General features: G+C 61.9%; 328 protein-coding genes, 9 tRNA genes, 49 pseudogenes and 2 riboswitches. Of the genes and pseudogenes, 253 read left to right on the forward strand and 133 right to left on the reverse strand.

The window, feature by feature from the left end; genetic code table 11:
• From G5575_RS15505 to G5575_RS15565, 13 genes and pseudogenes are all read left to right on the forward strand, one after another.
• A partial coding sequence (locus tag G5575_RS15505; RefSeq protein WP_328766329.1) for a pseudomurein-binding repeat-containing protein occupies positions 1-472 on the forward strand: 472 nt, incomplete at its 5' end.
• Positions 465-1661, forward strand: a pseudogene (locus G5575_RS15510) (GIY-YIG nuclease family protein). The gene G5575_RS15505 and the pseudogene G5575_RS15510, both read left to right, overlap by 8 nt.
• Positions 1662-2277: 616 nt before the next feature.
• Entirely contained in the window at positions 2278-3048 is a 771-nt protein-coding gene (locus G5575_RS15520) for a hypothetical protein (protein ID WP_164535134.1), read from the forward strand.
• Positions 3049-3414: 366 nt separating this feature from the next.
• On the forward strand, positions 3415-4689 hold the full coding sequence (locus G5575_RS15525) for a LacI family DNA-binding transcriptional regulator (RefSeq protein WP_164535135.1): 1275 nt from the start codon (positions 3415-3417) through the stop codon (positions 4687-4689).
• 2 nt (positions 4690-4691) lie between these two features.
• Positions 4692-5372: an RraA family protein gene (locus G5575_RS15530; RefSeq protein WP_164535136.1), complete on the forward strand. Its 681-nt coding sequence runs from the start codon at positions 4692-4694 to the stop codon at positions 5370-5372.
• Positions 5373-5382: 10 nt separating this feature from the next.
• Positions 5383-6243 carry an amidohydrolase family protein gene (locus tag G5575_RS15535; RefSeq protein WP_164535137.1) on the forward strand — a complete coding sequence of 287 codons (861 nt, stop codon included), beginning with the start codon at positions 5383-5385 and terminating at the stop codon, positions 6241-6243.
• Positions 6244-6372: 129 nt separating this feature from the next.
• A complete protein-coding gene (locus G5575_RS15540; RefSeq protein WP_164535138.1) occupies positions 6373-7590 on the forward strand; it encodes an ABC transporter substrate-binding protein in 1218 nt (405 codons plus the stop codon).
• Positions 7587-7883 carry a hypothetical protein gene (locus G5575_RS15545; RefSeq protein WP_164535139.1) on the forward strand — a complete coding sequence of 99 codons (297 nt, stop codon included), beginning with the start codon at positions 7587-7589 and terminating at the stop codon, positions 7881-7883. Before G5575_RS15540 ends, G5575_RS15545 begins: the two co-directional genes overlap by 4 nt.
• Positions 7884-7934: 51 nt before the next feature.
• On the forward strand, positions 7935-8888 hold the full coding sequence (locus G5575_RS15550) for an ABC transporter permease (protein ID WP_164535140.1): 954 nt from the start codon (positions 7935-7937) through the stop codon (positions 8886-8888).
• Positions 8885-9763: an ABC transporter permease gene (locus G5575_RS15555; protein WP_164535141.1), complete on the forward strand. Its 879-nt coding sequence runs from the start codon at positions 8885-8887 to the stop codon at positions 9761-9763. The genes G5575_RS15550 and G5575_RS15555 overlap by 4 nt, the downstream gene beginning before the upstream one ends.
• Positions 9760-10569 carry an ABC transporter ATP-binding protein gene (locus G5575_RS15560; protein ID WP_328766335.1) on the forward strand — a complete coding sequence of 270 codons (810 nt, stop codon included), beginning with the start codon at positions 9760-9762 and terminating at the stop codon, positions 10567-10569. The genes G5575_RS15555 and G5575_RS15560 overlap by 4 nt, the downstream gene beginning before the upstream one ends.
• A 14-nt stretch (positions 10570-10583) precedes the next feature.
• A complete protein-coding gene (locus tag G5575_RS20700) occupies positions 10584-10748 on the forward strand; it encodes a hypothetical protein (RefSeq protein ID WP_235936103.1) in 165 nt (54 codons plus the stop codon).
• Positions 10745-11749: an ABC transporter ATP-binding protein gene (locus tag G5575_RS15565; protein WP_164535142.1), complete on the forward strand. Its 1005-nt coding sequence runs from the start codon at positions 10745-10747 to the stop codon at positions 11747-11749. Before G5575_RS20700 ends, G5575_RS15565 begins: the two co-directional genes overlap by 4 nt.
• Here the strand turns inward: G5575_RS15565 and G5575_RS20705 are convergent.
• Entirely contained in the window at positions 11730-11975 is a 246-nt protein-coding gene (locus G5575_RS20705) for a hypothetical protein (protein WP_235936085.1), read from the reverse strand. The two genes, G5575_RS15565 and G5575_RS20705, sit on opposite strands and share 20 nt — an antisense overlap.
• Between G5575_RS20705 and G5575_RS22350 the strand changes: the two are divergent.
• From G5575_RS22350 to G5575_RS15585, 5 genes and pseudogenes are all read left to right on the forward strand, one after another.
• Positions 11871-12101: pseudogene (locus G5575_RS22350) on the forward strand (mandelate racemase/muconate lactonizing enzyme family protein); the annotation flags it as partial. The gene G5575_RS20705 and the pseudogene G5575_RS22350 sit on opposite strands and share 105 nt — an antisense overlap.
• 8 nt (positions 12102-12109) lie before the next feature.
• Positions 12110-12934, forward strand: a complete 825-nt coding sequence (locus tag G5575_RS15575; protein ID WP_164535143.1) for a mandelate racemase/muconate lactonizing enzyme family protein — start codon at positions 12110-12112, stop codon at positions 12932-12934.
• Between the two features lie 166 nt (positions 12935-13100).
• A pseudogene (locus G5575_RS22355) lies at positions 13101-13349 on the forward strand (hypothetical protein); the annotation flags it as partial.
• A gap of 299 nt (positions 13350-13648) precedes the next feature.
• Positions 13649-13984 (forward strand): hypothetical protein, encoded by a 336-nt coding sequence (locus tag G5575_RS21265; protein WP_456236466.1) that lies wholly within the window; start codon positions 13649-13651, stop codon positions 13982-13984.
• 10 nt (positions 13985-13994) lie between these two features.
• Entirely contained in the window at positions 13995-15725 is a 1731-nt protein-coding gene (locus G5575_RS15585) for an IlvD/Edd family dehydratase (protein WP_164535144.1), read from the forward strand.
• Between the two features lie 652 nt (positions 15726-16377).
• On the opposite strand, the gene G5575_RS15590 is transcribed toward G5575_RS15585, so the two are convergent.
• From G5575_RS15590 to G5575_RS15600, 3 genes are read right to left on the reverse strand one after another with little or no spacing between them, the layout of a single operon-like run.
• Positions 16378-17841 (reverse strand): competence protein CoiA family protein, encoded by a 1464-nt coding sequence (locus G5575_RS15590; protein ID WP_164535145.1) that lies wholly within the window; start codon positions 17839-17841, stop codon positions 16378-16380.
• A gap of 42 nt (positions 17842-17883) precedes the next feature.
• Positions 17884-18450 (reverse strand): AAA family ATPase, encoded by a 567-nt coding sequence (locus G5575_RS15595; protein ID WP_235936086.1) that lies wholly within the window; start codon positions 18448-18450, stop codon positions 17884-17886.
• Complete coding sequence (locus G5575_RS15600; RefSeq protein WP_164535147.1) at positions 18396-19091, reverse strand: hypothetical protein; 696 nt, start codon at positions 19089-19091, stop codon at positions 18396-18398. Before G5575_RS15600 ends, G5575_RS15595 begins: the two co-directional genes overlap by 55 nt.
• Before the next feature lie 507 nt (positions 19092-19598).
• Between G5575_RS15600 and G5575_RS15605 the strand changes: the two genes are divergently transcribed.
• Positions 19599-19919 carry an ArsR/SmtB family transcription factor gene (locus G5575_RS15605; RefSeq protein ID WP_164535148.1) on the forward strand — a complete coding sequence of 107 codons (321 nt, stop codon included), beginning with the start codon at positions 19599-19601 and terminating at the stop codon, positions 19917-19919.
• Here G5575_RS15605 and G5575_RS15610 read toward each other — a convergent pair.
• The 3 genes and pseudogenes from G5575_RS15610 to G5575_RS21910 form a co-directional block, all read right to left on the reverse strand.
• A complete protein-coding gene (locus G5575_RS15610; RefSeq protein ID WP_164535149.1) occupies positions 19916-21898 on the reverse strand; it encodes a site-specific integrase in 1983 nt (660 codons plus the stop codon). The two genes, G5575_RS15605 and G5575_RS15610, sit on opposite strands and share 4 nt — an antisense overlap.
• Positions 21899-22134: 236 nt before the next feature.
• Positions 22135-23306, reverse strand: a pseudogene (locus G5575_RS15615) (tyrosine-type recombinase/integrase).
• Positions 23303-23857 carry an Arc family DNA-binding protein gene (locus tag G5575_RS21910; RefSeq protein ID WP_328766345.1) on the reverse strand — a complete coding sequence of 185 codons (555 nt, stop codon included), beginning with the start codon at positions 23855-23857 and terminating at the stop codon, positions 23303-23305. The pseudogene G5575_RS15615 and the gene G5575_RS21910 overlap by 4 nt, the downstream one beginning before the upstream one ends.
• Positions 23858-23952: 95 nt before the next feature.
• On the opposite strand from G5575_RS21910, the gene G5575_RS22360 reads away from it, so the two are divergent.
• From G5575_RS22360 to arsH, 14 genes and pseudogenes are all read left to right on the forward strand, one after another.
• The gene (locus tag G5575_RS22360; RefSeq protein ID WP_407924872.1) at positions 23953-24156 is read left to right on the forward strand and encodes an Arc family DNA-binding protein; all 204 of its coding nucleotides are present in this window, start codon (positions 23953-23955) and stop codon (positions 24154-24156) included.
• A gap of 14 nt (positions 24157-24170) precedes the next feature.
• Positions 24171-24557, forward strand: coding sequence for a hypothetical protein (locus G5575_RS15630; protein WP_164535152.1), 387 nt, complete (start codon positions 24171-24173; stop codon positions 24555-24557).
• A complete protein-coding gene (locus G5575_RS15635) occupies positions 24554-24781 on the forward strand; it encodes a hypothetical protein (protein ID WP_164535153.1) in 228 nt (75 codons plus the stop codon). Before G5575_RS15630 ends, G5575_RS15635 begins: the two co-directional genes overlap by 4 nt.
• A complete protein-coding gene (locus G5575_RS15640) occupies positions 24778-24915 on the forward strand; it encodes a hypothetical protein (RefSeq protein ID WP_164535154.1) in 138 nt (45 codons plus the stop codon). The genes G5575_RS15635 and G5575_RS15640 overlap by 4 nt, the downstream gene beginning before the upstream one ends.
• Before the next feature lie 43 nt (positions 24916-24958).
• The gene (locus tag G5575_RS15645; protein ID WP_164535155.1) at positions 24959-25507 is read left to right on the forward strand and encodes a hypothetical protein; all 549 of its coding nucleotides are present in this window, start codon (positions 24959-24961) and stop codon (positions 25505-25507) included.
• Entirely contained in the window at positions 25476-26153 is a 678-nt protein-coding gene (locus G5575_RS20720) for a YdaU family protein (RefSeq protein ID WP_235936087.1), read from the forward strand. Before G5575_RS15645 ends, G5575_RS20720 begins: the two co-directional genes overlap by 32 nt.
• Positions 26154-26156: 3 nt before the next feature.
• Positions 26157-26702 (forward strand): hypothetical protein, encoded by a 546-nt coding sequence (locus G5575_RS15655; protein WP_164535156.1) that lies wholly within the window; start codon positions 26157-26159, stop codon positions 26700-26702.
• Positions 26699-27499, forward strand: a complete 801-nt coding sequence (locus tag G5575_RS15660; protein ID WP_164535157.1) for a DUF6551 family protein — start codon at positions 26699-26701, stop codon at positions 27497-27499. The genes G5575_RS15655 and G5575_RS15660 overlap by 4 nt, the downstream gene beginning before the upstream one ends.
• Positions 27496-28050, forward strand: a complete 555-nt coding sequence (locus G5575_RS15665; RefSeq protein ID WP_164535158.1) for a hypothetical protein — start codon at positions 27496-27498, stop codon at positions 28048-28050. Before G5575_RS15660 ends, G5575_RS15665 begins: the two co-directional genes overlap by 4 nt.
• A 124-nt stretch (positions 28051-28174) precedes the next feature.
• Positions 28175-28531, forward strand: coding sequence for an ArsR/SmtB family transcription factor (locus G5575_RS15670; RefSeq protein WP_164535159.1), 357 nt, complete (start codon positions 28175-28177; stop codon positions 28529-28531).
• A pseudogene (locus tag G5575_RS15675) lies at positions 28524-29050 on the forward strand (arsenate reductase ArsC). Before G5575_RS15670 ends, G5575_RS15675 begins: the two are co-directional and overlap by 8 nt.
• A gap of 34 nt (positions 29051-29084) precedes the next feature.
• Positions 29085-30164 carry an ACR3 family arsenite efflux transporter gene (arsB, locus tag G5575_RS15680; RefSeq protein WP_164535160.1) on the forward strand — a complete coding sequence of 360 codons (1080 nt, stop codon included), beginning with the start codon at positions 29085-29087 and terminating at the stop codon, positions 30162-30164.
• Between the two features lie 27 nt (positions 30165-30191).
• Positions 30192-30614, forward strand: coding sequence for an arsenate reductase (glutaredoxin) (gene arsC / locus G5575_RS15685; RefSeq protein ID WP_164535161.1), 423 nt, complete (start codon positions 30192-30194; stop codon positions 30612-30614).
• Positions 30607-31314, forward strand: coding sequence for an arsenical resistance protein ArsH (arsH, locus tag G5575_RS15690; protein WP_328766351.1), 708 nt, complete (start codon positions 30607-30609; stop codon positions 31312-31314). The genes arsC and arsH overlap by 8 nt, the downstream gene beginning before the upstream one ends.
• Before the next feature lie 872 nt (positions 31315-32186).
• Here arsH and G5575_RS15695 read toward each other — a convergent pair.
• A complete protein-coding gene (locus G5575_RS15695; protein ID WP_164535162.1) occupies positions 32187-32462 on the reverse strand; it encodes a hypothetical protein in 276 nt (91 codons plus the stop codon).
• A 132-nt stretch (positions 32463-32594) separates the two neighbouring features.
• Here G5575_RS15695 and G5575_RS15700 point away from each other — a divergent pair, with 132 nt between their 5' ends.
• Positions 32595-33362, forward strand: a complete 768-nt coding sequence (locus G5575_RS15700) for a Crp/Fnr family transcriptional regulator (protein ID WP_207633195.1) — start codon at positions 32595-32597, stop codon at positions 33360-33362.
• A gap of 25 nt (positions 33363-33387) precedes the next feature.
• On the opposite strand, the gene G5575_RS15705 is transcribed toward G5575_RS15700, so the two are convergent.
• Positions 33388-33786 (reverse strand): hypothetical protein, encoded by a 399-nt coding sequence (locus G5575_RS15705; protein WP_164535163.1) that lies wholly within the window; start codon positions 33784-33786, stop codon positions 33388-33390.
• A gap of 236 nt (positions 33787-34022) precedes the next feature.
• Between G5575_RS15705 and G5575_RS15710 the strand changes: the two genes are divergently transcribed.
• The gene (locus tag G5575_RS15710) at positions 34023-34370 is read left to right on the forward strand and encodes a hypothetical protein (protein ID WP_164535164.1); all 348 of its coding nucleotides are present in this window, start codon (positions 34023-34025) and stop codon (positions 34368-34370) included.
• 781 nt (positions 34371-35151) lie between these two features.
• Here the strand turns inward: G5575_RS15710 and G5575_RS15715 are convergent.
• Positions 35152-35388 carry a hypothetical protein gene (locus G5575_RS15715; RefSeq protein ID WP_164535165.1) on the reverse strand — a complete coding sequence of 79 codons (237 nt, stop codon included), beginning with the start codon at positions 35386-35388 and terminating at the stop codon, positions 35152-35154.
• A 388-nt stretch (positions 35389-35776) separates the two neighbouring features.
• Entirely contained in the window at positions 35777-35899 is a 123-nt protein-coding gene (locus G5575_RS21270; protein WP_268904451.1) for a hypothetical protein, read from the reverse strand.
• 99 nt (positions 35900-35998) lie between these two features.
• On the opposite strand from G5575_RS21270, the gene G5575_RS22365 reads away from it, so the two are divergent.
• Positions 35999-36232: a DUF6894 family protein gene (locus G5575_RS22365; RefSeq protein ID WP_407924876.1), complete on the forward strand. Its 234-nt coding sequence runs from the start codon at positions 35999-36001 to the stop codon at positions 36230-36232.
• A 337-nt stretch (positions 36233-36569) separates the two neighbouring features.
• Here G5575_RS22365 and G5575_RS15720 read toward each other — a convergent pair whose 3' ends face one another.
• Positions 36570-36917 (reverse strand): response regulator, encoded by a 348-nt coding sequence (locus G5575_RS15720; RefSeq protein WP_164535166.1) that lies wholly within the window; start codon positions 36915-36917, stop codon positions 36570-36572.
• A gap of 253 nt (positions 36918-37170) precedes the next feature.
• Here G5575_RS15720 and G5575_RS15725 point away from each other — a divergent pair, with 253 nt between their 5' ends.
• Positions 37171-37380 carry a hypothetical protein gene (locus G5575_RS15725; RefSeq protein WP_164535167.1) on the forward strand — a complete coding sequence of 70 codons (210 nt, stop codon included), beginning with the start codon at positions 37171-37173 and terminating at the stop codon, positions 37378-37380.
• A gap of 293 nt (positions 37381-37673) precedes the next feature.
• Here the strand turns inward: G5575_RS15725 and G5575_RS15730 are convergent, their stop codons facing one another.
• The gene (locus G5575_RS15730; RefSeq protein ID WP_164535168.1) at positions 37674-37961 is read right to left on the reverse strand and encodes a hypothetical protein; all 288 of its coding nucleotides are present in this window, start codon (positions 37959-37961) and stop codon (positions 37674-37676) included.
• A 56-nt stretch (positions 37962-38017) separates the two neighbouring features.
• Between G5575_RS15730 and G5575_RS15735 the strand changes: the two genes are divergently transcribed.
• The gene (locus G5575_RS15735; RefSeq protein ID WP_164535169.1) at positions 38018-38341 is read left to right on the forward strand and encodes a hypothetical protein; all 324 of its coding nucleotides are present in this window, start codon (positions 38018-38020) and stop codon (positions 38339-38341) included.
• A complete protein-coding gene (locus G5575_RS15740) occupies positions 38341-38700 on the forward strand; it encodes an HNH endonuclease signature motif containing protein (protein WP_164535170.1) in 360 nt (119 codons plus the stop codon). Before G5575_RS15735 ends, G5575_RS15740 begins: the two co-directional genes overlap by 1 nt.
• A gap of 135 nt (positions 38701-38835) precedes the next feature.
• Here the strand turns inward: G5575_RS15740 and G5575_RS15745 are convergent, their stop codons facing one another.
• On the reverse strand, positions 38836-39048 hold the full coding sequence (locus tag G5575_RS15745; RefSeq protein ID WP_164535171.1) for a hypothetical protein: 213 nt from the start codon (positions 39046-39048) through the stop codon (positions 38836-38838).
• Between the two features lie 55 nt (positions 39049-39103).
• On the opposite strand from G5575_RS15745, the gene G5575_RS15750 reads away from it, so the two are divergent.
• The 14 genes from G5575_RS15750 to G5575_RS22505 all read left to right on the forward strand — a co-directional run bounded on the left by G5575_RS15750 (position 39104) and on the right by G5575_RS22505 (position 49632).
• Complete coding sequence (locus G5575_RS15750) at positions 39104-39541, forward strand: P27 family phage terminase small subunit (RefSeq protein ID WP_164535172.1); 438 nt, start codon at positions 39104-39106, stop codon at positions 39539-39541.
• Complete coding sequence (locus tag G5575_RS15755; protein ID WP_164535173.1) at positions 39510-41327, forward strand: terminase large subunit; 1818 nt, start codon at positions 39510-39512, stop codon at positions 41325-41327. The genes G5575_RS15750 and G5575_RS15755 overlap by 32 nt, the downstream gene beginning before the upstream one ends.
• A gap of 2 nt (positions 41328-41329) precedes the next feature.
• Entirely contained in the window at positions 41330-42652 is a 1323-nt protein-coding gene (locus G5575_RS15760) for a phage portal protein (RefSeq protein ID WP_164535174.1), read from the forward strand.
• Complete coding sequence (locus tag G5575_RS15765) at positions 42645-43598, forward strand: head maturation protease, ClpP-related (RefSeq protein WP_164535175.1); 954 nt, start codon at positions 42645-42647, stop codon at positions 43596-43598. The genes G5575_RS15760 and G5575_RS15765 overlap by 8 nt, the downstream gene beginning before the upstream one ends.
• Positions 43599-43611: 13 nt before the next feature.
• Complete coding sequence (locus G5575_RS15770) at positions 43612-44865, forward strand: phage major capsid protein (RefSeq protein WP_164535176.1); 1254 nt, start codon at positions 43612-43614, stop codon at positions 44863-44865.
• Positions 44866-44918: 53 nt separating this feature from the next.
• On the forward strand, positions 44919-45188 hold the full coding sequence (locus G5575_RS15775; protein ID WP_164535177.1) for a hypothetical protein: 270 nt from the start codon (positions 44919-44921) through the stop codon (positions 45186-45188).
• A gap of 24 nt (positions 45189-45212) precedes the next feature.
• Positions 45213-45830: a head-tail connector protein gene (locus G5575_RS15780; RefSeq protein ID WP_164535178.1), complete on the forward strand. Its 618-nt coding sequence runs from the start codon at positions 45213-45215 to the stop codon at positions 45828-45830.
• Entirely contained in the window at positions 45827-46144 is a 318-nt protein-coding gene (locus G5575_RS15785; protein WP_164535179.1) for a hypothetical protein, read from the forward strand. The genes G5575_RS15780 and G5575_RS15785 overlap by 4 nt, the downstream gene beginning before the upstream one ends.
• Positions 46145-46188: 44 nt before the next feature.
• Positions 46189-46737: a hypothetical protein gene (locus tag G5575_RS15790; protein ID WP_164535180.1), complete on the forward strand. Its 549-nt coding sequence runs from the start codon at positions 46189-46191 to the stop codon at positions 46735-46737.
• Complete coding sequence (locus tag G5575_RS15795; RefSeq protein ID WP_164535181.1) at positions 46737-47192, forward strand: hypothetical protein; 456 nt, start codon at positions 46737-46739, stop codon at positions 47190-47192. Before G5575_RS15790 ends, G5575_RS15795 begins: the two co-directional genes overlap by 1 nt.
• Positions 47193-47391: 199 nt before the next feature.
• On the forward strand, positions 47392-48450 hold the full coding sequence (locus G5575_RS15800) for a phage tail tube protein (RefSeq protein WP_164535182.1): 1059 nt from the start codon (positions 47392-47394) through the stop codon (positions 48448-48450).
• A 14-nt stretch (positions 48451-48464) separates the two neighbouring features.
• Positions 48465-48728: a hypothetical protein gene (locus tag G5575_RS15805; protein WP_164535183.1), complete on the forward strand. Its 264-nt coding sequence runs from the start codon at positions 48465-48467 to the stop codon at positions 48726-48728.
• 95 nt (positions 48729-48823) lie between these two features.
• The gene (locus G5575_RS15810; protein ID WP_164535184.1) at positions 48824-49267 is read left to right on the forward strand and encodes a hypothetical protein; all 444 of its coding nucleotides are present in this window, start codon (positions 48824-48826) and stop codon (positions 49265-49267) included.
• A gap of 74 nt (positions 49268-49341) precedes the next feature.
• The gene (locus tag G5575_RS22505; RefSeq protein ID WP_456236465.1) at positions 49342-49632 is read left to right on the forward strand and encodes a phage tail assembly chaperone; all 291 of its coding nucleotides are present in this window, start codon (positions 49342-49344) and stop codon (positions 49630-49632) included.
• Here the strand turns inward: G5575_RS22505 and G5575_RS15815 are convergent.
• Positions 49601-49903: a hypothetical protein gene (locus tag G5575_RS15815; RefSeq protein WP_164535185.1), complete on the reverse strand. Its 303-nt coding sequence runs from the start codon at positions 49901-49903 to the stop codon at positions 49601-49603. The two genes, G5575_RS22505 and G5575_RS15815, sit on opposite strands and share 32 nt — an antisense overlap.
• 73 nt (positions 49904-49976) lie before the next feature.
• Here G5575_RS15815 and G5575_RS15820 point away from each other — a divergent pair, with 73 nt between their 5' ends.
• From G5575_RS15820 to G5575_RS15865, 10 genes are all read left to right on the forward strand, one after another.
• The gene (locus G5575_RS15820; RefSeq protein WP_164535186.1) at positions 49977-52340 is read left to right on the forward strand and encodes a phage tail length tape measure family protein; all 2364 of its coding nucleotides are present in this window, start codon (positions 49977-49979) and stop codon (positions 52338-52340) included.
• Complete coding sequence (locus G5575_RS15825) at positions 52337-53143, forward strand: discoidin domain-containing protein (protein ID WP_164535187.1); 807 nt, start codon at positions 52337-52339, stop codon at positions 53141-53143. Before G5575_RS15820 ends, G5575_RS15825 begins: the two co-directional genes overlap by 4 nt.
• Positions 53140-53376 carry a hypothetical protein gene (locus G5575_RS15830; RefSeq protein WP_164535188.1) on the forward strand — a complete coding sequence of 79 codons (237 nt, stop codon included), beginning with the start codon at positions 53140-53142 and terminating at the stop codon, positions 53374-53376. The genes G5575_RS15825 and G5575_RS15830 overlap by 4 nt, the downstream gene beginning before the upstream one ends.
• Positions 53373-55667, forward strand: coding sequence for a hypothetical protein (locus G5575_RS20725; protein WP_164535189.1), 2295 nt, complete (start codon positions 53373-53375; stop codon positions 55665-55667). Before G5575_RS15830 ends, G5575_RS20725 begins: the two co-directional genes overlap by 4 nt.
• A gap of 12 nt (positions 55668-55679) precedes the next feature.
• Entirely contained in the window at positions 55680-57404 is a 1725-nt protein-coding gene (locus G5575_RS15840) for a carboxypeptidase-like regulatory domain-containing protein (RefSeq protein ID WP_164535190.1), read from the forward strand.
• Complete coding sequence (locus G5575_RS15845; RefSeq protein WP_164535191.1) at positions 57349-57951, forward strand: LamG domain-containing protein; 603 nt, start codon at positions 57349-57351, stop codon at positions 57949-57951. Before G5575_RS15840 ends, G5575_RS15845 begins: the two co-directional genes overlap by 56 nt.
• 11 nt (positions 57952-57962) lie before the next feature.
• Positions 57963-58484, forward strand: coding sequence for a hypothetical protein (locus G5575_RS15850; protein ID WP_164535192.1), 522 nt, complete (start codon positions 57963-57965; stop codon positions 58482-58484).
• A 107-nt stretch (positions 58485-58591) separates the two neighbouring features.
• Positions 58592-59479, forward strand: a complete 888-nt coding sequence (locus G5575_RS15855; protein ID WP_164535193.1) for a TonB-dependent receptor — start codon at positions 58592-58594, stop codon at positions 59477-59479.
• A 160-nt stretch (positions 59480-59639) separates the two neighbouring features.
• On the forward strand, positions 59640-59885 hold the full coding sequence (locus G5575_RS15860) for a hypothetical protein (protein ID WP_164535194.1): 246 nt from the start codon (positions 59640-59642) through the stop codon (positions 59883-59885).
• Positions 59882-60154, forward strand: a complete 273-nt coding sequence (locus G5575_RS15865; protein WP_164535195.1) for a hypothetical protein — start codon at positions 59882-59884, stop codon at positions 60152-60154. The genes G5575_RS15860 and G5575_RS15865 overlap by 4 nt, the downstream gene beginning before the upstream one ends.
• 187 nt (positions 60155-60341) lie before the next feature.
• On the opposite strand, the gene G5575_RS15870 is transcribed toward G5575_RS15865, so the two are convergent.
• Positions 60342-60414: transfer RNA gene (locus G5575_RS15870), tRNA-Cys, on the reverse strand.
• 1038 nt (positions 60415-61452) lie between these two features.
• On the opposite strand from G5575_RS15870, the gene G5575_RS15875 reads away from it, so the two are divergent.
• The 4 genes from G5575_RS15875 to G5575_RS15890 all read left to right on the forward strand — a co-directional run bounded on the left by G5575_RS15875 (position 61453) and on the right by G5575_RS15890 (position 63439).
• Complete coding sequence (locus G5575_RS15875) at positions 61453-62094, forward strand: glycoside hydrolase family 108 protein (RefSeq protein ID WP_164535196.1); 642 nt, start codon at positions 61453-61455, stop codon at positions 62092-62094.
• Between the two features lie 31 nt (positions 62095-62125).
• Positions 62126-62647, forward strand: coding sequence for a hypothetical protein (locus G5575_RS15880; protein ID WP_164535197.1), 522 nt, complete (start codon positions 62126-62128; stop codon positions 62645-62647).
• Between the two features lie 113 nt (positions 62648-62760).
• Positions 62761-63102 (forward strand): hypothetical protein, encoded by a 342-nt coding sequence (locus G5575_RS15885; RefSeq protein ID WP_207633196.1) that lies wholly within the window; start codon positions 62761-62763, stop codon positions 63100-63102.
• Positions 63086-63439 carry a hypothetical protein gene (locus G5575_RS15890; RefSeq protein WP_164535199.1) on the forward strand — a complete coding sequence of 118 codons (354 nt, stop codon included), beginning with the start codon at positions 63086-63088 and terminating at the stop codon, positions 63437-63439. The genes G5575_RS15885 and G5575_RS15890 overlap by 17 nt, the downstream gene beginning before the upstream one ends.
• Positions 63440-63813: 374 nt before the next feature.
• Here the strand turns inward: G5575_RS15890 and G5575_RS15895 are convergent, their stop codons facing one another.
• A complete protein-coding gene (locus tag G5575_RS15895; RefSeq protein ID WP_164535200.1) occupies positions 63814-64275 on the reverse strand; it encodes a hypothetical protein in 462 nt (153 codons plus the stop codon).
• Between the two features lie 659 nt (positions 64276-64934).
• Between G5575_RS15895 and G5575_RS15900 the strand changes: the two genes are divergently transcribed.
• Together G5575_RS15900 and G5575_RS15905 are read left to right on the forward strand one after the other, a co-directional pair.
• Positions 64935-65933 carry a Ppx/GppA phosphatase family protein gene (locus G5575_RS15900; protein WP_207633197.1) on the forward strand — a complete coding sequence of 333 codons (999 nt, stop codon included), beginning with the start codon at positions 64935-64937 and terminating at the stop codon, positions 65931-65933.
• 107 nt (positions 65934-66040) lie between these two features.
• The gene (locus tag G5575_RS15905; RefSeq protein WP_165700264.1) at positions 66041-66661 is read left to right on the forward strand and encodes an RlmE family RNA methyltransferase; all 621 of its coding nucleotides are present in this window, start codon (positions 66041-66043) and stop codon (positions 66659-66661) included.
• Positions 66662-66791: 130 nt separating this feature from the next.
• Here G5575_RS15905 and G5575_RS22370 read toward each other — a convergent pair.
• Both G5575_RS22370 and G5575_RS15915 read right to left on the reverse strand, forming a co-directional pair.
• A pseudogene (locus G5575_RS22370) lies at positions 66792-68133 on the reverse strand (MFS transporter).
• Positions 68134-68202: 69 nt separating this feature from the next.
• A pseudogene (locus G5575_RS15915) lies at positions 68203-69589 on the reverse strand (MFS transporter).
• 253 nt (positions 69590-69842) lie between these two features.
• Here G5575_RS15915 and guaB point away from each other — a divergent pair.
• Positions 69843-71344, forward strand: a pseudogene (guaB, locus tag G5575_RS15920) (IMP dehydrogenase).
• Between the two features lie 3 nt (positions 71345-71347).
• Here guaB and G5575_RS15925 read toward each other — a convergent pair.
• Complete coding sequence (locus G5575_RS15925; RefSeq protein WP_164535202.1) at positions 71348-71686, reverse strand: DUF3140 domain-containing protein; 339 nt, start codon at positions 71684-71686, stop codon at positions 71348-71350.
• Between the two features lie 105 nt (positions 71687-71791).
• Between G5575_RS15925 and G5575_RS15930 the strand changes: the two genes are divergently transcribed.
• Together G5575_RS15930 and G5575_RS15935 are read left to right on the forward strand one after the other, a co-directional pair.
• A complete protein-coding gene (locus G5575_RS15930) occupies positions 71792-72226 on the forward strand; it encodes an MAPEG family protein (RefSeq protein ID WP_164535203.1) in 435 nt (144 codons plus the stop codon).
• Positions 72227-72229: 3 nt separating this feature from the next.
• The gene (locus G5575_RS15935) at positions 72230-73510 is read left to right on the forward strand and encodes an RsmB/NOP family class I SAM-dependent RNA methyltransferase (RefSeq protein ID WP_164535204.1); all 1281 of its coding nucleotides are present in this window, start codon (positions 72230-72232) and stop codon (positions 73508-73510) included.
• On the opposite strand, the gene G5575_RS15940 is transcribed toward G5575_RS15935, so the two are convergent.
• Both G5575_RS15940 and G5575_RS20740 read right to left on the reverse strand, forming a co-directional pair.
• Positions 73477-74514, reverse strand: coding sequence for an acyltransferase family protein (locus G5575_RS15940; protein WP_235936088.1), 1038 nt, complete (start codon positions 74512-74514; stop codon positions 73477-73479). The genes G5575_RS15935 and G5575_RS15940 overlap by 34 nt on opposite strands.
• On the reverse strand, positions 74511-74687 hold the full coding sequence (locus G5575_RS20740; RefSeq protein ID WP_235936089.1) for a hypothetical protein: 177 nt from the start codon (positions 74685-74687) through the stop codon (positions 74511-74513). The genes G5575_RS15940 and G5575_RS20740 overlap by 4 nt, the downstream gene beginning before the upstream one ends.
• 102 nt (positions 74688-74789) lie before the next feature.
• Between G5575_RS20740 and guaA the strand changes: the two genes are divergently transcribed.
• Positions 74790-76382 carry a glutamine-hydrolyzing GMP synthase gene (guaA, locus tag G5575_RS15945; protein WP_164535205.1) on the forward strand — a complete coding sequence of 531 codons (1593 nt, stop codon included), beginning with the start codon at positions 74790-74792 and terminating at the stop codon, positions 76380-76382.
• 4 nt (positions 76383-76386) lie between these two features.
• Here guaA and G5575_RS15950 read toward each other — a convergent pair whose 3' ends face one another.
• Positions 76387-76812, reverse strand: a complete 426-nt coding sequence (locus G5575_RS15950) for a type II toxin-antitoxin system VapC family toxin (RefSeq protein WP_164535206.1) — start codon at positions 76810-76812, stop codon at positions 76387-76389.
• On the reverse strand, positions 76812-77054 hold the full coding sequence (locus G5575_RS15955; RefSeq protein ID WP_164535207.1) for a type II toxin-antitoxin system Phd/YefM family antitoxin: 243 nt from the start codon (positions 77052-77054) through the stop codon (positions 76812-76814). The genes G5575_RS15950 and G5575_RS15955 overlap by 1 nt, the downstream gene beginning before the upstream one ends.
• Positions 77055-77187: 133 nt before the next feature.
• On the opposite strand from G5575_RS15955, the gene G5575_RS15960 reads away from it, so the two are divergent.
• The 4 genes and pseudogenes from G5575_RS15960 (at position 77188) to G5575_RS15970 (ending at position 80767) form a co-directional block, all read left to right on the forward strand.
• Positions 77188-77946, forward strand: coding sequence for a tetratricopeptide repeat protein (locus G5575_RS15960; protein ID WP_164535208.1), 759 nt, complete (start codon positions 77188-77190; stop codon positions 77944-77946).
• A gap of 2 nt (positions 77947-77948) precedes the next feature.
• A pseudogene (locus G5575_RS22375) lies at positions 77949-78365 on the forward strand (GTPase); the annotation flags it as partial.
• Between the two features lie 167 nt (positions 78366-78532).
• A pseudogene (der, locus tag G5575_RS22380) lies at positions 78533-79392 on the forward strand (ribosome biogenesis GTPase Der).
• 146 nt (positions 79393-79538) lie between these two features.
• Positions 79539-80767 (forward strand): annotated as a pseudogene (locus tag G5575_RS15970) (hemolysin family protein).
• Between the two features lie 9 nt (positions 80768-80776).
• Here G5575_RS15970 and G5575_RS15975 read toward each other — a convergent pair.
• The 5 genes and pseudogenes from G5575_RS15975 to radA form a co-directional block, all read right to left on the reverse strand.
• On the reverse strand, positions 80777-81367 hold the full coding sequence (locus tag G5575_RS15975) for a GNAT family N-acetyltransferase (protein ID WP_164535209.1): 591 nt from the start codon (positions 81365-81367) through the stop codon (positions 80777-80779).
• Positions 81367-82098, reverse strand: a pseudogene (locus G5575_RS15980) (SDR family NAD(P)-dependent oxidoreductase). Before G5575_RS15980 ends, G5575_RS15975 begins: the two are co-directional and overlap by 1 nt.
• Positions 82098-83599, reverse strand: a pseudogene (gene purF / locus G5575_RS15985) (amidophosphoribosyltransferase). Before purF ends, G5575_RS15980 begins: the two co-directional pseudogenes overlap by 1 nt.
• A gap of 117 nt (positions 83600-83716) precedes the next feature.
• Positions 83717-84355: a CvpA family protein gene (locus G5575_RS15990; protein WP_164535211.1), complete on the reverse strand. Its 639-nt coding sequence runs from the start codon at positions 84353-84355 to the stop codon at positions 83717-83719.
• 117 nt (positions 84356-84472) lie between these two features.
• On the reverse strand, positions 84473-85879 hold the full coding sequence (gene radA, locus G5575_RS15995) for a DNA repair protein RadA (protein WP_164535212.1): 1407 nt from the start codon (positions 85877-85879) through the stop codon (positions 84473-84475).
• A gap of 149 nt (positions 85880-86028) precedes the next feature.
• Between radA and G5575_RS16000 the strand changes: the two genes are divergently transcribed.
• Both G5575_RS16000 and G5575_RS16005 read left to right on the forward strand, forming a co-directional pair.
• Positions 86029-86220 carry a hypothetical protein gene (locus G5575_RS16000; RefSeq protein ID WP_164535213.1) on the forward strand — a complete coding sequence of 64 codons (192 nt, stop codon included), beginning with the start codon at positions 86029-86031 and terminating at the stop codon, positions 86218-86220.
• Positions 86221-86232: 12 nt separating this feature from the next.
• On the forward strand, positions 86233-86424 hold the full coding sequence (locus tag G5575_RS16005; RefSeq protein ID WP_164535214.1) for a hypothetical protein: 192 nt from the start codon (positions 86233-86235) through the stop codon (positions 86422-86424).
• Here the strand turns inward: G5575_RS16005 and alr are convergent.
• Both alr and G5575_RS16015 read right to left on the reverse strand, forming a co-directional pair.
• Positions 86394-87521 (reverse strand): alanine racemase, encoded by a 1128-nt coding sequence (alr, locus tag G5575_RS16010; RefSeq protein WP_164535215.1) that lies wholly within the window; start codon positions 87519-87521, stop codon positions 86394-86396. The two genes, G5575_RS16005 and alr, sit on opposite strands and share 31 nt — an antisense overlap.
• 2 nt (positions 87522-87523) lie before the next feature.
• Entirely contained in the window at positions 87524-89011 is a 1488-nt protein-coding gene (locus G5575_RS16015) for a replicative DNA helicase (protein WP_164535216.1), read from the reverse strand.
• A gap of 244 nt (positions 89012-89255) precedes the next feature.
• Here G5575_RS16015 and G5575_RS16020 point away from each other — a divergent pair, with 244 nt between their 5' ends.
• Positions 89256-90734 carry a phospholipase D-like domain-containing protein gene (locus G5575_RS16020; protein WP_235936090.1) on the forward strand — a complete coding sequence of 493 codons (1479 nt, stop codon included), beginning with the start codon at positions 89256-89258 and terminating at the stop codon, positions 90732-90734.
• Positions 90735-90770: 36 nt separating this feature from the next.
• Here the strand turns inward: G5575_RS16020 and rplI are convergent, their stop codons facing one another.
• The 5 genes from rplI to G5575_RS16045 form a co-directional block, all read right to left on the reverse strand.
• On the reverse strand, positions 90771-91337 hold the full coding sequence (gene rplI / locus G5575_RS16025; RefSeq protein WP_164535217.1) for a 50S ribosomal protein L9: 567 nt from the start codon (positions 91335-91337) through the stop codon (positions 90771-90773).
• Between the two features lie 89 nt (positions 91338-91426).
• Positions 91427-91681 (reverse strand): 30S ribosomal protein S18, encoded by a 255-nt coding sequence (rpsR, locus tag G5575_RS16030; RefSeq protein ID WP_067450285.1) that lies wholly within the window; start codon positions 91679-91681, stop codon positions 91427-91429.
• Between the two features lie 19 nt (positions 91682-91700).
• Complete coding sequence (gene rpsF, locus G5575_RS16035) at positions 91701-92102, reverse strand: 30S ribosomal protein S6 (protein ID WP_164535218.1); 402 nt, start codon at positions 92100-92102, stop codon at positions 91701-91703.
• Between the two features lie 210 nt (positions 92103-92312).
• Positions 92313-92672 carry a type II toxin-antitoxin system VapC family toxin gene (locus G5575_RS16040; RefSeq protein ID WP_164535219.1) on the reverse strand — a complete coding sequence of 120 codons (360 nt, stop codon included), beginning with the start codon at positions 92670-92672 and terminating at the stop codon, positions 92313-92315.
• A complete protein-coding gene (locus G5575_RS16045) occupies positions 92669-92908 on the reverse strand; it encodes a type II toxin-antitoxin system VapB family antitoxin (protein ID WP_235936091.1) in 240 nt (79 codons plus the stop codon). The genes G5575_RS16040 and G5575_RS16045 overlap by 4 nt, the downstream gene beginning before the upstream one ends.
• A gap of 74 nt (positions 92909-92982) precedes the next feature.
• Here G5575_RS16045 and G5575_RS16050 point away from each other — a divergent pair, with 74 nt between their 5' ends.
• The 9 genes and pseudogenes from G5575_RS16050 to G5575_RS19580 all read left to right on the forward strand — a co-directional run bounded on the left by G5575_RS16050 (position 92983) and on the right by G5575_RS19580 (position 100094).
• Positions 92983-93315, forward strand: a complete 333-nt coding sequence (locus G5575_RS16050; protein ID WP_164535220.1) for a hypothetical protein — start codon at positions 92983-92985, stop codon at positions 93313-93315.
• 120 nt (positions 93316-93435) lie between these two features.
• Positions 93436-94386: an ACP S-malonyltransferase gene (fabD, locus tag G5575_RS16055; RefSeq protein WP_164535221.1), complete on the forward strand. Its 951-nt coding sequence runs from the start codon at positions 93436-93438 to the stop codon at positions 94384-94386.
• 34 nt (positions 94387-94420) lie between these two features.
• A complete protein-coding gene (gene fabG / locus G5575_RS16060; protein WP_164535222.1) occupies positions 94421-95158 on the forward strand; it encodes a 3-oxoacyl-[acyl-carrier-protein] reductase in 738 nt (245 codons plus the stop codon).
• 209 nt (positions 95159-95367) lie between these two features.
• Positions 95368-95604 (forward strand): acyl carrier protein, encoded by a 237-nt coding sequence (locus G5575_RS16065; protein WP_092424318.1) that lies wholly within the window; start codon positions 95368-95370, stop codon positions 95602-95604.
• A 28-nt stretch (positions 95605-95632) separates the two neighbouring features.
• Positions 95633-96895 (forward strand): beta-ketoacyl-ACP synthase II, encoded by a 1263-nt coding sequence (gene fabF / locus G5575_RS16070; RefSeq protein WP_164535413.1) that lies wholly within the window; start codon positions 95633-95635, stop codon positions 96893-96895.
• A 138-nt stretch (positions 96896-97033) separates the two neighbouring features.
• The gene (gene mltG, locus G5575_RS16075; RefSeq protein WP_164535223.1) at positions 97034-98140 is read left to right on the forward strand and encodes an endolytic transglycosylase MltG; all 1107 of its coding nucleotides are present in this window, start codon (positions 97034-97036) and stop codon (positions 98138-98140) included.
• A gap of 79 nt (positions 98141-98219) precedes the next feature.
• A pseudogene (gene gmk / locus G5575_RS16080) lies at positions 98220-98860 on the forward strand (guanylate kinase).
• Positions 98860-99741 carry an MFS transporter gene (locus tag G5575_RS16085; RefSeq protein ID WP_207633201.1) on the forward strand — a complete coding sequence of 294 codons (882 nt, stop codon included), beginning with the start codon at positions 98860-98862 and terminating at the stop codon, positions 99739-99741. Before gmk ends, G5575_RS16085 begins: the two are co-directional and overlap by 1 nt.
• The gene (locus G5575_RS19580; protein WP_207633202.1) at positions 99645-100094 is read left to right on the forward strand and encodes an MFS transporter; all 450 of its coding nucleotides are present in this window, start codon (positions 99645-99647) and stop codon (positions 100092-100094) included. Before G5575_RS16085 ends, G5575_RS19580 begins: the two co-directional genes overlap by 97 nt.
• Positions 100095-100222: 128 nt before the next feature.
• On the opposite strand, the gene rsmA is transcribed toward G5575_RS19580, so the two are convergent.
• The 6 genes from rsmA to G5575_RS16115 form a co-directional block, all read right to left on the reverse strand.
• Positions 100223-101065: a 16S rRNA (adenine(1518)-N(6)/adenine(1519)-N(6))-dimethyltransferase RsmA gene (gene rsmA, locus G5575_RS16090; protein WP_164535224.1), complete on the reverse strand. Its 843-nt coding sequence runs from the start codon at positions 101063-101065 to the stop codon at positions 100223-100225.
• Positions 101062-102042, reverse strand: coding sequence for a 4-hydroxythreonine-4-phosphate dehydrogenase PdxA (pdxA, locus tag G5575_RS16095; RefSeq protein ID WP_164535225.1), 981 nt, complete (start codon positions 102040-102042; stop codon positions 101062-101064). Before pdxA (G5575_RS16095) ends, rsmA begins: the two co-directional genes overlap by 4 nt.
• Positions 102043-102119: 77 nt before the next feature.
• Positions 102120-103010 (reverse strand): peptidylprolyl isomerase, encoded by an 891-nt coding sequence (locus tag G5575_RS16100; RefSeq protein WP_164535226.1) that lies wholly within the window; start codon positions 103008-103010, stop codon positions 102120-102122.
• A gap of 102 nt (positions 103011-103112) precedes the next feature.
• Complete coding sequence (locus tag G5575_RS16105) at positions 103113-104183, reverse strand: LptF/LptG family permease (RefSeq protein ID WP_164535227.1); 1071 nt, start codon at positions 104181-104183, stop codon at positions 103113-103115.
• Positions 104180-104500 (reverse strand): hypothetical protein, encoded by a 321-nt coding sequence (locus G5575_RS16110; protein WP_164535228.1) that lies wholly within the window; start codon positions 104498-104500, stop codon positions 104180-104182. Before G5575_RS16110 ends, G5575_RS16105 begins: the two co-directional genes overlap by 4 nt.
• Entirely contained in the window at positions 104497-105297 is an 801-nt protein-coding gene (locus tag G5575_RS16115) for an LptF/LptG family permease (protein ID WP_164535229.1), read from the reverse strand. The genes G5575_RS16110 and G5575_RS16115 overlap by 4 nt, the downstream gene beginning before the upstream one ends.
• Before the next feature lie 75 nt (positions 105298-105372).
• Here G5575_RS16115 and G5575_RS16120 point away from each other — a divergent pair, with 75 nt between their 5' ends.
• Positions 105373-105819, forward strand: coding sequence for a DNA polymerase III subunit chi (locus tag G5575_RS16120; protein WP_164535230.1), 447 nt, complete (start codon positions 105373-105375; stop codon positions 105817-105819).
• Positions 105816-106435, forward strand: a pseudogene (locus G5575_RS22385) (YitT family protein). Before G5575_RS16120 ends, G5575_RS22385 begins: the two are co-directional and overlap by 4 nt.
• Here G5575_RS22385 and G5575_RS16130 read toward each other — a convergent pair.
• The 3 genes from G5575_RS16130 to G5575_RS16140 form a co-directional block, all read right to left on the reverse strand.
• Complete coding sequence (locus tag G5575_RS16130; protein WP_164535231.1) at positions 106436-107293, reverse strand: DUF4344 domain-containing metallopeptidase; 858 nt, start codon at positions 107291-107293, stop codon at positions 106436-106438.
• Positions 107294-107373: 80 nt separating this feature from the next.
• Positions 107374-108186: a DUF4344 domain-containing metallopeptidase gene (locus tag G5575_RS16135; protein WP_164535232.1), complete on the reverse strand. Its 813-nt coding sequence runs from the start codon at positions 108184-108186 to the stop codon at positions 107374-107376.
• Positions 108187-108307: 121 nt separating this feature from the next.
• The gene (locus G5575_RS16140) at positions 108308-110182 is read right to left on the reverse strand and encodes an ABC-F family ATP-binding cassette domain-containing protein (RefSeq protein ID WP_164535233.1); all 1875 of its coding nucleotides are present in this window, start codon (positions 110180-110182) and stop codon (positions 108308-108310) included.
• Positions 110183-110450: 268 nt separating this feature from the next.
• Here G5575_RS16140 and G5575_RS16145 point away from each other — a divergent pair, with 268 nt between their 5' ends.
• The 3 genes and pseudogenes from G5575_RS16145 (at position 110451) to G5575_RS16155 (ending at position 113332) form a co-directional block, all read left to right on the forward strand.
• Positions 110451-110735 (forward strand): hypothetical protein, encoded by a 285-nt coding sequence (locus G5575_RS16145; protein ID WP_164535234.1) that lies wholly within the window; start codon positions 110451-110453, stop codon positions 110733-110735.
• A 199-nt stretch (positions 110736-110934) separates the two neighbouring features.
• A pseudogene (gene ndk, locus G5575_RS16150) lies at positions 110935-111356 on the forward strand (nucleoside-diphosphate kinase).
• Positions 111357-111454: 98 nt separating this feature from the next.
• Complete coding sequence (locus G5575_RS16155) at positions 111455-113332, forward strand: DEAD/DEAH box helicase (RefSeq protein ID WP_164535235.1); 1878 nt, start codon at positions 111455-111457, stop codon at positions 113330-113332.
• A gap of 96 nt (positions 113333-113428) precedes the next feature.
• On the opposite strand, the gene G5575_RS16160 is transcribed toward G5575_RS16155, so the two are convergent.
• Both G5575_RS16160 and G5575_RS16165 read right to left on the reverse strand, forming a co-directional pair.
• On the reverse strand, positions 113429-114640 hold the full coding sequence (locus tag G5575_RS16160; RefSeq protein ID WP_164535236.1) for an MFS transporter: 1212 nt from the start codon (positions 114638-114640) through the stop codon (positions 113429-113431).
• A 76-nt stretch (positions 114641-114716) separates the two neighbouring features.
• Positions 114717-115325: a MarR family winged helix-turn-helix transcriptional regulator gene (locus G5575_RS16165; protein WP_207633203.1), complete on the reverse strand. Its 609-nt coding sequence runs from the start codon at positions 115323-115325 to the stop codon at positions 114717-114719.
• A 234-nt stretch (positions 115326-115559) separates the two neighbouring features.
• Here G5575_RS16165 and G5575_RS16170 point away from each other — a divergent pair, with 234 nt between their 5' ends.
• From G5575_RS16170 to G5575_RS16180, 4 genes and pseudogenes are all read left to right on the forward strand, one after another.
• Positions 115560-117044, forward strand: coding sequence for an MDR family MFS transporter (locus G5575_RS16170; RefSeq protein WP_235936092.1), 1485 nt, complete (start codon positions 115560-115562; stop codon positions 117042-117044).
• A gap of 177 nt (positions 117045-117221) precedes the next feature.
• Positions 117222-117863 (forward strand): hypothetical protein, encoded by a 642-nt coding sequence (locus tag G5575_RS16175; protein WP_164535237.1) that lies wholly within the window; start codon positions 117222-117224, stop codon positions 117861-117863.
• A 231-nt stretch (positions 117864-118094) separates the two neighbouring features.
• Positions 118095-118223: pseudogene (locus G5575_RS21925) on the forward strand (hypothetical protein); the annotation flags it as partial.
• 20 nt (positions 118224-118243) lie between these two features.
• The gene (locus G5575_RS16180) at positions 118244-120184 is read left to right on the forward strand and encodes a molybdopterin-containing oxidoreductase family protein (RefSeq protein ID WP_328766483.1); all 1941 of its coding nucleotides are present in this window, start codon (positions 118244-118246) and stop codon (positions 120182-120184) included.
• A gap of 229 nt (positions 120185-120413) precedes the next feature.
• On the opposite strand, the gene G5575_RS21275 is transcribed toward G5575_RS16180, so the two are convergent.
• Together G5575_RS21275 and G5575_RS16185 are read right to left on the reverse strand one after the other, a co-directional pair.
• Positions 120414-120764 (reverse strand): sulfite exporter TauE/SafE family protein, encoded by a 351-nt coding sequence (locus G5575_RS21275; RefSeq protein ID WP_268904456.1) that lies wholly within the window; start codon positions 120762-120764, stop codon positions 120414-120416.
• The gene (locus G5575_RS16185) at positions 120665-121177 is read right to left on the reverse strand and encodes a sulfite exporter TauE/SafE family protein (RefSeq protein ID WP_207633204.1); all 513 of its coding nucleotides are present in this window, start codon (positions 121175-121177) and stop codon (positions 120665-120667) included. Before G5575_RS16185 ends, G5575_RS21275 begins: the two co-directional genes overlap by 100 nt.
• 277 nt (positions 121178-121454) lie before the next feature.
• Here G5575_RS16185 and G5575_RS16190 point away from each other — a divergent pair, with 277 nt between their 5' ends.
• Positions 121455-121895, forward strand: a complete 441-nt coding sequence (locus G5575_RS16190) for a glyoxalase superfamily protein (protein ID WP_164535238.1) — start codon at positions 121455-121457, stop codon at positions 121893-121895.
• 13 nt (positions 121896-121908) lie between these two features.
• Here the strand turns inward: G5575_RS16190 and G5575_RS16195 are convergent, their stop codons facing one another.
• Complete coding sequence (locus G5575_RS16195; protein ID WP_164535239.1) at positions 121909-122436, reverse strand: DUF2147 domain-containing protein; 528 nt, start codon at positions 122434-122436, stop codon at positions 121909-121911.
• A gap of 110 nt (positions 122437-122546) precedes the next feature.
• Between G5575_RS16195 and G5575_RS16200 the strand changes: the two genes are divergently transcribed.
• Positions 122547-122636: transfer RNA gene (locus tag G5575_RS16200), tRNA-Ser, on the forward strand.
• Between the two features lie 184 nt (positions 122637-122820).
• Here G5575_RS16200 and G5575_RS16205 read toward each other — a convergent pair.
• From G5575_RS16205 to G5575_RS16220, 5 genes and pseudogenes are all read right to left on the reverse strand, one after another.
• Positions 122821-123935 (reverse strand): annotated as a pseudogene (locus G5575_RS16205) (iron-containing alcohol dehydrogenase).
• A 13-nt stretch (positions 123936-123948) separates the two neighbouring features.
• Positions 123949-124479, reverse strand: coding sequence for a dihydrodipicolinate synthase family protein (locus G5575_RS22390; protein ID WP_407924873.1), 531 nt, complete (start codon positions 124477-124479; stop codon positions 123949-123951).
• Positions 124480-124487: 8 nt separating this feature from the next.
• Positions 124488-124877, reverse strand: coding sequence for a dihydrodipicolinate synthase family protein (locus G5575_RS22395; RefSeq protein WP_407924874.1), 390 nt, complete (start codon positions 124875-124877; stop codon positions 124488-124490).
• Positions 124877-125824 carry a 4-hydroxythreonine-4-phosphate dehydrogenase PdxA gene (gene pdxA / locus G5575_RS16215; RefSeq protein WP_164535240.1) on the reverse strand — a complete coding sequence of 316 codons (948 nt, stop codon included), beginning with the start codon at positions 125822-125824 and terminating at the stop codon, positions 124877-124879. The genes G5575_RS22395 and pdxA (G5575_RS16215) overlap by 1 nt, the downstream gene beginning before the upstream one ends.
• Positions 125821-126992 (reverse strand): annotated as a pseudogene (locus G5575_RS16220) (sialidase family protein). The gene pdxA (G5575_RS16215) and the pseudogene G5575_RS16220 overlap by 4 nt, the downstream one beginning before the upstream one ends.
• A gap of 297 nt (positions 126993-127289) precedes the next feature.
• Here G5575_RS16220 and G5575_RS16225 point away from each other — a divergent pair.
• The 9 genes and pseudogenes from G5575_RS16225 (at position 127290) to G5575_RS16265 (ending at position 136103) form a co-directional block, all read left to right on the forward strand.
• Positions 127290-128793: pseudogene (locus G5575_RS16225) on the forward strand (ABC transporter substrate-binding protein).
• An 82-nt stretch (positions 128794-128875) separates the two neighbouring features.
• Positions 128876-129789: pseudogene (locus tag G5575_RS16230) on the forward strand (ABC transporter permease).
• Between the two features lie 11 nt (positions 129790-129800).
• Positions 129801-130724 carry an ABC transporter permease gene (locus tag G5575_RS16235; protein WP_164535241.1) on the forward strand — a complete coding sequence of 308 codons (924 nt, stop codon included), beginning with the start codon at positions 129801-129803 and terminating at the stop codon, positions 130722-130724.
• Entirely contained in the window at positions 130717-132330 is a 1614-nt protein-coding gene (locus G5575_RS16240; RefSeq protein ID WP_164535242.1) for an ABC transporter ATP-binding protein, read from the forward strand. The genes G5575_RS16235 and G5575_RS16240 overlap by 8 nt, the downstream gene beginning before the upstream one ends.
• Positions 132323-132853: a four-carbon acid sugar kinase family protein gene (locus tag G5575_RS16245; protein WP_164535243.1), complete on the forward strand. Its 531-nt coding sequence runs from the start codon at positions 132323-132325 to the stop codon at positions 132851-132853. The genes G5575_RS16240 and G5575_RS16245 overlap by 8 nt, the downstream gene beginning before the upstream one ends.
• A complete protein-coding gene (locus tag G5575_RS16250; protein WP_164535244.1) occupies positions 132844-133368 on the forward strand; it encodes a nucleotide-binding domain containing protein in 525 nt (174 codons plus the stop codon). Before G5575_RS16245 ends, G5575_RS16250 begins: the two co-directional genes overlap by 10 nt.
• Positions 133358-134056 carry a FadR/GntR family transcriptional regulator gene (locus tag G5575_RS16255; protein ID WP_164535245.1) on the forward strand — a complete coding sequence of 233 codons (699 nt, stop codon included), beginning with the start codon at positions 133358-133360 and terminating at the stop codon, positions 134054-134056. The genes G5575_RS16250 and G5575_RS16255 overlap by 11 nt, the downstream gene beginning before the upstream one ends.
• A 225-nt stretch (positions 134057-134281) precedes the next feature.
• Positions 134282-134737, forward strand: a complete 456-nt coding sequence (locus G5575_RS16260) for an RrF2 family transcriptional regulator (protein WP_164535416.1) — start codon at positions 134282-134284, stop codon at positions 134735-134737.
• A gap of 16 nt (positions 134738-134753) precedes the next feature.
• Positions 134754-136103, forward strand: a complete 1350-nt coding sequence (locus G5575_RS16265) for an FAD/NAD(P)-binding protein (protein ID WP_164535246.1) — start codon at positions 134754-134756, stop codon at positions 136101-136103.
• A 17-nt stretch (positions 136104-136120) separates the two neighbouring features.
• Here G5575_RS16265 and G5575_RS16270 read toward each other — a convergent pair.
• The 8 genes and pseudogenes from G5575_RS16270 to G5575_RS16305 all read right to left on the reverse strand — a co-directional run.
• Positions 136121-136899 (reverse strand): annotated as a pseudogene (locus G5575_RS16270) (LLM class flavin-dependent oxidoreductase); the annotation flags it as partial.
• Between the two features lie 154 nt (positions 136900-137053).
• Positions 137054-137989: a BadF/BadG/BcrA/BcrD ATPase family protein gene (locus G5575_RS16275; RefSeq protein WP_164535247.1), complete on the reverse strand. Its 936-nt coding sequence runs from the start codon at positions 137987-137989 to the stop codon at positions 137054-137056.
• Positions 137986-138651 carry an N-acetylmannosamine-6-phosphate 2-epimerase gene (locus G5575_RS16280; RefSeq protein ID WP_164535248.1) on the reverse strand — a complete coding sequence of 222 codons (666 nt, stop codon included), beginning with the start codon at positions 138649-138651 and terminating at the stop codon, positions 137986-137988. Before G5575_RS16280 ends, G5575_RS16275 begins: the two co-directional genes overlap by 4 nt.
• Positions 138648-139511, reverse strand: a complete 864-nt coding sequence (locus G5575_RS16285; RefSeq protein ID WP_164535249.1) for a carbohydrate ABC transporter permease — start codon at positions 139509-139511, stop codon at positions 138648-138650. The genes G5575_RS16280 and G5575_RS16285 overlap by 4 nt, the downstream gene beginning before the upstream one ends.
• Positions 139508-140428 (reverse strand): carbohydrate ABC transporter permease, encoded by a 921-nt coding sequence (locus G5575_RS16290; protein ID WP_164535250.1) that lies wholly within the window; start codon positions 140426-140428, stop codon positions 139508-139510. Before G5575_RS16290 ends, G5575_RS16285 begins: the two co-directional genes overlap by 4 nt.
• A gap of 85 nt (positions 140429-140513) precedes the next feature.
• Positions 140514-141752: an extracellular solute-binding protein gene (locus tag G5575_RS16295; protein ID WP_164535251.1), complete on the reverse strand. Its 1239-nt coding sequence runs from the start codon at positions 141750-141752 to the stop codon at positions 140514-140516.
• 51 nt (positions 141753-141803) lie between these two features.
• The gene (locus G5575_RS16300) at positions 141804-142865 is read right to left on the reverse strand and encodes an ABC transporter ATP-binding protein (protein ID WP_164535252.1); all 1062 of its coding nucleotides are present in this window, start codon (positions 142863-142865) and stop codon (positions 141804-141806) included.
• A 184-nt stretch (positions 142866-143049) separates the two neighbouring features.
• Positions 143050-143901, reverse strand: a complete 852-nt coding sequence (locus G5575_RS16305; RefSeq protein ID WP_164535253.1) for a MurR/RpiR family transcriptional regulator — start codon at positions 143899-143901, stop codon at positions 143050-143052.
• A gap of 193 nt (positions 143902-144094) precedes the next feature.
• Between G5575_RS16305 and murQ the strand changes: the two are divergent.
• The 14 genes and pseudogenes from murQ to G5575_RS16375 all read left to right on the forward strand — a co-directional run bounded on the left by murQ (position 144095) and on the right by G5575_RS16375 (position 159129).
• Positions 144095-145031: pseudogene (gene murQ / locus G5575_RS16310) on the forward strand (N-acetylmuramic acid 6-phosphate etherase).
• Between the two features lie 41 nt (positions 145032-145072).
• Positions 145073-146100 (forward strand): annotated as a pseudogene (locus G5575_RS16315) (glycoside hydrolase family 3 N-terminal domain-containing protein).
• Positions 146093-147758: pseudogene (locus tag G5575_RS22400) on the forward strand (ABC transporter substrate-binding protein). The pseudogenes G5575_RS16315 and G5575_RS22400 overlap by 8 nt, the downstream one beginning before the upstream one ends.
• An 82-nt stretch (positions 147759-147840) precedes the next feature.
• The gene (locus G5575_RS16325; RefSeq protein WP_164535254.1) at positions 147841-148818 is read left to right on the forward strand and encodes an ABC transporter permease; all 978 of its coding nucleotides are present in this window, start codon (positions 147841-147843) and stop codon (positions 148816-148818) included.
• 13 nt (positions 148819-148831) lie between these two features.
• Positions 148832-149710 (forward strand): ABC transporter permease, encoded by an 879-nt coding sequence (locus G5575_RS16330; RefSeq protein WP_164535417.1) that lies wholly within the window; start codon positions 148832-148834, stop codon positions 149708-149710.
• Positions 149707-150524 (forward strand): annotated as a pseudogene (locus G5575_RS16335) (ABC transporter ATP-binding protein). The gene G5575_RS16330 and the pseudogene G5575_RS16335 overlap by 4 nt, the downstream one beginning before the upstream one ends.
• A complete protein-coding gene (locus tag G5575_RS16340; RefSeq protein WP_164535255.1) occupies positions 150521-151429 on the forward strand; it encodes an ABC transporter ATP-binding protein in 909 nt (302 codons plus the stop codon). The pseudogene G5575_RS16335 and the gene G5575_RS16340 overlap by 4 nt, the downstream one beginning before the upstream one ends.
• Positions 151430-151499: 70 nt before the next feature.
• Positions 151500-153010: pseudogene (locus tag G5575_RS16345) on the forward strand (ABC transporter substrate-binding protein).
• A gap of 51 nt (positions 153011-153061) precedes the next feature.
• A complete protein-coding gene (locus G5575_RS16350) occupies positions 153062-154135 on the forward strand; it encodes an ABC transporter permease (RefSeq protein WP_164535256.1) in 1074 nt (357 codons plus the stop codon).
• The gene (locus tag G5575_RS16355) at positions 154020-154862 is read left to right on the forward strand and encodes an ABC transporter permease (protein ID WP_164535257.1); all 843 of its coding nucleotides are present in this window, start codon (positions 154020-154022) and stop codon (positions 154860-154862) included. Before G5575_RS16350 ends, G5575_RS16355 begins: the two co-directional genes overlap by 116 nt.
• Positions 154859-156586 (forward strand): annotated as a pseudogene (locus G5575_RS16360) (ABC transporter ATP-binding protein). Before G5575_RS16355 ends, G5575_RS16360 begins: the two are co-directional and overlap by 4 nt.
• Positions 156583-157575: a serine hydrolase domain-containing protein gene (locus G5575_RS16365; RefSeq protein WP_164535258.1), complete on the forward strand. Its 993-nt coding sequence runs from the start codon at positions 156583-156585 to the stop codon at positions 157573-157575. The pseudogene G5575_RS16360 and the gene G5575_RS16365 overlap by 4 nt, the downstream one beginning before the upstream one ends.
• A 10-nt stretch (positions 157576-157585) precedes the next feature.
• On the forward strand, positions 157586-158704 hold the full coding sequence (locus G5575_RS16370; RefSeq protein WP_164535259.1) for an anhydro-N-acetylmuramic acid kinase: 1119 nt from the start codon (positions 157586-157588) through the stop codon (positions 158702-158704).
• 2 nt (positions 158705-158706) lie between these two features.
• A complete protein-coding gene (locus G5575_RS16375) occupies positions 158707-159129 on the forward strand; it encodes a GNAT family N-acetyltransferase (protein WP_164535260.1) in 423 nt (140 codons plus the stop codon).
• A gap of 23 nt (positions 159130-159152) precedes the next feature.
• On the opposite strand, the gene G5575_RS16380 is transcribed toward G5575_RS16375, so the two are convergent.
• The gene (locus tag G5575_RS16380) at positions 159153-160916 is read right to left on the reverse strand and encodes an alpha-amylase family glycosyl hydrolase (protein WP_328766402.1); all 1764 of its coding nucleotides are present in this window, start codon (positions 160914-160916) and stop codon (positions 159153-159155) included.
• A 311-nt stretch (positions 160917-161227) separates the two neighbouring features.
• On the opposite strand from G5575_RS16380, the gene G5575_RS16385 reads away from it, so the two are divergent.
• The 14 genes and pseudogenes from G5575_RS16385 (at position 161228) to G5575_RS16445 (ending at position 176731) form a co-directional block, all read left to right on the forward strand.
• Positions 161228-162325, forward strand: a complete 1098-nt coding sequence (locus G5575_RS16385) for an alpha/beta hydrolase (RefSeq protein WP_207633206.1) — start codon at positions 161228-161230, stop codon at positions 162323-162325.
• Between the two features lie 57 nt (positions 162326-162382).
• Entirely contained in the window at positions 162383-164188 is a 1806-nt protein-coding gene (locus tag G5575_RS16390) for a YbhB/YbcL family Raf kinase inhibitor-like protein (protein WP_164535262.1), read from the forward strand.
• Between the two features lie 265 nt (positions 164189-164453).
• Entirely contained in the window at positions 164454-165692 is a 1239-nt protein-coding gene (locus G5575_RS16395; protein ID WP_164535263.1) for an ABC transporter substrate-binding protein, read from the forward strand.
• A 154-nt stretch (positions 165693-165846) separates the two neighbouring features.
• A complete protein-coding gene (locus tag G5575_RS16400) occupies positions 165847-166878 on the forward strand; it encodes a carbohydrate ABC transporter permease (RefSeq protein WP_164535264.1) in 1032 nt (343 codons plus the stop codon).
• A gap of 1 nt (position 166879) precedes the next feature.
• Positions 166880-167767 carry a carbohydrate ABC transporter permease gene (locus G5575_RS16405; protein ID WP_164535265.1) on the forward strand — a complete coding sequence of 296 codons (888 nt, stop codon included), beginning with the start codon at positions 166880-166882 and terminating at the stop codon, positions 167765-167767.
• Positions 167768-167772: 5 nt separating this feature from the next.
• Positions 167773-168831 (forward strand): ABC transporter ATP-binding protein, encoded by a 1059-nt coding sequence (locus G5575_RS16410; RefSeq protein ID WP_164535266.1) that lies wholly within the window; start codon positions 167773-167775, stop codon positions 168829-168831.
• 21 nt (positions 168832-168852) lie between these two features.
• Positions 168853-170385 carry an amidase gene (locus G5575_RS16415; RefSeq protein WP_235936093.1) on the forward strand — a complete coding sequence of 511 codons (1533 nt, stop codon included), beginning with the start codon at positions 168853-168855 and terminating at the stop codon, positions 170383-170385.
• 86 nt (positions 170386-170471) lie between these two features.
• A pseudogene (hisD, locus tag G5575_RS16420) lies at positions 170472-171799 on the forward strand (histidinol dehydrogenase).
• 3 nt (positions 171800-171802) lie between these two features.
• The gene (locus G5575_RS16425) at positions 171803-172567 is read left to right on the forward strand and encodes an SDR family NAD(P)-dependent oxidoreductase (RefSeq protein ID WP_164535267.1); all 765 of its coding nucleotides are present in this window, start codon (positions 171803-171805) and stop codon (positions 172565-172567) included.
• Between the two features lie 10 nt (positions 172568-172577).
• Entirely contained in the window at positions 172578-173255 is a 678-nt protein-coding gene (locus G5575_RS19590; protein WP_207633207.1) for a LacI family DNA-binding transcriptional regulator, read from the forward strand.
• Positions 173252-173620, forward strand: a complete 369-nt coding sequence (locus tag G5575_RS19595; RefSeq protein ID WP_207633208.1) for a substrate-binding domain-containing protein — start codon at positions 173252-173254, stop codon at positions 173618-173620. Before G5575_RS19590 ends, G5575_RS19595 begins: the two co-directional genes overlap by 4 nt.
• 111 nt (positions 173621-173731) lie before the next feature.
• Entirely contained in the window at positions 173732-174760 is a 1029-nt protein-coding gene (locus G5575_RS21930) for a cupin domain-containing protein (RefSeq protein WP_207633209.1), read from the forward strand.
• 3 nt (positions 174761-174763) lie between these two features.
• On the forward strand, positions 174764-175891 hold the full coding sequence (locus G5575_RS16440; RefSeq protein ID WP_164535268.1) for a cobalamin-independent methionine synthase II family protein: 1128 nt from the start codon (positions 174764-174766) through the stop codon (positions 175889-175891).
• Positions 175892-176029: 138 nt separating this feature from the next.
• Positions 176030-176731 carry an RraA family protein gene (locus G5575_RS16445; protein ID WP_164535269.1) on the forward strand — a complete coding sequence of 234 codons (702 nt, stop codon included), beginning with the start codon at positions 176030-176032 and terminating at the stop codon, positions 176729-176731.
• A gap of 131 nt (positions 176732-176862) precedes the next feature.
• On the opposite strand, the gene hisD (G5575_RS16450) is transcribed toward G5575_RS16445, so the two are convergent.
• Positions 176863-178161: a histidinol dehydrogenase gene (hisD, locus tag G5575_RS16450; protein WP_164535270.1), complete on the reverse strand. Its 1299-nt coding sequence runs from the start codon at positions 178159-178161 to the stop codon at positions 176863-176865.
• A gap of 214 nt (positions 178162-178375) precedes the next feature.
• Here hisD (G5575_RS16450) and G5575_RS16460 point away from each other — a divergent pair, with 214 nt between their 5' ends.
• The 3 genes from G5575_RS16460 to G5575_RS20755 all read left to right on the forward strand — a co-directional run bounded on the left by G5575_RS16460 (position 178376) and on the right by G5575_RS20755 (position 182971).
• The gene (locus G5575_RS16460) at positions 178376-180298 is read left to right on the forward strand and encodes an alpha/beta fold hydrolase (protein WP_328766406.1); all 1923 of its coding nucleotides are present in this window, start codon (positions 178376-178378) and stop codon (positions 180296-180298) included.
• 247 nt (positions 180299-180545) lie between these two features.
• Positions 180546-181727: an MHYT domain-containing protein gene (locus tag G5575_RS21935; RefSeq protein ID WP_207633210.1), complete on the forward strand. Its 1182-nt coding sequence runs from the start codon at positions 180546-180548 to the stop codon at positions 181725-181727.
• Positions 181706-182971: a putative bifunctional diguanylate cyclase/phosphodiesterase gene (locus tag G5575_RS20755; protein ID WP_328766486.1), complete on the forward strand. Its 1266-nt coding sequence runs from the start codon at positions 181706-181708 to the stop codon at positions 182969-182971. Before G5575_RS21935 ends, G5575_RS20755 begins: the two co-directional genes overlap by 22 nt.
• Here the strand turns inward: G5575_RS20755 and G5575_RS16470 are convergent.
• On the reverse strand, positions 182963-183853 hold the full coding sequence (locus tag G5575_RS16470; RefSeq protein ID WP_164535271.1) for an N-acetylmuramic acid 6-phosphate etherase: 891 nt from the start codon (positions 183851-183853) through the stop codon (positions 182963-182965). The genes G5575_RS20755 and G5575_RS16470 overlap by 9 nt on opposite strands.
• Positions 183854-184169: 316 nt before the next feature.
• On the opposite strand from G5575_RS16470, the pseudogene G5575_RS16475 reads away from it, so the two are divergent.
• From G5575_RS16475 to G5575_RS16505, 7 genes and pseudogenes are all read left to right on the forward strand, one after another.
• Positions 184170-184840: pseudogene (locus tag G5575_RS16475) on the forward strand (GntR family transcriptional regulator).
• Entirely contained in the window at positions 184837-185865 is a 1029-nt protein-coding gene (locus tag G5575_RS16480) for an SIS domain-containing protein (RefSeq protein ID WP_164535272.1), read from the forward strand. The pseudogene G5575_RS16475 and the gene G5575_RS16480 overlap by 4 nt, the downstream one beginning before the upstream one ends.
• Entirely contained in the window at positions 185862-187019 is a 1158-nt protein-coding gene (nagA, locus tag G5575_RS16485; RefSeq protein WP_164535273.1) for an N-acetylglucosamine-6-phosphate deacetylase, read from the forward strand. Before G5575_RS16480 ends, nagA begins: the two co-directional genes overlap by 4 nt.
• A 380-nt stretch (positions 187020-187399) precedes the next feature.
• Positions 187400-188803, forward strand: a complete 1404-nt coding sequence (locus G5575_RS16490) for a hypothetical protein (RefSeq protein WP_164535274.1) — start codon at positions 187400-187402, stop codon at positions 188801-188803.
• Positions 188804-188970: 167 nt separating this feature from the next.
• The gene (locus tag G5575_RS16495) at positions 188971-189492 is read left to right on the forward strand and encodes a BON domain-containing protein (protein WP_164535275.1); all 522 of its coding nucleotides are present in this window, start codon (positions 188971-188973) and stop codon (positions 189490-189492) included.
• A 23-nt stretch (positions 189493-189515) separates the two neighbouring features.
• The gene (locus G5575_RS16500; RefSeq protein WP_164535276.1) at positions 189516-191456 is read left to right on the forward strand and encodes an OmpA family protein; all 1941 of its coding nucleotides are present in this window, start codon (positions 189516-189518) and stop codon (positions 191454-191456) included.
• Between the two features lie 138 nt (positions 191457-191594).
• A complete protein-coding gene (locus G5575_RS16505) occupies positions 191595-192086 on the forward strand; it encodes a hypothetical protein (protein WP_164535277.1) in 492 nt (163 codons plus the stop codon).
• Here the strand turns inward: G5575_RS16505 and G5575_RS16510 are convergent.
• Positions 192083-193030: an alpha/beta hydrolase gene (locus G5575_RS16510; RefSeq protein WP_164535278.1), complete on the reverse strand. Its 948-nt coding sequence runs from the start codon at positions 193028-193030 to the stop codon at positions 192083-192085. The two genes, G5575_RS16505 and G5575_RS16510, sit on opposite strands and share 4 nt — an antisense overlap.
• A gap of 166 nt (positions 193031-193196) precedes the next feature.
• Here G5575_RS16510 and dapA point away from each other — a divergent pair, with 166 nt between their 5' ends.
• Complete coding sequence (gene dapA, locus G5575_RS16515; RefSeq protein ID WP_164535279.1) at positions 193197-194072, forward strand: 4-hydroxy-tetrahydrodipicolinate synthase; 876 nt, start codon at positions 193197-193199, stop codon at positions 194070-194072.
• 5 nt (positions 194073-194077) lie between these two features.
• Positions 194078-194578 carry an SsrA-binding protein SmpB gene (gene smpB / locus G5575_RS16520; protein WP_164535280.1) on the forward strand — a complete coding sequence of 167 codons (501 nt, stop codon included), beginning with the start codon at positions 194078-194080 and terminating at the stop codon, positions 194576-194578.
• 210 nt (positions 194579-194788) lie between these two features.
• Here smpB and G5575_RS16525 read toward each other — a convergent pair whose 3' ends face one another.
• Positions 194789-195343: a LabA-like NYN domain-containing protein gene (locus G5575_RS16525; RefSeq protein ID WP_164535281.1), complete on the reverse strand. Its 555-nt coding sequence runs from the start codon at positions 195341-195343 to the stop codon at positions 194789-194791.
• 194 nt (positions 195344-195537) lie between these two features.
• Here G5575_RS16525 and rpoZ point away from each other — a divergent pair, with 194 nt between their 5' ends.
• From rpoZ to G5575_RS16580, 11 genes and pseudogenes are all read left to right on the forward strand, one after another.
• On the forward strand, positions 195538-195906 hold the full coding sequence (rpoZ, locus tag G5575_RS16530) for a DNA-directed RNA polymerase subunit omega (protein ID WP_164535282.1): 369 nt from the start codon (positions 195538-195540) through the stop codon (positions 195904-195906).
• A gap of 111 nt (positions 195907-196017) precedes the next feature.
• Positions 196018-198294 (forward strand): annotated as a pseudogene (locus G5575_RS16535) (RelA/SpoT family protein).
• Positions 198287-198877 (forward strand): orotate phosphoribosyltransferase, encoded by a 591-nt coding sequence (pyrE, locus tag G5575_RS16540; RefSeq protein WP_164535283.1) that lies wholly within the window; start codon positions 198287-198289, stop codon positions 198875-198877. Before G5575_RS16535 ends, pyrE begins: the two are co-directional and overlap by 8 nt.
• Positions 198874-199296, forward strand: coding sequence for a holo-ACP synthase (gene acpS, locus G5575_RS16545; RefSeq protein ID WP_164535284.1), 423 nt, complete (start codon positions 198874-198876; stop codon positions 199294-199296). Before pyrE ends, acpS begins: the two co-directional genes overlap by 4 nt.
• Positions 199297-199327: 31 nt before the next feature.
• On the forward strand, positions 199328-200155 hold the full coding sequence (gene lepB / locus G5575_RS16550; protein WP_164535285.1) for a signal peptidase I: 828 nt from the start codon (positions 199328-199330) through the stop codon (positions 200153-200155).
• Positions 200152-200859 (forward strand): ribonuclease III, encoded by a 708-nt coding sequence (rnc, locus tag G5575_RS16555; RefSeq protein WP_164535286.1) that lies wholly within the window; start codon positions 200152-200154, stop codon positions 200857-200859. Before lepB ends, rnc begins: the two co-directional genes overlap by 4 nt.
• Entirely contained in the window at positions 200856-201779 is a 924-nt protein-coding gene (gene era / locus G5575_RS16560) for a GTPase Era (RefSeq protein WP_164535287.1), read from the forward strand. Before rnc ends, era begins: the two co-directional genes overlap by 4 nt.
• A gap of 5 nt (positions 201780-201784) precedes the next feature.
• A pseudogene (locus G5575_RS16565) lies at positions 201785-202167 on the forward strand (YkvA family protein).
• The gene (gene recO, locus G5575_RS16570; protein ID WP_328766417.1) at positions 202137-202895 is read left to right on the forward strand and encodes a DNA repair protein RecO; all 759 of its coding nucleotides are present in this window, start codon (positions 202137-202139) and stop codon (positions 202893-202895) included. Before G5575_RS16565 ends, recO begins: the two are co-directional and overlap by 31 nt.
• A 254-nt stretch (positions 202896-203149) precedes the next feature.
• Positions 203150-205449 (forward strand): annotated as a pseudogene (gene parC, locus G5575_RS16575) (DNA topoisomerase IV subunit A).
• A gap of 20 nt (positions 205450-205469) precedes the next feature.
• Positions 205470-205778 carry a Dabb family protein gene (locus tag G5575_RS16580; RefSeq protein WP_164535289.1) on the forward strand — a complete coding sequence of 103 codons (309 nt, stop codon included), beginning with the start codon at positions 205470-205472 and terminating at the stop codon, positions 205776-205778.
• A 117-nt stretch (positions 205779-205895) separates the two neighbouring features.
• Here the strand turns inward: G5575_RS16580 and G5575_RS16585 are convergent, their stop codons facing one another.
• The gene (locus G5575_RS16585) at positions 205896-206579 is read right to left on the reverse strand and encodes an arginyltransferase (RefSeq protein ID WP_164535290.1); all 684 of its coding nucleotides are present in this window, start codon (positions 206577-206579) and stop codon (positions 205896-205898) included.
• Between the two features lie 128 nt (positions 206580-206707).
• Complete coding sequence (locus tag G5575_RS16590) at positions 206708-207205, reverse strand: RDD family protein (RefSeq protein WP_164535291.1); 498 nt, start codon at positions 207203-207205, stop codon at positions 206708-206710.
• A gap of 135 nt (positions 207206-207340) precedes the next feature.
• On the opposite strand from G5575_RS16590, the gene G5575_RS16595 reads away from it, so the two are divergent.
• Positions 207341-208282 (forward strand): DMT family transporter, encoded by a 942-nt coding sequence (locus G5575_RS16595; RefSeq protein ID WP_164535292.1) that lies wholly within the window; start codon positions 207341-207343, stop codon positions 208280-208282.
• Here the strand turns inward: G5575_RS16595 and hemB are convergent.
• Positions 208279-209292, reverse strand: coding sequence for a porphobilinogen synthase (gene hemB, locus G5575_RS16600; protein ID WP_207633212.1), 1014 nt, complete (start codon positions 209290-209292; stop codon positions 208279-208281). The two genes, G5575_RS16595 and hemB, sit on opposite strands and share 4 nt — an antisense overlap.
• Positions 209293-209386: 94 nt before the next feature.
• Here hemB and G5575_RS16605 point away from each other — a divergent pair, with 94 nt between their 5' ends.
• The 5 genes from G5575_RS16605 to G5575_RS16625 all read left to right on the forward strand — a co-directional run bounded on the left by G5575_RS16605 (position 209387) and on the right by G5575_RS16625 (position 212415).
• Positions 209387-209617, forward strand: a complete 231-nt coding sequence (locus tag G5575_RS16605; protein WP_164535293.1) for a hypothetical protein — start codon at positions 209387-209389, stop codon at positions 209615-209617.
• A complete protein-coding gene (locus tag G5575_RS16610) occupies positions 209584-209772 on the forward strand; it encodes a hypothetical protein (protein WP_164535294.1) in 189 nt (62 codons plus the stop codon). The genes G5575_RS16605 and G5575_RS16610 overlap by 34 nt, the downstream gene beginning before the upstream one ends.
• A 186-nt stretch (positions 209773-209958) precedes the next feature.
• Positions 209959-210468: a transcriptional regulator LdtR gene (ldtR, locus tag G5575_RS16615; protein ID WP_211198448.1), complete on the forward strand. Its 510-nt coding sequence runs from the start codon at positions 209959-209961 to the stop codon at positions 210466-210468.
• Positions 210469-210644: 176 nt separating this feature from the next.
• Positions 210645-211982, forward strand: a complete 1338-nt coding sequence (locus G5575_RS16620; RefSeq protein WP_164535296.1) for a L,D-transpeptidase family protein — start codon at positions 210645-210647, stop codon at positions 211980-211982.
• Between the two features lie 220 nt (positions 211983-212202).
• Complete coding sequence (locus G5575_RS16625; protein ID WP_164535297.1) at positions 212203-212415, forward strand: DUF6898 family protein; 213 nt, start codon at positions 212203-212205, stop codon at positions 212413-212415.
• A 24-nt stretch (positions 212416-212439) separates the two neighbouring features.
• On the opposite strand, the gene G5575_RS22405 is transcribed toward G5575_RS16625, so the two are convergent.
• On the reverse strand, positions 212440-212562 hold the full coding sequence (locus G5575_RS22405; RefSeq protein ID WP_164535298.1) for a BA14K family protein: 123 nt from the start codon (positions 212560-212562) through the stop codon (positions 212440-212442).
• Positions 212563-212627: 65 nt separating this feature from the next.
• Positions 212628-212882 (reverse strand): hypothetical protein, encoded by a 255-nt coding sequence (locus G5575_RS16635; RefSeq protein ID WP_164535299.1) that lies wholly within the window; start codon positions 212880-212882, stop codon positions 212628-212630.
• A gap of 136 nt (positions 212883-213018) precedes the next feature.
• Positions 213019-213101: riboswitch (ZMP/ZTP riboswitch) on the forward strand.
• Positions 213102-213220: 119 nt separating this feature from the next.
• Between G5575_RS16635 and glyA the strand changes: the two genes are divergently transcribed.
• The 3 genes and pseudogenes from glyA to nusB all read left to right on the forward strand — a co-directional run bounded on the left by glyA (position 213221) and on the right by nusB (position 215488).
• Complete coding sequence (gene glyA, locus G5575_RS16640; RefSeq protein ID WP_164535300.1) at positions 213221-214516, forward strand: serine hydroxymethyltransferase; 1296 nt, start codon at positions 213221-213223, stop codon at positions 214514-214516.
• A gap of 9 nt (positions 214517-214525) precedes the next feature.
• A pseudogene (nrdR, locus tag G5575_RS16645) lies at positions 214526-215003 on the forward strand (transcriptional regulator NrdR).
• A gap of 2 nt (positions 215004-215005) precedes the next feature.
• Positions 215006-215488: a transcription antitermination factor NusB gene (gene nusB / locus G5575_RS16650; RefSeq protein ID WP_164535301.1), complete on the forward strand. Its 483-nt coding sequence runs from the start codon at positions 215006-215008 to the stop codon at positions 215486-215488.
• Between the two features lie 335 nt (positions 215489-215823).
• Here nusB and G5575_RS16655 read toward each other — a convergent pair whose 3' ends face one another.
• Positions 215824-216177, reverse strand: coding sequence for an outer membrane protein assembly factor BamE (locus tag G5575_RS16655; RefSeq protein ID WP_164535302.1), 354 nt, complete (start codon positions 216175-216177; stop codon positions 215824-215826).
• Between the two features lie 247 nt (positions 216178-216424).
• Between G5575_RS16655 and G5575_RS16660 the strand changes: the two genes are divergently transcribed.
• The 6 genes from G5575_RS16660 (at position 216425) to G5575_RS16685 (ending at position 220632) form a co-directional block, all read left to right on the forward strand.
• Complete coding sequence (locus tag G5575_RS16660) at positions 216425-216952, forward strand: ubiquinol-cytochrome C chaperone family protein (RefSeq protein WP_164535303.1); 528 nt, start codon at positions 216425-216427, stop codon at positions 216950-216952.
• A complete protein-coding gene (locus G5575_RS16665; protein ID WP_164535304.1) occupies positions 216949-217500 on the forward strand; it encodes a YceD family protein in 552 nt (183 codons plus the stop codon). The genes G5575_RS16660 and G5575_RS16665 overlap by 4 nt, the downstream gene beginning before the upstream one ends.
• Before the next feature lie 77 nt (positions 217501-217577).
• Complete coding sequence (plsX, locus tag G5575_RS16670) at positions 217578-218597, forward strand: phosphate acyltransferase PlsX (protein WP_164535305.1); 1020 nt, start codon at positions 217578-217580, stop codon at positions 218595-218597.
• A gap of 46 nt (positions 218598-218643) precedes the next feature.
• Positions 218644-219621: a beta-ketoacyl-ACP synthase III gene (locus G5575_RS16675; RefSeq protein ID WP_164535306.1), complete on the forward strand. Its 978-nt coding sequence runs from the start codon at positions 218644-218646 to the stop codon at positions 219619-219621.
• Positions 219622-219807: 186 nt separating this feature from the next.
• Positions 219808-220119: an integration host factor subunit alpha gene (locus G5575_RS16680; RefSeq protein ID WP_164535307.1), complete on the forward strand. Its 312-nt coding sequence runs from the start codon at positions 219808-219810 to the stop codon at positions 220117-220119.
• A 57-nt stretch (positions 220120-220176) separates the two neighbouring features.
• A complete protein-coding gene (locus G5575_RS16685) occupies positions 220177-220632 on the forward strand; it encodes a MerR family transcriptional regulator (RefSeq protein WP_164535308.1) in 456 nt (151 codons plus the stop codon).
• Between the two features lie 536 nt (positions 220633-221168).
• Here G5575_RS16685 and G5575_RS16690 read toward each other — a convergent pair.
• Both G5575_RS16690 and G5575_RS16695 read right to left on the reverse strand, forming a co-directional pair.
• Positions 221169-221426 (reverse strand): hypothetical protein, encoded by a 258-nt coding sequence (locus tag G5575_RS16690; protein WP_164535309.1) that lies wholly within the window; start codon positions 221424-221426, stop codon positions 221169-221171.
• Between the two features lie 68 nt (positions 221427-221494).
• Entirely contained in the window at positions 221495-222469 is a 975-nt protein-coding gene (locus G5575_RS16695) for a DMT family transporter (RefSeq protein WP_164535310.1), read from the reverse strand.
• A 96-nt stretch (positions 222470-222565) separates the two neighbouring features.
• Positions 222566-222704, reverse strand: a riboswitch (FMN riboswitch).
• Between the two features lie 159 nt (positions 222705-222863).
• On the opposite strand from G5575_RS16695, the gene G5575_RS16700 reads away from it, so the two are divergent.
• Positions 222864-224282, forward strand: a complete 1419-nt coding sequence (locus tag G5575_RS16700) for an MFS transporter (RefSeq protein WP_164535311.1) — start codon at positions 222864-222866, stop codon at positions 224280-224282.
• A gap of 21 nt (positions 224283-224303) precedes the next feature.
• Here G5575_RS16700 and G5575_RS21290 read toward each other — a convergent pair whose 3' ends face one another.
• Positions 224304-224432, reverse strand: a complete 129-nt coding sequence (locus G5575_RS21290) for a hypothetical protein (RefSeq protein WP_268904454.1) — start codon at positions 224430-224432, stop codon at positions 224304-224306.
• Between the two features lie 138 nt (positions 224433-224570).
• On the opposite strand from G5575_RS21290, the gene G5575_RS16705 reads away from it, so the two are divergent.
• Together G5575_RS16705 and G5575_RS16710 are read left to right on the forward strand one after the other, a co-directional pair.
• Positions 224571-224647, forward strand: a tRNA-Pro gene (locus G5575_RS16705).
• Between the two features lie 23 nt (positions 224648-224670).
• The gene (locus G5575_RS16710; RefSeq protein WP_164535312.1) at positions 224671-225621 is read left to right on the forward strand and encodes a phosphotransferase enzyme family protein; all 951 of its coding nucleotides are present in this window, start codon (positions 224671-224673) and stop codon (positions 225619-225621) included.
• Here the strand turns inward: G5575_RS16710 and G5575_RS16715 are convergent.
• From G5575_RS16715 to G5575_RS16740, 6 genes are all read right to left on the reverse strand, one after another.
• A complete protein-coding gene (locus tag G5575_RS16715) occupies positions 225603-226769 on the reverse strand; it encodes an O-antigen ligase family protein (protein ID WP_164535313.1) in 1167 nt (388 codons plus the stop codon). The two genes, G5575_RS16710 and G5575_RS16715, sit on opposite strands and share 19 nt — an antisense overlap.
• A gap of 109 nt (positions 226770-226878) precedes the next feature.
• Positions 226879-227169 (reverse strand): hypothetical protein, encoded by a 291-nt coding sequence (locus G5575_RS16720; protein ID WP_164535314.1) that lies wholly within the window; start codon positions 227167-227169, stop codon positions 226879-226881.
• Positions 227154-228320 carry a hypothetical protein gene (locus tag G5575_RS16725; RefSeq protein ID WP_164535315.1) on the reverse strand — a complete coding sequence of 389 codons (1167 nt, stop codon included), beginning with the start codon at positions 228318-228320 and terminating at the stop codon, positions 227154-227156. Before G5575_RS16725 ends, G5575_RS16720 begins: the two co-directional genes overlap by 16 nt.
• 7 nt (positions 228321-228327) lie before the next feature.
• The gene (locus tag G5575_RS16730) at positions 228328-229842 is read right to left on the reverse strand and encodes an undecaprenyl-phosphate glucose phosphotransferase (protein ID WP_164535316.1); all 1515 of its coding nucleotides are present in this window, start codon (positions 229840-229842) and stop codon (positions 228328-228330) included.
• Positions 229843-229897: 55 nt separating this feature from the next.
• The gene (locus G5575_RS16735; RefSeq protein ID WP_164535317.1) at positions 229898-231028 is read right to left on the reverse strand and encodes a glycosyltransferase; all 1131 of its coding nucleotides are present in this window, start codon (positions 231026-231028) and stop codon (positions 229898-229900) included.
• Between the two features lie 18 nt (positions 231029-231046).
• A complete protein-coding gene (locus G5575_RS16740) occupies positions 231047-231598 on the reverse strand; it encodes a polysaccharide biosynthesis/export family protein (RefSeq protein WP_164535318.1) in 552 nt (183 codons plus the stop codon).
• 149 nt (positions 231599-231747) lie between these two features.
• Here G5575_RS16740 and G5575_RS16745 point away from each other — a divergent pair, with 149 nt between their 5' ends.
• The 3 genes from G5575_RS16745 to G5575_RS22510 are packed head-to-tail and all read left to right on the forward strand — an operon-like array spanning position 231748 to position 235096.
• Positions 231748-233490 (forward strand): GumC family protein, encoded by a 1743-nt coding sequence (locus G5575_RS16745; RefSeq protein ID WP_164535319.1) that lies wholly within the window; start codon positions 231748-231750, stop codon positions 233488-233490.
• The gene (locus G5575_RS16750; RefSeq protein ID WP_164535320.1) at positions 233487-234029 is read left to right on the forward strand and encodes a hypothetical protein; all 543 of its coding nucleotides are present in this window, start codon (positions 233487-233489) and stop codon (positions 234027-234029) included. Before G5575_RS16745 ends, G5575_RS16750 begins: the two co-directional genes overlap by 4 nt.
• Positions 234029-235096: a polysaccharide deacetylase family protein gene (locus tag G5575_RS22510; RefSeq protein ID WP_164535321.1), complete on the forward strand. Its 1068-nt coding sequence runs from the start codon at positions 234029-234031 to the stop codon at positions 235094-235096. Before G5575_RS16750 ends, G5575_RS22510 begins: the two co-directional genes overlap by 1 nt.
• A gap of 120 nt (positions 235097-235216) precedes the next feature.
• Here the strand turns inward: G5575_RS22510 and G5575_RS16760 are convergent, their stop codons facing one another.
• Entirely contained in the window at positions 235217-235426 is a 210-nt protein-coding gene (locus tag G5575_RS16760) for a DUF2842 domain-containing protein (RefSeq protein ID WP_164535322.1), read from the reverse strand.
• Between the two features lie 79 nt (positions 235427-235505).
• Here G5575_RS16760 and G5575_RS16765 point away from each other — a divergent pair, with 79 nt between their 5' ends.
• The 5 genes and pseudogenes from G5575_RS16765 to G5575_RS16785 all read left to right on the forward strand — a co-directional run bounded on the left by G5575_RS16765 (position 235506) and on the right by G5575_RS16785 (position 240226).
• Positions 235506-236567: a COX15/CtaA family protein gene (locus tag G5575_RS16765; protein ID WP_328766435.1), complete on the forward strand. Its 1062-nt coding sequence runs from the start codon at positions 235506-235508 to the stop codon at positions 236565-236567.
• 248 nt (positions 236568-236815) lie between these two features.
• Positions 236816-237279, forward strand: a pseudogene (gene rplM, locus G5575_RS16770) (50S ribosomal protein L13).
• A 1-nt stretch (position 237280) separates the two neighbouring features.
• Positions 237281-237762: pseudogene (gene rpsI / locus G5575_RS16775) on the forward strand (30S ribosomal protein S9).
• A gap of 284 nt (positions 237763-238046) precedes the next feature.
• Positions 238047-238685, forward strand: a complete 639-nt coding sequence (locus G5575_RS16780) for an SdpI family protein (protein ID WP_164535323.1) — start codon at positions 238047-238049, stop codon at positions 238683-238685.
• A 171-nt stretch (positions 238686-238856) separates the two neighbouring features.
• Positions 238857-240226: pseudogene (locus tag G5575_RS16785) on the forward strand (dicarboxylate/amino acid:cation symporter).
• A gap of 48 nt (positions 240227-240274) precedes the next feature.
• On the opposite strand, the gene G5575_RS21940 reads toward G5575_RS16785, so the two are convergent.
• Complete coding sequence (locus tag G5575_RS21940; protein ID WP_328766437.1) at positions 240275-241453, reverse strand: cytochrome P450; 1179 nt, start codon at positions 241451-241453, stop codon at positions 240275-240277.
• A gap of 199 nt (positions 241454-241652) precedes the next feature.
• Between G5575_RS21940 and G5575_RS16795 the strand changes: the two genes are divergently transcribed.
• The 10 genes and pseudogenes from G5575_RS16795 (at position 241653) to lon (ending at position 251775) form a co-directional block, all read left to right on the forward strand.
• Positions 241653-241898: a BrnT family toxin gene (locus G5575_RS16795; RefSeq protein WP_164535325.1), complete on the forward strand. Its 246-nt coding sequence runs from the start codon at positions 241653-241655 to the stop codon at positions 241896-241898.
• A complete protein-coding gene (locus G5575_RS16800) occupies positions 241895-242182 on the forward strand; it encodes a BrnA antitoxin family protein (protein ID WP_164535326.1) in 288 nt (95 codons plus the stop codon). Before G5575_RS16795 ends, G5575_RS16800 begins: the two co-directional genes overlap by 4 nt.
• Positions 242183-242192: 10 nt before the next feature.
• Positions 242193-242420: a hypothetical protein gene (locus tag G5575_RS16805; protein WP_164535327.1), complete on the forward strand. Its 228-nt coding sequence runs from the start codon at positions 242193-242195 to the stop codon at positions 242418-242420.
• A 225-nt stretch (positions 242421-242645) separates the two neighbouring features.
• Positions 242646-243275, forward strand: a complete 630-nt coding sequence (locus G5575_RS16810; RefSeq protein WP_164535328.1) for an ATP-dependent Clp protease proteolytic subunit — start codon at positions 242646-242648, stop codon at positions 243273-243275.
• A gap of 174 nt (positions 243276-243449) precedes the next feature.
• Complete coding sequence (gene clpX, locus G5575_RS16815) at positions 243450-244727, forward strand: ATP-dependent Clp protease ATP-binding subunit ClpX (protein WP_164535329.1); 1278 nt, start codon at positions 243450-243452, stop codon at positions 244725-244727.
• Positions 244728-244900: 173 nt separating this feature from the next.
• The gene (locus G5575_RS16820) at positions 244901-245980 is read left to right on the forward strand and encodes a GGDEF domain-containing protein (RefSeq protein WP_235936113.1); all 1080 of its coding nucleotides are present in this window, start codon (positions 244901-244903) and stop codon (positions 245978-245980) included.
• Between the two features lie 73 nt (positions 245981-246053).
• Positions 246054-247040 carry an iron-siderophore ABC transporter substrate-binding protein gene (locus tag G5575_RS16825; protein ID WP_164535331.1) on the forward strand — a complete coding sequence of 329 codons (987 nt, stop codon included), beginning with the start codon at positions 246054-246056 and terminating at the stop codon, positions 247038-247040.
• A 61-nt stretch (positions 247041-247101) separates the two neighbouring features.
• Positions 247102-248079 carry a FecCD family ABC transporter permease gene (locus G5575_RS16830; RefSeq protein ID WP_407924878.1) on the forward strand — a complete coding sequence of 326 codons (978 nt, stop codon included), beginning with the start codon at positions 247102-247104 and terminating at the stop codon, positions 248077-248079.
• Complete coding sequence (locus tag G5575_RS16835; RefSeq protein ID WP_407924875.1) at positions 248076-249125, forward strand: FecCD family ABC transporter permease; 1050 nt, start codon at positions 248076-248078, stop codon at positions 249123-249125. Before G5575_RS16830 ends, G5575_RS16835 begins: the two co-directional genes overlap by 4 nt.
• 284 nt (positions 249126-249409) lie before the next feature.
• A pseudogene (gene lon, locus G5575_RS16840) lies at positions 249410-251775 on the forward strand (endopeptidase La).
• Between the two features lie 63 nt (positions 251776-251838).
• Here the strand turns inward: lon and G5575_RS16845 are convergent.
• A complete protein-coding gene (locus G5575_RS16845) occupies positions 251839-253128 on the reverse strand; it encodes a glycosyltransferase (RefSeq protein ID WP_164535332.1) in 1290 nt (429 codons plus the stop codon).
• A gap of 422 nt (positions 253129-253550) precedes the next feature.
• Here G5575_RS16845 and G5575_RS16850 point away from each other — a divergent pair, with 422 nt between their 5' ends.
• The 15 genes and pseudogenes from G5575_RS16850 (at position 253551) to G5575_RS22520 (ending at position 269470) form a co-directional block, all read left to right on the forward strand.
• Positions 253551-254765: an LL-diaminopimelate aminotransferase gene (locus G5575_RS16850; RefSeq protein ID WP_164535333.1), complete on the forward strand. Its 1215-nt coding sequence runs from the start codon at positions 253551-253553 to the stop codon at positions 254763-254765.
• The gene (gene rlmC, locus G5575_RS16855) at positions 254762-255943 is read left to right on the forward strand and encodes a 23S rRNA (uracil(747)-C(5))-methyltransferase RlmC (protein ID WP_207633216.1); all 1182 of its coding nucleotides are present in this window, start codon (positions 254762-254764) and stop codon (positions 255941-255943) included. Before G5575_RS16850 ends, rlmC begins: the two co-directional genes overlap by 4 nt.
• Positions 255944-256007: 64 nt before the next feature.
• Entirely contained in the window at positions 256008-257033 is a 1026-nt protein-coding gene (locus tag G5575_RS16860; protein WP_164535334.1) for an ABC transporter substrate-binding protein, read from the forward strand.
• Positions 256988-257968 carry an ABC transporter substrate-binding protein gene (locus G5575_RS16865; RefSeq protein WP_164535335.1) on the forward strand — a complete coding sequence of 327 codons (981 nt, stop codon included), beginning with the start codon at positions 256988-256990 and terminating at the stop codon, positions 257966-257968. The genes G5575_RS16860 and G5575_RS16865 overlap by 46 nt, the downstream gene beginning before the upstream one ends.
• Positions 257969-258210: 242 nt before the next feature.
• On the forward strand, positions 258211-259551 hold the full coding sequence (locus G5575_RS16870) for a homoserine dehydrogenase (RefSeq protein WP_235936114.1): 1341 nt from the start codon (positions 258211-258213) through the stop codon (positions 259549-259551).
• Between the two features lie 99 nt (positions 259552-259650).
• A pseudogene (glpX, locus tag G5575_RS16875) lies at positions 259651-260570 on the forward strand (class II fructose-bisphosphatase).
• A gap of 227 nt (positions 260571-260797) precedes the next feature.
• Positions 260798-262587 (forward strand): annotated as a pseudogene (gene recJ / locus G5575_RS16880) (single-stranded-DNA-specific exonuclease RecJ).
• 143 nt (positions 262588-262730) lie between these two features.
• Positions 262731-264014, forward strand: a complete 1284-nt coding sequence (locus G5575_RS16885; protein ID WP_235936097.1) for an SAM-dependent methyltransferase — start codon at positions 262731-262733, stop codon at positions 264012-264014.
• A 98-nt stretch (positions 264015-264112) separates the two neighbouring features.
• The gene (locus tag G5575_RS16890) at positions 264113-265063 is read left to right on the forward strand and encodes an ABC transporter substrate-binding protein (protein ID WP_164535337.1); all 951 of its coding nucleotides are present in this window, start codon (positions 264113-264115) and stop codon (positions 265061-265063) included.
• Positions 265064-265145: 82 nt separating this feature from the next.
• The gene (locus tag G5575_RS16895; protein WP_164535338.1) at positions 265146-266102 is read left to right on the forward strand and encodes a FecCD family ABC transporter permease; all 957 of its coding nucleotides are present in this window, start codon (positions 265146-265148) and stop codon (positions 266100-266102) included.
• Positions 266099-266998, forward strand: a complete 900-nt coding sequence (locus tag G5575_RS16900; RefSeq protein WP_207633217.1) for a FecCD family ABC transporter permease — start codon at positions 266099-266101, stop codon at positions 266996-266998. Before G5575_RS16895 ends, G5575_RS16900 begins: the two co-directional genes overlap by 4 nt.
• Positions 266956-267150 carry an iron chelate uptake ABC transporter family permease subunit gene (locus G5575_RS21295; protein WP_207633218.1) on the forward strand — a complete coding sequence of 65 codons (195 nt, stop codon included), beginning with the start codon at positions 266956-266958 and terminating at the stop codon, positions 267148-267150. Before G5575_RS16900 ends, G5575_RS21295 begins: the two co-directional genes overlap by 43 nt.
• Before the next feature lie 15 nt (positions 267151-267165).
• Positions 267166-267977 (forward strand): annotated as a pseudogene (locus G5575_RS16905) (ABC transporter ATP-binding protein).
• Positions 267978-268221: 244 nt separating this feature from the next.
• A complete protein-coding gene (locus tag G5575_RS22515; RefSeq protein WP_235936098.1) occupies positions 268222-268788 on the forward strand; it encodes a Y-family DNA polymerase in 567 nt (188 codons plus the stop codon).
• On the forward strand, positions 268727-269470 hold the full coding sequence (locus G5575_RS22520; RefSeq protein WP_235936099.1) for a DinB/UmuC family translesion DNA polymerase: 744 nt from the start codon (positions 268727-268729) through the stop codon (positions 269468-269470). The genes G5575_RS22515 and G5575_RS22520 overlap by 62 nt, the downstream gene beginning before the upstream one ends.
• Here G5575_RS22520 and G5575_RS16915 read toward each other — a convergent pair.
• Positions 269459-270820, reverse strand: coding sequence for a sensor histidine kinase (locus tag G5575_RS16915; protein ID WP_164535339.1), 1362 nt, complete (start codon positions 270818-270820; stop codon positions 269459-269461). The two genes, G5575_RS22520 and G5575_RS16915, sit on opposite strands and share 12 nt — an antisense overlap.
• Positions 270817-271329 (reverse strand): molybdopterin-dependent oxidoreductase, encoded by a 513-nt coding sequence (locus G5575_RS16920; protein ID WP_164535340.1) that lies wholly within the window; start codon positions 271327-271329, stop codon positions 270817-270819. Before G5575_RS16920 ends, G5575_RS16915 begins: the two co-directional genes overlap by 4 nt.
• A gap of 165 nt (positions 271330-271494) precedes the next feature.
• Here G5575_RS16920 and G5575_RS16925 point away from each other — a divergent pair, with 165 nt between their 5' ends.
• Complete coding sequence (locus G5575_RS16925; protein ID WP_164535341.1) at positions 271495-272634, forward strand: MFS transporter; 1140 nt, start codon at positions 271495-271497, stop codon at positions 272632-272634.
• Positions 272635-272723: 89 nt separating this feature from the next.
• Here the strand turns inward: G5575_RS16925 and G5575_RS16930 are convergent.
• The 4 genes from G5575_RS16930 to G5575_RS16945 all read right to left on the reverse strand — a co-directional run bounded on the left by G5575_RS16930 (position 272724) and on the right by G5575_RS16945 (position 274117).
• Positions 272724-272798, reverse strand: a tRNA-Glu gene (locus G5575_RS16930).
• A 49-nt stretch (positions 272799-272847) separates the two neighbouring features.
• Positions 272848-272922: transfer RNA gene (locus G5575_RS16935), tRNA-Glu, on the reverse strand.
• A 103-nt stretch (positions 272923-273025) separates the two neighbouring features.
• Entirely contained in the window at positions 273026-273502 is a 477-nt protein-coding gene (locus tag G5575_RS16940) for a YcbK family protein (protein WP_164535342.1), read from the reverse strand.
• A 198-nt stretch (positions 273503-273700) separates the two neighbouring features.
• A complete protein-coding gene (locus G5575_RS16945; protein WP_164535343.1) occupies positions 273701-274117 on the reverse strand; it encodes a VOC family protein in 417 nt (138 codons plus the stop codon).
• 185 nt (positions 274118-274302) lie between these two features.
• Here G5575_RS16945 and G5575_RS16950 point away from each other — a divergent pair, with 185 nt between their 5' ends.
• Positions 274303-274917: a cold-shock protein gene (locus G5575_RS16950; protein WP_207633219.1), complete on the forward strand. Its 615-nt coding sequence runs from the start codon at positions 274303-274305 to the stop codon at positions 274915-274917.
• 24 nt (positions 274918-274941) lie between these two features.
• On the forward strand, positions 274942-275421 hold the full coding sequence (locus G5575_RS16955; protein ID WP_328766449.1) for a DUF192 domain-containing protein: 480 nt from the start codon (positions 274942-274944) through the stop codon (positions 275419-275421).
• Positions 275422-275529: 108 nt separating this feature from the next.
• Here the strand turns inward: G5575_RS16955 and trhA are convergent, their stop codons facing one another.
• Positions 275530-276216 carry a PAQR family membrane homeostasis protein TrhA gene (gene trhA / locus G5575_RS16960; RefSeq protein WP_164535344.1) on the reverse strand — a complete coding sequence of 229 codons (687 nt, stop codon included), beginning with the start codon at positions 276214-276216 and terminating at the stop codon, positions 275530-275532.
• 166 nt (positions 276217-276382) lie between these two features.
• Here trhA and G5575_RS16965 point away from each other — a divergent pair, with 166 nt between their 5' ends.
• A complete protein-coding gene (locus G5575_RS16965) occupies positions 276383-276802 on the forward strand; it encodes an ArsR/SmtB family transcription factor (RefSeq protein WP_164535345.1) in 420 nt (139 codons plus the stop codon).
• A gap of 22 nt (positions 276803-276824) precedes the next feature.
• Here G5575_RS16965 and G5575_RS16970 read toward each other — a convergent pair whose 3' ends face one another.
• Positions 276825-277520, reverse strand: a complete 696-nt coding sequence (locus tag G5575_RS16970; protein ID WP_164535346.1) for an HAD hydrolase-like protein — start codon at positions 277518-277520, stop codon at positions 276825-276827.
• A 274-nt stretch (positions 277521-277794) separates the two neighbouring features.
• On the opposite strand from G5575_RS16970, the gene G5575_RS16975 reads away from it, so the two are divergent.
• The 8 genes and pseudogenes from G5575_RS16975 (at position 277795) to G5575_RS17010 (ending at position 289712) form a co-directional block, all read left to right on the forward strand.
• The gene (locus G5575_RS16975; RefSeq protein WP_164535347.1) at positions 277795-279732 is read left to right on the forward strand and encodes an ABC transporter substrate-binding protein; all 1938 of its coding nucleotides are present in this window, start codon (positions 277795-277797) and stop codon (positions 279730-279732) included.
• A 111-nt stretch (positions 279733-279843) separates the two neighbouring features.
• Positions 279844-281951, forward strand: a pseudogene (locus G5575_RS16980) (family 10 glycosylhydrolase).
• A 21-nt stretch (positions 281952-281972) separates the two neighbouring features.
• On the forward strand, positions 281973-282959 hold the full coding sequence (locus tag G5575_RS16985; RefSeq protein ID WP_164535348.1) for an ABC transporter permease: 987 nt from the start codon (positions 281973-281975) through the stop codon (positions 282957-282959).
• The gene (locus G5575_RS16990) at positions 282959-284134 is read left to right on the forward strand and encodes an ABC transporter permease (protein WP_164535349.1); all 1176 of its coding nucleotides are present in this window, start codon (positions 282959-282961) and stop codon (positions 284132-284134) included. The genes G5575_RS16985 and G5575_RS16990 overlap by 1 nt, the downstream gene beginning before the upstream one ends.
• A 4-nt stretch (positions 284135-284138) precedes the next feature.
• Positions 284139-285866, forward strand: a complete 1728-nt coding sequence (locus tag G5575_RS16995; RefSeq protein ID WP_164535350.1) for an ABC transporter ATP-binding protein — start codon at positions 284139-284141, stop codon at positions 285864-285866.
• A gap of 10 nt (positions 285867-285876) precedes the next feature.
• Positions 285877-286662 (forward strand): hydroxypyruvate isomerase, encoded by a 786-nt coding sequence (hyi, locus tag G5575_RS17000; RefSeq protein WP_164535351.1) that lies wholly within the window; start codon positions 285877-285879, stop codon positions 286660-286662.
• Positions 286663-286665: 3 nt separating this feature from the next.
• Positions 286666-287538, forward strand: a complete 873-nt coding sequence (locus tag G5575_RS17005; protein ID WP_164535352.1) for a 2-hydroxy-3-oxopropionate reductase — start codon at positions 286666-286668, stop codon at positions 287536-287538.
• A gap of 73 nt (positions 287539-287611) precedes the next feature.
• Positions 287612-289712 (forward strand): annotated as a pseudogene (locus tag G5575_RS17010) (beta-galactosidase).
• A gap of 53 nt (positions 289713-289765) precedes the next feature.
• On the opposite strand, the gene G5575_RS17015 reads toward G5575_RS17010, so the two are convergent.
• Positions 289766-290230, reverse strand: a complete 465-nt coding sequence (locus G5575_RS17015; protein WP_164535353.1) for a FadR/GntR family transcriptional regulator — start codon at positions 290228-290230, stop codon at positions 289766-289768.
• Between the two features lie 95 nt (positions 290231-290325).
• Positions 290326-290988 (reverse strand): FadR/GntR family transcriptional regulator, encoded by a 663-nt coding sequence (locus G5575_RS17020; protein WP_328766489.1) that lies wholly within the window; start codon positions 290986-290988, stop codon positions 290326-290328.
• 283 nt (positions 290989-291271) lie between these two features.
• Between G5575_RS17020 and G5575_RS17025 the strand changes: the two genes are divergently transcribed.
• The 4 genes and pseudogenes from G5575_RS17025 (at position 291272) to G5575_RS17040 (ending at position 295361) form a co-directional block, all read left to right on the forward strand.
• The gene (locus tag G5575_RS17025; protein WP_164535355.1) at positions 291272-293362 is read left to right on the forward strand and encodes a family 10 glycosylhydrolase; all 2091 of its coding nucleotides are present in this window, start codon (positions 291272-291274) and stop codon (positions 293360-293362) included.
• The gene (locus tag G5575_RS17030) at positions 293322-293492 is read left to right on the forward strand and encodes a hypothetical protein (protein ID WP_164535356.1); all 171 of its coding nucleotides are present in this window, start codon (positions 293322-293324) and stop codon (positions 293490-293492) included. Before G5575_RS17025 ends, G5575_RS17030 begins: the two co-directional genes overlap by 41 nt.
• The gene (locus G5575_RS17035; protein ID WP_164535357.1) at positions 293440-294111 is read left to right on the forward strand and encodes a fumarylacetoacetate hydrolase family protein; all 672 of its coding nucleotides are present in this window, start codon (positions 293440-293442) and stop codon (positions 294109-294111) included. The genes G5575_RS17030 and G5575_RS17035 overlap by 53 nt, the downstream gene beginning before the upstream one ends.
• Positions 294104-295361: pseudogene (locus G5575_RS17040) on the forward strand (glycerate kinase type-2 family protein). The gene G5575_RS17035 and the pseudogene G5575_RS17040 overlap by 8 nt, the downstream one beginning before the upstream one ends.
• Here G5575_RS17040 and G5575_RS17045 read toward each other — a convergent pair.
• The 3 genes and pseudogenes from G5575_RS17045 to G5575_RS17055 form a co-directional block, all read right to left on the reverse strand.
• Complete coding sequence (locus tag G5575_RS17045; protein ID WP_164535358.1) at positions 295348-295932, reverse strand: DUF6969 family protein; 585 nt, start codon at positions 295930-295932, stop codon at positions 295348-295350. The pseudogene G5575_RS17040 and the gene G5575_RS17045 sit on opposite strands and share 14 nt — an antisense overlap.
• 388 nt (positions 295933-296320) lie before the next feature.
• A pseudogene (locus tag G5575_RS17050) lies at positions 296321-297531 on the reverse strand (YeeE/YedE family protein).
• Positions 297532-297604: 73 nt separating this feature from the next.
• Positions 297605-298525, reverse strand: coding sequence for a sulfurtransferase (locus G5575_RS17055; protein ID WP_164535359.1), 921 nt, complete (start codon positions 298523-298525; stop codon positions 297605-297607).
• 209 nt (positions 298526-298734) lie between these two features.
• Here G5575_RS17055 and G5575_RS17060 point away from each other — a divergent pair, with 209 nt between their 5' ends.
• The 4 genes from G5575_RS17060 to G5575_RS17075 all read left to right on the forward strand — a co-directional run bounded on the left by G5575_RS17060 (position 298735) and on the right by G5575_RS17075 (position 301475).
• A complete protein-coding gene (locus G5575_RS17060) occupies positions 298735-299151 on the forward strand; it encodes a TlpA family protein disulfide reductase (protein ID WP_164535360.1) in 417 nt (138 codons plus the stop codon).
• Between the two features lie 9 nt (positions 299152-299160).
• Positions 299161-299883, forward strand: coding sequence for a cytochrome c biogenesis CcdA family protein (locus G5575_RS17065; RefSeq protein ID WP_164535361.1), 723 nt, complete (start codon positions 299161-299163; stop codon positions 299881-299883).
• Between the two features lie 130 nt (positions 299884-300013).
• On the forward strand, positions 300014-301303 hold the full coding sequence (locus G5575_RS17070; RefSeq protein WP_164535362.1) for a rhodanese-like domain-containing protein: 1290 nt from the start codon (positions 300014-300016) through the stop codon (positions 301301-301303).
• Between the two features lie 95 nt (positions 301304-301398).
• A tRNA-Arg gene (locus tag G5575_RS17075) sits at positions 301399-301475 on the forward strand.
• 4 nt (positions 301476-301479) lie between these two features.
• Here G5575_RS17075 and G5575_RS17080 read toward each other — a convergent pair.
• On the reverse strand, positions 301480-302514 hold the full coding sequence (locus G5575_RS17080) for a LacI family DNA-binding transcriptional regulator (RefSeq protein WP_164535363.1): 1035 nt from the start codon (positions 302512-302514) through the stop codon (positions 301480-301482).
• A 225-nt stretch (positions 302515-302739) separates the two neighbouring features.
• Here G5575_RS17080 and G5575_RS17085 point away from each other — a divergent pair, with 225 nt between their 5' ends.
• The 8 genes and pseudogenes from G5575_RS17085 to G5575_RS17120 all read left to right on the forward strand — a co-directional run bounded on the left by G5575_RS17085 (position 302740) and on the right by G5575_RS17120 (position 311692).
• Positions 302740-303981, forward strand: coding sequence for an ABC transporter substrate-binding protein (locus G5575_RS17085; protein WP_164535364.1), 1242 nt, complete (start codon positions 302740-302742; stop codon positions 303979-303981).
• A gap of 124 nt (positions 303982-304105) precedes the next feature.
• On the forward strand, positions 304106-305020 hold the full coding sequence (locus tag G5575_RS17090) for a carbohydrate ABC transporter permease (RefSeq protein WP_164535428.1): 915 nt from the start codon (positions 304106-304108) through the stop codon (positions 305018-305020).
• A 2-nt stretch (positions 305021-305022) separates the two neighbouring features.
• Positions 305023-305946: a carbohydrate ABC transporter permease gene (locus G5575_RS17095; protein ID WP_407924879.1), complete on the forward strand. Its 924-nt coding sequence runs from the start codon at positions 305023-305025 to the stop codon at positions 305944-305946.
• 4 nt (positions 305947-305950) lie between these two features.
• Complete coding sequence (locus G5575_RS17100) at positions 305951-307033, forward strand: ABC transporter ATP-binding protein (protein ID WP_164535366.1); 1083 nt, start codon at positions 305951-305953, stop codon at positions 307031-307033.
• Between the two features lie 165 nt (positions 307034-307198).
• Positions 307199-307949: pseudogene (locus G5575_RS17105) on the forward strand (sugar phosphate isomerase/epimerase family protein).
• A 5-nt stretch (positions 307950-307954) separates the two neighbouring features.
• Complete coding sequence (locus G5575_RS17110) at positions 307955-309097, forward strand: Gfo/Idh/MocA family protein (protein ID WP_164535367.1); 1143 nt, start codon at positions 307955-307957, stop codon at positions 309095-309097.
• Positions 309098-309437: 340 nt separating this feature from the next.
• Positions 309438-310493 (forward strand): sugar phosphate isomerase/epimerase family protein, encoded by a 1056-nt coding sequence (locus G5575_RS17115; RefSeq protein ID WP_164535368.1) that lies wholly within the window; start codon positions 309438-309440, stop codon positions 310491-310493.
• A gap of 41 nt (positions 310494-310534) precedes the next feature.
• Complete coding sequence (locus G5575_RS17120; protein ID WP_164535369.1) at positions 310535-311692, forward strand: Gfo/Idh/MocA family protein; 1158 nt, start codon at positions 310535-310537, stop codon at positions 311690-311692.
• A gap of 34 nt (positions 311693-311726) precedes the next feature.
• Here G5575_RS17120 and G5575_RS17125 read toward each other — a convergent pair whose 3' ends face one another.
• The 3 genes from G5575_RS17125 to G5575_RS17135 form a co-directional block, all read right to left on the reverse strand.
• Positions 311727-312593 carry a TraB/GumN family protein gene (locus G5575_RS17125; RefSeq protein WP_164535370.1) on the reverse strand — a complete coding sequence of 289 codons (867 nt, stop codon included), beginning with the start codon at positions 312591-312593 and terminating at the stop codon, positions 311727-311729.
• Positions 312594-312693: 100 nt separating this feature from the next.
• Positions 312694-312999, reverse strand: a complete 306-nt coding sequence (locus G5575_RS17130) for an ETC complex I subunit (RefSeq protein WP_164535371.1) — start codon at positions 312997-312999, stop codon at positions 312694-312696.
• A 39-nt stretch (positions 313000-313038) separates the two neighbouring features.
• A tRNA-Pro gene (locus G5575_RS17135) sits at positions 313039-313115 on the reverse strand.
• A 90-nt stretch (positions 313116-313205) separates the two neighbouring features.
• Here G5575_RS17135 and G5575_RS17140 point away from each other — a divergent pair.
• Positions 313206-313943 carry a phosphatase PAP2 family protein gene (locus tag G5575_RS17140; protein WP_164535372.1) on the forward strand — a complete coding sequence of 246 codons (738 nt, stop codon included), beginning with the start codon at positions 313206-313208 and terminating at the stop codon, positions 313941-313943.
• Here G5575_RS17140 and metC read toward each other — a convergent pair.
• On the reverse strand, positions 313925-315100 hold the full coding sequence (gene metC / locus G5575_RS17145; RefSeq protein WP_164535373.1) for a cystathionine beta-lyase: 1176 nt from the start codon (positions 315098-315100) through the stop codon (positions 313925-313927). The genes G5575_RS17140 and metC overlap by 19 nt on opposite strands.
• 213 nt (positions 315101-315313) lie before the next feature.
• Between metC and G5575_RS17150 the strand changes: the two genes are divergently transcribed.
• The 5 genes from G5575_RS17150 to G5575_RS17170 all read left to right on the forward strand — a co-directional run bounded on the left by G5575_RS17150 (position 315314) and on the right by G5575_RS17170 (position 320681).
• A complete protein-coding gene (locus G5575_RS17150; protein WP_164535429.1) occupies positions 315314-316330 on the forward strand; it encodes an amino acid ABC transporter substrate-binding protein in 1017 nt (338 codons plus the stop codon).
• A gap of 109 nt (positions 316331-316439) precedes the next feature.
• Complete coding sequence (locus G5575_RS17155) at positions 316440-317630, forward strand: amino acid ABC transporter permease (protein ID WP_164535374.1); 1191 nt, start codon at positions 316440-316442, stop codon at positions 317628-317630.
• 9 nt (positions 317631-317639) lie between these two features.
• Complete coding sequence (locus G5575_RS17160) at positions 317640-318767, forward strand: amino acid ABC transporter permease (protein WP_164535375.1); 1128 nt, start codon at positions 317640-317642, stop codon at positions 318765-318767.
• Positions 318768-318772: 5 nt separating this feature from the next.
• On the forward strand, positions 318773-319573 hold the full coding sequence (locus G5575_RS17165) for an amino acid ABC transporter ATP-binding protein (RefSeq protein ID WP_164535376.1): 801 nt from the start codon (positions 318773-318775) through the stop codon (positions 319571-319573).
• A 91-nt stretch (positions 319574-319664) separates the two neighbouring features.
• On the forward strand, positions 319665-320681 hold the full coding sequence (locus G5575_RS17170) for a transporter substrate-binding domain-containing protein (RefSeq protein ID WP_164535377.1): 1017 nt from the start codon (positions 319665-319667) through the stop codon (positions 320679-320681).
• A gap of 1 nt (position 320682) precedes the next feature.
• On the opposite strand, the gene G5575_RS17175 is transcribed toward G5575_RS17170, so the two are convergent.
• The 17 genes and pseudogenes from G5575_RS17175 to G5575_RS17255 all read right to left on the reverse strand — a co-directional run bounded on the left by G5575_RS17175 (position 320683) and on the right by G5575_RS17255 (position 336980).
• Positions 320683-321396: an alanyl-tRNA editing protein gene (locus G5575_RS17175; RefSeq protein WP_164535378.1), complete on the reverse strand. Its 714-nt coding sequence runs from the start codon at positions 321394-321396 to the stop codon at positions 320683-320685.
• Between the two features lie 8 nt (positions 321397-321404).
• Positions 321405-322856: a cardiolipin synthase gene (gene cls, locus G5575_RS17180; protein ID WP_164535379.1), complete on the reverse strand. Its 1452-nt coding sequence runs from the start codon at positions 322854-322856 to the stop codon at positions 321405-321407.
• Positions 322857-322918: 62 nt separating this feature from the next.
• Positions 322919-323966: pseudogene (locus G5575_RS17185) on the reverse strand (cysteine synthase A).
• A gap of 157 nt (positions 323967-324123) precedes the next feature.
• On the reverse strand, positions 324124-325521 hold the full coding sequence (locus tag G5575_RS17190; RefSeq protein WP_164535380.1) for a cryptochrome/photolyase family protein: 1398 nt from the start codon (positions 325519-325521) through the stop codon (positions 324124-324126).
• A gap of 57 nt (positions 325522-325578) precedes the next feature.
• Complete coding sequence (locus tag G5575_RS17195) at positions 325579-326028, reverse strand: SRPBCC family protein (RefSeq protein ID WP_164535381.1); 450 nt, start codon at positions 326026-326028, stop codon at positions 325579-325581.
• Positions 326025-327245: an MFS transporter gene (locus tag G5575_RS17200; protein ID WP_164535382.1), complete on the reverse strand. Its 1221-nt coding sequence runs from the start codon at positions 327243-327245 to the stop codon at positions 326025-326027. Before G5575_RS17200 ends, G5575_RS17195 begins: the two co-directional genes overlap by 4 nt.
• A gap of 84 nt (positions 327246-327329) precedes the next feature.
• Positions 327330-327405: transfer RNA gene (locus G5575_RS17205), tRNA-Asn, on the reverse strand.
• 93 nt (positions 327406-327498) lie between these two features.
• Complete coding sequence (gene mobA, locus G5575_RS17210) at positions 327499-328068, reverse strand: molybdenum cofactor guanylyltransferase (RefSeq protein WP_164535383.1); 570 nt, start codon at positions 328066-328068, stop codon at positions 327499-327501.
• The gene (locus G5575_RS17215; RefSeq protein ID WP_207633221.1) at positions 328065-329252 is read right to left on the reverse strand and encodes a benzoate/H(+) symporter BenE family transporter; all 1188 of its coding nucleotides are present in this window, start codon (positions 329250-329252) and stop codon (positions 328065-328067) included. Before G5575_RS17215 ends, mobA begins: the two co-directional genes overlap by 4 nt.
• A gap of 100 nt (positions 329253-329352) precedes the next feature.
• Positions 329353-331006 (reverse strand): annotated as a pseudogene (locus G5575_RS17220) (ABC transporter permease).
• An 18-nt stretch (positions 331007-331024) separates the two neighbouring features.
• Positions 331025-332053: an extracellular solute-binding protein gene (locus G5575_RS17225; protein WP_164535384.1), complete on the reverse strand. Its 1029-nt coding sequence runs from the start codon at positions 332051-332053 to the stop codon at positions 331025-331027.
• Positions 332054-332159: 106 nt separating this feature from the next.
• Positions 332160-333245 (reverse strand): ABC transporter ATP-binding protein, encoded by a 1086-nt coding sequence (locus G5575_RS17230; RefSeq protein WP_164535385.1) that lies wholly within the window; start codon positions 333243-333245, stop codon positions 332160-332162.
• A gap of 6 nt (positions 333246-333251) precedes the next feature.
• On the reverse strand, positions 333252-335492 hold the full coding sequence (locus G5575_RS17235; protein WP_328766492.1) for an AMP-binding protein: 2241 nt from the start codon (positions 335490-335492) through the stop codon (positions 333252-333254).
• The gene (locus G5575_RS17240; RefSeq protein ID WP_164535387.1) at positions 335489-335800 is read right to left on the reverse strand and encodes a D-alanine--poly(phosphoribitol) ligase; all 312 of its coding nucleotides are present in this window, start codon (positions 335798-335800) and stop codon (positions 335489-335491) included. The genes G5575_RS17235 and G5575_RS17240 overlap by 4 nt, the downstream gene beginning before the upstream one ends.
• 99 nt (positions 335801-335899) lie before the next feature.
• Positions 335900-336094, reverse strand: a complete 195-nt coding sequence (locus tag G5575_RS17245; protein ID WP_164535388.1) for a hypothetical protein — start codon at positions 336092-336094, stop codon at positions 335900-335902.
• Positions 336095-336329: 235 nt separating this feature from the next.
• Positions 336330-336403 (reverse strand) — tRNA-Cys (locus G5575_RS17250).
• A gap of 82 nt (positions 336404-336485) precedes the next feature.
• Entirely contained in the window at positions 336486-336980 is a 495-nt protein-coding gene (locus tag G5575_RS17255; RefSeq protein WP_164535389.1) for a tyrosine-type recombinase/integrase, read from the reverse strand.
• A 352-nt stretch (positions 336981-337332) separates the two neighbouring features.
• Between G5575_RS17255 and G5575_RS17260 the strand changes: the two genes are divergently transcribed.
• Complete coding sequence (locus G5575_RS17260) at positions 337333-337509, forward strand: hypothetical protein (RefSeq protein ID WP_164535390.1); 177 nt, start codon at positions 337333-337335, stop codon at positions 337507-337509.
• Positions 337510-337552: 43 nt separating this feature from the next.
• Here G5575_RS17260 and G5575_RS17265 read toward each other — a convergent pair whose 3' ends face one another.
• Positions 337553-337819 (reverse strand): hypothetical protein, encoded by a 267-nt coding sequence (locus G5575_RS17265; protein WP_207633222.1) that lies wholly within the window; start codon positions 337817-337819, stop codon positions 337553-337555.
• A gap of 14 nt (positions 337820-337833) precedes the next feature.
• Here G5575_RS17265 and G5575_RS17270 point away from each other — a divergent pair, with 14 nt between their 5' ends.
• Positions 337834-338070 (forward strand): hypothetical protein, encoded by a 237-nt coding sequence (locus G5575_RS17270; protein ID WP_164535391.1) that lies wholly within the window; start codon positions 337834-337836, stop codon positions 338068-338070.
• 2 nt (positions 338071-338072) lie between these two features.
• On the opposite strand, the gene G5575_RS17275 is transcribed toward G5575_RS17270, so the two are convergent.
• Genes G5575_RS17275 through G5575_RS17290 form a run of 4 tightly spaced genes read right to left on the reverse strand, consistent with a single transcriptional unit; the run spans position 338073 to position 340543 of the window.
• A complete protein-coding gene (locus G5575_RS17275) occupies positions 338073-338465 on the reverse strand; it encodes an HNH endonuclease (RefSeq protein ID WP_164535392.1) in 393 nt (130 codons plus the stop codon).
• The gene (locus G5575_RS17280; RefSeq protein WP_164535393.1) at positions 338465-339106 is read right to left on the reverse strand and encodes a hypothetical protein; all 642 of its coding nucleotides are present in this window, start codon (positions 339104-339106) and stop codon (positions 338465-338467) included. Before G5575_RS17280 ends, G5575_RS17275 begins: the two co-directional genes overlap by 1 nt.
• A complete protein-coding gene (locus G5575_RS17285; protein ID WP_164535394.1) occupies positions 339099-339320 on the reverse strand; it encodes a hypothetical protein in 222 nt (73 codons plus the stop codon). Before G5575_RS17285 ends, G5575_RS17280 begins: the two co-directional genes overlap by 8 nt.
• The gene (locus G5575_RS17290; RefSeq protein ID WP_164535395.1) at positions 339317-340543 is read right to left on the reverse strand and encodes a phosphoadenosine phosphosulfate reductase domain-containing protein; all 1227 of its coding nucleotides are present in this window, start codon (positions 340541-340543) and stop codon (positions 339317-339319) included. Before G5575_RS17290 ends, G5575_RS17285 begins: the two co-directional genes overlap by 4 nt.
• A gap of 74 nt (positions 340544-340617) precedes the next feature.
• Between G5575_RS17290 and G5575_RS21950 the strand changes: the two genes are divergently transcribed.
• On the forward strand, positions 340618-341430 hold the full coding sequence (locus G5575_RS21950) for an HNH endonuclease (protein WP_164535396.1): 813 nt from the start codon (positions 340618-340620) through the stop codon (positions 341428-341430).
• A gap of 11 nt (positions 341431-341441) precedes the next feature.
• On the opposite strand, the gene G5575_RS17300 is transcribed toward G5575_RS21950, so the two are convergent.
• The 5 genes from G5575_RS17300 to G5575_RS17320 all read right to left on the reverse strand — a co-directional run bounded on the left by G5575_RS17300 (position 341442) and on the right by G5575_RS17320 (position 342767).
• A complete protein-coding gene (locus tag G5575_RS17300) occupies positions 341442-341588 on the reverse strand; it encodes a hypothetical protein (RefSeq protein WP_164535397.1) in 147 nt (48 codons plus the stop codon).
• Positions 341585-341878 carry a hypothetical protein gene (locus tag G5575_RS17305; RefSeq protein WP_164535398.1) on the reverse strand — a complete coding sequence of 98 codons (294 nt, stop codon included), beginning with the start codon at positions 341876-341878 and terminating at the stop codon, positions 341585-341587. The genes G5575_RS17300 and G5575_RS17305 overlap by 4 nt, the downstream gene beginning before the upstream one ends.
• A gap of 103 nt (positions 341879-341981) precedes the next feature.
• On the reverse strand, positions 341982-342206 hold the full coding sequence (locus tag G5575_RS17310; RefSeq protein ID WP_164535399.1) for a hypothetical protein: 225 nt from the start codon (positions 342204-342206) through the stop codon (positions 341982-341984).
• Complete coding sequence (locus G5575_RS17315; RefSeq protein WP_164535400.1) at positions 342203-342475, reverse strand: hypothetical protein; 273 nt, start codon at positions 342473-342475, stop codon at positions 342203-342205. Before G5575_RS17315 ends, G5575_RS17310 begins: the two co-directional genes overlap by 4 nt.
• Positions 342476-342533: 58 nt before the next feature.
• A complete protein-coding gene (locus tag G5575_RS17320; RefSeq protein WP_164535401.1) occupies positions 342534-342767 on the reverse strand; it encodes a hypothetical protein in 234 nt (77 codons plus the stop codon).
• A gap of 234 nt (positions 342768-343001) precedes the next feature.
• On the opposite strand from G5575_RS17320, the gene G5575_RS17325 reads away from it, so the two are divergent.
• A complete protein-coding gene (locus G5575_RS17325) occupies positions 343002-343757 on the forward strand; it encodes a DUF5131 family protein (RefSeq protein ID WP_164535402.1) in 756 nt (251 codons plus the stop codon).
• Here the strand turns inward: G5575_RS17325 and tcmP are convergent.
• Positions 343696-344678, reverse strand: a pseudogene (gene tcmP, locus G5575_RS22420) (three-Cys-motif partner protein TcmP). The gene G5575_RS17325 and the pseudogene tcmP overlap by 62 nt on opposite strands.
• 7 nt (positions 344679-344685) lie before the next feature.
• On the reverse strand, positions 344686-345321 hold the full coding sequence (locus G5575_RS19610) for a phage repressor protein (RefSeq protein ID WP_207633223.1): 636 nt from the start codon (positions 345319-345321) through the stop codon (positions 344686-344688).
• Between the two features lie 26 nt (positions 345322-345347).
• On the opposite strand from G5575_RS19610, the gene G5575_RS17345 reads away from it, so the two are divergent.
• Genes G5575_RS17345 through G5575_RS17360 form a run of 4 tightly spaced genes read left to right on the forward strand, consistent with a single transcriptional unit; the run spans position 345348 to position 347109 of the window.
• The gene (locus G5575_RS17345) at positions 345348-345587 is read left to right on the forward strand and encodes a hypothetical protein (RefSeq protein WP_164535405.1); all 240 of its coding nucleotides are present in this window, start codon (positions 345348-345350) and stop codon (positions 345585-345587) included.
• Positions 345584-345853, forward strand: a complete 270-nt coding sequence (locus G5575_RS17350; RefSeq protein ID WP_164535406.1) for a hypothetical protein — start codon at positions 345584-345586, stop codon at positions 345851-345853. Before G5575_RS17345 ends, G5575_RS17350 begins: the two co-directional genes overlap by 4 nt.
• Positions 345850-346200 carry a LexA family protein gene (locus tag G5575_RS17355; RefSeq protein ID WP_207633224.1) on the forward strand — a complete coding sequence of 117 codons (351 nt, stop codon included), beginning with the start codon at positions 345850-345852 and terminating at the stop codon, positions 346198-346200. Before G5575_RS17350 ends, G5575_RS17355 begins: the two co-directional genes overlap by 4 nt.
• Positions 346201-347109: a DUF2312 domain-containing protein gene (locus G5575_RS17360; RefSeq protein ID WP_164535407.1), complete on the forward strand. Its 909-nt coding sequence runs from the start codon at positions 346201-346203 to the stop codon at positions 347107-347109.
• Positions 347110-347384 lie beyond the last annotated feature (275 nt).

Genomic DNA, 347384 nt, shown 5'->3' on the forward strand with positions numbered 1-347384 from the left:
CATCAAAGACATGTACCCCGAGCGCGACGAGGAGGATCAGGAGGCCATCCGACAGCACGCCATTGCTGCGCTCAACTTCGTCCAGGGGAGCAAGGCCGCTCTGACCGGTGCTGCCGCCAGCACGACGGACAGCGTCAACACCGCCTTCATCCAGGGTGTCCGCCGGTTCGCGATGAGCGTCAAGGACCTCGACATCGACCTCATCGACCGGATCAATCCGTTCGGCGAGGCCTATGCCATCTTGGCCAAGGCCATGAGCGAGGAAAGTCTGAAACAGGTTGCCGCCGTCATTGCCGGCAAGAACACGAGCCTCACGCCAGAAGACGCTCGTGACCTGGCGCGCCGCGCGTTGCGGTTCAAGCAGGAGCGAGGCCGCCTGCCATCGATCACCGCGCAGGACCCTTGGGAAAAGCGCATGGCTGAGGGTGTCGCGTTTCTGGCCCGCATGAAGGCCGAGGCCATCCGTGTCTAAGTTCACCGACGAAGACGATGCCCTGCTGGGCGAACTTGGCGTCGAGGTCGAGCCCGGGCAGCACGCCAGCCGTTCCCCAAGGAGGAGCGGATCATCGCAGGCTTTGAGGACATCCGGCGCTTTGTCGATGAGCATGGTCGCTTGCCGCAGCACCGCGAGGACCGAGATATTTTCGAGCGTCTGTACGCGGTCCGTCTGGATCGGCTGCGCGAACTGCCGGAATGCCGCGAACTGCTCGAGCCGCTTGATCACCATGGGTTGCTTTCCGGTGTCAGCGAACCGGTAGCTCCCGTCGAAGATCTGGACGACGATGCCCTCCTTGCCGAACTCGGCGTGGATGGCGCTGGTGAGAACGACGTCACCGATCTGCGCTTCGTTCGCTCCGGCGCCGAGAAACGTGCGGCGGAGGAAATCGCCAATCGCGAGAAATGTGAGGACTTCGAGCGCTTCGCACCTTTGTTCGCTGCGGTTCAGAGTGATCTCGACGTTGGTGCTCGGGTCACCCGGCCATTTGTCAAAGACGCCGGCTTTCTCAAGGCCGACATCACCCAAGGCCAGTTCTTCATTCTGGGGGCAAGTCGCCTATGTTGCCGACGTCGGCGAGCCGATCAAAGCGCCAAACGGAGAAACCGATGCCCGGCTGCGTGTCGTTTATTCCAACGGCACAGAGAGCAATCTGCTGCTGCGTTCACTCCAGCGCGCCCTTTATAAGGACGAAGGCGGTCGGCGGATAACCGAACCAAATGCCGGTCCGCTCTTCGCCGATACGCGTGATGACGAGGACCTGGCTAGCGGCACCATCTATGTGCTGCGCAGCAAATCGGACGAGCCCTATGTCGCCCAGCACCGTGATCTCCTGCACAAGATTGGAGTGACCGTAGGCGAGGTCCAGCAGCGGATCGCCAATGCCAGACACGACGCGACATTCCTTCTCGCCGATGTCGACGTCGTCGCCACCTATCGCCTGTTCAACATCAACCGAACGAAGTTGGAGAACATCATTCATCGGGTGTTCGGGCCGGCGCGCTTGGACCTGTCGATAGCAGACCGTTTCGGCAATCCAGTGGTGCCGCGCGAGTGGTTCTTGGTTCCTTTGTTCGTCATCGACGAGGCGGTCGAGCGCATCAAGGACGGCTCCATTGCCGAGGTGCGATACGATCCACAGACCGCCAAGCTTGTCACCAACTGAGGCTTGCTCATCCCAAAAAGAGGGCATCGCCATTTCTCGGCTTCGCCTCGCAGGTGAGGTGTTCTGTGTGATCGAGGTGTTCTTTTCTGCGTCTGTCTTGTCCGGCCGCCCCTCGCGCGATGCGCAGGGCGGCAAGCTTCGCCGGTTCATGTCAGCCGTCGAATGCCCGTCATGACCGCCCTTCGCATCACAAGTGATGCAGGGCGGCAAGCTCTCTTCGTTCGTCATGCCGGTCATTCGAGCATCTTTCCAAAAGCTGGAAAGATGCTGTCCATCACAATGCCAAACCGCCCCTCGATTACCTTCGGTAATCAGGGCGGCGAGCTCGCTGAAGAAGCTCGTTTGACATCGTAATGGCCGTATTCTCGGGGGTTCCCACCCCGACAATACGGCCGGGAAGAACACCTGTTTTTTCGGCTGAAGAACACCTCTGTCAGTCGGGAAAGATGCACTTTTGCAGTCGGGTAAGATGCGCTTTTTGCAGTCGGGTAAGATCCCCTTGGTTAAGTAGCAGGCGGACAAATTTGCGGGTGACCAGATATATATATGCGGCGAAACTTGAAACCCTGAGATCTGGAGTTATCTGGATTCCGCAGAGGCAAACACCGAGGGTGTTATGACGCTCGACGAGCTGCGCCAATTTACGGCGGACCAGATCAAGGACATGAAGTTCGACTTGGCGCTCAGCACCAAGGCGGACTATGAGCGCATGATCAGGGCTGTCGGTGATGACTTCGTGGCCTATCTCCGTTCGGCACCCAACAGCACTTTTTACAAAAGGAAAGCTGCACTCCTCTGGCACCTGAGGTTCTTGTTGGTGGAGAGCATAACCAGCATTGAAGAAGCCGAGGCCCAAGGTGAGACCAATATAGGGTGGCGCTTGGATCAGGCCCGCGTTTACGCAAACTTGGTCAAAAGCGTAGCGGCCGAAACCCGGAAAGAATCCCGCTCGCAAAAGGGCAAAAGTAAAAAGGTTGGCCTCAAGGCGTTAAGCAAAACGGGCGATTTCCGGGAGCGTCTTGTTGCAGCGGCCGGCAAGGCCGGTATCATCGGAATACTCGTTCTGTCGATCGCAGGTGTGCGACCGGCAGAGATCGCCAAAGGTCTTGCGCTGAAGGCTTCTGGTGAACACTTGCTGGAAATCCATATCAATGGGGTGAAGCACACCCAAACCACCGGCCACGAGCGGCGAGCGCAAAGACACGATGCGCGCAGGTGGAGCCTTACCGCGAAGCTGTTAACCCTTGTCAAAAAAGCTGGCGGCACCTTGCGGTTTTCGCGCAGCACAGATTCACTGCGCGAAGATATCAAGAGCGCAGCTGAGCGCGCAAAATTACCGCTTACCATCAGCCCTTACACACTTCGTCACCTCTTTTCCGCGGACTAAAAAGAGCGGGTTGGTCACCCGTTGAAATAGCAAAGGCTATGGGTCATGCGTCGACACGGACTGGCGGGCGATACGCTCGAAAACGGTCAAGTGGAAGCGGCACTGGCAGCATGACGGGGGTGTGGGCCTCCGGCGAGGTGAGAGAGTTCGGCAAGCCAACACTGGAAGAATACGCCAAAATGGGTATTCCAAAGTCCGATGCCTTGGCTCTCGAGGAGCCGAAGCCGTAGTTGAGTACAACAGATTGAGTTTTCTCTCATCAGCTTTGCGCCCTATTTGAGACATTCACGCCTCTCCCGTAGTTTCCAGAAGCTGCCGTTCCGCAATGAACCCTTCGATGGTAAAGCCGAAGGGGTCTGCTACAAATTGAGCGGCCGCGAGGCAGAGGTTATCCGAAAGGTGCAAAGGAAGGCGGAAGAAGCGGGCAGCATTGACCGCTCGCTGGCGCCCCGATACTGCCCGTGTGAGTTTAGCGAGCGGAAAATGATTTCTGATACTCACAGAAGGTTCGGCGGGACTGGTACAATAACGCTCAAGGACGTTGCCCGGCTGGCCGGTGTGACGCCAATGACCGTGTCGAACGTACTCAATCAGCGGAACGGCGAGGTCAGTGAAGAGACGCGGGCCAAGGTGGTCGCTGCCGTCGAACTATTGGGCTATAAGCCCCATTCGGTGGCGCGCCGTCTGCGGAGCGGGCGGCGCAACTCCATCGGCATGCTCGTGCTCGATGACGTGCCTGCCTTTTTGCGCGATCCCTTCACCAACCAGGTTATTGCGGGTTTATCCAACGTGGCCGCCGACAATGGCTACACCTTGGTGCTGCAGGGCGTGCGTTACGCAAACTTCGAAAATGCGCCGCTGCTGTCCCAGATCGAGGCAGATGGAGTTTGCGCGCTGCTCTCGGGAACGCCCCAGCAGCGGCAGAGCCTGACGCAGCGGCTGTTGAGTCTCGGAATGCCGATCGTTCTGGTGCAGGAGCATCTGGTTGCGCCAGGCGTGTGCACGATCCGGCAGGATGACCGCGGCGGCGCCATGGAAATCGCGCGGCACGTGCTGTCGCGCGGAGCGCGCCGGATCATGATGCTGCTGCCGTCCGAGGAATGGCCAGCGATGAACGAACGTGAGGCTGGCGTGCGGGAAGTCTGTGCTGGCGCTGGCGCCCAGCTCATCCTGGTGCGTTGCGGCGACGAAGGATTGAGCGACACCGAGGCGTCCTTGGCCGCCGCTGTCGCCGCCAGTGGCATGCCCGATGCGATCATAGGGGGCAATGATCGGATGGCCATGGCAGCGCTGATGTGGCTTTCGGCCAACGAGATAGCCGTGCCTGACAAGGTGGCCGTAACCGGATTCAACGCCTTCGATCTCGCGGCCTACAGCAAGCCCGCTCTTACGACTGTCCGCTCGGCAGCATACGAGATGGGTCTACGTGCCGGGGAAGAACTTCTCACCTATTCGCACCGGAGCCTTTTCGGCCCCCGACGTTGTATTGCCTGTCCGATTTGTCACCGCAGCATCAAGCTGAGAAGCGTTCTAGGCCGACTGCAATTTAGGCAACATCAAGTCTTGCAAGAAAATTCGCCATACCGGATTGACGCGACAGAAAAATCGAGAAACAACTTTAACGATAAAGCATGGATGTGACGATGACCTTGCCGAGCCATTCTGACGACAACCTCATTGCCCAGATGCGGCAGAACTTTTTCTGCGCCCTGCTGTCCGATACTTTAGATGAGCTGGGCCATATGCATCAGGCGCTGCCGGCGCGCATCCGTCCGCTGGATGATAGTCTTGTCATGGTCGGACGTGCACGCACCATGCTCTACGCCGACGTCTATGCCCGCCCGCAGGCCGGCGAGAATCCCTATGAACTCGAGATCAAGCTGGTCGACAGCCTGCAGGCTGATGAGGTCGCAGTTTGCGCCTGTGGCGGCACTGGTCGGATTGCGCCATGGGGCGGCCTGCTGAGCACTGCCTCCAAAGTGCGCGGCGCTGCCGGCGCGCTGATGGACGGTATGGTGCGCGATATCCGCCACGTCCGCGAACTGGCATTTCCGCTGTTTCATGCCGGCATCGGTCCGCTCGACAGCAAGGGTCGGGGCGAAGTGATCGCCATCGACGTGCCGGTCGAGTGCGCAGGGGTCCGGATCAATCCGGGCGACATCGTGTTCGGCGATGCTGATGGGGTCGTGGTGATCCCGCAGGCGATTGAAACCGAGGTCGTTGCGCTGGCCTACGAAAAGCTCAAGGGCGAGAACAAGACCCGCGATGCGCTGCTCGCGGGGCGTCGTCTCGCCGACGTCTTCGACGAATTCGGCGTGTTGTAGGGAGCGGGCCATGATCGTCGATTGCCACGTCAACCTCTGGAAGCCCGAGCATGTGCGGCCGCTGTTTGCCGCCGGCACCACCCATGCCCGCCCCGGCGCCGTCAGTCCGCTGGCCGATCCGGATACGGTCCGTGCCGCGATGGAAGAAGTCGACAAGGCCATCGTCTTCACACTGCGCTATGCCGACAGCGCCGGGATTGACGGCGACGATGAGGTCACAGCCGAAGCGGTACGCAAGTACCCAGATAAGTTCGTCGGCTTTGCCGCGGTCGATCCGCGCCGCGCGGACGCCATGGACCTGCTCGAGCACGCCGTGCAAGACCTCAAGCTCAAGGGCGTCAAGTTCGGACCGATCTACAATGGCGTGTCGCTGCTCGATCCGCGCATGGTCCCAGTCTACGAATATTGCGTCAGGAACAACCTGCCCCTGACGATGCATATGGGCACCACTTTCGCCCAGAATGCGCCAATCGAATACGGCCGCCCGCTGGCCGTCGATGAGATCGCAGGCCGCTATCCCGACCTCAAGATGATCATGGCGCACATGGCACATCCCTGGGCCGAAGAGTGCATTGTGGTCGCCCGCAAGCGTCCCAATGTCTACTGCGAAGTGTCGGCGCTGTTTTACCGCCCCTGGCAGTTCTACAATATCCTGGTCACTGCCCAGGAATACCGCATCACCGAGCGCGACAAGATTTTCTGGGGCACCGACTTCCCCTTTGCCGAGGTGCGCGAAAGCATCGACGGGCTGCGCAACATCAACGCGCAGGTCGAGGGCACTGCCCTGCCGCGAGTCAGTTCCGAGACCATCGACTCAATCCTCTATTCCAACCCGTTCGACCATTGGTGGCACGGCGGGCTCAGCCTCTGACGGCGGATTATGGACGACCGCCGGCGCATATCAGTCCAAGCCAAATGGGAGTGTCATATGCCTTCTCGTAGATTTCTGGACTTGCTCTTACCGGGCGCGCTGACCGCCCTCTTGTCGACGACTAGCGTAATGGCACAGGAGGCCTTCACCTGTCCCGCAACCGGTGGCGATCTGATCGTGGGAATCGAATCCGGCGTGCCAACGCTTGACCAGCATACCGCCACATCGTCGGCGACCCGAAACGTCGCCATGAATATCTTCGAAACTCTGGTCATTCGCGACGAGAACATGAACCCGGCGCCCGACCTTGCTGCGTCGATCGATGTCAGCGAAGATGGCTTGACCTATACCTTTGTGCTGCGCGAGGGCGTCAAGTTCCACAACGGCAAGCCGTTGACCACCGCCGACGTTGTCGCTTCCTTCGACCGCTACAAAGAACTGGGCGTCAACCGCGCAACGCTCGACGTCGTCGCTTCCTGGGAAGCGACCGACGACATGACCTTCGTCATCACCCTCAACCAGGCACAGCCGACATTCCTCGAGAGCCTGTCGTCCTACACGGTGCCGATCGTCATCGTCCCCGCCGAGGAGGCTGCCAAGCCGGCCGGGCAGATCGAGCCGATCGGGACAGGGCCGTTCAAGTTCGCCGAATTCGTCCCGGACAGCTTCGTCAGGCTAGAGCGCTATGACGAATATGTGGCCAATGACAGCTTCCCCGGCCTCTCCGGCTTTGCCGGACACAAGCAGGCCTGCGTCGATACCGTTACCTTCCGTATGCTGACCGAGCCAGGCGCCCGCATGGCCGCCCTCGAGACGGGCGAAGTTCATATTGCCGAGAACGTGCCAACGATTTCCCAGGAGCGCCTCGCCGGCACCGAAGGGGTAGAACTGGTGCGGCTCGAGAACTTTGCGCTCAACGTGGCCTATCCCAACTGGTCGGCGCCACCGACGGACAACCTGCAGGTGCGTCAGGCAATCCTGGCTGCGCTCGACATGGAAGAGATCATGGAGGCGGCCACCGACGGTGCCTTCGAGCTCAATCCGTCGTTCCAGTTCCCCGATACCGGCTATTATTCAACCGCGGGCGAAGAGTTCTACAACCAGCACGACCTCGAAAAGGCCAAGGCCCTGCTTGCCGAGTCTGGCTACAACAACGAGCCCATCGTGCTGCTGACCAACCAGCAGTTCCCCAACATGTATAACAGCGCGCTGGTGATGGCCGCACAGCTTCAGGCTGCCGGCATGAATGCGGAACTGCGCGCGTCCTCGACTGGCCGACGGCTCTTGCCACCAGTGAGAAGGAAACCGCGGGCTGGAACATCTTCTTCACGTTCTGGGCCACGGTGACAGCGCAGGGCGGTCCGACCTCGCTGCGCAACCTCGCCAACCCCAACAACGTCTACAAGCCCGTGGACAATGCCGGCGATGAGGCATTCAACGCGGCCTTCTCGAAAATCGAAGCCGGTGCGGACCTCGACACCAGGCGCGAGGCCTTTGCGGAGGCCCAGGCGATCGCGTTCGAGAACGTTCTAGCTATCCCTTTCGGCATCATGTCCAATGCCCAGGGCGTGCGCGCGACGGTGGAGGGCTACCAGCCCTACTATAATACGCGCGTTTCCAACGTCTGGCTTGAGCAATAACAACGCTGGGCCGGCTCGTCCGGCCCGGTCTCCAACCCCGGGGATCGTCATTTGCTAGGATATACGGTCAGCCGCCTGCTACAGGCGATCCCCATCCTGTTTCTGGTCAGCCTCATGGCCTTCGGGATCATCTATCTGATCCCCGGTGACGCGGCCACGGTGATCGGCGGGCCTTCCGCCAGCGCGCAGGACCTGGCCCAGATTCGCGCCAACCTCGGCCTCGACCAGCCGCTGCATGTTCAGATCCTGACCTTTTACACCAACCTGCTGCAGGGCGATCTGGGACGGTCTTTGCTCCTGGGCGTTCCCGTCACCGAAGCCATCATCCAGCGCTCCCCTGTCACCATCGGCATTGCCATCTATTCGCTGGTGCTGACGATCGTGCTGGGCCTTTCGACCGGCATCATCGCCGCGCTCAACCACAATCGTTGGCTTGACCAAGCCGCGACGATCTTTGCCCTGATCGGGGTGTCGCTGCCCAACTTCTGGCTGGCCCTTGTGATGATCGTGCTGTTCTCGGTCAATCTGGGCTGGCTGCCGACCGGTGGCTACGTGCCGTTTTCCCAGGACCCCATTGGATGGCTGCGCACCGCCACCATGCCCGCGGTCTCCCTGGCCCTGCTGCAGGCGGGCCTGCTGACGCGCATCACCCGCTCCACCATGCTTGAGGTGCTGAGCCAAGATTATATCCGAACCGCTCGTTCCAAGGGGATTTCGGAGTGGAAGGTCGTCGGCAAGCACGCGCTCGCCAATGTGATGATGCCGGTCGTTACGGTGCTCGGCCTGATCCTTTCCGTGCTGCTGTCTGGTTCGATCGTCATCGAGACCATTTTCGGGGTTCCCGGTATCGGGGCCCTGTTGGGCAACGCCATTTCAAGCCGGGATTACCCCATGATCCAGGGCGGGCTGCTCTTCGTCACCGCAGCCTTGCTGCTGCTCAATATCCTGGTGGATGTGCTCTATACCTGGCTCGATCCGCGCATTCGGGTAGGGGGCGGCAAATGACCGATCTTGCCCTGACGGCGCCGCCCCGCTTCGCGCGGACTCGCGCCACCCTGCGCCGCATGCTCGCGAACCGATCTTTCGCGCTCGGCAGCCTCCTGTTCGGCTTCATCTGCATCGCTGCGCTGGTCGGACCGCTGCTCGTGGGGATCGACCCCAATGCGCTTTCGATCCGCGACCGCTTCCAGCCGCCGTCCTGGCAATTCTTGCTCGGCACCGACAATTTGGGCCGCGACATGCTGAGCCGGGTGCTCTATGGGGCACGATTGAGCCTTGGCATCGGCTTTGCCGTCATTGTGCTCAATGCGGTCTTCGGCGTTCTGCTGGGTGCGCTTGCCGGTTACTATCGCCGCCTCGACAATATCCTGATGCGCGTTGCCGATGCCCTGATGGCGTTTCCCGCGGTGTTGCTGGCCATCGGCATTGCCGCCGCTCTTGGCCCTTCGGCAATCACCGCCATTGTTGCCCTGGCCGTGGTCTATATCCCGCGCACGGCCCGCGTGGTGCGCGCCTCGATCCTGGTGGTGCGTGAGCTGGACTATGTCCAGGCGGCACGGGCCTCGGGCGCAACCGATGCCCGCATCATCACCAGGCACATTCTGCCCAACTGCCTGGCACCCTTGATCGTTCAGCTCAGCTTTGTCTTCGCCTATGCCATTCTCTCGGAAGCCGTCTTGAGCTTCCTCGGTCTTGGCTCGCCGCCGACCGTGCCCAGCTGGGGCGTGCTGATCTCGGAAGGTCGTGCCTATATGCGCGAAGCAGCCTGGCTCACCATGGTGCCCGGCGTGGCGATCGCCATAACCGTGCTCGGTCTCAATCTTCTGGGCGACGGTCTCCGCGACGTTCTCGACCCCCGCATGAAAGTAGAACAGGGATGACCCAGACGCCCCTTCTCAGCGTCAGGGACCTGTCGGTCGGTTTTCCTGCCGGCAAGGGTCATGTCCTGGCGGTCGATTCGGCAAGCTTTGATGTGCATCCCGGCGAGCTGCTGGGCGTTGTCGGCGAATCCGGCTCGGGCAAGAGCGTCACGGCGCTGGCCATCATGGGTCTGCTGCCCCCGACGGCCCAGCTGCGTGGCCGGATCCTGTACGAGGGCGACGACATGTTGGGCATGTCGCATCGGCAATTGCGCACGCTTCGTGGCCGGCAACTCGGCATGATCTTCCAAGAGCCAATGACCTCGCTGAACCCCGTGTTTACCGTGGGTGACCAGATCATGGAAGCGGTCACCGCCCTAGATCATATGAGCAAGAAAGCGGCCACCGACCGCGCCGTCGACCTGCTCGACAAGGTCGGCATACCGTCCCCGCGCCGCCGGCTGGAGGATTATCCGCACCAGATGAGCGGCGGCATGCGCCAGCGCGTGATGATTGCGATTGCGCTGGCCTGTTCGCCGCGGCTGCTGATCGCCGACGAGCCCACAACGGCGCTGGATGTCACCATCCAGGCGCAACTGCTCGACCTGCTCAATGGCCTGCGTGAGGAATTGGGCACGGCTATCGTCCTGATCAGCCACAACATGGGGGTGATGGCCGAGGTCGCGGACCGGGTCGTCGTGATGTATGCGAGCCGGGTTGTCGAAGAGGCCGGGATTTTCCAGCTATTCGACGAGCCACAGCACCCCTATACCGAAGGCCTGCTCGGCAGTACGCCCGATATGGGGGAACAGCCCGCAGGCTTGTGACCATTCCCGGCGGCATGCCGTCGCCGGGTGCGCTGCCGCCTGGCTGCCTGTTTGCGCCGCGCTGCCCCAAGGCCATCCCGCAATGCACGACCGCCCAGCCGCCGCTATTCCTGTTGCCCGATGGGCAGAAGGCCGCCTGTATCCGCGCACCCAAGCTCACGCTGGAGGCCCTCACATGACCGCATTGCTCGAGGTCGAGGGCCTCGTCAAGCATTTCGAAACCCGGTTGGAGAACTGGTTGCAGCGCGTCAAGCCTGTCGTAAAGGCTGTCGACAACGTGAGCTTTGCCGTGGGCGAACGTGAAACGCTGGGGTTGGTGGGCGAGAGCGGTTGCGGCAAGTCCACCACCGGGCGTCTGATCCTGCAACTGATCGAACCCACTGCTGGGGCCGTGCGCTTCATGGGCACGGAGCTCGTGGGAGCGGATCCCCGCGAGTTGCGGCGGCTGCGCAAAAACCTCCAGATCATCTTTCAGGATCCGCACGCCTCCCTCAATCCGCGCATGCGCGTCGAGGAGATCATCCTCGAGCCGCTCTATGCGCAGGGCGAGCGGCCCTCGGTCGAGCTGACCAACTATGCGGGCGAGCTGCTCGAGAAGGTGGGCCTGTCGAAAAAGCATGCCCAGCGCCATCCGCATGAATTCTCCGGCGGGCAACGCCAGCGTATCGGGATCGCCCGGGCGATCGCGCCCAAGCCCAAGTTCATCATCTGCGACGAGGCCGTCTCGGCGCTCGATGTCTCGGTGCAGGCTCAGGTCATCAACCTGTTGCAGGACCTGCAGGAAGAGCTCGCCATGAGCTACCTCTTCATCGGGCACGATCTTGCCGTGGTCAAACACATCGCCGACCGGATCGCGGTCATGTACCTGGGGCGAATCGTGGAAACAGCCCCAAAGGCAAGGCTCTATACCTCGCCGCGCCACCCCTACACCCAGGCTCTGCTGGCATCGGCGCCCGTGCCCCACCCGCGGCTGCGGCAGAGCCGCAAGCGACTGCATGGCGAAATGCCCAGCCCGCTCAATCCTCCCACGGGGTGCCACTTTCATCCGCGCTGCCCCCTGGCTCAGGACATCTGCAAGTCCAATGATCCCGTGTTGCGCGAAATCGAGCCCGGCCAGCACGTCGCCTGCCACTTCGCCGAACTGACGGGCGGTCCCGCTTCTACTCCTGCAGCTCTCTAGGAGCCAACCCATGCGCATCACCCAGGTCGAACCCATTCTGCTGCGCGGGAGCGAGGCTTACGCGTCGCCCGCCGACGGCGCCGAGGCGACCGACAATGGCGACTGGCAGTTGCTCGTCCGCGTGATCACCGACGAGGGGCTCGAAGGCTGGGCCGACGCCGAAACCCTGGCTCCGGCCGCCGTGGCCATCATCGCGGGGCAGGGCATGGGCACACTCGGCTTCCACACACTAGCCGATATGCTGATCGGCGAAGACCCGCTAGACATCGAGCGGCTGTGGGACAAACTCTATGTGGGCAGCGCCTATTACGGCCGGCGCGGCATCGCGATGCAGTGCATCTCGGCCATCGACAATTGCCTTTGGTCGATCCGCGCGCAGGCGACGGGCCTGTCGATTGCCCAACTGATGGGGGACGCCGGCGCGACAAGGTCATGGCCTATGCGTCGACGCTGTTTCGATCCACACCCGATGGAATGGCGGAGGCGGCACGTGGCTACATCGACAAGGGGTTTCATGCGGTCAAGTTCGGTTGGGGCGTGTTCGGCGAGGATACCGGCCGCGACCGGGAGCTGGTGGCCGCGGCGCGTGATGCGCTCGGCCCCGACCGGCATTTATTGGTCGATCCAGGCTGGTATCCGGCCGGCTGGAGCAAGCCGGGTCCCATGCGCAGCCGCCGTGAGGCGATTGAGCTGTGCGACTGGCTCGCCGACTACAATGTGGGCTGGGTCGAGGATTTCATCCATCCCGAGCGGTTCGATGAATATGCCGAAGTGCGCGCCCTCAGTCCCGTGCCGATCGCTGCCGGGGAGCAGCTGGCGACGGTCTGGGAGTTCGAGCGCTTCATCGGCGAAGGCTGTGTCGACATAATCCAGCCCGATCTGTCGCGCTGCGGCGGCCTCACCGTCGCCCGGCGCATCGCGCAGATGGCGGAACGGACCAATATCGACCTGGTGCCGCATTCCTGGCTGACGCATCTGCTGACCGGCTACAGCCTGCAGCTCATCGCGACTTTGCCGCGCGCACCATTCGTCGAGTTCAACGTTAGCCAAAGCGCGCTCACCGGCGGTATTGCCCAAGCCGGCTTCAAGCTCGACGAGGATGGCATGATCACCATCCCCGACGGACCGGGCGGCGGTGTCGCGGTGGATGTCGACTTTATCGCCGCGCACCGTGTGACGCTCTGAACGAGGATTGACCATGTCGCGCCAGATCGTCAAACCTCATCAACTCGATCTCGAGAGCCCCGGCCGTCGCGACTACTTTGTGGCGCTCGAACACGACTCGATTTGGGGCGACCACCTGGTACCGTTGACCGTCATGGTCGGGCCCACCGCCAAAGCCGGGGAAGGCATGGTCGTCTTTGGGTCCAACCACGGCAACGAATATGAGGGGCCGGTGGTCATTCGCCACCTGCTGGGCGAGATCGACATCGGCCAGGTCACCGGGCGTATCATTCTTGTCCCGGTGCTCAACCCCGCCGCTTTCCGTGCGGGGACGCGCGATTCCACCCTCGATGACGGCGCCAATCTCAACCGGGCCTTTGTCGATGGTGCAGGCACCACGCCGGCCCTGGGCCGCATCACCCACCGCATTGCCCGCTTCGTGCGGCAGGCCATCTGGCCGCATGTTCATGTCGTCATCGATCTGCATGCCGGCGGCGATGTCGGCCGGTTCGCCCCGGGCCCGAGTTTTCATCCCATCGATGATCCCGTGCAGGGCCGCCATATCGAACAGACCGCGCGCTGGTTCGGACGCCGATTGTCATCGTCTACCAGAACGAGACGCCCGGCCTGCTGCCTTCCGAGGCCGAGCGGCTGGGCAAGATCACGATCGGCGCCGAATTGGGCTGGGGCGCCGCCGTGCAGCCTAACGGGGTGCGCTGGGGCAGGCACGGCGTTATGGCCGCCGCCATACGTAATGGGCAGCTCGACGGCAGCATCGAACCGATCGACCATCACCGCGACAACAGTCAGCTCAAGGTCGAGATGGTCGACCGGGCATGCTTTACCACAACGCCGGTTTCCGGCCACTACGAGCCGATGCTCGACTGCGGCACCCGCGTCTCGGCCGGCGAATTGGTGGGGCTGGTACACGACTTCGAACGGATCGATGCCCCCGCCTGGCCGGCCCGCGCTGGCGTCGACGGTGTGGTCATCAGCCAGGCCTGGGGTGCCCGCGTGCGCCAGGGCCAGCACGTGGTGGTAACCGGCAAGATTCTCGATTGGCTCGACTAGAAGGCACATCATGAGCAAGGACGACGACAAGCCCAAGCTGCGCAGCGCCGAATGGTTTGGCCGCCAGGATTCCTACGGCTTCATCTATCGCAGCTGGATGAAGAACCAGGGCCACACCGCCGACATGTTCGACGGCAAGCCGGTGATCGGCATCTGCAATACCTGGTCCGACCTCACGCCGTGTAACGGCCACCTGCGTGGGCTCGCCGAGCACGTCAAGCGCGGCGTTTATGCCGCGGGCGGCTTTCCGCTGGAATTTCCGGTGCTGTCGCTTGGTGAATCCAATATGCGTCCGACCACCATGCTGTTCCGCAACCTCGCCAGCATGGATGTCGAGGCCTCCATTCGCGCCAATCCCCTCGATGGCGTTGTCCTGCTGGTCGGCTGCGACAAGACCACCCCGGCCAGCCTGATGGGCGCGGCGAGCGTGGATCTGCCGACCATCCTGGTATCGGGCGGGCCGATGTTGTCTGGGCGCTGGAAGGGCAAGCAGATCGGTTCGGGCACCGATGTCATCCGCTTCAAGGAAGCGGTGCGGGCCGGCGCGATGACGGTCGATGAATTCATGGCCGCGGAGGCAGCAATGTCCCGCAGTGCCGGCTCCTGCATGACTATGGGCACGGCCTCGACCATGGCAAGCCTCTGCGAGGGCCTGGGCATCGCCCTGCCTGAAAATGGCGCGATCCCGGCTGTCGATGCCAGACGGCAGGCAATGGCGTTCAATGCCGGTCGGCGGGCCGTCGAGATGGTGCGCGAGAAACTGCGGATGTCGCACATCCTGACCAAGGCTGCCTTCCTCAATGCGGTTCGTCTCAATGCCGCGCTGGGAGGTTCGACGAATGCGGTGGTGCACCTACTGGCGCTGGCCGGTCGTCTTGGGGTGGACTTCACCTTAGCCGACTGGGACGCAGCGGGACGCGACGTGCCGTGCCTCGTCAACCTGATGCCTTCGGGGCAATACCTGATGGAAGACTTCTTCCATGCCGGTGGTGTGCCTGCGGTCTTGGGTGAGATCGCGAGCATGCTCGACCTCGATGCGATGACAGTCACCGGAAAACCCCTGGGGCAAAGTCACATCAGTCCCGCCGTTCACGACAGCGCCGTAATCTATCCGCTGGCCGCCCCATTCAAACCGGCGGGTGGCATTGCAGTGCTTCGCGGCAATCTCAGCCCTGATGGCGCGGTAATTAAGCCGTCCGCCGCCACCCCGCACCTGATGCAGCATACAGGGCCGGCCATCGTCTTCAACGATCCGGACGACCTCAAGGCGCGAATCGATGACCCTTCGCTGCCGGTCGATGAAAATTCGGTACTAGTGCTTCGCAATTGTGGCCCCAAGGGCTATCCGGGCATGGCCGAGATCGGCAACCTGCCCATCCCCAGGCGGGTGCTCGACAAGGGAATACTGGACATGGTGCGCATCTCCGATGCGCGGATGAGCGGCACCGCCTTCGGCACCGTGGTGCTCCATGTCGCGCCTGAGGCAGCGGCCGGCGGGCCGCTGGCCTTGGTGCGCGACGGAGACCTGATCACCCTCGACGTGGCTAACAGGCGCCTGCATCTCGACGTCAGCGAGGTCGAGCTGGAGAGGCGCCGGCACGACCTCGCGCCCTTCGTCTCCCCCTACCAGCGCGGTTGGGAAAAGCTCTATGTCGAGCATGTGCTGCAGGCCGACAGCGGGGCTGACATGGACTTTCTGATCGGTGGCAGCGGCGACTACGTCCCTCGTGTTAGCCATTAAGTCCAGAAACTAGGATGGTTAGTCCAGCCCTCACGTTTCCTTCCGATCCTCAAATCGTCAGGCCCCGAAGGATGAAATCAGGTCGAACTGGCCCTTCGGCGATCTGCTGCAAAGCGGCGGCTATCCTGAGCCTATAGGCTCAAAGCCGCCAGACCGCTTGCGGCCCCATCTCGGATGTTGGCTTTCTCTATCTGCACATCGCCAAGGTCGTCTGCCTCTCCCTTCCTCATAATAGCACTTGGCTCGATCTGGTCCGCTAGTGCTGGACCAGAAAGGTGTTGTGGCGCCGCTTGCGCTGTCGCGCACATTTTGAGGATGGGGCCCGGAGGCCGACTTGACCCCGGATTAGTCCGCAGGCGCCTTCGGCGCTTGCCCCAGCTTCGATGGAAGCTGGGGTGGGAAAGTGTGGGCGGACCTCTCCGGCGTCAACCTGTGGCTCTGATCTTCTTTCTTTCGAGCAGTGGCTGCCGGAACGGCAGATAGTGAAGGGATCTCCGATCCCTTCCGTCATTGATAAGGCCGGCTTGCCGGCCGCTCCGGGTCGGTTACCCTGAGACCCATTGGTCGAACGGAGTAACCGATCCGTCCTGCGTCTGGCTCTCGGATGAGCCAGAAGCAGAACACTTGCGGTGTGAGGGGCAAGAGAAGAAGCCTAGGGCAAGCGCTGATGCGGCGCGGTGCCGTTGGGCGCCTTGGCCAGCAGCCAGAAGGCAAGCCACGGATGCAGAGCCGAGATCATGTGGCGGTGATAAGCGTGCATCGGATGCAGCTTGCCAGGCGAGGCTTTGAGCCGCACCATCTTGCTGCGCAGATCCTGAGTGATCACCGCAGCCACTGCCGGCACGGCATCGGCAACATGCTCGATGAGCAGGACCCAGTGCTTGCCGGTGTGACCGGTAACAATTGCCGCAGCACAGGCCGCCACCACCTTCCCAGCCACTGCTTTGTCCTCGCCCTTGGCGTTGTTCAGCCGCTCGACCGCCTGCAGCCACCGCAGCACCCGCGGCAGCTCGTCCTGGATCGACTGCCGCAGATCGCGCCCGCCGACCAGCTTGGCCAGCGCGCTCCATTCCGCTGCAACGAGGGTGAGATCAGCCCCTGACCCCACGGTGCTGGCGATCTTTTCCGTCAGGCCGGGCGCACTGGCCTGCAGCTTTTCCGCCAGTGCCGCAGCATAGGCCCGCTGGCCTTCGGCATGGCGCTGCCCCTCCGGCATCAGGATGACTTCCGGACCAACCATGCGACTGCGCCAACGATTGTAGATCGCGAAGGGGTGCTGGATGCAGGGTTCAAGCGAGAGCTCGCGCAGGTGCAGGACGCTGGTTTTCTCCGAGCGCTCATAGCTCGCTGCATCCACAGTAAGGATGCGGCCACCGGCGGCAAGGTACAGATCGCGGAAGCTCTGGTTGTTGAGCAGAGCCAGCTCGTATGCGCTGGTCACCCAGACCAAGGTGATCCCAGCCGCCCGGTATGCAGCAGTGCGCTCTGTGATCGTCGTGAGCGGCATGCGGGCAAGCTGCAGCTCGAAGGCGATCGGCTGGCCCTTGAACGTGGTGAAGACATCGGGCTTGCGGTGCCCGTCACCAATCTTGATGAAGTGCTTGTCGACGACCGGCTCGGAGAAGTCCGGGTCGCACCGAATGCTGTCAGCAAGGCAGGTCTTGAGCCGCCAATGATCTTCACCCTCCTGTAAGCCACCGAACTGGCCGGCACCCGTGTCGCGCATCACGTCAGGCGTGCGCCATTCGCAGTCCGCAGGAGTGCCACCATAATGCTTGAAGTAAGCACCCCGGCCATCGCCGGTGGAGGCTGTATAGCTGACTGCCAGATAGACCGGGCTGTTGCACTGGGCGCAACGGAACAGGATGTTGCCCTCACCACGCCCCTTGGCAATGGCCCGCCTTACCGTGGTGAGATCAACGGCAGTCATCCCGTCCAGCAGAGCATCGACCGGCATGATCACCGGCTCGGCGCCACGCGCATCAATGACCTTCTTGATGGCGCGGCGGGTCTTGCGGTTGCCGATAACAGCGGGAAGGAAGCTGCTGCGGGGCGCGACGGCACCGCCGTTCGGAGCGACGGCGGGAAGGTTGGGGGTGTTCTGGAAGTTCAACATAGGTGAAAGCCTTTCGATTTTTTGATTTTTTGAAGAAATGGGTCAGTGGAGAGTTGGACGGCGGAGGGTGGCCTCTGCCGCGTCCAGTGCTTTGCTGAGCTTGCGCAGGCTTTTGATCTGGCCCCTGGCACAAGCGCGGGTCAGAAGAGCGATGAGTTCGGGCTCAAGGTGACGCCGGCGAACCTGCGCCTCTGCCACGGCAGCCAGATCCTTGGGCGTCAGTGCCGGGATCTGGATGACCTTGCAGCGGTCCCGAACGGTCTTGGGCACCTTGTCGAGGTCGTTGGCGAGCAGGATCCAGTTGAGGAACCGCAGATCGAGATCGATCTGCAGGAAGTGCTCGCGCACCCGTCCCGCCGTTATCGGCTCGAGGAACGGCAGCAGGGACTCTGCCGGGTTCTCCCGCGCACCGCGGCTCACGTCGGCGAGCTTGTCGAACTCATCGAACGCCACGATGGGATTGCCCACTCCGTGCTGGATCAATCCCTGGACGATCGCGCTGGGCCGGGATGACCTGAACACCGCGTCACCGCCGGTCAAATCAACCGTGGTCATCATGGTCGAGCCATCAAGGTGGATGATCGGCAGCCCAGTGGCTTCAGCCGACATGCGAACAATGGTGGACTTGCCCAGCCCCGGAGGCGAGACGACCAACAAGGCCGGAAGTGGAAGTAGTTTGCGCCGCGCATCAGCGACAAGTGGGAGCTGTCACGCAGTGCCTGCAGGAACGGGCCGAAGGCAGGTGCACGGGCAAACAGAGCACTGATGGCCTCATCGATGGCGTGCTCGGTTGCCGGACCGATCAGCTTTACGGGCGTATCCGCCTCGAGCTTGAGACGAGCCCTTTGGTGGTGTTCAGCCCCTTCACCACCGTCAGCGCTGATGCTGTCCTTGGTCAGCGGGTCGGTGAGCCGCAGATAGGTCACAGGACCTGCGGGCAGGAACACTGTCCTGGGCTTACCCATCTGGACCGCATTGATGGCACGATCCTGGCGGTCGACATCTTCAGGAGTTAGGCCATCGGGGTGAAACCACCGCCATGGATTTATGGACTCCTCGTCGCCCTGATCGGCGAGAGCAGAGGGATGCAGGTCTTCCTGCTCGTGATCGGTGAGCGCGTTGGCGAGATCGAGGGGGTCGAAGTCATCGTCGCCGTGAGGACGCGGCTTGAACATGGAGACTGGCTTTGGAGCGGCGTCGGCGCCGTCACCAAGAGCGTCATTGCTCTCTTTGTCGCCCGCAGGCAGCATTTTTTGGTTTTTTGCAATTTTCGTCATGTTGACCATCATCAGGACGAGCCAAGCCGTGGCGTCCGAAGACGCGAAGGGCAGGGTTCGATAGGAAACTGGATGCGCAGCGGCGCTGCCTCAGGCGATCAGCCTGAGATCAATCAGCAATCATGCGCAGGGGAGTGGAGCGGCTAAGCGCGCGCCGATACCTGCCAGGCGCTGTGCATCGCACGGGCGCCGAGACATCCAGTCGACCAGTGGTCGAAATGATCGGGAAGAGAAGGGTTGCTGCGAATCTTATCGCAGCCATAAAAGTGGTCAGCCATCTGGCTTCTCCCTGGTAGTAACAGGTTGTTGGTCACCTGGTCAGGCCGGTGGAAGTTGTTAGCGCAACTCTGCCGGCCGCCTTTGGTGGCCATGAGTCCAGGTGGACTCGACGCTCAGCGTGACATTTCAAGCGAGATTGTCACGCGCAACTTCCGAGAATGGTTAACCAAGGTTGCCGTTTATCTTTCGAAGGATTTCGAAATGACCGACGACGAAGCCAAGGTGATACTGGAAGCGTTAGGCGACAAAAGTCGGTTCGATATTTTTCGAAAGGTATGTGGCCGTAGTGGTTTAACAGCTAGCGACCTGTCTGCAGGCAAAGCTGCGTCCACGAACTCACACCATCTCGCCAAGCTCGAGAAGGTTGGCCTTCTGACCGCCACCCGAGCGGGCAAGACAAAGCATTACGTTGCGGACTCGGACAGGCTTTTCGCGCTTGCCGCATGGATGAACACATGCGCCGAAGACGCAGTATTTGCAAAACTGGATCAGGACCTTTTGAATTCGGCAGATGAGGGCTAGTCGACCTTTGTTTTGATTGCCTTACGCCGCGCCGGGATGATCTTGCGCTCACGGGAAGCTTTGACGGCTGCCTTTGTCAAATCTGGAAGCCGGGATATTGCTTCCAGCATCACCTCAAGCTCGGTGGGATCCTTGTAGATGCGGTCCGTTGTGCCGACGTTTTCATGACCCACGATGTCCTGGATCGTCTTGTCCTTAAGATCCTTGAAGCGACCCAACTCAGTGCAAATGTAGTGTCGGAAGCTGTGGAAGGTTTTATTCTTGTCGTTCTGCACCCTCGCTGCGCCAAGTGCATTTGCAACTGCAATGTTGAAGCCATAGTGGGTGCGGTCGCCCCAGGAAGTGTTGGTACCAGCATTGGGCCGAAGATCGGGAAACAAGTCTTTCTTTTTGAGCTTTTTCTGACTGGAAACGTAACGAATAAATCCAAGTTCGATAAGCACAGGGTGGATGGGAACTTTACGCTCGGACGCCACAGTTTTGAGGCCGCGGCTTTCGTTCTCATGGAAAACAAAGTGCGGTACGGGGTGGTCAAGGATTACTTCGGCGAGCGATAGCGCTGCGATTTCCTCGAGGCGCGCGCCCGAATAGGCGCTTATGAGCGGGCACCAGTAGAGGCCATCCCAAACGATGTGATTTCCAGGAATGTGCCTCCTTGCGGCAGAACGACAACCCGTCCAGATCGTGTAATTAAACAGGGTCTCGACGTCAGAGGTCGAATAGGCCGGGCGTTTTTCGCTTACCTTGCCTTTCTTTTTCATACGAAAGCCGCTGATCTCGAGCTGCGGTAGCCCCTCAAGGCCTGCCATGCGAGCTTGCCGCATAAGCTTCGTTAGGTATGACAGATTTCGGTTTACCGTCGACGCTCCCAGCCCCACTTGTGTCTTCGGCAGAGATCGACTCTCAATGAGTAGCTCGTCCACGCTCATCGCTCGCTGTGCGACAGAACGCCCCCGCACTTTCGGCAACATCGCCATGACGTCCACGAACTTTTTGACGTCAGCCTGATGCAATCTTTGAAATGTGGATTTTCCCGTGACCTCAACAAACAGGGTGAAAACCTGAAGTTTTTGGCTAGCGGTCGACGCCCGAATGGTCTTGTTTTCTACGTCGAATGAAGCTGCGGACCGGGCGAATGCCAAGATGTCATCGTCGGACTGAACAGGACGATTGAGCGATGGTGCGCCGGATGCTTTTTCCGAGTCAGCCGTCGCCACTGTTGGGACGCCGACGAGGACGTCTGCAGCACTCGTTGCTGCAACCTCTACGCCACGATCCACCAAAACCTCGCTCGCTGGCGGCGTTTTAACAGGCTCGCTAAAACGGGACGCAAGACTGATCAAGTCGTCCAGAGACTTCGGACTGGCGCTGAACTTGGCGGCCGTCGCTGCGCCAGCGGCTGCATATGCTTCCAACGTGGCTGTCCGAGCCTCGGCGACATCCAAAGGCGATGGGTTGGTGAGGGACAGCTTCTCGGCAAGGTCGGACTGCAAGCGCTTGGCGCGAACATCAGACCAATAGTCGAGGCCGTAGGTTTCAAGCATTGCCTGCGCGCGTTGCATAACCTCCGTGCCAAACTCCCCATCGGCGATACCGGGGAAGTCGGATAGTTGCGCCGAACGACCATGATGAGCCAGCAATGACATGGCGATTGCGGCAGCGCGGGTAGCAACAATCTCATCCTGCCACGGAGTCTGCCTGTCGCGCGCCAGCAGATGCACCGCGCTTAACCTGGCGCTGTGCTCTGCAAATTTCTGTCTGGCAAACGTGTCGACTTGCTCTGGTGTCATCTTACCCTCACGCAATACTGCAAACGCGCGATCTGTCTCGATCGTGAGCATGGAGGATAGTCCGCGGGCGACGCGCAGGTCTTTAGTGCCCAGGCTGAATTCCACGGACATTATGAAAGGGCTTGGCAGGCGGCGACGCCAGTAGAATGTGGTGCCCCGCAGGATGCAGAACGGCAGTTTGGTACCCATGCAGATCTCGCTTTGGAGTCGGCGTGTGTGGGACCTTGTGTGGAAGTCTGTGTGAAAGATTCACACAGCACACAAATTTCGCTGCAAAATCAATAACTTAAGAGAGTTTTGGCTGGGGAACCTGGATTCGAACCAAGATCGACGGAGTCAGAGTCCGACTTTCACTGCCGCAAGACCGGGCTTTCGCCCTCCCTTGTGCCAACTATGTGCCAGTGGATAGGGGTGGGCGGTGGTGGTCAGGCGCCGAACAGCATTCGCTCTGCTTGTGCCAGCGAGGCGGTTTCGTCGGTTGCCGGGAAGAGGTGGGCATAGGTGTCCATCGTTACCGCGATGTTGCTATGGCCCATGCGCTCCTGGACCGCCTTAGGTGTGAGCTCGAGCCCGCCCTCAGCCTTAGGATTGATGCACCAGCTGGCGAACCAGTGACGAAGCGCATGTAGGCCTGAATACTTCCCCTTGGCATCATCGCCGGCGCCGATGGTGACGCCTGCGGCGACTTGGGTGGGCAGGAAGCCTCGATTGACGATGTTGCTATGTCCCTCGACCTTTCCGGCCCCGGTAGGGAACACCAGCCCAAGCTCGCCCTTTGGGCATGCCAGCGTCCACTCCTTGAGAGTATTCACCACCATTGGCATCAGGGGCACCTGGCGCTGGCCAGCATCAGTCTTGGGCATGCCTATGGCGTGATACCGATCAGCGCGCTGGCGAACGTGCAGGACCGCCTTGGCGAGGTCGACATCGGCCCACCGGAGTCCGCGCAGTTCCGAAGCACGCAAGCCGGTGAAAATGGCGGTGATCAGAAGGGGGCGCCACCGCCCCTCTGCCTTGGCGATGATGGCGCGGATTTCGTCATTGGTCGGTATGTCGACGCCGATCTGCAGCCGGCGCTGCTGGCGCTTCTCCACTTTGGCACGGCTGGACTTCGCCCGGGTCATTTCATGTACCGGATTGCGGACGGCCTGGCCGCGAAGCTGGGCGTCAGCAAGGATCGATCCCAGCGAAACCGTCACCCGCTTAATCATGGCAGGGCTTCGCCCGTTGTCGTGCAACGTGTCCTGAAAGGCGCGCACCTTCGGCACGGTGATCTTGTTGAGCTTATCCCGGCCGATGAAGGGCACGATATGAAGCTTGAGATGCTGCCGGCGCTGGTCGAGCGTGGTCCGCTCAAGATTAGCCGCGGCGCCAGAATTCAGCCAGAGCTTGCCTGCCTCGTCAACCGTAATGGTTTCGCTGTCAGAGACGTGCACGCCGTCGCGGACCTCGCCCTGGGCTTTGAGCAGGAATGCCTCGGCTTCCTTCTTGAGCCGGAAGGTGGGGCGCTGGCGCCGGCCGTTGCCATCGGTGTAGTCGGCTTGCCAGCCAGATTTTTGACGCCGTTCGTGGTCCACGTGCGCTTGCGAACACTCACGGCCGTTCCTTCAGTGGTCCAAATCGCCGAATGCCCAGAACAAGGGTCGGAGTGCCATGTTCGTCCTCCGGCTCAAGCCAGAATTCGTGCGACCAGCCCCGCGCCTTCAAGTCAGCGTTGGCCTCCTCCAGCACATGCTCCCGTTGTTCGGGCGGAGCGTCGGATATACGGCCCCACCACTCAAAGCCGACTTCGTCCATCTCATTGATGACCGGGGCTGGATAAGCGCTCTCAAGAGCCTGAATGACCTCTTCATGGACGGAGCGCTGCCGACGCGTGGCAGCATCATCAACCCGGTAGAACAGGCCATTCGGGAGCCTGATGCCGGTACTGCGCAGCCGATCGATTTCGTCTTGTAGCCGCGCCACATAGGCCGGGAGCGTGTCATTGCCCAGATCAAGAGCTTCGTACTCTTCAAGTCGGGTCAATATCTCAGCATTCATCGAGCGGCCTTTCTGATCAGCCTGCTCCTTAATTCGCTCCCGCATCCCCTCAGGGAATCGAAGCACAAATTGATCTGTCCCGCGACTTGGTACACGCGCCATCATCATCCCCTAATACCGATGATATGCTAAGCATATGACGGGGTTGACGCAATGATAGGCCGAGCATAGTAATATGCTTAACATATCAAAAGGAGGTTTACGTGTCGGTTGGAAGACAGGCAGATCAATACCCACTCCGAATGCCCCCAGGCATGAGAGAGCGTATCCGCCAAAGTGCGGAATTGAACCGACGGTCAATGAATTCGGAGATCGTCCACCAACTCGACCGCGCCTTAGCGCTTGAGAACGAAAAAGGCCCGGCAGCGACGGCAATCGCTCCGGACCTGAACACGACCCACCCCTAGCAAGGATTAGATCAATGATCTCGCAAGAGAATAGCACCGGCTTGGCTGGTGAAGCAAGCGCGCCTTCAAATGTGTATTCGGCGATGAGCGTCTGGGACATCTACATGGCCCTGACCACGCTCGTCGGGGTTAAGCAGTTCTTCAACCTCTCGTGCTGTGCCCAAGCGTCCGGCGAGACTGCCGCTTTCGAATGGGCTGAGGCACGTGAGGCGGAGGTCGACGCACATATCACTGCGATGGCTAGCAACCTCGCCGGGCGCTTGGGCCTAAGCCGGGATGAAGAGGACGTTCGGGACATGGCCTTTGCCCGCATCGATGGCTTCGTCCATTCAGGTGTCGTGCTGCCAGATGGCCGGATTGCCCGCATGCGCACGGCAGCTCAACTGGCGGTGGCGAAATGATCCCGGCAGACTATCAGAAGGCCGACGATAGCGCATACCAACTTCGGGCGATCTTGCGAATTCTTGAAGATCGCGCTCGGGGTCTCAGCGAAAGTGGCAAGGACGATGACCACCGGTTGCCATGCAGCGACATGGCCATGCTTTGCGAAGTCGCCGGCGACCTCTGCGAAAACATCCACGACATGATGCAGATGCTCCATGTGGCCGGGAAGGTGCAGCAGTGACCGCCACCGAACCTCTCGACCTGGTGTGGGGCGTTGCAGGCATTGCGCATGTCATCGGCCGCACCGTCCGCCAGACCGAAATTGCCCTCGCTAAAAGGAGTTGCCCGGCCGCAAGGTCAATGGGCGGTGGGTAGTGTCCCGCCAAAAGCTCCGTGAGCACTTCGAAGGTGAGGCCCTGTGAGCGACCTCGACCATATGGAGGCTCGCCTTCGCGAGCTTTGGGCCGTCACCATACCAAGGTCCGCGCTGGCGGCTGAAGATCGCGCGGCTGCGGAGAGACTGTTAGGCAAGACGGAAGCGGCCCGGCTGGCTGCTACTCGGCGCGGCGATCGCTTCCGTTACAGGCCACGCGCCATCCAGAAGATCGAATACTTCTGGGTGCCAGCCGGTGGTCAATACACACAGCAAGACGAAGGCTGGACGATCGAAGCGACGCAGAACGGCGTCAAAAGCATTCTCGGCCGAGTCCGCAATAGTGAGCGGTGCTCACATATCGTTCGTGAGTTGAAGCGACGCGGCTACCGGGTCGTTCTGGTCGTCACTGAAGGCATGAAGGCGGCCGGGGTTACAAGCGGACCGGAAGTGTCGCCACGCGACAAGGCAGCACGTTTTGCGCCCGGCAAGACGCTCCCTTCAAAGCGCAAGGACATCCTCAACCGGCTCAGGGGTTTCGCCCATGAGCAACCGAGCCTGGATGCCGCTCCATATCGAAAACTATCTGGCTGACACTGGGCACCTGACGGCGGCGGAGCATGGGGCGTACCTCATGCTGATCATGCACTACTGGCGAGAGGGCAGCTTACCTGATGACGAGCGGATCATTGCCCGCATCAGCCGACTGACCGCCTCTCAATGGGCCGGGAGCCGTCCGATCCTTGCAGCACTCTTCCGGGAGGGGTGGAAGCACAAGCGGATCGATGAAGAGCTTAGCAAAGCAGATGATATAATCGAGAAGCGTCGCAACGCTGCACTTGGTCGACACGCGAAGAGCAAAGGCGCTGCACATGCAGAGCAAATGCACGGCACAAGCAGTGATACACGCGTACCACCTAGAACCAAGAACCAAGATCTAAAAGAAGAACCTAACGGTTCTTCCAAAAGCGGGGCTGTCGGCTCCCGGATGATTTCGTTCCGGACGGCGCGTGGGCGACGCAGCATGGGCTTCCGCCCGGTCTGCTGCAAACCGAAACCGCCAAATTCTGCGATTACTGGGCAAGCCAGGCTGGCGCAAAGGGCGTCAAACTGGACTGGCAGGCGACTTGGCGCAACTGGGTGCGCAGCGCGGTTGAGCGTCTGCCGAATTCGCGAGGCTCCCCTCCATCGCGTGCACAATCACGCCCTGATCCTTTCAAAGCCCTTGCCGAGAAACTGAGCCATGAACCAGCACGAAGCCGCCCAAGCAACGACGATGATCGGGATGATGCTCAAAGCTTTCCCATCCTCACAATCGACCATCAGCGAAGATAGCGCGATGGCATACCTCTATGCCGTCGACGACTATTCACTCGCTGCCATTGATCGCGCCTGTCGCTTGTTCATAAAGGGCAAAGTGCCAGACCGGAAGAACCCCGATTTCGCCCCTTCTGCGCCGGCCTTAGCCGAGCAGTGCGAGCTCGCCGAGGGCGTGCTGAAGGTTGAAGCCTATGAGGCAGCGCGAGTCTTCGTCGAGCACGATAGCGAGCTTTGGCGCAAGATGGAGACCGCTAAGGACGACAGCAATCTGGTCAGTTGCCAGCGTCACGGCAAGCGTGGCTGGTTCTTTCTGCCGGAAGAGGTTGCCCAGGCCGAACAGGTCGCGTTGCCGCCGCCAATCGATGAGGCGCAGCGTCTGGCGAATATGGCTCGGCTCGGCCTCATCCTTTCGACCTTCAACAGCGCCGACGACGATCGGCACGACATGGGGCAGGGGGCGCCAGCATGACACCCTTGCACGCGCATACGCGTGAGGAGCCGTTCACCGACCCGGGCGAGCTCCCCGTCATCGACTGGCTAGACAAGAGCCTCATCGATATCGACCCTGCCTATCAACGTGGCCTTGATCGGCCTCGCGTTGCGAAGATCCTGCGCGGGTTCGAGTGGGCCAGCTTCGGCGCCATAGTAGTCGCCCCGGCAGGCGATGGCCGATACCACTGCACCGACGGCCAGCATCGGCTCGAGGCGGCGAAGCAGCACCCGATGGTGTCGGTGGTGCCGGCGATCATCGTCGCAGTGTCGGGCGCAAAGGCAGAAGCGGCAAACTTCATCGCGCTTAACCGAGACCGGAAGAACATCTCGGCGCTGGACCGCTACTGGGCAGAGCTTGCTGCGGAGGATGAAGATGCGCTGACGATCAGTCAGGTGGTGAATCGCGCAGGCGTCACGATCCAGCGCTATGCGACCATCGACTACAAGCCGGGGCAAACGGTCGCTGTCAGCGCGCTGCGCGCCTTGGTCGACACGCGCGGCGTGATCCGGGCCCGGCAGGTGCTCGAGGTTCTGGCAAAGGCTGACCTCGCGCCGATCAAGGGCGAGCACATCAGAGCATGCGAGTTGCTGATGACCGACGACGAGTTCCGAGAAGACGTCGAGCCTGAGGCATTGACCGAAGCCATGGCCGGTGATGACGAGCAGATGGGTATAGACGCCAAGGCTTTTGCAAAAACGCATCGCATGCCGGCCGCCCGAGCGCTGGCATCGGTCTGGTTTCGCAAGTCCCGAAAGAAGAGGAAGGCAGCATGAGCAAATTGCAAAGTGTGCAAATTGCACCGCGGTGGAACGATCCTCGTCAAGTCGAAGTGCGCTTAGTGCCGGATCCATCAATGACCGATGCTGAGTATTTCCATCAGCGCCAGACCAAAGCCGGTGACAACGTCGGCAAAACGGGTGCGGCCATCAGCATGATCGAGTTGATCGGCGGGCTGGCGCGCATCAAGGACCGCACCGAGCCGCAGGAGGCTGCGGCGGCCAAATTTCGGATGCTGTTCGATCGATCGCAGATCGGCGGAGCGAAGGCGACCGACTACACCAAGCAGCGCGTGGACACCTCAGGGCCACAGCAAGATGCCAGCGCCGAGTATGGCGATGACGCGCGTCGGCAATATCGCGACGCGGTGCAGTTCCTGGGTCTGCTGCAGTCTAGCCTAGTCGAGCGGGTGGTGGTGCACGATCAGGCCATATCGACGGTGGCCGGCAAGTCCTCGCGTGCGCGCACCCGCGTAACGCGCGAGTTGCTCGACGCGCTGGATCGGCTGGCAGTGCACTTCGGGCTGTCATCAACTAAGCCGAAGTGACCGCTTTCGACCCCCTTTCGGTCACTTGGGCTGTTGCATCTAAACCCTGAAAGCTGCCATCCACCCGATGGCGTCAGAGCAACTGCATCTTGACACCAACAAATAAATCCATAATCTTCGATATATGGAATCATATCACGCTATCGAAGTGTTCGCGGCGCTATCGCAACCGACACGCTTGGACACGTTTCGTCTCCTGATGGAGCATGAACCTGAAGGCTTGGCAGCCGGCGAGATCGCGCGCCAACTCGAAGTGCCGCAGAACACGATGTCGTCGCACCTCGCGATTTTGACACGTGCCGGCCTGATCGAGTCTGAACGCCACAGCAGGTCCATCGTCTACCGCGCCGTCGTCGAGCGTGTCCGCGAGATCACGAGTTTCCTGGTGCAGGAATGCTGCGGCGGGCGCCCGGAGCTATGCGAGCCGCTCGTCGCCGAATTCACCCCATGTTGCCCGCCAAAGGTTGCCCGCCATGTCTGACCGCGCCTACAACGTCCTGTTTCTCTGCACCGGTAATTCCGCCCGTTCTATCCTAGGCGAAGCGATCCTCAATCACGTCGGGCAAGGGCGCTTCAGAGCATATTCCGCGGGGTCGACACCCGGGGAGCGGTGCATCCGATGACGCTGGAAGCATTGGCAAAAGTTGGCATCTCAACGGAAGGCCTGCGCTCAAAGGCCTGGGACGAGTTCGCGGTGCCGGGCGCGCCGAAGATAGATTTTATTTTCACGGTCTGTGACAACGCCGCCGGAGAAGCCTGTCCGGTTTGGCCGGGACAGCCGATGACCGCCCATTGGGGCATCGAGGATCCAGCCGCCGTTGAAGGACCGGAGTTCAAGCAGCGGGCCGCCTTCGAAGACGCACTGCGCTATCTCCGCAACCGGATCGGCGCCTTCATCAATCTGCCGATCGCCAGCATCGACCGCATGGCGCTCAACTCGAAGCTCGAAGGCATCGGCGCGATGGACGGGACAACAACCAAGTCGTCCAAGGTCGCCTGAGCGGCGCCGCTCTTTCCAGCAAATCGGATTTCTAATGACCGTCACCGCAGCGCCAGCGCGCCTGTCCTTCCTCGACCGCTATCTTACGGTGTGGATCTTTGCTGCCATGGCCATCGGCGTAGTCTTGGGCTCAATAATCCCCGGCTTGCCCGAAGCCTTGAATTCCATGTCGGTCGGCTCGACCAACATCCCGATCGCCATCGGTCTGATCCTTATGATGTACCCGCCTTTGGCGAAGGTGAAGTACGGAGCCCTGCACGAGGTGTTCGCCGATAAGCGGGTGCTGGCCCTATCCTTGGTCCAGAACTGGATCATCGGCCCGGTGCTGATGTTCCTGCTGGCGGTGATCTTCCTACGCGACTATCCGGAATACATGACGGGTTTGATCCTGATCGGCCTGGCGCGCTGCATCGCTATGGTGCTGGTCTGGAATAAGCTTGCTGGTGGTTCGAACCAGTATGTCGCCGGGCTGGTCGCTTTTAACTCGATCTTCCAGATCCTGTTCTTTTCTACCTATGCCTGGCTGTTCTTGACCGCGCTGCCGCCGCTGTTCGGGCTAGAGGGCAGTGTGATCGACGTCGGCTTCTGGACCATCACGGAAGCGGTGCTGATCTATCTCGGCATTCCGTTTCTCGCCGGCTTCCTGACGCGCCAATTCCTGATTCGGGGCAAGGGCAACGATTGGTACGAACAGGTTTTTCTGCCCAAGATCAGCCCAATCACACTACTAGCCCTGCTCTTCACCATTGTGGCGATGTTTAGCCTGAAAGGTGGTGACGTGGTGCGCCTGCCGTTCGATGCACTGCTCATCGCCGTTCCCCTCACCATCTACTTCCTGATCCAGTTCACCGTGAGCTTCTTCATGGGCAAATGGATCGCCAAGGACTATCCGCGTTCGACAGCAATCGCGTTCACGGCTGCCGGCAACAACTTCGAGTTGGCTATCGCCGTAGCCATCGCTGCTTTCGGACTGGCGTCGCCTGTTGCCTTCGCCGCGGTCATCGGGCCGCTCGTGGAGGTGCCTGTCCTCGTCGTCCTGGTGCACCTGGCCCTGTGGCTGGGACGCCAACATTTCCCCGCTTCCGGTCGGATCGTCGGCGACAGACAGGCGTAGGCCGCCGACTTCACCAAGGACACCGATATGACCGTCACCATCTACCACAACCCCAACTGCGGCACATCTCGCAATACGCTGTCGATGATCCGCCAGTCCGGCGTCGAGCCTACCGTCGTCGAATACCTCCAGGCTCCGCCAAGCCGCGAGCGCATTGTCGAGCTCGTATCCGCCGCGGGCATTCCGCTTCGTGATGCCATTCGCAAGAAGGACACGCCATTCGATGAACTCGGTCTTGCCGATCCGGCCAAGAGCGACGACGACCTGCTCGACGCCATCGAGGCGCACCCGATCCTGCTAAATCGTCCCTTCGTGGAGACCCCGGTGGGCACGCGTCTGTGCCGTCCGTCCGAAGTCGTGCTCGACATCCTGGAGAATCCCAACATCGGCCCGTTCACCAAGGAAGACGGCGAGATCATCATCGACGCCGAAGGGAAGCGGCGTGTCTGATCTACCCAACATTATCAATGCTGCCTTTCAAGTTCCGAATCTCGGCCAACTGGTCGCTCCGGCCCTGGACCACAAGCCGCGCATCCTCATGCTGTACGGATCGCTCCGGCAGCGCTCGTACAGCCGCTTCCTCACCTTCGAGGCGCAACGGCTCCTTGAGGCATTCGGCGCCGAGGTCCGCATCTTCCATGCCAATGGGCTGCCGTTGCCCAACGACGCCCCCGACACTCACCCCAAGGTGCAGGAGCTGCGAGAGGCCATGTTGTGGTCGGAAGGCCAGGTGTGGACCTCGCCGGAGCGGCACGGCGCCATGTCGGCAGTAATGAAAACCCAGATCGACTGGATACCTCTCCCGGGCGGTGCCATCCGACCTACGCAGGGTCGGACCCTGGCGGTCATGCAGGTGTCGGGCGGATCGCAATCGTTCAACGCCGTCAACCAGATGCGCATCCTCGGGCGTTGGATGCGGATGCTGACCATCCCGAACCAGTCCTCGGTGGCCAAGGCCTTCCAGGAGTTTGACGACAACGGCCGCATGAAGCCGTCATCCTATTACGATAGGGTCGTAGACGTCATGGAGGAACTGGTGAAGTTCACGCTGATCAACCGCGGCGTTTCCGGCTACCTGACCTCCCGCTACAGCGAGCGTAAGGAAGTGGTTGCCAAACTCGAAGAGCGAGTCAGCCTCAAGTCAATCTAGATGGTGTAATTACGCTGGCATTCGTCAGTACGAGACGGCTGCTTTCGTGGTGATGAAGCCCAAAGCCGCCCGGCTGAAAACCACCCCTGAGGTGCCGGTCTGCTCTCGACCCCATTTCGGTCGTAGCGGAAGCTGCGGGCCAATTTCGAAAGCGGACCCCCAATTATTGAACATCTATGCAACATCTTTGGCCTGTCCGCTCGATAGAGAACACCAGACCTCGCTCAAGTGGGCACGATGAAGACTTCGTACCCGATGAGAACTCGTCACCGTGCTGATCGAAAACCCAGCTTGCCGGTTGCCCTGTTCATCTTCGCCGCGCCTGTAGGCCACTTAATTGTTACTGTTAGGAGGTCGATCTCATGGTTCGTCCCAGCATTTGGTGACGATCGGCAATAGCCTGCAGAAGGACTGATGCAACGCTGGCGAGCGGCAACGGTTGGTCTATATCCAAGGAGGCCAACATGACTGATGACAAAAAAACGAAAATCCGGAAGCCAGCCCAGACCTGAAGGACGTCGAGCCAGGAAGCGATGCCGACGCAACGCCGGTGTCGGAGGTGGGTGAGACACCTCCTGATCCGAACAAGAAGAAGCCAGACTAGCTGCCGCGTTTAGTCGCCGGTTAGCCGTTTGAGCTTCCATCCGTCAGGCAGCAGCCCCTGTAGGCAATCGATGAGAACGTTTCGATTTAGTCGGTTCGACGTGGCGGCGATAACTTTGCTCAAGCGAAAGCCGCTACGATCGGATCATAGCGGCTTCCGCCACAGTCGCTGCGAGGGACATCCAGGACTGTGTAGTTTGAAGTTATTGTTCTAGATCAATATATACCAGCAGTTTTAGCGGGCTTGGCCTGGATCCGTAAGAGTGGCTTCAGGTCGGTACGTTGAGATCATGGCTCAAACTTGTGCTGATTTTCTGGAGAAGTGCCAAGGACTTCCTGATGGTCCCGTCGGAATCACCAACATCGGCAATGGCATCTTTTTCAACCGAAATCACTGTCTCAACAACCTCCACGGCTTCAGCCACAGAGATGATCGACTTAGCGATAAGACTATGAAGCAAGCTCTCAGTCATCAAGAGGGCAGCCCGCCCATGCGCATCAGCCATGGATGGTCGGTTATCGTTACTTGTTGGCAACTCGCTCATTGTCACGCTCCTGGACCAGGCGAGGGTGCAATGCCCCCAGCCGCCGGAGCCTAAACTTGGGCCGACGATGTCGCGACCGTAGCTTAGACAAGGTGACAAAGATATTACCCATATCAACTTCAGACAATAACTTTGAACAATATTATTGTTTCCGATGATGTGAAATGGTGCAGCATGGGCAATCGCTTCATCGACAAACTGCACGGCTTCAGTCCGCTTTCTCCCGATGAAGTAAAGGTGCTAGCCAAGGCCACAGCTAACCCGCGCAAATTTGCAAGACGGATCGACCTCATCCGGGAAGGCGATCGGCCTGGGCCAGTGTTTGTCGTATTGGAAGGCTGGGCATGTCGGTACAAGATCTTACCGAATGGCACTCGCCAGGTTTTGGCCTATCTGATGCCAGGCGACAGTTGCGACCTCCACATCGGTCTCCTTGCGGAGATGGACCACAGTATTCAGGCCATCACGCCAGCTCTGGTCGCCACCGTCGACCGTGTTGAAATGGACATCATCCTTGACAGCAACAGAGGCATCGCTAAAGCGATGTACCTGTCTCAGCTAATCGATGAGGGCACGATGCGCGCCTGGATCACTAGCATGGGCCGACGCAGCAGCCTTGAGCGAGTGTCGCATCTGATGTGCGAGCTCTACATGCGAGCTCGAAACATCGGTCTTATAGACGCTTTGGACAGGTTGGCCCTCCCGCTTTCGCAAGCCTTGTTGGCTGACTCGCTGGGCATGACCACGGTGCACCTCAATCGGGTTCTAAAGGTGTTGCGCGAAAGTGGAGCGATGACAATCGAAAGAGGTGTTCTTCATATCGAGGATCCGGAAAAGCTTATTCGGATGGCTGGGTTCGACGAGAATTACCTGCACAGGCGGCTGCGGCAGGTCGCCTAGTACGGCGGCTGCTAGGTTAAAACACCTATGCTGATCTTTTACTGAGCATTGACGCCGGTAACTCTTCATCCTCAGGAAGCCACGTATCGGGCAATCTGAACCCAAGCTCCTCAGCTACGAGGTTCCGCACCTCATCGTCAGCGAAGCCCCAAATTATCGCCGGATACCAGAAGTAATTGGCCTGAGTTGCTCGGGCGGTATTTTCGAAATGAATGCGGAAATCGTCCAAGGTCGCTGGGTGATCGACGATGACATGTCTGACGGCTTCGCGCACGGCGATTTCCATGTCGCCGTTTGCTGGAATCTCGGAAGTATCGGGACATCGGCCATGCACAACGCTCCAAGAGAAGAAGAACATAGCAAACCTGGTAGCTTCTATTTGTAGCGTGGCGCGCTGGCGCAATTCTTCATCTGTGAGACGCATGGATCTGTTCTCCGCTGGGCAACAGGATGCACATCTCACCACCGAAAACATTGATCTATGTTTCTGTTGGCGAAAAATCATATTTCTCAGAGCTGATCGTACCTATTCTCGAATATCCAAATAGGACAGATGTCCGTTTGGATCGGGATCGATCTATGACCAGATTGTCTGCTTTCCACCCCTGGCTGCTAGCCTTGGGCCTATGTGGCCTCAGGCTGGAAAGTAGAGGCCACTCGGTGGCCGCCCTGACCCAATGTCCGGCAACAGTTAGGAGAAGCTTACGAGGTGTGATAAAGGGGTCTTTAGGAGAGCTGCGTTTGACGCGCTGCCAGATCATCATGGAAATTGTCATAACCTACCTCGCACCAAAAACGGGCGGGCATTCCGGCTCGGCGGGTAAGCAGTCCGAGATGCACTTTGAAAGCTTTGGCGACATGCGGAAATGGGTTCTGGCGAACATTCCAGAAGAGCAGCGAGTGGGAATAAAAGTTTGGGTTGACGATCTCAGGATCAGCGGCACAAAGCGGGACAAGCTTTTCAACCCCGTTCAGTATCGTTGGGTAAACCCGGAACGCTTCTTCTAGGCCGCAGCACTCGGTTCCCGCTGCCAAACAAGAAATCATAAGGCCCACCTAAGATGTACCGCCCGCATGCTAAATTAGTGCGGCGCCGGGTCTTGGCCTTGCTGCTGCTGCTTGTCTTACTCGGAGTCGTCATTCTTACTCCTAAGAGTGATTGGGCTAGCGGTCCTCAAAGTTTGGTCGAAGAAGTCACGTTAAGTCGTCCTTGAAGCTCTTTCTTCAACTGACGGATAAGGGCAGGTCCATCGATCTGTTCGATGGCATACCCTTCGGCCAACAAGACTTTTTGACGTCCGTGATGGTTCTGCACGACCCGTGTCGCGCCAGTTCGAAGGCTCGCTCCAAGGGTGTTTTACCCGGCTTCACTATTTAAGCTTTCGTCGCGTTTGGGCCCAAGCAGGCTTTGCAGTCGCCCTTGTCTTGGTACGGCAGACTGGCAATGAAGGCTCTCGCCTCTGCCAGTGAAGCGTAACTCGACCAGAGCACCTGACCTCCTGGAAATGCTGGTCTTCGCATCATGCCAATTCCAGAATTGCAAAAAATTCCGTCGTGTTTGTGAAAGCGAGCGCGCTTGGTATATCGAGACGAGTGTACCCAATAAGGCATAGGCATGGTCGCGCTTAACATCGCTCGAGCTCCAAAAACGGACGAGTTCAATGACGGCTGAACGAAAGAGCGAAAGTTACGACGAGCTATTGCAACAGAGTTGCCGGTCCCAACAAAACTGGAAAACCTCGGTCGTATGAAGAGCGACATACGCCTGAGTAGCAATTCTACAAGTTAGTCAGAGCTGGCTGTATAGTGCGGTCACTCGTTTTCGCCCGACGGCATCCACGCCCGTAACTCGAGCCCGGAGCCGACGTACGTTGCCGATCTCGTGCAGGTCCTCGCTCAGTGCCTTCATGGCTGCTGCCTTTGGGCTATGCGCAAAGACCATGCAGACATCGGACTGCTGTGAACGCCCTTCCGGGTCGGTGTTGAAGGACTCGACTTGAAATTCCTGTAGTGGCGCGTCGGTCATCAGGGCTCCAGGCGAGCATGCTATCACTTGTAGCGATGATCGTCTGCAGCCTTTGTCGATTAGAACAAGTGTTGGCACTCGCGCACCTACCACTGCCGGCAGTTTTAAAGAGGAAGCCTCAGCTTTTCACCGGCTAGAGCCTCCTCTTTCGTTGGGCGCTGAGGTGACATTTTTGACTAGGACACCATCGCTCGAACCAGCACCACCCATGCGGCAAACTGATTTGACTGATTAATATCAGTGCAGGTCCATCTGCGTTTGCGCTTAGCCACAAAGAGGCGTTAGTGGCGAAGTGGATATCATGTACCTCGGCTTTGCCCTGCAGATCGCGATTTACGCTCTGCTAGGGTATGCAGTCTACCGCGTAGGCCGACATTATCGACCCGACCTATTCTTCGATGCATATCTCATCGTCGGCCTCTTCTTCGTCGCCGGAATCCTCGTAACGATGACGACTTTGACGCCATGGGATATTCATTGACCCTAAGAGGGCATTAGCAATGATGGTCACATGCTGTTCCATGTGACCCTAATGATTATTGCATGACAAGGTCTGACACCTTTTCGGGTTCGGCTCATTGGCGTTCTTTATGATCGAAACGCTACGATGATGCCTCGCTACTTCTTCCACCTAAACGACGGCAGTAACAATCGAGACACGGTTGGAGTGGTGCTAGCTGATGACGGCAAAGCAAAATCCGAAGGTATTTCGGCTTTCATAGCGATAGCCGGGGATATGGGTGCCAATCTCTTCGACAACTCTTCCTGGCAAATGCGCGTAGAACAGGAGGGAGGACGGCACGTTTGCACGCTCACTCTGTCCGGAAACATCGTTTCTGGCTAAGGCTATGTGAACCAGCCAGAGTTGCGCGCCGTATACCTTTGCCGAGCGCTACCGCTTGGTAGTTAATGCTTAGGCGGTTTGTCGTGACTGATTTGCTGCCACACTATGAGCGCGCTGCTAAACTCCTGCTTGAAGCGAGACAGTGCAAAGAGCAAATTCTGTCTAACGAAATCGGCACCCTCGCAAAACTGGCGAGCATATTGAACGCGGCAAGCGCCGCTACCTTCGAAGAGCCAATAGCCGTGACACAGATTTATGAGCCCGTTTGGCTTGGTTCTAGGTGTATTGTCCGCTGACGAAGGCGCTTAGGCAGCTTTCCAATGTTAACAATGCATCGCTAATTCAGCAGCCACTCTGTGACAGCTTTGGTGTCAGCAGGTTTAGACAGGATTTCGATCCCTTCGAATTGTGAAGGAATGTGCATAGGGCGCACGGCGGAAACGAACGCGAAGCGACACCCAATTTCCGTAAGTCGTGTTGCTACCGGATAAACGAGCCCATCGGTGATGTTGATGTCCAGCAAGGCTGCGTCCGGCGGTTCGAAGGCATCAATAAGCAGCAGTGCTGATGCTGCGCTTTTGGCTGGCCCCAAAACCGTGCCGCCGGCGTCCTCAACGATGCAAACCATATGTGCGGCTATCAACGCATTATCTTCGACAATGAGGACGCTAAAACTCTCGGTCATGCGACCTCCTAATGTAGGAGGCGAACACGACACCACGCTTAACGATGCATCACATGTGCAGTGAGCGCTTAAAAGCCGCAAGTATCGACGGCAAGGCGGCGTAGAAAAAAGCCCAGCGCTTTGGCTGGGCAGTTTCTTCTCGCTCTCGTGAACCTGCGCAACGGCGGTTTCGTTCCGCCCAAACCAATTTACATAATTTGAAACCACTCGCCTCGCGGTTGCTTAGTAGCGCAGCATCCTTTGAGGAACTGCAATGCTGGCGTTCTATCGAGGGCATGTCATCGTTTTTCTGGGCGACAGCGAATTGTCGGCAGAGATTATGGAGCAGTCATCTTCTGCACCATTACCAACGAAGGTTTCGGCCACGCTGGAAAAGGGAGAGGCCGTCTGTTTGGAGCGGGCAAAGGCGCTCATCGACCTATACCTGTTAAGTTCGCAAGATGATCCAAAATTACCGCACTAAGACAATGCAGATGAATCTTTGCACGTGCGGAGGGATCTGTGATGCATTGTTGAATATAAATTCGTCTAAGATTCAAGGAATCTGCGCCAGAGCCGACTGGCAAATCGATTAGAAGGCTGTTGCAAAGCCCAAGCGCTTGTTTAACAGCCCGATGGCTCCAAATGCCGAATGTCAGCTTCCCAGCCCATAGTCGACAGTTGACGAAGCGGGGCAATGAAGCGCATATATCAGGCATGCTGATGCTTCACGCATTGGAAACACGGCTCGCTTCGGCGGGCTTTTTTTTATGCGCCTTACCAGCCGAACCAGTGGAAATGCAGGGTTATTGGCCAAAGAGCCGATACGGCGGTCGCCATAGTTGCCGCAGCGGCGAAGAACAGCGTCCAGCCTTCCAAGCGAATGGTATTTCGGGTCAAAACTGGGACGCCGTCCCAATACAGCTGGTTCGATCCATCCAGCCCCCACTTGTCGTAGTCGGCGATGGGCACAAGCCTTACATGATCGGGCCAATGCGGCGGGGTTTGCCAAAGCGCCTCGTGCTTAGTGCCCTCAGCCTCTGCTCTGCTTCTGGGAAATTGCATCTTTTTCTCTGTCCGGGCCGGTGAGAACTTACCACTCTAAGGCCTTTGGAGGTCAAATGCTCGATCTCCATGCCTGCCCCAATGACGAGCTGGTTGCCGAGGTGAAGCGTCGGCTAGAGGGCGCTACCCTTGGCTTTCACGGCAGGTACACGACCAACCAGCAGGACTTTCGCGAAGCTTGGACGGACGCGATGGATCTTCTGCACGACCTATGCAACGGCGACTTCGATCGCTGGCAGCCGCACCGGCAGATGATGATTGATGCACTGGAGCGCCACGGTGGCGATCGGGTGCAGAACCGGCGCCAGCTTTATGCCGTGAACACCACCTTCCATTGTCGATCAGCTGAGGAAGATCACGCACCACAGCAGGCAGCCTGATGACACGGACAAGTGCCCGCAAGCGTGGGTACACCGCCGCCTGGGACAAGGCTCGCGCGGCCTTCCTTGCTGAACCGGACAACCAGTTCTGCCGAGAGTGCGAGAAGACTGGGCTGCTCAACCCAGGCACTATGCACCTTGATGGGACGTTGGAGACGAACCCATGGCGAATGCACCTCGTGGTCGACCACATCATCGCGCACAAGAATGATCAGCGGTTGTTCTGGGATAGGTCAAACTGGCAGCCCCTTTGTCCCGACCATCACGACATCATCAAGCAGCGCGAAGAGCATGGTCGAATGACCGGCGCCGTTGACATTAATGGTCGGCCGGTGGGCGCTCATCCCTGGAACCTCTGACTAAGGTCGAGGCAGGGGGCGGGGGTGTCGAAAGTCTAAGGCGCCTTAGGGGGCGGACCGGCTGGGGCAAGCGTTCGCACTGAGAGCAAATTCAGAAATAAAAGTTGGGGCCACCCCTTTAGGGGGTGATGTGTTTCAACGAACGAGCTGGAAAAGAATGAACGGCATAGCGACGATCATTGCGGTGCCCACTGCGGTCACCCCGGCGATGGCGCTGTAAAGAGCCGCGAGCGAAACCCATTCCATCTTCTCGTCAACGGATCCGGCGTAACTGGCCTTGAGCCAAAACGCTGCAGCCATCAGGCCCAGCCCAGCCGCTGCTACCCCAAGGTAGATGATGATCGTCATTTCCAAGCTCCGCACTGTGCTGTGCCGACGCTAAACGGAGTTTGAGCAGGCAGCAATGAAACTGGTTGAGGACACTGGCAGCATCGTCGAGCAGCCCGACTGGGAAAGCTTGTTCAACGACGAGCTCGAGATAGGCGCGGTGACCGAACACTGGCGCCGGGTCACCACCGAATTGCGCGATCGGAAGCTTCTAGCGGCAGGCAACGTGCACGCGCTGCAGCGCCTGGTCGTCGCCTACGTCCTCTACGATCGCAGCCTGCGCGAAGTCGCCGAGCACGGCGCGGTGACCAAGCCGAAGCGCGGCAACCCGAAGGCAATAGCGCGCACGTCGCCGCACTTCGCTGCCATGCGCGAGCTGGCGTCGGACGCGGCCGTCCTGGAAGCGGAGTTTGGTCTCTCGCCGCGGCGCCGTTCGGCGGCCACGGTGGCGGAGCGCAAGAAGACGGTGGTTCGCGCATCCGATGAATTCACGAGCAAGAAAGGCGCCGGCTGATCCGGCAACAGCCTGGGCGCAAGACGCGGTCGCAGGCAAGTTCGTCGTCGGCGATTTGGTGGCTGCCGCTGCCGAGCGCCACCTGCGCGATCTGAAGGACGGGAAGCAGCGTGGCCTGTACTGGTCATCCGATCATTCGAACCGCGTCCTGCGGTTCCTGCCGGCCATGCTATCGATCACCGAGGGCGCCAAGGTCGGCCAGCCCTTCCACCCGTTGCCGTATCACCGGTTCGTCGCGGGCTCGCTATTCGGCTGGCGAAGGGAATCGGGGCGCATGCGCTTTCGGTCCGGCTGGATCGAGACCGGCAAGGGTCAGGCCAAGTCGCCGTTAATGGCGGCGATCGGCATCTACATGACGGGCTTCTATGGCATCCAGCGTGCCAAGGCCTTCGCCATTGGCCAGGACAAAAATACCGCGAACGTGCTCTTCAAGGACGCGGTCGCCATGTGCCGGGCAACGACGCCAGGGCATGAAGACGGCGACAGCATGCTGACCCGCGGCGACGTGCTGATCCGCGGCGAAGGCGACAACGCCTGGAAGATCGAGTTTCCCGAGCACGACGCGCTATTCCAAGCGCTGGCAAACGGCGAGGCGGTGTCTGGCCCGAAGCCGACGCTGGTCGCGGCCGACGAGATCCACGAGTTCAAGACGAACACGTCGATCGAGCTTTGGAAGGAAGCTATCGCCAAGATGCCGGGCGATGCCCTGATGCTGCTTGGCACGAACACGCCGGCGTCCAACCAGATCGTCGGTACTGAATATTCCGAGTTTTACCAGCGGGTCGCCAAGGGCGAGTTCTACGACGACGAGGCTTTCAGCTTCATCGCCCGGGTCGACAAGGCTGACCGCGAAGAGGTCTTTGACAAGCCCGAGGTGTGGACCAAGGCGCTGCCGGCGCTGGGAGTGACGTTCCCGCTGGAGAATATCCAAGGCCGCGTCAACACGGCCAAGCAGCTGCTCTCGACGGCGCTGTCGGTGAAACGGCTCTACTTCGGCATTCCGGTCGGATCAACCGACTTCTGGATTGCCGAGGAAGCCTGGTCGGCGGTTCAGGGGAAAGTCGACGAGTTGAAGCTTAAGGGCTTCAAGTGCTGGCTTGCGCTGGACTTGTCGAAGAAAAACGACCTCACGGCGCTATCGTGCTGCTGGATCGACCGGCACGGCAAGCTGCAGGTCAAGACCTGGTACTGGACGACTAAGGTCGGCATTGAGGACCGGGCCCGCGCTGACATGGCGCCCTATGACAAATGGGCGTTGGACCCGGCGACCTGCCTCAATGCTGTCGATGGCGCGGTGATCGACAAGACTTTCGTAGCGGCGAAGGTGCAGGAAATCTGCGCGACCCATGCCGTCGAGTTCCTCGCGTTCGATCCTGCCGGCATGGCCGACTTCATCACCGCATGTGAGGAAATCGGCTTTCCGGTCTGGCGCTTCAGAGGCTCGGACGAGCCTGCGGGCAAGGGCCTGAAACTCGTCAGCCACGCCCAGGGCAAGCTGGTCAGGTTCGAAGACAAGCAGTTGACCATGCCGCGCTCGATCGAGCGGCTGGAAGACCGCATCCTTGAGAAGTCCATCACCATCGACGCTTCGCCGGTGACCTATAGCTGCGCAGCAAATGCATGTGTCGTCAGTGACGGCCAAGAGAACCGCGCTTTCGACAAGGAGCGCTCCCGTGGAAGGATTGACGGCATGGTAACGATCGCGATGGCCGTCGGCGCAGCGACCAACGAAATGGCTGATGCCAAGGGCTCACCGTATGAGCGCCGCGGCATGCGGATGGTCTGACAATGGGCCTTCGCGAATTGTTCGGCATGGGTGCGCGCGGTAGCAGCGCCCGATCGGCGCCACAGGCTGCCTATGGCGACAGCGGCATGTTTCTGTCGACCACTGACCCACGCGTTATCGAGTTCTTGCGGGACGGCATGATGACGGCATCCGGGTTCACCGTGAACCCAGAGACGGCTCTCCGCAATCCAGCAATGTTTCGGGCTTGCAGCCTGATCTCGAACTCCATCGGCATGTTGCCGCTCAATTTGATGGTGAAGGCGACCAAAAAAAAGGCCGTCGATCACCCGCTTCATCGCCTTCTGCATCGCCAGCCGAACGACTGGCAAAGCGCCTTCGACTTTCGGGCCCTGATGCAGCTGCGGGCACTGGTCCATAAAGACGCTTTCGCGCTGATCATCCGCTCGCGGGATCTTCGCAGCGGCAAGGACAAGCTCCTGCGCCTCGTGCCGCTTGATCCCAAGCGCATGGAAGTCGAGCAGCTCAACGACTGGTCGGTGGTCTACAAATACCAGCCAAAAACCGGCGCCAAAATCGTCTACCAGGCTCGGGACATTTTCCATCTGCGCGGTATGTCGCTCGATGGCCTGCATGGCTTCTCGCTGGTCGAGCAGGCCAAAGAGGCGATCGGGCTGGCCTTGAGCGCGGAACTAGCTGCTGGTCGCATTTTCAAGAACGGCGCTTTCGTCGACGGCGTGCTGGTGACCAAGGGCGAACTGAGCCAAGAGGCTTTCGACCGCCTCAAGAAGTCATGGTCCGACCGCCACTCCGGCGCCGACAACGCCGGCAACACGCCGCTCCTGGAAGGCGAAACCGAATACAAGGCTGTCGGCTCATCCGCAAAAGACGCGCAGATGAACGAGCTGCGCAAGCTTCAGATCGAGGAAATTGGACGCATCTCCGGCGTGCCGCGCCCGCTCCTGATGGTCGACGAGACCAGCTGGGGCTCGGGCATTGAAGCGCTGGGCCAGTTCTTCGTCGCCTATGCCTTGAACCCATGGTTTGAGGCTTGGCAGCAGGCCATCGAGCGCTCGCTGCTTACCGATGAAGAAGCAGATCTCTACGAGGCCAAGTTCAACCCCGGTGCATTGTTGCGCGGCTCCCTCAAGGACCAGGCCGACTACTTCGCGAAAGCAAGCGGCGCCGGCGGGCATCAGCCGTGGATCTACACCGACGAAATCCGCGACACGATGGACATGGAAGTTCGCGATGCACCGCCGCACCCGATGATGGGGCACAACGGCGGGCCCGCTCTCGATGAGCCCGAACCGGAAGCCAAGCCTGCCCCGAAAAAGGGAAAGAGCGAGGAAGAAGACGATGAATAAGCCCCAGCCAAAACCCGCAGCGATCGTGGCCGGATCTTCGGTGGCCCGGCCGCCTCGCGGAGCCACCACCAAGCCCCAGAACATGGCTCGGCCCGCTGCCCTTCCAGTGCCAGCCAATCGCCAGGTGCACGCCTTCACGACGCCGCAGGTGATGGAAAAGTGGTCGGAGGATGCTGCAGGCGTTCGCGCCATTGCCACCGGCGACAACATTATCACGATGTTCGATGCCATTGGCGAGGATTACTGGACCGGCGGCGGCGTCACGGCCAAGAAGGTCGCTGCTCAGTTGCGCGCAATTGGTCCGCGCCCTATCGAGGTCCAGATCAACTCACCAGGTGGCGACGTCTTTGAAGGGATCGCCATTTACAATGTTCTGCGCGAGCATCCCGAGCCGATTACGGTCAAGGTGATGGGCATGGCCGCCTCCGCTGCCTCGATCATCGCCATGGCCGGCGACACGATTGAGATCGGCGCCGCATCCTTCATCATGATCCACAACACTTGGGTGGTCAGCGCCGGCAACCGGCATGACATGCGCGAAGTGGCCGAATGGCTGGAGCCGTTCGATACTGCACTCGTCGACGTCTACGCCGCGCGCACCAAGCAGGATGCCAAGGCTATTGCCAAATGGATGGACGACGAGACGTTCATGTCCGGATCCATGGCAATCGAGCGCGGCTTTGCCGATGCGCTGCTGCCTTCTGACACAATGACCCAGGACGAGCCGGCCAAGGCCGAAGATCGCCGGGTCAATGAGCTTCGCGCCATGGAGCTCACACTGGTTTCTGCTGGCAAGTCGCGCACCGATGCGCGCGCCAGCATCAACAAGATCAAGGGCACGCCCGGCGCTGCCACTGATGCGGTCGACACCGTCACGCCAGGCGCTGACGATGCCGATGACTACACCGGCCTTGCCGGGCTTCTCGCCTCTTTCCAAAACACCTGAACAGGAGCTTCAGATGAAGCACTCTTCCGCGCTCGCCATGCTGGCGAGTTCGACGGCGCTCGCCCCTGTGCCGCGCGCTGTCACCGTCATGCCGCGCGCTGACGCCAACGACCCCAAGGCCATGATCGCTGCCATCCAGAACGCGTTCGACGAGTTCAAGAAGGCCAACGATGAAAAGCTGAATGGCAAGGCCGACGCGCTGATCAATGCCAAGGTCGACCAGATCAATGCCGCCATCGACAACTACCAGACGGCGATCGACGACATCAACGCCAAGATCGCCGCGGCGAACATCGGCAACGTCATCGGCGATATGCCGGCTGACCCGGAATATGTGAAGGCTTTCAAGGCCCACATGCGCAAGGGCGACGTCAGCGCCGCGATGACCAAGGGCACCGATGCCGACGGTGGCTATCTCGCTCCGATCGAGTGGGACCGCACCATCACGGGCAAGCTCAAGCGCATCTCGCCGATCCGCGCCAATGCACGCGTGCAGTCGATCACCACGGCCGGCTTCAAGAAGCTGTTCACCGATCGTGCGGTCGGCTCCGGCTGGGTCGGTGAAACCGCCTCGCGTCCGGCAACGTCCACGCCGCAGCTGGGCCAGCTCGACTTTATCCCTGGTGAAATCTACGCTAACCCGGCGATTTCCCAGCAGATGCTCGACGATTCCGCCGTTGACCTCGAGCAGTGGTTGGCTGACGAAGTGGACACCGAGTTCGCTCGTCAGGAAGGCATTGCCTTTGTCGGCGGCGACGGCGTCAACAAGCCCTTCGGCATCCTCACCTATGTCACCGGTGCCGCAAATGCCGCCAAGCATCCCTGGGGCGCCATTTCGGTCGTCAATTCTGGTGCCGCTGCTGCGCTGACCTCGGACGGGTTCATCAGCCTGTTCTACGACTTGCCGGGAGAATATGCCGGCAATGCCAAGCTGTACTCGAACCGCTTGAGCATCGGCGCGATGCGCAAGCTCAAGGACGGGCAGGGCAACTACCTGTGGCAGCCGTCATACCAGGCCGGCCAGCCGTCGACCCTCGCCGGCGTCCCACTCGTCGAGGTCAACGATATGCCGAACGTGGCGGCCGGCAACATTGCCGCGCTCTACGGCGACATGGACGCCACCTACCTGGTGGTGGACCGCGTCGGTATCCGCGTGCTGCGCGACCCCTTTACCAACAAACCCTTCGTGCACTTCTACACCACGAAGCGCGTCGGTGGCGGCGTGTACAACCCTGAGCCCATGCGCGCGCTCAAGGTCGCAGCCTAAACTCGGGCAGCGGGCTCCGGCCCGCTCCCATCCCGTTCATTTTGGAGGCCATTATGGCGAACACTACCAAGCAGACTGGCGCGGCCCCGGCAAATATCTCTGGCGCAACCAACTTCGACCCTTCGGGCGCTCCCATTCAGATCGTTTCCGATGTTGATCCGGCTCACCCTGCCGTTGACGACAATCCGCGTTCCGGCACTTCGGTTGACCAGAACCGTATCGACTTCAACGATCCGACCATTACCGGCCAGGAAGCGGTCGAAAAGGCACTGGGCTACTCCCATACAACTAGCGACCAGGCTGCAAAGTCAGACGACAAGTAACCTGGCACCGGGCGGAGTGAAGCCATGAGCATCAAGGTCATTACCCCGCCCGCGCCTTTCGTCACGCCGGCCGACATTGCTGGCTCTCACCCGTCAGACGACCCGGCGATTGTACGCATGATCGAGGCGGCGGTCGAAGAACTCGACGGCTATACCGGCTGGCTGGGTCGCTGCCTGGCGCCGCAGCTGCTGGAGTATTCGGCGGTCCCTTATCGAGCGCAGTTCTCGCTACCGATTGGGCCTGTTCTTGAAGTCGAAAGCGTCTCGATCGAGGATCATGGTGGCGTCCTGACTGCTCTTCAATCCGGAACATACTGGTTGCGTGACAGCGACGTCGGGATAACGTCTTGGCTGAACTCGCCGGGCTATCGTCAGCGCCACGTTCGCTACTGGGCCGGCTATGGCGTGCGCGACACGAACGACGCCACCAAGTGGGTCGATAAGGTGCCGGCGCGCGTCAAGCAGGCGGTCATCATGTCGGTGCAGCACATGAAAGCGCTTAGCGCGGAGAACCTGTTCCTGCGGTCTGAAGACGTCGAAGGTGTTGGAGCCCGGTCCTACACGGTCTCCGAGCAGGCTGGCGCCATCATCCATGATACCGCCAATCGGCTGCTGTCTGGCCTCAAGGTTCCTCGGATATGACGCCGGCCGAAGCCATCGCAATGCTTGACAAGCAAATTGCCGAGCATGGTCAAACTGTCAAATTGAAGCGCGGGACCACGGGACCGCACGAGACGCAGGCTTTTGTGCGCGGCTTCAAAGCGAGCGAGATTGCGGGATTGCTTCAACAGGGTGACCGTCAGGTCGTCGTTTCGCCGTCCGGACTTGGCAGTTTTGGTGTCCCTGAGGCGCAGGATAAGATCAGCATCGCTGGCAGCGCTGCGACCGTTCAATCTGTCGAGAGTGTTCGGATCGGCGACGTTCTGGTCAGGCTCAACCTGGTGGTTCGCGGCTGATGGCCGGCGCGGTGCAGATTTTCCGGGCAGCTGCGCGAGCTACCTTGGCCGAAACGCATAAGGCTCTGGTCGACCTGGCTAAGCGCGAGCATGCGCGTGTGATGCAGGCTGACCCCAAGCCGCAGCGGTTCACGCGCATCGTTGACGGGCAGCGTGGGGCGCCGGAAGAGCGCGTCTCGATCGGCGGTGAGATTCGGTATCGCTACAATCGGCTGGACGAAGTCGTGCGCGCCGCCATGGACACACTGTTTGACCTCTCGCCGGTTCTTTCGGGCGAGTATCGGTCGGCACATATGCTCTTCGTCAATGGCGCAAGTGCTTCAAACCTCGCCGATTGGGATGGTACGAGCGACATCATCATCACCAACACATTGCCCTACGCGCGCAAGATCGAGCTGGGAACGATGACGATGCGCGTGCCTGGTACCGAGCGCATATATGAGCAGGCTGAAGCCTTGCTTCGATCTCGCTTCGGCAATCAGGCGCGGATCGACTTCGTTTATCAGGGCGTCCTTGGCAAGATCACGACCGGCGGGCGCAAGGGCAACAAGGCAGGCAATCGCTATCCTGCACTGCGGATCAGGGGGCGCTGATGGCTGACTTCGCTGGTGCCAAAGCCGCTATTCGTCAACGGCTGGTCGATCTTTGGACTGCAACGCCGATCGCCTTCCAGAATGAGAAGCCCGAGGGCGAGTGGCCGCCGGTCGATGCAGACGGTTTTGCTTCGGACGCCTGGGTGTTGCTCGAGGTCGAAGCGACCCGCTCGGCGATGCGTGGGGCAGGGTCGCCGGGTCAGCAAATCTGGGTCGACGAGGGCTTTATCTACGTCCACGTGTTTGTGCCAACCGGTTCTGGTGACCAGATGGCTAGTCAGCATGCGACGGCCATCGGTGAACTCTTCCGTGGCGCAGTCTTCTATCGCGAAACCCCTGGCTGCTATGTCCGCACCTGGGCGCCCCGGATCGATGGTGGCGGATCGGGCGATGACAATGGCAACTGGTTTCGCATCACGATGAGCGTGCCGTTTGAATATTGGCATCTCGGCTAAACCTCGTTTCCCGCAATCGTTCACTCGGCCCGCTTCGGCGGGCTTTTTCATGAAAGGTGCCCAGCATGGCATTCCAGTCCGGCCGCAATGTTGCGGTGTCCTACAAGCCCGAAACCACTTTCGGCACTCTAGCCGGCAACACGGGGGCAAGGCTTTTCGTCCGAACTTGGGCCAGCTGACGCTTGCCAAAGAGCCGATCATGTCGAATGAAATTCGTCGCGACGGCCTTGCCAGCCGCGGACGGCACGGTTCGCGTTCGGTATCGGGGCAGTATGTCGGCGACCTGAGCCTTGGCACTTTCGACGAGCTGATCGAGGCGGCGTTCCGCGGCACTTTTGCGCCGACGCTGAGCATCACCGAGGCAACTGCTGGGCTGACCAGCATCACCACAACGACCAGCACCATTGTCGCTTCAGCCGGCTCCTGGATTGCCGCCGGACTGCGGGTCGGCGATGTCATTCGCCTTACCGGTCACTCCGCGGCTGAAAACAACGACCGCAACCTTCGCGTCACCGGGCTCACGGCCAGCACGATCACGGTGGCGGAAACGCTGACCGCTGTAGGCGCCGCCGATACGGCATTCGGTATCAGCCGCCCAAAGAAACTGCTGCAGGGCCTTGTCGCGCGCTCCTTCACCTTCGAAGAGCATGAGGCCGATATCGACGGCTCGGAAGTGTTCACCGGTGTCCGTGTCGGCGGCATGCAGCTCCAAATGCAGCCCAATGGCATGTGCGTCGTGACGTTCGACCTGGTCGGGCGCGACATGCAGGTTATGACGGGTGCCCAGTCGCCATATTACGCGGCGCCGGCTGAGTTCACCTCGATCGCAATGACCGCTGTCGAAGCGAAGATCCGCGTCGGCTCCGGCGATGTGCTCGACATCACTTCGCTCGACCTCAACCTCAACCTCAATGCCTCCGGCGTTCCCGTGGTCGGCTCCGTTGTAACGCCCGAAGTCTTCACCAACACAGGCACGGTCGAGGGCTCGATCACGGCTCTCAAGCAAGACGTGTCGCGCTCCCAGCAATATCTCAACGAAACCGAGTTGAGCCTGCACCTGCTGTTCGAAGAGCAGGAAACCGGCGCTGCCGACTTCTGCTCTTTCTATCTCGGCAACCTCACCTTGGGCAGCGCCACCAAGGGCGAGATCGGCACCGACAATGGTCGCACGCAGACGTTCTCGCTGCTCACCGGCGCCGATCAGCGCGGCGGTGCTTTCGACCGCACCACGCTCAAGTTCCAGACTTCAGCCACTTAACCTCAGGAGCAATCATGTCCAAGAACGAAAAGGCGGTCCGCGATGCGGCCGCTGCGCTTCATGACGCTATTGTCGTCGCTCAGAAAACCGGCCTCCACGTTGAGTGGCCGGCCACTGTCCAAGGCCTTCTTTCGATCTCCATCAGCGAGACGGCCAAGAGCGAACAGGATGCCGTTGTGACCGTCGTTGCCAAGGGCGTCGAGCCTGGCAGCCCTGAGCACGCCAAGGCCGAGCAGGCTGCGCAGAAGGCCGTCAACGGCTCTTCTGCAACCACCTAATCTAATCGGCCCGAACAGCCGCCAGAACGTCGCGCAAGCGACCAGCGGGCCCCGCGTGTCGGCGCGGGGCTCGTGACCTTCCGACAGAGGACAAAATGAACACCGAAAACACGGTACTCGAACTTTCGAGCGACGACTTTGCCAGTGCCGACACTGCCACAATGAACGTCATGGTCGGAGGCAAGCCATCTGGCTGGCTCTGGGAGTTTGCGGGGCCTAGCCATCCTAAGACACTTAACCAGGCGAACCGCACTGCACGGGAAACTCTGCACAAGACCCGGCTGATCGAGCAAGCGCAAGTCAACGGTCGCAAGTGGATTGCCGAAGAGCAGACGCCTGACCAAGTCCGCGCCGGCAATGTGGATTATGTCATCGAGCGTCTGCTGGGCTGGTCGGCCATACGGATCGACGGCGCTGACGTTCCGTTTACCGATGCCAAAGCCCGAGAAATGCTGGCAAACCCCAAGAACGTCAGTCTCCTTGCTCAGGCCATGGAATTCTTGGCTGCCGACAGTTCTTTTACGAAGCGCTCCGCCTAGCTCTACTCGACTTCGCAGAGCGCGAACTTCAATTATCGGCACGGGATAAGGACGGAACCAGTCTGCGGGACAACCTGCAGGGCCTTCTCAGCCGCGCCCGGACACACCAACGGCGCCAAGAGCTTTACGAGCAGCTGGCGCTCCCGAAGTTTCCAGAGCCGGTGCGCTATATATGGTCTGCCTATTGGGACATTCGATCCCGCCGCGGTAGCAATGGCTTCGGTGTCGTTCCTATTACGTGGAGCGATATCGATGCTTTCGCGCGACTGACCGGGCTGTACCTAGTGCCTTGGGAGGTCAAGATCATCACGGCGCTCGATGACCTTTGGCTAGCTACCGTCGGCAAGTCTGAAGCGAATAAGTAAGGTCTTCGAGTCGCTCGACATAGGCAGTCAGCACCGGCCGCAATGCCACATGTGCGTCGTTCCAAGCCAATGCGGCTTCCTGCTGGGTGCCATCCAGAGAGTTCACCACTGACCCCGTGGGAACGTCCGTAAGCTCTTCCAAAATTGTTCTGTAATGCGCGGAAAGGGCAGACATCGACGCTGCCAATTCCGCGCATTTCCCTTTGTCCGACTGAGCGGCGACAGGTGTCGCAAGCAAAAAAACCGAAGACAAAACGAGAAAAAGTTTCATTCGCATCTCCTGATCGAGACGCGAAAGCTACTTCACGACCCATGCAGGCACAAGCGAAGCCAAGGAAACGTCAATGACGCAGGCTATTACAGAACTCGTCGTTCGCGGCGATGGCGCACTGGCTGCCCTCGATCGCTTCGAAGCCAGCATGGAAAAGGCCGGCATTGCCACTGAGCATTCGACCGGGGCAATCGCCGATTTCGAACGCCGCATGGCCGCCGCACGATCGGCAATCGAACGCGGAAACGCGATCACCACAGAGTCGGTCGCAAGGAAGACTGCAGAACAGCGGGCATGGGATAAGTGGTCAGCGACGGTGGATCGCACTTCGGCCCTGCGGTTAAGGCTGGAGCGAGAAGCTGCTCAGGCTTCAGTTGCCGCTGCCAACGCCGTCAATCTTGGTTACGCCACCCAAGAGCAGGCGCTGTCGACACTCGTCGCCTTGGAGCGTCGCCATGCCGAGCAATTGCGAGCGGTGACCGACCAACACCAGAGTGCAACACAGGCAACGCTGGCGCATGCAGCAGCGAATGACAATTTGGCTATTTCCACCCAACGTGCAGCGGCAATGCGAGACGTTGGTGGCGGCAACTTGAACACCGCGAATATTGCCGCGCAGTTTCAGGATATCGGTGTTACCGCTGCCATGGGTATGAGCCCGATCATGATCGCCCTGCAGCAGGGTACTCAGCTCTCGGCAGTGCTCAACGGCATGCAAAGCCCGATCAAGGGTTTGGCGGCGGGTCTTATGTCCATCGTCAATCCGGTCAGCTTGCTGACGATCGGGTTTGTCGCGCTCGCGGCTGCGGCAGTCCAGTGGTTCGCAAGCGCTTCCGCCGGGTCAGAAGAGTCGGTCCGCACCTTGCAGGATCACAAGACCTGGTTGAACGAGCTGCTAGCCGGCTATGACGCCGTGGCAGAGGCGGCCACAAAGACGGTGGAAGCGGCGACCCGATTGCCGGAGGGCGTCGTTCGCTCTGACCTGACTGCCAATCTGCTCGAGCAGTATATTGCGGCCCAGGCTCTTCAGCAGCGCATCAGCGACACCCGGAATGAAATTGCCGAAATGGCGACGTTTCTCCGTGAGACAATGGATATCGGCTTGGGCGTTGGCGACAACACCGCTGCTATCGCCGCCGGCGCCCAGCAGATCGAAGTCATTCGAGATCTCGGTTTGTCCAGTAGGAACACGGCTGCGGAGCTTGAGCAGGTCATGGTTGCAGCCCGAGAGCTCTACAACACCGTCGACGATCCTTCAGTGCAGCAGATGGCCAAGCGCTTCTACGATCTGGCGCTCGAGCTCTTCAATGTGCAGGCGCAAGCGGAGGCGACGCGGTCTGCTCTGGCTACTCTTAACAACATGGATATCCAGATCAGTGTGCAGGCGGATACGAGCGCTGCCATTAGCGCGATCGAGGACTTGAAGCGCATGATGCCCGAGCTTCGTTCGGTGCGAGAACAGGCTCGGGATTCGCTGAACGAAGCTTTGGGCAAAGCGCCCGACGAAATCCTTCGGCAAGCGGCTCGAAATCAATACGCCGACACGATCGCTGCGCTCGATGAGCGCGATCGTCGCGATGAGGCGGCTAAACTTGCCAGCAAAGCAGCTCGTGGCGGCGGCAGTGGCGGTGGTCGCCAACATTTTGCTGGCATGGTCGAGAGCACACAGCAGTCGATCGACCAGCTTCGCCTGCAGGCCGAGACGATGAGTATGACGGGGCAAGCGGCGGCAGCGCTCCGCCATGAGCAGGAACTGCTCAACCAGGCAGCGAATGACAATATCGCTTTGTCGCCTGCACAGCGCGAGGAGATCGCGCTTCTGTCAGAACAGTATGCCCAGGCGGAAGCTTCGCTTGCCGGCGTGCAGTTTGCGATGGGCGATCCGACGCCGTGGGATGAAGCCATCGCCAACATCGCCAATCTCGACGCGGCATTAGCGACGGGTGCGATTTCTTGGGAGCAATATGGCGCGGCTGCTTTCCGGGCCAACTCCGGTGCAGCATCGGCCGTGCTTGGGCTCGCCAGCGGCATGACCGGCGCCCTGGCGTCCATGTTCAAAGACAACAAGGCTTTTGCTGTCGCCAACGCCGTGGTGAGCACTGCCGAGGCGGTAATGAAGGCTATGGCGACCTATGGACCGACACCCTGGGGCTTTGCTGCCGCTGGCGTGGCTGCCGCCACAGGTGCTGCCCAAATTGCCACCATCATGTCTGCCCAGAAGGGCAGTGGCAGCGTCTCGCGTCCGAGTGGCGGTGCAACAGCCGGGAGCGCGGCGCAGGCCGCTCCCGCTGCGCAGCGCGCGACGCAGATCAACCTCACCCTGGCCGGTTCTGGTCGCTACAGTCGAGAGGACGTTCGCGACCTCATCGAGCAGCTGACCGATGGCATCAACGATGGCGTCGACCAGGGCAAGTTCAAGCTGGCGGTGAACTCATGATCGTTCTCTCGCGCGGCTTGCTGCTTGAGCCGTCAACCTCCGTCAGCCTCGAGGCACCGGTGATCCTCTGGGAGTCGGTGGTTACGCGCGACACGATCACCGCCAGCTCCGAGCACGAGGATTACCCTGCCACCAATCTTGCGACCGACTCCACCATCGAAAGGTGGCGGGCTGCAGCGGCGGGGCTCGTGACGATCGAGGTCGACAGCGCCGGAGAAGAGGTCGATGCCATTGGCATTGCGCGGCACAACTTCGGCTCGAACCATACAATATCGATCGAGGCGGAGATCGCGCAAAATTCGGGCGCTCAGTGGGTCGAGGTCATCGCGCCAAACATGCTGCCCGACAATAGTCCGGTGCTGTTTCGGTTCGCGCCGATCGTGGCCAACCGGTTCCGAATTCACATCAACGGCGGCAACACGCCGCCATCGGCCGCGGTGATCTATGCCGGCAAGCTGCTCGTCTTGCCGCACGGGATCTCGGCGGGACACGTGCCGCTCGACCAGGCGCATGAAACGCAGCTCGCCAACGGCCGCTCGGAAGCCGGCAACTTCCTGGGTCGCATCATAACCGGCCAGAGTGCGCAAACGACCGCGTCGTTCGATATGCTGCCGATCGGCTGGTACTATGAGGCCATGGAGCCTTTCATCGCTCGCGGCACGACCGGGCCGTTCTTCTTTGCTTGGCTGCCGCAGGATCGTCCGCAGGATGTAGGGTTCGCCTGGCTCAATGCCGATCCTCGCCCCAGCATGGGCAGCCTGTTCTTCGACGTTTCGCTGGATATCGGCGGCATCACCTGGTGATCATCATGGAACCAACCTGGCTTACCGTCCTCTGGGTCGGGGCAATGGCTTTCTGCTTTGGCGTAGCCGTTGAACGCATCCGTAAGGGAATGAAAATGGTCAAGGCAGACGCTGAGCGCCGAAGCCAGATCAACATCACGCTCAACCCGGGTCACCGCTACAGCCGCAATGATGTTTGCAGCCCCATAGAGCGACTGGCTGACGGGATTGATCCAAAGGGCGGCGCGCGGTGAAGACTGATCGTTCCCTGACCTTTGTCGAGATCGACATTCCCTATTGCGCGCTGCGCTATGGGGAAGGGGCCTGCACGGCGCAGCTGGGCGTCGACAGCCCGGTCAAGTGCTTCAACACCTTTGCCACCTGTGCCAAGCGCAGCGTCTTTTCGGAAGGCATTGTGACGCTGCGGTTCGCCAAGGACGCGGCCTATCTGGGCGAAAGCGGCATCGACGCGATCCCGTCCATCGTGTCGGTGAACTATGACCCGGCCCGGCTGTCGCTGGGCGAGAAGAGCCTGGGCGCCCGCGCCAAGCTGTCGGTCACCTTTCGCGACCATCCTTACGGCGACACCGGCAGCGGCTTTGACAAGTATCGTGCCGAGCGACCCTATGACCCGGCCAAGGTCGGTTCGTTCTGGGGCAAGCTGCGCGCTCGGCATCCCATCCTCAATGGCCGCGCCATTCGCTTGATCCGCGGCGTGGTGGGGCAGGGCCTCGAGGAGATGGAAACGCGGCACCTGATGATCGACGGCCTGGACACGGCCGAAGATGGCAGGGCGACGATCGTCGGCAAGGATGTGCTGAAACTTGCCGATGGCGATCGGGCTTTGGCGCCGAAGGCCAGCAACGGCTATCTGCTCGCCGACATCAGCACGTCGGCAACGTCGTTCACCCTTGGGCCAAGCGGTATTGGCAACAAGGAATATCCGGCCAGCGGCTATCTGGCTCTGGGTGGCAAGGAGATCGTCTCCTTCACCCGCAGCAATGACGCGGTTACCATCGTCCGGGCCCAGTTCGAGACCACGGCCAAGGCGCATCGTGCCCAGGACCGGGCGCAGCTGTGCCTGAACTTTCTGGGCGTCAATGTGGCGGACATCCTCGCGACCCTGTTCCAGGATTATGCCGGCATCCCTGCATCGCAGATCCCGCTCGACGACTGGCGGGAAGAGACCAATGCCTATCTGCGCCGCGTCTACACGGCGCTGATTGCCGAGCCGACGCCGGTTCGTGATCTTGCTGCTGAACTGGTCGAGCAGGCGGCACTGGCGCTCATACCCGACGATATCGAACAGCGCATAAAGCTACAGGTGCTGCGCTCGATTTCGACCGACGCGGGGCTCTGGAGCGAGGAAAATATCGGGCAGGGGTCGTTGCGCATCAAGGACAAGCCTGAAAAACGCATTACCAACTGCGTGACCTATTACGGGCTGATCAATCCGCTTGAGAACGTCACAGACGCCAAGAATTATCGGTCCATCGAAGCGTTCGACGCCACCGACTTCGACGTCGAAGATCAGCCGCGCATCAAGCGCATCTACTCCCGCTGGATTCCGGCCTTTGGGCGCACCATTGCCGCGCGTCTCAACCTGATCCAGGTCGGCCGTTACAGCCGCGCGCCCAGGCAGTTCAGCTTCGACGTCTTCCGCAATGCGCCGGTGGCTTTTGGCGGCGGCTATCGCCTGAGTGCCTGGCCGCTGCAGCTGCCGACCGGTGAGCGGGAAAGCGTACCCATCCAGGTTGTCAGCCTGCAAGCTGAGGAAGCCTGGCAACGCCTCGACTGCGAAGAGGCCCGCTTCATCGACCTCGAAGAACTCGACCTCAACAACCGCGTCATCGTCATCGACGGCAACGCGTTCAACCTCAATTTTCGGACAATCCACGACGGCTTGTTTCCGCCGCTTCTCGCGGGCGACACCGTCACCTTTGTCATCAACAGCGGCGTGATCATCGGATCGCATTCCACCTCGCTGCCCGCCATCAATCTCGGCGCCTGGCCGGCTGGCTTTGTCCCTGCCATTCGATTGCGTGGTGGGGTTCGAGGCAAAGGCGGTGCAGGCGGTAATGGCGGTAGTGCAGGCAACAGCGGCGGAGCCGGTGGCGGGGGCGGAACGGCACTCTATGCTCGTCATCCGTTTACTCTGGAGCTCTTCGAGGGCGCGTCGCTCTGGGGCGGCGGCGGCGGTGGCGGCGGCGGTGCAGGTGGCCCCTCCAGTACGATCGGTGGTGGTGGTCGTGGCGGCGGCGGCGGTGGCGGCGCTGGTGTGGACGGTGGTTCCGGTGGCGGAGGTGCCAATCCAGGGCGTGGTGGTTCCCCGACTGGTGGCGGTAATGGTGGCAATGCTTCCGGTGAGGCTGGCGGAGGTCGAAGCGGTGGTAATCCGGGTAATGCGGGCGACCGAGGCGGCACCGGTACTAATCCCAATACGAACGGTGGCAATGGCGGCGTCGCGGGTGCTGCCATCGACGGCAATTCGTATTCGACCAAGACTGGGCCGACCAACACCCTTCGCGGTCGACTGATCAACTAGCAGGAAACAGCAATGCCTTTAGCAAGATGGACCGGCCTCGTGCAGGACGGCAACGGCAACGCCGTGGCTGGAGCACAGGTCGAGGTGCGGCGGGAAAGCGACAATGCACTTGTGGCGCTGTTCTCGGATCCGAATGGTACGGCGGCTCTGGGCAATCCCTTCACGGCCGCCGATGCCACAGTCTGGTTCCATGTCGCTGGCGGCGCCTATCGTGTCAAAGCGTCGGTCGGAGCCTTCGAGCAAGTCTGGCGCTATGTTGGCATTGGCACTGCCAGCCAACTTGACATCGAGGATGCCATCAACGGCGCCCGGTATGACGTCATGGTCAGCACCATGTCAGACCGGGCAGCCTATAACGGCGAGGGCGCCTTGTTTGCCGTGTTCGTGGCCGACGTCGGCAACAGCTTTGGCGCCGCCAATGCCGGGCGCTCGGCGATCTTTGCCAAGAAGTCGGCGACGTCGGGCGACTGGACCGACCCCGCCTATATGACGGGCCCGATCTATGCGTTCGAAGCCGGCACCACGACGACGGGACCGGCAGGCAGCGATGCCAGTTTCAGCATCACGCCGACGGCGCAAGGCGGAAAGCTCAACCTCACCTTGCCGCGCGGCAATACCGGTGCGCCGGGTGCGGCCGGTGCGGATGGCCGCGATCCTGGTATCCTGCTTACCTGGTCGACGAACACCGCCGACAGCGATCCGACTGACGGCATTGTCAAAGCCAGCAACGCCGATCTCTCCGCGGCCGCCTTCCTCTATGTCGACAATGTCAACCGCGCCGGCTCGTCGCTGATCAACTTTCTCGACCGTCTCGACGACAGCACGAGCCCGATCAAGGGCGAACTCACCCTGACGCGGGTGTCCGATAACGCGCAGGCCATTTTCGCCGTCGTCTCGGCCGTGGCCGCGTCGGGATACTTCAAGGTCGGCGTCACCGGTCATTCTGGCGCGACAGCATTCGGCAATGGCCAGCCCGTCAGCTTCCAGTTCACCCGCACCGGCAACGCCGGCTCTGGCGACGGCGACGTCAAAGGCCCGGTTTCGTCAGTCGGCGGACGCATTGCTGTGTTCGACGGTACGTCCGGTAAGCTGTTGGCTCAGGGCGGGGTCGCCATTGCCGATCTGCAGCCTGCAGATGCCGACCTCACGGCGATCGCGGCGCTGACCACCACGACCTATGGTCGTGCGCTTCTGACGCTGGCGAACCAGGGCGCTCTGATGGCGCTCCTGTTGCTAAGTTCGACTACGGCTGCGGGTATCATCGAGCAGGCGACCGCCGGAGAGGTTCGAAGCGGCCTAGCTGATCGCGCCATAGCGCCCGACGTCGCCCAGGCGGCAATGGCATGGGTGGCGGGCCCGGCTGATGCTTCAACAATGACGTTCGATCAGGCTGCTGGCGTGAACCAGACAGCGACTGCGACGGCCGCGCGGACCATCACTGCAAGCAATCTCAAAAACGGCCTGCCGCTGACGATCGTCTTCACCGGCAACTTTGCCCACACCTATGACACGGCAGCTTTCGACTTCACGGAGGTTGGCGGTGTGCCCATATCGCCGCTGTGGCCCGTATACCTCGTTTCGGGGTCGTTCGTGGCGGCAAGGTCAGGGTCCACACCGTTGCGGAGACAGGCGCGTGACGCTGCCGGGATGGTTTCGTCAGCGGCGAAAGCGCGGGAAGCCGGTGATCTCGCCAGTTGGTCTGCTGGCCTATTATCCGCTCGACGCAGACGCGTCTGACGCCTATGGCACTTTTCCAGGCACGCCGACCAGCGTCTCGTTTGTGCCCGGCAAGATCAGGGGTGCGGCCAGCTTCAACGGATCGTCGAGCAAGATAGCGGTTCCGATCCAGTCGGCCATGGCGACCAATTTCAGCTTGGCTGCATGGATCAACTTTGCAGCCACTGGAACGCTATTCCTCAACGGAACGCAGAGTGGTCGTTCCCGCTTCGCCATCTTGTCAGACGGCCGACTTCGCTTCACCGAAGACAATATCGCCGACTACACCTTCACGCCGGTTCTGGCCTTCAACACTTGGTACCATATCGTCTTTGTAAAGAACGGCAACAGCGGCGCTAACCTAACGCTGTACGTGAACGGCGTCGCTTCCGGTTCGGTCTCCGTAGGCACGATCACCACGCCTTCTGGGACGGCCTATATCGGCGCGAACAATACCACCACGTTCTGGAGCGGTCTTCTCGATGACATCAGCCTTTGGAGCCGGGTTCTGACGGCCGATGAAATCGCCAAACTCGCCAGCGGCACGGCTGGCATTGCTACCCGATAGGAGGCCAGAGCATGCTTGCATATAAAGGGGACGACGTTTCCTGGATCGAATGGCAGGGCGAGCCGCGGCCGCTGAATGGCGAAGGCGCTTGGGAGCTGCCGCGCAATGCCGGCGACACCTATAGCTGGCAGCGGCTGCGCACCTTCGGGCTCTACCGGGTCGAGCAAGGCGAGCTCCCGGCCGGGAAGGTCGTGACGGCGCGGTCGCTCGAAGATCACAACGGCCGGCCGCGAGAGGTGCTGACACTCGACGATGCGCCGATCGTCATGGAGCCCTACCAGGTCTACCGCTCCACCTTCATCAGTCGAATGGATTTTGATCCGGAAGCAGGGATAGACGAGGTCGGCAAGCTGGAGGCTGTGCTGAACGGGCATGGGAATGCCAAGCTGCGCCAGATGTTCTACGCCGTCGAATATTTCGTCTCCGATGATCCGCTCTTTGCCGTGCTGCATTGGACTGTGGCGATGGCGCTGTCGGTGGATGGAGAGGCTCCGAACATTGAGAGGGCGGACGAGCTATTGGCGCCAAGCTGAGTGGCGCAAAATGGCAACATCTAGGCTGCCCCTCTTCCGTTGCCACGCTTAACCCTTGTTAATCCAACGGGCGAAGCGCATGACACGCCATCTTTGAGGGGTCTCACATGCGCAAGTTTCTTATTTCGATGGCCGCGCTCAGCGCTGCGATCGTCCCAGCTGCTGCAGCCGATCTATATCTGCCAGCACCAGAAGAGGTGATGGGCTACGATCTTCCCGCCGTGAGCGGCATCAACGGCAAGGCTGAAGTTCTCGGCGGCTTCCGCAATCTTGATGGCGACGACAGCTTTGTCGGCGCTATCGGCGGTACCGTGTCCATTCCTGTGGGTCACAGCTTCGGTGTCCAGCTCGATGCTGCGGCTTCAATGAGCGATGACGACACCGCAGTCGGTGGCGCGATCCACGCCTTTATGCGTGATCCTTCGTCCTACCTTATCGGCATCACCGCCGGTGTGGTTCGTACCGACAACGGCAATACTCTCAGCGCTGTCGGCGCCGAAGGCGAGCTCTATCTCGATCGCATCTCGCTCGAAGCCTGGGCTGGTTATGCCCGCCTCGACTATAATGATGATTTCGCCATCGATGATCTGGACGGCGGTTTCTTCATCGGCGATGTCGCCTGGTACGCCAATGATAACTGGCGTCTGGCGATCGGCGGTTCCTACATTCTCGAAGAGGCGTCCCTCAATCTCTCGACCGAATACCAGTTCGACACCCTGCCGTTCTCGGTGACCGGCCAGGTAAGCTTTGCTGAAGACGACAACATCACGGCGACCATCGGCCTTCGCGGCTATTTCGGCGCTCCATCCGATCGCACCCTTATCGAACGTCACCGTCAGGACGATCCTCAGAACCGGGCTCTTGGGCTTATCGGTTCTACAGCCGGACAGATTTTCGAAGGTGCGCCACCGGAAGTGATTGAGCCGCCGGCGGAAGAGCCGTGCCTTCCCCCTTACTTTGAAGTAAACGGGGAATGTATCGACTCACGAGGTTGAAGGTTGAATGTAAAGGCGGTTCTTCGGAGCCGCCTTTTTCTTGCGGCCTGCGCTTCTGCAGCTCTCGGTGCTGCCGTTCACCTTCGAGCGAAACACACTTCTGGACGAAAATAGCCGGCCAGTGCACTCTCGTCCCTGCAATGCTTGTGGGGGCAAGTCTATGTTCTTTGTCGCAGTCGGTAATCTCGTCGCCTGGCTGACGTTCCTTCTTGGTAGTGCGCAGCTGGGTCTGGCGCTTTTCATTGCCTGGCGCCCCGATGCGGCAGAGCGAGCCTGGATGGCAGAGCGATACCTCAATTCATCGAGCGGTAGCGCAATCAATGAGGCTGTGCTCATGATCGGCTTCTCGCTTGTACTCGGCATCCTGGCGAGCATTGGTAAATCGTTGCGCGAGCAACAGCAGTGATGCGTGCGGCCGCGCTACAGCCGAAATATCATTTCCAGATGGACCGCGAGGTCATGAAGGTGGTGAGCGTCAAATTTCACCGCGGCCTTTTGAGGGTCGGCGTCAGCTATGCGACCGACCAGGGTCTTATCGCTGATGACCAGGCCGAAATGGCGGTTATCGGCCAGCCAACGGCTGAAGTCGGAAAACTCGGCCTCTATCTGAAGTGCCGGGTCCAGCCGATCTCGTGGCTTCCCCAGCTGGTGCTTCGGCGCCGCCGGTTCTTTTGACGACAAGCCAAACGATCTGGTTTCGCAGGCGCTGCTGAGCGTCCCAGTCGATTTCTATTTCCACGTGAGCCCTCCCAAGCTGAGCCATTGAGGCACGGGCCGAAGGCGCACGCAATCCAACATCAACAGGTGCCTTCCATGGGTAATATCAACGCGGAAGCTGCCGGTGATGGTCATAACTGCGGGGTGGAGGGCTGGCCTGGACTTGAACCAGGAAACCAGGAGTTGCAATCCCGTGCGTTAACTTCCGCCACCAGTCCACGTACTCACTAAACCGATTTTAGTTTCGCGCCGGCAACGCCGATTTTAGCATCTGGTTAACGCATACCAAAAAGCCCCAGCCCTGGACGGCTGAGGCTTCTGACTACGATGCGCGCACACGGTACATTTCGCGCGGTACAAACATGCCGGATCAAACTGAATATGGGCTTAACAGCTGGCTCAAAGCGCCGAACACGGTGGCTAATTTCGACTAGCATGCCAGAGACCGAGAGGTATCCACCGAGAGGGGCGGGTATAAGCGTTCAGCGCCGCCCATACCCGCCACCGCGATGAATAGCGTAGCAGAACTTAACTTATGATAATCGCGCTATAACGTTGGCTATGCGCTTTCTAGGATCAGTCCCGAAAGGAAAATTGGGACAGTTCACAGACGTTCTGGTTGGCTGCAGTGACACGGTCGCCATCCTCAAAAACGGCTAGGAAGTCATATCTGCAGTAGCCAGTTCCGTCGTCGATGTTGATCACGATGCTCTGCCCAGAAGGCAGAACGCTCGAGCCAAGGATGTCCTCCTCCCAGTCGTTTGTGCCGGTATTCGACGCATAGAACTCCCTGATCGTGAGAACTCAGGTTGTTGATCTGGACCCGACGATCCAATGCCGATGCGCTGGTAACGCTCACGGCGAGGATAGCGAGCGCTAACCCCGTAACAGTAGTTTTCATGATTATCCCCCAAGGCGACCTCAGCGCCGCTTTATCGATACTGTTCGGGACACGATATAACAAGTAGCTGCGTAGCCGTTACTTGTTTGGTGCTGACAGGTAGGCACGTTTAAGAAAAAGCCCCAGCTGCTGGGGAGGAGCTGAGGCCTTATCCTTGGAGAGTGCCAGCATGCTCTGAGGGCACCGTTGCTGACAGGCGATTGAACAGCCGGGCGCCCAACTAAGTTCCAGGCTCTCGCGAAAAGACCCCGGCTCATGGCCGGGGCAAGTCTCACCCACGGAGATGCGCCCCCGCAGGTGAGAGAACAACGCTGCCAGGCGGGCGATAGACTCAGATTATCAACAGGAGGCCGTTATGGCCGAGAAGAACTTCGCCGCGGCGTTGCCGGCGGTGCTCGCCCATGAGGGTGGGTATGTCGACCATCCGTCCGATCCGGGCGGTGCGACCAATCTAGGTATCACGCGCAAGACGCTGGCACGCTGGCGCAATATTTCGCCCTGGACCTCGCTGCCCAAGTCCGCTGTTAAGGCGCTCAGCCGTGACGAGGCGGCCGCCATCTACAAAGACCGCTATTGGGACGATGTGCGTGGCGATGACCTGCCGGCGGGCCTCGACTATGCGCTCTTCGACTACGCCGTAAACAGCGGGTCCGCACGCGCTGCCATTACGCTGCAAACCATTGTCGGCGTCGCGCCCGATGGGGAAGTCGGCCCAATCACCCTTGCTGCGACCGCAAAGCTGCCGGTGAAGACGCTGATCGTTGACCTGTGCTCGCAGCGCCTGGCATTCCTCGAGCGCTTGTCGACTTACCCTGTGTTCGGTCGCGGCTGGAAAAAGCGCGTCGATGGTGTCCGAGTGCTGGCCATGAAGATGGCCGACCAACCTGCTGTCGGCACTCCCGCACCGGAACCCAAGCCCGTCAAGTCCGACATCAGGGTCCGCCAGCATATCCAGATCATCCGCGCCGAACTCGACGCGCTTGAAGCCGCGCTCTAGCGCAAACCCCTCACATCAACGGAGACTACCCATGCGACTGCTTAAGCAGGCGGCGATGTTTGCTGCCCTCATGTTCGTTGCCGTGCTTGCCATCTATCCGGCGGCGGCCTTCGCCCAGGCCGTAGCGACAGATCCTGTCGTCGTTACGCAGCCGAGCTTTCTGTCCGAGCTGATTGTTGCTCTGGTGCCGATCTTCGGCCTGGTCGTCACCACGCTGGTCGGAATCGGCCTGGCCTTCCTCAAGCAGAAGACGGGGATTGATGTTGAGGCCCAGCATCGCGCTGCGCTTCAATCCGCGCTGCTGAACGGCATTCTTTTCGCCATACAGCGGATGGGGTGGGTGCAAGGCCAGCCTACTGATCGGCTCCTGGCGGCTGCCCGCGGCTACGTCGAACAGTCCGTGCCTGATGCTCTGGTGAAGTTTGGAATCGACGCTGCTACCGACGTTGGCCGCGCGACGCTCGATCAGTTGCTGACGCCGAAGCTTCCGGTCCCTCCCGGCACGGTCATGCCGAATGGCGACGTTTTGATCGGCCGGGCGCCGCAGCCATGAGCCAAGTCCCGCACGCCGGGCCTGGCCTCTGGATTCAGATCCAGCATCGGTTCGGCCCTCGCATGATGGAATGGTTCATGGCCTTCCACACAGCCCTATTCGGCGTCGTCCTGGTGATGACGCCGGGCCTCTTCGAACAACCAGCATGGGCAGGTTTCCGCGGCATCTTTCAGGAATCAGAGGCGCGCTTGGGCTGGCTGATGGTGATCCTCGGCGTTGCTCGGATCGGCGGCCTCATCGTGAACGGCGCCCGCAAACACGTTACGCCAATGATCCGCCAGGTGTCTGCCGGCATCGGTTGCATGATTTGGTTCGGAATCGTCTACGGCTTTGCCACCTCTGGCGTCGTCAGCACCTGGCTAGCCATCTATCCGCTCTTCGGCATCGGCGAGCTGGTCAACATTCACCGCGCTGCGCACGACCAAGGGGAAACGCGGAATGGAAAAGCTTCTTGATACGCTGGCCGGCCAGCCCTTGGCGCTCGTCGTCTTTGCCGTAGTGCTGGCGCTTATCTTCGGTGTTCGCTACTTGGGATTGTGGCAGGGGCAGAACGCGGCTCCATCGGTGAAGGATGGGCAGGCAGCTGTGGCAGCCGTCATCGTAGACCCTACCGCTCTCAATGCAGCAGCAGGAGAGGTTGCCGGACTATCGGTCACCATCACGGAAGCAATGGCCGTTTTCCGTGCTCACACCGCTGCGGTCGATCGGCAGAGCGACAAGATCCACGACCTCGAGGGCGGCATCGAGAAGCTGCGAGACCAGCTGGTTCATGTGGCAGCAAATATGAAGTAAGTGCCACCAACCCGCCTGCTTCCTATAGCCGGTTGCCTGGGGAGGTATTGGCGGAAGAGCTGGCCTCGGCGAAAGGGCAGGTGCGTTAGGTAGATGGAGGATCGAGGCTTGGTCTTTCAACCACTGCCATACCCAAGGCGGCATCCATCCATCTGCGGGAGCGTAAGGGTTGATCGGCAAAACCATAGAGTGATCTTCCACGCTCAGATGCTTGATAAACAAGTCCCTGATAAAGGATGGGCCACGATCTGAAACGACTAGCCAAGTGTCGCCAGTAACTCGGACCCAATCGCCAGCTTCGCTCATAAACGCGTCCACCAAAGCAGGGTTGATCGGTGAGCTAACCCATCTGACGATGACGACGTAGATGGCCTTCATTGACCAAGCTCCTTCGAGTGCTCAAGGATGGGCATAGATCCCCCGATGCCCTCCGCAGGACTTCCTAAAGGAACCGGGCTGATCTTTCCATGGATCACATCTGGATTGCGGGCTGTCATCGCGTCGCGCAACGCTTTTCGGGCAGCTTCTCCTTCCAGCGCTCCTAAAATGGGATGAACAAGAACGATGAACCCCGCTATTAGCGTATAGGCGACAAGGGCCGCACAGCCGAACCAGAAGCCGTGCATTTTAAATTCACTAGGGAGCGCGCCCATGGCAGCTGCGCCGAAGAGCAACCCGAGCATAAAAAACGGCGTGATCTTCCCGAGCAATCCTGAGCCCATGCGAGACGCTAGTTCGCCGATAGTCTCTTGAATAGCGCTCTTACCCTCTGCCATTGCTTGGCCTTGCCCTTGGTTGACAATGACATTGTCACACGGATTCGCGGAAAATGTCATGTGCCATGCCAAGTGCCAGTGCGTAGCCGTGGCCTTATGTGGTCGCAAGCAATTACAATGGGATAGGGGTGGCACATGATGGCACAGAATAAGCCTGCCCTTGAGCCAGTCGAATAATTCAATCCATTGAAATGATTTAACTTTTTGTTGGCTGGGGAACCTGGATTCGAACCAAGATCGACGGAGTCAGAGTCCGCTGTTCTACCATTGAACTATTCCCCCCAGCAAAGCCTGCTCGGCTGGGCGGCGCGGGAGCTTGGCTCGCGGCGCGGCGCGGGGTTTCATTACGCAAAGCGGGGGAGAGTGCAAGCACTAGTGGCAAAGTTTTTGAGGCCTGGACCGTCTCGATGAACGGGGGATGAACAGAACCGCCATTGTGCTCCGCTGCGCCTTGCTCTAGCCTGTTTGTCGACACGAAACAAAATGCGTCGGGCGCGGACCTTTAAGGGTCCTGCGACCGCGCATGAAGGAGCAAAAGTGACCGATATTTCTCGGTCCGCCAATGCATCGGCGCCGCGCGCCGAGGCAGGGCCCGGTCAGCCATCCGGCGACAGCCGGGGCGCAGCGCAGGCGCGCCATCGCCTGCCGCACCGGATCCGCGGACGCCACAATCTTCCAACCAACGCCGCCATCGCGGCCCTCTCTATGCCGCCCTCGACTTGGGCACCAACAATTGCCGCCTGCTTATCGCCCGCCCGCATGATCGCGGTTTTCGCGTGCTCGATGGCTTTACCCGCATCGTTCGCCTGGGCGAGGGCGTTTCGGTTACCGGGCGGCTGGGAGATGCCGCCATGGAGCGGACCATGGAAGCGCTGCGCCAGTGCCGCAACAAGCTGCGCGACCACCAGCCGACGCGAATGCGCCTGATCGCCACCGAAGCCTGCCGTGCCGCAGAAAACGGCCCGGCCTTCCTTTCCCGGGTCAAAAGCGAGATCGGGCTCGATCTCGAAATCGTCGATCGCCGCACCGAGGCCGAGCTGGCGGTGACGGGCTGTGCCGACCTGATCGACGGGGAGGCCTCGGGCGCCTTGATGTTCGACATCGGCGGCGGCTCGTCCGAACTCGCCTGGCTCGATTTCCGCGGCGGCCGTCCGCGGTCGCAGGGGCGGATGTCGGCGTCGATTCGCTCCTGGCAGTCGCTGCCGGTGGGCGTCGTTTCCATCGCCGAGCGCTTTGGCGGCGTCGACGTGACGCCCCAAGTCTTCGAAAACATGGTGCGCTACGTTTCGGAACACCTGCGCCAGTTCCGCGGCCGCGAAAAGCTGCGGCAGATGATCGGCACTCACCCGGTGCATCTGATCGGCACGTCGGGCACGGTAACGACGTTGGCCGGGCTACATTTGGGTCTCGAGCGCTATGAGCGACAAAAGGTCGACGGGCTCTGGATGAAGCGGCAGGATGTCGATGAAACCATGCGCGTGCTGCTCGACATGCCTTTCGAGCGTCGCGTCGCTCATCCCTGCATCGGCAAGGACCGGGCCGATCTGGTGCTGCCCGGTTGCGCGATCTTCGAGGCCATTCGCCGCGAATGGCCGACGGAGCGCGTGCGCGTTGCGGATCGGGGCTTGCGCGAAGGCATTCTGATCTCGTTGATGGATGCAGATCGCACCACCAAGCGCTTCTCGCGCTATCCGAAGGGAGCTGGCAATGGTCAATAGCAAGGCTCTGGGCACCGGCGGCCGCAAGTCCGACAAGGATCTTAAAATCCGCGTCAAGACGGCCCAAGGGGCGCAAGGTCGCGTCCACCAAATGGCTCGAGCGCCAGTTGAACGACCCCTATGTGGCCCGCGCCCGATCGGAAGGCTATCGCTCGCGCGCGGCCTTCAAGATCAAGGAAATGAACGAGAAGCAGAAGTTCTTCAAAAAGGGCAGCCGCGTGGTCGACCTCGGCGCCGCACCGGGCGGCTGGTCGCAGGTAGCTGCGGCTGCGGTCGGCTCGACCGATGCCAACCCGCTGGTGGTGGGGATCGATTATCTCGACATGGATCCGATCCCCGGCGTCATCCTGTTCAAGAAGGATTTCACCGAAGACGATGCGCCAGGACTGCTGATCGAAGCGCTGGGCGGGCACAAGGTCGATGTGGTGATGAGCGACATGGCCTGGCCCACGACCGGCCATCGCGCCACCGATCACCTGCGCATCGTGCACCTGATCGAAATCGCGGCGGATTTTGCCATTCAGGTGCTAGCGCCGGGCGGCTCATTCGTCGCCAAGGTGTTCCAGGGCGGCACCGAGCATGAGCTGCTGCATATGCTCAAGCGCCATTTCAACACGACCTTCCACATCAAGCCGCCGTCGAGCCGCAAGGATTCGGCTGAGGCGTATCTGGTGGCGAAGGGGTTTAAGGGTTCGAACGTAGCTGAGAACGCTGAAGAAGAGCGGTAGGCCCCCTCACCCGGCCTTTGGCCGACCTCTCCCCCATAGGGAGAGGTGTCGCTGCGCGACGAACGCGGTTGTGCACCCACCTCTCCCTATGGGGGAGAGGTCGACGCGAAGCGGCGGGTGAGGGGGCCTTTTAATGGACCCCGTCACGCGCCGAGAGCTGGTGCCCAGCATTTCGCGGCAGGCGCAGGTAGAGGATCGTGGCCAGGGCGCCTACGGCGGCAACGACATAAAAGGCCAAGTGGAAATCGCTGAGCGCCAGCTGGTCGCCGCCGCGTAGCCGGTGCGCAAGCTCTAGCGTGCCACCGCCAAGGGCGACGCCCATGGCGAACATGAGCTGGCCCCAGACCTGGCTCATCGTGTTGGCTTGCCCCGCGTCGTTGTCCTCGATATCGGCGAAGGTGAAGGCGTTCGAGCCTGTCCAGAACGTGGACTGCCAGAAGCCGGTGAAGACGAGAATGGCCAACATCAGCGGGATCGGCGTGCCAGGCTCGTAAAAACCCATGACCAGGATGCCGGCGGCCGAAATGCCGCTCGAGATGACCAGCGGGTATTTGAAACCCCAATTGGCAAAGATCCAGTTGGCGACGAACTTGGCCGCCAGCGCCCCGACGGCTCCGGCAAAGGTCACCATGCCCGATTGAAACGGCGTGAGGCCGAAGGCGAGCTGCAGCATGAGCGGGAAGAGGAAGGGCACGGCGCCCTGGCCGAGGCGGAAGAAGGTGCCGGCGACCGTGGTGATGCGGAAATTGCGCACGGCAAGAAGGCGCAGGTCGAGCAGCGGATATTCGGTCGAAAGCGCGTGGCGCACGTAGATGTAACCGAGCCCGATGCCCAGCGCCGGAAATGACGCCGTAGATTGGGGGCAGGGCGGGCAGGCTCACCACCGAGCAGCCGAAGGCGAAAAGGGCGAAGGCGAGCCCGGCAAGAACGAAGCCGGGGCCGTCGATCTTGCGCGGCGCGCTTCTTTCGTCATTGGGCAAGGCAAAGCCGACCAGCACGATCCCCAGGATGCCGATGGGGATATTGATGATGAAGATCCAGTGCCAGGAAAAGTAGGTGGTCAAAAAGCCGCCGAAGGGAGGGCCGACGATTGGTCCGATAAGGCCCGGAATGGTGAGCCAGGCCATGGCGTCGACCAGCTGATGCCGCGGCGTGGTGCGCACGAGGACCAGTCGCGCCACCGGCCCCATCATGGCCCCACCCATGCCTTGGATGAAGCGGGCGCCGACGAATTGTTCGAGCGAGCCGGCAAAGGCGCAGCAAAGCGAGCCGATCATGAAGACCAGCATGGCGACCCGAAAGACGCGGCGGGCACCGAAGCGATCGGCCATCCAGCTCGAAATGGGGATGAAGATGGCCAGCGCCACGAGGTAGGCAGTCAGCGCAAGTTTTAACGAAATGGGCTCGGTGCCGATATCGGCGGCAATGGCGGCAAGCGAGGTCGCGATCACCGTTGAATCCATGTTCTCCATGAACACGGCGGTGGCAAGAATCAGCGGTGTTGTCCGGGACAAAGGCTCTCCACTGCCGGTTGGGTCCGGCTATTCTTTGGTGATGGCGCGATGGCCTGAAACAGTGCTGCCCGCATCGGGCGGCAGGCGGAAATAAGTGATGGCAGCGAGGGCGCTGAGCACGCCGACGGCAAAAAGGCGATCTGGAAATTGAAGAGCGACAGCTCGCCGCCACTGAAGCGGCGGGAAATCTCGATGATGGCCCCGGCGACGGCGACGCCGAAAGCGACGGACAGCTGCTGCGCCACGGCGACAATGGCCGTTGCCTGGCTGGCCTCTTCGTCTGAAACGTCGGCATAGCCCAGAGCATTGGACCCGGTGAAAAACAGCGAGCGCAACACGCCGCTGACGAGAAGCACACCCATGATGATGGGCACGGCCGTTTGCGGCGTGAAAAGGCCCTGAACGGCGATCAGCAAGCCGCCGAATGCAGCGGCAATGCCGAGCACCCGCGGAAAACCATAGCGGGAGAACATGCGCTCGGCGACGAACTTGCTGAGCATGGCGCCGATGGCGGAAATGAAGGTGATGGCGCCGGACTGGAACGGGTTGAGCCCAAAACCGAGCTGCAGCATCAGAGGCAGCAGGAAGGGCATGGCGCCGACGCCGACGCGGAACAACGATCCGCCGGTGATCGACGAGCGAAACAGCGGATGGCGCAGCAGTTTCGGGTCGAGCAGCGGATATTTGGTCCGCCGCGCATGGAGGAGGTAAAAAGCGAGGCCGTGACCCCGACCGCCAGCGTGAGATAACCATAGATGATCGGCAGCGCCGGAAGGCTGATGACGGACAGGCCGAAGACCGTACCGGAAAAGGCGATGGCCGCGAGGATGAAGCCGACAAGATCGACGGGGCGGGGATTTCGTTCGTCCGGGACTTTGAGGAAAATGCCGGCAAGGATGATGCCAGCAATGCCGATCGGGATGTTGATCCAGAAGATCCAGTGCCAGCTGAGATACGTGGTCAAAAATCCGCCGATCAGTGGTCCGGTCACCGGCGCCACCATGGCAGGGATCGAAAGCCAGGCCATGGCCGAAACCAGCTCGTTGCGCGGCGTCGAGCGCACCAGGAGAAGGCGCCCGACGGGCGTCATCATCGACGAGCCGATACCCTGGAAAAAGCGCGATAGAACAAAGCTTTCGAGGGAAAACGAGAAGCTACAGGCGAGCGAGCCGAGCATGAAGACGAAGATCGCCAGCCGGAAGATGTTCTTGGCGCCATAGCGATCCGCCATCCAGCCGCTGATCGGGATAAAGATCGCCAAAGCCACGAAATAGGCGGTGAGCGCGAGCTTGAGCGCAATCGGCTCCGAACCGATGTCGGCGGCGATGGCTGGCAGCGACGTGGCAATAACGGTGGAGTCCATCTGTTCCATGAACAGGGCCACCGCCAATATGAGCGGAGTTACGCGGATCACGAGGGAGGCAATCGGGTGAGTCGAAAAAAGGTTGCCGGGGCAACAACCGCACTATGGGCCGATCGATCGGCCACGCCTAGCCCAAAACCGGCCGCACTGGTCAAAAGGCGCATAGGTCCCATGCCCGGCAGCGCCCCTAGGCAAAGTGTTGAACCGGTGCTAATGACCCTCGCCAACCTGAACCGGGCATCTCCCGCAGCCGGTTCCGTTCCACTCATCTCTGATACGATCAGAAGGCAGGAAGGGTCTGGCCTTGGCAAAGATTATTACCACTGCAACCGGCGACTACGCGCTCACCTTTGACGACGTGCTGCTGCAGCCTGCCCGTTCCGACATCCTGCCCACCGAAACCGACATTTCGACCTATGTCACCAAGGATATAGCGCTCAACCTTCCCATCCTCTCTTCTGCCATGGACACGGTGACCGAAGCCAATATGGCGATTGCCATGGCGCAGGCCGGGGCTTGGGCGTCATCCACAAGAACCTCACCGCCGCCGAACAGGCCGAGCAGGTGCGGATGGTCAAGAGCTTTGAAAGCGGCATGGTGGTCAACCCAATCACCATCGGCCCCGAAGCGACCCTCGCCGACGCCCTGGCGCTGATGCAGAAGTCGCGCATTTCCGGCATTCCGGTGGTGGAAAATGGCGGCACCGGCGGTCGCGCCATCGGCAAGCTGGTCGGCATTCTCACCAATCGCGACGTGCGCTTTGCGTCCCATCCGGCCCAGCCGATCCGCGAGCTGATGACGCACCAGAACCTCATCACCGTGCGCGACGGCGTCAGCAAGGACGAGGCCAAGGTGCTGCTGCACAAGCACCGCATCGAAAAGCTGCTGGTGGTGGACGAAGATTATCGCTGCATCGGCCTCATCACCGTCAAGGACATCGAAAAGGCCCAGCTCCATCCCAACGCCGTCAAGGACGAGCAGGGGCGGTTGCGGGTGGCGGCGGCCTCCACCGTCGGCGACAACGGCTTCGAACGCTCGCTGGCGCTGATCGAGGCTGGGGTGGACCTCCTGGTGATCGACACCGCTCATGGCCACTCGGTGCGCGTGGCCGAAGCGGTCGAGCGGGTGAAGCGCGAAAGCAATTCGACCCGCATCGTTGCGGGCAATGTCGCAACCGCCGAGGCGACCAAGGCGCTGATCGATGCCGGCGCAGACGCGGTCAAGGTCGGGATCGGGCCGGGCTCGATCTGCACGACGCGCATCGTTGCCGGCGTCGGTGTGCCGCAGCTGGCGGCCGTCATGGCCTGCGCCGAAGAGGGCCACAAGCAGGGCGTGCCGGTGATCGCCGATGGCGGCATCAAGTTTTCGGGCGACATGGCCAAGGCCCTCGCCGGCGGCGCCTCCTGCGTCATGGTCGGCTCGCTTTTGGCCGGGACCGATGAAGCCCCGGGCGAAGTGTTCCTCTACCAGGGCCGTTCCTACAAATCCTACCGCGGCATGGGCTCGGTCGGCGCCATGGGTGCGGGCTCGGCGGATCGCTACTTCCAGCAGGATGTGCGCGACCAGATGAAGCTCGTGCCCGAGGGTATCGAGGGCCAGGTGCCCTATAAGGGTCCGGTCAACGCCGTCTTGCACCAGCTTGCCGGCGGCTTGCGGGCGTCGATGGGCTATACCGGCGCGCATACGCTCGAGGATTTCCGCGACAACGCGACCTTCGTGAAGATCTCGGCGGCCGCCCTCGGCGAAAGCCACGTGCATGACGTGACCATCACCAGAGAAGCGCCGAACTATCGCAGCGGGCGCTAGGCGCTATTTGGGGTCGTGGCCCCAATTCATCAGCGAATAGCGCCACTTGGTGTCGGTAATGTCGCCACTGGGGCGTTGCTTGAGATGCCGGTGCACATAGCCGACGACCTTGCGCATATGGGCGAAGTCGTCGTCGGTGAGGTCGGCCACCTTCTTGCGCTTGATCTCAACGATGCGGCGGCCCGAATGGTGACCGACCGACTCCGTGTCGTCGTCGCGATCCTTGGGCCAGCCGACTTCCTTGCTGTGCTCGGTTTCGAGCCACTTTTCGAGCGCGGCGGGCGCCATGTTGACGGCCTCGCCGAACTCCTTGCGGATGTCGTCCTTTTCGTCGTCGGTCATGCCAGAATTCTCCGTTCGGCAAGCAACGGCTGGCGCCGTGCCCACGTTCCGAATCTGAAATCAACGGCTTAGCCTCAGCACGCGATTCTTTACCGGAGCTTCACCATGCCCCTCGTCGATAAGCTCCTGATCCTTGCCATGGGCGCGCAGGTGCTGCTGACCGTTGCTATCCTCGTGCTCATGGGCCGCGAGCGCGTGCCGCGGGTGATGAGCGGCGAGATCGATGTCGCCGATATCGCGGTGGAACGCACGGCCTATCCGCTCAAGGCGCGGCTTCTGTCCAATAGCTTCGACAACCAGTTCCAACTGCCGATGCTGTTCTTTGTTGCGGCTTTGCTGGCGCTGCAGACAGGCCTTGTGGGCTGGGTCGAGGTCGTGCTCGCCGTGCTATTCGTGGCGCTGCGCTATGTGCACGCCGTAATCCACGTCACCACCAATCGCGTGCATCGCCGCTTTGCCGCCTATAGCGCCGGCCTTGCCGTGCTTGCCGTGTTCTGGCTATGGCTGCTGTTCCGCATCCTTTCTCTGCCGAGTATCTGACCCATGCGCCTTCCCGGCCGTCTCGCCGCCGCCATCGAAGTCCTGACCGATGTCGAAACCCGCAAGCGGCCGGTCTCGGAGGCCCTTAAGGCCTGGGGCATCAACAATCGCTTTGCGGGGGCAGGGGATCGCGCCGCCATCGGCAATCTCGTCTACGACGCGCTACGCCGCCGCGCCTCGCATGCCTTTGTCATGGGCAGCGATACGCCGCGTGCGCTCGTCCTCGCCGTTGCCATGCGCGACTGGGGCGATAGTGCCGATGCGCTGAATGCGGCGTTTGCCGATGACAGCCATGCCCCCGAAGCGATCGACGAGCTGGCCGACAACGACATTGCCACCGCGCCAGACTGGGTGCGCGCCGATGTCCCCGAATGGCTGGCGCCATCGCTGGAACGGGCTTTCGGTGCTGACTGGATCGCCGAAGGCGAGGCCATGACTGGCCGGCCGTCGCTCGATCTGCGCGCCAATGCCCTCAAGGCGTCGCCGGAAAAGGTCATGCGCTCGCTGGCGCGCTTCAGTCCCCAGCCGACCGCTATTGCGCCTTTCGGCCTCACCATGCCCGCCGGTCCGCGCGATGCCCGCACGCCCAACGTCACCACCGACGAAGGCTACCTCAAGGGCTGGTTCGAGGTGCAGGACCAGGGCAGCCAGATCGTCTCCGCCATTGCCGGTGCGCGCGAGGGCGAGCAGGTGCTCGACCTTTGCGCCGGGGCAGGGGGCAAGACGCTGGCGCTGGCCGCCACGATGGGCAATTCCGGCCAGATCTTTGCCTATGACGCCGACCGCAATCGGCTCGCGCCCATCTATGATCGCCTCAAGCGCAATGGCGTTCGCAACGCCCAGGTCCGGGCGCCCAATCCCGGTGCGCTCGACGATCTCGCGGGCAAGATGGACCGCGTCGTCATCGATGCGCCCTGCACCGGCACCGGCACATGGCGCCGGCGTCCCGACACCAAGTGGAAGCTGACGCCCGAGCTTTTGGCCCAGCGGCAAGGCGAGCAGGCCGAATTGCTCAAGGAAGGATTGCGCTACCTCAAGCCCGGCGGCACGCTGGTCTACATTACCTGCTCGATCCTGCCGGAAGAAAACGACGACCAGATCGTGGCGCTGAAAGCTGCGCATCCAGAACTGACCACCCTCAACATGGCACAGGCCTGGCGCTCAGCCCTGATCACCGACCTGCCGCAAGGCTTGGCGACGCCCGAAGGCGGCCTGTGCCTTACGCCGCGACGCACCAACACAGACGGCTTTTATATCCACCTGCTGCGCAACGGGGAGCGCTGAACCTCGACCGCAGGCTTCTGCTCCAGCCGCCGCGCCCAGCGCACGGCCGGCTGTTCGACGAAGTAGAAGCTCAGCGTTGCGACAAACACCGACAGGGCGATAACGGCTGCGCTGCTCGCAAGCCAGTTGGACCAACTGCCGTCGAAGACAGGGGTCAGCTGGTCCAAAAGCCAGATGATCAGCGCGTGCCAGATATAGATCCCGAACGAGATCTTGGCGATGAAGCGGACCGGTCGCGCGTCGAGAACAAGGCCGGCATATTGGGAAGCGGCGAGGGCGACCAGCGCCACGGCCACCGCGATTGGCATGGCGGGGAAGGCGTAAGGGATTTCGAGCCAGCCGAAGCCTTCGTTCAGGCCGCCGACATGCACTGCCATGATCAGCCCGCAGGTAAGAACGGCCGCGATCCCAATCGCATCAAAGGCGAGGTGGCGCCGCTTCCCGATCATCACGCCCACGCCTGCCGCAAGCGCGCCGATAGCGAATATCGCAAAGAAACCGATCGGATTATAGCGCGGCATCCAGGCCTTGGCGCCGCCAACCAGTCCATGATCCCAGCCGCGCTGGACTTCGTCGATGGGCGCGAAGTTGAGAATGAGAAAGTGCAGGCCAAGAGCCGCAACGATCACTGCGAGCCAAGCCAGCCGGGCGGTCCAGCGCTTTAGTGCAAAGGCAAAGAGCGCTGTGAAGGCGAAGGGCAGCAGAAGATAGGCGGTGACTTCAAAGCCGATGGACCAGAGTGGTCCGTTGTTGTCGACCGGAAAAAGGGTCACCCAATGCCAGTCGCTGACGAGGAGCGCGCCGGCAACAAAGCGCGTGATGGTCTGGCCATCTGTCGGCGCCCCGGTAAGCCAGACATCGAGCAAGAGGCTCGCCGCTAGCGCGAGCCAGAAGCCGGGCACGATTCTCGCCAGCCGCCGGATCCAGTAGACACGCATGGAGGGCATCGGCTCGCCGCGATCCAGCGCCAGCCAGAACGGCCGCGCCAGAAGATAGCCGCTCAACACAAAAAGACCGCGACGCCGAAGCTGCCCATCACCAGGAACCGCATCACCGGCGCAAGCGCTTCCGGCACCTGGTTCATGTCCATGCGGAAGGCGAGGTGATGGAAAAGGACGGCAATGCAGGCTGCAGCGCGCAGGAAATCGGCGCCGTGGAGGGTCTTCTGGTCAGTCATGGCAGGCTCTTGTTGACGCTGGCCCAGAACGCAGGATCGGGCTCGGACGTTGCCGCATGACGCACAGATCGGCCTTGCACTGGTGACGCTTGCCTAAAAATCATGGCGAGGATAAAGGCTCGCCATGCTGCACCCAGAAACCGCCCCCTCAACGACACCATCCTGATCGTCGATTTCGGCTCGCAGGTCACCCAGTTGATCGCCCGCCGCATCCGTGAAACCGGCGTTTATTGCGAGATCCACCCCTTCCAGTCCGCTGGCGCCGCCCTGGCAGCCCTGCGGCCCAAGGGTGTGGTGCTTTCGGGCAGCCCAGCCTCGACGCTGGACGAAAACGCACCGACCATCGATCCGGCCATCCTTGCCGCAAACATCCCGATCCTTGGCATTTGCTATGGGCAGCAGGCGCTTTGCATGGCGCTGGGCGGCAAGGTCGAAGCCGGCCATCACCGAGAATTTGGCCGTGCTGAACTGACGGTGCAAAAGACCAGCTCGCTTTCGGAAGGCGTGTGGCCGCTCTCGACTAGCCATCAGGTGTGGATGAGCCACGGCGACCGCGTCGTCGCGCTGCCGGAAGGGTTTGAGGTCGTCGGCACCTCTCCCAATGCGCCCTTTGCCATGATCGCCAACGAAGAGCGCCGCATCTGGGCCGTGCAGTTCCATCCCGAGGTGGTGCATACGCCCGATGGCGCTAAGCTCTACGCCAACTTCGTGCACCATATCTGCGGCATCGAGGCGTCCTGGACCATGTCCGCCTACCGCGACAAGATGATCGCCAAGATCCGCGAACAGGTCGGCACCGGCCGGGTGATCTGCGGGCTCTCCGGCGGCGTCGACTCATCGGTTGCCGCGGTGCTGATCCACGAAGCCATCGGCGACCAGCTCACCTGCATCTATGTCGACCACGGCCTCATGCGGCTCAACGAGACCGAGCAGGTCGTCACCATGTTCCGGGACCAGTACAATATCCCGCTGGTGCATGTTGATGCGTCGAAGAAATTCCTGGGCGAGCTCGAAGGCCAGGTCGATCCTGAAACCAAGCGCAAGATCATCGGCCGCCTCTTTATCGAGGTGTTCGAGGAAGAAGCCAAGAAGCTCGGCGGCGCGGACTTCTTGGCGCAGGGCACGCTTTATCCCGACGTGATCGAGTCGGTGTCCTTCACCGGCGGTCCCTCGGTCACCATCAAGTCGCACCACAATGTCGGTGGCCTGCCCGAGCGCATGAATATGCAGTTGGTCGAGCCGCTGCGGGAGCTGTTCAAGGACGAAGTTCGCGCCCTTGGTCGCGAGCTTGGCATTCCCGAGAGCTTCATCGGCCGCCACCCGTTTCCGGGCCCTGGCCTTGCCATCCGCTGTCCGGGCGGCATCACGCCGGAAAAGCTCGACATCCTGCGCCAGGCCGACGCCATCTATCTCGACGAAATCCGCAAGTCCGGCCAATACGACCAGATCTGGCAGGCCTTTGCCGTGCTGCTCCCGGTCCAGACCGTGGGCGTCATGGGCGACGGCCGCACCTATGAATTCGTCTGCGCCCTGCGCGCCGTGACCTCCGTCGACGGCATGACCGCCGACTTCTACCAATTCGACATGAACTTTCTCGGCAAGACTGCCACCCGCATCATCAACGAGGTGCGTGGCATCAACCGGGTGGTCTACGACGTCACATCGAAGCCGCCCGGCACGATCGAGTGGGAGTAAGGCACTAGGTCATCAGCTGGGCGGGTATTCCAAGTACCGGCCCTGCTTCAGCCATCCGACGATCAAGAGTGTGTACGGTTGCGCCATGGTCTAGCGCGATGGCCAAGTGTAGAGCGTCTCCGGCCCTGAGGCCAAGTTCGTGATTGTCGGTAAAGCGGGCTGCCGTCACGAATTGGCTGCCCTTCACATCCAGCACGTTGAAGCTTTCTGCGACGAGCTTGTTGAACACGGAGAGCGCCGCCGCGCGTTGCGCTAAATTGATCTGCCCAGTTCGAACCTTGATCGCCAAGGCTGAAGACACTTCAGTGATTGTCCAAACACTGATGAAGAGCGATCCAGGGTCTTGCTCAGCAAGCCAGGTCTGCGCCCGCGGCGTCAAAACTTCGTTGGAAAGCGACGCCACGATGAGGGACGTATCGAGATAAAACATCAGTACCGGTCGTCATCTCGCATAGACGCAACAAGCTCCGCTGCGCTTTGGGTTTGAGAAGGCATTGTTGCGCTGAGCGCCTGCAGAATTTTTGCGTCGACACGAGCAAGTTTCTTCGGCACCGCAGTTAAACGGGCGACCGGTTTGCCGCGTCGCGTGATCTCCACTGAGTCGCCGGCTTCCACCTGATCAACCAATTCGCTGAGATGTGCTTTGGCATCGGCAAGATTGATCGCGATCATCGAGTGCTCCTGACCATCTACATGGTCATTTACACGCGTTGCCGCACGGGTGTCCAGCTATGATCCTAGCCGTTTGCATTCCCGACCCCCATGCTAATGCTCCCCGCAACTATCTACTAAAGTCAGGCCGGCCATGTCTCAGGACAACATTTTCCGCGAAGTTGACGAAGAGCTCCGCTCGGACCGGATGCGGGCTCTCTGGCGGCGTTTCGCGCCGTTCGTCATTGGCGGAGCCGTGGCCATCGTCTTGCTGGTTGCCATCAACGAAGGCTGGTCCTGGTATAGCAGCAGCCGCTCGGCCGAAGGCTCGCAGCAGCTTTATGCGGCGCTCGACGCGGCCGAAGCGGGTGATATTGCTGGCGCCGAGACGCAGCTCGATGCCATTGCTGCCAACCCCTCGGGCGGCTACGGCACCTTGGCCCAGTTCCGCAAGGCAGCGCTCCTTGCCGAGCAAGGCGACAGTGCCGGCGCGGTGGCCGCTTATGACGCCTTGTCCAGCAGCCAGTCCAATCCGCGTCTGCGTGAACTCGCATTGCTTCTGGCCGGCAAAACGCTGGTCGATACTGGCACCGTCGCCGATGTCGAAGCCCGCCTCGGCACGCTCGCCACCGACGACAGCCAGATGCGCCGCCCGGCGCGCGAACTGCTTGGCCTCGCCCAGTACAAGGCCGGCGACTTCGCCGCTGCCGAGCAGAATTTTGAAGCCGTGCTCAACGATCCGCTGGTGCAGGCCCCGGTGCGCAATCGCGTCAGCTTCTATATCGCGCAGATGATTTCTGATGGCGTGATCGAAGCCGAAACGCCCGCCGAGGACGCGGCCGACGCCGTCGATGCCATCGTTCAGGATGATGCCGTCGCGACACCGGCCCCTACCGAACCGGTAGCCGAATAACCATGACGGTCACACTTGCCATTGTCGGTCGACCCAATGTCGGCAAGTCGACCCTCTTCAACCGCCTTGTCGGCCGAAAGATCGCGCTCGTCGATGATACGCCCGGCGTTACCCGCGACCGTCGCGAAGCCGAGGGCCGCATAGCCGACCTCACCTTCAAGGTGCTCGACACGGCCGGCTACGAGGACGTCAAGGACGGCTCGCTCGAAGACCGCATGCGTCAGCAGACCGAAACCGCCATCCGCGACGCCGACATCATCTTGTTCATGATCGACGCACGCGCCGGCGTCGTGCCGCTCGACCAGCGTTTTGCCCAGGTGCTGCGCAAGGCCGGCAAGGACGTTCATCTCGTTGGCAACAAGGCTGAAAGCCGCGCGGCCGAAGATGGGCTGGTCGAAGCCTTCAAGCTCGGCTTTGGCGAGCCGATCGCGCTTTCCGCCGAGCATGGCCTCGGGCTTTCGGAGCTCTATTCCATCGTTTCCGCGGCCATCGACAAGGCCAACGAGAAACAGGCGGCGGAAGACGCGGCGGCAGCCGTGGGCGATCTCGACATCATGCCCGAGGTCGATGTCGATATTACCCCGACATGCTTGAAGGGGAGGGCGAAGACGCCACGCTGCGCTGGAACCCCAAGCGCTATCTCAACGTCGCCATTGTCGGACGGCCCAATGCGGGCAAGTCGACGCTGGTCAACCGCATGGTCGGCGAAGACCGCGTGCTGGTCGGCCCCGAAGCCGGCATCACGCGCGACAGCATTCTGGTTCCCTGGGAGTGGGAAGGCCGCACCATCAATCTCGTCGACACGGCCGGCATCCGCCGCCGTTCGCGTGTGCATGAAAAGCTCGAAAAGCTTGCCGTCGGCGACTCGCTGCGCTCGATCCAATATGCCGAAGTGGTGGTGCTGTTGCTCGACGCCACGATCCCGTTTGAAAAGCAGGATCTGGCGCTGGCCGATCTCGTGGAACGCGAAGGCCGGGCCATGGTCATCGCGCTCAACAAGTGGGACCTGATCGAGGACAAGAACGAAAAGCTCAAGGAACTGCGCGAGGAATGCGAGCGCCTCCTGCCTCAATTGCGCGGCGTGCCGCTGGTGACGCTCTCGGGCCTGACGGGCCGCAATATCGACAAGCTGATGGACGCGATCTTCACCATCGAGCGGAGCTGGAACGCGCATGTCTCGACCAGCCGGCTCAATCGCTGGCTCGCGGGCATGATCGAGGGGCACCCGCCTCCGGCCGTTTCGGGCCGGCGCCTCAAGATGCGCTATATGACGCAGGCCAAGACCAGGCCCCCAGCTTCATCATTTTCGCCTCGCGGCCTGATGCCGTCCCGGCCTCATACCAGCGCTATCTGGTCAATGGGCTGCGCGAAGCCTTCGATATGCCGGGCACGCCGATACGCATCTGGCTGCGCGGCGGCAACAATCCATACGCGGACAAGAAGTAGGATCGCTCTTCACATCGGGCGGACATGCCCTATAGTGCGCGCGTCGTAACACCCCGCCATTGGTCGCGGCGTGCCAACATTGCACTTTGTTGCTTACAGAAATCATTATCGTCGTCGTTCTGACCCTCGTGAACGGCGCCCTGGCCATGTCCGAACTGGCCGTTGTTTCCGCCCGCGGTGCCCGCCTCAAGGTTATGGCCGAACAGGGCAATACGGGGGCGGCTACGGCCCTCAAGCTTGCCGAAGATCCCGGCAAATTCCTGTCTTCCGTCCAGATCGGCATCACCCTTGTCGGCGTCCTGTCGGGTGCCGTCTCGGGCGCGACGCTGGGCCTTCGCCTGACCGGCTGGCTGGCATCTATCGGCGTGCCCAGCAACATCGCCGATGTCGCCGGCGTCGGCCTCGTGGTCGTTGCCATCACCTATATCAACCTGATCCTGGGCGAGCTCGTGCCCAAGCAGATCGCCTTGCGGAACCCCGAGGCGGTGGCGTCGCGCGTTGCCCAGCCGATGAAGATCATCGCCATCGTCGGCACGCCGATCGTCTGGCTGCTCGACATTTCGGGCAAGTTCGTGCTGCGCCTTCTGGGGCAGGGCGAGCAGAACGAAGAGCAGGTGACCGAGGAAGAGCTGCGCACCGTGATTGCCGAGGCAACCACGGCTGGCGTCATCGAGACTGAAGAGCACGTGATGATCTCGGGCGTCATGCGCCTTGCCGATCGCTCTGCGCGTGGCCTGATGACGCCGCGCCTTGATGTCGTGGTCATCGATGTCGAGGACAGCTACGAGGAAAACCTAGCCACCATTCTTGCGAGCAACCATTCCAAGGTTCTGGTGCAGGAGGGCAATGCCGACTCCATTCTGGGCATGCTGGCGCTCGCCGATCTCCTGCCGCCGCTTGCCGCCGGCCAGCAGCCCGATCTGCGCAAGCTGGTGAAGTCCGTGCCCGTGGTCATGGAACATGCCACGGCCCTCGACGTGGTCGAAGCCATCCGCAAGTCGCCGGCACAGCTGGCGCTGGTGGTCGACGAATATGGGCACTTCGAAGGCATCATCACCTATGGCGACGTGCTCGAAGTCATCACCGGCTATGCCGAGGAGACGGCGGCGACGAGCAGGCCGTGGTGCAGCGCCAGGACGGCACTTTCCTCGTTGCCGGCTGGATGCCGGTCGACGAGTTCAGCGAACGCTTCAAGGTGCCCGTGCCCAAGGAAGCGCGCTACGAAACCGTGGCCGGCTATATCCTGTCGGTGCTCAATCACCTGCCGGCTGTCAGCGAATGCTTTGAGCGTGACGGCTGGAAATTCGAGGTCATGGATCTCGACGGACGTCGCATCGACAAGGTGCTGATGTCGCCGCTCGCGGCCGCAATCTAAGGGGTGGGGCTAAAGCCCCATTCCAAACCACACGGTGCCATTGTCGCGGCGGAGCTCTTCGAAGTTCTTGCCCCAAAAGGCAATGCCGCCGTGATTGGCAGCGCCGGCACCAAGATGGATGCCCTTGACGCCTGCCTCGCGCGCTTGCGCTACCCAGAGATCGAGGAGCCTGGTCCCGACCCTCTGGCCACGCAGCCGCGGCAGCAGGTTCATGTGGATATGGGCAGGGTAGTCTTCAACCAAATCTGCGGGCGAGTGATGCGGTTGAATGATCGCGTCGAGCCGGCGCTGGTCGGCATCGGTCAGGCCTGTTGCCCCGGCATAACGGGCGCGCAAGGCTGGCCACCAATCCTTCTCCAGCCGCTTGGCGAAGCGGTCCGTGTCGTGCGTGCCGACCACATAGCCGGCAACACCCTCATCGTCCTCGGCAACGAAGACGTTTTCGGGCTCGATCACGCCATAGGGCGCCGAATAGATATGGCCGAGAAGCTGAGGGTCGTTGTGAAGTTCCGAAGTGTCCTGTCCTGAGGCACCTGTCCGCAGGCAGATGTCGTAAAGAGCATCGAGATCGCCGGCGCGGTACGGACGAAGGGCGACCATCAGATCTCTTCGAAGCTTTTGCTGTCGATATTGTAGAGCCGGCCCTGTTCGGTGAGAGTGGGGCTCAGCATGTCCACCAAGGCCGGTGCCACGTCGGCCGGTGTCGGCAGCGTCTCGGGGTTTTCGCCCGATGGCCTTGGCGCGCATCGCCGTGCGAACGGCGCCGGGATAAAGACATTGGCGCGCACCTGGGTCTGCGCGACCTCGCCGGAATAGGATTTGACCAGCGCATCGAGGGCCGCCTTGCTGGCAGCATAAAGCCCCCAGAACGGGCGCGGCGACCGCGCAGCGGCGGAAGAAACAAAAACGGCGCGTCCAGCTTCGGACTGCCGCAACAAGAGGTCAAGCGAGCGCAGAAGCCGATAATTGGCGGTGACGTTGATGGCCATCACCTTGTCGAACTCGTCCGGCTTGATGTGTCCGACCGGGCTCAGGACGCCCAGCTGGCCGGCATTGGCGATCAGCCCATCGAGGTGCCCCCAGCGCTCGAAGATCGCAGCGCCCAGTCGGTCGATGGCCTCGCCATCGCGCAGGTCAAGCGGCACCAGCGTGGTCGAGCCGCCCAGCGCCTGGACGGCGTCATCGAGGTCTTCGAGCCCACCAACGGTGCGGGCCACGGCAATCACATGGGCGCCGCGCCGTGCAGCCTCGAGCCCTGCTGCGTAACCGATGCCGCGAGAGGCGCCGGTGACCAGGACGACCTTGCCGCTGAGCTCGTTAGTATCCGTCATTAACCCGCTTCCTTGAGCAGCGAAACCTGCCGCGGGTCGCTCATGGTCCGGCCATGCAGATCGGTCAAGTGAGTCGGATATTCACCGGTGAAATAGTGGTCGGTAAACTGCGGCGCCTGCGGATTGCGCTTGGCGCCGCCGACGGCTTCATAGAGCCCGTCTATGGAAAGGAAGGCCAGGAGTCGGCGCCGATATAGCGGCACATGGCGTCGATATCGGCATATTGGTTGGCGAGGAGCTTGTCCGGATCCGGCGTGTCGATGCCGTAGTAATCGGAGAAGTAGATCATCGGGCTGGCGACGCGGATATGCACTTCGGTGGCGCCGGCATCGCGCATCATCTGGATGATCTTGATCGAGGTGGTGCCGCGGACGATCGAGTCGTCGATCAACACCAGCGCTTGCCAGCGATCTCGGCACGGTTGGCCGAGTGCTTGAGGCGCACGCCAAAGGCGCGGATCTGCTGGGTCGGCTCGATGAAGGTGCGACCGACATAGTGGTTGCGGATGATGCCCAGCTCGAACGGGATCCCGCTCTGCTGCGCAAAGCCGATCGCCGCAGGTGTGCCGCCGTCGGGGACGGGCACGACGACGTCCGCTTCGACCGGCGCTTCCTTGGCGAGGTTGATGCCGGCATTCTTGCGCGCCTTGTAGACGCTGCGGCCCGAGACAACGGAATCGGGGCGGGCGAAATAGACATATTCGAAAAGGCAGGGACGCTCGGGCACGTTGCGGGCGGTCTTGCGCTCTTCGATGGTGATCGAGCCGTCTGGCTGGACTTCGCAGATGATGACTTCGCCATTTTCGACGTCGCGGATGTATTTGGCGCCGATGATGTCGAGGGCACAGGTTTCCGAGCAGAAAATCGGCTTGCCATCGAGCTCGCCCATGACCAGCGGCCGAATGCCGACCGGATCGCGCGCGGCGATCAGCTTGGTACGGGTGAGCGCCACCATGGCATAGCCGCCTTCCATCTGCCGGATTGCATCGATGAAGCGATCGGTGGTGGAGGAGTGGCGCGAACGGGCGATGAGGTGAAGGACGACTTCGGTGTCGGAGGTCGACTGGCAAATGGCGCCGGTGGCGATGATCTGCCGGCGCAGCGTCAAGCCATTTGTGAAATTGCCATTGTGGGCAATGGCAATGCCGCCGGCTTCGAGTTCGGCAAAGAGCGGCTGCACGTTGCGGAGCGCGACTTCGCCCGTCGTCGAGTAGCGCGTATGGCCGATGGCCATGGTGCCGGGCAATTTGGCGAGAAGGGCAGGGTCGGTATAGTGGTCGCCCACAAGGCCCATGCGCTTTTCGGTATAGAACTGGCGGCCGTCGAAGCTGACGATACCGGCTGCTTCCTGGCCACGGTGCTGGAGGGCGTGAAGGCCCAGCGCGGTCAGCGTCGAGGCGTCGTCTATGCCCCAAAATGCCAAACACGCCGCACTCTTCATGCAGCGTGTCACCGTCGAGGGAAAAGTCGTCTTCGCGGGAATGGGTCACAGGACGCTCCATGCCTTAAAGCTGCTGTCTCGTCCGGCGCGACCTCGGATGCCGCGCCGGTCAAATGGGCCTTTAGCGCATTTCCCTTCATGTCACCAATGACATAAATGGCAGCGCTGCCCTGCGCGATCAGGCCTGCGGCGCTGGCGCCGGGTCGGTCACCGGATCGGTGGGGTCGACCGTCCCGCCGTCGGCGGGAGCCGGCGTCGTCGTGGTGCCCGGCTCGACCGGCGCTTCGCTGTCGTCGGTCAGGTTGCCACCGCCACCCTGGAGAACATCGGTCACCTGCTGTTCGAGCCCTTCGGGCAGCATCGAGATCAGCGTATTGCCCATGTCGCGGAGGTAGGGCAGCGACTGCGAATTGGCGGCCCAATCCGGAAGGTTGTTCGGCAGAAGCCACAGACCGAAGATGGTGACGACGATGGCAATCAACACGCCACGCAGCACGCCGAACACGAAGCCCAGGGTGCGATCGATCGGCCCGATGCGGCTGTCGACAACGAAATCGGCGATGCGCATGGTGAGCAGGTGGAGGACGATCAGAGCGACGATAAAGGTCACGACCACGGTGGCGATATTGGCCACTACTTCCTCGGCAATGTACTGCTGCGCAATGTCCGGGTGGTAGAGATACATGTAGACGGCGATGGCGGCGGAGCCGGCCCAGGTGGCCAGCGACAGCACTTCGCGGGTCAATCCGCGCGCCGTGGCGAGGATCGCCGAAATCAGCACCAGAACACCCACACCAACGTCGAACGCTGTCAGCATATCTTTTCGCCTAAATTCTTCGCCGCGTCGGCTTGTTTCCGGACCTTTAACGACTTTGCTCCGGCCTGCCAAGGGCGGGGCAGGGCAGGAGCAACGATGTCCCCGGAAACCATTCGTTTACCACGCATCGGGCTCGGGCTCCGGCATCGAGCGCTTGCCGGCCGCAGCGATGCGGCTGACCATGTCGGCCAGTTGACCATATTCAGTAACATCCAGCGCGCTGTTGCGATCGGCATTGCCGAGCTTGCCGGTGACCACCGACCCAAAGCCGAGCTTTTGCGCCTCGCGCAGGCGCAGCGAACCGTGCACCACGGGCCGCACGCCGCCAGCCAGCGAGATTTCGCCGAAGTACACGGCGTCGGCCGGGAGGGGCGAGCCGGTAAGCGAGGAGATCAATGCCGCGGCGACCGCGAGGTCGGCAGCCGGTTCATTGATTTTTAGTCCGCCGGCGACGTTGAGATAGATGTCATTGGCGCCGATGCGGACGCCGCAGCGGGTTTCGAGCACAGCCAGAACCATGGAGAGGCGCGAAGAATCCCAGCCCACCACGGCGCGTCGCGGCGTGCCGAGGGGAGAAGGCGCGACCAGGGCCTGGATTTCGATCAGCAACGGCCTTGTGCCCTCCATGCCAGCAAAGACGGCGGAGCCGGCGGCATCCTTGTCGCGCTGGTCGAGAAACAGAGCCGAGGGATTGGCAACCTGTTCGAGGCCGCGCTCGGTCATGGCGAAGACGCCGATCTCGTCGGTAGCGCCGTAGCGGTTTTTGACGCCGCGAAGGATGCGGAAGGTGTGGCTCGAATCGCCTTCGAAATAGAGCACGGCATCGACCATGTGCTCGACGACGCGCGGGCCGGCGATCTGCCCGTCCTTGGTGACGTGGCCGACAAGGACGACGGCAGCGCCGCTTTTCTTGGCAAAGCGCGTCAGCGCCTGAGCCGAGGTCCGCACCTGGGTCACGGTGCCAGGCGCCGAGTCGACGCGGTCGGTCCAAAGCGTCTGGATCGAATCGATTATGACGAGATCGGGCGGGGCTCCATTTTCGAGCGTTGCGAGAATGATCTCGACATTGGTTTCGGCGGCCAGCAGCACGTCGGCTTCGCCAAGCCCCAGCCGCTGCGCCCGAAGCCGCACCTGCGCCACCGCTTCTTCACCTGAGACATAAACGACGCGCTTGCCCTTGTTGGCCAGAGCGGCCGCCGACTGCAGCAAAAGCGTCGATTTGCCGATTCCCGGATCGCCGCCGACCAGGAGCGCAGAGCCCTTGACGAAACCGCCGCCGGTGACGCGATCGAGTTCGGCAAGGCCGGTGACGACACGGGCGGCGCTTTCCGTTTCGCCGGACAGCGGCACAAGATTGGCCGGGCGGCCATTGGACTTGGCGGCCTTCGGACCCGCGCCGACGCCGGAATCGACCAATTCCTCGACGATGGTGTTCCACTCGCCGCACGCATCGCACCGCCCTTGCCAGCGCGTCGTAACCGCACCGCAGGATTGGCAAACAAAAGTCGAGCGGGTTTTGGCCAAGGGTCGGATCCTGTTGTGTATAGCTGATTTAGCCGAGGCCGTGGAAGGGATGCAAGAACAAAAAGGGAACTACACTCCTTGTCACCCATCAGCACCATGGAACTCCCTTACCCGGCGCGGATTGAGCGATCAGCAATCGGAGCTTTGCCATGAATCGAAACGTCATCATTGCCATCGTCGTCGCTGTCGTGGTGGTCATCTTTGTGGGCGTGGTGTTCACGTCCAACAATCAGGCGCCCAATGCCGACGGCGCTGCAACGGCCAACAGTGCTGCCGAGCAGAGCGCTCTGCCCGCCGGCAAGGCTGGTGAACCGGCCGAAACGACCGGCAACAATCCGTAACGGGAGGCGGGAGTGGCTGAAAAACGTCAGGAAGACCGAGGCGTCGCCCGCATCGTCATCATCGCCTTCGTGGTGGCGCTCGTTGCGGTGATCGCCTGGGTGATCATCCAGCAAAGCGGCGTATTGCCCGGTGATACGGGCGAGGGCACCCTGCGGTCAGCACGTCGAACTAGCTATTCTGGCAGTTCGCCTGTGCCGACATAGTTGCGCGAATAGCGGCCCTTGAGGCTGGTTAGCAGTTCGTAGCCGATGGTGCCGCCGGCATCGGCTTGGTCGTCGACGCTGATATTGGGGCCGAAGACTTCCGCTCCTTCGCCGGGGCTGGGCAGGTCGCCGCCGAGGTCGGTGACGTCGACGATGGTCAGGTCCATCGAAATTCGACCGATGATCGGGCAGAGCCTGCCGCGAATAAAGACCTTGCCGCCGGGGCGCGAATTGCTGCCCGATAAGGAGCGCAGGAGCCCATCGGCATAGCCATAGCCGAGCACCGCCAGCTTGCTGGTGCGGTTGAGGGTATAGTTGGCGCCATAGCCAACGGTTTCGCCGATCCGCCCGTCGGTGATCTGGAGGATAGGCACGTGCAGCGTGACCACCGGCGCCATCGGGTTCTTGCGTCCGCTGACCGCGCGGCCACCGAACAAGGCAATGCCGGGGCGAACCATCTGGAAATGGTAGTCGCGCCCGGTCATCAGGCCCGCCGAATTGGCGAGCGAAGCAGGAATGCCGGGGAACTGCGAAATCACCGAGCCAAACAGCGCCAGCTGGGTGCGGTTTTTCTCATGGTTGGGCTGGTCGGCGCAGGCGAGGTGGCTCATCACCATCTGCGGGGCATAGCCGAGGCGCTCGATGCGCTCCCGCACCTGGCCCGCCTCGCTGAGCCGGAAACCCAGACGATTGATGCCGGTGTCGAAATGAAAGCCTGCCGGATAAGCCTCGTTGCGTTCGACGCATTTGGCCAGCCATTCCTCCAGCATCGGGATCGAGGACAAAACCGGCATGAGGTTCTGGCGGATGTAGAGATTGGCGGCGCCCGGATAGAGCCCATAGAGCACGAAGATATGGGCGTCGGGAACAGCTGCACGAACCGCCATGCCCTCGTCTGGTGTCGCGACGAAGAAGAAGCGCGCGCCGGCGGCGTGGAGTGCCTTGGAGGCCATGTCGATGCCGGTGCCATAGGCATCGGCCTTGACCACGGCAGCCGTCAGGGCGCCGGCGCTGACCTTGTCCAGCGCACGCCAATTGCGGGCGAGGGCGCCCAGGTCGATGCTCAGTTGGCCACCAAGGCCGGAAGTCGGCGTCATTGCTATTCCATGCGTTCAGGCAGGTAATCTGCCCGAGCAAGGTTACCAAAGCGGGTAAACTGCGCCTCAAAGCTCAGCTGCACCGTGCCGGTAGGACCGTGGCGCTGCTTGGCGATGATCACTTCCGCCTTGCCATGCACCTTTTCCATTTCCCCCTGCCACGTGAGGTGCTCGGGCGTGCCCTCTTTGGGTTCCTTGTTCTTGAGATAGTACTCTTCGCGGTAAACGAAAAGCACCACGTCTGCGTCCTGCTCGATAGAACCGGATTCGCGCAAGTCCGCCAGCTGCGGATGCTTGTCGTCACGGGCTTCCACCTGTCGGGACAGCTGGGACAGGGCGATGACCGGAATTTCGAGCTCCTTGGCCAGGGCCTTGAGCGTCGTCGTGATCTCGGTCAGCTCCTGCACGCGGTTCTGGCTCGAGGCTTTAGACGAGCCTGAGAGCAGCTGCAGGTAGTCGATTACCAGCATGTCGAGCCCCTTCTGCCGCTTGAGGCGGCGGGCGCGGGCAGCGAGCTGGGCGACGGAAATGCCGCCGGTATCGTCGATGTAAAGCGGCAGCCGGCTCATCATGTTGGAGACGTCGACGAGCTTGGAAAATTGCGAATCGTGAATGCGGCCGCGACGAATGTCGGAGGAGGAAATCTCTGCCTGCTCGGCAAGAATACGCGTCGCCAGCTGTTCCGAACTCATTTCGAGGCTGAAAAAGCCGACAATGCCGCCATCGACGGTCTTGGTATGTCCATCGGGCGTCACTTCGCCGCGCCAGGCCTTGGCGACGTTGAAGGCGATGTTGGTGACGAGCGAAGTCTTGCCCATGGCCGGGCGGCCGGCAAGAATGATCAAGTCGGAGCGCTGCAGGCCGCCCATCTGCCGGTCGAGATCGTGGAGATCGGTGGCAACGCCGGAAAGACCGCCGTCGCGCTGGAAGGCTTCGCCGGCCATCTGGATGGACGCATTGAGTGCAGCGCCGAAGTTCTGGAAGCCACCGTCATAGCGGCCCTTTTCCGCCAGCTGAAAGAGCTCGCCCTCGACCTTTTCGATCTGCTTGACCGGGGTCATGTCGACGTCGCTGCTGTCATAGGCAACGCTGACCATTTCCTCGCCCACCTGGATCAGGTTGCGGCGGATGGCGAGATCGTAGATCGCCTGGCCATAGTCGGCAGCGTTGATGACCGTGGTTGCTTCTGCCGCAAGACGCGACAGGTATTGCATCATGGTGACGTCGGGCAGCAGCTGGTCGGGCAGGTGGGTCTTGAGCGTCGCCGGTTCCGCCGCCTTGCCGGCTCGGATGATCTTGCCGGCCAGCTCGAAGATCTCGCGATGAATCGGCTCGTAGAAATGCTCCGGCATCAGGAAATCGGCGACGCGGTAGAAGGCGTCGTTGTTGATCAGGATCGCGCCCAGCAGCGCCTGCTCCACATCCACGTTGTGGGGCGCGATGCGGAACGACTTTTCTTCGGCCGGGTGAAGGCGCGCGATCTCTGCCATCGGATTCCTCGGGAGGCTGTTAACCTTTCTTAACCACGCAAGCGCGGTAGGAGTCTCGGCATAGTGCGCTAAGGTTAAGAACCATATTCAGTCCCCCTGTGGACAGTGGGAACAATGGGGATTTCTAACAGACTGACGAAACAAGAACAAGGCGTGAACACGAGGCTCCCGCGGCCTGCTTGGAACCGCGCATGGCTGTCGCATGTTTCTGTGCCCAAGCGTCAACCTCATATCCGGAGCCGAATTGGCCGACCTTCGTTTTACGCCCGGCCAAAACTGCATGGCCGCTGCCACTGCCGACCGGTTCTCCGTCATCGTCGATGCTGAAGATTATTTCCGCCACGCACGCGATGTCATGGTGCGCGCGCAGCGTCGCATTACGCTGGTCGGCTGGGACTTCGATGCCCGAATAACGCTGGGCGACAATCGAGCCGATGGCGGTCCGGCCGATCTCGGCAACTTCATCCTCTGGCTGGTGAAGCGCAAGCCCGAGCTCGAAATCTTTCTTCTGCAATGGGATTTCGGCATCATCACCACGGCCAAGCGTGGCACGACGCTGATCAAGCTGTGGCAGTGGCTGCGCCATCCGCGCATCCATGTGAAATTTGATAGTGCCCACCCCACCGGCGCGTCGCACCACCAGAAGATCATCCTGATCGACGATGCCATGGCTTTCGTCGGTGGCATCGACATGACCGGTGCCCGTTGGGACACCCGCGAGCACCGGCACGAAGATCCGCGCCGCCGCCGCCCGACGACGCGCCGTCCCTATAAGCCATGGCACGATGTCACCACCGCGGTAACCGGACCGATCGTCACTTCCGTGGTCGATTTGGTGCAGCAACGCTGGGGCAGGGCGGGAGTCTCTGATTTTCGTCCGATCAGCGACGGCAAGGCGCTCTGGCCCGAAGGGCTCGAGATCGACTTCGCCGATGTCGAGATCGCCATTTCCCGAACGGCGCCGAAGATCGAAGACTACGAGCCGATCCTCGAGGTGGAAAAGCTCTGGCTCGACCAGATCGCGACGGCCAAAAAGCTCCTCTATATCGAGAGCCAATATTTTGCGTCGCGCGCCATCGTCTCGGCCATGGCAAAGCGCCTGCAGGAGCAGGATGGGCCCGAAATAGTCGTCATCAACCCCGACACGGCCGATGGCTGGCTGCAGCCACTTGCCATGGACACGGCGCGGGCAAGGCTCTTCACCTGGATCAAGCGCGCCGATAAGTTCGACCGGCTGCGGCTTTATCATCCGGTCGGCTCGGGCGGCGAGGCGATCTATGTGCACGCCAAGGCCCTGGTGGCGGACGACACCGTGCTCAAGGTCGGCTCTTCAAATATCAACAACCGTTCGCTGCGGCTCGATACCGAATGCGACATCACCATTGTCGCCGACGACGATGATGAGGCCGTGCGGCGCGAGATCGCCTGGACCCGCAACGACCTGTTGGGCGAGCATCTGGGCGTCACCGCCGAAGCGGTCGCCGCGCGGCTTGCCGAGACGGGATCGCTGATCAAAACTATCGAAACATTACGGGGGACGGACAGGACGCTGCGCGACTACCAAGTGCCCGAGCTTAACGACATCGAAAAGTGGCTCGCAGACAACGAAGTCCTCGATCCCGAAGGACCCGAGGAAATGTTCGAGCCTTTGTCCCAGCGCGGGCTGATGCGCGGCTTCCTCAAGCGCTTTGCCAGGAAATCCAAAGCAAAAGGCCGGGCGTAAACCCGGCCTTCGCATGATCGGCAGTGCTCGAAGAGATCAGTCTTCGAAGCGGTCGTCGGCAGCGGCGTCAGCCTGACCGGCAGCGAAATCGCCACCTTCGTCGGCTTCAAAGGTGTGGACGGTGACGTCCTCGCCTTCGGCCTGACGAGTTGCTTCATCGGGCGAACGGGCGACGTTGACGGTGATCGAGACCGAAACATCGGCATGCAGGTTCAGCGGCACGGTGTGCACGCCGACCGACTTGATGGCGTCGGCGAGATCGACCTGGTTGCGCTGCACGGTGAAGCCGTCGGCGGCCAGAGCCTCGACGATGTCGCGAGCGGCGACCGAACCATAAAGCTGGCCGGTTTCGCCAGCCTGTCGGATCATCACCACGGCGTGGCCGTTAAGGCCTTCCGCAATGCCGGCGGCGGCGCTGCGGCGCTCTTCATTGCGCTGTTCGATATGGGCGCGTTCGTTTTCGAAGCGCTTGCGGTTGGCTTCCGTGGCGCGCAGGGCCTTGCCCTGGGGCAGGAGGAAGTTACGGGCAAAACCGTCCTTGACGTTGATTTCGTCGCCGATGGTGCCGCTGCGGCCAACGCGCTCGAGCAGAATGACTTTCATTTGGGTATTCCTTGTGGCTGTCCCGCCGGACCGGCGGTTAGGAGCCGCGAACCATTCGCGACCCCAACAAGTCTCAGAAAGGCGAAGCCTTACTGGACGGCGTAGGGCATCAGGCCGATGAAACGGGCACGCTTGATGGCACGGGCCAGTTCACGCTGCTTCTTGGCAGAAACGGCGGTGATGCGGCTCGGCACGATCTTGCCGCGCTCGGAAACGTAGCGCGAGAGCAGGCGCACGTCCTTGTAGTCGATCTTTGGCGCGCCTTCGCCCGAGAACGGGCAGGTCTTGCGACGGCGCTGGAACGGGCGGCGAGCCTGGGAAGTGGTAAGGTCTTTGATTGCCATTTTCTAACGTTCCTTGTTCTTAGAAGCGGCGCGGACGGCGTTCGCCGGAGAATCCGCCACGGTCGCCACCGGGGCGGCCGCCATCACGGTCGTCGCGATCGCGCTTCTGCATCATTGCCGACGGGCCTTCTTCCAGCTCGTCCACGCGCACGGTCATGAAGCGCAGGATGTCTTCATTGATGCGCATCTGGCGTTCCATTTCGGCAACGGCTGCCGGGGACGCTTCGATGTTGAGCAGGGTATAGTGAGCCTTGCGGTTCTTGCGGATGCGGTAGGAGAGACCCTTGAGGCCCCAATATTCGTTCTTGGTGACCTTGCCGCCGCCTTGGCCGAGAACTTCGCTCAGCTGCGTGGTCAGTTCTTCGACCTGCTGCTGGGAAACGTCCTGGCGAGCCAGATAGATGTGTTCGTAGAGGGCCATTGATGCGCCTTCCTTTCGAGTTGCACTCAGCCTTTCGTCGGCGCGGAGCCCCTCTGAAGCCGGAAAGGCGTCAAAGCAGTCTTGCAAAGAGCGGGAACACGGGAGGCCGGGTCAAAACCCTATTCGGCAAAAGCCAAACCCTCCGTTCAGCCCCCGGCCAAACGAATTGCTGGGCGCGATATAGGCGAAAGGATGAGGGAAGGCAAGCGTTCAGGCCAATAGGCCAAATTCTCCGACAACCAGACCGAAGCGCCGGTCATCGGTCATAATCCTCACAGGAGGGTTTGCCAAAGCGGCGGCCAGAAGGTGCAGATCCATGTAACCAACGCCGCGACTGAAGAGCCCTCTTGCTTCCATAAGGTCGAGCACATCGTCATGAGCCACGGGACGAAGCGTATACATGCGCCTTAGGCCAAGGAGGGTCTTGTGGCGTTCCTTAAGGCTTCCGGTGGCCAACTCGCCCACGACGAAGGGATGCATAACAATCTGCTGGTTCGCCAACATACGGGCGAAACGGAGATTGGGTGTTCGCCAATGATTGATCCAGGCCGAGGTGTCGGCGAGGATCACTCTTCCGCCATTCCACGATATCTAGGAGGATACTCCAAGTCGGGCATTGTTCCACCCAAACTCGCCAAATACCGCGAAGCATCCCGGTGCATCAGCTCTTTGAGGGCGGCTTCAACGACTTCTTCTGTATCGCTGATGCCAGAGATTTCCTTGGCATCTTTGAGCAACTGATTGTCGATCGTAACAGTGGTCTTCATCGTGACCTCCATGCCATCCTTTAAAATCGCATCGGTCAATGCGCTATTCAACACGCCATAACTCTGCCCCACCACATGCCGACAAGGGCCAGATTCTTCGTGAAGGACCCCGCATGACCATCAAAGCCTGGCTCTATCCGCTCGCAATCCTCCCCATACTTGCTCTTGCCGCCTGTGGCGACGATCCCGACGATGCCGTTTCCGTGCAGCGCCAGCCGGATGGCTCGTCGACGGTGCAGATCCAGGTGCCGAACGGGCAGCAGGCGATCGACGATCTGCGCAATGGTGCGGCCGATATGACGGCGGAGGCGAAGGTGCAGGCGGTTGCGGCGGCACGGGCAACGGCAGAAAATGCGGCGCGTTTGATCGGGCAGAGCGAGGCCGAGATCAAGGCTGCGGGCGATGACGCCGAACGCACCACGCGCGAAGCGCTGGGCCTCCAATAGAGTTCAGTGTGGCGGCAAGGGGCGACCCGCCTTGACACCGCCACACACTCCCGTTCAAACGCGCCGCAACTGGACAGGCCGGCATCGGCTTGTCAGATTGATCTAAAAGGGAGACGCGTCATGGCCAGCATGGCTTTCACATTTCCGGGCCAGGGCAGCCAGGCAGTCGGCATGGGCAAGGATCTGGCCGCGGCCTATCCCGAAGCACGCGCCGTCTTCCAGGAGGTCGACGAAGCCCTGGGCCAGCGCCTTTCGGCCACCATGTTCGAAGGCCCCGAAGACATCCTGCGCCTGACCGAAAATGCCCAGCCAGCGCTGATGGCGGTGAGCATGGCCGTGATCCGGGTGCTCGAAGCCAAAGGCGTGGCGCTCAAGGACCATGCGCAATTCGTTGCCGGTCATTCTCTGGGCGAATATTCCGCGCTCTGCGCTGCCGGCACGTTTACGCTGACCGACGCAGCGCGCCTGCTTCGCACCCGCGGACAGGCCATGCAGAAGGCCGTGCCTGTGGGGCATGGCGCCATGGCGGCGCTGCTCGGGCTAGATCTGCAAACGGCGCAGTCGGTCGCCGTCGAGGCGGCGCAGGGCGAAGTCTGCGACGTCGCCAATGACAATGCGCCGGGCCAGGTCGTGGTTTCGGGCGGCACCGCGGCCGTCGAACGCGCCGTCGAGATTGCCAAGACCAAGGGTGCCAAGCGGGCCCTGCTGCTGCCGGTGAGCGCGCCGTTCCACTGCTCGCTGATGCAGCCGGCTGCGGATGCCATGGAGGCGGCGCTTGCCGAGGTCGAGATGAAGGCGCCCGTGGTGCCGCTCGTGGCCAATGTGCTGGCCGTACCGATCACCGACCCTGCCGAGATACGCCATCACCTCGTGGCGCAGGTCACCGGCGTCGTGCGCTGGACCGAAAGCGTCACCTGGCTGGCAGGTCCTGGCGGCGTCACCACGCTCGTCGAACTGGGCACGGGCAAGGTGCTGACCGGCTTGGCCAAGCGTATTGCGCCGGAAGTCACCGCGCAGGCCGTCGGTTCGCCGGCCGACATCGACGCATTCGTCGCCTCAATCAATTCCTAAGCGCTTGAATCAGTGTCTGCAAAGGACCGCATAAATGTTTGATCTAACTGGCAAACGCGCTCTCGTCACCGGCGCCAGCGGCGGCATCGGCCGTGAGATCGCCAAGGCCCTGGCTTCTGCCGGCGCAACGGTTGCGCTCTCGGGCACGCGCGTCGGCGCGCTGGAGGATACGGCCAAGGAGATCGGGGTGGACTGCCCGATCCTGCCGGCGAACCTCTCCAAACTCGACGAAGTCGACAAGCTCGTGCCGGCTGCCGAACAGGCCATGGGCGGGCTCGATATCTTGGTCAACAATGCCGGCATGACGCGCGACAATCTCTTCATGCGCATGAAGGATGAAGAGTGGGATGACGTCATCGCCGTCAATCTCACCGCGGCCTTCCACCTTAACCGTGCCTGCCTTCGCGGCATGATGAAGCAGCGCTGGGGCCGCATTATCGGTATTTCTTCGGTTGTCGGCGTCACCGGCAATCCGGGACAGGGCAATTATGCCGCGTCCAAGGCCGGGCTTATCGGCATGAACAAGGCGCTGGCCCATGAAGTGGCCTCGCGCAACATCACGGTCAATTCCATTGCGCCCGGCTTCATCGCCTCGGCGATGACCGACGAGCTCAACGACAAGCAGCGCGAAGCGATTCTGGGCACGGTGCCGATGAACCGCCTGGGCACGGCGCAGGAAATCGCGGCTTGTACCGTATTCCTCGCCAGCGACGCAGCGGCCTACATCACGGGCCACACGCTTAACGTCAACGGCGGCATGGCGATGATCTGATCTGGGTGAAAGCCGCGCAAACCCTTTTGCGCGGCTGGCCTCGACCCATGAAACATGTTACGCCGCGCCGCGTTTACCCCTCCCGGACTGCTTGCGGGCGCAAAATAGGCCGCATAGATTGGTCCGGAAGCCAAACTGCGCTTGATGAATTGGCGTCGCGCCAATAAGAAGCGAAACGAAACCTCGATTTCTAAAAAGGGAAGTCAAACATGAGCGATGTCGCTGATCGGGTCCGCAAGATCGTTGTGGAACACCTCAATGTGGATGCCGAGAAGGTCACCGAAAAGGCCAGCTTCATCGACGATCTGGGTGCCGATTCGCTCGATCAGGTCGAACTGGTGATGGCTTTCGAGGAAGAATTCTCGGTCGAAATCCCGGACGACGCTGCCGAGTCCATCCAGACCTTCGGCGATGCGGTCTCCTTCTTGACCAAGGCAACCAGCTGATTTTGGAGCTGGGCCGCTGACCATGGAATTGCGTCGAGTCGTTGTAACCGGTCTGGGGCTTGTCACGCCTCTTGGTTGCGGTGTTGAGCCCACCTGGGCCAACATCCTTGCCGGAAAGAGTGGCGCCAAGCGTATCGACGACTTCCAAGTCGACGACATTGCCTGCCAGATCGCCCACCGCATTCCGCTCGGGGACTATGCCGATGGCAAGTACAACCCCGACGAGTGGATGGAGGTCAAGGAGCAGCGCAAGGTCGACGATTTCATCGTCTATGCCATGGCAGCAGCGACCCAAGCCATTCAGGATGCCGGCGTCGAGCCCAAGACCCAAGAAGAGCAGGAGCGCACCGGCGTTCTGATCGGTTCGGGCATTGGCGGCATCGGCGGCATCTATGATGCGTCGATAACCCTTCACGAGAAGGGCCCGCGCCGCATCAGCCCGTTCTTTATCCCGGGCCGCCTGATCAACCTGGCCTCCGGCCAGGTCTCGATCCGCTTCGGGCTCAAGGGTCCGAACCACTCCGTTGTCACCGCCTGTTCGACCGGGGCCCACGCCATCGGCGATGCCGCCCGTCTCATCGCCCTGGGCGATGCCGACGTGATGGTTGCCGGCGGCACCGAGAGCTGCGTCAATCGCCTGTCGCTGGCCGGCTTCTCTGCCGCCCGCGCCATGTCGACCGGCTTCAACGACAACCCGACTGCTGCTTCCCGCCCCTATGACAAGGACCGCGATGGTTTCGTCATGGGCGAGGGCGCCGGCATTGTCGTGCTCGAAGACTACGAGCGTGCTAAGGCCCGCGGCGCCAAGATTTATGGCGAGATCATCGGCTATGGCCTTTCCGGCGATGCCTACCACATCACCGCACCGGCACCCGATGGCAATGGCGGTTTCCGCGCCATGGAAGCCGCGCTCAAGCGCGCTGGCATTCCGGCCTCCGAGATCGACTACATCAATGCCCACGGCACCTCGACGCCGCTTGGCGACGAAATCGAACTCGGCGCGGTGACCCGCCTCCTGGGCGATGCTGCACCCAAGGCAACCATGAGCTCGACCAAGTCCGCCATCGGCCACCTGCTGGGTGCTGCCGGTTCGGTCGAATCGATCTTCTGCCTTCTGGCCATGCGCGATGGCATTGCGCCACCGACGCTCAACCTCGACAACCCGTCCGTCGAAACCGAGATTGATCTTGTGCCGCATGTGGCCAAGAAAAAAGCGATCAACGTCGCGCTCAACAACAGCTTCGGCTTTGGCGGCACCAACGCCACCCTTGTGATGCGCAAGGTCAGCTAAGCGTTTTCCACGATTCAAGAGGGGCACATCGCTGGCCATGCGATGTGCCCCTTGTTTTTGCCGACGCTTCGCCACAGTTTGGCGCCAGAAGACCAAATCAGTCGCGCTGAACGCGACCCAGGCTGGAAAAGCGCAGATATGAATGATCGCAAGGTTCGCCGTCGCCGGCGCTCGGGCAACGGCTTGGTAGATGTGCTCAACGCCTTCCTGACCCTGCTGGTCATTGGTCTTGTCGTGGTCGGTGGCGGCGCCTTCTTCGTTGCCTCGCAATATTACGGCGAGGGCCCCAACCCCGAGCAGCGCGTCTTCCGCGTGGAGTCGGGCAACGGGCTTTCGACCATCGCGCAGCGCCTCGAGGAGCAGGGTTTTGTCAGCAACTCGCTGATCTTCAGCCAGTTCGGCAGTCGTGTCGAAGACAGCTCGGTGGTCAAGGCCGGCGATTTCAACATCGCTGCCAATGCCAGCATGTCCGATATTCTCAAGGAACTCACCACCGGCAATCCGCTGCGCTATGCGGTGACCATCCCTGAAGGCTGGACCGTTTGGCAGGCTGTCGATCGCATCAACGACGACGACCAGCTCACCGGCAGCATCGACCAGTTGCCGCAGGAAGGCTCGATTTTACCCGGTTCCTATGACTATCTGCCGGGCGACACGCGCCAGTCGGTGCTCGACAAGATGCAAGTGGCCATGACACAGGCACTTGCCGAAGTGTGGGAAACGCGCGAGCCCGATCTGCCGCTCGACTCGCCCGCAGAGTTGCTGATCCTTGCCTCGATCGTCGAAAAGGAAACCGGCGTCGCCACCGAGCGCCCGCAGGTGGCCGCCGTCTTCGTCAATCGCCTGCGGGAAGGCATGCGCCTTCAGTCCGACCCGACCATCATCTATGGCATCACCCTGGGCCAATCGACGCTCGATCGCGGTATCCGCCGCTCCGAGATCGAGGCGCAGACGCCCTATAACACCTACCAGATCGACCGCCTGCCGCCGACGCCGATCGCTAATCCCGGCATCGATGCGCTACGAGCGGTCGCCAACCCGGACGAGCACGACTACCTCTACTTCGTCGCCAAGGGGGCGACGCCGCGCGAAGGCCACGTCTTTGCTGAAACCTATGCCGAGCATCAGCAGAATGTCGCGCGCTATCGCGAGATCGCTGCCGAAGCTGCAGCGCAGTCCGAAGCCGAGGCCGAAACCGCGCGCCAGGCCCTGGAGGCCGAGGAAGCTGCCGACGCGCCGCAATAGCCACCTATTCGCTGCCTTGACCTCGGGGCGGCGATCGCGCAACTAAGCTAGCAGTTTCTTTCGAGCCAGAGTGCCTCCCATGGAATTTCAGCGCCGCGGCGTCATGCTGGTGATTGCGTCGCCATCGGGGGCTGGCAAGTCGTCGATCTCGCGCTCGCTCTTCGGCGCCGATCCCAATATCAAGCTCTCGGTTTCGGTGACCACCCGCGCCCGCCGCACCGACGAAGTGCATGGCAAGCACTATCACTTCATAGACGTCCCGACCTTCGAAAAGATGCGCCGCGATGGCGAACTGCTCGAATCCGCCGAAGTGCACGGCAACTTCTACGGCACGCCCCGCGCGCTGGTCGAGGAACACAGCTCGCCGCCGGCAACGACATCCTTTTCGACGTCGACTACCAGGGCACGCTGCAGCTTTACGAAAAGGCGCGCGAGGACATGGTCACAGTCTTCATCCTGCCGCCCTCAATCAAGGAATTGCGTGCCCGTCTCGAGCGCCGCGCTCAGGATAGCGTCGGCACCATCGAAAAGCGGCTCAAGAATGCCCGCATCGAGATGGAGCATTTTCGCGAATACGACTACGTTATCGTCAACGAAGACCTCGAGCTTTCCGTCGCCCGCGTTCGCGCCATCCTCGCCTCGGCGCGGCTGGAACGGAGCCGTCAGATGAACCTCGAAAGCTTCGTGCGCGACCTGCAGAACCAGATCGGATCGGCGTGATGGTGGCGGCCGCGCCGGCCATCCGCCGCGGCACGCCCCAGTTCCTGCGCGCCAACATCGCCTTCTTCCTTGCCGCCTTTTCGGTCTTCGCCTCGCTCTATTCCGTGCAGCCGCTGCTGCCCATGTTCGCCCAATATTGGGTGCGCGATGCGGGCACGGCTTCGCTCGCGCTCTCAGCCACGACCGCGACTATGGCCGTCGCGTTGATCCCGGCCTCGATGCTCGCCGACCGCCTCGGCCGCCGTCGCCTCATCGTCGGCGCGCTCCTGACAACCGCCGCGCTCGGCATGTTGCTGCCTTTTACCCAGGTCTGGTGGCAGCTGATTACCCTTCGTACCCTGATGGGCATATCACTTGCCGGAGTGCCGGCTGTCGCCATGGTCTATCTCTCCGAAGAAATGGACCCTGACGCGCTCGGGTTTTCCATGGGCCTCTATATCGGCGGCACGGCGCTAGGCGGCATGGCCGGCCGCGTCATCTCCGGCGTGCTCTCGGACTGGCTCGGCTGGCGGCTGGGCACCGGCATTCTCGCCGGTCTGATCGTCCTTGCCGCCATCGCCGTCGCTGTCCTCCTGCCGCAGCCACGCGCCTTCGTCCGCGACCCGATCAGCCTTCGCGAACTGCTGCGCCGCTGCCGCACGACCTTCCAGGACGCCGCTCTTCCCTGGCTCTTTGCCAGCGCTTTCCTGCTGATGGGCGGCTTCGTCACGCTCTACAACTATGCCGGCTTTCGCCTCGCACTGCCGCCCTTTCTCCTCAGCCACTCGGCCATTGCCGCGATCTTTTGGTCTATCTCCTCGGCAGCGCCAGCTCGACCTGGGCCGGCGGCCTGTCGCAGCGCCTCGGCCGTCGCAAAGTGTTCTGGGCACTGGTGGCGGTGATGGGCCTGGGGATGGCGATCACCGCAATTCCCTCGACCCCAGTCATCATCCTGGGCCTCGCCATCGCCACCATCGGCTTCTTCGCCGCCCACGGCATCGCCAGCGCCTGGGTCACGCGACGCGCGCAGACGGGCAGGGCGCAGGCGTCGGCGATCTACCTCGTCTTCTATTATCTTGGCGCCAGTGTTTTGGGCACGCTCGGGGGCTATGCCTGGACGGCGTGGGGCTGGGCCGGGGTGTTGAGCGTGTGCGGCGGCGCCGCGGCCTTAGCGCTGCTGGTGGCGCTGCGGCTGGTGTTTGTTCAACCCCTCCCCACTCCAGAAGCCTCAACTCCTGCGCCTCCCTCCCCTTGAGGGGGAGGACTGAGGGTGGGGTGGGGCCCCGGGAGCGGAGTTCTCGGCCCCACCCCACCCAGCTGCGCTAAGGCCTATCGGCGCCAAGCTTCGCTACCCTCCCCCTCTAGGGAAGGGAGAAGAGGGGACTACCTCAACCCCGGCAGTGCCCGCGCCATCGCGAGAAACGCCTCGATCGGCAGCTCTTCGGCCCGTTCGTCACCCTCCAGCCCCGCCGCCTTCAGCAGGCCCTCAACCGGTACGCCCAGCGACTTCAGCGATTGCCGCACCATTTTGCGGCGCTGCCCGAAGGCAGCCTTGGTGACCTGTTCGACATGCTTGACCGGGAGGTCCGGTTCCACCGGCTTGGGCATAAGATGCACCACGGCGGAGGTGACGTTGGGCGGCGGCACGAAGGCCTGGCGACCGACATTGAAGGCGATGCGCGCCTCGGTCCGCCAGCCGGCAAGGACGCCGAGCCGCCCATTGGCATCGTCCCCCGGCCGCGCCACGATGCGCTCGGCCACTTCGCGCTGGAACATCAGCGTCAGGCTTTCAAAGAAGGGCGGCCACGGCTCCATGGTCAGCCAGCCCGTGAGCAACTGCGTGCCAATATTATAGGGCAGGTTGGCGATGATGCGCGTCGGACCATCGGCAAGAAGGGCGTAATCCATCTCCATGGCGTCGCCGGCAATGACGGTGAGCCGCCCCGGATAAGCTTCGGCGATTTCGGCCAATGCCGGCAAGGCACGCGGGTCGCGTTCGATGGCGATGACCTCGTGCGCGCCTTCGGCAAGAAGGGCCCGCGTCAGCCCACCCGGGCCCGGGCCCACCTCGATGACCCGCACGCCTTCTAGCGACCCACCGACCCGCGCTATGCGCGCGGTGAGGTTGAGGTCGAATAGGAAGTTCTGCCCCAGCTCCTTTTTGGCGCGCAGGCCGTGTGTAGCGATCACCTCGCGCAACGGGGGAAGCTTGTCGATCTGGCTCATGGTTTTGTTGTCATTTCATCTGCCATCCGCAAGGCTGCGAGCATGCTTGCCGCTGAAGCCTTGCCCGTGCCTGCCAAGCCGAAGGCCGTACCATGATCGGGCGAGGTGCGCACGATGGGCAGGCCCAGCGTGACGTTGACCCCGGCATCGAAGGCTACGGTCTTGATCGGGATCAGCGCCTGATCGTGATACATGGCGAGCACCGCATCATATTGCCGCCAGTGCGGCGGATAAAACAACGTGTCGCCGGGCAGGGGCCCGACGGCGTCGATGCCGGCCGCCCGTGCCGCCTCGATAGCTGGCGCGATGATCTCCATGTCCTCGCGCCCGATGGCCCCGCCTTCCCCAGCATGGGGGTTGAGGCCGGACACAGCAATGCGGGGATGGGCGACGCCGAACCGCGCCCGAAGGTCGCGCGCCATGACGCCGAGGGTTTCAAGGATTAGCTCGCGATTGATAAGCGCCGGCACGTCCTTGAGCGGCACATGGATCGTGAGCGGCACGGTGCGAAGGTCCTCATGCGCCAGCATCATCACCGGCAACGGTTCCTCGCCATCTTCGGCGCAGAGGGCAGCGAGAAACTCGGTGTGGCCGGGATAGAAAAATCCGGTCTCGTAGAGCGCGCCCTTGTGGATCGGTGCCGTCACGACGGCACGACAATCGCCGGCGAGGGTCGCAGCCACGGCCTGCTCGATGGCGCGGATGACCACAGAGCCGGCGGGAACATGGACCTCGCCGGGCAGGTCGACCACGTCGCCCTCGATGTGCCGGATGGGCAATGCTTGGGCGAAATCGGACACGGCATCGGTGAAAACGAGATCGAGGCCCAGCCGCTTGGCGCGAGAGGACAGGAAGCCCGCATGGCCGAAGACCAAAAACGGTGGCAGGGCCAGTTCGACGCGCCGGGCGTAAAGCTGCAGGATCAAGTCGGGCCCGATGCCCGCCGGCTCGCCCATGCTCACCGCAAGTGGCACCATTGCCAGCCCCCAAAAGATGCAGCCGCGATCAGAGCGCGGCTGCTGCAAGAAAAGAAGCGGCCTTGGCCGCCTCCGGATTAGTTATAGATGATCTTGGCCTGGGCGCGCAGCTTGTCGAGATAAGCCGCAGCCTCGCGCTGGAGAGCGTCGCCGCCGGCTTCCTCGCGCAGACCGCCCTTCACGAAGGTCAGGTCCTGCGCCTGCACTTTTTCGCAGACGGCGAGCATGGAAACACCGGTCTCGACCACGCGCGGCTTGCTGATGCCGCCGACATTAAGGCCTGCCAATTCCTTGGCGAGCGCGTCGGGCAGCTGGGTGGCGTGACGGCGGCCGATATCGACCACGGCGACGTCAGGATAGGCCAGCGACAGATCGACCGCGGTATCGCAGCCGGAAAAGCTCGAGCGGTAGCTATTGGCCTGGGCCGAGCGGCCGCCGCCACCAACGAAGACGACTTCCTTGAGGATATAATCGAAGGTCTGGAAGTCCTGGATCTTGGCGGCAGCCTGCTGATCGAGATCGAGTTCTGAAATCTGCACCTGCGACATCACGGCCTGCTCGGCCACGGCGTTCCAGGCAATGGCGGCGCGCAGGCGGTTCTGCAGCGTTTCGCTGTTGACGCCACCCTGCTGCAAGACTTCGAGCAGCTTGTCGCGGCTGACCTTCATGTTGCGTGCGATCTGCAGCAGCGCATCGTCAACCTGGCTATTGGCCACGGTGATGCCGAGGCGCTTGGCTTCCTGGAGCTGGATGGCTTCGTCGACTAGCTGCTTCTGGGCGCCAGCGCGGCCGCTCTGGTTGCCTTCCATGCTGAAGAGGCGAAGGCGCTGATCGACCTGGACGTCGCTGATCGGCTCGCCATTGACGGTGACCACGGTGGCGGCCATTGCGGCGCCGGCAGTGCCAAAGGCCAGCACGGCCCCGATCAGGATAGCGCCGGTGGCGCGACGAAGATCTGCAAATTTCATGGGATGGGTCCGCTCGTTCTTCACGCCTTCAATGCGGCGTCCGCTCTGCGCTGTCAATTGCTCGACGATTGCGGCCAAAATCCGAATAAGGCAGCGGGTGGGTCAGGTCAGCCCGTCTTCCTTGTGCAACAAAACCGTGACGCCAATGACGATGGCGACGATCGCCGGACCGATCGCGGCAAAGACTGGGTTGAGCACACCCGTGGTGCCGGCGCGATCGGCCATTTCGGTGATGACGAAGACCACAAAGCCCAGCGTGATCCCGTAAAGCGCCGCGGGCCCCAGTTGCGTGTTGCGGTTGTAGCCTGCCGTAAACGCGAAGGCGATCAGCAAAGAGCCGGTTAACACCAGCGGTAGGGCCAGAAGTTTCACCAGTCGCATGGTAGTTGCTGCGCGTATGGCCGGATCGGCGACGCCGCGCTGCAAGAGTGCCGCCAGCTCAAAAAACGTCATATCGTCAGAAGAAGCAAGTTTGAGTCGGATTTCGGCGGGGGTGGAGGTGGTGGGCAGCGTCACGTCACTCAGCGTTTGCGGCCACGTGTTTGGCGTGCGGGCGATCGCGGAGGGCAGAAGCCAATGGCCGCGCTCCAGCGTGGCCTCTTCGGCTTCGAGGCGCGGGATGCCTTTGCCCGTCATGTCGAAAATGGTCAGGTCGCTGAGCGTTGAACCACCCGCCGACATGTTGCGGGCCATCATTACGTAATGGGCATCCTCGCCTCGCTGTTCGAGCCAGATTTCCCCTGGTGGGGTCAGCAACGCCGCCTGGCCCGGCGGCAGCGGAGCGAGGTCGCGCATGACCTGTGTACTAAGTGTCTCCACTCCAAGGCCGATGATGAGTCCGCTGGCGATGATGGCCACAACCGGCGCGCGCAGAATACGCCAGATCGAAATCCCGCTTGCCTTGATGACAGTAAGTTCGTGTCGCATCTTGAGATCGACTATGCCCAAAATAGCGCCCATCAGCACGGTCACGGGCAGGGTCTTGATGGTCCAGCGTGTGGCGCTCATCGCCACCATCACAATCGCCATTGGCAAGCCGCGCGTTTCGGCTACATGGTTGAAACGCCAGGTGTCGAGCGACTCTGCTAGCGCAATGACCCCGAAGAAGATGAAAACAGTGACGCCGATCCGCGTGAGAATGCGCCAAAGGATGAGCCGATCAATGGGTGTCATGCAGCCACCCCCACGCCGATGCGCCGCGGCCACAGCCGATAAGCCAGCAATGCCACCGCAATGACGATCAGCAACACCGCGCCCGTGCCGCTGCCTAGCGGGCTATAGGCGCTGATGCCGCGTTCCAGAAATGCCACCACTACGATCAGCGGCTCGAGCGGCAGCTTCGTGCGCGTGCGGTTGCCGCTTGGAAATCCGGCGACCGCCAGGACAAGCAAGCACATACCGATGACTCGCAAGGCTTCCGCGCCTCGATTGAGCAGGTGCCGGATGGCTCTGAAGTCGAATTCGCCGTTGCGCAACGCGTCGGTGATCAAGCGAAAACTGTCGCGTTCCGCCAATGCATCGAAGGAAATCGCAGACTGGCTGAGGCTATCGACGCTGATGTCGTAGCTTGCAAAGCGCACCTCCGAGTAGCGGCCGTCGGCCCCGTATATTGCAGCGCCCCATTGCTGAGCTGCAGCAGGTAATCGTTGCCATTGGCGAGTACCCGCGCGGCCTGGGCGATATAGGTGCGGCGCGTTTCCGAGTCTCGCCGGTCGTCAGCAAAGAACTCGGTGATAAGCCCGCCTTCTTCGCGCCCGCCGATCAGCAGCACCACGCCCGGTGTTACTTGAGTGAAGCGCCCCGGTCGCAGTGAAGAGCTGACAAGGTCGGCGGCGACAGCTTCATTGAGCGCGTTAAGCTGCCGGTTCGCCATCGGCTCGACCACATGCGCCAGGATTGAAACGGCCAAAACCGAGAGCCCGATTGTAACGCTTGAGGCGCGCCACAAGCCGCCCAGGCCGCGCCCGGAATGGATGATGTGAAGTTCGTGGCTCGCCTGCAGCGCCGTCAGTGCCCGAGCCATGCCCACGGCGATGCAGATATAAAAGAACGACAGCGCCAAGGGAGGCATAGTGTAGAGTGCCTGTATGGCCAAGGTGACAAAACCCTGCCCCTTGGCCGACACGACGTCGAACGAGCGCAAGCAATTGACCAGCCAGAGCAGGAAACACAAAATTCCGAACAGGATCGCGGCGTCGGTAACGAACAGCCGTGCCAGATAGGCAGTCAGTTTCTTCATCGGCGCGGGCGGGTCTCTCGGCTGCGAGTCGCGCGCACCTTGCTGCACTTTATGCGGCCGAACAATGGCTGGTACCCATTTCCGTCGCTGGCGCGGCTACGGAGCCGAAGATATAACCGCCCTATGGCCGAGATCTTGTTTTACCACCTCGAAACGCGCCCGCTCGAAGCGGTGGTGCCCTTCCTGCTCGAAAAGACGCTGGAGCGCGGTTGGCGTGCGGTGGTCGAGGTGGGTTCGCGCGAACGGGCCGAGGCACTCGACTCCCATCTTTGGTCCTATCGCGACGATAGCTTTCTGGCGCATGGCCTTGCTGGCGACGACACCGACGCGCACCAGCCGGTCTTGCTGACCACCGAAACCGACAATCCCAACGGCGCCAATGTGCGCTTTTTCGTCGATGGCGCGCTGCCGCAATCGGGCGACGGCTACCAGCGCATGGTGATCCTCTTTTCCGGCCACGATCCGGACGCTTTGGCGGCCGCGCGCATCGCCTACCGAAATCTGCGAGCCGACAATGACGTCACCTACTGGCAGCAGGACGCCGACGGCCGCTGGGTGAAAAAGGCATGACGCCAGACCTCAGTTCGCCCAGCCGTCACAAGCTGCACGAAGACCTCTTCGCCATGCTGATCGGCACCATGCTGGTCTCGCTCGGCGTCGCCTTCTACACCGAAGCCCAACTTGCGACCGGCAGCACCGCCGGCCTTGCCTTGCTGTTGCAATACGCCACCGGCATTCCCTTCGGCTGGCTCTCTTCTTCGGCATCAATCTGCCCTTTTATGCCCTCGCATTTTTGCGCATGGGTTGGCAGTTCGCACTCAAGACCGTGGCCTGCGTGGCGCTCGTGTCCTACTTTTCAGGCCAGATACCGCTCTGGATCGGCATCGACAGCATCGACCCGCTCTTCGCCGCGCTAGTCGGCGGCGGGCTCATCGGACTCGGCATTCTTTCGCTCTTCCGCCACAAGGCGAGCGTCGGCGGCATCAATATCCTGTCGCTTTACCTGCAGGACAATCTTGGCATCCGCGCCGGCTATTTCCAGCTGGGCGTCGACGCGTTGATCCTGCTTGCAGCCTTTTTCGTCCTGCCGCTCGACCGCGTGATCTACTCGGTGCTAGGGGCGCTGGTGCTCAACATGATCGTTGCGCTCAACCACCGCCCCGGCCGCTATCTCGGCTTTAGCTGATCACTCTTCTTCTTCTTCGTAGTCGCCCGCCTCTTCGTCGCCGGCAGAGGCGCCCACGATGTCGATAGCGTAGAGGTTGAAGAGGTCCTCGGCCAGCTCGTAGCAGTAGACCACTTCGCTCTCCGAGGAACTGTAATAAGCGTTGGCCATGCCGCATTGCGTGGCGCGGAAGGTCACCGGTCCGGGCAGCACATAGCGGTTCATGACGAGGTTCGCCGCATATTCAAGGATCTCACGATCCTTAAGCGCTTCGGCAAACATCTCGTAGTCGCCAGCGTCTTCATAGACCACCTTGATCTGCTCGCCCTGTTCGCCATCTTCGCCCACGGCATAGGGTTCGAGCAGCGTGGTCCAGGCCTGCTCGGCCTGATAGTAAGTGTAGCCGCAGGCCCCCTGGCGATCTTCGTCGATTTCGTAGGATTTTGCCGTGTCCTTGAATTCTTCGGGCATGGCTCCGACCATCAGGCACACCATGTTGTAGGCGCGCTGGATATCGAGGCTGTGGTCCGAGACGTAGGAGAAGTCTTCGACGCCCGAGCCGGTCGAATTGACGGCGTTGAAATACCAACCGTCCGCCGCGTCGACCAAGGCGTTCCAGCTGTCCATGTCTTCGTCGTCGGTGAGGAGCCAGATCGTGGCCAGCGTATCGACCGCGTCTTCTTCCTTGCCCAGCACCGGTAGGCCCAGTTCGCCCACCAGCATGTGGCCGATTTCATGGTACATGGTGTAGATCGCGTCGTGCATGGCGAAGTCCATCGCTTCTTCGAAGACGACGTCGTCGGCCTCCTGTGCGGCAACGCCTCCGGCAAGAAGGCCGACGCACAGTGTCGCGGCCCCAGTTGCGCGCAAGATGTTCATTTAAGAGTTCCCCGAAGGATAGTTTCCCATCTACCCATGGCGCCAGTATTGACGCATCTACCCGGGCGAGGCAATCGGGATCAGCGTGGTTTTCGCTTGCCCGTAGAAGGGCTTGGCAGCTCGGCGGCGTAGAGCTCGATGAAGTCCTGCATCAACTCGTAGCAGAAGATGATTTCGGTGGTGGAGGTGTCGTAAAAAGCGTTCGGCTCGCCGCATTGCGCGACCGTCACGGTGACCTCGCCGCCAAGCCGATAGCCTTGCCGCACTTCCTCGGCCACCTCATCGATGATGCCGCTATTGCGAAGCATCTGCTCAGCCAGTTTGAGGTGCCGGCCACTGTCGAGATAGGTCACCGTGACCTCGGTGCCCGAGCCTGCCTTGGACAGCAGCTGGCGCATGCTGCGGTCGATCAGCTCATATTCGAAATGGCAGGAATTCTGCCGGTCATTGTCGAAATCGTAGTCGGTCGCAACCGGCCGGAAAGCGGCGCGATCGGCGCCGACGCTGAGGCAGACGATCTGCATGGCGCGCTGCCGGTCGGGGCTATAGCCGGAGGAGAAATCCTCGTTGGTCCACTTGTCGTCGAAGAATTCGGCCGTCAAGGCCCAGCCCGCGACGGCATCTTCAAGCGCCTGGTTGGCCTCGGGCGTCGCCTTCTGCAACAGCATCCAGGTGGCGATATTATCCGCCGCGTCCTCTTCGCGACCCAGCACCGGCAGGTCGAGCTTGTCGATCAGGAGATGCCCCACCTCGTGGTAGAGCGTGAAGAGACCGTTGTTGATCGCAAAACGGCGCATGTCGAGCCGCTGGCTTTTGTCATAGTCCTTGAGATCGAAGGCCGCAGCGGGCGATGCCAGCAGCACGGCAAGCAGCAGCAAGGCGAGACGGCGCATGGGATCGCTCCTGGCTAGACCGGTCCAGAAGATGGCACGGGCAGGGCAGTGTCAACGCCATCGCGCGGCAGTGGTGAAGACGTCACTTCGCATCGATCCCAAACAGGGAGGGAGGCGATGATCAGGCCTGCTCCGCCTCTTCGAGCTCGGCGCTGAGTTCGAGCCACTTTTCCTCGATGCCTTCAAGCTCGGCCCCGAAGCGGGCCTTGTCCTTGCCCAGGGCGACGACCCGATCGGACGGCCCGTTATAAACCTTTGGATCGGCCAGCTGCGCCTCGACCTTTTCGAGCTCGATCTTGAGCCGGCTCATCTTGGTCTCGGCGTCGGTGATCGACTTCTTAAGGGGCGCCAACTCGGCCCGGCGCGCTGCCGCTTCCTGCTTGCTGAGCTTGCGCGTGCCGCCAGTGCCACCGGGGCCGGCGCTCCTATTGTCCTTGGAGGAGGTGATGTTGCGCTGGTAGCTGTCGAGATCTTCGTCGAGCTCGTGGATGGTGCCACCTTCGGCGATCCAGAGCGTGTCGCAGGTGGCTTCGATCAGGTGCCGGTCGTGCGAGATGATCAGCACGGCGCCTTCGTAGTCGTTGAGGGCGTGGACCAGCGCATCGCGGCTATCGATGTCGAGATGGTTGGTCGGCTCGTCGAGGATCATCATGCCCGGCCCGCCGAAAGTGATGATGCCCATGAGCAGGCGCGCCCGCTCGCCACCGGAAAGGTTCTTGGCCTTGGTATCCATGCGCGAAGTGGTCAGCCCCATCTGCGCCAGACGCGAGCGCCGGCGCGCTTCGTTGTCGAGCGGCATCAGGTCGACCATATGCTCGAGCGGTGTCCATTCGGGCTTGAGCTTGTCCATCTGGTGCTGGGCGAAGTGCGCGATCTCGAGCTTCTTGCCCTTGCGCAGCGTGCCGCCCTGCGCCTCGATGTCGCCCGCCAAAAGCTTGGCGAAGGTCGACTTGCCGTTGCCGTTGACGCCGATTAGCGCGATGCGGTCATCGGGATCGATGCGCATGGTGATGTTGCGCAGGATGGTCTTGTCGCCATAGCCCGCCGCCACCTTGTCCATGGTGATCATCGGGGTCGGGGGCTCGCCCTTGGGCTGCTGAAAGCGGAACGGCGCCGAATGCTCGTCGAACATGGCTGCTGGCGGCTTGAGCTTTTCGATCATCTTCATGCGCGATTGCGCCTGCTTGGCCTTGGTGGCCTTGGCCTTGAAGCGATCGACGAACTTTTGCAGATGCGCGATCTGGTCCAGCGACTTCTCGCGGCTCTTGTTGTTGAGCTCCATCTGCTGGCGGCGCGTGTTCTCGAAGGTGTCGTAGTTGCCTTTGTAGAAGGTGAGCTTGCGATGCTCGAGATGGATGATCGAGTTGACCGCCTTGTTGAGAAGGTCGCGATCGTGGCTGATCATGAAGACGGTATAGGGATAGGTGGCGAGATATTTTTCCAGCCACAGCGTCCCTTCGAGATCGAGGTAGTTGGTCGGTTCGTCGAGCAGCAACAGGTCTGGCTGGCTGAAGAGGACGCCCGCCAGCGCCACGCGCATGCGCCAGCCGCCCGAGAGTTCGCGCGTCGGCGCGTTCTGCCGGTCCTGCTCGAAACCGAGGCCCTTGAGGATCGAGGAGGCGCGCGCATCGGCGGAATAGGCGTCGATATCGGCGAGGCGCGTATAGATCTCGCTGATGCGGTCGGGGTCTTCCGCTGTCAGCGACTCCGCCATTAGCGCCGTGCGCTCCTTGTCGGCGGCCAGCACGACTTCGAGCACCGTCTCGTCGCCGGCCGGGGCCTCCTGCGCGACTGCGCCGATGCGCGCCTTCTTGTCGAGCTCGATCGTGCCGGCATCGGCGCCGATATGGCCCTGGATCAGGTGGAACAGCGTCGTCTTGCCGGTGCCGTTCTTGCCCACGAATCCGGTCTTGGAGCCTGTGGGCAGCACCACCGAGGCATCTTCGAAGAGCTCGCGGCCCTGGATGCGATAAACGAGGTTATTGATGGTGAGCATGGCAAATGGTCCGGCACGGCGGCTGAAAAGACAGGGCGAGCAAAGTGTGTTGCGCCCGAAGTAGGGCGTTAGCGACCATCTGGCAACCGCGCGTCACTCTGTCGCCCAGTTTGCCCGGCACTTTCTCCGTGGGCGGGACGTTTCAAGACGACAACACGTGAAAGAGGAAATCACATGTCGACCAAGCTTGTTGCCCTTGCCGCCATCTTCGCTGCCGGCTTGACCATGCCAGCCTTCGCCCAGCAGGCCGCCACGCTCGATGATCTCGATGCCGAACGCATCAACGCCAACCAGATCACCATCGATTTCGAATATACCCGGCGGCGCCTGCGAAGAAGTCGGCCCTGCCGTTCTCGGCGAGGAAACCGACGGCACTCTCGCCGTGAACTTCCCCATCACCTCGACCGCCGAAATCTGCACGCAGCAGGCCCTCGAGATCGACGTCGAGCAGACCATCGAAGCCCCTGCGACCGTCACCCGTGTCGACGTGACCCTGACCGGCGCTGACGGCAATGTCGTCGGCACCGGCACGACGGATGTCGACAATGACTAATTTCGAGCTGACACCTCCAAGAACGCGATGTCACCCCGGGCTTGACCCGGGGCCCATCCTGAGATCTCGGGAAGGGCCCCGGCTTTCGCCGGGGTGACACGCAGTGTTTGCTAGACACTCCAAAAGCCCCGTCTTGCGCCAGTCACAACTGCCCGCTAAAAGGCGCCACCTTTCCACTCCCTTCAGCAGGATTTTCGCCATGGCGATCGAACGCACTTTCTCCATCATCAAGCCCGATGCCGTCCGTCGCAACCTCATCGGCAAGATCCTGACCAAGTTCGAGGAAGCCGGTCTCAAGCCCGTCGCCCTCAAGAAGATCCACATGACCCGCGCCCAGGCCGAAGGCTTCTACGCAGTACACAAGGAACGCCCCTTCTTCGGCGAACTCGTTGAGCAGATGATCGCTTCCCCGTCGTCGTTCAGGTTCTCGAAGGCGAAGGCGCCATTCTCAAGAACCGCGAAATCATGGGCGCGACCAATCCGGCCAACGCTGCCGAAGGCACGATCCGCAAGGAATTCGCTCTTTCCGTCGGTGAAAACTCGGTCCACGGTTCGGATGCTCCAGAAACCGCTGTCCAGGAAATCAAGTTCTTCTTTACGGACGAAGAGCTGGTCGGCTAAAAGCCCGCCAACGACCTGTTTCTGAAGGCCGCCCGACCGGGGCGGCCTTTTTGCTTTGCTTGTGCTATAAGGGCACGCCCCCTCACGAAAGAACGCTCTTGTCCCTGCCTGAAACCATTCTTGCCCCTATCGCCAGCGCCCTTGCCGAAAAAGGCTATGACAGCCTGACCCCGGTCCAGTCCGCTGTGATCGAGGACAATACAATCGGCCGGGACCTTCTCGTTTCCGCCCAGACTGGTTCGGGCAAGACCGTCGCCTTCGGCATGGCCATCGCGCCGACGCTTCTGGGCGATGACGAAACGCTGCCGGCTCCCGGTGCACCACTGGCACTGGTCATTGCGCCGACGCGCGAACTGGCGATGCAGGTGCAGCGCGAGTTGACCTGGCTTTATGCCAAGATGGGCGCGCAGACCGCTCAGGGCGTCGGCGGCATGGACCAGCGCACCGAGCGCCGGGCGCTGGAACGCGGTGCCCATATCGTGGTTGGCACGCCGGGCCGCCTTCGCGACCACATCACCCGCGGCGCGCTCGATATGTCGGCTCTCCGCGCCGTCGTGCTTGATGAAGCCGACGAAATGCTCGACCTCGGCTTCCGCGAAGACCTCGAATTCATTCTCGCTGCGGCGCCCGAAGACCGGCGCACGCTCCTTTTCTCGGCCACTGTTCCCAAGCCCATTGCCGAGCTGGCCAAGACCTTCCAGCGCGATGCGTTGCGGATCAGCGCGACCAGCTCGGGCGAACAGCACGCCGATATCGAATATAAGCTCATGGCCGTGCCCGCCGCCGAGCGAGAAAACGCCGTCATCAACACGCTGCTCTGGTACGACAGCACCAACACCATCGTCTTCGCCTCGACCCGCGAAGCGGTGAAGCACCTTTCGGCGCGCCTCCATAATCGCGGCTTCGACGTAGTGACCCTGTCGGGCGAGCTGACGCAGGCCGAACGCACCAGCGCGCTTCAATCCATGCGCGATGGCCGCGCCCGCATCTGCGTTGCCACCGACGTCGCCGCCCGCGGCATCGACCTGCCAAATCTCGACCTCGTCATCCATGCCGATCTGCCAATGAATGCCGAAACCCTGCTGCACCGCTCCGGCCGCACGGGAAGGGCAGGGCGCAAGGGCACTTGCGTCATCATCGCGCCGACCCATCGCAAACGTGTCGCTCAGTCGATCCTGCGCACGGCCAAGATCGAAGCGGAAAACATCGCGCCGCCCACCGCGGAATCGATCGATGCGCGCTATCGCGAAACGATCCTCAACAATCCGGCGCTAAGCGATGAGATGACCGAGGACGAGCGCGAAAGCGTAAGCAGCCTTCTCGCCAAATGGTCCCCCGAGGCTATCGCGGCGGCCTATTTCCGTCAGCAGCTGGCGGCGCGTCCGGTGCCTGAGGAGATCACCGCATCGCTCGTCGTCGACGACCCGCGCGCACCCCGCACGCGCGAGACTTTTGCCGGCGGCACCTGGTTCAAGGTCTCGGTCGGCCGCAAGCAGCGCGCCGAGCCACGCTGGCTTTTGCCGATGATCTGCAAGGCCGGTGGCGTCAGCAAATCGGCCATCGGCTCGATCCGCATCTTCGATACCGAGACGATCTTCGAGGTGGCGGCCGATAAGGTCGACGGCTTCCTGCGCAGCGTCGGCAAAAACGGCACGGGCGAAAAGGGCATCTACATCAATGCCGTAGATGGCCCGGGCGAACGCTCGGAACGCCCCAACGAGCGCCCCGCCAAGACCCGTCCGCCCGGTCCGCCCAAAGCCTACGATCCCATGGCACCGCGCGACACCAAGGCCGATCGCAAGGAACGCTACGGCAAGCCCAAGTCCGAAGATTTTGCGGAGCGCCCGGCCAAGGCCCCGCGTCCTGCTGTCGCCAAGGATAAGGGCAAACCAAAATGGTCCAAGCCCACCGACGGCGCCCCCGCGCCCAAGAAGCCCAAGGTCAAGGACCACAAGAAAAAGCGCGCGGAGGATTAGGTCATACTAAGAGACCTCATGGTGAGCTTGTCGAACCACGAGGTCGCTTGCACCGGCTGTGCCCGACCTCGTCCTTCGGCAGGCTCAGGATGAGGTCTACTCAGCCTGACCCACTCTAAGCCGCCCCAGCCGCCCGCCATTTCCGGCGGCCATGATCGCCGCGCCGGCAATGCAGATGCCGGCCGCGACGACGAGCGCAAAGCGATAGTCGCCGCCGCTGGCGAGGAGGCCGAAGCTGAAGGCGCCGAGCAGGTTGGCGCCGATGGCCACGAGGTCCATCAGCGAGGTCGATAGCCCGACCCGGCCTTTGATCGCGTCCTGCACGTAGGGTATGTTGACGCTCATCAGCGCCGCCGTGGCCATGCCATTGAGGATTAGCAGCCAGAACAGGGCGCCGACGCTAGTGATCTGGCTGGCAAAGGCCATGAACAGCGCCATGACCACGCCGGCCCCCGCCAGCAGCGTCTCCTTGGTGAGCCGCGTCGTCAGCCATGCCATAGCCAGCATCGACGGCGCTTCGACCGCAGCCGTGATGCCGGCATAAAGCCCTACGTCGGTCAGCGAGCCGCCAAGGTCGGTGACGATATAGAGCGCGATGGTCAAGGTCATGAGGCGCGTGGCGCCGGTCATGATGACAAGACCCAGAAGCCCCGCAAGGATACCGGGCCGCAAGGCGAAGGCCGAAAGCATCGACGCGCCTTCCGCCCGCACCGGCGCCGGCATCTGCACAGCGGTCTCCAGATCGGTCATCAGCAGCGCGAAAACAAGCGCGATGCCGAGATAGGAAAGCGCGGACGCAAGATAAACGTTGAAGATCGAGAACTCCGCGGCCACCCAGCCGGCCAATGGCGGCACCACGATCCAGGCCAAGGTGAAAACGGTGCGCAGTGCCGTCACCATGAAGTCGGCGCGCTTGGGATCTTGCTTGAGGTAGAACACCCGCACGAAGCCAAAACTCTGGCTATAGGCGGCGCCGGCAAAGGGCATGATCAGCGCCATGGCGATGGCAAAGCTCACCTGGCTCGGCCAAAAATAGATCAGCCCATGCGCCATCATCCCGCCCAGCGCCAGCATCAGGATCAACAGGCGCCGGTCGCGCAGCTTGTCTGAGAGATAGCCCAGCCCCAGCGAGGCGAACGTGCCGATGACCGCGCCGGTGCTCATGATCGTGGCGAAAAGGGCAGGGGACATGCCCAGCGTGTCGACGCCCACGAGCGAGGCATAGGGGATGGTCGCGGCATAGGTGACGCCCGAGAGGAACATGTTGGTCCCCAAGAGCGCCGTCACTGGCAAGCGTCGTTCGGCCATGTGCTTCCTCCCAGAGCGGAAGGATAGCTAAAGCCTTGGCGAAAACCTGTCTAATGAAACGTGTTCATCGCAGCGATCACGCGACTTCCGCTTTCGGCGCGGTGGCAAGACCGGCTGCCAACTGCTCGATCTCGGCGGCATATTTTTCGGTAGCCGGGTCTATCCCGTCCATCCAACTGCCGAAGCGCTTGAGCATGGGCACGAAGGCGGCAAGCTCCGCCTTGTCCCATTGGCCCAGAAAATCGCCCATGATCAGAAATTTATAGGCTCGCACGGAACGGACCACCGCCCAGCCGCGGTCGCTGAGCTCGATGATTGTGCGCCGGGCATCGGCCTGGCTGACGGCGCGGCGGGCGAACCCCTGTTCTACCATTTCGCTGACGAGGCGGCTGGCGCGCGAGGGGTCGATGTTGAGCCGCTCGGCGACGGTCGCAACCATCGTCTCGCCCTGCACCTCGCCGAATTCCGGCTCTGGCCCCTCGATCGCCACCAGCACATCGAACTGCGCGAGGTCGATGCCGATCTTGAGATCGACCAGAGCCCGATGCCCCAACTCGCGCCGCAAGGCGCGGCGGCGCCACTTCTGCATCAGCCCGTCGATGTCCATCACCGCTTCGGCGGTCTGAGCATCGATACCTGCCTGGCGCAACAGCGCGCCGACTTCGCTTGTGTCCTTGAGAGGCATAGGAGACCTCGCCCATTTGCATGCTTCCGGCAAATGCATGCTATTGACATGTATCTGCTGGAGGCACATGTATGCCGCCTGATTGTGTTTCGCAAGGGCCGACGCCGGACGCCGACCCGCCTGTTTTTCAAGGATCGCATAAATGTCCGCTGCTGTTGAGCCAGCTTCCGAGCTGCAAGACCCATCGACCAAGCTGGTGATCGGCGCCGTCGCCGTCACCCTTTGTTGGCCTCTTTGGGCCAGACCATTGTTTCGACTGCCCTTCCGACCATTGTTGGCCAGCTTGGCGGCCTCGATCACCTCACCTGGGTGGTCATCGCCTACCTCCTGAGCTCCACCGTGGTCGCCCCCATCTATGGCAAGCTCGGCGACCTTTTTGGCCGCAAGATCGTGCTGCAGGTGGCGATCGTCATCTTCCTGATCGGCGCCGTTGTTTCCGCCATGGCGACCGACATGACCTTCCTCATTGCCGCCCGCACGGTGCAGGGCCTTGGCGGTGGCGGCCTCATGGTCGTCGCCATGACGGTGGTCGCCGACATCATCCCGCCGCGCCAGCGCGGCAAGGTTCAGGGCCTGTTCGGCGCCGTCTTCGGCGTCGCGACGGTCGTTGGCCCGCTGCTTGGCGGCTTCATCGTCGAACACATTTCCTGGCAGTGGATCTTTTTGATCAACCTGCCGCTCGGCATCCTGGCGCTTGTCGTTATCGCTGCCGCCCTCAGGCCCCGCGCCGAACGCGTCAAGCACAGCATCGACTATACCGGCTTCGTGCTGCTCTCGAGCGGCCTCACCGCCTTAGTCCTCGCCACCTCGCTGGGCGGCAACACCTTCCCCTGGTTCTCCGTCGAGATCATCGGCCTCGTTGCCGGTGCCATCGCGGCCCTCGCCGCCTTTATTTGGGTCGAGTCCCGCGCCGAAGAGCCCGTGCTGCCGCTGGTCCTCTTCCGCAACAACACCTTTGCGGTGACCAGCGCAGTGGGCTTCCTGGTCGGCATGGCCATGTTCGGCTCGATCACCTTCCTGCCCATGTATCTGCAGCTCGCCAAGGGCATTTCGCCCACCGATTCTGCTCTGCAGCTCGTGCCCATGATGGTCGGCCTGATCGGCGCCTCCATGCTTTCCGGCTTCGCCATGACCCGCACCGGCCGCTATCGCATGCTGCCGATCGGCGCGACCTTTATCCTAATTATCGGCCTTGTTCTGCTCGCCACCATGCAGCTCGATACGCCGTCCTGGATGGTTGCGCTCTATATGTTTCTGGTCGGCGCCGGCATCGGTCCGGTCAACTCGGTCAGCGTCACCGCAACTCAGAATGCCGTCGATCGCCAGATGGTCGGCGCAGCCACCGCCGGCACGACCCTCTTCCGCCAGATCGGCGGCTCGATCGGTGTCTCAGTCTTTGGTGCTATCTTCTCGAGCGGCCTTGCTTCTCGCCTGGGGGACATCATGCCCGCTGGTGGCGGCACCGGCAGCTTCAGTGCCCAGGCCGTTGCCGCACTCCCCGAACCCGTTCGCGGCATGGTGCTCGAAGCCTTTGCCAGTGCGCTCCACCCGGTGTTTTTCACTGCAGCCGCTGCAGCAGTGCTCGCCTTCGGCCTTTCGTTCCTGCTTGAGGAGCGGCCGCTTGCCAATTCCTTGCGCAAGGAACCGGAGGCCGAGATCGAGGCGGAGGAACATGCCACCGCCGCCGCCGTCGGTGCCCCGATCGGCGCTGCACGCTAAGCGAAAAGCCCGGGGCACGCCCCGGGCTTTTTCGTGACATAATCGCCACGGTTCCGTCGGCGCATTTGTCGCCACTCAATTCTGGCGAGAATGTGAGTGGTCAAATCACCGGCGTCACGTACCTTTCTCCTACGGCTGCCGATCGGGACATCGGCCTCGCACCCAGGAGAGACAAGCGTGCCTTTGCGTTGGCAGGAAGTGGCTTTGCCGCTGTTCACGATCGCCTTGCTGATCGGTCTTAAATATATCCCTGCCACCGCCCATCTGCCGCTTTCGCGCGCAGCCGGCGTGGTCGCCTTCGGTTATGCCGCCTTCCTGGCGCTGCGGATCATCCAGCCCGAGGAAGCCATGGTCGTCGATGGCGGCTGGGCCGAACTACGCCCCTCCATGGTTGAATATTTCGCCTGCTACGGCGCCGCGGCCCTTGCTGCCGTGCTGCTGTTTGCCGTGATCGTCATGGGCAGCGCCGCCGACACGACGCAGCTGGTCGCTACCTATATCGCCGTGCTGCTGCTCGCAGCGGGCGCCGTCGGCATCGGCCTTGCCGGGCTTTTCACCAATACGAGCTGGAACAACCGCCAGGTCAAGCACCGCACCGCCCTTGGTCGCGAAACGACGCTCGACTGGTCCGATGTCCGCTCGGTGCGCCCCAACTGGCGCGGCGTCACCATTTTCGGCACCACCGGCCGCATCACCTTCTCCCAGTTCCACGGCGGCGCCGGCCAGCTCGCCAAGCACGCCGCCACCCGCGCCATGCGCAACGCCGAAACGGCGACGAAGGCTTTGCGGCCTAAATCACCCCCTTCCGAGCGACGTTAGGCTCGTTCCTCACCAAGCTCTGCTTGCCTTCCCCTCTAAGGGGGAAGGTGGCACCGAGTTGGGACACCCACCGCTGTCACCCTCCCCTCAGAGGGGAGGGTAGCGCAGCTTAGCCGCAAGGCTTAGCGAAGCTAGGAGGGGGTGCCTTGGCTCGATGCCATCACACCCGCAAATCCCTCCCATTCCAACAATGCGATTGTCCAGCTCCAGCGGGTCGCATACCGTCGTCACATGAACGCCCAAGCCCCGATCCGCACCATCCGCTCCGTTTGTCCGCACGATTGCCCCTCGGTCTGCGCACTCGATGTCGACCTGCTCGCCGATGGCACTGTCGGTCGCGTGCGGGGCGCTAAGGATGATCCCTATACAGCCGGTGTCATCTGCGAAAAGGTCGCCCGCTACGCCGAGCGCATCCACCATCCGGAACGCCTGCTGCACCCGATGCGCCGCGTCGGCCCCAAGGGGAGGGGCAATGGCAGCGCATCTCCTGGGATGAAGCGCTCGACGAGATTGCCAGCAAATTTCTCGCGGTCGAACAGATCCACGGCGCCGAATCCGTCTGGCCCTATTTTTACGCAGGCACGATGGGTCATGTGCAGCGCGACGGCATTGAGCGCCTGCGCGCCGTGCGCGGCTATTCGCACCAATACGATACCATCTGCACCGGTCTTTCCTGGCCCGGCTATATCGCCGGCACCGGCCTCCTTGGCGGGGTCAACCCGGAGCAGATGGCCGAAGCCGATTGCGTCGTCATTTGGGGCACCAATGCGGTGCACACCCAGGTCAATGTGATGACGCACGCCATGCGCGGCAAGCGCCGCGGCGCCAAGATCGTCGTCATCGACATCTACCGCAACGCCACCATGGAACAGGCCGATATGGGCCTCGTGCTGCGTCCCGGCACCGACGGTGCGCTGGCCGTCGCGGTCATGCATGTGCTACTGCGCGACGGACTGGCCGACCGGGAATATATGAGCAAGTTCACGGACTTCTCGCCCAAATTTGAATCACATCTGCAAACCCGCACGCCACAATGGGCGGCAGAAATCACTGGCCTCAGCGTCGCCGAGATCGAGGCTTTCGCGCATCTCGTCGGCAAGACGAAGCGCACCTTCTTCCGCCTCGGCTATGGCTTCTCGCGCCAGCGCAACGGTGCGACCGCCGTCCATGCCGCGCTCTGCATCCCGGCCATGACCGGCGCCTGGCAGCATCGTGGCGGCGGTGCCTTCCATTCCAATTCCGGCACCTGGGGCCTGGACAAATCCCAGCTCGAAGGCACTGGCCTGCAGAAGGGCCAGCCGCGCGCACTCGACATGTCCGAGATCGGGCCTGTGCTGACCGGCGACAGCAAGGCACTGCAGGGCGGTAAGCCCGTCTATGCCATGATCGTCCAGAACACCAATCCGGCGACCGTCGCGCCGGACCAAACCCTGGTGCGCCGCGGCTTGTTGCGCGAGGACCTGTTCCTGGTCGTGCACGAGCAGTTCATGACCGAAACGGCGGAGCTCGCCGACATAGTCCTCCCGGCCACCATGTTCCTTGAGCATAACGATTACTATACCCGCGGCGGCCATACCCGTGTGCTCTATGGTCCGGCCGTCGTCGAGCGGCCGGGCGAGGCATGGTCCAACCATGAGGTCATCAACGCCATCGCCCAGCGACTGCGGCAGACCGAGGCGACCTTTGCCACGACGGATCGCGACGTCGTCGCCGATACCTTCGCTCGCTCCGGCTTTCCTGCGCTCGAAGAGGTCGAACAGACCGGCTATGTCGACAAGGAGCGACCCGACGACGTCGCCCGCTTCGCCCATGGCTTTGCCTGGCCCGACGGCCGCTTCCGCTTCAAGCCGGATTGGCAGGCGGTGGCCGACAAAAAGGGCTATCGCTGGTCCTGCGACCCAGCGATCATGCCGCCCTTTGCCGACCACTGGGACGTCACCGAAAAGACCGATGCCGAGCATCCGTTCAAGCTCGCTACGAGCCCGGCGCGCGCCTTCCTCAACTCGAGCTTCAACCAGACCCCTGGCAGCCTCAAGCGCGAAGGGGAGCCTTCGGTGTTCATCCGCATCGAGGACGCGGTGCGCCTCGATATCGTCGAAGGCGACGCTGTCATCGTCGGCAATCGCCGCGGCTCGGTCGAGCTGACGGCGCGTCTCCACAATGGCTTGGCGCAGGGCGTCCTGATCGCCGAAGGGCTCCACCGCAACAAAGCCCATCGCGGCGGCCGTGGCATCAACATGCTCACCAGCGCCGAACCCGCACCGCCATTTGGTGGCGCGGCGTTCCACGACGCCGCAGTGTGGATCAGGAAAGCGCTTTAGAACTTCGGGGAGTTGGGCGCATTGCACACCCCTTCCGAGCGCCGCTAGGCGCGTTCCTCGCCAAGCTCTGCTTGCCTTCCCCTCTGAGGGGAAGGTAACATCGAGTATGTGGCACGTTCCTTGGACAACTCCGGCCTCACCTTCCCCCTTGAGGGGAAGGCAAGCGAAGCTTAGCCGCAAGGCTTAGCGTAGCTCGGAAGGGGGTGTCGGGCCCTCAATCCAGGCGATCTCACCCATAAGCCCGCCAGAAAAAATACCCTGTCATCACGATCCCATAGACAATCACCCCAACCCGGATCCAGTTTCTGGGGATGTGCTGGGCCAGCCGCGCCGCCGTGTAGCCGCCGATGGTGACACCGACCAGCGCGATCGAGCCATGGTACCAGTCGATCGTGCCGTTGAAGGCAAAGCGCAGAACGGCCACCAGCGCCACGATCGACGAAATATAGAGCTTGAGCCCGTTCATGGCGTGGATGTCGGTCATTCCGGCCAGCGCCAAAAAGGCCAGCAGCAGGATGCCCAGGCCTGCATTGAAGAACCCGCCATAGATGCAGACCGCCGCCAGCGCCGCCAGCAGCAGTACGGCGCCGAGCGCCTGCATGCCGCGACCCGAACTCCCCGCGACTTGACCAGGGAGTTGATCTGGTTGCCGAAGATGAAGAGCGCCACGGCGAAGGTCATCAGCCACGGCACGACGCGCGCGAACTGCTCGTCGGAGACGACCAACAGCAGTTCGGCGCCGGCATAGCCGAAGACGGCCGCGACGATGCCATAGACGATCAGCTTGTCCTTGTGCCGCGCGATCGCTTCGCGATAGCCGAACGCACCGCTCGCATAGCCGGGTAGGGCGGCATAGGTGTTGGAGGCGTTGGCGAGCACCGCCGGGACGCCAGCGAACAGCAGAGCCGGAAAGACGATAAACGACCCGCCGCCCGCCAGCGAATTGACCGCCCCGCCGAGGAGGCCTGCCACAAACAACAAAATCTCGGTCATCGCTTTCCCCAGCTCTCGATGGCCGTTCCTAGCGCCACGCGCCAAGCCTGCCTAACGCAATTGTCTGATCCCGGCATAACGGCGATTGATCGAAGCTCTTGACGTTTATGCCAAGGCGGCGCATGTAGCGCGCCGGTTGCTGGCGCCGGCCGTCCGCGGATCGCATGATCCATGGTGAAGCCCAGCTTAAAGACACCTGATCCCTTCGGTTTTCCTCCCAAGGCGCATCATGGCAAGGCGGACCCCATGCACTAGTCGCCTCTTCGGAGAGACCGCTATGTCTTTTTCCCTCGATACTTTATCCGCCCAGACCCTGAAGTCCGAGGCGAAGTCCTTGCGCGAAGCCCGCGCCAAGGCTGGCCAGGACCTCACCCACGGCGCCGCTCTCGAAGCGGTCGCCCGCGCCCATGGCTTTCGCGACTGGAACACCGCCCGTGCGGCGCTACCGGATCGCGTCGCCGTGCCCTTCCAGGTCGGCATGCGCGTTAAGGGCTTCTACCTCGAGCAGCCCTTCCGCGGCCTGCTGATCGGCGTACAGCTCTCGTCCAGCATGAGCACCTATACGGTGACGGTGATGTTCGACGAACCGGTCAATGTCACGCCCGATTTTATGTTTGCCGCGACGCGCCAGCGTGTCACCGCCACGGTCGACATCCGCGGCATTTCGCCGGCGCTGCGCGGCAATGGCGCGCCGCAGATGCGGTTGATGCGAGAGTGATGGGGAGGCCACGCTACGGCGTGGCCGCTTCCTCGACCGGCGGGATTACCCTAAGCCAATCCTCGCCGCGGCAAATGACGTTGAACAAGACGCAGCCATTGAGCCGCAACAGCTCTGGCGACACCATTTCGACATAGCCCGAATAGGTGTTGCCATCCTGCGGATTGTAGATTGCGCCGTCATAGATATTGGGCTTGTCGCTGCGGATCAGCGTCAGGAGCTGCAGCCCCTGCATTGGGCGATTGCGCAGGGCAGGGTCCTTGTTGCGCATGTCGAAGAAGTCTGCCGGATCCATCGCCGCCGCAGCCTCGGCTTCTTCGGCGGTCAAGCCTTCTCCCGGCACGACGATCCGGCTCAGATACCCACAAAAACCTTCCGGGCAGGCGCTGATCGTCACTTCGGACAAAAGCTTCGTTTGCCATGTCCCCTCGATCGGGTCGAGAGGCACCACGATCTCCTGGGCTGCGGCGCCAAATGTTAGCAGTGTGCTAGCAATCAGCCCGCAAATGCGAATGCGCTTCGAAAGTTTGCTGGTTTTCATCGACGTTTCGACTCGCATCTGACTCGATCCACAATTAAAGCCGCCCCGGCTTCGGACCAAGGCAAAAACCGCTTGCCATCGAAACGGGCGCCCGCTAGACCCGACCCGCCGGAGAGGTGGCCGAGTGGTCGAAGGCACACCCCTGCTAAGGGTGCAGATCGGGAACGGTCTCGAGGGTTCGAATCCCTTCCTCTCCGCCACTTTCCCATTAAAGCTCGCACGATTGACATCGCTGCGTCATCGCCGCAGAGAGTGCATTCCCACGTGCAACAGCTGACGATGATCTGCGCTAATCTGACCCTCGGCCAAGACAACGAGCCGCGGCCGCTGGCGTGATGGCCAGCAGCCTTCGTTCGATAGTAGATTCGTGTCAGGCGTTAGCCCTTAGAGCGCGCTATGGTAGATCGAGAGGATGTCCTCGACGCCGAGGGCGCGGGGATTGTTGTCGATCAGGCGTTTGATGGCGAAGGCTTCTTCGGCCCAAAGGGAGAGGTCTTCCTCTTTGGCGCCGTGGCTGGCAAGGCTCATGTCCACACCCAAAGAGGCGCAATAGTCCTTGGCACCAGCGAGGACGATGCGCTCGTCGCTATGCTCGGGCAGGCCCAGGGCGGCGAGCACGGATGCAGTCTTTTCCGGGCGCTCAGGCGCGTTGAACGCCAGGACGTGGGGGAAAATGATCGCGTTGGCGAGCCCGTGCGGCAGCTTCAGTCGCGTCCCCAAGGGATATGCCAGGGCATGGCCGCCGGCGGTGTTGACCGGGCCAAGGCAGATGCCGCCATAGTAGGAGGCGAGCATCATGCCGGCGCGCGCTTCGGTGTCGGCGCCATCCTTGACGGCGCGGCCGAGATACTTGCCCACGAGCTCGATGCCAAGGCTCGCATAGCCGTCGATCAGGGGTGGGCCTTGATGTTGGTGAAGGCTTCGACGCAATGCGCCAGCGCATCGACGCCGGTGGCGGCGGTGACCGCGGTAGGCACGGAATAGGTCAGTTCCGGATCGAGCACCGCAATATCGGCCAGCATGTGCCGGCTTTCGACTGCAAGCTTGGCCAAGGTTTCGGGATTGGTGACGAGCGAGCGGATGCCGGCTTCCGAGCCGGTACCGGAGGTGGTGGGCACCTGCGCGAGGGCCGAGCGGCGGCCGGCGACCTTATCGACGCCGACCACATCGAGGATCGACTGCTCGCTATCCCACAATACGGCGACGAGCTTGGCGACATCCATGACCGAGCCGCCGCCGAGACCGATGACGAGGTCGGGCTTGAAGGCGCGCGCTGCGGCAAGCACGGTCTCGAAGGCCGGCAGGTCCGGCTCGGGCGGAATGTCGGTGAAGGTCGTGACCTCGCCACCAAGCCCGATGCGGTCGACGAAACCGACGGTTGGCGCCATGGCCACCACGAAGACGCGCTTATAGGCCGCGGCCCAATCGCCGAGGCGCTTGATGGCGCCAGCACCGATTTCGAGCCGCGCGGGCTGCAGCAGGGTGATCGGCCGCGCCATGGAGAGTTCGAGGCTAGACACGATCCTCGGCCTCCAGCTTGGCCATCTGGCCCCAGACAACGTCGCGCTCGGCCTCGGTGAGCTCCAGCAGCGGCGGGCGGACTCGGGTCCAGCCGGAATGATTGCGGCGCTTGGCCAGCATGGCCTTGATGGTCGGCAGCTGCACATAGGCATTGGAAAGATCGCGCCAGGCATTGATGCGCGCCTGGGCAGCCTCGACTTTTTCGCTCTGCGCCGGATCAAACCAGTTGTCGAAGACGACACGCAGGTGCTTGCCGATGAGATTGGAGCTCGAAGTGATACAGCCTGCGCCACCCGAGCGTAGCAAGGGCAGCATGAAGGGATCGGCACCGGCCAGCACCGAGAAATTCTCGAAAGCCTTGGCGAAGGCTTCCATGCTTTCGATCTTGCCCGAGGAATCCTTGACGCCGACGATGACGCCGGGGAATGCCTCGCGCAGCCTCGCGGTCAGCTCGATGGAGATGCCGATCTGCGCGATGGGCGGAATGTGGTAGAGCACGATGCGCAGGGCGTTGCTTTTCACGCCTTCGATCAGCTCGCATAGAAGCGGAAGAGGCCCTCGTCGCTGACACCCTTATAGTAGAACGGGGGCAGCACCACGCAGGCTTTGACCCCTGCCTCGACCGCATGCTTCACCAGCGTAACGCTGTCGGGGACGTTGGTCTGCGAGGTGCCCGGCAGCAGCCGCTGCGGATCGACCCCGGCGGCGATGACGTTTTCGAGGAGCTCCTGGCGCTGGCGCAGCGAAAAGGAATTGGCTTCCCCGGTTGTGCCGAGCAAAGCAACGCCGTCGCAGCCCTCCTCGATCAGCGCCTTGCAATGGACGGCGAAGGCTGCGTGATCGGGCGAGCCGTCCCCGAGCACGGGCGTGGCGGAAGCGCAAAAGACGCCGGAAACCGGCAATTGGCGGGCGGGATTCATCACTTCTTCCCCGAAACGAGCCGCCGCGCATAGGCGATGGCCGACTTCATATTGGTGTGGTTGGCCTTGCCCGTGCCGGCAATGTCGAAGGCGGTGCCGTGATCGACCGAGGTGCGGTCGATGGGCAGGCCCAGCGAAACGTTGACGGCGGTGTCGAAGGCGACGAGCTTGATCGGGATGTGGCCCTGGTCGTGATACTGGGCGACCACCAGGTCGAAGGCGCCGTTATAGGCGCGATGGTAGACCGTATCGGCCGAGATCGGGCCGGTGACATTGATGCCTTCCGCCTTAGCCATGGCGACGGCAGGGGCGATCTGTTCGTCATCCTCGGTGCCGAACAGACCGTTTTCGCCGCAATGGGGGTTGATGCCCGCCACCGCGATGCGCGGATTGTCGTAGCCGATGCGCTTGAGATGCTCGTTGCCGGTGCGAATGGTGGCAAGGATGCGCTCAGGCGTCGCGCGATCAATGGCGTTTTTAAGCGATACGTGGGTCGAGACGTGGATGACCTTGAGGCGATCCGAGCCGAGAAGCATCCAGGCCGTCTTCTGGCCCGTGAGATGCGCCAGCATGCCGGTGTGGCCATCGTAATGGTGGCCGGCAAGGTTGAGTGCTTCCTTGTTGATCGGCGCGGTAACGATGCATCCGATTTCGCCGGCTTCGGAATCGCGCACGGCCTTTTCGATGAAGCGGAATGCGGCATCGCCGCCGCGGGGGTCGAGCTTGCCCCAGGGCAGGGGACCACCTTCGATCGGCAGATCGACGACAACACCTTCGAGGTCGAGATCGACGCCAAGTGCCGCGCGCGCCTTTTCCAGCGTCTCGCGATTGCCGTAGATGCGGGTGCGGCCGCGCTCGTCAGCGCCCATTTCCGCCACGGCCTTGACCGAGATTTCAGGCCCGACACCAGCCGGGTCGCCCATGGTAATGCCGATGATATCGCTCACGAACTTTCTCCGTCGATCCATCCCGCGGGGAGACGGACATATTTGATGGCACGCCGGAAATAGGTATAGGCGACGTGTAGCGCGCCATCCTTGCCTTCCAGCAGATAGGGGTAGGACAGCTCCTTGTTCCGTCCGTCGACGGAATTGTTGGAGAGGCAGGTGCCCGGGCTGTCATCGACGATGCGGCGAATGGGCCAGGTCAGCCCGCCGTCGGTCGAAATGCAAAGCGTCAGCGGCGCGCGGGGCACGCCCCAGATCGGCTCACACCCCCGGAAGCGTCGGGCCGATCGTCGCCTTCTTCGATTTCGTCATAGAGCGAGACGCGACGGTCGCTCGATGTCGCTGCCGAAACGGGATTGCAGACCATGGCGAGGCGCCCGTCTGCGAGACGAATGACGTTGATCGAGGAATTGTTGTTGGGCACGTCGGTCATGGCCGGAGCCGACCAGGTGTGGCCGCCATCGAGGCTTTCCGAGCGCGCGACAAAATCGGACTGGCGGCGGCGGTAGAAGGCGACCATGTGGTCGCCGTCGAGTGGCACGATCGTCATATGCACCGAGCCGATCGAGCCCGGCACTTCAGTCAAGCTCCAGGTCTCGCCTTCGTCGGTGCTGACCGCGACGGCGGCCGTGTCGTGGCTGCCATTCCAACGTTGGCCGGGGCGGGAGATGCAGCGAAACACCGGCATCATCCAGGCACCGTCCTTGCGGCGCACGAAGCGGCCGCGAATGAAACTGCCAAGCGGCAGCCCGATATCGCGCGGAGCCTCGCCTGTGAGCGCATGGTTATCGACAGTGATGACGCGCGCCCGCAACAGGCACTCGTCCTGGTTGCCAGAGGGCTGGGCGGTGTGAAACAGCTGCAAGACACCATCGCCATTGCGCCATAGCACCGGGTTCTGCTCCGAGCGATCAGGATCATGGCTCAGGCGCATGTCGGCGCTCCAGCGCTCCGCCCCAGGTGCCAGGGTCGACGCATAGATGGAGATGTCGGACTTGCCCTCGAGCGTGCCGCCAAACCACAGGCAGGCGATCGAACCATCATCGAGTTGTTCGAGAAAGGCGGCATGATTCTGCACCATGGGCGAGGGCAGGAAGGCCTCGATCCGCCCGTCCGGTGCAGTGGCAAGCTGGCCATTCATGCGGGCCGCAATGTCCTCCGGCGTCATGTCCTCTCCCTTCAATTCGTGCCCCAAAATTCACAGCACAACACATGTTGTCAAGTTCGAGTTCGGCAATCAGGGGCTCAGACGAAAGTGTGATGCTCTATAAAATGTCGACATTACAATATGATAGCGTATGGTCCGGGCTGCACAAATCCGTTTCAAAACTTTTAATTTGACAACTGTCGGGCGTCTGCGATTAGTTTGGCATCAGGAAGGGCAAGTCCGTTCCGGAGGAATTTGCATGAGCGCAACCGCAGCGCCGCTCATGGCATCGTTAAGCTGCGACGGGAGGTTATAGTGTTGCTCAAGCCGATCCTTGTCGGCGCCCTTTTGGCGTCGACCGCTGTTGCCCCTGCCTTTGCGCAGGCGGCAGATACCGACATCACCGTGGTGCTGAGCGAAGAGCTCGACCTGGTTGAGCCCTGCATGGCCACGCGCTCCAATATCGGTCGCGTCATCCTGCAGAATATCAGCGAAACCTTGACCGAGCTCGACGTGCGCGGTGATGAGGGCCTCAAGCCACGCCTTGCGACATCGTGGGAAGACAAGGGTGACGGCACCTGGCAGTTCAAGCTGCGCGACGGTGTCAAGTTCTCGGACGGCAGCGATTTCGATGCCGAAGACGTCAAGCATTCCTTTGATCGCGTCTTTTCCGACCAGATCACCTGCGAAAGCCAGCGCTACTTCGCCGATACGACCCTGACCTTCACCGTGGTCGATGACCTGACCCTCGACGTCAAGGCCGAGCCGGCCCAGCCCGTTCTGCCGCTGCTGATGAGCCTTGTGACCATCGTTCCGTCCGAAACCCCGATGGAATTCGTGCGCGATCCGATCGGCACCGGTCCCTATGTCATGTCCGAATGGACCGCCGGCCAGCAGATCGTGCTCGATCGCCGCGACGATTATTGGGGCGAGCAGCCCGAAGTGACCAAGGCTACCTATGTCTTCCGCTCCGAGCCCGCCGTTCGCGCCGGCATGGTCGCCGCCGGCGAAGCCGACATCGCGCCGCAGATCACGGCCGAAGTCGCCGACAATACCGCAACCGACTTCAGCTATCTCAACTCGGAAACCGTCTATCTGCGTATCGACAGCCAGGACGAGCCGACCACCGACCTCCGCGTGCGCCAGGCATTGAACGCCGCCATCGACCGCGAAGCCTTTATCGGCACGGTCCTGCCCGAAGGCACCGAACTGGCCGTGGCCATGGTCCCGCCGACCACGCTGGGCTGGAACCCGGACCTTTCGCCGCCGGCCTATGATCCGGAACTCGCCAAGCAACTGCTGGCGGATGCCGCTGCCGATGGCGTCGACACCAGCCTCCCCATCGAGATCATCGCCCGTACCGAGAACTTCCCCAATGTGACGGAAGTGGCCGAAGCGCTGACCCAGATGCTGGTCGATGTCGGCTTCAATGCAACCCTGCGCATGGTGGAAGTGGCCGAGCACGAGCAGTATTACTCCAAGCCCTTCCCCGAAAGCGAAGGCACGCGCCTGGTTCTCGCCCAGCGACAACAGCCGCGGCGACCCGGTGTTCTCGATGTTCTTCAAGTATGACAGCCAGGGCACCCAGTCGGGCGTCAACGACCCTAAGGTCGACGACCTGATCGCCCGCGCTTCGGCTGCCACTGGCGAAGAACGTGCAGGCCTCTGGTCCGAGCTCTTCAAGTACGTCCACGATGACATTGCCGCCGACGTTCTGCTCTTCCACATGGTTGGCCTCAGCCGTGTCAGCGAACGTCTCGACTTCACGCCGACCATCGCCACCAATCAGCAGCTGCAGCTGAGCGAAATCGGCTTCAAGTAAGGCCTGTTCCCTCGGGTCGAATGCGAGGTGCCGGATCATCTCCGGCACCTCCGCCAATTTATAAGCAGATCGGGTGACCGCCATGACCAAGATGATCGGACAGCGCGCCATCGCCAGCCTTCTATCCCTCTTGGGACTGATGATCCTGGTGTTTTTCTTTCGCGCCTGACGGGTGACCCTGCTGTTCTGTTCTTGCCGATTGATGCCACCGAGCAGATGAAGACCGATTTCCGCGCGCTGCATGGCCTCGACCTGCCTTTGCTGGAGCAATTCGGCCGCTATGTCTGGGACCTGTTGCATCTCGATTTCGGCGAAAGCCTGCGCAAGGCGCGGCCCGCCATCGACATCGTGCTCGAAGCCTATGCCTGGACCCTGCCGCTGGCCTTGATCACCATGGGCCTCGTCGTGGTGAGCGCCATCGTCCTGGGTTCGCTAGCCGCCTTCCGCGTCGGCGGGTTCTTCGATCGGCTGGTGTCGATCGTGTCGCTGGTCGGCGCCTCCGCACCGGACTTCTGGATTGCCATCGTTGCCATCGTCGTCTTTGCGCTCGGCCTGGGCTGGGTGCCCACCTCTGGCGTCGGAACGCCGCTACACTGGGTGCTGCCGATCGCCGTGCTCTTTATTCGTCCCTTCGGCCTCGTCGTGCAGGTGGTGCGCGGCTCGATGCTGACGGCGCTGGGCTCGCTCTACGTCAAGACCGCCCGCGCCAAAGGCGTCAAGAACATGCCGCTGGTCTTCGTCCACACCCTGCGCAACGGCATGCTGCCGGTCATTACCGTCATCGGCGACCAGGCCGCGGCGCTCCTCAACGGCGCCGTCATCGTCGAAACCATTTTCGGTTTCCCCGGCATCGGCAAGCTGATGATCGACTCGATCCTGCAGCGCGACTTCAACGTGGTGCTGGCCGCCATCATGGTCACGGCGCTCGCCATCTTCATCATGAACATCCTGATCGACATCGCCTATGGCCTGCTCGATCCGCGGATTCGACACTAGGAGGCATGAAGATGGCTGATCTTACGCTCGCCAAGCCTGCCAAAGAACTCAATGGGCGCGGGCCTTCGATCCTCTCCATGCTGTGGCGGGACAAGCTGGCCTTTATCTCCGCCGTGGTGCTGATCCTGATCGTCCTGTTCGCGATTTTCGGGCCGATGTTCTTGGGCGACCTCGCCACCAAGCAGAACCTGCGCGGCCGCAACTTTGCGCCTTTTTCGATGGAGCGCGGCTGGGCCCTGTTCCTCGGTGGTGACTCGCTGGGCCGTTCGATGCTCGCGCGTCTCGTCGTCGGTGCCCATTCGACCATCCTGATCGCCGCCGGCACTGTCCTTGCCGCGGCCATCGTCGGCGCCGTGCTGGGGTTGATTGCCGGCTATTCCGGCAAGACCACCTCGCAGGTCATCATGCGTCTCGCCGACGTCATCATGAGCTTTCCCTCGCTCCTGATCGCCGTGGTCGTGCTTTATGTGCTGGGCGCCTCGATCCCCAACATGATCCTTGTTCTGGCCATCACCCGCATCCCGATCTACCTGCGCACCACACGTGCCGAAGTGCTCGAAGTGCGCGAGCGCATGTTCGTCCAGGCTGCGGTGGTGATGGGTGCCGGCCATGCCCGCATCATCCTGCGCCATATCCTGCCGGTGGTGATCCCGACCCTCGTCACCATTGCAACGCTCGATTTTGCTTTCGTCATGCTGGCGGAATCGTCGCTGAGCTTCCTCGGCATCGGCGTGCAGCCGCCCGACATCACCTGGGGCCTGATGGTCGCGCAGGGCCGTCCCTATCTCAACACCGCCTGGTGGCTGGCCTTCTGGCCGGGGCTGATGATCGTCATCACCGCGCTTTCGCTCAATCTTCTGTCGAACTGGCTGCGCATTGCGCTCGACCCGGCCCAGCGCTGGCGCCTCGAAGCAAGGAAGACCAAAAATGTCTGAAGCCCTGCTAACCGTCAAAAATCTGTCGGTCGACTTCCACACCGCTCGCGGCACTGTTCATGCCGTGAAAAATGTGAGCTGGTCGGTGGCGCGCGGCGAAACCCTGGCGATCTTGGGCGAAAGCGGCTCCGGCAAATCGGTCTCCGCCAATGCGGTGATGAACCTGCTCGACATTCCGCCCGCCGAGATCGTCTCGGGCGAGATTCTCTACGACGGCAAGGACCTGCTCAAGGTCGACTACGAAACCCACCGCGCGCTCAACGGCAAGAAGATCGCCATGATCTTCCAGGACCCGCTCGGCCACCTCAACCCGGTCTATACGGTGGGCTGGCAGATCGTCGAGATGATGACCGCCCATGGCCGCCCCGCCGACGCTGCCCGCCAGCGCGCACTCGAGCTCATCACCCGTGTCGGCCTGCCCGAACCCGAACAGGCCATGCGCAAATATCCGCACCAGTTTTCCGGCGGCCAGCGGCAGCGCCTGATGATTGCCATGGCGTTGATGCTCAAGCCTGATCTTCTGATTGCCGACGAGCCCACCACCGCGCTCGACGTGACGATACAGGCAGAAGTCTTGGCGCTGCTCAAGGAACTGCAGGCAGAAACCGGCATGGGCCTCGTGCTCATTACTCACGACCTCGGTGTCGTTGCCGAAATTGCCGACCGGGTCGTGGTGATGAACAAGGGCGAGATTGTCGAAACCGGCACGGTGCGCGAGGTTTATCACGCTCCTAAACACCCCTATACCAGGAAGCTCATCGATGCCGCCCCGGGCAAGGGCGAGATCACGCTGCTCGACCCATCGGCGCCGTTGCTTCTCGATGCCCAGAAGCTCAACAAGACCTATGGCAGCTTCGCCGCGCTCAAGGATGTCAGCCTCACCATCGCTCGCGGCCAGAGCCTGGCCGTGGTGGGTGAAAGCGGCTCCGGCAAGTCGACGCTCGCCCGCACCCTGCTGCGGCTCGAACAGGCCGATAGCGGGCAAGCTCTGTGGAAGGGTCGCGATCTCATCAGCATGGGTGCCAAGGAACTGCTAGGCGTCCGGCGCGAAATCCAGATGGTTTTCCAGGACCCGACCCAGTCGCTCAATCCGCGCATGTCGGTCTATTCGCTGATTGCCGAGGGCTGGGACATCCATAAGCTTATGCCCGATCGGCGCGCGCGTCGCGCCCGCGTCATCGAGCTTCTGGAGCAGGTTGGCCTTTCCGCCGAACATGTCGATCGTTATCCGCACCAGTTCTCGGGTGGCCAGCGCCAGCGCATTGCCATCGCCCGGGCCCTTGCGCTCGAGCCGGAAATGATCATCTGCGACGAGGCGGTGTCGGCGCTCGACGTCTCCATCCAGGCGCAGGTGATCGCGCTGCTTGATGACCTGCGCCGGCGGCTCAATATTTCCTTCCTGTTCATCGCCCACGACCTCGGCGTGGTGCGCGACTTTGCCGATACGGTCATCGTCATGAAATCTGGCGAAATCGTCGAGCGTGGCCCCACGGCGCAGATCTTCGATGCGCCCCAGCATCCCTATACCCAGCGTCTGCTGGCGGCCAATCTCGACCCGGACCCCGATGTGCAGGCACAGCGGCGGAACGCTCCGGTCCATGCCTGAACGCGCGATCATCGCCGATGATCTGACCGGGGCGCTGGACGCTGCTGCACCATTTGCCATGCGCGGCATTTCCACCGCCGTGGCGCTCGACGTCGAAGCCTTGCCCGAGGCCCTGGCGACGGGTGCGCAAATCGTCGGAGTCTCGACCGACAGCCGCGAGATCGCTCCCGACGCCGCGCGTCAGGCTGTTGCGAAGGCGCTAAGCCTGCTACCGGCCGGCACCTCTTTGTTCAAGAAGGTGGACTCGCGGCTCAAGGGCAATCTCGAAGCCGAGCTCGAGGCCCTGCCACATCGGCAAAGCCTCGTCGTACCGGCCATTCCGGCCTTTGGCCGCTGGATGCGAGAGGGCAGGCTCGGAGGTTTTGGGGTGTCTGAGCCAATCGATATTGCGGGACGGCTCGGGAAACATGGCGAAAGGGCCACCATCCCCGATATCGAAAGCCAAGCCGACATCGAACGCGTTCTCGGCGTCGATTTTGACCTGCCGATCGGCGCGCGCAGCTTGCCGAAGCCATGGCCCTGACCATGGCGCCCGTGGCAGCGCTGCCTAATCTGTCTCTGCCTAATGGCCCAGCCTATTGCGTGATCGGCTCGACCGATCCGATCACGCTAGCGCAACTCGAAACCCTGCGCGCCCGAGACCCCGATCTGGCCTATATTGCCGCGCCCAATGGCCAGGCGCCCGACCAATTGCCGCCTCCCACGCGTCTTACCGTCCTCCACGCCGTGCCAGGGCAGATTACGGAAAGCCCGGCCGCAGTCGCAGAGGCTCTCGGCAAGTCGCTCGCGCGCCTGGCGCCAGGGCCGGGTTCGCTGCTGATCCTTTCGGGTGGTGCCACGGCGCAGGTCATCTTGCGCCAGCTGGGTATAAGCGTGCTCCACCTTCTTGGCGAAGCCGAACCGGGCCTGCCGCTCTCGCTTGGAGGCGGCTTGACTGTGATCACCAAATCGGGCGGTTTTGGCGATGGGGAAACCTTGGCCCGGGTGACCGCCTCCTACCGCAGCATCGGGAGCCCAGCGCAGCATCATGTCGGATAGTCTCACGGGGCGGCGCAGCCTTTCCGAAACCGTTTTCGAACGCATCCAGCGCGCCATCAAATCCGGCGCCTATGCCGTGGATGAGCGACTACCGACCGAACACGCGCTCGCCGCGGAATTCCAGGTGTCGCGCCCCATCGTCCGCGACGCGCTGCAGCGCCTGCGGGACCAGGGCATGATCTATTCGCGCCGCGGCGCCGGCAGTTTCGTGCGCGAACAAGGCATTCGCGAGCCGCTCGGCTTCGGGCAGATGGAAAATCTCTCCGACCTGCAACATTGCTATGACTTCCGCCTCACCATCGAACCGGAAGCCGCTGCCATGGCCGCGCAACGCCGCACTTCCGAAGCGCTCGACAAGATCCAGACCGCGTTAAACCTCTTGCGTGACGCGACCAACCGGCAGGCGCACCGCGCCGATGCCGATTTCATGTTTCACCTCTCGATCGCCCGCGCGTCTCTCAATCCTTATTTCAGCACCGCCATGCAGGCGCTCGAGGAACATATCGCGGTCGGCATGCGCCTTCACGGCTTGTCGCTGAAGAGCACGCAGGGCGGGCTGGCCCATGTCTTTGTCGAGCACACGGCAATCTACGAAGCCATCCGAGATCGGGAGCCTGAAAAGGCCTGCCATCTGATGCGCGAGCACCTCACCGGTTCCCGCAATCGCCTGTTTTCAGGAACGATGTAGTCCGCTTGGGGTCGAACACCCTGCGGAGAACGATATTTCCTCTTCTCCCGCCAAAAAAGGACGCCCTCCTTCGCTAATCACGACTGTTCAGCTAGAGTTACGAGAGGTGTTCGCGTTCAATCGCTCGTTAGGCTCCGGCAGAAGGAAACGCCTTATACAGCAGCGGTCTAAAATTTAAGTACGGCAGATCGACTGTTTCGTCAGGCTTCGCTGCTGGAAAGCTTCCTGCGTCATGCTCACGAAAAAAGCAAATACGGCCTCAAGGCACTTTCGGCACTTGCGGAAGTCCCGCCCGGCCAGCTTGCCTTTGTGGGTGACATCGCCCGGCGCAACAATATCCCCAAGAAGTTCCTCGACGCTATCCTCTCAGAACTGCGCAATGCCGGTTTCGTCTATAGCCGGAAGGGCAAGGCGGGCGGCTACAGCCTTGCCCGGCCTGCAGACGAGATCAAGATCGGGCACGTGGACCGCGTGCTCGACGGGCCGCTTGCGCCGATCCCTTGCGCCAGCAAGACACGCTATCAGCCCTGCGGCGACTGTGATGAGGCCACATGCCAAATCCGTCGACTAATGCTGGACGTGCGCAACGCCATTGCCGATGTGCTGGACAATACCAGCCTGACGCAGATGTGCGACATGGGTGGTCCCGAAGTGCTGATCGCCGAGACCATGACCGCCTGATCGAGGGGAGGTGCGAATGAGCACCTCCAGCGGCCGGCTTTCCGTCACCATCATCGGCGGTGGAGCGAGTGGCGTACTGCTCGCCGCCCATCTCCTTCGCAACCGCGATACCGACATTCGCGTGACGCTTATCGAGCGCCGCGGCGAATTCGGCCAGGGCCTTGCCTATTCGGCCAGCCAACGCGACCACAAGGTTAACGTGCCTGCCCGCGGCATGAGCGCCTTTGCCGATGACCCCGAGCATTTCTGGCGCTGGCTGCAGCAGCGCGGTTATCCATCGTCGCACGGGTCCTGGGTCTTCGTGCCGCGCCGGCTCTATGGCGCCTACCTCGAACATGTGCTGCGGGAAGCCGGAAAGTCGAACCCGGGACGCCTGCTGGTCATGTCAGAAGAGGTCATGGCCGTGCGCGAAAGCAAGAACGGTATCGAGACACTTCTGGCCAATGGCACAAGCGTCGTCAGCCATAGCGCGGTCCTCGCTGTCGGCCACGAAACGCAGCCGGCCCGCAGCCGCGGCATTGCCGTGCGCGTCGGGTCGGAGAGAGACACGCCGCTTCCCGCCGACGCCGAAGTGATGATCCTGGGGTCCGGCCTCAGCATGGTCGACGCCTGGTTGTCGCTGGCCGATGCCAACCATCGCGGACCGATCACCGTCGTGTCGCGCAACGGACTGCTTCCCAAGGGACATCGCGATGTGCCTCCCCTGAGCATCGATTCCGCCGATGTTCCCTTCGGAACCAGCCTGCCATATTTCATGCGCTGGTTTCGCGATCTCGTCGACGAAACGAAAAAGCGCGGCGGCGATTGGCGCAGCGTGGTGGACGGACTGCGGCCCTACAACCAGCGGATCTGGCAGAGCTGGTCCGGCCACACCAAGCGACAGTTCCTGCGTCATCTCAGGCCATGGTGGAATATTCATCGTCACCGCCTGCCGCCGGAATTGCACGAGCGCCTGGTGGCGGCCGTGGCAAGTGGACAGGTCAAGCTGGTTGCCGCCGAATTCGTGGGCGTCGAGCGTGCCGAAGGGCAGGTGCGGGCCGAAATCCGTCGCCGTGGTTCGAGCACGCGGGAGAAGCTCGGTGTGGCGCGGGTCTACGATTGCGGCGGTGTCAGCGTCGACGTGCTGTCGAGCTCAAACCCGGTCATCCGCGATCTCGTCGCCCATGGAAGAGCACGCGCCGATGCCCTCAGGATCGGGCTCGACGTCAACGAGCACTGCGCGGTCATCGACCATGCCGGCAAGGTGACCGAAAAGCTGCTGGTGATCGGCCCGCTGACCCGCGGACGCTTCTTCGAGATCGAGGCTATCCCCGACATCCGGGTCCAGGCGGCAACGCTGGCGGCCCGGATCCTGTCGCACGCTTAGGCGGGGTAGGGCAGGCGCTAGCGATCGCGGATCGTCTTGCCTTCATTCTGGCGCGGATAAACGCCGCGGTCTTGAAGGATCGGCACGACCTTTTCGACGGACTCTTGGATATCGTCGGGCGCACGAGGGGGCTGCAGCGTATAGCCATCCACCGTGCCATCGGCCCAGTAATCGATCATCGCGTCCGCAACCTCTTCGGGCGTGCCGAGCAGCAGGCGATGAAAGCCTTCGGAGCGACGCACCGCTTGCCGCGCAGTGAGTTTTTCGTGGGTCAACAATTCCGAGAGGCCATGCCAACCGCCATCTGGCGGTTCTGGTCCGGCACGAAGTCGGCGCCATCGAGCACCGCGTCCGGGTCAAAGCTTGCGAGGTCGATCCCGTGATCCTTGGCGAAGCGGGCCAGCAGGGCGTCTTCAGAGCCGGCGCCACTGAACAATTCATGCTTGCGCAGCGCCTCTTCGCGCGTCTTGCCCAAGATGGCCACGAGGCCCGGCACGATCCGGATCGTGGACGGGTCACGCCCAAAGGATACCGCGCGATCCTTGACCTTCTTGCCGAAAGCCTGGCCCGCTTCGCGTGAGAGGATGTTGCAGTAGATGATCTCGCCGTGACGAGCCGCAAGGTCGATCCCGCCCTCCGAAGCTCCGGTTTGCGCGATCACCGGATGTCCCTGCGGTCCGCGAGGCACGTTTAGTGGCCCCTTGATCGCGAAATAATCGCCATTGTGATCGATGGCACGAGCACTAGCGGCGTCCCAGAATTTGTCGGCCGGCACCTCGCCCTCGCGGGCCGGGTCCAGCTGTCGGCATTAGCATGCATGAGTTGAGTTATGCACTTCCAAAACCGGACGGATTGATGATCTTTCGTTCGGTCAGAAGTCGCCGGTGGCAAGCCATTTCCGGGGTTTCCGTCAGCGGATTCAGCCTCGCCGGATCAAGATGTCATCGGTCTCAACCAAACTGCGACAGGATTGCGCGCCAGCGCTGCCCATCTTTACCGGCCTGCAAACGCGCTGCGGCGAGTGCGGTATCGCTGGTGGGGTACGATATGGCGATGCTGGAAAGCTCCTTTGCGATCTCCGCGCCGATGGTTGGATGGAGCTTCAGCACGCCGCCGATAAAGGCCACCTGTCGTTCACCGGCACGCGTCTCGAGCGCCCGAGCCAGTCGGGCCAGTTCCACACCGGCGTTGCGAAGAATTTCGAGGGCGGTGGCGTCGCCCGCCGCGGCCGCTTGCGCGACGCCGACCGCCAGGGCGCCGATCCGTCCGCGGTCGCCGCCATAAACATATTGGCGAACATGGTGCCATTCGTTGCCGCCGATCAGGGCCAACAGCGCCTCTGCCAGCTGGTGCACCTCGGCGAACGAGCCGGTGCGGTCCAGCACGCGGTAGATCGCGTCGAGGGCGCGAAGTGCGATCCAGCTGCCGGATCCCGCATCGTCGATGAGGATGCCGCGGCCACCCACCCGGGTCATGGTCCCGTCCGACGCGATATGAACGCCGATGGAGCCGGTGCCGGCCGAAACCAGATGGCCTTCGCCCGGCTGAAACTGCGCTGCAAAGGCAAGAACGATATCGTCGGTGAGCAGCAGCTGCGCCGGCGCCAGCCCCAGCACTTCCTTGGCAAGTGCGCCGATTTCCGTCGCGGCGGCGCTACCAAAGCCCGTCAATCCGCCCACCATCCCGACCGCCACAAGGTCATTCGCCGCGAGCGCCGCTGCGACTTGCGCCAGAGCCGTGCCCAGCCGCTGCCGTTCGGCTGGATTGAACACATGCGCCGTCGCGCCATCGACGCTGCCACGCGCCACCACCTGTCCATTCGGGTCGCAGGCGACCCAGCGACTGGCCGTGCCGCCGACGTCGAAGCCAAGATGCACCTCTTTCATTTGGGCACGCCCTGCTGGACAAAGCTTCGCGTGATCTCCCGCGGATTGGTGATCATGGTGCCCACGACCACCGCATGCGCGCCGGCTGTGAAAGCCTGGCGCACCAGATCAGGCGTGTTGAAGCGGCCTTCGGCCACAACCGGCACCGCGAGCCGTCCAGCTAAGGTTTCCAGCAATCGCAGATCAGGCTCGTCCGGCTTGGGCAAGGTGGCTTCGGTATAGCCCGAAAGCGTGGTGGCGACATAGTCGGCGCCCCAGCCGGCGGCCTTGATACCTTCTTCAAATGTCGAGATATCGGCAAAAACCTCGGCGCCTATTTCATCCTTGATGCGGCGGATCAACACGCTCGGATGCTCGCCGTCGCGCGCACGTTCCGTGCAGTCGAGCGCGACGATGGCCGCGCCGGCCTCGACAATGGCCGCGGCCGAGACAAAATCGGGCGTAATGTAGACTGGATAGCGGTCCGAAAAGACCTTGTTTATGCCGATCACCTTTAGCCCCGCCTCGGCAACCGCAGCGACATCCGCCGGCCCATTGGCGCGGATGGCCACCGCGCCGCCGTCGCGCGCGGCCAGCGCCATGGCGCCCATGAACTGCGGGCCATGCAGCGGATTGTCCGCCCGCGCCTGGCAGGACACGATGAGTCCTCTGGGCAACGTCACTTGATGGCGCCCGAGGTCATGCCGGCAATGAACTGCCGCGACAGCACGATATAGATGATGATGATCGGCGCAGCCGAAAGCGTCAGGCCCGAGAACAGCACGCCCCAGTCGGTCGTGTATTCGCCCATGAAGGTGGTGAGGCCCTGGGGCAGGGTCTTCAAACTGTCGTTCTGGATAAAGACCAGCGGGAAAAAGAAGTCGTTCCAGATCGGCACGACATTCTGGATGCCGGCAATGACCATGGCGGGCCGCACCAGCGGCAGCATGATCGACCACATGATGCGGGCTTCCGAAGCGCCATCCATGCGGGCGGCATCCTCGAGCTCGTTGGGCAGGGTGCGGATGAAGCCGGTCATGATGAAGACCGTCGAGGGCAGGCCCATGGCGGTATAAACGAAGATGAGGCTGAGCTGATTGTTGAGGATCGAAAGGTCCCGCATCAGCATGAAGAGCGGGATGATGGCGAGCTTGAGCGGCAGCGTCAGGCCGGCCAAAAAGAACATCAGGATGAAACTGGCGCCGGTAAAGGCATAGCGGCCGATGGCATAGGCGGCCATGGTGCCCAGCGTCAGGATCAGAACCATCGAGGCGCCGGTGACCAGGAACGAATTAAGCAGGTAACGCAGGAAGTTGGTTTCGGACCAGATTTTGATGAAGTTCTGGACCTGGCTGAAGTCCGGAATGCCGAAGGGCGACTGGAAGATTTGCGGCGTGGTCTTGAATGCCGAAAACACCATGATGACGATCGGCGCCAGCATCAGGATGGTGTTGGCGATGAGGATGATCTGCAGCAAGCCATCGCGGCCCAGCGTGCCGAGAATGCCCCGGCGATCATAATAATTGGTGGTGGCCACGCTCATAGCTGGATTTCCCGGGCGCGCAGGCGCGTGGTGATGACGGCAGCAATCGCGGCGATGAAGATGAAGATCAGGACCGCGAGAGCCGACCCAAGGCCGAAATCCTGCTGGCCGGCTGAGACATTGCCGAAGGCTGTGCGGTAGAAATAAAGGCCCAGCACATCCGTGGAGCCGAAGGGCGAGCCGTCGAGCCCGCCCATGATATAGGGCAGCTCGAACCAGTTGAACGCGCCCACGAACAGCAGCGTGAAGACGATGGTGGCGCTGGGGGCGACCAGCGGCCAGACGATCTTGGTGATCTTGACCCATTCGCTTTCCGTTTCCATGCGCACGGCGTCGAGGATTTCGCCGGGAATGCGCTGCATACCGGCAAGAAAGACGAGGGTCGGAAAGCCCACCATATGCCAGGCTTGCGCCGCGATGATGCTCCAGAGCGCGGTGCCCGATTGTCCGAGCCAGGGCTGCGCCCACTCGCCAAGGCCAATGCTCTTGAGGCTGATATTAACGACACCAAAAAGCGGGTGATAAAAGAGCTTGAACAGGTAAGCGACAATGATGGTCGAGAGCACCACGGGCAGGAACACCGCGATACGGTGGAACCGGGCACCGGGCAGTTCGCGCCAGAGCGCATAGGCCAGGATAAAACCCAAGCCGTTCTGCAGGACCATCAGCGCGAAGAAGACGATGATGTTGTTCTTGAAGGCATTGAGCGTCCAGCTGCGATAGGGCTCGACAAACAAGACCGTATGAAAGTTTTCGAGGCCGACGAAGTCGAGGCGACGCAATCCCTGCCAGTCGAAGAAGGCGTAAGCGAAAGCCGAGATGATCGGATAAACGATGAACAGCGCCACAAAGCACAGCGGCGGCACGATCAGAACCGTGATCCAAAGGCCGCGGCCGGTCATCCGAAATTGGGGCATCGAGGGCTCGCTGAGGTGAGGGTGGGGTGGAGCTGCGAGCCGGAGGACCCGATGCTCCACCCCGCAAGGCGGAGGGAGTGGCCGCCTAGTTCTGGAAGGGCTCGTACCAAGCGGCAAGGCCGGTGGTCAGCGCTTCGCCGATCGCTTCGGGCGTGGTTTCACCCGAGAACAGCTTTTGCATTTCAGCCTGGATCAGGACCGAGCCCGAGGGTTCGCCATAGCGGAAGTGGGCGAGCATCAGATAAGGAATCGAGGACTGGTTGAGCTCGTTGACCTCGGCCAACAAGGGGTTGTCGAAGGTGACGTTCGGAATGGTCGAGATGTTGTTGAGCGTGTTGGCAAAGGCCTGGCCGAATTCCTGGCTCGCCAGGTAGTTGACGAAGGTGATCGCCGCTTCCTTGTTGGGCGTCGCCGCATTCACCGCATAGCCGCCGTCGAAGTATAGGCCGACAAGCTTTGCGTCTTCCGCGGTTTCGCCTGGCGCTGCAAAGACACCCAGTTCGATATCGGGATTTTGCGCTTTGAAGGTCGCGAGCTCATAGGAACCGCCGACAAACATCGCGGCCATACCCGAAGAGAATAGCTGCTGGGCCGATGGGTAGTCGAGGCCGATAAAGCCATCGGGGAAGTATTCCTGGGCCAGTTCGTTGACCGATGTCAGGGCCGAGGTGAAGCGCGCATCGGTGAAGTCGGCAGTGCCGGCCATCAGTTCGTCATAGAATTCCTTGCCCATCAGCGAAGACCCGAGGCCGAAGGTTACGGTCTCGTTCTGCCAGGCGGTGGCGGTGCCGTTGGCGAAGGGGATGATGCCGGCGTCCTTAAGCTTTTGGCTTGCCGCCATCAACTCGTCCCAAGTCTGCGGCTCCTCGATGCCGTTATCGGCGAAGATCGTGGCGTTGTAGATCACGAGCTGGGTCTGGCTTGCGAACGGGACCGCGTAGATCTTGCTATCGGCGCGAACGCTTTCAGCAGCGATTGCGGGAGCGGCAAATTCGGCCAGGGCAGGGACGCTCTCAGTCGTCAGCTCTTCGAGATAGCCGGCCACCGCAACGTTCTCGAGCCCGCCATAGGCGCGCACCATCATCACGTCCGGACCGGTGCCGCCGGCCAGCGCGGTCGAGAGGATGGTGTTGTAGTTGGTTGCTTCAAAGGTTTCGAAGGTGACGGTGATGCCGGGATTGGCCGCTTCGAACGTGTCGATGAACTGCTCGTAGGCAGCGCGGTCTTCCTGGCGCCAGCTCCAGAACGTCAGGTCCTGGGCGAAGGCTGGGGCAGCGACAAGCACGGCGCTCAAGATAGCCCCGGTGCGAAGTATGGTTTTCATCTGGATTCCCTTCCCTTGAAAACGTCTCGAAATGGTCCCTTGCAACCCCGGTCAGGGGTCGAGCCGCCGTCCATCCTCGGCGGAAAAGTAGTGCGCTGCGCCGGGCGTGACCGAAACGGTCACAGCCTCGTCTGGCGTATAGAGGTCGTTGGGCGTGGTGCGGGCCGAGAGCAGCGTGCCATTGGCAAGGCGAACATAGACGTAGGCGTTATCGCCCAGATACTCGGTATATTCGACGCGACCGGCAAAGCCCTCGCTGGCGCTGCGGTGGAGCTGCACACCGTCGGGCCGCAAGCCGAGCTTTAGTGCGCCAGGGCCGGGCAGGGTACCTGCGGCAACCGATCCTCCGTTCGCCATCGCCAAGCGGTCACCCTCGTGCGTGACGTCGACCAGCGTCATGCGCGGCGAGCCGATAAAGGTCGCGACGAACGTGTTGGCCGGTGTCTCGTAGAGTTCTCGCGGCGAGCCGACCTGCTCGATCCTGCCATTGTTCATGACGACGATCTTGTCGGCCAGGGTCATGGCTTCGACCTGGTCATGCGTCACATAGATCATGGTGCCGCCGATCTCGCGGTGGAGCTTGGCGATTTCGAGCCGCACCTCGGAGCGCAAGGCTGCGTCGAGGTTGGAAAGCGGCTCATCCAGCAGAAACACGTCGGGCTTGCGCACCAGCGCGCGGCCGATGGCAACGCGTTGGCGCTGGCCGCCGGAAAGCTCGCGCGGCTTGCGCTTCAACAGGGCTTCGAGCCGAAGCATTTGCGCCGCTTCGGCGATGCGCCGCTCCACCTCTGCCTTGTCGAGTCCCATGAGGCGGGCGCCAAAGGCCATGTTCTCGTAGACGTCCATATGCGGATAAAGCGCATAGGACTGGAACACCATCGCAATGCCACGCCGCGATGGGGCGACATCGTTCATGCGGTGGCCATTAAGGACGAACTCGCCATCGCTGATCGGATCAAGTCCGGCAATCAGGCGCAGTAGAGTAGACTTGCCGCAACCCGAAGGACCCACAAAGACCACGAACTCGCGGTCGCCGATCTCAAGATCAATGCCGTGAAGAACCTCGGTGTCGCGAAACCGCTTCTTGATACCGCGAAGCGAAAGTTGGGCCACGAAAAGTTCCTCCACCAGACCCGCCCCACGCAGGTCCTGAAGGCATTCATGCAAATGCCATGATGGAATACTAAATTCCAATTTTTCATTGTGTCAAGAATATCCGATCACGATGCAGATCGCAGGTTTCTGACACATCGCCCAGGCAGCATCCATTCATCGAACGGGTCTAGGACCCCGCCCGTCAGCGGACCTTGAGAACGGTAACGGCGGTTTCGGAATTGTGGATGAAGTCATGCGCATCCGCCTGTTGCCGCACCATCAGGATAAACAGCATGTCCATCAGCATGAGCTGGGCGTCGCGCGAGGTAATGGCCGACGATCGCACCCGCTCTTCGTCAGCAACCGTAAACAGGTGAATATCTGCCAGATCGAGAAGCGGATTGGGCTGTAGACCGGTCATCGATATCACCGTCGCACCCCGTTGCTTTGCAATCTCGGCAATCCGCAGCGTCTCGACGCTTCGGCCCGAATAGGAGAGCGCCAGCAGCACATCGGCATCGTTGAGCGCCGAGGCATTGGAAATCTGGATATGGCTGTCGGTGTCGATCAGCGCGACCCGCCCCAGTTTCAACAGCTTGTAGGAAAAGTCCTTGGCTACCAGGGAGGATGCGCCGACACCCGCAAGCTGAATTTTGCGAGCGCCGACTAGCGCCTCCAGTGCCAGATCAATGGTTTGCTCGTTATTGGCCGCCAGTGTCTCCCTCATCGACAGCAGCTTCGAGCCGATCAACTTTTGCAGGATAGTGACATAGCTATCCGCCGCATCGATGGTGCCATGGATCACGCCACCAGGCGTATGCCACTCCATTGCCTTGGCCTTGTTTACCGCAAGCTTGAGCTGCTGATACCCGCCATAGCCAAGCTTCTGGCTGAACTTGACGACGCTCGACTGACTGCGCCCTGTCACTTCCGCCAGGGCCGCCGACGAGAGCGTCAGCATCTTTTCGGGATGATCGATGATGAATTGCGCGATCTGCCGATCAGCCTGGGTCATGCTGTCGAGTTGAGCGCTCAGGACTTTGAGAACCGACATGGCAACTTCCACCCAATCCGCGCCGACCGGCGAGGTCTAAAGCCGACACAGCCCAAAATGCAACTGGCACCACATGGGTTTAACACCCGCTAGCCCAGGTGCTAATTCAACATAGGAATACAATATTCCGCACTTCGTTGACAGTCGGAATAATCGCTTCTAGCATCGACTATGGAATTTGAGCATAGGCACGATGACAAAAACCAACCTCATGGCTGAGCTCGAACAGCTCGTTTCCGAAGCCCGCAATCCCAAGACCATGCAGATCGACCTTATGTCGTCTGCTGAAATCGTCGCGGCGATGAATCGTGAAGATACGCGGGTCTCGGAGGCCGTGAACAAGGTTCTTCCGCAGGTAGCAGCGACCGTGGACAAGATTGTCGAGGCCTTCCGGGCTGGCGGGCGGTTGATCTATATGGGTGCCGGCACCAGCGGGCGGCTCGGCGTGCTCGATGCTTCGGAGTGCCCACCCACTTTCGGCGTGCCGGAAGGCATGGTTGTCGGCCTCATCGCTGGCGGCGATCGTGCCTTGCGTCACCCGATCGAAGGCGCCGAGGACTCGCGTGATGAGGGCTGGCGCGACCTTGAAAGAGATCGGTCTTACCGACAAAGACGTCGTTGTCGGCATCGCCGTTAGTGGCCGCACCCCATATGTCATCGGTGGGCTCGACTATGCCAAGAAAGTCGGAGCGGTCACCGCAGCGCTTTCATGCAATCCGGATTCGGCTATCGCCCGCATGGCCGATATTGCGATTTCGCCTGTCGTCGGTCCCGAGGCGCTGACCGGTTCGACCCGGCTCAAGTCGGGCACGGCGCAAAAGCTTGTGCTCAATATGCTGACCACGGCCAGCATGATCCGCATCGGCAAGTCCTACGAAAACCTGATGGTCGACCTGTCGGTGAGCAATGAGAAGCTTGTCGCCCGTGCGCACCGCATCCTTGTCGATGCCACCGGGTGCTCTGCCGATTCTGCCGAGCAATTTCTCAAGGCCGCAAACAACAACGTCAAGCTCGCCATCCTTATGGCGCTGACAGGCATGACTGCAGCTGACGGCCAGACTGCGCTCAACAATGCGGACGGGTTCTTGCGCCGCGCGGCCGCGCAGCACCAGCCGCGCGTCGCAAGCTGAGGCACAAGGATGGCGACACCCCTCTCGCGCTCTTCGTCGGCATGCCTGGGCTGGAACTGTCCACATCGGAAGTGGCCTTCTTCCGTGAAGCCAACCCGTTCGGGCTTTTTCTCTTCAAGCGCAATCTCGACAATCCTGAGCAGATCCGGCGCTTGGTCGGCCAGTTCAAGGATGCGGTTGGGCGCGCGGATGCACCCGTCTATATCGATCAGGAAGGCGGCCGCGTGCAGCGGCTCGACAATGGCAACTGGCCGCTGTTTCGCCCGATCGGTCACTTCGGCGCCTTGGCCAAAAAGACCGTGACCTCGCCAAGCACGCGCTGCGCCAGTCCACCCTCGCCATGGGCTCGATGATGAGCGAACTCGGCATCGGTAGTGGCACGACGCCAGTCGTCGATCTGGCGCGCGCCGGCACGCACGACATCATTTCTTCGCGTTCGTTCGGCTCGGACCCCCAACTGGTCGCCGAACTTGGCCGTGTGGCCGTCGACGCTCTGCTGGAAGTCGGCTCTATGCCGATAATCAAGCACATCCCAGGCTATGGTCGAGTGGACGTCGATCCGCACCATGATCTGCCCGTCGTGCGCGCCACTACCGACGAGATGATGGACACCGATTTCCTGCCCTTCATCCGGCTCAAGGACAGCCCCTGGGCCATGGTCGCGCATCTGATCTTCACGCAGATCGATCCCGACCTGCCAGCCTCGATATCACCGCGCGTCTGCGCGTTCATTCGAACCGTCCTGGACTACGACGGCGTGCTGATCACCGACTGCCTGACCATGGACGCCCTCTCCGCCCCCTGGCCCACTCGCGTTCGGGCAGCGCTGGACGCAGGATACGATATCGCGCTCCATAGCCAAGGCGATCTCGATGCCAGCTTCGCCGCCGCAAGGGCCGCCGGCCCCGTGTCCGACGCGACGCTTGAACGCGTTGCTCGCGCACAGCGACGGCTGGGCGACCGGCGCGTCGATGTCAAAACGCTTCACGCCGAAGTGGAGCAGATTTTCGAGGAGAATGGCTTCGCCCCTGGCGGCGCCGGATATCAAGGAGAGAAACCCAATGCGTAGGCTTACTTTTCTCGCGGCGACTTCGCTGGCTGCGCTTGCCCTTGCGGCGCCCGCCCATGCCCAGGACACCGGCAATGTATTGACCCTTGCGTCGGAGCAGGTGACGACTTTTGTGCGCAATTTCAATCCGTTCAGCCAGACTTCGGCGCGCTATACGACCCAGGACTTCCTTTATGAACCGCTCGTGGTGTTCAACCGGCTGCAGGGCAATGAGCCGAACTATCGCCTTGCCGAGAGCTACGAGCTGGCCGACGACCTGATGTCGATTACCTTTACGCTGCGAGAAGGGCTGAAGTGGTCTGATGGCGAGAACTTTACGGCTGACGACGTCCTCTTCACCTATGATTACATCAAGCAGTTCCCGGCGCTCGACTTCATCTCCATCACGCCGCAGATCGCCTCGGTGGAAAAGGTCGATGAGCGCACCGTGCGCTTCAATCTCAACGAAGCCAATTCGCTAATCGCCAACACCATCGTCGGCATGCCGATCGTGCCCGAGCACATCTGGTCCGAAGTGACCGATCCGGTGACCTTCGCCAACGAGAACCCGGTCGGTTCGGGTCCGATGACCGAGATCACCCGCTTCACGCCGCAGGTCTACGAGCAGTGCCGCAACCCGCATTACTGGGATGCTGAAAATCTCTCCGTCGACTGCCTGCGCATGCCGCAGCTGGCCGACAATCCGCAGGTGCTCGCCGCCTTGGCAGAAGGCAGCCTCGATTGGGGCACGAGCTTTATCCCCGACATCGACAATACCTTCGTGGCGCAGGACCCCGAGCACCACAAATACTGGTTTACCCCATCAAGCCTCGTCTCGATGCAGATGTCGCAGATTTCGCCGGACGAAAATGCGCGCAAGGCCTTCAACGACGTCAACTTCCGCCCGCGCTAGCATGCTGGTTGATCGCCAGGCGATCGTCGACATCGCCGGTTATGGCTATCCGTTGCTCAACGAGGATCCGTCCGGCCTGGGCGAGCTTTATGCGTCCTTCGCCAACCCCGCGGTCGCGGAGCAGTTCGGCCAATATGGCGTATTCGATCTCGAAGCAGGCATAGCCCTGCTCGATGAGGCCGGTTACGTCGACGCCGATGGCGATGGCTTCCGCGACAATCCAGATGGCACGCCAATCGAGCTCGATTTCAAGGTTCCCAATGGCTGGACCGACTGGATCGATGCCGTGCAGATCGCCATGGAAACGCTTCAGGAAGCCGGCATCAATGTTTCGCTGTCGACCCCGGAAGCAGCTGTCTGGACGTCGGACCTCATCGCCGGCAATTTCGAGCTGACCCTCAATTCTTTGGCTGCGGCGGCAAACCCCTATCTGCCCTATATCCGCTCGTTCAATCCGGCCGATTTCGGCAAGAGCCGTTTCACCGCTCCGCATTGGGAAAATGCCGAGGTGGTCGAACTGCTCAAGCAATACACCACGATTAAGGATCCGGCCGAGCAGAAGGCGATCATGGATCAAATTCAGCTTTTCGTCGCAGAGGCGCTGCCGATCATCCCGCTCTACAACAGCCCATCCTTCTTCCAGTACAACACCACGCGGTGGACTGGCTGGGCCAGCGCCGAAGATCCGAAATACGCACCGGCTGTTTCGGTTACCAACCCGGCGCGCCTGCTGCAGCTGCTCGATCTTGAACCGGTTGCCCAGTAACGCTGCGCTTTACCAGACCTGTCATCCCGGCTCACGGCCGGGGTGACAAAACCGAGCCTTTCGCGAAGGACACCCAAGCATCATGACCTTCCTGTTGCGGCGACTGGCCTTCTATCTCGCGGCATTTCTTGTCGCCGCGACCATCAATTTCTTTCTTCCGCGCATGCTGCCGGGCGATCCGATCGCCATCATGTTCTCCAGTGCCGGCGCCGACCTGTCGCTCGAGAACCTCAATGCGCTCAAGCTGACCTTCGGCTTCATCGATGCGCCTCTGCACGAGCAATATCTGGCCTATCTGCAAAGCGTCTTCACCGGTGATCTTGGCCGTTCCATCAAGTACTTCCCACTGCCTGTCACTGAACTTCTGGGGCGCGCGCTGATCTGGACGCTAGGTCTTATGGGCATCGCCACAGTGATCAGCTTCACCCTGGGAAGCTTCCTCGGCGTCTTTGCCGCATGGCGTCGCGGCAGGCTGGTCGATTCCGTCATTTCGCTCGGGGCCATCTTTTCGAGCTCCGTACCAGCCGTGGTCGTCTCGCTGATCATGCTCTTCGTTTTCGGCTACACGCTGCGCTGGTTCCCGAATGGCTATGCCGCCAACCCGCTGCTCGATCCGGCCTGGAACTGGCAGTACATTTCAAGCGTGCTCTACCATGGCACGCTGCCGATGCTGACCCTGGTCTTCGTGCTCACCGGCGGCTTTGCGGTGACTATGCGCAACAACATGATCAACCTCCTAGGCGAAGACTACATCGTCATGGCTCGGGCCAAGGGCTTGTCCGACAACAATGTCATGCTCTGGTACGCGGCGCGCAACGCGCTCCTGCCCACCGTTTCGAGCCTTGCCATCGCCATCGGCACTATCCTCGGCGGGTCGCTCGTGACCGAAGTGGTGTTCAACTATCCTGGCCTCGGCAACACGCTCTACCAGGCGATCATCGCGCGCGATTACCCGGTGATCCAGGGCCAGCTTCTGATCATGACCGCCGCCATGCTCATTTCCAATTTTGTGGTCGATCTCAGCTACGTGCTGCTCGATCCGCGTCTCAAGAAAGCCTGACGCGATGAAGCTCTTGAGCCAGCTGCTGCACAACAAGAAGGCCCTGGTTGGCCTCATTATCCTCACCATCATCGTGCTCGTCGCTATCTTTGCGCCGCTCCTGACCGAGTATAGCCCAACCCGCCGCGTCGGCCGGCCGCATCAGGCGCCAAGCTGGGATCACTGGCTGGGCACCACAAGGCTTGGTCACGACGTATTTGCTCGTCTCGTGCACGGCGCTCGTGTGTCGCTCGCTGTCGGCTTCGGGGCAGGGCTCCTGATTACCGTGATCGGCACCGTTCTCGGCATCATCGCCGGCTACAAGGGCGGGGTGGTCGACGAGATCATCAACTTCTTCACCAACATGGTTCTCGTCATCCCAAACCTGCCGCTGCTGCTGGTTCTTGCCGCCTTTATCGGCCAGGCCAGCCCGCTGGTGATCGCCATCATCCTCGGCTTCACCTCCTGGGCGTGGGGCGTTCGCGTGACGCGGTCGGAGACGCTCTCGATCCGCCAGCGCGACTTCGTCAAATCGGCGGAGATGCTGGGAGAGCCGAGTTGGCGCATCATGCTGTTCGAGATCTTTCCGAACCTCATTTCCATTGTCGGCATCAACTTCATCGGTTCGGTGATTTTCGCCGTCATCACCGAAGCAACGCTCGAGTTCCTGGGTCTGGGCGACCCCAACACCGTGTCCTGGGGCATCATGCTCTATAACGCGCAGAACTCTGCAGCGCTTTCCGTCGGCGCATGGTGGGACTTGCTGTCCCCATGCTTTGCTCTGGCTTTCCTCGGGCTTGGCCTCGCGCTCCTCAACTTCGCCATCGACGAGATCGCCAACCCACGATTGCGGACCGGCGGCATGCTCAACCGCTGGACCCGCATGGTCCGCATCGGCGAGGGCAAGCTATGACCACGCCCGTTCTTTCCGTCCGCAATCTCAACATCGACTATGTCGGTACCGAAACCAACTTTCACGCCGTCAAGAATGTCAGCTTCGACATCGCGCCAGGCGAATTCTTCGGCCTTGCCGGGAGTCGGGGTGCGGCAAGTCAACCATCGCTTTTGCCGTCAGTCGTCTCCATCGGCCACCAGCGCTGATCCGCAAAGGCAGCGAAATTCTCGTTTCTGGTCGCGATGTCCTGGAGCTCAGCGACGAAGACCTGCGCAAATTCCGCTGGCGAGAAGTGGCGATGGTGTTCCAGAGCGCGATGAACTCGCTCAACCCCGTCCTGACCATCGAAACGCAATTCTACGACGTGTTGCGCGCTCATGGCCCGATCAGCCGCGCGCAAGCCCGCACCCGGGCAACCGAACTGCTGAAGCTTGTCGACATCGCGCCTGAGCGGCTCGACAGCTACCCGCATCAGTGTTCGGGCGGCATGCGCCAGCGCATCGTCATTGCCATCTGCCTGGCGCTCGATCCTAAGCTCCTGATCATGGACGAGCCCACGACGGCGCTCGACGTCGTGGTGCAGCGCGAAATCCTGCAGCGCATCGACGTGCTGCGCAAAAGGCTGGGTTTCTCGGTCCTGTTCATCACCCACGATCTGGGACTGATGGTGCAGGTCAGCGACCGCATCGGCATCATGCTCGAAGGCGAACTGGTCGAGGTCAACGACGCGCAGACCATCTATCGCCAGCCGCAGCATCCCTACACCAAGCGCCTTTGGGCCTCGATGCCCAAGCTTCATGGCGAACAGACGCGTCTGGAGGCAAGGCCATGAGCGACGCCATCCTCGCCCTCGACAGTGTTTCGAAAATCTTCGGCCGCGCCGACAAGCCGATCTATGCTGTACGCAATGTCAGCTTTGCGCTCCAACCCGGTCGCACGCTTGCACTTGTGGGGGAGTCAGGATCGGGCAAGACCACGGCTGCCCGCCTCATCATGCGCGAATACACCCCAGATGAAGGTCGTGTCCTGTTCCGTGGCGAGCCGCTCGGCAAAGGTGATGCAAAGGCGCTTAAGGCCTATCGCTCTTCGGTTCAGATGGTGTTCCAGGATCCGTTTGCGTCCCTAAATCCGACGCACACGATCCGCTATCATCTCGAACGACCGCTGAAGCTCCATCAGAAAGGGCTTGGCGCGGCCCAGCGGCAGGCCGCTGTGGTCGAGTTGCTGGAGCGGGTGAAGCTTAATGCAAAACTGATCATGCCGAAGTTTCCGCACGAGCTTTCAGGCGGCCAGCGCCAGCGCATTTCAATTGCCCGGGCGCTTGCAGTGAACCCCCAGGTCATCGTTGCCGACGAGCCCACATCGATGCTCGACGTTTCGGTGCGACAGGGGATCCTCAATCTTCTCAACGACATGAAGGCCGAGCTTAAACTCGCCTTGCTCTACATCACGCATGACATTGCCACGGCGCGCTATGTCGCCGACGACATAATGGTCATGTATGCCGGCCAGATCGTCGAATGGGGCGCGGTAGATCGGGTGCTCGATGATCCCCAGCACCCCTATACGCGCCTGTTGCTCTCCGCTGTGCCCGATCCCGACCGCCGCTTCGACGATGTCCGTTTCGCCGACGAGCTTGGGCGGATCGAGGAAATCCGCACGCTTTCATCACGCCCGCAAGCAGCCATCGCTACCGCAGGCGACAACCACTTCTATCGTCCAGTCCCAGCGTCCTAGAATAGGCCGATGGAAACAAGAACAGGTCGAGGGACCTGGTTCAAACATAACAAGGGTGTGGGCTTCCAACATGAACTTTTCCAGAAAACTTTTGACGGGCTTGGCGCTGGCCACGGCGCTGACATCTGCCGGTGTTGCCATGCCGGCACAGGCTGCAGACCTGCGGATGGCATGGTCGCAGGACGCGACGGGGCTTGATCCGCACACGCAGACCGCATTTTCCTCGCTGCGCCTGCTCGAACTGATCTACGAGCCGCTGGTGCGCCTCGACGCCGAGCTCAATGTCGTTCCGGCGATCGCCTCGAGCTGGGAGTTCGCCGAGGACGCCAAGACGCTGACCTTCACGCTTGATCCCAATGCCAAATTCTCGAATGGCGAGCAGGTGACTTCGGCCGACGTCAAGGCATCCTTCGAGCGCCTGCTCGATGAGGCGACAGCCGCTGCCGCGCGCTCCAACTTCCTCTCCATCGCAAGCATCGACACGCCCGACGACACAACCGTCGTCTTCAACCTCTCGACCGCCGACGTGCCGATCCTCGTCGCCATGGCGACCATCAATGCGCCATTGTCCCGGCGTCCACCATTGAGGCTGGCACTGTCGGCACCGAGACGCTCGGCTCCGGTCCTTTCGTGCTAGACAGCTGGGAACCCAACTCCCGCGAAGTCCTCTCGGCCAATGAGAATTGGGCAGGCGGCGATCTTGCGATCGACGGCATCACCATTTCCGTTCTGCCCGACGAGACCGCGATCCTCGCATCGCTGCGAGCTGGCCAGACCGACTTTGCCCTGCTCAACGATCCGCTGATCGCAACGCTCGTGCCGATGGAAGCCAATCTGACGCTCAATCGCGTCGGCGTGCTGGCCTATAACGTGCTGCAGCTTAATCCCTCGCGTCCGCCGATGGACAATCTCAAGGTCCGCCAGGCCATGAGCTGCGCCATCGATCGCCAGGCGATCATCGACGCAGCCCTCGCCGGCGAAGGCACGGTCACCGGCCCGTTGACCATGCCTGCTTTCGCGCAGGATCCGGCAAATCTGTTCTGCTACCAGCAGGACCTCGATATGGCCCGGCAACTGATGGAAGAGTCCGGTGTCGATGGCTTTACCGCAACCGTCATCGGTGCAACCGGCGAGCCGCCGGTCGCGGCTTCCGAAGCGCAGGTGCTGCAGGCGCAGCTGGCCGAAATCGGTATCACGCTCGAGATCGAGATGATGGAGCTCAACGTTTATGTCGATCGCTGGCTGGCTGGCGATTTCGACATGGCGGTAGCCCAGAACGGCGGTCGTCCCGATCCTTATCCGATGTACAACCGCTACTTCACCAAGGACGGCAATCTCATCAACGTCTCGAACTTCACCGATGACGAGCTCGATAGCCTGATGAAGCAGGGCCAGGCGGAAACCGACCCGGCCAAGCGCGTCGAGATCTTCCAGGCCTTTGAAAGCCGTCTTGCCGAGCAGGCGCCTTGGCTCTGGCTCTCGACCGGCTACAGCTATACCGCCCAGACCAATGCGGTAACCGGCTTTGAGTCTTCGCCGACCGGTACGCTGTTCGGCCTGACCAAGGTCAGCCTGCAGTAACGTCTTCTCCCGGGTCGGCCTCACGGCCGACCCACCTCCTGGATTGTTTTTATGAACTATGTGGTCCAGCGCCTGCTGACCTTTCCGCTGATCCTGCTCGGCGTGTCGATCCTGGTCTTCGTGTCGATCCGCCTGATACCGGGCGACGCAATCACGGCCATGCTCGGCACCGAGGCAGGCCTGCTGACTCCGGCGCAACGCGAAACCTTGGCGGCTTACTTCGGCATCGATCAGCCGATCTGGTCGCAATATCTGCGCTGGCTTGGTGGTCTGTTCAGCGGCGACCTCGGCATCTCCTCGATCTACGGCAAGCCCGTGCTCACCGTTGTGCTCGAGCGCTTCCCGCTGACGCTGCAATTGTCGCTGATGTCGATGGCGATCTCGCTTTCGGTCGGTATCCCGCTGGGCGTTCTCGCTGCGTCGCGCAACGAGCGCCCGAGCGATCTTTTGGTGCGCGTGCTCGCCATGCTCGGGCAGTCGACCCCGAGCTTTGTTATCGGCATCCTGACCATCTACGTGCTGTCGGTGTTTTTCGGCTTCGTGCCGGCCATGGGCACATTCACGCCGTTTTTCGCCGACCCGCTGGCCAGCTTCGGCCAGCTGATATTTCCGGCCATTACATTAGGCTTTGCCTTCGCCGCATCGGTGACGCGCATTACCCGCTCCGCCATGCTCGATGTGCTGAGCGACGACTATGTCCGCACCGCGCGTTCTAAAGGCGCATCGCCCGGAAGCGTGATCTGGCGCCATGCTTTGCCCAACGCGCTGATCCCTGTTGTGACGCTGTCCGGCGTCGAGTTCGGCTATCTGCTGGGTGGCGCGGTGATCGTCGAGCAGATCTTTGCCTTGCCGGGGCTCGGCCGACTGGTGCTCGATGCCATCACCCAGCGCGACTATGCACTGGTGCAGGGAACGATCCTGTTCATTGCCTTCAACTTCCTTGTCGTGAACCTCCTTGTCGACCTCGCCTATGTGGCGCTCGACCCGCGCATCCGGATCGGGGGCGATAATGGGCAAAATGGCTTCCGCATTAGTCCGTCATCCCTCCGGCCGCATCGGTGTCGCGATCATCGGGCTTTATCTCCTCGCGGCCATTCTGGGGTCGCTCGGCTTGACGCCACATGATCCGCTCAAGCTCTTTGCCATCGATCGCCTCAAGGGGCCGAACGGCACCTACTGGTTCGGCACCGATCTCCTCGGCCGCGACGCTTTCAGCCGGTTGATCATCGGCATACGCCAGTCAATGATCATTGCCTTCGCTGCCGTCGGCATCGCGACCCTTGCCGGCACCATCATCGGTCTGCTCTCGGCCTGGTGGGGTGGCATCTGGGATGGCATCTTCATGCGCATCATGGATGTGTTGCTGGCCTTCCCGGCAATCCTTCTGGCGCTGTTGATCATCGCCATTGTCGGGCCGGGCACCATGACCAGCGTTGCAGCGATCGCCATCGTTTATACGCCGATCTTTGCCCGCGTCGTGCGTGGACCGGCGCTGTCGCTGAAACAGCGCGACTTCGTCGATGCCGCGCGCACCTTCGGCAGTTCGCAGGGATTCATCCTGAGCCGCCATCTGCTGCTCAATCTCGTGGCCCCGCTGGCGGTTCAGGTGACCCTGGCGCTCGCCTGGGCGCTGCTCACCGAAGCGGGCCTTTCTTTCCTCGGCCTTGGCACGCAGCCACCGACGCCCTCCCTGGGGCTGATGCTGGCCGAAAGCCGCAACCTCATGCAGCACGCACCATGGCTGATGATCTTTCCGGCTTTGACCATCATGCTCGGGATCCTAGGCTTCAATCTCACGGGTGACGCCTTGCGCGACATTCTCGATCCACGCACCCAGAGGAGGGAAGCATGACCAGACTGCTTTCCGTCAAAGACCTTCGGGTCGGCTTCGGGCGCGACCCGAAGGCCAATGAAGTGGTGAAAGGCGTAAGCTTCGACCTAGACGCCGGTGAAACCGTCGCCATTGTCGGGGAGTCCGGTTCGGGCAAGTCGGTCACCGCCTTGTCGATCAACCGCCTGGTCGATTTCGGTGGCGGTCGCATCACCGGCGGCAGCATCGCCCTGACGCGCAGCGACGGATCCGTTCTCGATGTCGGCCCTGCCGAGGAGCGCGTTCTGCGGAGCGTGCGCGGCCATGACGTCGGCATGATCTTCCAGGAGCCGATGACTTCGCTCAATCCGGTGCACACAGTTGGCGCCCAGATCGAGGAAGCCTTTCGCCTGTCCAAGGGATTGACCGGCAGCCAGGCGCGCGCGGCAACTCTGGACGTGTTGCAGCGGGTGCGCATTCCCGATGCCCAGTCGCGCCTCGGCTATTATCCGCATCAGCTTTCGGGCGGCATGCGCCAGCGCATCATGATCGCCATGGCGCTTGCCGCAAGCCCGCGCCTTCTGATCGCCGACGAACCGACGACCGCCCTTGACGTGACCGTGCAGGCACAGATCATGGCGCTGCTAGCCAAGTTGCGCGCCGAGACCGCATGGCGATGATCTTCATCACGCACGATATCGGCCTCGTGGCGGGCATTGCCGACCGCATCATGGTCATGCAGAACGGTGTCGCCGTCGAACAGGATGTGGCCGATCGCGTGCTCGACCATCCGCAGCACGACTATACCAAGCATCTCCTCCGTGCCGTGCCGCATTTTACCGCCGGTCAGTCGGTGCGGGCTGCCGAAGAAGGCAAGCCGGCGCGAGACCCGATCGTCACGGTCGACGACCTCGTTGTCCGCTTTCCTGTCGGCAAGGGCTGGCTCAAGCCGAAGGGTGCCATCCATGCCGTAGATGGCGTTAGCTTCGATCTCGTGCCCGGCGAGACGCTGGCCATCGTTGGTGAAAGCGGATGCGGCAAGTCGACGACAGCGCGCGCCTTGCTGGGTCTTAATAGCGTCACCCGCGGACGGATCGTCGCCGGAACAGGACACTCCAAGCGTCCCGTGCAAATGGTCTTCCAGGACCCGTTCGCATCGCTCAATCCCAGGCTCAATGTCGAGGCCTTGCTCGCGGAGCCCGCCATTGCCAACGGTCAACGGCTCGATGATGCCTTGCGCAAACGCATGGCATTCTTGCTCGACCGCGTCGGGCTGCCGCAGGACGCCCTGACACGCTACCCGCACCAGTTCTCCGGCGGCCAGCGGCAGCGCCTTTGCATCGCCCGGGCGCTGATGCTGAACCCGGATGTCGTCGTACTCGACGAGGCCGTATCGGCGCTGGACGTCTCGGTGCAGGCGCGCGTGCTCGATCTGCTTATCGACCTGCAAAAAGAGTTTGGCCTCGCCTACCTTTTCATCTCGCACGACATGGCTGTGGTGGAGCGCATTGCGCATCGAATTGCCGTGATGTTTGCCGGTCAGGTAGTGGAGATCGGCGACGCGCGTTTGGTGCTATCGGAGCCGCAGCACAGCTACACCAAGCGCTTGATCGCTGCCGTGCCGGCAGTCGAGCGGCGGCGTCAGCATTTCACTGTCGACATGACAGGTGCCGTCGCTGGTGCGGCCCCCTGGCTTTGAGCCGCCAGCAGCGCGATGGCGCGAAGCAGGCGAGGATCATCGCGTTCGTATCGAGGAAACAGCATGACATCGGTTTCGACAAAGCTCGACCGCGCCTTCTTGCATCTGGAAAAGGCCATCGAGAGCGGCCGCATTCCCGGCGGCGTCCTGGGCGTCATCGACCGCGATGGCAATCGCGCCGTGCGCGCCATGGGTGAGGCGCAAACCGTGCCCAAGTCGCGTCCGATGACCGAGGACACCTGGTTCGATCTGGCGTCGCTGACCAAGGTACTGTTCACCACCGAACGCATTCTGGTACTGGCCGAAGCCGGCCGCATCGATCTCGACGCGCCGTTGACCAGCGTCATTCCCGACTATAGGCACTACAATCTCGACAACTGGGAGAGGAAGATCACCTTCCGGCAGTGCCTCGGTCACCAGACGCCTTATCCTGCGGTCTTTCCGCTTTATACCTATGGCCGCGATCCCGACCTATTGCGCACCTTCCTGCTCCAGCACGAATTTGCGGCTGGCCCGGCGGTCTACTCCGATATCAATTTCATTCTCCTGGGGCTGGCGCTGGAGCGCATCGACGGGAGGTGGGTCCGCGAGATGGATCCGGGTAGAGGCTTTGCCTGGGCCGCTGACCCGCAAAAAGCTGCCGCAACCGAGGATTGCTACTGGCGCCATCGAGTGCTGGTGGGCGAAGTGCACGATGACAATTGCTCGGCGCTCGAGGGGGCAGGGCATGCCGGGCTTTTCGGCACTGTTGCCAGTGTGCTCGACTTTGCACATGGCAAGCTGACATCCGCCGGTCCGGATGCGCTGATCCGCACGCCGCTTTCGGGTCGCCGCACGCATGGCTGGGAGCGGCCCTACGAGGGCTGGTCAGGCGGCGAACGCAACTCGCACCAGACGATCGGCCACACTGGCTTTACGGGCACCGGGCTCTGGATCGATTTCGAGCGCGGCCATGCCTGGACGCTTTTGACCAACCGGGTGCACCCGACGCGCCATTTCGACAGCGGCATCCTGCCGCTGCGCCGCGCCGTGGGCGACGCCATCAATGCCGCATAGGGAGACGACAATGGAACCGATCTGGGCTGTGGGGCTGATGACCGGCACCGTGTTGGACGGAAATATCGACGTCGCCCTGCTGCGCACCGATGGGGAAACGGTCGAAGAGTTTGGCGCCTATACGCTTGCGCCCTATCCGCAGTCGATCCGCGACACGCTCGAAGAAGCCCTGTCGCAAGCGCGGCAGTGGAATTTTTCCGGCGCCGAGCCTGCCATCTTTGCCGAAGCGGAGGATGCGTTGACCCGCGCGCAATCGGCTGCCGTCCTCGACCTCGTCGCCGAGGCGGGCCTGCGACCGGAAGACATTGGTGTTATCGGATTTCACGGCCAGTCGGTGCTGCATCGCGCGCCGCAACCGGGCCGCATCGGCGCCACGCGCCAGCTCGGCAATGGCGCGCTGATGCATGAGCTGACTGGCATCAAGGTGGCCTACGATTTTCGCTCCGCCGACGTTCGTGCAGGAGGGCAGGGCGCTCCCCTGGCCGCGCTCTATCACCAGGCCCTGTTGCGCAAGATCGGGGCGACCGACGGCAAGACTGCTGTCCTCAATCTCGGCGGCGTCGCCAACGTTACCTATTGGGACGGTGCCGATACGCTGATTGCCTTCGATACTGGCCCCGCCAATGCGCCGATCAATGACTTTGTCAAAGGCCTTGGCATGGGGGACATGGATGTCGACGGCGCCATGGCCCTGCGGGGAACAGTGGACGAAGAGCGGCTCGCTCGGCTACTGACCCATCGCTATCTCTCCGCACCTTTCCCCAAATCGCTCGACCGCTTCGACTTTTTGTCTTCGATGGCCGACGGGCTTGGCGCCGAAGACGGCGCCGCCACGCTCACCGCCTTCACGACTGGGGCGGTCGGAAAGGCGCTCGACCTTCTGCCGCAGCGTCCTGAGCGCTTGATCGTGTCCGGTGGTGGGCGACACAACCCGGCGATCATGGTCATGCTCGATAAGCGTGCGCGGGTCGAGGCTGTACCAGCCGAAGCGGTCGGCTGGCGCGGCGACGCCATCGAGGCGGAATGTTTCGCTTTCCTGGCGGTGCGAGTGCTCCGCGGCCTGCCGATCAGCTTCCCGACCACGACTGGTGCGCCACATCCGCTAATTGGCGGCGTCTTGGCGGCCTGACCATGGAGGGACTGACGATCGAGGTGACTGAGGTACCTAGTGCCGATGACCTCGAGCTGATTGGAAACTCACTCGCCGACTTCAACCACAATGACGTCGGCCCCTCCAACAAGCTGCCGCTCGCCGTATTCTTGCGCGCTCCAGGCAGCGTCATCGTCGCCGGCATTTCCGGCTACACCGCCTGGGATTGGCTTTACGTCCAGTGGCTGTGGGTCGCCGAGCAGCACCGCGGGCAAAAGCTTGCGGCGCGGATGCTCGCGGCTGCAGAAGCCGAAGCGCGGCAACGCGGTTGCCACGGTTCTTACATCGACACCTTCAATTCGCTTGCGCTCAAAACCTATCAGCGCTCTGGCTACAAGCCCTTTGGGTCGTTGCCGAACTTTTTACCAGGTCGTACCCGCACGTTCCTGCAGAAGAGCTTGTAGCTGGCGGGCGGCACCCCGTTAATCTATCGGGGCTCGCTCTTCAGCAAGACAGCGCAGTCGCTGGGCAGGATCCAGAACTTTTCGGGCTCTACGGGACGACGACCCGCGCCATCGTAGTCCGGGTGTTCGCTCGACCAGGCGGGGACCCACTGATGCCCCCGCGGCGGGGCGATCAGGGGCTCGGCAACCACGGACATGTGGAGGTCCCGGCCAAGATTGAGCAGAAGCACGCGGTGACCTTCTGAGTTCGGCGTCAGGTAGCGCAGCAACAGCGCGCCGTCACCGAGAACCGCGCCGTCGATGCGGCGCTCGCTGTTCTGCGAGAAAGTAGGGTCGCTTTTGCGCAGCGCCAGGAGATCTCGGTGCAGCTTCAGCAGACCACTGTGCCTCTCGGCCTCCTTCCAATCGAGCTTGCTTCCCTCGAACGTCTGACGGTCGGTTGGGTCGGCAAGGCGTTCCAGCATGACGGGATCAGCAACGCCGGGAAAATTCTTGAGCGACTCCTTGCGTCCGTTCGAGACGAGATCGGCCGCGTCGCCGTCTATGCCGAAGAAGTAGAGAAAGGGGTTGGAGGAGCCGAACTCCTGGCCCTGAAAGAGGCAAGGGGTCTGCGGCCCGAGCAGCAGCAGTGCCGTCACGGCGCGCAGCCGGGCGGGTGACAGCAGCGACGTCAGGCGCAGGCCTTGTGGCGAGTTGGCGACCTGATCATGGTTCTCAAGGAAGTGGATGAAGTGCTCGGGCGGCGTGTCGAGATTGTCCGTGCCGTAGGCGGCATCGCGCTGATCCGAACGCTGGCCATGGTAGAGGAAGCCATATTTCAGCGACGAAACGATCTCCTGCGGCGTGCCGAGATAGTCGCGGTAGTAGAAGTCGTTGTGCCCCGTGGCCGCGACGCGGACGGCATGCTGGAAATCGTCGTTATACATGCCGTCGAGCCCGTAGCCGCCCTGGTCGGGGGCATCGATCATCTTGTGTTCCTGGGGCTGGTTCTCGACGATGATATAGGCCGATCGCGGTGCAGCTGCCTCCCGCACTGCTCGTGAGAGCTCGGCAATGATATGCTCGTCGCTGCTGTCGAACATGGCCTGTGCCGCATCGATGCGCAGCCCGTCCATGTGGAATTCGGTGATCCAGTAGACGGCGTTCGCTACCACGAAGTCGCGAACCGCATGCGCGTGCTCGCCGTCATAGTTAAAGCTTGCGCCCCACTCGTTCTCGTAGCGGTCGGTGAAAAAGTGCTCGCTATAGGTGCGATAATGGTCGCCGAGGCCGACATGGTTGTAGACCACGTCGAGAATAACCCCGACGCCCAGCCCATGCGCGGCATCTACGAAGGCGCGGATGTCCTCTGGCGTGCCATAGGGCGCGAAAGGTGCGTAGGGCAGGGTTGTGTCATAGCCCCAACCGAAGGCGCCCTTGAAAGTGCCGATCGGCATGATCTGGATCACCGTAACCCCGAGCCCGGCGAGAAATTCCAGCTTCTCGCGCGCCGCAGTCCAGGTGCCTTGCTGCGTGAAGGTGCCGATATGAAGCTCATAGACCACCTGGTCGCGGGTGGTGGGACCGGTCCACGCAGCGTCCGTCCAATCGAAGTCGTTGGACACGACGACAGATGCGCCATCATTGCCATCGGGCTGCAAGCGTGAGGCCAGATCGGGGATTGCCTCGCCAGCATCGACCCTCACCTTGTAGCGCGCGCCTGCACCGATGCCAGCCGCATGGGCGCTGAAACAGCCGTCTTCCATGGCTTCGAGCGGGAATGTTCCGCCGCCCTCAACTTCGACCACGACGCGTTTCCGCCCTTCCGCCCAAACAGTGAACCGCGTTCCGTTTGCGTCCGGGATGGCGCCTAGAGGTCGTCTGGAGGTCATGTATTTGCTCTGATGCAAGGAGGTTGCCTCCGAACGGGCAGGGCATCGCCGGGTTCCCGTCGCAGAGCTTAAGAAGTGACCGGCTCAGCCACGGGTGTGAGGAACTGGTTGGCAAACGCGCCGTTAACGCAACCGATGGCGGTTCTGCGGCCCGAGCCTGTAGGGCGGTTCGTTCGTGTTCCCCCTCAAGCGACCTCCCAAAAGGCTCTCGGCCAAAGGATAATCATATGCGCAGCCTGCTTCTCGCCACAACCGCGCTAGCCGCCCTTTCCATGCCTGCGTTAGCGCAGGAAGAACCTCGCACCGTTGAAGACGATGTCGCCACCAGCAAGGATAGCGGCACCGTCGATCGCTCCAATCCTGAAATGGCGCAAGTCATTACCAAGCTGATGGAGCTTGGTGCCAAGCCGGTGCATACGCTCGACGTTCCCGCTGCCCGGACGCAGCCGACCCCCGCTGATGCGGTCAAGGCCGTGTATCTTGAAACCACCGGCAAGCAGCCGTTCCCCGAACCCGTCGGCAAGACCGAAGACATCAAGGTCGATGGCGCCGAGGGCGAACTCGATGCCCGCGTTTATTGGCCTGAAGGCATGGCCGATGGCGGTGAGGCGCTGCCGGTGATCGTTTATTTCCACGGCGGTGGCTGGGTTATCGCCAATCTCAACGTCTATGACGCGTCCCCGCGGGCTCTCGCCAACCAAGCCAAGGCCGTCGTTGTCTCCGTACATTACCGCCAGGGCCCGGAAGACAAGTTCCCGGCCGCACATGACGACGCGATCGCCGCCTATAGCTATATCGTCGAGAATGCCGGCGAGTGGAACGGCGACTCCTCGCGTGTTGCCGTTGCCGGTGAGAGTGCCGGTGGCAACCTTGCCGTCAATGTCGCGATCGCTGCACGCGATCAGCAGCTGACCGAACCATCGGCCATCCTCGCCGTCTATCCGGTGGCCGGCGATGACCTCGAAACGCAATCCTACATTGCCAACCAGAATGCCGTGCCGCTCGGCAAGGCAGATATCGAATGGTTTGTTGGCCACTACCTCAATGACATGTCGGAAGCGGCCGATCCGCGTATCGACCTCGTCGGTAGCGCCGACCTCGAAGATCTTCCGCCGGTGACGATTGTCGCGGCTGAGATCGACCCGCTCAATTCCGAAGGCATGACCCTGCGCGACAAGCTCGAAGAGGCCGGTGTCGAGGTTGCCTATCAGAATTGGAACGGCGTGACCCACGAGTTCTTCGGCATGGCGGCAGTCGTGCCGGAAGCCAAGGAGGCGCAGGATTTTGCAGGCTCCGAACTGCGCGAAGCGCTTGGCAGCGAGTAAACATCAAGCCCGGCCGCAAGGCCGGGCTTTTTCTTTGTCCATTTTCTTGAGGTCTCAATGAAAAAGCAGATCATCGCAGCGACGGTATCCGCCACCGCGCTGCTTGCCGCAGCTCCCGTCCTGGCCCAGCCACAAGGCACGATCGGGCAGTATTCCGATGCCACTGTGCAAGGTTCGATCCTTGAGCCCGAGCCGATCACGGTGAGCGACGATGCCGAACTCGCCGATCTTATCCGGGTGCCGGAAGGCTTTGAGGTCGAGGTTGTTGCGCGCGACATGGGCAATACCCGCATGCTCGCCATCCATGGCGACCATGTCTATGCAAGCCGCCGCACCGAGGCCGATATCATCCGCCTCGACGATGCCGATGGCGATGGGAAGTACGAAGACTTCACCGTCGTCGCGGGACGGCCCGGCATGCACGGCATCGCTTTCCATGAGGACACGGTTTACCTCGCGACCGTCAACGAGGTCTTCACCGCCCCGGTCAACGAGGACGGCAGCTTCGGTGAACTCAAGATGATCATTGATGACCTGCCCGATGGCGGCCAGCATGCCAATCGCACCCTGGCGATTGGCCCCGACAACATGCTTTACATAACCGTTGGCTCAACCTGCAACGAGTGCATCGAGACCAGCCCGGAAAGCGCCACCATCGTTCGCGCCAATCTTGACGGCACGGGACGCGCCATTTTCGCCAGCGGACTCCGCAACACAATTGGTTTCGGCTGGGAACCGGAAACGGGCACGCTCTATGGCGCCGATCACGGTACCGATTGGCTTGGCGACGAAGAGCAGCAGGAAGAGTTCAACCTCATCGAACAGGGCAAAAAATACGGCTGGCCCTACGTCTTCGACTTCGGCAATCTTAATCCACACATGAACCCGCCCGAAGGCATCACGCTCGAACAGTGGGCAGAGACCAGCGAAGAACCCGAGGTCGGCTACACCGCCCACGCCGCGCCGATGCAGATGACCTTCTACAATGGCACCGCTTTCCCCGAGGAATATCGCGGCGATGCCTTTATCGCCATGCGCGGCTCCTGGAACCGCCGGCCACCAAGCGGCTATGAGGTGACGCGTGTCGACTTCGAAGACGGCAAGCCGGTCAACTGGGATCATTTCGCCGAGGGCTTCCTCGTCGAAAGTGAAACCGGCTCCTATGGCTTCTTGGCACGTCTTGCAGGCATCACCGAAACCGCGGATGGCGCACTGCTTCTCGCTGATGATGCCAACGGCATCGTCTACCGCATCAGCTATGGCGAAAGCGCCAATGCCGCCGCGACCGAGGCACCGATGCCACCCGACGTAACGGTCAAGCCCGCAGAATCGGACATTGCGATCAACCTCGTGGATGCTGAAGATACGATCGATGTGTTGTCGCCATCTTTCGGCGATGGCGAGGCGATCCCGCTCAAGCACGCCGCGGAAGGTGACAATGCGTCACCGGCGCTCGAGTGGGGCACGGCTCCCGAAGGCACGCAATCCATCGTCGTGATCGTCGACGATCCGGATGCTGCCGAACCCAAGCCCTTCGTCCACTGGGTCCTGTTCGATGTTCCGGCCGATGCAACCGGCATCGAAGAAGGCCTCAGCACCGAGTCAGCGTTGCAAAAGCCGGAAGGCGCTAAGCAGGGCACGAACAGCCGCGGGCAGATTGGCTATTTCGGTCCGCGTCCGCCGCTCGGCGAGCCGGCACACAATTACCACTTCCAGGTCTTTGCGCTCGATCTTGCCGAACTGCCAGTTGATCCCGGTGCCAAGCGTGAAGATGTTCTTGCGGCGATGGAAGGCCATGTACTAGCCGAAGGCGAGGTCGTCGGAACCTACGAGCGGCCTGGTCCGGAAGCGCCGCTGAACTAACCACACGGCGGCTGGCCTATTCATTGGCCGCCCGTTATTCTCCGCCATTCCATAGGTAAGCACTCGCAGGCATTAGCAATTTGCTTAGCTTTGCATACGAATGCAAAAGCTCTTGCATTCGTATGCAAGGCACCCTACCAATTGTGACGTGCCAAAGACACGACTGGTTTCGGTGAGGTAAGGCCGAGGCCGGTTGCGGGAGAATGACAACAGGGGATGGGCGGTGCGTGGCCCGAAGTGCACCGGTCACCGTCAGGAGAATTAAATGAAGCTTTTGCTGAAGACGACTGTATCGCTCGGCGTTCTGTGCCTCACCGCCGGTGCTGCATTCGCTGACTGCGGGATCGAGGGTACCGGTTCTGTCCGCATCCTCTCCAACGACTTCGAGGCGCTGCGCCTCATCAACAGCACCGCCGAAGAATGCGCTGCCGACGGCATCACGGTCACGGCCAATGCCACTGCCGAGCACAAGAACCTCCAGGTTCCCGCGCTCTCGATCAACCCGGCCGAGTATTCGGTTGCCGTGGTCGCCAACAATTCCATTGTCCCGCTGATGAACGCCGACCTAATCCGTCCGCTCGACGATCTGGTTGCCGAATATGGCGCTGACCTGCAGCCGAACCAGCTGATCAAGATCGATGGCAAGACCATGGCTATCGCATTCATGGGCAATGCCCAGCACCTGTTCTACCGCAAGGACATCCTCGACCAGGCCGGCATTGCCGAGCCCAAGTCCTACGAGGACATCCTTGCCGCTGCCGAAAAGATCAAGGCCGACGGCCTGATGGAATACCCGCTGGCCGCTTCGGACAAGCCCGGTTGGGATCTGGCTGCCGAATTCGTCAACACCTACCTCGGGACCGGCGGCGAGTTCTTCGCTCCGGGCTCGGCTGAACTTGCCATCGACAACGAAAATGGCATGAAGGTCCTCGAGACCATGCGCGCCCTGACCCAGTACATGGATCCGGACTACCTGACCTTCGATGCCAACGGCATCCAGGCCGAATACAAGGCCGGCAACGTCGCCATGATGGTCCAGTGGGGTTCGCTTGCCGGCGACATGCTCGATGGTGAAGGCGCTGCCGAAGGCGTCGTCGAAAACACCGTTCTGGCCGCTGCGCCTGTCATCGACGGCGGCACCACGCCGGCCGTGGCGCTCTGGTGGGATGGTTTCACCATTGCCAAGAACATCTCGGACGATGACGCTGCCGCCTCCTTCCAGGCCATGGTCCACGGCATCAGCCCCGAAATGGTTGCCGCCAACCCGACCGTTGCCACCTGGCTCGTCAAGGGCTACGAGCCCGGTCCGAACGCCGTTGGCGTGATCGCCACCGCAAATGCTGGTGCGCGTGCCTACCCGATGCAGCCCTATATGGGTCTGCTCCACACCGCGCTTTCCGCTGAGTTGGCCGAATACATGGCCGGTTCGGAAGATGCGGCTCAGGCCCTGGCCGACGTCAAGGCTGCCTACGACACCGCTGCCAAAGAAGGCGGCTACCTCTAAGTCGGGCGCCTCTTTCCGAGGCTTGACTTGACTTCGAAGGGGCCTGCTCCTCCCTCGTGGTGGGCCCCTTCAACCCCGCGCCGCGGCCACGCCGTGGTGTTGGCGGCTGCTTGTCGCCGCGCTCCATTCATTTGCCGCGTATGGGAGGCATCAGATGCCGCATAAGACATTTTTTGCCTTCATCCTGCCCTCGCTGATCGCGATGGTCCTCTTCATCGCCCTGCCGATCGTTTCAGTCGTGGTTCAGAGCTTCCACGTCGAACACGGTCGCATCCTGGTTCAGGTCGAGAGCTGCCAGCCCTTCGGCGGCTGCACCACCGAAACCCGTGTCGATACGGCTGCTATGGCCGAGCTTCGTGAAGAACAGCCCATGGGGCGCTTCAACGGCTTCGGCACTTATCTCAATCGCGGCCACCTCGCGGTCGACGAGATCGGCGCCATCCTTGCCAACAACAATGGCATCGGCGACATCGTCACCCGCATCTACAACCTGCCGCTCTATAAGGCGCTCGCCTTCACCCTCGTCTTCTGTTTCGTCGTCACGCCGATCGCCATGGCGCTCGGTTTCGTTATCGCGCTCGCGGTCAACACCGTGCCGAAGATGGTCAAGGGTCCAGTGATCTTCTTCTCGCTTCTGCCGATGATCATCACGCCGTTGATCGGCTCTCTGATCCTTTATTGGATGATCCAGCCAAACGGCATCATCGGCGCCAACCTGCGCGTGCTGTTCGACGATCCGACGCTGTCGCTGCGCCAGTCGCCGCTGCTGACCTGGCTGTCCCTGCTGTTCTACGGCGTCTGGACCAACGCGCCGTTCAGCTTCGTCGTCTTCTATGCCGGCCTCCAGACCGTGCCCGCCGACACGCTCGAGTCGGCCATGATCGATGGCGCCAGCCGCTGGGAGCGCATCCGCTACGTCGTCATCCCTCATCTTGCGCCACTTGCGACCTTCGTGGCGCTGGTGCAGCTCATGGACAACTTCCGCGTCTTCGAGCCTATCGTCGGCTTCTCGGCCGAAGCCAATGCCACCTCGCTCAGCTGGCTGATATTCAACGATCTTTCCGGCGACGCGCAGCTCTTCGGCTCGGCTGGTGCAACTTCGGTGATCACCATTATCGGCGTCATCATTCTGCTTTCCCCGGTGCTGGTCCGCACCTGGCGCGAATTCAACCACAAGGTGGTCTGACATGTCCGACACCGCCGTCTCTCAGCGTCGGCCGCTTGGCCTCAACATCATCATCATCGGCTTCCTCGTGGTCTGGGTCGTGCTCGCTGCCTTCCCCTTCCTCTGGACGGTGTGGGGTTCATTCAAGGTCGAGCCGGACTTCTTTTCCCGGCAGAACTGGATCAATGCCATTACCGGCCCCTTCACTCAGCGCCAGACGGGCAGCGCCTTCACCGGTGACGGTTATTATGGCGCCTGGGTGACCCGCGAGTTCTGGCGCGCAGTCGCCAATACTGCGATCGTTACGGTTTCGGTAACAGTGATCTCGCTAACGCTTGGCACTCTTGGGGGCTACGCGCTTGCCCGCTCAGGCCAGCGCTACGCCTTTTGGATCCTGATCGCTGCACTGGTGTTCCGGGCCATGCCGCACATTACGCTCGTGTCGGGCTATCTGCTGCCCTTCTTCGAGCTCAACATCTGGGGCGTGCTGCCGACCTCAATCATCGTGCTCGTCGCGATCAACCAGCCCTTCACGCTCTGGATGCTGCATTCCTTCTTCCTCTCGATCCCCAAGGATCTCGATGAATCGGCAATGGTCGACGGCTGTTCGCGCTTCGAAGCCTTTCGTCGAGTCATCATCCCGGTCATGTGGCCCGGCGTCGTGACCACGGGCCTCTTTAGCTTCCTTCTGGCTTATAACGACTTTGCCGTGACCTCGATGCTGCTCAGCAGCGACAACCAGACCATGGTGCCCAAAATCTCGAGCTTCCTCGGATCGGTTCAGGAGCAGGGCAATGTCATGTTCGCCGTCGCCGCCGTGGTCTCGGCCACAGTGCCGCTCTTCATCCTCGTCCTCTTCTTCCAACGCCAGATCGTCAGCGGCCTGACCGCCGGCGCAGTGAAAGGCTAACTCCGATGGCCCAGATCCGTCTCAAGAACGTCTCCAAGCGCTGGAACAATTTCATCGGCGTGGACAATTTCAATCTCGATATCGCCGACCAGGAATTCCTTGTTTTGCTGGGGCCCTCGGGCTGCGGCAAGACCACGACGATGCGCATGATTGCCGGCCTCGAGGACATTACCGAAGGCGAAATCTGGATCGGCGACCGTTTGGTCAACAAGCTCGAGCCCAAGGACCGGGACATTTCCATGGTGTTCCAGAGCTATGGCCTCTATCCGAACATGACCGTCTACGAGAACATTCGCTTCCCGCTCAAGGTCCGCAAGGTTCCGGCTGGGCAGCATCATGAGCGCGTCATGGCAGCGAGCAAAATGGTCGAGCTCGATGACTTCCTGCAGCGCCGCCCGGCAGCCCTGTCCGGTGGCCAGCGCCAGCGCGTCGCGCTTGCCCGCGCTATCGTTCGCGAGCCCAATGCTTTCCTGATGGACGAGCCGCTGTCGAACCTCGACGCAAAGCTGCGGGTCTCCACTCGCGCGCAGATCAAGAACCTTCATCATACGCTCAAGCGCACGACGATCTACGTGACGCATGACCAGATCGAAGCCATGACCCTGGCCGACCGCGTTGTGGTCATGAGCAAGGGCCTGATCCAGCAGGTGGGCACGCCGATGGAGATCTATGATCGCCCGGCGAACACTTTCGTCGCGAGCTTCATCGGGTCGCCGGCCATGAACCTCGTGCATGGCGAAATTCACAATGGCGTCTTCACGGGCGACCATATCCGCGTCGATGGCCTGTCAACGCAGGTCAACGGCCCGGTGACCCTCGGCTTCCGCGCCGAAGATGCCGTGCTTGCCGACAGCAATGCGCATATCGAGGCGCCGATCTATAGCGTCGAGCTTTTGGGTGAAGCGACCATGATTTCGATGCGCGTTGCCGGTGAACTGGTGTCGATCAAGGTCGGCAAGGACTACCGCGCCGAAATCGGCGACGTGGTGCGCGTCAACATCGCCCCAAGCGCCTGCCACCTCTTTGACCGGTCCACCGGTCAGCGTATCGCTACGGCTGGATAAATGCCTGCCGGAGAAGCCAGGATGGCTGAGACCATCGACGAAAAGCGCGCTGTCTTCGACGAGGCGGTACAGCGCCACGGATTGCGCTTTTCGGCTGACGAGGCCGAAAGCTTGCGCAAGCTGGCCGACTGGATGAGCGATGGCCTGGTGCGCGTAGAGACCAACGCCAAGCCTGCGATCGATTCCACGGCAGACAAGGCGCTCGATCTTTCGCTCTTCGAGCAAGGCAGTATGCTGCGCGATGGCCGGCTGACCTCGGTCGCACTGGTGGATGCCTATCTGCGCCGCATCGAGGCGCGCGATGGCGCGTATCGTGCGTTCTACGTGGTCGATCGCGAAGGCGCGCTTGCTGCTGCAGAAGAGGCTGATGCGGCCTTTGCAGAAGGCGTCGACATCAGCCACCTTCATGGCATTCCAGTCGGCATCAAGGACCTGATCGACGTTTCGGGCCTTGCGACGACGGCAAATGCCCCGGGACGCAAGGGCGCTGTTGCCGAAAAAGATGCCGAGGTCGTCAGGCGTTTGCGGGATGCTGGCGCCATCGTCATCGGCAAGCTTGCGACCTATGAGTGGGGCACCGTCGGCCCGGACAATCGCGGCGCCTTTCCGCCGGCGCGCAATCCCTGGAGTATCGAGCATATCACCGGCGGTTCGTCGTCGGGCAGTGCGGTGGCGGTCGCCGGCGGATTGCTGCGCACCACGCTGGGCACCGATACCGGCGGCTCCCTCCGCGGGCCTGCCTTCTATTGCGGCGTTGTGGGGTTGAAGCCGACATTCGACCTCGTGCCGCGCAGCGGTGTGCTGCCGATGTCGGACAGCATGGATCATGTTGGCCCCATGAGCGCGAGTGTTGCCGAGGCCGCCGCCACGCTCGACATTATCGCCGATTTCCCGCCGGGGGTATCGGCATCGGAAAAGCTTGGCCGGCCGATCTCGGGGATGCGCATCGGCTATGCCCGCAATTGGTTCGCTCGGGACAGCCAGACCTCGCCAGCGGTTCTGAGCGCCATGGACACGGCCATTTCGACGCTGTCGCAGCTCGGCGCGATCATCGAGGAAGTCGAGCTTCCCGACTATTACAGCATCGAAGTGGCCGCCGCCGCGATCCTTCACAAGGAAAGCTTCGACTATCATGCGCAGAGCCTTCGCGATCGTCCCGACGACTTCGGTCGTCGTGCTTTCCTGAGCCTGGCTGCCGGCCTTACCGTCACTGAGGATGAACTCGCCAAAGCGCGCGGGGCAGGGGAACTGTTTCGGGCCGAGGTCGACAAGCTCCTGCTTAGCCACGATGCCCTGATCACGGCGGGTGCGCTGACCACGGCGCTGCTTGCGGCGCCCTTCGAAAAAGAAGCCGTGTGGACGCCGATGCGGACCATTGGCTTCAATGTCAGCGGTCATCCCGTTCTGGCAATGCCGATCGGGTTCGACAACGGCTTGCCGATGGGCATGCAGATCGTTGGCAAGCACTGGGACGAGGCAACCATTGTCCAGATCGGCGACGCTTTTGAGCGCGCTACCGATCATGCCCTGCAGCGGCCACCAGCGCTCACCTAAGAAAATCACGACGACCAGCAGGTCGCCGTTTACAAACCTTGCATACGTATGCAAACTGTCTGCAACAGAATTCGGGAGGGCGTAAAATGCCGATCTGGCTCAAGCGCGGTAAGGATGTCGATGAACGGGCAGAGGCCGACCGCCAGGTTCGCGCCACCGTGGAAGGCATTCTCGCCGATATCGAAAAGCGCGGCAACGCGGCGATCCAGGAACTGTCGGCCAAGTTCGACAAGTGGGAGCGGAAAGACTTTCGCCTGAGCCAGGCCGAGATCGATGAGTGTATGGCCCAGCTCACCGATCAGGACCTGAGCGATATCGAATTTGCCCAGACGCAGGTGCGCAACTTCGCCCAGGCGCAGCGCAACACCATGCAGGACCTCGAGGTCGAGACGCTGCCTGGCGTTACCCTCGGCCACAAGCATGTGCCGATCAACGCCGTGGGCTGCTATGTTCCTGGCGGCAAATATCCGCTGCTTGCATCCGCCCACATGTCGGTGATCACCGCCAAGGTCGCCGGTTGCGAACGCGTCATCACCTGCGCTCCCCCTTCGGCGGCAAGCCCGCTCCAGCCGTGGTCGCCGCGCAGGCCATGGCGGGCGCTGACGAAATCTATGTTCTCGGCGGCATCCAGGCCATCGGCGCCATGGCGATCGGCACCGAAACCATCGCGCCGGTCGATATGCTTGTCGGTCCCGGCAATGCCTTCGTTGCCGAAGCCAAGCGGCAGCTTTTCGGTCGCGTCGGCATCGACTTGTTTGCCGGCCCGACCGAGACCCTGGTCATTGCCGACGAAACCGTCGACGGCGAAATGTGCGCCACCGATCTTCTCGGTCAGGCCGAGCACGGCCCGACATCTCCCGCGATCCTCCTGACGAACTCGGAAAAGCTCGCCCGCGAGACCATGGCCGAGATCGAGCGCATTCTCGAAATCCTGCCGACCGGCGAAATCGCCCGCAAATCCTGGAATGATTTCGGTGAAGTCATCGTCTGCGACAGCTACGAGGAAATGCTGGCCGAAGCCGACCGCATCGCGTCCGAACATGTGCAGGTGATGACCGATCGCGACATGTGGTTCCGCGATAACATCACCAATTATGGCGCGCTGTTCCTCGGGCCGCGCACCAATGTCGCCTATGGCGACAAGGTCATCGGCACCAATCACACGCTGCCCACCATGAAGGCTGCGCGCTATACCGGCGGCCTCTGGGTCGGCAAGTTCATGAAGACCTGCACCTGGCAGACCGTCACCACCGACGAGGCCTCGGCCATGATCGGCGAATACGGCTCGCGACTTTCGATACTGGAAGGCTTTGTCGGCCACGCCGAACAAGCCAATGTCCGCGTCCGCCGCTATGGCGGCCGCAACGTGCCCTATGGCACGGGCGCTGCACCGCGCACGCAGGCCGCCGAGTAAGCCATGACACTGCCCCGCACACCCAGCTTCCGCCTCGACGGCAAGCGTGCCCTCGTCACCGGGGGCACGCGGGGCATAGGCCTGGGTGCAGCGGTGGCATTGGCCGAGGCTGGCGCGGCGGTGACGATCGCCGCTCGCACCGCTTCGAATGTCGAAGCAGTCGTCAACGAGATGGCTGCTGCCGGTTTTGCGGTCGAGGGCGTGGCGCTCGACATCACTGACAGCGACGCTGTCAGGACTTTTGTCGACGACGTTGAGCCGTTCCAGATCCTCGTCAACTCGGCAGGCACCGCGCGGCATTCCAGTTTCACCCAGATTACACCGGCCAACTACCAGGCGGTGATGGACGTTAATCTGGGTGCGACGATCTTTGTTTCGCAGGCGGTCGTTGCGCGGTTGCTGGCTGCGGGACTGCCCGGGTCGATTATCCACATCTCGTCGCAGATGGGGCATGTCGGCGGGCCGGCGCGGGCGGTTTACTCCGCCAGCAAACATGCTGTGGAGGGCCTCACAAAGGCCATGGCAATCGAGCTCGGGCCGAACAATATTCGGGTGAACACGGTATGCCCGACTTTTGTGGAAACCGAGTTGACGGCCAAGAACCTGAGCGACCCGGACTTCAGAAGCTGGGTGCTCTCAAAAATCAAGCTTGGCCGGCTGGGAAGAGTGGAAGACCTGATGGGCCCGATTGTGTTTCTGGCGAGTGACGCCGCAGCACTGATCACCGGCACATCGCTTCTGGTGGATGGCGGATGGACAGCGGAGTAAAAAGGCGGGCGTGACCTCCTCGCAAGTCGCCGAACATGCCGGCGTCTCGCAGTCGGCTGTCTCGCGCACCTTTACGCCGGGCGCGTCCATCTCCTCCAAGACCCGCCAGAAGGTTTTGGCCTCGGCCAAGGTGCTCGGCTACCGGCCCAATGCTATCGCCCGGTCGCTCATCACCAACCGCTCGCGCATAATCGCTGTGGTGATGGCCTATCTCGAAAACCTCTTTTATCCCGACGTTCTTGAAGAACTCGGCCGGGCACTGGCCGCGGAAAACTACCATTTGCTGCTGTTTACCGGCTTCATGGACCGCGACAGCGACCCGGTCTTCGATCAGCTGATGCAGTATCGCGTCGACGGTATCATTCTTGCGTCAACCTCGCTCTCCTCCGAGCTTTCGGAAGAATGCGCCAGCGCCGGCATTCCGGTCGTGCTCTTCAACCGAACCACGGAGCGTGATGCCGTTTCCAGCGTCACCACGCGGAACAGGGAAGGGGGCAAGCGCATCGCCGAGTTCCTCGTTGCCGGTGGGCACAAGAGCTTTGGCTATATCGCTGGCCTCGAAAATTCCTCGACCAATCGAGACCGCCATCAAGGCTATGTGGAAGGTCTTGCCGGCCACGGTATTACCGAGATCGCCTATGAAATCGGCAATTACTCGCGCCCGAAGCGGAAGCTGCGGCGCGCATGATGTTCTCGCGTGCCGACCGACCGGAGGCGCTTTTCGTCGCCAACGACCACATGGCCGTCGCCGTCATGGACGTTGCGCGCTACGAGTTCGGGCTCAAGATCCCCGAAGACATTTCCATCGTCGGCTATGACGATGTTGGTCCGGCCATCTGGCGCAGCTATGGCATCACGTCGATGAGCCAGCCGGTCAAGCGCATGGTGGAGTCCACCGTCGATATCTTGATGGACCAGATTACCTCGGGCGAGATCGAAGCCGAGCATCGCATCCACAATGGTGAGCTGGTGGTCCGCACCTCTGCGCGCCTGCCCAAAAGCGGCATCGTCGAGACCGACGGCCGCAAAATCTTCCGCCCCAAGGACGCTTGATCATGTCGCGACATGCTCATGCCGTCTTTGCAACTATGCTTGCATACGAATGCAAATCTATCCATCTTATCCCCGCTTCTGCGTCTCATGAAAGGATTGAACCATGAGCAAGTGGACACAAGCCGAAATGGAAAAGCGCCTGGTGCGCTATGCCGACCTCAAGGGCCTGCGCAATGCGTTTATCGACGCGCGCACCCCGGTTCGGACCGCAAGGAAAACTTCACGATCATCGGGCCGGGCGTTTCCGAAAACCCGGCGCAGGTGGTGCATATTCCCGAAGCGCACGGTTTTAATTTCGGTGCCGCCCGCCAGCCCTTCGGCTGCACCAATTCGCAGCACTCGCATCTCACCGCCGAGACCTTCCTGGTCCATACCGGCAAGTGGCGCTTCGTCTTCGGCGCCAACAAGGACGAGGGCTACCTCGATGTCGAGCCCGGTGACGTGGCGACCGTCCCGACCCATATGTTCCGTGGCTTCGAAAAGCGCGACGAAGGCACCGGCTTCCTCGCCGTGGTGCTTGGCCATGACGATCCGGGCAAGGTCGTCTGGGCGCCATCCGTCTTCAAGATGGCCGAGGATTTCGGCCTCAAGCTCCTCAAGGGCGGCAAGCTGATCGACACCACGCTGGGCGAAAAGGTGCCGGAAGGCGCCGAACTCGAGCAGCCGCCGACGGCCGAAAAGATGGCCGAACTCGCCACCCCGCCGCAGGAAGAGCTCGCCAAATACGCGCTCAAGCCCGAGCAGATGAAGGCCAACCCCCATTCGCCGCTGGCTGGCGAAGGCGTCGAGGAAGCAGCGCTGATCGGCGATGTCGATGCTGCTGACGGCTTCAAGGCCGGTCCGATCGTCGGCCACTGGCAGCATGGCTTTACGCTTCGCCGTCTCAAGCTTGAGACCGGCGCCGTGGTGCCAGCGCATAGCCGCAGCGAACAGGAAGTGCTGTTTGTCCAGTCCGGCACGCTGGAAGTGACCTGGGAAGATGGTTCGCTTATTCTGGGCGCCGGCGACACGCTGACCATCCCGGTTGGTCTCGCGCACGGTTTCCGTAACCCGGCTTCGGCCGAAGCGATCACCTTCATCATCCGCGGTGCGGCCTCTCCCGCTGCCCCGCAGTTCCAGACCGCACAAGCTGCAGAGTAAGCTATGGCCCACAAGATCCTCACCACCCATGTCGGCTCGTTGCCGCGTTCCAAGCAGGTGACGGACCTTGTGTTCGCGCGCGAAGCCGGCGTCCCCATCGATGAGGCCGGCTTCAACACCATTATCGGGGCGGCGGTCGACGACATCGTCGCCAAGCAGAAGGCGGCAGGCATCGACCTGCCGTCCGATGGCGAAATGAGCAAGATTTCCTACGCCACCTATATCAAGGACCGGCTTACCGGCTTTGATGGCGACAGCTCGCGCCAGCCGCCGGCCGACCTCGAAATGTTCCCCAATTTCCTCAAGCGCCAGGCCAGTACCGGTGGCACGCCGACCTATCGCCGGCCCAAATGCGTCGGCGAAATTACGGTCAAAAGCCTCGAGCCGCTGCGTGAGGATGTCGAGGCCTTCGGCGGTGCACTTAAGCGCAACGGCTATGCCAAGGGCTTCATGAACTCGGCGACGCCCGGCGTTATCGCGCTGTTCCAGCCCAACGAATTCTATTCGACGCAGGACGAATATCTTGAAGCCGTCGCCGAAGGCATGCGGGTTGAATACGAGGGCATCGTCGAAGCCGGCTTCATTCTGCAGCTCGATGCACCCGATCTCGGCCTCGGCCGGCACATGATGTACAAGGATCTCGATGACGACGGTTTCCTCCAGGCGGCAGGCCGCCACATCGAGGTGATGAATCACGCGCTGCGCAATATCGACGGCAAAGACGTGCGCATGCATGTGTGCTGGGGCAATTACGAAGGCCCCCACGTCTGCGACATCGCGCTCAAGAAGATCCTGCCGGGCCTGCTCAAAGCCAAGCCGCGGGCGTTGCTGTTCGAAGGCGCCAATCCGCGGCACGCGCATGAGTGGATCGACTGGAAGAATGTCGATTTGCCCGATGATTATGTGCTGATCCCGGGCGTCATCGACTCGACCTCCAACTTTGTCGAGCATCCCGAACTGATCGCCCAGCGCCTCAAGAATTTCGTCGACATCGTCGGCGCCGAACGCGTAATTGCCGGCACCGATTGCGGTTTCTCCACCTTTGCCGGCTTCGGCGCCGTGGACCCGGACATCGTCTGGGCCAAGTTCAAGGCGCTGAGCGAAGGCGCTGAGATAGCGTCCAGGCACTGAACCATCGGCTCCTGTGTACCCTCGCCCCTATGGGGAGAGGGAAGGGTGAGGGGCCTTCATAACAATCAAGAACCCCTCACCCGGCGCTTCGCGCCGACCTCTCCCCGGAGGGGCGAGGTAGAAATCCGAGGAGCAACCATGCCAACCATTTCTCCCGACGTCCTTGCCGCTCTCCGAGCTGCCGACACCCCGACCGTCTGCAACGCGCTCGAACATGTCATGGGCGGCCGCACGGCCGAGGGGTTCACCAAGACGCCGGTCGTCTGCGCCGATCCCAGCCTGCCGCCGGTTGTCGGTTTTGCCCGCACCGCCAAGATCCGCGCATCGTCGCCGGCACAAAAGCCCGCGGCGGAAGTGCGGGCTCTGCGCATGAAATATTACGAGTATGTCGCGGAGGGCGAAGGGCCAAACGTCGTCGTCATCGAGGACACCGATTTTCCCCACGCTATCGGCGGTTTCTGGGGCGAAATGCAGGTGGCGCAGCACAAGGGTCTGGGCATTGCCGGCACGCTGACCAATGGCGTGCTGCGGGATCTCGGCATGCTCGACGAGGGCTATCAGGTGATCGCCGGCTCCGTCGGCCCGAGCCACGCCTTCGTGCATGTGACCGAACTCGACGTGCCGGTCACGGTCTTCGGCATGAATGTCCGGCCTGGCGATCTGGTCCATGCGGATCGGCATGGTGGCGTCGTCATTCCTGCCGAGCATATCGAACGCATGGCCTGGGCCATCGACGTCGTCATGCGCAAGGAAGTGCCCATTCTGACGGCGGCCCGGGCGCCGGGCTTCAATGTTGAGAAGCTGAGGCAGGCTTGGCTGGATGCGGACAAGATCAGCTGACTAAGTAGACCTCATCCTGAGCTTGTCGAAGGACGAGGTCGTGGCAAGGTTTGTGAAACCGAGCTCGTGGTTCGACAGGCTCACTATGAGGTCTCAATCAACAAAAAGGCCCGCTTTCGCGGGCCTTTTCTTTAGTTCGCCTTGGACTGCATGCGGTCCAATCGCAGCTGGGCTGCCCGGCGGTGGCCCTCGAGCCCTTCGCTGGCCGACTGGCGGGCAGCGGGCGGAGCGACCTGCTCGACACCGCGCTCGTCAAGCCACTGATGCGTTGCGATCTTGACGTATGCGCCGACCCAGAGGCCGCCGGTATAGGCGCCGGCGCCCATGGTCGGGAGCGTGTGGTTGGTGCCCGAGCATTTGTCGGAATAAACGACGCTGGCGAGTTCGCCAATGAATAGCGAGCCGTAGTTGCGCAGCTTCAGCGCAAAGGCTTTGCTGTCGGTGGTGTGGACCTGGAGGTGCTCGGCGGCGATCAGGTCGGAATAGCCGATCATCGCATCCTCGCTCTCGCAGACGGTGATCTCGCCGTAGTTGATCCAGGCTTCGCGGGCGGTGTTGGCGGTCGAGAGCGTTTCAAGCTGCTTTTCGACTTCCTTGAGCGTCGCTTCTGCCAGGGCGCGGTCGGTGGTGATGAGACCGACGCGGGTGCGGATATCGTGTTCGGCCTGGGCGAGGAGGTCGGTCGCGATCATCTCGGCATCGCCCGAAGAGTCGGCAACGACGAAGATTTCGGAAGGACCGGCGAGTTGGTCGATGCCGACCGGACCGAACACCTGGCGCTTGGCTTCGTTGACGAAGGCATTGCCGGGGCCGACGATCTTGTTGACGGCCGGAACGCTTTCGGTGCCATAGGCCATGGCGGCGATGGCCTGAGCCCCGCCGATGCGGAAGATGCGGTCGGCGCCGGAAAGGGCGCAGCCGGCGATCATTGCCTTGTGGGCATTGGGCGGCAGGCAGGCGATGACTTCATCGACGCCGGCAACCTTGGCGGGGACGATCGTCATGATCGGCGCAGATAGGAGCGGATAGCGGCCACCGGGAACATAGCAGCCGACGCGCTGGATCGGGATCACGCGGTGACCCATATGGACGCCGGGCAGGGTCTCGACCTCGAGCGGCAGGATAGTGGCCAGCTGTGCCTCGGCAAACTTGCGCACGTTAGCGATGGCGAACTCGGTGTCCTTGCGGGTCTGCGGATCAAGCTCGTCCAGCGCCGCCTGACGTTCTTCGGCGGTGACTTCGAAAACCTCGATATCCGACTTGTCGAACTTGGCCGAGTATTCCCGAACGGCCGCATCGCCATTGGCGCGCACGTTCTTGATGATCTCGCTGACCAGCGTTTCCACCGGAGCGTTGTCGCCGACGGAAGAACGCTCCGGCGCCTTCACATATTCGACGCCTGGGAACGGTGAAACGGCACTCTGTGTCATCAAAATCTGCTCCGAAAATAGCGTTTGGAAGCGCCTCGGCTAACTGAGGGTCAGCCTTTCGCCCATCCAAACCGGTGTCGAATTGATCTTGCATACGTATTCAATATTTGCCAGAGTTTTTTCCAGTTGAGGACGGTTCGATGGTGGTCGGGCCGGCCGGAGGAACCATGCTTTATCCCGATCCCGGTCTGTTGATCGGCACCGAGTTCGCCGCGTGAACCAGTCCGCTCCCATCAAGGCTCATGGTGCGGCCGACGAGCAGCTGCCGCTGCTCTTGCTGCCCGGCACCGCCTGTGACGGCCGGCTGTTTGAGCCGATGCTGGAGCATCTCAATGTGCCGGTGACGATCGTTGGCGACCTCAACGGCGCATCCACCGCCAAGGAGATGGCCGCCAAGCTGCTCGAGCGGGCGCCCGAGCGGTTTTCGCTGCTAGGCTTTTCGCTGGGCGGCATCGTGGCGCTCGAGATGGCGGCGCAGGCAACGCAGCGCGTTGCGCGGCTGGCACTGGTCGACACGACGGCCCGGCCAGTTCCCGCAAACGACATCGACCGGCGGCGCGTGGAAGTTGTCAATGCGGCCGAAACCGGCATGGCCGATTATGTGCGCGGCGGGTGGGACCGTTCGGTTGCGCCCGACAATGTCGGCAACACCCAATTGCTGCAAACCGTCATCGCCATGGCCGAAGACCTCGGCGCCGAGCGTCTCGGGCCGCAGGTCGAGATCGGCATCAGCCGCGCCGACAGCCGGAAGCGGCTGCGCAAGATCGCCGTGCCGACGCTGGTTCTGGCGGGCGAGCACGAGCAGGTCTGCACGCTCGAGGCGCATCGCGAGATTGCCGACGCCATCACCGGCGCACAATTTTACACCATTCCGCAAGCAGGACATTTCGCCCCGCTTGAAAATCCGGCCGCGGTGGCGCGTCATGTGCGCGACTGGCTGGATTGGACCACGATCAACGACATGCCGGCCAAGGCGGCCCAAGGAGCAGTGATGAGCGACGTTACCAGCAACCCCAAGATCAAGGGCAGTTCGGAGGTGGCGCTGGAAGAAAGCGTGCTGCAGGTCGAGCGCCGCGATTATCGCGATATCGCCCCGGACGATCGCCCGCGTTCCCAGTCGCTGGATGGGTTCGACGACATCTATACCGACATCGTCGACTACATCATCCGCTGCACCCACAAAATCTGGGACGAGCGCGACATTGGGCTGATCTACACCCACTACACGCATAACTGCGTGCTTTATGGCACCACCGGCACGATCTACAATCGCGAAGACGTCGTCCGCGACACCATCCAGCGCCTGGTCTCCTTCCCGGAACGCCGTGGCATGGGCACGCAGGTGATCTGGAACGGCAACGACAAGGACGGCTTCTATACCAGCCACCTCGTTACCGGTTCGGGCCGCCACACCCAGTATGGCCACCTCGGCCAGCCGACCTTCAAGCCCTTCGTCTCGCGCACGATCGCGGACTGCATGATCCACCGCAACATGATCTACCGCGAATGGGTCGTGGCCGATCAGATGGCGATCATCAAGCAGTTGGGTCTCGACCCCAACCACTTCGCGGCGCGCACGGCCAAGTCCAAGTTCGACGCTGGCCTCACCTCGCTCGACATCGGTGAAAACCGCCGCTTCCTAGGCCAGACCCGCCCCAATGAAAAGGCCGACACGTCGCTGGCGCACAATGACATCGAAGCCCAGACCATCGAAATGCTGCACGAGGTCTTCACCAAGCGCATGTTCGGCCGCATCGCCCAGGATTACGCGCCCAATGCGCAGTATCATGGTCCGCTGATGAAGGAGCTCTACGGCCAGGCCGCCATCATTCACCAGCATCTGGGCCTGATCGGCTCGCTGCCGGACGCGTCCTATGAAGTCCAGCATGTCGCCTCCAACCCCTGCGAAGAAGGCGGCACCAAGGTCGCCGTGCGCTGGCTGATGGAGGGCCACCACCTCGGCTACGGCATCCTCAACGAATTGGGCGACCCCACCGGCAAGCGCGTCCAGGTCATGGGCATGAGCCACTACCACTGGAAGGACGGCAAGATCGTCGACGAATGGAACGTCTACGACGAGCTTTCCATGCTGGTCCAGGTCAAGCTCGGCCAGCTGGCAGAAGCTGGCCAGGCTTAACTAGAAAGGCGGGCTTCGGCCCGCTTTTTTGTTTCGGGAGAGGGCGACGAACGTGACACTTTTCCGCTCACCACGCTTGAAAAGCGGCAGGTATTCGCCGGGCTAGCCTAGTAATTCGGCCAACATTTTTAAGCATGTCTGCAAGCAGTCTCTGCGGAGCGTCGCTCGCTGTCGATCCGTAACGATCCTGTAAGGTAGTCTCCCTACCACTGCCGTGGTCCGATGGCCGAAGTGGCAAGGTGCTTACGTGATCGACTTTTTCCTGCATGGCCATGATCTGCCGCTGGTGATGCTGGCGGCGGTCGTTTGCCTGGTCTCGTCCTATGCCTGCATCAGCCTGATGCGCCATGCGAAGCGCGCGACGGGCAAGATGCAGCTCGTCTGGGACCTCATCTCCGCCCTCTCCGTAGGCGTGGGCATCTGGGCCACGCACTTTGTTGCCGTGCTCGCTTTCCAGCCTGGTTTTCACTTCGGCTTCGATATGGGGCTGACGACGCTGTCGCTGGCGATTTCCGTTCTGGTTTGCGGCGGCGGTATCGCCATTGCCGTCCATGGCACCAATCGCTTCGATCGGGTCCTTGGCGGCGCCACCATCGGCGTCGGCATTTCGGTAATGCATTATACCGGCATGGCCGCCCTGATGATGCAGGGCGAAATCGTCTGGCAGTCGGGCGTCGTGACCCTTTCGATCATTGCCGGCATCGTCCTTGCGAGCGCGGCTGTTGCCGTCGGTTTTGATGGCAATCGCCGGTGCAGCCTTGCCGGCGCCGGTCTTTTGACAGCAGCCATTTGCGCCATGCATTTCACCGCCATGGCCGCGGCGGATTTTTCGGCGTGCATGGCCCTGGCCGGTGCTGGCGAGATGAATGCTGGGCTCCTGTCCCTGGTGATCGCCCTCACCTCGCTGATGGTTCTGGCCGCAGCTTTCGGCAGTCTGCTGCTGGATGAAGTCGATCGGCGCCACACCATGCGCGAGGCGGTGCGCCAGGCCGCCGACGCGCAACGGCTGGCAGAGGTCAACGATCGGCTCAACCTTGCGCTGACTCATATGGGGCAGGGGCTTGCCCTGTTCGATGGCAATGGCACCCTGTTGCTGCACAACACGCGGCTGCTCGAGCTGCTGGACCTGCCCAAGTCCATCAATGCTGTCGGCGAGACGCTTCCCGCGCTTTTGCGCCGCTCGCTCGAAACGCGCGCGGCATGGATGCTGAGACCGCTTGGACCAAGGCGCAAGAGATCAGCGCGAGCTATGCCGCCATGTCGGAGCAGGGCGGTGGTGACATCGTCCAGCAATTGTCCGATGGCCGCGCCTATCGGGTGCGCAACAACAAGGCCGGTCGCGGCGCCTTCATCGCAACGGTCGAAGATATTTCGGAAAGCCGCCGGGATGCCGCGGCCATCGCCCACATGGCCCACCATGATGCGCTGACCGGCCTGCCCAATCGTGCCCGTTTCGATCTTGCGCTCGACAATGCGCTCGAGGCGGCGCTTGCCAGCGGCGAAAAGCTCGCGGTCGTCGCCATCGACCTCGATCGCTTCAAGGACATCAATGACAGTTTCGGCCACGCGGCTGGCGACCAGGTGCTTCGCGGCCTGGCCGACCGCATCAATGGCACGCTCAAGGATGGCGAACTGGTCGCGCGCCTGGGTGGCGACGAATTTGCAGCGGTCAAGCCGTTCACCACCATGGCGTCTCTGCGCGACTTCCTCGACCGTCTTGAACAGGCAGTGAATGGCCGTATTACGTTCGGCGACAGCATGCTGCTTGTTGGCGGCAGCGTCGGCGTGGCCATCTTCCCCGAGGATGGACGCGACCGTTCCAAGCTCCTCAACAATGCAGACCTGGCGCTCTATCGAGCCAAGGCCGAGATCGACCAGCGCATCTGCTACTATGAGCAGGGCATGGATGAAGCGGCGCGCGAACGCCGTGCCGTGGCCAAGGATCTTTGGACGGCATTGGAGACGGGTGGCTTTCACCTTGCCTACCAGGTGCAGAAATCCGTCACCACCGGCGAAACAACGGGCTACGAGGTGCTCCTGCGCTGGAACCGGCCGGGCCACGGCGCCATGTCGCCCGCTGACTTCATCCCCATTGCCGAAGAATGCGGCGCCATCAGCGCGATCGGCGCCTGGGTGCTGTCGACCGCCTGCCACGAGGCGGCCTCCTGGCCCGAGCCCCACAAGATCGCCGTCAACGTCTCCGGCCTGCAACTCGCCCAGCTCGAACTCGTCGACATGGTCAAGCACGTGCTCGACCAGACCGGGCTTGCGCCGGAAAGATTGGAACTGGAAGTCACCGAGACCGCCATAATCGCCGACCGCAAGCGGGCACTGGTCGTGTTGAACGACATCAAGGCGCTTGGCGTCTCCATCGCCATCGACGATTTTGGCACCGGCTATTCGTCGCTCGACACGCTGCGCTCGTTCCCCTTCGACAAGATCAAGCTCGATCGCTCCTTCATGCCAGAGGTCGAGCACGACGAGCAGGCCAAGGCCATCATTCGAGCGATCCTCGCCTTGGGCAAAAGCCTCTCGGTTCCCGTCCTGGCCGAAGGGGTCGAGACCCCGGCGCAGCTCGACGTGCTTCGGGCAGAAGGCTGCACGGAGGCGCAGGGCTTCCTGCTTGGCCGCCCCGGATCGATCGACTGGAGCGCGCTTAAGCTTTCAGCCTAGTTCGGCCAGCGCCGGTCGCAGCATGCCATTATGCGTCGTCAGCAGTGTTTCCGCCTGCTGCGGCGAAGCGCCGGCGGCAATGAGGATTGCGGGCTTGACCGCACCGTGACTGGCTTCGAGAGCCTGGATGGCTCTTGTCTCGTCCACTCCGGCAGCGGCCATGACGATCCCGCGGGCGCGGCCGCGAAGCTTTTCGTTGTCGGCGATGACGTTGACCATCATGCCGTCATGCACATGGCCCAGCTCCATCGCCATCAGCGTCGAGAGCATGTTGAGAGCGATCTTTTGCGCAGTGCCCGCGCCCATGCGTGTCGAGCCAGCGATGACTTCCGGTGGCGTCGGCAGGCAGATCGAGACATCGACATGATCGAAAAGGGCGGCGCCGGCATTGTTGGCCAGCCCGACTGTCCTTGCTCCGGCTGATCGCGCAGTCTGTGCGGCTGCGATCGGGTAGGGCGTGTGGCCGCTCGCGGTCAGCGAGATGAGGCAATCCTTCGAACTGGGCTGGATTGTCGTGACAGCAGCGATCGCCGCGTCCGCATCGTCCTCCGGGCCACCGCGAATATCCTGCAGCGCATCCATGCCGCCAGCGAGCAAGACGACGACCTGCTGGCGATCGATGCCATACGTGCCGGGAAGTTCGAGGGCGTCCGCAAGCGCCATCAATCCGGAACTACCGGCAGCGGCGTAGATCAGCCGGCCGCCGTCCCGAATGGTCTGGGCGGCAGCCTTTGCGCCGCGTGCTATGTCGGGGATCGCCGATTGCACGGCTTCCGCCGCGGCACTTTGGCCGGCTGCAAGCAGTTGCAAGACCTCTTCGCCGGGGCGCAAGTCGAGCCCACGGGCATCGGTGTGCAACTGTTCGGTCTGCCTGCTGGTCATGGTGCCTCCGTGACCAGCGATAATGCCAAAAAAATACCACTTGTCTACGGCGTCAGCGCTACGCAGCTTTGGCGTCCAAGAATTTACCCATGTGCACAGCAATGTTCAGCCCACTTGGAGAAAACGCTTAACAGGGCTTGGTGAATGGTATTTTATTGGTATCATAGACTAAGCAGTGCCGCATTGGGTCCGGCGGGGAGGGCAAGTGGAACAGATCGGCGGTATTTTCGGCGATGGTCCCGTTGTCCTGCCAGTTGGCGGACCGCTTTATCTGCAGCTGAAGCGCTGGATCGAGGATGCCATAAACCGTGGCACGATCAACCCCGGCGATGCGCTCCCCTCCGAACGCGACCTTGCGATGCGGGCCGATGTGTCCCGCGTGACCGTGCGCAAGGCTGTACAGCATCTGGTGCAGGACGGCATTCTGGTGCAGCGCCATGGGTCGGGCACCTTCGTCGCGCCGCAGACACAGCGTGTCGAGCAGTCCCTGTCGCAGCTGACCTCGTTCACCGAAGATATGGCGCGGCGTGGCATGGCCGTGCGGGCGGAGTGGCTCGATCGCGGGCTCTATCTGCCGTCGCCGGAAGAAACCATGATCCTGGGACTAAGCGGAGGGGAACAGGTGGCGCGAGTCTCCGCCTGCGCCTCACTGGCGACATGCCGCTGGCTATCGAACGCGCCAGCCTTGCGGCCACCATATTGCCGCAGCCGACCAGCATCGGCGACTCGCTTTATAAGCACCTCGAACGCTTCGGCTCGCGCCCTGTGCGCGCCATCCAGCGCATTCGCGCCGCCAATATCGGCGAAGCCGACGCGCATCTTTTGCAGGTCGCGACAGGCTCGGCCGGCCTTCACATCGAGCGGGTTTCCTATCTCTCGACCGGCCGCGTCATCGAATTCACCCGCTCCATCTACCGGGGCGATACCTATGATTTCGTCGCCGAGCTCAGGCTTGGCGACGGCACGACCGGAGCTCAACAGCCATGACCGACACCACCTTCATGCGTCAGGAAGTGGACCAGATCCCGGGCGTGGTCAGGACTTTTCTCGATGCCTCCGGATCGGTGCTCGAGAATGCGGCGGCCCGACTGCGCCATGAAGATCCGGCCATGGTCATCACCGTCGCCCGTGGCTCCTCGGATCACGCGTCGGCTTACCTGAAATACGCCATCGAGCTGACCTTGGGTCTGCCCGTCGCGTCGGTCGGCCCCTCGATCGCTTCGATCTACGGGCGTGATCTCAAGCTCGACCGCGCGGTGGCCATTGCCGTGTCGCAGTCCGGCAAGAGCCCCGATATCGTCGGCATGGCGCAGTCAGCCAAGCGCTCCGGCGCCACCACCATCGCCATCACCAATACCCCCGCTTCACCCTTGGCAGAAGCGAGCGACTTCACCATCGACCTCCATGCCGGCGTCGAAAAAAGCGTTGCCGCCACCAAAACCTTCGTCACCTCGGTCGTCGCGGGCCTGGCGCTCCTGGCGCGCTGGAGCGGCGACGGGGAGCTCAAGGCCGCTGTCGATGCACTGCCGGAAAGCCTCGCCAAGGCTGTCGCCTGTGACTGGTCCGAGATGATCGACGCACTGGACGGTCACTCGGCGCTTTATGTTTTGGGCCGTGGCCCGGGCTTTGCCATTGCCAACGAAGCGGCGCTTAAATTCAAGGAAACCTGCGGCATCCAGGGCGAGTCTTATAGCGCGGCCGAAGTGATGCATGGCCCGGTGTCCATCGTCACAAAGGGTTACCCGGTGCTTGGGCTCGCGGCGCGCGATGCGGCCGAAGCCTCGGTTGCCGACATGGCGCATAAGCTGGCTGGGCAGGGTGCTCGTGCCTTCCTCACCAGCGAACGGCCTGGGGCCGCAACGCGCCTCCCATTCGCCGCAACCGGTCATCCGATCACTGATCCCCTGTCGCTGATCGTGTCCTTTTACGGTTTCGTCGAGGCGCTGGCCCGTCATCGCGGCCTCAATCCCGACCAACCACCGATGCTGCGCAAGGTGACGGAAACGGTATGAGCGATCTCCGCGCCATCACTGGAGCCCGAATCTTTGACGGCTGGGACTGGCACGAAGATGCCGCCTTGCTGATTGAAATGGGCCACGTGGCGGCGATCGTTGCGCGTGACGCTATTCCAGCCAATGCCGAAATCTTGGTGCTCGATGGCGGCATGGTCGTGCCCGGCTTCATCGATCTTCAGGTCAATGGCGGCGGCGGTGTCCTGTTCAACAATGCGCCGACGCTCGAAAGCATCCGCACCATCTGCGCTGCGCACGCCCAGTTCGGTACCACGGCGCTTCTGCCAACGCTGATCACCGATACTGTAGAAATCAACCAAGCCGCTATCGCTGCCGGCATCGCAGCAGCCGAGGCGAAGGTTCCCGGCTTCATCGGACTCCATCTTGAAGGGCCGCACCTGTCGCTTGCGCGCAAGGGAACCCACGATCCGGCACTGATCCGGCCGATGGACAACGCAGACCTTGAGCGCTTAATTTCGGCGGCGTCTTCGTTGCCGAACCTGCTCTGCACCGTGGCCGCCGAAACCGTCAGACCGGAGCAGATCAAGGCCCTGGTGAATGCGGGCATCGTCGTCAGCATCGGCCATTCCGATGCCGGCTTCGACACGGCCAACGCCGCTTTTGATAACGGTGCCACAATGGCAACCCATTTGTTCAACGCCATGAGCCAGCTCGGCAATCGCGAACCCGGCGTTGTTGGTGCCGTGATAGAACGTCCCGAGGCCTTTGCAGGGCTCATTGCCGACGGCATTCATGTTCACGCCGCCGCAATCAAAGCGGCTTTGCGCGCAAAAAATGGCCCTGGCCGCATCTTTCTCGTTACCGACGCCATGTCGCAGACGGGTACCGATCTCGCCAGCTTCGAACTGAACGGTCGCACCATTACCCGTGCTGACGGCGCCTTGCGCCTAGCCGACGGCACTCTGGCCGGCGCCGACCTCGACATGATCGATGCCGTCAATTTCATGATCACCGAAGTCGGGCTGATCCCAGACGAGGCTTTCCGAATGGCGGCGCTTTATCCTGCGCACGCCATGGGCCTGGACGACACCTACGGGCATCTCCGCAGTTCGGCTGTAGCCAGCTTCGTGCATCTTGATGACCGATATCAGGTCAACGCCACTTGGGTTTGCGGCGAAAAAGTCTGGCCGTAACCGCCAGCAACGGGTCCTCCGCTCGCATTTGCACCACATCTCTGCCACGAAGTTACATGGCTTCGAACTGGCCGCGAGCTGTTCATCCGCCCGTTATACTGCGTATCTTAGCAGTTTCTTTAAACTTCTTAACAGGACGTTACGATCTGTGTGCTGAATCTGCAACAAGCGCTCTGCAAGCAGATTGTGACCGGGCCAAAACAGCATTGCCGCGATTGCGTCCAAGTTTTCCATGCGTAGAGTGGGTCTTGCGAATCCATGCATGGGATCGTTTGTCGGTCGCAACGCGACGGCAACACACTGCACCACGATAGTGTGGTCGCGTTTCGACAAACTGCTGGGCAACCAGCGCAAAAATGACTGACTTTGGAGGTCACCTAATGAAACTCAAGAGCCTTATGCTTGGTTCTATCGCCGCTGCTGGTCTCTCGACCGCCGGTTATGCTGCCGATCTCGGCGTTCTGACTTCGCTCGACGTTTGCGACTCGCTCGGCATCTCGGGCCTGACCATTTCGTCTTCCGACAACTGCCTCGTCATCACCGGCGGCGTCAGCTACGAATTCGGCTACGGCGAATTCCGTGACGAATCTCCGGTTGCTGCAACCATCGACCCCCGCCAGGTTGCCATCGGTGGCGTCGGCGAAGACTGGGATAGCCGCGTCATTTCCTGGCTGAAGGCTGTTGGTTCCTCCTCCAGCGACTTCGGTCGTGCTTCAGCCACCATCACCCTCAAGAGCGACTACCGCTTCCGCACCCGCGGTGGTGTTGACCTCGATGGCGACGGCCCGGGCACTGCTATCGGCACCACCCAGACGCTTGCTGAAGACGGCCAGTTCTTTGCCGACGAAGCCTTTGTCCAGGTCGGCGACACCACCACCATTATGGCTGGTAAGAAGGGCTCGATTGCCAACCTCGGCGACGACGCTCCGTTCAGCTACCTCGGCCTCTTCAACTCCTCGTCGCTCGACGGCGGTGGTGTTGGTATTGACGCCGACACCGACTACCTCGGCGGCCACGTGATCCAGGTCGTTTCCAGCGTTGCTGATGGCATCAGCGTCGGCGTTGGTTTCGAAGCCCTTCAGCTCGGCGAAGATTTCGACGATGCTTACGACGAAGACTCTGCTGGCACTCTGGTCGGTGTTGTGTCCTACTCTGGTGAAGGCGTAACGGCCCACCTCACCGGTGCTGCTTTTGAAGTCTTGAGTGGTGACGTCGACTCTTGGTTGATCCACGCTGGCGCAACCGGCACCTTCGACGCGTTTAAGGTTCGTGCTGCCGTTTCGTACTTCAACAACTCGCTTATCGGTGTAGATACCAAGCACATCGGCGCTGACATTTTGAATGCTCTGGTGTCGGGCGAAGCAACGTTTGACCTGTTCACCATCGCATTGAGCGGCGAAATCCAGAACGTGACCGACGGTCCCGCTGCTGACTTCACAGATTACGGTGTTGGTGGCTCGGTCGGCGTTGGTATCACCGAAGGCGTTTCGATCAACCTTGGTGCACGCTACTTCCAGGACGGCCTTGCCGACGAGGATACCTACCAGGTTGCCGCTCAGGTTGTTGCTGCTGTCACCGAAACCATCAAGGTTACCGGTGAAATCGGCGGCTACTTCGGTGAAGCTATCGAAAACAATCCTGACTTCAGCGACGACAACATCTACTACGGTGCTGCCGAACTCGGCTGGACCCCGGGTGGTTCGTTCACCTCGTCGCTCCGCGGCGAAGTCAACAGCGAAGATGCCTACAAGGTCACCTTCAAGGCTGCCAAGGAATTCAAGTAATCCTCTGATTACTCTTGAATTGGAAAGGCCCGGCTCTGCCGGGCCTTTTCTTTGCGCGGTTGGCGAAAGCGAGAACATGGGGTCGTCGGCACATCCGGCATTTTGCTTTTTCGCGTGAGGCAAATCATTTAACCTCTGGCAAGTTGCGGCTTTCCAGTGGATTCGGGATGATCAAGGACCTCCTTTTCTGGGTGGCGCCCGGCGCGCTGACAGTGATCGGCACGACCGGCGTTGCGCTGGCGATGGCCAGTCCGGTCATGGTGGCAGACCTCACCGCAAAGGGCAGGGCACAGCTTGATGCTTCGGACGCGAGCTGGGCGGAAGTCGCTGCAACCGGTCGCGACCTGTTTTTGACTGGTAGCACGGATAGTGAGCAGAAGCGCAGCGCCGCCGAACGCGTGTTGGCAGCACTTCCTGGGACGGGCACGGTCGACAACCGCATCTTCCTTGCAGCAGCTGAAACCCCGTTTCGACTTAAAGCGATAGTTGAAGATGGCGTCATAACCCTTCGTGGAAGTGTGCCGAACCAAGTGGTACTTGAGGATCTCACCCATCGCGTCGAGGTGGCCAACCTCGCAGTGCACGCGGGATATCCAGACCTTCAACACTGGAGGGAGGGCGTCGACTTCGCGATCGCCCGTGCGGCCGAGATGGAAAGCGGAGAGATCGAGCTTTCCGATTTGACCTGACCATCCACGGCCGAGCCAAGTCGTTGACTTCGCTCGGTGCTCTGCAGATGGCGGTGGCAGAGATACCGGCGGGTCTGACGCTGGATAGATCGTCCATCGAACCGATGTGGGTCGCACCTTACATCTGGACTGCCCGTTTCGACGGAACGCGTATCGAGCTTTCGGGCTATGCCCCTGACGAGCCAAGCATCGCTCGCTTTCGCACGGCAGATTTGTCCGGGACGCCCTTGGCCACCGGGCTTTCACTTGCCTCCGGTGCACCCGAAAACTACGCTGATCTCAGCCTGTCACTGCTCGAACAATTGGCGTTGTTGGAAGAGGGCGAGGCCAGCATCATTGACGGTGTCGGTCGTCTCAGCGGCAGGCCGGCGACGGTGGAAATCGCCCAGGCGGTCACCAACCGGCTGTCCGGCAACGGCTCGATCGTGACGCTGGCTCCGCCACCCGTTGCTGATTACTGGGTGAGCGTATCGCGCCAGGCCAGCGGCATCCTGGTCTTCGATGGCTTTGTGCCTGATGAAGCAACGCGCGCGTCCCTGTCCGAGATCGATGGTGCCGACGTCAATTTCCTTAAACTCGGCAGCGGTGCGCCGGCGAGCTACCGGTCCGGGCTCGACTTCGCTCTATCGCTGCTAACGCATATTTCGGAAGGTCGCGTGAACTTATCCGGCGAGCGTCTTTCGATCACCGGGATCGCCAAATCTCCAACCGATTACGGGACTTTGCAGCAACTCGTTACTGCCGAACTTCCGCAAGGCATTCAAGTTGGGACGATGGATTTTGTCCCGCCTCGGGCAGCGCGCTACGAGTTTACGGCGACGCGGCAAGAGGATGGGGTGATTACCCTCACCGGCATGCTGCCGAATCCGGATGTCGAGCAACAGCTCTTGACCGCCGCCGGGTCCAAGGCATCGTCCCAGGTGGCTTACGCTTCCGGTGCGCCGAACAACTTTGCTTCCGCCTCGAGGCAGGCGCTCGATCTCCTGGCATTGCTCGATGAAGGCACCGTTCAGTTCGATGGCACGGGCTGGACGGTCAAAGGCATTCCCGGCTCCTCTATCGATCGCGGCGCTATCGAGACCGAATTTGCGGTCAATGGATTGGCCCAGGCAGGCTGGTCGTGGCAACTGGCCGAACCCGCCGCTACACCCGCCGCGGTGTCGCCCTATGTTTTCTCCGCGGAACGCCTGCCGGATGGCAGTTTCTTGTTTACTGGCAATGTACCGGCCCAGTCACTGCGCGACTATCTCGCCGTTCATGTCGAAAGCCGGGTGACCGATACGACAAAACTTTCTGCGGGCGCGCCGGAGCAGTTTGCGGGACAGGTTCGCAGCGCCGTAGACGCGCTTCTGGAGCTGGAAGAGGGCAAGGCGGTCTTTAACGGGCAACAGTGGACAGTTTCCGGCGTGGCCGAGAACGCCGAGAGGCGTGCCGCAAGTTTGGCGTTAGTCACACAAACACTTCCCCTCGGCGCGAGCCCGGCGATTTCCGCGCCGCAGCCCGAAGCCCCAAAACCGCCAGTAGCGCAGGCCGAACAGCCGCCCGTCCCGACCGAGACACCGGCAGCGCCCACCACGACGCCGGCCTTGCTGGCGCAATGCAAGGAGGAGGTCGCAGCGCTTTCCGCACGCAACGCCATCTTGTTTCAGTCCGGCGCCGCCATCATCGCGTCGAGCGCGGTGCCGGAGCTCGATGCCCTTGCACAGGCTGTCGCCATTTGTCCCGAGACCTCGGTCTATGTCGAAGGCCATACCGATAGCGATGGCGACGAGCAGAAGAACCTCGCGCTTTCGGTTGCCCGTGCCGAGGCCGTGGTCGGTGCTTTGATCGAGCGCGGGGTTGCGGCCGACCGTCTTTATGCCGTCGGTTACGGCGAGTCCCAGCCCGTCACAGCCAATGACACGGCAGACGGCAAGCGGCAAAACCGGCGCATCGTCGTCACCGTTCAGGACAAGAACAGCTAAGGCTGGTTCAATGGCTTGGTGGTCGACCCTTTGGTTTCTGATCGGCTTTTATTGGCCATACCTGTTGGTTGCTGCGTCTATCGGCATGGTCGTTGGCTGGCTCAGCCTGTCCAGAGCCGGAAGACCTGACACAACCAAATGATCCCGCTGAGCCACGTCATAGAAATCGGTCTGCTGATGCTTGCAGCCTACGTGGTCGGCTGCGCCACGGGCTATGCGGCTCGCCTGGCGTTGCGCCACTTGCTGAGACCAAGAGACACTTTAACGGCAAGCACACCCATCCCGGTTGCAGCTCCGCAATCCGCTGCACGGCGGCTCGCCCGGGTGGGAGCAGAAGAACAGCCGGCGATCAAGCTTCCGGCAGCGGCCGCTATTCGCAGGCCGCCAGAATTGCCAGGGCCGCGCCGCAACAAGCCGGATAATCTGAGGCTGATCAAAGGCATCGGGGCGAAAACGGAATCAGCATTGCAGGATCTGGGGATCTACCATTTTGATCAGATCGCCGAATGGCAGCCCGCGCATGTGGCCTGGCTCGAAGGCCGCATCGCCATCAAAGGCCGGATCGGACGCGAGCAGTGGGTCGAGCAGGCAACGCTTCTGGCGACGGCGCCGCGCTCAAACGCGGCCTAGGTTGCCGCAAGCCTCGAACTTGCTTCGTCCAGGAACCGTGCCACCGCCTCGACGTCTTCGATCTCATCGAACAGGGCAGGGGAGCCTTGCCCCATAATGGTAAGCGCCGTGGCGTCGGGACGGCGTCGCACCATCTCCTCGAAGGTCTCGCGGCGCACCTGGTCGGTAAGCTGCGTGCGCAGCAGCAAAAGCGGCGCCGAAGTCAGCGCATCGAAGAGCGGCCACTGCGGCGCCAGCACATCGTCAAAGCTGAAATCCTTGAGCCGGGCGATGAGCTTGTCGTCGAACAGCGGCCGCGCCCGCCCGCGCTTGTCGAACCAATGGCTGCGCGAAGCAAGCGGCGGCAGCAGGTTCTCGGGCAGGCCGGGATAGATGGCGGCGAGGATCTTGGTGAACCCGGCCATCACCGTCTTGCTGCCGCGAAGGCCGTGAAGGTGCGCAAGATTGTTGCGCAGCCGCACGATCGAACGCGAATCCGTCACCGGCCCTGCATCGAGCAGGATCGCGCCGCCAACCAGAAGCGGGTGCTCGGATGCGAGCGCCATGGCCACCTGTCCGCCATGCCCCTGGCCAAGAATGATCGCTCTGCCGATGCCGAGCGCCATCAGCATATCGGAAAGATCATGGGCGTCGGCGACAGAGCCATAATCGGCCTCCTTCGACCGGTCGTCTGCACGACCGCGACCGGCAAGGTCGATCAGCACAAGCGGCCAGTCTCCACGACCGACGCGGGGCAGGTAGTCGGCGAGACTGGTGAAATCCGACATGTTGCGGTTATAGCCCGGCACACAGACGAGCGGCATGCGTCCCGATCCGAAGTCGCCGCGGCGATGCACGGCGATGCGCGTCTTGGCGTCGCCCATGGTGATCCAGTCGACCGGCAGGTTTGCAAAGGCCAGGTGATCGGCGGGCACAATACGGCGGGCTGGGAAAACGGACTTCATGACCCCGTTTACCCGTCCGCGCAGGAGGGCCACAAGCCGTTTTGCTCACCTTGTGACGAAGCACGGTTGAAAGTATGGTGCACCCGTCCTGCGCCGCCCGGCCGGGGTCCATCCTGTCATGCAATATGCCGGCGCAAAGCCGGGTCTATCCGAGGAATACCGACAAATGCTGCGAGGTTCGATTACGGCACTCATCACCCCCATGCGCGACGGGGCCGTGGATGAGAAAGCCTTCGCCAGCTTTGTCGATTGGCAGATCACCGAGGGCACGCATGGCCTCGTGCCGGTGGGTACGACCGGCGAAAGCCCGACCGTCAGCCACGAGGAACATCATCGCGTCGTCGAGATCTGCATCGAGGTTGCCAATGGCCGCGTGCCGGTAATCGCCGGTGCCGGGTCGAACTCGACGGCCGAAGCCATTTCCCTCGCGCAACACGCCGAAAAGTCCGGTGCCGATGCCGTGCTCTCGGTTGTGCCTTATTACAACAAGCCGACCCAGGAAGGCCTGTTCCAGCATTTTTCCGCCGTCGCCAAGTCCGTCGGCATTCCGGTGATCCTTTATTCGGTGCCGGGTCGTACCGTTGCCGATCTCACCGTCGACACCATTGCCCGCCTGCACGAGGCGCACAGCAACATCATTGGCGTCAAGGATGCGACCGCCGATCTTGGTCGCGCCAGCCTGCAGCGGGCCAAGCTCGGCAAGGATTTCATCCTGCTTTCGGGTGAGGATATTACCGCTCTCGGCTTCAACGCCCATGGCGGCAATGGCTGTATCTCGGTGACGTCCAACGTTGCGCCGAAGCTCTGCTCGCAGATGCAGGAGCTTTCGCTGGCTGGCGACTTCAAGGGTGCGCTGGCGATCCAGGACAAGCTCGTCCACCTGCACAAGAACATCTTCATCGAGCCGAGCCCGGCCCCGGCCAAGTACGGCGCCAGCAAGCTTGGCCTTTGCGCCAACGAGCTGCGCCTCCCACTGGTGCCCGCTACCAAAGGCGCGGAAGAGGCCATGGACTTTGCAATGCACCATGCCGGTCTTATCTAAGACCCATGGCCACACCAAAGAACGACAAAGCAAAAAACGGATGGATCAGCCACGGCCTCGTGGCTGAGAACCGCCGCGCGCGTTTTGACTACGAGATCGGCGACACGCTGGAGGCCGGCATCGTCCTGACCGGCACCGAGGTCAAGTCGCTGCGCATGGGCAAGGCACAGATCGCCGAAGCCTATGCCTCGCCCGAAAAGGGCGAGCTGTGGCTGATCAACGCGCATATTCCCGAGTATCTTCAGGCCAATCGCTTCAATCACGAAGAAAAGCGCCCGCGCAAACTTCTTGTCAGCAAGAAGCAGCTGGCCAAGCTCGATCAGGAAGTCGCCCGCGCCGGCAACACCATCGTGCCGCTAAAGCTGTTCTTCAACGACCAGGGCCGCGCCAAGCTTCTTATCGGCCTCGGCAAGGGCAAGAAGAATTTCGACAAGCGCGCCACCAGCCGCGAGCGCGACTGGAACCGCGACAAGGCACGCATCATGAAAGAAGGCGGGCGCGGGTAGGGGGCAAAGCTTCCAAACACTCGATCCCACTCCCCCCTTGATGGGGAGGGTAGCGGCGCTTGGCTCGAAGAGCCTTAGCAAAGCTGGGTGGGAAGGGGCCACAAGCTGCCCCATACGATGATACCCACATTCCACTCCCGCGACTCAACCCCACCCTCATTCCCTCCCCCTCAAGGGGAGGGAGGCGCAGGCTACGGGCTTGGTGGTTGATCAAGCCTCGACGGGCTGCCGCACCACTTGCGGCCGTCCGGCCGTCTTTGCCAGATCCGCGACATCCATGAAGAAATCGGCCTGCCGCCGCAGGTCGTCGGAAATCATCGGCGTTGAGGTCGTGAGCGTCGAGACAACCGTCACACGCTTGCCCTTGCGCTGCATGGCGGCGACCAGGGCGGTGAAGTCGCCATCGCCGGAAAACAGCACCATGTGATCGAAGTAGGGGGACTGCTCGAGCGCGTCTACGGCCAGCTCGATGTCCATATTGCCCTTGACCTTGCGGCGGCCGGCAGCATCGGTGAATTCCTTGGCCGGCTTGGTCACCACCGTATAGCCATTGTAGTCGAGCCAATCGATCAGCGGGCGGATGGACGAGTATTCCTGATCCTCGACCAGTGCCGTGTAATAGTTGGCGCGCAGCATATAGGCCTTGCTGCTGAATTCGGTCAGCAGCTTGCGATAATCGATGTCGATGCCGACCGCCTTGGAAGTGGCGTAGAGGTTGGCGCCATCGATGAAGAGCGCGATCTTTTCGCGTGGATCAATTGCCATGATAAAAACTCCGAAGCGGGAAAAGCCCGCGAAAACGCACATACAGATTCAAAGTCTAACTTAAGTTCGGGTGTCGCATATTTTCGCTGCGGCGACAAGCGGCGTCATTGCGACGCAAATCGGCTGCAAAACTTGTCAAGGCCCCACACATGGTGTAGTGGGGGCCTTCATCCCCATCCATTTTGGAGACGTTCGTGGCACGCGTCACCGTTGAAGACTGCATTGAAAAGGTCGAGAACCGCTTCGACCTCGTCCTCATGGCCGCCCATCGCGCGCGCATGATTTCCTCCGGTGGCCAGATCACCGTTCCGCGCGACAACGACAAGAACCCCGTCGTTGCCTTGCGCGAAATCGGTGACGGCACCATTTCGCCGGAAGATCTGCGTGAAGACCTGATCCACTCGCTGCAGAAGTATGTGGAAGTCGACGAGCCGGAAGACACCGCCGCTCCGCTGATCGAAAGCGCCGGCGACGACGATTCGATCAACTTCGACACGATTAGCGAAGAAGAACTGCTGCGCGGCATCGAGAGCCTGGCTCCGCCGGAACGCCGCGACGACTAAAGCGTAAAATCGTGCTGCAGATGCATTAAGGGCGTCCGGTATGTGCCGGGCGCTCTTTTCTTTTTCCGATCAGGCGCTAAGCTTAATGTCCAGAAGCGGCGGCTACCTTCCATGATGCGACAGTACGAGCTTGTCGAACGCGTTCAGGCCTATAACCCGAACGCCGACGAAAATTTGTTGAATAAGGCCTATGTCTACGCCATGCAAAAGCATGGCTCAAAAACGCGCCTCCGGCGACCCCTATTTCAACCACCCGCTCGAAGTCGCCGCCATCCTCACCGAGCTCAAGCTCGACGACGCTTCGATCGCCGTCGGCCTCCTGCACGACACGATCGAAGATACCGACGCGACCCGATCCGAAATCGATCAGCTCTTTGGCGGCGAGATCGGCACCATTGTCGATGGCCTGACCAAGATCGAGCGCCTCAACCTCGTCAGCCGCGAGGAAGCGCAGGCTGAAAACCTCCGCAAGCTGCTGCTCGCCATCAGCCAGGACGTGCGGGTGTTGCTGGTCAAGCTGGCCGATCGCTTGCACAACATGCGCACGCTCCACTTCGTGCCGGCGGAGAAGCAGCGGCGCATCGCTCAGGAAACCATGGATATCTATGCCCCGCTTGCCGGGCGCATGGGTATGCAGGACATGCGCAACGAGCTCGAGGATTTGAGCTTCCGCATCCTTCAGCCCGAGCATTATCGCGCCATCACGGCGCGGCTCGAACAGCTGCAGCACGATTACAGCGAGACCATCGCCACCATCACCAACGAGCTGACCGAGCGGCTCGCCGAGGCCGGGATCGCGACCAACATCAAGGCGCGGGTCAAGTCGCCTTATTCGATCTTCTCCAAGATCGAGCGCAAGTCGATCGCGCTGGAACAGCTTTCCGACATGATCGGCTTCCGCGTCATCGTCGGCTCGCTGGCCCAGTGCTACCAGACCGTGGGCATCATCCACACCCAGTGGAAGGTCGTGCCCGGGCGCTTCAAGGACTATATCTCGGTCCCCAAGCACAACGATTATCAGTCGATCCATACCACGATCGTCGGGCCCAGCCGCCAGCGCGTCGAGCTGCAGATCCGCACCGAGGACATGGACCGCATCGCCGAATTCGGCATCGCCGCGCATGCGCTTTATAAGGACGGCGCCTCGGCCAATCTCGATCGCATCGAGACCGAATCGCAGGCCTATGGCTCCTTGCGGCAGACCATCAGCCACCTGACCTCGGGTATCGCCTCCGAAGATTTTCTCGAATACACCAAGCTCGAGCTCTTCCAGGACCAGGTCTTCTGCTTCACCCCGCGCGGGCGGCTGATCGCCCTTCCGCGCGGCGCGACGCCCATCGACTTTGCCTATGCGCTCCATACCGATATCGGCGACACCTGCGTTGGCGCCAAGATCAACGGCTTGATCCTGCCGCTCGTGACCCAGCTGCGCTCGGGCGACGAGGTCGAAATCCTTCGCGACCAGAACCATCGCCCGCCGAGCAACTGGATCGGCATCGCCGCCACCGGCAAGGCCCGCGCCGCCATCCGTCGTGCCGTGCGCCAGACGGCGACGCAGCGCGCCTTCGCCCTGGGCGAGCAGGTGCTCAACATGCTGCTCGAGCGCGAAGGCGTCATGCTCGACGACAGCGAGAGCAAGGCTTTGGCCGACGCGCTCGATCACCCCAACAAGCGCGACCTGATCATTGCCGTCGGTGAGGGCAAGATCGGCTCCGAGGCGCTTGGCAATGCGCTGGCCCAGGTCAAGGGTATACGTAAACGCCGCCGCAAGCTCGACCTGCCGGTCGCCGACACGGCCGACGGATGGTTTGCCCTCCGCGCCACCGACCAGTTCCGCTTCCGCGTTCCCGGCGGGCAAAAAGGTGGACCCAAGGCCAAGGCGGCGCTGGCGCAGCTCGATTTCCACACCCCCGTGACCCTGTCGGGGAGGGGGTCGTGCCGGGCGATCGCCTGGTCGGCATCCTTGAGCCCGACCGGCCGCTAACCGTTTTCCCGATCCATTCCGATGCCCTGATCGACATGCATGATGGCGATCTGGCCTGGGTCGACGTGCGCTGGAACCTGGCATCGGCCGACGACAAGCTCTACGCCACCGTGATTTCGATGGAATCGGTCAACAAGCCCGGCTCGCTGGCGCAGATCTCGTCGGCCATCGCCGCTTGCGATGCCAACATCAACAATCTGGTCATGCGCATGATTTCGCCGGACTTCCACCAGATGATCTTCGAAATCGAGGTTCGCGATCTTGCGCAGCTGACCGATGTCCTGCAAACGCTCAAGCGCAGCCCGGGCCTCTCCGCCGTCCAGCGCGCGGGCATTCGCGAAGCCTCGATGATTTCGACGCTCGAATGGGACGGCAGCGTCGATAGGAGTGCGCGCGGTGACTAAGGACGAAGTGCTGGATATTTTCCGCGAATGCGGGGCGATGCTCGAGGGTCACTTCATCCTCTCCTCGGGCCTGCGCTCGCCGGTCTTCCTGCAGAAGGCCAAGGTCTTTCAGTACGCCCAGCATACCGAAACCCTGTGCAAGGCCCTGGCAGAACGCATCCGCGCCGACGTTCCGGGTGTCACCAAGGTCGTGTCGCCGGCCATCGGCGGCATCATTCCCGGCTACGAAACCTCCCGGCACCTTGGTGTGCCTGCGCTCTACACCGAGCGCGTCGAAGGCCAGTTCGAGCTGCGCCGCGGTTTCGAGATCAGCCCGGACGACAAGGTCATCGTCGTCGAGGACATCGTCTCCACCGGCCTTTCCATCCGCGAATGCGTCGACGCCCTGCGTAAGATCGGCGCCAATGTCGTTGCCGCCGCCTGCCTCATCGACCGCTCGGGCGGCGAAGCCGATGTCGGCGTGCCGCTGATCTCGCTGATCGAGTTCAAGGTTCCGGCCTATCCTGCCGACCAGCTGCCACCGGAACTGGCCGCCATTCCTGCCGTCAAACCCGGCAGCCGCGGCATCCAGGGTGTGAAATGATCATTGGCCTCGGCTCCGACCTCATCCAGATCCACCGCATCGAGCAGACGCTGGCCAAATATGGCGAGCGCTTCACCCAGCGTTGCTTTACCGAGGTTGAGCAGAAGAAGTCCGACCGCCGGGCCCAGCGCGCGGCTTCCTATGCCAAGCGCTTCGCCGCCAAGGAGGCTTGCTCCAAGGCACTAGGCACCGGGATTTCCTGGGGCGTTTACTGGCGCGACATGGGCGTCGTAAACCTTCCCTCGGGCAAGCCGACCATGAAGTTGACCAATGGTGCGGCCAAAGCTTTGGCCCGCCTTGTTCCTGCCGGACACGAGGCCCATATCCACCTCACCATCACCGACGATGCCGGCCTCGCCCAGGCCTTCGTCATCATCGAAGCGCTGCCGGTAATTGACCGGACGGACGCAAACGCCTAACGCTTCGGCACCGCGAGAACCCGGAACCGCAATGACTCAGCCTGCCGACAAGCCCATCGCCAAGAAATCGGCTACCAACGAATGGGTCGAGACCTTCATTGTGGTCGTCGAAGCGCTGCTGATCGCCATCTTCCTGCGCTTCTTTTTCTACCAGCCCTTCTCGATCCCCACTGCATCCATGCAGCAGACGCTGATGATCGGTGACTACTTCGTCGCCAATAAATTCGTCTGGGGCTACGGCAAGCATTCCTTCTCGCTCGGCCGCTACGGCGATTTCGCGCTGCTCGATTTTGAACTGCCGATCTCGAACCGCATCTTCGGTCGCGAACCCAATCGCGGCGATGTCGCTGTGTTCCGCCCGGTGCCCCAGGACCAGGAATATATCAAGCGCGTCGTTGGCCTTCCGGGCGATCGCATCCAGGTCACGGCTGGCCGCCTTTATATCAACGGCACGATGGTGGAGCGCGAGGAAGTCGGCAAGGCGCTCGATACCGACAGCAACGGCGATACCCGCGAAGTCACGGTTTATCGCGAGACGTTCCCGGAAGGCACGACGCATATCATCCAGGAAATCGGCGATGATCTGCAGCTCGACAATACGCCCGAATATGTCGTTCCCGCCGGTCATTACTTCATGATGGGCGACAACCGCGATCGCTCGGCCGATAGCCGCGTGCTCAGCCAGGTCGGCTATGTCCCCGCCGTCAATCTCATCGCCAAGGCCGAAGCGCGCTTCTTCTCCATCAAGGACAACATCGCGCCCTGGCAGATCTGGCAGTGGCCCGCCAATGTGCGCTGGGACCGCATGTTCCAGGGCGTTTCCAGCGACCAGCCTTATGGCGGCACGGCAGCGCCGTGAGCCGGCGCGACAAAGGCTACGAAAAGCTCCAGTTCCGCCTCGGCTACCGCTTTGCCGATCTCGACCTGCTGGAGCGGGCGCTGACCCATTCCAGCGCTCTGGCTCCGGCCAAGCGCATCGAACGCTCCTACCAGCGCCTAGAATTTCTCGGCGACCGCGTCCTTGGCCTCGTGGTTGCCGAACTGCTCTACCGCCGCTTTCCCAAGTCCAACGAGGGTGAGCTGAGCCGCACGCTCAACACCCTCGTGCGCAAGGAAACCTGCGCCATTGTCGCTCGCCAGCTCGGTCTCGGACCTGAAATGATCCTGGGCGAAAGCGAAGCGCGCTCGGGCGGCGCCGAAAAGGAAGCGATCCTCGGCGACGTCACCGAAGCGGTAATCGGCGCCATCTTCCTCGATGGCGGGCTCGAACCGGCCCGCACCTTTATCGAGACCAATTTCGAAGACATCCTCCACGACGGCCAGGCCAACCGCGCCGACGCCAAGACCACGCTCCAGGAATGGGGCCAGGCCAAGGGTCTCGAACCACCCAATTACGTTCTGGTCGAGCGCACCGGCCCGGACCATGCTCCCGAATTCACCATCGCCGTAGAGCTCGCCGGCTTCCCCCGCGTCGAAGCCACCGGCAGCTCCAAGCGCATCGCCGAACACAAGGCCGCCGAACGCTTCCTCGTCGAGCAAAAGGTGTGGAAGGACGAAAAATGAACACACCCATCGAGCTTTCCGACACCTCCTGCGGCTTCATCGCTCTCGTCGGCGCACCCAATGCGGGCAAGTCAACGCTGCTTAATTCGCTTGTCGGAACGAAAGTGTCGATCGTCACCCACAAGGCGCAGACCACAAGGTCGCAGGTGCGCGGCGTCCTGACGCTGGATAAGGCGCAGCTCGTCTTCATCGATACGCCCGGCATCTTCCAGCCCAAAAAGCGGCTCGAACGCGCCATGGTCGAAAATGCCTGGGGCGGGGCAGGGGACGCGGACCTCGTCGCCTTTTTGATCGATGCCGACAGGGGCATAACGCCCGACATTGAATCCCTGCTTGAGGGGCTCGAAAACATCACGCACCCCAAAGTGCTGATCATCAACAAGATCGACACCGTCAAGAACGAAAGCCTCTTGGCGCTATCTCAGAAGCTGAACGAGCGCCTGCGCTTTGAAGCGACCTTCATGCTTTCGGCGCTCAAGGGTTTTGGCGTTCCCGACTTCATCGACTGGTGCGTCAAGCACGTGCCGCCCGGTCCCTGGCACTTCCCGGAAGATCACCTCACCGATCTCACCATGGCCATCACCGCCGCCGAGATCACGCGCGAAAAGCTCTTCCTGCGCGTCCACGACGAAATCCCCTACAACGCCACGGTCGAAACTGAGAGCTTCAAGATCCAGAAGGATGGCTCCTACAAGATCGACCAGGTCGTCTACGTCACCCGCGACAGCCACAAGAAGATCGTGCTCGGTGCCGGCGGCCAGACCATCAAGGCCATCGGCCAGGAAGCCCGCAAGGAACTGATGGAAATGTACGAGGTGCCGATCCACCTCTTCCTTTTCGTCAAGGTGCGGGAAAAGTGGGCGGAAGATCCGGAGCGCTACCGCGAAATGGGCCTCGAATTTCCGCACGGGAAAAGCTGACGTCCATGCCCGCCTGGCTCGATCGCGCAAAGCTTTGGGCCCGCGCCATCAAGCGCGACGTCATCGCCATCTGGCTTGCCGCAAAGGATACCCGGACGCCATGGCCCGCGCGTATCCTCGCGGCTTGCGTGGCCGCCTATGCGCTCTCGCCGATCGACCTGATCCCCGATTTCGTGCCGGTCCTTGGCTATCTCGATGATCTTCTGATCGTCCCCCTGGGGATTCTCGCGGTGGTCGCCCTGATACCCCCAGCCTCATGGCCGATTATCGTGCCGCCGCTAGCGTCATTGCCGCCAAGCCGACGAGCAGGGTGGGGCTGATCGTCATCGTCCTGCTCTGGCTGCTGCTGGCGCTCTGGTGCGTGGCGGCCTTCACCAATCTCCTCTGATGGAATGGACCGGTGAAGCGCTGCTGATCGGCGTCCGCCGCCATGGCGAAACCAGCCTCATCGCCGAGGCCATGGTTGCCGGCCGCGGCCGCTCGCTCGGTCTCGTGCGCGGCGGCCGCTCCCCAAAATTGGCCGCAACGCTCCAGCCCGGCAACACCGTCCAGCTCACCTGGCGTGCCCGGCTCGAAGATCATCTGGGCATCTTCACCGTAGAAATGCTGCAGGCGCGCGCCGCCGCCCTGATCGCCGATCGCAAGCGCCTTTACCTCGCCCAGCTCGTTTGCGAACACCTGCGCCTGCTCCCCGAGCGCGATCCGCACGACCGGCTGCTGGGCATGGCGCTGTCCTTGCTCGATCACGATCCCGATGGCGCCACGCTCGCCCGCTTCGAACTGACCCTCCTCGACGAACTCGGCTTCGGCCTCGATCTTTCAAGCTGCGCCTCGACGGGCGTGACCGAGGACCTCACCCACGTCTCGCCCCGATCCGGCCGCGCGGTTTCGCGCGCCGCGGCCCAACCCTATCTCGACCGCCTCCTCGCGCTCCCGAGCTTCCTCACCGCCCGCGGCAATGCCAGTCCAGACGACCTCCGCGCCGCCTTTCGCCTTACGGGCCATTTCCTCGACATGCACCTCTGGTCCGCCAGGGGCATCGAGCACCCACCGACGCGCGAGCCGCTGATCGATATGCTGACGGAGGACGAGACACCCCCTTCCGAGCGCCGCTAGGCTCCTGCGTCGCCAAGCTCTGCTTGCCTTCCCCTCTGAGGGGAAGGTAAGTCCTGTGCGTGGTTGCCCATTGCGTCCACCCTCCCCTCAGAGGGGAGGGTACCGAAGCTTAGCCGCAAGGCTTAGCGCAGGTAGGGAGGGGGCGCGATATCTCCGCTTCACTCCATAACCCGTGCAAAACCGCCAAAATCTGCGCGTTTCGCTCCCCAGCTGCTATACTTTGCTCCTGATTCGTTCTCCTTGCGGAGCCGCCCATGTCCGATGCCGAAACCATTCAGCCGCCCGACGATCAGCGCATTGTTGATCTCAAGCAGGCGCTCGAAGAGCGGTATCTGAGCTATGCGCTCTCGACCATCACCCAGCGCGCGCTGCCCGATGCACGCGATGGTCTCAAGCCCGTGCATCGCCGCATTCTTCACGCCATGCGCCTGCTGCGGCTCGATCCGAATCAGGGCTATAAAAAGAGCGCCCGCATCGTCGGCGACGTGATCGGCAAATTCCACCCGCACGGCGACCAGTCGATCTATGACGCGCTGGTGCGCCTCGCCCAGGATTTTGCGCTGCGCTACCCGCTGGTGGATGGCCAGGGCAATTTCGGCAATATCGACGGCGATAGCCCCGCCGCCATGCGCTACACCGAATCGCGCATGACCGAGGTGGCGACGCGGCTGCTCGAGGGCATTACCGAGAACGCCATCGACTTCAAAGCCACCTATGACGGCGAAGACGAAGAGCCGATCGTCCTGCCGTCGAATTTTCCCAACCTTTTGGCCAATGGCTCGACCGGCATCGCCGTCGGCATGGCGACCTCGGTGCCGCCGCACAATCTCGTTGAGCTCTGCAACGCTGCGCTGAAGCTGATCCACAATCCCGCGGCAACGACCGAGGAACTGATCCACCCCGATCCGTCCGCGCCACCCAGCATGGACGACCTGGTGCGCGGTCCCGATTTTCCGACCGGCGGACAGCTGGTGGAGGGCCGTTCCTCGATCGTTCATTCCTATGAGACCGGCCGCGGCTCGTTCCGCCTCCGGGCCGTCTGGAACAAGGAAGACAAGGGCCGCGGCGTCTATCAGATCGTCGTCACGCAGATCCCCTATGGCGTGCCCAAGGCCCGGCTGGTGGAAAAGATCGCCGAACTGCTGCTGGCCAAGAAACTGCCCTTGCTTAAGGACGTGCGCGACGAAAGCGCCGACGACATCCGCCTTGTGCTCGAGCCCCGCGCCGGCACGGTCGACGCGGTGATCCTGATGGAGCAGCTGTTCAAGCTAACCGAGCTCGAAATCCGCTTCCCGCTCAATCTCAACGTGCTTGACCGGGGCACGGTGCCGCGCGTCATGAGCCTCGCCGATGCGTTGCGCGCCTGGCTCGACCACCGCAAGATCGTGCTCGTCCGCCGCAGCCAGCACCGCCTGGAGCAGATCGCCGGGCGCCTCGAAGTGCTCGAAGGCTATATCATCGCCTACCTCAACCTCGATGAGGTGATCCGCATCATCCGCGAGGAGGATGATGCCAAGGCGTCGCTGATGGCGACCTTCTCGCTGACCGACAATCAGGCCGAAGCCATCCTCAACATGCGCCTGCGCTCTTTGCGCAAGCTCGAGGAGATCGAGCTCCGCCAGGAGCACAAGAACCTCACCACCGAAAAGGGCAAGCTCGAAGCGCTGCTGGCTTCCGACAAGCGTCAGTGGGGCGAGATCGCCAAGCAGGTCGAGGGGCTGAAGAAAGCCTATCCGCTATTCGAAGCCGATGGCGAAACGCTCCATCCGCTTGGCGCCCGCCGCTCGCTCTTCGGTGCCGTACCCAGCGCCGACGCGGCCGAAGTCAGCGAAGCGTTCATCGAACGCGAACCGATCACCGTCGTGCTTTCGGAAAAAGGCTGGATCCGCGCGCCGCGCGGTCACAATGCGCCGATCGACGAGAAGGGGTTCAAGACCGGCGACCGGCTGCGGCTGTCGATCAATTGCGAAACCACCGACAAGCTCCTGATGCTGACCACCGGCGGCAAGGTCTACACCATCGGTGCCGACAAGCTGCCCGGAGGCCGCGGGCAGGGCGAGCCGGTGCGCATCATCGTCGATATCGAAGAGGGTCAGGACATCGTCGACCTCTTCGTTTATCGCCCGGGCAAGACGCGGATCATCGCCGCCTCCAATGGCTATGGCTTCCGCGTGCCCGAGGACGATCTCATCGCCAACACGCGCAAGGGCAAGCAGATCCTCAACGTTTCGCTCCCCGACGAAGCGCGTCTGATCGTGCCGGGCGAGGGTGACCGCGTCGCCATCATCGGACAGAACCGCAAGCTCCTCGTCTTCCCCATGGCCCAGCTTGCCACCATGACCCGCGGCAAGGGCGTGCGCCTCCAGCGCTACAAGGATGGCGGCACGTCCGACATCAAGGCTTTTATGCGGCCGACGGCCTCACCTGGACCGACTCATCCGGCCGAACCTATTCCAAGCCGACCGAGGAACTGACCGACTGGCTGAGCGACCGCGCCACTGCCGGCCGCCAGCCACCAACGGGGTTCCCCAAGAACAACAAGTTCCGCGGCTAAGGGATTCAAAGGGAACAACAATGATCCGACACTGCGTCTTCGTCCGCTTCCGTGCCGATGTTCCTGAAACCGAGCGCAACGAAATCTACGCCGATCTCGCTGCCCTCAGGAACGTCGTCGATGGCTTCCTTGCCATCAGCTACGGCGCCAATGTGTCTCCCGAAGGCCTGCATCAGGGATTTCGCGATGGCTTCACCATGGACTTCGTCGACGAAGCCGCCCGCGACGCCTACCTCGTCCATCCCGCGCACAAGGCAACGGGCGGGCGCCTCCTCGCCGCACTCGAAGGCGGTCGCGACGGGCTGATCGTGTTCGATTTGGTGGTCTAGGACTAATCTCACAGTAGACCTCATCCTGAGCCTGTCGAAGGACGAGGTCGTGGCACCATTTGAGTGCCCGACCTCGTGGTTCGACGGGCTCACCATGATGCCTCAGGAAGAGACGTCTTAATCTCGCAGTTGCGCCCAGCCCAGCGACCCGCGCTGCACTTCAAGCGGTTGGTAGTCCGCCTTGTACGCCATTTTGGGCGAATCCTTCACCCAATAGCCGAGATAGACATAGTCCAGAGCCGCTGACCGCACCTGGTGGATGTGGTCGAGGATCAGGTACGTCCCCATGCTGCGATGGGCGAGGTCGGGGTCGTAAAAGGAATAAACCATCGAAAGCCCATCGGGCAGCACGTCGGTAAGCGCCACGGCCACCAGCGGCTGGTGGGGCAGGCCGGTGAGCCGATACTCCACCAGCACCGAATGCACCGGCGTGTCCTCGACCATGTATTCATAGTCCTGGTAGCTCATCTGCGTCATGCCGCCGCCATAGTGGCGGGCATCGAGATAGCGCTTGAAGAGCTCGTATTGCTCGGCCGTGGCCACTGCGGGCTGCACCGAGACGCTGATGTCGGAATTGTTGCGCAGCACGCGCCGGAAGCGTTTGTTGGGCTCAAATTCGCCGGCGATGATCCGAACCGATTGGCAGGCATTGCAGCCTTCGCAGGCCGGACGGTAGATCAGGTTCTGGCTGCGGCGGAAACCGTTGTCGCTCAACAGCTGATGCAGCATGGATGCGCGCCGGCCGCTGAGATGGGTGAAAAGCTTCCGCTCCATCTTGCCCGGCAGGTAGGGGCAAGGCATGGCCGCCGTCAAAAAAGCTGGGTGGTTTCCGGTGTCTGGTCGGTCATCCAGGACCTGTCAAAAGCTTGGGCGACGAATGTAGCGCGCTCGCCCCTTTGCTACAACGGCCCAAACGCCCTCTTGATCCATCACCCACGCCGCTGCCAGCGCCGAACCATCGGCGATCGGCGCACCATCAGCGTGCCCATGATCAGGTCATGGATCATCTGCCGGCGCGGGGTGAACAGCGCGAAAAGAATGGTGATCGGCCAGGAAATCCAGAACGTCAGCCAGAACAAGGCCGCGTGGAAAATTGCCATCCAGCCATCGAGCGGCTGGCCGCGCGTGGGCGTGAGGACAATGTCCATTACCTGCATGCCAACTGTGGCGCGGCGTGGGGAGCCGAGCGTCACGCCGTAATAAACGACAACCGCTGCCGGGATCACGAAGACCATGGCCACAAGCCCGAGCCCAAAGGTCAAAAGGCCAAAGATCAGTCCGGCCACCCCGAAGACCAGCGACAAGACGCCGATCAGCACCAGATCAATCAGGTAGGCACCGACGCGTCTCGAAAGCAGGCCGTCGAAAAGTTCGGGCGCCGTTGCGGGATCGGGAAGGTAGGGGCGGTCGACGAATTCCTGGTTCATGGGTGAGAAATTAGGACGATCGGGCCCCAGCACAAGAGCCTGGCCGCAAAACTTGCGCGGCCGGTGCGCGATTGCTCTATCGTGAGGGCATCATGTTTGCGAATCGCCTTGGCGATCGCCCCTCCGGACCACGCCATGCCTCCCGCCACCACAGCGCCCGCACCGCTGACTCATCAGCCCTTGCGCGGTCTTGTCTGCGTCCTCGGCGCGACCCTGCTTTTTGCCTACAACGACACCACCAACAAGCTTCTGATCGCCGACTACAACGTGCCCCTGGTTACTGCCATCCGCTACATCAGCCATTGCCTGCTGATGCTGGCGCTGGTGGCGCCCTTCCAGGGCCGAGAGATGGTGCGCACGGTTCGCACGCGACTGGTGATCGTTCGGGCCGCCAGCCTTGCCTTCGGCTCGTTCCTCATCAGCCTCGCCTTCCAGCGCATGCCGGTGCCCGAAACTACGGCCATCGCTTATCTTTGCCCGGTTCTCGTCGTGGTGCTGTCGGGCCCCATCCTGCGCGAAAAAGTCCAGCCCGTGGCCTGGATCGCAGCGCTTGTGGGGTTCAGCGGGGTCTTGCTGATAGCCCGTCCCGGCGGCGGGCTCGATCCGCTGGGCGTGATATTCGCGCTCGGCAACGTGATCGTTGCCACGTCCTACAATCTGCTCTCCCGCGTCCTCGCCCACACCGAACGCACCATGGCCATGCTGTTCTATTCGGCCCTGGTCGGAGCAATCGGTTTTGGCATCTTCCTGCCCTGGACGCTTTACGGCGTGGCGCCCACCCAGCTGCAGCTGGCGCTGTTCGCAAGCCTGGGCGTTTCCGCCTGGCTCGGCCATTACCTTTTCACCCAGTCCTATCGCTATGCGCCGGCCGCGCTGATTGCGCCGATGACCTACGTGCACCTTCTGTGGGCCGGGCTCCTGGGCTGGTTCGTCTTCGGCCACGCCCCCGAGCCCATTGCCATCGGCGGCATGCTCTTGGTCGCATTGGCCGGCATCATCAGCGCCGTCCGCCCCCGCAAGGGCCAGCGCCCGGCGCAGCTAGCGTCGGAAGATGGCCTTACGGAAAAAGCTGGCTAGCGGCCGAGCTTTCGCGCCATCTCCAGCGCATAATAGGTCAGGATGCCATTGGCGCCGGCGCGCTTGAAGGCCCAGAGGCTTTCCAGCACCGCCGCATCGCGGTTGATCGCGCCGGCAGCCCCGGCCAGCTCGATCATCGCGTATTCGCCGCTGACCTGATAGGCATAGATGGGGACGTTGAACGCATCCTTGGCCCGCCGGATGATGTCGAGATAGGGCAGGCCGGGCTTGACCATGATGCTGTCGGCGCCTTCCTCGATGTCCTGCGCGATCTCGCGCAGAGCTTCGTCGGAATTGGCGTAGTCCATCTGGTACGTTCGCTTGTCGCCCCGCAACCGGCTGCCGGAGCCCACCGCTTCGCGGAACGGACCATAAAAGCACGAGGCATATTTGGCCGCGTAGCTCATGATCTGCACATGCTCGAAGCCTTCGGCATCGAGCGCGTCGCGGATTGCAGCAACCCGCCCGTCCATCATGTCCGACGGCGCGATGATGTCTGCGCCCGCCCGCGCCTGCACCAGCGCGGATTTGACCATGGCCGCAATTGTTTCGTCATTGAGGATGACGCCATCGCGCACCAGCCCGTCCTGGCCATCGCTCGAATATTCATCCAGCGCAACGTCGGCGATGAGCCCGATTTCCGGCACCGCCGCCTTGATCGCCGCGAGCGCCCGGCACATCAGATTGTCCGGATTGTAGGCCTCGGCGCCATTCTCCGACCGCAGGTGATCCGGCGTGTTGGGGAAAATCGCAAGGGCAGGGATGCCCGCGTCACGCGCAGCCTTGGCGGCCTCTACCATGAGGTCGACACTCAAGCGCTCGACACCGGGCATGGTGCGGATCGCCGTGCGCTCGTTCTGCCCCTCGATCACGAAAAGCGGCCAGATCAGGTCGCGCGGCAACAGCTCGGTTTCGCGCATCATCGCGCGGCTCCACTCCGTCTGCCGCATCCGCCGCAGCCGGCGCCCGCCAAGAAAGCTCATGTCGTGCTTGGGCCAATCAGTGCTCATCGGGCGTCTCCTTGTCGCCGCCTGATTATCAGCCCTGCTTGGGCAGTCCAAGCCTTGCGCTTGTCGCAGCCCTGCCGACGTTCTATCAGAGCGCATGCTCTTTCAGGCGCCAAGTCTCGGCCTATACCTTCGCATCGTTTCGATCCTTGCGCTGCTGCTCGGCCTCAGCGATGCGGCGCGGCTGCTTGGCGTGAACCTGGGCGCCACCAGCCCCATCACCGCGCTCGGCTCCTCGGCCTTTATATATCTCGGCGTTTTCGCGATTGCCCGGCTTTTTGCCGCCGTCGGCCTTTGGATAAAGGCGAGCTGGGGGCCGTTCTGCTGATTGGTGCATCGGCTGCCGAGCTTCTGCTTTACCTCACCGGCAGCCCCGACGTGCGCATGTCGGTCCTCGCTTTTTCCATGCGCGCCGTGCTGTTGCTGGCCATCCTCGTGATCTTCGCGATAGCCATTCGCCTCCAGCGTGCACAGGCCGACTGAAGCGTTTACGGGCCGGAAAGGTTACAACTTTCTCACCCAGTGTAACGCTCGATTAAGCCAAATTCTCATTGCATTCCAGTAAGATAGTTTTAAGCGTGCGGCTTAGGCTGATCTTAGGTGGGCAGCCGTAGTTTGGCCTCATGAGATGCGAACAATCGCACACGAATGCAAAACAGTGAGGCACAAATGGCAATCAAATCGAACGCGGCCGAGGCGCTTACTCCGGAACGTAGCGAAGGCCTGAAACCCCTCTACCTGGAAGCCGTCTCGCGTGTCGAACGTCTCCATCGTCGTCTGCTCGACCTCATCAAGGACGAGTTCGACCGCATGGGCTGGGACGACATCAACCCCGTCCAGGCGCTCTTGATGTTCAATATCGGCGATGCCGAACTGACCGCCGGCGAACTGCGCAGCCGCGGTTACTATCTCGGCTCCAACGTTTCCTACAACCTCAAGAAGCTGGTCGAAACCGGCTATATCTTTCAGGAACGCTCGCGCACCGACCGCCGCTCGGTCCGCATCAAGCTGACCCCCAAGGGCGAAGAAGTCGCCGAGGTGATCGACGAACTCTATGATCGTCACCTCAAGTCCATCGACAAGGTCGGCGGCCTCGGCGACGAAGAATTCGACGGCCTCAACAAGGCTCTGGCCCGCCTCGAGCGCTTCTGGGTCGATCAGATCCTTTATAAGCTCTAGCCTAAGGGGCAGCGCATTCGGGTGGTGGCATGTGTTGCCTCACTGCCACGACCGAAAGGAAGACGCCGGCCGAAAGGTCGGCGTTTCTTATTTCAGCCGCAAACGGAATTCATCGGCATTACCGGATAGAAACCATTTCCTCTTAGAAACTACCCTCTCGTATGGTTCACAACGCCTTGACCGCGATTGTGAAGCCTGCGCTGGCGATGGTATCGGCCACACGTGGTGGCAGTGACTTTTCGGGTGACTTGATGCGGCTCAATCGACGTAAATTTCTTCGGTCCATGACCTATCTCGGCGCTTTCGCGGCCATTCCGGCAACGCGCGCCCAGGATTCGCTCTTCGACATGTTCGATGGTGGCGCAAGCCGCGTGCTGCGCGAAACCGACCGCGATGGCAACACGGCAGCCGCTCAGGCGCTGATTGCCACCAATGAACCGATCCTGAGCTTTGACACGCTGCACAATCTGCAGCTTGCCATTTCTCAGTATGAGCCCTTCGTCGCCAGCGGCGGCTGGGAAGAAATTCCGCAGGAAGCCTATCAGCTGCAGCTCGGCGTTTCCTCGCCGGCCGTCGTCCAGCTCAAGCGTCGCCTCATTTCCTCGAGCGACATGCCGCTGGTCGAATATGCCAGCGACGTTTTCGACGCCGAGACGGATCGTGGCGTCAAGAATTTCCAGGCCCGCCATGGCCTCATTCCCAACGGCCAAATCGACGAGCCGACGTGGTATGCGATGAACGTGCCCGCGGCGACGCGCCTGCAGCAGCTTTATCTCAACTACACCCGCGTCCAGAACATGGCTGCGAGCCTTTCGGAACGCTATGTCGTCGTCAACATTCCGGCCGCGACCATCGAGGCCGTTGCCGGTGGCATGGTCGAGCAGCGCCATACCGCCGTGGTCGGCCGCGTCGAGCGCGCCACCCCGATCATGGCCAGCAAGATCAGCCAGATCAACTTCAACCCCTATTGGCATGTGCCCAAGTCGCTGGTTCGCCAGGACCTGACCAAGTACATGCTCGAGAACCCGAACTACCTGACCGAGCAGAACATCTTCATCTACGATGGCGGTGGCCAGAAGGTCGATCCGCAGTCGATCAACTGGGCCAACATCACCGACGCCCAGGTGAACTACATGTATCGCCAGGAGCCCGGCGCGGCCAACTCCATGGGCCACTGCAAGATCAACTTCTACAACCCCTACGATTGCTACCTGCACGACACGCCATCCAAGGCGCTGTTCGGCGAAAATGCCCGCTTCCACTCCTCGGGCTGCGTGCGCGTCGATGGCGTCAACCAGCTCGTCAACTGGCTGCTGCGCGACAACGGCACCTGGGACCAGAACAAGGTCGACCAGACCTTCGCCTCGCTCCAGCGTCTCGATGTTGAATGCCAGGGCAAGGTGCCGATCCACACCACCTACATCACCGCCTGGGCCAACCGCCAGGGCACCGTCAGCTTCCGCGACGACGTCTACAAATTTGACGAGCAGGGCAAGGTGACGTTCGAGGCTTGATGCGCAAAGGAAATCGCTCCGGTGGAGCGATTTCGCGCAGCAAGGCCATGAGAGCTACGCTCGAATAGCGGGCAGTCTCCCCATCCACAGGTTGTCGTCCCCGCGAAGGCGGGGACCCATCCTGAGATCTCAAGATAGGCCCCGGCTCAAGGCCGGGGTGACAATCGCGTTTGGTCTTGCTTAAGTGCCTCAACGGTAATGCATGAGGGCAGGGGGTACCATGAGCGACGGCGAAGTTCTCTTTGAGTTCACCCAGGTCGGCCAGACGATGCGGGTGGCGGCGATCGATGTTGCGACCGATACCGAAGTCATCGTCATCACCCCCGTTAATGCCCACCGCGGTCACATGCAGCGCCTGGCTCTAGCAAAATTACAGCGCCGGCTCGGGGAGAAAAACCCCGAACCGGCGATCACGACGTCCAAATACGCCTAACGCAAAGCCAGCTGTGAAGGCTGACTAGAGATTGCAGGGGTGGCGCACGCCATCATAGCCAAGGAACGTGTTGGTCCGTACGTCGTAAGAACGGTAACGCGCCTGGCACGCCGCAACGTTCACATTGCTGCCGCGCGCTGGGCCCACGAGAACGTCCTGGTTCCGATTGTTGTTGCTGTTGGCGATAGCGCCACCGACGATTGCACCAAGCGTCAGGCCAAAGAGGGGCCTGCGGCAACGGTGTCGAGGTCGCTACGTCGGTTGTCATAAAAGCGGTTGTACTGGTTGCGGCTCCAGCGGCCATCGCGGTAGCCGAAACAGTCGGGATCGCGCGGATTGCGGTCGCAATAGGTTTCGACGACACGCACGCGTTCACCGTAATTCAGCGTCACGACCTGGGCCTGGATGGGCATCATGGTGGCGGCAGTAGCTGCAAGCGCGACGGCGGTAGCAACGAACTTTTTCATGGTCGTTTTCCTTTTAGATGAGTGCTTGCATGGCCAAATGAAGCCAGACCCTCGCGGTTCCCGCGCCTCAGTTCACAAACAGCTGCAGACCGTCCCAGTTTGCGCTTTCATGCCTCCTTTTTCTGCGGCATAATGGAGCCGTTCGCGCGACTGGCGAGAAGAGATGGGTAACCATCGGGGAACGCGAACCTTGTAGAGCCGCTCGCCTGGGCACCCATCCGCAACCAGGGGAGCCCCATGCAATTTGCACAGCCCTTACGGCCTTCCAATTTCACGCTGCTGCGTGATAAAGCCACCGCCATGCTCACCGATTTGCTCGTCCGCGAGGTATCCGACCGATGAACGCTCACACATCGTCGCTTTTTCCGCAGTTCTTCTCCAACACGCTTGCCGAGACCGATCCGGAATTGGCCGCAGCCGTTGGCCAGGAACTTGGTCGCCAGCAGCATGAGATCGAGCTGATCGCGTCCGAGAACATCGTCTCGCGTGCCGTGCTTGAAGCACAGGGCTCGGTGCTGACAAACAAGTATGCCGAAGGTTATCCGGGCAAGCGCTACTATGGTGGCTGCGAATATGTCGATGTTGCCGAGACGCTCGCTATCGAGCGCGCCAAGCAGCTCTTCGGTGTCGGCTTTGCCAATGTGCAGCCCAATTCAGGGTCGCAGGCCAACCAGGGTGTGTATCAGGCGCTGATCCAGCCCGGCGACACAATCCTCGGCATGTCGCTCGACGCCGGTGGCCACCTCACCCATGGCGCCAAGCCCAATCAGTCCGGCAAGTGGTTCAACGCGATCCAGTATGGCCTGCGCCAGCAGGACGGCATGGTCGACATGGATCAGGTGCGCAGCCTGGCCAAGGAACACAAGCCCAAGATGATCGTCGCTGGCTTCTCGGCCTATTCGCGCATCATGGACTGGGCCGAGTTCCGCGCCATCGCCGATGAAGTTGGTGCCATCCTTTTTGTCGACATGGCCCATGTTGCAGGGCTTGTCGCCGGCGGCGTTTACCCCAGCCCGTTCCCGCATGCCCACGTCGCCACGACGACCACCCACAAGACGCTGCGCGGTCCGCGCGGCGGCCTGATCCTCACCAACGACGAGGATATCGCCAAGAAGATCAATTCGGCCATCTTCCCGGGTATTCAGGGCGGACCGCTGATGCACGTCATTGCCGGCAAGGCCGTGGCCTTCAAGGAAGCGCTGACGCCTGAGTTCAAGACCTATGCAGCCCAGGTCGTCGCCAATGCCAAGGTGCTGGCCGATACGCTGGTCAAGGGTGGCGTCGATATCGTTTCGGGCGGCACCGACAATCACCTCATGCTTGTCGACCTGCGCCCAAAGGGCCTGACCGGCAAGGCGACCGAAAACGCGCTCGGCCGCGCCTTCATCACCTGCAACAAGAACGCCGTTCCCTTCGATCCGGAAAAGCCTGCGATTACTTCCGGCATTCGTCTCGGCACCCCGGCAGGCACGACGCGCGGCTTCGGCGAGGCCGAGTTCGAGGAGATCGGCGAGCTCATCATTGAAGTGCTCGATGGTCTTAAGGGCAATGGCGACGACAACAACGGTGCCGTCGAAGCAGTGGTTCGTGAAAAGGTGAAGGCGCTGACCGCGCGCTTCCCGATCTATAGCTAAAGGCCACGCATGCGCTGCCCCTATTGCGGCAATGACGACACCCAGGTGAAGGATAGCCGCCCGACCGAAGATCGGGCGCTATCCGGCGCCGTCGCGTGTGCAATGCCTGTGGGGGCGCTTCACCACGTTCGAGCGCGTGCAATTGCGCGAACTCACCGTGGTCAAGAAGACCGGCCGCAAGGTCCCGTTCGATCGCGAAAAGCTCGCTCGCTCCGTCAACACCGCCCTGCGCAAGCGCTCGGTGGAGCCGGAGCGGGTGGAACGGATGATCTCGGGCATCGTTCGGCAACTCGAAAGCCTGGGCGATATCGAGGTCACCTCCGACCAGATCGGCGAATATGTGATGGAAGGCTTGAAAGGTCTCGATGACGTTGCCTTCGTACGTTTCGCCAGTGTTTACAAGAACTTCTCCGCTGCTGACGACTTCCGCTCGTTTCTGGCCCATCTTGCGGATAACAACAGCCCGATCAGCGGCGACGAGGACTGACAATGCCTGACTTCCCCAAGCGCGACCCCGAGATCCAGCGCTCCGCCAACCAGCGCGGTGCCGCCCGTTTGGCCGCCGTGCAGGCGCTCTACCAGATGGATGTCGGCCGCCAGACGCTGGAAGATACGCTGGCCCAGTTCGGCGCCTTCCACCTCGGCCGCGAGATCGAGGGCGAACAATATCTTCCGGCTGACGCCGATTTCTTCCGCCAGATCGTGGGCGGCGTCACCAAGCATCAGCTTCAGATCGACCCCGCAGTCGACAAGGCCCTGTCCGAAGGCTGGCCGATCGAGCGCGTCGACGCGACGCTCCGCGCCATCCTTCGTGCCGCAGCCTTCGAGCTTCTGCGCCGCCGCGATATCCCGTCCAAGGTCGTCATCACCGAATATGTCGACGTCGCCCGCGCCTTCTACGAGGACGATGCCAGCGGCATGGTCAACGCGGCGCTCGATTCGATCGCCAAGACCGTCCCTGCCGTCGAATAGACACTGGAGCAAGCTCGGCTCTGGCGCGTTGTTCCCAAAACAACGAGGCCCAAGATGAGCGCAGCAGACAATCAATTCACCGGCACGTGGCTCGACGCCGGCCGCCAGCGCGGCCAGCAATTCTCGCATAGCCATGCCGAATATGACCATGCGGAGGAGGGGCCTCCGGCACCACGCCGATGCGCCATGCTCATGTCGAGCAGAATGGCGAAAAAGTCGGCGTCTGGGTTCCTGCCGACTGGAGCGATGACCAGGCGCGCGAAGCTCTCGAAAGCAACTGGTAGAAACAAAAAAGCCCCGGCACCAACCGGGGCTTTTTCTTGAATGTTGTTCGATCAGAACGACGACAGGATGCTGTCGATAAAGGTCGCGTCCTCGCCGAAGGACGGCGTGCGGCGGCTTTCGATGGCAACCACCTTGCCATCGTTGAGCGTATAGACGGCGCGATCCGCCACTTTCTTGTTCTTGTCGAAATACACCGCGAGAACCGTGCGCTCCTGCACCATCGCCAATCCAAAAGAGGTCTGGTTGACCTTGGTCTCGACATAATACCAGGCCGTCTGGTCGCCAAACGTGTTGGTCGACATCGGCGACCCCAGCACCAGCGTCACCAGCTGCTCGCTCTGGCCGACGCGGATCTGCTGCAGCGCCGAAGCGGGGATTTCATAGCCCTGCGTACGCTTGGTCACCAGAGATGTGCTGCTGGTGCACCCGGCGAGGGCGACCGCGAGAACGGCGGCAGCAACAGATGCTTTGGCAAAAGGCAGGAGCATGAATTTGACTTTCCCGATGGCTCTCGACTATAGGCGTGACAACGAGGCGCGTGCCCCTTGGCCGCCGGAATGTGTAACTGTCAACCCAACAGTCTGGCAAGCAGGCATCCGCCCGCTTCCGTTTCGCCCGTGTTTGACCCATACCGACGCTGGACGCAATCCCATGATCTTGTCCTTGTTTCGCAAGAACTCTGCCACAGAGCCGGTTTACGCCGTCTATAATTCCATTGTGGCGCAATCCCGGCAGCCGGTTTTTTATGCCCAGTGGGGCGTGCCCGATACGGTCACTGGCCGCTTCGACATGATCAGCCTTCACATGGCGCTTTTGTTCCGCCGCCTGCGGCATGGCCCGCAATCTGCCAAGGACTTCAGCCAGGCGGTTTTCGACCTGTTCTTCAAGGACATGGACCGCTCGCTGCGCGAAATGGGGGTAGGGGACCTCGCCGTTCCCAAAAAGATCCAGAAGATGGGCAACATCTTCTTCGGCCTCCTCGCTGCCATGAACGAAGCCATCGATCGCAACGATCAGGCCGCGCTCGCCGGTGTCATCTCGCGAAACATCTTCGATGGCGGCGAGCCCGAGCATTCGGCAACGCTCGCCAGCTACATCATCGAGCGCGATGCGACACTCGCCACCCAGCCGGTCGAAGCCATCACCAAGGGTGCCATAGCTTTCGAGGCCGCCGCATGAGCCAGCGCGACACACCCATCTTTGACGCAATCGTCCGCATCGACCGCCTGCCATCGGGCGGCCGCTCCGTTGATGTCGACGCCAGCGAAGCCGAACGCGCCGCCATCGCCGAGGCCATGAACATCTTGTCGGTCGAGCGCTTCGTCGCCCACTTGACCGTCGTCCCCCTGCGCAGCGGTCTTAGGGCACAGGGGAAGCTCGAGGCCGCCGTCACACAGGCCTCGACCGTCAGCTTCGAGCCTGTCACCGAAACTGTCGTCGAGGAGATCGACCGCGTCTTCCTGCCTGCCCCGCGCGAGGCACAGGCACCGGCGCCCGGCTCGGAAGTCTTCGTCGATCTCGAGGACGATGACTTTCCCGATCACATCGATGGGCCCGAGGTCGACCTAAGCGCGCTCCTCCTCGAGACGCTGGCGCTGGGCCTCGACCCTTATCCGCGCCTGCCCGGCGAGTCGCTCGATGCCCTCGGATTGCGCACCGGCGATGCGGAAGAAAGCCCCTTTGCCCAGCTCGCGCGACTCAAGGGCGAAGACCCTGATAAGAGCTGATCGGCCCTCCAGGGGTTGCGCCGACCCGACGATGTTATATGTTCTAGCCCCGCCCAGCGGGCGAAAAACGGGCTGAAATGACCGATTCTATTACGATCTCCGTGGATGCCATGGGTGGCGACCACGCCCCGCGTGCCGTGCTGCATGGGGCCAATCTTCTCCTCCAAGACCGCGGCGATACACGCTTCATCTTTCACGGTCGCCAGGAGCAAATCGCTCCGCTTCTCGCCGAATTTCCGGCGCTCAAACCCGTCTCCACCCTCCGCCATTGCGAAACCGTCATCGCCATGGACGAAAAGCCGAGCCAGGCCCTGCGCAAGGGGCGCGGCACGTCCTCGATGTGGATGGCCGTCCAGTCGGTCAAGGACGGCGAGGCCGATGTCGCCGTTTCGGGCGGCAATACCGGCGCGCTGATGGCCATGGCCACCTTCTGCCTGCGCCCCATGGAAGGCATTTCCCGCCCCGGCATCGCCGCCATCTGGCCGACGCTGCGCTCCGACATCATCGTTCTCGACATGGGCGCGACCATCGGCGCCGATGCCGAGCAGCTGGTAGATTATGCGATCCTCGGCTCTGCCCTCGCCCGGGCGCTGCTCAACACCGAAAAACCAACTGTCGGCCTGCTCAATGTCGGCACCGAGGAAGTCAAAGGCCTCGACTACATCAAGGAAGCCGGCAGGATCCTGGCCCAGGCCAGCGGCGCCGGCTTTACCTATCACGGCTTTGTCGAGGGCGACGATATTGGCAAGGGCACGGTCGACGTCGTCGTTACCGAAGGTTTTGTCGGCAATATCGCGCTCAAGACTGCCGAAGGCACTGCCCGCCAGGTCAGCTCCTATCTGCGCAGCGCCCTCAGCGCCAATTGGCTGAGCAAGCTCGGCGCACTGTTCGCTTCCTCTGCCCTTTCTGACCTTCGACGCCGCATGGACCCGCGCACCGTCAATGGCGGCGTCTTCATGGGCCTCAATGGGATCGTCATCAAATCCCATGGCGGCACCGACGAGATCGGTTACAAGAGCGCGTTGAGCCTCGCCCACGGCATGGCGCGCAACCGCCTGATGGACAAGATCGGCGACACGATGAAGAGCTTTCCCTAACCAGGGCCACACCCGATGTGCCGCCCGAGACCGAGGTTCATTCGGCGTGACCAGAATTCGCTCCTTCATCAGCGGTGTCGGCAGCTACCTGCCGGCACGCACCGTCACCAATGAGGAACTGGCGAAAACCGTCGACACCTCCGACGAGTGGATCCAGCAGCGCGTCGGTATCAAGGAGCGCCATATCGCCGCTGAAGGCGAGTTCACCTCCGATCTGGCGACCGCTGCCGCGCGTGCCGCGCTCGACAATGCCGGCCTCACGATTGAGGACATCGACCTCATCGTCGTCGCGACCACCACGCCCGACTACACCTTCCCTGCTGCCGCAACCTTGGTGCAGATGAAGCTCGGCATGAACCACGGCTTCGCCTTCGACATCCAGGCCGTTTGCTCCGGCTTCGTTTACGCGGTCACCACGGCGGATAGCTACATCAAGAACGGCCTTGCCAAGCGCGCATTGGTGATCGGCGCCGAAACCTTTTCGCGCCTGCTCGACTGGACCGACCGCACCACCTGCGTCCTGTTCGGCGACGGTGCCGGCGCCGTGGTCATGGAGCGCATCGATCTTGCCGACGACGAAGCCGAGCGCGGCGTCATCGCCTCGGCTCTGCGCTCTGACGGCAAGCACTGGGACAAGCTCTATGTCGATGGCGGTCCATCGACCACCGGCACGACAGGTCACGTTCACATGCAGGGCCCGGAAGTCTTCCGCCACGCCGTCGGCAAGATCACCGATGTCGTCTACGCGACCCTCGAACAGTCCGGCCATAGCGTCGACGATCTCGACTGGTTCGTGCCGCACCAAGCCAATCGCCGCATCATCGAAGGGGCGGGCAACAAGCTCGGCCTGCCGCCTGAAAAGGTGATCATCACCGTCGATCGCCACGCCAACACCTCGGCTGCCTCCGTGCCGCTGGCGCTCGGTGTTGCCGTCGCCGATGGTCGAATCAAGGAGGGCGATCTCGTCATGCTCGAAGCCATGGGCGGCGGTTTCACCTGGGGCGCCTCGCTCATTCGCTGGTAAAGCCCGCACTGCATTGACCGCAAAGCTTGCAAGGCGTTAAGGTTTAGGCGGTTGGAATTTAGCGTCGCTGGCGGGACTTAGCCGCTTTGGCGCTACACCGAATACGGCGGGGGTCGCGTTCGGAAGTCTCTATGTTGTGCCTCCTGCGGCGCGACATTGCTCGACCTGAGGAAAACGGGGGTCCGAATGACACAGAAGACAGTGACGCGCGCCGATCTGGCAGAAGCGGTTTATGGCTCTGTCGGCCTTTCGCGAACCGAGTCCGCCGAACTGGTTGAGCGCGTGCTCGAACTCGTCACCGACGCGCTGGTCACCGGCGCCAATGTCAAACTCTCCTCCTTCGGCTCCTTCCAGGTTCGCTCGAAAAACGAGCGCATCGGCCGCAATCCCAAGACCGGCGAAGAAGTCCCGATCCTGCCGCGGCAGGTTCTTGTGTTCAAACCGTCCAACGTGTTGAAGTCCAAGATCAACAAGTCTATGGTTGCTGCTGGAAAGTAAGGCTTTTCAGGGCATGTGCTGAGTCTGCACTCTGCTCTGGCAGGGGAGACCGGCGGTTTGGACAAGTCGCCAGACGCGTTTCGCACCATATCTGAAGCCGCTGAGGAACTCGATCTTCCCCAGCACGTCCTCCGATTCTGGGAAACACGCTTCGCCACCATCAAGCCGCTGAAACGCGGCGGCGGACGCCGCTACTACCGGCCCGAAGACGTGTTGCTGCTGCGCGGCATTCGCCACCTGCTCTACGATCAGGGCTTCACCATCAAGGGCGTCCAGAAGATCCTCAAGGATCAGGGGCCGCGCTATGTCATCGCCGTGGGCGAGGGCAAGCCGCTGGACGAAATCCTGCCGCTGATCGAGCAGGCCGAAGAAGCCGGGGACGAGGCTGAACTCGAAGAGGCCGAAATGCTCGCCAGCCCGGCGCTCGACGCCGAGTCCCGCGAAAAGCTGTCAGAAGTGCTGCGCGAGCTGCTCGAATGCAAGCGGCTCCTCGAGCGTGCGAGAGAGCATTAGCCGGAGGGGGCGCTTCGAAGTTGCCGAAGCGTCACCGCACCGACCGGCTGTCACCCCGGGCTTGACCCGGGGCCCATCCCGAGATCTCAGGATGGATCCTCGCCTCCGCGGGCACTGAAATACTCCGATGTGATTGTTCATCGCCTCCCTCCCCTTGAGGGGGAGGGAATGAGGGTGGGGTGGGGCCATGCTATCCAGGTGGCGTGCTTGGACCGCCCCACCCAGCTTCGCTAAGCCTGCCGGCCAAGCTTCGCTACCCTCCCCCTCAAGGGGAGGGAGGTTCGAAACTGATCATTTTGAGCAAAGGAAGCGTCCCGTCTGAACGGTCCCTGCTCCCCGGGAATGACATCAAGCTAGTGGCTGAGGGGAAGCCAAGGTCCCACGCTCCGGCGGTCACCTCGGCGAAGTTGTCACACAATTTCTACACCCACCGGCTGTCACCCCGGGCTTGACCCGGGGCCCATCCCAAAACCTCAGGATGGATTCCCGCCTCCGCGGGGACAACACCGAGTTTTTTGAAGTAGGCGAGGCAAAAGCTAAAGCCGCCCGTCGTCATCACGAGTTTCAGTATGCTCGACCGGTGGTGCCACAGGCTCCACCACTTCCGTGTCCCGCGGGTAAGCATAAAAGAAATTCCACGCCACATAGGCGAGCGCCGCGCCCACCAGCAGCGCCCAAAACATGTCCTGCGTGAAAAGCAGTTCCCAGCCCAGCCACAGCGTCAAGAACACCGCGACGGCCACGCGCCGCCACATCGGCTTGAACCACTTGAGGTCGTTTTCCTTGAGTGCCATGGCGGGGTCCTGTGCTTGAATCTTTGTGGCAAGGCTCTAGCACAAAGCCTTGCCGAGATTCGAAGATTTTAGGCCGGCATCATCCGGCCGCGCCGGTGCTGGCCATGCTCGACCCAATATATAAAAGCCGAAGCACCCACGATCAGCAAGGCGCCGGGCCAGAACCAGGCCGACGGCACCTGACCCAGGGCCACCCAGCCAATCAGGCCACTGAGCGGCACCTTAATATCGCCGAAAGGCTGCAAGTAGACCGCATCGGCAACCTTGTAGGCAAAGGCCAGCAAGTACTGCGCTGCCGCGGTCAAGGCGCCCAGCAGCAACAGCAGCCAGAGCCCGTCTCCGCTTGGAAGAGCAAATGGAAAACCAGTTGCCATCCCCGCGGGCAAGACGCCACCCAGGGCGTTGACCAGCAGCAGGATCGCGAGATGGTTCGGCGTCATCAACACGAGGAGCGAGATCGTCAGCGTCTCGGGGCGCTCGCCGCGCATCACCAGGTACTTGGTCAGAACGTCGGTCACCGCCCACAGTGCAGCAGCCACGATCGGCACCAGCGCCTGCCAGCCCAGCCCCTCCGCACCGACGCCGGAAACGATGATCGCCCCGGCAAAACCCGTCATCGCCGCGGCGATGCGTGCCGGCGAAGCGCGCTCGCCCAGGAACAGCGTCGAGCCGATGATGATGAACAGCGGACCTGTCGCCAGCAACGTCACCATCTGCCAGATCGGCACGCCCGAAGCGTAGCCATAAACAAACACATGCACGCCCAGTGCCGAAGCAAAGGCACGCAGCTCATGGGCAAGCGGGTGTCGCGTGCGCAGATTGTTAAGGCCGATCCTCAGGATCAGCGGCAGCGCGAGCACTGAGGCGATCAAGTATTGCCAGAAGGCCATGCCCGTCGAACTCATGCCGAAGCCGCCATATTCGGCCGGCGTCGGCAACACAGCTTGAAGCGTATTGGTGCCAGCAAACGCGAGGCTTGCGACCAGCATGAACAGCGCGCCGGAAGTGGCGTGGCTGCGGTAGGTAGAGGAAATCTGGTTCATAGTCGTCCTTTCCGTAACCAGTTTCCTCAGGGTTACGGGAGACGACGAGCCGAGAAAGCGCTGCCAATAGGCTGCGGCGCCCGGCAAGGCGCTTGATCCCGTTCTCTTTCATCCGGACTATACCGTCGGCTCCGGAGTCACACCGGATCTGCTGACCTCCCACCGGGAGCGCTCGCGGGCTTGGCATCGCTGCCTTACCGCCGGTGGGGAATTGCACCCCGCCCTGAGAACATTGCAGGCCAAGCCTGCGACCGCAAATCTAGTTCAGGGGCGCCCGGTCGGCAAGGGAGCACAAGAGTGTAACTATGCGCCGATTGGGCAACTGCTGGAGCAAAGCGCTTCCCAAAGATGCCGCACTAAAATACTCAGCCACTGATTACCTTCCGAGACCGCCATGACCGAAACCGTCGAGGGCCGCTGGGCCGAAATCTTTGGCCCGCGCTACCTGCCGGTCACGCTGATCCTTTGCCTCGGCGTTTCGCTGTTTGCCTTCAACGCATTTCTGTCCTCGACTGCTCTCCCGTCGGCCGTGCAGGAGCTCGGCGGCGTCGAAGTGATCTCTTGGGCAACGACGCTTTACCTCGTCTTCGCCATCGTCGGCGGTGCGGCCGCCGCCATGTTGAAGCGCCGGTTGGGTTCGCGCTGGTCGCTGCTGAGCATGGCCGGTATGTTCCTCGCCGGCACCCTGATCGCTGCCGTCGCCGGCGACATGACCCAGGTTCTAGCCGGACGCGCCATTCAGGGCCTGGGGGAGGGCGTCGTCGCTGCCCTCTGCTTCGCCTTGATCCCCGAACTCTTCCCCAGCCGCCTCGTGCCCAAGGTCTTCGGCATGCAGGCCGTCGTCTGGGCCGTCGCCGCCTTTGGCGGGCCTGCCGGCGCCGGGGCGCTGACCGAGCTCATTTCCTGGCGCGCCGCCTTCCTTATCAACGTGCCGCTGGTCCTGATCTTTTGTGCCATGGTGCTGGCCGTCGTCCCACGCGGCGGCAAGCCGGTCGACGCGCATGGCTTCCCAGGCCTTCGCCTCCTGGCCATCGGCGGCGGTACCATGCTGGTTGCGCTCGCCGCCGTTGCGCCAGCCGCCCAGGCCCTGGCCCTGCTGCTCGTTGCAGCCGTCGTTCTCGCAACTGCGGTCTGGCTCGATCGCCGCAGCCAGGAGCGGCTCATGCCGCCCGATGCCTTCTCGTCCCGCACCGCGGTTGGCTCGGGCCTCTGGATGTTTCTGCTGATGCCGATCGCCGGCGCCACCACAGGCGTCTACCTCGTTCTCATCCTGCAGCAGGTCTGGGATTACGGTCCGACCCACGCCGCCATCGTCGGCGCCGTGATGGCCATCGGCTGGAGCCTGTCCTCGGTCACGGTAGCAAATGTGCGCAAGCGCTCAACCCGTCGCATCCTCATACGCACGGGGCCGGTTCTGCTGGCGGTCGGTCTCTTAAGTGTTCTCGCCGGTCTGCAGTTTGCACAACCTGTCGTGCTGATCGTGGGTCAGTTGCTGATCGGCATGGGCTTTGGCATCTCCAATGGCTACATCATGCTGACCATCATGGAATCGAGCTCCGACGTCGAGCGCGACCGCACCTCGGCACTGCTTCCAACCACCCAATCTGCCGGCAATGCCCTGGGCGCCGCATTGGCCGGCGTCGCCGCGAACGCTGCGGGTTATGCAGCTGCCACAACGCAGCAAGCCATGCTGTCGGCGATCGTGCCGCTTTTTGCAGTGGGCGTCGTCTTCGCCGTCCTGGCTTTTCTGGCCGGTCTGAGACTGGTCCAGCTGTCCAAGACCGCAACCATCGCGACTTTTGCCGAAGAGTAAAAGTCGCGAGGCTACAACGTCTTAGATGCGGCCCTGGCCAAGCACGACCATGGTGATCAGCGTCACGGCGCCGATCACCCAGATCCCGCCGGCGAGCAAGGCGAAGCCGCCGACGAAATCGAGTTCGGGGTCGTTGGAACGTGCGTTCATGAGTGTCTCCTTGTTTTGTTTTTCAATGTCGGAGGCGAACATCCGGTTGCCTCACCGGCTTGGCAAGCCTCACAATGTCTTCCTCACCGAAAAACAGGGTTGCGCTCCTTCGGCGTGTTGATTATTGGTCCGCGCAGTCGGGGCGTAGCGCAGCCTGGTAGCGCATTTGTCTGGGGGACAAAGGGTCGTCGGTTCAAATCCGGCCGCTCCGACCATTTCACCAAAGCCTTGGGCCGTCATGCCGCTTGACCCGCAGGACCTGCGAGAAGCCACGAAGCTTTGGCCGCAACTCGCCGGTGCCGCCGGCCGGCTGATCAATTATTCCGAAAACCACACCTTTCTCTTTGACGGCTACACGCTGCGCGTGCACCGGCCGGACTACCAGAGCCCCGAGACGATCGAGAGCGAACTGGCCTGGCTTGCAGCTCTACGCCGCGATACCGACCTTCCGGTCGCCGAACCCGTCCCTGGCTCAAATGGCAAGTTGCTGCAGCATTTTGCCATGCCGGACGGCGAGCGCCGCTACGCCGTGCTCTTCCGTTACCTGCCTGGCAGCGAGCCGACCATGGATAGCGACCTGACCGGGCTTTTCGCTAAGCTCGGGAGCTACGCCGCCACGCTGCACCAACACGCCATTACCTGGACCCAACCGACAGAATTTAACCGTCAGGCTTGGAATACCGCATCGATCCTCGATGCCGATGGCCTCTGGGGAGATTGGCGGGTCGCGCCCGGCGTCGACGACACAAACAGACCGCTCATCGAAGCGGCGTCAGAGCTCCTGCGCGCCGACCTGGCCGCATACGGCACGGAGCCCGATCGATATGGCCTCATCCACGCCGACATGCGGCTCGGCAATCTCCTGGTGGACGGTGATAAGGTCAGCCTCATCGACTTCGACGACTCAGGCTTCTGCTGGTTCACCTACGACTTTGCCGCCTCGATCTCGTTCTACGAGACTCACCCCTCGGTGCCGGAACTCCGGGCGGCGTGGCTCCAAGCCTACCAGCAAGTGCGGCCTCTCAGCCCAGCGGACATCGCCTCGCTCGATGCCATGATCCTGCTGCGTCGTCTGGCGCTCCTGGCCTGGATCGGCACGCATGCAGAAACCAAGCTGGCGCAACACCACATGCCGGGCTTTGCCCAAGGCACGGCCGAACTGGCCGCGCGCTATCTCGACCGCGGCTGAGCCTTGACCGGGGCAGGGGACTGCTCTGCCGGCCGCTGCTGCGTCGCCAGCCCGAGATTGTAGGCGTTTACGCCCCAGATCAAACCAAAGGCCAGCCACATGTGACGCCAGTGTTCACCCTCGTGGAGCGAACAGCACATGACGACGCCGATCATGCCGATCAGCAGGGCAATGGTGATCTCGTTACGCGTGCGCCAGTAATTGTGGATCGAGACCACGATGCTCGACAGCACCAGCGTAAGCCAGGTGAAGCCGCCGCCCCAGCCATAGTTCACGAAGGAACTCAGCCAGATATTGTGGATCGGCTCGGGGAAAATCTTTTCGAGCTGCAGCACGCCGACCCCGAGCGGATTGCTGAGGATCATCGGGATCACAAGGAGATAGCGGTTATAGCGGCCCTGTTCGCCGAGGTCGTAGGCCTTGGCAAAGGTCAGGCGGTCCATGAGCTTGTCGGTGAATTCTGCGGAGGTCATGCTGGCAATGGCAAAGAGAATGGCGCCCACGACCACGACGCCGCCGATCACCATGAACAGGCGGCGCGGATTTTTGCGAAAGTGGAACACCAGGTAGACCAGGAGGCAAAAGACCATGGCCACGGCGGCGATGCGCGAAAAGGACAGGAAAATGCCCATCATGATCAGCGCCATGCAGCCGAGGTAATAAAGCGCGCCGCCGCGTCCCTTGGAGAGGAAGTAGGCGCAAAAAACGATGCCGGGGATCAGGAACGACCCATACATGTTGGGATCGTCGATCAGGCCCTTGGCGCGGCCGTCCCAGGTCAGAAGCTGCATCTGCGTGAGGAAGCCGATCGTTCCCAAGACGCCGCCGATGCAGCAGGAGACGATATAGACCTTCATGAAGGTCTCGAAGTGCCGCTGCTTCCAAGTCATCGACACGAAGGCTGCGATAAAGGCGATCGAAATGGCGAAAGTCTTGGCGATCAATTCGAAGATCACGAAGGGTTCGCTGAGAAACGCCAGCGACGGCAGGATGAAGAACACGGCCCATGAGCCCAGGAGCAGCGTCAGGAACAGGGCCCGGCGCGAGATGATGGCCTGGGGTTGCAGGACGATATGGGCAAGCGTGAACAGGAACGACAGAATGAACAGCAGATCGACCGGCGAGGGTCGCATTAACGTATAATTCATCGCCAGAACGGCAATCCAGAACACCGCATTGCGGGTCGAAAAAGGGCGAAGCGCAGTCCGCCATAGGTCGTACCGAGAGCTTGCCCGCCATCGCGGGAATCGAGAGTGGTCATGGTGCCAATCCATATCCGAGCACGAATTCCATCGCGCCGAGGCCTTCGCAATCGGTCGCAGCCGAAGCGAAGTGGGTCTGCTGGTCTTCCGCATAGCAGCGATAAACCGGCACGCTACCCGCCTGCTCCTCCGCAAAGAGCCAGCCCGCCGTGCGGTCACGGGAATAGTCGGCGCAACTGCCGTCTTCCGCCAGCATCTGGTCGAGATGCCCCGCCCAATCGCTTGAACATTCGCTAATCTTGCGGCTCGCGATATTTTCTGGTGCCTTGGTCAGGAGATGCGCCACGACGGCGTCCTGCCGGTATCCGGCACGCTCCCCGTTTGCGGCCCGGTCGAGGTCACGAACCGGTTCTCATCGTCGACATATCGCGACAGCGCAATTCCGGCTTGGACCAGCGGCGCTTCTGGCTCGACGGTCAGCGACACTTTCTGGTGGACGAGGTAGCGGTCCTCAAAAGCCTTGTCGGACGGCACGAAGATATAGCTGAGGAGGAACCGCTGCCCGACCGAATTGCTGCCGGTTTCGGGATCGACGATGGTGCTATAGCCAACCAGCTCGGTCTTTGCCGGACGCTCCCACTCGGTGCCATCCACCGGCAGGATCGGTTCGGCGAGGTCGGCAAATTCGAGCTTGTCGCGCGACAGCGACAACCGCACCCCGCCAAACCAGGGATCGTTGGCGACCGCGGCCACAAGGCCGAAGTCGCGGAGATATCCTGCACCTGTCCCCACAAAACCGATATCGGTGGCGCGCCCATCAAGGCCCGGTTCGGTCCAGCTGCCTTCGAAATATTTGCGCCAGTCGGTCGGCAGGCCCAGCGGCGCGCGTGCAACGATGGTCTGCCAGTCGCTGGCCCTGAGGCAATAGGCGTAAAGGAAACCGTCCCCGCCATCGAGCATCGAGCAGTCGCCTTCGCCGGTGGTGTAACCCACTTTCGGCGCGTCCGCACCGCTGATGACGGTCCCCAGATCAGTCCAGGAGAGCCCGTCGTCGAGCGATCGGGCGATGGCCATGGTCTTGTCGGTCTGCCCGCCCGGCCCGTATTTGCAGATGCTCTCCTGGTGCACGAAGCCCAGCACTTCGTCGCCATTGCGCACGGTCGAGGTCAGCCAGCGCCCGCACTCCTCGGGCTCACCGGGGCTGCCGGGCTCGAGCACGGCCCGGCGCTCGCCACCCATGTCATAGATATCGGCGCCATCCACCGCATAGGTCGCGCCATTGGCGCTGAAGCCGCGCATTCTGCCGTCAGGCAGGCGGAGCGCGGTGAACGAGGCGTCGAGTTCATCGGGGAAGGGGCCGCGCACCACAACAGGCGGGCCGACGCGAATGCTAAGGCACTCGATGCAAAGCTCACCGACTGTCTGCGCCGAAACGCCGGCCGTGCCCGCAGCGAGCAGCGCCAGCAGTCCAGCCGTGCCCAAGAGTGCCTTGCTCATGGCCCGCTCAGTAGGCGTTCTTGGACGTGAACAGCCGGATCGGCGTCATGACCAGGATGTAGATATCGAGGAGGATCGACCAGTTCTCGATGTAGTAAAGGTCGTGGTTTACGCGCTGCATGATCTTGTCGATCGTGTCGGTCTCGCCGCGCCAGCCGTTGATCTGCGCCCAGCCTGTGATCCCGGGCTTGACGCGGTGGCGAGCGAAATAGCCCTCCACGGCTTCATAATAGAGCTTGTTGTCCGCCTTGGCCTGCAGCGCATGCGGCCGCGGACCCACGACGGACAACTGACCCTTGAGCACGTTGAAGAGCTGCGGCAGCTCGTCGATCGACGTCTTGCGGATGAACCGGCCAACCCGCGTTACCCGCGGATCGTCGCGCGTCACGAGCTTTGCCGCATTGGCATCGGTGCGATCGGTATACATCGAGCGGAACTTGTAGATCTCGATCAGCTCGTTGTTGAAGCCATGCCGCTTCTGCCGAAACAGGATCGGTCCCTTGCTCTCGAGCTTGATGGCAATGGCGGTGATGATCATCACCGGCGACAGCAGGATCAGGGCGAACAGGGCTACGACGCGATCGAACACCGCCTTGAACACCAGGTTCCAGTCCGAGATCGGCCGGTCCGCCATGTCGAGCACCGGCAACTCGCCGACATAGGAATAGGCCTTGTCGGTGAACTTGAGCTTGCTGGCATGGGCGGAGAGCCGAATATCGACCGGCAGCACCCAAAGCTGGGTGAGCATGTCGAGCACGCGCTTTTCCGCCGAAAGCGGCATCGAAACGATCACTAGATCAACGGGTGTGCGGCGGGCAAACTCGATGAGGTCGGACACCCGGCCCAACTTTTTATAGCCCATTACCTCTTCCGGCGACCGTTCGCCGTCGCGATCGTCGAAGAGGCCGAGCAGGTTTATATCGCGGGCCGCGCCAGCCTCGATCTGCTGGATAAGAAGCGCCGCATCGCTGCCCCCGCCGACGATCGCCGTCCGGCGCTTGAGGCGCCCCTCTTCGGTCCAGCGTTGCACCAGGCCGCGCAGCAGCATGCGGTAAGCGACCAGCGTCGCGGCGCCGGACAGGAGCCAGGCGATGAGCCACACGCGCGAGATGAGGTCGCTGGCCTTGAACAGGAAAACGCCAACGATCAACACGACCATTACGGCGCTCCAGGCGCCGATGATCTTGCCGATCTGGGAGTAAAGCGTCCGATAGGCCGAGATGCGATGAAGCCGCGCTGCGTTGAAGACCACGTTGGCCAGCAACACCGTCGTCAGGATGACTGGAATATAGACGGCGTCGCTATTCGGATTGATGTAGGCGGCGTGGATGCCATAGCCGAGGATAGCCAGCAGCACGGCCTCGACCACCTGCGCGACGCCAGCAATCACTGCGCCCGAAAGCGACGACTCGACCGGCGCGGCGATAATCGCTTCCGCCTGCGGGGTCAGCCGCTGCTCCTGGTCGACCGGCTGCCGCGTGGCATGGTCGATGATGGCCTTCTGAGGGTCGACGCGATACATGAGACACTACCGGCACACGTGTGGTGCCAGCATTCTCAGTCATAGGCGTTTAAGTTCAATGAAATACGGCGTCTGCATTGCGCAAACTGCCGTGATAGAGCGCTTCGATACTGTCGGTCATCCGCGCAATCGAGAAGCCTGCTTCGATATGGGAAAGGCGGATTTTCATTTCTGCCTGCGCCGCATCCGGATCGTCGATGGCGCTTTGCATTGCTTTTCGCAAGGCAAGCACATCGTCCGCCGGCACCAGCCTGTCCGCCGTTGATCCGAATATTTCTGGAATGCCGCCCACGCGCGTCGAGATCACCGGAAGCTGCGCTGCCGCGGCTTCGAGCACGACATAGGGCAGGGATTCGGCATGCGATGGCACGACCGCAATCCGCCCCTTGGCAAAGGTCGGCCGAGCCGGTTGCGCGCCGAGCAAGCTCACGCGTCCACTCAAGCCCAGCTGATCGATCTGCGCTTCCAGCGATCCGCGTTCGGCGCCATCGCCTGCCATGACAAGGCTGGCCCCCGAGCCATCCCGGCGTTTGACGTCCTTGAGCGCCGCGACAAGCGTGAAAATACCCTTGAGCGCCCGTAGTTCGCCGACAAAGACGAAATCTGCAGCATCGCCAGCCGGTATGACCGGGACAAATTCCTCCGGCCGCAACCCGTTATGGATGATCTCGGTGCGGCAGCTCGGCTCGCCGATCAGCTCGGCATAGGTCTTCCTGGCATAGGCACTTTCGAAGATGATGGCAGAAGTCTTGCCCATCAGCATACGTTCCAGCCGGTGAAACAATCGGCCGGATGCCGAAATTTTCGGATAATGCAGCACGCCGCCATGCGGAGTGTAAAATACCCGTGCCTTTGTCCGCCCAAACTTGGCGAGCCGGGCATAAAAGCCACCCTTCGCGCCGTGCCCGTGGATCACGTCGACCTGAAGCCGCCGTGCCAGCGCGCTGACAGCCAGCGGCGTCGTCAGGTCACCCCGACCGAAAAGCCGCGGCATGGGATAGCGGTGGATGCCAAGCGATGCATGAGCGCCCAGATCGTCCAGCAGGACCTCGGTCTGGCTGTCATTGCTGAGCGTATCGACGACGATGCCGACGCTGTGCCCGCGCGCCGCAAGTTCTCGCGTGAGGTCGGCCACGTGGCGGAAGAGACCACCGACCGGCGCCCGCAGCACCTCCAAAATGCGCAATGGCCTTCTGTTCACCGCCTAGAACCAGCGTTCGGAAACGACCACTGTGTCGCCGGGATAGATGGGGAAGTCGAGATTGACCACGCCCTTGACCATCTGGTTGCCCTGGCGGCGATACACCACCACCTGGTTTCGGTCGGCAGTGTCGGTATAGCCGCCAGCCGTGCTGATCGCTGCCCGCACGGTCATGCCGTAGACATAGGTGAACTGGCCGGCATTGCGGATTTCGCCCTGGATGAAGAAGGGCCGGTACTGGTCGATCTCCACGGCCACGTCCGGGTCACGCAGGAAACCGTTGGCCAAAGCCGAAGAAAGCCGCGCCGAAGCCTGCTCGGTCGTGCCACCGCGCACCGCGACCGGTCCCACCAGCGGGAAGGCGATCGCGCCGCTATCGTCGACCTTGTAGCTCTTGCTGAGCTCGGCATCCCCGTAAACGGTCACTCGCACCACATCGCCGGTATCCAGCTGATAGGGACCCTTTGTCTCCACCAGGTAGGTAGCCGGCCGCGTCGTGGCGCAACCAGTCAGCGCCAGGGAAAAAGTCAGAGCAACAATAGGTAGCCAGCGCATGGACGATCCCGCGGTCGAGTTGGCGCTACTTTCCTCTGGCGTGGTTAAGATTTCACTTATGCTTGCCAAGTCCTCGTGCACTCTGCAGCGCGATTAACCGAATGTTGACCACACATGGGCTTATCTCATTGTGAATTCGAGGATCGTCCATGTCTTACGACCAGTCCGCACCAGATGACGCACGCATCGATGTTGCCGCTATTCTCTCGGCCATCCTCCGGCGGCTGCCACGCATCATCCTCGTGACGTTAGGCCTCTTGGCACTGACCTTCGTCTTCCTGATGTTCCAGCCCAGGCTCTACGAATCCTCGGCGTCCATCCTGGTCGAACCGCGCACCGCGTCCGAACAGACCAATACCGTCGTCACCGGCAATGCCATCGGCGTCGTCTCCAGCCAGATCGGTCTGATCAAGTCGCGCGATACGCTGATCTCGGTCATCGATGCGCTCGATCTTCGTTCCGTTTCCGAATTCAACGGCAGCCAGTCCGGCTTCTCGCCGCTGGGCATGATCATGCAGCTCGCTGGTCGCGGGGCTGCCACGCCCAACAGCATTGATGAAACAGTGATCCGCTCGCTCGACGAACGCCTGACCGTCCGTCAGGAAGGCGATTCCGGCATCATTTCCGTCCAGGTTCTGTCGGAAGATCCCGACCTTGCCGCGCGCATCGCCAATGCCATCGCCAATACCCACGTCACCCGCCGCGCAGGTCTCTCCATCTCAGACACCGCCGAAACCTCCGGCTGGCTGTTGGGCGAGATCGAGCGCCTGCGTGCCTCCGTGGTCGAGGCCGAAAGCGCCGTCGCCGAATTCCGCGTCAACAATGACCTCCTTGCCAGCCAGGGCACATCGAGCCTCCTCGACCAGCAGCTCTCGACCATTTCCGGCAACATCACCGCCGCCCAGGAGCGTCGCAGCAATTCGGAAGCCCGCGCCGCCCTGATCCGCGGCATGATCGATCGCGGCCAGCCGCTGGAAGGCCTTGCCGACGTGCAAAGCTCGGCCATCATCCAGCAGCTCAGCCAGGAAAAGGCCCGCGTGCAGGGCGAGCTGGCGCAGCGCTCCGCAACCCTGCTGTCGAGCCATCCGACCATTCGTTCGCTCAACGCGCAGGTCGCCCAGCTCAACGATCAGATCCGCATCGAAGGCCAGCGCGTCGCCGCCTCGCTCGATGCCGAAGCGCAGATCCAGTCCGATCTCGAGACTTCGCTCCGTGCCGAACTGGCCCGCGCTAAGTCCACCGCCTCCACCGCCACCCGCGATACGGTGACCCTCGATAGCCTCGAACGCGAAGCCAAGGCGCAGCGCGACCTGCTTGAAGCCTATCTCCTGCGCTACAATGAAGCTTCCTCGCGCGTCGAAGCCAATTCGGCTCTTCCCGACGTCCGCGTCGTTTCCGTTGCCGCGCCTTCGGTGACGCCCGCTTCGCCCAAGACGTCGCTGGTCATGATCGGCGTGGGCCTTGTTTCCATCGCCCTCCAGATCGGCATCATCGCCTTCTCCGAACTCATGTCCGGCCGCGCCCTGGCCCCGGTCCGCGCCCGCCCGCAGGATGAGCTAGAAGCCGTGCCCTTCGACGAAGCGGAACTCGAGCCCGAGCAGCGTTGGGAAGAACCCGAGGTCGTTGCCGAAACCGAGCCGGTCATTGTTCCCGTCGTCGAACCGATCGTTGCCGAGCCTGTGCTGGCCGAGCCCGTCTTGATCGAGCCAGAAGTGGTCGAGCCGATCGCCCCCGCCGTCGAGGCCACCGCGCCGCAACCCGACACGGCCCGCCAGTTCATCCAGATGGTCATGGCCGACAACAAGGCCGATGCCATCGACGAACCCGAACTGCCGCTGCCGCCCGTCGTCACCCCCGCGCCATGCCGCAGCGCCGCCGGGTGCCGGGCGTGATCCGCTATTCCGATCTCTCGTCCGATCTCGTTCTCGGCCGCACGCATCTTCTGCTTCTTGCGGATCACACCGACGATCAGCCCAGCCAGTTGATGGCCGAGGAACTGGTTGGCGAGGCGCTGGGGCAGGGGCTCAGTGTCGCCCTGATCGATGCCGGCACCGGTCGCCGCACCGAAGCGCCTGGTCTCACCGATCTTTCCGCCGGTTCTGCCAGCTTCGGCGATGTGGTGCAGAAATCTGCCGACAACAGCTTTGCCGAAGTCACCTGGGGCCAGGGCCGCGCCGTCGATGCCCGCTCCAGCAAACCGCTGACGCTGGTTGAAGCCTTGGGCGACATCTACGAAGTCGTCGTCGTGCTCACCGGCAAGGTGGGTGGCGCTACGACGCTGCCGTATTTCGCCGAGCTTGGCGGTCGCATCGTCCTCGTTACCGGTGCCGAAACCAGCGTCGAGGAAGCCGAAGCGGTCCGCCGCTCGCTTCAGGACGCCGGCCTGCCGCAGATCGAGATCGCCGCGCTCGCCGAGGCGGTCGCCGCCTGATGTCGCTGAAATACGCCGCCATTCGCGCCAGCTTCGAGGCGCTCTGGCTGGCGCGCCTGCCATCGCTATTCCGCCTCCTCTCCAAGTCGCGCGGCGTCATCTTCACCCTCCACCGTGTGCTGCCGGAGCCGCCGGCAGACTTCTCGCCCAATGCCATCCTCCAGGTCCGCCCCGACTTTCTGAGCTATGTCATCGAGCGGGTCCGGGCCCTCGGCATCGACATTGTTGACCTCGACCAAGCCCTCCGCCGTCTCGCCGAACCCAGGCGCGGCCGCTCCTTCATCGTCCTCACCTTCGACGATGCCTACCGCGACAATCTCCAATACGCCTTGCCGATCCTCCGCCAGCACGAGGCGCCTTTCACGCTTTATGTGCCGACAGCTTTCGTCGATGGCACCGGGCAGCTCTGGTGGCAGGCCATTGAAGACATCATCGCGCGCCAGGAAGCAGTGGCTTTCACGGAAAATGGCGACACCGAATATGTCGACACCAGCAGCACGGCGCTCAAGAAAGATGCCTTCAACCGTCTTTATTGGCAGCTCCGCAAGCTCCCCGAACCGCAGCGGCTGGAGCTGCTGGAAACCTTCTGTGCCGCCTATGGCTATGACCTCGGCAAGCAGTGCCGCGAACTGATCATGGACTGGCAGGAGCTGCGCCTTTTGCCGGCGACCCGCTCTGCACCGTCGGTGCGCACACCGTGCACCACTATGAACTGGCAAAGCTTCCGGCCGATCAGGCGCGCAACGAAATGGCGCAATCGGTATCCGTCATCGAGGCGCAGTTCGGCATCCGTCCGGCGCACTTTTCCTATCCGCTGGGTGGACCGCTCTCCTGCGGCCCGCGAGAGTTCGATCTGGCCCAAGACCTCGGCTTCCGCACCGCTGTCACGACCCGGCCGGGTGGCCTTTACCCGCGTCACCTCGAAACGCCGACCGCGTTGCCGCGCGTGTCGCTCAATGGCTATTTCCAGCACCGCCGCTACGTCGATGTCTTCGCCAGCGGCGGCCTCTTCACCCAGCTCGGCCGGGTTATGGGCTAATCGACTAGGAGTCAGAAACCTTGAGTAGCCCTCATGGTGAGGTGCGGAGCGCAGCGTAGCCTCGAACCACGAGGGCGTGGCACGTCGCTCCACTCGCCCGACCTCGTCCTTCGAGGCTAGGCTTCGCTGCGCACCTCAGGATGAGGTCTCAAAACTTATCCGGCTTGGACATCCAACCGATCGTCAACATGGCCGGCAGCAGCCAGCCCATGCCCGCGACGATGAAGAAGGCAATCAGCACCAGGCCCGGCAGGCCCTCCGGCAGCAGCAGGTAGATCGCCGTCGCCACGAAACACCAGGCGATGATCGAGGCGACCAGCACCGGTATCCCGATCAACTTGCGGTTACGCTGTTTCATCTGCGGCATCTGAACTGTTGCGGGCCCATGCTTGCGGGATTACCACTCCGCCAGTTTTGCCGATACCGGAAACCGCGCCGTGACCACGATCCAAGATGCCGCACCAGGCCAAATCAGCTTCGCCAGCGACCGCCTGCGGCCCGTGCGCATCTGGCTCTACGGCCTCGCGGCCTTCGTGCTGCTGATCGTGGTCGTCGGGGGCATCACCCGCCTCACCGAATCCGGCCTCTCCATCACATCGTGGAAGCCCCTTTCCGGCGTCATACCGCCGCTCAATCAGGCGCAATGGGATGCCGAGTTCGAGGCCTATAAGCAGATCCCGCAATATTCGGTGCTCAACTCCTGGATGAGCCTCGACGACTTCAAATACATCTTCTTTTGGGAGTGGTTTCACCGGCTCCTGGCGCGAGCGCTCGGCCTCGTCTTCCTCGTGCCCTTCGTCATCTTCCTGTTCCAGAAGCGCCTGAGCCGCGACCTGGCGCTGCCGCTCTTCGGCCTCTTCGTGCTCGGCGGTTTTCAGGGTGCGCTCGGCTGGTGGATGGTGTCGTCCGGCCTCACCGAACTGACCTCTGTCTCGCAATATCGCCTTGCCGCCCACCTGACGGCGGCGTCCCTTCTCTTTATTGCGCTCATCTTCGTCGCCCGTTCGCTGACCCCCGGCCGTGTCCTGGGTCACGTCACGCGCTTCCACATGATCACCGCCTCTGTGCTCGTGGCGGCGGTTATCTTCCAGATCGGGGCAGGGGCCTTCGTCGCCGGTCTCGACGCGGGCATGGGCTACAACACCTGGCCGCTGATGGATGGCGCGATCATCCCCAATGGCCTCCTGGTCATGGACCCCGCTTGGCGCAACCTCTTCGAAAACGCGCTGACCGTGCAGTTCGTCCACCGCATGATCGCTTACGCCATCGTGGCCTACATTGCCTGGTTGCTCTGGACCCGCAATCGCGATGGTGGCTTCGGTGGTGTGCATGGCTGGCTTCCCCGCCTCGGCCTCGTCGTCCTTCTCCAGGTCGCCCTTGGCATTGCCACGCTTCTCACCAGCGTCCCGATCAGCCTCGCCGTCGGCCACCAGGCCTTGGCCTTCATGCTCGCCGGCCTCGCCATCGCCTACCTCGCCGACCTCCGCCGCGTGGGCTGACCACCCTGCTTTCCTCTCCCGCCTACGGGAGAGGGGGACCACGCGACGCGTGGTGGAGAGGGGAGCCCCTCGCTCAAATAAATGAACAGAGCACGAGAAGCCTACGGTACAATAATACCGCATTCATAAACCGCTGTAATCGTTATGCTTTTTCACCCTCTTGACGCTGTGGTGAATCTCCCCTACACCCCGCCTCGAACTGGCCGGTTCCTCGTGAGCCGGCCGCTTGATTTCATAGGATTTTCGACATGAGCACGTACTCGGCAAAACCGAGCGAGATCGAAAAGAGCTGGTTGCTGATCGACGCCGAAGGGCTTGTCGTCGGTCGCCTCGCTTCGATCATTGCCTCGCGCCTGCGCGGCAAGCATAAGCCGACCTTCACCCCCACATGGACATGGGTGACAACATCATCGTCATCAATGCCGACAAGGTGAAGCTGACCGGCCGCAAGCTGGACCAGCACCGCTTCTACTGGCACACCGGTTACCCCGGCGGCATCAAGGACCGCACCGCGCGTGAGCTGCTGGAAGGTCGCTTCCCGAACCGCGTCCTCGAAAACGCCGTCCGCCGCATGATGCCGGGTGGTCCGCTGACTCGCGCCCAGCTCAAGAACCTGCGTGTTTACGCCGGCGCTGAGCATCCCCATGTCGCACAGAACCCGACCAAGCTCGACGTTGCTGCGATGAACACCAAGAACGTCCGGGTGAAGTAATATGGCTGAAACCATCAATTCTCTCGAAGACCTCGGCACCTCGGCAGCAGCTCCGCCGCCAACACCGCACCGGTCCATGTCCAGAAGCTCGACAGCCTCGGCCGCGCCTATGCCACCGGCAAGCGCAAGAACGCCGTCGCCCGCGTCTGGATCAAGCCCGGCAAGGGCAAGGTCACCGTCAACGGCCGTGAATTCGCCAAGTACTTCGCCCGTCCGGTTCTTCAGCTGATCGTGCAGCAGCCGATCGTCGCCACCGAACGCACCGAGCAGTATGACGTCAACGTCACGGTTGCCGGCGGCGGTCTCTCCGGTCAGGCCGGTGCCGTTCGTCACGGCATCTCCAAGGCGCTCAACTTCTTCGAGCCCGCCCTGCGCCCGACCCTCAAGAAGGGTGGCTTCCTGACCCGCGACTCGCGCGTCGTCGAACGCAAGAAGTACGGCAAGGCCAAGGCCCGCCGCTCCTTCCAGTTCTCCAAGCGCTAAGCTTCGGATTTTTGCGAACACAAAGGGCCGGGAAACCGGCCCTTTTCTTTCTTCCCTTTGCCCCCGTGGGGAGAAGGTGCCCGAAGGGCGGATGAGGGGTGACCTTCACCTCGCGGTCCAAGTCTGCGCCTTAGCCCTACCTTCCCCTCAGAGGGGAAGGCAAGCAGAGCTTAGGTGCGCCGCACCCTAGCGTCGCTCGGAAGGGGGTGCCTGACGACGAGTACAGCAAGCCCCTTCCGATCCTTCGTCCGCCACCTATATCACCCGGACCACCGGACTCCCCTATGCCTAGCCTCGTCACCCGCTTTCATCTGCTGATCTTCGGTGTGACCATCGCCATGGCTGGCGTCATCATCGCCCATGTTCCCGCAAGCTTTTCCTTTCCGGCGCACTGGCAGGGCTCCACAGCTGACGTGCTCTGGCCGCGCGACCTGGCCGCTGCCACGGCGCCGCTGGTTCAACTTGTCCTGATGGCTGTGTTCTTCCTGCTCGGTCGCCTTCTCACGAAAAACCACTTCGCCAAGACCCAGCACATCTTGGACCCCATACTGACCGTAGCGCTCGCGACGGCCGCCGCCTGCCAGCTGTCGCTACTTTTTCTCGCCATTGGTTCCGACCTCGACCTCTTCCGCCTTACTGCCTTCGGTCTTGCGGCGACACTTGCCGTTTTTGCGATTGTCATCTTCGAAGCCGAGCGCCACTCCTATGCCGGCCTGCGCATGCCGTGGCGCGTCGGGTCAGACCGCGCCTGGACACTGGTCCATCGCCTCACCGGCGTCATCAGTGGTCTGGCCGCGATAAGTCTCGCCTGGCTGGCTTGGAGCGATCCGGGACCCGCCACCCTTGTCGCTTCCTTGGCCGCGAGTCTTTTGGCGATACCATTCGTTGCCGCGCTCGCAACCATGCTGACGCGGCGCCTCTGACAAGGCTTTTCTAGCACACTCGCCATAGGCGCAAAAATTTCTGCCAGCGCTTTCCCAAAGGGTACGTCATTCGCTGCTTTATCGCGGCAGGCGGCGTAGCTTCTGGTCAAGAGTGTGGCACACTGCTTAGTTTGTGAGCAGGTGCCGCGCGCACCTGAAAGGCTTCTCTCAATGCCCACCACACTTTCGGCCACCGCGGCTCCGCGCGCGCCCAAACCGTCTTATACCAATTTCGGCGTCCAGGTTCTCGCGGCCATGGTCATCGGCTTGGTCCTTGGCTTCATCGCCCGCACCATGGGACCCGACGCTGCCGGAAATGCCAACTGGCTGACGCAGACGCTCGCGACCGTTGGCTCGTCTTTCGTTTCGCTCCTGCGCGCGCTTGTGCCGGTGCTCGTTTTCACCGCCATCGTTGCATCGATAGCCAACCTTCGCGAACTCAACAACGCTGCCAAGCTCGTCTGGCAGACCCTTCTTTGGTTCGCCATCACCGCGCTGATCGCGGTGGCCATCGGCATCGCTCTTGGTCTCATCATCCAGCCTGGCCTCAACACCGCCGTTGCCGCAGAAGCCGCCAGCGCCCCTTCATCGACGGGGTCCTGGCTCGACTTCCTCAAGGGTCTGATCCCCTCCAACTTCATCGGCCTCCAAGCCTCAACCCGCGTCTCCGATAGCGTCGCCACGACCAGCCTCAATTTCAATGTCCTCCAAATCCTCATCGTTTCGATCGTCATCGGCATTGCAGCGCTCAAGGTTGGTCCGGCGGCAGACGCCTTCCTCGCCTTCAACCGCTCCTCCTCTCAAGATCATCCATAAGGTCCTGTGGTGGGTCATTCGCCTCACGCCTATCGGCACGATTGGCCTTCTCGGCAATGCTGTCGCTGTCTACGGCTGGGACGCCTTGGCCCAGCTCGGTTGGTACGCCGCGGCCATCTATATCGGCCTCGCGCTTGTCCTCTTCGTGGTCTATCCGCTGCTGCTCCAGGCCAATGGGCTGAGCCCCATCCGCTACTTCCAGAGTGCATGGCCCGCCATTCAGCTTGCCTTTGTGTCGCGGTCTTCGATCGGTACGCTTCCGGTTACCGAGCGCATCACGGAAAAGAACCTCGGCGTGCCGCGCGAATATGCCTCTTTTGCCGTGCCGCTTGGCGCAACCACCAAGATGGATGGCTGCGCCGCGATCTACCCGGCGATCTCGGCAATCTTCGTCGCCCAGTTCTTCGGCATTAGCCTCGGCATCGAGCACTATCTGCTGATCGTCTTCGTCTCGGTCATCGGCTCGGCGGCAACGGCAGGTCCTCACCGGCGCCACCGTCATGCTGACGCTGACGCTCTCGACCCTTGGCCTCCCGTTAGAAGGCGTTGGCCTGCTGCTCGCTATCGACCCGATCCTCGACATGGGCCGCACCGCGGTCAACGTCGCCGGCCAGGCACTGGTCCCCACCATTGTCGCCAAGCGTCAGGGCATGCTCAACCAGGCCGTCTACGACAACGGCAAGACCATCGAAGACCTCGACGCCGAAGCCGTCCCCGCCGAGTAACCGCACCGCTCCTCCTCCCCCGACTTCCGGGGAGGCCGGGTGGGGGCCTTACCTCCACCCCACCATCAGCTTTTCGAGCCCATGGAAGTGATAAACATTTCCGTAGCGCGGTGGCTCGACGATCCTGAGCTTCGGCAGGCGTTCGAACAGCACCCCCATTGCCTCCTGCAATTCGATCCGTGCCAGTGGCGCGCCGATGCAGAAGTGAATGCCAGCACCGAAGCTGACATTTGCGCCATCGGTCCGGAACGGATCGAAGCGGTTGGCATCGGCAAAGCGGGCAGGGTCCCGGTTGGCGGCGCCAAGCATCAAGCCCACCACATCGCCCTTGCGTAGCGAAATGCCTTCGATCTCCGTATCTGCTAGGACGTAGCGGGTGAAGAGATGCAATGGCGCATCGAAGCGCAGGCATTCTTCCACGGTCTTTTCCGCCTGCTCCGGTGTTGCGAAGAGTGCCGCCGGATTGAGCCCGCTTTCGAGGATCGATTTGACCCCATTACCGGTCGTATGCACCGTCGCTTCATGCCCGGCATTGAGCAGCAGGATGGCGGTCGACATCACTTCGTCGTCGCTGAGCACATCGCCATTGCGGTCGCTGGTCAGCATGTGGCTCAGGAGATCTTCCCGCGGTGCCTTACGCCGATCCGCGATCGCTTCGCGAAGATAGGCCGTGAAATCGGCCGCTGCCTGGTTGGCGTCGATCTCGGTCTCGTGCGTGACGCCATACATGTACATGGTCACCATCCGGTTCGACCACTGCAGCAGCAGCGGCGCCGCCTCGGCCGGAAGCCCAATCATTTCGGCAATGACAATGGCAGGGATCGGCGCGGCGAATGCCTTGATCAGGTCGACGCTGTCCTCACCTTCCAACCCGTCGATCGTGTCATGCGCAAGCTGCCGAATGCGCGGACGCAACTGCTCCACCTGCCGCGAAACAAAGGCGCGATTCACCAGCGTCCGCAGCCGCGTATGCGCCGGCGGTTCGAGGTTCAGCAGCGAATATTGTTCGGTAAGATCAAAGTCGACCGTATGCGGCTTGGGCGTCGGCAGCCCGATTTCCTCGCGCGTCGCCACATGCAGGATTTCACGTCCCAGGCGCTTGTCGCGAAGAAGGGCGCTGACCGAGCGGAAGTCCGAGAAGCACCAATGCCCATACTCCTCCCAAAAGAACGTCGGATGGGACGCGTGCTGCTGCGCATAGAAGGGGTATGGGTTCTGGAAGAACACCGGATCCTGCGGTTTCGCAGAAGCCCGGAATGGGCCGGGACATCGGTGATCGGCTTGACTTGAATGATGGCGGCCATGGTCTTCAAACTGGTTGCAACGACCAGACACTAAGGTGCGGCACGGCCAATGCAATCACCATCGACGCCGCACTGCCCCACTGGCAACATCATTGGATCGCCCTATTTAACGTGATACATAAATGCAGATTATCTGGGACGAGCCGAAACGACGCGCGAACTTGCTTAAGCACGGCTTGGACTTCGCGGACTTAACGCTCGAGTTTTTCGAGGATGCGTATTTCGAAGATGCCAAGTTGGGTCGTCGCTTGGCGGTTGGGTGGCTGAATGGACGTGGCACAACCGTAGTCCACGTGCAGTATGGCTTTGAAGCAATCTCGGTCATCTCAATGCGCCCTGCGAGCGAGAAGGAGAGAGAAGCATTATGAACAAGGAATTTCGCGAAGGTCTTGGCTTCACCAAGGAGGACTGGGACGCGGTGGACTCCCCAGAACTTACGGATGAGCAACTAGCTGGGCTGAAGCCACTTTCAGAGTTCGATCCTGAACTCTACGCCCGCATCCGCCGCGCCCGTGGCCGTCCTGCCGTCGCTGCCCCCAAGCAGCAAATATCTCTTCGGCTCGACCCGGACGTCATCGAAAAGTTCAAAGCCACAGGAAAGGGTTGGCAAGCGCGCATCAATGATGTTCTGAAGGCGGCAAAACTCGATTGAGGATTTTCCTGTGAGCGACATCACTGTTACCCAAGCCATCGACGCGATCTACGCCTCGATCCAGAATGGCAATGAAGACCTCGACCTCCACATTGCGGCCCTCAAAGGCGCAATGGCCAAGGAAGGCGCAAAGGAGGCGACCTTCGAAACCGCCAAGCTCGCACAAGGCAACCGTCAGGGCCGCAAGCTGATGCAATCCTACTTCAAGAAGAAGGGCGTCACCGTCGCCTTCGTCTGACCCTGGGCGCAACAAGACGCAGGAGCACTATTGAAGCGCGCCCCATTGCCGCCTATCTGTGCCTTTACCGCCCGTTAAGGCGGCGTCGCTGCAATCGGCCAGTCGCGCTGATTCGATTTTCCCGGCATGCCATCCTGTCCATCCGAGTGCGCGTTCGGGGCAGGGGCATGCCAAACAACCAAGCCGTTCCGGTCCGCGACCTGGAGCATGGCCAAGGGGCATACTATGCGGGATCCGCACGATCTTTACATGAACACGCTCGTTCCCATGGTGGTCGAGCAGTCGAACCGTGGCGAACGCGCCTTCGACATCTACTCACGCCTGCTGCGCGAGCGCATCATCTTCGTGACCGGCGTGGTCGAGGACAACATGGCCTCGCTGATCGTCGCACAGCTTCTGTTCCTCGAATCGGAAAACCCGAAAAAGGAAATTGCGCTCTACATCAACTCGCCCGGCGGCGTTGTAACGGCTGGCCTCTCCATCTATGACACCATGCAGTTCATCCGTCCTGCCGTGGCCACCATGGTCATGGGTCAGGCTGCATCGATGGGTTCGCTGCTGCTCGCCGCTGGCGAAGCCGGCATGCGCACCTCGCTGCCGAACTCGCGCGTCATGGTTCATCAGCCTTCCGGCGGTTTCCAGGGTCAGGTCACCGACATCCTGATTCACGCTAAGGAAGTCGAGGGTTTGAAGCGCCGTCTTAATCAGATCTATGAAAAGCACACCGGTCGCACCTACGAGGAAATCGAGAACGCCCTCGAGCGCGATCGCTTCCTGTCGCCGGAAGAAGCCAAGGCCTTCGGCCTCATCGACACCGTGCTCGAAAAGCGCATCGTCCCCGAGGCAACGGTCTGACTTTCGACCCGTTAAGCACAACGCCCTTGCGCCGTGGACTGTGATCCCGGTGCAATTGCACGCAGCCGGAACGATCTTTAAGGTCGTTTCGGCTTAGACTTTCTTTATGCCTTGGGCGTTAGCGTCGTTGCTAATGTCTAGATTTGGGGGTGCTCAACCCCCGGGAGTGACTGGATGTCCAAAGAGACCAATACCGGCGAAACCAGCAAGAATACGCTGTACTGCTCGTTCTGCGGCAAGTCGCAGCATGAAGTACGCAAGCTGATCGCTGGTCCGACCGTATTCATCTGCGATGAATGCGTTGAACTTTGCATGGACATCATCCGCGAAGAGAACAAGACCTCGATGGTCAAGTCCTCGGACGGCGTGCCCACCCCTGCCGATATCTGCAAGGTGCTCGACGATTACGTCATCGGCCAGTTCCGCGCCAAGCGCGTGCTCTCCGTGGCCGTGCACAATCACTATAAGCGCCTCCACCACGCGACCAAGAATCAGGACGTTGAGCTTTCCAAGTCCAACATTCTGCTGATCGGCCCCACCGGTTCGGGCAAGACGCTGCTGGCCCAGACCATGGCCCGCATCATCGACGTGCCCTTCACCATGGCGGATGCGACGACGCTGACCGAAGCCGGCTATGTCGGTGAAGACGTCGAAAACATTATTCTCAAGCTCCTTCAGGCTGCCGACTACAACGTCGAAAAGGCCCAGCGCGGCATCGTCTACATCGACGAAGTCGACAAGATTTCGCGCAAGTCTGACAATCCGTCGATCACTCGCGACGTTTCGGGCGAAGGCGTGCAGCAGGCCCTGCTCAAGATCATGGAAGGCACCGTTGCCTCCGTGCCGCCGCAAGGTGGCCGCAAGCATCCGCAGCAGGAATTCCTGCAGGTTGACACGACCAACATCCTCTTCATCTGCGGCGGCGCTTTTGCTGGCCTCGAGAAGGTGATTTCGGCGCGCGGCGAAGGCTCCGGCATCGGCTTCTCGGCAACGGTCAAGGATCCCAACGATCGCCGCATCGGTCAGGTGCTTGCCGATGTCGAGCCTGAAGATCTGGTGCGCTTCGGTCTCATCCCCGAATTCATCGGTCGTCTGCCGATCCTTGCCACGCTTGAAGATCTCGACATTCCGGCACTGATCGAAATCCTGACCGCGCCCAAGAACGCCCTCGTGCGCCAGTACCAGCGCCTGTTCCAGATGGAAGACGTGGAACTCACCTTCCACGAGGACGCCCTCAAGGCAATCGCCGAAAAGGCCATCGAGCGCAAGACCGGTGCCCGCGGCCTGCGGTCAATCCTCGAAGGCATCCTCCTCGACACCATGTACGATCTGCCCTCGCTCGAAGGCGTTGAAGAAGTGGTGATCTCGGAGGAAGTGGTGAAGGGCAAGGACGTGCGTCCGCTCTACATCTATTCCGATCGCAAGAAGGAAGACGCGCCAGCTTCCGCTTAAACCAAGCGCGCTCACGAACCAATCCTTTACGGCCTCCAGCTTAGATGCTGGGGGCCGTTGCTTTTTTTGCGGCCGCTAGGAGCAGCTGTGGACGCAGCCTATTCTCTCGATATGCCGTCCTTGGTCGTGGCGCGCATCGTCAGCGTCATGGTTTTGCCATCGCCGTGCCGATCATGACCGTGCGCCGCAATCGCCCCGAAACCGTGCTGTTTTGTTGGTCTCTGGTCATGGCCGTATGCTGCTGGGCCGCAATTCTCGGGGCCGTGGCCACCCGAAATCTGTTTTTGACCGCCCTCTACGCCGGCTGCATCAGCGGCGTCGTTGCCCTGCAATGGGCGGCCATCGTCACGCTCACAGGCCGCAGGCTCCATGTTGCCTGGTTCGTCCTGCCGCCGGCCATGGTGGTCGTCGCCATCCTTGCCCTGCAGCTGAACTCCGAGAATGCCGCGCAAGTCAGCGCCGTGATCCTGAGCTTCCAGCTGGCAGCGGCGGCGATCTTCGTGCTTCGGCACGCGACCAAGGTGGTGCGCACCAACACGGCCTTCCTGATGGCCTTGGGCTATGCCACCTCCTTTTGCAGTGCCATTGCGCGGCCGATCGAAGCGATCCTCATGCCCGGCGTGCATTTCTCGCCGCTTTCCGGCGAAATGGTCAATTCGATACCGTTTATTGCCAGTTACGTCGGCACCACGATCATCATTCTGTCCTGGCTGGCAGCGCTTAAGGACCGTGCCGAATCGACGCTTGCCGATCTTGCCTTCCGCGATGAGCTCACCCAGCTTTCCAATCGTCGCGCACTGCGGGAGCAGGGACGCAAGCTTTGGACCAGCTCCCGCTGGCAGGGGACCGCCTTCACACTGGTGGCGCTCGACCTAGACCACTTCAAGCAGGTCAACGATCTCTTCGGTCACGATGAGGGCGACCGGGTGCTGGCCACCTTCGGCGAGGCCATTCGCGCAGCACAGCCCACACCTCGGATCGCCGCGCGTATGGGCGGCGAAGAATTCTGCCTTATCTATATCGGCGTCGACGCGCGCACTGCGCATGACTTCGTCGAGGATCTGCGCGACTCCTTCGGCGAAAAGCTCAAGCTCCCGAACGGCCTTCCGGTTCGCTTCAGCGCCGGCATTGCCCAATCCAGCCCAGCCGACGAAAGCATCAACTCCGTGTTCCGCCGTGCAGACGATGCCCTCTACAACGCCAAGGCCTCGGGCCGCGATTGCACGATCATCGGCTCGGCCCTAGCCGCTTAAGACGCCGCCGCCTTGCTTGACAACCCAACACCGCCCTGAAATATGACGCCCAATATCATAATTGGAGGGCATCATGCTCAACGTGGCCCATATTGCGGCGTCTTTCACCTTTGTCGCCGCAAGCTTTGTAACCGGCGCTGCGATCGCGCAGGACTATCCGCTGACCATCGAGCATGCCCTGGGCACAACCACGATCGAGGCTAAGCCCGAGCGTATCGTCACGGTCAATTGGGCCAACCATGAAGTGCCGCTGGCGCTCGGCGTCGTTCCCGTTGGCATGGCCTTTGCGAACTTCGGCGACGACGACAGCGATGGCCTTCTGCCATGGGTCAAGGAACGCCTCGATGAGCTTGGCGCCGAAACCCCGGTCCTGTTCGATGAAGGCGACGGCATCGACTTCGAAGCCGTAGCCGCGCTCGATCCCGACGTGATCCTCGCCGCCTATTCCGGGCTCGACCAGCAGACCTATGACACGCTCAGCGAAATCGCTCCGGTCGTCGCCTATCCCGAAGCCGCCTGGTCGACCGACTGGCGCGACATGATCCGCTTTAATTCCATGGGCATGGGCATGGCTGCCGAAGGCGAACAGCTGATCGCCGACCTTGAAGCCGAGATCAAGGCCGTCGCCGCCGAACATCCGGTGCTCGAGGGCAAGCCGGCAATGTTCATCACCCACCTCGACACCACCAATCTCTCGACGGTCAAGTTCTACACCAACCACGACACGCGCGTTCAGTTCTTCGAAGACCTGGGTCTCGCCATGCCGCAGTCGGTGATCGACGCTTCCCAAGACGGCGCCTTCTCCGGTGAAGTCAGCGCCGAGAATATCGACGCCTTTAACGACGTCAAGCTTCTCGTCACCTATGGCGGCCAGGAATTGATCGACGCCCTCAATGCCGATCCGCTGACGTCCAAGATGCCAGCCGTCGCTTCGGGTGCCATCGTCACCCTGGGCTCCGACCCGCTCGGTACGGCCGCCAATCCGACGCCGCTTGCTATCTCCTGGGTCCTCAAGGACTACGTCAAGCTGCTGGCCGACGCTGCTGCCAAGGCTGAATGATCAGGCTTTGACCACCACGACTTTGCGGGCGCCCGATCTTGGGCGCCAGACGCGTTTAAGGCTGTTCTGGCTCTGCGTGGTTCTTGGCCTCGTTGCCATCTGCTGCGCGCTCTCCATCGCCATCGGCGCCCGCAATGTCGGCTTCGGTGACATCGTTGCAGCCTTTGGCGGCGCCACCGACACAATCGAGCAAGCCGCCATCGCCAAGCGTATCCCGCGCACCGTTCTGGCTGCCCTGGCTGGCGCAGCACTCGGCCTTGCAGGTGCCGTCATGCAAGGCGTCACCCGCAATCCGCTCGCCGAGCCCGGCATCTTGGGCGTCAACATGGGTGCAGCGCTTGCCGTCGTTATCGGCCTTGCATGGTTCGGGTTGGCCTCAGCCCAAGCCTATATCTGGACCGCTATCCTCGGCGCCGGGCTTACTGCGGTTTTCGTCTTCGCCATCGGTTCCTTGGGCCGGGGCGGACCGACACCGCTGAAACTGGCGCTTGCTGGCACCGCCACCACAATCGCACTTGCGAGCTTTGTCACCGCCGTCATCCTGCCGCGCAACGACATCGCCGAAGGTGCACGATCCTGGCAGATCGGCGGAGTAGGGGGCACCTCATTTGCCACCATCTGGCAGGTCGTGCCCTTCCTCGTCGTCGGCTTCGGTCTGTGCCTGCTTTCCGCCCGCAAGCTTAACTCGCTGGCCCTCGGCGACGATCTTGCAGCGGGTCTTGGTGAAAACGTCGTTCTAGCCCGCTGGCTGGCTTCGCTGGGCGCGGTCATCCTGGCCGGAGCAACGACCGCCGTTTGTGGCCCCATTTCCTTTGTCGGCCTTCTCGTGCCGCATATCTGTCGCCTCATCGTCGGCGTCGACCATCGCTGGCTACTGCCATTCTCGGCACTCGGCGGCGCCATCTTGCTTCTCAGTTCCGACGTCATCGGCCGCACCGTCGCCCGTCCTGGCGAACTCGATGTCGGCATCGTCACTGCCTTTGTCGGCGCGCCGGTCTTCATCTGGATCGTGCAACGCTACCGGGGCAGGGACCTGTGAGCGTTATCCTGCCGATCGAAGCAAACGAAGTCGCCGCCGTCGCCATCGTGCGGCGCCGCCAGTCTCTGCGGCGCAACCTCGTAACGGCGCTCCTGGCCATCCTCGTCATCGCCGCCTTCGCCACGACCCTCATGGCCGGCAAATCCTTTGTCGGCCCGCTCGACGTGTGGCAAGTGCTTCTAGGCACCGATATGGGCGGCCTCAACTTCACCGTCGGCCAGCTGCGCCTGCCTCGCGCCATCCTCTCCATCGTGGCCGGCCTGAGCTTCGGCCTTGGCGGCGTCGCGTCCCAGACGCTCCTGCGCAATCCGCTGGCAAGCCCCGACATCATCGGCATCTCCAACAGCGCCAGTGCGGCAGCGGTGGTCGCGATCATCGTTCTCGGCCTTGAGGGCAGCGGCGTCGCGCTCTTTGCCGTGGTCGCAAGCCTCGCCGTCGCGCTCTTTATCTTCCTCCTCTCCTTCCGTCGCGGCGGCTTCGGCGCCAGGCTGATCCTCACCGGCATTGGCGTCTCTGCCATCTGCCAGTCGATCATCTACTATGTCCTTTCCCGCGCCCCGGTCTGGGATGCTGCCGAGGCGACGCGCTGGCTGGCCGGCAGCGTCAACGGCGCCGCCTGGCCGCAGATCCTTCCTGCTTCCATTGTCCTGGTCGTCTGCGGCAGCGTGCTCTTCAACCGCGCTAATGCGCTTGAAACCATGCGCCTGGGCGAAGACACCGCTGCCTCGCTCGGCGTACGCGTCAACCTCTCGCGCATCCTGATCCTCCTCTCGGCCGTCGCGCTGATCGCCTTCGCCACCGCGGCAGCCGGCCCCATCGCCTTCGTGGCCTTCCTCTCGGGTCCCATCGCCACCCGCCTCGTCGGCCATTCCGGCTCGATGCTTTTGCCTTCAGCTCTGACCGGCGCTCTCCTCGTGCTGGTCTGTGACTTCGCCGGTCAGTATCTACTCGGCGCGCGCTTCCCGGTCGGCGTCGTCACCGGTGCCTTGGGCGCGCCATATCTGATCTATCTGATCGTCGTTTCGAACCGCGCTGAGAAGAGCTGAGCCTCCGCATCCGCCTTGTGCGCAAGGCACATCGCTGTTCCCGGCACGGCGTGCACATCTCCTGTGCGTTGACGACAAGATGGTCACAAATCGGCAAGGCTTGACTTGCGGAGGGGGTAGGGCACCCTATTTATTAACCGGAATCGACCAGCCTCGCATGATTGGCCGATCGTAATACGGGCGCGCTTTCTTCCTTCCTCCGGCGCGCCCCGGAAAGGAAATGTGATGTCGGAAGCTACTTCCCCGGCGAAACCAGCCGGGACCGGGTCTACCCGGTTCTCCCCCTGCGCGACATCGTCGTCTTCCCCGGCATGATCGTGCCGCTGTTCGTTGGCCGTGAAAAGTCGGTCAAGGCTCTGGAAGAGGTCATGCGCGACGACAAGCACATTCTCGTCGTGACGCAGAAGAACGCGCAGGATGATGATCCGGCCCCGGATCAGATCTACCCCACGGGCACCATCGCCACCGTTTTGCAGCTGCTCAAGCTTCCGGACGGCACCGTCAAGGTGCTGGTCGAGGGCCTGCATCGTGCGACCATCGATAATTACCTGCAGACCGAAGACTATTTCGAGGCCGAAGCCTCCATCCTCCCCGAGCCTGCGGAAGACGCCACCGAAATCGAAGCGCTGGCCCGATCGGCCACCTCCGAGTTCGAGAATTACGTCAAGCTCAACAAGAAGATCTCTGCCGAGGTCGTCGCTGCCGTCGGACAGATCGAAAATTCGAGCAAGCTGGCCGATACCATTGCCAGCCACCTCGTCATCAAGATTCCCGAAAAGGAAGAGCTGCTCGAAACCGTCTCGGTCATCGAGCGCCTCCAGAAGGTCATTGGCCTCATGGAAGGCGAGATCGGCGTCCTGCAGGTCGAAAAGCGCATCCGTTCCCGCGTCAAGCGGCAGATGGAAAAGACGCAGCGCGAGTACTACCTCAACGAGCAGATGAAGGCGATCCAGAAGGAACTGGGCGACGGCGAAGACGGTGCCAACGAGATCACCGAGCTCGAAGAGCGCATCGCCAAGACCAAGCTTTCCAAGGAAGCGCGTGCCAAGGCCGACGGCGAGATCAAGAAGCTGAAGGCCATGAGCCCGATGTCCGCCGAGGCAACGGTGGTTCGCAACTATCTTGATACCCTGCTCGGGCTGCCCTGGGGCAAGAAGAGCAAGGTCAAGCGCGACCTGCTGCTGGCCGAAAAGGTTCTCGATGCCGACCACTACGGTCTCGAAAAGGTCAAGGAACGCATTCTCGAATACCTGGCCGTGCAGGCCCGTACCGGCACGCTCAAGGGTCCGATCCTCTGCCTCGTCGGTCCCCGGGTGTCGGCAAGACCTCGCTCGGCAAGTCCATCGCTAAGGCCACCGGTCGTGAATTCGTCCGCATGGCCCTCGGCGGCGTGCGCGACGAAGCCGAAATCCGCGGCCACCGCCGCACCTATATCGGCTCCATGCCCGGCAAGATCATCCAGTCGCTGAAGAAGGTGGGCAAGAACAACCCGCTCTTCCTGCTCGACGAGATTGACAAGATGGGCCAGGACTTCCGCGGCGATCCCTCGTCGGCTTTGCTTGAAGTGCTCGATCCGGAACAGAACAACTCGTTCAACGATCACTACCTCGAGGTCGATTTCGACCTCAGCGACGTGATGTTCGTCACCACCTCGAACACGCTCAACATTCCGGGTCCGCTGATGGACCGCATGGAGATCATTCGTCTCTCGGGTTACACCGAGGAAGAAAAGCACGCGATCGCCAAGCAGCACCTGATCCCCGAAGCCGCTCGTGAAAATGGCGTGGCCCACGGCGAATTCGTGCTCAGCGACGAGATGCTGATGAAGGTCGTTCGTGGCTATACCCGCGAAGCCGGCGTCCGCAATCTCAAGCGTGAAATCTCCAAGCTGATGCGCAAGGCCGTGACCGACATCGTTCGGACCAAGGTCAAGTCCATCGAGATCACCGATGAAAAGCTCGCCGAATATCTCGGCCCGCAGGTGTTCAAGCATGGCGAGATCGAAGCCGAAGCCCAGGTCGGTCTCGTGACCGGTCTCGCCTGGACCTCGGTCGGTGGCGAAATCCTCACCATCGAAGGCGTGATGACGCCGGGCAAGGGCCGCATGTCGGTCACCGGCAACATCAAGGAAGTGATGAAGGAATCGCTGACCGCCGCCACGGCCTATGTGAAGTCCCGCTCGATCGACTTCGGCATCAAGCCGCCGCTGTTCGATACGCGTGACATCCACGTCCACCTGCCCGAAGGCGCCACCCCCAAGGATGGTCCGTCGGCCGGTATCGGCCTGGCGACGGCGATCGTCTCGGTGATGACCGGCATTCCGGTCCGCAACGATGTCGCCATGACCGGCGAAATCACGCTGCGGGGCAGGGTGCTGCCCATCGGCGGCCTCAAGGAAAAGCTGCTTGCCGCGCTTCGCGGTGGCATCAAGACCGTGCTGATCCCTGAGGAAAATGTGCGCGATCTCATCGAGATCCCGGACATCGTCAAGGAAGGCATGGAGATCGTTCCAGTCTCGCGCATGGACCAGGTCATCGAGCGCGCCCTGGTGCGCAAGCCCGAGGCCATCGAATGGGATTACGATGCCCAGCCGGCGGTCCCCGCCAAGGTGGATCCGGTCGACGACGCCCCGCTCGGCGTCACCCACTAAAGCAAATGGCGGCCTCCGGGCCGCCATTTTTGTTTCTGCTCATCGGTGCGAAAAAGCGATCTTCTAGCCCGCTACGGGAAACCGCCGTGCCCCCGCCTGTGCCGCAGCCACGGTCGCCTCGATGAAATCGACGGCTGTCTCGATCCCCGTTTCTTCCGAGAGGGCCTTCCCCACGGACTTGGCATTGGCCGCCATCGCCGGATTGGTGGTGAGTTCGGTCAGCGCATCGGCCAGCTTGTCCGCCGTCAGCGACCGTAACCGCACCGGCGCCGGCCCACAGCCGAGTGCACGCACACGCCGGCCCCAATAGCGCTGATCGTAGGCCTGCGGCACCGTAAAGGTCGGCTTGCCGGCGCGCAGCCCCGCAGCCGTGGTTCCCGCGCCGCCATGATGCACGACGGCGGACACCAGCTGAAACAGCTTGTCATGCGGCGCTTCGTCCACGGCAAAGACGTTGGCCGGCAGCTCATCTGTGTTGATGCCACCCCAGCCTCGCGACACGATCGCCCGCCCGCCCCAGCGCCGCAGCGCCTCGCGCAGAATCTCCGTATTGCGATCCGCCCCGAACGGCATCGAACCAAAACCGATATAGACCGGCGCTGGCCCCGCATCCAAAAACTGCTGCAACTCCGCGGATGGGGTCCAGCCCGAAATATCGTCGAGATACCAGAAGCCGGTGACCACCGCCGTCTGCGGCCAGTCACGCGGGCGCGGGGAGACGATGGAAGAAAAATTGTAAAGCGTCGGCAGGTTGTTGCCCAGGCTATCCTTGAACAGCCCACCGCGCTTGCGCGCGCTCAGCCCCATCAAGCCCTTGCGCAGCTTGTCGCGCGGCAGGTCGAAATAGGCCTGCTGGATGTTCATGGCGATATAGCTGAGCTTGTTGAACGTCGGCCCCAGGTCCGGCATTTCATAAGCGCTCACCGGAAATTCCCGCGTCGGGTTGAGCGGCTGCATCGCCGTCATGATCACTGGGATGTTCAGTGCCTCGGCGATGTCGATGCCAAAGCTGGTATTGATGTTGACCACCATGGCATCGGCGCCCTGGGCCATGTCCCAGGCATTTTCCGCCGCCCGCATCACCAGCTCCTGACCGGAGCGCAGCAATTGCGGAAAGTGGTGAAATTTCATCTTGCTGATCGCGTTGTCGAAACGCGATTCTTGCAGCCATTCCTGGATCTTGGTTCCCATGCTGTGGAACTCGATCCCATGCGCAGTGACGAGACCTTCGAAGTCCGAATTGGTGCCCAGCACCACGTCATAGCCACGCTGCTTGAGCTCGATCGCGAGGGCCAGATACGGCCTGACATCGCCGGCGGTGCCGATCGTTGCGATAGCGATGCGCTTACTCATCCACCCACCTGGAAACACTCTGCGGCTCAGCCGGCATCGCCGATACATGTAAGGCTCGGTCGCCATTTACAAGGGCGCGCGAACACCCCTATAAAGCTCCAGCCGCGTTTGGACGTGGTACCAGAAAGCATTTCTTAAGGGCAAGAGACATGGCGTCTCCGTTCACCGTCGCATTGGTTGGAGCATTGCTCGCCGGCGCATTGGTGGCAGCCCCTGCGGCTGCCGCAGCGGCAAACGCCCGATAGCTCTTCCCGCATGGCCACCAGGTGGCCGGGAGGAGCCGAAAATGCTGATCCGCCCAGCTATACCGGGCGCTTAACCCGTTCAAAACCATAATTCCGCGATAATCGGCCCTCCATATGAGGCAGCGCCAGAGCGCGTCGCGGCTAGTCTGGTCCCCAGCTGGACCACCGAGGAATCACATGAGCGAAGTTTTCCATCGCATCCGCCGTCTTCCCCCATACGTCTTTGCCCATATCGATCCGCTCAAGGCCAAGGCGCGCGCCGATGGCGTCGACATCATCGATCTCGGCATGGGCAATCCGGACATGCCGACGCCCGATCACATCGTGGCCAAGCTGCAGGAAACGGTGAAGGATCCGCGCACCCACCGCTATTCGACGTCCCGCGGCATTCCTGGCCTCCGCAAGGCCCAGGCCAGCTATTATGGCCGCCGCTTTGGCGTGAAGCTCAATCCCGATACCCAGGTTGTCGCGACCCTTGGATCCAAGGAGGGATTCGCCAACATGGCCTCGGCTATCACCGCCCCCGGCGACGTGGTGCTGGTGCCGAACCCGACCTATCCCATTCATTCATTCGGCTTCATCATGAGCGGCGGCGTCGTCCGCTCCATGCCGGCCGATCCGAATGAAGACTTCATGCGCTCGCTCGATCGCGCCGTGCGCCACTCGATCCCCAAGCCGATCGCGCTGGTGCTGAACTACCCGGCCAACCCGACCGCCTACACGGCCGATCTCGATTTCTACACCGAAGTCGTCAAATACTGCCGCGCCAACGACATCTTCATCCTCTCCGATCTCGCCTATTCCGAGATCTATTTCGATGAAGACGCCCCGCCGCCATCGGTGCTGCAGGTGCCCGGCGCCATCGACATTTCAGTCGAATTCACCTCGATGTCAAAGACCTATTCCATGCCTGGCTGGCGCGTCGGCTTCGCTGTCGGCAACGAGCGCCTGATCGCTGCGCTCGCCCGCGTCAAATCCTACCTGGATTACGGCGCCTTCACCCCCATCCAGGTCGCAGCCGTCGCTGCCCTCAACGGCTCCGATGACGTCATCTCGGAAGTCCGCAAGGTCTACAAGAACCGCCGCGACGTGCTGGTCGATAGCTTCGCCCGTTCCGGTTGGGACATTCCCGTGCCCAAGGCCACCATGTTCGCCTGGGCGCCGATCCCGGCCCAGTTTGCCCATATGGGATCGCTCGAATTCGCCAAGCTCCTGATCCAGGAAACCGGCGTCGGCGTCGCACCCGGCGTCGGCTTCGGCGAGTATGGCGATCAATATATCCGCCTCGCTTTTGTCGAAAACGAACAGCGCATCCGCCAGGCGGCCCGCAACGTTAAGAAGCTGCTCGGCGGCAAGGGCGGGCAGGGCAATGTCGTCCCGCTGACCGCTTGAGCCACAACGCGATAATCCTGGGGGAGGCGGCGCAGCCGGCTCCCTCGCTCCTGAGCGGCGCCATGCAGTGCGGCTATTTCGACCGCTTCGAATGCCGCTCCTGTACGCTGATGGGCGTGCCCTATGGCACCCAGATCGAGGGCAAGCTGGACCATTCGCGCCAATTGCTGGCGGCTTGGCCCGATGCGCAATGGCTGCCGCCAATGCTCAGCAGCCCCGCCGCCTTCCGCAATCGCGCCAAGATGGTCGTCGGCGACACTGTGGAAAACCCGACCCTCGGCATTCTTGATGCAGCCCAACACGGCGTCGATCTTACCGGCTGCGGCATCCTCTCCCCAGACCTGCACGACGCCTTTGCGCCGATCAAGACCTTCATCACCCTGGCGCGCCTCACCCCATATGACGTGCCCACCCGCCGCGGCGAGCTTAAGCACGTCCTGCTGACCCTCTCCCCCGACGGCGACCTGATGCTGCGCTTCGTTTTGCGCTCAACAGAACCGCTCGGCCGCATCCGCAAGCATCTGCCGAGCCTCCTTGCGGCGCTGCCGCAGCTCGCGGTCGTAAGCGTCAACCTCTTGCCCGAACACAAGGCCGTCCTCGAAGGCGACGAGGAGATCATGCTCCATGGCGAAACCCTCGCCATGCGCCTCGGCAGCCACACGCTTCACCTCCGCCCCGCCAGCTTCTTCCAAACCAATACCGAGATCGCCGCCGCGCTTTACGCCCAGGCCCGCGAATGGATCGACGAAACCAGCGCGTATTCCGTCTGGGATCTCTATTGCGGCGTCGGCGGCTTCGCCCTCCACGTTGCCGCGCCCGGTCGTCAAGTCCATGGCGTGGAAATAAGCGCCGCCGCCATCGACTCGGCACGCCTCAGCGCAGCCGATGCCGGGCTCACCAACGTCACCTTCGCCGTCGGCGACGCCACGGCTCTTAACGCAGCCGAGCCGCCTGACGCCATCATCGTCAACCCGCCGCGCCGGGGCCTTGGCACCCAGCTATGCGCCACGCTCGAAGCCTCGGGCGTTCAAACCATTGTCTATTCCAGCTGCAATGCCGCTACGCTGGCCCGCGACATCGCCGCCATGCCCAGTTATGTGCCCCAGCGCATCCGGCTTTTCGACATGTTCCCGCAGACCGACCACTACGAAGTCATGGTGTTGCTGACGCGGCCCTGAAAAATTACATGACAACGAATATCACCTTTCGTATGGAGAACCAATTCCACGCAAGAGGTGATCCATGTCGATCCGCCATCTCGTCCTCGTCGCAGCGCTCGCCCTCGGTTTTGCCGGCACCGCCATCGCGCAAGACTTCCCCGTCACCATCCAGCACGCCTATGGCGAGACCACGATCGACGCCAAGCCGCAACGGATCGTCACCTGGGGCTGGAGCAATGAGGACGTCGTCATCGCGCTGGGCGAAGTGCCAGTCGGCATGCCCTTCCAATCCTATGGCGGTGGAGACAATGGCATCCACGAATGGGTCGAGGAAGCCCTCGCAAAGATGGGGGCCGAGATCCCGACCATCCTCGAAGCCTCGGCCGAGCCGCCGATCGAACAGATCGCGTCACTCCAGCCCGACATCATCATCGCCGCCTATTCCGGCATCACCGAAGACCAATATGCGCTGCTCTCCGGCATCGCGCCGACCATCGCCTATATTGGCGCGCCCTGGTCGACCTCTTGGCAGGACCTGACGATCACCATCGGCGAGGCGCTTGGCCGCAAGACCGAAGCCGAGGCGCTGCTTGCCGACACCAATGCCTGGGTGGAAGCCGAGTTCGCCAAATATCCGGAGCTCAAGGACGTCACGTTTGCAAGCGCCAATGATTTTGATGGCGCCATGGCCGTCTATGCGCCGCTCGACGCCCGCATGAAGTTCCTGACCGATTTCGGCATGGTCATGGACCCAAGCGTCGCGGCGCTCTCGCCGGGGATGACGCCTTCTACTATCCCCTCAGCTACGAACTTTTTGACCAGCTCGAAGCCGATATCTTCATCACCTACCACGAAGAGCAGTCGGCGCTCGACGCCTGGCTCGCCACCCCGCAGGCCCAGACCTATCCCCCATCGTCAAGGGCGGTCTTGCGGCGCTGGTCGGCACCGAAAATGTCGCTGCGGTGTCTCCACCCAGCATTCTTTCGCTCCGCTGGGGACTGCCCCGCTACCTCGAAGTGCTGGGCATCGCCGCTCGCGCCGTCACCAAGTAAGGAAACCCAAATGCTGCGTCGTCTTTCTCTTCTTGCCCTGGCCGCCACGGCCCTGACCGCGCCGGCCCTTGCGCAGGACGCTTTCCCGGTCACCATCCAGCACGCGCTGGGCGAGACCACCATCGAGGCCAAGCCCGAGCGCGTCGTCACCTGGGGCTGGTCCACGCAGGACGTCGTTCTCGATCTTGGCGTCACCCCGGTCGGCATGGCCTTCTTCGCCTATGGCGGCGGCGAAGACGGCGTCTTGCCCTGGACCGAAGCGGCCATTACCGAAGGCGGCCTCGACATGCCGGTCGTCTTCCCCAACACGCCCGAAGCGCCGCTCGAAGCCATCGCGGCGCTCGCCCCTGACGTGATCATTGCCCCATATTCCGGCATCACCGCCGAAGAATACGAACTTCTGAGCGCCATTGCGCCGGTGGTCGCCTATCCCGAAAAGCCGTGGCTGATCCGCTGGCAGGATGTCGTGACCCTGACCGGTCAGGCGCTGGGCGAAAGCGAAAAGGCCGCGGCGCTGATCGCTGATACCGAAAGCTTCCTTGCCGAACAGGTCGCCGCCTATCCCGATATCGAAGGCACTGTCTTTGCCAACATCGTCAACCGCAACGACGGCCAGGTCGCGGTGCGCATTGAAGGCGACCCGCGCGTCCAGCTTTTCGCCGATATCGGCATGGTGCCCGCGCCGGCGCCCGAAGGCGGCGCGCTCGTGCCCACCGGCATCGCCTATACGCTTAGCTATGAGAACTTCGACCAGATCCCGGCCGACATGCTGCTGAGCTTCTACGACAACAAGGAGTCCGCGAATAACTTCATCGGCCTCGACCTCATCAGGCTCTCGCCGCTCGTCGCCAAAAACGCCTACACCACTATCTTCGGCGAAGATCTGACCATGGCCGTCTCGGGCGCTATCACGCCCATGTCGCTGCGATGGGGCTTCCCGCAGGTCGTCGGCGAGGTCGGTCGCGCTGCCACCGCAGCCAAAGCCGAATAAATCCTTGGGGCGGCGCCATCTGCCGCCCCACTCCTATTGACGCCTAGGCGAATTCCTATGCAGATGGCGCCACCATGAGTGATATCCAGTCCTTCCGCCAAGCCGTCGAATCCTTCATCTCTGCCCGCGGTTGGACTCCCACCCGTTTTGGCCGCATCGTAGCCGGCGATCCGCTCTTCGTCTTTGATCTGCGTGACGGCCGCGAACCGCGTAGCGAAACTCGTTCGCGCATCATGAAGGCCATGGCCGAATTCGGGGAAACCGACCGCCAGGCGCCCATCCGCATCGGCGTCGCCGGCCTCGGTAATGTCGGCGCGACGCTCGTGCGCATCCTCCAAAAGGATGGCGCCGAACTGACCCGCAAGCTCGGCCGCAATCTTGAAGTCGTCGCCGTCGCTGCCCGCTCGCGCTCCCGCGACCGCGGCATCGACATTTCCGGCCTTGCCTGGTTCGACGACCCCGTTGCCCTCGCCAAATGGGACGGCATCGATCTTTTCGTCGAACTAATCGGCGGCGAAGATGGGCCTGCATTTGCCGCCGTCAAAGCCGCTCTCGAAATCGGCCGCCCGGTCGTCACCGCCAACAAGGCCCTGTTGGCCAAGCATGGCGTGACCCTCGCGCGCATGGCTGAAGAATCTGGTGCGCAGCTCGGCTTCGAAGCCGCCGTCGCCGGTGGCATTCCTGTCATCAAGACCCTCCGCGAAGGCCTCGGCTCCGCCCGCATCGCCAAGGTCTTCGGCATCATGAACGGCACCTGCAACTACATCCTGACCCGCATGGGCAATGAAGGCATCACTTTCGCCGATTGCCTCAAGGACGCGCAGGCGCTGGGCTATGCCGAAGCCGACCCGACTTTTGACGTTGAAGGTTTTGACACGGCCCACAAGCTCTCGATCCTCGCCACCCTCTGCTTCGGCTACGAGATCGCCCCCGACAAGATCCGCGTCGAAGGCATTTCCCGCATCACCCAGCACGACATCAAAGTCGCCGCCGAACTCGGCTACAAGATCAAGCTTTTGGGCATTGCCGAGCGCACCAGCGACGGCATTGAGCAGCGCGTTCACCCAACCTTCGTACCCAAGGGCTCGGCTGTCGCCGGCGTCGACGGCGTTATGAATGCCGTCGCCCTCGAAACCGACCATGTGCACGAATTGCTGCTGGCCGGCCCCGGCGCCGGTGGCCCGCCCACCGCGTCTTCGGTCCTGTCCGATATCCTCGACATCGCCCGCGGCACCCGCGTGCCGCCGCTCGGCGTCCCCAGCGACGAGCTTCTACCCTATCGCGACGCGCCCGACCGCGCCCATACCGGCGGCTTCTACATCCGTCTTTCCGCCAAGGACGTCCCCGGCGCGCTCGCCGCCATCACCTCGCGCATGGGTGCAAAATCAATTTCGATCGACAGTGTCATCCAGCGGTCAGACTTGAGTGCCAAAGCCATTTCCGCCGATGGCTCGCCGACCCGCACCGTGGTGATGATCACGCAGCAGACTTTGGAATCATCGGTGCGCGAGGCGCTTGGCGAAATCGCCGCGGACGGCTTCATAGTAGGCGAACCGCAGCTTATTCGTATCGAGACGCTCTGAACCCGAACGGGGAGGGCGGCTCCCCGGGGAAATGATGAAGCTCAGCAAAGTCGAGGACGGAAAAATCCGTCCAACCTTCACCGTACCCTGGCGTTGGAAATGGTTCGCGTCACCGAACGCGCTGCCATCGCCGCCGCCGAATGGCGCGGCAAGGGCAATGAAAAAGCCGCTGACGATGCCGCCGTCGCCGCCATGAAGGACGAGCTGGATCGCGTCTCGATCTCGGGCCGCATCGTCATCGGCGAGGGCGAAGAGTTCGAATGCGACAACCTCTTCATCGGCCAGCCGGTCGGCGCCGGGCAGGGGGCTGAGGTCGACATCGCCGTCGACCCGCTCGAAGGCGTCACCTCTGTGCCAAGAATCAGCCCGACTCCATCGTCGTCCTCGCCATGGCCGAGCGCGGCGGCCTGCTCAACGTCGCCCGCAACGTCTACATGCACAAGATCGCCATCGGCGCTGCCTACGCGCCCGATACGGTCCACATCGAGTGGTCGGCCACCGAAAACGTCCGCGCCCTCGCTAGGGCCAAGGGCGTGCCGATCTCCGAAATCACCGCCATCGTCCTCGACCGGCCCCGCCATGCAGGCCTCCTCGAAGAACTGCGCACGGCCGGCGTTTCGGTCAAACTCCTCAGCGACGGCGACATTGCGGGCGTCATCCACGCCGTCAACACCGAGGATACCGGCGTCGACATCTATCTCGGCTCCGGCGGCGCTCCCGAAGGCGTCCTCGCCGCCGCCGCCCTCCGCTGCATCGGCGGGCACATGCAGGGCAAGCTCATCCTCGACACACCCGACAAGCGCCACCGCGCCCGCGAAATGGGCATCACCGACCCCAACCGCATCTACGCCCTCGAAGAACTCGCCGCCGGCGACGTCCTCTTCTCCGCCACCGGCGTCACCGACGGTTCCCTGGTCGAAGGGGTGAAACTCCGCCGTGGCTCGGTAGAGACCAGCACCGTCGTCATGCGCTCCTGGAGCCAGACCACGCGGTGGATCAGGGCACGGCACGCCCGCTGATCGCTCCCTTTCTTTCCTCTCCCGCCTGCGGGGAGGGGGACCATGCAAAGCATGGTGGAGGGGGTGCCCCAAACACAAAGCGTTGGACTGTTCACAAGCCGCAACTCAAGCTGCCCCCTCTCCACCGCCTATCGGCGGTCCCCTCTCCCGTAAACGGGAGAGGAAAGAGGGGTGTGCGATCTCCCCACAAACACCTATATGCGTGTAGTCCCCAACCAAAGCCCTCCATGCCCGAGACTCCACGTCCCTTCCTCGACATCACGAGCTCCGTGACCGGCCGCGCCTGGATCGATCGCCTCGATACCGGAGCCGCCCGCGCCGCCACCGCCATTGGCCAGCGCTCCGACATTCCGGACATTCTCGCCCGCGTCATCGCCGCCCGCGGCGTCGGCATCGATGACGCCCAGACCTATCTCGAGCCCACCATCCGCGCCCTGATGCCGGACCCGTCCACGCTGACCGACATGGACGCCCTTGCCGAACGCCTGGCGCAGGCCATCACCGATCACGAATCCATCGCCCTCTTCGGTGACTACGACGTCGACGGCGCCTGCTCCTGCGCCCTGATGACCCGCTTCCTGCGCGCCTTCGGCATCGAGCCGCAAGTCCACATCCCTGACCGCATCTTCGAAGGCTACGGGCCCAATATCGCGGCCATGGACAAGCTGATCGATGCCGGCGCCACGCTCATCATCACCCTCGATTGCGGCACCACCAGCGACGGCCCCATCGCTCATGCCCGCAACCGCGGCGTCGATGTCCTCGTCATCGACCACCACCTCTCCGACCATGATCTGCCGCCCGCGTCCGCGCTGGTAAATCCCAATCGTCCCGACGACATTTCCGGCCTCGGCTATCTCTGCGCCGCCGGCGTCACCTTCATGGTTCTCGTCGCCACCAACCGCTTACTGCGCAATCGCGGCGATACCGGCCTGCCGGACCTGCTCAAACTTCTCGACCTCGTCGCCCTCGCCACCATCTGCGACGTCGTCCCGCTCACCGGCCTCAACCGCGCTTTCGTCATCCGTGGCCTAGAAGTCGCCCGCCGCGGCGAAAAGCCCGGCCTTTCTGCCTTGGGGCTAGCCGCTCGCATCAACGGCCCGCTCAATCCCTATCACCTGGGCTTCCTGATCGGTCCGCGCATCAATGCCGGTGGCCGCATCGGCGATGCCGGGCTCGGCACCCGTCTGCTCGCCCTCGATGACGAGCATCAGTCCATGGTCATCGCCGCCAAGCTCGAGGAGCTCAACGGCGAGCGCCAGCGCATCGAAGTCGAGGCCGTCGAGCAAGCTTGCGCCACCGCCGAAGCAGAGATCGGCTCCGGTGAAGGTCCGCCCATTCTCGTCCTTGCCTCTGCCGACTGGCACCCCGGCGTTGTGGGTCTCGTCGCCGCGCGCCTGCGCGAACGGTCGACCGTCCCACCTTCGCCATTGCCCTTCATCCCGACGGCACGGGCACCGGCTCCGGCCGCTCCATGCCCGGCGTCGACCTCGGCAGCGCCGTGATTGAGGCCGTTGAAACCGGCCTCCTTCCAAAGGGCGGTGGTCACGCCATGGCCGCTGGCGTCAGCCTGCGCCCGGGTGATCTCGGGCCCTTCCGCGCCTTCATGGCCGATAAGCTGGGCCCCAGCGTCCAGGCCGCCCGCGCCGCCTCGGCCCTCAAGGTTGACGCCGCGCTGTCCGCCCGTGGGGCAACGCTCGATCTCCTCCACAGCATCGAACGGGCAGGGCCCTTTGGCTCCGGCAACCCCACGCCGGTCTTTGCCTTTCCTGCCCACCGTGCACGCTTCCCGCAAGTCGTGGGCAAGGGCGGCCATGTCAGCTTTTCACTTACCTCCGACGATGGCGCCAAGCTCAAGGCCATTGCCTTCCGCGCCGCCGGCACCCCGATCGGCGACACTCTGATGCGCGACGCCGATACACCGCTCCACTTCGCGGGCAGCCTCTCCCTCGATCACTATCAGGGCCGCGAACAGGTGCAGTTGCGCCTCACGGACATTGCCCGCCCGGCGCGCTGATCAACCACCCTTGCATCCGGCTTCCGAAGGGCTAAATATTGAGCCCGCGCCACCGTTTGGACTCAACTGGCCAAAGGCTTCTTGGCGCTCCCGGCGACAGCGTTCGGTCCGTCGCCTTTCGCGAGTGTTGGACAGAGCGGCCAATGACGAAATCTGCCGTCGATCAATCCCAAACCGGCGCCTCCGCCTGGACCCACCTTAGCTCCTGGCTCGTCGAACGTGTCGGCGTGTCGCTGCTCGGCCATCCACGCAATGGCTCGCTGACCGTAATTTTCCCCAATGGGCGCACCCGCACCGTCGGCCAGGCCAATAGCGGCAACCACGCGACGCTCAAGCTCAACAATTTTCGCGTCATCGCTGAAGGCATGCGGCGCGGCACGGTCGGCTTTGCCGCCGCCTACATGAACGGCGATATCGACAGCGACGACCTCACCGCCGTCTTCCGGTTCTTCCTCCAGAACCACGCCATGTTCGACGACGCCAACAAGGGCTTCTTCAAAAAGGCAGCCGGCGATCTCCACTATCACCTGTCGCGCGGCAACACGCTGGAAGGATCCAAGAAGAATATCGCCGAGCACTACGACCTCGGCAATGACTTCTATGGCCAGTGGCTCGATCCTTCGATGACCTATTCCTCGGCCATCTTTACCTCGGGCGACCAGACCCTCGAGGAAGCGCAGCGCGCAAAATACCGTCGCGTCGCCGACATGGCCGGCATCACCGAGGGCGCAACAGTCCTTGAAATCGGCTGCGGCTGGGGCGGCTTTGCCGAAACCGTTGCCCGCGACTACCGGGCCAATCTGCGCGGCATCACCCTTTCCGCCGAACAGCTCAAATACGCCCAGGACCGCATTGCGCGTCAGGGGCTCGACAGCCACGCCACCCTGGTCTTCGAAGACTACCGCCACACGACCGGCGAGTTCGACCATATCGGCTCTATCGAAATGATCGAGGCCGTCGGCGAAGACAATTGGCCCAGCTACTTCCAGACTCTGCATGATCGTCTCAAGCCCGGCGGCACCGCAGCCATCCAGGCCATCACCATCCGCGAAGAGCATTTTGAAGGCTATCGCTCCGGCCCCGACTTCATCCAGCGCTACATCTTCCCCGGCGGCATGCTGCTGACCAAGCAGGTCATGCAGCAGTTCGGCGAGCGCTATGGCCTCGTACTGGAACAGGTCGAAAACTTCGGCCTCTCCTACGCCAAGACCCTCCGCCTCTGGCGCGAGCGCTTCCTCGAACGCTGGCCCATGATCGCCCCCTCGGCTACGACGAACGCTTCAAGCGCAAATGGGTCTACTACCTCAGCTACTGCGAAGCCGGCTTCACCGAAGGCACGATCGACGTCGGCATCTACCAATACCGCCGGCCGGTCTGATCTCCTTCCACCCCTCCCCTCAGGGGGAGGGCACCGAAGCTTAGCGTAGGTGGGAGGGGGTGCCTGCTCCCGCACACCGCCCCAAACTTGACTTGACCACTCAGCTTACCCCCGCTACGGAAGACAAAACCGTTCGGGGATGCCATCATGCGCCACGCTGCCGCTCTTGCCGTCACACTTCTTGCCACCACGACCATTTCCGCCACCGCGCAGGAATGGACCTACACGGGCGGCGATGGCGAGACCGTCACGCTCGACGCAGCTCCCGTCCGCATCATCGCTCATCAGGACGCCGCCGCGGGTCTCATCCCCCTCGGCATCCGCCCGGTCGGCATCTACGCCGATAGCCCGGTTGCCGAAGCCAAGGCCCTTGAAGGCCTCGATCTCAGCGGTATCGAAATCATTGGCCAGGCCTGGTCCGAGGTCGACATCGAAAAGGCCGCTGCCCTCGAGCCCGATCTTATCATCGGCGAATGGTGGGACCGCAACGAAGCCTGGTCCGGCGGCGCCGATCTCACCGCCCTGATTGGGCAGATCGCCCCCGTCACCGGCGTTGCCGCCAGCGACTCGATCGTCGGCATGATCGAAGACTATGAAGCGCTGGCCGAAAGCCTCGGCGCCGATCTTAGCGACCCTGCCATCGCCGCAGACAAGGCAGAGTTCGAAGCCGCCCGCACCGCCTTCAGCGCCGCCGTCGCCGCCAAGCCCGACCTCACCGCGCTTGCCGTCTATGCCGGTGACGACGCGCTCTATGTCGCCGATCCCAAGGGCGCCGCCGAACTCCTCGATCTTCAATCCTGGGGTCTCAACCTCATCTCTCCCGAAGGCGTCGACGCCACCGGCAACAACTATTTCGAGACCCTCTCCTGGGAAAACGCCGATAAATATCCGGCCGACCTGATCCTCGTCGACAACCGCTCCGCCTCGACGCTTACAACCGCACTGGCACAGCCGACCTGGACGCTTAACCCGGGTGCTGCCGCCGAACAGGTCGCCGATTGGCCCGCCTATTGGGTTCGCAACAGCGCCGCCTTTGCCGGCGCCCTCGAAAAGCTGACCGCTGCCGTTGAAGCTGCCGACCCCAGCGTCGCTCCCTGATTTGACCACGCTAACGGCATCGGCGCCCCCGCGCGCACAAAAAGCAGCGCAGCTCACGCTCGGGCTGCTTTTGCTCGCACTGATGCTCATGGCCATCGCCGCGCTCTCCCTCGCCGTCGGCGCCCGTCCCATCCCACTCGAAACGGTTTGGCACGCGCTAACGGCCTATGATGCCACCGCCACGGAGCACCGCATCATCTGGGACCTGCGCCTGCCGCGCACCGTGATCGGCCTTTTGGTTGGTGCCGCCCTCGGCCTCGCCGGCGCCGTGCTCCAGGGCGCCACGCGCAATCCTTTGGCCGATCCCTCCATCCTCGGCATCCATGCCGGTGCCTCGCTCGCCGTCGTGCTCGGCGTCGCCTTTTTCGGCATGACCCAGCTCTCGAGCTATGTCTGGCTGGCCTTCATCGGGGCAGGGGCCGCCATGCTGGTCGTCTACTCCGTGGCCTCGCTGGGGCGCGAAGGCGCGACGCCGGTGAAGCTCGCTTTGGCCGGCGCAGCCCTTAGCGCCGTCATGTTCTCGATCATCAACGCCATCCTCCTCACCAGCCAGCGCACCCTCGACGAGATCCGCTTCTGGCAAGTCGGCTCGCTTTCGGGCCGCAGCATGGACATCCTCCTTCAGGTCACGCCATTCCTCCTCATCGGTGCAGTCCTCGCCCTTGCCGTCGCGCGCCTTCTTGATGGTCTTTCCATGGGCGATGACGTTGCCCGTGCCCTTGGCCAGCGCATCGGCCTCTCCCGCGCGCTCTCCGGCCTTGCTGCCGTCATCCTCGCCGGCGCCAGCACCGCGGCAGCCGGCCCCATTGCCTTTGTCGGCCTCACCGTGCCCCACGTTGCCCGCGCCATCACCGGCCCCGGCTACCGCTGGATCCTGCTATACTCCATGCTCCTCGCGCCCATCCTCCTGCTTGGCGCCGACGTCTTGGGCCGCGTCATCTCCCCGCCTGGCGAGGTGCAAGTCGGCATCGTCACCGCCCTGATCGGCGCGCCCTTCTTCATCGCCCTGGTGCGCCGCAAAAAGCTGGCCGCGCTATGAACGCTGCCATCGACACCACCGGCATCATCGCCGCGCGCACCCACTCGGCCGTCCGCCGCCACCGTCTCGCCTGGGCACTAGCCACCGCCTTGGCCGCCGCCTTCGCGCTTTCCATGTATCTTGGTGACTTCCCGATCCCGATCTCCGGCATCATTCAGTCGCTCTTTTCCCCGCTCACCGGCCTCGCCAATCGCTCGGTCGATTTCATCGTCCTTCAGGTCCGTCTGCCGCGCGCGCTCCTCGCCATCGCCTCCGGTGCCGCCTTCGGCCTCAGCGGAATCATTTTTCAAACACTTCTGCGTAACCCATTGGCAAGCCCCGACATTATCGGCATCTCGCGCGGCGCCAGCGCTGCCGCCGTCTTCGTCATCATCATCCTCGGCTGGACCGGTCTTGCCGTATCGCTGGGCGCCTTCGCCGGTGCCGTCCTCACCGCGCTCGCCATCTACTTCCTCGCCTGGCGCAACGGCGTAACGCCCTACCGTGTCGTCCTGATCGGCATCGGCACCGACGCGGTCCTGATCGCCGCCATCTCCTATATTTTCACCCGCGCCCGCATCAACGAAGTCCAGCAGGCAATGTCCTGGCTCGTCGGCTCCCTCAACGCCGCCCGCTATGCCGATCTCCTCGTCCTCGCCGCCGCCATGGCCGTGCTGATCCCGGCGCTGATTGCGCTCCTCCGCAGCCTTGACCCGATGGAGCTGGGCGACGACACCGCCCGCGCTCTCGGCGCCCCGGTCGAACCGGCACGTCTCGGCCTCATGCTCGTCGCCGTCGCCTTCGCCGCCTTCGCCACCGCCGCTGTCGGCCCCGTTGGTTTTGTCGCCTTCGTCGCCGGCCCCTGGCGCGCGCCTTGCTCAAGGGGGCAGGGCGCGGCTTCCTCCATGCCGCGCTGATCGGCGCCCTCGTCATGCTGGTGTCCGACATCATCGCCCAGCACCTTCTGCCCACGACCCAGTTGCCGGTGGGCGTCGTCACCGGTGCCTGTGGCGCCATCTTCCTGCTATGGCTGCTCATAACCTCCGGCCGGTCTGGCCGCGTAAACTGATCGGAGCGTAAATCCATGTCCGCCAATCATTCTCTCATGGCCGCCGGCCTCGACCTCGGCTATGGCGACCGCCAGATCGTTTCCGCGCTCGATCTCTCCGTGCCCGCCGGCAAGCTCACCGTCATCGTCGGCGCCAATGCCTGCGGCAAGTCCACGCTCCTCCGCGGCCTCGCGCGCCTGCTGACGCCCAGCCGCGGCGCCGTCTACCTCGATGGCAAGCCCATCCACCAGATGCGCACACGCGATGTCGCGACTATTTTAGGCGTCCTGCCGCAATCGCCCATCGCGCCGGACGCCATCACCGTCACCGATCTCGTCGGCCGCGGCCGCTACCCGCATCAGGGCTGGTTTCGCCGCTGGACCCCGAGGACGACCAGGCCGTCGCTGAAGCCCTCGCCGCCACCGACACCGCCGATCTCGCCGATCGCCCCGTCGACGAACTCTCCGGCGGCCAGCGCCAGCGCGTCTGGATCGCCATGGCGCTCGCCCAGCAAACCGACCTCCTGCTGCTCGACGAACCCACCACCTTCCTCGACATCAACCACCAGGTCGAAGTCCTCGATCTCCTCACCGATCTCGTCAAGGAACGCGGCCGCACCATCGTCGTCGTCCTCCACGACCTCAACCTCGCCTGCCGCTATGCCGACCACATCGTCGCCATGAAATCCGGCCAGATCGTCGCCGAAGGCCGCCCCGTCAACGTCGTCACCGAAGCTGTCGTAAAATCCGTCTTCGGCATGACCTCCCGCGTCGTCGTCGATCCGATCTCCAACACCCCCATGATCGTCCCCATCGGCCGCCACCATGTGGAAAAGCAGCTGGCCTAATTTGCGCGAATGTCTCGGCTCCATTCCATCCCTCCCCTAGAGGGGGAGGGTAGCGCAGCTTAGCCGCTAGGCTTAGCGCAGCTGGGTGGGGTGGAGCCCAGCACTCCACTCCCGCGACCCCACCCTCATTCCCTCCCCCTCAAGGGGAGGGAGGCGCATGGGCCAATCCACAGCTCGCTACAAAGCTATCATTGACTCTAGAGAACAGAAAAGAACAAATAGAGAACACATTCGCGAGGACACCATGCCCGCAACCATCCTTCACGCCGACCTCGACGCCTTCTACGCATCCGTCGAGCAATTGCTGAACCCGGACCTGCGCGGCAAACCCATTGCTGTCGGCGGCGGCGTCGTCCTCGCCGCTTCCTACGAAGCCAAGGCCTTTGGCGTGCATGGTGGCATGTCCGGCCGCAAGGCGCGCGAACTCTGCCCGCAAATTATCTTCACCGGCGGCAATTTTGCCGAATACCAGCGCCTCGGCGACGCCGCCATCGCCGTCCTCCACGACTTTACCCCCGCCGTCGAGCGCATTTCCATCGACGAGGCCTTTGCCGACGTCGCTGGCTGCACCCATCTTTTCGGCTCGCCCGAAGCCATCGCCGCTACCATCCGCCGCCGCGTCCGCGAAGAGCTCGGCCTCCCTATCTCCGTCGGCGTCGCCGGCACCAAGCAACTCGCCAAGATCGCCTCCCAGGTCGCCAAGCCCGACGGCCTCGTTCATGTCGCGCCCGGCACGGAAATGGATTTTTTTGCGCGACCTGCCGGTCGGGCTCATGTGGGGCGTCGGTCCGGTCACCGAACGCAAGCTTAAGGAAGAGGGGATCGAAACCATCGGCCAGCTTGCCGCCACCCCTGGCCGCTCGCTGCGAGGCCTTCTGGGCGACGCCGTCGGCGACAAGCTCGCCGATCTTGCCAGCAATCGCGACAGCCGCAAGATCGTGACCCACAAGCGCGCCCGCTCTGCCGGCGCCCAGTCCGCGCTTGGCCATAAACCGGCTACCGAAGCCACGATCAAGCCGACGCTGCGGCATCTCGCCGATCGCGTCACCTCGCGCCTTCGCGCCAAGGCCCTGGCGGGCCGCACCATCACCATCCGCGTCCGCTTTGCGGACATGCGCGCCGTCACCCGCTCCATGACCCTCGATGCGCCGATTTCCGCCACTGTCATGGTCGCCGAGATCGCCGAAGAACTGGTGCGCGCCGCGCTCGCCGATCACCCACGCGAACGCTTCATCTCGCTTTTGGCCGTGTCCGTCTCGCATATCGACGACCAGCCCCACATCCAGCTCGAACTGCCGCTCGGCCTGCCGGACGAAAAACGCCGCCCCGGTGCCCGGCAGGGCGCTGCCCGCTGGTCAGCCGATCGCGCCATGGACAAGGCGCGTACCCGCTTCGGGCGCGACAGCATCGGCTATGCCGTGACCCAGCTTGAAAAACGGAAGTCCGTCCCCGACGCCTTCCGCGAACTTGCAGAAAAAGACCTAGGCCACTGAATCCATTGCCGTGAGTGCCGCCGGCTCCACCACACGCAGCGGAAATCGCAGCGTAAAGGTCGAGCCGACCCCTTCGGCGCTCCGCACCTCGACCTTGCCGCCATGCAGCGCCATGATCTGCGACACGAAATTGAGCCCGATCCCGGTGCCCGGCAGCCCCTCGGCCGTCCGCGCCCTGAAAAATCGCTCGGTGACGAAGCCGATCTCGTCGCTCGGAATGCCGACGCCCCGATCTTCGACGCTGATCAGCACATCGCCGCCCTGCCGCTCGCCGCGCACCTCCACAGGCGCGTCACCCGGGGAATATTTGAGCGCATTGGAAACAAGGTTTTGCACCGCTTGCTCAAGCAGCGTCGTGTCCGCCTGAACGAGCTTGGGCAAATTGCCGATATCGAGCTCGATCCGCCGCTGATCCTCGTCCGGCTGGTTGTCGACGACGTTTGCGACCAGCGCCGGAAGATTGCATGGCCGGGCCTGGAAGCTGATCTCGCCCTGTTCAAGCCGCGCCGCGTTGAGCGTTGATTCCATCAGCCGCGTCAGCCGCAAACAGGCATTGCGGATCTTGCCGATCCGCGTTCTCAACTCGTCCGGTGTCATCTCCATGCCGCGCCGCAACATGCGCTGCGCGCTCGAATCGATGATCGATAGCGGCGTCCGGAACTGGTGCGACACCACTGAGGTGAAAGCGCGGTGGAGGCGCGAGACTTCCCGCTCATGCGCCAGCGCTGCCTCGGCGCGCATGGCCGTTCGCAGGCCGCGCACCAGCAAAATGGCGACAACCACGACCGCTACCAGCGTTGCCAGGAGAAAGCCCAGGATTTCGAACAGGATCTGCTGCCGTCCGGCGCGCACCGCTTCCTGCCGATCCCGCCCGTCCAGCATGCCGGCATTGGCAAAGTCGCGCATGGTTGAGGCGATGGACCGCGCCATTTCGTGCAAGGCAAGGACACCGTCCGTGTCCGCGGGCGTAAGGTTTGCGAGGATCGGCCGCTCCGCTTCGAGAAGGGGACGCAGGTTGGCAATTTCGTCGTCATAGCCCATGGCCGCGACACGCGCCGTCATCTGCCCTTCTTCGAAAAGCTTGATGCGGCTGTCGAGCAGATCGAACCGCAACTGCAATTCGTCCCGCGCCACGCGTCCAGCCTCGAACAGCAGCGCCGTATCGGCAAGCCGCATGGCCTCATACTGGCCCTGGCTCGAAAACCAGATCACGCCCTCGGCGGGTTCGCCGCGCAGGCGGCTTTCGTTGAGCGCCAGCCGCGTCACCGCGGTCAGCAGCAAAACAAACAACATCGTCAGGGCAAGCGCCGCGACCAGGAAGGGCCGCGAGCGCCAGGGCCGCGCGGTCATTTCACGTCGAGCGCCTTGAGCTGCCACACCCAGCGGTCATGGAGGCGCCGGTCCTGCAAGGCCGGTTCATCGTCGCGCGGATAGATGATCCAGATCGGACCCTTGTCGCTGACCTGCATTTCCTCGCCATTGACCTTGGTCGCCAGCAAGACGTCATAGTTCTGGAAATCGCTCATCGGCACTTCAACCGTATAGTCGTTGAGCGCGGAAGCAAAAACGCTTTCCCCCGTCGCCCCGACGCGCTCCAGCACCGTGCGGCCAAGCACGCCTTCGAAGGTCTGCACGCCATCGGTCCAGGGCGTCGTCGTCTTGATTTCGACCACGCCAAGCCCTTCCAGCATCTCGCGATCGAAGGCCGCGCCGCCATCGCTATTGCTGACCGCGACCGCACCGGTAACGGCCAGGATCACAGGACCGGTAGGCGCCGGCAAAGCCTCCTGCGCCCAAATCGGTGAAAACGAAAACAGCAGTGCAGAAACAACCAAGGCGCCGCGCGCAAGTGCCGACATAGCCAGTCCCCGTGACTATTGTTGAGTGTCGGTCTTTATCTACTTCGACCCTGAACAGCGTGCATCAAAAATTTGCATCTGGCGGCACGCCCCAATGCTCGGGAAGTGAATCGATCTCTGAAGTTTTGGTGCTAAACACTTTTGCCATCAGCACAGAGCCCACCCATGTTGCCGCACCAGCGCGTCTATTTTCTGCAATTCGTCTTTGCTTTGGCCATGGGCGCGCTACTGTCGCGATTGCCAGATCTGCAAACTGAATTTGCCCTGACGGAAGGGCAGGTGGGTCTTCTCCTCATCACCATGTCCTGCGGCGTCCTTGTCGGCCTCACTTTCCTGGGCCGCACCGTCGAGCGCTTCGGCGCCCGCACCACGGCCTTCGTCACCATCTTCGCCGCGTCGCTGCTTTACGCTCTGGTGCCCTGGATGCCCTCGGCTCCCTTCGCTGCGCCGCTCATGTTCATCGCGGGCGTCCTGGCCGGGGCACTCGAGATCAATGCCAATGTCGAAGCCGACCGGCACGAGGCACTGCTCGGCCGCCGCATCATGAGTCGCGTCCACGGCATGTGGAGCCTGGGCTTCTTCGTCACCGCCCTGGTCGCTGCCGTGCTCCGCCAGGCCGGCATATCCGTCGAGCTCCACATGGCCGCTGTCCTTGCCGTGGTGGTCGTCTCGGGCACGATCGTCTTCTTGCCCATGCGCACCGCACCGAAACGCAATAATGGCGTCGAGGGCGAACAGCCACCTTTCGCCTTTCCCACAATCGGCATGCTACCGCCGTGCCTCCTCGGCGCCGCCCCGCTCTGGGTCGAGGGCGCAGGCGTCGATTGGTCGGCCATCTACATGCGCGATGCCTTCGATGTTCAGCCGCTGATCGGCGGTCTCAGCGTCACGCTTTTTTCTCTCGCCATCGCAGTAGGCCGCCTCGGCATGGACCCGGTCGTCGACCGCTTCGGCCCGCGTCCCGTTGCCACCGTGCTCCTTTCCATGGCCATCGCCGGCCTGGTCATGGTTGCAACCGCACCAAGCCCGATTCTCGCGCTGCTCGGCTTCACCCTCGCCGGCATCGGTTGCTCCTCAGTCTACCCGCTGGCCATCTCCGCCGCCGCGCGCCGCACCGATCGTCCTGCAGCCGTAAACGTTGCCGCGCTGAGCCAGACGACCTTCGTCGTTTTCTTCGCCGGCCCGCCGCTTCTCGGCTTCATCGCCGAACACATCGGCATCCGCTTTTCTTATTGGGTCATCGTTCCAGTGCTGCTCGCAGCCCTGCTGGTCACGCCCGCGCTCGCCAAGAACCCGGCCAAATGAAAGGCCCGCACTATCGACCGCCTTCGCGTGAACGACGAACTCAAACCGCGCACAAACCGCGGTCAAACCATAAATAACAGGGAGGAAAGTGGTACGCCCTAGGGGAATCGAACCCCTCTCTGCACCGTGAGAGGGTGCCGTCCTGACCGATAGACGAAGGGCGCGTAACCGCCGCCTTTGTACCGTCTCCGCCTCGCACACGCAAGGGGAGGGTGGTACGCCCTAGGGGAATCGAACCCCTCTCTGCACCGTGAAAGGGTGCCGTCCTAACCGATAGACGAAGGGCGCATCAGCGCGATGGCCGTCGTATAAGGGGGCGATTTGTTTGCGCAACCCCATTTCGCATTGATCCTGTGAGGATTTTTTCTGGCCCCCGAAAAGAAGGAAGTTTTCAACAGCCCGAGAAGGTGACGGGCCGGCGATAGCCGCGTGGACGGTCGCGAATATCCACATGAATGAAGCTGCGACCCGGATAGCAGCCGAGACCGCCAACGCTGTCGAGGCTCATTGCGAAGGCGATCAACTGCTCCTTGGGTACGCCGGGAATGTAGAAATCCGCCGCCATGCACTTGGTGTGGTAGGAATTGTCCGCGCCGCCGGCCGCCGCATTGTGCTGCCCATCGCGATAGCCCGAATTCATCACCACCTTCTTGCCGAACTTGCCCTCGAACTCCCAGATCACGAAGCGCAGCTTGGGCGAGATGCAGAAAGCGTTGACCTCTTTGGAGCTCACATAGGTCCCCCAGTCCTGCCGCATGCCGGAATAGCCCGAGCCGCTGCCGCTGGCGAACATCGCCATCGGTACGCAACCGGCCAGCATTAGTGCGGTGGCAAGAACGGCAGCAAGGCTGCGGAGGGGACGAAACATCGCGACTCTCCCGAGCACTGTCGCCGTTCGGCAACAAGCAATGGGTCATGGGGAACAGTCGCTAAAATACGATCGGTTTCGCTAACCCCCAGCTAAGAGGGAGGGTTAGCGCCCGGTTAATCCTGAGTTGGTCCCACCGACTCAGAAGCAGCTCCTCCCCCCTCCTAAAGGGGGAGGCCGGGTGGGGGTCCTCTACGATCACCAAACCCCAGTATTCGCCATCGACTTCCATGGCTCCTGCGGATCCATATGCCCTTCCTGGATCAGCTCGATCGAAATCCCGTCCGGCGAGCGCACGAAAGCCATATGCCCGTCGCGCGGCGGCCGGTTGATGACTACGCCCATGTCCTGCAGATGCTGGCAAAGCGCGTAAATGTCCTTGGTCCGGTAGGCGAGATGCCCGAAATTGCGCCCGCCAGTATATTCTTCCGGATCCCAGTTATAGGTCAGCTCCACTTCGCCGCCTGTATCGCCCGGTGCCGCAAGGAAAATCAGGGTGAAGCGGCCCTTTTCGTTTTCGGTGCGGCGCACCTCTTCGAGCCCCAGCCCCGCGCAATAAAACCGCAGGCTTTCCTCGACATTGCTGACGCGCACCATCGTGTGCAGATACTTCATTTGGCTTCTCCGGCAGTTGTTCTGGCCTCCGGCTAACAGGCCAATCGGGGCGCCGCAATGACGCGCAAGGCCGCGTTGGATAAAATCGCAAGATCTTCTTAACTTTTGAGCCTGAATCGGACAGACTGATTTGATCTTGTGTGGCGTACCCCGCGCGCGGCGGGCGAGTGAAAAGGCGTAAAGTCATGGGGGCCAAGGTCAGTGGCGAGGGCGAAATGCCCGCCGACCTGTCTGAAACCGGTTCGATCCGTCCGGCCGACTCCCCGGAGGGCCACGCCGAGCCCGACACTATTGAAGTGACCGGCACCATCAAATGGTTCGATGCCGGCAAGGGTTTTGGCTTCATCGTCCCTGACAACGGCATGGCCGATGTCCTTCTTCACGTCACCTGCCTTCGCCGCGATGGCTACCAGACTGCCTATGAAGGCGCCCGCATCGTCGTCGAGGCGCTGAACCGCCCCGGCGGACTTCAAGCCTTCCGCATCGTCTCGATGGACGATTCGACCGCCCGCCATCCCTCGCAGATGCCCGCCCCGCGCACCCATGTCGTGGTCGAGCCGAGCTCGGGCATGGTTCGGCTCGAGGTCAAATGGTTCAACCGCATTCGCGGCTTCGGCTTCCTGTCGGCCGGGGAGGGAACTCCCGACATCTTCGTCCATATGGAAACGCTCCGCCGTTTCGGCATCACGGAATTGCGTCCGGGCCAGTTCGTTCTGGTGCGCTATGGTGAGGGCCCCAAGGGCCTTATGGTCGCCGAAATCCGGCCGGAAGGCTGGGGCGACGCGCCGTCGTCGCACTAGGGCAGGGGTCAGAGGTCACATTTCGTGTTTGATGTTATCGCCGAACAAGCCAAACCGCGCCCGCTGCGCACCCTCGTTGCTGCCGGTGCAGCGCTTCTGATCAGCCTTCCGCTCGCCGCCTGCAGCGCCGAAGACACGCTAGTCATCCACTCGGAAAACGGCGATCACAGCTTCAAGGTCGAGGTCGTCGATACGCCCGAAACCCGTGCCAAGGGCCTGATGTATGTTCAGGAATTGGCCGACGACGCCGGCATGCTGTTTGATTTCAAGGAGAGCCGCCCGGTCTCCTTCTGGATGATGAACACCTATATCCCCCTCGACATGCTCTTCATCGAGGCCGACGGTACCGTTCTCAACATCCACAGCAACGCCCGCCCGCACGACCGCACCTCCATCCCCTCCGATGGCCCGGTCCAATACGTCCTGGAAATCCCCGGCGGCGTCGCAACCAAGCTCGGCATCGAAGCCGGCGACACGGTGGAGCACGAAAGAATAGCGCAGTAGGTCGCCCTGACTCGGTCCCACCTTCCCCTCAGAGGGGAAGGCAAGCAGAGCTTGGCGACGAAGGAGCCTAGCGCCGCTCGGAAGGGGGTAGCTTCTCTTCTCGATAGCCTACAGCCGCGCGACCACCATGCAGTCGATCACTGCCCATAGGTGCAGGCTCGCGCCCGCCACGACGAATACGTGCCACAGCGCATTCTGAAACCGCAGCTTTTCCCAAACGTGGAAGACGATCCCCGCCGAATAGGTCACGCCGCCAGCCAGCAGCAGCCACAGCGTCGTCGGCGGCAAAGTCTCGCCAAGTGATTGGAAAACCAGCACGCCGCTCCAGCCGATGATGAGGTAAAGCGCGATCGCGATCCGCCCGAAACGATGCGGCACGACGAGCTTGAGCGTAATGCCGATCAGCGACATCCCCCACACGAAGCTCATCATGATGACGCCCACCGGCGTCCCACCCATCACCGCAAGGAATGGCGTGTAAGTACCCGCGATAAAAAGGAAAATCGCGGCCTGATCGAGCCGCGCCAGATACATCTTGATCGGCGAAACCGGCCACATGTTGAAGGCAAACGACACACCCAGCACGACAACCAGCGTTGAGACATAAACCAACAGTGCCGGAAAGAACTCGGGCGCCGTGTGAAGGAAGGCGTAGGTCAAAAGAATCGAGCCGGCCGCGACCGCGACGATCAATCCCAGGATATGAACGACGGCGTCCGCGATGATCTCGGCTGGTGTGCAGGGGCGATGCTCGCGGCTCCACCAGGATCGGTCGGCGGCAGTCGTCTCGTTCATGGCCCCTCCTTCTCCGCATCCTGCGGCGTGGACCTGAGCCAAACATCCTTTCTGCGCCACAAGTTCCTTGCTGCGACACCGACGTCGCAGAAATCCGGTGAAGAAGCCTTATTTGCTGACGCTCGACGCTTGACCTGTAACCCTGCCGTTACTCTAAAACAGACCTATGTCTCGCAAAGCCAAGCCGCCGATCGCAATCTATTCCGCCCTTGCCGACGCCACGCGCTGCCGCATCGTCGAGATCCTGCGATCCGGCTCGGTCCCCGTGCATGAGCTCGCCGATGCCTTTTCGATAAGCCGGCCTGCCATCTCGCGCCACCTGCGCGTCATGAAAGAGGCTGGCCTCGTCGTCGAAGTCAAAAAAGGGCGCGAGAACCTTTACGCTTTGAAGCTCGAAAAGCTGGGCAAAGCCACCGCCTGGATCGACACCATGGCGACCGCTCCCGCCAAGCCCGAACCAGGCAAGGCGAAAGCCAAAGCTTCAGAACCTGCAAAGCTTGCTCCGACCCCGCTCCCGGAGCTCTTCCCCAAAGCCAAGCGCCCCGACACCCCCACCGGCATCAACCAGATGGGCTTCGACTTCTAGCAAAAGTTGGCTTGAGCCTCGTCTAGAGCAAAGGCGCGGGCAGGGGGTCGATCAGCCAGTGGCGCAGATCTTCGCCGAAGGTCGTGCGCACCGCGCGCTCGAAGTCTGCGGGTGTCCACATGATCTGGCTCGGGCTTAGCCGAGCCTCGACCGCGCCCAGCGCGGCTCGCGGGCCGAGGGCCACCGGACGAATCGTGCGTCCCAGCTTGGCCGAAGCCGCTAGTGCGGCTGTGATATCCTTGCGCTGGTCGCCGATATACCAGATCACGTCATTGCGCCGAAGCTCGCGGCCGATCCCCGAAAGCGCAGCGCAGATCGAGTCCGGCCAAGGCTTGCCGCGCGACACGTCTTCTCGAAACACTGCCGTGCTGAAGTAACGGCTAAGCCCAAAGGCTTCGAGCACATCGTGCCCATAGCCGCGGCCCAGCCCATTGCTGACGACGCCGAGCGTCACACCCTCAGCCCGCAGCCGCTCCAGGACGTTGCGCATGGTTTCGCAGGGCACCAGCATCTGCTCGACGCTCTTGCGGCGAACCTTGTGGATAGCCTTATGCACAAAGAGCTTGGGTGTCTTCTGGGGCTGCGTAGCGGCACGTCGCGCCAGGCGAAACCTCGCCACAAGACGGCCGGCGCGGTGCGAACAATCGTCCAGCACTTCAAGCATCTGCAGCACGCGCGGATTGACGTGGTGCACCAATGTTCCATCGAGATCAAACAACACGATGGTCGGTCGGATCGCAGCTTCAGCCAGCGGAACAGCCCCCAGTTCAGATCGGTAACGTGCCTGAATCGGCACCTCAGCACAACCCGGCCGCAATCACTGTCCCGGCACAACGACAGTCAGCACTAGACAAAGTTGGAAATTACAACATTGACAAGCTGGGCATTGAGGCTAAGCTCATGGTCATCTTGATCGCGCCCTGAGGAGGCGCGCGATGCGGGGGAGCAATATGCGACTGGCAAGTCGCTGTCGTCGATTGGGAGGAACGTCGATGAACGGTATCAGCAGAAGAGCATTCATCGCTGCATCGGCAGCAGCATTCGGTAGCGCAGCCTTGTTGCCGCGCTGGGCCTTGGCACAGGAAACCGGCGAGTCGGCCTTCCTTCAGTCGGAAGTCGATGCCGGCAACCTGCCGCCGGTTGCCGACCGCCTGCCGACCAATCCGCTTGTGATTACGCCGCTCGAACGTCCCGGCACCCAGGGCGGCGATTGGCGCCATGCGCTCGTCGGTGGCGGTTCGCTCTCCATGCTGGTGCGCTATCAGGGTTATGAGCCGCTCGTGCGCTTCGACCCCGAATGGAGCGGCGTTATCCCCAACGTCGCCGAGAGCTACGAGGTCAACGCCGACGCCACCGAATATACGATCAAGCTGCGCGAGGGCCATAAGTGGTCCGATGGCCAGCCCTATACCACGGCCGATATCCAGTTCTGGTACGACGCCTATTTCAACGACGAAGAGACAAATCTGGGCAGCCAGCCCTTCCTCGAAGTCGATGGTGCCAAGGCCGAACTCGAGGTCATCGACGAGACGACCTTCAAGCTCAAGTTCGCCGGCCCGAACGGCTTCGTCATGCAGCAGCTGGCCTGGGCCCAGCAGGATCAGCTGACTCGGGCGCCTAAGCATTACCTCGAAAAATTCCACATCCGCTATAATCCCGACGCCGATGCGCTGGCCAAGGAGCAGGGGGTCGAAAGCTGGATCGCCTTGTTCCAGCGAGAGATCGGCTTCCAGGACGACAATACCTTCTTCCAGAACGCCAATCGTCCGACCCTCAACGCCTGGGTCTTCACCTCGGGCGCGCCGGGCCAGAACACCGAACAGGCGATCGCCACCCGCAATCCGTACTATTTCAAGGTCGATACCCAAGGCACCCAACTGCCCTATTTCGACCGCGTCGTTTACCAGATGGTCGCCGATCCCGAAGTCCTGCTGCTGAAAACGCTGCAGGGCGAGATCGACATGATGGATCAGTACATCGCAACGCCCGCCAACCGGCCGACGCTTTACGATGGCATGCAGACCGGCGATTACCAATTTTACACGCTGCGCGAAACGGCGGCCAACGTCATGGCCTTCCAGCTCAATCTCAATCATGTCGACGAGACCAAGCGCGCGCTCTTCAACACGATCGAATTCCGTCAGGCGCTGTCGCTAGCCGTCGACCGCCAAGCGCTATCGATCGACGCGGTGTTTATCGGCCAGGGCTCTCCAGCGCAGCCCTCGATCATCGAAAGCGATCCGCTCTACAATGAGCGGCTGGCCAAGCAATTCACTGAATACGATCCGACGACCGCCAACACCATGCTTGACGCCATCGCACCCGATCGTGACGGCGAAGGTTATCGCCTGGACTCGCAGGGCCGCCGCATCTCGATCATCTTCGAGATCGACCAGACCCGTACCACCTTCCTCGACATGTTCGAGCTTGCCATCCCCATGTTCCAGGCGGTCGGCATCGATGTGCAGATGCGCACCATGGATCGCTCGCTCTGGGAAGAACGCGTTCGCCGTGGCCGTGAATATGACGCCACGGCCCACCAGTTCGGCGCCAATTCCGGCATCGCCGCCATGCTCGACGCCCGCTTCTTCGTGCCGACCAATTCCAACTGCTTCTATGCCCCGGGCTGGTCGCTCTACTACACCCAGCCGGACAATCCGGCCGCCATCGAGCCGCCTGATGACGTCAAGGCACAGCAGGAACTCTATCGCGACCTGACCGGCACCGCCGATCCGGCGCAGCAGAGCACCATCATGGCGCAGATCCTCGAAAACGCGGCCGATCTGTTCTTTACCTTCGGCGTCAGCCTGCCGGCCGATGGCTATGGCATCGTCAAGAACCAGATGGTCAACGTGATGGACACCATGCCCAATTCCTTTGGCTGGCCTACACCCGGCCCGGCGCGCCCGGAACAGTTCTTCAAGTCCTGAGCCCCACCGGCGATGTGGCGGTGATACAAGCCACATCCACGCTTCGACTGCAGAGCTTCAGACGCCGACCCCTGGCCGGCGTCCCAGATCACTCATGCCTGGATTACCGTCATGCTCCACACCGACGTCAAACGCTCCGACAACCTCCGCACCCCGGACTGGTACAAGTCCGCGACCCGCTGGACGCAGCTGACGCTGGTGGACGATGACCCGATCCGCTTCGATCCCGACTTCTGGATCGACATTTTCAAGCGAACTCATTCCAATGCGACCTGCCTCAGCGCCGGCGGCTACATGGCGTTCTATCCCAGCAAGATCGAGCACCATTACGTCAGCAAGTTCCTGGGCGACACCGACCCGTTCGGTCGGCTCGTGGAAGGCGCGCGCTCGCTCGGCATGCATGTCATGGCCCGCGTCGATCCCCACGCCATCCATCAGGACGCCGCCGACGTACACCCCGAATGGGTCATGGTCGACAGCGGCGGCAACAAGATGCGGCACTGGGCCTTCCCCGACGTCTGGGTGACCTGCGCCTATTCGGACTACAACTTCAAGTTCATGCCGCAGATCCTGCGCGAGATCACCGCCAACTACGACATCGACGCGATCTTCGCCAACCGCTGGCAAGGCCACGGCATCTGCTATTGCGAAAGCTGCAAGACCAACTTCAAGGCGGCCTCGGGCCACGATATCCCGCTCAAGGCCAGCGTCGAAGACCCTTCCTGGATGGCCTGGAACGAGTGGCGTCGCCAGCTCCTGACACGGCTCGTCGTCGAGTGGGACGGCGTCATGAAGGCTATCAAGCCCCATACCAGCTTCATCCCCAATATGGGCGGCGTGTCGCTGATGGATTTCGACACCGAGATCATCGAGAAATACTGCCCCTTCCTTTGCGTCGACGACCAGGGCCGCCGCGGTGCCGAGCCGGTCTGGATGGCCGGACGCAACGGCAAGCGCATGCGCGCCACCTTTCCCGATCGCCCGGCGGTGCTGATCACCTCGATCGGCCCCGAAGAGGTTTATCGCTGGAAGGACAGCGTCACGCTGGCGCCCGAAATCGAAGCCTGGACCAATAGTGGCACGACGCAGGGCATGCTGCCCTGGTTCACCAAGTTCAACGGCGTCGTTTCCGACCAGCGCTGGGTCCAGCCCATCATCGACACCTTCACCCTGCACGAACAGCTCGAGCCGCTTTCGAGCGCGACCACCCCGCACGCCGAGATCGCCATTCTCGACCCCACCACGACCCTGCGCCATCAGGACATGTGGACGCGCAAGGAGGCCGAGGCGCACGAACTCGGCTTCTACCATGCGCTGGTGGAAGCGCGGGTGCCGTTCGAGCTGGTCTCCGACGCCAACATGACCGCCGAGCGGCTCGACCGCTTTAAGGTGCTGGTCCTTTGCAACTCCACCTGCCTTTCCGACGAGCAGGCTGAACTCCTCAAAGCCTATGTGGCGCGCGGCGGCTCGCTGGTCGCCGCCTATGAAACCGGCACCCGCAACGCCGACAATTCGCGCCGCGAAACCCCGTCCTCGCCGACCTCCTCGGCTACACGCTGACCCAGCCGGTCCGCGGCCCGATCAACAACACCTATGTCTCGGTCAACGGCGATCACCCGATCAATCGCGGCTTCGAGGGCGCGGCCCGCATCATCGGCGGAACCCATCTCTTGGGCGTCGACGCCCATGACAGCACCGAGCAGCCCTTCCTCTTCGTCCCGCAATTCCCCGACCTGCCGATGGAAGAGGTCTATCCGCGCGAAGCGCCGCGCGGCGGCGCCGTCATCGCCCGCAGCCATCAAGGCGGCGGACGCACCGTCTTCATCCCCTGGAACATCGGCGCGACCTTCTGGCAGGTGCTGGCCGGCGACCACGGCAAGCTCATTGCCAATTGCGTCGACTGGGCTCTCGGCAAGCGTCGCGACGTCGAGATCGAGGGCAGGGGCGTGGTCGATCTAGCGCTTCGTCAGGGCGACGGCACCACCGTCCTCCTCATCAACAACCTCACCAACCCGATGATGATGAAGGGCCCGATCCGCGAAGTCTTCCCGATTGGGCCGCTGACCGTCTCGCTGGCGGTCGCGCAAGGCAAGACGCCCGATCAGGTCCGCCTCGGATCAACGGGAGAAAACCTCGATTTCGAGGTCGCGGACGGCCGTGTTCGTGTCAAGCTCGCAGAACTCGCCACGCTGGACGCCATCCAGGTGGACTGGCGCTAGGGCGGAGCAGGAGGCAGGCTGATGCCACAATACATTCTGAAGCGCGTCCTCTACATGATCCCGACCCTGTTCGGGCTGTCGCTGATTGCCTTCATGATCATCCAGTTGCCGCCGGGCGACTACGTCACCTCGATGATTGCCTCGATGCAGGACTCGGGCGCCAATGTCGATCCGCGCCAGGTTGAACGTCTGCGCGAAATCTACGGCTTCAACGACCCGATCTGGCTGCAATATCTCAAATGGATCGGCGGCATCCTAACCCGCGGCGATTTCGGTTATTCCTTCGAATGGAACCGCCCGGTCGCCGACCTGATCTGGGAGCGCATGGGGTCGACCCTCGCCATTTCTGTCGCCGCACTGCTCTTCGTTTGGGCCGTCGCGCTTCCCATCGGCATCTATTCGGCCGTTCGCCGTCACTCGGTCGGCGATTACGTCTTCACCTTCATCGGCTTCATCGGCCTGGCCGTGCCCAATTTTATCCTGGCGCTGGCGCTGATGTATATGAGCTACCGCTACTTCGGCCAAAGCGTCGGCGGCCTTTTCTCGCCCGAATATGTCGACGCGCCCTGGAGCTGGGGCAAGTTCGTCGACCTCCTGGCCCATCTCTGGATCCCGATCATCGTCATCGGCACGTCCGGCACCGCTGCCATGATCCGCGTCATCCGCGCTAATCTCAGCGATGAATTGCGCAAGCCCTATGTTATCACCGCCAAGGCCAAGGGCCTGCCCGAGCACAAGGTGGTCATCAAGTATCCCCTTCGCATCGCGCTCAACCCCTTCGTGTCGGCCATCGGCTGGGTTCTGCCCGAGCTCGTCTCCGGCGTCACCATCACCGCCATCGTGCTCAATCTGCCCACCGCCGGGCCGCTCCTGCTGCGCGCCCTGATCAGCCAGGACATGTATCTGGCCGGCAGCTTCATCCTCCTCATGGGCGTGCTCACGCTTGTCGGCATGCTGATCTCCGATCTGCTGCTCGCCCTCCTCGATCCTCGAATTCGGTTCACCTGATGACAGCCCATACCTTCATCGATGGCGCACCCGAGACAGGGCCAGCCGTCACCCCGATCAAGCCCAGGCACCAAACGGCCCATGTCGAGGTCGCCGGGCAGTGGACGCTGATCTGGCACAAGTTCGCCCGCAACAAGCTGGCTCTGGCTTCCGGCATCGTTATCATCGTCATGGCGCTGATTGGCCTCTTCGCCGAGTTTCTGGCTCCCGCTTTGCCTGACGCATCGCGTCCGCAATTCACCAACGCACCGCCTCAGCAGCTGCGGTTCTTCGTCACCAATGAGGATGGCACGAGCTCGTTTCAGCCGCACGTGACCGGCTACACGATGGAAGTCGATCAGGCTTCGCTCCGTCGCACCTATGTGGCCGATGAAAGCGTCGTCGTGCCGGTCGGCTTCTTCGTGCAGGGTCCTGCCTACAAGATGTGGGGCTTTATCCCGACCGATCGCCACCTACTCGGGCCGATCAACGCCAGCGACACCATGTACCTGCTCGGAACCGACCGTCTCGGCCGCGATCTCCTGAGTCGGGTGATCTATGGCACCCGCATCTCCATGTCGATCGGCCTCCTCGGCGTCATCATCAGCCTCTGCCTCGGCGTGACCCTGGGGTCGCTGGCCGGCTTTTACGGCGGCATCGTCGACACGCTGATCGCCCGCGTCATCGAGGTCATTTCCTCAATGCCCACCATTCCCTTGTGGCTTGGGCTTGCCGCAGCCATCCCGCTCACATGGTCACCGCTCACCGTCTATTTCGTCATTACCTTGATCGTGTCACTGTTCGGCTGGACCGGTCTCGCCAGAGAAGTTCGCGGTCGGTTCTATTCGCTCCGCGGCGAGGACTTCGTCACTGCTGCAAAGCTCGACGGCTCGAGCGAGCGCCGCGTCATCTTCCGCCACATCCTGCCATCGCTGACCAGCCACATCCTCGCCGTCGTGACCCTCGCCTTGCCGACCATGATCGTGGCTGAAACGGCGCTGAGCTTCCTCGGCATCGGCCTTAAGGCGCCGATCGTTTCCTGGGGCGTGCTGCTGCAGGAAGCGCAGAACGTGCGCACCATTGCCAATGCGCCTTGGCAGCTCGTCTGGCCCGCAGGCGCCGTGGTGATCACCGTGCTCGCCTACAACTTCCTGGGGGACGGCATGCGCGACGCCGCTGATCCCTATGAAAGCTGACACTATGACCAAACCCGATCTGGGCACCGAAGGCGAGACCCGGGACGATGTCGCGCTCAGCGTCGAGAACCTGAGCCTCGACTTCAAGCTGCGCACCGAAATCCTTCACGCCGCTCGCGATGTGAGCTTCAAGCTACGCCGCGGCAAGACCCTATGCCTCGTCGGCGAAAGCGGTTCGGGCAAGAGCGTCACCGCGCGTGCCCTGATGCGCATCATCGACAGCAACGGCATCATCGCCAATGGCCGCATCCTCCTCGATGATCCCAAGGGCAAGATCGACATCGCCCAGCTCGATGAGCGCAGCAAGGACTTGCTGGCCATCCGCGGCGGCCGCATCGGCCTGATCTTCCAGGAGCCGATGAGCTCGCTCTCCCCAGTGCATACCATCGGGTCGCAGATCATCGAGGCACTGCGCCTCCACCGCAATATGAGCAAGGCCGAAGCGCGCGCCGAAACAATCGAGCTCTTGCGTCAGGTTGAAATCCCCAACCCCGACAAGATGATCGATCGCTATACGTTCGAATTCTCGGGCGGCATGCGGCAGCGCGCCATGATCGCCATGGCACTCTCGGCCAATCCGGAAATCCTTATAGCCGACGAGCCCACCACCGCGCTCGACGTTACCACCCAGGCGGAAATCCTCGACCTCATCAAGCGGCTGCAAGTCAGCCGCGGCATGGCCATGCTGCTGATTACCCATGACATGGGCGTCGTCGCCGAAGTCGCCGACGAAGTGGCGGTCATGCATTACGGCCGCATCGTTGAATTCGGCAGCGTCGACGACATCTTCTATGAGCCCAAGCACGACTATACCAAGCGGCTGCTCAATTCGACGGTCAAGCTCGAGCAGAACCGCCGGTCCACCAAACGCGACAGCGAGGTCGGCACCGGCAAGGTCATCCTATCCGCCAGGAACCTCTCCAAGCTTTACGGTGCATCGACAGCCTGGTTCGGTGGCAGCACCCACGCCATCAAGGCCGTCGATGATGTGAGCTTCGATCTCCATGCCGGAGAAAACCTCGGCATCGTGGGCGAGAGCGGCTCGGGCAAGACCACTCTCGGCCGCATGCTGCTGCGCATCATCGAACCAACGTCAGGCTCTGTGATGTTCAACGGCGACAATGGTCCGCTGGACGTGACCAAGCTCAGCAAGCGCCAGTTGCGCGACTATTACAGCGAAGTGCGGCTGGTGTTTCAGGACCCCTTTGCCTCCCTCAACCCGCGCATGACCGTCCGCGACATCGTCGGCGATCCGCTGCGGGTCACCAAGAAAATCGGGGGCAAGGCGCTCGACGATCGCGTCTGCGAACTGCTCTCGCTCGTCGGCCTCGACCCGTCGACACGCGAGCGCTACCCGCACGCCTTTTCCGGCGGCCAACGCCAGCGCATCGGCATCGCCCGCTCCTTGGCGCTCGATCCCAAGATCATCATCGCCGACGAGGCGACAGCCGCGCTCGACGTTTCCATTCGCTCGCAGGTGCTCGATCTCCTGCTCGATATTCAGAAGCGCCTGGGCCTGAGCTTTGTCTTCATCTCGCACGATATTTCGGTGGTTCGCTACTTCTGCGATCGCGTCGGCGTCATGCATCGCGGCAAGCTCGTCGAAATCGGACCGACCGAAGAAATCTGCACCGCGCCGAAGCAGCTTTACACGCAGAGCCTGATCTCTGCCGTTCCCAACCCCGATCCCCGCAACAAGCGCATGCTGCACCGCACGCGCTTCAAGGATTGAAAGAAGTCCCGTGCCTAAGTTTGCAGCCAACCTCTCGTTTCTCTACCAGGATCTGCCGTTCCTCGATCGCTTCGCTCAAGCGGCCAAGGACGGGTTCGGCGCGGTGGAATATGTTTCGCCCTACGAGTTCGACAAAGCCGAAGTCGCCGATACTCTCAAGCAAGCGGGCATCGTCCAGGCCCTTTTCAACCTGCCCGCTGGCAACTGGGGGGCCGGCGAGCGTGGCATCGGCTGTCTGCCCGATCGCGTGGAGGAATTCCGGCAGGGCGTCGACAAAGCCATCGACTATGCCCGTGAGCTCGACTGCAAGACAGTCAATTGCCTGGCCGGCCTCGCACCTGACGGTTCCAACAGCGCAGCGCTCGACCGGACGCTGATCGACAATCTTAACTACGCCGCACCCCGCCTTGCGGATGCCGGCATCGACCTCGTGATCGAGCCGATCAACCGCCGCGACATGCCGACCTTTCACCTCGCGACTACGGATCATGCCGAAGCCATCATGGCCGAGGTCACCTCGCCCAACCTCAAGATCCAGTACGATTTCTACCACATGCAGATCATGCAGGGTGACCTCGTCCCGACCTTCGAGCGGCTGCTGGACCGCATCGGCCATGTACAGATCGCCGACAATCCGGGCCGCAACGAGCCCGGCACCGGCGAGATCAACTACAACTTCATCTTCGCCGCTCTCGATCGCCTTGGTTACTCGGGCTGGGTCGGCTGCGAATACAAGCCCAGCGCCGGCACCTCAGAGGGCCTTGGCTGGATGAACCCATACCGCAAGGAGCGCTGAGCCATGAAAATAGGTTTTATCGGACTGGGCGTCATGGGGCGCCCGATGGCTGGCCACCTGATCGCTGCCGGACATGACGTCGCCATCAATCGCGTCAAACCGGTGTCGCAATTTCTGGTAGAGCAGGGGGCCAAGGCCGCCGAAAGCGCGCAGGCCGCCGTCACCGACGCCGAAGTCGTCATCCTCATGCTGCCCGATACGCCGGACGTCGAGAACATTCTCTTCGGCAAGGACGGCATCGTCGACGCCCTCAGGCCCGGGACCCTCGTCATCGACATGAGCTCGATCTCCCCGGTCGCCACCAAGGAGTTTGCTGAAAAGGTAAAAGCCAAAGGCTGCGACTATCTCGACGCGCCCGTTTCCGGCGGCGAGGTCGGCGCCAAGAATGCTGCATTGACCATCATGGTCGGCGGCAGCGAAGAAGCCTTCGCCCGCGCGCTACCGCTCTTCGAAAAGATGGGCAAGAACATCAACCGCGTCGGCGAGGTCGGCGATGGCCAGACGGCAAAGGTCGCCAATCAGATCATCGTCGGCCTCACCATCCAGGCGGTCGCCGAAGCCCTGCTCTTCGCCAAGAAGGCCGGCGCGGATCCGAGCAAAGTTCGCGAAGCGCTGATGGGCGGCTTTGCCGCGTCGCGCATCCTCGAAGTGCATGGCGACCGCATGAACAAGCGTACCTTCGATCCCGGCTTCCGCTTGCGCCTTCACCGTAAGGATCTGACGCTGGCGCTCGACGCCGCGCGAAGCCTCGATCTCGCGCTGCCCAACACCGCCTCGACCGCCCAATTGATGTCCGCCGCGCTGGCGCAGGGCGATGGCGACAAGGATCATTCCGGCCTGATCCGCACGCTCGAGACGCTTTCAGCCACCAGCTGACATCGCTCGCCCTTTGACAATTCATTGATGGCGTCCCGGACGCCATGCGCTCGCACTTTATCTGGAGTCCGCCATGCCGCTCGATCGTTTGCCCAAAGTGCCCTATGGCGCCGTCTACTTCCGCAAGTCCAATCCTCCCAAGGAAGACTGGGCGCGGGACTATGGCGTCGCGGCAGAAGACGGGCTCAACGTCTTCCGCCACTGGTTCATGTGGTCGGCCATCGAGCGCGCACCGGGCAAGTATGACTGGGACGATTTCGACCGCCAACTCGATCTGGCTGCCGAAAACGGCCTCGTGACCGTGGTCGCCGAAATGACCTCCACCACCCCCGATTGGGCCTATCGGAAATTTCCCCAGGCTCGCCAGCTTCGAGCCGACGGAACCGAGCTACGGGTAGGCATGGGCCCCAGCGCATCGGTCGGCGGTTTCTCCCACAACAGCCGGCACCGGCGCGCTGACCTACAACTGCCCCGAGGTCAAGCAAGCGGTCGGCGCCTTCCTCACCGCGATGGCCCAGCGCTACAAAGGCCATCCGGGCCTCCTCGGCTATGACATCTGGAACGAGGTCAACTACGCTGCCGACATCGACTTCAACGAGTTCACCAAGGCCGCCTATCGCAAGTGGCTCGAGGAGAAATATGGCGATCTCGAAACCCTGAGCCAGGCCTGGTACCGCTATTCCTACGCCGAATGGGACGACATCGAGCCCCCGCACGAGGTTGTGCCCTATGCCGAAAACCTCGATTGGCTCGAATTCAAGCGCCAGCATTACTATGCCGACATGCAGTGGAAGATCGACACCATCCGCGCCGTCGACCAGGACTGCCTGATCGCCGCCCACGGCGTCGCCGGCGCCATCCAGCATATGACCTCCTTCGGCAGCGACGACTGGCTGGCCGCCTCAAAAGTTGAGCTTTATGGCCTCACCTGGGTGCCGAGCCGCCGCGGCTTCAAGCCCTGGCAGAACTTCTTCGGCCCCGATCTCACCCGCTCCGCGGCGCGCGGCAAGAAGTGGTGGCATGCCGAACGTCCCGGTGGCCCGCTCTGGCTGCAGCCGCAGGTCCTCGGTCATGAAAAGGAAGACGGCCGCGTCATGGAGCCCGAGGATATCCGGCTCCTGACCATGACCTCCTTCTCCGCCGGCGCCAGCGGCGTCCTCAACCTCCGCTATCGGCCGCTGCTCGATGGCCCGCTCTTTGGCGCCTTCGGTTCATACGGCATGGACGGCAGCCGCACGCCGCGCTCCGACATGGCCAGCGCCATAGCCAAATGGGCCAATGACGATGCGCAAAAACCGCTCTTCGCCGCCAAGCCCGTCCAGGGCGATATCGGCATCCTCGTCATCCCCGAAGCGCAGGCCTGGGATTACCTCCTCAACCACAAGCACATGCCCGATACCTACAAGGACGCCATGTTCGGCGCCTATCGCGGCTTTTTCGACAACGGCATCCAGGCCGACTGGGTGCATATCGAGGACATCGCCAAATACAAGCGCCTCTATGCGCCCTATCCCATAAGCATGAAGGCCGAAACGGCCCAGGCGCTGGCCAAATGGGTGGAGCAGGGCGGCATTCTCATCTCCGAAGCCACGCCCGGCTATTTCGGCGACCGCGGCAAGGTCGGTACGGTGCAGCCCCATAACGGCCTCGACAAGGTCTTTGGCGTCCGCGAGGACGAGGTCGAGTTCATGCCCGATCTAGGCCACCTCATCTCCTTCGACTTCGGTGGCCTAACCGTCCGCGGCGGCGGCTTCCTCCAATCCTATCGCCTCGAAGGCGCCACCGAACGCGGACGCTTCGCCGATGGCCGGCTGGCCGTCGCCGAGCACAGCTACGGCTCGGGCAAGACCCTGCTTGTCGGCACCAATCCCGGCATCGCCTATTTCAAGAGCAGCGAAGAGGCCAACAAGGCCTATTTCAAAGCCGTGCTGGAATGGACCGGCACACGCCAACGCGTCTTCCTCTCCGACAATCGCCTCCAGGCCCGGCTGCACGAAGACGGCGGCCGCAAAACCCTTTGGGTGCTGAACCCGCTGCGCAAGGCAGTGTCCGTCGACGTATCGGTGGACGGAAGCGCCATCAGCGCGGCAAAAACATTCTGGGGCGAACCGGCCAGTGGCGGCAATATCTCGGTGCCGCCCCGCGATGTCGTCATCGTCGAACTGCAACGCTGACAAAATAGGGCGCGGCCTGAGAAAGCCGCGCCCCTCAAATCTCTGCCCAAGCTTTAGTGGGCGCGAGCGTCCCAGTGGCTGGTCGATTTGCGGCAGGCGAGCAGATGATAGCGCATCCTGTCGCGGGCCCGGTCGGGGTCGCCGGCAACGATTGCCTCGTAAACCGCGCGATGTTGCTCGTTGATCGCCGCCATCTTCTCGGCGGTGCGAAGCCCCGAAGTGGTGCGGGCCAGAAGCATGCCGCCGAAAATGCTTTCGCGAACGGCCGAGATGGCGCTCACATAAAAATCGTTGTGCGAGGCACGGGCGACGCAAAGGTGAAAATCGAAATCCTGCGTCAGCCCAGCATCCTTGCGCACGTCCACTTCTTCGAGCGTCCGCACCACATCGGCCAGGCGGATCAGGTCGTCGCCATTGCGGTGTCGCGCCGCGGCGGCCGCAGCCTCGCCCTCGATGCCGATGCGGAATTCGAAGCAGTACCGGCCTGAAGTCGGCCAATCCCCTGTGCTTAGAACCATGACGCTGCTCCTCCTCAGGCGTCGTGACAAAACGCGGTCAGCTTTCACCATTTTCATCTCGAATGGTAGATCGCTTTTCGCAAGACGCGACTTTGTTATCCCTTAAACATCCTGGCGCTGGCCCACTGCAGATGCTCCTTCATCGCAGCTCGCGCAGCACCATCGTCCCGCTTCGCGATGGCGGCATAGACTGCGCGGTGGTGCTTTCCGACCGTGCTTCGGAAATCGGCGCTATCGGCGGAAAAATTCCAGATCAGGCTCATTCCCATCATCATGTGCTCGCGCAGCGAACTCAGCGAGTTGATGAAAAACGGATTGCCCGTGGCCGCCGCAACGGCAAGGTGAAAGTCGAAATCGTCCTGGGGGCGGTCGGATAGGGGCTTCTTGTCATCTAACCGGGCGAGCACCGAAGCGATGGCGCCCAGCTGCGCTTCCGTTCGGTTCAAGGCCGCCGCAGCGGCGATCTCGCCTTCCATGCCTTCGCGGAACGAAGCAAAGGCGGTGATATCGGCAAAGCTCGAAATTGCTGGAAACGCGACCTGGCTCGGCGCGACGTCCCGTCCGTCGATCGGCTCGAGCACGAAGCTGCCGGAGCCTTGGCGAGACTGGATCAAACCATCGTCGCGCAACCGCGCCAGCGCCTGGCGAATGACGGGGCGCGACATGCCAAAGCGGCGAGCCAGTTCGGTTTCCGACGGTAGGCGGGAGCGGGGCGACCAGCTTCCGTCCTCGATCAGCGCCCGCATCTGCGTGCGTATGCGCCACCTCGGCCAGCCGTTGGCCTTGTTCGATCACGAAGGACGGACGCTCCTCAATCGCCATTGCGGTGACTTCCATGCCGGTGAGCCGAAACGATCCAAGCAGTCTACACCGCCGCAATTACAAGTGACAATAGGTTGTTTGTTTCGTGAAATTTGTCAGGCCCGTGCGCTGCGGCACTGACAAGAAAAGCGTAGCCACAATCTCTAAACCCGAAACGCAGACTTGACAAAGTTGACAATTAAGTTGTCAAAGTTGGATGCAGTAATGGGGAGGTGTTCAGTGAAAAACGGCGCGCCGGAAGACGTTAAGGCTGGAGCACGATGGTGGATCGACGAGCCGGTCCGCATGGCGCTGTTTCTCTATAACCAATATCAGGCACCCGTCGATACCGACGCCTTCGTGCAAAAGCTCGTCGATCTCCATGTCAACGCGGTCGTTCTGCCCACCGCTGGCATCGCCGCCTTTTACCCCACCGAAGTCCCGTTCCACGTCCGCGCCCCGTCGCTGCCGGAAGGCCGCGATCTGGTCGGAGAAATTGTCGAAAAGGCTCATGCCAAGGGCATCCGAGTCGTTGGTCGCTTCGAGTGGACGGTCAATCAGGACAAGTCGCTGATCGAAGCGCATCCGGACTGGGTGCAGCGCGATCCGGAGGGCAATTCGCCGCTCTGGAACGACACGCATCTGATGTGCGTCAATGGCGGCTACATGCAGGAGCACATCTTCAAGGTCATGGACGAAGCGCTGACGCGCTTTCCGCTCGATGGCATGTTCTTCAACTATGGCGGCGGCCAGCGCACCGCCTTCGGACCTTGTCAGTGCGACAATTGCCAGCGCCTCTATCACGAAAAATACGGCAAGGACCTGCCTCTCAAGCCCGACCCCGACTACCTCGAATTCATGGGCGAATGCGCTGCAAAGCTCGCGGCCAGGATCAAGGCCTTTGCCAAGAGCAAGAACCCTTCCATCAATTTCATGGTTGGGCGCGAAGCGGATTCCACCAATTCCGAAACCCATGGCGCGCCGGTCGCCGAGGCCCATGCCTTCTGGCTCTATGACGCAAGCGAGACGGTCAACCGCTACCGGGCGGCCTATCCCGACCGCATGTCCTTCAACAACGACTCGGCTTTCCTCGATGGCCGCTGGCGCTACGCCCACCGTTCGGCGCCGGAAGGGGAAATCCGCGGCTTCCAGAACATGGCTAATGGGGCAGGGCCCTACCTTTTCGTCAATGGCAACCATGAGCAGTTCGACCGCAACGGCGAAAAGGGCGCGCTGCCGGCCTTCACCTTCCATCGCAACAACGAAGACCTTTACGTCCGCCAGGAAAACGCCGCGCGCGTGCTCTTGATCGACACGCCACGTCCGACACTGACGCAACTGCTGATGTTCTACGGCACCCAGGGCGAGAACGAAGGACTGCCGCCCGGCAATGGCGGCTTCGGCTACCGCGACAGCACCGAACTCGGCAGCGGTAGCGAGAACCACAATACCGCCATGTCCGGCTTTTTCCGGCTCCTAACGGAACACCACATCCCCTTCGTGCTGTCGAAGGACCTGAGCTGGATCGACAGCGACCCTCAACGCTACGATCTGGTCATTTCGAGCAAGGGCGCCCCGCCCGAACTGGATGCCTATCTCAAGAAGGGCGGGCGCGTTCTGGCCGCCGGCGCCACGAGGCCGGACCTCGACCTGCCACCGACGGTCAAGCTCTGGAAGCGCAAGGAGACTCTCGCATCCTACTGGCGCGTCCGCGACCATGACCTACTGCCGTCGCTCCGCGATGCCGATCTCATGTTCTTCTATAGCGACTACCTCGAGCTCGAGAGTCCGGGCGCGGCGCTGACGCTGGTGCCCCGCACCAAGGTCAATCCCATGGAAATGGTGGGCGAGGGCCTCCATGACACCGATAAGCCTGGCCTTCATCTTGCCGACTACGGCCAGGGGCGCCTGGCCTATCTGCCTTGGGATCTGGGCGACCTCTACTATCGCGCGAGCGCCGTCCACCATGCGTCGCTCTTCAGCGATCTCGTCGATCATCTTCTGCCGCACGGCCGGCAGATCCGCAGCAATGCCCACCCAATGGTGCAGATCACCCTGCAGCAACAGCGACACCGCAACAGGACATTGGTCCATTTCGTCAATCTTTCTGGGGGTCGCAGGTTGCCTACCACCCGGCCATCCCCATGGGCGCCATCGAGGTCCAGGTTCAGGGCAAATTTGCCGATGCAAGGATGGCCAGCACGGGTCGCGGCTTGTCAGTGCGTCGCGCCGACGGCTACACCACGTTCACCTTGCCGCAACTCGATACCTATGACGTGGTCGTACTTTCATGACACTGACAATTTCCAATACCTTCCAGACGATCGATGACCTTGCTGACGCCCTGATCGGCGGTCACGACGGTGGCCCGCTGATTGAAAGCGTTCCCGACCATCTGGTCCCCACCGATGTCGCCGCGGTGCGCTCGCTGCAGGACCTCATCGCCGCGCAAGCTCGGTGAGCTCGGCGGCTGGAAGATCCTGGCCGGCGGCGCTGAGAGCGAGCCGCTTTGCGCACCCATCCCCGCCAACCGCTATTTCGAAGATGGCGCGACCCTCGATGCAAAAAGGCACCGCTTCGTCCTGGTGGAACTCGAAGTCGCGGTAAAGCTCGGACAAGACCTCGCCTCCGGCGCCGATGAATCGGCAGTCGAGGCGGCCATCGCATCGATTCATCCCGCGCTCGAGCTGGTCGGCAGCCCCTTTGTCGATCGTGACGCGATCGACTTCAACACCAAGCTGGCCGACCTCCAAAGCAACGGCGCCGTGGTCGTGGGACCAGCCTTTTCCGCCGACGTCAAAGCCCAGATCAGCCAGTTTCCGGCGACGCTGACGCATGACGGCGCGATCGTCAAATCCGGCCAGGGCGGCGCCAGCTGGGTGCAGATCGTCGAAGCCGTGCGCTGGCTCGCAACGCACGCCGCCGAACGCGGCATGCCTCTCAAGGCCGGCAACAACGTCATCATTACCGGTTCCCGCGTGCTGGCACCCAGCGAGGGCACCCGCGACGTAGTTGGCGCCTTCGGCGAGTTTGGCTCCGTCGCCGCCACGCTCGATCACCCGGACGCCCGCATTGCTTGAGCCAGGCGGACATCGTCAGGTACTGCAGGGGCTGTTTGAGACGGCCGTTGCAGCTGCCGATCCGAGCGAAGCCGTGCGCCGCAACCTGCCGCCTCGCCCAAAGGGGCGAACCGTCGTCGTGGGCGCGGGCAAAGCCGTCGTACCCATATTGACTTCCCTCCACGCGGCGTGGGACGGACCCTTGAGCGGGGCGGTGGTGACCACCGATGCTTCGCTCGAAACCGTAGGTGGCGTGGATATTCTGCGCGCCAGCCACCCCCGTCCCGACGAACGAGGCCTGGCTGCTTCTGCGCGGATGATGGACCTCGTCTCTGGCCTCACCCCGGACGATCTCGTCATCGCCTTGATCTCGGGCGGCGGCTCGTCGCTTTTTGCCCGCACCACCTCCCGCCTTTTCGCTCGATGACGAGTTCACGCTCGGCGATGCACTGTTGCGCTCCGGCGCGCCGATCTCGGCCATGAACACGGTCCGCAAGCATTTCTCGACCATCAAGGGCGGAAGGCTGGCGGCAAAAACCCAAGCGCTCGTCCATACGCTCGTCGTTTCCGACATCCCGGGCGACATCGCCCATCTCGTGGCCTCAGGTCCCACTCTGCCCGACGACGCCGATCGCAACGATGCGCTCGACGCTATCGCGCGGCACAAGATCGACCTGCCGTTCCACATCCTCGACTGGATCAAGGACGCCCGCTCGGCGGCGCCGCACCCGAGCGATGCGATCTTCGCGCGCAACACCCATGCCATCATTGCGTCTGCGAAACTGTCCCTCGAGGCCGCCGCTACCAAGGGGCGCGCCGACGGTTTTCAAGTCGATGTGCTGTCCGACGCCATCGAGGGCGAGGCGTCCCATGTCGGCCAGGATCACGCCGCGTTGACGCGTCGCCATATCCAAGCGTCCGATTCCCCGACCATTCTGCTGTCTGGCGGCGAGACCACGGTCACTATGCGCGGCTCGGGAAAAGGCGGCCGCAACACCGAATTTCTGCTCTCTTGGGCTATTGCTATGGATGGCGTACCCAACGTCTATGCGATGGCTGCCGATACCGATGGCCGCGATGGCTCCGAGACCAATGCCGGCGCCTTTGCCGATGGCACGACCGTCGCTCGTCTGCGGCAACTCGGCCTCGATGCCAGAGCCCTCCTTGCGAACAACGATAGCTACTCGGCCTTCGAAGCCCTCGACGATCTCCTCTTCACCGGCCCGACCGGCACCAACGTCAACGACTTCCGCGCCATCATGATCGCTTGATCAACAGCGACGACGTGACTTCGACCGCGCGGTCATTGTGGACCGCATCCAGGTCACCCCCACCCGCGTGCCGGGCCAAAGCAACATCGCGCTCGCGGATAAGCTCTTCGATTTCCGCCTGATACTGGCGGATGATCGCAGTCAGCCAGCGGTTGACCAGGTATGACGGCTTGGCCAGTTCCATGTCGAACCGCGGCAGCATCGCGATCGTCCCCTGCGCATCGAGCCAGTTGTCGCCGACCACCCACTGGTTGACCGTGAACAGGCGATGGAGCCGCCCATATGCGTCGACCCCAATGGCGACTAGGTGGTGGACAGGCCCCTTGGCGCCATCCGGACGAACGAAGCAATGGTAGTGCCCATGCTCGGTGTCGTCGACCGGCGGCAGGTGGCAGTGATAATACCATTGCCCGCCGCTATCGGGATCGAACACATCGCCCGGCGGATAGTGCGACCAGGCCTCGACGGGCGCATCGCGCAGCGTTTCGCGCAGCACGTTTTCGCCCGACTTGGCCAGAAGCCGCTCGCAATAGGCCACCTCCTGCGCCGCGCGTTCGCTGTCCTCGCTCATCAGCCCTCCTACTGCGCCCCGGCCGCACACGGGTTGAGAGCAGCCCAAGGCGCGCCCGCAGCGCAAGGATTGGCGACAGGCGCCGCCGCTGCACACGGGGCTGCGACAGGTGCGGGTGCACCAACGGCACACGGGTTCGTCGCCGCACACGGATTGGCAACCGGAGCAGCCGCAGCGCATGGACTAGCAGCCGCGCACGGGCTTGCCGCCGCGCAAGGCCCGGCTGCCGCGCAAGGATTGCTCGCCGCACACGGACTTGGCGCCGCAGCCGCAGCCGCAGCCGCCGCAACCGGCTCCGGCGCCCGTGCCGAACTCGTCACATGATCAGCCGCCACCGCCGCTGTCGCCGCCAGAGCGGCCGCACCGAACAAAAACGTATTGCGAGCGCTCATTTCTGCTTGAACCCATCAAGGCCGAACACCGGACGAAGGAAGATGCCGCCAAGGCTGCCGACAAAGGCCGCGGCAAACCACAGCCACCCATGCAGGCTGCCCGAAGCGATGCCCGAAAACAGCGCCCCGATATTGCAGCCGAACGACAGACGGGCGCCATAGCCCATCAAGATGCCCCCGAGCGCCGCGGCCAGGAGCGACAAAATCGGCAACGCCGCCTTGGGCGCAAATTTGCCGGCCAGCCCAGCCGCCAGAGCCGCACCGAGGATCAAGCCGAAATCCATGACCGATGTCGTGTCGGCCAGAACGCTCGCCTTAAGCGCCTGTGCCTGAGCTGGCCAAGTCCAGAACTCCCAGGTATCGACCGGCACGCCGACGGCCTGCGCGATTTTTGCGCCCCAAAGCCCGAAACCATAAGTGATCGACCATGGATGCCCTGCGACCAGAAGGGTAAAGACATTGAGCCCGGCGAGCGCAAGCCCGGCGCCCACCAGCGGCCAGGGACCGCGCAGCAGCCGTGCCCAGCCATGCACATTCGGCGCCTTGATGGTTTCGAGCGACCCATGCTTGCGACGTTCGACCACCACCGTGATCAGCGCCACCGCAGCCAGACCGGCCAGCGTCACCAGCAGGGCCAGTGGCACGCCAAGGCTCGTACCCAAGCTGATCGCCGGCAGCGACGGCTGCGTCAGCCAGAACGGCAGGTGCGCCGTGCCCAGTAGCGCGCCGACGATAAAGAATGCCAGCGTCACCAGCATGCGCGAGCTGCCCCTCCAACCGTAAACAGCGTCCCGGAGCCGCAACCGCCGCCCAGCTGCATGCCGAGGCCGAACATGGCCGCGCCCAGCAGCACCGAGACCCCGACCGGTGCGGTGGCGCCGACAAGCGGCTGCCCAAACGGATTGCCGAGCGTCAGCAATGGAATGAAAGCTATGGCCGCGACGCCGATCATCAACATCTGCGCCCGCATTGCGTGGCCACGCCCTTCAACCACCATGCGACGCCAGCCGCCCGTGAAGCCGAAAGACGCATGGTAAAGCGTCAGCCCCATCAGGCTGCCGATCAAGAACAGCACGGCCTGCCGCAGATCGACAAGCTGCCAGATCGCCAGCGTGCCGAAGGCCAGGGCAAGGCTCGTGAACCAGATCGGGCCGCGATCGAAGGGAATGGGTTGCGGGCGCAATTGCCCGGCCGTCGTATCAGTCATCAAATGCCTCGACAAAAACGAACTTGCCCGGATTGGTCATCCGGGCAAGCAGGCTAAAGATATTTCAGGTCACTCAGTTCGTGACAACCGGGCGGCTCGGGTCGGACGTCCAGTCGGACATCGAACCATCGTAGAGCCGGACATTGGGCAGGCCCTGAACTTCCGACAGGCCGAACCAGGCGATCGATGCCAGGTGACCGGTATTGCAGAAGGAGATGAAGCCTTCGCTGTCATTGACGCCGGCATCGCGGGCCAGCTGGGCAATGGTGTCGGCGCTGGCGAAAGCCGGCTTTTCGGCGTCGTAGAACTTGTCGAAGTTGATGTTGACGGCGGACGGGATGTGGCCAAGCGCCTGCACGGTATTGGTTTTTTCCTGGCCGATGAACTGCGCCACCGAACGGGCGTCGATCAGGTTGGTGTCGCTGGCGATGGCTTTGTTGACTTCCTCGACCTCGGCGCGCAGCTCGGGACGGAACTCGGCATCGAAGGTCGTGGCAACCGGGGTCACCGCTTCGGTGGACAATGGGCCATTGGCCTTGGCCCAGGCTGCATAGCCGCCATCGAGGATCGAGACATTGTCGTGGCCATAGACCTTGAAGGTCCAGTAGACGCGCGTCGCGCCACCGAAATCGGAAGCGTTCTGGCCGCCGGTGAGGATCACGACATGGTCGTTATTGTCGATGCCGAGACCGGAAACCAGCGTCTCGATCGCTTCTTCGGTCGGCAACAGGCCGGGGACGTCGCCGACCTTGGCGCGCCAGCCGGCAGCGGCATAGGGCGCGGCAACGGCGCCGGGCACGTGGCCGGCAGCATAAAGATCGCCGGCATCGGTCGCGTCGCGGATATCGAGGATGACGAGGCTCTCATTGCCCAGATGCTGGTTGAGCCAGGCGGCGTCGACCAGCGGCTGGTCGGTCAGGCGCTCGGCATGGGCCGCGCCGGTCATCAGCAGGGCTGCTGCAGCGAAAGCCGCGCCAGCAATGTTGAGGTTCATGGAAAAGTCCTTCTCTGCAATTCCGAGCTGCGCCATTTATCCCATGCCCTGCCGCGAAAAGCCGCTGACGCAATTCCAAAGCCCGCCCCGAAGGGAAAAATCTATCTAACCGGTATAGATTAGTTCGAAGGAATGTTTCTTCACCATGCTGGGCAGTCTCGGCGCCAGGGGGATACTCCACCAAAGCCGAAAATTAAACGAGCAGCCCTATGACTATAGTGACCCGCCTCCTGTTTGCAGCCACCATCGCCCTTGCTCCGGCACAGGCCTGGGCGCAAGACGCGGCAGCACCAGCCGTCGCGGAAGCGCCGCGCGCGACCGTGGTCAGTTTCGAAGGCGAAGAGCAGCTCAATACACTCGCCGCCGAGGGGACCACCGTCGTCTTCTTTTATGCCGCCTGGTGCCCGAACTGCCGCGCCACCATCGCCGAACTCAATGCCCGTTGGGCCGAGGTCAATCCGGACCTCACCGTCGTCATTGCGGACTACGACAAGGAAACCGCGCTCAAGGGCAAGTTCGGCGTCACCTATCAGGATACCTTCGTGCTACTCGACGGCCAGGGCAATTCGGTCAAGTCCTGGAACGCCGGCGGCGTCGACGGTCTCAATGCAAACAGCGCCGTCTAGTTCGCGCCAATGCTCGTTACGGTAGGCTTTGCCTTTCTCGCCGGTGTGATCACCGTCCTGTCGCCCTGCGTGTTGCCGCTCCTGCCGATTATCCTGAGCTCCGGCGCCCAGGAGGGCAGGGCGCGGCCCATAGGGCTGATCATCGGCTTCGTCGGCGCCTTCACCGCTGCAACCCTAGCCCTGAGCTACCTCGTCCGCTCGCTCGGCGTACCGCCCGATCTCAATCGCATCCTTGCCGGCGCCGTACTGATCCTCCTCGGATTGGTTCTGGCCATCCCCTTCCTTCACCGCGGCTTCGAGCGCTTCGCCGGTGTCATCGCCAGCCGCACGCCGGTGCCGCAAAATGGCTCGGGCTTTGGGGGCGGCCTGGGGTTTGGTGCGGGGCTGGGCCTGGCCTGGAGCCCCTGCGTTGGCCCCATCATGGCGTCGGTCATCACCCTGGCGCTCAATCAGCAGGTCGATGCCGGCGCCATCGCCGTCACCCTTGCATTTTCCCTGGGCACGGCGCTGCCCATGGCTGCCATCATGCTAGGCGGACGGCAAATTACGCGGCGGCTTGCCTGGTTCCAGACCAATGCCGGGCGCATCCAGCAGGTCCTTGGTGTCCTGCTCGTCCTGACGGGTCTCGCCATTTTCGCCGGCTGGGACCGCCAGATCCAGATCCTGCTGCTCACCTGGTTCCCCAATTGGGAATTGGCTCTCACCGGCTGGGAGCCCCGCCCAAGCCTCTAGCGTTTTTACATCAGGCCGGCAGGGCAAAAAATCCTGCCGCACTCGCCCACAACAACGCAATCCCGTTCGTTGCTAATGTCTACTAGATTAGTAGACGATCAAGGTGTCACCAGATCGAAGGGATGCCAAAATGGCCCAGTCTCGCAAAACCTCTCTTATTACCTCGGCCTTCGCCGCCGCATCGCTGCACGCCTTGGCGCTGGGTGCTGCGCCCATCGCCCTGGGATTGGCAACCTTGCCCAGTCAGGCCCAGTCGGAAAGCGTCAGCATCATCACGGGGCAGCCGGAGTTCGAGCGCCTGATCAAGGAAGGCGCCAAGCTCATCGATGTGCGCTCGCCCGCTGCCTATGCCGAAGGCCATGTTGATGGCGCCATCAACCTGCCATGGCAGGCGCTCAACGTTTCGGAAGCCGATGGCATCCGCAATGAATTTGCGAGCAACGCCACCTTCGAAGAACTGCTCGGCAAGGCTGGACTGAGCTATGACGACACGATCCTGATCTACGATACCACCGCTTTGCCCGGCCGCGCCTATGTCGCCTTCGTCTATGCCGGCTTCGATAAGGTTCATGTGCTGGATGGTGGCGTCGGCGCCTGGCAGGGCGAACTGACCACGAATCCGGTGGAAGTCGCCGCAACCACCTTCACCCTCGACCGCAAGAACGACATTCGCGTTTCCAAAGATTACGTCGCCGGCAAGGTGGGTGACGACACTGCGGTGATCATCGATGGCCGCAATGGCGATGCCTATGCCGATGGCCACATTCCCGGCGCGCAGACCCTGCCGGCATCGAGCCTTCTCACCCCCGCCGCGACGCTGCAAAGCGAACCGGTGCTGCTGGCGCTGCTCAACACCGCAGGCGTCAGCCCCGACCGCGAGGTTGTGTCCTATTGCGGTAGCGGCGTCGCAGCGGCCAACAACTATCTGGCCCTGCGCAACCTCGGCTACCAGAATGTGGTGCTCTACGACGCCAGCTGGGACGAGTGGAGCCGTGATCCGCGCTCGGGCCAGCAGTTGGCGCTTGCCAACTATACGTTCGAAGGAACCGCCACTGCGCCTGCCAGCGGGCCCCAGTTCCTGGACGAAGCCGCGGTCAAAGCCCTGGCCAACGATCCCGGTGTCGTCGTCCTCGACGTGCGTTCGCCATCGGACTACGCGGCTGGTCACATCCCGGGGTCCGTCAGCCTGTTCTGGGACCAGACGCTTGACGCCGACCGCGTCCTCCTTCCGGTCGAGGAGCTGCAAAAGCTCTATGCCGATGCCGGCGTCACGCCCGACAAGCGCGTCGTGCTTTTTACCCGGGGCGGCCAGCAGCTCTCGCACAGCTATACCGTGCTCAGCATCCTGGGCTTTTCGGATGTCGACTTTTTCACCGGCAAGTTCGAAGGCTGGGAAAACGGCGCCTTCAAGCGCACCTGAAAACAAAGGCAGGGGCCGAATGGCCCCTGTCTTCCTCCAGAAGACGCGGCTGGGGAGTGGCATTTGGCGCGCTATGTTGTAAACAGCGCCTTAGCGGTCCCGTAGCTCAGCTGGATAGAGCAGCAGCCTTCTAAGCTGTTGGTCACAGGTTCGAATCCTGTCGGGATCGCCAGAAGCTATTGCGCCAGTGGCGCCGTGCTGCCGCGGACGATCAGCTCGCAGTTGAGCACGATATGCATCGCGCTGCGCGTGGTGCCATCGTCCTCCAGAAGGTCGATCAGCGTTTCCGCCGCCAGCCGTCCCAAGGTCTCCCGCGGCTGCCGCATGGTGGTGAGGGCAGGGCGGTAATGAGCGGCCACTTCGAGGTCGTCGAAGCCCACGATCGATATGTCCCGGGGGCACTCTATGCCCTGCTGCCGCAGCCCCGATAAAAAGCCGATGGCCGATTCGTCATTGGCTGCGAAGACCGCTGTCGGCCGCTCGGATAGCGTCATGAAGCGCGCGGCCGCCGCAAAACCCGCCTGCATTTCGAAATTGCCCCGGATCAGCCATTGCGGATTGGGCTCGATGCCTGCCTGCCTCAAGGCGGAGACGAAGCCGGCATTTCGCTCCCGCGCCACCACATTGTTCTCGGGTCCGACGAGATGCCCGATGCGACGATGCCCAAGGTCGATCAGGTGCCGCGTCGCCCGCTCGGCGGCGACCTGATTGTCGGTCAGGACGCGGTGAAATCCGGCATTGGGAATGTCCTCGCAGGCGACCACCATCGGAAACGAATGCGGCGCCGTGGTCAGCACCCGGAGCGCCTGGGGGTCCAGCGATCCGTCCAGCAACAGCAAGCCATCGGCCCGATTAGAGAACAGGTAGCCCTCGAGCCGGCGCGCCGATTCGTGCCCGAGATAAAGGTTCGCCACGAGGACGCTATAGCCGCGGTTCGTGGCCTCGCGCTCGATGGCGTCGAGGATCGAGGAAAAGAAGCCGTTTCGGATGTCCGGAAGGGCCACGAGAATGGTTTTTGCCGCCCTTTGGCGCAGCGATCGGGCGGCTTGGTTGAGCGTGTAACCGGTTACACGGATTGCCTCTGAGACCCTGTCACGCGTCCCCAGGCTCACCCGTTCGGGGCTCGACAAGGCTCTGCTCACCGTGGCTGTGGAAACCTTGGCGAAGCGCGCAACATCCTGAATGGTCGGCGTTTTTCGCATATCTGACATGTCTGGCAGCGCCCCTCCCGCTGTCAGGAAACATCAAGGGTCTAAAACGATCTTGACAGGTCCGCAAGGCTTGTATGAAACTCCTGAAATCGATTGCACAACCCATTTGGACGGTGTAGTGCAATCGATTACATGCGGTTGCGGAATGCTCTCCGAGAAGAGTAGGCTTGCACTGCGTGCATCGCTGGGGCCTCAAGCTCCTCGTGTTCGTTGGGAGGACAACCTATGAAGAAATTTGCAGTGGTCGCCGCAATGGCAACCGCTTTCCTCGGCTCCACGTCGGCTTACGCTGTGGATCTGGAAGTGACGCACTGGTGGACGTCGGCTGGTGAAGCTGCCGCCATCGCCGAATTCGCCAAGGTCTTCGAAGAAGAAACCGGCAACAACTGGGTCGACTCTGCGCTTGCCGGTTCCGGCACGGGCGCGAACCCCGTTATCATCAGCCGCATCATCGGCGGTGACCCGATGGGCGCCACTCAGATGAACACCGGCCGCGACGCTGAAGAGCTCATCCAGGCCGGCCTGATGCGCGACCTGACCGATGTCGTCGCCGACATGGATCTCGACTCCTTCTACGTCGACCCCAAGCTGCTCGATAACTGCCGCTACGAAGGCGGTCTCTACTGCCTGCCGATCAACATCCACTCGTGGGACTGGCTGTGGCTCTCCACCGCTGCCTACGAAAAGATCGGCCAGCCGGTTCCGACCAACTGGGACGAATACGTTGCCTCCTGGCCCGCGCTTCAGGAAGCCGGCATCCTGCCCTTCGGCCTTGCCACCGGCTGGCCCTTCTCCGGCATCCCGGGCGTGCTGATGTCCGCCCTCGGTGGTCCTGAGCTGATCAACCGCGTCTATGTCGACAAGGATCCCGAAGCTGTCCGCAGCCCGGAATTCCGCCGCGTCGTCGAAGCGCTCGACAGCCTCCGTCAGGTTGTCTCGCCCGAAACCATGGTGCCGTCCTTCGGCGACGTCGGTACGCAACTGCTTGAAGGCACCGCTGCCGGCAACATCCACGGTGACTGGCTCGCAGGTGACCTCCAGGTCGCAGGCGGCGTCCCCGGCGAAGATTACGAATGTCTCCCCGCGCTCGGCCTCGGCCAGCAGCTCGGCGGTGGCGGCGACTCGTTCTACTTCCCCAAGCTCCCCGAAGGCACCGATCCGGCTGTGATCGAAGCCCAGGCCCAGCTCGCCCGCATCCTGATCTCGCCCGAAGCCCAGCTCAAGTTCAACATGGTCAAGGGCTCCATGCCCATCCGCACCGACATCGACCTGAGCCAGGCCAACCCCTGCATGCAGAAGGCTCTCGCCCTTCTCCCGAACGGCCTCCTGCCGACCGGCGACTCCAACCTCTCCAGCGACGCTCAGCAGCAGACCCAGGACCTCAACACCGAGTTCCTCGATGACGACAGCATCACCATCGACGACTACGTCGAACGCTATGCTTCGATCATTGAATCGGCTGACTAAGCCTATCGTCTAGCCGGGTGGGAGCACGCTCCCACCCTCGAAAATCCGTGGTCGGCCTTGCTCGACAAGGTCGGCCACGTGCACTTGGAGAGACATGATGGCGGATACTGCCGCTCCTTTGGCAATGGGCGCCGAGAGGGTCGATCGGCCCGGCCTGCTGCAACGAATTTTCCTGCATAACGTGCCCGCCAAGATCGCCGCCTTGCCCATGGTGGCAACCGTGCTGGTGGTTTTTGTCGGCTGCGTCGCCTGGACGATCTATTACTCGTTCACCAATTCAAAGCTCCTGCCCACCGGCAAGTTCGTCGGCTTCGACCAGTACGAACGCCTGTTCGCGACGTCCCGCTGGAACGTCTCGGTCTGGAACCTCATCGCCTACGGCTCGATGTCGCTGGTCTTCACCCTGGTCATCGGCTTCATCCTCGCCGTCCTGATCGATCAGAAGATCCGCTTCGAAAGCGCCTTCCGCACCATCATGCTCTACCCTTTCGCCCTCTCGTTCATCGTGACGGGCCTGGTCTGGCAGTGGATCATGAATCCGACCCTGGGCCTCCAGGGCACGCTGCGCGGCCTCGGCTGGACCGGCTTCACCTTCGACTGGATCGCCAATCCGCGCATGGTGCTGTTTGCACTCCTGATCGCCGGCCTCTGGCACGGCACCGGCTTTTGCATGGTGCTGATGCTTGCCGGCCTCCGCGGCGTCGACGAAGAAGTCTGGAAGGCTGCACGCATCGACGGCATCCCCACCTGGCGCACCTATGTCTCGATCGTCATTCCGATGATGCGCGGCGTCCTCGTCACCGCGGTGGTCATCATCGGCTCGGGCATCGTCCGCCTCTATGACCTTGTCGTGGCGCTCACCAATGGCGGCCCCGGCATCTCCTCGGAAGTGCCCGCCAAATACGTCTTCAACTACATGTTCTCGGGCGGCAATATCGGTCAGGGCCTGGCCGGCGCCACCATGATGCTCTTGACCGTTCTCATCATCATGATCCCGTGGGCCTATCTCGAATTCGGCGGAAAGGGCCGTCGCACATGAGCATGACCGCCACCATTCCAGCCGGTACGCCCATGGCGGCCGGTGCCAACGAGCCGCGCGGCCAGCGTCCCAAGCCGTTCTTCACTCCTAAGAAGATCATGCTTTATACCGTGCTGGTCTTCTTCTCGCTCTACTACCTTTTCCCGCTCTACGTGATGCTCACCACATCGCTCAAGACCATGCCGGAAATCCGCTTCGGCAACATCTTCGCGCTGCCGACGGCACCCAGCTTCGACGCTTGGTTCAAGGCGTGGAGCAGCGCCTGTACGGGTCTGACCTGTAACGGCCTTGCTCCCGGTTTCTGGAACTCGGTCAAGATCACCATTCCGTCCACCATCGTTTCGATCTTTATTGCGGCGGTAAACGGCTATGCTCTGGTCAATTGGCGCTTCAAGGGTTCGGAAATCTTCTTCTCGATCCTGATCTTCGGCTCGTTCATCCCCTATCAGGTGATGCTCTATCCGCTGGTGATGATCACCCGTGAATTGGGCATCTTCGGCTCGCTTCAGGCCGTCATCCTGATCCACACCATTTTCGGCATGCCCATCCTGACCCTGCTGTTCCGCAATTACTTTGCGTCGCTGCCGCAGGAGCTGTTTAAGGCCGCGCGTGTCGATGGGGCAGGGTTCTGGCGCATCTTCTTCGAGATCATGCTGCCCATGTCGCTGCCGATCTTCGTCGTGGCGCTGATCCTGCAGATCACCGGCATCTGGAATGACTTCCTGTTCGGCGTCGTTTTCGCCGGCAACGTCAACTACCCGATGACCGTGCAGCTCAACAACATCGTCAACTCGGCCCAGGGCACGCCCGAATACAACGTCAACATGGCCGCCACCGTTCTCACTGGCCTCGTGCCGCTTACAGTCTACTTCGTATCCGGCAAGTGGTTCGTCCGCGGCGTTGCCGCTGGTGCGGTGAAGGGATAATTCAATGCAACAAAGCGTTTCCATCCGCGACCTCACGCTGAACTTCGGCAGCGTCAAGGTTCTCGAACACCTCAATCTCGACATCGCCCAAGGCGAGTTCATCGTCCTGCTCGGGCCGTCGGGCTGCGGCAAGTCCACCTTGCTCAACTGCATTGCCGGCCTGCTCGACGTATCCGACGGCCAGATCTTCATCTCGGGCAAGAACGTCACCTGGCTCGAGCCCAAGGATCGCGGCATCGGCATGGTGTTCCAGTCCTATGCGCTTTATCCGCAGATGACCGTGGAAAAGAACCTCAGCTTCGGCCTCCGCGTTGCCGGCATGCCCAAGGCCGAGATCGACCAGCGCGTCGCCCGCGCTGCCGAAATCCTGCAGATCCAGCCGCTGCTCCAGCGCAAGCCGGCAAACCTCTCCGGCGGTCAGCGCCAGCGCGTCGCCATCGGCCGCGCCCTCGTGCGCGACGTGGACGTCTTCCTCTTCGACGAGCCGCTGTCCAACCTCGACGCCAAGCTCCGCTCGGACCTTCGCGTCGAAATCAAGCGCCTGCATCAGCGTCTCAAGAACACCATGATCTACGTCACCCACGACCAGATCGAGGCCCTGACGCTGGCTGACCGCATCGCCATCATGAAGAATGGCGTGATCCAGCAGCTTGCCGATCCGGCCACCATCTACAACAAGCCGGTCAACCTCTACGTCGCTGGCTTCATCGGCTCGCCCTCGATGAATTTCATCCCCGGCACGCTGGATGGCGAGACCTTCACCGCCAATGACGGCACCCGCATCCCGGTCGGCGCCTATGATTTCGTGACCCGCCTCTCCGGCGCCACTAAGTCGGTGCTGGGCGTGCGTCCCGAGCACATCCTGCTCGGCGATGCTGCGCGCAACATGCCGTTCCAGACCCAGGCCGAAATCGAGATCGTCGAGCCCATGGGGTCGGAAACCCTGGCCTGGACCAAGGTCGCCGGCGTCCCGGTCACCTTCCGCTGCTCCAGCGATATCCCGCTGCATGTCGGGGAAAAGGTCACCGTCGGCTTCGACATCGCCCGCGGTTCCCTCTTCAACGCCGAAAGCGAAGCACGGCTCTAACTGCGGTAGGGGAGGGCACGTGCTGCCCACCCCCACCAGCTGTCACCCCGGCGAAGGCCGGGGCCCATCCCGAGATCGGAGGATGGATCCCCGCCTTCGCGGGGATGACATCGAGTTTTACAAGCAGGCGGATGCCTGCAAAGAAAAATCCAAAAGAGACCACCCATGACCGAACTCTCCTACCAGCTCTACAGCGCCCGCAATTACCCGTCCTTTCCCGAGCTCCTGACCAAGCTGTCCGAGATCGGCTACAAGCAGGTCGAAGGCTATGGCGGACTTTATGCCGACGCCGCAGGCCTGCGCGCCGAACTCGACAAGAACGGCCTCACCATGCCCACCGGCCATTTTGGCCTCGATCAGCTCAAGGACACTGCCGGTGCCCTCAAGATCGCCGAAACCCTGGGCATGAAGCGCCTCTACTGCCCCTTCATCATGCCGGATCAGCGCTCGACCGATTGAATCGAAGTGGCTCGAGCTCGCCAACTCGCTGGCCGAAATCGGGGAAAAGGTCACCGCAGCCGGCTACGGCTTCGGCTGGCACAATCATGATTTCGAATTCATCGCGACCACGTCCGGCCGCACGCCGATGGAGATCATTCTCGAAATCGCACCCAAGATCGAGTGGGAGTGCGACGTTGCCTGGGTCATCCGCGGCAATGCCGATCCGCTGACCTGGTTCGACCGCTACGGCGATCGTATCACTGCCGTGCACGTCAAGGATCTCTCGGTCGAAGGTGAGAACCCCGAAGAGAGCGGCTGGGCCGATGTCGGTCATGGCCGTGTTGGCTGGGACGCCCTCATTGAGGAAGTCAAAGCCCGCACCAAGGCACAGTATTTCGTTGCCGAACACGACAATCCGACCGACGCGATCCGTTTTGGCACCCGTTCGTTCGCAACTGCCAGCAAGTGGAAGTAAGCCAAATGGCAAAGACCTATGGCGTCGGCATCATGGGTGCCGGCAATATCTCGGCCGCCTATCTCCGCCTCGCGCCGCTGTTCAAGAACCTTGAAGTCCGCGCCGTCGCCGACATCATGCCCGAAGCCGCGCAAAAGCGCGCCGACGAGTTTGGCGTTAAGGCACAAACGCCCGAAGAACTGCTCAAGAACAGCGAGCTCGACGTTATCGTCAATCTCACGGTGCCGGCTGCCCATTACGGCGTCTCGATGGACATCATCTCGGCCGGCAAGCACTCCTATTCGGAAAAGCCCTTCGTGCTCTCCGTCGAAGAAGGCTTGGCGCTTAAGAAAGCCGCCGACGATCGCGGCCTCAAGGTCGGCTCTGCGCCCGACACTTTTCTGGGTGGTGCGCACCAGCAGGCCCGCGAAATCATCGACTCCGGCAAGCTCGGCAAGATCATGAGCGGCACCACCCACGTCATGAGCCGCGGCATGGAGCACTGGCATCCCAATCCGGACTTCTTCTTCCAGCCCGGCGGCGGCCCGATCCTTGATCTTGGACCCTACTACATCACCGACCTCGTTCACCTGCTCGGACCGGTAAAGCGCCTTTCGGCCTTTACCAACATGGCCCGCGCCGAGCGCGAAGTCACCGCCGAAGGCCCCTACAAGGGCACCTTCATCAAGGTCGGCACCCCGACCACGATCCACGGCGTGCTCGAATTCCACAACGGCGCCATCGTCACCATCGGCGCCAGCTGGGACGTGGCGGCCCACGGCCACCACAATATCGAGCTCTACGGCACCGATGGCTCGATCTTCGTGCCCGATCCCAACTTCTTCGGCGGCGATCTTGTCACCGCCAGCCTCGATGGCACTCGCACGCCGGTAACGCCTTGGGATCAGCCCTTTGGCAAGCCGAACCAGGAACTCGACAAGGCCATCCCGCGCGCCAACTATCGCTGTGCCGGCCTCGCCGATATGATGCTGTCGCACGAAACCGGCCAGACCGCCCGCTGCGGCCTCGACGTCGCGCTGCATGTGGTCGAAGTCATGACCGGCCTCCTCAAAGCCGGCGAGACAGGGCAGGTGCTGACGCTCCAGACCACCTGCGAACGCCCGCGCGCCCTCGGCATCGAAGAAGCCCGGGCACTGCTCAAGAACTGATGGACGTACGTCATTGACAGGCGCTTGGCGCCGGTCAAGACTGAGCGAAATCATTCCAGTAGCCCTCATGGTGAGGTGCGCAGCGAAGCGAAGCCTCGAACCACGAGGGCGTGGCACTGGAAGGAAAAAGGGCGACGAGCAATCGTCGCCCTCATTCATCAAAGGGCCCGATAAACGGGCTCGGTTGTGGGGAGACTTGCGTCAGGACGAGCCGAAAATGGCGGTGTTCGAGAACCGGAGCGGAGCGTACGTTGGTACGTGAGCACCGGAAGCGCAGAACGCTGTCATTTGCCGTCCGTCATCAGGCAAGTATGCACGCAACCTAACAGAGGAGATTTTTATGGCCACTACCATCAAGGGCCCAGCCATTTTTCTCGCCCAGTTCGCTGGCGATGCTGCCCCCTTCAACTCGCTCGACAGCATTTGCAAGTGGGCTGCCGATCTCGGCTACAAGGGCGTACAGATCCCGACCTGGGTGTCGAGCTTCATCGACCTCGAAAAGGCCGCCAACTCCAAGACCTACGCCGATGAGATCAAGGGCGTCGTCAATTCGCACGGCCTCGATATCACCGAACTGTCGACCCACCTCCAGGGCCAGCTCATCGCCGTCCATCCGGCCTATGACACCGCTTTTGATGGCTTTGCACCATCCGCAGTCCACGGCAATCCCAAGGCGCGCCAGCTCTGGGCCGTCGAAACCATGATGAACGCCGCCAAGGCTTCGCAAAATCTTGGCCTCAAGGCGCACGCCACTTTCTCAGGCTCGCTGGCCTGGCCCTATATCTATCCCTGGCCGCAGCGTCCTGCTGGCCTCGTCGAAGAAGCCTTCGACGAACTCGCCCGTCGCTGGACCCCAATCCTCAACGCCTTCGATGAAGCCGGCGTCGACGTCTGCTACGAAATTCATCCCGGCGAAGACCTGCACGACGGCATCTCCTACGAGATGTTCCTCGAGCGCGTGAACAATCATCCCCGCGCCAACCTGCTCTATGATCCGAGCCACTTCGTGCTGCAGCAGCTCGATTATCTTGACTACATCGATATCTACAAAGACCGCATCAAGGCCTTCCACGTGAAGGATGCTGAGTTCAACCCGACCGGCCGCCAGGGCGTCTATGGCGGTTTCCAGTCCTGGGTCGATCGGGCAGGGCGCTTCCGCTCCATCGGCGATGGCCAGGTCGACTTCCCGGCGATCTTCGCCAAGATGGCGGCCAATGATTTCCAGGGCTGGGCCGTGCTCGAATGGGAATGCGCGCTCAAGCACCCCGAGGATGGTGCCCGCGAAGGCGCCGAGCTCATCAAGAGCTATATCATCCGCGTCACCGAAAAGGCCTTCGACGATTTCGCCTCCGGCGGAACCGACCAGGCCGCCAATCGCAAGATGCTCGGCCTCTAGTGCTAGCAGTCTGCTAACCAATAGCTCGGAGAAGCGAAAAAATGGCTGAAAACGGCGCAAGAAAAATTCGACTTGGCATGGTCGGTGGCGGAAAAGGAGCCTTCATCGGCTATGTCCACCGCGTCGCCTCCCGCATCGACGGCGACTACGATCTGGTCGCCGGCGCCCTCTCGTCCCGCCCCGAAGTGGCCCGGGAATCGGGCAAAAACCTCGGCCTGGCCGAGGATCGCATCTACACCTCCTACGAAGAAATGGCCCGCGCCGAAGCTGCGCGCGAGGACGGTATCGAAGCCGTTTCCATCGTCACCCCCAACCATATGCACTTCGGCCCCGCTAAGGCCTTCCTTGAAGCCGGCATCAACGTCATCTGCGACAAGCCGATAACGGCGACTTTGGAAGACGCCCGTAAGCTGCTGGAAATACAGCCGAAAAACGGCGCCAAGTTCCTGCTGACCCACAACTACACCGGCTATCCGCTGGTGCGTCAGGCCCGCGAAATGGTCGCCTCCGGCGCCCTCGGCACCATCCGCGTGGTCCAGGTCGAGTACCCGCAGGATTGGCTCACCGAGCCTGTCGAACAGTCCGGCAATGCTCCCGGCGCTGAATGGCGCACCGACCCGGCCCGCTCCGGCGCAGGCGGCGCCATCGGCGATATCGGCACCCATGCCTATAACCTCGCCCGCTTCGTCACCGGCCTAAAGACCGAGGCCGTCGCCGCCGACCTCACCGCCTTCGTCCCGGGCCGCAAGCTCGACGACAACGTCCACATCATGCTCCGCTTCGAAGGCGGCGCCCGCGGCATGCTCTGGGCCAGCCAGGTGGCGCCCGGCAACGAAAACGGTTTGCAGCTAAGGGTTTACGGCGACAAGGGAGGTCTTGAATGGCGCCAGGACAACCCCAACTACATGTGGTTCACCGAGTTCGGTAAGCCCAAGCAACTGCTGACGCGCGGCGGCTCGATTTCGGTCCCGCCGGCCGCATCCATGAACATCCGCATCCCTTCCGGCCACCCGGAGGGCTATCTCGAAGCCTTCGCGACGCTCTATTCGCAGTTCGCCTCGGTCATCCGTGGCGATGGCGCCGAATACGAAGCGCTTCTGCCCTCTATGGCCGATGGCGTCGAAGGCATGCAGTTCATCACCGCCTCGGTTCAGTCCAGCAACAACGAAAGCCGCTGGACCCGCCTCAGCGAGGTCTGAAGCTCAAGGCCGGCAGCACCCCTGCCGGCCTAACTCACTGCACGCGTTCGCTTATGTAGCCGCGCTCTTCGAGCAAGCTTACGACGCTGATCTTATCCACCAAATGCGCAGCGCCGACGACCAGTAGCGCCTTCTCATTTCGCTTCAGCATGGCATCGATCTGCTCGACCCAATCACGGTTGCGATCGTCGATCAGCCGCGTCACCATGCCCTCGTCATAGTCGCCCATCTGCGACATGAAGACCTCGCCCAGCACCTCAGGCGTCCCTGCCATCCAGGCATCCACCATGCTGCCGAGATCGGACTCCATTACATCGAGCGTATCGAGCGTCGCTTCCAGCATCGCGATCTGCTCTTGGTCATCGCCACTCGCCAGGAAGCCGATTTGCTGCTCCGGCGTTTCTAGAAACCCAATCCGCTCTTCCGGCACAGCGGCGCCGAGCACCGCCTCGACCCCGAGCAGAGGGTCATAGCCCGACTCGGTCAAAGGCCCGATCGAAAGCGTCGTCGCTGCCATCCAGGGCCGCATCGTCAGCAGCAGGGGCATGGGGATGGCATACTCCTCCGCCGCCTGCCGCACCCGCGCCGTAAGCTTGGGCCCGATCGTCTCGCTCAGCAGCTTGCCGTCCTTGTTATACGCCAGATCGAAGGTCATGGGCGTGATCCGCATCTGCGCTTCGATGCTGACATCGGTTTCGAAATAGACGCGATCTGCCTTGGACAGCACCTTGTCGAGCCGCGCGCTGCGCCAGTCGAGATCGGGCGGCAACAGATGCACGGAACCGAAAAGCCAGATCGAACTATCCGCGTCGCTCACTTTCCAGAGGGCAGGGGCCGCGACCACGCCCGAAGCCGTCATCATTAGTGCGGTAAGGGAAAGAACGAGATGTCGGATCAGCATGAGGAGAGCTCCGGCTTTGCACATTAGAGCCCAAGCTATCCGGAAAAAGCAAAGCGCCGCAATCTCTTGCGGCGCCAATCAGACTCAAATTGTCAGGAGCCTAGTGCGTCCAGGGCGTCTTGCGATCGGCCCGGAAATTGTCGGGATAGCTGACGCGCTTGGGCGTCGGATCATGCGCCGGCTGCACCGAATACGGGATGCCGTTGCGCTGCGCATAGGCCTCGGCTTCTTCGAGCGTATCGAAGGAAAGCTTGACCTGCTGGGTCGTGTCGCTGCTGCTGGTATAGCCCATCAATGGCTCGATGCCGCGCGGCTTGCTCTGCTCGTGCACCAGAACCCAGCTCTTGGATTTGCCCTTTCCCGATTGCATGGCGCTGCGGGCAGGGCGGTAGATACGGGCCGTCATGCAAAAACCTCAACACGATGCGCCACAAACTTAAAGCGATGGTCGGAGTACAAAGATTCGAACTTTGGACCCCCGGTTCCCAAAACCGGTGCTCTACCAGGCTGAGCTACACTCCGAGATCGCGCCTCTCCGTTAGCCTGTTCGAATGGAAAGGGCAAGCGCCCGTGAGGCTTGACGCACAAAGGATCGCATCGGAAAAGCTTGCCATGTTCGATCTGCGCAAGCCTTGGCCGCTGGGCCTCAATCGCAAGTCCTGGCCGCTCTTTCTCGTCGGGCTGGTGGTCGCGCTTGCTCTCCTGTCGAGCCTCGACGTCATGGCATCACGCGGCGCCATCGGCTGGCCCGACCAGTGGCGTGCGCCATTCTTTTTCATCACCGATTATGGTTTGTCCGATTGGGTGCTGATTCCCAGCCTCGTGCTGTTGATCGCTTCCTTTCTTGCCCGCTACGCGCTGCAAGGGCTCTGGCGTCAGGCATCGACGGAGCTCGCCATGCTATCCGCCTTCATCTTCATCGGCGTCGGCGGGCCTGGCCTCATCACCAATCTCTTGAAGCGCATTGTCGGCCGGGCGCGACCGACCGAATTTGAAGCCGCCGGTGCCTTCTCGTTCCAGAACGTCTTCAACGATTGGACCTTCCAGAGCTTCCCCAGCGGCCACTCGGCCACCGCGGTCGCCTTGGCCTTCGTGGTCGGCTTCCTATGGCCACGCTTCTTCCCGGCCTTTCTGGTGCTTGGCGTTGTGGTTGCGGTGTCCCGCGTTCCGGTCGGCATGCACTATCCGACCGACGTCTTTGCCGGCATCGTCGTCGGCATGCTGGGCGCCTATCTTATGCGTAATATCTTCGCGCGCTTCGGATGGCTGTTCCACCAGCAGGATGACGGCCTGATCACGCGCAAGCCGCTTATCGCACTCAGCAAAATTCGTCAGCGTGCCGCCGAGTAGCGTTGCAGCGCTGCAGCCAGATCCGCCTTGAGGTCATCGACACCTTCTAGCCCAATATGCAGGCGGAAGAGGTTGCCCTCGTCGGCCCATGGACGCACGGTCCTTGCCTTCTTGATCATGACCGGCAAGCAAAGGCTCTCATAGCCGCCCCAGGAATAGCCCATCGAGAACAGCTCCAGATGGTCGACAAAGGCCGCGACCGCATCTCGTGGCGCCGGCTTCAACACAACGCCGAACAGGCTGCCCGAACCCGTAAAGTCCCGCTTCCAAAGCGCATGATCCGGATGGCTGGGCAGGGCAGGGTGAAGCACCGCGCTCACCTCGTCCTGTTGCTCAAGCCAATTGGCGATCTCGATCGCCCGCTGTTGATGCTCGCGCATGCGGATAGCCAGCGTCCGGAGGCCCCGCGCTACGAGGAAGGCGTCGTCTCCCGAGGTGAAAAAGCCCAGAAGCGTGCGGACCCTGTCCACATCCGGCCACGCCTCTTGTGTCGACGAGATCGTGCCCGCCATGACGTCGGAATGCCCCACGAACATCTTTGTCGCTGCATGCACGACGATGTCCGCGCCAAGCGCCAAGGGCTGGTGATAGAGTGGCGTCGCCCAGCTATTGTCGACGATCAACCGCGCACCGCCTGCATGTGCAGCACGGGCAAGTGCAGGGATGTCCTGAACCTCGAAGGTCAACGATCCCGGGCTTTCCGCCAGAACCGCCTTGGTATTGACATTAATCAGATCCGCCAGGCCCTCGCCGATGCGGGGGTCATAATAGCGCACGCTCACGCCCATGCGCTCCAGATACCCGTCGGCGAACTTCCGGCCGGGTTCATAGGCACTATCGGAGATCAAAATATCATTGCCGGCCCGCACGCAGCTCATCAGCGCAATGGTGATGGCAGCGAGCCCCGACGGCACCAGCTTGGTGCGATAGGCGCCTTCGAGCTCGTTCACCACTGATTCGACCGTCTCGGTCGTCGGGTTGCCGGCGCGCCCATAAAGGAAGGGCTGCGACTGGGCCTCTATATCAGCCAGAGTTTTGAACAGAACTGTTGAGCCGCGATAGACCGGCGTGTTGACGAAGCCGAACTGATCTTCGGGATTCCGTCCAGCATGGGTCAGCACAGTCTCTGCCGAGACTTTTCTCGAATTTTCGCTCATGACGCCCTCTGCTTAAAAACGGATCACAACAGTGTCTTGGCTAAAAAAGAGACAGAACTGCTGCCCATTTTCGCCATAATCCCTTGACGTTACGGTCAATAGAGGCTTGCATGCTTATCAGCATCCAAACCGCAAACAAGCGGCGGTGCGCTCGGGGTCTCGGCAAACTTGATAGGCCTCGAACTACAGGGTCAGGAAACAAAAGGCAAAATGATGCAAAAAGCGCTCGTATCGATCGCAGTCGCAGCCTCGCTGGGGCTCGGCGCGACCGCCGCAAACGCGGCCATTCTGGATGACGTCAAGGCGAAGGGTTATGTCCAGTGTGGCGTTACCGGTGGCGTCCCCGGTTTTTCGGCTCCGGACTCCAACAACGTCTGGACCGGTATTGAAGTCGACTTCTGCCGCGCCATGGCTGCAGCCATCTTCAACGATGCCGAAGCCGTGCGTTACACCTCGCTGACCAGCCAGGAACGCTTCACCGCTCTCTCCGCTGGTGAAATCGACGTTCTTTCCCGGACCACCACCTGGACCATGAGCCGCGATACCCAGCTGGGCATCAGCTTCGTCGGCACCATGTTCTATGATGGCCAGGGCTTCATGGTTCGCGAAGCTGACGGCATCGCATCGGCTCTCGATCTCTCCGGCGCCGCCGTCTGCATCGAATCCGGTACCACGACCGAACTCAACGCCGCCGACTACTTTGCCGCCAACGGCATGGACTTCAACACCGTGGTCTTCGTCGACCAAGACGAAGTCGTGAAGGCTTATGAAGACGGCCGCTGCGACGTCTACACCACCGACTCCTCGGCTCTTGCCGCTGAACGTTCCAAGTTCGCCAACCCTGCCGAGCACATCATCCTGCCCGAAATCATCTCCAAGGAACCCCTTGGCCCCGTGGTTCGCGCCGGTGACAGCCAGTGGTTCAACCTTGCTCGCTGGACCTATTTCGCGCTGCTCGAAGCCGAAGAACTGGGCGTGACCTCGGCCAATGTCGACGAAATGCTCGGTTCCGACAACCCGGCCATTAAGCGCCTCCTCGGCGTTGAGGGCGATTTCGGCACCCCGCTCGGCGTCACCAAGGACTGGGCTTACCAGATCATCAAGACCGTTGGTAATTACGCCGAGACCTATGAACGCAATGTCGGCCCGAGCACTCCGATCGGCCTGGAACGCGGCCTCAACGCCCTGTGGCGCGACGGCGGCATCCAGTACGCACCGCCGATCCGCTAAGCTGAACGAAATGCACCGGCGCTCCCTTGTGGGGCGCCGGACTTTGTTCCGTCGCTTGCCGCAGCCACAACGGCGCGCAGCGGCTCATAGTGGCCAAGGGACACTCTTTATGACCACACTCGATACGGCGCCGCAATCGGCGCCAAGGGCGAGCTTTTTCAATGATCCGGTGATCCGCGGGATCATCTACCAGATCGTCGTCGCAGCCGTTCTGATCGCCTTCATTGTCTGGATCGTCGGCAATACCGCGGCCAATCTCGCCGCCCAAAACAAGACGACCGGTTTCGACTTCCTCTGGAAGACTGCCGGCTTCGACATCAGCTTCTCACTGCTTCCCTGGTCGCGCGGCTCCTACTATTGGGAAGCCTTTCTCGTCGGCCTGCTCAACACGCTCCTGGTCGCCTTCATCGGCATCGTCTTTGCGACGATCCTTGGTTTCACCATCGGCATAGCGCGTCTCTCCAGCAACTTCATCGTTTCGAGCATCGCCACGGTCTATATCGAGGTGATTCGTAACATCCCGCTGCTGCTGCAGCTGTTCTTCTGGTATTTCGCCGTTCTTAAGGCCATGCCGGCCGTGCGCCAGTCGCTCGAGCTGCCCTATGGCAGCTTCATCAACCAGCGCGGCATCTTCGTGCCCCGGCCCATGCCCGATGAACAATTCGGCTTCGTCTGGATCGCGCTGGCCGTAGCCGTCGCAGCCGTTTTCTTGCTGCGTCACTGGGCACGCAAGCGCCTCGAAGCCACAGGACAGCGCTTTCCCGTATTTCTGACCTCGCTGGTTCTGCTGATCGGCATCACTGCGATCGGCTGGCTGGTGAGTGGCGCCAGCGTTGCCTTCGATCCCCCGGTTCTGGAGCGTTTCAACTTCCGCGGCGGCCTTGCCCTACCGCCCGAATTCGTCGCTCTGGCTTTCGGTCTCACCATCTATACGGCGTCCTTCATCGCCGAAACGGTGCGTGCGGGCATCCAGTCCGTGAACCATGGCCAGACCGAAGCGGCGCAGTCGCTCGGCCTCAAGGACAATGACCGGCTTCGCCTCGTCATCGTTCCCCAGGCCATGCGGGTGATCATCCCGCCGCTGACCAGTCAGTATCTCAACCTCACCAAGAACTCGTCCCTCGGTGCCGCCATCGGCTACCCGGAACTGGTCAACGTCTTCGCCGGCACCTCCCTCAATCAAACGGGCCGCGCCATCGAATGCATTGCCATCACCATGCTGGTCTATCTGGTTCTCTCGCTCGCCACTTCGGCGCTGATGAACTGGTACAATGGCCGCGTGCGGCTGGTCGAACGGTAGGAGTGCGCCATGACTGATATCGGTTACGTTCGCTCCGACCTCGTCGATGCCCGTCCGGCACCGAACCGCACCAGCGGTCCGATCGCCTGGGCGCGCAAGAACCTCTTCGCCAACCCCACGGACACCCTGCTTACCGCTCTGGGTGTCCTGTTTCTCCTTTGGATCCTGCCGCCGCTTTTCGGCTGGACCATTTTCAATGCAGTCGGCCCCAACGGCACCGTCGAAGAGTGCCGCATGGAAAATGCCGGTGCGTGCTGGGCTTACATTTCTTCGGAAATGGAGTTCTTCATCTACGGCTTCTACGACATCCCCGAGCAATGGCGACCCAACATCGTCTTCGCTCTGGGTGCATTGCTGCTGACGCCGCTGCTGATCCCTAAGGCGCCGTTCAAACGCACCAATGCGGTGCTCTTCTTCCTCGTCTACCCCATCGTCAGCTATTTCCTGCTGGCCGGTGGTGTTTTCGGCCTGCGCTACATTCCAACCGAAAAGTGGGGTGGTTTGCTGGTGACCCTGATCATTTCGGTGATCGGCATCACGCTTTCCTTCCCGATCGGCATCATGCTGGCGCTGGGGCGCCAGTCCAGCCTGCCGATCATCAAGACGGTCTGCGTCTGCTTCATCGAACTCATCCGCTCGGTACCGCTGATCACCATTCTCTTCATGGCCTCGATCATGCTGCCACTGTTCATGCCGCAAGGCACGACGGTCGATAAGTTCCTCCGTGCCATCGTCGGCGTCACGCTCTTTACTTCTGCCTACATGGCCGAGGTGGTGCGCGGCGGCCTTCAGGCGATCCCACGCGGACAATATGAAGCGGCGGCGGCCTTAGGTCTCGGCTACTGGCAGCGGATGGGGTTCATCATCCTGCCGCAAGCTCTAAAGCACGTGATCCCGGGCATCGTGAACAGCGCCATCGCGCTCTTCAAGGATACGTCGCTCGTCTACATTGTCGGCATGAAGGACCTGCTCGAAGCGGTCAAAACCAAGAACGACACCGCGCTCGAGTGGCAGTCGGCCAATACGGCGACCACCGGCTATCTCTTTGCCGCAATGGTCTTCTGGGTCTTCTGCTTCGGCATGTCTCGCTACTCCATCTACATGGAGAACCGCCTTAACACTGGCTACAAGAGGTAGCTCCCATGTCTCAGGTTTCCGAAACCACTATCGACCGCGAGGTCGACACCAGCCACATGAAGGTCTCCAAGACCAATGTCGCCATCGACGTCGTCAACATGCACAAGTGGTATGGCGACTTCCATGTGCTGCGCGACATCAATCTGCGTGTCATGGAAGGCGAGCGCATTGTCATCGCCGGCCCATCGGGCTCCGGCAAGTCGACGCTGATCCGTTGCATCAACCGCCTGGAAGAACACCAGGAAGGGCAGATCATCGTCAACGGCACGGAGTTGACCGCCGATCTTAAACGCATCGATGAAGTGCGTCGCGAAGTCGGCATGGTGTTCCAGCACTTCAACCTCTTCCCGCATCTGACCATCCTGCAGAACCTGACGCTGGCCCCGATCTGGGTTCGCGGCACGCCCAAGGCGGAAGCCGAGGCTACGGCCATGCACTATCTCGAGCGGGTGAAGATTCCCGAACAGGCCAAGAAGTTCCCAGGACAGTTGTCGGGCGGCCAGCAGCAGCGCGTGGCCATTGCCCGCTCGCTCTGCATGCAGCCGCGCATCATGCTGTTCGACGAACCGACCTCGGCGCTCGATCCGGAAATGGTCAAGGAAGTGCTCGAAGTCATGATCAGCCTCGCCGAAGAAGGCATGACCATGCTCTGCGTCACTCACGAAATGGGCTTCGCCCGCCAGGTCGCCAACCGCGTCATCTTCATGGATCAGGGTCAGATCATCGAGCAGAACGAGCCCGAAGCCTTCTTCTCGAACCCGCAGCACGAGCGTACCAAGCTCTTCCTGAGCCAAATTCTTCACTAGCGAATTGGACTAAAAACAGGGGTCGAGCCATCATCGGCTTGACCCCTTTTTCACGCCTGCCATTATGCCCGCCGAACAGAAAGCCGGCATCGTGAATCACATTCTGAGGCCATTGCTGCTGCTGGCCGCTATCCTGACACTGACACTTCCCGCATCTGCACAGACGCTCGACACCGTGCGCGAGCGCGGCTTCCTGATCTGCGGTTCGAGCAATTCTCTGGCCGGATTTGCCCAGCAGGATGTCGATGGCCGCTGGTCGGGCTTTGATGTCGACCTTTGCCGCGCGCTGGCCGCCGGCATTTTCGGCAATCCGGACCTCATCGAATTCCGCTCCTATCGCGGCGAGGCCCGCTTTGCGCCGCTGCAGACCGGAGCCGTCGATGTCCTAATGCGCAACGGCGCATGGACAGCTGGCCGCGATAGCAAATTCGGCGCCCGCTATGTCGTCCCCAGCTTCTTCGACGGCCAGGCTTTCCTCGTGCCGCAATCGCTAGGTGTTGTCTCGGCCTACGAGCTCGACAACGTCACCATCTGTGTCGCCGATCGTTCCGGGGAATTGGCGGCCCTGGACGAGTTCTTCTTCTCCAATCAGACGAGCTTCACCGAAGTCGTCTACGAAGAAGAGTCCGATCTCGCGGTCGCCTATCGCTCCGGCCTCTGCCAGGTCGTCTCAGCATCCGGCCGGCAATTGCAGGCCATCCGCCGCGAGCTTACGGACCCGTCGCAACACCGCATTCTGCCCGAGCGCATCACCAAGGAGGCCATTGGCCCCGTGGTACGGGACGACGACATCGCCTGGTTCGAAATCGTCCGCTGGACTGTTTTCACGCTGATCGCTGCAGAGGAAGCCGGGGTCACCAGCCTCAACATCGATAGCCTGACGGCCGCTCGCTCGCCGGTGATTCGCCGTCTCCTGGGCGTCGAAGGCGATTACGGCTCTGGCCTTGGCCTCCGTGCCACCTTCATGACCGACGCCATTCGCGCCGTCGGCAACTACTCGGAGCTTTACGACCGCCACTTTGGCCCGCAGACGGGCGCGGCCATGTTGCGCGGCCAGAACGCGCTCTACAGCAATGGCGGTCTGCTCTACTCGCCGCCCATCATGTAGCTCAGGCGAACAGTAGGCTGACGCGCCGGTTCTGTTTGCCCTTCTTCTCGATCTTGCCCAGCTTCAGTGGCCCGATCTCACCAGTGCGCCCGACATGCGTACCGCCACAGGGCTGCAGGTCGACATCGCCGATCCGCACCAGCCTGACGCGACCCTGGCCCATGGGAGGCTTGACCTTCATCGTCTTGATGAGCTCGGCCTTGGCTTCCATTTCGGCGTCGCTGATCCATTCGGTGCTAACCGCATGGTCCGCTGCGGCCATGGCGTTGAGTTCGTCTTCCAGCGCCTGCAGGTTTTCCGGCACCTCGGGCATGTCGAAATCGAGCCGTCCTTTGTCCTCTCCGATCTGTCCGCCAGTCACCGCAAACGGAAACACCACCGAGAGCAGATGCAACGCCGTATGCATGCGCATCAACCGATAACGCTTGTCCCAGTCGATCTCGGCTCGAACTGTTTCGTCCACCTCCAGCCGGGCTGAACCCTCAGTCGGCACATGCACGATTTGCAGCTTGTCGCCGTCCGGATGAACGGCTGTGGCGATCTCGATCGCCGATCCATCCGCGCGCACCAGCCTGCCGCTGTCGCCAGGCTGCCCACCCGATGTTGCGTAAAACACCGTTCGGTCCAGGATCACGCCACCCTCAGGCGAAATCGCCACGACCGTGGCGTCGCAGCTCTTGAGATAGGCATCATCGCGGAACAGGAACTCGGTCATGGAAAAACTCAAAGGAGGGGAGACAGTAGGCGCGCAAACTGCGTGGTGAAATAGAAGGGGAATGGCCGCGACTGAATCTCCGACAAGCCCACCTGGCGGCAGGATTGGAAGTCGGCGAGCAGCATCGCCTCGACACTGGCAATCGTTTCCGCATCGGGAAACCACAGCGTGATTTCAAAATTGATGGCGAAGGAGCGGTTGTCGAAATTGACACTGCCGACCGTTGCCATCTGGTCGTCCATCAGCACTACCTTCTGGTGCAGGAAGCCGTCCGTGTAGCGATAAACGCTGATATTGTGTTCGACCATGGCATCGGCATGGGCAATGCTGGCCAGCCAGACGATCTTGTGGTCTGGCTCATCGGGCAACATGATCCGCACATCCACCCCGCGCAGCTTGGCCGCGTAGAGCGCCGTCCGAATATCGGTATCCGGCACGAAATAGGGGCTGACGATCCAGATGCGCTCCCGCGCCCGCCCGATCAGGTCGGTAAAGGCAATGGCGCATTCTTCGAGCTGATCAGCCGGACCACTGCCCATGACGAGCACCGGCTCGTCGCCGTCGCCTTCCCAGACTTCGGGTGGCGGCGTGACGATCTTTTCGCCCGTTGCCCATTCCCAGTCCTCGCGGAACAGAAGCGCACACCCCAAAGCCGCCGGACCGATCACCCGCACATGCGTGTCGCGCCAGCGGCCGAATTTTAGGTCCTGACCAAGATACTCGACGCCGACATTGTGTCCACCGGTCCAAGCCACCTTGCCGTCCACCACGACGATCTTGCGGTGATTGCGGTAGTTGATACGGGTCGGGCCGTAGAAGCGCAGGAATTTGTGGCGCTGGTTGAAGCCGGCAACCTTCACCCCCGCTTCGCGCATCTCCCGACGATAGCGCTTGGGCATGCCATTGCTGCCGACATCGTCGTAGAGCAGGTAGACCCGCACGCCTTGCCTGGCCTTGGCGATTAGGCGCTCCGCCAGCTGTCGGCCAAGATCGTCGTCGCGCACGATATAGAACTGAACGAGGAGATATTCCTTGGCTTCATCGATCCCGGCAAAGATTGAGTCGAAGGTGGCAGCCCCATCGATTAGGAGCTGCACATCGTTGCCCTTGAGAAACGGCAGCTCCGACACGGCCACCTGCACCGGCCATTGAGCGTCGGTCTCGCGATCGATCAGCGCCAGGTCCTTGGCGCGCAGCGGGCGATCGGCGCGGCCATTCTGCACCCGGTCGGTGGCGTAGTCGTCAAAAAGCTTCCAGCCGAAAACGGCATAAAGCAGCACTGTGGGAAAGGGCAGCAGCGCCAGCGATATGAGCCATGCAATCGAGCCCTGCGAGGTGCGGGAATTCAGCACCTCGCGCACGCCGCAGATCAGGGCCAGGAGATAAAGCGCACCGGTGATCAGCGCGACAAGATGGAAGTCCGCTACAACCGCGCGGAGAAGATCGTCTAAGCCGAACAAGGAGCGCCCCTAAAACCGTGCGGGCACTCTATCAGCGGCACGCGCCGAAACAACTGCGGCTCTTAGACGGGCTCGGCTTCCATGACGCTCGAAATGTCGATCGGCGTCCGCCCCTCGAGCCAGCCTGGTACCGGCAGGTCCTTGGAGCGCAAGAATTCGGGATTATAGATCTTGCTGGCGTAGCGATTGCCGTAGTCGCAAAGGATCGTGACGATGGTCTTGCCCGGTCCCAGATCCTGCGCCAGGCGCACGGCACCCGCGATGTTGATGGCGCTCGAGCCGCCGAGGCAAAGCCCCTCATTTTCGAGCAGGTCGAAAATATAGGGCAGGGCCTCCGCGTCAGAGATGCGGTAGGGATGATCGATCACCAAGCCCTCAAGATTGGCGGTGATGCGCCCCTGGCCGATGCCTTCGGTGATCGAATTGCCGGCAGATTTCAGCTCGCCATGCGCATAATACTCGTAAAGCGCTGCACCTTCCGGGTCGGCCAGCCCGATCTTGACGTCCTTGCTGCGCGACCGCAGCGCCTCGGCCACGCCGGCCAGTGTCCCGCCAGAGCCGACCGAACAAATGAACCCGTCGATCCTGCCATTGGTCTGGCTCCAGATTTCCGGCCCGGTCGTCTCGATATGCGCGCCGGTTCGAGACATTGTCGAACTGATTGGCCCAGACGGCGCCATTCGGCAGCTCGCGATTGAGCTTTTCCGCCAGCCGCTGCGATACCTTGATGTAATTGTTGGGGTTCTTGTAGGGCTTGGCCGGCACCTCGATCAGCTCGGCCCCATAAAGCCGCAGCGCGTCCTTCTTCTCCTGGCTCTGCGTCTCTGGAATGACGATCACCGATTTGAAGCCAAGCGCATTGGCCACTAGCGTCAGCCCGATGCCGGTATTGCCAGCCGTACCCTCGACGATCGTGCCACCCGGCTTCAGCGCGCCCGATTTCACCGCATCGTGGATGATGAACAGTGCCGCCCGATCTTTGACTGACTGCCCCGGGTTCAAAAACTCGGCCTTCCCCCAAATGTCGCAGCCCGTCAGCGTCGAAACGCGGTTGAGGCGGATCAACGGCGTATTGCCGATGGCGGAGAGCAGATCTTGATGGTTGGCCATGGATCGATTTGTTGGGTGGATCAGAGACTTACCGTAGGAGTGTCAACCCGCAGCGGCAAGGGTCGTTCCCTTATTTGGGCACGACGTTCCGCTAGCGACAGATGCAGCGCAAGCAGCGTCCAAGTCTGCTGCTGTTTCGGCAATGTCGTTTCGCAGTCTATAAAGCCTTCGCAGCCTCGAGGGCCCGAAATCGCGTTTCCTTCAGATCAACGATCGGCTCGGGATAAGTCTCGCCGATCTTGACACCCGCCTTCGCCAGCACATCCTTTGGCGCGGCCCAAGGCTGCTGCACATGCTTGTCTGGCAGCTCCGCCAGCTCGGGCACCCAGCGCCGCACATAGTCGCCATCTGCATCGAACCGTTCGCCTTGCGTTACCGGATTGAAGATGCGGAAGAACGGCGAAGCATCCATGCCGCTCCCTGCCACCCACTGCCAATTGCCCGGATTGTTGGCGATATCGCCATCGCAAAGGCAGTCCCAGAACCACTCTTCGCCGACCCGCCAATCGATCAGCAAGTTCTTGCACAGGAACGACGCCGTCAGCATCCGCACCCGGTTTTCCATGTAGCCGGTTTCCCAAAGCTCGCGCATGCCTGCATCGACCATTGGAATGCCGGTGCGCCCGCGCTTCCAGGCTTCGAGCTGCTCCGGTGCTTCCCGCCACTTCATGCCCTCGTATTTGGTATGCATGGCAACGCGAACGATGTCGTCGCGGTGATAGAGCTGATGATAGTTGAAGTCGCGCCAGGCGAGTTCGGACAGGAACTTGTTGATCCGCTCGGTCTCCGCGTGATGCGCATGCGCAAAGGCTTTTGCCGCGTGCCAGATCTGCCGAGGACTGATCTCGCCGTGCCGCAGATGCGGCGACAGATGCGACGTGGCCTGGAGCGCCGGAAAGTCGCGCCCCTGCGGATAGTCCGTCAACCGCTCATCGAAAAAAGCCGCAAGCTTTTCCTGCGCCGCCGTTTCGCCGATGGTCCAATAAGGCGCGAGCTTCTTGGCCCATTTCGGCTCGCGATAGCTCTCGTCGACCTTTTTGTGCCGCACGGCCTTGCCCTTCGGCGCGGCAAGAGGCTCGGCAATGTCCAGCGCCCGTAAGTTCTTCCAGAAGGGTCCATAGACCGAATACGACTTGCCCGTGCCGGTCGCGATGTCCCAAGGCTCGACCAGCACATTGCCGGGATGCGATTCGACTGCGATATCTTCCCCTAGCCGCTCCTTTATTCCTGCATCCAGCGCGCGTTCAGCGGGATGGTAGCGCCGGTTCCAGTGTAGCGACGTGGCGCCAACGTCCTTGAGCACGCGCCGCAGAACGTCCTCCGCCTTGCCTTCCTCGACTAGCAAATGCACGCCGATCTCGGCAAGCCGCTCGGACAGGTCCGTCAGGCTGCGATTGAACCACCACCGCGCCGCCCCACCGGGCGCGCGGATCCCCTCGTCCGTTTCGAAGATGAACAACGCCGTGACATCGTCGGCCTCCTTGAAGGCCGCAACGAGGGCAGGGTTGTCGGAAAGGCGCAAGTCGTTGCGCAGCCAGACGAGGGCTTTGGACACAAGGCAAACTCCGGAACCATCGGGAGCAATACGCGCGCAATGGCGATCCGGTTCAGACTATTCCATCAGCTCGGCGAGCTGCTCCAGGGCCGAGCTCCACGCTTCCATGGAAAAAATCCGCGTCTGCGCATCGGCATGGGCCAGGCCGCGCTCGGTCAGGGTGATATTGGTCGTGTCCTTGCCCAGTGCCTGGAAGACGATGTCGAGCACGAAGATCAGCTCTTCATCTTCGCCCTTGTGCACCCAGGACAGAACCAGCCGCTCGTGCTCGACGAATTGCAGCACTTCGCCCGAAACCTCGTGATCGGCCTCGTTGTCCTCATCGGCAAAGGTTACGAAGCGATAGCTGCCGCCTTCGAAGGCGTCGAATTCGGCCTCGTCCACCTGCCACTGCTCGATCAACGCCGGATCGGTCCAGGCCGAAAACACGTCGGATACATTCGCTTCGATCTTGCGCGTCAGCGTGATCTGGCTTTCGCCGTCGCCCAAAAGCGTATCGTCACTCATGCGGTTTTCCTTTCCGGATGAAGTTCAGCCGTCTTGGGCAGCAAGATGGTGAGAAAGCCCAAGGCCGGCAAGAAGGCGCAAATCTGGAACACGGCGACCATGCCGATCCAGTCGGCCAAAGCCCCCATTACGGCAGCGCCCAGAGCGCCGATGCCGAAGGCGAAGCCGAAGACGAACCCTGCGATCATTCCGACTTTGCCGGGCACCAATTCCTGCGCATAGACCACCATGGCCGAGAAGGCCGAACTGAGGATCAGCCCGACCATGATGCTCATCACCGCCGTCCAGAACAGATCGAGGTAAGGCAGGGCCAGGGTAAAGGGCAGGGCGCCCAGAATCGACACCCAAATTACCGCAAGGCGGCCATAACGGTCCCCGATCGGGCCGCCGAAGAACGTGCCGGCGGCTACTGAGCCGAGGAAGGCAAAGAGATAATATTGCGCTTCTGTCGCGGACAGCCCGAATTTTTCGATCAGGAAGAAGGCGTAATAGCTCTTCATCAAATCGATATAGATGAACTTGCTGAGCAGCAGCATGCCGATCACGGCGAAGGCCACGATCAGCCGCTGCCGGCTGAGCGCAGGCTTGGCTACCGCCACTTTCGGCCGGCTCGCCGCCTGCCGCTGGTGTTCGACGAACCAGCGTCCGACCCAGGTCAGGAGCGCAAAGCCCACGACGGCGACGGCCAGGAACCAGAAAACGCTGCCCTGGCCCATCGGCAGCAGAATCAATGCGGCGGCCAGCGGACCCAGCGCCGTGCCCGCATTGCCGCCGACCTGGAATAACGACTGCGCAAAGCCCAGCCGTCCGCCCGATGCCATTCGCGCCACGCGCGACGCTTCGGGGTGGAACAGCGCCGACCCGGTCCCCATCACCACGGCGGCTATGAACAGAAGCCAAAAGCCGTTGGCCGCCGCCAGCATGGCGACACCGACCCCCACGATCCCCATCGACAGTGCCAGAATGTAAGGCTTGGGCTTCAAGTCGCCCGACAGCCCGAAAGCGGGCTGCAGCAGGCACGCCGTAATCTGTTGCCCGAGCGTCAGCATGCCGATCTGGAAATACGAAAGGCCGTAGTTTTCTCGCAGCATGGGATAGAGCGCCGGCAGCATGAACTGCAGCAGGTCGTTCAACAGATGCGCGCCGCTGACGGCCAGGATGATGGACAGGGCAGTGCGCTGCGCATCATGCGCGGGAAAGGCTACGGTGCTGGTCATGGAAGGGCTTCGAGAACGGAATTCGATCCGTCCTACTCCGATGCCCCAGGGAGGGCAATCGCCGTTATTTTGATTAGGGAAGGTTGGCTCCGCGAGCTGGACTCGAACCAGCGACCATTCGATTAACAGTCGAACGCTCTACCAACTGAGCTATCGCGGAACACTTCTTGCGCCCCGTTTCCGAGGGCGAGGTCCGTGTACCCAAACTGATCCGCTTTGCCAAGCCCCGAATGCAAGTCTTGTGAATAACTTGTCATTCGACGCGTCGCGCGAGGCTCACGAGATCCGCAAGGGTGTTGAGATTGGCGAAGGGATTATGGTTAATTTCCCAACGCACTGCTTTGGCATCAAGCGCGCTCAGCAGCCGTTTCGGACTGCCCAAGCTGTCGGCTCGCTCCGGCAGATCGGAAATGGCGCCGAAGCGATAGGCAGCATTGGTCGGGTAGATTTCTTCACCCCACGCTGCGTAGGCCGCGCTTTCAGATGTCACACCGGCCGCGAGCTTTAAAACGAAGTCGGCTGGAAGAAACGGCGTGTCGACGGGGACCGAGACCAGTGTATCGCCCGGCTTGGCGGTGCCGCGAAGATGCAACACGGCGGCAGCCAGGCCAGCCAGCGGCCCTCCGACCAATCCCGGCAGATCGGGGACGCAAGTGTATCCGGCATACTGCGGTCCCCTGCCGGCGGAGACTAAAATCTCCCCTGTCAGACGCGTCACCACACGGTCAAGCAGGCGCTGCCCACCCAGTCGCAGCTCGGCCTTGCGCACATCCCCAAGCCGGCTGCCCTGGCCGCCAGCCAGCACCACGGCAAAGACCGTCATGCGGTTTTGCGCTCCCGCAGCATAAGCAACAAAACGATGCCGCCGACCAGGCCCCAGAACGGCGCCCCAACGCCGACGATAGTGATTCCCGAAGCGGTTGCGACAAAGGTCAAGATTGCCGGCAAGCGCACCTGCTCATCGGCCAAGGCAGCGGCGAGCGATGTCGCCAGACTTGAAAATAGCGCCAGCCCGGCAACGGCCTGGATCAAAAGCGGCGGCGACGCGGCAATGAATGCCGCTGCCGCACTCGCCGCGAGCCCCAGCACGAAATAGGTAAACCCTGCCGCGACCGGCGCCGGCCAGCGCTTGCCCGGGTCAGGATGCGCCTCCGGCCCGGCGCAGATCGCCGCCGTGATCGCCGCCAGATTGCTGGTATGTCCGCCAAAGAACGCCGTTGCCGCGCTCGCCGCGCCGGTCAGCGCAAAGATCGGTCGCGTCTCGAGGGTAAAGCCATTGGCCCGCATCACCGCCAGCCCGGGCAGGTTCTGCGATGCCATCGTAACCACATAGAATGGCAGCCCGATCCGGATGATGGCGTCCAGCGTGAAAGCGGGCACAACCGGCATCAAGGTCGGCCACGCCCCATCGAACGTTCCTGCCGGCAGATGCGTCGTTGTCGCCAGGATGATTCCGGTCACGACCACGGCGATCGGCACCGCATAGCGGCGTGCAAAGCGCAGCCCCAATGCCCAGGCCGCGAGGATCGGCAGTGCCAGCAATGGCATCTCCGCCACTGCGGTGATCGGCGCCAGGCACAGGCTCAAGAGCATCCCCGCCAGCATGGCATTTGCAAGCGCGGCTGGAATTGCCGCGATCGCCCGCGCCAGGGGCCCGATAAACGCTGTGAGAAAGATCAGCCCCGCGCAAACCAGGAATGCGCCGGCGACCTCTGGAAAGCCGCCCACCGGCTCGCCGACCGTCAAAAGGAAAGCCACGCCCGGGGTCGACCAGGCAAAGCTCACCGGTATGCGCCTCCGCCAGGCGACGGCGACGTTGAGAATACCGATGGCGATGCAGACCGAAAACAGGCCCGAGCCTGCCTGCTGCGGCGATGCACCCGCAGCGGTCAGCGCCGCCAGCACCACGGTGAACGTACTGGCATAACCGACGATTGCGGCAAGCACGCCGGCCATGATGGGCTGGGCAAAGTCGCGCCGGCCAGCGGCGGGGGCAGGGGTGGTCATATCGATTCTCGGGAAAAACGGGCAGCCAGAAGACGCTAGTCTCCTGACGGCAAAGCCGCAATCGCCACGACACGTCGCGGGCCTTTCGGCGCCTCGGCCATCAGCGTGGCCGCGAGGTTCGAGCCAGAAGAACCACCGGGGCAATCCCTATGACGATGATGATCAAGGCCGCCAGCGCCGCATCTTCGTAAGTCCCGCGCGCCGCCTCGCCGTATAAGAGGGTGGCCAAGCTCGAAATTGAGCGGACGCAGCAGCAAGGTCGCCGGCAGCTCCTTCATGCAATCGACGAAGACCAACAATCCGGCAGCGATCAGGGAAGACTTGGACAGCGGCAGGTGCACGCGCAGCAGCGTCCCCATGGCCGATTGGCCAAGCGTGCGCGAGGCATGATCGTATGCCGGCGGAATCCTGCTCAGCCCGGCCTCGACCCCACCGACCGAAATAGCCAAAAACCGTGCGGCATAGGCATAGACCAGCGCCGTGCCGGTGCCGATCAGCAAAAGTCCGGAGGGCCAGCCGGTCCAGGCATGCCACAGGCCTCCAATGGTCCGGTCGAGCGCCGCTACCGGCACGAGGATACCAATGGCGAGCACCGTGCCTGGCACGGCATAGCCGATCGATGCCGCGCGCATCGTGAATGCCGACCAAGTGTTGGTCTGGAGGCGCGCTGCATAGGCAACCACGAAGCCAAGCGTCAGGATCGTGACGGTAGCGATCGCGGAAACCGTCACCGTGTTCAGCGTGGCGCGAACGAGCGCTGGAGAAATCCCGGCAAATTCTATCCGTCGTATCGCAGCGACAACCAGGTAGATGGCCGGCCCCGCAAAGCCGATCATAACCGGCGCAGCGCCTGCAGCAAAGGCCAACCAAGCCTTGGGACCAGACAAGACCTGTCTCTGCAGCTGCCGTGAACTTTGCGCGGCAGAGGCAAACCGCTGGTTACGACGGGCCCATCGCTCCAGCGTCAGAACGGCCAGCACGATCACCAGCATGCTGATGGCGATCTGCGCTGCGCCGGGCAGGTCGGTACGAACGATCCATGTCGTGTAGACGGTGGCGGTGAGGGTGCGCACGCCCAGAAACTGGGACGCCCCAACGTCGTTGAGGATTTCCATGAGCGCCAGCGCGACGCCCACAACGATCGCGGGCCGCGCCAGCGGCAAGGCCACGCGCCACAAGATTTTGCTCTTCGGGACGCCCAGGGTTCTTGCCACCTCGACCACATTGGCCGCCTGCGTGAGGAACATCGCGCGGGCAGTGAGGTACACATAGGGATAGAGGACAAATCCGAAGAGTAGGATGGCGCCCCACATGGCCCGCAGATCCGGCAAGCGGAACTGGCGCGGGCTCGAATAACCAAGCATCCAGCGCAGCACGCCCTGCACGGGGCCGAGCGGATTGAGAATGTCGAGATAGGCATAGGCCATGATGTAGGTGGGCACGGCCAAGGGCAGCAGGAGCGCCCATTCCAGTACGCCGCGCCCTCTGAAATCATAGGCACTGACGATCCAGGCCGCACCTGTGCCGACAACCGTCGCGATCAGTCCCGCTCCGGCCAGAAGCTGCAGCGTATTCCACGTCGCCTGCGGCAGCACGAACTGGACGACATGGCCCCAAAGGCCGCCCGTATCGACAAAGGCCGTGGCTGCAAGCGAAACGATCGGGATCAGCGCGAGGGCCGCCACGGCGATTGCCACGGCGGCCCAGATGCTCAGTTTGACCGGCAGGCCCACTGCTGTGTGCTGGAATGTCATGCCGGTCTTCGCTCGGTCTTAGTTGCCGAACGTGTCGAAGCTGACTTCGTCCACGAGCTCGCTGGCCCGGGCGCGGAACGGCAGCACATCGGTCAGCGACTGGCTGTCGGGCACCAGGGTCCCAAACGCTGCAATGATCGGCTGGACTTCGGCGGAAGCGGAAACGGGATATTCGAAATTGGCTTCGGCATAGAGCTTTTGCGCTTCGTCCGATGCGAGATATTCCAAGAGCTGAACGGCTTCCTCACGATGCGGAGCGTGAACGGCAACGGCCGCGCCGCTGACATTGACCAGCGTACCACCGCCTTCGAAAGTTGGCAGGATAACCTTGACGGCATCGGACCAGGCCTTCTGCTCGTCGCCGCCTTTGCCGCTCGCCATCAGGCCGTAATAATAGGAGTTGGCAACGGCAATGTCGCAGACGCCTGCTGCAATGTCGCGGGCGCCGTCCCGGTCGCCGCCAGCCGCCGGCCGCGCCTGGTTGGCCTTGAGACCTTCAAGCCATGTCTTGGTTTCGGCCTCGCCATGCTTGGCGAGGTATGCGGCAAAGAGCGCGGTGTTGTACGGGTGCTGACCGGAGCGAATGCACAGCTTGCCGCGGAACTGCTCGTCGTCGAGTTCTTCGTAGGTGATGGCGTCAAGGTCGAGTTCCTTGGCGGCGTAGACCACGCGGGCGCGGCTCGAAAGCGCAAACCAGTTGCCCTCTGGGTCGCGCAACGAGGCGGGGATAGCCGCATCGAGAACCTCGGACTGAACCGGCTGCGTCACGCCGGCTTCCACGAGGTCAATGAGCGCGCCGAAATCGACGGTCATCAGGAGATCCGCCGGGGACCTTTCGCCCTCGGCCTCGACGCGCTCGATCAGCCCGTTTTCGAGGAACACCGTGTTGACGGCAATGCCGGATTCAGCGGTGAACGCGTCAAGGATCGGCTGGATGAGACCGGGCTCGCGGGTCGTATAGATATTGACCTCTTGGGCAAGAACCGACGTGGCTGCCGTCGTGGCCAGCAGGCCGGTGATCGCAAGAACGGTTTGGAGGTTGCGCATCGAGAACTCCCTGGTCGATGATCTGGGATGTGCGGATCCTCCGCAGCATCGTTGAGATGCTGGAAGCCATACAAGACAGGGGCTGTCAAGTTAATCGCGACGCTCTTTAGAGCGGCTTTAAACTATTGATGTTGCTGCCAGATCTGCTTTGATCGTCATTCTCCGGGAATATCATGATGTCGCGTGGGTTTACGCTCACACACACCCGATCTCCCGGCCGCAGCTCATGCCTTCCCGTTCCGCGCATGATCAACGGCTCGTCCAGCCCACCGATTTCGAGAAGCAGTTCCTCGATCTCGCCCAGGATCATCCTGTCGAGGATAATGGCCGGCACCCCCTCCGCGGAAATCTTGACCGATTGGGGCCGTACCAGAACCGTGGGATCGCCTTCCATCCCATGCGCCTCGAACCGACCAAGCGGCGTTTCGAGGACATTTTCGTTGAAGCGCGCGGGTATGGTGTTCATGCGCGAAAAGAAGCGGGCGGCATAAGCCGTCCATGGCGCGTCATAAATGCGGGAACCCGAACCGGCTTCCACCAGCCGACCCTTTTGCATCAAGGCGACGAGGTCGCCGATGGCCAGGGCTTCTTCCGGATCGTGCGTCACGACCACTGCCGTAATGCCGAATTGCTTGATGATCGACAGCGTTTCGAGCCGAACCTTGTCGCGCAGGACGCGATCGAGATTGGAAAAGGGCTCGTCCATAAGGAGGAGCCGCGGCTGGGGCGCCAGCGCTCGCGCCAGGGCCACGCGCTGTTGTTCTCCGCCTGACAGCATGTGGGGGAAGCGGTCGATAAGCGGGTGCAAACCGATCCGCTCGACGATCTCATCGATGCGCGACTGGCGTTCGCCTCGGCTCAGCCGGCCTAACCCGAAGCCGATATTGTCGCGGACGGACAGGTGAGGGAAAAGGGCATAGTCCTGAAACATGAAGCCGATGCGGCGATGCTCGGGCTCGACAAAAACGCCGGGTCCTGAAACGACCTTGCCATCGATGACGATGCTGCCCGCGTCGAGCGCCTCTATACCCGCGATCGCGCGCAGCAAGGTGGACTTGCCGCAGCCCGAATGTCCCACGAGGCAAAGGATTTGCCCGCTGCCGACCTCGAGCGAAATACTTTGAAGCGCCGCCACCTGTCCGAAGTGTCGGGTAATCGCCGAAAGCACGAGCATCGAGTTGGTGGGCGTCATGATGCGCTAGTGGCTTGGCCTGCGACGGCTTGTCAAGGCGCCGCCAACCCCGCTCCGCAAGGCCGGCAAAACACCGCGGCTGAAACTGCGCATTGCGTGCTCTGCAGCAAGGCCGAGTCCGATGCCACCAACAATCGCAACGCTGTCGGTAAACGGTTTTGGGAGTTCAAGCCCAAGTGCAGGCATGATTGCCTCCGGAACGAGGCGGTGCAGCAGATAGATCATGAACGCTGCCCGCGCGATCTGCATCGCCGCTCTCACCGCAACACGCGGCAGCGGCACTCGCTGACCAAACAGCAGCACTGCCGCAACGCCCAGCAGGCTCATATATTTGATCCATCCACCATACCAATTGCCACCCATATAGGCGGCCGCCGATAGCGCCACGGCGGCCGCAGCTAGAGTGATCGCTTTTTGCTGGAGGCTCTGGGCAAAGGCTATGCACCAGCCAAGCGCAAACAGGAACAAGACCCAGGGAACGGTGAATTGCGATCGGCCGGACTGCAGCGGCCAGAACTCAGGAATGAGACGAAGCAACATGGCTAGCCCGAGGAGGCACAGGCTCGCCATGAAGGGATGGTCGGAAAGCAACCGTCTTGCCGGCCGAACCCAGAACAGCAGAAGCACCAGGATGCTGATCTGCATATAGGCTTCGATGAACCAGTAAAGGTAAGGAAGCATCTGGTGCGTTTCGGGCGTCGTGATCCCGAGATTTGATATCAGCAACAGCGACGCCCAAGGGATTTGCCCCCATGCTGCGGCATAGCCGGCGAGCACGATCCCATAGGGGATCAGCACGCGTAGCGTCGGCTGCAAAAACCGGCCGGGGTTCCACTGGACCAGTGCATCGCGGCGGTGCTGCGCAATGCTCAGGCCCAGCAGCATCACCATGGCGGCGGCCCCACCATAGACCGGCCAAAGCGTTTGGTGCGTGACGACGACGGCCAGGATTGCCAGCGCCCGGACAAGGATCGGGGTCGATACGCCAGTACGTTTTGGTCCGGCGGCCGTTTCCAGTTGACGGATGGTGAGCTGTTCCCAGCCCTCCGGAACACCGTCGAAAAGGCGCTCCATCTCCATCAAGAGCTCGACATGTTGCAGCGAGTCGCCGCCCAGGCTCGAAAAGCTGTCGTTGGATGACACCGCCTTCGGCGCAAAGGTCTGTGCGAAGATGGGCAAAAGTGTGCGTGGCGCTGGCTCGGTTTCTTCCAGCTTGCGCAAAGCGGGGTAGTCGATCTTGCCATTCGCATGCCGCGGAAAAGCCGGGCACGACACCACGCGGACATGCTGTGCTCCGATGCCCGCTAATCGAGCCGCCTGGGCCGAAACGCCTTCCGCCGATCCTGCAACGGCAACCCAGATGTTCTGGTCATTGCCCCACACGGCGGCATCGTATCCCTCCGCCGCCAGCGCTTGTTCCAGCGCATCATGCCCAATGCGAAGGCCTGCAATCTTGGACATGCGGGATCGTCGTCCGGTGATCCTGTAGAGGCCGTTGGCGTCGACGGTCGCGAGGTCGCCCGTCATCATCCGATCGATCTCCGGACCCTTGCGCAGATCCTCTGCCGATTGCGCATAGCCCATCATGATGTTGGGGCCGCTATAGACCAGTTCCCCTTCCTCACCGGCATCGCTGACGAGCTCGCCATCCTCGCTCTCAAGCAAAAGCTTCCCGCCCGGTATGGCTTTGCCGATGGCATCCGGGTTGCTGAGGGCAAGGTGGGGCGGGAGATAGGCGATGCGCGCCGTAGCCTCGGTCTGGCCATACATCACCACGAACCGTCCCCGTCTTTCCTTCATCACCGAAGCCCAGTGCATGACGCGATCGGCCGGCATGGCGCCGCCCGCAACCGTCAGGCAGGTGATCTTTTCTGGAAGTGCATCGTCGAGCCCCAGGCTTTGCAGCATGTTGAAGTGGTGTGGAACGCCAGCCAGGCTCGTGGCACCGGATGCTTCCAGCGCTGCACCGAAGCCTGGCGCAAGGATCGACTGATCCGCCAGCCACAAGCTGGCGCCACGGGCCAGATGAGAATGGAGCACCGAGAGGCCATAGGAATAGTGCAGGGGGAGGACCAACGCCGCCCGGTCGCTCTCGCGTATATGGAGGTATTCTGCGATCGCCCTCGCATTGGCCTCCACAGCCGTCCTGGAAAGCCTCACGCCCTTTCCACGCCCGGTGCTTCCCGACGTTTCCAGCAAGAGCCGAAGATCAGGGTGGATTTCGGCCGCGTTCTGATACTGCGTCAGCTCGTAAACGCCGTTTCTCGTCTGCCAGCTGGCCCCGGGCGAAAGCGCTTTACCGCCAAGGCCAGCAACTCCTCGTGCCCTGTCATGATCGGAATTACCGCGTGCCCGGCATCCAGAGTACCGAGATATCGGGCGATGGCCGCCGGCGTTTGCGTCATCTCGATTGCGATAAGTTGCTGCTCGGCGGGAAGCTCCCGAGCCGCAGCCTTTGCCAGCTCAGCCACCTCGGCATAGGTGCTAACTCTGCCCTCATGTACGAGGCAAGGGTTGGCGCCGAAGCTGCGAAGATGGGACTCGGAGAAAAACATCGTCGGCGATCCAGCAGTGCGTCGCCGCCGCGTAGAGTTGCTGACACTCGTCGTCAACTTAAATCGCCGGATGATTCCGATCCAGCGGCGTGCACAAGGTCACGGCTGATAAACGGCCCAGCGTGGGAATGTGGTCATGGTGACCAATGTGCCAATGGTGAAGAAGATACCGACGACCAGATAAGGGTCGGTAAAGCCGTCAGGCCAAAACCGGCGGCCAATGCGATAGACCACGTATCCGGCGACCGACCAAAGCGTCAGGTCAACGACAAAGGCGAAGGGCAACAAGTCCAAAGAACGCGATCCTCAGCAATGATAGCGACGGCTCTGCGCTGTTCTTATGAACAACACCCCAGCCGTCCCGCCATCAATGCCCGCCGCGCCATGTGGTTAACCTTTCGGCGCCACCACGACAAGCCGCAGTCACTCAGGTCGAATATTTGAAAGTAAATTGAGCACCCACTGCACCTCCCAGCGTCGCCAAATGCGAACTGCCGCGACCTAGCACGCAACACCGATGCACCAAAACTGGAGGCCGCGTCCGGAATCGAACCGGAATACACGGATTTGCAATCCGCTGCGTAACCACTCCGCCACGCGGCCTCACGCCCGGCTTTTCAGGGGTTTCCGCTTCCCTGTCAAGCCAGCCTTTGCACACACTAACCGCTGTGTGTGCAAAATTGGTTCACGACGCGTTCCGGCGCTGATGCACGCGCAGGCTCGTCTTGCGCATTTCGGCGCCGCGGCTGTAGCGCTTGCCCATGCCTTCCGAGAGATCGCCGAGCATGTCCGCGACTTCGCGATCAGAGAAGCCCGATTCGCGCAGCTCGCTGGCAAAGGTGACGCGCAGGCCATGCAGTGTGAGATCTTGGCCATCGGGCAGGGCGGCCTTGAACGCTTCCGATAGCTTCACCTGTTGCCACACCTGGCGCATAGCATTTTCGGTCGGATAAGCCTTGCCACGGCTGTTCCGGCAGATCGGCGCATTGCCCGCCGGCTGCACAGTGCCATCACCAGCCTTCATTGCGTCGAGTAAGCTCCGCAGTTCGGCGGGAACACCAATGGTGATCTCCCCAACCTTGCCGCCGTTCTTCCTCGGCACGAATGCCAGCACCTTTCCCATGTCCGGATCGGCACGGTAATTTGCCCAGGTCAGCCGAGCTATGTCCTGCCCTCGCAAGCCAGTTCTTCGCGATGGCCAGAATGGCTCGTAGATGGACAGGCGCCGCCTCGTAGGCCAGCCGGTATTCGGTTTCGGTCCAACGGCGGTTCGCTTCTGCGCTGGTCTTGTAGAGCCTCCGCACGCCCTTCGCCGGGTTGGTCTTCATCAGCCCCGCTTCGATGGCCTCGCGGAACACGTTCGACATCACGGCCGTAACGAAGTCCGAAAACTTCGCGCCTTTTTCGGCAGCGGCAATGTCGCGCATTTCGATGACGTCGGCGGTCTCAATTATGTCCGCGCTGTAGTCGGCGCATCGGCTAAGGAACAGTAGCACCTTGGTGTAATCCTCGCGGGTGCGGGGAGCGAGGGCTTGGAAGCTTTTGCCCAGGCGGTAGCGCTCGGACAGAGCCCCGAAGGTCCCTGCAGCGTACTGGCGCAGGCGCTGCCGCTCGGCACTCGCATAGGCGTGCAGGAAGTCGGCGCTTTCCATTTGGCGATCTACGTCGTCGCGTGTGCCTTCAACCGTCAGCAGAAGCTTGCCGGTTGAGCGCAGCGACACGTACCATTTGCCGGTCTTGTTCCGGCGAATATTAAGCCCTTTGAGCTTCACGCGAGGCACGCCACATTGCTCCCATGCCCTGACGTTGTGGGCCGGGATTATCCAGAGACAGTAACCACTCGTCTAGCCGGGTGCGCAGATAGCGCTTTCCGGTCTTCGAACTGGTGATGGCGATAGGTTTGACCGGACACGCGTCAACGAAGGTGTCAACGGAGATCCCGCAGTAGGCTGCTGCCATCTGCTGGTTCATGGCGGCCGGCCAAGTTGGCAAATCGGATGGCGAAAGGCTTTTGGTCATGGCATGATTCTCCCATGACACCCGCCGAAGCAGATCAGCGCATCATCCTGAGCCGCCGAACGATCTCGACCTACATGGCCATGATCAATCGGGGCGATCTGCCGAACCAGGCCACCATGATGATGATCTCTGAAGAGGTCGAAATCTTGGAGGGGCTGGCGATGGCGCACCCAGGCAAGGCGGTGAAGATCGCGAGGCTGCTGGAGAAGTGGCAGGATCTGATCTCTGCCATGAGGGCAAAGCTGAATTGATGTCACGATAGCAGGCTCCACTTCTCGATCTTCCGGGTGGCGCTACGCTGAGGCTCCGCCTTCGGAAACCCGGCACCACGTTTTGGCCTACGCAGAGCGGTAAAGGCCTTCGCCTTGTGCTTCCGCTCTTCGCTCCTGGCACTGGCCTCCGCGGCAGTCTTGACCTTGTGACAGGCGTTGAGCAGCAGCTGCAGATTGCTCTCCCGGTTTTCGCCGCCATCGATCAGCGCGACGATGTGGTCACAGTCGATCTTGTCGACGTTGAAGTTCATGACCTGGCCGCAGCCGCATGCGCAGATGCCACCTTGCTTGGCGTGGAGCCGGAAAAGCACCGTCTGACCGGGCATGCTTTCAGGGCGCCGGCCAACCCACTCCTTGAGCTTGGCTGTGCGCATCAGGCAGCCTTCCCGATCTGGTCAATATTCTCGCGCACGACGGTGAAGGTGTAGGCAGCAACCCAAGGGTTTGCTTCCCATGCGCCAGCCCCGTTGATGGAGTTCCACAGTTCGGCATAGCCTTCGCGGTAGATGCCCTTCCAGTCCGGGTTGAATGGATGGGAGAGCTTGATCGAACTGGAATACTGCTCGACACCCTCGGCTATCGCATCGGCTTCGCTGCAATCCTGCAGCCGCTCGACCCGCACATCGGTGACTTTGAGCGTGAGGCGCGATGCCCAACGAGGCATGTGCATGCCTTGGCGGAACCTGCCGGCGCGCGGTCCCTCGTGACCATCTGCGATATAGCTCACGCCCTCTGTGCCGGTCAGTTTGGATGGCGCGAGGTCATCAAATATGCCCCAGGTAAACCAGTGCTCACGGACATAGAGCCGGTCACCAACTGAGATGCGGAGCCAATTCGGAATGATCTGAGGGTTGCGGCCTTCCTGCCAGCATCGAAGCACCTTGCCCCACTGCACTTTCCACGACCCGTCTTCGAGAAAAGGTTGAGGATTGAGGGCGCGCCGCGTCTGCGTCTTGGTGCCGGCAAGCAGGGCTCGAACCATTGGCCCGGAGAATAGGATAGGGCGGTCAGCCATGATCCACCTCCGCCCGCCCTTGAGCAGAGATGTGGTATCGGGGGCCGTCGTCGGTATCTTCGATGGTTAGAAACCCCACGCCCGCCATCTGGCGGAGCGACTTATGGCCCTGCTTGGTGATGCGGTTGACAATGTCTCTGCCGGGGCAGATCGAGCCGTCTTGCTCGATGATGTCGCGCAATAGCTGGCGCTCTTGGTCGGTGAGCCTTCTCATGCTGCGCCTCCAAAAAGCAGCGGCTGGATCGACCCATCCTGAAATACAGTGTCGAGCCATGCCTCTGCCGACGGCTCATCTCCATCCCAGCCATTTGGCCAGGTTTGATTGGCGATTAGCTCTCGGATACGCGCCTCTTCCTCTCCGTTGATAAGGTCGATCGGCGGCCGGCCGAGACGATGTGCGGACGCATTACATTCCGCCTGGATCGAAAGAACGCGGTCGAGTCCCATCAGGCGGGCTTCGAATGTCAGCGGGCCCATGCGCTGCGGGTTCGCCGCGATCGAACCGTCCTTGAGGCGCTCAGCGCCTTCCTTGCGGATTCGGTTACGCGGCTCGCGCAGTTCACGATACAGCGGCTTGAGACCCTTCAGGGGCGCAAGGTATGCCCAGGAAGGGGTGGCGATCACTGTGTCCAGGGCTTTGTCCTGATCTGTTAGGGGGCAGCCGATGCATCCGGTGCGGGTGTTGATCTCGGCCGCTTCCTCACCACCATATGCATCTGCGACGTCGGCAGTGGCCCAAGCGCCATAAGCTTCGGTCGGCGCAAATATGCGAAGCCAATCCCATACGTTGCAGACCCGCCAGTGTAGTAGCGGCGCCAGTGTGGCCACTCGACCGCGAATGCCCTTCGCGTTTGGCAGTACCTGCTGATACCAGCCCTGGCCGCACTCAGCGCCGTCTTTAGAGCAGCTCATGACTATGCGCTGATCGCGGATCGCGCTTTCGCCCTGACGAACGCCTGTAATCATCAGAACATTGCCGTCGAGCTCGTCGATGCGTGCGGCGAGCGCCTCGGTCATGGGGTCGACTTTGATCTGCCGAGTGCACCAGCGGAGCGTGTTGTTGTTTGGAGGCGGCACGCCGCGGCCAAGGATGTAGACCATGAAGCGCTTGTCGAGCGGTGCACGAACGACTTCAACATGGATCCCTCGGTCGCGGAGCTGCTGCATCACGCGTTCGGCGGCTATGGCGAGCGGCGGAAGCTCTTGCCGAGTGTCGGCGTAGAAGACCGACAGCGACTTTGGCCGCTCAAGCAGGCCAACATCAAGCAAGTGAGCGATGACGGTCAGTGTGGCCGAGCTGTCTTTACCACCAGAGTATGCAATGGCCCAATGGTCGTGCGACGAGCCATAGGCCCGCATCGACGTAAGCGTCATCTCCATGGCGTCGTCGTAACTAAGCCGCTGGGATCCGCCAAAGAGGGTGGGTTGAAAGCTCATGCCTCCGGCTCCCAGAGTAGCGAATCCCTCAGCTGCTCATTATCGTTTTCGAATGAAGGCTTGGGGGAGCTGCGGTGAGCTACGGTTTCGAGAAGGGGCGCTCCTACAATAGACGCCAGGATATTCACGCGCGGTTCGGCGGGAGTCAGCAGTCGGGCATCATCCCTGCGCCTGCTCACAATGTCATCTTCATCATGTCTGGGGCTCGCGGCCCCGAATACGGTTACGACGACGAAGTCTTGGAAGACGGTACCGTCCTCTACTTCGGTGAGGGGCAGCGCGGCCACCAGCAATACATCCGCGGTAACAGGGCCATCGGCGATCATGCGGCCGATGGTCGGTCGTTGCTGCTGTTTCACAAGCGCTATCCGCAGCGCGATATCATCTTTGTGGGCGAGATGGTTTGCGAGAGTTTCGAGTGGCGACAGGGTCGGGATGCTGATGGCGCTATGCGGCAGGTCATCGTCTTTCACCTCCGCCACATCGACAGCATTGTTGAGCAAGTTGAAGCAACGGCGCCGATCCTTGATGACCTGGGAGCCCTTCGAGCGCTTGCCTATGCCGCTGCGGGAGTTCGCGAGCCCATGACGGGAAATAAGCCGCGCACGATTTACGAGCGGAGCGCCGACGTTCGGAACTATGTGTTGGCCCGAGCCCGTGGGACTTGTGAAGGTTGCGGTGCACCTGCACCGTTCGTGCGGCGTGATGGCAGCCACTATCTGGAGCCGCACCACATTAGACGTGTCAGCGACGGTGGCCCCGATCACCCAGCGTTCGTGATTGGGCTCTGTCCGAACTGCCACAGGCGTGTGCACGCCGGCATCGACGGAGCCAGCTACAACACAAGCCTTCTTGCCCGGATGCCAGCTATCGAAACGAAGCTTTGAATTCGATGCCATCACGCTGCCTTTCTCGGTTCAACAGCCCGGTCAGAAGAGGAGAGAACAGGCTTCTCAATCCATCCTTTGCCCGAGCGGGTGCGGATCATCTGGACGGTGATCCAGTTGCCTTCGGCGTCCATCATGGCTTTCAGCTCGGGGTTCATGCCGAAATCCTCAGCACCGTGGCTTCGCTGATCGACTTCTGATCGTCGACTTCCGGCGTCTGCTCAAAGTTCGGGCAGGCATAGTTTGTCAGCACTAGACCGCGTGGCTGGTGGACGTTCTCACAGTAGCCCGCACCCAAAGCCTTGAAGTGCTGACCGCCCGGCCCGCTAAATCCGTCCCAGCCCTTAGACTGCACCAGAATGCCCAGGCGCCCACCTGGCGGCGTCTTGCCTTCCTTGAACCAACGGCATTTGCTGCAGGTCGGCGCTGAAATGTCGGCCATCATCATAACCCCCACCAGCTGGGCATGGGCGTATCGGCGCGCATCCAGGTTGCAAGAGCGATGGCCAAGGCGAACCAAGCAGCGGAGAGGGTGATCTCAAGTGCGGGGTTCATGCTGGGCCTCCAACATGCGAAAGCGCGATGCTTCCGGCTCCAGCAACCCAAACAACCGGGGTGTGGCCTCCCATGACGTCCGCTGGAAAACGGATGACACCTTCATGGGTCGGGTTGCCTTCACGCGGGCCGGTCCAGAACTTAATCGACTGGCCGACTGCGTAGCGTGCGTTGAAATCTGCGCACTGCTTCTGCATGGATTTGAGGTGGCGCTGTTTCATTCCCCGCTCTCCCCAAAAGGAACATCGTCCATGGCCGTATCGCCTTCGACGGCAATGCGGGCTTCGGTGTCGACGATGGCTTCGAGAAGTCTGGATTGAGTGACCGCAGGAGCGTTCCAACGGGCTTCCGCCTCGTCGAAGATGCGATCCATCTCGGCGCGCTGTTCGGGCGTAGGCCGCTTGCGCTCCCGCGGCTTACGCGGCCGGGCATAGATGCTGTTGTTGGTCCAGTCGTCACGCTGGCGCTTAAGGCCCTTGGTATCGACCATGATGAAATCTCCTGATCTTTCATTGACCAGCCCCGCTGCGAGGCTGGCTGATGAAGGGTCAGGCGGCGATCAGCTCTTCGGATGTGCAGTCTTCGTAGTGCACAGGGAATGAGGTCGTGTGCGCGTCTATCCAGTCGCAAAGATCAACGGAGCGGTCGCGCATCAGCCACTCATGGCGCTGCCAGAAGCGACGGCCATCGGTCTGCATCCAAATCCGGTAGGCGGAAACTTTGCTGTTTGCCCATGCTGGCTTGTCGGTGACGTGAACCCAGGGTGTGCGCTTCGTCTGCATTTCCATCTCCATAGAGGCGCTCGCCTCGTGATCTGATGGAGAGACTATGCGTTGGAAACTTCCAACTAGTCAAGTAGGAAATTGGAAGCTTCCAACTTCTGGTTGATTGAAGCACGGTTGCTGCTATTGTGGCGTCAGCAACAGCGAAGGGGTCAGCTCCGTTTTGTTCTTGTTCTGTTCATGTAAAACGGATTGTTAATAGCCCGAGCCGATCCTGTGGCGTAGGAGATTCGCATGGCTGACACATCGATCGAGTGGACAGATTCAACATGGAACCCAGTGGCAGGGTGCACAATCCTGACCGCCGGCTGTACCAACTGCTACGCCATGAGAATGGCGGCACGGCTGGAAGCCATGGGCCAAGACAAATATGCTGGAACAACCCGCAAGAGCGGTGGTCGCGCTAAGTGGACCGGCCACATCGCTCTGGATCGCAAGGCATTATCAGTGCCTCAGACCTGGTCGAAGCCGCGCCGGGTGTTCGTAAATTCGATGTCAGACCTGTTCCACTCAGATGTTCCCGCTGATTTCATCCGGGACGTTTGGTCGACGATGGCAGCCACGCCTCGTCATACCTACCAAATTCTGACAAAACGCCCCGAGCGAATGGCCGAGGTTTTAAGCCGGGTGGACTTCCCGGTGTTGCAAAACGTGTGGCTTGGAACAAGCGTGGAAGACGGGCGCGTGCTCCACCGGCTCGACGAATTGCGCAAGGTTCCTGCCGCCATTCGCTTCGTATCGTTTGAGCCCTTGATCGGGTCAGTGGCTGGCGCCGAGCTACACGATGTTCATTGGGCGATTGTGGGTGGTGAATCCGGTCCGAACTCCCGTCCTATGGATCCCGTATGGGTGGACGAAATTGAAACGGCTTGTCGGCGATCCGGTACTGCGTTCTTCTTTAAGCAGTGGGGCGGGCGCAACAAGAAAGCTACTGGTCGGATGCTTCGCGGCCGGACTTACGATGAGATGCCGGCTTCCGCCCTTGCTTGACGTACTTCATAAAGCCATCCGCTAGCGTAGTTGCGGCGGACGATGGGTTGGCTACGCAAAGGAACAGTGAGAACATCTGGCGGTTCGTTGAACGAAGGATGGGCACTGGCTCCGGCACGTAGGCGAACTCTTTCTTGAGTTGCTGCCTGAACCACTCCTCGACCTGCTTCGCTGAAGCTGCGCGCTGAAGCTCATCATCTTCACGAACATCAAATATATCGACCCTCTGGACGGGGTCAGGCTCAGGCAGAGCGTAAAGCTCTCTCCATGCAGTGCTTAGCACTTTGTCGAGCTTAGGTGCCTTTACCCCCACCCCAGAAATGCGACGTGCCAGTTGCCGCAGAACGGCTTCAAGGGGGAACAAATACCAGACATCGAGCACTTGGGTTCTGGTGAGTGCCTGTAGGGTGGCCCAATCAACCTCAAGAGCGTAGGGATCTAAAAAGACCACGCCCCGGCTTCGTGACTTGTCTTTGCGAACCCAAGGCTGTTCGCTGACCATCCGCGTAAGCACAGCGTTAGCCTCCCCCGAATGACGCTTACAGGGCGAGTGGTTTCCTGCTGCAAGGCCTCTAAAGCGGCGCACCTCTCAGGATGGTTTTCAATGAAGACGAAATGTCCAAAAGGTGGGTCGACCTGCAGGGCTCGTCTCGCGGACCCGGCGAGCGTTTCCGTGATTGTTTCAATCGGAAGGTTCTCGAACAGACCGCCGATTTCCCGGGTGGCTTCTCGGTCGCCGGTCCCGGCGAAGGCGTCGATGTACCAAATGTCCATCTCCGCCCAAGTCAACGCCTTGGCGTAGCACTCGAGATAATACTGGACTGCGTCGAGCTTGACCTCGGTCCATGGGCCGCCGAACACATGCTTTGTCGGCGGCTTCTGGTTCACCTGGGCACCATGCTTTTGACTTTCGCTGCCCACATGATCACTACATCAAAAATCGGGTCTTCCGCGTTTGACAGCAGGTCATAGAGGCCATCCCCTTGGACTTTGCGCGCCGGATTTTCTTGACCAGCACTCGGTCGTCGGGCAGCCCCACGACGCATAATTGGCCGACGAGATCCTGGGTGATCGGCGATCGGACGTCGTCGTAGTGAACCAACCAGCGTTCAAACAGTGGGCCAAGGCTCTCGCCTCGTATCTCAACTGCGACAGTTTCAGGTGTGGCGCCATCGGGGGCGGGGACGCGATCGAGCTCACCGTCGCTCAGTGCGTAGAAGTGTGCTTCAGCGCCGGCACCAACATAGCCGACAACAGGCACAGTGCCTTGCTGGGACTCGTCAGCAGTGTGGTCGATCGGCTCTAGACGACCGGCTGCAAGGGCGCTGGGGTTCAGTTGGAGTGCGGCCGCCAGCTTGGTGTGGTCGAGCACTCGCTTTTTCTTCCCGATGACAATGTCATTAATGAAACTGCGCTCTAGGCCGTGTTCCTGAGCAAGCGTGATCGGAGACGGATCGCCCATCTCTTTCAGTCGCTGCACCACTAAAGATCGCAAGTCCCCCATGCCGACAGAATAAGGCGTTGGAAGGTTCAAACGCGAATTGGAAGTTTCCCATTGCATCATTGGAAGTTTCCAACTATCGTTTGTTCATGGAAACAGAACTTGCTTCTAACCTGATCGCCCTTGGAGAAGCTTTCGGCAAAGCGCGAAAGCTCGAAGAGACCACCGTTGGGCGCCTTTGCGCTTCCGATGGCCGGTTCTTTTCGCGCATCCGGGACGGCAAGACCTTCACCGCCAAAAAGTACGATGAAGTCGTTGCCTGGTTCGCCGCCAACTGGCCGGCAGAGGCAGAATGGCCGGAAGCGATCAGTCGGCAGGTGGCCGCATGATCAACAGCGATCCTATCCGTTCCAAGCTGACCGCCGGCGCTGCCGAGCATGGCGCCAAGAACGAAGCGAAATACTTCCTCATGGCTGGCGGTCGGTATCTCAACCAGTCCGGTCAGCATCTGCAGTCCGGTCGGCAATATGCCTGGCAGGGGACAATAGAGCAGGCGCGGAGGTGCCGGTCGTTGTTCGATGCTGCTGCCGGCTGCCGTGTTATCCCGGTCAATGCCCTCAGCTTCACGCTGCATTCCGTCGAGGAAGCAGCATGAGCACCGACATTCCAGAAGCCTACATGGCTCGGGCCCGATCGTTTGTGGAAGCCCATGATGGTGCCCGCACAGTCAACCTGGTCGCTTTGGCGATCATGGAAACCGAGCAGCGCCATAAGCTGCCGTTGGCCGGCCTGACATCTCGGCAGGCTCAAGCCCTTAAGTTCATCGACCAATACCAGGCCGAGCATGACTGCTCGCCGAGCTTCGATGAGCTGCGAGAGGCGCTCGGCCTCGCAGCCAAAAGCGGTGTGCATCGCATCATCAGTCAACTGGTCGATCGTGGCCGACTGGTGCGGATGCCCAATCGTGCGCGCTCGCTGCAGATCGCTTCGAGGGCCGCCTAAATGTCCGACAGCAACGTCGCCCAGGATCAGATCAAGGCCTACGTCGACCGCATCCTTCGCATGAAGGAAGAGGCGGACGCTATCGCCGCTGACGTGAAGGAAATCTACGCTGAAGCCAAGGCAAACGGCTTCGACAAGACCCAGCTCGGCAACCTCGTCACCTACCTTCGCAAGAAGGACAAGGATGCAGACAAGGTGGCTGAGGGCGAAGCGATCTTCGACCTCTACCTGACCGCCTATCTGGGCGCGTCCGGCAAAGTTGGCATAAAACCTGCTACGCAGGCGCATGCGTCCGAGAAGCCAAGCCCGGTTGCTGCCCTTCGGGCCGACCCGGCCATGGCCATCGTCGATGTCGCCAATTTGAAATCCCAGTCGCCCGTATCGGCTGGCCAGGCGGTCACGGCTTCCGAGCCGGTTGTTACTTCGCCAGTGGAGAGCGAAGCCGCTGAAATCTCCACACCCATTCAGCCGGAATCGGCACCAAGCTCTGTCAGTGTCGAGACTAAATCTGACATCGGAAGCGCGAGAGACACTAGCGCCATGCTCCATCCCGGGGTCGTAGATGGGCCAACCACAATAGCCTTGCAGGCCGGGACAGTGGTAACAGCCGGAGAGACGGCACCAGTTTCCGAGACGTATAGGTCGGTGGAGGCTCCTTCCTCTGCCGCTCCGGCCTCGAAGTATGCCGAACCGCGCGTCATCACCTGGGAAACCTTCCCACCAGAAGGCGTAGAGCGCGGAGCCATCTCCGCTGCATTCGGATGGGCCGGCCAAGATAGCGCGGTCATTGCCGACGATCTGGAAAAGGGCAGGGCTCAGCCGATCGTCAAGAAGGGCAATGTCATTCTCGATGGCTGGGCCCGTTACATGGCGGCGCGCGACATGCGCAACTTCCCAATTCGCGTTTGAACCTTCCAACGCCTTATTCTGTCGGCATGGGGACTTGCGATCTTTAGTGGTGCAGCGACTGAAAGAGATGGGCGATCCGTCTCCGATCACGCTTGCTCAGGAACACGGCCCTAGAGCGCAGTTTCATTGTGACATTGTCATCGGAAGAAAAAGCGAGTGCTCGACCACACCAAGCTGGCGGCCTCCAACTGAACCTAGCACCCTTGCAGCCGGTCGTCTAGAGCCGATCGACCACACTGCTGACGAGTCCCAGCAAGGCACTGTGCCTGTTGTCG

Source organism: Devosia aurantiaca, assembly GCF_011058215.1.
Taxonomy (GTDB): Bacteria; Pseudomonadota; Alphaproteobacteria; order Rhizobiales; family Devosiaceae; genus Devosia; species Devosia aurantiaca.

Excerpts from the sequence above, each read along its gene's own strand:
- G5575_RS15520 (WP_164535134.1), top strand. The coding sequence starts at position 2,278 with ATGACGCTCGACGAGCTGCGCCAATTTACGGCGGACCAGATCAAGGAC.
- G5575_RS15530 (WP_164535136.1), top strand. The coding sequence starts at position 4,692 with ATGACCTTGCCGAGCCATTCTGACGACAACCTCATTGCCCAGATGCGG.
- G5575_RS15535 (WP_164535137.1), top strand. The coding sequence starts at position 5,383 with ATGATCGTCGATTGCCACGTCAACCTCTGGAAGCCCGAGCATGTGCGG.
- G5575_RS15540 (WP_164535138.1), top strand. The coding sequence starts at position 6,373 with ATGGCACAGGAGGCCTTCACCTGTCCCGCAACCGGTGGCGATCTGATC.
- G5575_RS15555 (WP_164535141.1), top strand. The coding sequence starts at position 8,885 with ATGACCGATCTTGCCCTGACGGCGCCGCCCCGCTTCGCGCGGACTCGC.
- G5575_RS15560 (WP_328766335.1), top strand. The coding sequence starts at position 9,760 with ATGACCCAGACGCCCCTTCTCAGCGTCAGGGACCTGTCGGTCGGTTTT.
- G5575_RS20700 (WP_235936103.1), top strand. The coding sequence starts at position 10,584 with ATGCCGTCGCCGGGTGCGCTGCCGCCTGGCTGCCTGTTTGCGCCGCGC.
- G5575_RS15565 (WP_164535142.1), top strand. The coding sequence starts at position 10,745 with ATGACCGCATTGCTCGAGGTCGAGGGCCTCGTCAAGCATTTCGAAACC.
- G5575_RS21265 (WP_456236466.1), top strand. The coding sequence starts at position 13,649 with ATGGCCGCCGCCATACGTAATGGGCAGCTCGACGGCAGCATCGAACCG.
- G5575_RS15585 (WP_164535144.1), top strand. The coding sequence starts at position 13,995 with ATGAGCAAGGACGACGACAAGCCCAAGCTGCGCAGCGCCGAATGGTTT.
- G5575_RS15590 (WP_164535145.1), bottom strand. The coding sequence starts at position 17,841 with ATGTTGAACTTCCAGAACACCCCCAACCTTCCCGCCGTCGCTCCGAAC.
- G5575_RS15595 (WP_235936086.1), bottom strand. The coding sequence starts at position 18,450 with ATGTCGGCTGAAGCCACTGGGCTGCCGATCATCCACCTTGATGGCTCG.
- G5575_RS15600 (WP_164535147.1), bottom strand. The coding sequence starts at position 19,091 with ATGCTGCCTGCGGGCGACAAAGAGAGCAATGACGCTCTTGGTGACGGC.
- G5575_RS15605 (WP_164535148.1), top strand. The coding sequence starts at position 19,599 with ATGACCGACGACGAAGCCAAGGTGATACTGGAAGCGTTAGGCGACAAA.
- G5575_RS15610 (WP_164535149.1), bottom strand. The coding sequence starts at position 21,898 with ATGGGTACCAAACTGCCGTTCTGCATCCTGCGGGGCACCACATTCTAC.
- G5575_RS21910 (WP_328766345.1), bottom strand. The coding sequence starts at position 23,857 with ATGATGATGGCGCGTGTACCAAGTCGCGGGACAGATCAATTTGTGCTT.
- G5575_RS15630 (WP_164535152.1), top strand. The coding sequence starts at position 24,171 with ATGATCTCGCAAGAGAATAGCACCGGCTTGGCTGGTGAAGCAAGCGCG.
- G5575_RS15635 (WP_164535153.1), top strand. The coding sequence starts at position 24,554 with ATGATCCCGGCAGACTATCAGAAGGCCGACGATAGCGCATACCAACTT.
- G5575_RS20720 (WP_235936087.1), top strand. The coding sequence starts at position 25,476 with ATGCCGCTCCATATCGAAAACTATCTGGCTGACACTGGGCACCTGACG.
- G5575_RS15655 (WP_164535156.1), top strand. The coding sequence starts at position 26,157 with ATGAACCAGCACGAAGCCGCCCAAGCAACGACGATGATCGGGATGATG.
- G5575_RS15660 (WP_164535157.1), top strand. The coding sequence starts at position 26,699 with ATGACACCCTTGCACGCGCATACGCGTGAGGAGCCGTTCACCGACCCG.
- G5575_RS15665 (WP_164535158.1), top strand. The coding sequence starts at position 27,496 with ATGAGCAAATTGCAAAGTGTGCAAATTGCACCGCGGTGGAACGATCCT.
- G5575_RS15670 (WP_164535159.1), top strand. The coding sequence starts at position 28,175 with ATGGAATCATATCACGCTATCGAAGTGTTCGCGGCGCTATCGCAACCG.
- arsB (WP_164535160.1), top strand. The coding sequence starts at position 29,085 with ATGACCGTCACCGCAGCGCCAGCGCGCCTGTCCTTCCTCGACCGCTAT.
- arsC (WP_164535161.1), top strand. The coding sequence starts at position 30,192 with ATGACCGTCACCATCTACCACAACCCCAACTGCGGCACATCTCGCAAT.
- G5575_RS15695 (WP_164535162.1), bottom strand. The coding sequence starts at position 32,462 with ATGAGCGAGTTGCCAACAAGTAACGATAACCGACCATCCATGGCTGAT.
- G5575_RS15705 (WP_164535163.1), bottom strand. The coding sequence starts at position 33,786 with ATGCGTCTCACAGATGAAGAATTGCGCCAGCGCGCCACGCTACAAATA.
- G5575_RS15715 (WP_164535165.1), bottom strand. The coding sequence starts at position 35,388 with ATGACCGACGCGCCACTACAGGAATTTCAAGTCGAGTCCTTCAACACC.
- G5575_RS22365 (WP_407924876.1), top strand. The coding sequence starts at position 35,999 with ATGCCTCGCTACTTCTTCCACCTAAACGACGGCAGTAACAATCGAGAC.
- G5575_RS15720 (WP_164535166.1), bottom strand. The coding sequence starts at position 36,917 with ATGACCGAGAGTTTTAGCGTCCTCATTGTCGAAGATAATGCGTTGATA.
- G5575_RS15725 (WP_164535167.1), top strand. The coding sequence starts at position 37,171 with ATGCTGGCGTTCTATCGAGGGCATGTCATCGTTTTTCTGGGCGACAGC.
- G5575_RS15730 (WP_164535168.1), bottom strand. The coding sequence starts at position 37,961 with ATGCAATTTCCCAGAAGCAGAGCAGAGGCTGAGGGCACTAAGCACGAG.
- G5575_RS15735 (WP_164535169.1), top strand. The coding sequence starts at position 38,018 with ATGCTCGATCTCCATGCCTGCCCCAATGACGAGCTGGTTGCCGAGGTG.
- G5575_RS15740 (WP_164535170.1), top strand. The coding sequence starts at position 38,341 with ATGACACGGACAAGTGCCCGCAAGCGTGGGTACACCGCCGCCTGGGAC.
- G5575_RS15745 (WP_164535171.1), bottom strand. The coding sequence starts at position 39,048 with ATGACGATCATCATCTACCTTGGGGTAGCAGCGGCTGGGCTGGGCCTG.
- G5575_RS15750 (WP_164535172.1), top strand. The coding sequence starts at position 39,104 with ATGAAACTGGTTGAGGACACTGGCAGCATCGTCGAGCAGCCCGACTGG.
- G5575_RS15755 (WP_164535173.1), top strand. The coding sequence starts at position 39,510 with ATGAATTCACGAGCAAGAAAGGCGCCGGCTGATCCGGCAACAGCCTGG.
- G5575_RS15760 (WP_164535174.1), top strand. The coding sequence starts at position 41,330 with ATGGGCCTTCGCGAATTGTTCGGCATGGGTGCGCGCGGTAGCAGCGCC.
- G5575_RS15765 (WP_164535175.1), top strand. The coding sequence starts at position 42,645 with ATGAATAAGCCCCAGCCAAAACCCGCAGCGATCGTGGCCGGATCTTCG.
- G5575_RS15770 (WP_164535176.1), top strand. The coding sequence starts at position 43,612 with ATGAAGCACTCTTCCGCGCTCGCCATGCTGGCGAGTTCGACGGCGCTC.
- G5575_RS15775 (WP_164535177.1), top strand. The coding sequence starts at position 44,919 with ATGGCGAACACTACCAAGCAGACTGGCGCGGCCCCGGCAAATATCTCT.
- G5575_RS15780 (WP_164535178.1), top strand. The coding sequence starts at position 45,213 with ATGAGCATCAAGGTCATTACCCCGCCCGCGCCTTTCGTCACGCCGGCC.
- G5575_RS15785 (WP_164535179.1), top strand. The coding sequence starts at position 45,827 with ATGACGCCGGCCGAAGCCATCGCAATGCTTGACAAGCAAATTGCCGAG.
- G5575_RS15795 (WP_164535181.1), top strand. The coding sequence starts at position 46,737 with ATGGCTGACTTCGCTGGTGCCAAAGCCGCTATTCGTCAACGGCTGGTC.
- G5575_RS15800 (WP_164535182.1), top strand. The coding sequence starts at position 47,392 with ATGTCGAATGAAATTCGTCGCGACGGCCTTGCCAGCCGCGGACGGCAC.
- G5575_RS15805 (WP_164535183.1), top strand. The coding sequence starts at position 48,465 with ATGTCCAAGAACGAAAAGGCGGTCCGCGATGCGGCCGCTGCGCTTCAT.
- G5575_RS15810 (WP_164535184.1), top strand. The coding sequence starts at position 48,824 with ATGAACACCGAAAACACGGTACTCGAACTTTCGAGCGACGACTTTGCC.
- G5575_RS15815 (WP_164535185.1), bottom strand. The coding sequence starts at position 49,903 with ATGAAACTTTTTCTCGTTTTGTCTTCGGTTTTTTTGCTTGCGACACCT.
- G5575_RS15820 (WP_164535186.1), top strand. The coding sequence starts at position 49,977 with ATGACGCAGGCTATTACAGAACTCGTCGTTCGCGGCGATGGCGCACTG.
- G5575_RS15825 (WP_164535187.1), top strand. The coding sequence starts at position 52,337 with ATGATCGTTCTCTCGCGCGGCTTGCTGCTTGAGCCGTCAACCTCCGTC.
- G5575_RS15840 (WP_164535190.1), top strand. The coding sequence starts at position 55,680 with ATGCCTTTAGCAAGATGGACCGGCCTCGTGCAGGACGGCAACGGCAAC.
- G5575_RS15850 (WP_164535192.1), top strand. The coding sequence starts at position 57,963 with ATGCTTGCATATAAAGGGGACGACGTTTCCTGGATCGAATGGCAGGGC.
- G5575_RS15855 (WP_164535193.1), top strand. The coding sequence starts at position 58,592 with ATGCGCAAGTTTCTTATTTCGATGGCCGCGCTCAGCGCTGCGATCGTC.
- G5575_RS15860 (WP_164535194.1), top strand. The coding sequence starts at position 59,640 with ATGTTCTTTGTCGCAGTCGGTAATCTCGTCGCCTGGCTGACGTTCCTT.
- G5575_RS15875 (WP_164535196.1), top strand. The coding sequence starts at position 61,453 with ATGGCCGAGAAGAACTTCGCCGCGGCGTTGCCGGCGGTGCTCGCCCAT.
- G5575_RS15880 (WP_164535197.1), top strand. The coding sequence starts at position 62,126 with ATGCGACTGCTTAAGCAGGCGGCGATGTTTGCTGCCCTCATGTTCGTT.
- G5575_RS15890 (WP_164535199.1), top strand. The coding sequence starts at position 63,086 with ATGGAAAAGCTTCTTGATACGCTGGCCGGCCAGCCCTTGGCGCTCGTC.
- G5575_RS15895 (WP_164535200.1), bottom strand. The coding sequence starts at position 64,275 with ATGACATTTTCCGCGAATCCGTGTGACAATGTCATTGTCAACCAAGGG.
- G5575_RS15925 (WP_164535202.1), bottom strand. The coding sequence starts at position 71,686 with ATGACCGACGACGAAAAGGACGACATCCGCAAGGAGTTCGGCGAGGCC.
- G5575_RS15930 (WP_164535203.1), top strand. The coding sequence starts at position 71,792 with ATGCCCCTCGTCGATAAGCTCCTGATCCTTGCCATGGGCGCGCAGGTG.
- G5575_RS15935 (WP_164535204.1), top strand. The coding sequence starts at position 72,230 with ATGCGCCTTCCCGGCCGTCTCGCCGCCGCCATCGAAGTCCTGACCGAT.
- G5575_RS20740 (WP_235936089.1), bottom strand. The coding sequence starts at position 74,687 with ATGACTGACCAGAAGACCCTCCACGGCGCCGATTTCCTGCGCGCTGCA.
- guaA (WP_164535205.1), top strand. The coding sequence starts at position 74,790 with ATGGCGAGGATAAAGGCTCGCCATGCTGCACCCAGAAACCGCCCCCTC.
- G5575_RS15950 (WP_164535206.1), bottom strand. The coding sequence starts at position 76,812 with ATGTTTTATCTCGATACGTCCCTCATCGTGGCGTCGCTTTCCAACGAA.
- G5575_RS15955 (WP_164535207.1), bottom strand. The coding sequence starts at position 77,054 with ATGATCGCGATCAATCTTGCCGATGCCAAAGCACATCTCAGCGAATTG.
- G5575_RS15960 (WP_164535208.1), top strand. The coding sequence starts at position 77,188 with ATGTCTCAGGACAACATTTTCCGCGAAGTTGACGAAGAGCTCCGCTCG.
- G5575_RS15975 (WP_164535209.1), bottom strand. The coding sequence starts at position 81,367 with ATGGTCGCCCTTCGTCCGTACCGCGCCGGCGATCTCGATGCTCTTTAC.
- G5575_RS15990 (WP_164535211.1), bottom strand. The coding sequence starts at position 84,355 with ATGCTGACAGCGTTCGACGTTGGTGTGGGTGTTCTGGTGCTGATTTCG.
- G5575_RS16000 (WP_164535213.1), top strand. The coding sequence starts at position 86,029 with ATGAATCGAAACGTCATCATTGCCATCGTCGTCGCTGTCGTGGTGGTC.
- alr (WP_164535215.1), bottom strand. The coding sequence starts at position 87,521 with ATGACGCCGACTTCCGGCCTTGGTGGCCAACTGAGCATCGACCTGGGC.
- G5575_RS16015 (WP_164535216.1), bottom strand. The coding sequence starts at position 89,011 with ATGGCAGAGATCGCGCGCCTTCACCCGGCCGAAGAAAAGTCGTTCCGC.
- rplI (WP_164535217.1), bottom strand. The coding sequence starts at position 91,337 with ATGAAAGTCATTCTGCTCGAGCGCGTTGGCCGCAGCGGCACCATCGGC.
- rpsR (WP_067450285.1), bottom strand. The coding sequence starts at position 91,681 with ATGGCAATCAAAGACCTTACCACTTCCCAGGCTCGCCGCCCGTTCCAG.
- rpsF (WP_164535218.1), bottom strand. The coding sequence starts at position 92,102 with ATGGCCCTCTACGAACACATCTATCTGGCTCGCCAGGACGTTTCCCAG.
- G5575_RS16050 (WP_164535220.1), top strand. The coding sequence starts at position 92,983 with ATGACCATCAAAGCCTGGCTCTATCCGCTCGCAATCCTCCCCATACTT.
- fabD (WP_164535221.1), top strand. The coding sequence starts at position 93,436 with ATGGCCAGCATGGCTTTCACATTTCCGGGCCAGGGCAGCCAGGCAGTC.
- fabG (WP_164535222.1), top strand. The coding sequence starts at position 94,421 with ATGTTTGATCTAACTGGCAAACGCGCTCTCGTCACCGGCGCCAGCGGC.
- G5575_RS16065 (WP_092424318.1), top strand. The coding sequence starts at position 95,368 with ATGAGCGATGTCGCTGATCGGGTCCGCAAGATCGTTGTGGAACACCTC.
- mltG (WP_164535223.1), top strand. The coding sequence starts at position 97,034 with ATGAATGATCGCAAGGTTCGCCGTCGCCGGCGCTCGGGCAACGGCTTG.
- G5575_RS16085 (WP_207633201.1), top strand. The coding sequence starts at position 98,860 with ATGGTGGCGGCCGCGCCGGCCATCCGCCGCGGCACGCCCCAGTTCCTG.
- rsmA (WP_164535224.1), bottom strand. The coding sequence starts at position 101,065 with ATGAGCCAGATCGACAAGCTTCCCCCGTTGCGCGAGGTGATCGCTACA.
- pdxA (WP_164535225.1), bottom strand. The coding sequence starts at position 102,042 with ATGGTGCCACTTGCGGTGAGCATGGGCGAGCCGGCGGGCATCGGGCCC.
- G5575_RS16100 (WP_164535226.1), bottom strand. The coding sequence starts at position 103,010 with ATGAAATTTGCAGATCTTCGTCGCGCCACCGGCGCTATCCTGATCGGG.
- G5575_RS16105 (WP_164535227.1), bottom strand. The coding sequence starts at position 104,183 with ATGACACCCATTGATCGGCTCATCCTTTGGCGCATTCTCACGCGGATC.
- G5575_RS16120 (WP_164535230.1), top strand. The coding sequence starts at position 105,373 with ATGGCCGAGATCTTGTTTTACCACCTCGAAACGCGCCCGCTCGAAGCG.
- G5575_RS16130 (WP_164535231.1), bottom strand. The coding sequence starts at position 107,293 with ATGAACATCTTGCGCGCAACTGGGGCCGCGACACTGTGCGTCGGCCTT.
- G5575_RS16135 (WP_164535232.1), bottom strand. The coding sequence starts at position 108,186 with ATGCGCCGTCTCGCCTTGCTGCTGCTTGCCGTGCTGCTGGCATCGCCC.
- G5575_RS16140 (WP_164535233.1), bottom strand. The coding sequence starts at position 110,182 with ATGCTCACCATCAATAACCTCGTTTATCGCATCCAGGGCCGCGAGCTC.
- G5575_RS16145 (WP_164535234.1), top strand. The coding sequence starts at position 110,451 with ATGCCGAACGCATCAACGCCAACCAGATCACCATCGATTTCGAATATA.
- G5575_RS16160 (WP_164535236.1), bottom strand. The coding sequence starts at position 114,640 with ATGGCCGAACGACGCTTGCCAGTGACGGCGCTCTTGGGGACCAACATG.
- G5575_RS16165 (WP_207633203.1), bottom strand. The coding sequence starts at position 115,325 with ATGCCTCTCAAGGACACAAGCGAAGTCGGCGCGCTGTTGCGCCAGGCA.
- G5575_RS16185 (WP_207633204.1), bottom strand. The coding sequence starts at position 121,177 with ATGACCGAGATTTTGTTGTTTGTGGCAGGCCTCCTCGGCGGGGCGGTC.
- G5575_RS16190 (WP_164535238.1), top strand. The coding sequence starts at position 121,455 with ATGTCTTTTTCCCTCGATACTTTATCCGCCCAGACCCTGAAGTCCGAG.
- G5575_RS16195 (WP_164535239.1), bottom strand. The coding sequence starts at position 122,436 with ATGAAAACCAGCAAACTTTCGAAGCGCATTCGCATTTGCGGGCTGATT.
- G5575_RS22395 (WP_407924874.1), bottom strand. The coding sequence starts at position 124,877 with ATGAATCCCGCCCGCCAATTGCCGGTTTCCGGCGTCTTTTGCGCTTCC.
- G5575_RS16235 (WP_164535241.1), top strand. The coding sequence starts at position 129,801 with ATGGCTGATCTTACGCTCGCCAAGCCTGCCAAAGAACTCAATGGGCGC.
- G5575_RS16240 (WP_164535242.1), top strand. The coding sequence starts at position 130,717 with ATGTCTGAAGCCCTGCTAACCGTCAAAAATCTGTCGGTCGACTTCCAC.
- G5575_RS16245 (WP_164535243.1), top strand. The coding sequence starts at position 132,323 with ATGCCTGAACGCGCGATCATCGCCGATGATCTGACCGGGGCGCTGGAC.
- G5575_RS16250 (WP_164535244.1), top strand. The coding sequence starts at position 132,844 with ATGGCCCTGACCATGGCGCCCGTGGCAGCGCTGCCTAATCTGTCTCTG.
- G5575_RS16255 (WP_164535245.1), top strand. The coding sequence starts at position 133,358 with ATGTCGGATAGTCTCACGGGGCGGCGCAGCCTTTCCGAAACCGTTTTC.
- G5575_RS16265 (WP_164535246.1), top strand. The coding sequence starts at position 134,754 with ATGAGCACCTCCAGCGGCCGGCTTTCCGTCACCATCATCGGCGGTGGA.
- G5575_RS16275 (WP_164535247.1), bottom strand. The coding sequence starts at position 137,989 with ATGAAAGAGGTGCATCTTGGCTTCGACGTCGGCGGCACGGCCAGTCGC.
- G5575_RS16285 (WP_164535249.1), bottom strand. The coding sequence starts at position 139,511 with ATGAGCGTGGCCACCACCAATTATTATGATCGCCGGGGCATTCTCGGC.
- G5575_RS16290 (WP_164535250.1), bottom strand. The coding sequence starts at position 140,428 with ATGCCCCAATTTCGGATGACCGGCCGCGGCCTTTGGATCACGGTTCTG.
- G5575_RS16295 (WP_164535251.1), bottom strand. The coding sequence starts at position 141,752 with ATGAAAACCATACTTCGCACCGGGGCTATCTTGAGCGCCGTGCTTGTC.
- G5575_RS16305 (WP_164535253.1), bottom strand. The coding sequence starts at position 143,901 with ATGTCGGTTCTCAAAGTCCTGAGCGCTCAACTCGACAGCATGACCCAG.
- G5575_RS16325 (WP_164535254.1), top strand. The coding sequence starts at position 147,841 with ATGACCTTCCTGTTGCGGCGACTGGCCTTCTATCTCGCGGCATTTCTT.
- G5575_RS16340 (WP_164535255.1), top strand. The coding sequence starts at position 150,521 with ATGAGCGACGCCATCCTCGCCCTCGACAGTGTTTCGAAAATCTTCGGC.
- G5575_RS16350 (WP_164535256.1), top strand. The coding sequence starts at position 153,062 with ATGAACTATGTGGTCCAGCGCCTGCTGACCTTTCCGCTGATCCTGCTC.
- G5575_RS16355 (WP_164535257.1), top strand. The coding sequence starts at position 154,020 with ATGGGCAAAATGGCTTCCGCATTAGTCCGTCATCCCTCCGGCCGCATC.
- G5575_RS16365 (WP_164535258.1), top strand. The coding sequence starts at position 156,583 with ATGACATCGGTTTCGACAAAGCTCGACCGCGCCTTCTTGCATCTGGAA.
- G5575_RS16370 (WP_164535259.1), top strand. The coding sequence starts at position 157,586 with ATGGAACCGATCTGGGCTGTGGGGCTGATGACCGGCACCGTGTTGGAC.
- G5575_RS16375 (WP_164535260.1), top strand. The coding sequence starts at position 158,707 with ATGGAGGGACTGACGATCGAGGTGACTGAGGTACCTAGTGCCGATGAC.
- G5575_RS16385 (WP_207633206.1), top strand. The coding sequence starts at position 161,228 with ATGCGCAGCCTGCTTCTCGCCACAACCGCGCTAGCCGCCCTTTCCATG.
- G5575_RS16390 (WP_164535262.1), top strand. The coding sequence starts at position 162,383 with ATGAAAAAGCAGATCATCGCAGCGACGGTATCCGCCACCGCGCTGCTT.
- G5575_RS16395 (WP_164535263.1), top strand. The coding sequence starts at position 164,454 with ATGAAGCTTTTGCTGAAGACGACTGTATCGCTCGGCGTTCTGTGCCTC.
- G5575_RS16400 (WP_164535264.1), top strand. The coding sequence starts at position 165,847 with ATGCCGCATAAGACATTTTTTGCCTTCATCCTGCCCTCGCTGATCGCG.
- G5575_RS16405 (WP_164535265.1), top strand. The coding sequence starts at position 166,880 with ATGTCCGACACCGCCGTCTCTCAGCGTCGGCCGCTTGGCCTCAACATC.
- G5575_RS16410 (WP_164535266.1), top strand. The coding sequence starts at position 167,773 with ATGGCCCAGATCCGTCTCAAGAACGTCTCCAAGCGCTGGAACAATTTC.
- G5575_RS16415 (WP_235936093.1), top strand. The coding sequence starts at position 168,853 with ATGGCTGAGACCATCGACGAAAAGCGCGCTGTCTTCGACGAGGCGGTA.
- G5575_RS16425 (WP_164535267.1), top strand. The coding sequence starts at position 171,803 with ATGACACTGCCCCGCACACCCAGCTTCCGCCTCGACGGCAAGCGTGCC.
- G5575_RS19595 (WP_207633208.1), top strand. The coding sequence starts at position 173,252 with ATGATGTTCTCGCGTGCCGACCGACCGGAGGCGCTTTTCGTCGCCAAC.
- G5575_RS16440 (WP_164535268.1), top strand. The coding sequence starts at position 174,764 with ATGGCCCACAAGATCCTCACCACCCATGTCGGCTCGTTGCCGCGTTCC.
- G5575_RS16445 (WP_164535269.1), top strand. The coding sequence starts at position 176,030 with ATGCCAACCATTTCTCCCGACGTCCTTGCCGCTCTCCGAGCTGCCGAC.
- hisD (WP_164535270.1), bottom strand. The coding sequence starts at position 178,161 with ATGACACAGAGTGCCGTTTCACCGTTCCCAGGCGTCGAATATGTGAAG.
- G5575_RS20755 (WP_328766486.1), top strand. The coding sequence starts at position 181,706 with ATGGCCCACCATGATGCGCTGACCGGCCTGCCCAATCGTGCCCGTTTC.
- G5575_RS16470 (WP_164535271.1), bottom strand. The coding sequence starts at position 183,853 with ATGACCAGCAGGCAGACCGAACAGTTGCACACCGATGCCCGTGGGCTC.
- G5575_RS16480 (WP_164535272.1), top strand. The coding sequence starts at position 184,837 with ATGACCGACACCACCTTCATGCGTCAGGAAGTGGACCAGATCCCGGGC.
- nagA (WP_164535273.1), top strand. The coding sequence starts at position 185,862 with ATGAGCGATCTCCGCGCCATCACTGGAGCCCGAATCTTTGACGGCTGG.
- G5575_RS16490 (WP_164535274.1), top strand. The coding sequence starts at position 187,400 with ATGAAACTCAAGAGCCTTATGCTTGGTTCTATCGCCGCTGCTGGTCTC.
- G5575_RS16495 (WP_164535275.1), top strand. The coding sequence starts at position 188,971 with ATGATCAAGGACCTCCTTTTCTGGGTGGCGCCCGGCGCGCTGACAGTG.
- G5575_RS16505 (WP_164535277.1), top strand. The coding sequence starts at position 191,595 with ATGATCCCGCTGAGCCACGTCATAGAAATCGGTCTGCTGATGCTTGCA.
- G5575_RS16510 (WP_164535278.1), bottom strand. The coding sequence starts at position 193,030 with ATGAAGTCCGTTTTCCCAGCCCGCCGTATTGTGCCCGCCGATCACCTG.
- dapA (WP_164535279.1), top strand. The coding sequence starts at position 193,197 with ATGCTGCGAGGTTCGATTACGGCACTCATCACCCCCATGCGCGACGGG.
- smpB (WP_164535280.1), top strand. The coding sequence starts at position 194,078 with ATGGCCACACCAAAGAACGACAAAGCAAAAAACGGATGGATCAGCCAC.
- G5575_RS16525 (WP_164535281.1), bottom strand. The coding sequence starts at position 195,343 with ATGGCAATTGATCCACGCGAAAAGATCGCGCTCTTCATCGATGGCGCC.
- acpS (WP_164535284.1), top strand. The coding sequence starts at position 198,874 with ATGATCATTGGCCTCGGCTCCGACCTCATCCAGATCCACCGCATCGAG.
- lepB (WP_164535285.1), top strand. The coding sequence starts at position 199,328 with ATGACTCAGCCTGCCGACAAGCCCATCGCCAAGAAATCGGCTACCAAC.
- era (WP_164535287.1), top strand. The coding sequence starts at position 200,856 with ATGAACACACCCATCGAGCTTTCCGACACCTCCTGCGGCTTCATCGCT.
- G5575_RS16580 (WP_164535289.1), top strand. The coding sequence starts at position 205,470 with ATGATCCGACACTGCGTCTTCGTCCGCTTCCGTGCCGATGTTCCTGAA.
- G5575_RS16585 (WP_164535290.1), bottom strand. The coding sequence starts at position 206,579 with ATGCCTTGCCCCTACCTGCCGGGCAAGATGGAGCGGAAGCTTTTCACC.
- G5575_RS16590 (WP_164535291.1), bottom strand. The coding sequence starts at position 207,205 with ATGAACCAGGAATTCGTCGACCGCCCCTACCTTCCCGATCCCGCAACG.
- G5575_RS16595 (WP_164535292.1), top strand. The coding sequence starts at position 207,341 with ATGCCTCCCGCCACCACAGCGCCCGCACCGCTGACTCATCAGCCCTTG.
- hemB (WP_207633212.1), bottom strand. The coding sequence starts at position 209,292 with ATGAGCACTGATTGGCCCAAGCACGACATGAGCTTTCTTGGCGGGCGC.
- G5575_RS16605 (WP_164535293.1), top strand. The coding sequence starts at position 209,387 with ATGCTCTTTCAGGCGCCAAGTCTCGGCCTATACCTTCGCATCGTTTCG.
- ldtR (WP_211198448.1), top strand. The coding sequence starts at position 209,959 with ATGGCAATCAAATCGAACGCGGCCGAGGCGCTTACTCCGGAACGTAGC.
- G5575_RS16625 (WP_164535297.1), top strand. The coding sequence starts at position 212,203 with ATGAGCGACGGCGAAGTTCTCTTTGAGTTCACCCAGGTCGGCCAGACG.
- G5575_RS16635 (WP_164535299.1), bottom strand. The coding sequence starts at position 212,882 with ATGAAAAAGTTCGTTGCTACCGCCGTCGCGCTTGCAGCTACTGCCGCC.
- glyA (WP_164535300.1), top strand. The coding sequence starts at position 213,221 with ATGAACGCTCACACATCGTCGCTTTTTCCGCAGTTCTTCTCCAACACG.
- nusB (WP_164535301.1), top strand. The coding sequence starts at position 215,006 with ATGCCTGACTTCCCCAAGCGCGACCCCGAGATCCAGCGCTCCGCCAAC.
- G5575_RS16660 (WP_164535303.1), top strand. The coding sequence starts at position 216,425 with ATGATCTTGTCCTTGTTTCGCAAGAACTCTGCCACAGAGCCGGTTTAC.
- G5575_RS16665 (WP_164535304.1), top strand. The coding sequence starts at position 216,949 with ATGAGCCAGCGCGACACACCCATCTTTGACGCAATCGTCCGCATCGAC.
- plsX (WP_164535305.1), top strand. The coding sequence starts at position 217,578 with ATGACCGATTCTATTACGATCTCCGTGGATGCCATGGGTGGCGACCAC.
- G5575_RS16680 (WP_164535307.1), top strand. The coding sequence starts at position 219,808 with ATGACACAGAAGACAGTGACGCGCGCCGATCTGGCAGAAGCGGTTTAT.
- G5575_RS16690 (WP_164535309.1), bottom strand. The coding sequence starts at position 221,426 with ATGGCACTCAAGGAAAACGACCTCAAGTGGTTCAAGCCGATGTGGCGG.
- G5575_RS16695 (WP_164535310.1), bottom strand. The coding sequence starts at position 222,469 with ATGAACCAGATTTCCTCTACCTACCGCAGCCACGCCACTTCCGGCGCG.
- G5575_RS16700 (WP_164535311.1), top strand. The coding sequence starts at position 222,864 with ATGACCGAAACCGTCGAGGGCCGCTGGGCCGAAATCTTTGGCCCGCGC.
- G5575_RS21290 (WP_268904454.1), bottom strand. The coding sequence starts at position 224,432 with ATGAACGCACGTTCCAACGACCCCGAACTCGATTTCGTCGGCGGCTTC.
- G5575_RS16710 (WP_164535312.1), top strand. The coding sequence starts at position 224,671 with ATGCCGCTTGACCCGCAGGACCTGCGAGAAGCCACGAAGCTTTGGCCG.
- G5575_RS16715 (WP_164535313.1), bottom strand. The coding sequence starts at position 226,769 with ATGAATTATACGTTAATGCGACCCTCGCCGGTCGATCTGCTGTTCATT.
- G5575_RS16725 (WP_164535315.1), bottom strand. The coding sequence starts at position 228,320 with ATGAGCAAGGCACTCTTGGGCACGGCTGGACTGCTGGCGCTGCTCGCT.
- G5575_RS16730 (WP_164535316.1), bottom strand. The coding sequence starts at position 229,842 with ATGTATCGCGTCGACCCTCAGAAGGCCATCATCGACCATGCCACGCGG.
- G5575_RS16740 (WP_164535318.1), bottom strand. The coding sequence starts at position 231,598 with ATGCGCTGGCTACCTATTGTTGCTCTGACTTTTTCCCTGGCGCTGACT.
- G5575_RS16745 (WP_164535319.1), top strand. The coding sequence starts at position 231,748 with ATGTCTTACGACCAGTCCGCACCAGATGACGCACGCATCGATGTTGCC.
- G5575_RS22510 (WP_164535321.1), top strand. The coding sequence starts at position 234,029 with ATGTCGCTGAAATACGCCGCCATTCGCGCCAGCTTCGAGGCGCTCTGG.
- G5575_RS16760 (WP_164535322.1), bottom strand. The coding sequence starts at position 235,426 with ATGAAACAGCGTAACCGCAAGTTGATCGGGATACCGGTGCTGGTCGCC.
- G5575_RS16780 (WP_164535323.1), top strand. The coding sequence starts at position 238,047 with ATGCCTAGCCTCGTCACCCGCTTTCATCTGCTGATCTTCGGTGTGACC.
- G5575_RS16795 (WP_164535325.1), top strand. The coding sequence starts at position 241,653 with ATGCAGATTATCTGGGACGAGCCGAAACGACGCGCGAACTTGCTTAAG.
- G5575_RS16800 (WP_164535326.1), top strand. The coding sequence starts at position 241,895 with ATGAACAAGGAATTTCGCGAAGGTCTTGGCTTCACCAAGGAGGACTGG.
- G5575_RS16810 (WP_164535328.1), top strand. The coding sequence starts at position 242,646 with ATGCGGGATCCGCACGATCTTTACATGAACACGCTCGTTCCCATGGTG.
- clpX (WP_164535329.1), top strand. The coding sequence starts at position 243,450 with ATGTCCAAAGAGACCAATACCGGCGAAACCAGCAAGAATACGCTGTAC.
- G5575_RS16820 (WP_235936113.1), top strand. The coding sequence starts at position 244,901 with ATGACCGTGCGCCGCAATCGCCCCGAAACCGTGCTGTTTTGTTGGTCT.
- G5575_RS16825 (WP_164535331.1), top strand. The coding sequence starts at position 246,054 with ATGCTCAACGTGGCCCATATTGCGGCGTCTTTCACCTTTGTCGCCGCA.
- G5575_RS16845 (WP_164535332.1), bottom strand. The coding sequence starts at position 253,128 with ATGAGTAAGCGCATCGCTATCGCAACGATCGGCACCGCCGGCGATGTC.
- G5575_RS16850 (WP_164535333.1), top strand. The coding sequence starts at position 253,551 with ATGAGCGAAGTTTTCCATCGCATCCGCCGTCTTCCCCCATACGTCTTT.
- G5575_RS16860 (WP_164535334.1), top strand. The coding sequence starts at position 256,008 with ATGTCGATCCGCCATCTCGTCCTCGTCGCAGCGCTCGCCCTCGGTTTT.
- G5575_RS16865 (WP_164535335.1), top strand. The coding sequence starts at position 256,988 with ATGCTGCGTCGTCTTTCTCTTCTTGCCCTGGCCGCCACGGCCCTGACC.
- G5575_RS16870 (WP_235936114.1), top strand. The coding sequence starts at position 258,211 with ATGGCCGAATTCGGGGAAACCGACCGCCAGGCGCCCATCCGCATCGGC.
- G5575_RS16885 (WP_235936097.1), top strand. The coding sequence starts at position 262,731 with ATGACGAAATCTGCCGTCGATCAATCCCAAACCGGCGCCTCCGCCTGG.
- G5575_RS16890 (WP_164535337.1), top strand. The coding sequence starts at position 264,113 with ATGCGCCACGCTGCCGCTCTTGCCGTCACACTTCTTGCCACCACGACC.
- G5575_RS16895 (WP_164535338.1), top strand. The coding sequence starts at position 265,146 with ATGCTCATGGCCATCGCCGCGCTCTCCCTCGCCGTCGGCGCCCGTCCC.
- G5575_RS16900 (WP_207633217.1), top strand. The coding sequence starts at position 266,099 with ATGAACGCTGCCATCGACACCACCGGCATCATCGCCGCGCGCACCCAC.
- G5575_RS22515 (WP_235936098.1), top strand. The coding sequence starts at position 268,222 with ATGCCCGCAACCATCCTTCACGCCGACCTCGACGCCTTCTACGCATCC.
- G5575_RS16915 (WP_164535339.1), bottom strand. The coding sequence starts at position 270,820 with ATGACCGCGCGGCCCTGGCGCTCGCGGCCCTTCCTGGTCGCGGCGCTT.
- G5575_RS16920 (WP_164535340.1), bottom strand. The coding sequence starts at position 271,329 with ATGTCGGCACTTGCGCGCGGCGCCTTGGTTGTTTCTGCACTGCTGTTT.
- G5575_RS16925 (WP_164535341.1), top strand. The coding sequence starts at position 271,495 with ATGTTGCCGCACCAGCGCGTCTATTTTCTGCAATTCGTCTTTGCTTTG.
- G5575_RS16940 (WP_164535342.1), bottom strand. The coding sequence starts at position 273,502 with ATGTTTCGTCCCCTCCGCAGCCTTGCTGCCGTTCTTGCCACCGCACTA.
- G5575_RS16945 (WP_164535343.1), bottom strand. The coding sequence starts at position 274,117 with ATGAAGTATCTGCACACGATGGTGCGCGTCAGCAATGTCGAGGAAAGC.
- G5575_RS16950 (WP_207633219.1), top strand. The coding sequence starts at position 274,303 with ATGGGGGCCAAGGTCAGTGGCGAGGGCGAAATGCCCGCCGACCTGTCT.
- trhA (WP_164535344.1), bottom strand. The coding sequence starts at position 276,216 with ATGAACGAGACGACTGCCGCCGACCGATCCTGGTGGAGCCGCGAGCAT.
- G5575_RS16965 (WP_164535345.1), top strand. The coding sequence starts at position 276,383 with ATGTCTCGCAAAGCCAAGCCGCCGATCGCAATCTATTCCGCCCTTGCC.
- G5575_RS16975 (WP_164535347.1), top strand. The coding sequence starts at position 277,795 with ATGAACGGTATCAGCAGAAGAGCATTCATCGCTGCATCGGCAGCAGCA.
- G5575_RS16985 (WP_164535348.1), top strand. The coding sequence starts at position 281,973 with ATGCCACAATACATTCTGAAGCGCGTCCTCTACATGATCCCGACCCTG.
- G5575_RS16990 (WP_164535349.1), top strand. The coding sequence starts at position 282,959 with ATGACAGCCCATACCTTCATCGATGGCGCACCCGAGACAGGGCCAGCC.
- G5575_RS16995 (WP_164535350.1), top strand. The coding sequence starts at position 284,139 with ATGACCAAACCCGATCTGGGCACCGAAGGCGAGACCCGGGACGATGTC.
- G5575_RS17005 (WP_164535352.1), top strand. The coding sequence starts at position 286,666 with ATGAAAATAGGTTTTATCGGACTGGGCGTCATGGGGCGCCCGATGGCT.
- G5575_RS17015 (WP_164535353.1), bottom strand. The coding sequence starts at position 290,230 with ATGGTTCTAAGCACAGGGGATTGGCCGACTTCAGGCCGGTACTGCTTC.
- G5575_RS17030 (WP_164535356.1), top strand. The coding sequence starts at position 293,322 with ATGACACTGACAATTTCCAATACCTTCCAGACGATCGATGACCTTGCT.
- G5575_RS17035 (WP_164535357.1), top strand. The coding sequence starts at position 293,440 with ATGTCGCCGCGGTGCGCTCGCTGCAGGACCTCATCGCCGCGCAAGCTC.
- G5575_RS17045 (WP_164535358.1), bottom strand. The coding sequence starts at position 295,932 with ATGAGCGAGGACAGCGAACGCGCGGCGCAGGAGGTGGCCTATTGCGAG.
- G5575_RS17055 (WP_164535359.1), bottom strand. The coding sequence starts at position 298,525 with ATGAACCTCAACATTGCTGGCGCGGCTTTCGCTGCAGCAGCCCTGCTG.
- G5575_RS17060 (WP_164535360.1), top strand. The coding sequence starts at position 298,735 with ATGACTATAGTGACCCGCCTCCTGTTTGCAGCCACCATCGCCCTTGCT.
- G5575_RS17065 (WP_164535361.1), top strand. The coding sequence starts at position 299,161 with ATGCTCGTTACGGTAGGCTTTGCCTTTCTCGCCGGTGTGATCACCGTC.
- G5575_RS17070 (WP_164535362.1), top strand. The coding sequence starts at position 300,014 with ATGGCCCAGTCTCGCAAAACCTCTCTTATTACCTCGGCCTTCGCCGCC.
- G5575_RS17080 (WP_164535363.1), bottom strand. The coding sequence starts at position 302,514 with ATGTCAGATATGCGAAAAACGCCGACCATTCAGGATGTTGCGCGCTTC.
- G5575_RS17085 (WP_164535364.1), top strand. The coding sequence starts at position 302,740 with ATGAAGAAATTTGCAGTGGTCGCCGCAATGGCAACCGCTTTCCTCGGC.
- G5575_RS17090 (WP_164535428.1), top strand. The coding sequence starts at position 304,106 with ATGGGCGCCGAGAGGGTCGATCGGCCCGGCCTGCTGCAACGAATTTTC.
- G5575_RS17095 (WP_407924879.1), top strand. The coding sequence starts at position 305,023 with ATGACCGCCACCATTCCAGCCGGTACGCCCATGGCGGCCGGTGCCAAC.
- G5575_RS17100 (WP_164535366.1), top strand. The coding sequence starts at position 305,951 with ATGCAACAAAGCGTTTCCATCCGCGACCTCACGCTGAACTTCGGCAGC.
- G5575_RS17110 (WP_164535367.1), top strand. The coding sequence starts at position 307,955 with ATGGCAAAGACCTATGGCGTCGGCATCATGGGTGCCGGCAATATCTCG.
- G5575_RS17115 (WP_164535368.1), top strand. The coding sequence starts at position 309,438 with ATGGCCACTACCATCAAGGGCCCAGCCATTTTTCTCGCCCAGTTCGCT.
- G5575_RS17120 (WP_164535369.1), top strand. The coding sequence starts at position 310,535 with ATGGCTGAAAACGGCGCAAGAAAAATTCGACTTGGCATGGTCGGTGGC.
- G5575_RS17125 (WP_164535370.1), bottom strand. The coding sequence starts at position 312,593 with ATGCTGATCCGACATCTCGTTCTTTCCCTTACCGCACTAATGATGACG.
- G5575_RS17130 (WP_164535371.1), bottom strand. The coding sequence starts at position 312,999 with ATGACGGCCCGTATCTACCGCCCTGCCCGCAGCGCCATGCAATCGGGA.
- G5575_RS17140 (WP_164535372.1), top strand. The coding sequence starts at position 313,206 with ATGTTCGATCTGCGCAAGCCTTGGCCGCTGGGCCTCAATCGCAAGTCC.
- metC (WP_164535373.1), bottom strand. The coding sequence starts at position 315,100 with ATGAGCGAAAATTCGAGAAAAGTCTCGGCAGAGACTGTGCTGACCCAT.
- G5575_RS17150 (WP_164535429.1), top strand. The coding sequence starts at position 315,314 with ATGCAAAAAGCGCTCGTATCGATCGCAGTCGCAGCCTCGCTGGGGCTC.
- G5575_RS17155 (WP_164535374.1), top strand. The coding sequence starts at position 316,440 with ATGACCACACTCGATACGGCGCCGCAATCGGCGCCAAGGGCGAGCTTT.
- G5575_RS17160 (WP_164535375.1), top strand. The coding sequence starts at position 317,640 with ATGACTGATATCGGTTACGTTCGCTCCGACCTCGTCGATGCCCGTCCG.
- G5575_RS17165 (WP_164535376.1), top strand. The coding sequence starts at position 318,773 with ATGTCTCAGGTTTCCGAAACCACTATCGACCGCGAGGTCGACACCAGC.
- G5575_RS17175 (WP_164535378.1), bottom strand. The coding sequence starts at position 321,396 with ATGACCGAGTTCCTGTTCCGCGATGATGCCTATCTCAAGAGCTGCGAC.
- G5575_RS17195 (WP_164535381.1), bottom strand. The coding sequence starts at position 326,028 with ATGAGTGACGATACGCTTTTGGGCGACGGCGAAAGCCAGATCACGCTG.
- G5575_RS17200 (WP_164535382.1), bottom strand. The coding sequence starts at position 327,245 with ATGACCAGCACCGTAGCCTTTCCCGCGCATGATGCGCAGCGCACTGCC.
- mobA (WP_164535383.1), bottom strand. The coding sequence starts at position 328,068 with ATGACGGTCTTTGCCGTGGTGCTGGCTGGCGGCCAGGGCAGCCGGCTT.
- G5575_RS17215 (WP_207633221.1), bottom strand. The coding sequence starts at position 329,252 with ATGACCACCCCTGCCCCCGCCGCTGGCCGGCGCGACTTTGCCCAGCCC.
- G5575_RS17225 (WP_164535384.1), bottom strand. The coding sequence starts at position 332,053 with ATGCGCAACCTCCAAACCGTTCTTGCGATCACCGGCCTGCTGGCCACG.
- G5575_RS17230 (WP_164535385.1), bottom strand. The coding sequence starts at position 333,245 with ATGACGCCCACCAACTCGATGCTCGTGCTTTCGGCGATTACCCGACAC.
- G5575_RS17240 (WP_164535387.1), bottom strand. The coding sequence starts at position 335,800 with ATGTTTTTCTCCGAGTCCCATCTTCGCAGCTTCGGCGCCAACCCTTGC.
- G5575_RS17265 (WP_207633222.1), bottom strand. The coding sequence starts at position 337,819 with ATGACCAAAAGCCTTTCGCCATCCGATTTGCCAACTTGGCCGGCCGCC.
- G5575_RS17270 (WP_164535391.1), top strand. The coding sequence starts at position 337,834 with ATGACACCCGCCGAAGCAGATCAGCGCATCATCCTGAGCCGCCGAACG.
- G5575_RS17275 (WP_164535392.1), bottom strand. The coding sequence starts at position 338,465 with ATGCGCACAGCCAAGCTCAAGGAGTGGGTTGGCCGGCGCCCTGAAAGC.
- G5575_RS17280 (WP_164535393.1), bottom strand. The coding sequence starts at position 339,106 with ATGGCTGACCGCCCTATCCTATTCTCCGGGCCAATGGTTCGAGCCCTG.
- G5575_RS17285 (WP_164535394.1), bottom strand. The coding sequence starts at position 339,320 with ATGAGAAGGCTCACCGACCAAGAGCGCCAGCTATTGCGCGACATCATC.
- G5575_RS17290 (WP_164535395.1), bottom strand. The coding sequence starts at position 340,543 with ATGAGCTTTCAACCCACCCTCTTTGGCGGATCCCAGCGGCTTAGTTAC.
- G5575_RS17300 (WP_164535397.1), bottom strand. The coding sequence starts at position 341,588 with ATGAACCCCGAGCTGAAAGCCATGATGGACGCCGAAGGCAACTGGATC.
- G5575_RS17305 (WP_164535398.1), bottom strand. The coding sequence starts at position 341,878 with ATGATGATGGCCGACATTTCAGCGCCGACCTGCAGCAAATGCCGTTGG.
- G5575_RS17310 (WP_164535399.1), bottom strand. The coding sequence starts at position 342,206 with ATGAAACAGCGCCACCTCAAATCCATGCAGAAGCAGTGCGCAGATTTC.
- G5575_RS17315 (WP_164535400.1), bottom strand. The coding sequence starts at position 342,475 with ATGGTCGATACCAAGGGCCTTAAGCGCCAGCGTGACGACTGGACCAAC.
- G5575_RS17320 (WP_164535401.1), bottom strand. The coding sequence starts at position 342,767 with ATGCAGACGAAGCGCACACCCTGGGTTCACGTCACCGACAAGCCAGCA.
- G5575_RS17325 (WP_164535402.1), top strand. The coding sequence starts at position 343,002 with ATGGCTGACACATCGATCGAGTGGACAGATTCAACATGGAACCCAGTG.
- G5575_RS19610 (WP_207633223.1), bottom strand. The coding sequence starts at position 345,321 with ATGATGCAATGGGAAACTTCCAATTCGCGTTTGAACCTTCCAACGCCT.
- G5575_RS17345 (WP_164535405.1), top strand. The coding sequence starts at position 345,348 with ATGGAAACAGAACTTGCTTCTAACCTGATCGCCCTTGGAGAAGCTTTC.
- G5575_RS17350 (WP_164535406.1), top strand. The coding sequence starts at position 345,584 with ATGATCAACAGCGATCCTATCCGTTCCAAGCTGACCGCCGGCGCTGCC.
- G5575_RS17355 (WP_207633224.1), top strand. The coding sequence starts at position 345,850 with ATGAGCACCGACATTCCAGAAGCCTACATGGCTCGGGCCCGATCGTTT.
- G5575_RS17360 (WP_164535407.1), top strand. The coding sequence starts at position 346,201 with ATGTCCGACAGCAACGTCGCCCAGGATCAGATCAAGGCCTACGTCGAC.